Here is a 367,684-nt window from a genome sequence, read left to right as displayed (position 1 = left end):
GCCGGCCCCGCCGCCCCCCCCCTCTCCGGCTCGCCCGCCCCCCCGGCCCGCCGCCCCCGGGGGGGCGGCGCCCGGGGGCCCCCCCCCCACCTCTGGTCGCTCCGAACGCGGTCCGGCAGTGGTCCTGCCCGTCGGGAGGGTAGTCGGCCGGCGGACAGGGTCATTCGCAGCGGTCGTCGGCACCCCGGCCGTAGTTTTCGCAGCAGTCGAGGCGGTGCCGATACACCCGCAGGTCTCGGCCCCCTCGTGGGGCGAACTCGGTGGTGATCTCGTACAGACACGCCCGCCACGCGACGGTCTCCCCGCCGCCGGGCACGACCTGCCCGTCGCCGGGCCCGCCGCGTAGCAGCACCTCCATGTCACCGACGGTACGCAACCAGCCGCGCCGACGACCCCGGATCCGCCATGCGGCTCTCCCGCCTGTGGTCGACGCAGCCGGTTCCCGGGATCTGAACCATCCCGCTACGCTCCCGTCACCGACTGCGGCCGGTGGGGGCCGACTCCACAGGTGATACCACCCCAGGCATGGTCTCCATCTGGTTCCGGCCCGGCGGCGCCGCGCCTGGCCACTGGGTGTCGCCATCGCGGCGCTCGTACTCGGCACCGCCGCCTGCACCGACACGGACAGACCCACCACCGGAACGGCCCCCAGCCCGTCAGCCAACCCGGAGTTCGTGGTATCCGGGCACGTACCGACCGGGTAGGACGGCTACCACGTTCGAATCGCCGGCCGGGACGGCCGGGTGTACGGCGAGGCGGAACTCAGGGAGACGCTGGTGACCCTCCACCTCAGCTGACGAACGGCTCCGACCAGGCTTATGAAACAGGGCCTACTGCCACCGCGATCGTCTACACTCGACACTCAATCACCGCACACCCCGCGACATCCGCGCCTGCTGCCGTCTAGCCCACTTCCTCGCGGCATGAAACTGCGGTGTCCGGTCCCGGGGTGGAACCTCAGAGTGGAGTTGCCTTGGGCACAGCTCGTCGTCTCGCCCCCCTCGCCCTCGCCCTGGCCGTCGCTGTGGTCGCGCCGTTCGGCGCCACCGCCGCCGCCCAGCCCAACGATCAGCCCACGTACCAGCCCCAGCCCGACCACCGCCGCCTGCGCATCCTGATCACCAACGACGACGGCTGGATCGGACCGGGCGGATCGAGCACCCCACTGATCGTGGCGCTGCGCAACGCCCTCGTCGCCGACGGCAACGACGTGACTGTCGTCGCCCCTGCGACGAACCAGAGCGGCACCGGAACGTTGATCACCTACCCGACGGTGAACCTCGCCAATCCCGAGCCCGGCGTGTGGACCGTGACGGGCACGCCCAGCGACGCGGTGATCGTCGGCCTCGGCGCCCTGTTCCAGGGCGCACCACCCGACCTCGTGGTGTCTGGGATCAACCCCGGCGGGAACTACAGCTCAGTCGTCAACCACTCCGGGACCGTCGGCGCAGCGATCGTCGCCCTCGAGAACAACGTTCCGGCGATCGCCGTGAGCATCGACGGCAAAACCCTCGACCAGTCCGTGGCGCTCAAGGACAGGGTCGCCGAGTACACGAGTGACGTCGTGGCGGCGCTCGCCCGCAACGCCCGCGGCAACGCCGTCCTTCCTCAAGGCCTCGGCTTGAACATCAACTATCCCGGAACCACCCCGGTCAAAGGCACGAGCCTGACGCGCGTGGACCGGAACAGCTACATCCGCTTCGGGTTCACCAACACCACCGGGGCGCTCGGCCAGCCCGGGACGTACGCCCTGACGCTTGGCGGGCCCACGGGCCCGCCCACACCCGGCAGCGACTGGAGCGCACTCCAGGCCGGCAAGATCAGCATCACCCCGATCGACGCCGACCTCAGCGCGAACCCACGCGGCGCGGCCCGTGTGCCCTTCCTGGAAAACCTCACGCCCTGACCTCCGACCACCTCCCGTCCTGGGGGGGCTGACCACGCGCGAATACGTAGCGAGTTCGAGCCGGCGTCAGCGCCCCTCTCGGGGGTGCTGACGCCGACAGGTCGGCGATCTCGATACGGCCGGCGATCAGAGCATTCGTGGACATGACATCCCTTTTTTCGTTGGCGCTTCCAACATTGGCAGCGCCAGCCGGTCCTCGGCCACGTACCGGCCGCGCCGCGCGTGGCGAACCCAGCGGCGCTCCGGGTCCCGGCCGCGCAGCCACTCCTGCCAGTGCTCGGGCAGCGGCTCGTTGCGGCCGGGCACTGGCAGCACACGGGTCATGGCCGGCAGGTTAGCGTCGAGCCGTCAGCCGCGCCGGCCCCGACGGCAGGCAAGACACCCGAGTACGAGGAGGACGCCCCCGTGCCCTGGATATCGCTGACCACCGACTACGGCCTCGCCGACGGGTTCGTGGCCGCCTGCCACGGGATGATCGGCCGGATCGCCCCGGCCGCCCGGGTGATCGACGTGACCCACCTGGTTCCGCCGGCCGACGTGCGGCGGGGAGCTGCCGTGCTCGCCCAGACGGTGCCATACCTGCCGGTCGGGGTGCACGTCGCGGTGGTCGACCCGGGGGTGGGTACCGCCCGACGCGGCATCGCCCTGGCCGCACCGGGCGGGCTGCTGGTCGGGCCGGACAACGGGCTGCTGCTGGACGCCGCCGTGGCGCTCGGCGGCGTCACGGCGGCCGTCGAGCTGACCAACCCGCAGTGGCTGGCTCCGGAGGTCTCCCGCACCTTCCACGGCCGGGACGTCTTCGCACCGGTGGCGGCGCGGCTGGCGCTGGGTGTCCCGCTGGCCGACGCCGGCTCGGCGGTCGACCCCGCCGAACTGGTCCGGCTGCCCGAGCCGGTGGTGCGGCCGGAGCCGGACGGCTTCACCGCCGAGGTGCTGACCGTGGACCACTTCGGCAACGTGCAGCTCGCCGCGCCGGGCACGCTGCTGGCCGCGCTGCCGGCCCGGCTTCGGGTGGCGGGCCGGGCGGTGGCGCACGGACGTACCTTCGGCGACGCCCCGCCCGGCGAGCTGGTCATCTATGTCGACTCCGCCAACCGGGTCGCGGTGGCGGTGAACGGCGGCCGGGCCGCTGACGTGCTCGCGGTCGGCCCGGGTGACCTGGTGGCCGTCACCGCGTCGGGCTGAGTCGTCGGGGCCGCTGGATGGGTGACGAAATCGGACCGCCGTCGGACTGATGCCCGGTGGCCGGTTGTGAAATGCTCTCTCAGTGGGTGATCAATGGGTTCCTCCGGCATGCCCCTGCTGCGCGTCCCTGACCGGTGGTGGCACCTGCCCGGTCTGCTTCTGGACCGACGACGGCCAGGGTGACGCCGACGCGGATGTGGTGCGGGGCGGCCCCAACGGCGACCTCAGCCTGTCCCACGCGCGGCTCAACTTCGCCATCTACGGCGCCAGCCACCCCCGCTATCAGGACATCGTGCGCCCGCCCCGCCCGGAGGAACGCCCCTAACCCCCACCCCCACCCACACCACCCCCACCCACCCCCCTTTCCCGCCTCGGTGATCATGAAGTTATTGCCAGCCTGCCCGGCGTGTTGTGGCAATAACTTCATGATCACCAGGGCGAAAGGGTGGGGGTTAGCAGCGGGGGGCGGTGCCGCCGTAGATGGCGGAGATGTAGGCGTGGCTGATGTAGTGCCCGGTGGCTAGGCGGTTCCATCGGTTTGTGGTGCGGAACGGGCCGGTGACGGTCTGGCCGGTGACGTAACACTGGATCGGCACGTGGGCGTAGGTGGCGGCGAGGCCGCGGACGGCGTACCCGGTGCCGGGGCCGGCGCGGAGGTTGAGCGGGCCGTTGCCGACAATCCCGTGCGGGCCGGTGCCGGTCCAGAGGTACGCGACGTCGACCCAGGCGTTGTCGGTGAGCCGGAGACCGTCCCAGAAGGTGCCGTCGGCGAGGTCGACGCCGCCCGGGTTCAGCACCGTCCGGCCGAACTGGTCCCGCCCGCCGTTGTAGCCGGACTGGTACGCCGCCTGCGCCTCGGGCAGCCCCTGTGGCAGGTTCTTCCAGTTCTCCCGAACGGCGGCGGGGTTCCAGTAGTCGTCCCGGGTGTTCCACGGCCCGACGTCCCAGACGGGCGCGTACTCGCAGCGGCTGCCGCTGGTGGTGCAGACCCGGACGGTGTAGTCGCCGGTGCCGCGCGGGGCAAGCGAGCGTCGGGACGGCAGCGCCGTGAAGTGGTCCCGGGGCTGGACGACGTGCCCGTTGGCGGTGGTCTCGCCGACCAGCCCGATCCGGGTGGCGAAGACCCGGTAGCTGCGCCCCGGCGTGGCGGCGGCGGCGACGGCGGCCCGGTCGGCGGTGAGCCGGACGGCGCGTACCGCCGGGGTGGTCCCGGCGGCGCGGGCGGTGAGCAGCAGCCGGGCCTGGACGCGGGTGACCGGCTGGTCGAAGACGGCGGCGGGGACGGCGGCGCGCCACTCGGTCCAGCCGGCGGAACGCCAGCCCCGCACCTGGACCTCCACCGCGGCGTTGCGGCCGATCTCGGCGGTGACCTCGGCGCGGACCCGGGTGGCGGGGCGGGTGAGGGTGCGCGCCGGGCCGAGGTACGTGCCCTCGGCGAGCGGCGTGTGCCGGCCCAGGGCGGCGGAGGTGACGGCGCGGACGTTCCGGTCGGCCAGCCGGAGCCGGCCGCCGGACCACCGGGTGTTGAGGCCGCCCACGCCGGACAGGTCCGCCGCCCACTCTTCGACCGACGCGGTGGCGGTGGATCCCGCCGGCCCGGCGGCGGGGACCGGGAAGGCCTGCGCGGCGGCGGCCGGCAACAGGGCGGGGGCGAGTGGGACCGGCGCGGCGGCCGGGGAGAGCGCGACGGTGAGGGCCCCGACGAGCAGGGGGGCGATTGCGAGGGTACGGACGCTACTTCGAGGGTGATTCATGCTGTTCCTCCTCAGAACCCCCTGATGGTTACGTTATGAGGAGATCGACAGGAACCTCGATACAAATAGCGCTACATGCAAATCCCACTCACGGAGGGAGAATGGTGGGGTGCCCGAAGGCGACACGGTCTGGAACACCGCCCGAGTTCTGCAACGCGCCCTCGGCGGGGCCCGGCTCACCGGCAGCGACTTGCGGGTACCCCGGCTCGCCACCACCGACCTGACCGGCTGGACGGTTCGCGAGTCGGCCAGCCGGGGCAAGCACCTGCTGCTCCGGCTCACCGCCGCCGAGCCGACCGACCCCGGGACGGCCAGCCCAGCGACGGCTGACTGGACGCTTCACTCGCACCTGCGGATGGACGGGGCCTGGCGGGCGTACGCGCCCGGCGAGCGCTGGACGGCCCGGCCCGGGCACCTGATCCGGGCGGTGCTGCGCGCCCCCGGCGCGGTGGCCGTCGGGTACCACCTGCACGAGCTGGAACTGGTGCCGACCGCCGAGGAGGACACTCTGGTCAAGCACCTCGGGCCGGACCTGCTCGGCGCGGACTGGGACGCGGCCGAGGCGGCCCGCCGGCTCGCCGCCCGGCCGGAGGCGACGATCGGCGAGGCGCTGCTCGACCAGCGCAACCTCGCCGGGGTGGGCAACCTGTACAAGTGCGAGGTCCTCTTCCTGCGCGGGGTCTCGCCGTGGACACCCGTCGGCGCGGTGCCCGACCTGGCCGGCACGGTGGCGCTCGCGCAGCGGCTGCTGGCCGCCAACCGGGGGCGGTGGACCCAGAGCAGCACCGGCTCGCTGCACCGGGGGCAGACCAGCTACGTGTACGGCCGGCGGGACCAGCCGTGCCGCCGCTGCGGCACCGCGATCCGCAAGGAGGAACTCGGCGAACGGGTCACCTACTGGTGCCCGGTCTGCCAGCCCGACGTGACGCCCTGACCTGCCCCGACGCGCCCGCACCAGGGGCCGGGAAGCTCCGCAGATAGGGACGATTGGGTACTTCCTAATCGAGGCCCGAGGTTGCATGCTGCGGTTGAGTGCTCACCCATCGTCAAACAGGCACAGTCGACCGCCCCGAGGGGGTGGCGGGCCGGCGCGTGCCACGATCCCGGGGAGAGCCATGGTGCTGTTCCGTAGACTGCGCTCCCACGTCACCGACCTGCCCACGCGCACGAACGGGGAACCAGGGCCGGCCGTGCCGGCGGCCCGGACCGCCGAGCCGGCGGCCCCCGTCCCGGCCAGTCTCGACCCGGCCGCGGTCCCGCACTGCTTCGGGTCGGTGCCCAACTTCGCCGCCAGCCCGCTGCCGATCCCCGACGGGCGGGACGGGGTGGTCGCCGGCACCGGCATCCGCAAGTTCGTCGACGCGCTGCCGGGCCCCGGCGAGGCGGGCCGCACCGAGCTGGGCGGGTACCTGCCGGTGGCCGTCCCCGACACCAGCACCTGGCCGGGCTGCGACTACTACGAGATCGGCCTCCAGGAGTACGCCCAGCGCCTGCACCGCGACCTGCCCGCCACCCGACTGCGCGGCTACCGGCAGCTCAACCTCGGCACCGACGGCACCGGGCACAACACGGTCGCCCCGCCCGACCGGCCGTACCTGCTCGGGCCGGTGATCGTGGCCCGGCGGGGCCGGCCGGTGCGGATCAAGTTCATCAACCAGCTTCCCACCGGGCGGGCCGGCGACCTCTTCCTGCCCGTCGACCCGACCCTCGACGGGGCCGGCGCCGGGCCGCTGGACGGGCCGGCGCCGTACCCGCAGAACCGGGCCGTGCTGCACCTCTACGGCGGGCAGACCGGCTGGATCAGCGCCGGCAACCCGTGGCAGTGGGTGACCCCGGCCGGCGAGATCACCCCGTACCCGACGGGGGTGGGGCTGACCCACGTGCCGGACATGCCGCCGCCCGGCCCCGGGGCGACGACCCTGTACTTCCCGAACGAGCAGAGCGGCCGGCTGATGTGGCTGCACGACAACACCCTCGGCCTGTCCCGGCTCACCGTCCACTCCGGTCAGCTCGCGCTCTATCTGCTCACCGACCCGGCCGAGGAGAGCCTCGTCGCCGACGGGGTGCTCCCCGCCGAGCAACTGCCGCTGGTGATCCAGGACCGGACCTTCGTGCCGGACGACACCCAGCTCGCCGCCCAGGATCCCACCTGGGACCGGGACCGCTGGGGGGCCCGGGGCAGCCTGTGGCACCCGCACGTCTACCAACCCCGGCAGAACCCGTACCGGGCCACCGGCGACAACCCGACCGGCCGGTGGGACTACGGCCCGTGGACGGGCCCTCCGCCCGCCGGGGAGTCGACTGCCCTACCGGGGCCCGACCCGGAGATCGACGGCAGGCCGGTCGGGCCGGTGCCGAACCCGCATCACGACCCGGTCGCCGAGCCCGACGAGCCGCCGCTGACCCCGGGCGTGCCGCACCCGTCGGCGGTGCCCGGGGCGTACGGGGACACCCCGCTGGTCAACGGGGTGGCCTATCCGTACCTGACGGTGGCGCCGAAGGCGTACCGGTTGCGGATCCTCAACGCCTGCGCGGACCGCTCCCTCAACCTTCAGCTCTACCGGGCGCGCTCGGACACCCCCATGTGGGGCCCCGACGGCGAACTGCACGACGCCGACGCGGGCGAGGTGCCCATGGTGGAGGCGGTCCGCTCCCCCGACCGGCCGGCGCACTGGCCCACCGACGGCCGCGACGGCGGGGTGCCGGACCCGACGGCGGCCGGGCCGAAGTTCGTCCAGGTCGGCAACGAGTGCGGGCTGCTGCCCGCCCCGGTGGTGCTGCCGAACCGCCCGGTGGGCTACCGGTACGACCGGCAGGACCCGACCGTGCTCAACGTCGACGGGCACACCCTGTTGCTCTCCCCCGGCGAGCGGGCCGACGTGGTGGTCGACTTCTCCGCCGTCCCGCCCGGGTCCACCCTCATCCTGTACAACGACTGTCCGGCCCCGCTGCCCCGCTTCGACCCCCGCTATGACCACCACACGGACGCGCCGGACCGCACCGCCGTCGGCGGCATCGCTGGAACCCGCCCCGGGTACGGGCCGAACACCCGTACCCTGCTCCAGTTCCGGGTCGCCGGCGAGCCGGCCCCGCCGTACGACCTGGACCGGCTCGCCGACCGGCTGCCCGCCGCGTACGCGGCCAGCCAGCGCCCGCCGATCGTGCCCCAGCCGGCGTACGACCGGGCGTTCGGCACCCGGACGGCCGGAGAGACCGTGGTGCCGGCGTACGCCACCTCGGTGAGCTTCACCCCGGCCGGGGCCGCCACCCCGGTGACCCTGCCGCTGGCCGTGAAGGCGGTGGGGCAGGTCTTCGAGCCGGCGTACGGGCGGGTGGCGGGCCGGCTCGGGGTGGCCCACCCGCACGCCGGCCCGCTCGGCCCCGCCACCCTGCCGCTCGGGCCGGTCGACCCGGCCACCGAGACCCTGGTGATCGCCGACCCGACGGTCCCGATCGGCGATCCCCCGGACGACACCCAACTCTGGCGGATCAGCGGGGACGCCGGGCAGACCCACCCGGTGCACCTCGGCGGCTGCGACGTGCAGTTGGTCAACCGGGTCGGCCGGGACGGCACGATTCGCCTGCCGGAGGGCAACGAGCTGGGCTGGAAGGAGACGGTCCGGGTCAACCCCAGGGAGGACGTGATCGTGGCGCTGCGCCCGGTCGCGCCGCTGCTGCCGTTCAAGCTCGGCGACAGCGTCCGGCTGCTCGACCCGACCCGCCCGGCCGGCGCCCGGATCGGCTCGACCATGGTCAGCCCGGTCGACGGCCGGCCGGCGTCGGTGGTCAACCAGTTGGTCAACATGGGGTGGGAGTACCGCTGGCACAGCCAGCTCGGCGGTCACCGGGACCAGGGCATGAGCCGTCCGATCGTGCTACGGGTCGCCCCGAAGGTCCCGACCGGGCTGACCGCCACGCCGGTGCCGGGCTCGGCGACCGTTCTGCCGGCGATCACGCTGACCTGGACCGGCAACGGCGGACACCCGCCGGCCCGCAGCCACCTGCTCCAACGGGCCACCAACGCGACGTTCACCGGAGGGCTCACCGCGATCACGGTGGCCGCCGCCGCCAGCCGGTACACCGACGCGACGGTCACACCGGGGATGACGTACCACTACCGGATCCGGGCGGAGAACGAGGTGAGCTGCTCGGCGTGGTCCAACGGGGTGCTGGCGGCGGTTCGGCTCGCCGCACCGGCCGGGCTGGCCGCGGCGATCCCGCCGGCCGCGCCGCTGCGGGTGGCGCTGCGCTGGGCGAACCGCTCCTTCGCCACGGGCGTCGACGTGCAGCGGGCCACCAACCCGACGTTCACCAGCGGGCCGGTGACCACCGCGATCGGGGTGGACGGGCAGCACGTGGACACCGTGGTCGCGCCGGAGACCACCTACTACTACCGGGTGCGGACCACCTACCTGGGTGCGGCGTCGTCGTGGTCGACGGTCGCCACCGTCACCACCCCGCCCCGCCCCGCGCCGCCGAGGTCGCTGGCCGCTGCCGCGAGCGTTCCCGCGCCGGACACCGCGACGGTGGCGCTGACCTGGGCGGCGGGTCCGCCGGGCGGGCCGGGGGCCGGCTTCGTGGTGCAACGGGCCCTCGACCCGGCGTTCGAGCGGGAGGTCGTCGCGTTCACGGTGCACGGGCGGGGGTTCACCAACACCGGCCTGACCCGGGGCGTGACGTACCACTACCGGGTGCGGTCGTTCAACGTGGTCGGCAGCTCGCCGTTCACGGCCGCGGTGGCGGTGACCACCCCGGGCTGAGCGTCAGCGGGTGGGGGCGCGCAGCGGGTCGCCGACCGCGCGCAGCTCGGCCAGCGCCGACGCCACACCGTGCAGCAGGTCGGTGGCCTCGGCGAGCCGGGACGCGGCGGCGTGCTCGCTGCTGGGCCGGGCGTCCTCGGCCAGGTAGCTGGCCGCGGCCACGACCAGCCGTTCGTACGCGGCCACCCCGCTCTCCAACTGCCCGGACAGCTCCCGGTGGGCTTCGGTGAGCGGGGCGCGGGCGTCGGTGGGGGCGAGCCGCAGGGCCCGCTCGACGCTGGCCACCCGCCCGGCCAGCTCGCGCAACGAACGGTCGGCGGCGGCGGCCTCCAGCACGGCCGGCTCGGCCAGCCCGGTCAACCGGCCGGTCATCCCGCCGAGGGTCAGCGCGGCCCGGTCCAGCCGGGCCCACGGCTGCGCCACGCTGGTGCCGCGCAGGGCCAGCCGAGACCGGGCCCGGCGCACCTCGGCCAGCACCCCCGGCCCGGCGGGGAGTCGTTCGACGGCGGCGACCAGCCGGGCCCGGGACCGGGCGGCAGCCTCGGCCGGGCCAAGGGCCGGGGGCGCAGGGCGGGCCGCGAGGGCCCGCAGGTCGAGCCAGCGCCAGGCGGCCAGGGCCACCGCACTGCCCGCGGCACCGGCCCAGGCCGCGTCGGGCAGCCCGAGCCCGGCGTACGGGGCCAGCACGGCCGCCGCCCCGGTCAGGCCACCGCCCAGGACGCTCCACCGGCGGGCGGCCCGCCGCAGCCGGCGCAGCTCGCGGAAGTACCGTGCTCGCTCGTCTGCCATGCGTGCCTCCTCACGTCCGGCCGCCCGGTCGACGGCGTCTCCGCCGCCGACCCGACCAGCCCTCGTGCCGCCCAGACCTGCGGCGGCGGGCCACCGGACCGACGGCGTTCGTTGCCGCTCAGCCTGCGGCGGTGGTATCCCCGGTGCCGCGTTCCTTGCCCATGCTGGCCCGGATCTGGTCGAGCCGGGCCGCGGCGGCCGGATCGGCGGCCGGCTCGGGCTGGCCCTGCCCCGCCTCCGCACGGTCCTGCCGGCCGGCGAGCTGCTCGCCGGCCATGCTGGAGCGGATCTGCTCCAGCCGAGACGAGCCGGCCGAGTCCAGGGACGCCTTCTGGATCTCCAGCATCCGGCCCTCGACGGAGTTGCCGGCCAGCTCGGCACGGCCCATCGCGGTGGCGTAGCGCTGCTCGATCCGGTCCCGCACCTCGTCCAGCGAGGGAACGCTGCCGGAGGCCGTCAGCGAGGACATCGACTCCAGCGAGCGGGCCACGCTCTCCTGCATCTTGGCCTGCTCCAGCTGGCTGAGCAGTTTGGTGCGCTCGGCCAACTTCTGCTGGAGGATCATGGAGTTGTTCTCCACCGCGCGGCGGGCCTGGGCAGCGGCACCGAGCGCCTGGTCGTGCAGGGTCTTCAGATCCTCGGTCGCCTGCTCGGCCGAGACGAGCTGGGTGGCCAGCAGCTGGGCGGACTGCTCGTACTTGCCGGCCTCCGCCTCGTCGCCACGGGCCCGGGCCTGGTCGGCGAGGACCAGGGCATGCCGGGCGTTGCCCTGAAGCCGCTCGACCTCGGACATCTGCCGGGAGAGCTTCATCTCAAGCTGACGCTGGTTGCCGATCACCGCCGCCGCCTGCTGGACCAGCGCCTGGTGCTGGCGCTGCGCCTCCTCGACGGCCTGCTGGATCTGCACCTTGGGGTCGGCATGTTCGTCGATCCGGGCGCCGAAGAGCGCCATCAGGTATTTCCAGCCCTTGACGAACGGGTTCGCCATCTCCGCGGTACCCCCTCAGTAGAGTCGCGCCGTCGGCGACGTTGCCGGGCGGTCGCACGCGGCAGTGACCTCATCGTCCCAGCAGTGCGCCAACCCGCCATCCGTGCACCACAGGCGGCAGGCGCCGCCGTCTGATCAACAGTACGCGGCGGGGGAAACCCCGGCCACGTCGTCGCACCGGTCGAAACAGCGGGGTCGTGCGGTCAGCCGGGAGGCGCGAACGGCGCACGGCCGGTCGGGAACGTTCAGGCGGCGCAGACGACGTCGCGGTCGCGGTCGGCGGGGCGGACCCGCGTGCTGCGCAGGGTGGCCTTCAGCGGCGATTCCTGGTGCACCGCGACAGTCACCGGACTGCCGGACGTGACCTGGCGCACCCCGCGGTTGGTGGTCCCGCGGACGGCCGCCCGGCCCACCGGCGTCGACTCGGCGGGCGCAGCGGGCTCGTCCTGCACCGGCACCAGCACGCCGGGCATCTGCTCGGCCAGCGCGACCGTGTCGCTGACCTCGCGGAGCAGCTCGGAGAGGCGGGCGCCGAGGGCGTCGCAGATGGCAGCCAGCAGCTCGCTGGAGGGCTCCTTCTGGCCGCGTTCGATCTCGGACAGGTAGCCCAGGCTGACGTTCGCCGCAGAGGAGACCTCGCGCAGGGTGCGCTGCTGCCCCTGCCGGCGCGCCCGCAGTGCGTCACCGATCAGTCGGCGTAGCAGGACCATTCGCACCTCCCCCTGACGGATCACACCCTCCGACGGCCGCCGCGCCAGGGCGGTGGATCGCCCCGGTGCCGACGTCACGCGTCGGAGCCTTCCCGCAACCGTACCCGTTGCCGGGCCTGGTGACATCCCACCCCGCCCCACCATCTGGCCGAGGCCGGTCAGCCCCGGCCCGTCTCGGCGGTCGCGGTGGTGCCGTCGGCGGTGGCCGGCGCACCGGAGCCGGTCTCTACGTCGGCCGCGTGGATCCGCCCGGCCAGCAGCCGCAATGCCTCGATCACCGCGGCGGAGCGGATGTGTTCCCGGCCGCCGTCGAGGTCGAGCCGGCGGACCTCGGTGCCCGTCGGCCCGGCGACCGCGACGTAGACCAGCCCGACCGGCTTACCGTCCTGCGGCTGCGGGCCGGCCACCCCGGTGGTGGCCACCCCCCAGTCCGCGGCGCAGCGCCGCCGGCCGCCCTCGGCCAGGGCGAGGGCGACGTCCGGGTCGACCGGGCCGCGGTCGGCCAACAACTCCTCCGGTACGCCGGCGAGCTCCGACTTCAGCTCGGTGGCGTACACGACCAGGCCGCCCCGGTAGACGCCGCTGACCCCGGCGATCTCCACGACCGAGGCGGCGAGCAGCCCACCGGTGAGCGACTCCACGGTCGCCAGCGTCTCGTGCCGCTCGGCGAGGCTGTGCACCACCCCGGCCGCCGGGCTGCCGACCGGTTGCCGCCCGTTCGCATCCGTCCCCATGCCCGTGCTCCTTTCCCCGCCCCGCCCGCCCTACGCATCTTCCGCCCGCGACCGACGATCACGCCGGTGGTCGCCCGGACCCGGCGACGACCCCTCGTGATCGACGAGCGGCGGGAGGGTCAAGGACGGGGGCGACGCAGCCGCAGGGCCTGGACGACGTAGTCGAATCCGGTGACCACCGTCACCCCGACCGCGGCGGCCATGAGCCAGGGGCCAACTGCGGCCAGGGCTGCCGACATGGGCCAGAGGTACCAGGTGATCGCCAATATCTGGATGGCTGTCTTGATCTTGCCGCCCCGGCTGGCCGCGATGACACCGTGCCGGATCACCCAGAACCGCAGCGCGGTGATGCCCACCTCGCGGGCCAGGATCACCACGGTCACCCACCAGGGCAGCAGGTCGTACCAGGAGAGCAGCAGCAGGGCGGCACCGGTGAGCGCCTTGTCGGCGATCGGGTCGGCAACCTTGCCGACCGAGGTGACCAGGCCGAACCGGCGGGCGATCCAGCCGTCCACCAGGTCGGTGGCCGACGCGAACACGAAGATCAGGCAGGCCACGATCCGCCAGCCGCCATGGCTCATCGTCGACACCACGACCGTCGCCATGAAGACCGGCACCAGCACCAGCCGCAGCAGGGTCAGCGCGTTCGCCGCGTTGAGCACCGGCACCTGGGGGACCACCGCCGACGACTCCGTCGCCGGAGTCACCGACTCGCCCCGATCGGGCCGCCGTGGCGTTCCTGGCACCGCACCACGTGGCTCCCCCGCTCTCTCAGGGCCCGCCGTCACCGTACCGCGCCGGGCGCCGCCGAGATCATCTCATCCGGGACCGCGACCAGGTCCACCCCTTCGGTCGCGGTGACGGTGGCCCGCACGAGGTCGCCGGGGCGCAGCGCCGCCAGGTCCACCCCGCCGTCGGCCGGGGCGACCAGGGTGGTCGAACCGTCGACCTCGGGGGCCTGGTGCGCCGCCCGCCCCTCGATCACGCCGTCGTCGACCGAGTCGACCAGCACCTCGACCGTGGAGCCGAGGCGCTCCTCGGCGCGCTGCGAGCAGAGCTCATCGGCGAGGGCGCTGAGCTTGTCGTACCGGCGCTTGATCGTGGCGGCGGAGACCTTGCCGGGCAGGCCTGCGGCCTCGGTGCCGTCCTCGTCGCTGTAGTCGAACATGCCGATCGCGTCGAGCCGGGCCGCCGAGAGGAACCGGACCAGCTCCTCGATGTCGGCGCGCGTCTCGCCGGGGAAACCGACGATGAAGTTGCTCCGCGCGCCCGCCTCCGGGGCCAGGGCCCGGGCACCGGCCAGCAGCTCCAGGAACCGGTCGGTGGAGCCGAACCGGCGCATCCGACGCAGCACCGGCTCGCTGGAGTGCTGGAACGACAGGTCGAAGTAGGGCGCGACACCCGGCGTGGTGGCGATCGCCTCGACCAGGCCGGGCCGGGTCTCGGCCGGCTGGAGGTAGCTGGCCCGCACCCGGACGATCCCGTCGATCGCGGCGAGCTGCGGCAGCAGCTTCTCCAGCGCCCGGGGATCGCCCAGGTCCTTGCCGTAGGACGTCGAGTTCTCGCTGACCAGCACCAGCTCCCGGACGCCGGTCTTGGCCAGCCACTCCGCCTCGGCGAGCAGCTCGTCCGGCGTACGCGAGACGAAGGCGCCCCGGAAGGCGGGGATGGCGCAGAACGCGCAGCGCCGGTCGCAGCCGCTGGCCAGCTTGAGCGACGCCACCGGGCCGGTGTCGAGCCGGTGCCGCAGCACCTGGCGCAGGTGGGCCGGGGTGTGCTCGTCGGTCTGCACGGCCACCCTCGGGGTGCCGTGGCCGGGCAGCGAGACCGCGCTGTCCCGGCGGGAGACCGGGGTCAGCGGCAGCAGCTCACGCCGGTCGCGCGGGGTGTGCGCGTCGATCGCCTCGCCGGCGAGGACTGCATCGAGCCGGGCGGCGATGTCCGGGTAGTCGTCGAAGCTCAGCACGGCCTGCGCCTCGGGCAGGCTGTCGGCCAACTGCCGACCGTACCGCTCGGCCATGCAGCCGGCGGCAACCACCTTCGCCCCGGTGTCGGCGGCGGCGAGCAGCGTCTGGATCGAGTCCTGCTTGGCCTTCTCCACGAAGCCGCAGGTGTTGACGACCACCACGTCGGCGCCCTCGCCGTCGGTGGTCACCTGCCAGCCGTCGGCGTGCAGCCGGGCGGCCAGCTCCTCCGAGTCGACCTCGTTACGGGCGCAGCCCAGGGTCAGCAGGGCGACGCGGCGGCCGGCGGCAGGGGAGGTGGGGGTGGCAGACACCATCCGAGGGTACCGGGCGCGCGAGGACGGGCCGGCAACGGCCGTGGCCCGTCTCACCACGTTTTGGGCCGGGCCGGTGTTAGCGTCGAAGGTGACGGTCCGGCGGTGCCGGTCGTCCCGGACGAGGTGGGCGTACCCGGTCAGGCCAAGACGCCCGCGAGCTACTGCCCCTCGTCCCGGCCCCGGTGGCCGGGCAAACCCGCAGAGGTGACGTCCCATGGCCTGGACCCTGTTGGTGATCTCCGGACTCCTCGAAACCGCGTGGGCGATCGCCCTCGACCGCAGCGCCGGCTTCACCCGCCCCCTCCCCTCGGCCGTCTTCGCGGTCACCCTGGTACTCAGCATGGGCGGCCTCGCCTACGCGCTACGGGAGATCCCGGTCGGCACCGGGTACGCGGTCTGGGTCGGCATCGGCGCGGTCGGCACCGCACTGGTCGGCATGCTGGCGCTGCACGAGTCGGCGAGTCTCCCCCGGATCGGCTGCCTGCTGTTGGTCGTGGCCGGGGTGGTCGGCCTCAAGTTCTTCCACTGAACGCGTCGGCGCGAGGCGTGACGAACGGCGACTTCGGGTAGGAAACGGTCGAACGCACGCCCGGCTCTCATCGATGGAGGACGTCATGGCTGACACGCACAGCACCACCCGCCCGCGCAGCAACGCCGCCCGGATCTGCACGATCCTCGGCTTCGTCTTCGCCGTCGTCGCGGTGATCGTGCTGCCCCCGTTCTTCGGCCTGGCCGGCGTCGTCCTGGGCGTCGTCGGCGCGATGAAGGGAGACAAGCCGCTCGGCTGGTACGCCGCCGCCGCGAGCGTGGCCGGCGCAGTCCTCGGCATGGTGCTGGCCGCCGCGATCCTCAACGCCTGACCCGTCGTCACCCGACGCACGACACCCGACGCACGACGCACGAGGCCCGACGCACGAGGCCCGCCGGATCCACCGGCGGGCCTCGTCGTGCCGGTGGGTCGGTCAGTCACCGTTGCCGTGCAGGCCCGCCAGGACCTCCTCCAGCTCGTCCGGCTTGACCAGCACGTCGCGGGCCTTGGAGCCCTCCGAGGGGCCGACCACACCCCGGGTCTCCATCAGGTCCATCAGGCGGCCCGCCTTGGCGAAGCCGACCCGCAGCTTGCGCTGGAGCATCGACGTCGAGCCGAACTGCGAGGTGACCACCAGCTCGACTGCCTGCACCAGCAGGTCCAGGTCGTCGCCGATCTCCTCGTCGACCTTCTTCTTGCTGCTCTGCGCCGGGGCGAGCACGTCCGGGCGGAACTCCGGCTCGCGCTGGTCCTTGCAGAACTTCACCACGTCGGCGATCTCGCGCTCGGTGACCCAGGCGCCCTGGATGCGGATCGGCTTCGACGCGCCCATCGGCAGGAACAGCCCGTCGCCCCGGCCGAGCAGCTTCTCCGCGCCGGGCTGGTCGAGGATGACCCGAGAGTCGGCCAGCGACGAGGTGGCGAAGGCGAGCCGGGACGGCACGTTGGCCTTGATCAGGCCGGTGACCACGTCGACCGAGGGACGTTGGGTGGCCAGCACCAGGTGAATGCCGGCCGCGCGGGCGAGCTGCGTGATCCGGACGATCGAGTCCTCCACGTCGCGGGGCGCGACCATCATCAGGTCGGCCAACTCGTCGACGATCACCAGCAGGTACGGGTACGGCCGCATCTCCCGCTCGCTGCCCGGCGGGGCCTTGATCTCCCCGCTGCGCACCTTGCGGTTGAAGTCGTCGATGTGTCGGACCCCGTTGGCGGCGAGGTCGTCATAGCGCATGTCCATCTCGCGGACGACCCACTCCAGCGATTCAGCAGCCTTCTTCGCGTTGGTCACGATCGGGGTGACCAGGTGCGGGATGCCCTCGTAGCCGGTCATCTCGACCCGCTTCGGGTCGATCAGCAGCAGCCGCACCTCGTCCGGAGTCGCCCGGGTGAGAACCGACACCAGCAGGGTGTTGAGGCACGACGACTTCCCGGCCCCGGTGGCGCCCGCCACCAGGATGTGGGGCATCTTCGCGAGGTTGGCCACCACGAAGCCGCCCTCGATGTCCTTGCCGAGGGCGACCACCATCGGGTGGTGGTCGCTGGTGGCGACCCGGGAGCGCAGCACGTCGCCGAGGGCCACGTTCTCCGGGTCGGTGTTGGGGATCTCCACGCCGACCGCGCTCTTGCCCGGGATCGGGCTGAGGATCCGCACGTCCGGCGACTTCACCGCGTACGCGATGTTGCGGGAGAGCTGGGTGATCCGCTCGACCTTGACGCCCGGGCCCAGCTCGACCTCGTACCGGGTGACCGTCGGGCCCCGGGTGAAGCCGGTGACCTCGGCGTCGACCCCGAACTGGTCGAACACCCCGGTCAGCGCCGCGATGATCTCGTCGTTGGCCTTGCTGCGGGTCTTCGGCGCGGCGCCACCACTGAGCATGTTGGCCGGCGGCAACGTGTAGTCGCCGGAGAGGCCGCTGAGCGCGAGCTGCTCGGCCCGGGTGGGCGCGGGCGAGTGCTCCGGCGGCTCGACCGGCTTGCGGGTGGAGGGCACCTTCGCCGGGGGCTTGCGGGGCAGCACCACGGTCTCCTGAAGGTCCACCCCCTGGTACCCCTCGTCGAAGTCGTCCGGGTCCGGCAGCGGCGGCGCGGCGCGCTTGGCCGGACGGCGACGAGCCGGCTTCTTCTCCACCACCTCCACGACCTCGACCTCGTCGACGACCGGGGGCGGACCTGCCACGACCCCGGCGAGCAGGCCGAGCCGCTCGGGAATCTTGTTGATCGGGGTGGCGGTGACCACCAGCAGGCCGAAGACCAGCAGCAGGAGCAGCAGCGGCACGGCCACCCAGGCGGTGATGGCGGTCTCCAGCAGGTCACCGACGCCCGCGCCGATCAGGCCCCCGGCGTAGTCGCGCTGGACCGAGTCAACCGGGTTCTGTCCGATGTGCAGCATCGCCGCCGTGGCGACCAGCATGGACCCCCAGCCGACCAGTCCCCGGCCGCGGTGCTCGGGGTCGGCGGGCGTGTGCATCAGCCGCCACGCGCCGATCGACAGCAACACCGGGATGATGATCGAGATGGCCCCGAGGAAGAGCCGGACGGTGTCGGCGAGCCGTTGCCCCACCGGCCCGGCGCCGGAGAACCAGATGGCCACCGCGGTGAGCAGGGCGAGGCCGAGAAGCAGCAGGCCGCCACCGTCGCGACGGTGCTCCGGGTCGAGGTCGCGGGCCGAGGCGGCCTGCCGGCCGGCGGCCCGCACCGCCCAGCCGACGCCGTGCGCCAGCCCCATCCACACCGTGCCGATCGCGCGGCCGACGTGGACGGCGGGACCGGGCCGGGCCGCCGTGGTGCGCCGCCGGGGGGCGGCCTTGGTGGTCTTCTTCGCCGGCTGGCGGGCACGACTGTTCGTGGTGCCGCGCGGCGACGCGCCGCGCCGCCGACTCGCCTGAGGGGTACGGCCCGCCATAGAGTCACCGTAATGGCGGGACCCGGCGGATCGCCGCTTATCCGGGTCGTGTCCGCGTGTCGCAGCGTGGACGACGCCCCCTGTTGTGTTATTCCCCTCAGAAGGGATGCCCGATGGCGTCGCCGGAGATCGAGGACGACCCGGACAGCCCCCTGGCCGGGCCGGTGCAGGCGCTGCGGCCGTTGACCGGCGAGCTGATCGCCGCCGTGCTGCACACCCGGGGGTACGCCATCTCGCAGGACCAGGAGGGCCGGCTGCTCGGCCGCTGGGACGACAGTCTCATCTGGTTCCTGCGGATGGGCGCGGCCGGCGAGATCCTGCAGGTACGCACCGTCGCCGCGCCGACCTTCCCCATCGAGTACGTGCCGGCCTTGCACGCCTTCTGCAACGCGTGGAACCACGACCGGTACTGGCCCAAGGCATTCGTGCACGTCGACGACGACGGGCAGGCCCTGATCTGCGGCGAGGTGATCGCCGACCTGGAACGCGGGGTGACCCCGCACCAGCTCGACCAGTTCCTCGACTGCGGCATCTCGACCGGCTGCCAACTCGCCGCCGCGGTGGGCCAACTGGCGGGCGGGGCGCGGCCGTGACCGGGTCACCCGGCCGGCCGCACCGGTGGGACGCCCGGCTCGTGAGCCGGTGGGAGGCCCGGTTCCGGGAACCGGGGGGCGGCGATCGGGGCCCCGCCGAGGCGCTGGCCGCCGCGCGGGACCTGCCCGACGGCGAGCCGCGCGTCACCGAGCTGGAACGGGTCACCTCCGCCGCAGAGACGGCCGGTGACCTCCGCACCGCCCTGGACGCCCGATTCGCGCTGATCGACGCGTACCTGCGGCAGGGTGAGCGGTGGCGGCTCTTCGAACCGGTCCGCCGCTGCCGGGAAGTCCTCGACCGGTTGCCCGAGCTGGCCGGCGAGCGGGGTGCCGAGCTGCGCCGCTACCAGCGGTTCGCGGTGGAGGCGGTGTTCGCCACCCCACGGGTCGGGTTGGACCAGGCCCGCTCGGCACTGGACGACCTCGCCCGCTCGGCACTGGACGACCTCGCCCGCTCGGCGCTGGACGACCTCGCCCGCGACGCCGACGGGGCGCACGAGGCGAGCGACCTGGTGGCCGAGCTGCGCTGCCGGCTCGCCGACCACCTCGGCGACGAGCCGGCCGCCCGCCGCTGGTACGACCGCTGGCGCACCGCCCCGCCCGACCCGGCGACCGGCTGCCCCGGCTGCGCCCCGTCCCGCCGCGCCGAACTGCTGGCCGGCTGGGGCGAGTGGGCCGCGGCGCTGGCCGAGCTCCGTTCACTCCTCGACGACCGGCCGCCCGTTCGACCGTCACACTGCACCGATCAGCCCGAGGCGGCGCTGGCTGCGGCGCTGCTGCCGCTACTGCGCGCCGGCGAGCCGGAGCAGGCCGCCCGGGCGCATGTCGAGGCGTACCGGCGGCACCGGCGGGAGCGGACGGCCTTCCCGTACCTCGCCGCGCACCTGCGGTTCTGCGCGTTGGGCGGGCACCTGGACCGGGGCCTGGACATCCTCGCCGAGCAACTGCCCCGACTGGACCATCCGTCCGACGACATGGCGGTGATGGAGTTCTCCACCGCCGGGGCCCTGCTGTGCGCCCTCGCCACCGAGGCGGGGCGGGGCGACCGACGAATGCCCACCCCCGGTGCGGACGACGGAGCGAACGGCGACACGGACAGCGGTACGGACAGCGGTACGGACGACGGAGCGAACGGCGATGTCGACGTGGCCCGGCTCGGCGGGTTGCTGGCCGAGCTGGCGACCGGGCTCGCCGGCAGCTTCGATGCCCGTAACGGCACCGGCCACCAGTCCGGCCGGATCGCCGCCCGGCTGGCCGAGCGGCCGATCGCCGGCCCGGTTTCGCTACCCGCCGACGAGGCGGGGGGCGACGGCGACGCCGCCGAGCCCGAGGACGAACTGGACCAGGACGAGCCCGGGGCGCTGACCATCAACATGATCACGGCTGCCCTGGACCGACGCGGGGACGCCTGGACGGTGCGGGGTCCGACGGTGGTCGGGCGATGGGACCCGGCGGTGATCGAGTTCCGGCAGGCCGGGGAGCGGGGCGAGATCCTGCACGTCCGGGTGTTGGCCACCCGGCGGCTGCCGGCGGGCCGGCGGGCCGAGGCGTACGCGTTCTGCAACGTCTGGAACCATGACCGGTTGCTGCCCAAGGCGTACGCGCACGACGACGACGGGGAGCTGGTGCTGGCCGGCGACGTGACCTGCGACCTGGCCCACGGGGTGGCCCCGGCGCAGCTCGACGTCCTGGTCACCGCAGCGGTCACCACCGGCGTCGCGTACGCGGAGGCGGTCGCCGAACTGCCCTGACCGGGACGACGCCACGGCTGACGCCGATGCCGGCCCGCCTGATCAGGCGGGCCGGCATCGGTAACGCGGTGCGGGGTTCAGGCCGTCAGACCTCGACGACCGTCGGGACGATCATCGGCCGGCGCCGGTACTTGTCGTTGACCCAGCGCCCGACGGTGCGCCGGACGATCTGCTGGAGCTGGTGCGGGTCGGTGATGCCGTCCGCGGCGGCCCGGTTCAGCGCCTCGGTGACCAGCGGAATCACCGGGTTGAACGCCTCCGGGTCCTCGGAGAAGCCCTTCGCCGACAGGGTCGGCCCGGCGACCACCTTGCCGGTCACCGAGTCGACGACCACCGTGGTGGCGATGAAGCCGCCGTCGCCGAGGATCCGCCGCTCGGTGAGCAGGGACTCGCTGACGTCACCGACGGCGAGGCCGTCGACGTAGACGTACCGGCTCTTCACATGGCCGACCACGCTGGCGCGGCCCTCAACGAGGTCGACCACGTCGCCGTCCTCGCAGAGCACCACCCGGTCCGGGGCGACCCCGGACTCGATGCCGAGCCGGGCGTGCGCCCGCAGGTGCCGCCACTCGCCGTGCACCGGCATCAGGTTGCTCGGGCGGACCACGTTGAGCAGGTAGAGCAGCTCACCGGCGGGGGCGTGGCCGGAGACGTGCACCTTCGCCACGTCCTTGTGCACCACCATCGCGCCGGCCCGGGCCAGCCGGTTGATCACCCGGTAGACCGAGGTCTCGTTGCCCGGCACCAACGACGAGGCCAGCACCACGGTGTCGCCGGGGGCGATGGTGATGTGCCGGTGGTCGCCGCTGGCCATCCGGCCCAGCGCGCTCATCGGCTCGCCCTGCGAGCCGGTGGACATCAGCAGGAGCTGCTCGGGCGGTAGCGCCGTCGCCTCCTCGATGCTGACCACCAGGCCGGCCGGGATGTTGAGCAGGCCGAGGTCCCGGGCGATGCCCATGTTGCGGACCATCGAGCGGCCGATCAGCGCCACCTTCCGCCCGTGCTCGGCTGCGGAGTCGAAGACCTGCTGCACCCGGTGCACGTGCGAGGCGAAGGACGCGACGATGATCCGCCCCTTCGCCTTGGCGAAAATCGAGTCGAGCACCGGCCCGATCTCCCGCTCCGGGGTGACGAAGCCGGGGATCTCCGCGTTGGTGGAGTCCGACAGCAACAGGTCGACGCCCTCGGCGCCGAGCCGGGCGAAGCCCGCCAGGTCGGTGATCCGGCCGTCCAGCGGGAGCTGGTCCATCTTGAAGTCGCCGGTGTGCAGCACCAGGCCGGCCGGGGTGCGGATGGCCACCGCCAGCGCGTCGGGGATCGAGTGGTTGACCGCGAAGAACTCGCACTCGAACGGGCCGAGCCGTTCCCGGCCGCCCTCCCGCACGGTCAGCGTGTACGGCTGGATCCGCCGCTCGGCCAGCTTCGCCTCGACCAGGGCCAGGGTGAACTGGGAGCCGACGAGCGGAATGTCCGGCTTGTGGGCGAGCAGGTACGGCACCGCGCCGATGTGGTCCTCGTGGCCGTGGGTGAGCACGATCGCCTGCACGTCGGCCAGCCGGTCCAGGATCGGCCCGAAGTCGGGGAGGATCAGGTCCACGCCCGGCTGCTCGACGTCGGGGAAGAGCACCCCGCAGTCGACGATCAGCAGCTTGCCGTCGTACTCGAAGACGGTCATGTTCCGGCCGATGGCGCCGAGCCCGCCGAGCGGAATGATCCGCAGGCCGCCCTCTGGCAGCGGCGGGGGGAGTACCCCATCGTTGTGCGCCTCGGTCACGCGTCCACCTCGTTCTGCGACGCCGTCACCGGGCGTCCGTAGTGTCGTTCGTTCATCAGGGGAGCTCCAGACCCGCCGCCGCGCAGTCCGCGCGCAGCTGGGCGATCTCGTCGTCGGTGGCATCCACCAGCGGTGGCCGTACCGGGCCGGCAGGCAGGCCCTTGGCCGCCAGGCCCGCCTTGACCAGGATGGTGCCCTGGGTACGGAAGATGCCGGTGAACAGGGGCAGCAGCCGCCGGTGCAGCGCCAACGCGGTGGCAGTGTCGCCCGCGTCGTACGCCTCGATCATCCGCTTGGTCTGCGCGCCGGTGAAGTGGGTCGAAGTGCCCACCAGGCCGACGCAGCCGATCGCCAGCGTGGGCAGGGTGAGTGCGTCCTCGCCACTGTAGTAGGCCAAATCGGTGCGGCTGGTCACCCACGAGGTGGCGAGCAGGTCGCCCTTGGCGTCCTTGACCGCGACGATCCGGCTGTGCTCGGCGAGCCTCACCATGGTCTCGGTGGCGATCGGCACACCGGAGCGGTGCGGAATGTCGTAGAGCATGATCGGCAGCCCGGTGGCATCCGCGACCGCGGTGAAGTGCCGGAGCAGCCCGCTCTGCGGCGGCTTGTTGTAGTACGGGGTCACCACGAGCAGGCCGTGCGCGCCGGCCTTCTCGGCCGCCTCGGCCAGCTCGATGGTGTGCCGGGTGTCGTTGGTGCCGACCCCGGCGACCACCCTGGCCCGGTCGCCGACCGCCTCCACCACCACCCGGATCAGGCGTTCCTTCTCCGTGTCGGTGGTGGTGGGCGACTCGCCGGTGGTGCCGTTGAGCACGAGCGCGTCGTTGCCCTGCTCGTCGACGAGGTGGTTCGCGAGCCGGACGGCGCCGTCAAGATCGAGGGAACCGTCGGCGGTGAACGGGGTCACCATGGCCGTAAGCAGTCGGCCGAAGGGACGGGACACCGCCCGCTCGGCGGCAACAGGGTGGTCGTGCGTCATGTTCATAACCTAGCGGACGACCACCGGAGGCCCGGCGGGGAAGGGCTCAGGACTCACTCGCCGTGCGGACTGGCCGCGACCTCGGCGCCGCTAGGCAGGGCCGAGATGACAAAATCGGCGAAGACGTTCGGGGCGACCCCCTGCAACTGGCGCAGGCACTCCACCGCCAGCTCCCGGATCTCCACGTCGGCGTGCTCGGTGGCCCGCATGGCGATGAAGTGCCGCCAGGCCCGGTAGTTGCCGGTGACCACGATCCGGGTCTCGGTGGCGTTGGGTAGCACCGCGCGGGCCGCCTGCCGGGCCTGCTTGCGGCGCAGCGTCGGGTTCGGCTCGTCGGCGAACCGCTCCTCGAGCCCCTCCAGCAGCTCGGTGTACGCCCGCACGCCGGCCTCGGCGGCCTCGACGAACCTCTTGTGCAGCTCCGGGTCCTCGGCGATCACCCGGGGCTCGACCATGGCGGCGTCGCGCTCCGGGACGTACCGCTGGGAGAGCTGGGAGTACGAGAAGTGCCGGTGCCGGATGAGCTCGTGGGTGAGGGAGCGGGACACCCCGGTGAAGTAGAAGCTCACCGTGCCGTGCTCCAGCACCGACAGGTGCCCGACCTCCAGGATGTGCGCCAGGTAGCCGGCGTTGGTGGCGGTGGCCGGGTTCGGCTTCTTCCAGCTCTGGTAGCAGGCCCGCCCGGCGAACTCGGCGAGCGCCTGGCCGCCGTCGGCGTCGGTCGACCACGGCACGTCGTCCGGGGCCTGGAACTGGGTCCACGCGATCAGCTTGACCTGGGGCTGCACCATCTCCGGCATTCCTGGCACTGTAGTGGCCCGGCCGTCGGCGACCCAAGTCGGGCTCGCGCGCCCTCCGCTGACCGGAGGGCAGGCCGGCGAGCCGCAGGGCGCACCGACGGGGCAGCTCCCTAGGGCCACGGCCACCACTCCCGCCTCGGCCGCGTTCCACGGATCGCGGCGGGAGGTGGCCTCAGACGTAGAGGAAGGTGAAGGGGGCCCAGGGCAGGTTGCGGACTACCGAGAAGACCCCCCAGAGGGCCAAAAACCCGCCGATCACCGTCGAGCTGACCCGAGGCTCCGGCAGCCGCCAGCCGAACGCCTGCTTCCCGGCCCAGGCCACGAAGAGGTACGTCAGGAAGGGCAGCAGGAAGACGAAGAGGAAGTGGTGCCGGGCGGCGGCCGGCAGGTCACCGTGCAGCACGTACCAGAGCGCGCGGGTGCCGCCGCAACCCGGGCAGTCCAGCCCGGTGGTGAGCTTCAGCAGACAGCTCGGCGCGGCGTCGGGCTCGGCCCGGGTCGGGTCGCTGATCAGCGCGTAGGCGACGCCGACGCCGACGCAGCCAAGGGCGGCGAGGGGCACCGCCCAGCGCGGCGAGCGGTCGTAGACTCGCATGACAAAGCGGGTGAGCCGGTCCGGCTCCGGCATCGGGTAGGCCCCCGGCTGCCACTCCCCCGACGCCCCCGACGGCCATTCCCCCGGTGCCCCCGGCGGCTGCTGCGGGTCGGGATGCGGGTAGGGATGCGGGTGCGTACCGGGCGGGCCGTCAACGCTCGTCACGCCGCTCACGGTACACCTGACAGGCTCGTCAACGCCGCAGCCAGCGGGACGGCGAGGTCGCCGACAGCGGGCGGGGCGACCGCGTCCAGCCCGAGCCAGCCGGCCAGCCGGTACAGCTCGGCGGCCAGGGCGACCGCCGTCTCCCCCGGGTCGGCGCCCGGCTCGACCCAGGCAGCCGGGACCAGCAGCACACCCGCCTTCCGGTCGGCCTTCAGATCCACCCGAGCGGTGAACCGCTCCCCCTGGAGGAACGGCAGCACGTAGTAGCCGTACACCCGCTGCGGGGCCGGCACGTAGATCTCGATGCGGTAGCTGAGGCCGAAGAGCCGCTCGGCGCGGCCACGCTCCCAGACCAGCGGGTCGAACGGGCTGACCAGCGTGTCGGCGCGCACCCAGCGGGGCAGCCGGGCAGCGGCGTGCAGCCAGGCCGGGTGCCGCCACCCCCGCACGGTCACCGGGGTCAGCTCGCCCGCCTCAGCCAGCTCGGCGATGGCCCGCCGGGCGCCGGCCACCGGGAGTCGGAAGTAATCCCGCAGTTCCGGCTCGGCGGCCACCCCGAGCGACCGGGCGGCGATCGCGACCAGCGCCCGGTACGCCTCGGCATCGGTCGGGGTGGGCGCGGCCAGCACGGCCGTCGGCAGGACCCGCTCGGGCAGGTCGTAGCGGCGGGCGAAGGAGTTGGTGCGGTCGGCGGCGGTCACCTCGCCGGCCCAGAAGAGGAACTCCAGGGCCTTCTTCACGGCCGACCAGTTCCACCCCCAGTTGCCGGTCTCCCGGGGCGCGTCGTGCTCGATCTCGGCGGCGGTCAGCGGCCCCCGGGCGGCGACCTCGTCGCGCACCCAGGCGACCAGGCCCGGCTGCTCGGTGGCGATGTGGCGCATCCCGCCCCAGGCGTCGTCGCGCGCCCGGGCCATCCGCCAGCGCAGCGCCGGATGCAGCCCGACCGGGACCAGCGACGCCTCGTGCCCCCAGTATTCGAAGAGCTCGCGGGGGCGGCGGTAGGCCGCCGCGTCGAGCAACGCCGTCGGGTACGACCCGAGCCGGCTGTAGAGCGGCAGGTAGTGCGCGCGTTGCAGGACGTTGACCGAGTCCATCTGGATCAGCCCGACCCGGTCGAGCACCCGGCGCAGATGCCGGCGGGTGGGCGGGCCGGTGGGCGACGGGTCGGCGAAGCCCTGGGCGGCCAGAGCCACCCGGCGGGCCTGGGCGAGTGAGAGCGATTCCGGTGCGGCCATCGTCAGGCACCCTAATCCAGGGGTACGACACCGGTGCGGCTGGCTGGACGCCGCACCCGTCGAGGCATAGAACGGACACATGCCGATCATCCGCCCGGAGGGGCCCGACGACGCCGAGGCGGTCGCCCGGGTACACGTGCACGGCTGGCAGGACGGGTACGCCGGGTTCATGCCCGACGAGGTGCTACGCCGGCTCAACGTGGCGGCCTGGGCGCAGCGTCGCCGGGACACGGGCACGGCCGATCCGGAGCACCCCTTCGCCACGCTGCTCGCCGAGCGGGACGGGGCGGTGGTCGGCTTCACCACGTTCGGGCCGTACCGCAACAACCAGGACCGGGCCGACCTGGACCACACCCTCGGCGAGGTGCTGACCATGTACGTCGAGAAGGCGTACTGGGGGGACGGGACGAGCGGGCGACTCCTGACGGCGGCGAAGGAGCAGATGGCCGGGCGGGGCTGGACGGCGTACCGGCTCTGGGTGCTGCGGGACAACCGGCGGGCCCGCCGCTTCTACGAGCGGGCCGGGCTGTCACCCGACGGCGAGCGGACGACCTACCGCGTGCCGCTGGCCGGAGGAGCGCCCCCGCTCGGCCTCGTCGAGCTGCGCTACACCGGACACCTCGATGGCTGACCCGGCCGGGTCCGGCCCACCGCCCGACCCGGCCCCGACCGACCCGGCAAACCGGCGGACCGGCAGGAACAGCAGCAGGGCCAGGCTGATCCAGACGTAGGTGTTGCTGCCGAGGAAGCCGTCCACGCCGGTGAAGTCCTTCTCCCACGCCCAGACGATCCGGCTGATCAGGAAGCCGTACCCGATCGCGGCGGCGACCAGCAGGACGCGGCGCCGCCGGCCGCGGGCGGGGGCCGCCATGGCATTGTCGACCAGCAGGATCAGCCCCGGCAGCAGCCAGACCAGGTGGTGCACCCAGGTCACGGGGCTGACCAGGCACATCAGCGCGCCGGTCAGGGCCAGGCCGGTGGCCTCGTCGCCGGCCGCCACGGCGGCCCGGGACCGCCAGGCCCAGACGGCGAGCGTGGCGAGCACCAGGACCAGCCAGGCCAGGGTGCTGGGGTGCTCGGGGTTCAGCCGGGCGACCACGCCGCGCAGCGACTGGTTGGAGACGAACGCCAGCTCGCCGACCCGGCCGGTGTTCCACAACGCCGAGGTCCAGAACTCCCGGGACGCGTCGGGAAAGAGCGCGGCAGCGGCCAGGGTGGCTGCGGTGGCGGTGGCGACGGCGGTCAGCGCGGCCCGCCAGCGCCCGGTGACCAGCAGATAGACGATGAAGACGCCAGGGGTCAGCTTGATCGCGGTGGCCAGACCGATGCCCACCCCGGCCCAGCGGTTGCCGGCCGGCAGCAGCCGCAGCAGGTCCACCGCGACCAGGAAGAGCAGCAGCATGTTGACCTGGCCGAAGTTGATCGTCTCGCGCATCGGCTCGAACGCGGCAGCCAGCAGGAGCGCCACGGCGAGGGCGTACCAGCGGGTCCAGCCGGCGCGGCGGGCGATCGGGTCGACCAGCCACCAGATCAGCACCGCGCTGACCACCACGGAGGCAGCGACGCTCACCACGATGGCCGCTGTCCAGGACAGGACGGCCATCGGCAGCATGGCCAGGGCGGCGAACGGCGGGTAGGTGAAGCCGTACTGGGTGCCGGGCTTGAGGAAGTCGTAGATTTCCCCGCCGTCGTGTACCCAGAAGTTCAGCGCGCCGTAGTAGACCTTCAGGTCGAAGAAGCCGTGCCGCACAGCCGCCACCGACAGGAACAGGGCCACCGCGACGGCGAGCCCGACCACCCCGGCGACCTGCGCGGTCGTCCGTTTGGCACCCTGCGCCACCATCGCCTCCCTCGCCCTGCGTAGGCTCACGTCCCATGGCTCTCGGGTACGTCCGCCCGGCGCGTCTGGAAGACGCCGGCGAGATCGCACGAATCCAGCTCGCGACCTGGCAGGTCGCCTATCGCCGGATCTTGCCCCGGCACGTGCTCGACAACCTGGACGAGGAGTATCTCGCCGGGCGGTGGAGCGCGGCCGTGCAGGAGCCGCCCTCGGGCGCACACCGGGTGCTGGTCGCCGTCGAGCAGGCGGAGCAATCGTATCTGGTGGGGTTCGTCGCCTCCGGTCCACCCGACGCGGAGTCCCTCGCCCCGAACGAGCCGGCCGAGGCGCTCGGGCCCGACGTGGTGGCGGTGACGGACCTGCTGGTCGAGCCGCGCTGGGGTCGACGCGGCCACGGCAGCCGGCTGCTCGCCGCGAGCGTGGACCTGTGGCGCTCTGACGGGTTCGCCCGGGCGGTGGCGTGGGCATTCGACGCCGACGTGGCGACCCGGAAGTTCCTCACCACCGCCGGCTGGGAACCCGACGGCGCGGCCCGCGCCCTCGACGTCGACGACATGCTGGTCAACCAGCTCCGCCTGCACGTCGCAGTCTCCCCCGACACCCCGATCCCCCCCGACGCCTGACCCCGTCACCCCCTGGCGGGCAGCCGTCGGGCGGGTCGCCGATCAGCCGAGCAGGGGGTCGAGGCCGATGGTGAGGCCGGGGCGGTTGCGCACCGCGCGGACGGCCAGCAGCACGCCGGGCATGAACGACGCCCGGTCGTACGAGTCGTGCCGGATGGTCAGCGTCTCACCCAGGGCGCCGAAGAGCACCTCCTGGTGGGCGACCAGACCGGTGGCGCGAACGGCGTGCACGCGTACCCCGTCGATGTCGGCCCCCCGCGCGCCCGCCACCTCGTCGGCGGTGGCGTCCGGGACCGGGCCGAGGCCGGCCTCGGCGCGGGCCCGTGCGATGCGGCGGGCAGTGTGGGTGGCGGTGCCGCTGGGGGCGTCGAGCTTGCGCGGGTGGTGCTGCTCGATGATCTCGACGGACTCGAAGTGTCGGGCCGCCCGCTCCGCGAACTGCATCATCAGCACCGCGCCGATGCCGAAGTTGGGGGCGATCACGATGCCGACGCCGGGCTTGCGGGCCAGCCAGCCGCGCACCCGCTCGATCCGCTGCTGGGTGAAGCCGGTGGTGCCGACGACGGCGCTGATGCCCTGGTCGATGCACCAGTGGAGGTTGTCCATGACGACGTCGGGGGTGGTGAAGTCGACGACGACCTCGGCGGCAGCGTCGGAGACGGCGAAGAGGCCGTCGCCCTGGTCGACCATCGCCACCAGTTCCAGGTCGGAGGCCGCGTCGACCGCCTTGCACACCTCGATGCCCATCCGGCCCCGGGCACCCAGCACGCCGACCCGGATCAGCTCCTCGGGATTCTTCTCCTGCTCGTCAGTCACGGGGCACAACCTATCCCAATCGGGACACGGCCAGCGGACGGGACGGCCACCGTCCCACGGCCGGCAGGGTGATCAACTTCCGTTGCGGCACATCGCTGAGTCCACCACCCCCGGAGATCACGAGATCCCGTACGTCGGGTCCGGCCCCGGGCACGGTTCGGAGCCGCGAGATCCCGCACGTCGGGTCAGGGCCGGTGCGGTCAGGCGGAGAAGTCGCGCTCACCGAACGGGCCGACGACGGCCAGCGACATCGGCCGGGCGAGCAGCTCGGCGGCGAGGGTGTTCACGTCGTCCAGGGTCACCGCGTCGACCCGGGCCAGCAACTCGTCGACGGGCATCAGGTCGCCGTAGAGCAGCTCCCCCTTCGCCAGCCGGCTCATCCGGGAGCCGGTGTCCTCCAGGCCGAGCACGAACGCACCCTTGCTCATCCCCTTGCCCCGGGCCACCTCGGCCTCGGTCAGCCCGTCGGCGGCCACCCGGGCCAGCTCGGCGCGGGTCAGCTTCAGCACCTCGTCCACCTTGCCGGGCGCGCAGCCCGCGTAGACGGCGAAAAGTCCACTGTCGGCGTACTGGCTGGCGTAGGAGTAGACCGAGTAGGCCAGGCCGCGCCGCTCACGGATCTCCTGGAACAGCCGGCTGGACATCCCGCCGCCGAGGACGTTGTTGAGCACCCCGAGGGCGAAGCGCCGCTCGTCGGTGCGGTCGATGCCGGGGCAACCGAGGATGACGTGGGCCTGCTCGGTCTCCTTCGGCTCGACCAGGGTGGCGGCCGGCTCGACGGGTACCGTCGGGGTGGCCGGGCGGTGCGGGGCCGGCGTGGCCGGATCGGTGTCCAGGGGGGTGCCGGCCAGCGCCTGGCGGACCAACCGGACCACGGCCGCGTGGTCGAGGTTTCCGGCGGCGGCGACGACGATCTGGGGCGCCGTGTAGCGGCTGCGGTAGAAGCCCTGGATCTGTCGGCGGGTCATCGGGGTGACCGTCTCCTCGGTGCCGGAGATCAGCCGGCCGAGGGGGTGGTCGCCGTAGACGGCGCGGGCGAAGATGTCGTGCACCTCGTCGCCGGGCTCGTCGTCGTGCATGGCGATCTCTTCGAGGATGACGCCCCGCTCGGTCTCCACGTCGGCCGGTTCCAGCAGCGAGTCGGCGACCGCGTCGCACATCACGTCGATCGCCAGGGGCAGGTCCTCGTCCAGCACCCGGGCGTAGTAGCAGGTGTATTCCTTGGTGGTGAAGGCGTTGGTCTCGCCGCCCACCGCCTCGATCTCGGCGGAGATCTCCATCGCGGTGCGCTTGTGGGTGCCCTTGAAGAGCAGGTGCTCCAGGAAGTGCGCGGCACCGGCCTGCGGGCCGGTCTCGTCCCGGGAACCGACCGCCACCCAGATGCCGAACGAGACGCTGCGCATCGCGGGGATCGCCTCGGTGAGCACGCGCAACCCGCTGGGCAGCACAGTACGGCGTACCGTGCCGCCCAGCGGGTCTTCACTCAGCGTGCGGGTGACCGCCCGGCTCGACCCGCCGGCCCGGCCGGGCGGTGCCCCGGTGGCGTGCCGGACGACGCCGGACGGTGCCACCCCTCGTCGATCCGCAGGAAAAGACGCGCGCTGGGCCCGACTCACGGAAACCTGCTCTCAGTTCGACGAGGGGTGGGTGGTGCTGGGGGTACGGAGGTCAGCTGTGCCGGGACCGACGGCGCGGACGCTCGCCGCCCTCGCCACCCTCGCCACCGGCCGAACCGCCCTCGCCACCGGCCGAGCCGCCCTCGCCACCGACGGCCGGGCCGCGCTCGCCGCCGCCCGGGCCACGACCGCCCCGGTCGCTGCCGCGCTCGCGGTCACCCCGGTCACGCGGGCCCCGGTCGCCACCCCGGCCGGCCGGACGCTCGCCACCGGCGACCTCGCCGGTGGCGGCCGGCGCCTCGGTGCCCTCCGGACGGACCTTGTCCAGGTAGATCTTGCCGCGGGCGTCGATGTCCGCGATCTCGACCTCGACCCGGTCACCGACGTTGAGGAAGTCCTCGACCCGCTCGACCCGCTTGCCGTCGCCCACCTTGGAGATGTGCAGCAGGCCGTCACGGCCCGGCAGCAGCGAGACGAACGCACCGAACGCGGCGGTCTTGACCACCGTGCCGAGGAACCGCTCCCCCGCCTTCGGCAGGGTGGGGTTGGCGATGCCGTTGATCCGGTCCACCGCGGCCTGCGCCGACGGGCCGTTGGTCGCGCCGACGTAGATGGTGCCGTCGTCCTCGATGGAGATCTCGGCGCCGGTCTCGTCCTGGATGGCGTTGATGGTCTGGCCCTTCGGGCCGATCACCATGCCGATCTTGTCCACCGGGATCTTGACGGTGGTGACCCGCGGTGCGTACTCCGACATCTCGGCCGGAGCCTCGATCGCCGCCCGCATCACACCGAGGATGACCTGCCGGGCCTCGTTCGCCTGCTGCAGCGCGGCGGCCAGCACGTCCGACGGGATGCCGTTGAGCTTGGTGTCGAGCTGGAGCGCGGTGACGAAGTCCGGGGTACCGGCGACCTTGAAGTCCATGTCACCGAACGCGTCCTCGGCACCGAGGATGTCGGTCAGCGTCACGTACTGGGTCTTGCCGTCCACCTCGTCGGAGATGAGCCCCATCGCGATGCCGGCGACCGGCGCCTTCAGCGGGACACCCGCGGAGAGCAGGCCCAGCGTCGAGGCGCAGACCGAACCCATCGAGGTGGAGCCGTTGGAGCTGAGCGCCTCGGAGACCTGCCGGATGGCGTACGGGAACTCCTCGCGCGACGGCAGCACCGGGATCAGCGCCCGCTCGGCGAGCGCGCCGTGGCCGATCTCGCGCCGCTTCGGCGAGCCGACCCGGCCGGTCTCACCGGTCGAGTACGGCGGGAAGTTGTAGTTGTGCATGTAGCGCTTGCGGTTCTCGGGGGACAGGGTGTCCACCATCTGCTCCATGCGCAGCATGTTCAGCGTGGTGACGCCCAGGATCTGGGTCTCGCCCCGCTCGAACAGCGCCGAGCCGTGCACCCGGGGCAGCACGCCGACCTCGGCGGTCAGCGACCGGATGTCCCGCGGGCCGCGGCCGTCCATGCGGACCTGCTCACGCAGCACCCGGTTGCGCACCTCGGACTTGGTCAGCGACCGGAAGGCGGCGCTGAGCTCCTTCTCCCGGCCCTCGAACCGACCGCCCAGCTCCTCGACGACCCGGGCCTTGACCCGGTCCAGAGCCTCTTCGCGGTCGGCCTTGCCGGCGATGGTGATCGCCTCGGCCACCTCGGTGCGGGCCAGCTCGGCGACCGCGTCGTACACGTCGTCCTGGTAGTCCAGGAACACCGGGAACTCGGTGACCGGCTTGGCGGCGACCTCGGCCAGCTCGCTCTGCGCGCGGCACAGCTCGCGGATGGCCGGCTTCGCGGCCTCCAGACCGCTGGCCACGACCTCCTCGGTCGGCGCCATGGCGCCGCCCGCGATCAGGGCGACGGCGTTCGGCGTCGCCTCGGCCTCGACCATCATGATCGCGACGTCGCCGTCGGCGAGGGTGCGGCCGGCCACGACCATGTCGAAGGTGGCCCGAGCCAGCTCCTCCAGCGTCGGGAAGGCGACCCACTGGCCGTCGATGTGCGCGACCCGGGTCGCCCCGATCGGGCCGGAGAACGGCAGGCCGGAGAGCTTGGTCGACATCGACGCGGCGTTGATCGCCACCACGTCGTACGGGTGCTGCGGGTCGAGCGCGAGGATGGTCTCGACGACCTGGACCTCGTTGCGCAGGCCCTTGACGAACGACGGCCGCAGCGGCCGGTCGATCAGCCGGCAGGTGAGGATCGCGTCCTCGCTGGGGCGGCCCTCGCGGCGGAAGAACGAGCCGGGGATCCGGCCGGCGGCGTACATCCGCTCCTCGACGTCGACGGTCAGCGGGAAGAAGTCGAACTGCTCCTTCGGGTGCTTGCCGGCGGTGGTGGCGGAGAGAACGACCGTCTCGCCGAGCGTGGCGACGACGGAACCGGCGGCCTGACGGGCCAGCCGGCCGGTGGAGAAGGTGATCTCACGGGTGCCGAAGGACCCGTTGTCGATCACGGCGGTGCGGGACTCAGTGCCGAGGTTGTGCTCGGTCATGGTTCGGTGGTGCTCCTTCGCATCGGGGGGCCCACGACGCGGGGAGCTGCTCAGACGGCCGGTCTTCGATCGAAGCGCCCGGGGGTGCCGGCGAGCTGCCGGGGTTCCCGGGGGCCACTACCGGAGACCGGTACGCTGACCGGCTCCCTGTCGGGTGGTCGCGCGGCCCCTGTTTTCAGGTGGTGGACGCCGATCGGGGGAGCGACCCGGTGGGTCACTCCCCCGTCACGTCAACGACGCAGGCCGAGCCGCTCGATGAGCGACCGGTAGCGGGCGATGTCCTTCTTGTGGACGTAGTTGAGCAGCCGACGGCGACGGCCGACCAGCAGCAGCAGCCCACGACGGCTGTGGTGGTCGTGCTTGTGCACCTTCAGGTGCTCGGTGAGCTCGGCGATCCGCTTGGTGAGGACCGCGACCTGCACCTCCGGCGAACCGGTGTCACCCTCGGCGGTCGCGTACTCCGTGCGGATCTTGGCCTTGGCTTCCTGGTCGAGCGCCATGTTCTCCCTGCTTCGTGGGTTGTTCAGTGATGTCCGTCGGATCGGTCAGGTGACCGGTAACGGACCGGTTCCTCGCACCCGCGGCGTCGTGCAGGCACGCGAGGCCCCACGTCGGTCAGCCGACGTCCCCGCCAGACTACCAGCCTCCGCCGGAACCGCCCGGCAAGGGCGGTAAGCCCGCTCGGCGGCACCCGGCCCGGCCTGGGATCGCGGCGGGCGGGTACGGCCGGCGTACCCGGCCGAGGATCGCGGCGGGCGCCTCCGGGCGGGACTCAGCCGAGGGCGCGGCGGGTGCGCTCGACGTCCTCGTTCATCTGGGCGATCAGCGGCTCGACCGAGTCGTACCGCACCTGGCCGCGCAGGCGGGTGACGAAGTCCAGGGCCAACCGCTCGCCGTACAGGTCCCCGGCAAAGTCCAGCGCGTACGCCTCGACCCGCCGCTCCCGCCCGGAGAACGTGGGGTTGGTGCCGACCGACACCGCCGCGGCCACCCGCTCCCCGTCGCCCCGGCGGACCAGCCAGCCGGCGTAGATGCCGTCGGCGGGCACCGCCGCATGCCGGTGGCAGAGCAGGTTCGCGGTGGGAAAGCCCAGCTCCCGGCCGCGCTGGTCGCCCCGGACCACCACCCCCTCGACCCGGTGCGGGCGGCCCAGCGCGGCGGCCGCCGCGGTGACGTCCCCGGCGTCGACACAGGCGCGGATGTACGTGGAGGAGAAGACCGTGCTCTCCTCGGCGACCAGCGGCGCGCCCTCCACCGCGAAGCCGAAGGTTCGGCCGAGCCGCTCCAACAGCGCCACGTCGCCGGCGGCCCGGTGCCCGAACCGGAAGTTCTCCCCCACCACGACCAGGGCCGCGTGCAGGTGCTCGACCAGGATGTCGTGCACGAATGCCTCGGCCGGCAACCGGGAGAACTCCTGGGTGAACGGCACCACGCAGAGCACGTCGACGCCGAGCGCCTCGATCAGCTCGGCCTTGCGGGCCGGTTCGGTGAGCACCGCCGGGTGGGACCCGGGGCGGACCACCTCGGCCGGGTGCGGGTCGAAGGTCACCACCACGGACTGCACGCCCAGTTCCCGCGCCCTAGTCACGGCGTACCCGATGGTCGCCTGGTGCCCCTTGTGCACGCCGTCGAAGACGCCGATGGTGACGACCGAACGGCCCCAGCCGCCGGGCGTCGCGTCGTACCCCCGCCACCGCTGCATGACGCTCCTTCCCTGCCTTCCGACGGCCGCGCCGACCGCCGGGCCGTCTCCCCGCCGACGAGCGGCAGGCCACTCTCCGGCCCCCGCCGTCAGGCCGGGGCGAGCACGATCTCCGCGCGGGCCCGGCCGTCCCGCTCGCTGACGATAGCGATCAGGCCGCCGTCGGGGCCGAAGACGGCGTACGGCCCGGCGATGCCGGCCGGGTCGAGCGGGCCGCCGTGGGAGAGCACCTTCGCCTCGTCGGCACCGGCCTCCCGGCGCGGGAAGAACCGGTCGGCGGCCGCCTCGAGCGGCAGGTTCACCACCTCGGGCGCGCGCTGCTCCAACTCCTCGAGGGTCGCCGCCTCAGCCAGGGCGAAGCCGCCGACCGCGGTGCGGCGCAGGGCGGTCAGGTGGCCGCCAACGCCCAACGCGACGCCCGCGTCCCGGGCCAGCGCCCGGATGTACGTCCCGGACGAGCAGGTCACGTCGATGTCCACGTCCACCACGTCGGGGGTGTCCCGGCGGATCGCCAGCACGTCGAGGCGGCTGACGGTGACCCGGCGGGCGGGCAGTTCGACACTCTCCCCCTCGCGCACCCGCTTGTACGCCCGCTGACCGTCGATCTTGATGGCGCTCACCGCGCTCGGCACCTGGTCGATCTCGCCGGTCAGGACAGCGAATGCCGACCGGACCGCCTCGTCGGTGACCGCTCCGGCCGAAGTGGTGGCGATCACGTTGCCCTCGGCGTCGTCGGTGACGGTGGCCTGGCCGAGCCGAACGGTGGCCGCGTAGCTCTTGCCGGCGCCGATGACGTAGGTCAGCAGCCGGGTGGCCCGCCCCACCCCGATCACCAGCACGCCGGTGGCCATCGGGTCGAGGGTGCCGCCGTGCCCGACCCGGCGGGTCTTCGCCAATCGGCGGATCCGCGCCACCACGTCGTGCGACGTCATGCCGCCGGGCTTGTCGACCACGATCAGACCGTCTGCGTTCACGACCGCCAAGCCTGCCAGACGGGGTCGCGCCGATCTTCACCGCACGGCACTATCGACGAACCCCACCTCGACGCCGCCCCGGAGGCACCCCTGAGCATCCCGCCGTCCCACGAGCAACGCCCCCGGGTCGACCTGCCCGAGTGGATGCGCAACCCGCAGCCGACGCGGCGGACCCCCGTCCGACGCCTGTCCGACCTGGTGGAGTCCGTGCCGGCCCTGCGAGCCGCCCGCCGGGCGCTGTGGCGTTGGCGGGACCGGAGCCGGTTCAGCGAGCGGCACCCTGTCGTCTCGGCGATCGTATCGTTCGTCGTCGTCGCGGCGGTGGCGACGACCCTCGTCGCGGGCACCCTCTACCTGTTCGCGTTCGCGAGCTCGCAGGTCGGCGGCCTTCCATAGAGTCCCGGCGCGGGACCGTGCGTACAGTGCCCGCTCGGCGACTCCGGCCGGCTACCCAGTGGGCTGCGCGGCCGGGACGCCGAATGCGAGAATCATGCGCCTTTTTCGCCGCACCCCAGGACCCCCACGATGACAGACGAGCAGCCTCTCGTCCCGCCCCCCGCCCCCGGCCCGGACGGCGAACCGACCTCGACCCCGACGCCGACCTCGACCCCGAGCGCCGCCCTGATCCCGGCTCCGGCCCCGGACGCCGAACCGGCCCCGGTGACCGGACAGAACCGGTACGACGTCGCCCACGTCGATGAGCAGGTCCGACTGCCGGACTGGATGCGCCAGGTGGGCACGGACCAGGAGCTGAACCGGGCGGAGCGGCGGCGGCTGGCCTGGGCGCGGCATCGCGGGAAGTTCCTCGCCGGCGCCGTCGCGCTGGGGGCGGTCGCCCTGATCGGCGCGACGGCGACCGTCGTGGGTACCGTCGTCGACATCGTCCGCACCGGCACCGCGCCGACGGCCTCGCCGGCGCCGACGGCCTCGCCGGATCCCACCGAGCCCCGGGACCCCTTCGCCGGCACCCCCGCCGCCACGTTCGCCGTCGGCGAGGAGGGCATCCGCCTGCCCCCGGCCGAGGCCACCGGCCCGTTCAGCGAGGCGCAGGTGCGGACGGCCCTCGACACGACCCGGCGGGCGCTGGTCGAGAGCCGCCTCAGCACCACCATGCTGAACGGCAACCCCCAGTCGTTTCTCGCCGTGCTCGCCAAGGACGCCGGCGAGGGCCTCTCGTCGCACTTCGACGCCGACACCCCGGAATTCCGGTACTTCGCCACCCGGATCGACCAGAGCTTCCGTGTGAAGAAGGAGATCAGGGTCTCGGGAAAGGTCGGCTACGAGGCCACCGAGGACGCCGACGGGATCCGGGTGCTGGCGGTCACCACCCGGTTCTCCTGGGTGTACGCCTTTGATCGGCGGGCCGGCCAGGCCCCGCCCGAGGCCGATCTGGTGGTCGTCCGGGACACCGTGATCTGGCACCTGCCCCATCCCGACGACGTCTCGCCCTCAGCGCGGGGCCTCTGGCTGAGCACCGCCCAGACCGTTTACTGGAACGCCCGGTGCGACGAGTTGGGAGAGAGCGGCTTCCTCGACGTGGAACCCTTTGTGTACAACCGCGAGGTGGGGCCGGCCCGCGGGCGGCCCCTGACGGACATCTTCGACCCGGAAGGGCCCACTCGCGTCCCCGGCTCCTGCTGACCGGCCCCTGCCGCCCCCTCTCACGCAGGCGTTGACAAGGCGCACTTCCTTGCGCCGCCTCAGCGGACGGCGCCGACGACCGCCCAGCCCCCGGAGCGCAGCCGCAGCAGCAGGGCGGCCAGCCGGAGCAGCACGAACAGGGTCAGCCCGGCCCAGATCCCGCCGAGGCCCAGGTCGAACGCGTACGTCAACCAGATCGCCGGAAGGAAGCCGCCGAACGCCGCGACGATGGTGAGGTTACGCAGGTAGCGCACGTCCCCGGCGCCGATCAGCACCCCGTCGAGGGCGAACACCACGCCGCCGATCGGCTGTAACGCCACCAGCCAGGGCCAGGCGACCTCGGCCTGCTCGCGTACCTGCGCATCCGAGCTGAACAGCCCCGGCACGATGCCGGCCCCGACGGCGATGAGCGCCGCGAACGCCAGGCCGCACCCGGCGCCGAGCAGCGCTACCCGCCGAGCCAGGGCGCGCGCGCCGGCAGCGTCGCCGGCCCCGAGCGCCGCCCCGACCAGCGACTGCGCGGCGATCGCGATGGCATCGAGCACCAGGGCGGTGAAGAACCACAGTTGTACGGCGATCTGGTGCGCGCCGACCGCCGCCGCGCCGAAGCGGGCCGCCACGGCGGTGGCGGACAGGAAACTGGCCTGGAAGGCGACCCCCCGGACCAGCAGGTCCCGGCTGAGCACCAACTGCTGGCGGATCACCCGGGGCCGGGGGCGCAGCGCCACCCGCTCGCTGACCAGCGCGGCGGCGAAGAGCCCGCCGGAGATTGTCTGGGCGATCACATTCGCCACCGCCGAACCGGTCAGCCCCCACCCGACGGGGTAGACCAGCAGCGGGCAGAGCAGCGCGGAGAGCAGGTTGGGGCCGAGGACGAACCACAGCGGCCGGCGGGTGTCCTGCACCCCGCGCAGCCAGCCGTTGCCCGCGGCGGCGAGCAGCAGCCCGGGTGCGCCGAGCGCGGCGACCCGCAGCCACCGGGCCCCGGCCTCGGCGACCTGCCCGGGACCGGCGAGCGCCTCGACCAGTGGGCCGGCACCGAGCTGCATGCCGAGTGCGACCAGCACCCCGACGCCGAGCGCCAGCCAGGACGCCTGCACCCCCTCGGCCACCGCGGCGGCCCGGTCGCCGGCACCGAACCGGCGGGCGGCCCGCCCGGTGATCCCGTACGCCAGCACGGTGCCCAGCCAGGCGATCAGGGTCATCACGGTGCCCGCGACGGCCAGCGCGGCGAGCGGCAACCGGCCCAGGTGCCCGACCACGGCGGTGTCGACCAGGACGTAGAGGGGCTCGGCGGCGAGCACCACGAGGGCGGGCAGGGCCAACGTGGCGATCCGCCGTGGCGAGGCGACGGGGGGCGATGGGGCGACGGGTTGGCTCATCGCCGCCGATCCTGACACTTCCCCGTAAGCACCGCAACAACCCCCACCACTTACCCCTCCCTGGTGCGCCGACGGGGGCGCCGGAGGCGCTCGCGGTGAGGGGGATGGGGAGCGGTGGCGGGGCGGGGAATGTCACGGGGCGGGGGTGCCGGAGGGGGCGGGGGCCGGGAGCGGAGGCTCGACCGGCGAGCGGGGCAGGGTGGCGCGGCGGGGCCGGGAGCGTGGGCTCGACCGACGAGCGGGGCGGAGTAGCACGGCGGGGCCGTGGTTAGGGGGCTCAGCCGGGCTGCCAGTAGTACCGGTCGAGGTGGACCGACCGGTAGGACGAACCGCCGGGCGGCCTTGCGGGCCCGGTGGTCTTGCCCGGGCCGGAACTGCCGACGATCACGATGCTCCGGACGGTGCCCGGTTTGCTGTGACGGCCGGGGGCGGAAAATCGATTCCGGACCCGGGGGCGAACCACGCCGACGGCCTAGGGGCGAGAGTCACCCGCCGGCGAAGCGGAACGGGTCAGCGGGTGGAACGGTCGACCCGGACCGGGCGGGCGGTGATGCCGACGGCGTGGGCGTCGGCATCACCAGCGGGCGGCCTGGGTCACTGACGGGTGTCCATCGACGTCTGGAGCGCGCGGCGGGCCTGCTCGCGGGCCTCGTCGGTGTTCTCGGGCTTGGGCTTGTTCGGCATGGGTCGGTCCTTCCAGGGTGCGGGCCACGAGAAACGTGGTGGCCCGGCGGCCGGTCGTGCTGGCACCCGACGGGCGGTCCGGGGTGGCCGGAACGGCCGGTCTGGGCGTGAGCCCGGGTCGGTCGGACCCTGGGAGGAGGCGACGCCGGGTGTGGCACCACCACCGCCGACCAGTGTCGCGGGACACGGCACCGGTCTTTTCCCAAGTTATCGTTCAGGTCCACATACTGCCCGCTCTTCCCGCCATCTGGACACAACGGGTTCCCCGGGCGAGGATTCCCCGGACCCGCCGGGAGGACCGGTCAGCGGGCCAGAAAGTGCCAGCCGAGCCACCACCAGAAGCCGAACAGGCCGATCCGGCCGACGGGCACCGGGCCCACCTCGTAACGCATCACGTAGGCGCAGACGTCGGCCAGCGACGGGATCCGGGAGCCCGGGCGACGGGCGGCCCACTCGACGGCGGCGAAGAGCGCCAGGGCGACCACGAAGCCGGCGATGGCCAGGACCCGCATCATCGCCGCACCAGCCCCCAGAACGCGGCGAGCCAGGCGAACCAGGCCGCCGAGCGGACCAGTTCGTCCTTCAGCAACGGGTCGGCCAGCCGGGAGAAGGTGGGGAACTCGTCGCCGGCGTGCAGGACGAAGGTGGCCCCCTCGAACACACCGAACACGGCCACCGGGAGCACCCACCAGACCGCGCCCACACCGAGCCGGCGGGGCGCCGTCCGGCGGGGCACCCGATTGCCCAGGCCCAGCCAGATCAATGCGCCCCCGGTGCCGAGGGTGTAGAGGTTCGCCGAGGTGGAGAAGGATGGTAGTTGGCCGCCGACGAGGGAGAGGCAGACCAGCACCGGCACGGAGACCAGGGGGCGGTCCCAGACCCGGGGCTCGGTGACGGTGAGCTCGCTCGGGTGATCCATCCCGCAATTCTCCCCGTCCTCACGGAGCGCGGGAAGACCGACACCCCTCGGAGTGTTCCCTGATCTACGCCTCGATGAGCGCCTTGTCCAGTTCCGCCCGGATGCTCGCCACCACGTCGTCCGCAGTGCCTCGACCGGTGAAGCCGGCTGCGAGCCGGTGACCACCACCGCCGAGGACAACCGCGACCCGGCTCACGTCGACCGCACCCTTGCTGCGCATCGACACCGCCCACTCCGCCGGGCGGACCTGCTTGACCACGCAGCTCACGTCCGCCTCGGCGGTGCACCGCACCGAGTCGATCAGCGCCTCCAGCACGTACGGTCGCTGCTCGTGCCGGGCCAGGTCGTCGAGCGTGGCGTACGTCCAGACGAGGCCGTGGCCACCGGCCGCCGCCGGCTCCAGGCGGGCCCGGCAGAGCACCTCGCCGAAGAGCCGCACCGCGCCGAAGGGCCGGGTGTCGAAGATCCGGCGGGAGATGTCTCCGGGCCGGATGCCGGTGGCCAGCAGCCGCGCCGCCAGCTCGTGCACCGCCGGGGTGGTCGCCTCGAACCGGAACGACCCGGTGTCGGTGGTCAGGGCGACGTAGAGGCACTCGGCGATCGCCGCGTCCACGGTCACCCCGAGCCGGGTCAGCAGCTCCTCGGCCACCACCGAGGTGGCCGCCGCAAGGGGGTCGACGAGGTTGATCCCGCCGAACCGGGTGTTCGAGGCGTGGTGGTCGAGCACCAGCGCGGCGCCGGCGGTATCCAGCCGGTCGACCAGGCCACCGAGCCGCGACTCGCTCGCCGCGTCGAAGCAGATGACCAGCTCCGGCACCGGTTCCGCATCGGCCTCCGGGACCAGCAGATCCAGCCCGGGCAGGGCGCGGAACGCCTCGGGCAACTCCGGCGGGCCGGGGAAGGTCGCCTGCAACCGGCGTACGCCGAGCTGCCGCAGGCCCAGCCCGAAGCCGAGCATGCTGCCCAGCGCGTCCCCGTCGGGGTTGATGTGACAGATCAGCAGGACCCGGGCGTCGGCCGGCAGGCCACGCACCGCCGCGACGGCGGCGGCCCAGTCGACCTCAGCCGGCCCGGTCACGGCCGGCCCGGTCACGGCCGGCCCGGTCACGGCCGGCCCGCGCCGCGCGGGGTGTCCTCGTCGGCGGTCCCCTCGTCGGCGGAGTCCCCGTCCTCGTCCTCGTCCTCCAACCGGTACGGCTGGGCGTCGCCCGCGTGCCGGGCACCGGCGGCGAGCCGCTGCACCTCGGCGTCGGCGTTGCGGGCCTGGGTCAGCAGGTCGTCGATCTGCTTCACCTGGTCCTGCACGTCGTCGAGGACGAAGGCCAGCGACGGCGAGTGGCGCAGCCCGAGGGCCTTGCCGACCGTGCTGCGCAGCATTCCCTTGGCGCTCTCCAGCGCCGCCGCCGTGCTCGCCTGCGCCGCCGCGTCACCGAGCACGGTGTAGAAGACCGTCGCCTCCCGCAGATCAGCGGTGATCCGGGCATCGGTGATGGTGATCATGCCTAGCCGGGGGTCCTTGATCTGGCTCCGCACCAGCGACGCAACCAGTTCGCGCACCCGCTCCGCGTGCCGGCGTACCTTGGCCGGATCCGTCATCTCGCCCACCTCCACGGCGTACCGCTCCCAGCCGGCGCGACGACGGGGAACGCCGCCGGCTCCGACCAACCAACAATTCGAACACTACCTTCGCGGCCGGGCCGACCGCCGGTCACGGGCGGCACCGCCGGGCCGTTCAATCGTCGTCGCCGTACAGGCGCTGGCGCACCGACAGCAACTCGACCTCGGGACGGCCCGCCACCATGCGCTCGCACGAGTCGAGCACCTCGCGGACGTGCTCGCCCTCCGCAGCCACCACGGCCACGGCTATCTCCGCCCGACCGTGCAGGTCGAGCGCTCCCACCTCGGCGGCCGAGACCTCGAAGCGGCGCAGCGCCGCCACGATCGGCCGTACATATGATCTCTTGGCCTTGAGCGACCGGGAGTCGCCAGGCAGCAGCAGGTCGAAGACCACGGTTCCGGTGAACATCGCCCCGGACGATACCCGCAGTCACCCCCACATGATCAAGGGGTTTACGCCGTTGCGGGCGTAAACCCCTTGATCAGTGCATCAGACGCGTCAGGCGCGCGGCTTCTCCCGCATCTCGAAGGTCTCGATGATGTCGCCGACCTGGACGTTGTTGTAACCGCCCAGCGTCAGACCACACTCGAAGCCCTCGCGGACCTCCGTCGCGTCGTCCTTGAACCGCTTGAGCGAGCTGATGGTGAGGCTGTCCGCCACCACCTGCCCGTCCCGCAGCAGCCGCGCCTTGGCGTTGCGGCGAAGGATCCCGGACCGGACGATACAGCCGGAGATGTTGCCGACCTTGGACGAGCGGAACACGTCGCGGATCTCCGCGCTGCCCAGCTCGACCTCTTCGAACTCCGGCTTGAGCAGCCCCTTGAGCGCGGCGTCGATCTCCTCGATGGCCTGGTAGATGACCGTGTAGTACCGGATCTCCACGCCCTCGCGGTCGGCGATCTCGCGGACCTTGTTGGCCGCCCGCACGTTGAAGCCGATGATCGTGACCGCCTCGGACGAGGCGCTCGCGAGCATGACGTCGCTCTCGGTGATCGCACCCACGCCCCGGTGGATGATCCTGAGCTGGACCTCCTCGGGGATGTCGAGGTTGAACAGCGCGTCCTCGAGGGCCTCCACGGAACCGGAGACATCGCCCTTGAGCACCAGGTTGAGCGAGGTCTTCTCGCCCTCCTTGAGCTGCTCCATGAGCGTCTCGAGAGTGGCCCGGCCGCGGGAGTTGGCGAAGGACGCCGCCCGCCGCCGTGCCTGCCGCTGCTCGGCGATCTGGCGCACCGTGCGGTCGTCCGCCGCGGCGAGGAAGGTGTCGCCCGCCCCGGGGACCGCGGTGAGACCGAGCACCAGCACCGGACGGGCGGGGCCCGCCTCGGCGATCTGGTTGCCGTTCTCGTCGAGCATCGCCCGGACCCGGCCGTGCGCCCCGCCGGCGACGATCGAGTCGCCCGCCCGCAGGGTGCCCTTCTGCACCAGCACCGTCGCCACCGCGCCACGACCCTTGTCAAGGTGCGCCTCGATGGCCACACCCTGCGCCGGCCCGTCGATCGGAGCGGTCAGCTCCAGCGACGCGTCGGCGGTCAGCAGGACCGCCTCCAGCAGCTCCTCGATGCCGATGCCCGGCTTCGCGGCCACGTTGACGAACATCGTCTCGCCGCCGTACTCCTCGGCGACCAGCCCGTACTCGGTCAGCTGCTGGCGGACCTTGTCCGGGTTGGCATCCGGCTTGTCGATCTTGTTGACCGCGACCACGATCGGCACATCTGCCGCCTTGGCGTGGTTCAACGCCTCGATCGTCTGCGGCATCACGCCGTCGTCGGCCGCCACCACCAGCACCACGATGTCCGTCACCTGGGCACCACGGGCACGCATGGCGGTGAACGCCTCGTGGCCCGGAGTGTCGATGAAGGTCACCGCTCGGTCCACGCCGTCGTGCGGCACGTGGACCTGGTAGGCGCCGATGTGCTGGGTGATGCCACCCGCCTCGCCGGCAACGACGTTCGCCTTGCGGATCGCGTCGAGCAGCTTGGTCTTACCGTGGTCGACGTGACCCATGACGGTCACGACCGGCGCACGGCTGACCAGACGCTCCTGGGCGACCTCGGCGTCGAGGTCGATGTTGAACTGCGCGAGCAGCTCGCGGTCCTCGTCCTCCGGGCTGACGATCTGCACGTCGAAGCCGAGGTGCTCACCCAGCAGCAGCAGGGTCTCGTCGGAGCAGGACTGGGTCGCGGTGACCATCTCGCCCAGGTTGAACATCTCCTGGACCAGCGAACCCGGGTTGGCGTTGATCCTGTCGGCGAAGTCCGACAGCGACGCGCCACGGGAGAGCCTGACGACCTGACCCTGACCTCGGGGGGCACCCGAGCTCATGGTCGGGGCCGACAGGTTGTCGAACTCCTGTCTGCGCTGCTTCTTGGACTTGCGGCCCCGGGTCGGCTTGCCGCCCGGACGCCCGAAGGCACCCGCGGCACCGCCGCCACGGCCACGGCCGCCACCACCTGGACGACCGCCGCCACCGGACGGGGCACCCGGACGGAAACCGCCGCCGGGAGCACCACCGCCGCCACCGGGACCGCCACGGTAGCCACCGCCACCGCCACCGGGGCCACCGCCACCGGGACCGCCACGGAAGCCACCGCCACCGCCACCGGGGCCACCGCCACCGGGACCGCCACGGAAGCCACCGCCACCGCCACCGGGACCACCGGGACGACCTGCGCCACCGCCACCGCCGGGACGACCCGCGCCGGGGCCGCCGGGGCGACCGGTGGCCGGGCGCTGGCTCGGCATGGAGGCCGGGCTCGGCCGGGGCGGCATGGAGGCCGGACTCGGCCGGGGCGGCATCGACGACGGGTTCGGACGGGGACCGCCGCCACCAGCGGCCGGAGGCCGCTGCTGGCCGCCCTGGATGCCGAACGGGTTGTTACCGGCGCCGCGCGCCGGAGGACGACCGCCCGGACGGGCACCCGGGCCCGGGGCCGGAGCGCCGGGGCGACCGGCTGCCGGTGAACCCGGACGGGGCGGCATCGCGCTCGGACCCGCACCGGGAGCCGGACGCGGGCCGGGACGGGGACCACCCTCGGTCGGGGGCTCCCGTCGGACGTTCTCACGCTGCTGCTGGCGGGCGGCCTGGGCAGCCTTGACTGCGGCCTCCTGCTCAGCCTTCAGCGCGGCGGCGCGCGCCTCGGCGGCCGCCACTTCGATGTCGTGGGCGCTCGCCGGCTTGGCAACCGGGGTCGCCGGCTGCGGCGGGCCGGGAAGCGGCCCATTGGGCTTTGCGCCGGGGGCGGGCGCCTGGCCGGGCCGCCGCGGCGGCATCGGCCTGGCCGAGACCCGGGGGGCACCCGGGGTCGGAGACGGGGACGGGGATGGCGTCGGGGTCGACGTCGGGGCGGCCACCTGTGGGGCGGCCGGCGCCGGGGCACCGGTGGAAGCGACGAACGCGTTACGCAGCCGCCGGGCGACGGGCGCCTCGACGGTGCTGGACGCCGACTTCACGAACTCGCCCATTTCCTTCAACTTGGCGAGAACTGTCTTACTCTCGACCCCGAGCTCCTTAGCAAGCTCGTGTACGCGGGCCTTACCTGCCACTGCACTCCTCACTCCGAGGTCGTGCGGGCAGTACCCGCAGCGACCTCACTCCTGCACTTGAAGCCTGGTCATTTCAGGGACTTCATCGTGTGCTCATGTCGGTCGTCCTACCCTGCTAGCGACCCTCGCCCGGTCGGGATGACCGGACGTAGTGGTTGGCGCATCGAGATGCTCGGCAAGCTCACCGTGGTCGATGACCCCGGCGACACGCAGCGCACGCCCGAAGGCGCGGCGCCGCTCCGCCAGCGCGAAGCAGGCCGGATCAGGGTGCATGTTCGCTCCCCGACCCGGCAGCCTGCGAGCCGGATCGGGTCGGAGGCTGTAACCAGCCTCGTCGCCAACCGCGACGATCCGCAGCAATTCGCTGGCCGGCGCACGCCGCCGGCAACCCACACAGGTGCGCTCCGGCAGCGCGTGTCGTACCACCGGAAGGAGTCTACCCCTAGCGGCCCGAGATCGCTCCGCCCGGCTCCCGGACGTGATCGGCTCCTCCCCGGGCGCCCGTGGTGGGCTGCTCCGCGTCGGACCGGATGTCGATCCGCCAGCCGGTCAAACGGGCCGCAAGTCGGGCGTTCTGCCCCTCCCGGCCGATCGCCAGGGAGAGCTGGAAGTCCGGCACCGTCACCCGGGCGGCCCGGGTGGCCAGGTCGACCACCTCGACCCGCAGCGCCTTGGCCGGCGACAACGCGTTGCCGACAAAGGTGGCCGGGTCGTCCGACCAGTCGATGATGTCTATCTTTTCGCCGTGCAGTTCGCTCATCACGGCGCGGACCCGCTGGCCCATCGGGCCGATGCAGGCGCCCTTGGCGTTCACGCCCGGGGTCGCGGAACGCACCGCGATCTTCGTGCGGTGGCCGGCCTCACGGGCGATGGCGCCGATCTCCACGGTGCCGTCGGCGATCTCCGGGACCTCCAGCGCGAAGAGCTTCTTCACCAGCGCGGGATGGGACCGGGAGAGGGTGATCTGCGGGCCGCGCATCCCCTTGGCGACGTGCACCACGACGCAACGGATCCGTTCACCGTGCTTGGGCTGCTCGCCGGGGACCTGCTCGGACTGCGGCAGCACGCCCTCCAGCTTGCCGAGGTCGACCGTGATGATGCCCTTGATGTCCCGCGCCTCGTGCGCCTGCACCACGCCGGTGACCAGGTCGCCGTCGCGGCCGACATACTCGCCGAAGTGCACCTCGTCGGTGGCCTCCCGCAGCCGCTGGAGGATCACCTGCTTGGCGGTCATGGCCGCGATCCGGCCGAAGTCGTGCGGGGTGTCGTCCCACTCCCGCACCACGCTGCCGTCGTCGTCCAGCTCCTGGGCGCAGACCATGGCCGCGCCGGACTTTCGGTCGATCTCCACCCGGGCGTGCGATTCGGCCCCATCGGTGTGCCGGTAGGCGGTAAGCAGCGCGGTCTCGATCGCCGCGAGGATCGTGTCGAACGGGATCTCCCGCTCGCGCTCGAGTGCGCGTAGCGCCGCGAGGTCGATGTTCACCTCTCCTCGTCCTCCACATCATCTTCGTCGTCGATGTCGTCAATGTCTTCGTTGTCGCCGAGCTCGTCGTCGCCCGCCTCGTCGAGGCGGTGGAACTCGACCTGCACCCGGCCGGGGCCGAGCTCGGCATGGCGGAACTCCGTACGGCCGGAATCGGTCTCCAGCGCCACGCGATCGTCGTCGGCCTCGACCACCCGGCCGGCGACCTGGCGGTCGCCGGTGGGCTGCCCGCCTGGGGCCGGGGCCGAGGCCTTGGCGGTCACCTTCACCAGCCGGCCGACGTTGCGTCGCCAGTGCCGGGGCAGGGTGAGCGGGCGGTCCACCCCGGGGGAGCTGACCTCGAGCTGGTACTCGCCGGCCAGGATGTCGCCGCCGGCCTCCTCGGCCGCGTCGAGCGCGGCGGAGACGGCCCGGGAGACGTCCGCGACCGCGTCCAGGCTGATCCCGCCGTCGGCGTCCACGATCACCCGCACCACGTGCCGGCGGCCGGCCCGGGAGACAGCGACGTCCTCCAGGTCGTACCCGGCCTCGTTGATCACCGGCTCGATCACCGCGCGCAACCGGGCCCGCCGGGCCGCGAGGTCGTTGCGGGGTCCGCCGACACGGTCATCGCCCCGGGGGCCGTCGGCGCGTCGGGGTTTCCCCGTCGGCCCCGTCGACCTGGTGGCACCGCCACGCTGTGTCATCTGGCGCACCCTCTCTTGATCGACGGCGCCCGGTCGGGACGCCATGCCGGCACGCCACCGGGGCGTACCGCCGGTGGTTGCGCAGAGCGTAACGCGCTCATGGGTCGGCGGCCCGGGCGGCGCACCGACGCCGGTCGCCCACGTAGCCGCTCGTATGGTGTTGACTTGTCCGGTGGCGAGGGGCAGAACGACACCGCACGACCGGACACCCGGACATTCCCGGCGAAACCTGCTGCGGGCGGGCGCGCTGCTGACACTCGGCGGTGCCACCGCACCGCTGACGGGCTGTGATCTTTTCGACCGCGCCGACGAACCGGACCCGGCCCCCGATCCGCTCGAACCCCTCGCCGCCGAGGCACGCGAGCTGGCCGGCCGGCACCGCGCCGCGCTGGCCACCGACCCCGACCTGGCCGGACTACTCACCCCGATCGCGGAAGCCCACGAGGCGCACGCCGGCGAGCTGGCGAAGCTGCTCGGCCGTTCGACGTCCCCGGCCACCCCGTCGGCCGGGGCCAGCGCCGACGGCGGCGACCGGGCAGCGACGCTGGCCGCCCTGCGAAAGGCCGAGCGGGGCGGGCGCGAGTCGGCGGCGAAGCTCTGCGCCGTCGCGCCGCCCGAGCGGGCGGCGCTGGTGGGCTCGATCGCCGCCGCCCGGGCCACCCACGTGGAGGCGCTCAAGTGAACCGTCGACAGGCGCCGTCCGGCCCGCTCCAGGCGCTGGCCGACGCGCTCACCGCCGAGTACGCCGCGGTCTTCGCGTACGGGCCGATCGGGGTACGGCTCACCGACGCCGCCCGGACGGCCGCCCGCCGGGCCGAGTCCGCGCATCGGGCCCGGCGCGACGCCCTGGTGCTCCAGCTGAGCGCGGCCGGCAACCCGGTCCCCGCCGACAAGGCCGGATACGCCCTGCCCTTCCCGGTCACGGACGCGGCCGGCGCGCTGCGGCTGGCCGTCGAGGTGGAGGAGCGCACCGCCGCGTTCTGGCGGGCGGCGCTGCCGCACACCACCGGCGCGGACCGCAACCGGGCCCTCGCGGCGCTGACCGACTGCGCGGTGCGGGCCACCCGCTGGCGGCACACCGCCGGGGTGACCCCCGTCACCGTCGCCTTCCCCGGCCGGCCGGGCTGACCGGCCGCTGAGTGTTTCCGCTGGTCATTCGGTCGGGTGCCGATCGGCTACCCCCGGTTGCGGGTGGCATACCAGGTATGCATACTCCGAAACCATGTCCATCCGTCACGGCCTGCTCGCACTGCTCGAACGCGGCGAGATGTACGGCTACCAGCTCCGGGCCGCTTTCGAGGAGTCGACCGGCTCGACCTGGCCGCTGAACATCGGGCAGGTCTACACCACGCTCTCCCGCCTGGAGCGGGACGAGCTGGTGCGGGCACTGCCGGAGAACGAGGGCGGGCAGCGGCCGTACGAGATCACCGACGCGGGACGGGCGGACCTGGCGCTCTGGTTCGCGACCCCGATCAGCCGCACCGACCGCCCCCGCGACGAGCTGGCCATCAAGCTGGCCCTGGCGCTGACCACCCCCGGCGTGGACGTACGCGCGGTGGTACAGACCCAGCGCGCCGCCACCATGCGGGCGTTGCAGGAGTTGACCCGGTTGAAGTACGCCAGCGACCGCCCCGAGGACCTGCCCTGGCGGCTGGTGCTGGACTCGATGATGTTCCAGGCCGAGGCGGAGATCCGCTGGTTGGACCACTGCGAGACGAGCCTCGTGCGGCACCGGCCCGCGCCGAGCCCCGGCGGCCGGGAGGCGGCACCTGGCCGGCCGGCGGAGGCGGCGGGCCTCGACGGCGAGGAGGCACGGCGGTGAGCGGAACGGAAGACGCGCCGGTCAGCGGCTCCGGCGCGGCGGCGAACGGAACGGACGACGCGCCGGCGGCGGTGCTCGAACTGCGTGACGTCCACCGCACCCATGGCTCCGGCGAGACCGCCGTGCACGCCCTGCGCGGGATCAGCCTCACCGTCGCCCCCGGCGAGCTGATCGCGGTGATGGGGCCCTCCGGGTCCGGCAAGTCCACCCTGCTCGCCCTGGCCGGCGGGCTGGACGGCCCGACCGCCGGCGAGGTCCGCGTCGAGGGGCAGTCACTGGGGACGCTGGACCGCCGGGCGCTGGCCCGGGTGCGCCGCCGACGGGTCGGCTACATCTTCCAGAACCTCAACCTGCTGGGCAGCCTCACCGCCGCCGAGAACGTCGCGCTCCCACTGGAACTCGACGGCGTCGGCGTGCGGCAGGCGCGGCGGGCGGCCCGGGCCGCGCTCGCCGAGGTGGGGCTGACCGAGCTGGACGGGCGCTTCCCGGACCAGATGTCCGGCGGGCAGCAGCAGCGGGTGGCCATCGCCCGGGCGCTGGTCGGCGAGCGGCGACTCGTCCTGGCCGACGAGCCGACCGGCGCACTGGACTCGCAGACCGGCGAGGCGGTGCTGCGCCTGCTGCGCCGCCGGGTCGACGCGGGTGCCGCCGCCGTCCTGGTCACCCACGAGGCCCGGCACGCCGCCTGGGCCGACCGGGTGGTGTTCCTGCGCGACGGCGTCATGGTGGACTCGACGGCGCCGCTGGGCGGCGTGGAGCAGCTGCTGGCCGGCAGCGGGCGGTGAGGTCCCAGCACCGGGCACCCACCCCGCCTCAGCGGCAGGGCCGGCACCCCGGCGACGCCACCCAGCCGGTGCCGGCCGGTCGGGTCGACGTCGCGGCACCGCGCCGGCGGTTCGTGGCGGCGCTGCGCTCCTGGCGGGCCGCGCTGCGCATCGCCCGGCGGGAGGCCCAGCGAGCCCGGGGGCGGACGATGCTGGTGCTGGCGATGATCGCCCTGCCCGTGCTGGGGTTGACCTTCACCGCCGTCAGCTACGACATGTCGCGGCTGACCCTGGCCGAACGGATCGACCGTCAGCTCGGCACCGCCGACGCGGAGCTGCGCTGGATGGCCGACGGCCCGCTCACCCAGGACGCCTGGGGCGACAACGGGTACCCCCGCGACGGCGTATCGTCCCGGACCCGACCGGTCACCGCCACCGAGCTGACCGCCCTGCTGCCCGCCGGCAGCAGGGTCGGCGAGGTGCACTGGTGGTTGTCCTTCGAGGCGCGGGTCGGGGACCGGCGCGAAATGCTCGCCGCCCGGATGCTGGACCTCGCCGACCCGCTGCTGGGCGGGAGGGCTCGGCTGCTCGCCGGCCGCCCGCCCACCGGCCCGGACGAGATCGGGCTGAGCCCGGCGGCACTGCGGCAACTGCACGTCCGGCTCGGCGACCGGGTCACCCCGGCCGACGGCTCGGTCGAGCGGACCGTGGTCGGGGTGGTGGAGTTCCCGGACGATCTCTCCCCCATGGCGGCCCTACCCCTGACGGCCCGTCCGACCACCGACCGAGGGGGCGAGCCGGACTGGCTCGTCGACCTGCCGGACGACGTCGACCCCGGCCTGACCGACCGGCTCAACGCGTACGGGATCGTGGTGGTCGCCCGCACCCCCGCGCCCCACCCCGCGGCCGGGGCCGAGCTGGTGGGCGCCCCGATGAGCGCCGAGGACACCGGCAACGCGCTGCTCGTCGGCGGCCTCGGCCTGCTGGAGGTCGTGCTGCTGGTGGGGCCGGCGTTCGCCGTCGGGGTGCGCCGTCGGCGCCGGGACCTCGCCCTGGTCGCCGTGGCCGGCGGCGACGCCGCCCACCTGCGCCGCGTCGTGCTGGCCGACGGGGTGGTGCTGGGCTGCGTCGGGGCCGCCGCCGGGCTGGTTCTGGGCGTCGCCGCCGCGTTCGCCGCCCGGCCCCTCACGGAGGAGTACGTCGTCCAGGCCCGCTTCGGGGCGTACCGCGTCTTCCCCGCCGCGCTGGTGGCCATCGCCGCGGTCGCGGTGCTGGCCGGGGTGCTCGCGGCGCTCGCGCCGGCCTGGACCGCCGCCCGGCAGGACGTGGTGGCCGGGCTGGCGGGCCGGCGCACCCCGCCACCGCACCGGCGGCGCTGGCCGCTGATCGGGGCGGCGCTGACGGCGGGCGGCGCGGCGGTGGCCGCGCTCGGCGCTGTCCAGAGCACCACGCCGGTGCTTCTCGCCGGCCTGGTGCTCGGCGAGTTGGGGCTGGTCTTCGCCACCCCGACGCTGGTCGGGGCGCTCGCCCGGGCCGGCCGGTGGCTGCCGCTGGCGCCCCGGATCGCGCTGCGGGACGCGAGCCGCAACCGGGCCTCGACCGCTCCGGCCATCTCGGCGGTGATGGCCGCGGTCGCCGGCAGCGTCGCCCTCGGCGTCTACGTGGCCAGCGAGGACGCCCGGGCCGACGCCAACTACCGGCCGGGCCTGCCGTACGGCCACGTCATGGTCGTCGGCTCCGGCACCGAGACGGAGCGCTTCCCGCCGGTGGCGAAGATCGCCGAAGTCGCGTCCGCCGTACTGCCGCCGAACACGGTGTTCCGGGTCGACGTCCCGGCCTGCTCCGAGCCGACCGTCCCCAACGACTGGTGCGAGGTCCGGGCCGAGCTGCCGCCCGAGCAGGTCTGCCCGGACGAGTTGGCGCAGTTGCCGGACCTCGCCGACCGGCAGCGCGCCCGCACCGACCCGCGCTGCGCCGCAGGGCTGGACGGCAATTACCTCGCCAGGTTCTCCCTGCCGTCCGTGGTGGACGACGGAGACGCCTTGGCCGCGCTCACCGGGGCCGCACCGGAGGAACTGGCCGCCGCCCGGCAGGTGCTGCGCGCCGGCGGCGCGGTGCTGACCGACCCGCGCTACGTCGTCGCCGGCCGGGTCACCCTGACCGCGACGCGGACCCGGGTCCGGCCGGAGTCGGAGACGACCAGCACGGCCACCGTCCCGGGGTACGTGCTGCGCAGCGGCCTCAAGGTGGACCAGGTGGTGCTCTCCCCCGCCGCCGCCACCCGGGTCGGGCTCGCCGCGCGCCAGTTCGGTTACCTGCTGGCCACCGACACGGCACCGACCCCCGCCCAGCAGGACCGCTTCGACGTCGAGCTGCGACGTCTCGGCCCGCTGGAGGTGGTCGTCGAGCGCGGGCTCGGGGACAACGACCAGCGGCAGGTCCTGCTGCTGCTGGCGATCGGCTCCGGCCTGATCACCGTCGGCGCGGCGGCCGTCGCCACCGGCCTCGCCGCGGCCGAGGGGCGGGCGGACCTCTCCACCCTCGCGGCGGTGGGCGCCAGCCCCCGGCTGCGCCGGGTGCTCTCGCTCTGCCAGGCCGGCGTGATCGCCGTGCTCGGCTCGGCGCTCGGCATCGTGGCCGGGCTGGGCACCGCCGTGATCGTCCTGGCCGCCAGGAACCGCCGGTACGCCACGGCCGTGCCGGTGGACGAGGCGTACCCGCTCGTGGTGCCCTGGCTCCACCTGGGCATGGTGGTGGTGGTGCCGCTCGTGGCGATGCTCGGCGCGGGCCTGTTCACCCGGTCCCGGCTGGCGGTCGAACGCCGCCTCGACTGACGCACCGGCGCGGCTGGTGCCCGCCTCGGCCGACGCCTCGGCGCGGCGGGCGGGGCGTTCTGGGGGTGCCGCGTCCGGGCGGGAGGCGGCACACTGGTGGTGTGCCCGCTCTCGGAAGCCTCACCCGTCGCGTCGGCCACCACCGCTGGTTCGGCGCCGTGGCCCGGCTACTGGTCCCCGCCGACCGGCTGGTCGGCCGGCTCACCCGCGGCCGGGTGGTCGCGCTCGGCCTGATCCCCTCGCTGGTCATCACCACCACGGGCCGCCGCTCGGGCGTGCCGCGCAGCAACCCCCTGTTGTACGTCCCGGACGGCGACGGCTATGTGGTGATCGGCTCCAACTGGGGGCAGCAGCAGCAGCCCGGCTGGGCGCTGAACCTGCTTACCCGGCCGGAGGCCGAGATCGACGTCAAGGGGCGGCGCTTGCCGGTCCGGGCGGAGGTGGCCATCGGCGTGGAACGCGACCGGCTCTGGGAGCTGCTGGTCAGCGAGTGGCCGGCGTACCGCACGTACGTCGAGCGGGCCGGCGGGCGGGAGATCAGCATCTTCCGGCTGGTGCCGGCCGGGCGCGTCGAACCGGGCGCCGCCGCTGACCGGTGACCAGTTCGGAACGCACGCCGCGGAGGGCCCTCGGCTACAGGCCGCCCTCGATGCCGATGAACGTGCCGATCAGGTAGGTTGCCCCGGCCGCCGCCGCGCCGAGCAGGAACTGCCGCAGGCCGCTGGACCACCAGGGCTGCCGGGTGAACCGGGCCACGATCGCCCCGGCCGCGAAGAGGCCGACCCCACCGACTGCCAGCGCGAGCCAGAGGCTGGTGGCGCCGAACAGATAGGTCAGCAGGGGGACCAGCGCACCGAGCGAGAAGCACAGGAACGACGAGATCGCCGCCGCCCAGGGGCTCGGCTGCTCGTCGGGGTCGACGCCGAGTTCCTCCCGGACGTGCACCCGCAGCGCCTCCTCCGGGTTGCGTCGAACCGCCTCGGCGACCTGCGCGGCCAGGTCGCGGGGCAGGCCGCGGGCCACCCAGGCGTCGGCCAGCTCACGGGCCTCCGCCTCCGGGTGCCGTTCCAGCTCCCGCCGTTCCTTGGCCACCTCGGCGGCGACCTGCTCGTTGGCCGACCGGACACTGGTGTACTCGCCGAGGCCCATCGAGATGGCCCCGGCGACCAGGCCGGCAGTGCCGGTGAGCACGATGTTGCGCGGTGACACCCCGCCGCCGCCGACGCCCGCGATCAGGGCGATGTTGGTGACCAGGCCGTCCATCGCACCGAAGACGGCCGGCCGCAGCCAGCCGCCCGACACGTCCGCGTGGTGCGCCTCGCGCAGCGCCGCCGGGGAGTCGGTCACGGCAGGGTGAGAATCTCTCGGCCATCCTCGGTCACGAGGATCGTGTGCTCGAACTGGGCCGTCCACCTGCGGTCCTTGGTGACCACCGTCCAGCCGTCGTCCCACATGTCGTACTGGTAGGTGCCGAGGGTGATCATCGGCTCGATGGTGAAGGTCATCCCCGGCTCCATCACGTCGGTGGGCCGAGGGCTGTCGTAGTGCGGCACGTAGAGCCCGCTGTGGAAGGCCTCCCCGATGCCGTGGCCGGTGAAGTCGCGGACCACGCCGTAGCCAAACCGCTTGGCGTACGACTCGATGACCCGGCCGATCACGTTGATCTGCCGGCCGGGGGCGACCGCCTTGATGCCCCGCATCATCGCCTCGTGGGTCCGCTCGACCAGCAGCCGGGCCTCCTCGCCAACCTCACCGACACAGAACGTGGCGTCGGTGTCGCCGTGCACCCCGTCGAGGTACGCGGTGACGTCGACGTTGATGATGTCGCCGTCGACCAGGACCGTGGAGTCCGGGATGCCGTGGCAGATCACCTCGTTGAGGCTGGTGCAGCAGGACTTCGGAAAGCCCCGGTAGCCGAGCGTCGACGGGTAGGCACCGTGGTCGCAGAGGAAATCGTGCACCACCCGGTCGATCTCGTCGGTGCTCACCCCGGGCTTGCAGTGCTCGCCGGCGAGCTGCGTGGCCTGGGCGGCGAGCCGGCTGACGACCCGCATCTTCTCGATCGTCTCCGGGGTCTGCACGTGCGAGCCGCGCCACTGGCTGGGGCTCTTCTTGCCCACGTACTCGGGTCGGACGATGTGACCCGGCACCGGTCGCATCGGGGAGAGCATGCCGGGGGTCAGCGGCGCACGGACGGTCATGGGGCAAGCCTATCGTCGCCCCTACGGCCCGCGCGTCCGGCGCGGGGACCGGTGGCGGAGGTGACCGCGGCCCCGGGCCGGGCCGACCGGTTGTTGCCGCGTACCTGCCGCTGTGCCATCGTATTCTGCGTGGATCAAGAGGGCACACCTCCCGTCTTCTCCGCCCGGGCGGAGACCGACGGCGACCACGTCCGCGTGGTGGTCTGCGGCGAAGTGGACATGGCCACCGCCGACACCATGCTGCAGACCGTCCTGCGCGAGCCGGCAGCCCGGGTCACCCTCGACCTGCGGGCGGTGACCTTCTTCGACTCCGCCGCGATCCACGCCGTGGTCCAGCTGTCCCAGCGGTACCCGGAGGCGCTGACCGTGCTGCCGTCCCGGCAGGTCCGCCGGGTGCTGGAGATCTCCGGCCTGGCCGGGCAGGGCTGGCTTCCCCCGGCCTGAACCGCCCACTGCCCCGAGGGAGCGCCGGGTGCCCGCCGTCAGCTCTCCAGCCGCCGGCTCAGCGTCACTTCGGTCCCCTCGGCGGTACGGCTGACCGTCAGCTCGCCGAGCGCCTTGATCAGCTCCAGCCCCCGGCCGCGGAAGCCCGCGCCGGTCGAAACCCGCCACCGCCCGCTGTCCCGCACCGTGGCCACCACCGTGCGGTCGACGATGGTCACCTCGACGGCAATGGTCGGCTCGACCGGGTCGACCGGGTGCTCGATGGCGTTCGCGGCGGCCTCGGAGACCGCCACGGTGAGGTCGAACAGGTCGTTCTCGCCGACCCGGTGGGCGGTGAGGAAGTCCTCCAACCGCCGACGCAGCATGCTGAGTCGGGTCGGGTCGGCCGGCAGCCGCAGCGCGAACCGGTTCGGCTCGGTCACCTCCAGCGCGAGGACCGCCACGTCGTCGCGAAGGGGTTGCGAGGCCACCCGCTCGACGACCGCGTCGACCAGGTCGGCGACGTGCCCGGCGTGCCGGGTGGCGTCCTCGCGGAGCTGCCCGAGGGCGGCGTCGATGCCGAGCTTGCGATCCTCGATCAGCCCATCGGTGTAAAGCAGCAACCGGTTACCGGGGGCCAACTCGTCCTCCATCGTCCGGTACGACGCGGCGGGGAGGGCGCCGACCGGTGGACCGAGCGCACGGTCGTGCAGGAACGCCACGTCGCCTTCTCGGATCAGCAGGGGGGACGGGTGCCCGGCACTGGCGTAGCGCAGCCGGCCGGTGCGGGGGGAGAACCAGAGGCAGACCACGGTCGCGAACGACGGCTGCTCGGCCGAGCAGACGAGCCGGTTGAGCCGGGTCAGCGACTCGCCCGGGTCGTAGCCCTCCAGGACGTACGCCCGCAGCGCGTTACGGAGCTGCCCCATCGCGGCGGCGGCCCGGACGCCCTTGCCCACCACGTCGCCGATGACCAGGACCAGTTCGTCGTCATCGAGTCCCACCACGTCGTACCAGTCGCCGCCGACCTCCACGTTCGCGCTGCCCGGCAGGTAGCGGCTGGCCACCACCGCGCCGGGCAGCCGGGGCAGCGTCCGGGGCAGCAGGCTGTGCTGGAGGGTGGTGGCGATGCGGTGCTCGGCCTCGTAGAGCTGGGCGTTCTCCAGCCGCACGCCGATCAGCCGGGCGAGCTGGGTCAGCGCGGCGTGACCGGGGTTGGTGGCGTCCTCGGCGCGTCCCCAGACCCGCAGCTCGCCGAGCTGGCCGCTTTCGGCGCCGGTCAGCGGCAGCACGATCGACGGTTCGACGGCCGCCGTCCCGCCGCCGTCGGCCTCGGCGCGAGCCCCGGTGGCGGTGACCACCACCCGGGCGGCGTCGGCAAGGCCGCGCGCGTGTCCGGCAGCCACCTGGAGCACCTCGGCGGTGGTCCGGGCGGTGTTCACCGCCACGGCGGCGTCGGCCAGCGCGCGCAGCCGCCGGATGATCTGGCCGCGCAGCTGGCCCAGCTCGACGTTCGCCCGGACCCGGGCGATCAGCTCGGCGGTGGAGAACGGCTTGGTGAGGTAGTCGTCCGCGCCGACCGAGAGGCCAGCGACCGCCTCGGCCGAGCCGGCCCGGGCGGAGAGCAGCACGATCGGCACGTGTCGGGTACGCGGGTCGGCGCGCAGCGCGGTGACCAGGCCGAAGCCGTCCAGCCGGGGCATCATCACGTCGGTCAGCACCAGGTCGAACGGGGTCTGGACCGCCCGGCGCAGCGCCTCGACGCCGTCCGGCACGGCCACCACCTCCCAGGACGGGGAGAGCAGCCGGACGACGTGCTCGCGCAGGTCGGCGTTGTCGTCGGCGAAGAGGATGCGGCCGGCCCGGGGCCGGCCGGCGTCGGTGACCGGCCCGGCCGGCGAGGTGGCCGCCGTCGTACCGGTCCAGAGCGCGGTCTCGGCGGCGAAGAGCTGCGCCTGCCTCAGCTCCGGCGACTCGGCCATGGCGTCGGCCACCACCCGGTCGGTGGGCAGGTGGGCGGAGCCGAACGGGACCGTGACGGTGAAGGTGCTGCCCTCGTCGACCCGGCTGCGCACCTCGGCCCGCCCGCCGTGCATCTCCACCAGCTCACGGACCAGCGCCAGCCCGATCCCGGTGCCCTCGTGGGTGCGGGAACGGGCGCCGGGGATCCGGTGGAACCGTTCGAAGACGTGCGACAGCTCCTCGGGGGCGATCCCGACGCCGGTGTCGGTGACCTCCAGCCGGGCCGCGCCGTCGACCGCGCGGACCCGGACCCGGACGTCGCCGTCGAAGGTGAACTTCACCGCGTTGGAGACCAGGTTGAGGACGATCTTCTCCCACATGTCCTGGTCGACGAAGACGGGCCCGGGAAGCGGCTGGCAGTCGACCACCAGGCGCAGGCCGGCCCGCTCGGTCGCCGACCGGAAGGTGCTGGCCAGCCGGGCGGTGTAGTCGGCCAGGTCGGTGGGCTCGTAGCGGGCGGCCACCCGGCCGGACTCCAGCCGGGAGAAGTCCAGCACCGTGTTGACCAGCTTGAGCAGGCGCAGCGCGTTGCGGTGCATCACGGTCAACTGATCGGTGTACGGGGCGGGCAGCGCCGAATCGGCCAGCAGGTCTTCCAGCGGGCCCAGCACCAGGGTCAACGGGGTGCGGAACTCGTGGCTGACGTTGGCGAAGAAGTTGGTCTTGGCCCGGTCCAGCGCGGCCAGCTCGGCGGCCCGGGCCCGCTGCTGCTCGTACGCCCGCTGCCGGCCCACCGCGCGGGAGAGCTGGGTGGCGATCAGGTCGAAGAAGGTGCGGTACTCGTCGGTGAGCGACAGCCGGGCGGATACGCCCACCACGAGCGCACCCACCGGCTCGTCGGTCGCGGTGACCGGCAGCACCACAGCCTGCCCGGCAGCACCGTCGGGGACCTCGGGCAGCAGGTCGGCGACGTCGACGGTGGCGGGTGCGCCGCCGTCGGCGACCCGGCTCACCACGGCCATGGCGGTCTCACCGAGCGGCGGCGGGTCGCCGCTGCCGCAACGGCCGACGGGGCCGCTGTGCCCGGCGGGGGTGAGCCGCCCGGCCTCGTCGCGCAGATAGAGCACGGAGAACGGGACGTCCTCCCGGTGCCCGTCGAGCACTCGGGCGGCGACGCGGCCCAGCTCGGCGGAGTGCTCCGCCTCGACCAGCTCGGAGCCCAGCTCAGCCAGGGTCCGCAGCCGGCGCTCGCCGAGCACCCGGCCGGTGGTCTCGGCGACGATGCAGAAGACTCCGCTGATGCCGCCGTCGTCGCCCCGGACCGGGTCGTAGGAGATGTCGAAGTAGACGTCCTCCAGGAAGCCGTGCCGGTCCAGCACGAAGGGGTGGTTCTCGCCCCGGTAGGGCTCGCCGTTGGCCAGCACCGACCCGAGGAGCGGGCCGAGCACGTCCCAGGTCTCCGCCCAGTGTTCCCGGGCGGGCCAGCCGATGGCGTGCGGGTGCTTCGCGCCGATGGTCGGCAGGTAGGCGTCGTTGTAGAAGGCACGGTGCTCGGGCCCCCAGAACAGCACGATCTGCGCCCGGGAGGAGAGCATCGTGGCGACCGCGTGGCGCAGCGCCGCCGGCCAGCCGACCGGGGAACCGAGCGGGGTGCTCGCCCAGTCGAACCGGCCCAGCCGCTCCCCCATCTCGCCCCCGGCGGCGAAGGCTGCCGTGAGCAGCGGCGGGAGCGTCTCATCGACGGTCCCGCCGGACGGTCGCAGCCCGTCCTCGCTCCCTTGGGCCGAGCCCATGCATCCTCCCGCGCCGGCCGTCCTACCCGGCGGTCCGCATGATCGGCCGCCGTGCCCCGCCATGTACCCAGGCGGACCAGCAACGTAACGCATACGGTTCGGGCGTCGCTGTTTATGCCTCCCTCCTGGGCCGCATCGACCGGCGATCCGTTCCTGGGCCGCGGGCAGCCGAGCTCAGGTCAGAAGACCGGCAGGCCGTCGACGCTCGCGGCGTTCTTCGTCGCCCGGTAGGTGACCGGGTCCTCGGTGCTGCGGCGGGAGTGTGATCTGATTAACAGGTCGCGGTCACCCTGGTAGTCCATGAGGGGCACCGCGACGCCCGGGTCACAGCGGGGTGACGTACGCGCCGGTGATCCCCCCGTCGACGACGAACTGCGCGGCGGTCATGAACGACGAGTCGTCGCTGGCCAGGAAGGCCACCGCGGCGGCGATCTCCTCCGGCTGGCCGAACCGGCCCATCGGCACGTGGACGAGGCGGCGGGCGGCCCGTTCCGGGTCGGCGGCGAACAACTCCAGCAGCAGCGGGGTGGCCACCGGGCCCGGGCAGAGCGCGTTGACCCGGATGCCCTCCCGGGCGAACTGCACGCCCAGCTCCCGGGTCATCGCCAGCACCCCGCCCTTGCTCGCCGTGTACGCGATCTGCGAGGTGGCCGCCCCCATCAGCGCCACGAACGAGGCGGTGTTGATGATCGACCCCTTGCCCTGCCGGCGCATGTGCGGGATGACGTGCTTGCAGCAGAGGTAGACGCTGGTGGTGTTGACCCGCAGCACCCGCTCCCAGGCGTCCAGGCCGGTCTCCAGGATCGAGTCGTCCTCGGGCGGGGAGATGCCGGCGTTGTTGAACGCCACGTCCACCCGCCCGTGCCGCTCGACCACCCCGTCGAACAGTTCCCGGACCGTCGCGTCGTCGGCCACGTCGCAGGCGACGAACTCGCCGCCCACCTCCTCGGCGGCCTTCCCGCCCGCCGCCACGTCGATGTCGACGCAGACCACCCGCGCCCCCTCGGCGGCGAACCGCCGCACGGTGGCCAACCCGATCCCGCTGCCCGCCCCGGTGACCACCGCGACGCGCTCCGCCAACCGACCCTGCACCTTGTCACTCCTCCGTGGCGATGAAGACGTTCTTGACGTCGGTGAAGGCATGCAGCGCGTCGGGCCCCAGCTCGCGGCCGAGCCCGGAACGCTTCATCCCACCGAACGGGGTCCAGTACCGCACCGAGGAGTGCGAGTTGACGCTGAGGTTGCCGGCCTCGACCGCGCGGGCCACCCGGATCGCCCGGCCCACGTCCCGGGTCCAGATCGAGCCGGACAGGCCGTACTCGGTGTCGTTGGCCAGCCGGATCGCGTCCGCCTCGTCGTCGAACGGGAGCACCGACACCACCGGCCCGAAGACCTCCTCCCGCCAGTGCCGGTCGGCCGGCGAGTCGGCGAGCAGCACGGTCGGGGCGTACCAGAAGCCGGGGCCCTCGGGGCAGGAGCCGGTGAAGGCCACCTTCGCCCCGTCGACGTACCCGCCGACCCGGTCGCGCTGGCCGGCGGAGATCAGCGGGCCCATCTCGGCGCTCTCCAGCGCCGGGTCCTCCACCCGGAAGCCGCGCACGGCCGGCTCCAGCAGCTCCAGGAACCGGTCGTACACCGGGCGCTGGACCAGGATCCGGGACCGGGCGCAGCAGTCCTGGCCGGCGTTGTCGAAGACGGCGTACGGCGCGGTGGCCGCCGCCTTGGCCAGGTCCGCGTCGGCGAAGACCACGTTGGCGCTCTTGCCGCCCAACTCCAGGGTGACCCGCTTCACCTGGGCGGCGCAGCCGGCCATGATCCGGGTGCCGACCTCGGTGGAGCCGGTGAAGCAGACCTTGCGTACGGCCGGGTGGGTGACGAACCGCTCCCCCACCACGTCACCCCGGCCGGGCAGGACGGTGAAGACGTCGTCGGGCAGCCCGGCCTCGCGGCCCAGCTCGGCCAGGCGCAGCGCGGTCAGCGGGGTCAGCTCGGCCGGCTTGAGCAGCACCGTGTTGCCGGCGGCGAGCGCCGGGGCGAAGCCCCACGCGGCGATCGGCATCGGGAAGTTCCACGGCACGATCACCCCGACCACGCCCAGCGGCTCGTGGAAGGTGACGTCCAGTCCGCCGGGGACGGGGATCTGCCGGCCGGTCAGCCGCTCGGGCGCGCCCGCGTAGTAGTCGAGCACGTCCCGGACGTTGCCCGCCTCCCACCGCGCGTTGCCGATGGTGTGCCCCGAGTTGCGCACCTCCAACTCGGCCAGTTCCTCCAGGTGCGCGTCCACCACCGCGGCGAACCGCCGCAACACCCGCGCCCGCTCCCCCGGCCCCACCCCCCGCCAGACCTCGAACGCCCGCTCCGCCCGCCCAACGGCCCCATCAACCTCCTCGACAGACGTAGCGGGCACCTCCCCCACCACCACCCCACTAGCGGGATTAACCACCTGCGTCACAACCCCCACCCCCAACCCCACTCCAAACCCCAACCCCAACCCCAACCCCCAACCCCCAACCCCCACCTCCGCGATCTTGGAGTTTCGGCCCCGACGAATGCTACAAAACCGGTCAAACCCGGGGCCCAAAGTGCAAGATCGCGGAGGTCAGAGGCGTTCGAAGCCACGGGTCAGTTCCCAGTCCGTTACGGCGGCGTCGAAGGACTTCAGCTCGATGCTCGCCATGTTGGCGTAGTGGGCGTGGACCTCGTCGCCGAAGACCGCGCGGGCGATCGTGGAGGACTCCCAGAGGGAGAGGGCATCCCGGAGGGTGGCGGGGACGCGCTCGGCCTGCGGGTCGTCGTACGCGTTGCCGGCGCACTCCTCACCCAGTTCCAGCTCGCGCTCGATGCCGTGCACCGCGCCGGCCACCAGGGCGGCGATCGCCAGGTACGGGTTGACGTCCGCGCCGGGCACCCGGTTCTCCACCCGCATCCCCTCGCCGTGGCCGACCAGCCGCAGCGCGCAGGTGCGGTTGTCGGTGCCCCAGCGCAACGCGGTCGGGGCGAACGAGTCGGGCTGGTACCGCTTGTACGAGTTGATGTTCGGCGCGAAGAACAGGCTGAACTCCCGCATGGTGTCCAGCAGCCCGGCCAGCACCCGCTGCCCGATGACGCTCAGATGCGCCGGGCCGTCGCCGAGCATCGCCGAGCGGCCGTCGGCGTCACGCAGCGAAAAATGGATGTGGCAGGAGTTGCCCTCCCGGGCGTTCGGCTTCGCCATGAAGGTGATCGACATGCCCTCCTGGGCGGCGATCTCCTTCGCCCCGTTCTTGTAGATCACGTGGTGGTCTGCGCAGGCCACCGCCTCGTCGTAGCGGAAGGCGATCTCGTGCTGGCCGAGGTTGCACTCGCCCTTGGCGCTCTCCGGGGTCAGGCCCGCGCCGGCCATCTCGTTGCGGATGCGGCGCAGCAGCGGCTCCACCCGGGCGGTGCCCAGCAGCGAATAATCCACGTTGTACTGGTTCGCCGGGGTCAGCTCGCGGTAGCCGCGCCGCCAGGCATCCTCGTACGAGTCGCGGTAGAGGACGAACTCCAGCTCCGTGCCGGCGTACGCGGTCAGCCCGTGCGCGGCGAGCCGGTCGAGCTGGCGGCGCAGGATCTGCCGGGGCGAGGCGACCACCGGGCCGCTGCCGTCCAGCCACGCCAGATCGGCCATCAGCATCGCCGTCCCCGGCTGCCAGGGCACCCGGCGCAGCGTATCCATGTCGGGCACCATGGCGAAGTCGCCGTACCCGCGCTCCCAGCTCGACATCGCGTACCCGTCGACGGTGTTCATGTCGACGTCCACGGCGAGCAGGTAGTTGCACCCCTCGCTGCCGTTCTCGACCACCTGGTCGAGGAAGAACGGCGCATGGAACCGTTTGCCCTGCAACCGGCCCTGCATGTCGACCAGGGCCAGCACCACCGTGTCGAGCTTGCCGGCGGCGACGGCGGCCCGTAACTCTTCGAGGGACAGCGGAGCTCTACTCATGCGCGGCCTCCATCACCAAGGTCTACTGCCTGACCGGATCACCGTCAATGCCCCGTCCCGGCGCGCCGGCAAACCCGGTAGGAGAGGAAGGTCCTCGGCGACGCCTGGGACCGTCCCCGTGACGTTCAGAACCGGCTCGCAGTCCGCCTCACCGGCTGGCGGTTCGCTGCCGGCCTACTCGGGGCGGAGGTCAGCCACCGCAACCCCGCCGGCTGGACGTAGATCGAGCGGCGGGCCACCGCGTCACCCTTGGCGTCGATCTCGTAGCCGTCGAGCCAGAGCCACCCGTGGTAGGTGTGCCAGTCGTCGTGCACGCGGATAACGCGAAAGACGATGGGCCGGATGAACTGGACGCTGGCGGCCCGGGTGACGTGCAGGAGATCCCCGGACTGCGGTTTCCTGGGCGGCGCGGCCTCAGACATCGCCGCTGCGCCGATCCCCCCGGGCCGGCAGGACCATGTCGAGCCACCCGAGGTGCCGCAGCTCCATGTCCGGGTCGGGCGGCAGGCCGCGCCGCTTCCGCTCGTCAACCCCCAGGCGGTACCAGTCACCCAGGTACGCCACGAGCAGATCACCCCGGCCGGCGAACTCGACGAGGCTCGCCAACTGCCGCTCGAAGCAGGGCCACGGCTTGCCGCAGACAAAACACGGGCCGCCGGCGTACCTCGGTGGGTGCTGACCCATCACCGCTCCCGCACCCCGGGCTCCAGGCGGGCCGGCGGGTCGTCGATGATCGCCTGCACCCGGACCATGACGACGCGCTCCCGCCACGGCGTGCCGTCGGGCCGCAGCTCCAGCCCTTCCAGCCGCACCCACCGCGACGCCAGGAAGTTCGCATACCGGGGCACGTAGGTGACCTTCAACCACAGCACCGTCTGACCGATGCAGTAGTCGCACGGTTGGAGGGTGAGCACGTCGCCCGTGACGACCAGCGGGTTCACTCCCCACCCCCGCCGATCCTCGGGAAGATCGGGGGCGACACCATCGGCCCGATGGGGCTAAGGATGTACGGCGCGGGCCTGGATGGCTGAGCCGGCTTTGGCTTCGGCTTCGGGTCCGGTTGCGGCCTCGGGCAGCGGGCGCGGATCTCACGCCACTCTCGACAGTCTTCGCACCCGCAGTGCCGCCCTCTGCGGGACCGGTGCCAACCTCCACGATGCCTGCGCATACAGCTTCCCCCTGCCTCTGAGCTTGAGAGGGCCGCCGGCCCTGAAGTGCAGTGCGGCCCATTGCGGGATCAGCCCCAGCCCTCCATCACCTGGAGCCGGCCCGCACGGGTGACAGTCTGGTGACCGTGGAACTACTCTGAGAAGGCATCGAGCCTGGCCACGGCGCACGTCTGTGGGCATGACCCCGCACTCGGCGACACCCGGCGAGACCTGACCGAATTAGGCGATCTTCGTGAATTTCTGGAGGAACCTTGGAAGGTGAGCAGAGTGCCGACCTGATTCGCGGGCAACTCCGTCGCATACGGACGGTCGCCGGCCTGAATCAAGAAGAACTCGGCCGGCGCGCGAACTACTCGGCCTCAACGGTTTCCGCAGTGGAGACTGGCACTCGGCCGCTCGACATGCCCTACGTCAAGCGGATCGACAAGGTGCTCGACACGGGCGGACTCTTCGAGTCCCTGCTACGGATGGCCGAAGGAGAAGGCCTACCCTCGTGGTTTCTCCCCTGGCTGGAGGCCGAGCGCACCGCCAAGCAGCTTCGATACTTCAATCCCACACTCATCCCTGGCCTGCTCCAGACGGCGAACTACGCCCGCACGGTGCTGCGCTTCGACGACACCAGGCCGGAGGGAGAGGTCGAAAAGCAGGTGACCGCCCGGCTGGAACGGCAGGAGATCCTGATGCGCGAGCGCCCGCCCCAGGTCATCGCCGTCATCGACGAGGCTGCCCTTCGCCGCGTCGACGCCATCATGGGCGAACAGCTCGCGCACCTGGTGAAAATGGCCGAACTTCCCCACGTCCACATCCACCTCATCCCTGCCGACGCTGGCCTGCACGTCGGACTGTCCGGCCCCCTCGCGCTGGCGAGGTCGGCCGAGGGTGGCTGGGTGGGGCACATGGACAACCAGCTAGGCGGCTCTGTGGTCGACGGGGAGGAGGGAGTAGCTACGCTTTTGGCAACGTGGGAGAGCGTCAGGGGAGTCGCCCTTCCGCGGGCTCTGTCGGTCTCCCTGGTGAAGGAAGTGGAGAGCCAACATGGACCTCAGTAACGCTCGATGGAGGAAGTCCACCCGCAGCAACACGGCCGGCGGCGAATGCGTCGAGGTGGCCGACAACTTGCCTGACGTGGTTGCCGTCCGCGACAGCAAAGACCCGTCTGGTCCGGTGCTCGCCTTCAGCCCGCAGACCTGGCGCGCGTTCGTCAAGCAGGCCAAGCAGCACTGACTCCGGTACGCGGAGAAGGCTCCCAAAAGCGCTGGGGGCTTCTCCGCGCTCGCCCGCTGACTGAAGCCGGCCAGTCCGGCGCACCCCCCATAGACACCTCGTAGCAACCCGACCAATCCTGTCTCGCGGGCTTCCATCCTGCCTCTTGTCCCGCGTTACGCTGCGTACCACGCTCGGACCGCCCACCGAGTTGCACTCCAGAGACAACCTCGCCCAGCAAGTGAAGAAAAACAGCGAAGATGATCTTTAGCGCCCCAGCTCAGGAAGCCTGCTCCCCGCGCATGCGGGGGTGATCCCGTGAAGTCGTCGCGCTTGGGCTGGTAGCCGGCCTGCTCCCCGCACATGCGGGGGGTGATCCTCGGCCTCGGCCGCCGCGCACGGTCAGGATTTCCTGCTCCCCGCGCATGCGGGGGTGATCCCAACCCGGACGCTGGGCAGTACGGCTCGACCACCTGCTCCCCGCGCATGCGGGGGTGATCCCCACCGCAGGATCGTTGACTCGCGCTCGAACTCCTGCTTTCCGCGCCAGCCATCGGGGCCGCACCGACCGGCCGTGACCGCCGATCAGCCGGGCGACCTCGACCCGAACCGTGAGCCGACCGGTCGGACGACCGGCGGACCGCAACCCGATCACAACCGGCCCACAGCCGCCGGTGCCTAGAAATTAGGCCAGTCCCGACGGGAAGTCCCGGGACCGGTGAAAAGGAGAACGACATGTTGAAGACCACGAAGGCCCGCCAGATCGGGGCGATGCTGGGGGCCGCCGTAGCGGTGGTGGCGCTCGGCGCGGCGGTGGGTCCGACGCCCGCCGTGGCCGTCGCCGACGCCGAGGTCGGCTCCGCGGGCGCCTACAAGATCGCCGACGTGACCGCGCTGGCCCCGGGTTCGAGCACCAGCGGCGGGTGGAACAACACGCCCACCACCCGGTACTACAACGTGGACGTCCGGCCGGTCGCCACCACCGTGACCCAGAGCTGCCAGCTAGAGGTCACCCGGCAGTGGCGCAAGCAGAACTGGAACGCCGACAACACCCGCGAGCTGGAGATCTACTGGACGGTCAAGAACGTCGGTTCCTACACCTGCGACGGCGACGTCTACCTCTCCTGGGTCAGCAACTGACCGAACCGAACTGGGTCAGCAACTGACCGAGCTGCACCGGGTCAGCAACTGACCGAGCACGCCCGACCGGGCCCCGGCCAGCCGCCGGGGCCCGGTCCGTCAGCCACTGGGTACGGGTTGCCGCCCGGTGGGCACCAGCTCGCGAAGGCGGGTCGGCAGCTCCTCCAGCCGGTACGACTCGCCGCGCGCCCAGGCGGCGTAGAAGGCCCGCTCGGTCAGCGCCAGGTGGACCCGGTCGAGGGTGGCCGCGTGGGCGGCGTGTTCCTGCGCCGGCACCGGTGCCCCGATCGCGGCGCGGATGGCGCTGGCCGCACCGAGCAGCTCGACCGCCGCCGAATGCCGGTCGTCGGCGGAGAGGACGGCGGCGAGCGACTCCAGCAGGCTGGCACCGCGCCACCGGTCACCGACCGCGCAGTGCAGTTCCAGGCTGCCCCGGAGCAGCTCGGCCGCCCGCAGCCGGTCGCCGTCGCGGGCCTCGACCAGACCGACGATGTTCAGCGCCCAGGCGATGCCCTCCTGGAAGCCGAACTCCTGGAACCGGGACAGCGCGTCCTCGGCCAGCCAGCGGGCGCGGGCGTCCTGCCCCCGGTGGTACGCCACAGCGGCCAGATGGACCCGGGCGGACGCGATCCCCTCGGGATCGGCGAGCTGGTGGAACTCCGCCAGGGCCGCCTCGACGAGCGGTTCGGCCCGGTCCAGCTCAGCGCCGAGCCAGGCGGTGAAGCCGGTCATCAGCAGGGTGTCCGCGATCCCGCGCCGATTGTCGGCGGCCCGGTGGACGGTCAACGCCTCGGCGTACCGGGCCAGCGACCGGTCCAGCCGGCCCTGTTCCCGGTCGACCGAGCCGAGCAGGCTCAACGCCCGGGCGGACCCGCTGTCGTCGGCGAGCTGCCGGTGCACCTGAAGCGCCCGCTCGCCGTGCCCGGTGGCCGCGATGTAGTCGCACTCGAAGAGAGCCAGGTACGCCGCGGAGAGGCAGGCCCTGGCCAGCTCGGGCGCGGGTAGGTCGTCGGTGCCGGTGAGCGCGTCGGCGAGCCACCGCCGGCCCTCCCGGTACCGGCCGCGCAAGTGGCAGTACCGCCCCAGGCCAGCGGCGAGCCGGAGCTGCTCGGAGCGGGAGCCGTGCCGCCGGTGCCACTCCTGCGCGGCGACCAGGTTGTCGTGCTCCACCGCGAGCCGATCCAGCAGTGCCTCCAGTTCCGGGCCGTGCAGTTGCCGGTCGACCTCCTCGGCCAGCCGCCGGTAGTGCACGGCGTGACACCGGTACGCCTCGGCGGACTCCACCGCGGATTCGGCGAGCCGCTCGGCGGCGTAGTGCCGGATCGTCTCCAGCAGCCGGTAGCGGGCCCGGCCCCGATGCCGGTCGGTCACCACCAGCGACCTGGCGACGAGGTCACCGAGCACGTCGATGGCCTCCTCGGCCGGCCCGGGGGCCATCGCCTCGACCGCGTCGAGGGTTCCGCCGCCCCGGAACACCGCGAGCCGGCGGAACCACCGCTGCCGGGCAGGGCTGAGCAGGTGGTAGCTCCAGGCCATGGCGGCGTCGAGGGCGGACGGCCGGCCGGCACCACCCGGGCCGGTACGGAGCAGCCCGGGTTCCCGCAGCCGGTCGGCGATCTCCCGGGGGGTGAGCACCGACGTACGGGTGGCGGCCAGCTCGATCGCCAGTGGCAACCCGTCGAGCCCGGCGCAGATCGCCACCAGCGCGGCGGCGTCGGCGTCGCGCAGATCGCGTACGACCGGCACCGCCGCCCGGTCGAGAAAGAGCCGGACCGCGTCGTAGCGGCGGGCCTCGGCGAGGTCGCCGGTGAACCGGCCGGTCGGTACCGCCAGCGGAGCCACCGGGAACGCCCGCTCCCCCGGCAGGTCGAGGGGCTCCCGGCTGGTCGCCAGCACCCGCAGCCCCGGGCAGCGGCTCAGCAGGGTGCCGACCAGCGCCGCGCAGGCGGTGGCGAGGTGCTCACAGTTGTCGAGCACCAGCAGCAGCCGGGCCCGACGCAACTGCCGCCCCAGCGCGTCGACGGGCGACGGATCGACCTGGTCCGGCAGGCCGAGGGCGGTGCCCACGGTGCCCACCAGCCGGTCCGGGTCGACGAGCCCGGCGAGTTCCACGAACCGAACCACGAGGTCGTCCCCGGCACCGAGTTCCGCAGCGACCGCGAGGGCCAACCGGGTCTTGCCGCACCCCCCGATACCGGTGAGGGTGACCAGCCGGTGGTCGGCGAGGAGCGCGCCGATCTCGGCCACCTCGGCCCGGCGGCCGATCAGTCGGGTCAGCGGTGCCGGCAGCGGCGGGCCGGCGATGGTCGGCCAGCCGGGCGGGGCGGCTTCCTCCGTTGCCGGATCCGCCACCGACCGACCCGCCCCGCCGCCGGCCAGTCGGTCGCCGGCCCGGCGCTCGCCGGCCGCACCACCGCCGGCCGATCGGTCGCCGGCCGGTCGACCGGGGGCCGGGCCGACGGGCGGGATGCTCTCCCCGGCCAGGACGGCGGCCTCCACCTCCCGTAACCGCCGGCCCGGCTCGATGCCGAGCTGCGCCACCAGGACACCCCGGGCCCGCCGGTACGCGGCCAGCGCGTCGGCCCGTCGACCGGCCAGGTGCAGCGCCGTCATCAACAGTTCCCAGAGTCGTTCCCGCAGGGGTTCCCGGGCGACCAGGGTCTCCAGTTCGGCGGCGACCCGGGCATGCTCGCCGAGCGCCAGCTCGACGGCACAGAGATCCTCTACGGCGTTCCACCGGGCCTCGTGCAGGGTGGCCGCCTCGGCCCGAGCCCACTCGCCGATCGGGCAGTCGGCCAGCACGTCACCCCGCCACAACCGCAGGCCGGTCCGGAGCAGTTCGGCCGCCTCGGTGACCGCGCCGGAGCGCAGGGCATGGTTGCCCTGTCGGGCCAGTGTCTCGAAGCGCTGCGCGTCGGTCTCGCCGACGGCCAGGGCGTACCCGGGTGGTCGGGTGGTGATCAGGGCGGGCAGGCCGGCCCCGGTCAGCGCCCGACGCAGGTAGGCCATGTGGGCGTGCAGCGTCTTGGTCGCCGAGGCGGGCGGCTCCTCGCCCCAGATGCCGTCGATCAACTGGGCCCGGGAGACGACGTCCGGGGCGCGCAGAGCCAGCAGCCCGAGCAGGGTCCGCTGTCGGGGCCCACCCAGCCCGACCCGGCCACCGGCGCCCGTGGTCACCTCCAGCGGACCGAGCAACCGGACCCCCGCCACCACCGTCGAGCCAACCTCTGCGGCCATCGCGCCCCCTCCCCCGGGGAGGAGGAGAGCACGACGGGGTGCCGCACGCAAAGCGGTCGTCCGGAATCCGTCCGACGTCGACCGCAGCGCCGGGCGGTCAGCCGTTGGCTGAGCCTCCGGTCAGCGGACGACCTCGCAGCCGGAGGCGGTGCCGCCACCCGGGCCGAGTTCGCAGACGTCCCGCCCGACCAAGCCGAGCACCCGGGGCGCATGGTCACCGTAGACCGTGTCGGCCCCGGCCTCACCGAGGATGAGGTCGTCCCCGCCACCGCCGACGAGCGTGTCGTCCCCCGCGCCGCCGACCAGGACATCGGCCCCCGCTGCACCGAGCAGGACGTCGGCGGAGCCGAAGCCGTAGAGCCGGTCGTCGCCACCGCCGCCGTCGATGGTGTCGACGGCCTCGCTGCCGTAGATGACGTCGTCACCGTCCATGCCGTAGACCGCAGTGCCGCGTACCCCCAGGAGGTCGACCAGGTCGTCACCGGCCCCCAAATTGATCTTTGCGAACATCACCATGGCCGTGACGTGCACCTCGTCGGCCAGGTCCCCGGTCCAGATCGCGACGGTCACCGCCCCGGTCACCTGGCAGGTCACCTGGTTGCTGGTGACCGACACGCAGCCGACGCCCGGCACCACCGGCGACCCGGTGTCGGTGACCGCGACACCACCGGCGACCGACTCCACCGTCACGTCGCTGGCGACGCCCGTCGGGGCGACGTAGGACACCGTCGATCCGTCCACCTGCACCATGCCACCCGAGGCGTGGGCCGGGGCGACGGCCCAGAGCAGGTGCGCCACACCCACCGTCAGTGACATCCCGGCACCGAGCGCGATCCTGCGTAGCTTCTCGGACAATTCAGCCTCCCGCTCTTTTCCACCGACGATTCGCCGCCGGTGTCGCGGAGTGAACCAGCCGGCGGTTGTGATCCGGTTGCGGTCCACGGCCGGTCCGTCGCCGGCCCCGTACTGCCTAATTGCCTTGCCCGCAGCGGTGCTCGGGACGCATCCTTGAGCCTGTGACCAGGCCCGATCCGGACGGGCCCCGCCGGGCGCTCGGCAACGCCCGGCACGCGGCGGCGCGGGGCGTTCACCTCTCTCTCACTACGGCGATCCGCCCCGCGCCGCCACCCCGACCACGCCGCGAAAATCAGGCGAACAGCAGGCCGGCGACCCAGAGCACGCCGATCACCAGACCGGCGAGGAACTCCACCAGCATCGACAGCCCGGCGGCCTTGAGTGCCTGCACCGTCGACGGCCAGGCGAGCTGGTTGCTGCCCAGCCGCAGCCGCTCGGCGCCCCACACCCCGCCGACGAAGCCGATCACCAGCCCCACCACCGGGATCACGAAGAACCCGATCAGCCCGAGCACACCGCCGGCCAGCAGGGACGACGCCGGCACCCCGGCGCTCTTCAGGTTCCGCCCCGGCCAGAGGTACTTGACCACCGCACCCCCGGCGGCGACCACGGTGACGGCGGCCAGCACCAGCCAGCGGCCCGCCCCGGCGTCGCCGAACAGCGTCCAGACGAGCACCCCGCCCCAGCACAGCGGCAGCGCGGGCAACCCCGGCACCACCACGCCGGCCAGCCCGGCCACGATGGCCAGGGCGGTCACCACGGCGACCATCGCCTGCGAATCGGTGAGGCTCATTCCGCCGTTCCTTCCGTCGAACCCGGGGCTGCGTCGCCGCGCAGCCGGGCGGTGATCACACCGGCCGGTGCGGGGCTGCCGAACCAGCATCCCTGACCGGTGTCGCAGTGCAGCGCGCGCAGCCGCTCGGCCTGCACCCGCGTCTCCACCGCCTCGGCGGTGACCCGCAACTCCAGCGCGTGCGCCAGCCGGACCAGCGCGTCGACGATCCGCTCGTCCCGGTGGTCGGCGAGGGTGCCGGCGTCGTCGGCCCGGATCCCCTCCACGAACGGCCCCGCCAGCTTGAGGCAGTGAATCGGCAGCCGCCGCAGGTACGCGAGGTTCGAGTATCCGGTGCCGAAATCGTCGATCGCCAGTCGTACGCCGAGGTCGGCGAGCCGGTGCAGCGCGCGCAGCGGCTCCCCGGCGGTGCCCATCACGGCGCTCTCGGTCAGTTCGAGCTGGAGCAGGCCGGCGGGCAGTCCGGTGTGGCCCAGCGCACTCGCCACCGTCTCGACGATGCCCGGGGCGTTGACCTGCCGCGCGGCCAGGTTGACGCTGACCACCAGCTTCGCCTCGGGGAACTCCCGGTGCCACGCCTCGGCGTCGCGGCACGCCTGTCGGAGCACCCACTCGCCGAGCCGGACGATCAGGCCGGTCTCCTCGGCCAGCCCGATGAAATGGTCCGGCCCGACCAGCCCCAGCTTGGGGTGCTGCCAGCGGACCAGTGCCTCGACCGCGACCATCGAGGAGTCGCGCAGCGAGACGATCGGCTGGTAGCGGACCACGAACTCGCCCCGGTCCAGCGCCGCGGGCAGGCCGGCGGCGAGCGCCGATCGGGCGATGTCCCGGGCGCTGCGCTCGGGGTCGTAGACCGCCCACCGGCCGCGCCCCTCCGCCTTCGCCCAGTACAGGGTGGTGTCGGCGGCCTTCATCAGCTCCGACGCGCTGGTCTCGGCGCACAGGCAGTCCACGATGCCGATGCTGGCCGACACCGCGAGCTGCTGGTCACCGACGTGCACCGGGGCGGAGACCGCCGCGAGGGCCATCTCCGCGACGCCCACCGCGTCGTCGAGGCCGTCGCCGCCGTCGACGAGGATGACGAACTCGTCGCCGCCCATCCGGGCGACCAGGTGGCCGTGCCCGGCGACGCACTCGGCCAGCCGACGGGCGATCACCACCAGCAACCGGTCACCGAGGTCGTGGCCGAGGCTGTCGTTGACCGCCTTGAAGCCGTCCAGGTCGAGGAAGCAGACCCCGATCCGGTGGTCCGGCCCGGCCTCGCCGAGTAACTGGCCGAGGGTCTCAAAGAACAGCGTGCGGTTGGGCAGGCCGGTGAGCGGGTCGTGCAGCGCCTGGAAGCGCAGCCGCTGCTGCAGCTCGTACCGCTCGGTGATGTCCTCGATCATCGCCACGGTGAAGCGCGGCCGGCCGTCGTCGTGACGGATCAGCGAGACGGCCAGGTCCGTCCAGACCACGCTGCCGTCCTTGCGGTGGTAGCGCTTCTCCACCCGGGCCGACTCGTGTTGGCCCTCGATCAGCTCCTGGTAGAGCTCCCACATCCCGGGGGCGTCCTCGGCGTGGGCCAGTGACGCCACGTTGATCTGCCGCAGCTCCTCGATGGAGTAGCCGAGCATGTCGGCGAAGGACGCGTTGACGTCGACGATCTGCCCGTCGATGCCGGCGAGACCGATCCCGATCGCCGCTCCCCTGAAGACCGCCCGGAACCGCGCCTCGCTGTCCCGCAGCGCCTGCTCGACGGTGTCCCGGGCCTGCCAGGCGCTGCGGGCGATGCGCTCCTGCTGGGTGAAGGTGCGGTCGCGCAGCGCCCGGGCGAACCCGGCGGCGAAGCCGCCCTGGAGGGCGGCGACCCGGGCGGCGGTGCCGGGCAGGTCCGCTCGGCCCGGCAGCACCTCGGCGGTGAACCGCTCCCCGAGCGCGGTGACCGACCAGTCGAGGAACCTGGGCTCGATCAGGTGCGCCTCGACCAGCGCCCGGCCGACGTCCTCGGCGGGTTGGGCGGAGAACGTCTCGGCGAGCAGCGCCTGGGCCAGCCGTACCGTGTGTAGGAACAGCAGCCGCTCGGACTCGGCCGCGCTCAGCGGCACGAACCCGAGCCGCCGTGCCGCGCGGGCCCACCCGGCGGCGTACGCCTGAGCGCCGGCCCGGCCGAGCTGTTCGCCGCCGGGTTCAGGCACGGCTGTCACGCCGGCCTAGCCGGCGGGCTGGTCATACCGGGCGACGCCGTAGTCGTAGACCCGGGCGGCGCTCGGCCGGCTCAGGTCGATCTCGGTGCTGGGAAGTCCGTCCGGCATCTGTGTCGCACCCGTCCGTCGTTGCCGCCCCGTCGTCGCCGCGCCGGCCACCGGGGCGCGCGGCAGCGCCCCGGCAGCGGCCGGCCGGACCCGTGGGTCTGTGGTGTTCAACACTCTAGGCCGCTGGTTCCACGCTTAGCGAGGTCTGGACGACCACCGAGGCAACCCAGGGCGGTGCGACACGGCCCGGGGCGGCCCGGCGGATACGGAGGGTCAGCCGGCCGACTCCAGCATCAGCGAGATGCCCTGCCCCACCCCGACGCACATGGTGGCGAGCGCCCGTCGGGCGTCCCGGCGGCGCAGCTCCAGCGCGGCGGTCAGCGCCAGCCGGGCACCGCTGGCGCCCAGCGGGTGCCCCAGGGCGATCGCCCCGCCGTTGGGGTTGACGTGCTCGGCGTCCTCGGGCAGGCCCAGCTCGCGCAGCACCGCCACCGACTGCGCGGCGAACGCCTCGTTCAGCTCGATCACGTCGACCATGCCGAGGCCCACGCCGAGCCGGTCGAGCAGCTTGCGGGTAGCCGGCACCGGCCCGACCCCCATGATCCGGGGCGGCACGCCGGCCGCGGCAGCGCCGGTGATCCGGGCCAGCGGGGTGAGGCCGTACCGGGCCACCGCCGCCTCGCCGGCCACCAGCAACGCGACCGCGCCGTCGTTGACGCCGGAGGAGTTTCCGGCCGTCACCGTGCCGCCCGACCGGAACGGGGTGGGCAGCGCGGCCAGCTTCTCCAGCGACGTCTCCCGGGGGTGCTCGTCGACCTCGACCAACTTCGTCTCGCGCCGCCCCGCCGGCACGGACACCGGCACGATCTCCTCGGCGAACCGGCCATCGGCCTGCGCCCTGGCGGCCCGCCGCTGCGACCGGTACGCGAAGGCGTCCTGCGCGGCGCGGTCGATGCCGTACTCGGCGGCCACGTTCTCGGCCGTCTCGGGCATCGAGTCGATCCCCCACTCCTGCTCCATCAGCGGGTTGACCAGCCGCCAGCCGATCGTGGTGTCGTACACCTCGGGGGTCCGGGAGAACGCGGAGCCGGCCTTCGGCATGACGTACGGCGCGCGGCTCATGCTCTCCACGCCGCCGGCCACCACCAGCTCCGCCTCGCCGGCGACGATCTGCCGGGCGGCCGTGGCCAGGGCGTCCAGGCCGGAGCCGCAGAGCCGGTTGATGGTGCTGCCCGGCACCTCGCCGGGCAGTCCGGCCAGCAGCGCGGCCATCCGGGCCACGTTGCGGTTGTCCTCGCCGGCCTGGTTGGCGCAGCCGAGCACCACGTCGTCGACGCGAGCCCAGTCCACCGACGGGTGGCGGGCGACCAGCTCGCGGATCACGTGCGCGGCGAGGTCGTCGGGGCGCACGCCGGCCAGGGCGCCGGCGTACCGGCCGATGGGGGTGCGGACACCGGCCACGAGATATGCCACGGTCATCGACGTAAGTCCTTCGGGGGTGGGGAAGGCCGACTGCAGGCCGGCCGGGTCACGGCGAGGCCGGGCCAGGATATCCGCGCGGGGAGCGGATAGGTTGTCGGCATGGCTCGGGCCCAGTTCAGCGCAGAGACCTCCGGCAGCGGGGAGTTCGTCCGCCAGCCCAACCGGTTCACCGGGCGGGTCACCCCCGACTCCGATTCGCCGCCCGGCGGCGGGCCGGACGCCCATGGCCGGTGGCCCCTCGAAGCCGGCCGGTACCGCCTCGTCTGGTGCCGGGCCTGCCCGTGGGCGCACCGGGCCCGGATCGTGCTCGGCCTACTCGGCCTGGACGACGCGATCTCGCTCGCCACGGTCGACCCGATCCGCGACGAGCGGGGCTGGCGGTTCACCCTCGACCCCGGCGGGCGAGACCCGGCGCTCGGCATCTCGTACCTGTCGGAGGCGTACCTGGCGACCGACCCGGGATACACCGGCCGGGTGACCGTGCCGGCCCTGGTCGACACGCTCACCGGGCGGGTAGTCAGCAACGACTATCCGCAGCTCACCCTGGACCTGTCCACGCAGTGGCGGAGCCTGCACCGACCCGGCGCCCCGGACCTCTACCCCGTCGGGCTGCGCGACGAGTTGGACGCGCTGATGGCCGAGATCCACCGCGACGTCAACAACGGCGTCTACCGGTGCGGCTTCGCCACCTCCCAGGCCGCGTACGACGAGGCGTTCACCGCGCTGTTCTCCCGGCTCGATGCGCTGTCGGAGCGGCTCGCGGGCCGGCGCTACCTGATGGGCGACGCCATCACCGAGGCCGACGTGCGGCTGTTCACCACGCTGGTCCGGTTCGACGCGGCGTACCACGGGCACTTCAAGTGCAACCGGCACAAGCTGACCGAGCTGCCGGTGCTGTGGGCGTACGCCCGGGACCTGTTCCAGACCCCCGGGGTCGGCGACACGGTCGACTTCGACCACATCAAGCGGCACTACTACGGCACCCACCCGGCGATCAACCCGACGGGGATCGTGCCGCTGGGTCCGGACACCTCCGGCTGGACCGCGCCGCACGGGCGTGACTGACCGGCGCCGACCGGCACCGACCGGGCCGTCCGGTGCCGAGCCCCGACCCGGCCGCCCCGCACTCCGGGTCGCCGCCGCGTCGGCCGCCGCCGGCTGCGTCCTGGTGGGCGCGGTCGCGGTGACCGTCGCCGTGGTCGCTGGTCCGGGCCCGGGCCTGACCGGGTACGTCAGCGAGGCGGGCGTCACCGACAGCGGGTACGCCGCGACGTACCGGATCGGGGTGTTCGCCCTGGCCGGCGCGCTGGTGCTGCTCGCTGCGGCGCTTCCGTCGGCGGCGCGGGTCGCGGCCGGCCTGCTCGCCGCCGGCGGCCTGTGCGCAGCGCTCTCCGGCGCGGTGACGTGCACCGCCGGCTGCCCGCTGCCGCCGTTCGAGCGGGCCACGGTGGCCGACCTGGTGCACGGCGGGGCGAGCATCGCGGCGACGGCCGCCGTGGTGTTCGCGATGCTGGCGTTGCTGTTCACCCCGGCCACGGCGCCCCGGCTGCGGCGGCTCGCCGCCTGCGGCGCGGCGGTGTCGCTGCCGCTGGCCGGGGCGGTGGGGCTGGCGATGCTCGTCGTCGGCCGGGGCCCCCTGGTCGGCGTGCTGGAACGGGCGCTGCTCGCGGTCTGCGCCGCCTGGGGCCTGGCCACCGCCCTCGCCCTCGCCCTCGCCCGGCACCGCCGCTGAGGGCCGCCGGCCCCGCCGGCCCTCCTCTGTAAGGAGCCTCACCACTTGACGCCCCTTCCACCTGCGGCGGGGGCGGCGTAGCGTCGGCAGGCAATGACCAACGTCTGGCACCTCACCGTGCGCCTGTACGTCGATCTCCGACGGCAGGCCAGCGGCATCTGTCCGGCGCGGCCCGTCTCCTGACGCCCGCCCGCCCGACCGCCCCAGACTTTTGGACACATCCTCATGGCTTCCGCCCTGCGCAAATTCCCCTTTTCCGTGCAGATCCTGCTCGGCCTCGTCCTCGGCGTGGCGCTGGGCTTCCTCGCCCGCGCCAACGACCTGAGCTGGTTGGCCAGCACCCTCGACACCGTCGGCGGCCTCTTCGTCCAACTACTCAAGCTGGCCGTGCCGCCGCTGGTCTTCACCGCCATCGTGGTCAGCGTGGTCAGCCTGCGCGGCGTCGCCAACGCCGCCCGGCTGGCGCTGAAGACCCTGCTCTGGTTCGGTGTCACCGCGCTCATCGCGGTGAGCGTCGGCATCGGGCTCGGCCTGCTCACCAACCCGGGCCGGGGCGTCACCCTGGACGTCGGCGCCGCCGCCCCGCCGAAGGCCACCGGCTCCTGGACCGACTTCCTCGCCGGTATCGTGCCCACCAACCCGGTCGGCGCGTTCGTCGAGGGCAACGTGCTCCAGATCGTCTTCCTGGCCCTGGTCGTGGGGGCCGCCGCGCTGCTGGTCGGCGAGGCCGCCGAGCCGTTCGTGGCGCTCAACCGGTCGCTGCTGAGCATCGTGCAGAAGGCGCTGTGGTGGGTGATCCGGCTCGCCCCGATCGGCACGCTGGGCCTGATCGGCCACGCCGTCGCCTCGTACGGCTGGGACCTGCTGGCCCCGCTCGCGAAGTTCACCACCGCCGTCTACGTCGGCTGCGCGATCGTGCTCTTCGTCGTCTACCCGCTGCTGCTGCTCGGTGCCGGCCGGCTCAACCCGGTGCGCTTCTTCGCCGGCGCGTGGCCGGCCATCGAGCTGGCCTTCGTCTCCCGCTCCTCGATCGGCACCATGCCGGTGACCCAGCGCGCCGTCGAGCGCCTCGGCGTCCCCCGCGAGTACGCCTCCTTCGCGGTGCCGTTCGGCGCCACCACGAAGATGGACGGCTGCGCGGCGGTCTACCCGGCTCTCGCGGCGATCTTCGTCGCGCAGGTCTTCGGGGTGGACCTCGGCATCGGCGACTACCTGCTGATCGCGTTCGTCTCGGTGGTCGGCTCGGCCGCCACCGCCGGCCTGACCGGCGCGATCGTGATGCTCACGCTGACCCTGAGCACGCTGGGCCTGCCGCTGGCCGGCGCCGGCCTGCTGCTGGCGATCGACCCGATCCTGGACATGATCCGCACCGCTACCAACGTGGCCGGCCAGGCCGTCGTCCCGACGATCGTCGCCGCGCGCGAGGGCACCCTCGACCGGGCCGCGTACGACTCGGCCGGGCGGCGGGACCTGATCGAGCCGGACGAGGCCGACAGCCCCGCCCGTACCGACGAGCTGAGCCCCGTCCCCGCCTGACGCGTACGCCGAGCAGGGTCCTGCCCGCGGGCCCTCATCGGCGGTCGCGTGGACGGCCCACCTCGGCACCCGAGAGGATCACGACATGAGCACCCTGTTCACCCCGCTGGCGCTGCGCGCCGTCACCCTGCCCAACCGGGTCGCCATGGCCCCGATGTGCCAGTACAGCGCCGGCCCGGACGGCCTGCCGACCGACTGGCACCGGGTGCACCTGGGCTCCCGCGCGGTCGGCGGCGCCGGCCTGGTGATGACCGAGGCGACCGCCGTGGTGCCCGAGGGCCGGATCAGCCCCCAGGACACCGGGCTCTGGTCCGGGGCGCACGTCGACGCCTGGCGGCCGGTCACCGGGTTCATCGCCGCGCAGGGCGCGGTGCCGGCCGTCCAGCTCGCCCACGCCGGGTTCAAGGCATCGACGTACCGGCCGTGGGCGGAGCAGCGCGGCGGGGTGCCGGACGCCGACGGCGGCTGGACCCCCGTCGGCCCCGGCGCGGAGCCGTTCGTCCCCGAGTACCGGGTGCCGACCGCACTCGACGAGGCGGGCATCGCGGGCGTGGTCGAGGCGTTCGCCACGGCCGCCGGCCGGGCGGTGGACGCCGGGTTCACCGCCGTGGAGATCCACGCCGCGCACGGCTACCTGCTGCACGAGTTCCTCTCCCCGCTGACCAACCACCGGGCCGACGCCTGGGGCGGAGACCGGGCGGGCCGGATGCGGCTGACCCTGGCGGTGGCCCGCGCGATCCGCACGGCGGTCGGCGAGGACGTCGCGGTGCTCACCCGGATCTCCGCCACCGACTGGACCGAGGGCGGCTGGACCGTCGAGGACAGCGTGGTGCTCGCCGGTGAGCTGGCGGCGGCCGGCGTCGACCTGGTGGACGCCTCCTCCGGCGGTGCCGCCGCCCGGGCCACCATCCCGGTCGGCCCCGGCTACCAGGTGCCGCTGGCAGCGCGGATCCGCCAAGAGGCCGGGATCCCGACCGGCGCGGTCGGCCTGATCGTCGAGCCCGAGCAGGCCGAGCAGATCGTGGCCGGCGGGGAGGCGGACCTGGTCCTGCTCGGCCGGGAACTGCTACGCGACCCGTACTGGCCCCGGCGGGCGGCTGCCAGGCTCGCCGCCGCACCATCCTGGCCGGCCCCGTACGCCCGCGCCTTCTGACATCGGCGATCTTGGACAGTCGCCGTCGTCTTTGGACCATCACTGGCGTCTTTGGACAGTCGCCGGCGCTTTTGGATAGTCGCCGGCGACTGCGGCAACTGTCCAAGATCCGGCGGGGGCGCGCTGGGCGCGGTCGTCCTGCCTCGCCCGGCGCCACGGTCGCGCCGAGGAGGGAAGGGCCCGGTCAGCCCGCCAGGTGGCCCCAGTCGTCCTCCAGGTCGCGCCAGGCCCCCCGGGCCGCCACCGTCCCGCCGATCAGCACCAGCACCTGGTCGGCCCGGACCAGCGCGGCCCGCTTCGACGTCGAGCCGACCACCGTCGCGCCGTGCTCCCGCAGCGCCGCCCACAGCTCCAGCTCGGTGGTGACGTCCAGCGCCGAGGAGACATCGTCGGCGACCAGCAGTTCGGTACGCGGGGCCAGCGCCCGGGCCAGCGCCAGCCGTTGGAGCTGCCCGCCGGAGAGCCGGGTCCCCTTGTGCCCGATGAGCAACCCGAGCCCGCCCCCGGCGGCGGCCAGGTCGGGTGTCAACTGGGCGGTCGACACCGCTGCCGCGGCGTCCACGTCGTGGCCGAGCGCGACGTTGTCGGCAACCGTGCCGGAGAGCACCCGGGGCAGCTGGCCGACGTAGCCGACCTGCCCCGGCCGGAGGAACAGCTCCGGTGTGGTGACCGGCTCGGCGTTCCAGCGCAGCGTCCCGGTGTGGTGCACGATCCCGGCCAGGGCGCGCAGCAGCGACGACTTGCCGGAGCCGACCGGCCCGACGACGAGCACGAGTTGACCGCGTTCGACGGTCAGGTCGACGTCGCGGACGGCGTGCGTCCCGTCGGTGTGCAGCGCGCCGAAGCCGACGAGTTCCAGCCGGCGCAGCGGTCGCCGGGGCAGCGGCTCCGGCGCGGGCGCGGTCCCGGCGACCAGGTCGACCCCGTCCACCGGCGCCGAGTACGCCCCGACCCCCGTCATCGCCACCGTGCGGCGCGTCCACACCCGTGCGGACGGCAACTGGGAGACCAGGGACGCCGTGGTCCAGGCGAACCAGCGGGCCGCGCCGAGCGTGGAGACCGCGACCAGGGTGGCCCCGGCGGAAAGCCCGCCGCTCAGGTAGAGCGCCCAGGCCCCGATCGGCAGCAGGCCACTGACCAGGGCCGGCGTCGACCGGGCCCAGACCTGCACGGAGACCTCCCGACGCTGGCGCTCGCTGCGGATGACGTCGAGGCCGGCGAGGTGGCCCAGCACCGGCCGGGTGGCGCCGGCCAGCTTCACCGTGCGGGCCGCCGACAGCGACGACACCAGGGCGGTGGCGAACGCCGCCCGCGCCGCGACGGTGTCCCGGGCCGACCGTTCCAGGCGCGGCCCGAACAGCGACGCCGCCAGCCCGGAGACGACCATCGTCCCGACGAAGAACGCGGCCGGGACGAGGCTGCCGGAGACCACGGTCATGGTGACCACCATGAGCAGGGCGATGCCCTGGTCGAGGAGGTTGTCGGCGAGGATCACCACCCGTTCCGTGTCGCCGCCCTGGGCGACCACCTCGGCCGGGGTGTGCTTGCTGATCCGGCGCGGGCCGGTCTGCCCGTGCACCAGCCGCAGGCTGATCCGCAGCATCTGACGGGTCCACCAGTTGGGGAACCAGATGCTGGTCAGGTACGGAACCGGCGCGGCCACCAGCAGGGCGGTCACGATACCTACCGCCGGCCACCAGGGCCCGCCGGAGGAGTCGACCAGATCCGCCCAGAGCCAGGGCAGCACGGAGCCGTCGAGGGCGAGCAGCCCCCCGAACCCGAACAGCACGATCGCGACCACGCCGTACCGGGGATCGTTCATGGTCAGGCGGATGATCTCCCGCATCGTCCGTACCTGCGGCGTCGGCGGCAGCGGGGGCGGCGCGACCTTCGTCCGCGCCTCGTTGACCGGAGCGGCCGAAGTCGCCACGCCACCCGGGCCGGCCGGGGTCGCCGCGGTGGCGCCACGCGCACCGACCCGCGGGGGCGGCGGTGGGTCGGTCAGCACGGCGGTGCCGCCGGCACGCCCGGCCACCCCCGCCTCGGCGTACGCGGAGGCGTGACTGACGGCCAGCAGCTCGGCGAACCGTTCCGAGGAACGCAGTGGCCCCGCCTCGACCACCGCCCCGTCGGCCAGCACCACCACCTCGTCACAGCGCCGGACCGAGGAGAGCCGGTGGGCGATGACGATGCCGATCCGGTCGGCGAGCAACCGGTCGGTGGCCCGTTGCACCAGCGTCTCGGTGACCGGGTCCAACCGGGCGGTGGCCTCGTCGAGAATCACCACGTGCGGGTCGCGGACCAGGATCCGGGCGAACGCGACGAGCTGCTCCTGCCCGGCCGACAGTACGTGCCCGCCCTCGCCGAGCCGGGTGTGCAGGCCGTCGGGCAGCTCGGCAATCCAACCGGCCAGCCCCAGCTCGTGCAGCGCCCGGGCGGCACCGTCGAGCAGGTCCGGGTCGAACAGCGCGACGTTCTCGGCGAGGGTGCCGGCCAGGATCTCGGTGCGCTGCGGCACCACGGCGATCCACCGGCGCAGCCGCTCCACGTCCAGGTCGAGCAGGTCCAGCCCGCCGAGGAAGACGGTGCCGCGCGGCAGGTCCACCGCCCGGGTGAGCACCTTGGTGAGGGTGGACTTGCCGGACCCGGTCCGCCCCACCAGGGCGTACGACCGGCCCCGGGTGAAGGTGAGCGACACGTCCCGCAACGCCGCCGCGCGGCCGTCGTCCGCCTCGCCCGCCGGGTACCGGAAGGTGAGGCCGCGCAGGGCCAGGTCGCCGTCGACGGGTTCCCGGCCACCGGTCGGCTCCTGGCGGGCGTCCTGCAACAGTTGCACCCGCCCCCACGCGCCGAGCGCGTACTGCAACTCGGGCACCATCCGGCTGATGTGCTCGACGGTCGCACCGAAGGCCAACACGAGCAGCCACACAGCGGTGAGACGGGCCGCGTCGATCCGGCCGGTGGCCAGCGCCCACGCCCCGCCGAGCACCACCCCGATGATGCCGACCCGGATGACGCCGGCACCGACCGTGGTGACCTGCGCGGACATCCGCCAGACCCGCTGTCCCCGGGCCAGCACCTCGGCGGCCCGCCGGGCATACAACCGCAGCACGTACGGCCGGGCGAGGCTGGTACGCACGTCGTCCTGGCCGTGCACGGCCTCCTCCATGACGGCTGCGAGGTCCGTCCAGGCCTCCTCCTCGGCCATCCGGGCCGGAGCGATCCGCCGGGTCGGCCGGCGCAGCACGACCGCGAGCAGCGCGGTCAGGACGAGCATGCTCACCCCCGCCGGCCACCAGACCGCCAGGGCGACAACCGTGGAGAGCAGACCGGTGGCGGACATCTGCGCGATCCGTACGCCGTGCCCGCGCACCTCGGAGGCCACCTGGTAGACGTCCCCGTCGATGCGGTCCAGCAGCTCGCCGACGGGGGTGCCGTCCAGGGTGGGCAGGTCCTGGCCGAGTGCCACCCGGCACAGCCGGCGCCGGACGTCGGCGGACCAGTCGGCGGTCACCCCGGCCATCAGCAGTCCGATGACGAGGTCGGTGACGACGGCGGCGCAGAGCGCGACGGCGAGGACGACGAAGAGCGTCTCCGAGCGGTGTACCAGCACCGGGCCGGCGAGCGCGGCCGCAGCCGCCTGACCGCAGGCGCCGAGGACGATCAGCACGGCGACGATCCTCATCCGGCGTGCCGAGGTGGCCCACAGGTCACGGAACAGGCGCATGTCAATTTCTCCGGACTCGGGGCGGTGGCGGTGGCCGGTGGCGGGGCGGTGGCCGGTGGTGGCGGGGCGGTGGCCGGTGGTGGCGGGGCGGTGGCCGGTGGCCGGTGGTGGCGGGTCGCGGGTGGCGGGTGTGGTTCCACCCTGCGCGATCCGGCTGGGCCCTTCAACGCATTTACCTGCGGCGCGACCTTGCAGCGCCCGCCCCACCGGTCAGCTCCGCACAGCCGCCGGTCAGCTTTGCGCGGCCCGGGCGGAGTCTAGAAGAGGATGGTGGCGAGGGTGCCGACGGGACGGAACCCACAGCGCTCATAGACGCGTCGGGCGGGCAGGTTGAAGTCGTTGACGTACAGGCTGACCGTCGGGGCGACCCGCAGCAGCGCGTCCCGGGTCACCGCCGCCATCGCCGCCGTGGCGATGCCCCGCCCACGCCACTCCGGGGCCACCCAGACCCCCTGGACCTGCGCGGTACGTCGGGTCACCACCGCCAGTTCCGCCTTGAACACCACCTGGCCGTCGACGAATCGGGCGTACGCCCGCCCGGCCCGGACGAGGTCGGTGACCCGGCGCCGGTAGCCGCGCCCGCCGTCCTCGGCCAGCGGTGAGACGCCGACCTCCTCGGTGTACATGGCCACGGCCGCCGGGAAGAGCTGGTCGACCTCGTGGCCGCGCACGAGCCGCACGTCGGGGTCGACCACCACCGGCGGCAACGCGTCGGCGGCCAGCAACGGCTGGTCGGGCCGGACGTCCCGGGCCGGCCCCCACTGCCCGCAGAGCCGGTCCCAGAGGGGGAGCACCGCATCGGCCCGTCCGACGATGGACGAGCAGAGCCGCTCCTCGGCGGCGAGCAGGTCGGCGTAGGCGGCGATGGCGTGCTCCGAGGCGAGCACGGGAGTGAGGTTGCCGCCGAGCCAGCAGATCGACTCCAGGCTGCGCCGCGGGCCGTACCCCAGGATGCGCCCCTCGGCCCGCCACCAGGCCAGCCCGCGCGCGGCGATCCGCTCGGCGACCTGCGCGCCCGCGAACGGGTCGAGATCAAGCAGCCGCTCGACCGCGCGCCGCTCCGATTCCCCCACTTGACGTACCGGCACCGTCAGCACGCTTACCAGCCTGCCAGATCCCCCCACCGCCCCGCCGGCCGGTCACCGAACCCCACCCGCCCCGTTGATCATGAAGTTATCGCCATCCCGGTCGGCGTGTCGCGACATTAACTTCATGATCAACGGGGCGGGTGGCTGGCCGGGGGTTGTCGGCGATGGGTTGGCGATATATCGTTGATGCATCAGCGATATAAGCGATGAGGGGGAAGGTTGATGGGTTTCCACCGACGGATGCATGTGCACGAGGCGCGGATGCGGGGCTTTGGGTTTCCGCCGGGGCCCCCTGGGCCACCGTTTCCGCCCGGCCTGCACGGGCACGGGGGCGGGGGCGGGCGGGGCGGTCACCGGGGACGTGGGCGGGGACGCCGGCCCAACGTCCGGGCCGCCGTGCTGGCGCTGCTCAAGGAGCGGCCGATGCACGGGTACGAGATGATTCAGGAGATCGACTCCCGCACCGGCGGGGCCTGGCGGCCAAGCCCCGGGTCGATCTACCCGACTCTCCAACTCCTGGAGGACGAGGGCGTCGTCGTCGCGGCGACCCAGGAGGCCGGCGGCGGCCGGAAGCGGTTCACCGTCACCGAGGCGGGCCACGCCGAGGCCGACTCGGCGGCTCAGGCCCCGCCGTGGAGCGAGTTCGCCGAGGACACGGTCAACAGCTGGCACGACATCCGCGACGCCGGCAACCAGGCGATGCAGGCGCTCCGTCAGGTGATGATGACCGGCACCGACGACCAGCGGGAACGCGCCGCCCAAGTGCTGGCCGAAACCCGACGCAAGCTCTACGCCATCCTTGCCGAACCCGAATAACCCCACCCCGGGCCCCACACGAACGCCAAATTCAGAGAAAGAGTGGCCATTCCACCTGGAATGGCCACTCTTTCTCTGAATTTGCGCGGTGTCCCCGGGTGGGGGTGGGCGCGCGGTGTCCCCGGGTGGGGGGGTGGGTTAGTGGATCGTTACGGTGGGGCCGGGGAGGAGGTCGCGGAGGTCTTCGGGGAGGTCTGCGCCCATCTCGTCGGCGATCCGCAGGGCCTCCTCGATCAGCGTCTCGACGATCTGCGCCTCCGGGACGGTCTTGACGACCTTGCCCTTGACGAAGATCTGTCCCTTGCCGTTGCCGGAGGCGACGCCGAGGTCGGCCTCGCGGGCCTCGCCCGGGCCGTTGACCACGCAGCCCATGACGGCCACCCGCAGCGGCACCGGCAGCCCTTCCAGACCGGCGGTGACCTCCTCGGCCAGCTTGTAGACGTCGACCTGGGCCCGGCCGCAGGACGGGCAGGAGACGATCTCCAGGCCCCGCTCGCGCAGCCCCAGCGACTCCAGGATCTGGTTGCCGACCTTGATCTCCTCCACCGGCGGGGCCGACAACGAGACCCGGATCGTGTCGCCGATCCCCTCGGCCAGCAGCGCGCCGAAGGCAACCGCCGACTTGATGGTGCCCTGGAATGCCGGGCCGGCCTCGGTCACGCCGAGGTGCAGCGGGTAGTCGCACCGCTCGGCGAGCTGCCGGTACGCCCGGATCATCACCACCGGGTCGTTGTGCTTGACCGAGATCTTGATGTCCCGGAAGCCGTGCTCCTCGAAGAGCGAGCACTCCCACAGCGCCGACTCGACCAGCGCCTCGGCGGTGGCCTTGCCGTACTTGGCGAGCAGCCGCTTGTCCAGCGAGCCGGCGTTCACGCCGATGCGGATCGGCACGTGCGCGTCGCCGGCCGCCCGGGCGATCTCCTTGACCTTGTCGTCGAACTGCCGGATGTTGCCCGGGTTCACCCGCACGGCGGCGCAACCGGCGTCGATCGCCGCGAAGACGTACTTCGGCTGGAAGTGGATGTCGGCGATGACCGGGATCTGCGACTTGCGGGCGATCGCCGGCAGCGCCTCCACGTCGTCCTGCGAGGGCACCGCCACCCGGACGATCTGGCAGCCGGACGCGGTCAGCTCGGCGATCTGCTGGAGGGTGGCGTTGACGTCGGAGGTGAGGGTGGTGGTCATCGACTGCACCGACACGGGCGCACCCCCACCGACCGGCACCGAGCCGACCATGATCTGGCGGCTGAGCCGGCGCGGGGCGAGCGCGGGGGGCGGCGCGACGGGCATACCGAGACTGACTGCGGTCACTTCAGGCACTCACCTTGAGAAGAGCGTGATGGGGTTGACCACGTCCGCGGTGATGGTCAGCAGCGTGAACACGCCACCGATCAGAATCACCGCGTACGTGAGGGGCATGAGTTTGAGGTAGTCGACGTGGCCCGGGTCCGGCTTGCCGAAGCGGGCGAAGATCCAGGACCGGGCCCGCTCGAACCAGGCGATCGCGATGTGCCCGCCGTCGAGGGGGAGCAACGGCAGCAGGTTGAACACGCCGATGAAGAAGTTCAGCGAGATGAAGAGCATGAAGAAGATCAGCCAGGCGTTGTTCTCCACGGCCTCGCCGCCGAGCCGGCTCGCGCCGACCACGCTGATCGGGGTGTCCATGTCCCGCTCGCCGCCGGTGATCGCCGTCCAGAGGGCGGGCACCTTCTGCGGGATGCGCTTCATCGCCTCGTACGTGCCGACGGCCATGTCGCCGGTGAACCGGGCGGTCCCGCCGAGCGCGGAGACCGGCCCGTAATCGACCCGGGTCGGGGTGCTGAACCGCAGGCCGATGCCGAGCGCGGAGACCGGGGCGACCTTGCCCTCCGGGTTGTCCAGCGGGGGGCGCTGGGTCTGGGCGAGCACGGTGCTCGTGGTGCCCGGCTGGCCGTCGCGGACGTACCCGATCTCGGCCTTGTCGCCGGGCTTGGTGGCCCGCAGCGCGACCAGCAGGTCGCCGTAGTTGTTGACCGGGGTGCCGTTGAGCGAGGTGATCCGGTCGCCGTCGCGCAGGTTGGCCTGGGCGGCGGGGCTGGCCGGGTCGGCGACCGCGCACTCCCGGATGGTGTTCTCCGGCACCACGCACTTGGCCAGCGCGATCACCGCGGGCTCCTGGCGGGCCTGCGCGTCGGTGGTCGGGAAGTCGGGGTTGGGCAGGCCGGCGGACATGGCGACGATCCAGGTCGCGACCAGGGCCAGCGCGAAGTGGGTGATCGAGCCTGCGGACATCACGATCGTCCGCTTCCAGACCGGGTAGCGCCACATCGCCCGGGGCTCGTCGGCCGGATCGACGTCGTCGTCCTGCGCCGTCATGCCGACGATCTTGCAGAAGCCGCCGAGCGGGATGCCCTTCACGCCGTACTCGGTCTCGCCGCGCTTGACCGACCAGAGGGTGGGGCCGAAGCCGACGAAGTACTTGGTGACCTTCATCCCGAACGCCTTGGCGGTGAGCATGTGCCCCGCCTCGTGCAGGCTGACCGAGATGAGGATGGCCAGGGCGAAGAGCACCACCCCGAGCAGGTACGCCATCAAGCTCCTTCCACTGACGCCACGATGATCTCCTGCGCGTGCGCGCGTGCCCACGACTCGGCGGCGAGCACGTCCTCGACGGTACCTGGTTCGTCGTAATCGGGAGCGTCCTCCACCACCCGACGGAGAGTGTCCACGATGCCGAGGAACGGCAGCCGGCCGGCGAGGAACGCCGCGACGCACTCTTCATTGGCCGCGTTGTAGATCGCCGGGCGGCAGCGCCCGGCCTCCCCGGCCGCCTTGGCCAGCGCCACGGCGGGGAACGCCTCGTCGTCCAGCGGGGCGAACTCCCAGGTGTGGGCGGTCGTCCAGTCCACTGCGGCGGCGGCGGCGGGCACCCGGTCCGGCCAGCCGAGGCCGAGCGCGATGGGCAGCCGCATGTCCGGGGGGCTCGCCTGGGCGATCGTCGAACCGTCGACGAACTCGACCATCGAGTGGATCACCGACTGGGGGTGCACCATGACGGCGATGTCGGCGTACGGCACGTCGAACAGTTCGTGCGCCTCGATCACCTCCAGCGCCTTGTTGACCATGGTGGCGGAGTTGATCGTGACGACCGGCCCCATGCTCCAGGTCGGGTGGGCGAGCGCCTGATCGGGCGTGACCTGCGTCAGCTCGTCGCGCCGCTTGCCCCGGAACGGGCCGCCGCTGGCGGTGACGATCAGCCGCCGCACCTCGGGGCGCGATCCGGAGCGCAGGCACTGGGCCAGCGCCGAGTGCTCGGAGTCGACCGGCACGATCTGTCCCGGCCGTGTCATGGCGGCCTTCACGAGCGAGCCGCCGGCGACGAGGGACTCCTTGTTGGCCAGGGCGAGGGTACGCCCGGCGCGCAGCGCGGCCAGCGTCGGCGCGAGCCCGAGGGAGCCGACCACGGCGTTGAGCACCACGTCGCAGGGCCACTGCGCCAGCTCGGTCATCGCGTCCGGGCCGGCCACGATCTTGGGCAGCTTGAAGTCGCCGGTGGCCCAGCCGCGCCGGCTCGCCTCCGCGTAGAAGGCGAGCTGGAGGTCCTGCGCGGCGGACGCCTTGGCCACGCCGACGGCGGCGACGCCCAGCTCGAGGGCCTGGGCGGCGAGCAGCGCGACGTTGCCGCCACCGGCACCGAGCGCCACCACCCGGAACCGGTCGGGGTTGCGTCGGACGATGTCGATGGCCTGGGTGCCGACCGAGCCGGTCGACCCGAGCAGGACGAGATCGCGGGGAGTTGTCACCCGCCTATTCTTCCCCAGCCCCACTGAGCGCCCGCTGGGAGCCTCAGCCCTCGGTGGCGGGGTCGTCCGGCGGCGCTTTCCGGGCGTTATGTAGTTCTTCCCATGGGTGGTGAACTCGGTGCGGCCGGCGTCGGTGCAGGTGTCCACCCGGGTGGTCCGGCCGACGGCGTCGGCGTACAGCCGGTAGGAGGCCACTCGGCCAGGTTGATCACGATGGAGTGGTCGCCATCCCCGCATCGGGTTCGCAGGAATCTTCCAGCGCATCGATGAGTATGGTTAAATTTCGCCATGCGTAAAGCTCTCGTCTGGCTGGCGGCCGTGCTGGTCGCCAGCTCACTGCTCGTCAGCCCGGGAGTGGCCCAGGCCGCCACCGCCGCACCATCGCTGGTCATCGCCAGTGACTTCCCCGACCCCGACGTGGTCAAGTTCGGCAGCACCTACTACGCGTACTCGACGAACAACGGCAACGGCAACGTCCCGGTCGCCACGGCCAGTTCGCTGACCGGAGCGTGGACCCGGCGGGCCGACGCGATGCCGACCCTCGGCACCTGGGCCAACGGGGGCCTGACCTGGGCACCCGACGTGTCCCAGCGGGCCGACGGGCGATACCTGCTCTACTACACCGCCCGCAGCCGGGCCACCGGACGGCAGTGCCTCGGCGCCGCGCTGGCCACCTCGCCGCTCGGGCCGTTCGCCTCCGTCGGCACCCAGCCGCTGGTCTGCAACGCCGGCGAGGGCGGCGACATCGACGCGGCCAGCTTCACCGACAGCACCGGGCTGCGGTACCTGCTCTACAAGGACGACGGCAACGCCATCGGCCAGCCGACGAGCCTCTGGCTGCAACGGGTCGCCGCCGACGGCGTCACCCTCCAGGGCAGTCGCGCCGAGTTGCTGCGTAGCGGCCTGGCCGAGGAGGGCGGCATCATCGAGGCGCCCGTACTGACCAAGGTCGGCGCGCAGTACGTGCTCTTCTACTCGCTCGGCGGTTACGGCGGCGACGGCTACCAGACCAGCTACGCCACGTCGGCCTCGCTCACCGGCCCGTACACCAAGGCGTACCGCTCGCTGCTGACCACGGCGTCGCTGGACTCGGCCGTGCGCGGGCCGGGCGGCGCCGACGTGGTCCGCGAGGCGGGCGGCGACCACCTCGTCTTCCACGGTTGGATCAACAACTACTCGGCGCGCGGCATGTACGTGGCGGCGCTGGGCTGGTCCGGCGGGTACCCCGTGGTGCGGGGCAGCCGGGTGCGGTACGAGACCGAGCGCGGCACGCTCAACCACTGCGCGGTCCGCACCGCCCCGAACACGTCGCAGGGGCAGGTCGTGGCGTACATGGACTATGCGGACAGTTGGGTCGAGGTGACGGTCTTCGCGCCCCGGGCGGGTGGCTACCGCGCCAACGTCGCCTACGCCGCCGGGTACGGCGACGCCCAGCACACGTTGACGGTCAACGGCGCCAACCCGAAGGTCGTCACCTACCCCAACACCGGCTGGGACGTCTGGCGGCAGGCGGGCGTCGACGTGACGCTCAACGCGGGCTACAACACGCTGCGGTTCACCTACCTGAGCCGCTGGGCGGAACTCGACTTCGTCGAGGTGGCATAAAGGGTTGCCCCGTCCTCCGGTGCCCCTTGCAGACAGGGGCACCGGAAGACTGTCCGCTACCGGCGGCTGTCGAGGGCTCCCGAGCCGGCCGCCCGGACGAAGCCGGCCCAGGCCGCCAACTCGAAGCTCAGCGCCGGCCCCCGCCGGTCCTTGCTGTCCCGCACACCGACCGCGTCGGCGAACGCCGCCACCTCGACACAATCCCCCTCCCCGCCCGAGCGGGAGGACGCGTGCCACACACCGTCACGCTGCACTGGACATCTCCTTCGCGATCGATCTGATCAACTCACGGGACTCGGCCCCGCTCAGCGCCCGCTCGGCGAGCGAACGCCAGGCTTCCTCGTACGTCTCGGTCTCGTGCGGCTTGTCGAGGTAGACCGCGCCGCACGGCCCGTCCATGTAGATCGTGGTCGGCTCCGGCTCCCGGACGTCCTGCGGGAAGTCGAGCATGGTGAAGGTGCCCGCCTGCGACCAGCGAAAGAGCCCCGCATCGAGCGGCAGCACTAGGACGCTCGCGTTGTGCTGCTCGCCCGCCACCACCAGCGAGTCCAACTGCCGGGCCATCGCCGCCCGGTCCCGCAGCGGTCGGCGCAACACCGCCTGACCAGCGCGAACGCGATGACCTTCGCCGACAAAGGTCAACGATTTGGCAAAGAACGCAGTGTCGCCATGATCACTTGAATTCGCCACCTGTTTCAGGCCGCGTACTTCTCAGCGGATTCGCCGAAGCCTTTTTGACCATACGCAATGGTGAGCAGATCCGGGCGGCACTGACCAAGTTCGTTGCTAGGTGGCGGACCTATGCCGATACGGGGCGGTCGGAGGCGCAGACCTTCCTCAACGAGCTGTTCGAGTGCTACGGGCGCAACCGCAAGGATGCCGGGGCAATCTCGAGGAATCGCACTCCTCCACCGGGATCATGGACCTGCACCTGCCCGGCCTGCTCATCATGGAGATGAAGGCCCAGCAAATGCCCAATCTGCCACATTCAGCCGAATGGGCACTCTTCAGAACTCTCAACAAGGCAATCCCGTGACCCCACCCAGAGCTTGCCGACGGGCGACGGGCCCGATTCTCGGCAGGCCTTGGACACTTCTCGTCCGCAGACGCCGGTAGATGTCCAAGATTCCGCACGGGTTCCGCCGGGCACCAGTGGGCGCGCAGACGGGGCAGCTCCCTAGAGGGCCGCGAAGGGCCACTGCCCGCTTCGCCGTCGGTGGTGTCAGGCGTCGGCCTGGTCCGGGCCAGGCCGGTCCGGGTGACGGATCCGCGGGACTCTCCCGGCCCGAGCGGGACCGGGCGACGGCCTCCCGCCGAGGGCCGCGCGGCACTAGGCTGCCCGAGCATGAGCGAGCGCAGCGGTGACGGCCGCGCGGCACTAGGCTGCCCGAGCATGAGCGAGCGCAGCGGTGACGGCCGCACGAGCGAGGCGAGTGCAACGGTGATGGCCGGATGAGCGAGGCGAGCGAGCTGCCGAACCGGGCCGATGTGGTGATCGTCGGCGCCGGGCACAACGGGCTGGTGTCCGCGATCCTGCTGGCCCGCGCCGGGCTGGACGTGCTGGTGCTGGAGGCCGCCGACGTGATCGGCGGGGCGACCCGCACCGAGAACCCGTTCCCGAAGGTGCCGGGGCTGCGCCACTCCACCGGGTCGTACCTGCTCGGGCTGATGCCGCCGGAGCTGCTCGCCACGCTCGACGTGCGCATCCCGGTGCTGCGCCGCGACCCGCACTACTTCCTGCCCACCCCGGGCGGCCTCGGCTCGCCGTACCTGCTGATGGGCAGCGACCACGCGGCGACCCGGCGGCAGCTCACGGAGTTCTTCTCCCCCGCCGACGTGGCCGCCGACGACGCCATGCAGGCCGAACTGGCGGCCCTGCGCGAGGACCTGGCTCCGGCCTGGCTGGCCGAGCCGATGCCGGTGGAGGAGACCGCGCAGCGGCACGTCCGGCCGGCGCTGCGACAGGTCTTCGTCGACCTGGTGCGCGGCTCGGTCGCCGACCACCTGGCCCGCTTCGACTTCCGCTCCGAGCTGCTGGTCAGCATGTACGCGGTCACCGACGGCCTGTCCGGCCTGAACGCCGGCCCGGACGACCCCGGGACCGGGCACAACTTCCTCGTACACAACATGTGCCGGCTGCCCGGCGCCGACGGCACCTGGATGATCGCCGAGGGCGGCATGGGCACCGTCTCCCGCACCTTCGCCGAGGCCGCCCGTGCCGCCGGGGCACGCATCCTGACCGGTGCGCCGGTCGCCGCGATCACCCTCGACGACGGCGCGGCCGACGGGGTGATCCTCGCCGACGGCCGGCACGTCGCCGCGCCGGTGGTGCTCGGGGCCTGCGACCCGTACCGGCTGATCGACCTGCTGCCCGATGGCGCGCTCCCGGTGCCGCTGGCCCAGCGGATGGCGGCCGTCCGCCGCCCCGGCACCACCCTCAAGCTCAACCTGGCGCTGACCGGGCTGCCCCGCTTCTCCTGCCTGCCCGAGGGCACGCCCAGCCCGTTCGGCTCCACCATCCACCTGCTGCCCGGCTCGGCGTCGCTGGTCGACGGCGGGGGCGAGCCACCGATGGCCGCGCTGCGCGCCATGTGGGCCGACGTCCAGGCCGGGCGGCTGCCCGACGAGCCGACCATCGAGTGGTACCTGCACACCACCGTCGACCCGTCGCTCTCCGACGCCGCCGGTCACCACTCCTCGGCGCTGTTCGTCCAGTCGGTCCCCTACGAGCTGGCCGGCACCACCTGGGACGCCGCCCTGCCCGGCTACGTCGCGCGCCTGGTCGAGATCTGCGAGCGGTACGCCCCCGGCACCGGCGACCTGATCGCCGACGCCGTCCCGCTCCCCCCGCCCGGCATCGAGGCCCACTTCGGCATCACCGGCGGCCACATCCACCACGTCGACAACACGGTCTCGTTCACCGACCGGATGCCGTACGCCACCGGGATCGACGGCGTCTACGCCGGCAGCGCCGGCTGCCACCCGGCCGGCAGCGTCATCGGCGCCGCCGGCCACAACGCCGCCCGCCGCATCCTGGCCGATCTGGGGTAAGGAAGGGCACCTTGTTGACCCGCCCGCGCACTCGTCGGGAAGTGACGCGGGCGCGGGCCCGGGGAGGCGTCGGTCAGGGGGTCGGGGTGTCGGCGGTGGCGCGGTGGGCACGGACCTTGTGGCCGACGCTGGTCAGGCAGCGACCGCTGGGCAGGTCGAACTTCCAACCGTGCAGCTGACAGGTGAGCTGGTCGCCCTCGACGATGCCGAACCGGGTCAGGTCCGCCTTCAGGTGCGGGCAGCGCCGCTGCACCACCCAGTCGCCGAGGGTGACGTCCTCGGCGTCGGTGGACCGCTCGTGCTCGTCGTACCAGCCCTCGGCGTACTGGAGGCGCTCGGTGGACAGGCACTTGAAGAAGGCGTAGACGAACTCGTTGTACTGGCCGATCCGGGCGGCGGAGAAGCGGCAGGACAGGAAGAGCGAGTTGACCCAGTCCACCTCGTCGATGTGCAACAGGTGCTCGATCAGCGCCCGCTCCATCCGGAACCGGTACCGGACCTTCTCCTCCGCGTACGGGCGCACCTCCTTGCCCGGGAAGTCCACCACGATCGACTCGACGCTCACCCCGTCGTAGCCCACCAGGTCGAAGCGGACCGGACCGCCGACGCCCTTGGCAAGGTAGACCGACTCATCCAGCAGCGGCTCGATCCGGCGCTTCATGCCGGCCAGCACGTCGATCTCGGGGTGCCGCCAGGATGCCTTCTCCGCCTCGATGATCGGGCGCTTACGCTCCCGCATCTCCTCGAGGTGGGCAAGCTTGTTCGCGAAGAACTCCTCCACCGGCTGCGGGTGGGTGGTGCTCGCGCCAGACGTGGACACCTCGGCCACGCTGCCGGGCAGCAGCACGATCCCGTTGGTGCCGCCGACCTTCGCGTACTCCGAGAGGAAGACCGACTGGTCGGGGAAGATGTTGCCCTCGTCGCCGTGGATGTCGTTGAACTGCCACAGCGTGTCGTCGAGGAAGCACGGCGGCCCGGCGATCGGGAAGACGTGGTCGGCCTTCAGGTCGTCGATGTAGCGCCAGGTGCGGTCGAACTGCCGCTCCCGCTTCTGCTTGCCGAACGCCGTCTTCGCCGCCTGCGGCAGCTCGTAGACCATCGGGTACCAGATCGCGCCGGAGAACTGGAGCAGGTGCGCGTGCACGTGGCCCAGCTCGGTGAAGACGGTCAGGTCGGTCGGGCGGGCGTCGTTCTGGTTGAGCAGCCGGACCCCGTCGTGCTCCACCCAGAGCGACGAGTCGCCGATCGGGCCGTCGGTCGGGCTGGTCAGCGCCTGAATCATGATCTTGAGGCCGCCATCGAGCTCGACGACCTGCTCGTTCGGCGCCCGGAGGAACTTCGTGAAGCCCAGCGCCCGCAGCTCGTCCTCCATCTCCGAGGTGGGAAACTCGGGGAGCAGGACGGTGGCGTCCTTGGAGACGAAGTCGCGCAGGTGCGCCGCGTCGAAGTGATCCCGATGCAGGTGCGACACGTACAGGTAGTCGACCTGCCCCAGGGTCTCCCAGTCGAGCAGCGAATTGTCAGGGAACGGGAACCAGGAGGCGAAGTAGGCCGGATTTACCCACGGGTCGCACAGGATGCTGCCCGCGGCCGTGTCGATCCGCATGCTGGCATGCCCCGTACCGGTCACTCGCACCGCAGTCCCCCTCAAAAAGACAATCAAGGTGTACGCCAGAACGCTACCGGAGGCAGTCTGGTCGGCGACCCGCGACGCCGGTAGTGCCCTGCGACCCAGGCCGTCCGGCCCCCCGGGCCGGCTTGTCCCGCCCCGCGCCCGAGGCCGTCCGGCCCCCCCGGGCCGGCTTGTCCCGCCCTGCGGACCAGCCGCGGCGCTTCCGGGCGGGGGAACGGAAACCCCCACCGGGCGTGGCCAGGCGCGGGGCGTGCCAGACTAACCGGAGATCCGATCGCGAGGGAAGGACCGACAGTGGCAGGAAGCGAGCCAGTGACGTCGCCAGATCAGCACAAGCCCGGGCACCGGAAGGCGGGGCAGATCGGCGCGGTGCTCTCCGCGCTGGCGATGCTGGCGATGCTGTTTGGCAACCACGATGGCAGGGTCGAGGACATCTGGCTGGTCGGCTTGGCCGTGCTGCTGCTGGCCATCGTCGTCGGCGACGCGGTGCTGCGGCGCAACGGCCTGCGTTCCTGACCCCGAGCGGCGACACCGCCGACCCAGCACGCACCGAGGGCCCGTCACCCCGCTGAGCAGGGGACGGGCCCTCGTCGTACGCGCGTCGACGGCGGGCGCGGGCCACCGCTCCGGACGTGTCCGGCCGCCGGCCGTCGGCCGGTGTGGCGGGCGCGGGTCAGCGGCCGAAGAGGATGTCCTGGACGTCCTTCAGCGCGGCGTCGACCTCCGCCTCGAAGTAGCCGCCCGGCACCAGGCCGAACCGCAGGGTGTCCAGCTCCTTCGGGTTCACCGGCATCGGGCCGCGGCCGGACATACCGCCGAGGATGCCCTCGAAGAGCCGGTCGACCTGGTCCGGGTCGTACCCGCTGCCGAACCGCCGCGCCTGGAAGCTGCGCCGAATCTGGTCCACGCGGTGGAGGTCGCTGCCGGGCGGCCCGGCCATCGGCGGCCCGGCCATCGGCGGCGGGCCGGCGACCGGCGGAGGCCCACCCATCGGCGGGCCTCCGTGCGGCTGCTGCGGCAGGGCCGGCGCGCCGGCCGGGCCACGACCGCGCAGCTCACGCAGGTCCCGCTCGGGCATCCGGATCTCGGCGGTCATGTCGGCCCGACCATGCCGGCCCGCCTCGAAGCCGTCGAACCGGCCGTCCGGGCCGTAGCTTCCCTGCCCGGCGGGCAGGCCGCGCGGCGGGGGGCCTGCGTGACCCCTGCCGGGACCAGGACCCATGCCGGAACCCGGACCAGGGCCCATGCCGGGACCGGGACCTGGACCGTGACCGGAACCGGGACCCATACCAGCACCGGGACCTGGACCGTGACCGGAACCGGGGCCCATTCCAGCACCGGGACCGGGACCCGGGCCAGGACCCATACCCGGGCCGGGGCCAGCACCAGGACCCATGCCAGGACCGGGGCCGGCACCAGGACCGGGGCCCATCGGGCCGCCTCCCGGGCCGGCGGATCCACGCGGGGTGTCGTATCCGCCGCGCGGCGGGTCGTAGCCCCCGGCGGCGAAGGCGCCGCTCGGCTCGTCGTAACGGCCGTAGCGGTCGGCGGGCGGACCGGCCTGCGCGGGCATCGGTCGGGGCGGCATGGGGGCAGGTCCCCGGTCGTCACGCATCGGAACCGGACCACGATCGTCACGCATCGGGACCGCGCCACGATCGTCACGCATGGGGACCGCGCCACGATCGTCACGCATGGGAGGACTCATCCGGTCGGGCAGGGCGAGCCGGTCGGGCGGGGCCATCCGGTTCGGCGTGCCGAGCCGGTCGGACATCCCGGAGTCGCTGCCGCGACCGACCACGCCGCCGCGCTCCTCCATCTCGGCGAGCTGCCGCTCGACCCGGTCGAGGTGCAGATCGACCTGCCACTCGTCGTAGCCGTTGAAACGGACCCGGAAGACGACGTCGTGGACCTCCTGGGAGGCCACGGGCGCGCCGACCGGCTGACCGTCGAGCGTCGCCTCGACCCGGTCCAGGAAGGCGTCCACCTCGTCGACCTTGTAGCCCCGGCGGAGCGCCTTACGCCGGAAACGCTGACCCTGACTCGCCACTATGTCTCCTGGTCTCGTTCGCTACGCCCGGTCACGCCGTCGCCTCCTGCGGCGCGTCGGTGTCCCTGTCCTCGGAAGCGGCGAGCTGCCCGCAGGCGCCGTCGATCTCGCGCCCCCGGGTGTCTCGCACCGTCGTCGAGATCCCGGCCCCGCGCAGGCGTCGGACGAACTCCCGCTCGACCGGCTTGGGGCTCGCGTCCCACCGACTGCCCGGGGTCGGGTTGAGCGGGATGAGGTTGACGTGGGCCAGCTTCCCCGCCAGCAACCGGCCGAGGAGGTCGGCCCGCCACGGCTGGTCGTTCACATCCTTGATCATCGCGTACTCGATGGACAGCCGGCGCCCCGTGCGCGCCACGTAGTCCCACGCTGCGTCCAGCACCTCGGCCACCTTCCAACGCTGGTTGACCGGCACGAGTTCGTCGCGCAGATCATCATCGGGCGCGTGCAGGGACAGCGCAAGGGTGACCGAGAGGTCTTCGCTGGTCAGCCGGCGGATCGCCGGGACCAGGCCGACCGTGGAGAGGGTGATGTGCCGCTGGGACAGGCCGAGCCCCTCCGGGGCGGGTGCGACCAGCCGGCGGATCGCCGCGATCACCCGTGAGTAGTTGGCCAACGGCTCGCCCATCCCCATGAACACCACGTGGGACAGCCGGGGCGGGGAGCCGGCGACCGCGCCGGAGGCGGCCACGCCAGCCAGGTAGACCGCCTGGTCGACGATCTCGGCCGTGGAAAGGTTCCGGGTCAGCCCGGCCTGGCCGGTCGCGCAGAACGGGCACGCCATGCCGCAGCCGGCCTGGCTGGAGATGCAGACGGTGACCCGGTCCGGGTATCCCATCAGCACGCTCTCCACCAGCGCGCCATCGTGCAGCCGCCAGAGCGCCTTGCGGGTGGCACCGTCGTCGCAGGCCAGCTCGCGGACCGGGGTGAGCAGGGTGGGCAGCAGCTCCCCCGCCAGCTTCTCCCGGGTCGCCGCGGGCAGGTCGGTCATCCGCGCAGGGTCGCGGACCAGCCGGCCGAAGTAGTGGGTGGAAATCTGCTTCGCGCGGAACGCCGGCTCACCCAGCTCGGTTACCAGCGCCTGCCTGCCGGACAGGTCGAGGTCGGCGAGGTGGCGGGGCGGCATGGCCGCGCGGCGTGCGGCGGGGGCGTTCGGGGCGACGGGAATCAACGGAAGGCTCGTCATGACACTCCCAGTCTCCCACGCCGAACGGACGAGACGCCTGGCCGGAGGTGCCGAATCGGCCCCGACCGGGCGGTCGGCACGGGGTGACCGGCGTGATTCATTCCTCAGCCCACCACCGGCACGAACACGGCCAACAGCAGGTACGCGGTCGGCACCGCGAAGAGAATCGAGTCGAGGCGGTCCATCAGGCCACCATGCCCGGGCAGCAGGTTGCTCATGTCCTTCACGCCGAGGTCCCGCTTGATCATGGACTCGGCCAGGTCGCCGAGGACCCCCGCGCAGGAGACCGCCACGCCGAACAACGCTCCCCACCAGGGGGCCACGTCGAACAGCAACCAGATCAACACGGCGCTGCCGACCGCCGCCGCGGCGACCGAGCCGGCGAAGCCCTCCCAGGACTTCTTCGGACTGATCGAGGGGGCCATCGGGCGCTTGCCGAAGTTGACCCCGGCCGCGTACCCGCCGGTGTCGGAGAGCACCACCGCGACCAGGGTGACCATCACCCGCAGGTGCCCGTCGCCGGGTGCCGCGGCGAGCATCGCCGCGAAGCCGGCGAGGAAGGGCACGTACACGGCGATCAGGGTGGCCGCCGTCAGGTCGCGCTGGTAGTTGCCCGGACCATCGCCCAGCCGCCAGATCATCGTACCGAGCACGGTGACCAGCAGGCCGAGGGTGAGCGCGTCCGGACCGGCGAACCACGCCAGCCCGATCATGAGCACACCGCCGGTGATCAGCGGCACCAGCGGCGGGTGGGCCCCGCTGCGGCGGACCGCCCGGGACATCTCCCAGGTCCCGATCGCCACTGCGGCGGCGAGCACGAACAGGAAGGCGGGCAGGAAGAAGAAAAGTGGCACCAGGACGGCCGCGCCGAGGACGAGGCCGACGCCGATCGCGGCGGGCAGGTTGCGGCCGGCTCGGCTCGGCTTGCCCTGCTGTGTGGCGGGGCGGTCCGCGCTGGCCCGCCGTCGCCCGGGCTGCCGCCAACTCCGGGACGGCCCAGACTCCGGCTCAACGCCGAACACCGCCGGTGCGGGCTCCTCCAGCCGGTACGGGGAACCACCCGACTCACGCCCGGCGGGAACGTCGGCTCCGGTGGCGGGGGACCCGGTGTCGATCTGGTCCTCGTCGCCCCGGCTCAGGGCCCCGGCGGAATGGACCGGCCCGTTGTCGCCGGGTAGCGGGCGGGTCCCGTACGGGTCGGTGACGTCCGCGTCGAATGCCTCCGGCCGGCGTGCCGGCTGGAACGGTTCGGTCCGGGGGTCGGGCGCGAGCGCGTCGGACCCGGCAGGTGCGTAGGTGTCGGGCGCGGCGGGCGCGGCGCTGCGAGCAAGCTGGCCCGGTTCGAGGTCACGCTCGGGCCAGGGAAGCGCGGCCGGGGCGTCCGGCCGGTCCCGGCCTCGGGGCTCGGCGCTGCGGTAGGGGTCGAGGTGGGACATCACGCACCGAGCGGACGCGGTACGGGGTTCACCACATGACGTACGACCAAGACCATCCCCTACAGCGACTGTTCCGTCCGGTTGACCGGCCTAACGGCCGGTTGATTCCGCCCGTTCACCACGTGGTGGCCGGAATCGTGCCGAGCCTACTGCACCAGCCGCCCCGGCAGGGCAGACGAGGGCCACCCGCGCCGACCGACGCAGTGTGCGATGAGATTCCCACCCCGGCGGTGCTTGCGTACGGTGAGCTTCCCAACCCGGCGGGGCTTGCGCGGTGAGCTTCCCAACCCGGCGGTGGGGCGCTCGCCCCGGCAGCGGCCCGCAACGACGGAGGCCCGCAACGACGGAGGCCCGCAACGACGGAGGCACCGGTGTGCCGCCGCCCGACGGCGACGGCACACCGGTGCCTCGACAGGTCACCCGCCCGGCCCGGGGCCGGCAGCAGCTCAGACCTCCAGGAGCTCGCTCTCCTTGTGTTTGATCAGCTCGTCGACGCTGGCGACGAACTTCTGGGTCAGGTCGTCGAGGTCCTTCTCGGCGCGGCGGCCGTCGTCCTCGCCGACCTCGCCGTCCTTGACGAGCCGGTCCAGCTCCTCTTTGCCCTTGCGGCGGATGTTGCGGATGGCCACCTTGGCCTCCTCACCCTTGTGCCGGGCCACCTTGATCATCTCGCGGCGGCGCTCCTCGGTCATCTGCGGGATGAGGATGCGGAGCTGGGTGCCCTCGTTGTTCGGGTTGAGGCCCAGGTCGGAGTCGCGGATCGCCCGCTCCATGGCGCCGATCTGCGAGTTGTCGTACGGCTTGATGATCACCATGCGCGCCTCGGGCACCCCGACAGACGCCATCTGGGGCAGCGGCGTCGGGGTGCCGTAGTAGTCGATGATGACCTTGGAGAACATGGCGGCGTTGGCGCGACCGGTCCGGATGGCGCCGAACTCCTCCTTGGCGTGCTCGATCGCACGCTCCATCTTGTCCTCGGCCTCGAGGAGGGTGTCGTCGATCACCGGTCTCCTTGCCTCCTTCTTGTGCTCGTCGTGGGCTGTGCTGTCGTGTCGGAGGACCGACGTTCGCCGGCCGCTCAGGCGGTGATCAGGGTGCCGATCTTGTCGCCACCCACCGCACGGATGATCGTGTCTCCACCCTGCGCGCCGAAGACCAGCATCGGCAGGCCGTTCTCCATACACAGGCTGAACGCCGCGGCGTCGGCCACCCGCAGGTTGCGGCGTAGCACCTCGGAGAAGGTGATCGAGTCGAACTTGCTGGCGGTCGGATCGATCCGGGGGTCGGCGGAGTAGACGCCGTCAACGCCGTTCTTGCTCATCAGCACCACGTCGGCGCGGATCTCCAGCGCGCGCTGGGCGGCCACGGTGTCGGTGGAGAAGTACGGCATGCCCGCGCCGGCCCCGAAGATGACCACGCGACCCTTTTCCAGGTGCCGGATGGCGCGCAACGGGATGTAGGGCTCGGCGACCTGTGCCATCGTGATGGCGCTCTGCACCCGGGTCTCGATGCCCTCCTTCTCCAGGAAATCCTGGAGGGCGAGGCAGTTCATCACGGTGCCCAGCATGCCCATGTAGTCGGCGCGGGCCCGGTCCATGCCCCGCTTCTGCAGCTCCGCGCCGCGGAAGAAGTTACCGCCGCCGACCACCACGGAGACCTGCACTCCGCGGCGGACCACGGTGGCGATCTGCCGGGCGATGGCCTGCACGACGTCCGGGTCGACGCCGATCGCCCCGCCGCCGAAGACCTCGCCGGAGAGCTTCAGCACCACCCGGCGGGCCCGGCCCGGTGGTGGGGCAGTCGGATCATCCGCCGCCAGGCTCCGGTCACTCACAAGCTGCGTCATCCGCCCCGCCCTCCCCCGCGCGCACCCCGCGTGCGCCGGTTACCGCGTACCTGCCGTCGCTGACCCTATGCGACAAGGAGGCCGCGGTGCCTGTCACGTACACCAGCGGCCTCCTCGTCGATGTTCCCTGCCCGCGGGCGCGTCACGCCCGACCGGCGGCTCAGGCCTGGCCGACCTCGAACCGCAGGAAGCGGGTCACCTCGATGCCGGCATCGGCCAGCAGCTGCTTCACGGTCTTCTTGTTGTCGGCGACCGACGCCTGCTCGACCAGGACGTAGTCCTTGAAGAAGGCGTTGACCCGACCGTCGATGATCTTCGGCAGTGCCGCTGCGGGCTTGTTCTCCTCGCGGGCGGTCTGCTCGGCGATACGCCGCTCGGACTCGACGACGTCGGCCGGCACCTCGTCACGGGTGACGTACTTCGGGCGCATCGCGGCGATCTGCATAGCCACGCCACGGGCGTCGGCGTCCCCAGCCTCGTCGGTCTTGCCGGCGTACTCCACCAGCACGCCAACGGCCGGCGGCAGGTCCTGGCTCTTGCGGTGCAGGTAGACCGCGACGGTGCCGTCCAGCTTGGCGAAGCGGTTGAGCACCAGCTTCTCGCCGATCTTGGCGGACTGCTCCTGGATCAGTTCGGCGACCGGCTTACCGTCGATGCTGCTGGCGAGCAGCTCCTCGGCGGTGTTCGCGCCGCTGGCCTCGCCGTGCTCGACGAGCTGCTGGGCCAGCACGATGAAGGCGTCGTTCTTCGCGACGAAGTCGGTCTCGCAGTTGAGTTCCAGCAGCGCCTTGCCCGAGTGCGCGACCAGGCCGTTGGCGGCCGTCCGGCCGGCACGCTTGCCGACGTCCTTGGCACCCTTGACGCGCAGGATCTCGATGGCCTTGTCGAAGTCGCCCTCGGCCTCGGTCAGCGCCTTCTTGGAGTCCATCATGCCGGCGCCGGTGAGGTCGCGGAGCTTCTTGACGTCCGCGGCGGTGAAGTTGGACATGACTCTCTCTTCGGTGTTGAGACAGCGGTGGGATGTTCTGGGTGCCGGTTACCCGGATCAGAGCCGGATGTGCCCGGCGTACCGCCGCTCCCCGCCGCCCGGTTTCCCGGATGGCGGGGAGCGGCGGTGCGGTCACTCCGCGGCGACAGCCGCCGGCTGCTCGGCGGGCTTCTCGGCGGCGGGCTGCTCAGCAACGGGCTGCTCAGCCGGCTGGGCGGCGGCCTGCGCCGGCTGCTCGTCGGCCTTCTTCGGCTCGAGCAGCTCGCGCTCCCACTCGGTCAGCGGCTCGTCGGCGCCGACCTGACCCGGCTCGGGCTTCTCGTCGCCGCCCCGGCGACGGCCGGAACGGGCGATCAGGCCGTCGGCGACGGCGGCGGCCACGACCCTGGTCAGCAGCTCGGCCGAACGGATCGCGTCGTCGTTGCCCGGGATCGGGAAGTCGACCTCGTCCGGGTCGCAGTTGGTGTCGAGCACCGCGATCACCGGGATGCCCAGCTTGCGGGCCTCGTCGACGGCGATGTGCTCCTTCTTGGTGTCGACGATCCAGACCGCGGCCGGCAGCTTCTGCATGTCCCGCAGACCACCCAGCGTGCGGGTGAGCTTGATCTTCTCGCGGGAGAGCTGCAGGGTCTCCTTCTTGGTGTAGCCGGCGGTGGTGCCGCTCAGGTCACCCAGCGCCTCCAGCTCCTTCATTCGCTGGAGCCGCTTGTACACCGTCTGGAAGTTGGTCAACATGCCGCCGAGCCAGCGGTGGTTGACGAACGGCTGGCCGACCCGGGTCGCCTGCTCGGCGATGGCCTCCTGCGCCTGCTTCTTGGTGCCGACGAAGAGGATGCTGCCGCCCTCGGCGACGGTGTTACGGATGAACTGGTACGCCGTCTCGATGTACTCGAGGGTCTGGCGCAGGTCGATGATGTAGATACCGTTGCGCTCGGTGAAGATGAAGCGCTTCATCTTCGGGTTCCAGCGCCGGGTCTGGTGCCCGAAGTGGACACCGCTCTCCAGCAGCTGACGCATGGTCACGACGGCCATGGTGGGTACTCCTTGTGATCCCTGGTTGTGCCGCCCGGCCGGCGGCCGGGCGTCCTGGCGCCCGGTCGCCGACCATGGTGGGCCCGATCAAGATCAGGACCAGGGAGGCCGCCGCCCCACGACGAGGTGGGGAGGGCGCGCGAGGTCGACCGCCTGAGGCGGTCGCCAGTTGCCCAGTGTACGCCCCTGCCTCGCCCCCCAGTCAGCGGGCGGCGAGGGCGGCGGCGACGAAGAGCACCAGGCCGACTGTCAGGTACGCCGTCGGCGGACGGAGCCAGCCCCGGCCCCCTTCGGCGAGCGCGAGACCGCCGGTGCGCAGCCCGTAGAGCCCCACTCCGAAGATCGGCAGGCCGCCGACCAGGAAGATGCCCACCACGACGTCGGCGGCGGACAGTGGGTCGCCGAGCACCCCGTGCCGCAGCACCCGCAGCGCCGGAATCTCGAAGAGCAGCACCAGCAGCGCGATCAGCACCGCCAGCGCCGGGCGGCGGGTCCGGTAGACACCGTCGGACGGCGGCGGGCCCGGGCGGCGCAGCCCGTCCTGGAGGTACGCCGGGTCGAGTCCGGGCGGGGGCAGTTCCGGACGGGCGGTCACCGGGGTCATGGGCCCGGTCGGCATCTCCAGCGGGTGCGACGGCCCGGCTGCCGGCCCCGGCTCGGCCCCGTGCCCCGGCTCGCCGGTGGGGCCGAGATCCGCGCCCCGACTCTCCTCGCCAGAGCGGCCCGGTTCGTTGTGGAGACGGCTGGGATCGGTGAAACCGCTGGGATCATTGAGACTGCTGGGATCGCTGAGTCGGCTCGACTCGCTGCGACCGCCGGGGTTGTTGAGCAGATTGGGGTCGCCCGCACGGCCGGGACCGATGATCGGGTATCCGCCGAGCTGCGCGGGACGGGCCGGCTCCGACCTGAGCCCGGCCGCGTCGGCCCCGAGCGGGTCGCTCCCGAACCGGTCCGCATCGCGGGGCGTGTCCCGAGGGGCCGCCTCGTGCGGGGCGGCGGAGACGGGCACGGGGCGCTGGCCGACGGTCAGGGGGAACTCGACGGCGCGCTCGCCGGAGGGCAGCGGGAACGTGACGGAACGCTGACTCGCCGGCAGCGGGGCGTCGTGCGCCCGCTCCCCGGCGGCCAGGCCAGCCTCAGTCGCCCGGGCCGCCCGACGCGCCTCCCGTTCCGCCGCAAGTTCGTCCGCCGACACCCCGAACGAGCCGGTGTCGCCCCGCCGGGACCGCCCCGGGCGGTAACTGTCGGTGTCGGTGTCGGAGCGCCCGAAGGCATCGTCCGCACCGTGTCGTCCGCTCTCGCCGTACCGGCTCACGGGCGGGTCGGTCAGCTCGTCGTAACGGCGCTCACCGGTCTCCCCGCGCTGGTCCGGGACGCGGAGCTCATCCGCCCGGTAGCGGTCGTCGTCCGGCGAGCGCCAGTCCGACTCGCCGTACCCGGTCTCACCGGGATACCAGCGTGACTCCTGATCATCGGGAAAGCTCCGTCGTGCGTTCACGACGGGCACCGTATGTGACAGCCGCACCCGCGCGCCATCCGGACGAACGGTTTCTCGGCGCCGACGTCGGTAGATCCTGGTCGGTGGCCGGTGGCCGGCTCGGACGCAGTGACCGCCGGTCAGCGACCCATAGCACACCGGGGGCATGATCGTCCGGCTGTCCACAGCGACCCCCGTCGTCCACAGGCTGCCCCGGACGGGGCACCCGGGCGGGCATGGTGCGGCACATGACGAAGCGGAACCAGGCGGTCGGCGCGTACGGGGAACGATGCGCCGTCCGACACCTCATCGGGGCGGGGCTGCGCCCGATCGCCCGCAACTGGCGCTGCCCGGCCGGCGAGATCGACATCATCGCCTGGGACGGCCCGGTGCTCGCCTTCTGCGAGGTGAAGACCCGGCGCACGGCCAACTTCGGCACCCCGGCCGAGGCGGTCGTGCCAGCGAAGGCGCGGCGGCTGCGGGGGTTGGCCGCCCGCTGGCTCGCCGAGACCGGCACCAGCGCCGACGAGGTGCGGTTCGACGTGCTCGCCGTCGAACTGCCCGGCGCCGGCGCGTCCCGGGTGGAACACCTCAAGGGTGCGTTCTGAGATGGGCGGCCGGGCGTGAGCTACGCGAAGGTGCTCTGCGTCGGCCTGCTCGGGGTGACCGGGCACGTGGTGGAGGTGGAGGCGGACCTCGCGCCGGGGCTACCGGCCGTGGTGATCTCCGGGCTGCCGGACACCGCCCTGCACGAGGCGCGCGACCGGGTCCGCGCGGCCGTCGTGAACTCCGGCCAGCGCTGGCCCAACCGGCGGATCACCCTCAACCTGCTGCCAGCGACGATGCCGAAGTTTGGCTCGGCCTTCGACCTCGCCATCGCGGTGGCCCTGCTCGGCGGCTCCGGTGAGCTGCCGCTGCTGCCCCTGGAACGGGTGGTCGTCCTCGGGGAACTGGGCCTCGACGGCACCGTGCGGCCGGTGCGCGGGGTGCTGCCCATGGTGGCCGCCGCCGCACGGGCCGGGCTGGAGCGGGTGATCGTCCCGGTCGACAACGCCGCCGAGGCCGCGGTCGTCCCGGGCGTGCGGGTCCGCGCCGTGGACACGCTGCACCGGCTGGTCGAGTTCGTCCGGGACGGCACGCCGCTGATCGAGCCACCCGCTCCTGCGCCCACGGAGGGGCCGGGCGGGCCGGACCTCGCCGAGGTGGCCGGGCAGGCGCTCGGCCGACGGGCCCTGGAGGTGGCCGCCGCCGGCGGGCACCACCTGGCGTTGTTCGGGCCGCCCGGCGCCGGCAAGACCATGCTCGCCGAGCGGCTGCCGTCGATCCTGCCCGAGCTGGACGACGACGCGGCGCTGGAGGTCACCGCGCTGCACTCGGTCGCCGGGCTGCTGCCGGCGGGCGGGCGGCTGCTGCGCCGACCGCCGTTCCAGGCCCCGCACCACACCGCCACGGTGGCCTCGCTGGTGGGAGGCGGGTCGGGGCTGGCCCGGCCCGGCGCGGTGTCGCTGGCCCACCGCGGGGTGCTCTTCCTCGACGAGGCACCGGAGTTCGGCAGGGGGGCCCTGGAGGCGCTACGCCAACCGCTGGAGCACGGCCGGGTGCAGCTCGCCCGCAGCCGGGGCGGCACCGAGTATCCGGCCCGGACGCAACTGGTGCTCGCCGCCAACCCCTGCCCCTGCGCCCGGCCGGCCGGCGACACCTACTGCGAGTGCTCCCCGTTGGCCCGCCGGCGCTACCTCGGCCGGCTCTCCGGCCCGCTACTGGACCGGATCGACGTGCAGGTCACCCTGCCGCCGCTGCGGGCCGCGGAGCTGATGGAGGCGACGGCGACCGGCGAGCCGTCGGCCGCCGTCGCGGCGCGGGTGGCGGCCGCCCGCCGGGCCGCCGCCGACCGATGGGCGGGCGACGGCTGGCGGGTCAACGCGGAGGTCCCCGGCCACCGGCTGCGCCACCCGCCGTGGCGGCTGCCGGAGCGGGACACCCGGGAGCTGCGCGGGCGGCTCGACTCCGGGTCCCTGTCGGCGCGCGGCTTCGACCGGGTGGTCCGGATGGCGTGGACGATCGCCGACCTCGACGGGCGGGACCGCCCACAGGCCGATGACGTCCGCGAGGCGATCCAACTCAGGATGGGGGACGCGGCGTGAGCGCCGACGACGATCGACTGGCCCGGGTGGCGTTGACCTGGCTCGCCGAGCCCGGCACCTGGGCGGTGCACCGGCTGGTTGACGAGTTCGGCCCGGGCGCAACGCTGGACCTGCTGCGTGACGGCGGCGCTCCGGAGGAGGGGCTGCGCGCCGCCGTGGCGGCCCGGTCCCGGGAAGGAGACGCCCGCGCCGTGGCCGACGATGCCCTGGCCCGCGGCGATCGGCTGGGCGCGCGGCTCGTCACCCCCGACGACGAGGAGTGGCCGCCCCAGCTTCACCACCTGCGCACGTTGGCCCTGCCGGGCGCCGTCCGCCGGGTGGACACGGAAACCGCGCCCCCGCTCTGCTTCTGGGTCCGCGGCGCGTGGCCACTGCGCGAGGCGCTGGACCGGGCGGTCTCGGTGGTCGGCGCCCGGGCGGCCACCGCGTACGGGCTGCACGTGGCCACCGAGCTCGGCTACGGGCTGGCCGACCGGGACTGGACGGTGGTCTCCGGGGGCGCCTTCGGCATCGACGCCGCGGCGCACCGGGGCGCGCTCAACGCCGGCGGGCTGACGGTGGCGGTGCTCGCGTGCGGGATCGACCGCCCCTACCCCATGGGCAACGCCAGCCTGTTCGATCGGATCGCCGAGGCCGGGCTGCTGATCAGCGAGTGGATGCCGGGCGCCGAGCCGTTCCGTCCCCGGTTCCTCATCCGCAACCGGGTGATCGCGGCGGCGACCCGGGGCACGGTGCTGGTGGAGGCGGCGGCGCGCAGCGGCGCTACACAGACGTTCAACCGGGCCGTCGCCCTCGGCCGGCGCCCGATGGTGGTGCCCGGTCCGGTCACCTCCGCCATGTCGGTCGGCACCCACGAGCTGCTCCGCGAGCAGCCGTCGGCCCGGCTGGTCACCGGGGTGCCGCACGTGCTGGAGGAGGTGGGCAGCATCGGGGCCGACCTGGCGCCTCCGGCCCGCGCCCCGCAACGTCCCCGGGACATGCTCGACGACGAGGCGACGCTGGTGCTGGAGTCGATACCCCGGCGCGGGACGGTCGACGTGGACCGGCTGGCCGCCCGCGCCGGTGTGACCGTCCGGACCGCCCTACGCAAGCTGTCCCTGCTGGAGGAGCTGGGCATGATCCGCCGACGCGACGGGGGATACGCGCTGACCGCCCCGGCCCGCGTCCCCGGCACCACGTGAGCAGGAGGGCACCGCCGGCACCACGTGACGAGGAGGGCACCGCCCGGCCCGGCCCGCAGCGCTCAGTCACCCACGAAGCGGGCCTCCACGTCGCGGTCACGCAGGCAACGCCGGGCCAGGGCCATCAGCCGGCGAAGCTGCTCCGCCTCCGCCGGGTTCCCGGCCGCCTCGCCGAGGCACCGCAGCTCGGCGAGCAGGTGCGGCAGTACTCGTAAGCTGAGCCGGTGCGAGGCGACGGAGGGGTGGGGCCCGGGTGGTTGACCGCAGCGGGCCCGCCGGGTGGCACCCGGTGAGCCGTGCCGGGCCCGGCACGAGGCAGGCGCACGCGGCTCTTCCGGCGGCGATGCGGGAGGTGGTGGACGACTTCGCCGACCACCTGGCCCGGGTACGCAACCGCTCGGAGCACACCGTCCGGGCGTACGTGGGCGACCTGGTCTCCCTGCTCGACCACGCGACCCGGATGGGCTGCGCCGGAGTGGCCGACCTCGACTTGGGCGTGCTGCGCAGCTGGCTGGCAAAGCAGCAGACGACCGGGGCCGCCCGTACGACGATGGCCCGGCGGGCCGCCTCGGTGCGCACCTTCAGCGCGTGGGCGCACCGATCCGGTCTGATCCCGACCGACGTCGCCGCACCGCTGGCCAGTCCCCGGGCCCACCGGGAGCTGCCGACCGTGCTCCGCGCCGACCAGGCGATCGCCCTGGTCGAGGCCCCGACTCCGCTCCCGGGAGATCTTGGAAGCAAACGGCCCCCGGAGGGGCCTGATTCTTCCAAGATCTTGCCGTCCACCCCGGTCGGGGACGCCGACGGTGAGGTGGCGCGGGCCGTGGTGCTGCGGGACCGGCTCCTGCTCGAACTGCTGTACGCGACCGGGGCCCGGATCAGCGAGACGTGCGGCCTGGACACCACCGACGTGGACCACGCCCGCCGGGTGGTCCGGGTGCTCGGCAAGGGGTCCCGGGAGCGGTCCGTGCCGTACGGGGTTCCGGCGCAACGGGCGCTCGACGAGTGGCTGCGCACCGGGCGGCCGGTTCTCGCCGGCCCGGGCTCCGGGGACGCACTGCTGCTCGGGGCGCGGGGCGGACGCCTCCACCCGACAACGGCCCGCCGCATCGTCGCCGGGTACGCCGAGGCGGCCGAACTGCCCCGGACCAGTCCGCACAGCCTGCGCCACTCGGCCGCCACCCACCTGTTGGAGGGCGGCGCGGACCTGCGGGTGGTGCAGGAACTACTCGGCCACTCCTCGTTGGCGAGCACGCAGATCTACACCCACGTCTCGGTCGAACGACTGCGCGCCGCGTACCGGCAGGCCCACCCGCGCGCCTGAGCGGGCACACCAGCCACCACGCGGGGGTCGACCGCACACCGGCGGATCGGGGAGCGCCCCGGCCGCCGTCGGGTCATCGTCGAGGGCCACTATCGATCGACGCCGGGCTACGATCATGGGATGAGCGCGCCGCAGCCGCCCGAGGCCATCCCCGGCGCCCGGCTGCTCTTCTCCCTCGACCCGGCGGTGAGCCACCTCAACCACGGCTCGTTCGGCGCGGTGCCGATCGGCGTGCAACGCACCCAGCAACGGCTGCGCGACGAGATGGAAGCCAACCCGCTGCGCTTCTTCGGGCCCGGCCTGGTGGACCGGATCGCCCACACCCGCCGGCACCTGGCGGCCTTCCTGGGCGCCGACCCGGACGGCACCGCGCTGGTCGGCAACGCCACCACCGGCGTCGCGTTGGTGCTCCAGTCACTCGGCCTGCGACCCGGCGACGAGATCGTCAGCACCGACCACGGCTACGGGGCGGTCGGCTTCTCCGTCGACCGGGAGTGCCGGCGCACCGGGGCGACCCATCGCATCCTGCCGGTGCCGTTGACCGCGACGGACGAGCAGGTCGTCCAGATCGTCCGCGCGGGGCTGCTGCCCGGCCGGACGAAACTGCTCGTCGTAGACCAGCTCACCTCGGCAACCGCCCGTCTCTTCCCGGTCGCCGCGATCGTCGGGGTCGCCCACCAGCACGACGTGCCGGTGCTCGTTGACGCCGCCCACGCGCCGGGCATGCTGCCGGACCCGGTCGCCGGCATCGGCGCGGACTTCTGGGTGGGCAACCTGCACAAGTGGGGGTACGCCCCACGCGGCACCGCCGCGCTGGTGGTGACCCCGTCGTGGCGAGACCGGATGGAGCCGCTGGTGGTTTCCTGGGAGCAGGCGGCCGGCTTCCCGGGGAACGTCGAGTTGCAGGCGACCCTGGACTACACGCCGTGGCTGGCCGCGCCGGCCGGCGTCTGGACACTACGCAGCCTCGGCGTCGACCGGGTACGCGCGCACAACGCCGCCCTGGCCGCGTACGGGCAGCGGGTGGTGGGGGACGCCCTGGGGGTGGCACCGGCCGACCTGCCGGAGCCCGGCGGGCCGGCGGTCGCCATGCGGATCGTCCCGCTGCCGGACGGGCTCGCCACCACGATCGACGCGGCCCGCGCACTGCGCGGCCGGATCGCCGACCGGCTGGCCGCCGAGGTGGCGGTGACATCCTGGAACGGCCACGGCTGGCTACGGCTGTGTGGGCAGGTCTACAACTCGCCCGACGAGTACGAGCGGCTCGCCGTGCGGCTGCCGGCGCTGCTCGCCCAGCGCTGACGACGAGACGCCGGTCAGGTGGGCAGAAGCCGGACGGGGCCGATCCCGAGCAGGGCAAGCGGGTCCAGGTACTGCTCGCCTCGACGCAGTCCCCAGTGCAGGCAGGCCGGCTCGGGACACCCCGCGTGTCCGGCCCGTAGCCGACCCAGCACCGCCCCGGCGGCCACCCGGTCTCCGGCGCGGACGCCCGGCCACACCGGCTCGTAGGTGGTTCGCAGCCCCGCGGTGTGCCCGACGGTGACCACCCGACGGCCCGCGACCGGGCCGGCGAAGAGCACCACCCCCGGCCCGGCGGCCCGGACCACGGCGTCCGGCGCGGCGACCAGGTCGACGCCCCGGTGACCGGGCAGCCACGGTTGCGGAGGCGGCTCGAAGCGGCGGGCCGGACGCGGGGTCCCGTCGAGCGGCCACCGGAACCGGGCGTGCGGGGCGGGGGACCCCGCCCGGGTCACCGCCCCGGGCGACGCCGCCGCCGACCCGACCCAGGGCAGCACCGCCGGGACAGGACCGGGCGCGACGACGGACACGACCGCCGCGTCGGCGGCACGGAGTTCCGGCGGCGGGACGGGGACGGACACGGGGACGACGGCGAGCGCGACCGCGCAGAGCGCCGCCGTGCACCGCACCGCCGCCGCCCACCATGGCGGCCTCGACGGCCGACGGGCAGCCTCACCCCCGACCCGACCAGCCCCGACCCGCCCACCACCGGCCCGGATCTCGCCGGCCCGCCCAGCGCCGGCCCTGCCTCCGGGCCCGTCGGCTCCGCTGCCACTCCGCCCGGGACCACGGGCTCCGCTCCTCGTCCGCATGGCCGGCAGCGTGCCGGAACCCCGCAGGCTCCGCCACCGTCGGCCGCTCGCCTGTGGACGGCCGGGCCGACTGTGGACAACCCCCGTCCGGCCAGCTGATCTGCTATGTCCCGGGACGCCGATCCGGCCCCATGCTGGCCCGGTGCGCCGCGTCCGGCACCCCGGCACGGCGACCTCAACCAGCACCGCCGGGCACGGCCAGGGAGAGCGCGATGACCGCTGTGGACGACATCAGCCGCCCCTCGCGGGTCGCCGGGCCGGACGAGGCGATCAGCGCCCAGGAGCTCCAGCTGGCAGCCCGCAACCAGCCCTGCTGCACCCCCGCCCGGTGAGCCAACCGTGGCTGGTGGAGGCGGTGGGCAACGCCGAGTGGACCGGAACACCGCTGGCGCCGCTGCTACGCGAGGCGGGGCTCGCCCCGGACGCCGTGGACGTGGTCTTCACCGGTGCCGACCACGGGTGCGAGCGCGGTGTCGAGCAGTACTACCAGCGCGCCCTGCCGGTCGCCGACGCGCTGCGCGAGGAGGTGCTGCTCGCGTACGAGACGAACGGCGCTCCCCTGCCGCCTCAGCACGGCGCACCGCTGGGGCTGATCGTGCCGGGCTGGTACGGGATGGCAAACGTGAAGTGGCTGCGGTCGATCACGGTGCTGACCGAACCGTTCGACGGCTACCAGAACGCGGTGGCCTACCGGCTGCGCGCCGACGCCGACGACCCGGGCGTGCCGGTGACCCGGATCGAGCCCCGCGCGCTGGTCCGCCCGCCAGGCTTTCCGGCCTTCATGTCCCGCGCCCGGGTGCTCCGGCCAGAGCCATGCACTGTGGACGGGCGGGCCTGGTCCGGGCACGCCCCGGTGACCTCGGTGGAGGTGACCACGGACGGCGGCGCGACCTGGGCGCCGGCGGAGTTGGACGTGCCGACCGGCGGGGAGTGGGCGTGGCACCGGTGGCGCTTCGAGTGGATGGCGAAGCCGGGGCGGCACGTGCTGGGCGCGCGGGCGACCGATGCGTCGGAGCGGCGCCAGCCGGTCGCACAGCCGTGGAACCGGGGCGGCTTCGCCAACAACATGGTGCAGCGGGTCGAGGTGGTGGTGCCGGTGGAGTGACCGGAAGGGCGGTCGTCAGCCGCCGAAGCCGGAGTCGGCGGGCAGGGAGATGTCGGGCTTCTCCAGCTCCTCGACGTTGACGTCCTTGAACGTCATCACCCGGACGTTCTTGACGAACCGGGCGGGGCGGTACATGTCCCACACCCAGGCGTCGTGCATCTCGACCTCGAAGTAGACCTCGCCGTCGGAGTTGCGTACGTGCAGGTCGACCTGGTTGGCCAGGTAGAAGCGGCGCTCGGTCTCCACCACGTAGGAGAACTGGCGGACAATGTCGCGGTACTCCCGGTAGAGCTGGAGCTCCATCTCGGTCTCGTACTTCTCGAGATCTTCCGCGCTCATCGCACTCCGCCTTCCATGACCACATCTTCCCCCACCGGCGCGGGAGGTCGGGGCTGCTCGCCCAACGCCACGCCGACGGTACCCCGTGTCGGGTCGAAGCGCTCCATCGGCTCGACCGGCCCCGCACCCACCGGTCGACGGGACCTGGGGGGCCGCCCGTCCAGGCCGGACACGGCGGCCACATTCACGTACGAGAATCGGTGTTCGCGGCACGGGCCGCGCTCCCGCAGGGCGGCGGTGTGCTCCGCCGTGATGTAGCCCTTGTGCTCGGCGAAGCCGTAGCCGGGGAACGACGCGTCCAGCTCGACCATGATCCGGTCTCGGGTGACCTTGGCCAGCACGCTCGCCGCCGCCACGCAGGCGGCTACCCGATCGCCCTTCCACACCGCCAGCCCCGGCACGTCCAGCCCGTCGACGCCGAAGCCGTCGGTCAACACGTAGTCGGGGCGGGTGGCCAGCGACGCCAGTGCCCGGCGCATGGCGGCGATGTTGCACACATGCAGGCCGCGGGAGTCGACCTCGTCGGCCGGGATCACCACCACCGCGTACGCCAGGGCGCGGGCGACGACCTGCTCGTAGATCCGTTCCCGGCTGGTCGGGGTCAGCAGCTTGGAGTCGGCCAGCCCGTCGATCTCGCCGCGCCGGCCCTCGGGCAGGATCGTCGCCGCCGCGACCAGCGGGCCGGCACACGCGCCCCGGCCGGCCTCGTCCGCGCCGGCCACGTGCCGGAAGCCGCGGCGTTGCAGGGCGCGCTCCAGCGCGTACAGCCCGGCCTCGCGGCGGACCACGGTGCGCGGCGGGGTCAGCACGGCGTACCCCCGTCGTCAAGGCCGGCCCCGGCAGGATCGGCGGGCCCGGCGGGCGGCGCGGCCAGCACACGGCGCAGCAGGGCCGGCAGGTCGTCCGGGTAGTACCGCTCGGTGGTGGCGGTCAGCTCGTCGGGCGGCCACCACCGGTGCCCGGTGACGCTGGCCCGCTCGATGGCGTCGAAGCCTGCGGTCTCCACCTCCCAGGACCGCACCCGGACCAGGAAGAACTCCTGTTCCTGCTGATACTGCACGCCGTTGAAGGGGAACCGGATCGTCTCCTGCCACACCGGCTCGCCCAGCTCGGCCGGGGCCAGCCGCAGGCCGGTCTCCTCGGCCAGTTCCCGGGCGGCGCCGGCCGCCGGGGACTCCCCCGCTTCCAGCCCACCGCCGGGGGTGAACCAGTACCGGTGGGCGGGTCGCGCCGGGTCGGACCCGGCGAAGAGCAGCACCCTGCCCGCGGCGTCGACGAGCAACACGCGCGCCGCGCGTCGAGGGGTGTGGACCGTCACCGTCCCAGCCTGCCAGACCCGGCCCGCGTCGCCACGCCCACCCGGAGGTCGGGCGGGGTCAGGGGTTCGGGATGCCGTCGAACGACTTCGGGACGGTGAGCCAGGTGGCCCGGCCGACCGGCCAGAAGACGGTGAACGCCCGGCCGACCACCCGGTCCTTCGGGATGGTGGCGCTGTCGATGTTCTGGCCGGACACCTGCCAGTGCTCCAGGGAGTCGCCGGAGGCCGCACGGTGGTCGCCCATCACCCACAGCCGCCCCTTCGGAACGGTGATGTCGAACTCCTGGTCGGCGGGCTTGTCCTGCTGGCCGTTCGCCGAGTAGATGTACGGCTCGTCGAGCGACCTGCCGTTGATCACCAGCCGCTCCTGCGCGTCGCAGCAGACCACGTGGTCGCCGCCGACGCCGATCACCCGCTTGATGAAGTCCTCGCCGTCGGGGTTGCCGCTCCACTCGGTGGGCGCCTTGAAGACGACCACCTCCCCGCGGTGCGGCGACCGGAAGTCGTACACCAGCTTGTTGACCAGCACCCGATCGTTGATCTGAAGGGTGTTCTCCATGGATGGCGACGGGATGTAGAAGGTCTGCAGCACAAAGGCTCGCACCAGCACCGCGACCAGGATCGCCACGCCCAGGAGGATGGGCAGCTCCTTCCAGAAGGAGCCGCTCTTCTTGTCGGTCTGCTCGTCAATCACGGGTGGAGCCTACGTCGCCGGGACCGGACGGACGTTCCGGAACGCGCGAAAGCGGTTGCCGCGGCCGAAAGCGGAACGAGCAGCAGCACCCCGCCCGAGCCGGTGGGGCGCACCGGAGCCGGCGTGTCCCCGGCTGCCGTGGTGGGCCCGGTGACCGCGTCGAAGGCATCTGGGGCCGACAACAACGCCCACCGGGAGGACGGCCAGACCACCGCGAACGCCCGGCCGACCACGTTGTCGATCGGCACCGGGCCCTGGCAGCGGGCGTCCTGCGAAACGCGCCGGTGGTCACCCATCACGAAGAGTTGGCCGGCCGGGACCACCACCTCGTCGAAGCGCCGTGACCCGCACTCGCGGGGGTTCGGCGGCAGGTCCAGCGGGGAGTTCCGGACGACGTACGGCTCGTCGAGCGGGATGTCGTTGACGGTGACCCGGCCCTGGGTGTCGCAGCACTTCACCCGGTCGCCGGGGAGGCCGATCACCCGCTTGATGAAGTCTTTCTCGCCGGGGCGGCTCAGCCCGACCAGGTCGCCGACGGTGCCGCCGAACCCGCCGGCGAAGCCGGGCTCGGGCTCGCGGACCTGTTGGGGGGCCCATCTGTCGGTGCCCCGAAAGACCACCACCTCGCCGCGCCGCGGGTCCCGTACGTCGTAGACGACCTTGTTTACCAGCACCCGGTCGCCGATGAGCAGGGTGTCCTGCATCGACCCGGAGGGGATGAAGAACGCCTGGAGCAGGAAGGTGCGGATCAGCACCGCCAGGCAGAAGGCGACGATCAGCAGCAGCGGCAGTTCCTGCCAGAGCGGCATCTGCCGGCGGGTGCGCCGTAAGCGCCGCCGCCACGGGTCGCCCGCGCCGTCCTCGTCAAGCGTCCGCACCACGCCACTCCTCGGTCCGCAGAAACGACACCACCGCCCGAGAGCCTCGTCGAGGCCCTGCGGGCGGTGGTGGGACGATCCGGCGTCGCGGCTGCCGCTGCGACGCATCGATGCCCGCCTACGCCCGTGCGAACAGCGTAGCCGGGGTCGGCTAGTACGACATCCGCGCAGCTCAGGCGGCGTGGCGAGCGAGAGATCAGCTCGACTGCTTCTCGCGGCGCTCCTTGATCTTGGCCTTCTTGCCCCGCAGCTCGCGCAGGTAGTAGAGCTTGGCACGGCGCACGGCACCGCGGGTCACGATCTCGATGCGGTCGATCGACGGGCTGTTCAGCGGGTAGGTCCGCTCGACACCCACGCCGAAGCTGACCTTGCGGACCGAGAAGGTCTCGCGCAGGCCGTCACCCTGGCGACGGATGACGACGCCCTGGAAGATCTGGACACGGGACCGGTTTCCCTCGACGACCCGCGCGTGCACCTTGACGGTGTCACCGGCGCGGAACTGGGGAAGGTCGACCCGCTTCGACTGGGCGTCAAGGGCGTCCAGGATGTTCATCGCTGTGTCCTCGTGAGGCTCACGGCGCATCGTCAATCGATGCGCGGATTGGGTGATTCTGATCCCCTGGCGAAAACCGACGGGCGGCCCTGGTCGGGAATCCTCGCGGCCGCCCACGGCGTGGGCGGATGCGGCAACCCCCCTACTTTGCCACATCCCCCGTGGGCGGCGGAAATCCGGCCTCGTCCAGGAGCGCACCGTCCCGATTGTCCGGGAGGGCCCTGTCCCGCTGGTCCAGGAGCGCTCTGTCCCGTTTGTCCAGGCTCCCCGGGGCGAGCGCGGCGAGCATGTCGGGTCGGCGGGTGGCGGTACGCACCAGCGCCTCGTCGCGCCGCCAGCGGGCGATCCGCCCGTGGTCGCCGGAGCGGAGCACCTCCGGCACCTCGTGCCCCCGCCAGGTCGCCGGCTTGGTGTACATCGGTGCCTCCAGCAGCCCGTGGGCGTGCGACTCCTCGTCGAGCGACCCGGCGTTGCCGAGCACCCCGGGCAGCAGCCGGGTGACCGCCTCCAGGATCACCAACACCGCGACCTCGCCGCCGAAGAGCACGTAGTCGCCGAGGGAGACCTCGGTCACCCGCATCCGGCTGGCAGCGTGGTCGAGCACCCGCTGGTCGATGCCCTCGTACCGGCCGCAGGCGAAGAGCAGGTGCGACTCGCCGGCCAACTCGTGCGCCATGGCCTGGGTGAAGGGCTCCCCCGCCGGGGACGGCACCAGCAGCCGGGGCAGGGTCAGCCCGTCCGGGACCAGTTCCGCCGGGGCCAGGGCGTCGAGGGCCTCACCCCACGGCTCGGGCCGCATCACCATGCCGGGCCCACCGCCGTACGGGGTGTCGTCGACGGTGCGGTGCACGTCGTGGGTCCAGCTCCGCAGGTCGTGCACGGCCAGCCGCAGCGTTCCGGTGGCCCGGGCCCGGCCGATCAGCGACAGGTCCAGCGGGGCGAGGTACTCGGGGAAGATCGACACGACGTCGACGCGCATGCGGGGGTGCTCCAGCGGGCTCGGGCCGGTTCACGGGTTCGGTGGCGCCGAGACGCGGCCCAGGCGGCGTCCGGCAGGGCGGAGGGGATGTTCCGGACACCGGCCTGGTGTCCGGAACATCCCGACGATGCCGCAGTGCGGCGGCCTGGCCCGTCGCAGGCCGGCCAGCACCGGTGAAACAGGCCCTACAGGTCGAGCAGACCGGGCGGCAGGTCGACGACGACGCGGCCGCCGGCGAGGTCGACCTCGGAAACGATCGCCTTGACGAACGGGATCAACGCGGTCCGCCCCTCGGGACGGCGCAGCACCAACAGGTCGGACGCGGGGGCGTGGTCGATGGCGGCCACCTCGCCGAGCCGCTCGCCGGTCGGGGTGACCACGGCGAGGCCGACGAGGTCGTGATCGTGGAACTCCTCCGGGTCCTCCGGCGGTGCGACGTCTGCGCTGTCCACCCCGAGCAGGGTGCCGCGCAGCGCCTCGGCGACGTCGCGTTCGAGGATTCCCTCGAAAACGACCAGCATCCGTTCCTGATGCCAACGGGCCGACTCCACGGTCAGCTCGGCCGGCACCTCGAACGGCACGCCGAGGCCGGGGGCAGGATTGGCCGGCGGCCGCGCCCCCGGCTCGGTACTGAGTACCGAGCCGGGGGCGAACCGTGCCTCGGGCTCGTCGGTGCGCACCTCCACGGTGACCTCACCGCGCAGGCCGTGTGGCTTGCCGATCCTGCCGACGATGAGCCGCATCAGTACGAGTCGACGATGTCGACGCGCACACCGCGCCCACCGATGGAGCCGATCACCTGGCGCAGCGCCTTGGCGGTCCGGCCGGACCGCCCGATCACCGTGCCGAGGTCCTCCGGGTGCACGCGGACTTCCAGCCGCTTGCCCCGACGGTTGTCGACCAGCCTGACCCGGACATCGTCCGGGTGGTCGACGATGCCCTTGACCAGGTGTTCGAGCGCCGGACGCAGTGCCATGTCAGGCCTGCTCGCCGGCGTTCGCGGCGGGCTGCTCCTCGGCCTTCGGCGCCTCGGCCTCGGCCGGAGCCTCTGCCTTGGCCGGAGTCTCGACCGGAGCCGCAGCCTCAGCCTTGGCCTCAGCCTCGACCGGAGCCGCAGCCTCGGTCTTGGCCTCGGTCTTGGCCGGGGCGGCCTCAGCCTTGGCCTTGGCCGGAGCCTCAGCCTTGGCGGCCTTCTTGGCCGGCTTCGCCGGGGCCTCGGTCAGGCCGGCAGCGGCCTTCGCCTCGGCCTCGTACGCCGCCTTGCGGTCGGCCCGCTCGGGGGCGACCAGCAGCGGCGGCGGGGCCGGCAGGCCCTTGAACTTCTGCCAGTCACCGGTCAGCTCCAGCAGGCGCTGCACGGCCTCGCTCGGCTGCGCGCCGACCGACAGCCAGTACTGGACCCGCTCCGACTTGACCTCGATCACCGAAGGGTCTTCCTTCGGCTGGTAGATGCCCACGAATTCGATCGCGCGCCCGTCCCGCTTGGTACGCGAGTCGGCGATGACGATGCGGTACTGCGGGTTGCGGATCTTGCCCATCCGCAGGAGCCGGATCTTTACGGCCACAGTTGTTTCGCTCCTGTTGCGATCTCACCGGCCCGGGACGGGCGGTGCACGGGTGAGTGTCGACCGGCACAGTGGGGTTGGGCCGGAGACTGCTCGGTGGACTGGCGACGCGCCGGGGTTAGAGGGCGCCTGACGCGTGCCGGATACCAGCGACCTATTCTGCCAGATGGCGCCGGGGTTCTTCACATCGGCGGGTCGAGTCGGCCGACTGACCCGCCGGACGGCGCTCTTTGCGCCCCGTTGTCCGATCCGCCGGGTGCGCCCTTCGACACCCCGCAGCGCGGCGGCTCCCGCACCGGATGCCGCCGCCCCGCCGTCAGTCGCAGCGGCTCCCGGCGCCGCCCGTGCCGCACAGGTAGACCAGCGAACCGGAGTCGCCGCCCTCGGAGAGGTAACCGGTGGCGATCTGCCCTTCGAAGCCGAGCACGCCGTGCCCCGGCCCGTAGTCGACGTTCACCGTGACGTCGGTCTCGGTCACCGTGGCGGTGGTGTACCCGGTGGTCCGGCCGACCTTCTCCACCGCGCTGCCGATCTCCGCCCCGGCGGTGACCCCGCCGCCGCCCGGCAGCGTCACGCCGAGCAGGCGCAGCACCTCGTCGATCGGGTTGAGCAGCGTCCGGTTGTAGGAGCCGGCGAAGAGCAGCCCGACCGCCGGGTGGGCGGCGGTGGCGACCGGCATCAGGTCGTCCTTGACCCGGTCCACCACGTCATCGCGGGACAGTACCGTGCCGAGCGCACCGTCGACGGTGTTGCCGGCCGCGCCGAGCGGGACGAAGCGCCGCAGGGTGGCCACCGCGTCGGCCGGGGCACTCCCCCCGTCGTACGGGCCGGGCTGGACGATCGTGTCGCCGACCCGGCCGGCGTCGACGTTCGCCAGCACGTGGTTGTTGCTCAGCAGGCACCACGTGCCGTCGGCGCTGTCGACGACCAGCGAGCCGAGTGTGCCGGCGGTGATGTCGACGTGTCCGACGCTCACCCCGGCCGGTGCCGGGCGTTCCCGGCCGGTGAACCGCTGCGCGAAGAACGGCCCGGTCTCCACCACGTCGACCTCGACCGCGTCGGAGCCGAAGGAGAGCCGGCGGGGCAGCAGCCGACTGCCGGGCAGGAACTGGGCCGGAACCTTTCGGGCCACGTAGACCACCACCGCCGGCTCCTCCGTGCGGCGGCCGGCCACCTCGCGGCGGCCGTACCCCAGTCCGTTGATGTTCGGGTCGGCGAGCAGGCCGACCAGCGGGCCGCGCCGGGCCGCCCAGTGCAGGGCCCGGGCCTTGACATTGGTCTCGTCGGTCGGATCGGTCATGATCCGCCTCCTGTCTGCGCGGCACTCAGCGCGGGCCGGCCTGGAACGGCCCGGTCGGCACGAAGTGCAGGGCGACGCCGTCGACGCGTTCCTCCCCGCCGGGCACCAGCGCGGGATCGGTGACGTAGACGGTGATGACGTAGGGACCGGTCGGGTCGGGACGGCCGATCCCGGTGCCGACGGCGCAGTACCGCCGGAGGATGTCGGCCCGCCGCGCGGCGAGCACGCGCCGGACCGCGTCGAGCGATTCGACCCCGGTCACCGCGACCACCGTCTCGGGCCGGCCGCGCGACGACGCGGGGCGGGGGCGGGGCGACGGTCGATCCGGTCGGCCATGGTGGCCTCCAACCGATGGTGACGTGCCTCGAATGTACGCCGACGACCTGCGGTTACGCCATATCGGTCAGTAGTCGGACACGCACCGTGACCAGTCAGCGCACCGGGGGCCGATCCCAGCCGTCCGGCAGCTTCTCCGGCGTCACCCACTCCGGCGGCGGGGTGAAGTCGCACCAGGTGCCGTCGAAGGGGAACTCGCCGGCCTCGGCGCGGGCGATCACCCGCCACCCCTCGGCGCGCACCGCGGCCTCGTCGGTCACCCAGTAGTGCTCGGGGAGAGCCAGCCGCTCGGCGAACTCCTCCTCGTCCTTCCACTCCCAGGTCCGGTCCGGGCGGACCACCACGTCGAGATCCTGGTCGATCATGTCCACCCCGGCCACGTCGCCGTCGTCCCAGCGGACGCCCGGCTCCTCCAGGTTGACGTACCAGGAGGCGAAGCGCCCCTCGACGTCGGAGAACCACCACACCGAGTGGGCCGCTCCGGCGGGCAGGAACTTGAGCACCGGCGGCCCGTTCCACCGCCCGCCCGCCAACCGGTACGACGAGGTGACCCACTCGGCGAACGGCATCGTCCGCATCCCACGCCCGGCCGCGGTCACCTCGTGGGCCACCGGCGCGTACCGGGGCACGAAGATCAGCAGCCCGCGCTCGTCGTCGCTGACCACTCGGCCCGCCCGGACCCAGCCGATCCGGCCGTGCCGCACGTTGCGGTGCATGATCAACCGGCCCGGCGCGAAGCGCAGCTCGCCATCGACGGGGTCGGCCGGGCCCCCATCCTTGACCGGAGGCGTCAGCAAGGGGCCCATCCCTTCCGTCAGTAGGCGCGGGCCACGATGGCGACCAGGTCGGGCTCATCCTCGGAGTCCGGGACCGAGCCGTCGGCGCGCAGCAGGCAGCGCACGGTGACGCCCTGGCCGTTCGCCTCGGCCTCGCCGGCCACCCCGACGGCTGACCACGGCACCCGGGCCCAGCCGGTGGCCGCCGCCTCGATCGCCTCGGCGAGCGTGGCGACCTCGACGGTACGGGACTCGCGGTGGGCCAGGGCCTCGTCGTGCAGGGCCCGCTGGTCGGCCTCCAGGGCCGCCAGCACCGCGCCGACCACGTCGGCCACCGGGGTCGGGGACTTCGAGCCGTTCGTACGGCGGACCACGACCGCGTTGCCGGTGGCCAGGTCGCGGGGGCCGACCTCGACGCGTACCGGATAGCCGCGCAGCTCGGCGTCGACGGCCCGGCGGCCGAACGGGGTGTCGGTGCGGTCGTCGAGCGCGACCCGGACCCCGGCGTCGCGCAGCGCGTCGCGCAGCTTCGCCGCCGCCTCACCGACGCCCTCGCCGGCCTTTACCACCATCACGTACGCCTGGATCGGCGCCAGCTTCGGCGGCACCCGCAGCCCGTTGTCGTCGCCGTGGGCCATGATCAGGCCGCCGAGCATCCGGGTCGAGGTGCCCCAGGAGGTGGTCCAGACGTGCTCCCGGCCGCCCTGGGCCGAGGAGTAGCTGATGTCGAACGCCTTGGCGAAGTTCTGCCCCAGCTCGTGGCTGGTGCCGAGCTGAAGGGCCTTGCCGTCGCCCATCATGCCCTCGCACGTGTAGGTGGCGGTGGCCCCCGCGAAGCGCTCACGGGTGGTCTTCAGGCCCACCACGACGGGGATGGCGAGCACGTTGACCATCAGGTCCTCGTACGCCTCGTGCAGGATCTGCCGGGCGTACGCGCGGGCATCCTCCCGCGTGGCGTGGGCGGTGTGCCCCTCCTGCCAGAGGAACTCGCTGGTACGCAGGAAGATCCGGGGGCGCAGCTCCCAGCGGACCACGTTCGCCCACTGGTTGAGCAGCAGCGGCAGGTCCCGGTACGAGTCGATCCACTTGGCCATGAACTCGCCGATGACCGTCTCGCTGGTGGGGCGCACCACCACCGGCTCGGCGAGCTGCTTGCCGCCACCGTGGGTGACCACCGCCAGCTCCGGCGAGAAGCCCTCGACGTGCTGGGCCTCGCGCTTGAGGTAGCTCTCGGGGATGAACAGCGGGAAGTACGCGTTCTCCGCCCCGGCGGCCTTGATCCGGGTGTCCATCTCGGCCTGCATCCGCTCCCAGATGGCGTAGCCGGCCGGTCGGATCACCATGGTCCCCCGGACCGGGCCGTTGTCGGCCAGCTTCGCCTTGGCGATCAGGTCCTGGTACCAGCGGGGAAAGTCCTCCGCGCGGGGAGTGAGCACGCGTGCCATGACCACAGATCCTAGGCGGTCGGAGTCGACGCGCCGTCAGCGGGCGAGGCGGGCCACACCGGCCGTAGAATTCGACCACCATGGGTGAGTTCAGGGACGCCCGGCAGCGGCTGCGGGACGGCATCGTCGACGCCGCCCGGGCGCAGACCGTGGCCGAGGGCTGGGACGGCGTGCGGATGGGCGAGGTGGCCACCGCGGCCGGGGTGAGCCGGCAGACCGTCTACAACGAGTTCGGCAGCAAGGCGGGGCTGGCCGAGGCGCTCGCTCGGCGCGAGGTGGACCGGTTCGTCACCGACATGCGGGCCAACCTGGACGCGCACGGCGACGACGTGCGGGCCGGGGCGTACGCGGCGATCTCGCACACCCTCGCCGCAGCGGCGGACAACCCGCTGATCAAGGCGATCCTGACCAGCGCCCGGGGCGGCTCGGACGAGCTGCTGCCGTTCCTGACGACACGGGCCGAGCTGGTGCTCATCGAGTCGACCGGGGCGCTGCTGGAGTGGGCCACCGCCCACCTGCCGACCACCGACCCGGCCGCCCTGGCGTTCGCCGCCGACTCCATCGTCCGCCTGGTGGTCAGCCACCTGGTCCTCCCCCGAGCCCCCGTCGACCACACCGCCCGCGACCTGACAAACCTGGCCCTGACCCTGTTCACTCCCCACCCCACCCACTCCTCGGTGATCATGGGGTTGACGCCGCGACACACCGCGCCGACTGACGGCAACCCCATGATCAACCGCTGAGGGTCAGGGGAGGGGAAGGACGCGACCGCGGAGGATGATCCGAGTGGGGGTGCGGACCACTGCGAGGTCGCGGCGGGGGTCCGTCGGGTAGACGGTGAGGTCGGCGAGGCCGCCCTCGACCAGGCCGGGGAAGCCCAGCCACTCGCGGGCCTTCCAGGAGGCGGCGGCGAGGACGTCCACCGCCGACATGCCGGCCCGCTCGTGCAGCAGCAGCATCTCTTCGGCGGCCAGCCCGTGGTCGATGCCGCCGCCCGCGTCGGTGCCGACGTAGATGGGCACCCCCGCCTCGTACGCCGACCGGACCACCTCGGGGAAGCGGTCGCGCAGGGCGATCATGTGGTCGGCGTACCCGGGGAACTTCGCGCGCGCCTGCTCGGCGATTCCGCCGAACGTCCGGATGTTGATCATCGTGGGCACCAGGGCGGTGCCCTGCCGGGCCATCAGGTCGATCAGGTCGAGGCTGAGCCCGGTGCCGTGCTCGACCGAGTCCACCCCGGCCCGCACCATGATCTCGACCGCCGACTCGGAGAAGGTGTGCACCGCCGCCCGGGCCCCGGCGGCGTGCGCGGCGGCGACGGCGGCGGTCATCGTGTCGGCGTCCCAGGCGGGGGCGAGGTCGCCGACGCCCCGGTCGATCCAGTCGCCGACCAGCTTGACCCAGCCATTGCCGGCGGCGGCCTGAGCGGCGACGGCGGCGGCCACCTCCGGCGCGTCGACCTCCACGCCGATGTCGCGCAGGTAGCGCTTCGGCGGGGCGACATGCCGCCCGGCGCGGGCCAGTCGCGGCAGCTCCGGGTCGTCGTCGAGTTCGGGGTACGGGTACGGCGAGCCCGCGTCCCGGATCGCGAGCACCCCGGCGTCCCGGTCGGCGCGGGCCAGCTCGCGGGCCTGGTCGAGGGAGGTGATCGGGGCGCCGCCCCGGGCGATGCCGAGGTGACAGTGGGCGTCGGTCAGGCCGGGGAGCACGAAACCGCCGTCGACCACCGTCTCCGCCCCGGGCACCGGGTCGAAGGTGACCCGGTCGCCGACCAGCCAGAGATCACGGACCTCGTCGTCGGGCAGGAGCACACCGCGCACATGCAGAGCCATGCGCACAGTCCTACCCGATCACTCCTCGTCCGTGGCGAGCAGGCCGAAGCTAACGTCGCCCACCGTCACCGACACGGGGTCAGCGGGGGTGGTTGTCGCCGCCCTTGCCGAGCTTGTTGAAGTCGATTTTCGGAAGCTTGAAGCCGGGCGGGAGGCCCTGCCCACCGGCCAGGTCGTTCGGGTCCAGGCCCGGCGGGAGCTGCGGCATGCCGCCCGGAAAGCCACCCGGCATCCCGGCGCCCGCACCCGTACGCGGCCGGTTGCCGCCCTTGGTGCCCTTGCGCTTGTTCTTCGGCGACTTGGTCGCCTTGCGCCGGCCGCCACCGGGCAGGCCCATCATGCCGCCCATCTGCTTCATCATCTTCTGCGCGTCGGCGAAGCGGTTGAGCAGTTGGTTGACGTCCATCACGGTGACCCCGGAGCCGTTGGCGATACGCGCCCGGCGGGAGCCGTTGATGATCTTCGGGTTGGTCCGCTCGCCCGGGGTCATCGACCGGATGATCGCGGTGACCCGGTCGAAGTGGGTGTCGTCCAGCTCGGAGAGCTGGTCCTTCATCTGCCCCATGCCGGGCATCATGGCCAGCACGTTGGCGATCGGCCCCATCCGGCGGACCGCGATGAGCTGGTCGAGGAAGTCCTCCAGGGTGAACTGCTCACCGCCCATCAGCTTGGCGGTCATCTTCTCCTTCTGATCGGAGTCGAAGGCCTGCTCGGCCTGCTCGATCAGAGTGAGGACGTCGCCCATGCCGAGGATCCGGCTGGCCATCCGGTCGGGGTGGAAGACGTCGAAGTCCTCCAGCTTCTCGCCGGTGGAGGCGAAGAGGATCGGCTGCCCGGTCACCTCGCGGACCGACAGCGCGGCACCACCGCGGGCATCGCCGTCGAGCTTGGAGAGCACCACGCCGGTGATGCCGACGCCGTCGCGGAACGCCTCGGCGGTGCGCACGGCGTCCTGACCGACCATCGCGTCGATGACGAAGATGACCTCGTCGGGGTTGACCGCGTCGCGGATGTCGGCGGCCTGCCGCATCATCTCGGCGTCGATGCCGAGCCGGCCGGCGGTGTCGACGATGACGACGTCCCGGGCGGCCCGCTTCGCGTGCTCGATCGAGGCCCGCGCCACCTGGACCGGGTCGCCGGTGCCGTTGCCGGGCTCCGGGGCGTACACCTCCACGCCGGCGCGGCCACCGAGGACCTGGAGCTGCCCGACGGCGTTGGGGCGCTGGAGGTCGGCGGCGACCAGCAGCGGCTGGTGGCCCTGGGCCTTGAGCCAGCGGGCCAGCTTGCCGGCGAGGGTGGTCTTACCGGAGCCCTGGAGGCCGGCGAGCATGATCACCGTCGGCGGCTGCTTGGCGAACTGGAGCCGCCGCCCCTCGCCGCCGAGGACGTTGACCAGCTCCTCGTTGACGATCTTGACAATCTGCTGGGCCGGGTTCAGCGCCTGGGAGACCTCCGAGCTGCGCGCCCGCTCCTTGACGTTTGCGATGAAGCCCTTGACCACCGGCAGGGCGACATCGGCCTCCAGCAGCGCCATGCGGATCTCGCGCGCGGTGGCGTCGATGTCGGCGTCGGTGAGCCGCCCCTTGCCGCGGAGCTTGGTGAAGATCCCGGAGAGGCGGTCACTCAAGGTGTCAAACACGCGAACATCCCGTTTGTCAGTGTTCCGGCGGGCACAACGTGACCGGGCGCAGGTGTCCGGCCATCGCTAGGGTAGCCCGCCGCCCGTCCCCGCGCTCTGCCCCGGCCCAGCCCCCGCGCTCCGGCCCGCCCGACGAGAGCTCAACGGGAGCGCGCTGTCAACAGGGGGCCCTTGCTCTACCGAAAGCGTCAACAAGGTGCCCCTCCTTACACGGCGGCCAGGACGGCCGCCTCCAGCCGGGCCCGCTCGTCGTCCGACGGCCAGCCGCCGACCAGGTAGAACGCGTCCACCACGTCACCGCCGAGGGTGCAGATCCGCGCGGCGCGAACCTGGGCGCCGGCCTCGTCCAGCGCGCAGGCCACCCGGTACAGCAGGCCGGCCGCGTCGGCGGCGCGCAGCTCCAGCAGCACCGCGTCGGTGGCCGCCTCCCGGTGCCACACCACTCGGGGAGCCGCCCCGGATCCGCGCGCCGCGAGAGCCCGGCCGCGCAACCGCTGGGTGACCGAGACGTCCCCGGCGACCGCCCGGCGCAGGTCGCCGACGAGCGCGATGGGCTCGGGTGCCAGGCCGTAGCGGGGCTGCACCCGGCACTCGACCAGGGCCCGGCCGTCGACTGTGGAGGCGTCCGCGGAGAGCACCTCCAACCGGTGCAGGGCCAGGCAGCCGGCCACCGTCGAGAGCAGCCCCCGCCGGTCCGCCGCGGCCACCGCCACCCGATCCCCGCTCAGGTGTACGACCGGCAGCGGCCCGACGACCAGCGCCGGGTCCGGGGCGGGCGGGGCGGGCAGCACGCCGGTGTCCAGCGCGGTGTGGACGCGGGCGACCAACTCGGCGACGAGCCGGCCCTTCCAGTCCGACCAGGCCGCCGGGCCGGTGGCCGCCGCGTCGGCCCGGACGAGTCCGTGCAGCAGGTCCAGGGTGGCCGGGCCGCCGACCTGCTCGGCAACCCTGGCGATGGTCACCGGGTCGGACAGATCGCGGCGGGTCGCCACGTCGGGTAGGAGCAGGTGCAGCCGCACCAGCGTGCCGATCAGCGCCACCTCGGGCGCGGGCAGGCCGATCCGGGCGGCCACCGCCTCGGCCAACGGGGCGCCCACGGTGCTGTGGTCGGCGGGCTCGTGCCGCCCGGCTGTACCTTCGCCCGAGAACCCCTTGCCGATGTCGTGCAGGAGCGCGCCGAGCAGCAGCAGGTCCGGCCGGTCCACCTCGCGGGTGTGCCGGCTGGCCTCGCACGCGGTCTGCACGAGGTGCCGGTCGAGGGTGTACCGGTGCACGGGATTGTGCTGGGGCAGGCTGCGCATCCGGGTCCACTCCGGCAGCCAGCCGTCTACCAGCCCGTACCGGTCGCAGGTCTCCCAGGCGGGCACCAGGCCGGTGCCGGCGCCGAGCAGGGTGATCAGGGCGGCGCGCGCCTCGGCCGGCCAGGGCAACGGCAGCGGCGGGCAGTACGCGGCCAGCCATTCGCAGGTGGCACGGGCAATCGGCAGCCGGGTGGTGGCCGCGGCGGCGGCGACCCGCAGCGACAGGCTCGGGTCAGGGCGGGCACCGATGGCGGTGCGGGCCAGCACCAGCTCCCCGTCGTGCTCGACGACGTCCCGGGCGACCGGGCGACGCACCAGCCGGTGATCGCCGCCCCGGCGACGGCCGGAGCGCAGCCGGTCGGCGGCCCGCCAGGCGTCATCGAGGGCGTGGCTGATCGTGCGGGCGTCCCCGGCGACCCGGCGCAGCAGGACATCGCCGTCGGCGACTCCCGCCCCCTGCGCGGCGTCGGATCCGTTGGGGTGCAGTTGTCGAAGGCCGAGCCGGGCGGCGACACCGTCGCGTTCCTGGGCGACCAACCGGTCCACCCGCCGGCCGGTCTGCTCGTGCAGGGCGTCGCGGGTGTCCAGCAGGCGCAGGTGGGCGGCCCGGACAGCGGGACGCAGCGCGTCGGTGATCCCGGCGGTGGCGATGGCCCGCAGGATGCCCACGTCGCGCAGGCCGCCGGCGGCCTCCTTGAGGTCGCCCTCCAACAGGAAGGCCAACTCGCCGTGGGCCTGCCAGCGGGCGGTGGTGATCTCCCGCAGGGCGGGAAGCTGGCGGACGGCGGTGCGCCGCCAGTGGTCGGTGGCGGTCCGGACCAGAGTGTCGGCCAGCTCCCGATCCCCGGCGACGAACCGGGCGTCGAGCAGGCCGAGGGCGACCTTGACGTCGTCCTGGGCGACCGAGAGCGCCTCGGCGACGGTACGCACCGAGTGGTCCAGCCGCAGCCTGGCATCCCAGATCGGGTACCAGAGCTTCGGGGCCAGCTCGTCCATTCCGGGCACGCCGGCGTGCAGCAGCACCAGGTCGAGGTCCCCGTAGGGCGCGCACTGCCGCCGCCCGAGCCCACCCACGGCCACCAGCGCCACCCCGTCCCGCCCCGGCAGCAGGGTGGCCAACCACCGGTCGAACGCCTCCGCCCGGGCGACTCGCGCGCCCTCGCCCATCCCACCGGGAACGCCGACGACCTCGTTGATCAAGGGAATCGCGCCACCGTCGCCGGCACTGTCCGACGCGTTCCTCTTGATCAACGAGGTCATCTTCCGCTCCCCGGCCTAGAGGGCGTCCAGGCCGCGTTCGCCGGTGCGGACCCGGACGACCTCCTCGACCCCGGTCACCCACACCTTGCCGTCGCCGATCTTGCCGGTCCGGGCAGCACCGACGATGGCGTCTACGATCTTGTCGACGTCGATCTCGTCGGTGAGCACCTCCACCCGGATCTTCGGCAGGAACTCGACGGTGTACTCGGCACCCCGGTAGACCTCGGTGTGCCCCTTCTGCCGGCCGTAACCCTGAACCTCGCTGACGGTCAGCCCGGCCACCCCGAGGGCGTGCAGAGCCTCCTTCACCGCGTCCAACTGGTACGGCTTGATGACTGCGGTCACCAGCTTCATGTCCAACCCCTCCATCCCTGGAACGTTAACCGGCAACCTTCTCGTTGACCGGCTCGGCGGGCTCCGCCGCGGCCGGCCTGGCAGACTTCGCCGCGGCCGGTGTGGTGCCGGCGGTACCGCCCGGCGTCCCGATCCCGGCGAGCGCGAACGCGCTGCCGCTGCCGCTGCCACCGGCCGGGGAGAGGTCGTAGCCGCTCTCGGCATGCTCGGCGATGTCGATGCCCTCGACCTCGGCCTCGGGCTTGACCCGGAAGCCGATGGTCTTCTCGATCACGAAGGCGAGCGTCCAGGCGACCGCGAACGACCAGACGGTCACGATCAGACCGGCGGCCGCCTGGCGGCCGAGCTGGGTCAGCCCGCCGCCGTAGAAGAGGCCGTCGGAGGCACCGACCACGTCGCTGATCGCGGCGTTGACCGAGTTGGTGGCGAACAGGCCGAGCCAGAGCGACCCGATCCAGCCGCCGACGAAGTGCACGCCGACCACGTCGAGGGAGTCGTCGTAGCCGAGCTTGTACTTCAGGCTGATGGCGAGCGCGCAGACCACTCCGGCAACGATGCCGAGCAGGACCGCGGCCCAGGGGGCAATGAAACCACAGGCCGGGGTGATGGCGACCAGGCCGGCGACCGCGCCGGAGGACGCCCCGACCATCGTCGGCCGCTTGTCCTTGATCCACTCCACCGCGAGCCAGCCGAGCACCGCCGCGGCGGTGGCGAGCTGGGTGTTGATGAACGCGAGACCGGCAACCGAGTCGACCGTCAGCTCCGAGCCGGCGTTGAACCCGAACCAGCCGAACCAGAGCAGGCCGGCACCGAGCGCGACCAGCGGAATGTTGTGCGGCTTCATGCCCTCGCGAGGCCAGCCGAGCCGCTTGCCCAGCACCAGCGCCACGGCCAGGGCCGCCGCACCCGCGTTGATGTGCACCGCAGTGCCGCCGGCGAAGTCCAACGCGTGGATGTCACCGCCGATGATGCCGCCGCCCCACACCCAGTGCGCGACCGGGAAGTAGACCAGCGTCGCCCAGCCGAAGGCGAACAGCAGCCAGCCGCCGAACTTGGCCCGGTCGGAGATGGCACCGCTGATCAGCGCGACGGTGATCACCGCGAAGACCATCTGGAACGCCATGAACACGTAGAGCGGGACCCCGATGCCGCTGGGGTTCTCTGCGGTGGCTCCCCACAGGTCGGTCTCGGCCAGGAAGGTCTTGGTGCCGAGATACGCCCCCGGGTCGCCCCAGAATCCGTTCACGTCGGCCCCGAAGGCGACGCTGAAACCGTAGAACCACCACAGAACAGAGATGAGCCCGATGGCGGAGAAACTCATCATCATCATGTTGAGCACGCCCTTGGCCCGGTTGAGCCCGCCATAGAACAGCGCGAGCCCGGGCGTCATGAGCAACACAAGCGCGGTCGAAACCAGCAGCCAAACAGTGTTGGCGCCGTCGATCGTCGGTGCTTCAGGCACGCTGGCCTCCTAAAGGTGAAGTTCCCTCCTTCACGGCTTCCGGGGCAGCGTCGCCCGTACGCCGGATGGGCGGAAGCTTCGTCGCCTCCTGTTTCCCCCACCGTCCCCCGCCGGTTTCCACCCCGTGACGCTGTGTTTCGTACGTGTGACGAAACCCGCACCGCCCCACCCCGCACCGCCCCCACCCCGCGGCCCGCCGCCCCTCTTTCACGGAAAGAGTGGCCATCCCGGTCGGAATGGCCACTCTTTCCGTGAATTTGCGCGGGACGCGGCGGGGGCGGGGGGCGGGGGCGGGGTTAATGGAGAGCGTGTTCCAGGGCGTGGCGTTCGTAGTCGAGCAGGCGTAGGTCGCGCATGGGGCGGCGGAGGTGGCCCTTGTGCACGATCCGGACGAACGCGGGCTCCCCCGCGGCGGCCATCCGGCGGATGCCCTCGACGTGGTCGACGATGCGCTTGCGGATGGTGCGGATCAGCCGGTGCCGGTCGCGCGGGATCAGCCCGTACGCGTCGGCGAAGAGCCGCAGTCGGCGCGGCCGGTCCGGGCGGAGCCAGCCGAGGGTGATCGAGTCCCGGTCGGCGAAGATCGGCACCCAGGTCCAGGCGGCGTACGCCACGTCGTAGATGCGGGCGCCGGGCGAGGCGAGGTCGAAGTCGATCAGACCGAGGGTGCCGTCGGGCCGCCAGATCACGTTGTGTGGGGCGGCGTCGTGGTGGCAGATCACCTCGGTGTCCGGCGGCGGGGGGCCGAACGAGCGCCAGACGGCGCCGGGCGGCGGGGCGAAGCCGTACTGGGCGTCGTGGAACATCCGCAGCATGGTGGCGACGGTGGCCAGCGCCTCGTCGGTGACCCAGTGCGGGGCGAGCGGGTACTCGCCGCACTCCCCCTCCAGGTACGACAGCACCTCGCGGTTGCGCTCGTCCATCCCGAGCGCCCGGGGTGCGCCGGTGAACCCGACGTACTCCAGGTGGCGCAGCAGGGCGTGCACCGACGGGGTCCACGGGCCAGCGTTACGCCGGACGGTGTCGCCCACCCGGACCACGGTGCTCACGTTCCCGCCGTACAGCGGGATCTCCTGCGAAGTCACGTACGGTCTCCCGAGGCCCGGTGCCGGGTGGCGGTCCTCGCGCCACCCGGCGTGGGCGCGATGGTCGGTCGTCACTGCGAGGTTACGCGTCGCGGGCGAGCGGCTCGGTGCCGAGCAGCGCGTCGACGAACTGCGCCGGGTCGAACGGGGCGAGGTCGTCCTTGCCCTCGCCGAGGCCGACCAGCTTGACGGGGATGCCGAGCTTGCGCTGCACGGCGATCACGATGCCGCCCTTGGCGGTGCCGTCGAGCTTGGTGAGCACCACCCCGGTGACGTTGACCACCTCGGTGAAGACCCGGGCCTGCTCCAGCCCGTTCTGGCCGGTGGTGGCGTCGAGGATGAGCAGGGTCTCGTCGATCGGCCCGTGCTTCTCCACCACCCGCTTGACCTTGGCCAGCTCGTCCATCAGGCCGATCTTGTTCTGCAGCCGGCCGGCGGTGTCGATCAGCACGGTGTCCACGCCGGTGGCGATGCCCCGCTTGACCGCGTCGAACGCCACGCTGGCCGGGTCGGCGGCCTCCGGGCCGCGGACGGTCTCCGCGCCGACCCGCCCGCCCCAGGTCTCGAGCTGGTCGGCGGCGGCGGCGCGGAAGGTGTCGGCGGCGCCGAGCAGCACGGTACGACCGTCGGCGACCAGCACCCGGGCGATCTTGCCGCAGGTGGTGGTCTTGCCGGCCCCGTTGACGCCGACCACCAGCACGACCGCCGGGACGCCCTCCTTAGGGGCGGTGCGCAGCGACCGGTCCAGGGTCGGGTCCAGGGCGTTGACCAGTTCGGCGGCGAGCAGGGCACGCAGCTCGTCGGCGGAGCGGGTGCCGAGCACCCGGGTCCGCTCCCGGAGCCGGTCGACGATGTCGCGGGTGGCGTCGATGCCGACGTCGGCGGTGATCAGGCTGTCCTCGATCTCCTCCCAGGCGTCCTCGTCGAGGTGGTCGCGGGCGAGCAGGCCGAGCAGGCCCTTGCCGAGGACGTTCTGCGAGCGGGACAGCCGGGAGCGCAGCCGGACCAGCCGGCCGGCGGTCGGTTCGGGCACCTCGACGGTGGGCGCGGGCGCCTCCACCACGGGCGGGGGCTCGACCAGGATCCCGGTGGAGAGCTCGGACTCGGGGGCCTCGACGGGCGGCCCGGCGAGGTCCTCCTCGGCCCGGGTGTCCACCTCCGTCTCCGGCAGCGGCGGTTCGGGGCGCCGGCGCAGCCGTGGCACCACCAGCCCAAGGCCGCCGAGGATCAGCACGCCGAGCAGGGCGAGCGCGATGAGGAGGTATTCCGTCATGCCGAAATCCTGTCAGATGCCGGCGGCGGCGTCCCAGCCACCGCACCCGACCGGCAGCCAAGCTGCGGGTACGCTCGCCCCGGCCGTGGCTGGCGGGGCAGCTGACCGGGTAGAAATGATGAGCTCGTCTCACCCAGGAGGTTCTTCATGCCGGCTTCCCGCCTGCTCATCGGCCCGCTGCTGCGCCGGGTCGCCGGCACGCGGGCCACGGTCTGGGTGGAGACCAGCGCGCCCGCGACGGTCCGGGTCCGCACGGCCGACGGCGCCGAGGGCAGCGCGGTCACCTTCTCGGCGTACGACCACCACTACGCGCTCGTGGTGGTGACGGGGCTCACCCCGGACAGCGCGACGACGTACGAGGTGCTGGTCGACGACGAGGTGGCCTGGCCGGAGCCGCGGGGCGGTTTCCCGCCCAGCGTGATCCGCACCCGGGCCGCCGACGACCGGGACCAGCCGGTGCGCCTGGTCTTCGGCTCCTGCCGGGAGACCACCCAGCACGCCACGGCGCGCAAGCTGCCCCCGGACGCCCTCGACGCGTACGCGCGGCGGCTGATGGCCGAGCCGGACCAGGGCGCCGCCCAGCCCGACCTGCTGGTGCTGCTCGGCGACCAGGTGTACGCCGACGAGACCTCGCCGACCGTGCGGCGGCTACTCAAGCGGCGCCGGCGGCGGCCGAAGGATGCCCCGGCGACCCAGGTGGTCAGCTTCGACGAGTACACCAAGCTCTACCTGGAGTCGTGGCGGGATCCGGAGATCCGCTGGCTCTTCTCCACCGTGCCGAGTGTGATGATCTTCGACGACCATGAGGTGATCGACGACTGGAACACCTCGGCGTCCTGGCGGGCGGACATGCGCGCGGAGCCCTGGTGGGCCGAGCGGATCGGCAGCGGGCTGGCCTCGTACTGGGTCTACCAGCATCTGGGCAACCTCGACCCCGACGAGATCGCCGCCGACCCGGTCTACGCGAAGGTCACCGCCGCCGGGACGGACGCCACCGAGGTGCTGCGCGAGTTCGGCGCCCGGGTCGACACCGAGGCCGACCTGGCCCACGACACCGAGCGCTGGCGCGCCGTGCAGTACCAGTGGAGTTACGCCCTGGACCTGGGGCGGACCCGGCTGGTGATGCTGGACAACCGGTGCAGCCGGGTGCTGGAGCCGGGGAACCGGGCGATGCTGCCGCCGGGCGAGTGGTCCTGGTTCCTGGACCGGGCGCACGGCGTCTACGACCACCTGGTGGTCGGCGCGTCGCTGCCCTGGCTGCTGCCGCCGGGCATCCATCACGTGGAGGCGTGGAACGAGCGGCTCGCCGACTCCCGGAACCGCTGGGTGTCGGGGCTGGCCGAGCGGATGCGGCGTGGCCTGGACCTGGAGCACTGGGCGGCGTTCCGCCGTTCCTTCGACGCCCTCGGGGCGCTCTTCGCCCGGATCGGCAGCGGCCCGGCCGGGCACACCGGCGACCGGGTCGGCGCCGGTCCGGCGTACCCGCCGCCGGCGTCGATCAGCGTGCTCTCCGGCGACGTGCACCACTCGTACGTGGCCCGGGCCCGGTTCGACGATCCGGGGGTGCACACCCCCGTGCACCAGCTCACCTGCTCGCCGATCCACAATCAGGTGCCGGCGCTGTTGCGCCCGCTGATGAAGCTCGGCTGGTCACCGGGGCCGGCCGGGGCGACCCGCGCGCTGGCCCGCGCGGCCGGGGTGCGCCGCCCCACGGTGCGCTGGCGCAAGCTGGCCGGGCCGTACTTCGGCAACGCCGTGGCCACGCTGACCCACCAGGGCCGGTCCGCCGAGGTGACGATCGAGGGGACCACGGGCGACGGGGAACTGCGTACGGTGGCCCACCGGAGCCTCGCTGTCGAGGGGTGAGGCGGGTCGCCGTACGCCGTACCCTGGCAGGGTGGACGAGCATCAGCCGGAGACCCTGCGGGCCGTGGAGCACGAACTGACCGCGCTGCTGCGCCGTGGGCGGTCAGTCTCCTGGGATATCGCCAAGGAGGTGCACCCCGACCTGGAGCCGAACGCGTACGGGCTGCTGCTCTGGCTGCGTCGGTGCGACTCCATCCGGCTGACCGACCTGGCCGCCCGGCTGGGGGTCGGCAAGGCGACGCTGAGCCGGCAGATCAACGCCCTGGAGGCGCTGGGGCTGGTGCGCCGGGAGTCGGACCCGGACGATCGGCGGGCGTCCCCGCTCAGCCTGACCGCGGAGGGGCAGCGCCGGTTCGACGCCGCCCGGGCGTCCCGGCTGGCGGAGTTCCGGCGCATTCTGGAGCGCTGGGAGAGGCCCGACGTGGAGAACTTCGCCCAGCTCCTGCGCCAGTTCAACGACGCCCTCGACTGATCTGGCACCGGCGCCGCCGGGAATGGATCCTCCTCACCTTCGGTTGTTGCTCGGGGCAACAAAACCATATGGTTGCCCTGAGCAACTACTTTTCTTCCCACCGGAGGCAGCCACGATGTCCCAAACGACAGCGCCCAGTCGGACGACCGGCGTCGCGATGTCCCACCGGCAGATCCTGGAGGCCCTCTCCGGACTACTGCTGGGCATGTTCGTCGCGATCCTCTCCTCCACGGTCGTCTCGAACGCGCTGCCGCGGATCATCACCGAGCTGCGCGGCGGCCAGTCCGCGTACACGTGGGTGGTCACCTCGACGCTGCTGGCTACCACCGCGACCATCCCGCTCTGGGGCAAGCTCTCCGATCTGATCAGCAAGAAAGCCCTGGTCCAGCTCTCCCTGGTGATCTACGTGCTGGGCTCGGTGCTGGCCGGGTTGTCCCAGTCGACCGAGTGGCTGATCGCCTGCCGGGTGCTGCAGGGCATCGGTGCCGGCGGCCTCACCGCGCTGGCCCAGGTGATCATGGCTTCGATGATCTCGCCGCGTGAGCGGGGCCGCTACAGCGGCTACCTCGGCGCGGTGATGGCCGTCGGCACCATCGGCGGCCCGCTGATCGGCGGCGTGATCGTCGACACCTCCTGGCTCGGCTGGCGCTGGTGCTTCTACGTCGGCGTGCCGTTCGCCCTCGCCGCCCTCGTGGTGCTCCAGAAGACCCTGCACCTACCGGTGGTCCGGCGCCAGGTGAAGATCGACTGGTGGGGCGCCACCCTGATCACCGCCGCCGTGTCGCTGCTGCTGATCTGGGTCTCCCTCGCCGGCGACAAGTACGACTGGATGTCCTGGCAGAGCGCCGTGCTGGTGGTCGGGGCGCTGCTGATCGGCGCGCTGGCGATCCGGGTCGAGACCCGCGCCTCCGAGCCGGTCATTCCGCCGCGACTGTTCCGCAACCGCACCATCACCCTGGCCACCGTGGCCAGCATCGCGGTCGGCGTCGGCATGTTCGGCGCGTCGGTCTTCCTCAGCCAGTACTTCCAGATCAGCCGCGGCCAGAGCCCGACCATGTCCGGCCTGATGACCCTGCCGATGATCCTCGGCCTGCTGATCTCCTCCACGGTGACCGGACGGCTGATCACGAAGACCGGGCGCTGGAAGCGGTACCTCGTCGCCGGCGCGGCGCTGCTCACCATCGGCTTCGCCCTCATGGGCACGCTCCGCTACGACACCAACTTCTGGCTGCTCAGCTGCTACATGGCCATCATCGGCGTCGGTCTGGGCATGACCATGCAGAACCTGGTGCTCGCCGTGCAGAACACCGTCGGCCCGCAGGACCTGGGCGCGGCCAGCTCGGTGGTGGCCTTCTTCCGCAGCCTGGGCGGCGCGGTAGGCGTCTCCGCCCTCGGCGCGGTCCTGGGCCACCGGGTCAAGGACTTCATCGCCGACGGGCTCGCCGGCCTCGGCCTTCCGGCCTCCGCCTCCGGCGGCAGCGGCCTGCCCGACGTGCACGCCCTGCCCGGCCCGATCCGCACGGTCGTGGAGAGCGCGTACGGCCATGGCGCTGGCGATGTCTTCCTGGCCGCCGCGCCGTTCGCGCTGATCGCGCTGATCGCGGTGAGCTTCATCAAGGAGGTTCCCCTGCGGCGGCACAACGGCCCCACGGCCGACGAGGCCGAGCGGGACTCGACGGCTGCCGCCGGGACCGACCGGCAGTCGACCGGCGGCCTCGCGGGAAACCAGCGGCGATCGACCGCCTCCGCCGAGCACGACCGGAAGCCGACGCTGGGCGCCGCCCACGCCGCGGCGGTGGTCCGCTCCGGCGACAAGAGCTGAGGACGACGACATGAGCGTGGGAGCGCCCCTCGACCGGGAGGACTACGGCCCGGCGGCCCGTCCCCAGCCCTTCGAGCGCGGCACGGACGGGCCCCGGGTGGTGCTGGTCGGCGTCGACGGCACCCGGACCTCGCTGCGGGCCACCTCGTACGCGGCGGGGCTGGCCCGCCGGCAGGGCGCGGGGCTGGTGGTGGTCTTCGTCAGCACACCGGCCCCCTACACGGCGATGATGCCGGGCCTGGTGGCCGAGTCCGTCCAGCAGACCCACGACCAGCTGGCCGCCGAGCTGCGCGAGGAGTGCCGCCGCGACGCCGAGGAGCTGGGGCTGCCGGTGACGTTCCTGTGCCGGCGCGGGGACGCGTACGCCGAGCTGTGCGCGGCGGCCGACGAGACCCTGGCGGACCTGGTGGTGGTCGGCTCCTCCGAGCAGGCCGGTCACCGGCTGGTCGGCTCGGTCGCCACCCGCCTGGTCCGCACCGGCCGCTGGCCCGTCCTCGTCGTCCCGTAAGGAAGGGCACCCTGTTAACGCTTTTTGTATAGGAAGGGCCCCTTCCTAACACCTCCGCCCCGGCTAATCCGGTCGCCGAATGTCTGGGGCACCGGCAAGGATGACCCGATGACCTGGAGAGCACCGGAGATCACCCGGACCAACGAACCGTACGTCGGCGACGAGCGCACCATGCTGGAGGGCTGGCTGGAATACCAGCGGCAGACCCTGCTGATGAAGTGCGCCGGCCTGACCGCCGAGCAGCTGAAGACCCCCAGTGTGGAGCCGTCAGGGCTGACCCTGCTCGGCCTGGTGCGGCACATGTCCGAGGTGGAGCGCTGGTGGTTCCGGATCCGGGCCGCCGGCCAGCGACTCGACGACATCTACAACACCGAGGCCAGCCCCGACGGTGACCTGGACGACGTCGCCGACGCCGACGCGGAGGCCGACTTCGCCACCTTCGCCACGGAGGTCGAGGCCGTCCGGGCGGCCGCCGCAGGCCTCTCGCTGGACCAGACCTTCGCCCGGCCCCGCGACGGCAACGCCGACGAGATGAACGTCCGCTGGGTCTACGTGCACATGATCGAGGAGTACGCCCGGCACAACGGCCACGCCGACCTGATCCGCGAACGCATCGACGGCGTCACCGGCGACTGACCGCCACCGCCCCCGACCGGGGGCAGCCGGGGCACCCACGCCAGCTCCAGCGCCGCCCGCAGGAGGCGCCGTCAGGCCCGCGCCGGCTCCAGCGCGGCCCGCAGGTAGCGCAGCCCCGCGGGCCCGTCCCACCGGTACGCGGACAGCCCGGCGGCCCGGGCGCCCCGAATCGCCCAGTCCTCGTCGTCGACGAAGAGAACCCGGGCCGGGGGCGTCTCCAGAGCGGCGCAGGCCGCCTCGAAGTATTCCTTCGCCGGCTTGTGCACCCCGACGACCGAGGAGTTGACCACCACGTCCAGCTCGCCGGCCAGGCCGAGGGCGGCGAGGTCGGTGTCGAGCACGTCGGTGGCGTTGGTGCCGAGCCCCACCCGCACGCCGGCGGCCCGCACCTCGCGGACGAACGCCAGCACCTCGGAGTCGACCTCGCCCCGGTAGCGCTGCCACTGCTGCACCGCCGCCCGGGCGCGCTCCGGACCGCCGACCGACCCGGCCAGCGCGTCGGCCACGTTGGCCATCCAGTCGGCGTGACTGACCTGGCCGGTCAGCACCGGCTGGAGCCGCCCCCACTGCATGGCGATCTCGGTGAGCACCCCCGACGAGAGGCCGTACTCCCGTTCCACCCCGGCGGCGACCGCCGGGTCCCAGCGTCGCAGCACCCCGTCGAAGTCCACCAGGAGCGCCGTCGCACGTTCCCGAGCCACTACTGATTCTCCTCGCCGCGGCCGTGCCGCTCGTTCTCCCCGTCGGCCCGGTTGAGCCGCTGGCTGATCACCTGGGTGACACCGCTACGCATGGTCACCCCGTAGAGGGCGTCGGCGATCTCCATCGTCCGCTTCTGGTGGGTGATGACGATCAACTGACTCTTCTCCCGCAACTGTGCCAGCAACGTGATCAACCTGCCCAGGTTGACGTCGTCGAGAGCCGCCTCCACCTCGTCCATGATGTAGAACGGGCTGGGCCGGGCCCGGAAGATCGCCACCAGCATGGCCACCGCCGTCAGCGACCGCTCCCCGCCGGAGAGCAGCGAGAGCCGCTTGATCCTCTTGCCCGGCGGGCGGGCCTCCACCTCGACTCCGGTGGCGAGCAGGTCGTCGGGCTCGGTGAGGATCAGCCGGCCCTCGCCACCGGGGAAGAGCACCGTGAAGACCTGCTCGAACTCCCGGGCGGTGTCGGCGAACGCGCTGGCGAACACCTCCAGGATCCGTTCGTCAACGTCCCGGACCACGGTGAGCAGGTCCCGGCGGGTGGCCTTCAGGTCCTCCAACTGCTCGGAGAGGAACTTGAACCGCTCCTCCAACGCGGCGAACTCCTCCAGCGCGAGCGGGTTGACCTTGCCGAGCAGGGCCAGCTCGCGTTCCGCCTTGGCGGCCCGCTTCTCCTGCACCGGGCGCTCGTAGCGGACCGGCTCGGGCACCGGCAGCCCGTCCCGCTCGGCCGCCGCGACGTCGGCCTGCGTCGGCGGCACGGGCTGGGTCGGGCCGTACTCGGCGACCAGGGTCTCCACATCCAGGGCGAAGTCCTCGGCGGCCTTCATCTCCAACTGTTCGATGCGCAGCCGCTGCTCGGCACGGGCCACCTCGTCCCGGTGCACCTGGCCGGTCAGCCGCTCCAGCTCCGCGCCGAGGCGCTTCGCCGCGCCGCGTACCTCCGCCAGCTCGGCCTCCCGGGCGGCGCGTTCACGCGCCACGGCGTCGCGGTGCTCCTCGGCGGCCGCGATGGAGGTGGTCAGCCGGGTCAGCGCCTCGCGGGCGCCGCCGGCCACGGCCCGGGCGATGTTGGCCCCCCGGGCGCGGGCGGCCCGGCGGGCCGCCGCCCGCTCCCGCGCGGCCCGCTCGGCGGCGGCCTGCCGGCGCAGCGAGTCGGCGCGGCCGGCGATCGACGAGACCCGCTCCTCGGCGGTACGCACCGCGAGCCGGACCTCCATCTCGTTCTGCCGGGCCTGCGGCACCATGGCGGCGAGTTGGTCACGCTCCTCGGCGGACGGCTCGGCGTCGATCGGGGTGGTCTCGGCCAGCCGGAGCCGCTCCGCCAGCTCGGCCAGGGTGGCGAGGTCGCGTTCCCGGGCCGCCTCCGCGCGGGCCCGGGAGTCGCCGAGCCGGTCGGTCTCCGCCTTCGCCGATCGGGCGGCGGCACCCAGCTCGGCGAGCCGGCGGGCGGCGGCGTTGCGGTGGCTCTCGGCCTCCCGCTTCGCGGCGGCGGCGTGCTGTACGACCTCCTTGGCGGCGGCCACCTCGGCGCGCGCGTCGGCGAGCTGATCCCGCAGCTCGGCGGCGGACTGCTCGGCGGCCGTCCGGTTGGCCCGGGTCTCCTCGACGGCGGCCTGCACCTCGATGAAGCTGGGCGCCTTGGCCGATCCCCCGGCGGCCTCGTACGCCCCGACCACGTCGCCGTCGGGAGTGACCGCGCGCAGCTCCGGGTTGCTCGCGACCAGCTCGGCAGCGGCGGCGAGGTCGTCGACCAGCGCCACGTCGCGCAGCGCCCGGTGCACGGCCGGGCGGAGCTCGGGCGAGCACTCGACCAGGTCGGGGGCCCACCGGGCGGCATCGGGCAACTTCGGGCGCAGCGCGTCGGCCGGGCCGGTCATGCCCGGCCCGGCGGGGCTGCCGACCAGCAGGCCGGCCCGGCCGGCGTCGGAGATCTTCAGCAGCCGCATCGCCTCGACGGCCTCGTCGACCCCGGTGACCGCGACCGCGTCGGCGAGCCCGCCGAGCGCGGCGGCGAGCGCCGCGGAGTGCCCCGGGGCGACGGTGAGCAGGCTGGCCAGGCTGCCGAGCAGGCCGGGCACCTCACCGGCGCGGGCGAGCAGCGCACCCGCGCCGTCCTTGCGGCGCAGGCCGATGGCGAGCGCCTCCTCGCGGGCCTTCTGCGTCGCGGCCTCCTTCTCGGCGGCCCGCTCGGCGTCGGCGAGAGACCGGACGGCGGTCTGCGCCCGCTCCTGCACGGCGACCGCCTCGGCGTGCCGGGCGTCGAGGTCGGCGTTGTCCCGGTCCGCCTCGGTGGACTGCTCGGCCACCGCGTCGAGGTCGGCCTGCGCGTGCTCGGCCCGGGCCATGGCGTCGGCATGCGCGGCGGCGAGCCGGTCGATCTCCTCGCCGGCGCTGGTGGTGCGGGCCTGGGCCGAGTTCACCTGCCCGGTGAGCCGGGCCAGCCCTTCCCGCCGGTCGGCGATCGCCTTCGCGGCGGCGACCAGTTCCCGCTCGGCGGCGGCGAGCTGCCGTTCCAGCTCCTGCCGGTGCTCAACGGCCTCGGCGAGCCGGATCTGGTCGTCGGTGAGCGCCGCGCGCAGTTCCTCCTCCTCCTCGCCGACCCGCTCGGCCTCGGCCTCCAGTTGGTCGGGGTCGCGGCCGGGTCGTTCGTCGTCGCCGGCGGCGCTGAGGTGGCGCAGTCGCTCCCGGGCGAGCTGCTCGACGGAGCGGAACCGCTCGGAGAGCGCGGAGAGCTTGTACCAGGTGTCCTGGGCGGCGGCGAGCAGCGGGGCGTCGACGGCGAGGGCGGCCTCCAACTCGCCGAGGCGGCCCTGCACCTGCGCGTGCTCCGCCTCGACCTGCTCGCGCCGCTCGCGCAGGGCGCTCTCGTCGGCGATCTCCTTGTCGAGCGTGGCGCGCAGGGTGGCCAGGTCGTCGGCGAGCAGCCGCAGCCGGGCGTCGCGCAGGTTGGCCTGGATCGCGGCGGCCCGTCGGGCCATCTCGGCCTGCCGCCCCAGCGGCTTGAGCTGGCGGCGCAGCTCGGCGGTGAGGTCGGTGAGCCGGTTGAGGTTGAGCTGCATCGCGTCGAGCTTCCGCAGCGCCTTCTCCTTGCGCTTACGGTGCTTGAGGACGCCGGCTGCCTCTTCGATGAATGCCCGCCGGTCCTCCGGCTTGGCGTGCAGCATCCCGTCGAGCCGGCCCTGCCCGACGATGATGTGCATCTCCCGGCCGATGCCGGAGTCCGACAGCAGCTCCTGGATGTCGAGCAGGCGGCAGGAATCACCGTTGATCTCGTACTCGCTCTCGCCGGAGCGGAACATCCGGCGGGTGATGGAGACCTCGGTGTACTCGATCGGCAGCGCGCCGTCGGTGTTGTCGATGGTGAGGGTGACCTCGGCCCGGCCCAGCGGCGCCCGCCCGGCGGTGCCGGCGAAGATGACGTCCTCCATCTTGCCACCGCGCAGCGCCTTCGCGCCCTGCTCGCCGAGCACCCAGGCGATGGCGTCGACGACGTTGGACTTGCCGGAGCCGTTCGGGCCCACCACACAGGTGATCCCGGGCTCCAGCTTCAGCGTCGTCGCGGAGGCGAAGGACTTGAAGCCCTTCACCGTCAGGCTCTTGAGATACACCTTCTCGATCCTCGTCCGGTGGCCGCCGACCGCCGTGGGCTGCGCGGACCTGGTGAACCCGCAGACTAACCCGGCGCCGCCGGGGGTGGGGCACGCGACCCGCCCCGGGCCACTGTCGGACGCGGCGCTCCACGCTCGCGGGGCCTGTCCGGCACGGATCGGACGATTTGCCGGACGGCACCTTGATCAATTATTCAAGATCAGGAAATGGTGGCCGAAGAAATGTCCCCGGACGTGGCGGCGCGCCGGCACATAAGTGTCGGCGCGCGGTTTTTCCGTGGTGCGATTCAGTTGTCCGACAACCGAAGATCAGGTCAGCGCCGGCTCGGCCAGACGAAGCAGATCATCCGCTTCCGCCGCAGCCGCCGCGAGCCGATCGTTCTCGGCACGCAGGCGCGTGATCTCGAACTCCAGTGCCTGAGCCCTGGATCGCAGTCGGGTGACCTCGTCGAGCAGCCGTCGATCGGACGCTGCACCTACGTGGCCGTAGAGGGCCTTCGCCATACTGACTCCTTGATTTGCGCTGCCGGAAAGGCCGGACCAACGCGCGCCCACTCGTTCGCGGCTGTCATTACCAGTATCTAGGCATGACCGGGCGCGACTGGCGACACCTACATATTGAGCCGACAACCCCTCATTCGTCAAGTTCCCGCAGGCCGTAGATCATCTCCACGTCGGCCCGGTCCACTTGTCGAGGGCTGCCACCAGGCACGGACACGCTCTGTCCGGACCAGGTAACTGTACGCCCGGAATTGCCGGATCGGACCACCGCGTGAGCCGTCTTCGCTTAACTCTTCCTTATCCACGTTGCCGCAGCTCGCACCGCGCCCGTAGGTTCAGCCCGGCCCGCAACCGACCCCATGGAGGCGACAGGCGTGTACGGCGCTACCGACCCGAACGACGCGGAGGGCGCCCGCTGGCGCCAGGACCCCCCGACCGGCGACCCGGCCTGGCTGACCGACCAGCCCGAGCCACGATCGACGTACCTGTTCGGGGACGAGCCGGGCAACCGGCGGCCGGCCGACCCGTACCAGGCCGACCCGTACCAGGCGGAGCCGACCGATCGGCCGTGGGCCGGGCAGCCCACCGCACGGTGGGAGCAGCCGGGCAACACGCCGTGGCGGGAAGAGCCCACCGGCCGGTGGCAGCCCGCGGGCGAGCCGCAGCCCCCGGAGGGCGCGCCGATGCGACCCGCCGCCGAGCCCTGGCGTGACCGGCCGACCGGGCAGTGGCACCCCGGGCCGGTCGACGGTCCGCCGACCCGGCCCATCCCGATCGTCGGGCGTGCCGCGTCGGCCGCCGGCGGTCAGCGGGTGGACCTCGCGGCACGCCAGAGCGACAACGACGGGCGACGCCGCCGATTCCCGCGTCCGCTACTGATCGGCGGGGCCGCCGCGGCGGCCACCCTGGTGGTCAGCCTCGGCGTCGGCGCCCTGACCCTGCCGGGCGGGGACGAACAGGACACCACGCCGACCGCGGACACGATCGCCGCCGCGCCCATCGTCCCCGGCGACGTCCTCGACTCGACGCCGGCCAGCCCTGCGGCCTCGCCCTCGCCGAGCGCCTCACCCACCAGCGCCCGACCGTCGCCCACCCCGAGCCGGACGGTGAAGCCGACCCCGAGGCCCGACCGGTCCACCGCCGCGTCGCGGGTCAAGGATCGCAACACCACTGCGCCGACCGCCTCCCGCAGCACCGCCGCCCCGACCGGCACCGGCAGTCAGACGCAGCAGGTCGTCACCCTGGTCAACGCCGAACGGGCGAAGGCCGGCTGCGGCGCGCTGAAGGTCAACAGCAAGCTGACGGCCGCCGCCCAGGCGCACAGCCAGGACCAGGCCGACCACCAGGAGATGGCGCACAAGGGCAGCGACGGCAGCGAACTCACGGATCGGCTCGCCCGGGTCGGGTACGCATGGAGCGGGGCCGCCGAGAACGTCGCCTGGGGCCAGAAGACCCCGGCCGCGGTGATGGACGCCTGGATGAAGAGCTCCGGGCACCGCACCAACATCCTGAACTGCTCCTACACCGAGATCGGCGTCGGCGTCGCGACCAACGACGGGCCGTACTGGACGCAGGTCTTCGGCACCCCGCGCTGAGCCGGCCGAGCGTGACCCCGCGCTGAGCCGGCCGAGCGTGACCCCCGCACCGACGGCGAGTCGTGGCGGGGGTCACGCTCGTTGCACCGGGTGAGGCCCGCCGAGGCGGTACGTGGGGGCGGCGGGCCCGGCCGGGCGGCCGGGGGCCGTCCGCTACCCGGGAGCTGCCGATGCGGATCCGGCTGCCGTCGCCCGGCATCGGGCATGGGCCACTCCGGCTGCTGCGGGCGCTCGTCACGCTGGCGCTGCTCGCGGCGGCGTACGGCTGCCGGCCAAACCTGGTTCCGCCGGGCGCGCCCACCCCCTGGCCGACCGCTTCGGCCCGGCACTGGCGCTGGCAGTGGCAGCTCACCGGTCCACTCGACACCACGGTCGACGCTGACGTGTTCCTGCTCGACCCGGTGCGCACCACCGCCACCGAGACCTCGGCGCTGCGCGCCCGGGACCGCCGGCTGATCTGTCAGGTCGCCGTCGGGTCGTACGCCGGCACGGACCCGGACGCCGACCGGTACCCGCCGGTGCTGCGCGGCGCGGCCGGCCCGCGGCCGAACACCCGCTGGGTAGACGTCCGGCGGTGGGAGGTGTTGAAGCCGATCCTCGCCGATCGGTTGCGGCTCTGCCGGGGCAAGGGCTTCGGCGCGGTGGCGGTGGCGGACGCCGACGGGTACGCCCACCGGCCCGGCCTCGCCCTCGACTTCGACGACCAGTTGCTGTTCAACCGGCGGGTGGCCGAGCTGGCCCGCTCGCTGGGCCTCTCCCCCGGCCTGCTGGGCGACGTGTCGCAGGTGGCCGCGCTGGCGCCGGACTTCGACTTCGCCGTCGACGAGGAGTGCGTCCGGCTGCGCCGGTGCGCGAAGCTGCTGCCGTTCGTCGACGCCGGAAAGCCGGTGTTCCACGTCGAGTACACGGGCGATCCGGCCGACTTCTGCGTGACCGCCGTCGGGTACGGTCTCGCCTCCATCCGCAAGGACCGCGAGCTCGACGCGGGGCGGACACCCTGCCCGGACGCCCCCTGACCGGCCGGCCCCGGATCCCGCAACGACATCGTCGCCCCCACCGCCGAGCGGGGGCCCGCGCCGGGGCGAGTCCGGGTCAACCCCGCAACGTTCCCCGGGGCCGGGGCTGGCAGCGGGGGCAACTGTACGAGGAGCGGTTCATGAACGCCTCCCGGCGCATCGGCGTTGCGCAACGCCGGCACGGCTTGTCCTCCCGGCCGTACGCGTTGAGCTCGCGGTCGAAGTAGCCGCTCTCCCCGTTGACGTTGACGTACAGGGCGTCGAAGCTGGTGCCGCCCTCCTCGGTCGCCTCGCCGAGGACGTCCCGGACGTGGCCGAGCAGCCGCAGCGCGGCCGGCCCGCTCAGCAGGTCAGTCGGCCGGGAGCCGTGCAACTTCGCCCGCCACAGCGCCTCGTCGGCGTAGATGTTGCCGACCCCGGAGATCAGGGTCTGGTCGAGCAGTGCCCGCTTCACCTCGGTACGCCGCCGGCGCAGGGCGGCGACGAAGGCGGCGTCGGAGAACTCCGGGTCCATCGGGTCCCGGGCGATGTGCGCGATCTCGGCTGGCAGCTCGGCTCCGCCGCAGGAGACCGAGAGCCCGCCGAAGGTGCGCTGGTCGACGAAGCGCAGCTCGGGGCCGTCGTCGGCGAACCGGAACCGGACCCGCAGGTGCAGCTCGTCGGCCGCCGAGGCCGGCTGGAGCAGCAGTTGGCCGGACATGCCGAGGTGGCCGACGATCGCGTCGCCGCTGTCCAGCGGCAGCCACAGGTACTTGCCGCGCCGGCGCACGTCGCACACCGTCCGCCCGGCCAGCACGTCGGCGAAGTGCCCCGGCCCGGCCAGGTGCCGGCGGACCGCCCGCGGATGGCGCACCTCGACGGCGGCGATACTTCGGCCGGTGACCCACTGAACCAGCCCCTGCCGGACGGTCTCGACCTCGGGCAGTTCAGGCACGGCCCGCCTCGCCTGCCGTCCCGGCGCCCGCCGGGTCCCCGTCGGCCACGGCCAGCGCCGCCCGGTTCACGATGCCCGCCCCGTTCATCCCGTCCGACTCGGCCGGCCCGACCTGGGCGACGGCCGCCGACCCCGCCCGTGCATCGAGCCCGGCCGACTCCGCCGGGCCACCCCGCTCGGCGGCGGCCCGCTCGGGGCCGTCGGCTTCGGCGGTGGCCTGCTCGGGCTGCTCCTGACCGGCCTGTGCGGTCAGCTCCCGCCAGGCCGACTCGGCAGCCCGCTGCTCGGCCTCCTTCTTGCTGCGCCCCTCCGCCCCGCCGTAGCGGTTGCCGGCGACCACCACCCAGGCGGTGAACGTCTTGAGGTGGTCGGGGCCGGTGCCCTCGATCCGGTACTCCGGGACGCCCAGCCCGAGCGCGGCGGTGAGCTCCTGGAGGCTGGTCTTCCAGTCCAGTGCCGCGCCACGCCCGGCCGACTCCGCCATCAGCGGATCGAAGAGCCGACGGATCACGATGGTGGCGGTGTCCAGGTCGTACTGGAGGTAGATCGCACCGAGCAGGGCCTCCAGGGTGTCGGCGAGGATACTCGCCTTGTCCCTGCCCCCGGTGCTCTCCTCGCCCTTACCCAGCAGCAGGTACGCGCCGAGCCCGTCCGGGCCCAGCCCGCGCGCCACGTCGGCGAGCGCCCGCATGTTCACCACGCTCGCCCGCAGCTTCGCGAGCTGCCCCTCAGGCAGGTCGGGGTGGTTGCGGAAGAGCGCGGTGGTGATCACCACGCCGAGCACCGAGTCGCCGAGGAACTCCAGCCGCTCGTTGGTGGGCAGACCACCGTTCTCGTACGCGTACGAGCGGTGGGTCAGTGCCCGCTCCAGCAGCTCCGGTTCCAGCGAGACCCCGAAGGCGGCCTCCAGGTGGCCGACGGGGGCACGCCGCCGCTTGTCGTTGATCATGATGCGGTTACCTCTTCGTTCGCGACTGGGCGGGCCGCACGCGACCCACTCCCCGGAGCGCCGGCGCGGGACACCCGGCCTGGTCGGGGCGGGACGGGACGGGTGATCACAGGGCCACCTCGGTGTCGGTGAGGTGGTCGGCGTTCTCCCCCTGCTCCCTGAGGGCTGCGGGGGCGCCGTCGAGCAGCGCGGAGACCTCCTCGGTGACCCGGCTGCGCCACAGATGGGCGGCGAGCGCGATGCCGGAGGCGACATCGCCCCCCCGGGCCGCGCCGTGACAGACGACGACCGTCCCAGCCACCCCCAGCAGAGCGGCCGCCCGGGGCGCGCCGCCGCTCGCCGGTGGCCCGCCGGCCATCGCGTACGCGCCCTCGATCGCCTTGAGCAGCACATTGCCCGTGAAGCCGTCGGTCACCACCACGTCGGCGGGCCCCCCGGAGGTGACGTCGTACCCCTCGACGAGGCCGACGTAGCGCGCACCGTGGGGCAGCGTCGCGGCGGCGAGCAGTGGGTCGGTGGTGCGCCGCAGCCGGTCCCCCTTGCCGCCCTCGGTCCCGACGGAGAGCAACCCCAACCGGGGCTCGACCACCGCGTGCGCGACAGCCGCGTAGGCCGTCCCGAGCACGGCGTGCCGGGCCAGGGTGGCGGGGCCGGGTTCCAGGGAGCCGCCGACGTCGAGCAGCACCACCGGGCCGGCGACCGCCGGCAGGGTGGCGGCCAGCGCCGGCCGCCGCACGTGCGGCCACCGGCCGAGGCCGAGGGCGGCAGCCGTGACGGTGGCGCCGGTCGCTCCGGCGGAGACCACGGCGTCGGCGATGCCCTCGCGGACGGCGGTGACCGCCGCCCGCACGGTGCTGTCCGCCCGGGCGGCCACGGGGTGGTCGGCCATGCCGACGGCGAAGCGCACCGGCCGGACCGTGACCCGGGCGCGTTGCGCCGGATCGAGGGCACCGATCAGCCCGTCGGCGACCTCGGTGGGGCCGACGAGTAGAAGGTGTAAGTCCGGGTCGGCGCGCAGGGCCCGCAGAGCGCCGTCAACCACGACGGCGGGAGCATCGTCCCCGCCGAGGAGGTCAACGGCGATCCGCACGGTGCCCGGCTCCGTCGGGACGCCGGCCGGAACGGGCCGGCCGGCGACGGCGGGAGCCGGGACACCGGGCGATCGCCAGGATGCGCGCGCCACCCGACCGGAAGTCGGGGGCGTCACTCGGCGTCCAGGTCAGACCTCGATGACCTGGCGGCCGTTGTACGTGCCGCAGACGGAGCATGCCGTGTGCGGCAGCTTCGGGGACTTGCACTGCGGGCAGGCCACGGTCGCCACCACGGCCGCCTTCCAGTTCGCCCGGCGGGACCGGGTGTTGCTGCGCGACATCTTGCGCTTCGGGACGGCCACGGTTCCTACTCCTCTGTACGGTTCAGTTGCGACAGGCTCGCCCAACGCGGGTCGATCTGCTGGTGACTGTGGTCGGCCGGCAGATCATCCCACTGCACCCCACATTCGGGGCACAGGCCTGGGCAGTCCTCCCGGCAGAGCGGGTTGGTCGGCAGCACGAGCACCACCGCGTCCCGCAGCACCGGCTCCAGGTCGATCAGATCGTCCTGCATCCGGCCCACCTCGTCCTCGTCGGTCGTGGCGTCCGTGGTGCTGTCCTCGTACGCGTACAGCTCCTGGACGTTCACGGCCACCGAGTCGTCGATCTCGCGCAGGCACCGCCCGCACTCGCCCTTGACGGGACCACTCACGGTCCCGGAGACGAGCACGCCCTCGGACACCGACTGCAACCTCAGATCGAGGTCGAGGTCCGCGCCCTCCGGCACGCCGATCAACTCCACGCCGAGGTCCGCCGGTGCCGGGACGACCCGCCGATGCGTACGCAACGCGCCAGGGCGACGCGGCAGGTCCCTCGTGTCGAGGACCAGCGGCGCCCTGGGGTTGAGTGATGAAGGCGAGCGTTTGGGCATAGTCAGACTCCGGCCGGTGAGAGGCCGACAAAGCAGGTTACCTGGGCGACCACCGGACCGTCGAACCGGGGGCGCCGCCCGCACCCGCCTGTCGGCTGCTGAGGTGCCGTTCAGAAGGGTAGCGGGCGATCCGTCTCGTCCCCACCGAAGGTGCCGATCTCCCGCAGGGCGTGCATCTTGTCCCGGCCACGCTCGATCGAGGCGAGCGCCCGGGTGAGGAACTGCTCGAAGTTCGCCAGGGCGGTGTCGACGTAGTCGTCGACCTCCTCGCGCAGCCGCTGCGTCTCGGCCCGGGCCTCGGCGATGATCCGAGCCCCCTCGTGCTCGGCGGAGACGGTGATCTCGTTCATCGAGACCAGGCGGGCGTGTTCCGCCTCACCCTCGCTGATGATCCGGTCGGCCTCCCGCTTGCCGGCCTCCATGATCTTGTCCCGCTCCTCGAGCAGGACGGCAGCCCGGCGCAGGTCGGCGGGGAACTCGGCGCGCAGCTCGTCGAGGACGGCGATCATCTCACCCCGGTCGACCATGCAGTTGTTCCGCGACATCGGAACGGAGCGGGCCTGCTCCACGATGGCGATCAGTTCGTCGATGCGATCGAGCGGGTCCACCAGTACCTCACTCCTGTCGTTCGTCGGCCGACCTACATGATGCGGGCCACGGCCGGGTTCTCGCTCGACCCATCATGTCGCGCCCGGGCCACCACCCACCGATCCGCCCCACCCGACCCGCCGTGTCGCCCGCAAACCCCCACCCCGGGTCGCCCCACCCCCGGTCTCGCCGATCTTGCACTCGCGGCCCTCGAACTGTCCCGTAGCGCCCGGTTCGTCCGGGCCCCGAGTGCAAGATCGCGCAGGTGAGGGGGGTGGGGGTGGGGGTGGGGGTGGGGGGTCAGGGGGGTCTGGGGGGTCAGGGGGGTGGGGGTGGGGTTAGGCGGGCCTGGAGTGCCTCGCGGACCAGGTCCGGGACGTGGGCGGAGATGTCGCCGCCCCACTTGGCCACGTCCTTGACCAGGCTGGAGGAGAGGAAGGAGTAGAGCGGGTTGGTGGGCATGAACAGCGTCTCCACGCCGGCCAGGCCGATGTTCATCTGGGCCATCTGAAGCTCGTAGTCGAAGTCGCTGACCGCCCGCAGACCCTTGATCAGGACGCTGGCCTGCTGGGCCCGGCAGAAGTCGACCAGCAGGCCACGGAAGGACGCGACCCGCACGTTGTCGTACGAGGAGGTCACCTCCCGGAGCATGTCGATCCGCTCCTCGACGGTGAACAGGCCGCTCTTGGACTGGTTCACCAGCACCCCGACGATCACCTCGTCGAAGAGTCGGGCGGCCCGCCCGATGATGTCGAGGTGTCCATTGGTGACCGGGTCGAAGGAGCCGGGACACACCGCACGTCTCATGAACGGCGACCGTACCAAAGGATGGTCTCGCCGTAGCGACGGCTACGCTCGCCCGTGACGCCCTCCACCCAGGGCAGCGGGCCGGTCCGGCTGGACCGTTCCACCACCACCAGGGCGTCCGCCGCCAGCCAACCACCGCCGACCAGCGCGGACAGCATCGCGGCGACCTCGGTGTCGGGCACGGCGTACGGCGGGTCGGCGAAGACCACGTCGTACGGCCCACCGTCCGGACCGGCGGCCAGCACGGTGGCGACCTTCCCGGTGACCAGCCGGGCGGCGGGGGTGGCCCGCAGCGCGGCGATGTTCTCCCGGACCACCCGGGCGGCCCGTGGGTCGGACTCGACCAGCAGCACGTACGCCGCTCCCCGGGACAGCGCCTCCAGCCCGACCGCGCCCGAACCGGCGTACAGGTCGGCGAAACGCGCCCCGGCCAGGTCGACGTGGGCCTGCACGGCGCTGAACAACGCCTCCCGCACCCGGTCGGAGGTGGGTCGGGTGCCGGCGCCGGGCGGCGCGGCGATCCGCCGGCCACCGAGCGCCCCGGCCACGATTCGGGTCACCGCCTGCTCCTGCTCATGTCTCGACGCTACGCGACCGGATCGGCGGCACGGGAGACACCGGCGCCCACTGTCGGGGTCACGCCCCGATCACCGAACGCACATCGATGATATCGAATCAATAACATCATTCTGGGTGATTCCTGTGCGCTGTGCCGGCCGGCCCGGCGGCCGGCGGCATCGCCGTGGGCAAGGCGGCCCTACTGGCGGCCGGCGCGGTGTTCTTCGTCGTCGCCCGTCGTCGCCGGATCCGCTTCACCGCCTGACCTGTCGAGCCGATCTGCTCCGCTGAACTGATCGGTTCGTCCGAACCGCACGTACCCGCGGGGGGGGGGGCCCCCCCCCCGGCCCCCCCCCCGCGGCACCCCCCCCCCCGCCCCCCCCGCCCGCGTCGCATCCCCCACCCCACCCAGGGCTGTCCAAGCCGCCCAGCGCCGTCGACTGGAAGTCGAGGTTGAGCCAGACCGTGTCGTCGTCCTGCTCGATGGCTGGCCCGCCGGCTGCGCAGCCTGGTCGCCCGCCCGCCGGCTAGCGCGCCTCGACGATCGCCACCGCGTCCCGGTCGCCGTCGCCATGCCGGACCCCCTCGGCGAACCGGGCCGCCGCTGCGGCCGTGACCGGCAGCTCGTTGCCCCGCGCGGCAGCCTCCGACACCGCCAGGGCCAAATCCTTGTGCATCAGTCGGAGCCGGAAGTGCGCCGGCTCGGACCGCCGGCCGCGGACCATCTCGGCGCGGAAGGCCAGGGTCGGTGAACTGAAGCCGGAGGCGGTCAGGGCAGTGAGGAACATGTCGCGGTCGACGCCGGCGCCGTCGGTCAGCCGGACCGCCTCGGCCAGCGCGGCGATCTGGTTGCCGAGGATCAGGTTGAAGGCGAGCTTCAGCGCGGATGCGGAGCCGGGGCCACCGACGTGCCGGACCTCCTGGCCGATCGTGTCGAGCACCGTGCGCACCTCGGCGACGTCCTCCTCCCGGCCTGCGGTGAACACCCGCAGCGCACCGGACTGGGCCATCGCCGGGTTGCCGAGCACGCACGCCTCGACCCGCCGGACGCCCTCCTTGGCCAGTCGCCGGCCCGCCTCGATCGCGTAGGCCGGCGAGACGGTGGAGGTGTCCACGACGATGGCGTCCGCGCGCAGCCGACCGACGAGCTGCCCAAAGAGGATCTCCTCGACCGCCTGCTCGTCGCTGAGGCTGAGCACCACGACGCGAGTGCCGTCCGCCGCCTCCGCCGGGGAGTTCACCACCCGGGCACCCGCCGCGGCCAGCGGCTCGGCGCGGGACCGGGTCCGATTGAACACCGTGATCGAAAAGCCGGCCGTACACAGTGCGCGGGCCATCCCGCCGCCCATCGCGCCGAGACCGATGAAGGCCAGGTCCTCGTGGTTGCTCACTGGGTCTCCGTTCGCCGTGGCAATGCGGTGGTGAGGCCCCGATGGTGACGGGCCACGCTCGACTCCGGTTGGACCGCCCGTGGTGGGCGGACCGCGGCCGGCAGGTCGTCCGGCGAACGCCGGCACCGGCAAGTAACCTGGGGATTCGCGCCCACGGGTCGCGAGAGGGGATGGACGGCGATTGTTCCCCGCGGGTGTCGAGCTCGGCTCGAGCCGCCGCTGGGCCGCCGGCCGACCAGGTCCGGGCACCGGCGCACCGGCGCACCGGCCGGTCGTCAGGCAACGGAAGCGGTGGTCCCGGTGGCATCCACCCGGAACCGGGTGGATCGGCGCGGGACCGGCTGGCTCAGGCCGGCGGGCGGCGCAACCCGGCGATGTCCTCCAGCGCGTCGTCAGGCTGCTCGCGGGCGTACAGCCGGCTCAGCCGGTGCAGCCGATAGCGGGGGTCGCCCCGCCCCCGCCGCGCGCTCAGCTCCAGCAGGTGGCAGCCGACCAGCCGGCTGAACTGCGCCTCGACCGTGTCGAGCGACTCGCCGAGGAGCCCGGCCACCGTCGAGACGGTGAACTCCTGCGCGGGCAGCAGGCTGAGCAGGCGCAGTGCCCGGCGCTCGCCGACGCCCAGCTGGGAGTAGCTGCTGTCGTAGCGGGCCCGTACGTCGATCTCGGCGAACCGGAACTCGTCGATCGGGGTGACGCCGGAGGCGATCCGGGCGGCCAGCTTCCGCAGCGACCAGGTCGGGTTGGCGATCAGCCGGGTACCCACCGAACGCAGCGCAAGCGGCAGCCGCCCGCTGAGTTCGATGATCGCCTCGGCGTGGTCGTTCTCGGCCTTCACCCGGTCCTCGCCGATGATCCGACCGAGCAGCTCGACGCCCTCCTCGACGTCCATCGTGCCCAGCTCGATCGGGCGCGGCCCGGGCACGCCCTGTGGCCCGCACCGGCTGGTGATGACCACCGCGCAGGTCGGGGACGCCGGCAGCAGCGGCATCACCTGGTGGGCCGCGTCGGCGTCGTCGAGCACGATCAGCACCCGGCGGTTGTGGGTCCAGGTACGCCACATCTTGCCCCGCTCCCCGGCGTCGTCGGCACCGGGAATCTGGTGCTCCGGAAAGCCGGCCGCCCGCAGGAAGCCGGCGAGCACGTCGCTCGGCGAGGCCGGGCGGGTGGTCGCGCCGCGCAGGTCGGCGAAGAGCTGGCCGTCCGGGAACCGGGACCGCTCGAGGTGCCCGGCCCGCAGCGCCAGGGTGGTCTTGCCGACCCCGGGCATGCCGCATATCGACACCACCCGGGCGGTCGTGCGGTCCTCCTCCTCGGTGGTGATCATCCGGCGCACGTGGGCGAGGGTCGCCGGGCGCCCGGTGAAGTCGGGCAGGTCCGGCGGGAGCTGCGCCGGCATCACCGGCAGCGGCGCGTACGACCGTTCGACCACCACCGTCAGCGGCGCGGCGGCCGGCCCGGCGGCGTCGACTGGCTCGTCGGCGTCGCCGGTGTCGGCCGACAGCAGCGACTGGTGCAGCCGCTGCACGGCCGGCGACGGTTCGAGCCCGAGTTCCTTGGTGAACACCGCCCGCAGCCGCCGGTACGCCTCCAGCGCCTCGTGTCGGCGTCCGGAGCGGTACAGCGCGGTCATCAGCGCGGAGTAGAACCGCTCGTGCAGCGAATATGTGAAGGTGAGCATCTTGAGTTCGCTGATCAGCCGCTGGTGGTGGCCGAGCAGCATGTCGGCCTCGATACGCGACTCCAGCGTGCGCAGCCGCTCCTCCTCGAGCCGGGTCACGTACGCGGAGAGGATGTCGCCGGCCACGACCCCGGCCAGGGCCTGCCCGTGCCAGAGCCCGAGCGCCCGGGTGAGCAGCTCGGAGGCCCGCTCGGGCTCGTCCCGCTCGAGCGCGGACCGACCGGCGGACGACAGCGCGTCGAAGTCGTACGCGTCGATCGTCTCCTCTTCGATCTCCAGCAGGTAGCCCGAGGGCCGGGTGTGCACCCGGCCCAGGCCGTTCTGATCGACCACGTCCTTGCGGAGTTTGTAGATGTAGGTCTGCAGGGTGGTGAGCGCGCTCTCCGGCGGGCGATCCCCCCACAGCTCGTCGATCAACTCGGTCACCTGCACGAGATAGTTTCGGCGGGCCAGCAGAAAGGCCAGCACCTGCCGGATCTTTGGTGCGGTGGGGGTGATGTCGCGCCCGTCGTGCAGCACGGTCAGTGGTCCGAGCAGGCGGAAATGGTGCGCGCCGACAGACGCGATCTTCATCTGATCTCCCCCAAGATGTCCGGTCACCCGACGGCGCTGAAGCTATGGCCCACCGCTAGAAGACCACTCGAAAGATTGAACGTTCAAGATCGGTGTATGTCGATTAGATGAATCTTCCACCAATCGCAAGAAGTCCATTCTTCTTGAGTGGCAGATCAAATCAACCCATCAGGGTGACGGCGACGCTCGCCGACACCAACGCGACCAGCGCCAGCGCCGTCCGCAACAGATGCCAGCGCCGCCACGTCGGCCGCGGATCGGACCAATCCACCGGAATCGCGGCCGGATCAATCCGGTGCACCCGGCGGTTGATCGGCACGTTGCGGAAGTGCGACACCACCGAGACGCCGAGCAGCGCCACCGCCACGACCACCAGCAGGGTGCGGGCGGCCCCGGCGGGGGCCACGACGGCCAGCCAGACGCTGAGCAGCGTGCTGCTCAGCACGATCACCGGCATCGTCGGGTCCCAGTTGCGGCCCAGCAGGGTGTGGGTGGCGACGTACCGCCCCGGCGACATCGTCGCGAGCGCCGGCACCGTGCTCAGCGCCACCCCGAACAACACGCCGGCCACGGTGCCGCTGCCGACCAGCACCAGGACCGAGAGCACCCGCGACAGCGCGCTCACGGCAGTACCACCCGGGCAATCTCCTCGACCTGCCCCGGCTCCCCGACGCACGGGAACAGGATCAGCTCGTCGCAGCCCACCGCGCGGTATCCGTCGACGAACTCCCGCAGTTGGTCGGCCTCGGTGATCAGGCCCTTGACCGCGATCTCGGCCTTCCAGCCGAGAAAGCCGTAGTACTCCAGCAGGAACCGCTCGGCACGTTGGGACGCGTCGCCGCCCAACGCCACGTTCGCGATCGCCACCAACCGCGGCCGGTCCGTCCGGCCCGCATCCCGCCAGGCCTGTCGCGCCCGGTCCGCCAGGTCGCCGTAGCTCGATGCCGAACTACCTCCGGCGATCCAGCCTGAGGCGAACCGGGCGGCCCGCCGCATCGCCTGCGGCGTGTGCCCGCCGACCAGCAGGGGCGGGCCCCCGTCGCGGCGGCTGGGTCCCGGATTGAGCGGGTCCGGCCCGCCGGCCCACGTCCGCCGCAGGTCATCCAGCAGGTCATCCAGGCGACGACCCCGGTTCTCGTACGGCGTGTCGCAGGCCTCGAAGTCGTCCGGCCGCCCGCCCGCCGCCACGCCGACCACCAGCCGCCCGCCGCTGAGCCGGTCGATGCTGGACAGTTGCTTGGCCAGCACGGACCGATCCGAGCGGTAGGCGGCGATCAGGATGGTGGTGGTCAGCCGGATCCGGCGGGTGGCGCCCGCCGCCGCGGCGAGCGTGACCAGCGGCTCGTAGCCGTCGTACATCAGGCGGTCGAGCACGCCGAGCGAGGCGAAACCCCGCTCCTCCGCCCGGACCGCCGAGGCGAGCAGGTCCTCGCCGGGCAGCCCGGGAATCATCGTCGGCAGGCCGATGCCAAGATCCATGTCTGCACCCTCAGTCGGCGGAAGCTGTCGGCGTCCACCAGAGCGCAGCGCGCTGGTCGTTCGCTTGCGGAACGCCGGGGCCGGCCCGCGCCCCGGGTTCGCCGGCTCGAATCCGGCTCGAGTCCGGCCGTCGTTGAGCGGTCGTGGAGCCACCGGTCAGCCGGTGCTGGTCCAGTGACCCGATGCGGATTCTCTTCACCTGCTGGGCCTGGCCCTCCCACCTGTACGCCATGGTCCCGGTCGCCTGGGCCTGTCGGGCCGCCGGGCACGAGGTCCTTGTCGCCAGCCAGCCGGCGCTTAGCGACACGATCACCCGTACCGGCCTGCCCGCCGCCGTGGTGGGCCGCGACGTGGACGCCGAACAGGTCTTTCGGGACGTTGTCTTCACCCCGCCCGGCGCCGACGGCGGCGGCCCCCGGGTACTGAACCTGCTCTCCCAGCTCGCCGAGACGATGACCGGTGACCTGGCCGACCTCGCCCACCGCTGGGGCGCCGACCTGGTGGTCAGCGACCCGACCGCCTTCGCCGGGCCGCTCGCCGCCGCCGTGGCCGGGATCCCGGCGGTTCGCCACCTCTACGGCACCGACCTGATGAGCGCAGCCGGCCGGTTCCTGCCCGGCGTGCTCGCACCGCTGGCCGAGCGGCACGGCGTCGGACCGGTCGACGCCTTCGGGGTGGCCACCATCGACCCGTACCCAGCCGGTCTCCAGGTGCCGGTGGCGTCACGCCGGCTGCCGGTACGCCCGCTGCCGTTCAACGGCCCCGGCGCGCTGCCGCCCACGCTGCCGCAGCCGGCCGGACGGGCCCGGGTCTGCGTCACCTGGGGCACCACCCCTGGCCGGCTCGACCCCTCGCTCTTCCTCGCCGGCGACGTGGTCCGGGCGCTGCACGGCACCGGCATCGACCTGGTGGTGGCGGTCGCGCCGGAGCAGCGCGCCCTGCTCGGCACCGTCCCGGACGACGTGACCGTGCTCTCCTCGCCCCTGCACCTGCTGTTGCCCGAGTGCGACGCGGTGATCGGGCACGGCGGCGCCGGCACGCTGCTCACCGCCGTCACCCACGGTCTGCCCCAGCTGCTCGTGCCCCGGCTACCGGACCACGTCCGGCACGCCGACCGGGTCGCCGCGGCGGGCGCCGGGGTGGTGGTGCCCGCCCCGCTGGTCGAGCCGGCCGCGCTGGTGGCCGGGCTGACCGCCCTGCTCGACGACCCGGCGTACCGGGCCGCCGCGGTCCGGCTGCGCGACGAGGCAGCCAGCCAGCCCACCCCGGCGCGGCTGGTGGACGACCTGGCCGCACTACTCGCCCCGGCGCGGGGCTGACCGGCCCGGTTCGACCGGCCTGCGAGCCGCGCTCCAATCGGCACGGTGAAGGTCTTGAGGCACCGACCGAGACCCGACGACGCGCCGGGAGCGACCATGAAGAGCACCCCGCAGTTCGACCACGACACCTTCGCCCGCCGGCATCGGGGCGGCATGCTGCTCGAACGCCACGGCATCGACCTCTACCTGCACCCGTTCCTCGGGTTCACCCTGGCGCCCGGGCTGCGGACCGAGGCGATCAACACCGACGAGGAGAGCTTCCGCCTCTCCGACTCGCCGTTCGGCACCGTCGACTCCGAGCGGTGGCTGGCGGCCGGCGGTGGTGGCATTCTGCTCGGCAACTCGGTGGCGTTCTCGCTGGCGGCGAGCAACGATTCGACGACGATGGCCTCTCAACTGGCCCACCTGACCGGCACCCGGCAGCTCAACCTCGGGCTCTGCGCGGCGGTGTCGCTGCAGGAACTGGTGGTCGCGGTGCCGTTCCTGCACGCCGCGTCGACCATCACGGTCGTCGGCGGCGGACCGGACTTCGTCAACCTGATCGGCTCGCTCAGCCCGGCCGGCCGGTTCGGCACCGTGTCGTACGAGCGCACCTTCGACGAGCTCACCCACGTCCCGATGTTCGACCTGGCCACCCTGGCCGCCGGCAAGCCGGTGCCCGACCTGGAGCAGCAGCGCCGGCCCCGGCGCACCGAGCCGGCCTTCGACCTCGCCGAGGTGGGGTCCCGGACGGCGGTCGCGGCGCAACGGCGGCTGCGAGACCTGGCCGTGCTCGCCCGGGCGGCCCGTGACGACGCGCGCATCGTGTTCTGCCTCCAGCCGCTCGCCTCCACCCGGACCCGCCGGGTCACCCCCGAGGAGCAGGCCCGGTACGACTTCTCCGCGCCGGTCTTCGGAATGCTGCACAGCGCGGTCGAGGAGCACTGGGACGCGTACGCGGAACTGTTCGCCAAGGGCTGCGCCGAGCTGGGCGTGACCTTCGTCAACCTGGCCGCCGACCGCTTCGAGGGCGACTCGTTCGCCGACACCGTCCACTTCACCGACCACGGCAACCGGCAGGCGGCCGAGCTGATCCGGCAGGCCCTCGACAGCACGCCACCGGTGCGCGACGGCAGCCCGGTCACCCTGCCGGCTGCTGTGACGCCGGTACCGGCCGGGACGGCCACCGGCGTCGCCGAGGCGGCTCCGGTGGCCGCGGGCGGCGACGAGGAGCAGTGGCTCGACCAACTGGTGGAAATCGTCACCGAGTCGCTGGAGATCGAGCCCGGCGAGCTGACCCGCACCGGCAGCTTCGTCAACGACTACGGGGCGGACTCCATGCTGGTGATCGACATCCTGGCTCGGGTGGAGCAGGACATGGATGTGCGCATCCCGGACGCGGCGCTGGCCGAGATGACCGATCTCGAAGCGGTGATCGGCCTGGTGAAGCTGCACGGCGGGACGGCCGGGGTGGATGCCTGAGCCACCGGCGCCGGTCGGGCGGGTCGTGCTGGCCGGCGGCTGGCCGGCCGGGGACGTCGCGGCGCTGGCGGCGGCGGTCGTCGTGGTGGACGCCGCCGAGGCGCGTACGTCACCGATCGACTGGCTGCTGGCCGCCCCGGGACCGGACGGCGCCGGCCCGGTGCTGGCCCTCGCCACCGGCCTCCGCGCCCGCTCCCCCGCACTGCGGGTCGCCGTGGTCGACCCGGGTAAGCACTGGCCGGCCGGGACCGGCTGCGACGTGTACGTCGCCGGTCGGGTCCGGCCGGGCGAGCTGATCGCCGCGCTCCGGCTCGGCGACCGGGGCTTCCGGATCTGCCAGCCCTCGCCCGTGGGCCACGCCACCCGCGGCCAAGCCGACCCGTCGAGTGTCGGGCGGCCGGTGCCGGCCCGGGGCGGCGCGCTGGCGGGGAGGCCCGAGGCGCGAGGGCCGGCCGGGCTCACCGTGCGCGAGGAGCAACTGCTGCGGGCGTTGTGCGCCGGGCTCAGCAACGACCGGATCGCCCGCGAGCTCCGGATCTCCCGCAGCACTGTGGAGTTCCACCTGACCCGGATCTTCAAGAAGCTCGGCGTGACCAGCCGGGCCGAGGCAATCGTCCGGGTCCTGCACGACCGCGCCGCTGGCCCTGTCCTGACCGGCCCCGCCCGGCTGCACGAGGCGGCGGAGAGCGCCACCGGCCCGGTCGGGGACGCCCTCGACCTGCTCGTCCTGCACTGACCGAGGGCCGATCCGCCGGCCACAGCGTCAGGAGTCGCCCGGGCTGGCGGCCGGCGGGCGGACCAGGCAGGCCGCCACCTGCCCGTCGGGGTCGATCGAGGTGACCAGGGTGAGCCCGCCCTCGGGTACGGCCACGGCAGCGGCGACGCCGAAGGCCGAGGACGCCCCCCAGGTGTCGCCGACCACCGACGCCGGGTCGACGATCCGGGCGTCCGGCGCGAGCGCCGCCAGCACCGTGCTCTCCTGCCCGGCGAGCCGGCCGGGGCCCGGGGTGCCGCGGACCACGGTACGGATCTCGGCGGGCGTCACGCCGGCCTGACGCAGCGCCCGCTCGACGGTCCGGGTCAGGGTGGCCCCCGCCTCCGCCTCGGTGGCGAAGTACCCGGCCGTGGTCGCCAGCAGCTCGGCGAGCACCGGCCGGTCGGCGCGGCGCGCCGAGTCCGCGGTCTCCAGCGCGAAGACGCAGGCACCCTCGCCCGCCGCGATGCCGTCGGCCGACCGCCCGGCCGCCGCCTCGATCCGCAGCCGGCGCTCGGTCACCTCCTCGAAGGCGCCGGCGAGCATGATGTCGGCCCGGCCCGCCGCGACCAGGCGCCGGCCGCAGGTCAGCGCGGTCAGTCCGCTGGCCCGGCCGGCCGTCACGGTCACGTTCGGGCCGTGCAGGTCGAACTTCACCGCGGCCTGGCCGCTGGTGTAGTTCATGATCCCCGGCGGCATCCGGTTGTGGTCGACGAAGTACGGCTTGGCGCCGGAGAGCGAGCCCTTCGACACGATCATGTACGAGTCGATGCTGGCCATGGCGCTGCCGAGCACGATGCCGCGCCGGGCCGGCGGCGACGCCGACAGGTCCAGCCCAGCCAGCAGCTTGGTGACCGTTCCCACCGCCAGCACCGAAGAGCGCTCCCGCAGCCGGACCCGCCGGCTGGTGGCGAAAGCCTCGTCGTCCTGTTCGGACACCCGCGCCAGCGCTGCCGGCTCGCCGGGGGTTCGGCCGGCCGGCAGGCCGGCGGTGAAGTCCCCGGTGTCGGTGCCGAGGCAGGACACCACCGCCATCCCCGAAATGACCACGCTCATCGGACCGCTCCTCGAGCCGGGGTCGAGCCCGGCGTCTGCTCGTCGAATCGGCGCAGGACGACCGCGGCGTTGTTGCCGCCGAAGCCCAGCGAGTTGACCATGACGGTGCGCACCTCGGCCGGCCGGGAGGTGTTCGGCACACAGTCGATCACGCAGTCCGGGTCGGCCTCGCGGAAGTTCACCGTGGGCGGCAGGAAGCCGTGCCGCATGGCCAGCATCGCCGCGATGCAGGTGTGCGCGCCGGCCGCGCCCATGGTGTGCCCGATCATCGACTTCAGCCCGACCACCGGCGGCAGCTCCCGCTCACCGAACACGTCGCGCAGCGCCTTGACCTCCATCGGGTCGCTCGCCTTGGTGCCGGTGGCGTGGGCGAAGACCACGTCCAGCTCCGCGGGGTCGACCGCGCTGTCGGCCAGGGCGCCGGCGATGCACTCGGCGACCCGCTGCCCGACCGGCGCGGTCGGGTGGTCGGCGTCGCAGTTGAGCTGGAACCCGAGCACCTCGGCGTGGATGGTGGCGCCCCGGCGGCGGGCGTGCGCGAGGCTCTCCAGCACCACCACCGCCGCGCCCTCGCCCCACATCGTGCCGTCCCGGTCCCGGTCGAACGGCCGGCAGCGCTCCTGCGCCATCGCCCCCATCCGGAAGAAGCCGGAGAAGGCCATCCGGTTGACCGCGTCCGCACCGCCGCAGAGCGCGAAGTCGGCCTCGCCGGCCCGGATCGCGTCCAGGCCGTAGGCGACCGCGTAGTTGCCCGCCGCACAGGCGGTCGGGATGGTCAGCGTCTCGACGTCGCGCAGGTCCAGCTCGGCGGCGGCAGTCGCGGCGAGGCGGCCGGGCGACAGCAGCCGCGCCGTCTCCCCGGACAGCCGCACCGACTCGGCCCGCAGCTCGGCCTCGGCCACCCCGTCGAGCTCCAACGACTCGCCGCAGGTGGTGCCGATGGCGATCAGCCCGGTCTCGGCACGGGCCTGCGCCAGCACGAAGCCGGCGTCGTCCATCGCCATCCGGGCGGCGGCCGCGGCGAGCCCGGCGACCCGACCGGTCTCCTTCGGCTCGACCCGCTCCAGCACGGCACCGGGCTCGAAGTCGAGGACCTCGCAGGCCTGGTAATACGGGAAGCCACTGGCGTCCCACCGGCTGATCGGCTTGGCCCCACAGCGGCCCTCCCGCAGGCCGGCGAGGAAGCCGTCCCGCCCGGACCCGATGCTCGAGACGACGCCGAAGCCGGTGACGACGACGCGCTGTTGCTCGTCCCGCCCGGACGGGTTCCGCCGGGCCTGGTCAGTATTCGACAAAGCGGCCTCCGGAATAGGAGTGAGCGACCACCAGTGCCACTATCGGCGGCCCGCGCGACCGGTGCCACTAGGGCTATCCCGAGTTCGCCGGCGACCGGTTGCGCGTCGAGCGGCCTTCGACCGGGCGGATATCCGGGGCCCACATCATGTGCCGCGTACCCGACCGAGAGGGGCCCCGAAGTGCATCGCACGCTGATCGTCGCCCGGATGGCGCCGGAGAGAGCAGACGACGTCGCCGAGATATTCGCCAAGTCAGACGCCAGTGATCTGCCGCGGATGATCGGTGTCTCGCGTCGCACCCTCTTCCGTTTCCACGAGCTGTACTTCCACCTCGTCGAGGCCGACGAGAACATCTCGCCCCGCCTCTACCAAGCTCGTTCGCACCCGCTGTACGGGCAGATCAACGAGGAGCTGTCGCACCACATCCGGCCGTACGACCCGAACTGGAAAGAGCCGAAGGACGCGATGGCCAGCCCCTTCTACGTGTGGGAGGCAGACAAGTGAGCGAGACCGTGAAAGCACCCGCCACCGCACCTGTGGTCGCCGCCGCCGAGGTGGCGGCGAACCGGCGGCGCGGCGGTGACATCCGGGTCGTGCTCAGCCCGAAGACCGTCGGGTCGACCTCCGGGTTCATGGGCACCCTGACGTTGCGGCCCGGCGAGTACGTCACCGAGCACTACCACCCTTACTCGGAGGAGTTCGTCTTCGTCGTCGAGGGCACCCTCGTCGCGCGCGTCGAGGAGGTCGGCGTCTTCGAGGTCTCCGCCGGGGCGGGCTTCATGGTGCCCATCGGCGCCCGGCACCGGGTGTGGAACGACAGTGACACCGAGGTGCGGGCCGTGTTCCACCTGGCGCCGCTGGCGCCACGCCCGGAGCTGGGCCACGTCGACACCGAGCAGCTGCCGGCCGGCGGGGAGGGCATGAGCCAGCCCGACGTGGGAGCACCCCGCCGATGACCGGACAGCGGCGGGTGGTGGTGACCGGCATCGGCGTCGTCGCGCCGGGCGGCATCGGCACCAAGGCCTACTGGGAGCTACTCACCGCCGGGCGGACCGCCACCCGGCGGATCACGCTCTTCGACGCCACGAACTTCCGGTCCCGGATCGCCGCCGAGTGTGACTTCGACCCGGCGGTGCAAGGGCTCAGCCCACAGGAGACCCGCCGGATGGACCGCGCGGCGCAGTTCGCCGTCGTCTCGGCGCGCGAGGCGCTGGTCGACAGCGGGCTGGAGCCCGGCGACGTGCCGCCGGAGCGGATCGGGGTCAGCATCGGCAGCGCGGTCGGCGGCACCACCGGCCTCGAGGAGGAGTACGTGGTGGTCAGCGACGCCGGCAAACGCTGGCACGTCGACCCCGCGTACGCGGTGCCGCAGCTCTACGGCTACATGGTGCCGAGCACGATGGCGGCCGAGGTGGCCTGGGCGGCGGGCGCCGAGGGGCCGGTGGGGCTGATCTCCACCGGCTGCACGGCCGGGCTGGACGCGGTCGGTAACGGCAGCAACCTGATCTGGTCGGGCCGGGCCGACGTGGTGGTGGCCGGTGCCACCGACGCGCCGATCTCACCGATCACCTCGGCCTGCTTCGACGCGATCAAGGCGACCTCGCCGGACAACGACGATCCAGCGCACGCCTCGCGTCCGTTCGACGCGCAGCGGCGCGGCTTCGTGCTCGGCGAGGGCGCGGCGGTGATGGTGCTGGAGGAGCGCGAGGCGGCCCGGCGCCGTGGCGCGCACATCTACGCCGAGATCGCCGGGTACGCCAGCCGCAGCAACGCGTACCACATGACCGGCCTGAAGCCGGACGGCCGGGAGATGGCCGAGGCGATCCGGCAGGCGATGGACGCCGCCCGGGTCGACCCGGGCGACATCGACTACGTCAACGCGCACGGCTCGGGCACCCGGCAGAACGACCGGCACGAGACGGCGGCGCTGAAGCGGGCGCTGCGGGACCGGGCCTACCAGATCCCGGTCAGCTCGATCAAGTCGATGATCGGGCACTCGCTGGGCGCCATCGGCTCGATCGAGGTGGCGGCCTGCGCGCTGGCGATCGAGCACCAGATCGTCCCCCCGACGGCGAATTTGCACCACCGGGATCCCGAGTGCGACCTCGACTACGTGCCGCTGACCGCGCGGGAGCACCGCGTCGACGGGGTGCTGAGCGTGGGCAGCGGGTTCGGTGGATTCCAGACGGCCATGGTGATCACCCGGGACCGGGGGGCCGGCTCGTGAGCCGCGCCGCCGTGGTGACCGGCATCGGGATCACCGCCCCCAACGGCCTGGGCACCGAGGCGTACTGGGCCGCGACGCTGGCCGGGCGGAGCGGGCTGGGCACGATCACCCGCTTCGATCCGGCCGGCTACCCGGTACGGGTGGCCGGTGAGGTCTCCGATTTCACCGCCACCGCGCACGTGCCGAACCGGCTGATCCCGCAGACCGACCACTGGACCCACCTGGGGCTGACCGCGGCGGCCTGGGCGCTCGCCGACGCCGACGCCGACGGTGCCGACTACGGCGAGTACGAGAAGGCCGTGGTGACCGCCAGTTCCTCGGGCGGCACCGAGTTCGGCCAGCACGAGATCGAGCGATTGTGGACCAAGGGTCCGTCCTGGGTCGGGGCGTACCAGTCGATCGCCTGGTTCTACGCGGCCACCACCGGGCAGATCTCGATCCGGCACGGGATGCGCGGACCGTGCGGGGTGATCTGCTCGGAGCAGGCCGGGGCGCTGGACGCCGCGGGCCAGGCCCGCCAGCTCATCCAGCAGGGCACCCGACTGGTGGTCACCGGGGGCACCGACGCCTCGCTCTGCCCGTACGGACTGACCGCGCAGCTGAGCACCGGCGCGCTCAGCACCCGCACCGATCCGCGCCGGGCCTACCTGCCGTTCGACGCCGACGCCGCCGGTTACGTGCCGGGTGAGGGCGGGGCGATGCTGGTCGTGGAGGACGCCGAGTCGGCGCGGGCCCGGGCGGTACCGCGGGTCTACGGGGTGATCGCAGGACACGCGGCCACCTTCGACCCGCCGCCGGGCTCCGGCCGGGAGCCGGGCCTGCGCCGGGCGATCGAGCTGGCCCTGGTCGACGCCGGCCGGCGGCCGGACGAGGTCGACGTGGTCTTCGCCGACGCGGTCGGCGTGCCCGAGCGGGACGCCGCCGAGGCGAAGGCCATCCGGGAGGTGTTCGGACCGGCGGGCGTGCCGGTCACCGCACCCAAGACGATGACCGGCCGGCTCTATGCCGGTGGGGCCGCACTGGACCTCGCCACCGCCCTGCTCGCGATCCGCGACCAGGTCGTCCCGCCGACGGTGGGGGTGACCGCACCGGTGGCCGGCTACGACCTGGACCTGGTTCCGGACACACCCCGGGAGGCGCGAATACGGACCGTCCTGGTGGTGGCCCGGGGGCATGGCGGTTTCAACGCGGCGGCCGTCGTCACGGCCGGCCTGGAGTGAGGAGTAGAGCGTCATGGCAGGACACACCGACAACGCGATTGTCATCAACGCGCCGATGCACCTGGTGTGGGAGATGACCAACGACGTGCCGTCGTGGCCACAGCTGTTCAGTGAGTACGCCTCGGCGGACGTGCTGGAACGCGACGGAAACACGGTCACCTTCCGGCTCACCATGCACCCCGACGAGGACGGCACCGTGTGGAGCTGGGTGTCGCAGCGCACCGCCGACCCCGACAGGCGGGAGGTACGCGCGCACCGGATCGAAACCGGGCCGTTCGAGTTCATGAACATCCACTGGACCTACGAGGAGGTCAAGGGGGGCGTGCGGATGCGCTGGGTGCAGGACTTTCACATGAAGCCGCAGGCACCCGCGAACGACGACGTGATGAGCGCGCACCTGAACCGCAACACCTTGATCCAGATGGATCGGATCAAGGGCCTCGTCGAGGCCGCCGCCAACCGGGCCACTACAGAGAAGGTTTCCTGATGTCCGACGAGAACGTGCCCGTACTCGTGGTGGGCGCGGGGCCGGTCGGCCTGTCAGCCGCCCTGTTCCTCGGCCGGCACGGCATCCGGGCCACGGTCGTGGAGAAGCGCTCCGCCACCTCCCGGCTGCCCCGCGCGCCGGGGTTGCAGGCGCGCACGATGGAGCTGTTCCGCGCGGCCGGGATCGGCAAGGAGATCCGGGCGCTGGAGATCGGTGACTCGCACCGGTTCTTCGAGGGCGGCATCCTGCGGGTCAACACCTACTCCGAGATCGACGACGCGGTGGTACTCGAGGCGCCGTCACTGGACGGCCCGGAAATCAGCCCGGAGCGGGTGATGGGCTGCGGCCAGGACCGCTACGAGGTGGTGCTCACCGAGAAGGCGGTGGAGGCCGGCGCGACGGTGGAGTTCGGGCAGCGCCTGGTCGCCGTCGAGCAGGACGACGAGGGCGTCACCGCGACGCTGGAGGACATCGGCACCGGCGCGCTGCGCACCATCCGGGCGCGCTACCTGGTCGGCGCGGACGGGGCGAGCAGCACCGTGCGCGGGCTGCTCGGCGTCGACCGGACCGGCCTGGGCACGGTCTTCAACGCACTGAGCATCTACTTCCGTGCGCCGGAGCTGGAGCGGATCCTCGCCGACCGGCCGTTCATCCTCTGCTACGCGACCGTGGGTGGCACCATGACCGGGCTGTCCCGGCTGCACGGCTGCGACCCGTGGCTGGCCGCGCCGGTCTACCACCCGGACCGGGGTGAGACGCCGGCCGACTTCACCGACGAGCGCTGCGTGGCGATCGTCCGGGAGGCCGCCGGCAAGGCCGACATGCAGGTCGAGGTGATGGACAAGGTGCCGTGGGAGGGCGCGCAGCTGGTCGCCGAGCGGTTCCGGGTCGGCCGGGTCTTCCTGGCCGGCGATGCCGCGCACGTACACCCGCCGGCCGGCGGGTTCGGCGCGAACACCGGCATCCACGACGCGCACAACCTGGCCTGGAAGCTGGCTGCGGTGATGCGCGGCTGGGCCGGCGACGACCTGCTGGACAGCTACCACGCCGAGCGGCACGCGGTAGGCAGCGCGATGGCCGAGCAGGCGATGGTGCGCAACCGAATCCGGCACGGCTACGCCGACGACGCCATCAGGGCGCAGATGGTCGACGACATCATCATCACGCTCGGCTACCGCTACCGCTCCGGGGTGGTGGTCGCCGACGACGCGCCGCCGGTACTGACCGCGCCGCTGACCCTAGCCGGCGAGCCCGGCACCCGGGCACCGCACGTCTGGCTGAGCACCGTGGCCGGGCGGCAGTCGACGATCGACCTGTTCTGGTCGGAGTTCGTGCTGCTGACCACCACCGAGGACACCGGCTGGGCGGAGGCCGCCGGGCGGGCGGCGCGGGCGGCGCGGGTGCCGCTGCGGGTGGTACGGATCGGGCCCGGCGGCGATCACACCGACCCGGACGGCAACTTCACCAAGGCGTACGGGATCTCGGTGCGGGGCGCCGTGCTGGTCCGGCCGGACGCGTTCGTCTCCTGGCGCAGCCCGGAGGGCGCGGACGACCCGGACCGGGTGCTGGCCGACGTGCTGGGCGCGGTGAGCGGGAACGGGCCGGTGGCGGCGGTGTCGTCGTCGTGACCACCGTGCGGCAGGCGTCCCCGGGCCGGACGGTCCCGGCGGCGCCCGCCGGGCGGGAGCCGGTCCGGCCCGCGCTGGAGCGGGTCGCCGCCCCGGTGCTGGACCGGGTCCGCGCCCACCCGTTCTGGCGGGGGCTGCGGGCGGGGACGCTGCCCGCGCCGGTGCTGTGGCACTTCGCCGAGCAGGACGCCCGCTTTCTGGTGCCGGCGTACGCCCGGGCACTGTCCCGGTGCGCCGCACTGGCCCCGCGGGACGCGCACGGGGAACTGCTGTCGGCGGCGGCCACCGCCACCTTCGGCTCGCTGCCTCGGCTGCGAGAGGAGCTGGCGCTGCTGGCCACGGCCGTCGGCGGGGCCCCGGCCGCGCCGGCGACGACGCCGGACCCGGTCGTGCACGCGTACGCGTCGTTCCTGCTGGCCGCGCCAGCGACGTCGTTCGCCGGCGCGGTGGGTGCCCTGCTGCCGATGTCCTGGTTCCACTTGGCGATCTCCGAGGAGCTGCGCCGGCACCCGGCTGGCGGTCCACGGTATGCCCGCTGGGTCGCGCAGTTCCGGGCCCATGACGGCTTTGCCGACTATCTGTCGGGCTTCGTCGGCCTCGTCGAGGCGGTCGCGGCGGGGTGCGTACCGGCGGAACGGACCCACCTTCTCGAGCTGTTCTCGACTGGTGCTGACTATGAGTTATCTTTCGCTGACTCAGCGTGGCAACTCGACCACTGGCCCGACTGAACCCGTTCTCCAAGATCGATTGTCGAGCGTCGAACCAGAGCACCGCATCACGCTCTGCAACAGCCGACCACCACCGGGCGGGACCGCCCGGACGGTACGTCCCTTCTTGGAGAAACCATGACCGAACTGTCACACCGTTCCCGATCAGGCCTACGGGCCCTGGCTCGCATCGGAGGTCGGATCCTCATGGCAACCGTCACCGGCGTCGCCACCCTCGCCATGGGGGCGACGGCGGCCGAGGCGACGACGAGCGGAACCGCGTACTACGTGGACTGCGTCGGCGGCAACGACGCCGCGTCCGGTACCGCGCCGAACAGGGCATGGAAGTCGCTGAACCGGGTCAACCAGGTGACCTACCGGCCGGGCGACTCGATCTCGCTGCGGCGCGGCACCACCTGCACCGGGGTGCTCCAGCCGAAGGGCTCGGGCACCCCCGGATCGCCGATCAAGCTCGGCGCGTACGGCAGCGGCGCCCGACCGAAGATCGTCGGCACCGGTGGTCGGGCCACAGTGCTGCTGCGCAACGTGCAGGGCTGGCAGATCCGGGACCTGGAGATCACCAACCCGGGCCCGGCCGACGGCACCCCCCGGGTCGGCATCTACGTGCAGCTGGAGAACTACGGGATCGGCCGCTCCTACCTGATCGAGAACGTGTACGTACACGACGTGCCCGGCTGCGACTGCCTCGATCCGACCCTGGAGAACAGCGGTGGCATCCTGTTCGAGGCGCTGGGCACCACCACGCCGACCGGCTTCGACGGCATCAAGGTGCTGTGCAACCAGGTCTCCGGGGTGGACAACATCGGCATCGGCACGCTGTCGCTGTGGTCGAGGCGAGACCTCTACCCCGGTGGCCAGAACAGCTTCGTCCCGATCACCAACGTCCGGGTCGCCGGCAACCAACTGTCCAACCTGGGCGGTGACGGCATCCTGCTGATGAACACCATCGACGGCCTGACCGAGGACAACAAGGTAGCCGGCTTCGGGCTACGCGCCACCCAGTCGCACGCCGCAGTGCTGGCCTACAACTCGGACCGCACCATCATGCAGCGCAACGAGATCACCGGCGGCGCCGCGTTCCCACCGTCGTTCTCCTTCAGCGTCGACGCCGCCACGAAGGACATCGTCTACCAGTACAACTACAGCCACGACAACAACGGGCCGTTCGTGCTCTACTGCGCGCCCACCGGCACATTTTCCGACGGCGCGATCATCCGCTACAACATCAGCGAGAACGACAAGGACGTCGACCTGGGTGGCTTCATCATTCCGGTGATCGCGGCCGGCTGCGACAACGCGGTGACCAACTCAAAGTTCTACAACAACACGGTGCACGCCCCGAACGCGGCGAACATGGTCGGCACCCTGCCGCCGTTCACCTCGATCGCCTTCACCAACAACATCTTCGCCGGCCGGGCCGAGGGCTCGACCATCCAGGATCCCGCTGGCGTCTACTCGCACAACCTGTACCACAACATCGGTCCGAACACGGTCAGCGACAACGGTGCCGTCGTCGCCGACCCGCGCTTCGTCAACCCACCGGGGCCGCAGCCGGCCGGCCTGCGGCTCCGGTGCGACTCGCCCGCCATCGACACAGGCACGCCGATCGCGAACAACGGCGGCCGGGACTACTTCGGCAACCCCGTCTCCGCCACCGCCAACCCGAACATCGGTGCCTACGAAGGGCCGTGCGTCTCCTGAACACGGCCACCACGGGCAGCCCCGCGCGGCATCCACCGCGCGGGGCTGTCCGCCCGTCTAGGGGCACCACCACTGCTATGCCGCACCATGGCCGGCGTCGAGCAGACCGCCGAGGAACGGCTACACGCGCATGCCTTCGCCGACCGGCCGCTGGCCCGCGACGCGGCCAGCACCCGCTGACGCCGGCCCGTCGATCGGTACACCACCGCCGCTGGACGCCGGATCGCCACCCTACCGACATGCGTGAATCCACCCAGATCCTTGTCATCGGCGGCGGCCCGGCCGGCGCCACCACAGCCGGTCTCCTGGCCAAAGCGGGGTTCCAGGTGACGCTCGTCGAGCGTGATCAGTTCCCCCGCTACCACATCGGGGAGTCGATCCTCCCGTCCTGCCGCCCCATCTTCGAGCTGCTCGGTGTCTGGGACAAGGTGCGCGCACACGGCTTCCAGCCCAAGGGCGGCGCTTTCTTCCACTGGGGCGAGGAGGAGTGGCAGGTCTCCTTCTCCGAGCAGGGCAGCGACAACACCAACGCCTGGCAGGTCATCCGCAGCGAATTCGACAAGATCCTGCTGGACCACGCCCGCGAGCTGGGGGTCGAGGTCCACGAGGGGGTGAGCGTCCGGGAGATCGAGTTCGATGGTGAGCAGGCCGTCGCGGCCCGCTGGTTCGAGACCAAGAAGCCCGAGGTCGCTGGCCGGATCGAGTTCGGTCACGTGATCGACGCGTCCGGCCGCGGCGGCGTACTCGCCACCCGACACCTGCAGACCCGACGGTTCCACGAGGTCTTCCGCAACGTCGCCGCGTGGTCGTACTGGAAGGGCGCCAAGCCGCTGGGCAAGGGCCCGGAGGGCGCGATCGCCGTCTGCTCGGTGCCCAACGGCTGGTTCTGGGCCATCCCGCTGCACGACGGGACGCTCAGCGTCGGCCTGGTCACCGGCCGGGACCTGTTCAACGACAGCCGCCAGCGGCTCGGCGGCATCCAGGCCGTCTACGACGAGGCGCTGGCCGAGTGCCCGACGGTGCTGGCCATGCTCGACGGCGCCGAGCAGGTCACCGAGATGAAGGTCGAGCAGGACTACTCGTACGTGGCGGAGAGTTTCGCCGGGCCGGGTTATCTGCTCGCCGGCGACGCGGCCTGTTTCCTCGACCCGCTGCTCTCCACCGGCGTACACCTGGCCACCTACAGCGGCATGCTCGCCGCGGCCAGCGTGAGCAGCGTGCTGCGCGGCGAGGTCGGCGAGAAGGACGCCTGGGGGTTCTACGAGACCGTCTACCGGCACGCCTACGAGCGCCTGCTCGTGCTGGTGTCGGTCTTCTATGACAGCTACCGGGGCAAGGACTACCACTTCTACAACGCCCAGCGGCTCACCGCCGACGAGCGGGACCGGCTCAACGTGCAGGCCGCGTTCGACCGGATCATCACCGGCGTCGCCGACCTCAACGACGCCGAGAGCGCCTACCAGTTGGTGCAGCAGCACCTCCAGGGCGCCGACAGCGGCGACCCGAACCCGCTGAACAACCTCAACCGGGTGCACGAGATGAAGCAGTCCCCGCTCGACCCGACCAACGCGGTCGGCGGGCTCTACCTGACCATGCAGCCGACGCTCGGGCTACGCGTCCGGCCCGGGCAGGAGTAGCAAGCACCACCGGAACGGATCGGGCACCGCTGCCGACGCAACGGTGCCCGATCCGGGTGCCGGCGGGGTCAACCGGCAGCCGAGCGCAGCCCGCGCAGGGTACCCAGCGGGTCGGCCAGCGGCGGCAGTGCCGCGAAGACGCCGGAGATGCCGGCCTCCTCCAGCAGCGGCAGGTGCGCCGACACCTCGGCCACGCTGCCGGTGATCCCGGTCATCCCCAGCGCCAGGTCGACCAGGCCCAACTCCTCCAACAGCTGCGCGTTCTTCCCGCCGACCGTGTGGTCCCACACGTCGTAGCGGCGCTCCATCTCCTCGACGGCGGGCAGCAGGTCAGCCGGCACCTGCGAGCGCATGTGCGGGCTCTTGAGCCGCAGCGCGACGTCCGAGGCGAGCGCGGCGCCGATCTCGGCGTTCGCCTCCGCCCGGGTGGCCCGCACCGAGATGAAGCTGAAGCCCCACACCTGCACCGCCGCCGGGTCCCGGCCGGCCTTCTCGGCCGCCTCCCGGACCACCGCCACCTTGCGCGCCACCCGCTCCACCGACATGCCGACGGTGGTCACCACGCCGTCGGCGAGTTCGCCGGCGAGCCGCAGCGTCGTCGGGTAGTCGGCGGCGACGAAAACCGGCATCTGCCGGGTACGGGTCAGCGGCTCCGTGTCGAAGCCGTCGACGTGCGCCGACTCGCCCTTCAGGATCGCCTGTACGGCCGTCAGGTAGTCGCGCAGCTCGTGCGGCGTGGCGACCGGGGAGCGACCGACGATCCGCCGGACGCTGCCGCCGTTGCCCAGCGCCAGCATCGTCCGGCCGCCGGTGAGGTCGTACAGGGTGGAGACCGCGGTGGCCGTCGCCGCGGGGTGCCGGAAAAACGGGGTGGTCACCATCGGGGTCAGCGTCGCGCTGCGGGTCTCCTGCGCCGCCACGGTCAGCGACACGTACATCTCGTAGGCCCGGGCCGGGCTGTCGCCGACTCCGACGACGTCGTAGCCCAGCTCGTCGGCGAGCCGGACGACATGGCGGAACGTCGCGAGGTCGTCCGCCCACTCAATGATCGCTCCGAGTTTCAGGGGTCGGTCCTCCAGGTCCGCGGCCGGCGACCAGGGCCGGCCGGTGCGTATGAGCCGAGGCTGTTTATGTCACGGCAGCCCGCAGAGCCGGTCGAGGTGGTGTCGAGCGGCCCGGCGGCCCGGCCCGCCACCGGCCGGGTGTCGACCGCGCCTCGACCGCTGCCCCAGACCGGGTCTGCAAGCTGGCCCCCGTTGAGACCGGACGCGAGGAGAGCCTGATGAATATCGGTGTCTGCCTGCCCACCACCATCCCGGGGGCGGAGGGCCGTCAACTGATCGAGTACGCCCGCCGCGCGGAGCGCCTCGGCTTCCACAGCCTGACGGTGGTGGACCGGATGGTCTACGACAACTACGACAGCATCGTCGCCTTGGCGGGCGCGGCCGGGGTCACCGAGCGGATCAAGCTGATCACCGCGATCCTGTTGGCCGCGTACCGGCCCAGCCCGGTCGAGCTGGCCAAGCAGCTGGCCAGCCTGGACCGGCTCAGCGACGGACGACTGATCGTCGGGGTCTCCTCCGGGATGCGGGCCGACGACTACGAGGCCACCGGCACCGACTACGCCACCCGGGGCCGCCGGCTCGACAAGACCATCGAGGAGTTGCGCGCGGTGTGGCGTGGCGAGGGCCCGGTCCCCGGGGTCGGCCCCCGGCCCACCAACGGTGACATCCCGTTCCTGGTCGGCGGCCAGTCGGCGGCGGCGCTGCGGCGCGCGGCGCGGTACGGCATCGGCTGGATTTCGCCGGGCGGGCCGCCGCACAAGTACCCGGAGCTGGTGACGAAGGTCAAGGAGCTGTGGGCGGAGGAGGGCCGCGAGGGCACCCCACTGATGGGGGCGAACTGCTACGTGTCGCTCGGGGAGAACGGCCGGCAGGTCGCCACCGAGCACATGCAAAGCTACTACGCCTACCTGGGCGAGTTGGTCCAGCACCTGGCCAAGGGCGCCGTCACCGACGAGGCCGTGCTGCGCGACGTGGTCGACGGGTACGCCGCCAACGGCTGCGACGAGTTGTTGCTGCTGCCGTGCAGCGCAGACCCGGCCCAGCTGGACCGGATCGCCGCCGTGGTGTTCGGCTGAGCCGGCTGACCCATGCGGACCTCCCACTCTCCCACCCGGACCCTGCGGGTGCTCGTGGTCGGCGCCGGTATCGGCGGCCTCTGCCTGGCCCAGGGGCTACGGCAGGCGGGCTTCACCGACATCGCGGTGTACGAACGCGACGACACCCCCGAGGGCCGGATGCAGGGCTACCGGTTGCGGATCAGTCCGGAGGGCGAGGCGGCGCTGCGCGCCTGCCTGCCCCGCCGGGCGCAGGAGCTGCTCACCGCCACGGCCAACGACCGGCACCAGCGCGGCCTGATCGCCTACGACGAGCACCTCCAGCCGATGCCGGCGCCCACCTTCGACGACCCGCGCGGCGACGACCCGGACAAGATCGACGCGGTGGATCGGGGCACGCTGCGCCGGGTGCTGCTCGCCGGCATCGGCGACGCGGTCCACTTCGGCAAGCGCCTGGTGAAGCACGAGCAGAACCCGGACGGGGTGGTGGCGCACTTCGCCGACGGCAGCTCCGCCACCGGTGACGTGCTGGTGGCCGCGGACGGTGCCAACTCGGCCGTCCGGGCCCAGTTGCGGCCCGGCGACGAGACCCGCGACATGGGCGTACGGGCGATCCTGTCCCGTACCCCCCGAACCCTGGCCCACGAAGCCGGCCTGCCGGAGGTGCTGCGGGACCGGTTCCTCAACGTCACCGGCACCGACGGCCTGCGGCTGGCGCTGATGCCGATGGTCTTCCGTACCGACCCGGCGCGGGCCGCCGAGCGGCTCTGGCCGGGCCTGGAGCTGGCCTCGCCCGGCGACTACTACATGTCGGTCTTCAGCGTGCACCAGGACCTGCTGGGACTCGACGATGCGCACTTCTTCGCCCTGAGCGGTGAGGAGCTGCGCCAGCTCGTTCTGGCCCGGACCGCCGGCTGGCACCCCGACCTGCGCGGCGTCTTCTCGCACTCGGAGCCCGCCGAGACGTACCCGCTCGCGCTGCGGGCGACCCTGCCGGTCGAGCCTTGGCCGACCGGCACGGTGATTCCCCTCGGCGACGCGGTGCACCTGATGCCGCCGACCGGCGGGGTGGGCGCCAACACGGCACTGCGGGACGCGGCCGGGCTCTGCGCGGCCCTGACCTCCGTGGCGGACGGGGAGAGCACCCTGGCCGAGGCGGTGGACCGGTACCAGGCCGAGCTGGTCCGGTACGCCACCGAGGCGATCACCATGTCCCTGCGGATCGCGCAATGGTCGATGAAGAAGATCAATGTCAGCGCTACCGAACTCACCACGACGTAAAGGCGGGCCGCTCACGTGAGCACGACTCCGATCGACACCAGCCGGCCGGCCGGGATCATCCGGCTCGCCAACTCCTTCTGCGACGCCAAGGCGTTGCTGACCGCCGTCGAACTCGGCCTCTTCACCATCCTGCGCTCGGGGCCGGCCACCGAGGATGAAATCCGCGAGAAACTGGGGCTGCACGGCCGCGGCCTCTCCGACTGGTTGGGCCTGCTGGTGGAGCTGTCCTTGCTGGAGCGCGCCGACGGCCGGTACCGCAACGCCGCTGGCGCCGACCGGTTCCTGGTCAACGGCGAACAGTCCTACATCGGCGGGTTCCTGGAGCGCTCCAACCGCAACCTCTACCCGGCGTGGGGCCGGCTGGCCGACGCGCTGCGCACCGGCCAACCGCAGTCCGGCAGCAGCTTCGACGCCGTGGTGCAGAACCCGCGCATCCTGTCCCAGTTCATCAACTCGATGGACGCGCTGACCCGGACGCTGGGCCCGCAGTTGATCAACGCGTACGAGGGCTGGGGCGACTACCACTCGGTGCTCGACGTGGGTGGCTGCCGGGGCAGCCTGGCCGCGCAGATCGTCACGGCCAACCCCAACCTGAGCGGGCACGTCTTCGACCTGCCGCAGATGGAGCCGTTCTTCACCGAGCAGGCCGCAGAGACGGGCCTGACCGACCGGCTCACCTTCCACGGCGGCAGCTTCTTCACCGACCCGCTGCCCAGCGCAGACATCGTGGTGATGGGGCACGTCCTGCACGACTGGGACCGCGAGCAGCGGGGCTTCCTGATCGAGAAGGCGTTCCAGAGCGTCAACCCCGGCGGCGTCCTGCTGGTCTACGACCGGATGCTCGACCGGGCGTCCAGCCGGGTGGAGAACCTGGTGATCAGCCTCGACATGCTGCTGGTCACCGACGGCGGCTCGGAGTACCCGGTGGACGAGGTGACCGGGCATGCCAACCGGGCGGGCTTCGCCCAGGTCGAGAGCCGGCTGCTGGGCGACGACGACACCCTGGTGGTGGCGCGCAAGGAAGGCTGACCGGTACCGCGAACAGGGGCCGGGACCACCACGGTGGTCCCGGCCCCTGTCCCGTGTGTTCAGGCCGCCCGGTCGCAGAGCACCAGCGTCTCGTTGGCGTCCAGCGGCTGCCGGCGCACCTCGGCGAAGCCGGCCGCCCGGGCCAACTCGGCCAATTCCTCGACCGGGTACTCTCCGCCGGCCTCGGTGACCAGGGCCATGGTGAGGCTGGCCAGCAGGTTGTCCACCCGCGGGTCGGCCGGGTCGAGCATCCGGTCGTGCACCAGCAACGCCCCGCCGGGCCGCAACGCGTCGAACGCGGCGCGGACCAACAGCTCCCGCTGCCTGGCGTCCCAGTTGTGCAAGACGTGGCCGAAGACGATCAAATCGGCCGGCGGCAGCGGATCGGTGAAAAAGTCCCCGGCGTGGAAGGTGACCCGCTCGGCGACGCCCGCCTCAGCCATCTGCTCGGCGAAGACCGGCTCCAGCTGGGGCAGGTCGAAGACATGCCCGGACATCCCGGAATGCCGGACGACCAGCTCGGCCACCAGGCTGCCCCGGCAGCCGCCCACGTCGAGCACCTCCGGGTACGCCGCCCAGTCCACGGCGTCGAGCAGCGGCTTCAACAGCGGGCGCAGCACGCCGTCCATCATCCGGGCGTACCGGCGGACCTCCGCCGGGTCGTCGAGCATGGCAGCGAAGGAGTCCGCCGCCGAGCGCGGCCGGCCGGTACGCAGCGTCTCGGTCAACCCGCCCCACACCGGGTAGAGATTGGCCTTCGCGCCGCGCAGGAACCCGCCGAGGTAGCCGGGCTCGCCGGCGACGAGGTGGCGGGCGGCGTCCGGACTGTTGCGGTACCGGCCGCCGGACTCGGTGAGCAGGCCGAGCCGGACCAGCAGGTACAGGAAGTCGCGGACGCCCCGGCCGGACAGGCCGAGCCGTTCGCACAGCTCGCGCTCGGTGGCCGGGCCGGCGCGCAGCACGGTGAACAGGTCCAGCTCGGCGGCTGTGAGCAGGGCCTGCGACTCGCAGAAGGCGTTGCCGAGCCGCAGGATCCACGGGCTCGGTTCGAGTGCCTGATCGGTCATGGGCGGTCCTCTCCGCGCCGGGGATGGTCTGCGCGCATCGTCTCCGGTGGGCGTCGCACCGTGCTGGAGAGTCCGGTGGGCGGCTACACCGAGGCTCGAGCCGAACCGTCCAGGATGGGCCCGGCCAGGGCCCTGCGGCCGGGCCGGCGGAGCGGATGACGGACGGAGAATCGTGATGCGGGTCAGTGCCACCAAGGAGACGTGCGCGGTCAGCAGCCTCTGCGTCTATCGGGCGCCGGAGGTCTTCGACCAGGACGAGGACGGCTACGTCGAGGTGCTGGACGCCGAGCCACCTGCGGATCTGCACGAGGACGTGCTGGTCGCCGCCCGAGGCTGCCCCACGCGCTCCATCCACATCCAGTAACATCTTGCTGACTATCCGCGCAGCCAACCGCCGGCCGACAGGGGTACGTCTTGGTCCAGCCGATCGAAAGCGCACCGGCCGAAGGCCCGCCGACCACTGCACCCGGAACGTCCCGGGGGCCCCGCCGGCTCACCCGCCGGAAGATCCTCAAAGCCGGGCTGATCGGCGTCCCGGCGGTGCTGGGCGTCGCCGCCGCCGGCACCGCGGCCGTCTACTTCGCGCACGGCGTGGACACCGTCGGGAAGGTCGACTTCGACCGCCCGCTCGCCATCCCGCCGCTGGCCGCCGCTCGCACCGAGGGGGGTCGGCGGGTCGTCGACCTGGCGGCCACCGCCAGCACCCGCCAGTTCCGCCCGGGGCGGCCCACCACCACCTGGGGTTTCGACCGGGGATTCCTCGGCCCGACGGTACGCGTCAACCGGGGCGACACGGTGCAGCTCAACGTGCGTAACGGGCTGACCGACCCCACCACCGTGCACTGGCACGGCCTGCACCTGCCGGCGGTGATGGACGGTGGCCCACATCAGACGATTGCGCCCGGCGCGGTCTGGCGGCCGTCCTGGCGGATCGACCAGCCGGCCGCGACGCTCTGGTACCACCCGCACCCGCACCTCACCTCGGCGCACCACGCCTACCGCGGCCTGGCCGGGCTCTTCCTCGTCGACGACCCGCCACAGACCGCGGCGGCCCGGCTGCCCGCGCAGTACGGCGTCGACGACATCCCGGTCATCGTTCAGGACAAGAACTTCGACGACGACAACCAGTTCGACGAGGGCTACTCCCGTCTTGGCAGCGTCGGCATCCTCGGCGACACCCTGCTGGTCAACGGCACCGTCGGGCCTTACCTGGACGTGGTGACCGAGCGGGTGCGGCTGCGCCTGCTCAACGCCTCGACCGCCCGGGTCTACCGGTTCGGCTTCTCCGACGACCGGTCGTTCGCCCTGGTCGGCACGGACGGCGGCCTGCTGAGCGCGCCGCACGAGACCGACCGGGTGCAGCTCTCCCCCGGCGAGCGCGCCGAGATCGTGGTCGCCCTCACCGCCGGCGAGCGGGTGGTGCTGCGCAGCTTCGCGCCGGAGCTGGGGCTCGACCCGCTCAACGAGCGGTTCACCGGCGGCGACGACGACCTCGACGTCCTCCAGTTGCGGGCCGGCGCCCAGCTGCGGCCCACGCCGGCGCCGGCGGCCACCCTCGCTCCGGCCCCGGCGCTGGTGGCCACGGCCGACCGGGTGGACCGCCGGTTCGAGCTGTCCGGCGAGCAGATCAACGGCCTGAGCATGGACATGACCCGGATCGACTTCGGGGTGACCAGGGGCACCACCGAGGTGTGGGAGGTCGTCAGCCCGTTCCCCCGCCCGCACAACTTCCACGTGCACGGGGTGCAGTTCCAGCTGCTGACGGTCGGCGGCACCCCGCCCCCGCCAGAGCTGCGCGGCTGGAAGGACACCTTCTACACCCCGCCCGAGGTGCCGTTCCGGATCGCCGTCCGGTTCGACGAGCACGCCAACCGCAACGCGCCTTTCATGTTCCACTGCCACCTGCTGCTGCACGAGGACCAGAACATGATGGGCCAGTTCGTGGTCCTCGAGCCCGGCGAGACGGTCGGCTCCCCCGGGCATCTGGGGCACTCCACCGCTCCGCGCTGACTCCGGCGCCGTCGAGCGGCCGTCGAGAGGGGCTTCAAGACCTCCCGGCAGGCTGCAGGCGAGGTCGGAGCAACCGGAGGAGATGGTATGTGCGGCATCGTCGGCTGGGTCGCCTTCACCCGTGATCTGACGAACGAACGGCCCACCCTGCAGGCGATGACGGACACGCTGGCGAACCGCGGGGTGGACGGCCAGGGGGTGTGGCTGCGCGAGCACGTCGGCCTCGGCCACACCCGGACCGCGATCATCGACGTGGCGGGCGGGGCGCAGCCGATGACCGCCGAGGGCGGCGACCGCCGGGTCGCGGCGATCGTCTACAACGGCGAGGTCTACAACTTCAAGCAGCTACGTACCGAGCTGCGCGATCGGGGACACCGGTTCGACACCCGCAGCGACACCGAGGTCATCCTGCGCGCCTACCTGGAGTGGGGGGTCGACTGCGCGGCCCGGCTGGAGGGGATCTTCGCCTTCGCGATCTGGGACGAGACCCGCGCCGAGCTGGTACTGGTCCGCGACCGGCTCGGCGTCAAGCCGCTGTTCTACACGCTGCGTCCCGACGGCGTGGTCTTCGGCTCCGAACCCAAGGCCCTCCTCGCGCACCCGGAGGTTCGGCCGGTGGTCGGTATCGACGGGCTCCAGGAGCTCTTCGCCACCGCGAAGCAACCCGGCAGTTCGGTGTTCCGGGACCTTCGGGCCGTGCTGCCCGGGCACAGCCTCACCATCGGCCGCGACAGAGCGGTGGACCGCACGTACTGGGAGCTGACCGCGCGGGAGCACACCGACGACCTGGACGGCACGGTGGCCCACGTGCGATCGCTGCTCGACGACATCGTGCTGCGCGAACTGGAGGCCGAGGTGCCACTCTGCACCGCGCTCTCCGGCGGGGTGGACTCCAGTGCCGTGTCTGCCATCGCGGCGGACTGGCGGTGGAAGCTCGGCGGCGAGCGGATCCGCACCTTCGTGACGACCTTCGACGACTACGCGACGAAGTTCCAGCCCGACGACGTCCGGTTCGCCCCGGACGAGGTGTTCGCCGCCGAGGTCGCCCGAGAGCTGCGCTCCGAGCACATACGCATCCAGCTGAACACCCAGGACCTGATGGACCCGGCGGTCCGACTCGCCGCGCTCCGCGCGCAGGACATGCCGACCACGCTCGGCGACATGGACACCTCGAACTTCCTCACCGCCCGCCGGATCAAGCAGCACTCGACGGTGGCGCTCAGCGGCGAGGTCGCCGACGAGATCTTCGGCGGCTACGGCTGGATGTACGACGAGCAGTTGCTCAGCGCCGACGTGTTCCCCTGGGTGGCCAAGGAGTTCCTCCAGCCCGGCTCGCCCCGGGGGCAGGGCCGGGCCCTCTTCGACCCGGCTTTCATGGACAAGCTGGACCTGGGCAGCTACTACGCCGACCAGTACGCGCAGGCGCTCGCCCGGGCACCGCACCAGGACGGCGAGAGCGCCGTGGAGCGGCGGATGCGCGGGATCAGCCACGTCACGCTCACCTGGTGGCTGCCGATGCTGCTGGACCGCGACGACCGGCTCGCCATGGCCAACGCCCTGGAGCTGCGGGTGCCGTACGGCGACCACCGGCTGGTCGAGTACCTCTACAACACGCCGTGGTCGATGAAGACCTTCGACGGCCGGGAGAAGAGCCTGCTGCGGGCGGCCGTGCGGGGCCGGGTGCCGCAGTCGGTGCTGGACCGGGTGAAGTGCCCCTGGCCGGTGACCCAGGACCCGGCGTACGCCGAGATGCTCCGCCAGGAGCTGGCCGCGCTGCTCGCCGACGGTTCCTCGCCGGCACTGCCGTACCTCGACCTGCCCGCGGCCCGCGCGGCGGTCGACCAGCCGTCGCCGATCGCCCACCAGTGGGTCAGCCGGATGAACATCGAGATGGCGCTCCAGTTCGACACCTGGCTGCGCGAGTACGACGTCGAACTGGCCGTCTGAATCCGAAGGGATGACCATGGACTACGCGGACGTGCTGCGCAGGCGCCAGATGGTGCGCAGCTACACCAACGAGCCGGTGTCGGACGAGGCGCTGGAACGGATCGTGTCGGTCGTCGACCGGGCACCCAGCGCGGGCTTCAGCCAGGGCTACCGGGTGGTGGTGGTGACCGACCAGAAGCTGCGCCAGGCCGCCGCCGACGTCGCCGAGGCGCGCTACGTGGAGCTGGGCTTCCCCCGCTGGATCGCCGACGCGCCGGTGCACATCTGGGTCGGCACCCGGGAGCAGACCTACCACGAGCGCTACGCCGGCCAGCCGGTCCGGGACGGCTGGTCGGAGGTGCCCTGGCCGGTGCCGTTCTGGTGGTTCGACGCCGGGGCGCTGTTCATGCTGCTCCAGCTCGCCGCGCTCAACGAGGGGCTGGGCACCGGCGTGTTCAGCTCGGTCTACACCGACGAGCTTCAGACACTCGGCGACGTGATCGGCCTGCCGGACGACGTCGGGCTGGCCGGGGTGATCACCGTCGGGCACGAGGACCGGTCCCGCCGGATGCCGATCCCGCCCGGGGCGGCCCGGCGCAAGCCCCGAGACGAGATCGTCGAGTGGCGCCGCTAGGCCCGCGCCCGCCGGTCGGCGGACCGGGCGCAGCGCCGACGGACGGGCGGGTCGTCGTGCTCGGTGGCAGCATCGCCGGGCTGGCCACCGCGCTGGCCCTGGCCCGGGCCGGCCGCCAGGTCCAGGTCATCGAGCGCGACCCGGCGCCGGCCGATCCGGCGGCGGACCCGTTCCTGGCCTGGCCGCGCCGGGGCGTGCCGCAGTTCCGGCTACCGCACGGTTTCTCGGCGCGCGCCCGCAACCTGCTGGCCGAGCGCACCCCGGACGTACTGGACCGGTTGCGCGCCAGCGGGGTCGGCGAGATCAACCTGTTCAAGCACTTCGTCCCGCCGGAGCGGTGGGAGCCCGCCGACGACGCGTTCACCAACATCTGGACCCGGCGGCCGGTACTGGAGCTGGCGCTGCGGATGACCGCCGAGGCGGAGCCGGGGATCATGTTCCACTGCCCGGCGATCGCCACCGGGATGCGGTTCGCGCCCACCCCGGACGGGCCGCCCCGGGTGCTGGGGGTGGAGCTCGCCGACGGCCGGTTCGTCGAGGCCGACCTGGTCCTCGACTGCGCCGGTCAACGCACGCCGGTGCCGCGCTGGCTCGCCACCCGGGGTATCGACGTGCCCACCGACGTGCAGGACTGCGAGACCGTCTACTACAGCCGCTACTACCGGTTCACCCCCGGCAGCGAGCTGCCCCGGCTGTCGGTCGCCACGCTGCGCGGCGAGTTCCCGCTGGGCTCCTGGATCGGCTTCGCCGGCGACGACGACACGTACGCGTTCGCGCTCGAATGCCATCCGGGCACGCCCGGGGCGCGGAAGCTGCGCGACGTGGCAAGCTGGGAGGCCGCCACCCGCGCCATCCCGGCGCTCGCGCCGTGGGTCGACCCCCGCAACGGCACCCCGCTGGACGACATTCAGGTGATGGCCGGCAACCGGAACCTGCGTCGGCACTACCTGTCCGAGGGGCGGCCCGTCGTGGTCGGCCTGCTGCCGGTCGGCGACGCCCTGTGCAGCACCAACCCGGCGTACGGCTGGGGCTCGGCGATGGCACTGACCTACGCGTACGCCGCAGCGGACGCGATCGTCGCCCACGCGCCGGACCTGGCCGCGGTGGCCCGGGCATACGACGCGACGAGCGCAGCCGAGGCCGACGCGGTCTACCGGGAGGCCGCCGCGATGGACCGGGCCCGCAGCTACCGGCTCACCGGCCGGCCGGTTCCGGAGCACGACCGGGCCGAGATGGCCCGCCAGGACGAGATCATGGCGGCGCTGGCCGGCGGCGTGCTGCGCGACGTCGAGCTGGGCCGGGCCTTCAACCGCAGGGTCAACCTGGTCGGCCCGGCGGCGGTGGTGCTGGGCGGCGACGACCTGCTCCACCACGCCCGCCGAGCCCGGACCCCCACCGAACCCTCCCTGACCGCCGCCCACCACCCCACCTCCTGACCTCCGCCCCCGCTCCGCCACGACGAGGGCGCCACCCACCGGGTGCCGCCCTCGTCCCCGTCCCCCCGCCTGCGGGCGGGGCCGGCGGGGTGGGTCAGTTGGGGCGCTGGTAACGGGAGGGGGGGACCATGCCGGCGTCGATGTGGATGTCGGTGCCGGTGACGCTGCGGATCCTGCCGGAGGCCAGCAGCAGCACCAGCTCGCCGATCTCCTCCGGCTCGATCAGCTGTCCGGTCGACAGGCCGGACATCTTGGTCACCATCTCCAGGAACTCCTCGGGGGTCACCCCCGCCTTCGCGGCCCGGGACGGGTCGGTCCAGAGGCGGGTCTTCACCGGGCCGGGCAGGATCGTGTTGACCCGGACGCCCTGCGGGCTGAACTCGGCCGACAGCGCCTTGCTGATGTTGGAAACCGCGGCCTTGGCGGCCGAGTAGTGGGCCAGCCGGGGATCGGCCATCGCGGCGTTCATCGAGCCGATGTTGACCACCGCGCCCTGCCGTTCGACCAGGCTGGGCAGCGCCGCCCGGGTGGCCCGGATCATGGTGAAGACGTTGAGATCGAGGGTGTGCCGCCAGGTCTCGTCGTCGATTTCGAGAAAACCAGCGGCCAGCTTGACCCCGCCGCCCACGTTGTTGACCAGGATGTCCACCCCGCCGAACTCGTCGAGGGCCCGCCGCACCAGCCGCTGCGGACCGTCCTCGGCCAGCAGGTCGACCTCCATCGTGTACGGGGTGCACTCCTTGAGTGCGGCGCTGACCGTGCGGGCGCCGCCGAGCACGTCGGCGCCGGCGCCGGCGAGCGCCCGGGTCACGGCCAGGCCGATGCCGGCACCGGCCCCGGTGACGACGGCCTTCTTTCCGGACAGGTCGAATCGCATCTCTTCTCCTGGGGTTCGTGCCATCGGTTAGTCCGATCCTGGGGTTCGTGCCATCGGTTAGTCCGAGCCGCGTCGCTCGGTGAGGAAGTGCCCGGTGGGGCCGCCGTCGGGCAGCGTCGCCACGTCGGCGATGAAGCGGGCTGCCACCTCGGGAGGGGTCTGCTGGGTGGGCATCATCCGGGTGCGGACCCGGCCGGGGTTGACCGCGTTGACCAGCACGCCGGTGCCGACCGTCCGGGCGGCCACCATCGTGGTGAGCCCGTTGAGCGCCGACTTGGACAGCGAGTAGCCGGGCGCACCGGTGAACAAGGCGCCGCCGAACTCGGCGGTGGTGCCGCTGGAGACCAGCACGACCCGGCCCCAGCCCTGCTCGATCATCGGCGGCAGGAACGTCTGCAGGACCCGCCAGGCGCCAAGCAGATTGATCCGTAGCGTCGTCTCGACCAGGTCCAGCGGGGTGTCCAGCGGGTCCGTGCCGGCGTCCAGCAGGACGCCGGCGTTGCAGACCAGGACGTCGACCGGGGCGAGCTGCTTACCGGCCTCCTCGACGTCGTCCGGGTCGGTGACGTCGAGCCGGTAGGCGGTGGCCCGGGGGCCGATCTCCGCGGCCGCGTCGGCCACGGCCGCGCCGTCGCGGCCGGTGAGGACCACCCGGCGCAGCCCGCGGTCGTGCAGCTCCCGGGCCACCGCCAGGCCGATGCCCCGATTGGCGCCGGTGACCAGCGCGGTACGGCCCCTCACCAGGTCACCGGCACCGCGCTGAAGCCCTCCATGAAGCCGCCCAGGGCCCGGGGCAGGCTCCCGGCGGGAACGGCCAGCCGAATGTCGGGGAACCGGCGTAGCAGCGACTCGGTGGCCACCTGGAGTTCCATCCGGGCCAGCGCCGCGCCCACGCAGTAGTGGATGCCGGCGCCGAAGGTCATGTGGTGGTTCTCCGCCCGCTGGATGTCCAGTGTGAACGGGTCCTTGAAGATCTCCTCGTCCATGTTGGCCGACTCCTCGGAGAGCAGCACGCTGGCGCCCTTGGGCAGGATGGTGCCATCGGCGAGCGGGATGTCCTCCAGGGCGATCCGCAGCGTGCCGATCGAGGAGCCCATGATCTGGGTACGCAGCATCTCCTCGACCGCCGAGGGCACCAGCGTCCAGTCCTGCTGGATCTGCTTCTTGAGGTCCTGGCGGTGCAGCAGCACAGCGGTGGCCGTACCGATCTGGCTGGCGGTGGTGACGTAGCCGGCGATGAGCAGGCTGCGGGTCCAGTGATGCAGCTCGTACTCGGAGAGCCGGTTGTCGTCCTCGTCGCGCACCTTGATCAGGCTGGTGATGAGGTCATCCTCACCCGGGTTGGCCCGCTTGTAGTCGATCAGCTCGACCAGGTAGTCCCAGAGTCCGGTGCGGCACTCCTCCACCTCGGCCGGGGGGAGCTTGCTCACCGACAGAAAGCCGTCGACCAGCCGCCGGAACTTGGTCCGGTCCTCCGGCGGAATGCCGAGCAGCTTGCAGATGACCAGGATGGGCAGCGGGAAGGCGAGCGCCTCGTTCAGCTCGACGGGCTTCTCGGCGGTGGCCATCGCGTCCAGCAGCTCGTCGGTGACCTGCTGCGCGTACGGTCGCAGCAGCTCGATGCGGCGGGCGGTGAACGCCTTGGTGACCAGACCACGCATCCGGGTGTGGTGCGGCGGGTCGCCGTCGATCTTCGGGTCGACGAACAGGTCGTTGTCCTTGGTGATCCGGGCGACGTCGGGCCGGGCGATGTTCTTGCTCAACCGGTCGTCGGCGAACAGGCTGCGCACGTCGGCGTACCGGGTGACGAGCAGCGCGGTGTCGCCGCTGGGCAGCCTGACCTCCACCAGCGCGTTCTCGCGCAGGCCCTGGAGCGCTTCGGGGACCTCCATGACGGGGGTCCAGGGGAACGGATAGGGGATGGCGCTCTGCGTACTCACGTCGCTGCGGCCTTTCTGGTCGGCTCCTCGTACGGAAGCTGATCGCGATGGGCCCCGGCCGATGCGGCGCAGGCCTCGGCGAACGCCCATTCGTAACGGACGCTGATGGAGAACTGCTCGATGATCAGGCGCCGCCCCGCCGGCCCGGCCGTCGTGCCGGCCCGGTCGACCATGTCCAGGAACGCCCGCACCGCGTGGCCGTAGTCCGCACCCGGGTGGTACGCCTCGATCCACGGCAGGTAGCGGGAGCCGGGCGTGGCCGCCGCGACCAGGTGGTCGGAGACCTCGGCGTTGAACCAGACCATCGGCAGCAGGGCGCCCAGTCCGGCGGGGAACGAGTCGGCGGTGGCGGCGGTGAGAAACGAGGCGTGGGCGCGGGTCGCCGGGTCGATCGGCGGCGCGTCCCGCCAGGGCGGGGCCGCGAGCCGGCCGGCCAGCTCGCGGTGGGCCCGGCGCAGCCGGTCGCGGGCGTCGAGCGTGCCGACGATCGAGTGCCCGAGCAGCAGCACGTCGTCGTCGCCGGGCGCGGCGGCCGCGCACCGGGCCAGCGCTCGGGCGTACGCCGGCAGCAGCCCGAAGGTGTCCTGCTCGACGAAGTGGGTCAGCGCCGCGCCGGGCAGCGTTCCGGTCCGCAGACCGGCCCAGAAAGGGTGGTCCTGCACCCGGCGCAGCACCGGGTTCCGGATCTCGCGTAGCTCCTCGTGCAACATCGGCGTCCTCTCGACGGGCGGTCGGCGGCGACGCTAGCCGGGTCGGCTTGACCCGCCCTGGAGCGACGGCCGAGCCGGCCGGCCCGGGCGGCTTCACGGCGAGCCGGCGTCGAGCCCGTTGGCCGAGGCTGGGGGGCCGTCAGACATGCCGGATGAGGAGTCAGGAGAACGCGATGGATCTCGGTTTGCAGGACAAGCGGGTGCTCGTCACGGGCGCGACCCGGGGGATCGGGTTGGCCACCGCGCGGGCGTTCGCTGAGGAGTCCGCCCGGGTGGCGGTCACCTACCACTCGGCTCGGGACGCGGCGGACCGGGTGGTGGACGAGCTGGGCGGGCCCGACCGGGCGCTGGCACTGCCCTACGACCTGGCCGACCCGGCCAGCGCCCGCGCGGCGGTGCGGGCCGTCGAGCAGCGTTGGGGTGGCGTGGACGTGCTGATCGCGAACGCGCAGACCTGGGTGTGGACCAATCCGGAGGAGACACCGGGATACCACGAGCTGCCGATGGAGTACTGGCTCGACCGGTTCCGGGAGAACGTCGAGGGGCACCTGTGGGCGGTACGCGAGGCGCTCGGCGGGATGCGCGAGCGGGGTTGGGGGCGGGTGGTCCTGCTCTCCTCGGTGACCGCGACGCACGGCAACCCCGGCTCGGAGCTGTACAGCGCGGCAAAGGCGGCGCTGCACGGCTTCGTCCGAGGGCTGATGTGGACCCGGCACGGGGTGCTGGCCAATGTGGTCGCACCGGGCGGAACGCTGACCGAGAGCCTGGAGGCGGTGGACCCGGCCCTGCTCGCGCGGGCCACCGAGGAGACCCCAAGCGGTCGGCTGAGCACCGCCGCCGAGGTGGCCCGGCTGGTCGTCTTCCTCGGCTCGGAGGCGAACGGCAACGTCAACGGCGAGGTGGTGCACACCGCCGGCGGCAGGTGACGCGACGGCGACGGCCGGGGCCGGCCGCCGTCGCGGCGACCGGCTCAGGCCGACATGGGCCGGATGAACTCGCGGTTCAGGCGCTCCCGGGCGTAGAGCCGGACGAGCCGGTGAAGCTGGTAGCGGACCGTGTCGGTGCCACGGTCGGACGTCGCCTCGAGCAGGTGGTAGTTGACCAGCCGCCCGAGCTGGTCCTCCACCGCGTCCGCGCCCACCCCGAGCAGGCTCGCCGCGGTGGCGACCGTGAAGGTGGGTGGCGGCAGCAGGCTGATCAGCCGGAGCGCGCTGCGGTCGTGCGAGGCGAGCCGGAAGTACGTCTTGTCCTGGCTGGCGCGGACATCGAACTCGGCGAACCGCAGCTGGTCCAGGGGGGCGGGGCCGGTCTCCAGCAGCGCGGCCATCCGGTGCAGGGTCAGCGTGGGCGCCGCGGCCAGCCGGGCACCGACGCAGCGCAGGGCCAGCGGCAGGTTGCCGCACCGGTGGATGATCCGCTCGGCCTGGTCGCGCTCCGCCGCGACCCGGTCCCGGCCGAGCATCCGGCAGAGCAGTTCGAGGCTCTCCTCGGGTCGCATCACGTCGAGCTTCATCACCCGTACCCCGGGCAGGTCCTGCAACCCCCACCGGCTGGTGACGACGACGCCGCTGGTGGGCGTGGCGGGGATCAGCGGGGCGATCTGGGACGCCGACAGCGCGTCGTCGAGCACGACCAGCAGCCGCTTGCCGTCGCTGACGGTGCGGAACAGGCTGCTGCGCTCCTCGATGGTCGGCGGCACCTGGTGTTCGGGCACGCCCAGGGCGCGCAGGAAGCCGGCGAGCACATCGGTCGGCGCGGCCGCACCGCGCGGGGACGGCCCACGCAGGTCGGCATAGAGCTGCCCGTCCGGAAACTGTGCCTTGTCGACGTGGGCGGCGTGCAGCGCCAGGGTGGTCTTGCCGACCCCGGCCATGCCGCAGATCGACACCGCGCGCGCCGTGGTGCCACTGCCGTGGCGGACGGTGAGCATCCGGCGCACCCGGTCCAGCATCTCGGTGCGGCCGGTGAAGTCCGGGGTGTCCGCCGGCAGTTGGGCCGGGACGACGGCCGGCGGGGCAGGGCGGGCGGTGCCGGTCCGCGACGGGCTGGCCGGCCCGTCGGCGGGTTCGGCGTGCAGCAGGGACTGGTAGAGGCGTTGCACCGAGGCGGACGGCTCCAGGCCGAGCTCGTCGGCGAGCAGGTCCCGTAGCTGGCCGTAGACCTCGAACGCCTCATAGCGGCGCCCGGAGCGATTCAGCGCGGTCATCAGGTTGGCGTGGAAGCGCTCGTGCAGCGGGTAGGCCCGGACCAGCCCCTTCAGCTCGCTGACCAGCTCCTCGTAGCGCCCCAGCAGCATGTCCCCCTCGATGCGCATACCCAGCACCCGCAGCCGCTTCTCCTCGAGGCGGGCGACATGGGCGGTGAGGATCTGCCCGGTGGTCACCCCGGAGAGCGCCCGGCCGCGCCACAGGCCGAGCGACTCGCTGAGCAGCTCGCAGGCGCGGGCGGTCTCCCCGGCCTCCTGCGCCGCCCGGCCCTGCCAGGACAGGCTCTCGAAGCGGCAGAGGTCGAGCTTCTCGTCGGCCACGTCGAGCAGGTACCCGCAGGACTGGGTGTGCAGGTTGGCCAGGCCGGACAGCTCCAGCACGTCCCGTCGCAGCTTGTAAATGTAGGTCTGGAGGGTGGTCATCGCGCTGCCCGGCGGGTTGCTGCCCCACAGCTCGTCGATGAACTCGCTGACCTGCACGATCTGGTTGCGTCTCACCAGCAGGAACGCCAGGACCTGGCGGACCTTGGGTGCGGTCGGCGTGATGTCACGGCCTTCGTGGCATACGGAAAGTGAACCAAGGATTGAGAACCCCACTGTGCTTCCCCCTCATCGCATTGGCCTCGGGGTTGCCTCACCGGTGACGCCCCAGCGGTTTCTTGCGGCGGCTCCTACACTTATTCCGCGGGTTGTCTGCTTAACGGTAGCCATTTGGCTATTCGTCGTCGGGTTACCGAATGGAAATTATCGAAGCCGGCACCTCAAGCGGAGTGCAGCCATTCTCGATCGATCGGCCGAATCACCCCATATGCCCGATAACCTCAAACACCGCCGACAACCAACGGTCATCAGGCAGACGTGGAGTGCAGGAACCGCCCTGAACGGTAAGCGTGACTGCGCGGGCAGTCAAGACCGGGCAGACCGTCAGGACGCCGACACCGCGTCCATTTCGAACCCATTCGCAGACGCCCACCCGACCTCGCCTCGGTCATTTTCAAGACACGTTTACAAACAGCCGTATGATTGACAACGATCACGATCGACGTCAAACCGCAGGCCACTGCTGTCGTCGAGGAACGCTCGAGCGCGGATCGGGCGTGACCGGGTCGGGTCACGGCGCCGCCAGCCGGGCACCAGCGCCCTCGGGTGTGCTGTCCGGGAGGCCGCCGGAGCAGCCGGCGGCCGGTTCCCGCAGCAGAGAGGACGGCGGACGATGTCCGATCGACAGACCGGGAAAGTTTCCGGCGGTGGATCCGACCCGGCGCGGGTACGGGTCCTCATCCACGCCGCCGCGCCGCCCACCGAGCCCGGCGCGGTCGAGCAGGCGTACCACCGGATCAGCGCCGAGCTGGCCGGCACGCCGGGGCTGCTCGGCAACGAGCTGCTCCGACTGGCCGACGACCCCGGCAGGTTCGTGGTGATGAGCGAGTGGGCGAGCCTGGCGGCGTTCCGATCCTGGGAGGCGGGGGCGAGGCACCGGGGCACCACCGCGCCGCTGCGCCGCTACCAGCAGCCGCCAGTCGACCGCCCGTTCGGCATCTACGAGGTCGCCGCCACGTACTGACGGCCGGCGGGGCCGGCAACGCCGGCCCCGCCGCACGCCGGGCTCAGAACGTTCCGGAAAGGATCTCCCGCAGCACGCCGGCCAGCACCTCAGCCCGGCCGTCGACCGGCCCGCCGCCCCGCCAGGCCACGTAGCCGTCCGGCCGGAGCAGCACCGCCCCGTCGGCCGAGCATCCGTAGCGGCTCTCCCAGACACCCTCCACGTCGGTCAGGTCCGTGCCGATCCGGTACGCGAGCAGCGGCACGCCGGTCCGCGCCGCGCAGCGCTGCGCCGCCCCCGCCCAGGCGCCGCCGGCAGCCCCGGTGAGCAGCACGAAGGAGTCGTGGCACAGGTCGTGCACGGTGATCCGCTCACCCGCCCGGTCGAGCCAGAGGTGCGGTGCCCGGGTGCCCGGCGCGGCGTCGGCCGGCAGGTCGGCACCGTATCCGCCGTCGTGCCGGACCCCCAGCATCGCGGTGGACCGGTAGCGCTGCCCCAGGGTGAGCAGCACGTCGTCGACGTCCTCGAAGCCGGGGTCACCCCCGCCGAAGCGGGCCCGCTGGCGGCGCACGGTGATGTCGGCCAGCGCCAGCGCGACCGGCCGCCGCTCGTCCTCGTAGGAGTCCAACAGCCGCTCTTCGGCCTGGCCTCGCAGCCGGGCGGCCAGCTTCCAGGCCAGGTTGTGCGCGTCCTGGACCGCCGCGTTGGCACCCATCGCGCCAGCCGGCGGCCAGACGTGGGCGCTGTCGCCCACCACGAAGACCCGGCCGTTGCGGTACCGGTCGGCGACCTCGACCGCCTCCTCCCACGCGGCCACGTCCAGCACCTCGACCGGCACGTCGACGCCGAGCACCTCGGCGGCGAGCCGGGCACACCGCTGCGGGGTGTAGTCGGCTCCGCTCTCGACCGCCGGGTCGTAGCTGACGCTGACCGCCCACTGGTCCGGCTCGGACGTGGTCAGAAAGGAGCCTTGGCCGATCCGGTCGTTGACCACGATCCAGAACATCGCCCGCTGGGTCACGATCGACGACAGTTCGGCGCGGATCACGAAGGTCACCCAGCTCTGGGTGATCCCGGGCCCCGCACGGGTGATGCCGTGGGCCGGGCCGATGGTCCCCCGAAAGCCGTCCGCGGCGATCAGGTAGTCGGCGCGGACGGTACCCGAGCCGCCTGCGGTGCCGAGCACAGCGGTGACGCCGTCGGCGTCGACGGTCACCGAGTCGCACCGGGTGCCGAACCGGATGTCGGCCCCCCGGTCGTGGGCCGCCCGGATCAGTAGCGGCTCGACGGCGCGCTGGTCGGCCATGCCGAACTCGCAGGCGGTCAGGTCGGGCAGCGGCTTGCGGGTGTCGTCGGCCAGCAGCCAGGACCACTCGCCGGCGAGCGTCTCGCAGCGCACCACCCCGGCCTCGTCGTCGAACGGACGGCCGGCCGCACGGATGGCCGGTTCCAGGCCGTACGGCCGGTACAGCTCCATGGTCCGCTGGTTGATCCCCCGCGCCCGGCCCTGCACCGAGACCGCCGGGTGCCGGTCCACCAGCAGCGTCCGCACCCCCTGGTGGGACAGGAAGAGCGCGGCGGCGAGGCCGGCATAGCCGCCGCCCACGATGAGCACCTGGGTACGTTCGTCCTCCGCCGGGGCGCCGACGGCGTCCGTCGGTTCGGTGTCGCTGTCGGCCAGCATCGCTTCCTCATCTCGATCGGGATCGCACGGTCGCCCGCCGGGGTCGGACCCGGCGTGGAGCGCGGCGCACCCGCCGGGTACGTCGCCCCCTGGCGGGGGACAGCATCGGCCGCCCGCCTCAAGGGCCGGTAGACGCCCGCGGTGGTCGACTCGAGGCGATTCAGCGCGCTTCCATCGACCGTTGAGCCGGTCAGGCCAACCTGCCGGGGTGAGCATCTCGACCCTTACCAGCGAGGCGGAGTGGATCAGCTGCGGCGGCTGCCGCGGGTTGATCTACGGACCGCGTTTCGACCGAGACCTCCGGGTGTGCTTCGGATGCGGCCGGCACGGCCGGCTCACCGCGGATCAGCGCATCGAACAACTCCTGGACCCGGGGACCGCACGGCGGCTCGACCCGCCGGAGGTCGCCACCGACCCGCTCGAATTCGTCGACTCCCAGCCGTACGGCCGGCGCCTGGCCCGGGCCCGCGACGAGACCGGCCTGCACGAGGCCGTCGTCTGCGTCACCGGCGAGCTGATGGGCCGGCCGGTGGTGGCCGCCGTGATGGACTTCCGCTTCCTCGGCGGGAGCCTCGGCATCGGCGCTGGCGAGGCCATCACGGCCGCCGCCGAGACCGCGCTGGCGACCCGCCGGTCGCTGATCATCGTCACCGCCTCCGGCGGCGCCCGGATGCAGGAGGGCGCCTTCTCGCTGATGCAGATGGTGAAGACCAGCCAGGTGCTCGGCGAACTGGACGAGGCCGGCATCCTGACCGTCTGCGTCCTCACCGATCCCACCTTCGGCGGGGTGGCGGCCTCGTTCGCCACCCTCGGCGACGTGGTCGTCGCCGAGCCCGGCGCGCGGGTCGGCTTCGCCGGCCGCCGGGTCATCGAGCAGACCATCGGGCACGCGCTGCCGGACAACTTCCAGACCGCCGAGTTCCTGCTGGAGCGTGGCCTGGTCGACGCGGTGGTGAACCGGTCCGCGCTCCGCCCCACCATCGGCGCGGTGCTGGAGACCCGCGACGGCGGCCCGCGCCCGGCCGCACCCTCGGGGGCGGTCGACCTGGTACGCGACCCGGGGCGGCTGCCCGAGGTGGCACCGGAGGAGGTCATCCGGTTGGCCCGGCACCCGGGCCGGCCGTCCATGCTGGACTACCTGGCCCACGTGACCGACGGCTTCCTGGAACTCAAGGGCGATCGGATCGGCGGAGACTGCCCCGCGCTGATCGGCGGGCTCGCCCGCATCGACGGCCGGTCGGTGGTGGTGCTCGGCTTTCAGAAGGGGCGAGACACCACGGAGCGGGTCCGGCGCAACTTCGCGATGGCGCTGCCCGAGGGCTACCGCAAGGCCGCCCGGCTGATGCGTCTGGCGGCCAAGCTCGGCCTACCCGTGGTCACGCTGGTGGACACCCCCGGCGCGCACCCCGGGATGGCGGCCGAGGAGGGCGGCCAGGCGTGGGCCATCGCGAATAACCTGCGGCTGATGTCCGGCCTGCCGGTGCCGATCGTCGCGGTAATAACCGGCGAGGGCGGCAGCGGCGGGGCGCTCGCCCTGGCGGTGGCCGACCGGGTCCTCGCCTTCTCCGGCGCGATGTATTCGGTGATCAGCCCCGAGGGCTGCGCGGCGATCCTCTGGAAGGACCCCGCCGCCGCGCCCCGCGCCGCCGCCGCCCTGCAGATCGGCGCCCGCGACCTGCTGCGCCACCGCATCGTCGACGCCGTCGTCCCGGAGCCCGCCGGTGGCGCCCACCAGGACCCGGTCGGCGCCGCCGAGCGGCTGCGCGCGGCGGTCACCGAGACCCTGCGCGAAGTCGCCGCCATTCCCTCGCACGACCTGGCAGCCCGCCGGCGGCGCCGGTTCCGGCAATACTGACGAGAGGGTCGAGGTACAGATGACAATCGAAACGACCGACGCCGCCCCACCCGGGATCGACGAGCTGTGCCGGTACGCCGAACGCCTCACCGAGTCGACGCCGGGCCCGCTGAAGAGCCTGCGGGTCCGCTCCGGCGACCTGCTGGTCGAGCTGGAGTGGTCGCGGCCGGAGGCGGTGACCGTCGCCGAGTCGGGCACCACCCTGGCCACCGTCGGGGTCACCGTGACCGCCGAGACGCCGACGGCGGTCGAGGACGGCACGTTCGTGGTGTCGGCGCCGCTGGTCGGCACCTTCTACCGCGCGGCATCCCCGAGCGAGCGCCCCTTCGTACAGGTCGGAGACGTCGTCGTGGCCGGCCAGCAGGTGGGCATCGTCGAGGCGATGAAGCTGATGAACCCGGTCGAGGCCGAACGGCCCGGCCGCATCGTGGACGTGCTGGTCGCCGACGGTACGCCCGTCGAGTACAGCGACGCGTTGATCGTGCTCGCCCCGGCGTGACCCCCGAGGAGGAACGCCCGTGTTTTCCACCGTACTGATCGCCAACCGGGGCGAGATCGCGCTCCGGGTGGCGCGGACCTGCCGCGAGATGGGCATCCGGACGATCGCGGTCTGCTCCGACAGCGACCGTGAGTCCGCCGTGGCCCGGTACGCCGACAAGTGCGTACGCATCGGGCCGGCGCAGCCCCGGCGCAGCTACCTCAACGCGGCCGCACTCGTCACGGCGGCCCTGCAGAACGGCGCCGAGGCGGTGCATCCCGGCTACGGGTTCCTCTCCGAGGATCCCGACTTCGCCGAGATCTGCGAGGCCAACGGGTTGACCTTCGTCGGCCCGCCGGCGGCGCTGCTGCGCCGGCTCGGGGACAAGGCGCAGGCGAAGGAGATCGCCCGGGCGGCCGGCCTGCCGGTGCTGCCCGGCAGCTCCCGCTCGTTGCTGACCGCCGAGGAGGCGCGGGAGGTGGCCGACCGGATCGGCTACCCCCTGATCGTCAAGGCCACCGCCGGGGGTGGCGGCCGCGGGATGACCGTGGTCCGGGACAGCCGCGACCTCGGCCGCGCCTGGGGGCAGGCCCGTGCGGTCGCCCAGGCCACCTTCGGTGATCCCCGGCTCTACATCGAACGGTTCCTGGAGAACGCCCGGCACATCGAGGTGCAGGTGCTCGGGGACGGCCGGGGCGGCGTCGTCGAGTTGGGCGAGCGGGACTGTTCGGTCCAGCGCCGCCGGCAGAAACTGATCGAGGAGACGCCGGCTCCCGGACTGCCACGGGAACTCTCCGAACGGATCCGGGCCGCCGCTGTGCACGCGGCCTGTGAGGTGAACTACGCCGGTGCCGGCACCTACGAGTTCCTGGTCGACGACGGCGACTTCGTGTTCATGGAGGTGAACTGCCGGATCCAGGTGGAGCACCCGGTCACCGAGTTGGTCACCGGCATCGATCTGGTCCGTGAGCAACTGCGGGTGGCCGCCGGCTACGGCCTGTCGGTGACCCAGGCCGACGTCCAGCTGCGTGGGGTGTCGATCGAGTGCCGGATCAACGCCGAGGACCCGCTGCGGGACTTCATGCCCACGCCCGGCACGGTCACCGAGTTCCTGCCGCCGAGCGGCCATTTCGTCCGGGTGGACACGCACGGCTTTCCAGGCTTCCGGGTCACCGCCGACTACGACCCGATGCTTGCCAAGGTCTCGGTGTGGGCGCCGGACCGCCGCCAGGCGATCGCCCGCGCCGACCGGGCCCTGCAGGAGTTCCGGGTGGTCGGCCGGGGTGTGCATACCACCCAGGAGTTCCTCCGCGAGGTGCTGCGGCACCCGGCGTTCCGGGCGGCCAAGCACACCACCGACCTGGTCGACACGATGAACCAGGAGCCGGAGCACGGCTGAGCGCGTCCGACGGCCGGTCGGCGGTCCCCCACCTCTCGTGGGCGCCGGCCGGCCGTCGCGCGTGCGCCGCCCGCCGGGAGGTGAATGCGGACACGCAGCAGGCAGCCACCGCCGGGTGGCGGTGGCTGCCTGCTGGGTCGAGCCGGGTCAGGCGGGCTCGGCGGGCGCGTACGTGTCGCGGGATAGCTGCGAGATGCAGCGCATGGTGGCGTTGCGGAAGTAGTGCTCGAAGCCCTCCACGTTGGCGGTGTCCCGCTGCTCGGCGAGGTACGGGGCGAGCTGCTGCTCCAACGAGTGCACGCCCCGCTGGCCCGCCATGTGCCGGCCGATGGCGGCGAAGTCGCCGCTGTAGTGGATCACCCGGACCATCAGGTCGTCCTTGATGAAGACCGCAGTGCCGAGCAGTTCGCCGACAGACTCGCCGGACCCGCCGGTGAGCACCGGCGAGTCGACCCGGCGGAAGTTCGCGAAGATCTCCGCGATCTCGTCCTCGTGACCGGGCTTCACGGAATAGGTGATGGCGGCGTATGGCATCAGATTCCTCCGTCCACGTGCAGGGTTGCCCCGCTCACGTAGCGGGATTCGTCACCGATCAGGAACAGCACGGCACCGGCCACGTCCTCCGGCGTACCGAGGCGGCGCAGGGCGGTCATGCCCTTGATGAGGTTCGCCACCGGCGGCGGCGGGCCGGGATCCGACTCGGTGACGATGACGCCGGGCGCGACCGTGTTGACCCGGATGCCCCGGTCACCGACCTCCCTGGCCAGGCTCCGCGCCAGACCGATCAGCGCGGACTTCGCCGCGGCGTAGTGGGCGCTGTGCGGCCGGCCGCGCAGCGCCGCCGAGGCGCCGATGTTGACGATCGAGCCGCCGTCGGCGAGCAGCCCCAGCGCGGCCTGGGAAACCAGGAACGCCGCCGTCAGGTCGATGTCGACGACCCGCTCCCACTCCTGGGGAGTCAGCTCCTCGATCGCCGCCCGGCCGTCCACCCCGGCGTTGTTGACCACGGCGTCCAGCCCGCCCAGTTCCTCACGGCAGACCGCCACCAGGCGCCGAACCTCGTCGGGGTCGGTGACGTCGGCCCGGACCACCAGGTGCGCGCCGCCGCCCTCCTTGAGCTCGCGGGCCGTCTCCTCGGCGCCGGCCTCGTCGTGGCCGTAGCAGACGACCAGCCGGGCGCCGCGTCGGGCGCAGGACAGCGCCGTGGTACGACCGATCCCCCGGGTGCCGCCGGTGATCAGGACCCGCTTGCCGGCCAGCGTGCCGGCTTCCTCCGGCGCGCTCATCCGACCGTGGCGGCGGTGCCGGTCATCCCGTACACCACCTGCATGGTTTTCATGGAACCGCCGGACCGGTACGGGTGCAGCTCGGTGCGGTGCTCGATGTGCGCCGGGCTGTGCTCGAAGGCGCGGAACCGCTCCTCGTCGACCCAGTCGCTGACCACGTAGTAGATCGAGCCCTCCTCGTCGGTGCTGCGCGACAGCCAGTGCCCGAGGTTGTCCGGGTGCTGGACGATCGTGCTGCCGACCCGGTGCCAGGTCTGCTCGAACTCCTGTTCCATGCCCGGGTGGATCACCATCCGCAGCATCACCCGGAAGGGGCCGGGCCGATCCTGATCCGCCATCAGATGCCCCCGTCCACGTTGATGGTCTCACCGTTGATGAAGCTGGCGTGGTCGCTGACCAGGAACTGCACGACGGAAGCGATCTCGTCGGTGCGGCCCAGCCGGCCCAGCGGGATCATCGTCTGGTAGCGCGCCAACACGGCCGGCGGTGTCTCGGCCTCGGTCTGGATCGGCCCGGGCGCCACCACGTTGATCCGGATGCCGCGCGGGCCCAACTCCTTGGCCAGCGAGCGGCTCAGCCCGATCAGGCCGGACTTGGCGGCGGTGTAATGGGCGCGCAGCGGGATGCCGACGGTCGCCACCCGGGAGCCCACGTTGACCACCGTGCTGCCCTGGCCCAGCAGCGGCAGCGCGGCCTGGATGATGCGGGCGGCGGCGGTCAGGTTGTTGTCGACGACCCGGCGCCACTCGTCGATCTCGAGCTCGGCGAAGGGGATGTGGCTGATGACGCCGGCGTTGTTGACGATCGCGTCGAGCCGGGTGAACCGCAGCCGGCACTCGTCCACCAGCGCGGCCACGTCGTCGGCGTTGGTGACGTCGGCCCGGATCACCTGGTGGTCCCCGGGGATCTCCTTGAGCTCGGCGACCAGGCTGGCCACCGCCTCGCTCTCGGTCCGGTAACAGGTGATCACGTTCGCGCCGGCCCGGGCCAGGCCCAGTACGACGGCGCGTCCAATGCCGCGGCTTCCTCCGGTGACGAGCACCTTCTTACCCGCAACATGCACGGTGTTTCCTCCTCGTGACTTGGTCGCGCCGCTACAGCAGCACGCTGACAGCAGCCAGGTTCGTGGCGAACGCCAGCACGGCGAGCGCCGTGCGGACGAGGTTCCAGTTGCGCCACCGGGTTCGCGGGTCCACCCGCGCCCAGTCGGCCGGCTCGGCGGCCGGGTCCAGCGACATGACGTACCGGTTGATCGGGACGTTCTTGACCACGGAGATGGCCATCACCACCAGCAGCAGCACTCCCGCGGTGCCGAACAGCGCCCGCGCGGCGGGTTCGTCGGCCCGGAACAGCAGCACCAGGTCCAGCAGGCAGGCCAGCGTGTTCATCGCCGGCATGAACGGGTCGTAGCGCTTCCAGAGGTACTGGATGGTGGCGACGTACCGCTCGTACGGCACCGCCAGGCTCATCGGCGCCAGGCCGATCACGGTGGAGACCATCACACCTACGGCGATCCCGTTGGCCAGCAGCGCGAGGGGAATCAGCAGTCGGTCCACGTCGTCCTGCCTTCCTGTGGGCCGGGGCGGTCAGCGGGACCTCCGCTCAGGTGGTGATCACCCGGACGTTGTTGACGTAGGCCACGACGCTGTCGGGTGTGGTCAGCTCTCCGACCTCCTCTTCCCGGATCTTCACGCCGTACTGCTGCTCGATCCGGGCGGTCAGTTCGAGCACCGCCAGCGAGTCGTAGCCCAACAGGGCGAATTCGGTACCGCCGATGTCGCCGTCGATGTCGACGGACTCGTCCACCCCGGCGCTCTCCCGCAGCACTCGCCGGATGTCGTCGATGTTCATCTCGTCCACGCTCTCTGTCGTCGGAGTGAGGGCCGCCGGCGGTCGCCTGAGCGGGTCGGCGGCCGGTCCGGCAAGGCTGTCGGCCGGGCGTCGGGTGTCACTGGAGTACGGCTGGATCGGGGGTGCCCTGCCCGTCGGCCGCGCCGGGAGAGGTCAGGAACGGCGCGCCGAGCCAACGGCGGCTGAGCACGAAGAAGACCGCCACCGCGCCGGCCACCAGCCCCAGCGAGAGGTAGTAGACGGGTGCGGAGAGCACGTCGATCAGGGCGGCGACCTGGCTGCTCAGCCCTCCGCCCATGGCCGCGAAGAGCCAGTAGACGCCGATCGCCTGGCCGAGGAACTCGCGCGGGACAAGGTCGGAGATGGCACTGATGCTGACCGCCGCGACGACGATCTCACCGCAGGCGTGCATCAGGTAGACGGTGAGCAGCCACAGCGGGGAGACCCGCTCGCCGTCTGCGGCGTCGACGGCGGCCAGCGCCATCACCAGGAAGCTGAGCCCGGCCACGGTCAGCCCGAAGGCGAACTTGGCCGGCACGCTGAACCGGGCGCCCAGCCGGGGCAGCTGCCAGGCGAAGAGCGGCGCGAGCAGCAGCATGAACATCGGCGTGGCACCCTGCAACCAGCTCGCCGGCATGGTGAAGCCGAGCACCTCGCGGTCCGTGGAGTCCCTGGCGAACAGCGTCAGCACCGAGCCGTCCTGCCCGGCCAGCAGCCAGAACACGGTCGCGGCCAGCAGCAGGCGGAGCATCACGGACAGCCGCCACCGGTCGTCCACGCCGAGCCGGGGGTGCCGGCGCAGCTTGGCGTACGCGCCCCAGGGGGCGGCGATCAGGCCGAGGCCGATCAGCATCAGCGCGGCCATCGGCGGCATCAGCCCGGTGCCGAGCGCGCCGACCAGCAGCAGCACCACGACGGCGACGACGGGTACGACGCGGCGGCGTATCCGGCGGGCCTCCTGCGGCGACAGCGGCCGGCTGGGTCGCGCGCCGACCGTCCCGTATGCCCGCAGACCGGCGTAGACGGCGGCGACGCCGACCGTGAGCACCACGCCGATCGTGGCGAAGGCGAGACTCCAGCTCACCCGTTCGCCGATCGAGCCAACCGCGAGCGGGGCGAGCAGGCCGACCACCTGGGTGCCGACGAAGAGCGCCGCGATCGACGCCTCGCGCCGCCCGGGGGTGCCGGCCAGCATGTTGATCAACGCCTGGTGGTTGGGCTTGAACAGGCCAAATCCGCAGGCGATGAGGAGCAGTCCGACCGGGGTGAGGGCGTCCGGCGGCAGCGCGAGCGCGAAGCAACCGGCCGCGATGAAGCCCGGCCCGAGCATGACGGCCCGCTGCTGGCCGATGACCCGGTCGGCGAACCAGCCGCCGGGCAGCGCCATCATGAAGGTGATGCCGATGTAGCCGCCGAACAGCGCCGCGCCACTGCCCTCGGCGAGGCCCAGCCCGCCCTCGTCGGCCGGAGCGACGGCGTAGAGCACCAGGATGGCCTGTACTCCGAAGAAGCCGAAGCGTTCCCAGAGCTCGGCCAGGAAGAGGTTGCGGAACCAGCCGGTGGAGTAGAGCCGGGCCTCCGGCGCCACCGGCGCGCCGACGGACGGATTGAGCGACGTTGTCCCGACCATGGGGGGCACCAGCCTTCCGGACCTGTCGTTGGACGTGGCACAGCGTCGGGCAGCCGAATCGAACCGGGATTGAGCGTCGCTTGAGCCGGCCACCGGCGCGGTACGCGACAGTCGATGACGAATACCTGACAGTCCGTAGGTATTGGTTGACGTCGACTGGTCGATCCTGCATGGTTGATATCGACTAAGGAGCAGTCAATGGATCGACGACGAAAGGTGCCAAACCCGCTGGCCCTGGTCGTGCTCGCCTGGCTTCTCTCCCAGCCGCTGCATCCCTACGAGCTGGGGCGAAGGTTGCAGGGCAGCGGCCAGGACCGGCACATCAAGTACACGCGCAGCTCGCTCTACATGGTGGTGGAGCAGCTCGCCCGAGCCGGCTTCATCACGGAACAGGAGACGGTGCGCGACGGCCAGCGGCCCGAGCGCACGGTCTACGCGATCACCGACACGGGCCGCACCGAGTTCTACGAGTGGCTGCGCGGCCTCGTCGCCGAACCCCAGGATGAGTATCCGCAGTTCGCCGTCGCCCTGTCCCTACTGAGCCTGCTCGCGCCGAGGGAGGCCGTGGCGCTGCTCAGAAAACGACAAGAGGCACTGACCACCAAGGTCGAAGAGACCCGCAAGCTCATGCAGGAGGCGATCGACAACGGCGTGCGGTGGATCTTCCTGGTGGAGGAGCAGTACGCGCTGGCCATGATGGACGCGGAAAGCCGTTACCTCACCGAGTTGACCAGTTCACTCACCGATCCGGGCTACATCAGGTCCTGGCAGGAAACCTTCGGGAGTATCACATGACAGCGGTAAGGACTGCTCTCGTCATCGGTGGCGGCGTCGCCGGCCCGGTGACCGCGATGGCACTGCGCAAGGCGGGGATCGACGCCACTCTCTACGAGGCCTACCCCACCTCGGCCGACGGCATCGGCGTCACCCTGACGCTCGCCCCCAACGGGCTCCGCGCGCTCGGCATCATCGGCGCGGACGAGGCGGTCCGCGCGATCGGCCAGCCGATGAACACCACCATCGTCACCGACGGCTACGGCGTGCTCATCGGCGAGACGCCCAACCCGGCGGTCGAGCCGGAGACCCTCGGCGTCTGGCGCGACGAGCTGTCCCGCGTCCTGCACGAGCAGGCGCTGGCCCAGGGCGTCCGGGTGGAGTACGGCAAGCGCCTGGTCGACGCCACGGAAACCGCCGACGGCATCACCGCGCACTTCGCCGACGGCAGCACCGCCACCGGGGACGTGCTGATCGGCGCCGACGGCATCCGCTCGAAGGTGCGCACCCTGATCGACCCGCAGGCGCCGACGCCCACCGTCATGCCGATCCTCAACTTCGGCGCGGCGTCGCGGTACGTGCCGCCGGCGGCCAAGCTCGACACCATGTACTTCTCGTTCGGCAAGAAGGCCTTCTTCGGCTACTGGGCGCAGCCCGACGGCCGTACCGCCTGGTTCGCCAACGTGCCCGACAAGCGTCCGATGACATACGCCAAGGCCAACGAGACGGCCAACACTGAGTGGATGGAGGAGCTGCGGGAGGCGTTCGCCGAGGACGTGCCGGCCCGGGAGATCCTCAAGCAGACCGACGCCGCCGATCTGGTGGCGATCGGTTCCATCGAGAGCATGCCGAAGGTGCCGCACTGGTACCGCGGCCGGATGATCCTCGTCGGTGACTCGGTCCACGGCCCGTCGCCGAGCTCCGGGCAGGGCGCGTCGATGGCGGTGGAGAGCGGCATCCAACTGGCCCGCTGCCTGCGGGACCTGCCGGATGTCGGCAGCGCCTTCGCCGCGTACGAGGGCCTGCGGCGGGAGCGGGTCGAGAAGATCATCCTGCGGGGTGCCCGCACCACCAACAGCAAGACCATGGGCGGCTTCGCCAAGACGATGATGCGGATCATGATGCCGCTGGCCATGAAGACATTCCTCAACCCGGAGAAGACGCTCGGTCCCGAGCAGCGCTACCGGATCGACTGGGACGCACGCGTCACCCCGTCGGCGCGGCCGACCGCCTCCCGGGCGGCCTGACCGGTCCGGCCGACGAGGCGCCGGCCGTCGTCCGGGCACGGCCGACCGACCCGCACGGAGCCGACCGACCCGCACGGAGCCGACCGACCCGCACGGAGCCGGTCAACGCGTTGCCCCCACCCCGGCTGCTGAGCCCGGCTGCCGGTCGATCACCCCTGGGCGCCGGAACGCGCGCCCGAGCACCAGTCGCCGATCCCGACCGGAGGTCCGCCATGACCGACAACGACTCCCGCCGCATCGATTCCTTTGCATGTTCCGGGCCCGCAGACATCCAGGCGCATCTCCAATGCGGTGAGCTGCTCGTCGAGTTGGTCGACACCGATGTGGTGGCCGTCGTCATCTCGGCCGTGACTGACCCGGACCGGCGCCTGCGGGACCTGCTCGGCCGAAACGCCGAGGCCGACACCGAGGCCGCAGCCGCGGCCGTACGCAAGACCAAGACCCACTTCACCCGCGGCCACCTCGTGGTCCAGGCGCCCAACGGTCGGCTGAAGTCCGTGCCGATGCGGGTCGTGGTGCGGGCGCCGCTGCGCTCCAAGGTCCACCTGACCGGCGGCGCCGCTCGGTTCACCGTGACCGGGCCGGCGGCCGACCTGCTGGCCACCTGGGACAGCGGTGACCTGACCGTCGCCGACTCCGTCGCGGGGTCGACCAAGGTCCGGCTCGGCGACGGCCGGGTCCGGCTGGGTGCTCTGCTGGGCGGCGCCGACCTGAGGATCGGCACCGCCACGCTGGAGGTGGGCCGGTTCGCGGCGAGCGCGACCGTGACCACCGGCAGCGGCACGGTCGAGTTCGGCACGATCGAGGCCGACGTGGTCCTCACCACCGGTGCCGGCACCATCACGGTCGCCGATGCCGCCGCCGGTACGCTGAAGATCAAGACGGGCCCGGGCTCGATCCGGATCGGCGTGCGGGACGGGGTGTCGGCCCGGGCCGACCTGTCCAGCCGCGGCGGGACGGCCCGCAACGAACTGCCCGCGCCGCGCGGGTCCGAGCGGGTGGGGCTGACCATCGACGCCGCCTCGACCAGCGGCGACATCGTGGTGACCCGGGCCTGACGCTTCCCTCCCGGCCCTCCCGAGCGGACCCCCGCCGCTCGGGAGGGCCTCTTCCTGCCCGGCGAGCCGCTGCCGGACCGCCCGGTCACCACTGGCCGCTTGGACGCCATCCGGCCCGGCCCCGCCACCGCGCGGGCTCGGCCCGCCGACCGGCCACAGCCGGGCCCGGCCCGGGCCGGCCACAGCGCGGGTCCAGCCCGCCTCGATCCGGAGCCGAGATGATGTCGGCCACCGAGGCGAACAGGAGAACCGAGGCGATGACGGCACCGAAGGTAGCGATGGTCAGCGGCGGATCGCGCGGCATCGGCAGGGCGACGGTCCTGCGGCTCGCCCGGGACGGCTACGACGTCAGTCTCTCCTACCGGCGGGACACCGACGCCGCCGCGCTGGTGGCCAAGCAGGTCGAGGAAATGGGACGGCGGGTGCAGGCGGTCCGCGCCGACATCGCCGACCGCGCGGCGGTGCAGGACTGGGCGGACCGGACGGAACGGGAGCTGGGTCCGGTCGACGTGGCGGTGGCCTCGGCCGGGGTGATCCGCGACCGGCCGCTGGCGATGATGTCCGATGAGGAGTGGCGCGACGTCATCGACACCAACCTTGGCGGCGTCTACCACCTGTGCCGGGTGCTCGTGCTCCGGATGACCCGGCGCCGCTCCGGCTGCCTGATCAACATCTCGTCGGTGGCCGGGGTGCACGGCGTCGCCGGGCAGACCAACTACTCGGCGGCGAAGGCGGGCATCATCGGATTCTCCCGGGCGCTGGCCAAGGAGGTCGGCCGCTACCAGGTCCGGGTCAACGTCGTCGCCCCCGGTTACATCGAGACGGACATGCTGGCGACGGTGCCGGAGGCGGCCCGGGAGAAGGCGCTGACCGCGGTGCCGCTGGGCCGCGCCGGCCGCCCCGAGGAGGTCGCCGACCTCGTCGCGTACCTGGCCGACGAGCGGGCGTCATACATCTCCGGGGCGGTGGTGCAGATCGACGGCGCGGTCGTGCTCTAGTCAGCCCTTCTCCAGGTACTCCGCGCGTTCGGCGTCGACCAGGGCAGCCACCGAGGCGGCCAGCGCCGGCTGGCGCTCCAGCTCCGGGTCCTCGTCGACCAGGGCGATCGCCTCGGCCCGGGCGTCCCGGATCAGGTCGGCGTCGCGTAGCAGCGACAGCAGCCGCAGGTGCGAGCGGCGGCCGGACTGGGTGGCCCCCAGCACGTCACCCTCGCGGCGCTGTTCCAGGTCCAGCTCGGCGAGCTTGAAGCCGTCCGTGGTGGACGCCACCGCGTCGAGGCGCTCCCGAGCCGATGAACCCTCGGCCGCCTCGCTGACCAGCAGGCAGAGCCCGGCCGCCGAGCCCCGCCCCACCCGCCCGCGCAGCTGGTGCAGCTGGGAGACGCCGAACCGGTCGGCGTCCAGCACGATCATCACAGTGGCGTTGGGCACGTCCACGCCGACCTCGATGACCGTGGTCGCCACCAGCACGTCCAGGTCGCCGGCGGCGAAGGTGCGCATCACGGCGTCCTTCTCATCGGCGGGCAGCTTGCCGTGCAGGACGCCGATCCGCAGCCCGTGCAGCGGCCCCTCGGCGAGCAGCGGGGCGACCTCGGTCACCGCCAGCGGCGGCCGGCGGCCGTTGTCGTCCTCCCGGGGCGGCTCCTCATCGCTCTGCGGGCCTTCTCCGATGCGCGGGCAGACCACGTACGCCTGGTGACCGGCGGCGACCTCCTCGCGGAGCCGGCGCCAGGCCCGCTCCAGGAAGGCGGGCTTCTCGCTGGCCGGCACCACGTGCGAGGCGATCGGCGAGCGCCCCTGCGGGAGCTGGGACAGGGTGGACGTCTCCAGGTCGCCGTAGACGGTCATCGCCACCGTGCGCGGGATCGGGGTGGCGGTCATGACCAGCACGTGCGGCGGTTGGTCGGCCTTGGCGCGCAGCGCGTCACGCTGCTCCACGCCGAACCGGTGCTGCTCGTCGACCACGACGAGGCCCAGGTCGGCGAAGTCCACCCCCTCGTAGAGCAGGGCATGGGTGCCGAGCACGATCCCGGCCCGGCCGCCGGCCACCTCGGCGAGGGCCTGCCGGCGGGCCGCCGCGCCGAGCGAGCCGGTGACCAGCTCGACCCGGGTGGCGTCGTCGGCGGCACCCAGCTCCCCGGCCCGCCCGAACGGGCCGAGCAGGTCGAGCATGCCCCGGTGGTGCTGGGCGGCGAGCACCTCGGTCGGGGCGAGCAGCGCCGCCTGGCCACCGGCGTCGACCACCTGGAGCATCGCCCGCAGCGCCACCACCGTCTTGCCGGAGCCGACCTCGCCCTGGAGCAGCCGGTGCATCGGATGGGCGGTGGCCAGGTCGGCGGCGATCTCCGCGCCGACCGTCCGCTGGCCGGCGGTCAGCTCGTACGGCAGCCGGGCGTCGAACGCGTCGAGCAGCCCGCCGGCGCGCGGTGGCCGGGCCTTCGCCGGCCAGGCGGCGGCCCGGTGCTTGCGCTGCACGAGGGTGAGCTGCACGGCGAACGCCTCGTCCCACTTGAGCCGGTGGCGGGCCCGGTACAGGTCCTCCTTGCTGGCCGGCCGGTGGATCTCGCGCAGCGCGGTGCCGATGCCGGCCAGCTTGCGGGTGGCCCGGACGGCCGCCGGCACCGGGTCCTCCGGCGGGGTGAAGGTGTCCAGCACCACCCGCACGCAGCGGGCGATCACCCAGGTCGGCACGGCAGCCGCGGCCGGGTAGACCGGGATCAGCGCCCCGGCGAACTCCTCGACCTCCTCGTTGGCCGCCGCCTCGCCATCGACGGCCTCGCCGAGCAGCACGTACTCCGGGCCGTTGAGCTGGCGCTTGCCCCGGAACTCGGTCACCTTGCCGGCGAACAGCCCCCACCGGCCGGGCCGCAGCTCCCGCTCCCGCCAGGCCTGGTTGCCGAAGAAGGTCAGGGTGAGCACCCCGCCGGAGTCGTCCCCGACGGTCACCTCCAGCAGGTTGCCCCGACGCTGGCGCATCGGCCGCACGGCGGTGCGCTGCACCTGGGCCAGCACGGTGACCTGCTCGCCGACGTCGAGCGAGCGGATGTCGGTGTGCTCGCCGCGCTCGTCGTAACGGCGGGGGAAGTGGTAGACCAGGTCACCCGCGGTGTGCAGGTCGAGGTGGTCGGCCAGGGCCTTGGCCGTCTTCTCCCCGACCAGCTTCTTCAGCGGCGTGTCGACCGTGGTCGGCTCGGACGTCGTCACTCGACCCCCACCAGAAGCGGATAGTGCGGTTGGCCGCCGGGGTACACCTGGACCTCCACGAACGGCCAGCACCGGGCGACGTGCTCGCGGACGGCATCGGCCAGCCCGTCGGGGGCGTCCGCGCCGCAGAGCAGGGTGACCAGCTCGCCGCCGCCGCCGAGCATCCGGTCGACCACGGCGGCACAGGTGTCGACGAGGTCGACGCCGATCAGGTGCACCTCCCCCTCGACCAGGGCGAGCACATCGCCGGGGCGGCACGGGCCGGCGACGGTCAGCGCCTCCCTGCTGGCCCAGCAGATCTCGGCGTACCGGCAGGCGCCGGCGGCCTCGGCCATGGCGATCACGTCGTCGGCGAAGCGGCGCTCCGGGTCGCGCACGGCGAGGGCGGCCAGCGCCTGCACCGGCGACCGGGTCGGCACCACGCTGACCTTCACCCCCTGGGCATGCGCCTCCCGGGCGGCGGCGCTCGCCACGGCCTGGGTGTTCGGATCGTTGGGCAGCACCACCACCCGCGCCGCAGCAGTGGCCAGGATCGCGTCGAGCAACTCCCGGGTGGACGGGTTGCCCGGCACCACCGTCGCGCCCTCGCCGGTGAAGAGCGCCGCGATGCCCGCGCCGGAGGCGACCACCACGGCCGCCCGACCGTCCGGGGCCGGGGCCGGGGCCGGGGCCGGGGCCGGGGCCGGGGCCGGGGCCGGGGCCGGGGCCGGCGAGGGCACCTGATCGGCGAAGCGGGTCACCGAGATCCCGTACGGCCGGCCGGCCACCACCCCCGCCTCGACGGCCGCCCCGACGTCGTTGACGTGCACGTGCACGTTCCAGGTGCCCGATTCCTGCGGTGCCGCCCCGTCGCCGACCACCACCAGCGAGTCGCCGAGCCCGGCCAGGGTCTCCCGCATCCGGGTGACCGCCTCGGCGTCGGCGTCGAGCAGGAACTGCACCTCGTACGCGTACTCCTCGGAACCGCTCTCCCGCGCGGCCGTGGCCGGCGGGCGGACCTGGCGGCGCGCGGGCGCCGGCCGCTGCGGGCTCTCCCCCGTGATCACCTCGACCAGCGCGTCGAACAGCAGGCACAGCCCCCGGCCGCCGGCGTCGACCACGCCGGCGCGGGCCAGCGCCGGCAACTGCTCGGGGGTACGGGCCAGGGCCCGGGCCGCGGCCCCGGCCGCCTCCCCGGCGACGGTGCACAGGTCGTCGCTGTCGGCCGCCTCGGCCGCCCGGGCCGCCGCCGCGATCACGCTGAGCAGGGTGCCCTCGACCGGGCGGGCGACGGCGGCGTAGGCGGCGGCCGTGGCGGCGCGCAGCGCGGCGGCCAACTGACGGCCCCGCACCACCGGCGCGGCGGCCAGGGCCTCGGCGAGGCCACGCAGGATCTGCGACAGGATCACCCCGGAGTTGCCCCGGGCGCCGAGCAACGCGCCGCGCGCCATCAGCCGCAGCGCGTGCCCGTGCGGGGTGGACCCGCCGTCGCCGACGGTCTCCAGGTCCATCGCCAGGGCCTGCTGGGCCGAGGTGAGGGTGAGCACCAGGTTCGTGCCGGTGTCGCCGTCGGGGACCGGGTAGACGTTGAGGTCGTCGATCTCCCCCTGGTGCCGGCGCAGCGCGGCCAACCCGCCCGCGCACCAGCGGCGCACCGCAGCGGCGTCGAGGGTGTCCAGCACGCGAGAAGCCTACTGGCGCACACCGACACGCGCCCGGGCCGGCGTGTCCACCACACCGCCGGGCGGCCCTCCGGCGACCGCCCGGCGGTGTGGCCACCTGCCCAGCCGCCCTGCTCGACAGGGGCCGGTTGGGCAGGCAGGGGGACATCGGGTAACCTGACCAGGTTGCCCGGGCGGTGCCTGGCGGCGACCTCATGAACGTATCAATCCCAGGAGTATCCCGTGGCTAGCGTGTGCGACGTCTGTGGCAAGGGACCGGGCTTCGGCCACAACGTGTCCCACTCGCACCGGCGGACCAACCGCCGCTGGAACCCGAACATCCAGTCGGTGCGTACCCCGGCCGGTGGTGGCACCACCAAGAAGTTGCAGGTCTGCACCTCCTGCATCAAGGCCGGCAAGGTCACCCGCGCCTGACGCGGTAACGCCGACCTCACCGCACGTCGAAAAGCCGGCGGCCCCTCGAGGGCTCGCCGGCTTTTCGTGTCCGTCGCGCGAGGCCCGCGCGTCAGAGGGTACGGGCGAAGGAGATGCAGCCCGGGGCGTCCCGGTAGAAACCGAAGTTGGGGATGCACTCGTACCCGGCCGAGGTGTACAGGGCGATCGCCTCGGGCTGCTTGTCGCCGCACTCCAACACGAGCCGCTTGCGTCCGTGCTGGCGGGCCGACCGCTCGACGGCCGCGAGCACCACCCGCGCCACGCCCCGCCCCCGCGCCGCGGGGCTGGTGTACATGCGCTTCAGCTCCGCGGTGTCGCCGGGACCGTCGCCGTGGCTGCGCCAGCCGCCACAGCCGACGGGCTGCCCGGCCAGGTACGCGATCAGGAAGACCCCATTCGGCGGCTCGAACTCGGCTGCCTCGACCGGGGTGTCGTCCCCGCTGCCCCCGTACCGCTGGCCCAGGTCCGTCAGGGCGGCCAGGATGAGCCGCTGTCCCTCCGGCGAGTCGAAGCGGGCCGCGCGGATCTCAATCTCACTCACGGGTTGAAGGGTACGGCCCTGACCAGCGCCTACCGGAAGTGGTCCCAGCCAGCCGGGCCCTCGTACGGTGCGCCGTCGACGGTCACCCCGGCGCCCTCGACCACCCGGCCGACCGGCCGCCACGGGGCGGGCAGCGCCACCGCCGGGGGGAAGCTCGCGGCCAGCGCGTGATCGTCGCCACCGGTGAGGATCCACGTGTACGGGTCGACCCCCAGCGCCTGCGCGGCATCGCGCATCTGCCGGGGCACCTCGAAGGCGTCCCGGCGCACGTCGATGCCGACCCCGCTGGCCTTCGCGACGTGCCCGAGGTCGGCCAGCAGCCCGTCCGAGATGTCGATCATGGCGGTGGCGCCGAGCCGGGCGGCGTGCGGCCCGGCCGGGTACAGCACCTCGGGTCGCCGGTACGCCTCGACCAACACCTTCGGGGTGCGAAAGCCCCGGGACAGCACGGTGTACCCGGCGGCGGCGTGCCCGCTGCGACCCGCCACCGCCACGACGTCCCCCGCTCGGGCGCCCGAGCGGACCACCGGGGCACGGCCACCCAGGTCGCCGAGGGCGGTGACCGCGATGGTCAGCGTCGGACTGGCGGACATGTCGCCGCCGACCACGCTCGCCCCGACCGTGGCGGCCTCGGTGGCGAGCCCGTCGGCCAGTTCCTCCGCCCAGGTGGGGTCCAGGTCCGCCGGCATGCAGAGCGCCACCAGCAGGGCGGTCGGGGTGGCCCCCATCGCCGCGATGTCGGCCAGGTTGGCCGCCGCCGCCCGGTGCCCCACGTCGCGGGCGCTCGACCAGTCACGCCGGAAGTGCCGCCCCTCGACCAGCACGTCGGTCGACGCGGCGACCCGGCCGTCCGGGGCGACCAGCACGGCCGCGTCGTCGCCGGGCCCGAGCAGGCAGGTCGCCCCCTGGGGCAGCCGGGCGGTCACCCGGTCGATCAACCCGAACTCGCCGATCCCCGACACGCTCATGCCCGTCCTCCGTCATGCCCGTGCCCGGCTCCGGCCCGGGACCGGGCCGCGTTCCACCTGACGTCGCGCCCGTAGCGCTCGCTCACCGCTTCTCCTTGACCACCGATAGGGAAAAGACCTGGTCCGTAAGGTAGTTTCACCCTTCGGGCCGCCCACGGGCGGCGACGGACGGAGGTCGAGTCGTGGTACAGGCGTACATCCTCATCCAGACCGAGGTCGGCCGGGCGCGTGACGTGGCCGACCTGATCACGGACCTTCCCGGCGTGGTCCGGGTCGACGCCGTCACCGGGCCGTACGATGTGGTCGTGCTCACCGAGGCGAACACGGTCGACGAACTCGGCAAACTCATCGTCAGCAACGTGCAGATGGTGCCCGGCATCACCCGCACCCTCACGTGTTCGGTGGTGCGCCTGTAAGTGGACGAGATCACTTCCCCCGCCGAGCGGACCAACGAGCAGGTCGGTGCCGAACAGACCGACGAGCAGGCCCGGCCCCGCCGGGACCGGGTCAACCGGAGCGCGGCGCTGCTGGCCACGCTGATCGCGGTGCCGGTCACCGTGGCGGTGGCCGGCTTCACGTTCGCCAGGTTCTCCCCGGACACCCCGGCGGCCGAGCCGAGCCCGTCGGCGCCCGGCGCCCGGCCGCAGTCCACCGCGCCGGTCGAGATGACCGCCCCGCAACTGGCCACGCGGCCGGCGACGGTGTGCCGCGCCCTGACGTCGCAGCTCCCGTCGGCCGTGCGGGACCTGAACCAGCGGCCGGTCACCGCCGGCCCCGAACAGAACGCCGCGTACGGCGACCCGGCACTCACCATCGCCTGCGGCGGCGCCGAGCCGACCCCGGGCCAGACCGACGACATCTGGATCGTCAACAAGGTCTGCTGGTACGCAGCCGAGGGGCCGGACGCCACGGTGCTCACCACCCTGGACCGGGAGACCGCCGTGCGGGTCACGGTCCCCCACCCGCACGGGTCCGCCCTCCAGTGGGTGAGCCCGATCTCCGACGTGGTGATCGCCTCGGTGCCCTCCGGCGGCACCGCCCCGGCCGGCTGCACGGGCTGACCGCCCCGGGCCCGCCCGACACCACGCCCGCAGTGCCCGGGACTCCTCAGTGCAGGCCGACGCCGCGCCGCTGGGCGGTGCGGATCAGGCGGTTGATCAGCTTCGGGTACTCCAGCCCGGAGGCGGCCCACATCAGCGGGAACATCGACGTGGGGGTGAACCCCGGCATGGTGTTGATCTCGTTGAGGTAGATGTCGAGCTCGGGGGTGACGAAGAAGTCGACCCGGGCCAGCCCGGCGCAGTCCAGGGCGGCGAACGCCCGGACCGCGTACTCCTGGACCTGCCGGGCGACGTGATCGGGCAGGGGCGCCGGCAGGTCGTACGCGGGCTCGGAGAGGTACTTCGCCTCGAAGTCGTACCAGTCGTGGTCGCCACCGGCACGCACCTCGGCCAGCAGGGACGCCTCGGCCGTGCCCCCCGCCTCGCCCTCCAGCACGCCGCACTCGATCTCCCGGCCGACGATCGCCGCCTCGACCAGCACCTTCGGGTCGATCTCGCGGGCCGTGGCGACGGCGGCCTCCAGGTCGGCCCAGGCGTCGACCTTGGTGATGCCGAACGACGAACCGGCCCGGGAAGGCTTGACGAAGACCGGCAGGCCGAGCCGCTCCTTGTCCTTCTCGGAGAGGGTGACGCCGTTGCGCAGCACCACGTACGGGCCGACGGGAATGCCCTCGACGGCGCAGAGCTTCTTGGTGAACTCCTTGTCCATCGCGGCGGCGGAGGCGAAGACGTTCGCCCCGACGTAGGGAACGCCGGCCATCTCCAACATGCCCTGGATGGTGCCGTCCTCACCGTACGCGCCGTGCAGCACCGGGAAGACCACGTCGACGTCGGCGAGCACCCGGGGCCCCTCGGCCGGGTCGAGCACCATCAGCCCGTTGCCCGTGGGATCGGCACGCAGCACGATGTCGACGCCGGCCTCGGCGGTGATCTCCGGCAGCCGCCGGGCGCTGATCGCCAACTCCCCCGGGTCACCGCTGGTCAGCACCCACTTACCGGCCCGGGTGATGCCCACGGGGACCACCTCGAACTCGTCCGGGTCGAGCGCGCCCAGCACACTGCCCGCGCTGACGCAGGAGATGCCGTGCTCGGGGCTCCGGCCGCCGAAGACGAGGGCCACACGGGTCTTGCCTGGGGTGGTCACTCGGTCACCCTTTCGTTCGCGACTGCGAGGCTCGTGGTGCTCACCCGGTTGACCTTACTGTGCGTGGCGGGACACCAAGACCGATACCCGGGGAGAGCGTCGATACACCGCAACCGGTCAATACCGCAAATACGCTACGTAATCATGCCAGCCCGGACACACAACGACGCCCGGTGACAGAAGCCCCCCACCGACCGCCGGGCACGACCATCCGGGAGGGCGGCGCCAGGTGCCAACCCTGGGCCCCGGCGCTGGGTACCCCCACCCCCCACCCCCGCCCCCACACCCGCCCCGCGCCCGCGATCTTGCACTTCCGGCCTCCACAGTGAGGCTTTTGCGGCTGTAGTCGGGGCCGGAAGTGCAAGATCGGCGAAGTCCGGGGGGAGGCGGGGCCGGAAGTGCAAGATCGGTGGGGGTGGGGGTGGGGGTGGTGGGTGGGGGCGCAGGGCGACTGGGCGGACTCACCAGCACCCCGCACCGCCGGGTGGTCAGACGCCGTAGCGGCGGCCCACGGCGATCACCTTCACCCGCTGGCGCCCGGCCCGGACCATGCCCAGGGCCATGAACGCGCCGGCTATCCGGTCGGCGGCGTCACGGCTGCTCGCGCCCACCACCTGACGGCGTCGCTCCGGCGCCCGCCGCTCGTCCCGGCCGACCCCGTTGACGGGTCGGACGTCGGTGAGGACCACCAGGAACCGGGTCATCGCCGCCCTCCAGGCTCCCGCTCCGATCGGGCGGACGGCACCTCGGGCTCCGCCGTGGCCGATCGGACGACCACCACCTCGGGCTCCGCCGTGGTTGCCGCCAGGCCGCCGGAGGAGTCCCGGCAGACGTAGGCCAGGCTCGCGTGGATCCACGCGTCGTCGTTGTCGCGGAGCACGGGATGCGTGCACCAGCGGCATCGCGACACCCGGGGCCAGCAGGCGATCACCGTCATGCGAGTCCCTTCCGGTGCGTTCCGGGAGGCGGCACGCGGCGATCGGGTACGGGGGAGAAAACCCGATCGCCACGCGCCCCATCCCCTCCGGTCACTCATCACCGCCGTCGCCACGACAACCGGCGATGAGGAACTGGTCACAGATTGACATGTGGACAAGCGTGAATGCAACTCTCATCGGCGTTCTCTCATGTACAACTTCCCGCGCATGTGTGTCACCATCAACGCATGGCTCCGAAGACCGCCCGGGCCCGACGGCTCGGCATCGCGCTGCGTACCCACCGGGAAGCGGCCGGCCTCACCCTCGAGGCCGCTGCCGACGAGATCAACAGCACCCGGAGCACTCTGTCCCGCTACGAGAACGCCCAGACCCTGATCAGGCCGGCCACGGTGCGCGCCCTGCTCACCCTCTACGGGGTGGGCCCCGACGAGCTGACCGCGGCCGTTCAGCTGGCCAAGGATGCCCGCCAGCCGGGCTGGTGGGTGTCCTACTCGTACCTGCTCGACCGGCGGACCATCGACTTCATCGCCCTGGAGGCGGAGGCGACCGGCATCGCCAACTTCGAGCCGTCGGTGGTGCCCGGCCTGCTGCAGACGGCCGACTACATCCGGGCGGTGATGCGGGGCGGCCCGCACACCCTCAGTGACGAGCAGGTGGAACAACGGGTCCACCTGCGACTGGACCGCCAGCAACGGCTCACCGACGAGGAGCCGCCGATCCTCGACACGATCATCGACGAGGGCGCGCTGCTGCGCCCGGTCGGCGGCCAGAGCGTGATGGAGGAGCAACTGCGCCACCTGCTCAAGATGGCCGAACTGCCCAACATCACCGTTCAGGTGATTCCACTCTCCGCCGGGTACCACCGGGGCACCCGCGGCTCGCTGCACATCCTGGAGTTCCCCGACCCGGAGGATCCGATCATCGCGTCGGTGGAGACGGTCGCCGGGCAGATGGTCCTGGACCGACCCGGTGACCTGCGTACCTGCACCAAGATCATGGAGCATCTGCGGACGGTCGCGCTCAGCCCCGCGGCCAGCCGGGAACAGCTCCACCGAGTCCTGAAGGGACGGTAGGAACCATGACCCCGACGACGAGGGCGGCGCTGGCCGCCGCGCGGTGGCGCAAGAGCAGCCGCAGCGGCGACGAAGGCGCCTGCGTGGAGATGGCGGTCGTGCCCGACGCCATCGCGGTGCGCGACTCCAAGGACACGGCCGGGCCGGCGCTGATCTTCCCGCCGGCAGCCTGGGCCGCGTTCGCCGCTGCCCCGCCCCGCCGCTGACCGTCGCGCCGGCCGGCCGGGGGGTCCCGCCCCGACCGGTCGGCGCGACACCACGGCCGGAACCCGACCGGCCCCCATCGTGGCCCACACGCCGCCCGGTTCGCACCACCGGTCGCGGCGGGTGGGCCACCTCCCGTTCCCGCACTTCCGCCAGCGATCGGGGGCCGCGGCAGCGGCCGGTCAGCCAGGACGGCGGGCGATCATTGCCGTGGCGTCGAGGTCCTCGTCGTGCACCACGGAGGGCACCAGGCCGAGATCGGTCAGCGTCGTGCGGAACGCGTCGACCTGGCCGACGCCGACCTCCACGGCCAGGTGCCCGCCCGGGGCGAGCCAGTGCGCCGCCGCCCGGGCCACCCGCCCCAGCACGACGAGCCCGTCCGCACCCCCGTCGAGCGCCACCGCCGCCTCGTGCAGCCGCGCCTCGGGGGGCATCAGCGCCACCGCGTCCGTCGGCACGTACGGGGCGTTGGCCACGACCAGGTCGAGCCGGCCCCGCCGTTCGACCGGAACCGGCTCGAACAAATCTCCCTGGTAGACCGGCACACCGAGGTGGGCGAGGTTGCGCCGGGCGCAGGCCACGGCGGCCGGGTCCAGGTCTGCGGCGGCCAGCCAGCGGGGGGCGAGCCGCTCGGCGAGCACCAGCGCGGCGGCCCCGGACCCGCAGCACAGGTCGAGCACCGCCGCCCCGGGCCGGGTGACCGCCGCAGCGGCCGAGACCAGCAGCGCGGTACGCGCCCGCGGCACGAACACGCCGGGGTCGACGGCGACCCGCAGCCCGCAGAACTCGGCCCAGCCGAGCAGGTGCTCCAGCGGCAGGCCAGCGACCCGTCGCTCGACCAGGTCGGCGAGCCGCTCGGCCGAGTCGGCGGCGGCGACGAGCAGTTCCGCCTCCTCCTCGGCGAAGACGCAGCCGGCGGCGCGCAGTCGGGACACGAGGGCGGGGCGGTCGGGGTGGAACTCGGTGGACGTCATGGGAGAGCCTCCTGGCGCTCGTCGGCGCTCCCTGGTCGGCCTACCGTCGCGGCGACACGGCCCGGGGCGGAGCGCCGGTCAGGTGTCGAGGGCGTCAAGGGCAGCGGCGATGTCGCCGACCAGATCGGCGGTGTCCTCCACCCCGCAGGAGAGCCGGACGAAGCCAGGGGCGGTGTCGTCGCCCCACTGGGCCCGGCGGTCCGCCGTGGTGTGCAGGCCGCCGAACGAGGTGGCTGCGGCCACCAGCCGGGAGGCGAGGAGGAACCGGGCGACCCGCTCGGCGCTGCCCAGGTCGAACGCCAGCACCCCGGGCACCCGACGCAGTTGCGCCGACGCCACCGGGTACGCGGGGTCGCCGGGCAGGCCCGGCCAGCGCACGCCGGTCACGTCGGGCCGGTCGGCGAGCAACCGGGCCAGCGCCGCAGCGTTGGCGGACTGCCGGGCCAGCCGCAGGTCGAGGGTGGCCAACGAGCGGTGCGCCAGCCACGCATCGAACGCCCCGGGCACCGCGCCGGTGGTCGTGCGCCAGGCGGACACCGGCTCCAACAGCTCCGGCGCGCGGGTGGCCACGTAGCCGAGCAGCAGGTCGGAGTGCCCGGTCAGTGCCTTGGTGCCGGAGGCCACCACCAGGTCCGCGCCGAGGTCCAGTGGGCGCTGGCCGAGCGGGGTGGCGGTGGTGTTGTCCACCACGACGAGGGTGCCGGCGGCATGCGCGTCCCGGGCCAGCGCGGCGATGTCGGCGACGTCCAGGCCGGGGTTCGCCGGGGTCTCCAGCAGCACCAGCCGCACCCCCTCGAACGACGGGTACGGCCCGGCGGTCGGCGCGAAGAGCACCCGCACACCGATCCCGGCGAGGGTGTCGGTGGCGAAGGCCCGCACCGGGAAGTACCCGTCGGCGGGGAGCAACACGGTGTCCCCGGGGCGCAGCAGCGCCAGCAGCAGGCCGGTGATCGCCGCCTGCCCACTGGCGAAGACCCGGACGTCACCGCCCTCCAGCTCGCCGATCGCCGCCTCCAACAGCCGCCGGGTGGGGTTGTCCGGCCGGCCGTAGCCGTTCGGGCTGGCCGCCGGCCCCTGCCGCGGGTCGAGGTGGTACGGCGCTGCGAAGACCGGGCCGGGCAGGAACGGATCCCCCGGCGCGGGCTCGGGCAGCCCGGCCCGGACACACCGGGTGCCGTCGCCGTCGCTGGTCGGTGCGGTCATGCCAACCTCACTCGTACGACTCGGGCTTGGCGGTGCGGCTCATCAGCACGTCCACGGCGAGCCGCGGGTCCATCCCCTCGTGGCAGATCCGTTCGATCTGCTCGGTGATCGGCATCTCCACCCCGTGCGAGCGGGCCAGGTCCCGGATGGCCAGGCAGCTCTTCACGCCCTCGGCGGTCTGCCGGGTGGCCGCCTGAGCCTGCTCCAGGGTCTCACCCCGGCCCAGGTGCTCGCCGAAGGTCCGGTTGCGGGCCAGCGGCGACGAACAGGACGCCACCAGGTCACCCATCCCGGCCAGGCCTGCGAAGGTGATCGGGTCCGCGCCGAGCGCCACCCCGAGGCGGGCGGTCTCGGCCAGCCCCCGGGTCATCAGCATCGCCCGGGTGTTGTCGCCGAAGCCCATCGCGGTGGCGATCCCGTACGCGAGGGCGATCACGTTCTTCACGGCCCCGCCCAGCTCGCAGCCGATCACGTCGTCGTTGGTGTACGGCCGGAAGTACGGCGTCCGGATCGACGACTGGACGAGCTGGGCCCGGCGGTCGTCGGTGCCGGCGACCACGGTGGCGGCGGGCTGCTCGGCGGCGATCTCGGGGGCGAGGTTCGGGCCGGAGACCACCACCACCCGGTCCGGGGTGACCCCGGCGGTCTCCACGATCACCTCGCTCATCCGCTTGGTGGTGCCCAGCTCGATGCCCTTCATTAGGGACACCAGGGTCGAGTCCGGGTGCAGGTGGCCGGCCCACTCGGCCAGATTGCCGCGCAGCGTCTGCGACGGCACAGCCAGCACCACGATCTCCGCGCCGGTGATCGCCTCGGCGGCGTCGCCGGTGCCGGTGACCCGCGCCGGCAGCCGCAGGTCCGGCAGGTACTCCGGATTGCGTCGGCGCAGCCGGATCTCCTCGGCCACCGGCTGCCGCCGAGCCCAGATCGTCACGTCCCGGCCGGCGTCGGCGAGGATCTTGGCGAACGCCGTCCCCCACGACCCGGCGCCCAGCACGGCCACGTGGCCGGTCACGCCACGCCCCCCTGGTTCCGGCGGGGACGGTCGACGATGGGGCGGGGTGGCCGCTCCCACAGCGGTGGCGGCGTCCCGCCGCGAATCTTGGCGAGTTGGTCGCGCAGGCACAGCATGATGGCCTCGGTCATCTCTTCCAGGGTGGCCCTGGTGGGCGTCGAGCCGGCCCACCGGCTCAGGTCGATCGGGGGCCCGGCGACCACGGTCACCGGGATGCCGGGCCGCAGGCTGAGCCGGTTGGTCCGCGGGTCGAAGATCTTCTCCGGGCCCCACATGGCGACGGGGATCACCGGGGCGCCGGTGGCCAGCGCCAGCCGGGCGACCCCGGTCTTGCCCTTCATCGGCCACAGCTCCGGCTCACGGGTGATGGTCCCCTCCGGATAGATCACCATCGCGCCTCCCTCGGAGAGGCCGGCGACCAGGGCGTCCAGCGACTTGACCGCGTCCACGCTGCCACGCTCCACCGGGATCTGCTTGCACCGGTGCAGGATCCAGCCCACCCCCGGCACCCGGAAGACACTGGCCTTGCCGAGGAACTGCGGCCAACGCCCCGCGTCGTAGACGAAGTGCGCGCAGACCAGCGGGTCGGCATGCGAGAGATGGTTCGGCACGATGATGATCCCGTCATCGCCGCGCAGGTGTTCCACGCCCCGCCAAGTGCGCCGGGTCCAGAGCGTGATCACGGGCTTCACCAGCAGCACGGCGAAGCGTTGCCAGAATCCCAGCCTGCGCCGTGTCACCCTGCCTCCTCGTAGCCCCGACCCCGCGCCGCAACCGCCCGCAGCGAAATCATGCCTGCTCGACCCGGGTACGGCCAGTGAGGGTACCGCCGTCCGACTGGCAGGATTGCGCCGTGCGGCAGTGGACCTGGACGGTGGTGGTACCGGTGAAGCGCCTCGGCACGGCGAAGAGCCGGCTGCGCGGGGCGCTGCTCGCCGTACCCCACGAGGAGCTGGCGCTGGCGCTGGCGGCCGACACGGTCGCCGCGGTGCGGGCGTGCCCGGCGGTCGCCGGCGTGCTGGTGGTCACCGACGACCCGAGGGTGGCGGCGGCGGCCGGCGCGGCGGGCGCGCGGGTCGTCAATGACGCGCCGGACGCCGGCCTGAACGCCGCCTTCCGGCACGGGGCCGAGGTCGCGACCGCCGGCGGCGGGGCGTGGGTGGCCGGGCTCACCGCGGATCTGCCGGCGCTGCGCCCGGCCGAGTTGGCCGCCGCGCTGGACGCAGCCGCCGCCGGGCCGGCGGGGGTACGCCGGTTCGTGGCCGACGCCCCGGGGACCGGCACCGTGCTGCTCGCCGCGCCGCCCGGCGTGCCGCTGGCCCCCTGCTTCGGGGTCGGCTCGGCGGCGGCGCACCTGGCCGGTGGCGCGCTGCCGCTGACCGGCGACTGGCCGACCCTGCGCCGGGACGTCGACACGGCCGCCGACCTGGCCGCCGCCACCCGGCTCGGGCTCGGGCCGCGCACCGCAGCCCTGGCCTCCGTCGACCGGTCGGCCGCCCGTCCGCGCCGACCCGCCCGCCCTCGACCGGCGGTGTACGGTGCTGGCATGCAGGGCACGGTGGCCACCTACGACGCGGCGACGCGCAGCGGCGTGCTGCTCCTCGACGACGGCACCGAGCTGGCCTTCCCGGCCCGGGCCTTCGACGCCTCCGGCCTGCGGCTGCTCCGGCTCGGGCAGCGGGTCCGGATCGACACCGACGCGGCCGGGGAGATCGTCCGAGTGACGTTGCCGACGATGCCGTAGCTGCCTGCCGAAGTTCATTTTGCGTTCACCGTCCTCGGGTGATTATGAGCGGGTGAGTACCCCTCGCGAACACCCCACCGGCCAGCCCACCGACCGACGACCCGCCGACGACCGTCCCGCCACCGGGCCGACACCCGGTGCCCCGACGCCCGCCCGGCGCGGTGTCGACGGCCGCTTCCGCCCCCGGGAGACCGCCGAGGACGAGCCGATGGCGGCCGGCCCCGCCACGGCGGCTGCCTCCACCGGGCTGGAGGAGGTGCTCGACGTCCCCCCGGACCGGCCCGCCACCGACGCTGACGACGAGCCGGTGCCACCGGAGCCACTGCCCGAGGACCGTTTCCTCAACCGGGAGCTCTCCTGGCTCGACTTCAACGCCCGAGTGCTGGCCCTGGCCGAGGACCCACGGACCCCGCTGCTGGAGCGGGCCAAGTTCCTGGCCATCTTCGCCGGCAACCTCGACGAGTTCTACATGGTCCGGGTGGCGGGGCTGAAGCGGCGCCTGTCGGCGGGGCTGCCGGTGCGCGGCGGAGACCGGCTGCCGCTGCGCACCCAGTTGGAGCTCGTCGCCGGGCGGACCGCCGACCTGGTCGGCCGGCACGCCGCCTGCTCCGTCGACGACGTGCTGCCGAAGCTCGCCGCCGAGGGCATCCGCATCCTGCGCTGGACGGACCTGGAAGCCCTCGAGCGGGAGCGGCTGCGCACCTACTTCCGTGAGCACATCTTCCCGGTGCTCACCCCGCTCGCGGTCGACCCGGCGCACCCGTTCCCGTACATCTCCGGGCGGTCGTTGAACCTGGCCGTGGCCGTGCGGGACCCGCACGGCGGTGCGGAGCTGTTCGCCCGGGTCAAGGTGCCGAACAACGTGCCCCGGTTCGTCCGGGTCGACCGGGATGCCCCGGGCCTGCGGGTGATCCCGGTCGAGGAGCTGATCTCGGTGCACCTGGGGCAGCTCTTCTCCGGCATGCAGGTGGTCGAGTGCCACCTGTTCCGGGTCACCCGCAACACGGAGGTGGAGGTCGATGAGGACCGCGACGAGGACCTGCTCCAGGCCCTGGAGCGGGAGCTGGCCCGCCGCCGGTTCGGCCCGCCGGTACGACTGGAGGTGGCCGCCTCGATCTCCGAACACATGCTGGATCTGCTCGTCCGCGAGCTGGACATGGACGGCCACGACGTGCTGCGGGTGCGCGGCCTGCTCGACCTGTCCGCGCTGTGGCAGCTGTACGGCGAAGCCGACCGCCCCGACCTGAAGGACCCACCCTTCGTGCCGGCCACCCACCCCCGGCTCGCCGAGGGCGAGGTGCCGCGCAGCGTCTTCGCCACCCTGCGGGACGGGGACGTGCTGGTGCACCACCCGTACCACTCCTTCGCGACCAGCGTGCAGCGCTTCATCGAGCAGGCGGCGGCGGACCCGGACGTGCTGGCCATCAAGCAGACCCTCTACCGCACCAGCGGGGACTCGCCGATCGTCGACGCGCTGGTCGACGCGGCCGCCGCCGGCAAGCAGGTGGTGGTGCTGGTGGAGCTGAAGGCCCGGTTCGACGAGGTCGCCAACATCGGCTGGGCGCGCACCCTGGAACGCGCCGGCTGCCACGTGGTGTACGGCCTGGTGGGCCTGAAGACGCACTGCAAGACCGCCCTGGTGGTACGCCAGGAGGGCAACCAGATCCGCCGGTACTGCCACATCGGCACCGGCAACTACCACCCGAAGACCGCCCGGCTGTACGAGGACTTCGGCATGCTCACCGCCGACCCGGAGATCGGCGCCGACCTGACCGACCTGTTCAACGTGCTGACCGGCTACAGCCGGCAGACCGGGTTCCGGCGGCTGCTGGTGGCTCCACAGGGCATCCGGCGTGGGCTGATCGAGCGGATCGAGCGGGAGATCAGCCACGTCCGGCTCGGCAAGCCGGGGCTGGTGCAGTTCAAGGTGAACTCGTTGGTCGACGAGGAGGTCACCGACGCCCTCTACCGGGCCTCCCGGGCCGGGGTCCACGTGGACCTGCTGATCCGGGGCATGTGCACGCTGCGCCCGGGGGTGCCGGGGCTGTCGGAGAACATCCGGGTCCGCTCGATCCTCGGCCGGTTCCTGGAGCACTCCCGGGTCTTCCGGTTCGGCAACGCCGGGGCGACCGAGTTCTGGATGGGATCGGCCGACCTGATGCACCGCAACCTGGACCGCCGGGTGGAGGCGCTGGTGCGGGTGAGCGATCCGGTGGCCCGGGCCGAGCTGGACGAGGTGCTCACGGCCGCGTTCAGCCCGGACGTGGAGGCCTTCGATCTGGCCGGGGACGGCTCCTGGACCCGCCGGGGCGGCACGGCGCAGGCCCCGCTGACCCATCTGCAGGACCTGCTGTTACGGCGCGTCGGCGGCACGGCCGGGTGAGCCTAGGCTGGGCGAATGTCGGAGCGGGAACAAGTGATCCGGGCGGCGGGCGGGGTGGTCTGGCGCCCGGACGGGGATGGGGTGCTGGTCTGCCTGGTGCACCGCCCCCGGTACGGCGACTGGTCGCTGCCCAAGGGCAAGCTGGAGGCGGGCGAGCACCCGCTGACGGCCGCCGTCCGGGAGGTCGCCGAGGAGGCCGACGTCCGGGCGGTGCCGCAGGTACGGCTGCCCACCGTGAAGTACCGCAGCGAGGGCCGACCGAAGGTGGTCGACTACTGGTCCCTGCGGGCGGTGGCCGAGGGCGGCTTCCAGCCCGACACCGAGGTCGACGACATCCGCTGGCTACCCGTCGAGGAGGCGGTACGCCTGGTCAACTACCCGCACGACGCCGAGGTGCTGGCCACGTTCGCGGGCCTGCCCCCGGTCACCGCGACCATGATGCTGGTCCGGCACGCCGAAGCGGGAAAGCGCGGCACCTGGTCGGGCCCGGACACGGGCCGCCCTCTCGACGACACCGGCTGGGCCCAGGCGCATCTCCTGGCGCCCCTGGTGGCTCTGCTCCACCCGGCCCGGCTGCTGTCGGCCTCGGCCCGCCGCTGTGTGCAGACCCTGGACCCGGCGGCGGCCCTGTTGGACCTGCCGATCGAGGTGGCCGGTGACCTCGACGAGCCGCAACCCGGCCAGGACCTCCACGAGCGGGCGTTGGCCGCCGCGGCCTGTCTCGCCGAACTGGCCGCCGCGGGGGGCTCGGCCGGGGTGTGCAGCCAGGGCAACGTGATCATCGGGGCATTGGAACGCCTCACCGGCCGCGCCGACGACTTCACCACGGCGAAGGGCGGCGGCTGGCTGCTCGCGTTCGCCGCCGACCGCCTCCTCACCACCGACCGCCTGTAAGGAAGGGCACCTTCTCCACGCCTTCGGTAGAGAAGGGTTCCCCTATCCATCAGCCCTCGGCGGGCAGGTGTCAGCCGGCGGCGGTGGGCGGCAGGATGAGGGTGACGGCCACCGGCAGGTGGTCGGAGGCGGTGCTGCGCGGCGCCACGGGCCCACCGGCCAGCACGCCCGGTGAGACCAGGACGTGGTCGATCTGCTGGCGTGGGTCGTCGGCCGGGCTGGTGGGCAGGGGCCGGGCTGCGGCGAGCGCGTCCACCAGCCCGACGCGGGTGAACTCCGCGTATGCCGGGGCGCCCGGCTCGGTGTTCAGGTCCCCGGCGACCACGAGGGGCCGGCCGGCGGCGTACCGCAGGGCGAACCCCGCCACGGCGCGGGCCTGCGCCACCGGCTCCCGCCCGGGCGGCGGTTGCAGGTGGGTGGCGACCACCGCCAGGAGCGCGCCGCCGCCGAGGTCGACGGTGACGCCGAGCGCCTGGGCGCCGGTGGGCGCGCCGAGGGCCGCCAACTCCACGGTCCGGGCCGACTCCACCGGGAACCGGCTGAGCACCGCGTCACCCCAGAGCGGGTCGGCGGCGGGCGCGAAGACGTACGGCATGTGCAGCCGCGCCGCGAGCAGGGTGAGGGTGTCGTGGCCGCCGTTGAGCAGCCAGCCGCGGTCCACCTCGCTCAGCAGCACCACGTCGGGCCGCTCGGCAGCGACCACCCGGGCCAGTCCGTCCGGGTCGAACCGCCCCTCCATCCCGAACCCCATCCGGACGTTGTACGCCACCACCCGGACGTTGCCGGGCGGTCCGTCAGGCCGGCCCGGGGACAGGACATCGGAGGGCAGCCCCGCCGCGACGAAGGTGATCAGGGCGGCGACACCGGCGACACGCAGCGGCCCCAGTCGCGAGCCCGTTCGCCGCTCGGCCGTTCCACCCCGGAGACCGCCCACGACGGACACCACTGCCACGAGGCCGGCCACGACGACCGGCACCGCCGCGTTGGGGTAGCCGAGGTCGTAGGCGGCGTAGTAGGCGACGGCGGCGACGGCGAAGAGCAGCATGCCCAGCACCGCCGCAAGGGCCGACCGGGCGGGGGGCGTACCGACGGGGACGGCGGATCCGGCTGACGTGTCGACGACACCCGGGACGGCTGTGACCGCACCCGAAACACCGGCGGCGGCCGGAGAAATGGCTGCCGGGACGGCTGCGGCCGGGACAGCGACGGGCGGAGCGGCGACGGGCGGGACAGCGACGGTTGGAACAATGGTGGCGGTCGGGGCGGTTTCGGTGAGGCGCAGGCAGGCCCCGGTGCCGACGGCGGTCAGCAGGACCGCTGGTGCCAGCCCACCGGGCTCACCGACGGCGAACAGTGCCGCCCCCGCCACCAGCGTCAGCGGGCCGTACAGCCGCGCGTATCCGCGGGGTGGCCGGGCCAGCGCGGAGAACAGGAAGAGAGCGACGGCCAGACCGAGCAGTCCTGGGACGTCACCGGCGTCCGGCGGCGCGGCGAGCCCGTCACCGGGCCCGCGCCAGTAGGAGGACGCGCTCGCCGCCACCGCCGGGGAGAGCGCCACCATCCCGGTCAACAGCAGCGCCGGGCCGGCGAGCAGCCACGCGCGGGCACCGCCGCACGGTTCCGCCGACGGCGCTGGGCGGGCCGTCCCGGCCAGGAGGAGCCCCACGAGGACGATGCTGCCGGCCCACCCGGCCCAGCCACTCCTCCAGACCAGGTCGTACGTGCCGAGCGAGGCGTGCACGACCGCGCCGAGGACCAGCCCCAGCGCCAGCCCGGGAACCGGCCGGTCGGTGGCGGCGGCGGTGCCGGCCAGCCAGAGCAGCCCGGCGATCAGGCCGGCGGTGGCCAGCCAGAGTTGCGCCCGACCGCCCGGGGCGGCGGTGAGGGCGAGCCGTACGCCGGCCAGCGCCACGGCGGCGACGAGCGTGACCGGGCGGGCGCCGATTCGACGGACCAGCGCCGGGAAGGCCAGGGCGAGCACGAACCAGCCGAGCGCGAACGCTCCCAGCAGCTCAGCGGGGGTCGCCGCGGCCTGCCCGAAGATGGTGATGACCGACGGTAGGAAGACCCGCAGCACGTCGGTCAGGACGACGATGCCCAGGGCGAGCGTGGCGGTGTGGAGGTGGCGGTAGCGCATGGGCTGCCTTTCGCCGACCGGGGAGGGGGTCCGGCGATTCTGCGCGCGCCGCACGCCGTCGGTCAACGGCCCCGGCCGTCCGTGGCGCCCCTGAACGCGTCGCGGACCGACCGGAGCCCGTATGGCGACGCGCAAAAGGGGCGCCCACCGGTCCGGTGGGCGCCCCTTCCGAAGGTTCGGCCGGTCAGCGCTTGGTAGCCGCCTTCTTGGCCGGAGACTTCTTCGCTGGCGCCTTCTTGGCCGCCGCGCTCTTGGTCGCCGCCGCGGTGGTCTTCTTCGCCGTGGTCGACTTGGTCGCCGCCACGGACTTCTTCGCGGGGGCAGACTTCTTGGTGGCGGCCTTGGCCGTCACCGTCTTGGTCGCCTTGGCCGGTGCCACCTTCTTCGTCGCGGCGGTGGCCTTGGCACCGGTGGCCTTCGTACCCGCTGCCTTGGCCGTCGTGGCCTTCGTGCCCGCAGCCTTCGTGCCGGTGGCCTTGGTGCCCGCAGCCTTGGTGCCGGTGGCCTTCGTGCCGGTGGCCTTGGTGCCCGCTGCCTTGGCCGTCGTGGCCTTCGCACCGGTCGTCTTGGCACCGGTCGCCTTGGCGGCCGTGGTCTTGGTGGCCGTGGTCTTGGCGGCGGCCGTGGCGGTCTTCTTCGCCGCCGCCGTGGCCTTCGGCACCTTGCCGCTGGCCACCATCTCCTTGAACCCGGCGCCGGGCCGGAAGGTAGGGACGGATGTCTTCTTGACCTTCACCGCCTCGCCGGTCCGCGGGTTGCGCGCTGTTCGGGCTCCTCGGACGCGCTTCTCGAACGCTCCGAATCCGGTGATTGCCACCTTCTCGCCCTTGGTGACCGTCGCCTGGACCTCAGCGAGAACCGCGTCGAGCGCGGCCGTCGCCGTCTTCCGGTCCCCCAGGCGAACGGCGAGGGCCTCGATGAGCTCGGCCTTGTTCACGACTTCCTCCCGATTGTGCAACTGACTCGACGCGAGCCATTCTGCGCGCACGGTATGCCCTGTGCTGCCTGGACACAAACATTCGGTCGAAAAAAGGCCTTGTGTCGTAACGGATTCACCCCCACCGAGCGCGCCGGTGGGGGCGAAAACCGATGCCGGATCGGGCGTACGGCTATGCCACGGCGGGCAGGAAGGGCCGTCGACCGCGCTCGTAGGCGGTGATGTCGGCCTCGTGGCGGAGCGTGAGTCCAATGTCATCCAACCCCTCCATCAGCCGCCAGCGGCTGAAGTCGTCGAGGGGGAACGACCAGGTGGCATCCCCGGCCCGGATTTCGCGGGAGCTCAGGTCGACGGTGACGGCGGTGGTGGGGTCGGACTCGACGAGGCGCCACAGATCCTCGACGGCGCTCAATTCCAACTCGACCGGCAGCAGCCCCTCCTTGAGGGCGTTGCCGCGGAAGATGTCGCCGAACCGAGGCGAGACCACCGCCCGGAACCCCCAGTCCCGCAGCGCCCACACGGCGTGCTCCCGGGACGATCCCGTGCCGAACTCCGGGCCGGCCACAAGAATCGAAGCCCCGGAATACGACGCATCGTTCAACACGAATGAGGGGTCCTCACGCCAGGCGTTGAACAGCCCGTCGGCGAATCCGGTACGAGTCACCCGCTTGAGGTACACGGCGGGGATGATCTGATCGGTGTCCACGTTGGAACGGCGCAGCGGCACGGCGGTGCCGGTGTGCACGGTGAACTTGTCCATCTGTCGTGGCTGCCCTTCTACAGGTCGGCGGGGGCGGCCAGTCGGCCGACCACGGCGGTGGCGGCGGCGACCGGCGGGGACACCAGGTGGGTACGTCCGCCCCGGCCCTGGCGGCCCTCGAAGTTGCGGTTGGAGGTCGAGGCGGATCGCTCACCCGGGGAAAGCGTGTCCGGGTTCATGCCCAGGCACATCGAGCAGCCGGCGAACCGCCACTCGGCCCCGGCATCGGAGAAGACCCTGTCCAGCCCTTCGGCCTCGGCGGCCTCCCGGACGGCGGCGGAGCCGGGGACCACGAGCATCCGTACCCCGTCGGCGACCCGGCGCCCGCGCAGCACGTCGGCGGCGGCGCGGAGGTCCTCCAGCCGGCCGTTGGTGCAGGAGCCGACGAAGACCACGTCGACGGAGAGGTCGCGCAGCGGGGTGCCGGGCGCGAGGTCCATGTACTCCAGGGCCCGGCGGGCCGCGACCCGCTCGCCGTCGGTGCCGAACGCGTCCGGGTCCGGCACGGTCGCGCTCAGCGGGGCGCCCTGGCCCGGGTTGGTGCCCCAGGTGACGAACGGCGTGACCCGGGTGGCGTCGAGGGTCACCTCGGCGTCGAAGGTCGCCCCCGCGTCGGTGGGCAGCGTCCGCCAGTGGTCGACCGCCGCGTCCCAATCGGCTCCCTGCGGGGCGTTCGGCCGTCCCTTGAGGTACGCGAAGGTGGTCTCGTCCGGCGCGATCATGCCGGCCTTGGCACCCCACTCGATCGACATGTTGGCGACGGTCATCCGCCCCTCCATGGACAGCGCGCGGATCGCCTCGCCCCGGTACTCCACGATGTGCCCGCGCCCGCCGCCGGTGCCGACCTGGGTGATCAGGGCGAGCACCAGGTCCTTCGCGGTGACGCCGGGGCCGAGCTGACCGGTGACGTTCACGGCCATCGTCTTCGGCCGGCTCTGCGTCAGCGTCTGGGTGGCGAGCACGTGCTCGACCTCACTGGTGCCGATGCCGAACGCGAGGGCACCGAAGGCCCCGTGGGTCGCAGTGTGCGAATCGCCACAGACGATCGTCATGCCGGGCTGGGTGACGCCGAGCTGCGGGCCGATGACGTGCACGATGCCCTGGTTGGCGTCGCCGAGGGGGTGCAGCCGCACACCGAACTCGGCGCAGTTGCGGCGCAGCGTCTCGATCTGGGTGCGGGAGGTGGGGTCCGCGATCGTGAGCAGGTCGCCGCGCCGCTGCTGGAACGCCGGATCCGCGTACCCCGTCGGGGTGTTGTGGTCCTCGGTCGCGAGCGTGAGGTCGGTACGGCGCACGGGGCGGCCGGCGAGCCGCAGCCCGTCGAAGGCCTGCGGACTGGTGACCTCGTGCAGCAGGTGCAGGTCGATGTAGAGCAGGTCCGGTTCGCCCTCGGCAGACCGGACGATGTGTGCGTCCCAGACCTTCTCGGCCAGGGTCCTCGATCGAGTGACTCCCACCATCTGGACATCCTAAATTCTGGGAGGTAAGTTTCGGCTTGTGGGACACAGTATGAGCGGTGTTGGCGTCCTCGACAAGGCGGTGGTCATCCTGGCCGCCTGCGTCGACGGCGCCAGCCTGGCCGAACTCGTTGAACGCACCAAGCTGCCCCGGGCCACCGCGCACCGGCTGGCGCAGGCGCTGGAGATCCACCGGATGTTGGTCCGGGACACCCAGGGCCGCTGGCGCCCCGGCCCCCGGCTCGGTGAGCTCGCCAACGCCGCGCCGGACGTGCTGCTGACGGCGGCGGAGCCGCTGCTGGCCGCGCTGCGCGACGCCACCGGGGAGAGCGCCCAGCTCTACCTGCGCCGCGCCGACGAGCGGATCTGCGTGGCCGCCGCCGAGCGGGCCAGCGGCCTGCGGGACACCGTCCCGGTGGGCTCGGTGCTGCCGATGACCGCCGGTTCGGCGGCGCAGATCCTGCTGGCCTGGGAGCCGCCGGAGGCGGTGATGCCGCTGCTGCCCCGGTCGAAGTTCACCGGTCGCACCCTCGCGGAGGTGCGCCGGCGCGGCTGGGCGCAGAGCGTCGCCGAACGGGAGGCGGGTGTGGCGAGCGTCTCCGCCCCGATCCGCGACCGCACCGGGCGGGTGATCGCCTCGATCAGCATCTCGGGCCCCATCGAGCGCCTCGGCCGCCGCCCCGGCGAACGCCACGCCATGGCCGTGGTCCGGGCCGGCCAACGCCTCTCCGGTCTCTAACCCCCCCCCCACCCCGGGCCCCAGGGGTGGGGGTCGGAATGGGGGAAGCCCGTCTCAGCGGAGTGAGACGGGCTTCGGGTGGTGTGTTTGTAGCCCCGACCGGATTCGAACCGGCGCTACCGCCTTGAGAGGGCGGCGTCCTGGGCCACTAGACGACGGGGCCAGAACTTTTCTGCTTCGCCGCCCTATGCGGACGACGCCGCTGTAGTCTAGCGACGTGCCCCGGGCAGGCTGCGCAGGGGGTGGGCGGTCCATCACGAGCACCGCGACCACGAGCGCAACTCCGGGCAGGCCCTGCAACGCCGCGATTCCGGGCGAGTCCGCAACGCCCGCGTCTGGCCCCGGACGACCGACCCCGGATGCGAAACAGCCCGCCTCACCGAAGTGAGACGGGCTGGACAAACTGTAGCCCCGACCGGATTCGAACCGGCGCTACCGCCTTGAGAGGGCGGCGTCCTGGGCCACTAGACGACGGGGCCAGAACCTTTTCCTCCGCACCGGCCCTTGCGGGCGGTGCAGCCGAACACTACCAGAGATCTTTCCGGCCCCCTTGCGGGCGATCGGAGCGCTCTCCGGCGGGATCCAGCTATCGACGTTCTCGCGAACGCCGATTGCTGGGGTACCAGGACTCGAACCTAGACTAACTGAACCAGAATCAGTTGGGCTGCCAATTACCCCATACCCCATTGGCACCTCGCGGTGCCGTTCAGCGCCTTGCGGCACCGGAGAGAGACTTTACCCTCCCCGACCGGGCAAGACCAAATCGGGGGCCCGAGACCGGTGCTGAGCTGCGGCTCGGGCTCCCGACGAGTCAGCCGACCGGAACCACCTGGTTGGTCAGCTCCCCGATCCCCTCGATACTCACCGTGACGGTATCCCCCGCCACGATCGGGCTAACCCCCGCCGGGGTGCCGGTGAGCACCACGTCGCCGGGCAGCAGCGTCATCACGTGCGAGACGTACGACACCAGGGCCGGGACGTCGAAGACCATGTCCCGGGTCCGGCCCAGCTGCCGCACCTCCATCTCCTCCGGATTGCGGCCCACCTCGCACCGGATCTCCAGGTCGGTGACGTCCAGATCGGTGGTGATCCAGGGGCCGATGGGGCAGAACGAGTCGAAGCCCTTGGCCCGGGTCCACTGCCCGTCGGAGCGCTGCAGGTCCCGGGCGCTGACGTCGTTGGCGCAGGTGTAGCCGAAGATGGCCCGCGCGGCGGCGGCCCGGTCGGCGCGGCGCGCCCCCTGCACCCCGATCACGACCGCCAGCTCGGCCTCGTGCTCGACCTGCTTAGAGAAGATCGGCAGCCGGATGGCGTCCCGGGGCCCGATCACCGAGGTGGACGGCTTGAGGAAGAGCAGCGGCTCCTTGGGCACCTCGCTGCCCTGCTCCGCGGCGTGCTCGGCGTAGTTGCGGCCGACGCAGACCACCTTGCTGGGCAGGATCGGGGAGAGTAGCCGGACATCGGAGAGCGCCCACCGGGCGCCGTTGAACTGGAGCTGACCGAACGGGTGGCCCTCGATCTCGGCGATGGTGAGGGCCTGTGGGCCCGCCTCCAGCTCGCCCTCGACGACCCCGAACGACATTCCCTTGGCATGAGCGAAACGAGCGATACGCACCAGGCCAATCTAGCCCCGTCGCGGGAGCGCGGCCGCGTCGGCGGCACATCGGGAGCGGCCGGAACCAGCCCGGAGGCGTCGAGGGGACGCGCCGCCGCGCCGGAAAGTGGCCCCGGCGGCGCGACAGCGTACGTCGTCCGTCCTCGCCGCGGGCCGACTTCGCGGCTTCGTACCCGCACGACGTGTCACCGCCCCTAGCGTCGGCTACCGGAGGTGCGTTCGTATGCCTGCATCGACACGACACCACAGGGCCCTCGCAGTGTTCGTACACTGTCTCGGCATTCTCGCCGCTGTGCCGGCACTGCCCGCGGCGGCACCCGAGGCGGCGATCACGCCGCCGCCGGTGGTGGTCCGGCCGGCTGCGGCCACGCCGACCCCGACACCCACGGACCCCGCGACGGGTTCGACGCCGGCGGGTCCGGCGCCGCCACCGCTGGTCTCGCCGTCGGTGGTGGTGCCGACCCGGGGCGCGCCATCGGTGGTGAAGGTGGCGGTCACCCCGGCCGGCACGCCCTCGCCGGGCTACCAGGTGCAGGTCCGCAACACCGGGAGTCTGCCGGTAGCCACCACGGTGCGCCAGGAACTGCCGGCCGGGACGTCCGCGACCTGGATCACCCCCGGGGGGCGGGCCACCCGCTCGGCGAGCACCACGGAGGTGAGCTGGCAGCTCAGCCTGCCCGCCCGGAGCACTACGACGCTGCACACCGCGCTCACCGCCGCCGCGCCGGGCCGCCCGCTGACCGCGCCGGCCTGTGCCTTCACCAGCAACGGCGATCGGCCGTACGACTGCGCGACCGCGACCTGGAAGGCCTCGGCGCCGGGGACCGAGGTCACCGCGGCGCCGGCGTGGCGTCAACCCCCGGCGCTGCTCGCCGCGCTGGCCGGGGTCCTCCTGCTCACCCTCGGCGGGCTCTGGTGGTGGCAGCGGCGGCGGCGCCGGGCCGCCGCCGCACCGGCCGGCACCGCCGAGGCCACCGGGACAGTAGGGATGGCCGAGGCCGGCATGTCGGCGGCGGGTGACCGGGGCACCGTGTACCCCCGGTCGGCCACGCCGACGACCGCGACCCGCCGCCGCAAACCGCCGGTGTGGCTGGTGGTCGGTGCGGCCGTAGCGGTCCTGGCCGGGGTGGTCCTCGCGGCGGCGGTGACCGCCACCCAGCGGGTCGCCGCGATCGACACCACGACCAGGCAGCCGACCAGCGGCGCCTGGGTGGGGCGGAGCGCGACAGGGGTGGTCGGCGTGCCGCTGCGCGAGCAGGCGCTGGAGTTCACCGTCTACCGGGTCGCCTGCCCGCCGACGTCGGTCGCCGCGGGCCGGCAGTGCCAGGCCACCGTCGGGGTCCGCAACGTCAGCGAACAGCAGCAGACCTGGCACGGCCAGATGCAGCGGGCGTACCTGCCGAACGGCACCTGGGTCAGCACCGACGAGACCGCCACCCGACTGGCCAACGAAGGGCGGGACGTGTTCTCCCAGCCACTCGCCGCGGGTGCCCGGATGGTGCTGCCGCTGGTGTTCACCGTCGACGGCACGGCCCAGCCGCAGCAGTTGGAGCTGCGCAGCGGGGTGTTCTCCGCCGGGGTCCGGGTCGACGTGCCCTGACGCCCGGGCCGAGGGGCGGGCGGCGGTCGTACGCTGGTTCGGTGACCGCCGCCTTCGCCCCCGCCGCGCCGCTCGACCTGGCCCACTGGAAGGCCCGGCGGCGGGCCCACGAGGAGCGGGCCGACGGGTGGCTGACCCCGCACCTGGCCCGCCGCCGCACCGGCGCGAAGCACCCGGTGGAGGACTTCCTCTTCACCTATTACTCGCACCGTCCCGCCCAGCTGCGCCGTTGGCACCCCGGCGCGGGAGTGGTGCTGCGCGACGCGGATCCGGCCGAGTTCGGCCGCGACTACCGCGCCACCGCCGCCGGGCTCACCCTCGACACCGATCTGGTACGCGCCCGGCGGGCCGGCTCGGTCGACTGGATCCGCGACCTGCTCGCGGCGACCGCCGGTCGACCGGCACACCTGGGCTGCTTCGGGATGCACGAGTGGGCGATGGTCTACCGGCAGACCCAGGAGGAGGTACGCCACAACGCGTGGCCGCTGCGGCTGCTCCCGGCGGAGACCGCCGCCGTCGTCGAGGAACGGGGCGTGCGGTGCAGCCACTTCGACGCGTACCGGTTCTTCACCGCGCCGGCCCGGCCGCTGAACCTGCTCGCCCCGACCCGGGAGAGCCAACACGACCTGGAGCAGCCGGGCTGTCTGCACGCCAACATGGACCTCTACAAGTGGGCGTACAAGCTCTCCCCGCTGGTCTGCTCCGAACTGGTGGCCGACTGCTTCGCGCTGGCCCGGGAGATCCGCGCGCTGGACATGCGGGCCAGCCCGTACGACCTCGCGGCGCTCGGGTACCCGCCGGTGCGGGTGGAGACGCCGGAGGGCCGCGCGGAGTACGCCGCCGCGCAACGCGGCTTCGCCGAGCGGGCCGGGGCGCTGCGCGCCCGCCTGCTCGCCGAGCTGGGCTGAGGGTAGGGCCCCTGCTCACCGTCTCCGGTGGAGAAGGGGCCCTACTCAGCCCGCCCTGAACTCAGCTCGCCGTGCAGCTCGGGGTGGGGACGGTGGGCGTGCCGGTGGTGCTGCCGAGGAAGCCGAAGGTGGCCTCCGCCCCGGGGGCGAGCGCCCCGTTCCAACTCACGTTGCGGGCGGTGACAGCGCCGCCGGTCTGGGTCAGCTCGGCGTTCCACGCCTGGCTGATTCGCTGGCCGTCGCCGAGGGTGAGGCCGACCGTCCAGCCTGCGGTCCGGACGGTGCCGGTGTTGCGGACGGTCACCTCGCCCTGGAAGCCGCCCTGCCACTGCCCGACGGTCCGGTAGACGGCCGCGCAGCCGCCCCCGGAAGTGGGGCTCACCGTCGGCGTGGCGGTGGGGGTCGGCGTGGCCGTCGGGGTGGGCGTGGGGGTTCCCGTGGGGGTGGGGGTGGGGGTGGAGAGGGCGGCTACCAGCGCCGGGTACCAGCGGTCGGACATCTTCTGATCACCGGCGGCGTTGGGGTGCACCCCGTCGTAGGTGTCGGTGGCGGTGCTGAAGCCCGTCCACTGGTCGACGACCACGATCGGGGACCGCGCCGTGGTCTTCCCCGCCGCCCAGCCGTCGATCCCGCTGTTGAACGCGACCACCCGCTGCCCGCACTCGGCGCAGCTCGCCGGTGCCATCGGAATGATCTTCGCGACGATCACCCGCATCGCCGGGTTGCTGGCCCGCATCTGGTCCACCAGCTTCGAGTACGCCGCCAGGATGGTCGCCGGCGCGATGTTGCTCCACACGTCGTTGGTGGCGAAGTGCATGAGCACGATGTCCGGCTGGGTGGCGGAGAGCCAGCCGGGCAGCAAATTCTGGTTGGCGACGTTCGTCACCAGGTACCCGCCGTGGCCCTCGTTGTCGCCGTCGTACGGCTGCCCGCAGCCCTGCGGGCCGAGGGTGCCGACGAAGTCGATGTTCGGGTGGCCGGTGGACTGGAGGCGGTTCCACAGGATGGACCGCCAGCAACCGGGCGAGCCGGTGATCGAGTCGCCGAGCGGCATGATCCGTACCGGCGCGGCGGCGGCCGGCGCGGCGGTCGCGGGGAGGGTGGGCGCGGCGGCGACCAGCCCGATCAGGAGGGTGAGGGAGGCCGCTGCCAGGGCAGCGAGCAGGGGCGCAACGATTGGCCTTCGGAGCATGGTGAAGGGACTCCTGTCACGTGACGTCGTGCGGTCGGTGACGGCCCGGTTGCTCCCAGGGCTATTCCATCAGATCGCCGCCCGTCCCTCAACGGCCTCCCGCATACCGGCCTCCGGCCGCGCCGGGGTCGCCCACCGGCGCGGGCCCGGCCGGGGGCTCGACGCGGGCCGTCGTGGCCCGGGTCAGGGGTGGCCACGATGCGCGGCCCACTCGGGGGCGAGGATCGACATCACCGTGGCGTCCACCCAGTCGTCGCCGTCGCGCAGCACCTGGCGCAGCACCCCCTCGGCGACGAAGCCGACCTTCTCGTAGACCCGCCGGGCCCGAGGGTTGAGGGCGAACACCTCCAGCGAGATCCGGTGCAGGCCGAGCCGCTCGAAGCCGTACCCGACGACCAGCCGCACCGCCTCAGTGCCCAGCCCTCGGTTCCGGCCGGCCGCGGCGAACAGGGTGCGGAAGTTGCAGGCGCGGTTCCACCCGTCCCAGTCGTTGAGGACGACCTCGCCGACGCAGCCACCGGTGGCCCGGTCGACCACCGCGAGGTCGAGCCGGTCCGTCTGCGCGTTACGACTGCCGTACCAGTCGCGCAGCCGCCGCTCGTCGAATTCCTCGGGCGGGCTGCCGGTCAACCGGCGGGCTTCGGGGTCGGCTATGGCGGCGCGGAGGGCCGCCACGTCGTCGTCGACGAACGGGCGCAGGACCACGCGATCTCCGGTGAGGGTGGGCTTGACGGAGAAATCGCTCGCCGGGTCGGTGCTCATGTCCGGGAACCCTACGACCGGTCTCCTCCGCGCCGCCCGCCATTTCGCCCGCCCCTGGCGGCAGACCGCCGCGATCGGCACCGGACCGGACCGTTGCCGGGCTGGATCGCCTCCGGGCCGGCCGACGCCGCCCGACCACCCCTTCTTGGCCCCCTAGGAGCGGCGAGCACTACCCGGTTCGGAGGATCGACGCAGGGCGGAGACCGACGTCAGTCGTCGTCGGTGCGGCGGTCGCGTTTGCGCTGGGACTGGCGCTTCTTGTCGGCGAGGCGGCGCTCCTTGGCACCCCGCGACGGGCGGGTCGGGCGACGCGGCGGGGGCGGCGGGGCCACCGCCTCGCGCAGCAGCGCCGCCATCCGTTCCCGGGCCGCCTCCCGATTGGCGAGCTGGGCCCGGTGTTCGCTCGCGGCGACGGTGAGCACCCCGTCGACCAGCCGGCCGGCCAGGCGCTGCAGGGCCCGGGCGCGCAGCGACTCCGGCAGGCTCGGCGAGCCGGCCAGGTCGAAGCTCAGCTCCACCCGCGAGTCGGTGGTGTTGACCCCCTGCCCGCCGGGGCCCGACGAACGGGAGAACCGTTCGCGCAGCTCGGCTGCCGGCAGCAGCAGCCGGTCGGTCACCCGCAGTCCGTCGTCCACGCCACGAGGCTAGCGCCCCGCCCGGGCGCCACGGGTGGCCGTCGGGGTCGCCGAGGAGCCCGGGGCCGGTCCGGCCCGGTCGTCGTCCGGGCCGGCGGCGGCGTACGCGACCGCGCCGACGAGCAGCAGCGCGATCATGCCGATCTTCGTGGTGGCCGCCGAGATCAGCCCGACGGCCGCGCGCCGCGCCCCGGGGACGGTGTTCCGCGCGGTCTGGTAGTCCCGCCACCCGCGCCGCGCCCGCGCGTACGCGGAACCGACTGCGGATCCGACGATCAGGCCCACCACCAGCAGGGCCGCGATGAGAGCTCGCTCCATCCTCGGCAGTATCCATACTCACCGGTGACATTTCCGTGGGGCGATGGTCCCACGTCCGGGATCCGCCAATTCTCCCCTCCGCCCGCCCGTTTGCGCAGTTCAGCCGCCCTTGCCGATGATGGTGTCGGCGGTCTGCTGCACCTGGTCGATCGGGATGGCGAAGCCGATGCCGATCGAGCCGCTGCCGTCGATGGTGGCGATCGCGGTGTTCACCCCGACCACCTCACCGCGGGCGTTGACCAGCGGGCCGCCGGAGTTGCCCGGATTGATGGACGCGTCGGTCTGCACGGCCCGGTGCCGGTTGGTGCCGAGCCGCACCTGACGGTCGAGCGCGCTGACGATGCCCGCGGTGACGGTGCCGGTGAGCCCGAGCGGGGAGCCGACCGCGAGCACCGGTTCGCCGACCCGGGTGGCGCCGGGCTTGGCCAGCGGCAGCGGGGACAGCCCAGCGTCCGGGGGCACCCGAAGCACCGCCAGGTCGCTGCCCGGCTCCCGGCCGACCACCTCGGCGGGGAACCGCCGGCCGTCCGGCAGCTCCACCGTCACCTCTCCCCCGCGCCCCTTGGCCAGGATGTGGTCATTGGTGATCAGGTGCTGCTGGTCGTCGATGGCGAACCCGGAGCCGGTCGCCGAGGGGCCGGAGGCGCCTCCGACCAGCACCGACACCACCCCCGGCACGGTCCGCTCGGCGGCGGTCACCAGTTCGGCCGGCACCGGCGCCGCAGACGCCGCCGACGGGCCCGGCACGCCCACCTGGCCGGCGACCCAGGCCCCGGCCGCCGCGCCGGAGAGGGTGGAGAGCGCGACCACGCCGGCTGCGGCCAGCAACCGACCTCGCCAGCCTCGCCGCCCACCGTCGCCCCCTCGACCGGGTACGTCCCACCCGTTCCACCCGCCCCGCCCGTCCGGGCCGAGCTCGGGTGAGACGAACCACGGTCCGCGCGGTTCGCCCAGTCCGGTCTGCACTGCCATCCGTCCGCTCCTCACGTCCTCGTCACCGCGGCTGTCCGGTCGGTCATCCACGGTCGGCGGCCCGCTGACCCCTGGGCGCTCGGGGGCGGCCGGCTAGGCCGCAGGCCGGTTTCAGGGCAGCCGGGAGAACCACCGCATCGACCCCGCGGCGGCCCCCATGGCCAGGACCAGCCCGAGCCCGATGAACCGGGCCGAGACGTCCTGCCGTTGTTTGCGGTAGCCGACCGAGGTGCCGATGTCGTCGTAGACCGCCCGCAGCTCCGCGCTGCTGGTCGCCTCGTGGAAGCCACCCCCGGTGGAGTCGGCGACGGCCTTGAGGGTCTGCCCGTCCACCGGCACCTGGATCGGCCGGCCGCCCCGGTCGACGAACCCGGACGGGGTGCCGAACGAGATCGTGTGCACCTGGACCTTCGACGCGACCGCCTCGGCAGCGGCCTCCAGCGGGTCCAGGCCGGAGGTGTTCGCCCCGTCGGAGAGCAGGATGATCCGGGCCGGCGGCGGCTCCGTGGCCGCCTGACTGTCCAGCCCTTTCACCGCGCCGAGCGAGGTGCTGATCGCCTCCCCGATGGCAGTGCCCTGCACCCCGGTGGCACCCTCGACGAGGCGGTCGATCCCCTCGTGCAGGGCCTCCCGGTCGGTGCCGGGCGGGACCAGCACCGCCGCGCTGCCGGCGAAGGCGACCAGCCCCACGTTGAACTCGTCGGGGAGGCCGTCGACGAACCGCCGGGCGGCCTTCTTGGCCGCGCTGAGCCGGTCGGGCTCCACGTCGGAGGCGAGCATCGAGGTGGACACGTCCACGGCCACCATGACGGTGGCCCGTTCCCGGGGCACCCGCACCTCGTCGTGGGGGCGGGCGAAGCCCACCACCAGCAGCGCGAGCATGGCCAGGAAGAGTCCGGCCGGCACGTGCCGCCGCCACGCGGGGCGGTGCGGGGCGACCCGGTCGAGCAGGCGAAGGTTGGTGAAGCGGACGGCGTACCGGCTGCGGCGGCGCTGGGCCAGCAGGTAGCCCACGGCCAGCGCGGCGACCCCGAGCAGCAGCCAGAGCCGAGCGGGCGACTGCCAGTTCACGCGGCACCTCCACGGGGTGCGACGGGGCGCCGGGCCGGACCGCCGCTCGCCGCCGGGGCCAGGGCGAGCCGGCGCTGGGCGTGGACGTGCCGGACGATGTCGGCGCACCAGTCGCGGTCGGTGCGCAGCGGCAGGTGGGTGGCCCCGCACCGGCGCAATGCCTGGCTGACCTGGTCGCGCTGGGCGGCGGCGGCCATGGCGTACCGCCCGCGCAGCCCGGCGTCGCCGGTCCACACCTCCCGCCGCCGGCCGGTCTCCGGGTCGACAAGGGTGATCAGGCCGACGTCCGGCAGCTCCAGCTCACGGGGGTCGGTCACCTCCACGGCGAGCACCTGGTGCCGCACGGCGAGCCGGCGCAGCGGCGGCTCCCAGGGCGGCGGGTCGGCCGGGTCCTCGGGCAGCCCGTCGAGGAAGTCGGAGACCACCACGACCAGGCCCCGTCGAGTGGCGACCCGTCCCACCGCGGCCAGCCCGTCGGTCAGGTCCGGCGGGGCGAGGGGCGCGGTGTCCGGGTCGTACCCGCCGACGCGGGGCGCGGTCAGCAGCGTCCGGAGCAGCCCGAGCAGGTGGGTCCGGCCGCTGCGGGCGGGAAAGCGGCGCAGCCCGGCCGGGCCGAGCAGTTGGGCGCCAATCCGGTTGCCGGAGCCGGCGGTGAGGAAGCCGACCGCCGCGACGGCGGCGACCGTCAGCTCGCGCTTGTCCAGCTCGGCGGTGCCGTACTCCATGCTGGGACTGGCGTCGACCAGCAGCCAGGTGGTCAGCTCCCGGTCGGCGTCGACCTGGCGGACGTGCGGGACGGCGGTCCGGGCGGTGACGGCCCAGTCCATCCGGCGCACCTCGTCCTCGCCCGGCCGGTACTCGCGGCTGCCCGCGACCTCGCTGCCCACCCCGGGCAGCAGCCCGCGGTACTGGCCGTGCAGCAACCCGTCGAGGCGGCGGGTGACGGTCAGTTCCAGCCGGCGAAGCCGCCCGTCGGGCACGAGGTCAGCCAGGGTCGGGCCGGCGGGCGTGGTCCCGCCCGGTGCCCGCGTGGTCCCGGTCCGCGCAGGCTGCGCGGCACGGCCCCTCACGCCGCCGCCAGGTCGGCGACGTGCCCGGGGTGCCGGGAGGCGACCCGGGGCGGCGGCACGGCGTCGACCAGTCGGCGCACCACCTCCTCGGCGGTGATCCCGTCGGCGACCGCGTCGAAGGAGAGCACCAGCCGGTGGGCGAGGACGTCGACCGCCAGTTCCCGGACGTCCTCGGGCAGCACGTGGTCCCGGCCGCGCAGCAGGGCCTGGGCCCGGGCGGCGGCGACCAGACCGAGGGTGGCCCGGGGGCTCGCGCCGTACGCGAGCAGCGGCGCGACCTCGGGCAGCCCGAACCGGCCCGGGTCCCGGGTGGCCAGGATCAGCCGGACCACGTACTCGGCGAGGGCGTGGTGCACGAAGACGTCGCCGGCCCGGCGCTGGAGTGCGCGCATCCGGCCGGCATCGAGGACCTGGCGCGGGGTCGGCCGGTCGGTGCTCATCCGGTAGAGGATGGCCAGTTCGTCGGCGTCCCCCGGGTAGTCCACGACGATCTTGATGAGGAAGCGGTCGCGCTGGGCCTCGGGGAGCTGGTACACCCCCTCGGACTCGATCGGGTTCTGGGTGGCGAGGACCAGGAACGGGTCGGGCACGGGCCAGCTCCGCCCGCCGATGGAGACCTGCCGTTCGGCCATCGCCTCCAGCAGCGCGGACTGGATCTTGGCCGGGGCCCGGTTGATCTCGTCGGCGAGCACGAGGTTGGCCATGATCGGGCCGAGCTCGACGTCGAAGCTCTCCCTGGAGGCCCGGTAGATGCGCGTGCCGACGATGTCGGAGGGAACCAGGTCCGGGGTGAACTGAATCCGGGAGAAGGTACCGCCGACCACGGTGGCCAGGGTGTGCGCGGCGAGGGTCTTGGCCACGCCGGGAACGCCCTCCAGCAGGCAGTGGCCGCCGGCGAGCAGCGCGGTGAGCAGACGCTCGACGAGCCGATCCTGCCCGACGATCACGCGTTTGACCTCGAAGAGGGTCTGTTGCAGCTCGGCGTCGGTCGCGTCTGGATCGACCGGGCTGGGCAGGCTGGCCAGGGTGTCCGAGATGTCCGTCACGGTGCTTGCTTCCCGTGGGGGCGGTCCGACAAACGTCGGAATTTACGCCACTCGGGGTACCTTCCGGGCCCTAACCGGGACGACCGTCGCCAACGACGCGAGCCGCGCCAGGGACAAGTCCGGCGGCAACGACGCCGACCCCGGGCGGGGTCGGCGTCGTCCACTCAGGCGCTCAGGGGGTGAACACCGCGAGGTGGAACGGCCGGTCGGCCGCGACGCCGGCCGAGCTGTGCGTCTGCACGAAGATGCCGTTCGGCGTGGCGAGGCGCGGTGCCGCCGAAACCTCGCCAGCCGGCGGGAGGCAGCAGTCGGTGGTCGTGCCGATGGTGGCCACGTACCCGCCCCGAAGCAGGCTGCGGTTGAAGATGACCTGGTACTGGCCGGGGCCGTACTTGGTCACCGAGACCACGTCGTGGCCGCGGAGCAGAACCCCGGCACTGCTCACGACCGCGAAGGACGTGGAGCCGGCGACGAACGACGGGCTCACGTCCTTCTTCGCCTTCAGCGCTGCCTTGGCCTGGGCCGCCTCGGCCGCCGTCGGCACCGGCTGCCCGGACTGGACTACCGCGCGGGCGCCCGGCTGCTCGGTCTGGGCCGCGGGCTTGACCGCCGTCGTCTGGGCGGCGGCGATGCCGCCACCGGCCAGCGTCAGCGCCAACACGCCGAACGTGACCGCGACCGCCCTGCGGGAAATGAACTTGGCCATAACAGGTCTCCCCTTTATTGACCTTGGTGACACGACCGACTCGTCAGACAACGAGCCGGATTGTTTCCGAGCCTGTTCGGTGCTGATGAGAAGCGTCGGCGCAGCCGCAGCCGGCGCATTCACGATGCCGATCGGGCGGCCAGAGCACCACTGCTGAACAGGGCTTACTACCGAGAGTGTCGGGTTTGGAACCAGGTGGAAAGTAGCATCGAAAAAAGCGCGAGGTCAATAGCTGAGGGTGGTGTCTAAGACTGATTCAGGGTGCCAGGAAATTGTGAAACATGAAGGCTCGACAATTCACTCGAGGCCGCCGAGGCGCAGTGGCGGACGGCGGTTGGGCCGCCTCAGGCGCTAACGTGTCGCCATGATCACGTCACCGGATGCCGGACCCTCGATCGGCCGGGCCGCCCGGGTGCGCACGTTGCTGTGCTGGGCGGCCGTGACGCCCGGGCTGGCCTGGGCGGCGCTCCGGCTGCCCGGCCTGGAACGGGGCCCCCTGGTCCAGGCGGTCGCCTTCACCCCGTACGTCGCGGCCTGGACGCCCGTGCCGCTGCTACTCGCGCTCGCCCTGCGGCGCCGCTGGCCGGCGGTGGTCGCGGCCCTGGCCGCGGCGGCGCTGGTCGGGGTGGTCGCACCCCGGGCGTTGCCCGGCGGGCAGCCCGCCGCGCACGGGCCGGAGCTGCGGCTGCTCACCGCCAACCTGCTGGCCGGCGCGGCCGACGCCCGCACCCTGGTCGACCTGGTCCGGGCGCACCGGGTCGACGTGCTGACCGTGCAGGAGTTCACCCCCGACACGGCGACCGAGCTGGACCGGCTCGGCCTGGCCACCCTGCTGCCCCACCGGCAGCTCAACCCGCAGGTGGGCACCGTCGGCTCGGGGCTGTACGCCCGCTTCCCGATCACCGGGGGCGGCATCCGGCAGAACCGTGGCGGCTGGGGATTCAGCCAGGCGTACGGCACGGTGACCCCACCGGGCGCACCGCCGGTACGCATCGAGTCGGCCCACCCGGCGGCCCCGTACGCGGTCGACCAGGTCGAGTTCTGGCGCACCGACCTGGAGGCGCAGCCGGCGGCCACCCCGCAGGCGGGGCTGTCGATCCTGGCCGGGGACTTCAACGCCACCCTCGACCACGCGCCGCTGCGCGCCCTGCTGGCCACCGGGTACGTCGACGCGGCCGACGCCGCCGGTGACGGGCTCACCGGCACCTGGGGCCCGTACGACGGCGACCCGATCCCGCCGGTGACGATCGACCACGTGTTGGTGGACCGGCGGGTCGCCGTCCGGTCGGTGGCCGTGCGGCCGGTGCCGGGCAGCGACCACCGCGCGGTCCTCGCCGAGCTGCGGCTGCCCGCCGTCTGAGCGGGGCCGCCTCCGCAGGTCGACAAGGGCCGGCACGCCGCCGCCGGCGCGGTGAGAGGGGAGCCCTTCTCTACCGGCGGCGTTAAGAGGGTGCCTTCCTTACACGCGGGCGAGGTTGAGGCCGTAGGTGAGGGCGTCGACGAGCGCGTGCCAGGACGCCTCGACGACGTTGGGGTGCACGCCGACGGTGGTCCAGTCCCGGCCCGCGCCGTCGGCGGTCTCGACCAGCACCCGGGTCACCGCGCCGGTGCCGAGGCTGCCCTCCAGGATGCGCACCTTGTAGTCGGCCAGCTCGAAGTCGCGCAGCTGCGGGTAGTGCCGGCACAGGCCGACCCGCAGCGCCTCGTCGAGGGCGTTGATCGGGCCGTTGCCCTCGGCCGTGGCGATCACCCGCTCGCCGCGTACCCGGATCTTCACGGTGGCCTCGGAGACCACCGCGCCGTCCTCGCGGTGCTCGACCAGCACCCGGTACGACTCCAGCGTGAACGGCCGGACCGGGGCGGCGCCGGGCAGCTCGGAGCGAACCAGCAGCTCGAACGAGGCGTCGGCGGCCTCGAAGGACCAGCCCTCGGCCTCCAACTCCTTCACCCGGCTGGTCACCCTCGACAGGGTCTCCGGATGGCCGGCCAGGTCCAGGCCCAGTTCGCGGCCCTTCAGCTCGACGCTGGCCCGGCCGGCCATCTCGGTGATCAGGATCCGCATGTCGTTGCCCACCACCGTGGGCTCCACGTGGTTGTAGAGCAGCGGATCCACCTTGATCGCGCTCGCGTGCAGCCCCGCCTTGTGGGCGAAGGCGGCGGCCCCGGCGTACGCCTGGTGGGTGTCGGGGGCGATGTTGGCGATCTCGGCGATGGCGTGGGAGACCCGCACCATCTGCTCCAGGCAGCCCTCCGGTAGGACCGGCAGCCCGAGCTTGAGCTGGAGGTTGGCGGCGACGGCGAAGATGTCGGCGTTGCCGGGGCGCTCGCCGTACCCGTTGGCGGTGCCCTGGACGTGGCGGACCCCGGCCTCGACGGCGGCGATGGTGTTGGCCACCGCGCACGCGGTGTCGTTCTGGGCGTGCATGCCGAGCCGCTCGGGAGCCACCCCGGTCCGCGCGACGAGGTCGGCGATCACGGCGGTGACCTGGGAGGGCAACATCCCGCCGTTGGTGTCGCAGAGCACCATCACCTCGGCGCCGGCTTCCAGTGCGGTCTGCACCACCGCCGCCCCGTACGCCGGGTCGTGCCGGTAGCCGTCGAAGAAGTGCTCGCCGTCGACGAAGACCCGCCGCCCCTCGGCGACCAGGTACGCGACGGTGTCCCGGATCATCGCCAGGTTCTCGGCGGCGGTGGTGCGCAGCGCGCGCTCGACGTGCCGCAGATCGGCCTTGGCGACCAGCGCGACGGCCGGGGTCCGCGCGTCGAGCAGGGCCCGGACCTGCGGGTCGTCGGCAACCGCGAGGCCGGCCTTGCGGGTCGCCCCGAACGCGACGAGCAGGGCGTGCTTGAGGTCCAGCTCGGTGCGGGCCCGGCGGAAGAACTCGGTGTCCTTCGGTACGGCGCCCGGCCAGCCCCCCTCGATGAAGCCGACCCCGAACTCGTCGAGCAGCCGGGCCACGGCCAGCTTGTCGACCACGGAGTAGGTGAGTCCCTCGCGCTGGGCGCCGTCGCGCAGCGTCGTGTCGTAGACCTGGAACGTCATGGGGAAGGTCCTTTCGGGCGCGGGTGGGGCGGACGGGGCGGCGGGGAGCGGCCAACAAAAAGACCCCCCGGGATACGGGAGGTCTGCGCGCTCGGCGGAGGGAAGGCCGGGCGCGCTAGGTGCCGATAATCAGGAGGCTGCTGGTCACGATCGCCACTGTGCCACTCGACCCCCGTTTTGGGAGGCATAATCCACATCCCGGGACGGTGATCCGGGGTTCCGATACCATCCGCGCTCACCTACGCAGCCCGAATCGTCGCTGGCGGGGCTGCGGACCGCCGTCGTCGTGCAGGCCGCCGCGTCGGCGTCTGCGCCCTTCGGTGTGTACGGCTGCCCGGACGTGGGTAGGTGTGTTTCGGACACGAGAACGCCTTCTCTCCGAAACGACTACGTCAGTCGAGGCAGGAGCACCCCATGGACAGGCTCGATCCGCACGCCACGCACGGCACCCCGGAACCGATGCTCGCCGGCGGCCAGGACGCGATCGCCGGCGGTGCCCCCGCCGGTGCGTTCGACCCGTGGAGCTACCGCGACCACGCCTCGGTGGCCGACGCCGACCTGGTCGGCTACAAGGTCGAGGCCACCGACGGCAGCATCGGCAAGATCGACAGCGCGAGCCACGAGGTCGGCGGCAGCTATCTGGTGGTCGACACCGGCCCGTGGATCTTCGGCAAGAAGGTCATGCTGCCCGCCGGCACGGTCAACCACGTCGACCACGACGAGCGCAAGGTGCACGTCGACCGCGACAAGGACCAGATCAAGGCCGCACCCGAGTACGACGAGGAGGGCCACAGCGACCCGGCCTTCCGGGACAGGATCGGCGGCTACTACGACGAGAGCTACGGCAACCTGCCCCCGGGCACCGCGCGCTGACCTGTTCGACCGTAACGGCCGGTGGAGCTCTGCTCCACCGGCCGTTACGGTGTCAGCGTGGATGCGATCGAGACCAACCGCAGGATCCCCTTCTCCGCACTGTTCAACTTCCGCGATGTCGGCGGCTACCCGGCCCGCGACGGGCGCGCCGTGGCCTGGGGCCGGCTCTACCGCTCGGACTCCCCGCACCGGCTCGACGGCGCCGACCGGGACGTCTTCGTCGCCCTCGGCGTCCGTACCGTGATCGACCTGCGCCGCCCGAAGGAGGTGGCCCGGGACGGCCGGGTGCCGGAACTGGCCGGGCTCACCTACCGGCACATCCACCCCGAGCACACGGACTGGGCGGAGGCGCAGTACGAGCCCGGCTCCAGCCTGGCCCGGTTCCTCGCCGACCGATACGCCGACCTTGCCGGCACCGGCGCCGCCGGGCTGGCCGAGGCGGTCGGGCTGATCGCCGACAGCGCCACCGCGCCGGTCGTCGTGCACTGTGTGGCCGGCAAGGACCGCACCGGCATCGTCTGCGCGCTGACCCTGTCGGCGCTCGGGGTGAGCGACGCCGACATCGCCGCGGACTACGCGCTGAGCACCGAGGCGTCGGAGCAGTTCAGCGCCTGGGTGGCCACCACCACGCCCGACGCCAAGGAACTGCCCCCGCCCTACCTGGCCTCCCCGGCGGAGGCGATGACGCTCTTCCTGGCCGAACTGCGCCTGGGGCACGGCTCGGCGGAGGGTTATCTGCGGCACGCGGGCGTCACCGACGCCCAGCTCGCCGCGCTCCGCGACCACCTGCTGGAGTAGGCCGCGCGCCCCGACCTTCAGAGGACTCGGCTGACCCAGCCGTGCGGGTCGGCGGCCCGGCCGCGCTGGATGTCGACGAGCCGCTGCTGCAGCGCGGTGGTGACCGGGCCCGGCTGGCCCCCGCCGACGAGGAAATCGCCGCCAGGGAAGCGGACCCCGCCGATCGGCGTGATCACCGCGGCGGTGCCGCAGGCGAAGGCCTCGCGCAGCCGCCCGCTCGCCGCGTCGGCCCGCCAGTCGGCGAAGCTGACCGGCCGCTCCTCGACCTGGTGGCCGGCCTCGGCCGCCAGGGTGAGGAGCGCGTCCCGGGTGATACCGGGCAGGATCGTGCCGCTCAGCGGCGGGGTGACCAGCGTGTCGTCGTCGTAGACGAAGAAGACGTTCATCCCGCCCAGCTCGTCGACGTACCGGCGTTCCACGGCGTCGAGGAAGACCACCTGGTCGCAGCCGGCCTCGATCGCCTCGGCCTGGGCCACCAGCGAGGCGGCATAGTTGCCACCGCACTTCGCCGCGCCGGTGCCGCCCGGGGCGGCCCGGGTGTAGTCCGGCGAGACCCAGACCGTCACCGGTCGGACGCCGCCGGAGAAGTACGACCCCGCCGGGGAGGCGATGACCACGTAGAGGTATTCCCTGGCCGGCCGGACACCGAGGAACGCCTCACTGGCGATCATGAACGGGCGCAGGTAGAGGCTGCCCCCATCGCCCTCGGGGATCCACTCCTGGTCGATCTCGACGAGCCTGCGCAACGACTCCACGAAGAGCTCCGGCGGCAGCTCCGGCATCGCCATCCGGCGGGCCGAGGAGGCGAACCGGGCCGCGTTGGCCGCCGGCCGGAACATGGTCACCGCGCCGTCGCCGACGCGGTACGCCTTCAGGCCCTCGAAGATCTCCTGGGCGTAGTGCAGCACGGCGCTGGCCGGGTCCATCGGGATCGGCGCACGCGCGGAGATCCGGGCGTCGTACCAGCCCTTGCCCTCGGCGTACCGGATGGTCACCATGTGGTCGGTGAAGACCCGCCCGAAGCCCGGGTCTACGAGCAGGGCGGCCCGTTCGGCGGCGGACACCGGCGCGGGGTTCGAAATGATCTCGAAGTCGAGCATGTCACCGCTCATCGCGCGGGCCTCCCTGCCGAACGGCGGCGCGCGGGAGCGCACGCCGGATCTCGCTGTTGTCTGAAACCTACCCCGACCGGTCGTTGCGCCGGTAGCGCGGTGCCGGCGGGCCGGACGCCCCGGGCGGGTCGTTCCGGCTGATCGGACGCCCTCTCCCGAGGGGCGTCGGGCGGACCCGCGTCAGGCCACCGCGTACCCGGCGAGCCGGTCGCCCACCTCGGCGGTGCGCAGCGGCGTGCCCGGGGTACGGCCGGCCAGTTCCGTGCCGACGGCGGCGGTCACCCGGGCGGCGGCGTCGGCGTGCCCGAGCTGGTCGAGCAGCAGGGCGGCGGAGAGCACGGCGGCCACCGGGTCGGCGACGCCCTGGCCGGCGATGTCCGGCGCGGAGCCGTGCACCGGCTCGAACATCGACGGGTACGCCCCGGTGGGGTTGATGCAGCCGCTGGCGGCGAGCCCGATGCCGCCGGTGATGGCGGCGGCGATGTCGGTGAGGATGTCGCCGAAGAGGTTGTCGGTGACCACCACGTCGTACCGCTGGGGCTGGGTGACCAGGAACATCGCGGCGGCGTCGACGTGCTGGTACTCCGTGGTGACGTCCGGGTGCTCGGCGGCCACGGCGGCGAAGGCACGGGCCCAGAGCGAGCCGGCGTGGGTCAGCACGTTGGTCTTGTGCACCAGGGTGACCTTGCGCCGCTCCCGGCGGGACGCCCGGGCGAACGCGTCGCGGACGACCCGCTCCACCCCGTGCCGGGTGTTGAGGCTCTCCTCGGTGGCCACCTCCGCCGGGGTGTCCCGGTGCAGGGTGCCACCGGCGCCGGCGTAGAGCCCCTCGGTGCCCTCCCGGACCACCACCAGGTCGACCTCGCCGGGCTTGACGTTGGTCAGCGGGCCGACCACACCGGGCCACAGCCGCGACGGGCGCAGGTTGACGTACTGGTCGAAGGCGAACCGGAGCTTGAGCAGCAGGCCCCGCTCCAGCACACCCGGCGGGACCGTTGGGTCGCCGACGGCACCGAGCAGGATCGCGTCGTGCCCGGCCAGCTCGGCGAGGACGGAGTCCGGCAGCACCTCACCGGTGCGGTGGTACCGCGCCGCGCCGAGGTCGTACTCCGTGGCCTCCACCCCGGGTAGCACGGCGTCGACGACCTTGAGGGCCTGCGCGACCACCTCGGGTCCGATCCCGTCCCCGGCCACCACCGCGATCCGCGCCACGTCCGTCAACTCCCTCGCCTCGTCGTCGTCTTCCGCAACGGTACGACCCCGTCCCGCCTCCCGGTACGCTCCTTCCACATTTCGGGAACCGCTAACGCACAGCAGGCTCCCAGGTGGGATTCATGGTGTGGTCAACTTCGCTGCCTAGGGTCGGTGGGGAGCGGGTCACCGGGCCCGGACGGAGTTCGCCGCGGTGTTGCGGCGCCGTCAGCGAAGGAGCAGCGTGATGCGGATCGACGAGCAGCCCCGGCACCGGTGGACCGACGAGCAACCACGCACCCGGTGGGTGGACTCGTCCTCCTTCTCCAGCCGCCGCCCCGACCTGCGGCTGGGCGGCCACACCCACCGGCTCGACCGGGTCGGCGCCGCCGCCGCCGACCGGATCGCCGTGCAGCACAGCGTCCACACCAGCACCGCCGAGTACTCGCTGCTGCTCAACGCCCCCGACTGGCTGGGCCGGCGCGCGGTCGGCGAGGCACTGGCCGACGCCGTCGCCGAGTTGCGCGCCATCGACCTCACCTACGGCCCGGCCCGCCCGGACAGCCTGGTGTCCCGGCTGCGCCGGGGAGAAATCAGCCCCGAGTCCTATCCGCCGCTGGCCGACCTGGTGGACCGGTGCGCCGCGATGCGGGCGGTGACCGACGGCTGGTTCGACGCCTGGGCGGTGCCCGGCGGCTTCGACCCGGGCGGTCTGCTCGGCGGCTGGGCGGTGGAACGGGCCGCGGCCCGACTGCGCGTCGCCGGCATCCACGACTACGCGGTGATCGCCGGCGCCGACCTGGTGGTACGCGGCAACGCCGCGCACGGCGGCCCGTGGCGGGTGGCGGTGCACCATCCGACCGACTCCCGCCGGGCACCGCTCGTGCTGGAGATGACGGCCGGCGCGGTGGGCACCTCCGGGGTGACCGGTCGGCGGGGGCACGTGGTCGACCCGCACACCGGGGCACCCGCCGACCACCTCGTCGCCGCCACCGTGATCGGGCCGGACCTGGCGGTGGCCGACGCGTATGCCACCGCGCTCTACGCTGCGGGCCCGGCCGGGCTGGCCTGGTTCCGCAACGGGTCGGACTACCGGGCGCTGTTCGCCCACAACCGGCGCTGAACCGCCGGGTCACTCCGAACGCGGGCCCGCGATCGGCCCCCACGGTCTCGGCAACGACCATGAGGGCCGGTCAGCGACGAATGCGCGTGGCTCGCACAATCGAGGGGTACGGGCCGATCGGGCCGGACGCCCGGCCTCGCCACCCGAAGGCGGGCCGTCGCCGAACTCAACCAGTGACCGCACGAGTACGCTAGCGAATCGACGCAACTCGCCGCAAGGGTCCTCCACAGCGGACCGTACTCCGAGGACCGTCGAAGGTTCCCGACTGAGCTGCGGCGGGGCCACAGTGACTTCCCGGGCGCGGGATGGCACGCTGTCCGCCGTGAGTTTCGATCTGAGCGTGTGGGCCCTCCCGGACGGGGCCACCCCCGCAGACGTGCGGACAGCGGTGCAACAGTGCCGACAGGGACAGCACGGCGAACGCTACCCGGACCCGCGGGTCGTCGGCTTCTACCGGGCGATCACGGGCCGCTATCCGGACCGACCGGCCCGCCCGGATTCCCCGTGGGAGGTCGCGCCCCTGCACGCGACCAGCGACCACATCGAGATGAACCTCAATCCGGCCTGTGCGGATCAGGTTCTGCTCGACATCGAGCGGCTGGCCGGCGAGTTCGACCTGATGCTCTTCGACTTCCAGGACGGGTCGGTCTACCCGCCACCGGCCCGCGTTCGCCGCTGACCCGACGCCGCCGGGTGGCGGCGGGTCGCGCACGACGAGGGGCCCGGCCTTCCCGGCCGGGCCCCCGATACGTCCTGCGTGGACCCGCCGCGCGGGTCGTGGGTGGACCTACTCGTCGCGCAGGTCGGCGGCGCTGGCCGAGACTGCGCCGATCGACTCGGCAGCCGAGGTGAGCAGGTCCGCGCCGAGCGCCTGGTCGACCGTGAGGGTCATCAGGGTCTCGCCGCCGGCCTCCCGGCGGGCCACCTGCATCGCCGCGATGTTGACGCCGGCCTCGCCGAGCAGGGTGCCGACGGTGCCGACCACGCCCGGCCGGTCGGCGTAGCGCAGGAAGAGCAGGATGCCCTCTGCGGCGATCTCCACGTCGAAGCCGTCCACCTCGGTGAGCTTGATGACGTCGCGGGTCCCGGTGTGGGCTACCGTGCCGGAGACGCTGACCGTGCGGCCGTCGGGCAGCGCGCCGCGGACGGTCACCAGGATCGGGTGGTCGACCGTCTCGGCCTCGCTGGTCAGGTTCACCTCGACCCCCCGCTCGGCGGCCAGGTGCGGCGCGTTGACGTAGGTGACCTGCTCCTCGACCACCGAGCTGAACAGCCCCTTGGTGGTGGCCAGCTTGAGCACCGAGACGTCGTGTTTGACGATCTCACCGCGCACCTCGACGGTGACGCTGGCGGCCACCCCGCCGGCCACGGCGGTGAACGCCCGGCCGAGCTTCTCGGCCAGCGGCAGCAGCGGACGCACGTCCTCGGCGACCACGCCACCGGCCTGCACGTTGACCGCGTCCGGCACGAACTCGCCCTGCAGCGCGAGCTTGACGCTCTTGGCCACGGCCAGGCCCGCCTTGTCCTGCGCCTCGGCCGTGGAGGCGCCCAGGTGCGGGGTGGCCACCACGTTGTCGAAGGCGAACAGCGGCGAGGAGGTGCAGGGCTCCTTGACGTACACGTCGACGCCGACGCCGCCCACCCGGCCATCGGCGAGCGCGTCGGCGAGGGCCTGCTCGTCGACCAGTCCGCCGCGGGCGGCGTTGACGATCCGCACGCCCGGCTTGACGATCGCCAGTTCCTTCTCGCCGATCAGGCCCAGGGTCTCCGGGGTCTTCGGCAGGTGGATCGAGATGAAGTCGCTCTCCCGCAGCAGCTCCTCCAGCCCGACCAGACGCACACCGAGCTGGGCGGCACGGGCCGGCTGGATGTACGGGTCGTACGCGATCAGCCGGGTGCCGAACGCGGCGATCCGAGACGCGAAGAGCACACCGATACGGCCGAGGCCGACCACGCCGACCGTCTTGCCCTGCACCTCGACGCCGGTGTACTTGGACCGCTTCCACTCGCCGGCCTTGAGCGCGGCGCTGGCGCTGGCGGTGTTGCGGGCCACGGCGAGCAGCAGCGCGACGGCCTGCTCGGCGGCGGACACGATGTTGGAGGTGGGGGCGTTGACCACCATGACGCCCCGCGTGGTGGCGGCCGGCACCTCGACGTTGTCCAGACCGACACCGGCCCGGGCGACCACCTTCAGCCGCGGAGCGGCGGCGATCGCCTCGGCGTCGATCTGCGTGGCACTACGCACGATCACCGCATCGGCCTCGGAGAGCGCGGAGAGCAGGGCCTGACGGTCGGTGCCGTCGACGTGACGGACGTCGAAGTCGTGGGCGAGCACCTCGATGGCAGCGGGGGCGAGTTCTTCGGCGATCAGTACGACAGGAGTCATCGGTCCTCGTAGGTCGTGTGGCGGTCGGCCGGGGCGCCGGACGCCGCGCTGCGCCCTGCGCTGAAACATGTCATGGCCGTCAGGTGCCGGCTACGCACCTACGGCGATCGTAGGTGCGAAGCCGGCCGGCGTGCCCCGGCCCGTGGGGTGAGGGCCCTCACAAGCCGGACATGTCATCGGGATCCCGGACGGAAGAAGGACAGCAACGGCCCGCCCGACGCCGGGGCGGGCGTCGGGCGGGCCGTCGTGGGCGGGGTGGCTCAGGCGGTCTCGGTGATCGGCCGGTCGACCCAGCTCATCATAGACCGCAGCTTCTGGCCGGTCTCCTCGATCGGGTGCGCCGCGCCCTCGGCCTGCCACTTGGAGAAGTTCGGGCGGCCGTTGTCGTCCTCGGCGATCCACTCGCGGGCGAACTCGCCGGACTGGACCTCGGAGAGGATCTTGCGCATCTCCTCCTTGACCCGGGCGTCGACGACGCGCGGGCCGCGGGAGAGGTCGCCGTACTCGGCGGTGTCGGAGATGCTGTAGCGCATCTTCGCGATGCCGCCCTCGTACATCAGGTCGACGATCAGCTTCAGCTCGTGCAGGCACTCGAAGTAGGCCACCTCGGGGGTGTAACCCGCCTCGGTGAGCACCTCGAACCCGGTCTGCACCAGGGCCGCCGCGCCGCCGCAGAGCACCGCCTGCTCGCCGAAGAGGTCGGTCTCCGTCTCCTCCTTGAAGGTGGTCCGGATCACGCCGGCCCGGGTGCCGCCGATCCCCTTCGCGTAGGCCAGGGCCAGCGCGAGGGCGGTGCCGGTGGCGTCCTGCTCGACGGCGACCAGGCAGGGCACGCCCTTGCCGTCGACGTACTGGCGGCGGACCAGGTGGCCCGGGCCCTTCGGGGCGACCATCGCCACGTCCACATCGGCCGGCGGCTTGATCAGGTCGTACCGGATGTTGAAGCCGTGGCCGAACAGGATCGCCTTGCCGGGCGCCAGGTTCGGCGCGATCGACTCCGTGTAGAGGGTCCGCTGGGCGGTGTCCGGGGCCAGGATCATGATCACGTCGGCCTCGGCCGCGGCCTGGGCCGGGGTGAGCACCCGCAGGCCCTGCTCCTCGGCCTTGGGCCGGCTCTTCGAGCCCTCCGGCAGGCCGATCACCACGTCGACGCCGGAGTCGCGCAGCGACAGCGCGTGGGCGTGGCCCTGGCTGCCGTACCCGATCACCGCCACCTTCTTGGCCTGGATCAGACCCAGGTCGGCATCGTCGTCGTAATACACCTCAACGCTCATTGACTTCCCTTTCGTACGACGGCCCGGGTGGCCCGTCGTGGCTTGTGCGGTTGGTGGCGAGGGGAGGTTCAGGCGGCCCGCAGAGCCGGACCGGCGGTGATCGAACGCGAGCCGCGCCCGATCGCCACCGTGCCGGACTGGACCATTTCCTTGATCCCGTACGGTTCGAGGTCGCGCAGCAGCGCGTCCAGCTTGTCGGGGGTGCCGGTGGCCTCGATGGTCAACGTGTCGGGCGCGACATCGACCACCCGGGCGCGGAACAGGTTGACCGTCTCCAGCACCTGACTGCGGGCCGCGCGGTCGGCGCGGACCTTGACCAGCAGCAACTCCCGGGCGACCGAGACCTGCGCGTCCAACTCGACGATCTTGAGCACGTTGACCAGCTTGTTGAGCTGCTTGGTGACCTGCTCCAGCGGGGAGGACTCGGCGTTGACCACGATGGTGATCCGGGAGACGTCGGGATTCTCGGTCTCGCCGACGGCGAGGCTGTCGATGTTGAAGCCACGCCGGGAGAACAGCCCGGAGACCCGGGCCAGGACGCCCGGCTTGTTCTCCACGAGCACGGACAGGGTGTGCAGATTCATTGCAGTACCTCTCTTGTCATGCCCTCATGGCCCTCGCTGCGCTCGGTGCATTCGGTCATGAAGCTGCCATCCTTGCCATGCCCTCATGGCCCTCGCTGCGCTCGGTGCATTCGGTCATGAAGCTGCCATCCTCGTCATGCCCTCATGGCCCTCGCTGCGCTCGGTGCATTCGGTCATGACTACATGTCGTCCTCGTCGAAGGCCGGGCGGACGCCGCGGGCGAACATGATCTCGTCGTTGCTGGTGCCGGCGGCCACCATCGGCCAGACCATCGCGTCCTTGCCGACCACGAAGTCGACCACGACGGGGGCGTCGTTGATCGCCATCGCCGCCTCGATGGTGGCGTCCACGTCCGCCGCGTTCTCGCAGCGCAGGCCGACGCAGCCGAGCGCCTCGGCGAGCTTGACGAAGTCGGGGATGCGGTGCTTGTGGGTGCCCAGCTCGGTGTTCGAGTACCGCTCGTTGTAGAACAGGGTCTGCCACTGCCGGACCATGCCGAGGTTGCCGTTGTTGATCACGGCGATCTTGACCGGGATGCCCTCCAGCGCGCAGGTGGCCAGCTCCTGGTTGGTCATCTGGAAGCAGCCGTCGCCGTCCACCGCCCAGACCACCGTGTCGGGCCGGCCGACCTTGGCCCCCATGGCAGCCGGGACCGCGTACCCCATGGTGCCGGCGCCGCCGGAGTTGAGCCAGGTGTGCGGCTTCTCGTACGAGATGAACTGCGACGCCCACATCTGGTGCTGGCCGACCCCGGCGACGTAGACGGCGTCCGGCCCGACGATCTTTCCCAGCCGCTCGATCACGTACTGCGGGGAGAGGGTGCCGTCGGCCGGCTCCTCGTAGCCCAGCGGGTACCGGTTGCGCAGGTCGTCGAGCTGGGTCCACCAGTCGGCGAGATCGGCGGCGTGGCCGGCGGCCCGCTCGGCGGTGACGGCGGCGATCAGCTCGTCGATCACGTGCCGGGCGTCGCCGACGATCGGGACGTCCGCGTGCCGGTTCTTGCCGATCTCGGCCGGATCGATGTCGGCGTGCACGACGGTGGCGTCCGGGGCGAAGGAGTCCAGCTTGCCGGTGACCCGGTCGTCGAACCGGGCGCCGAGCACCACGATCAGGTCCGACTTCTGCAGGCCGTAGACCGCCGACACGGTGCCGTGCATGCCGGGCATGCCCAGGTGCTGCTGATGTGAGTCGGGGAACGCGCCGAGCGCCATCAGCGTGGTGACCACCGGGATGCCGGTCATCTCGGCAAGCCGAAGCAGGCCCTCGGTGGCCCCGGCCTTGAGCACGCCACCGCCGACGTAGAGCACCGGCCGGCGGGCCGAGGCCATCAGCCGGGCGGCCTCCCGGATCTGCTTGCCGTGCGGGTGCAGGGTCGGCCGGTAGCCGGGCAGGTCCAGCGTCGGCGGCCAGGAGAACGTGGTCTGCGCCTGGAGGACGTCCTTGGGGATGTCCACCAGCACCGGGCCGGGACGGCCGGTCGAGGCCAGGTGGAACGCCTCGGCGAGCACCTGCGGAATCTCCTCGGGCGTCTGCACCAGGAAGTTGTGCTTGGTGATCGGCAGGGTGATGCCCTGGATGTCGGCCTCCTGGAAGGCGTCCGTGCCGATCGCCGGGCGGGGGACCTGACCGGTGATCGCCACGATCGCCACCGAGTCCATGTACGCGTCGGCGATCGGGGTCACCAGGTTCGTCGCGCCCGGCCCGGAGGTGGCCATGCAGACGCCGACCTTGCCGGTGGCCTGGGCGTATCCGGTGGCCGCGTGGCCGGCGCCCTGCTCGTGGCGGACCAGGATGTGCCGGACGGCGGAGTCGTAGAGCGGGTCGTACGCCGGGAGGATCGCCCCGCCCGGGATGCCGAAGACGACGTCGACGCCGAGCGCCTCGAGGGACCGCACGAGCGAACCGGCCCCGGAGATCTGCGCGGGCACGGTCTGCCCTACCCCGGGGGCTGCCGGGACGCTGGCGGGCGGCGCGACCTGGTCGGCGGCCGCCGGCTCGGCGCCGGCACGGGCCCGGCGGGCGGAGTGGGCGAGGGTCTCTGGTGTGGGTCTCGTCATGACGGTTCAGGCCTCCGGCTGGAGTGGCTGGTGCTCTTCAAGCGGTGCGACGCGGGCGGTGCCCGCCCCGATGGGATCCGATGGCAATAAAAACGGCCCTCGTGCAGATGCACGGGGCCAGCGCACTCTCGACGACGGAGAGTGCGCTTAGGTAAGTACTCGCGGAGACCGGTTCGACGACATGTGTCAAGCCTGCCGCATCTCACGCGATGAGTCAACTGATCCCACATTGTGGTTCACGGATGTCGGCAAGGCACCCTCCGACCCGCCCCCTCCACCCGACCCGAGCTGCGCGGACGCCCCCTCGTTGGAGCGCTGGGCGGGCATCGACGGCAATCGCCGGGGACGCGCCGACGCGGTGGGGGTCGGTGGGGCGCAAAGGTGCCCGCCGGGCGGCGCCGACACCGGGGCGGGCGGCGTGGCCACCGGGGCGGGCCGCGCGCCGACCGACGTGGCGGCCTCCAACATCGCCTCCAGGTGTTCGGCCGGCACCCCCCAGCCGAAGAGCGCGCCCTGGCCGAACCGGCAGCCCGCGGCGACCACCGCGGCCAGTTCGGCGGGGGTGGTCACCCCCTCGGCGATCACCTCCAGGCCCAACTGGTGGCCCAGTCGCATGACGATGTCGACCATCGGGGCGAACGCCGGGCCGTCGGTGTCCACCGGGCGGACCGGCTCGTGCTCGGCGACCAGGCTGTGGTCGATCTTGAGGATGTCGATCGGCAGCCGGCGCAGCTGACCCAGCGACGAGTATCCGGCGCCGAAGTCGTCGAGGGCGATCCGGACACCCGTGCGTCGCAGCGCCGTCAGCCGCCGGACCAGCTCGTCCAGGTCGGTGGCGACGGCGTGCTCGGTGACCTCCAGCACCAGCCGCTGCGGTGGCACGTGGTGGGCGCGCAACGCCTCGGCGACCTGGACGACGTACTCCGGGGCGTGCAGCTCCCGGGGCGAGACGTTCACCGACACCCAGACGTCGTGCCCGTCGGCCAGCCAGCGGGAGAGCTGGTAACACGCCTGGTGCAGCACCCACGCGCCGAGCTTGGCGATCATCCCGCACTCCTCGGCCAGCGGGATGAACTCGTCCGGCCGGACGTTGCCCAGCTCCGGGTGACGCCAGCGCAGCAGCGCCTCCGCGCCCACCGGACGCACCGACGGCAGCGACGCCACCGGCTGGAACACCAGTCGCAGCTCGTCGCGCTCGATCGCCCCGCGCATCTCGTGTTCCAGCATGTTCCGACGGCGCAGCAGCTGGTCGTACGCCACGTCGTAGTGCTCGATCCGGTTCTTGCCGCGCTGCTTGGCGTAGCGCAGGGCCAGGTCGGCGTGGCGCAGCAGCAGCTCGGTGTCCGGCTCGTCGGGCTGCCCGGCGACGCCGATGCTGACCGAGATGAAGACCGGCCCGCCCGGCTGCTCGTACGGGCGGCCGAGCACCCCGAGCAGCCGCTCGGCGACCCGCCCCGCCTCGGCCGGACGACCGGACACGAGCACCGCGAACTCGTCCCCGCCGAGCCGGGCGGCCAGGTCGCCGGGGCGCAGGTTGTCGCCGAGCCGCCGGCCCACCTCGGCCAGCACCTCGTCGCCCACGTCGTGCCCGCGCATGTCGTTGACGTTCTTGAAGCCGTCCAGGTCCAGCCCGAGCAGCACGCACGGGTCGCCGGCACCGGTGCTCCGCTGCAGGGCGCGCAGCAGACCCCGCCGGTTCGCCAGGCCGGTCAGCGGGTCGGTGTGCGCCAACTCCCGGAAGTGCGCCTCCCGCTCCGCCAGCCGCACCGCGTACCGGCGCACGTCGTGCAGGGCGAGGTACTGCCGGGTCACCAGCGCGAACCCCTCGATGCTGCCGGCGACGATGCCCAGCGCATCGAACCGGCCGCCCTGGATGAGGTGGTACATCGCCGAGGCGGCCATCGCGAGCATCGGCACGAAGGCGTACGCGCCGTCCCGGCGGATCAGGTCGACGTCGATCTGCCCGGGCGGAACGGCCCGGTGCACGGCCAGCGCGGCGGTCGCCAGCCCGGCCGCGATCAGCACGGCACCGCCCAGGACCAGCCCCGGCATGGCCTGGCAGAGCCCGGCGGCGATACCGAGGCCCCCGCACGTCACCGCCGTGATACCGGTGCCGAGCCAGGCCAGTCGGCGGCGGGGCCCGGCGGCCCGCACCAGCACGATCAGGGTGAGCCCGGCGGTGAACGCGACACTCACGGTGGTCAGCAGGATCTGCGGGCAGGCCACCGGGGCCATTCCGGCGAGCAGCCGGGTCGGCTCGGAGAAGAGCACCCAGCCGACGAACCAGAGCGCGGTCCCCATGATCAGGCCGTCGAGCACCAGCCGGGCCGTCGCCGCCCGGGTGACCACCGCGCCGGGCAGCCGGAGCAGGCCCGCGCCGAAGGCCAACGTGCTCGCCGCGGTGGCAATGGCGACCGGGGTGGCCCAGCCGGTGCGTTGCCCCTGCCGGAGCCCCTCGCCACCGAGCGCCACGGTCACCCCGACCAGCAGGGCGAACAGCGCGAACACCGCGGCGGCGGCGACCAGCACAGCGGTCTGCCCGCACGTGCGCCCGGCCCGGCGGGCAACGACGATCAACAGTGCGGTGGCGCCGGCGGCGACGATGCCGCTCAGCACCGCGACGGCGGTCATGCCGGGGGGGAAGTGCACGCCCCAACTCTGCCGGATGCCCGCACGGCGTGGGGGCCGGGTGTGCAACTGTTGGGACACGGAGCGCGCCCGCTGGGAGCGCCCGGGGCGACGGTGTAAGACTGGTACGCATGCCTGAGCTGCGGTCGAGAACCTCCACGCACGGCCGGACGATGGCCGGCGCCCGGGCCCTATGGCGGGCCACCGGGATGACCGACGACGACTTCGGCAAGCCGATCGTCGCCATCGCCAACAGCTTCACCCAGTTCGTGCCCGGGCACGTACATCTCAAGGACATGGGCGGTCTCGTCGCCGACGCGGTGGCCGAGGCCGGCGGGGTGGGCCGGGAGTTCAACACGATCGCGGTCGACGACGGCATCGCGATGGGCCACGGCGGAATGCTCTACTCCCTGCCCAGCCGGGAGCTGATCGCCGACGCGGTGGAATACATGGTCAACGCGCACTGCGCGGACGCCCTGGTCTGCATCTCGAACTGCGACAAGATCACCCCCGGCATGCTGCTGGCCGCGCTGCGGCTGAACATCCCCACCGTCTTCGTCTCCGGCGGCCCGATGGAGGCCGGGAAGACCACCGCGATCGAGGGGATCGTCCACTCCAAGATCGACCTGATCGATGCCATGGTCGCCTCGTCCAACGACGCGGTCACCGACGACCAGCTCGGCGAGATCGAGCGCTCGGCCTGCCCGACCTGCGGCTCCTGCTCCGGCATGTTCACCGCCAACTCGATGAACTGCCTCACCGAGGCCATCGGCCTGGCCCTGCCCGGCAACGGCTCGACGCTGGCCACCCACGCCGCGCGGCGGTCGCTCTTCGTCGAGGCCGGCCACACCGTCGTGGAGATCGCCAAGCGTTGGTACGACGGCGACGACGCCTCGGTGCTGCCCCGGCAGACCGCCGACCGGGCCGCGTTCGAGAACGCGGTCGCCCTGGACGTGGCGATGGGCGGGTCGACCAACACGATCCTGCACCTGCTCGCCGCCGCCCGGGAAGCCGAGATGGACTTCACCGTGGCCGACATCGACGCGATCTCCCGGCGGGTGCCCTGCCTGGCCAAGGTCGCCCCGAACTCGCCGAATTACCACATGGAGGACGTGCACCGGGCCGGCGGCATCCCGGCCATCCTCGGCGAGCTGGACCGTGCCGGCCTGCTGCACCGGGACGTGCACGCCGTGCACTCCCCCAGCCTCACGCGATGGCTCGCCGACTGGGACGTGCGGGGCGGATCGGCCACCCCCGAGGCCCTGGAACTGTTCCACGCCGCCCCCGGCGGGGTGCGCACCACTCAGCCGTTCTCCACCACCAACCGCTGGTCCACCCTGGACACTGACGCGGCGGGCGGCTGCGTGCGCGACCTCGCCCACGCCTACAGCGCGGATGGCGGGCTGGCCATCCTGCACGGCAACCTCGCCCCGGAGGGCAGCGTGGTGAAGACCGCCGGCGTGCCCGAGGAGTGCCTGACCTTCCACGGCCCGGCCAAGGTGTACGAGTCGCAGGACGACGCCGTCACGGCCATCCTGGCCAAGGAGATCGTGGCCGGCGACGTGGTGGTGATCCGGTACGAGGGCCCCCGGGGCGGCCCCGGCATGCAGGAGATGCTCTACCCCACCTCGTTCCTCAAGGGCCGCGGGCTGGGCAAGGCCTGCGCGCTGCTCACCGACGGCCGGTTCTCCGGCGGCACCTCCGGCCTCTCCATCGGGCACGTCTCTCCCGAGGCGGCCTCCGGCGGCCTGATCGCCCTGGTCGAGACCGGCGACGAGATCGTCATCGACATCCCGGCCCGGTCGATCAAGCTGAACGTGCCCGATGACGTGCTGGCGGCCCGCCGCAACGCCCAGGAGAAGCGCGACAAGCCATACACCCCGGTCGACCGCGTACGGCCGGTGTCCGCGGCGCTGCGCGCGTACGCCTCGATGGCCACCTCAGCCAGCGACGGCGCCTACCGCCGGGTGCCTGAGTGAAAGGAAGGGCACCTTATTAACGCCTGCGGTATAGAAGGTGCCCCTTCTCACCGCTGATCCAGGGCTACGTGGCGGACTGGTTGCCGATGAGTGCCAGCAGCGCGGCATGCGTCTCCCGGTCGGCGGCCACGACGAGCCCGCCCGCGCCGGTGTGCAGCGGCTGCCCCTGGAGGCCGGTCACCACGCAGCCGGCCGCCCGGCACAGGGCGATACCGCTGGCGAAGTGCACGCTGTCCCGGAGGTGGCCGTCGGTCACGTACGCGGCCCGTCGCCCCGCAGCCACCCAGGCCACGGCCAGGGTGGTGGAGACCACGCGCGGGCGGAACCGCTCGACGAACCCCGCGTCGGCGAGCAGCCGGACAGCCCGGAAGCCGGGGGCGTTCGGAAACGGTGGATCAAGGTTGACGTCCACCAACCGTGAGTCGCCCGACGGCACGAGCGGCTCGTCCACGCCGTCGCGGCGCACCCACGCGCCCGCACCCTCGGTCCAGAAAACCTCGTCGGTGAACGGGTCGGCCGAGGCCGCCACCGCGACCTCCCGGCCCGTCCGCAGCGCGACATTCACCGCGACCAGCATGCTGCGCACCGCGTAGTTCAGCGTTCCGCAGAGCGGATCGACCAGCCACACCCGCCCGGCATCGCCGGAGCCCGTGCGGCCACTCTCCTCGCCCACCACGGCGTCGCCCGGCCGAGCGGCGCGAAGGATATCGACGATGACTTTCTCGGCCTCGATGTCGGCGGCGGTGGCGAAGTCACCGCCATCCTTCTCGAAACGCGCCGACGACGCGCCGTACTGCGTGCGCACGACAGCGGCTCCCGCCCGCGCCGCAGCAATGACAAGATCCCGATCATTGATCGACATGTACGCAGGATAGGACCCGGACCGGCAGCCGGGTTGCCGGCTCCGACCCACGCCAGGGCACCGTTGGCCGGCGGCACCGCCCTACCCCGCTGGCTCGGGAACGCAGCAGGTCAACCGGAGATCGCGCAGTCACTGCCCTCGATCAGCAGCGGTCGGCGCCTACCGGCCGGGTGCCGGAGCGGGCGCGGGGCCCGCGTCCGGCAGGGTTCCGGCACCGCCCGCGACTGACGCTCAGTACCCGACCAGGGCGATGACCAGCGACGCCACCGCAGCGGCGAGCAACACCCCGCCCGCGCCGATCCCGACCGCCGCACTCACCGGCACGGCGCGGGCCCGGGCGACCGGCACCGCCGCCAGCGCCACCGCCGTCACCAGGGCGGCGACCACATGGATCAACGGATAGTCGAGCAGTGCCGCGACCGGGAACAGGTGCACCCCCACCACGAGCGCGACCCAGACGGGGATCAGCTCCCGGCGACGGCGCAGGGCGAGCAGCCCGGCACCGAGGGCCGCGACGGCGAACTCGATGCCGACGATCAGGCCGAAGGTGCGACTGGTGTCGGCGTCGAAGGCCGTCGGGTCGGACCAGCGACGCCAGGTGAGAACCCCGGCGGCGACGGCGGTGAGCAGCGAGAGCACCGATCCGACGACGAGCACCGGGCGCCAACTTCTGGGCGGCGCCTCCTGGGCCCAGCCGAACCAGCTCGAGGCGAAGAAGCCGAAGATAACTGCTGTGGCCGAGGCGTCCCGCACGTGCTCCGCGAGCATGGCTCCCCCTCCGTGGTGCGGCGTCGGCGAGCCGGTCTTCCGGCACCGTGGCCCGCCCGATCTTGGCAGATCCTCGCCGACGATCGGGGCCGGGCGCGCATCGGGGGCGGGCGCGCGAACTACTCGGGGCGCATCCAGCCGACGTACGGCAGTCGCGGGAAGCCATCAACCTGTCAGTGCGACGAACCGGACCGGATCTTCCAGTACGGCCACCGCGCCGGACACGTCCGTGAGGCGGGCCGCGAGGGTCGCGCGGGCGAGCCGCTCCGGCAGCGCGACGCCGAACTTCAGCCCAGCCAGAGCCCGCGCGCTGACCTCGGGCAGACAGATCCGCTGTTCCGCGTCGGCGACCAGGGCCCGCCACTGCGTCCGGTCCAGGTCGGCGCGGAGCCGGATCGTGTAGTCGTCGAACCGCTGCATCGGATCGACGACCTCGCTCAGGGTCGCGGTCAGGGTCGCGTTCGCCCGCAGGCCCGCCCACGTCCACCAGGCCAGGTCGCCGTTCGGGGCTCGGACGACGAGGCTTCCGCCGGGGTGGACCACGGTCGACCGGTCGGCCCGTTCCGCCGCCAGCCGTTCCACCGCCCGCCCGGTCAGCCGGACCGGTGGGTCCTCGCCTAGGAGGACGTCCCGCATCGCACGGGTGAGCGGGTGGCTCCAACCCACCCAGCCCAGCGAGGTCCACCGGGCCCGGCCGCCGTCGTCGGCCGGCTCCACGAAGCAGCGCCGCCGGCGCCAGTCGACGTACGTGACCCGCCAGCTCCGCCCGCCGAGCAACAGCAGCCGATCGCCGTATACCTCCTCGGTGAGGAGGCTGGGGTCGATCCGGCCCAGTTCCTGACGGCCGTGCAGGACGGTGAACTCCGGTGGCCCGGTGAAGACGGCCGTCATGTCCATGAAGTGCCGCCGTCCGAACCGTCGCTCCGCCTCCGGCCCGATGAACAGCATCCCGCCGTCGCTGTCGAGGTAGCCGTGGTCGAGAAGATGTCGGACGATCGGCTCGGCCCCGGGGCCGAAGGGCGCGAGGCCGTTCCACGCCTGCGCCCAGAGACGGTCACCGACTCGGTGCTCCTGCAGGCAGAGCGCGAGCATCTGCTGGGCGACGATGTGTCGGGGCTCCGGCGGCGGGACGACCGGTTCGACCCAGCCGCGCGCCCACAACGTCAGCAGCGCTGCCGCCCGGGTCAGTTCCTGCCCGGTACGGCACAGGAACAGGCAGTTCCGGGTGCTGCCCGGGCGGCGGCCGGTGCGGCCGAGCCGCTGCAGGAACGACGCCACGGTGGCGGGTGCGTCGATCTGGACGACCCGGTCCAGGTCACCGACGTCGATGCCGAGTTCGAGGGTACTGGTGGAGACGATGACGCAGTCCCGCGCCTCGGTGAACGCCTGTTCGGAGCGGCGTCGCTCGTCGGCGGAGAGGGAGGCGTGCGACAGAAAGGTGGTCACCCCGCGTTCCCGCAGCAGTTGACCGAGTTCCTCGACGGTCTGCCGGGACTCGCAGAAGACCAGCCGCTTCTCGCCGGCGTGTAGGGCGGAGATCACCTTCGCCGCGTTGAACAGCGACCCGACGTAGTCGAGTTCGATCTCGCCGGGTGGCGGGCTGGTGGTCTCTGGAGAAGCGTAAGCGGCGGCGAGCACCTCGGGAGCGATGACCCGCCCCGGCCGCCCGCCCGCCACCGAGCCCTGCAGCCAGGTCAGCAGTTCCGCCGGGTTCCCGACGGTCGCGGAGAGCCCCACCCTTTGCAGCGGCCGGCCGGCGACCCGGGTCAGCCTCTCCAGCACCGCGAGCAGGTGCCAGCCGCGGTCATCCCCGGCGAAGGCGTGGACCTCGTCGACCACCACCGTCCGCAGCCCGGCGAAGAAGCGACGGTGGTCGACGTTGACGCTCACCAGCATCGCCTCGAGAGACTCGGGCGTGGTCAGCAGGATGTCGGGGCGCTGCCAGAGCACGGCTCGCCGGGCGGCAGTGTTGACGTCGCCGTGCCAGAGCGCGGCGGTGCGGCCCAGCCAGCCGGCGTACTGCTCGAGGCGGGGATGCAGGTTGTTGAGCAGGGCCTTGAGCGGGCACAGGTAGAGCACCGAGGTGCCGGTCCAGTCCTCCCGTGCCATCCGCGACAGCAGCGGAAACACCGCCGCCTCGGTCTTCCCACCCGCCGTCGGGGCGAGCAGCAACGCGTCGTTCCCGTCGAGCAGCGGCCCGATCGCGTCTCGTTGCAGCGGTCGCAGCTCCGGCCAGCCGAGGCTGTTGACGACGTGGTGCAGCACCACCGGGTCGAGCAGGGTCTCTTCGTTCACAGGGTCAGGTTGACGTCGTCGGCCGAGGCGGCGTTCCGCTCGACCTCCGTCAGTTCGTCGGAGCGCAGCGTCAGCGCGTAGTGCTCCCGGGGATTCCAGTCGGCGAACTGGTCCACCCGGTCGAAGACGTCGGCGACGAGCTTCTTGAGATAGACCCGGGGGGCGACCCCGACCTGACCACCCAGCCGGCCGGCGACGGCCCGGGCGAGTTCGGTGAGATAGTCGTCGCCGACCACGCTGGTCACCCGGTCGCTGCCGTATATCTCGCGTACTCGGATGCCGAGTTGGACCAGGGCGGCCTCGGTGAAGCCTGGGAGGCGGAGCTGGGTGGCGCGGGGGTTGTCCCAGCGCGGTTCCGGGCCGAAGTCGGTAGCGAGGCGCTGGGCCAGCGGCGCGAGCCGCTGCACACCCTGCTGGCCGTCGAAGAACGCCGGGGTGCCGGTGATCAGCAGGAACAGGCCCGGGAAGCGCCCGGCGTAGATGTCGTCGACCAGTTGCCGCAGCGCGTTGAGGGCCTTGTCGCGGGCGTCCGACCGCACTCGCTGCAGGGTCTCGACTTCGTCGAGGACCAGGAGCAGGCCGGGATGCCCGCTGTCGCGGAGCACCGTCAGCAGGCCCTGCAGGAAGCTGAGCGCCCCGAAGTGGTCGAGGTCCCCCTTGACCCCGGAGGCCCGTCGCACCGAGGCCGCGACGTGAGGCTGCCCGCCCAGCCAGGCCGCCAACCCTCCGGCGGTCACCTGGTCGTTGGAGGCGACGGCCGTCCGGTAGCCGCGCAGCGCGGCCGCGAAGCCGGGTGTGCTTCGGGAGATGTCCGCCAGGCGGCGCTCGAGCAGCTCGCCGACCGCCCGGTCGAGCCCGTCCGCGTCGGCTTCGGCGGCCGCGCCGGCGGCCAGCACGTCCTCCTCGAGAGCGAAGATCCACCCATCGAGGACCGGACGCAGCGCGCTTGGCGCGAACTGCTCGGTCGTCAACTGTTCGACGAGCCGGCGGTAGACGGTCTCCATCCGGTGCAGCGGCGTCTCCAGCTCGGAGACCTGCACCTCGGCCACCGCGAATCCCCGGCGCTTCGCCCGCTCCCCCAGCCACCGGGTGAGGAAGGTCTTTCCTGCGCCGTACTCGCCCCGCACGGCTTTGAACACGCTGCCGCCCCCGGCGACCCGCTCCAGATCTTCGTCGAGGGTGGAGGTGAAGCGGTCCAGTCCGACGGCGAGGGCGTCCAGGCCGTTGGCGGGCACCGCGCCCCGGCGGAGGGCGTCCACGATGTCCCTGCGCCGCCGGGCACTGACCTCTACCGCCACGTGGCCTCCAGCCCGAACTGCTCGACCATCAGGGCGATGTCGAGCTTGGCGGTCCGCCCGTCGGGGTCCAGGCTGAGCACGGGGTACCCCTCGACCTGCAGCAGGCGGCGCAGGGCGGTGAACGTGCCGAAAACCCGGTGCACGGGTACGCCGGCCCGGGTCGCCAGCGTCTCCAGGGTCGCCCGCCCGTTGCCGGCGAGGAGGGTGGCGACCATGGCGGCCACCCGCTCGTCGGGCAGGGGCGCCCGGGTGCCCCGGCGGTCGGCGTACACCGGGCTGGCCAGCAGGGCGTCGACGAGGACCGTCGCGGGATCGGCCGTGGCCGACGGTTCGGGCGGGGCCGGCACGGCAGTCGGGGCGGGCAGGTCGAACAGGCCCTCGTCCTGGACGACGGGCCGGGCGAGGCGGCGAGTGGAACGCCTGTTCTCCGGTTGGGCGGCCCCGCTGGGGGTTGCCTCGCCCGCCGCCGGCCGCAGCGGCTCGCGCCACCACTCGGGGCTGGACACGGGCGCTCCCGCCCACCCCGGGACGGCGTTCTCGTCGTGCACCGCGAAGAGCAGCAGTGGGATCACAGCCTCGGCGGGAGCTGCGCCGCCGTGGTATCCGGCCTTGCGCGGGCCGTACCGAAGCTCCTCCCGCCAGGGCAGGATCGCCTTCCCACCGGCGAGCGCCACCCGGCTGCCCCGGAAGAGCAGCTCGCCGTCGCCGGGTTCGCCCGTCGCCGGGCGCCACCGGTTCTCGCTGGAGTCGGAGGGCACCAGGACCGCCTCAGTGCCCCGGTCGACGACGTGGCCGTGGTCGGAGACCAGCACCACGACCCGGTCCTGCGCGACCGCGAGCAGGTCCCGCAGCCCGTTGACGGTCTCCGTGCTCCACTCGGTGGTGCCGGGGTCGCTGCGGTCCAGGGCGTCGTCGATGGTGTTGATGACTGCGGCGACCAGCGGGACGGCGGGGTCGGCGATGGCGGCGGCCACCTCGGGGTCGACGGCCTGCCCGGCCGGGGTTCGCAGGTCGGACTTGTGCAGCAGCACGCTGCCCGGGAACTGCTCGCGGAAGGCGCGCAGCTCGGCGCCACGGTCGCCGACGGCGATCCGCCCGCTGAACAGGCTGCACCGGTTGACCTGCGTGACGGTCGGCAGCGCGGCGAGGACCCCGGTGCGCGGGCCACCGCCGGGGGTCAGTTCGGTCCAGACCGCGCTGCGGTGCAGGGAGTCGGCGATCTCGATGCCCGCCGCCGTGCCCATGCCGTCGAGGACGAGCATCAGGACCCGGCGCCCGCCGTCCAGGACGGGACGGACGACGCGGTCCAGCACGTCCTCCACCCGCAGCAGGGCACCGGGTTCCCGCTCGGCACCGGTCACGTCCTGCAGCAGCTCGGCGAAGTGGCGGTCGTGTCGGGCGCGACGGGCGTCGACGGCCGCGTGCAGCAGCCGGTACGCCTGCGCAACCTGCTGGTCGACGTCGCCGGCGAAGACGTCCAGCCGGGCGCGGTCGACCCATCCGTCGTCGCGGACCTGCCGGTGCACGGCGTCGAGGATGGTGGCGGGGGCGGGCCCCTCGGGCACGGCCAGCCACCGCAGCAGCCGAACGCCCATCCTGGCGGTCTCCACCCGGGACCGGTCGGCCGACCGGTGGGCCTCGACCTCGGCGAGCCGGTCCTGCACCCGTTCGATCAGCTCAGCGGCGGACCCCGCCCCGACCACCGGGACGGCGAGCCGCACCGCGGCCCCGAACGCGCGCATCCGTTGGGTGAAGCCGGCCGGCAGGAGGGTCGACGCGGCGAGCCGCCCGGCGACGTCGATCTCGGCGGCGATCTCCTCGGCCCGGCGCAGCATCCGATACGCGTCGTGGCGTACTGCGTCGTCGCCGTCGAGGGCCCGGTAGATCCATGCCTCCGTGGCCTCCCCGAAAGCGGTCGCCTGCGCCTCCGTCAGTCGGGTGCCGCCGAAGCGTGGTTCGAGCCGGGTCCGGGCGACCACCAGCTCCACGTCGGGCCGCTGCTCGCCGCCTCTGGGCCGGAGCACCTCGGCGAGCAGGCCGAGCGGGATGGCGTCGATGCCGTGCCCGGCCCGGACGGCGGCGAGGACCGGCACGGCGACCGGGCCGGCCACCTCGGCGAGGAACGCGGCGATCCCGTCGGTCCACTCGGCCGGCAGGTCGGCGAAGCGAAGTTGGGTGCGTGCGTCGGTGCTCCACTGCAGGAGCCCGGCGCCGTCCAGCTCGTCGGGGTCGAGGCCGAGCACCGCCCCGGCGAGGTGCCGCAGGGCGTGGTCCCGGGTGAGGATGAGGCCTGCGGGCGGGGCCCAGCCCTTAACCGGGGCGAGATCGGTGAGGGCGTCGGCGACCCAACGGCCGGTGCGCACCAGGGTCGAGTCGAGCCGCACCTGACCGCCGAACACCTGGGTGACCACGTCCCACGGGTCGACGCTACGCCCCTTCTGCATGCTGACGTGGGTCAGCAGGCCGTCGCCCAGTTCCATGTCGGTCAGGTCAGTCAGCAGGACGAGTTTCTCGTGCGCGGCCCGGTCGGCGAGCGCGGCCCGGGCGGCGATCGGCGTCCGGCAGGGCACGATCCGCACCGGGGTGTCCCCCACGGTGAGCACCGGCTCGTCGGTCCACTCGGGGCGGGCGTGCAGCACGATGGCGTCGCTGTCGTCGCGCTCGGCGAGCCACGCCTCGACCTTTCGCCGTACGGCCGCCGGGCGGACGGCGGCCCGTGTGAGGCTCACGGGCGGCGCTCCGAGTCCTCGACCTGCCAGGTGACGGTGACCCGCCTGCCGGCGTCGACCTCGACCCGCAGCGCGCCGACGAGCAGGTTCAGTTCCTCCGCGCCGGTCACGACCGCCTGGTGGGCGGCGGGTGGCGCGGGTGGTAGAAGAACCGGGTCCCTGGGATCGCGCGGCTTCGGGATGACCGGCGGCGGGTCGATCACGGCCGGCGGGTCGACGACCGGCGGGTTCGGGGGTACGACCGGCGGTGGGTCGACGACCGGCGGGTTCGGGGATACGACCGGCCGATTGTCCTCGGCCAGCAGGGCGGCTGCGGCGGCGACCGCCTCCTGCAACGCCCTGGCCAGGTCGGAGCCGTGCTGCTCGTCTCGTGCGGCGGTTTGCAGTCGGTCAAGGACGGCTTGAGCGCGGGAATCGGAGGCGGCCCGCTGCCGCACGGCACTGAGCAGCGGCCACTGCGTGGCGGTCAGCGCCGTGACGAGCTTCCCGGCCTGCTTGTAGACGCTGCTCGCGGCCAGGCCGTCCAGGCCGCCGAGGCGCTGCTCCCCTTCGGCGACCACGCCGACGAGCACCACGTCGTCCCGTTCGGCCTTGACCTGGGTGAGCAGCTCGGCGACCCGCAGGGCGGTGGCGAGCCGACCGACCTGCGCGTCCGAATTGAGGCCGACCTCCGCGTCCGAATCTAGGCCGAGCAGCGTGGCGTGTTCCTTCAGGCTGGCCACGAGTTTCCCGGCGGTCTCGGCGTACGTGGTGGCGACCTTCCGCATCCTCCCGGCCAGGTCCACGAGGTTGGCCGGGTTGCGGAACTGGGGCAGCACCTCGCCGAAGAAAGGCTGCCCGAACTGCACGGCCGTCTTCCACGCCTCCTCCGTCGGCATCGGCGGGTGCCGCAGCTCGAAGCGGTCCTCCACGCCGTTCACCGCGACGACGTTGACCTTCCGGCCACTGTCGTACCAGCTCAACTGCTGCTCGAAGGCGAAGACGGCGATGATCAGGTTCTGCAGGTCGCGGTCGAAGCCGCGCCGCTTCGGCACGTCCAACAACTTCCGGAGCCGGTGCACGGGGAAGTGATCCCGGTAGTCCTCCTTGGCCGCCTCCTGCAGCAGGTGCCTGCTCCAGTAGCAGGTGCTCATGGTGAGCACGTAACGGTTGTCGATCAGCTCGCCGAGCTGCAGCGGGTTGCAGATCCGGCGGAGCATCCGCTGGTCGGCGGGGGTCGCGACGGAGACGCCGTGGGTGGGGTCGGCGGCGGCCTGCTTCGCGTACTCGAAGACCTTGCCCAGGTCGCCGCGGGTGAGCGGCTTCTCGTCCACCGGCAGGGCCGGCGTGCCCGGGTACGACCATTCCAGCAGCTCGGCGGTGAGGTTCTTGAACGCGTCAGCAAGCGTTCCGCCCCGGGGGTCGCCGATGCGCAGCCCCTCGGCCAGGGTGTGCAGCACTCCGACGGTGTCCTCGTGCACGTCGGAGGGCAGCGCGTTGGCCGCCCCGTACGCCTGCTTGAGCGCGGTGATCAGGCCCTCACGGAGCTGGGTTTGCCGCTGCAGCAGGTAGACGCGGCCCTGCTGCCGGTCGGCCTTGGGCCAGTCGGCGGCGAGGGTGTTGAGGCGCTCCCCCGCGCCGCCGATGCCGAGCAGGTAGTTGATTTTCGCAAGCTGGGCGACCCGGCCCATCATGTCGTCGGTGAGGTAGAGCGGCAGCCAGAACACCGTGTTGGAGCCCCGGGGCAGTTCCTCGATCCGGGCCCGGTCGGCGCTGCGTGGGTAGTCCTGCGGGTCGAACGGGTAGTCCACGACGATCCGCCAGGACTCGCCGGGGGCGAGCAGCGCGGCGATCGGCATCGCGTCGGGGTCCCGCACGTTGCCGAACTTCACCTGGACGACGTGCCGCCGGCCCCGCCAGTCGCGCGGCTGCTGCAGCTCGCCGTGGCTGCCCTCGCTGCCAGTCAGGCCCATCTCGGCGCTGATCAGCTCCCGGAGCAACTGCTGCCGTACGCCGGCCGAGGTTTCGTTGTGCGGCACCAGGTCGAGCAACTTGTCGAAGTCGACGGTGTGCAGCTTGAGCGACACGACCGGGTCGTGGTCGTCGGTCAGGTGCAGCTCGCCGGCGTCCTGTTCGATCTTGCGCAGCCGTTGGAGCACGATCGTGTTCTCGTAGCCGGGGATCGGCGAGGCGATGGAGCCGAAGTTCAGCGCGTGCAGCTTGGCGGCGGTGAGGTTGTGCAGGGCCGGCACCTCGGGCACCAGGGCGCCGAGCACGATGGTCTTGACCAGCTTGTCGTCGAGCTGGAACTGCGTGTGCGGGGCGGCCCTCTCCTCGTCGATGCCGCTGAGGGTGAGCAGGATCGGGCGCAGCTTGCGCAGGTAGAGCGTGCGGGCGGCCTCGAACTTCTGACGCAGCTCCGGGCGGTCGGGCAGCTCGCCGTGCAGCACCAGCGGGTCGAACAGGGCCGCGACCCCGATCAGGTCGTTGACCCGCAGGGTGTCCCGCCGCTCGACCAGCAGCTCCGTCATCACCTTCAGCGCCGTCCGCTCACGCTGCAACGCCTGGGAGAGCGCGACGAGGGTGGCCACGAGGGCCGGCGAGAAGGGGTAGAGCTGCCGGAAGGCGGTGGCGTCGGAGCCGATGCCGGCGTCGCCGTACTGCGCGCCGAGCAGCAGGATGTCCCACACCTCGCGGTTGTGCCGGACCGCGGCGAAGGCGTTGTCGATGACCGCGCGGGCCGTCTCGTCGTTCGGCTTGAGCAGCCGCCCCTCGGTGATCTCGGGCAGGTTGGTGTCGGCGAGGACGATCTCCCCGAACCGCCCCTGAACGCTGCGCATCACCTGCGCCAGTGCCTCCCGCTCGGTGCCGCCGACCTGCGGGCCGAGGAACTCCTCCAGGTTGCGCTGGCGGGCCACGAAGGAGACCAGGGGCAGCGGGCGGGTGGCGTCGGCGGACTCGACCAGCTTGTTGAGCTTGGCGCCCTCGGTGTTGACGAAGGTGTGGTCGGCGATCCGGCCGGAGAGCCAGAGGATCAGCTCGTCGAGGAAGAGCACGATCGCGTCGTACCCGAGGGACTTGGCGTGCCGGGTGATGACGGCGAGGCCGGTGTCGAGGTCGAGGTACTCGGCGCTGTGCACCGCGCCGCTGAAGAACGCCTGGGTGAGGGCGCTGACCAGCGCGTCGCGCTCCTTGGTGCCGGGCGGCTGCGCGGCGGCCTCGGCGTACCGCTGCGGGGTCCAGCCCTCGGCCTGGGCCCGCCTCGCCGCCAGCCCGCCGCCCGTGACGGTGCCGCCGCCCAGGTTCTCGAAGAACTTCTCGTCACCGAGCGTCCGGCGCAGGCCTGCGGCGTTGCCCAGCAGCGCGTCCGAGCGGTGTACGGCGGGGAGCGGCGCGTCCGGGTGGGCTGCGGTGACGTGGCGCAGGTACCCCTCCAGGATCGCCTGCTCCACCGAGCGCGCGTCGAGCATGTGCAGGGTCAGGGTGAGGAACTTCCGGTCGGGCAGCCAGTTGTCGGCGGCGACGGCCGCACCGTCCAGCCCGGGGATCTTCCGGGCCCTGGGGTTGTGCGCGAGGATCTCCCGCAGCACCGACATGAAGTGCGACTTGCCGGAGCCGAACGAGCCGTGCAGGAACATCGCCTGGGAGCGGCCGGTGTTGACGGCGTGCCCGACCCGGCCCAGCGCCTTGGCGAAGCTCTCCCGAAGCTGATCGGTGACGACGTATCTGCTCAGGTCGGCGCCCTCGGCCGCCTTCACCACGAAGTCGCCCTCGCCGACGGACGTCGGTATGTCGATCAGGTCACGCAGCAGCGTCGCCAATGTTCCTCCAGCTCCCCAGGTGCCCGACACGCTACCCATCGACCTGATTGCTCGGGTACCGCACTGGTTGGCCATTTTGCGGTCCGGCCGACGGGACCACAGTGGACCATCGGCGGGCGCTTCCTCCGTTCGTCGGAGGAACCCCAGCTCAGCCGCGTGACGGGCGCTGGACGCGCGCGGGGTTGGTCAGGCGGCGGCTGCCGGAAAGACCACGAGCGATCCGTTGTGGCTTCGTTCGATCTCAATCGCCACGTCGCCCTGGTGGGATCCCACGCTGAGGCCATCGCCCAGGGCGCGAAGTCGATAGGCGGCCCTGAGCAGTTCGTCGACCTCGCCCTGCGTGAAGACCATGCTGCGGAAACCGCTTTGACGCTTCACCTCAAGGGTCGACAGTCGAAGCAGGACAGATTCGATGCCTGATTCCAACTCGTCGATGCGGCGCTCATCGTCACGCAATGCTCCGATGAATCTGTTGAACGGGTTGCCCGCCTCCGCCAGTTGCGCGTGCTCAACCGCTTGGAGCACGAGCACCCGGCGTTTGAGAGCAATGGCGAGTCGCGCAAGCTCCAGGTGCGCACGGAATTCGCCGCCCTCCCCGTTGATTCCGGTGAAGGATTTGGTCAGTTGACCGACCTCAACCGGCCCTTCGGGCAGCGCAGCCACCGCAGCTTGCCATCTGTTGAGGCGGCGCTTGGTGCGCTCGATCGCCGTGCTGATCGCGTAGGACGAGGAATCCAGCCCCAACGACAGGCCAATCCTGCCCTGGTCGAGCAGAATCGACGTGGCCTTGTCGATCGCGTCACGGCAACCGTCCAGCTCGCCGCGCTCCTTCTCCAGGTATTCCTGGTGCAACTGCTCCAGAAGATCGGTGATCCGCTCGATCGCCTGCTGGCGTTGCTGGTCGGCGTGGGCGCTGACGCCGACCGCGACGGCCATCAGCACAAGAGGCGCGGCCAGAGTCAACGCCCCGGCGCTGGCCACGGCCAGACCCGCCGTGGCGGCCGAGCCGGTCGCCGCACCTGCGACAGCGGTCCGGCAAGTAACGGGCACGAACGTGGCACCGCCCACGATCGTGCCCATGGAGTTGACCAGCGGGCCACGGACACCGCCTACGACCAGCTTCGCGTCCATGGATTTCACAAGCCCGGTACCGAACTGCGCGGCGACCTTCGCCGGCACCACCATTCGATAGAGCACTTCACCCGTAGCGGCAACGTTCAGCGTCGGAGGAGCTGATTTCGCTGTCTGACCCACGAGCTGCGACAACTGCTTGGCGAGCGGACTGGCGGCATGCAGCGCAATCCCGCCGTTCCGGTCGCGCTTGGTCAGGACCGGATGCGCTTCCAGCGTGGCGATGGGGGAATCCGCGAGCGTGGCCAGGACGGTTCTCAACTCTGCGAGTCGGGCTGGTGTCATGCCCTCATCGGCGAGCACGTCCGGCACGTTGACTGCCTCCGTAGCCAGTGTCCATACCGGCACGGATGTCTTGTCCTCAGTGGTCACGTCTTGTCCTTTCCCCAAGCTGGGGTTCACCATAGGCGGTGGCAGCGACACCTACAACAATCTCAGGCCGCAGGCCATAGCCCCGCCCAGATAGTCACCGCCATTCCTTATCGGTGCTCTTCGGACATTTGGCGGGAGCGGAATTAGGGTCAGAGGCTGGCAAGCTCAGGGAAGCCCTCCAACTCTGGGCAGGTCGGTGCCCTCGACCAGCAGCCGTGGGCCGTCGTCGTCGTGGCGATAAATCGCGCAGCCGCCCCGGGTGAATCGGACGCTGAACGGAAGGCCGGCATGCTGCGCCGCCAGCCGCCGCAGCCCCGGAACCGGGTCAGGCGGCAGCGGGCGGGGAGCCGACCGGGGCACCGGGACCGGCACCCCGGGGTCCGCCGGCACGGTCTCGGGCAGGGCGACGTCCAGGCCGTCGAGGCAGTGCGCCACGGCCGCCTCCAGGCTGGGCCGGCACGGCAGGTCGTCGGGGTGCACCGGGGCGGCCGGCGAGCGCAGCTCGACCGACCAGAGCACGCCGTGCGCCCGCATCGCCCCCGCCGGGTGCCGACGCAGGTCGAGCACGTTCACCACCAGCGCCAGGTCCAGGCCGAGCGCGAGCCGGAGCAGCTCGGCCAGCGGCGGCGGGTCGGGGCGTACCGCGGTCACCAGCAGGCGCGCGGCGGGCAGCCCGGGGCCGACGGCGCGCACCTGCTCCCCCACCGGGTCCGCGCCCGCCCAGGGCAGGGCGACGTAGCCCTCGCGCACGTCCGGTGGGATGTCGTGGCCGCCGTCGGCCTCGGCGAGGTCCTCCGGGCGTACGCCGAACACGGCCGCCCAGGCACCCAGCCGGTAGCGGTCGGGGAGCCGGACGACGGCCCGGCCGCCCGGCCGGACGCTCACCGCCGAGGCCGCCTCCGGCGTGCCGGTCCGCCAGGTCAGGTGCACCACCCGGTGCCGCAGGTCGGTCAGGGTGACCAGGGCAGCCTGGTGCAGCCGGCGGGCGCCGCCGCAGGTGGTGCAGGTCAGCACCGAGGACCGCGCCGGGCGGCAGTCCGGGCAGTGCCTTGACGGCACCGGCTCGCCGAGCCACGGCGGGTCCGGCGGCTCGACCGACCGGCGCAGCGGCACCCGGGTCCGGCGCACCACCTGCCCCGTGGGTTGCTCGACCAGCGTCTCGACCGGCTCGCCGGCATGCAGGGCGGTGTGCCACCAGCGGCCGTCCCGCCAGACGGCCTGCGCCCCGGAGGCGGTGCAGTCGGCGCGCACCCGGCGGGCGACCTCCGCCACGTCGGGCGTCGCCGGGATGAGCGGCCGGAGCGGGTCGGGGCTGAGCATCCGGGCGGGCGCGTCCCGGCCGCGCTCGCCGAGCCCGGCAAGCGCGTCGGCCACGTCCGTGCCGGCCAGGCCGGCGGCCAGGTCGGTGAAGCGCGATTCCGGCGGCCCGTCCGGCACCGGGGAGCCTGGCACCTCGTACCGGACGGCCCAGCGCAGCCCGCCGCCGTGCCGGCGGGCCTCCACGACCAGGTCGAGCAGGAGCAGGTCGGCCACCGCGCAGAGCCGGGCCAGCCGCCGCGCCGGGTCGACCGGGGGCGGGGCGGCCGACCGGCCCACCAGCACCCGCCACGCCGGCCGGGCGGCCTCCGCGACGGCCCGCGCCGCCAGCTCGTGCCGCTCGGCCGCCGGCAGGTCGGGCCGCCAGCTTGCCGGCAGCCGTACCGTCAGCGGGTCCACGGTGTCCCCGACACCCGCCTCGGCGGCCAGTTCGCGCAGCCGGGGGGTCAGCTCGACCGCCCAGCCACCCGCCAGGCACCACTGGGGGTCGAGGTCGTCGGGCACGACCTCGTGGGAGGCGACCGCGCCGGTGTCCAGGTTGGCCACGGTCAGCACAAGCTGCGCGCGCCGCCGGCCGCGCCGCCCGCAGCAGTGGCAGGCCACCGCGACCGTGCCGGCACCCCGGCAGAACGCACACCCGCGGTACGGTTCCCGACGCCCGCCCGCGCCGCCGGCTGGACCGTTGTCGTTGTCGTTGCCGTCGTCGTCGGCCAGGAGCCGGTTGCCGTAGTGGGTGCAGCGGCAGGGGTCGAGCCGGAAGGTCATGCCGTCGCAGTCCGGGCAGTCGACGGTGGTCACGCCGGTCACCGGGGCGGACGGGCGGAACACGGCCCGTCGTGGTCGGTGCGGCGCACGCAGCGCGGCCCCCGGGGCAGCGGCAGGTCGCAGAAGACACGCTGGCGTACGCCCTGCTCGTCCTCGGCCGACACGGTGGTCTCGCCGGCGTCCACCTCGGGCAGGAACGTCACCGAGCGGGCCAGCGCCGCCGCGAACCGGCGGGCGGTGGGCAGGTCGGAGGCGGTGAACGGCAGGTGCACCACCCAGCGCGCGCTCACCGCCGGGCCGCCCGGTCCGCGCGGGCGCGCTGCGACTGCCAGGCCCGCAGGACTTCTCTGATCCGCTCGATCTCCCGACGGCTGCTGTCGAGCGCCGCGTAGACCTCGGCCAGTTCGTCGGCGACCTGGTCGAGGAATGCGGCGACCTCGACCGAGTCCACCCCGCGCCGGCCGCACCGGGTGAACCGGCGCTCGCGCACCTGCCAGGGCTCCAGCGGTACGTGGTCGGCAACCCGGCACGCCGACGACCTCGGCGACCCGACCGGACACGGATGACGGGGAAACGCGCGCACGCCAGCACCTCCTCGATGACCAATAGGGAGCGGCATTCAATAGACGGTGGGAATTCCACGGTCATCGCCTTTGTCAGGGCCATCTTGTAAGGTCAGGGGCACTATCACAACCAATGTCAGCCCATACTGTTCAGTTATTCGTGCGCAACATTCCCGTGCATCCAGTGGGCGTCGAGATGTTGCAAAATTCAACGGAGGGAGGCCGGATGACCGAGGACATGGGATCGACAGTGCCCCGACGCCGGCTCGGCAAGGCGTTGCGTGACCTGCGCACCGAGGCGGGGATAACCCTGGACGCCGCCGCCGAGGCGCTGGAGTGCAGCCGGCAAAAGGTGTGGCGGATCGAGAGCGGGCTCGGCTCGGTGCGCGGCCTCGACGTCCGCGCCATGTGCGAGCTGTACGAGGCTGCGGCCCCGCTGACCCAGGCGCTTGCCGCGTTGGCCAGTGAGACCAAGGCGAAGGGCTGGTGGCACGCCTACGGCGACGCGATACCCGACTGGTTCGAGCTATACGTGGGCCTCGAATCCGCCGCCTGCCGGATCCGGCGATACGACGAGTCGTTGATTCCCGGCCTACTGCAAACCCGTGGCTACGCGCACGCCGTCTACGAGCATCGCGCGGAGGTGACCGAGGAGGAACGCGAACGGCTGGTTCAGGTACGACTACAGCGACAGTCTCTGTTGACCCGCCGGCTGCCCGCAGCACCCGAGATGAAGGTCGTCATCTCGGAGGGCGCGCTTCTGCGGATAGTCGGAGACCGGCCCACGATGGCCGAGCAACTGCGTCATCTGCTCGAAGTTGGTGAGCGAAAGTCGGTGGGCATCCGTGTTCTGCCGCTGTCGGTCGGCCTGCACCGAGGCGTCGAGGCGGGCACCTTCGTCATGCTGGAGTTCCCGCTCGGCAACCGGGCGACACCGGAGCCGCCGGTGATCTACAGCGAGTCGTGGACCGGAGCCCTCTACCTCGACCGGCCGGACGAGTTCGCCGCCTACGAGAAGGTCTGGGGAAGCCTGGATCAGCTCGCCCTTGATGAAGGACAATCAAGGCACTTTATCAACAAGATCATCGGAGAGGTCCACCATGGCTGATCTGACCGGCGCGCGGTGGCGCAAGAGCACCCGCAGCGGCAGCAACGGCGGCGACTGCGTCGAGGTCGCCGACAACCTGTCCGACATCGTCGCCGTACGCGACAGCAAGGACCCCGCCGGCCCGGTTCTCACCTTCACCGCCGGCACTTGGAGCACCTTCGTGGCGGCCACCAAGGGTTGCCGCTAACCAGCGTCTGCTCCTCCGCGATCCTGATGCGGGAGTGCGTCGGGATCACGGAGGAGCAGCTGCTGCGCCAGGCTCAGTGCGCGCACGCCGGCTCGCTTTTGGAGATCACTTGGGGAGGCCGCAGAAGCGGCGGTGATACCTCATGTACTTCTCCCCGATGGCGTGGCTCTCGTGTCGATGCAACTGGCGGATTGCCGTGTCGTCGTTTGTCCGCCGCACCATGAATTCGTCATCGATGTAGATCGCAAAGCAGTCGAACTGAACGTGGTGGTTGGGACAGAGACAGAGCAAGTTGCTGAGTTCGTCCGGGCCGTCGTGCGGCTTCCCCAGTCCCTGGATGTGCGCCGCCTCGCTGTAGTACCCGTCGCGGGTCTCCAGCCGAAGCCCGCAGACCTGGCACTGGTCGCCGTACAGCCGCTTGATGGCCTCCGCGAACTTGCTGCTGCGGACGATGCGGTCGACCTGTACGGACTTTCTCTTGACCGGCCCGTTCGAGTCTGGCTCGCCGGCAGTCAGCGACGAGAGATCAAGCGCTCCGGTTGCGGAGTCGTAACCGGCAAGCCCGACCTGGGCCAGCAGCGCCGGCCAGTCGACGTTTGGAATTAACGACCTAGACAGCATCGCGACGGCGCGGCCCCGCATTTCGACGTTGCCCAGCAGCTCCGCGACGGCAGGAGAAAAGCCCAAAAAGGAGATGTTGAGGGTGCCGAGCACCGCCCGTCCATGGAAGCCAGAGGGCTCGACCTCCCAGCTCTCCGCAGTCCTGATCTCCCATAGTTCGCTGCCGGCAACCGGACCCAACGGGTATTCGGCAGGGTCGCCGAGCATGGTTGTTTCGCCATACCGCTCGACGAGAGGCCTGAGACTGATACTGGCGTCGGCCCAGTCCGTGAGCCGGTTCTCACCGGCAGCGATCCTCCCGATGGCCCACAGCATCGTCAGCGGCTGGTTCCGGGCCGCCGCGTCACACCGGCGACGGCGGGACAAGTCGACGATACTCTGCACGGCCGCGAAGAACCGCTTGCGGTTCATCCGAGACGGCGCAGGCGGCTCTGGCGGCGGCACCGGGCCAGGCATGTCCGGCAGGAGCGGCGAGATGGAGGCGTACTCGGCGGCGCTGACCAGGGTGAGGCTTCGCAGCGGAACGGGCAGCCCGAGACGGCGCAGGATGGGCTCGGCCGGTACCGAGCGGGCGAGTGGCTCGACCTCGCCCAGCGCCACGATGTGTTCCCAGGTCTGCCCGTCGTCGTCGGTCTGCCAGACACGCTTTGCCACTGCTGGATTTCGGAACAGGTGCAGGATCCGGGCGCGGGCGTAGAAGGTCTTTTCGGCGTAGAAGAGGACGTGATCGCCGACCCGGCGATCGCGGAGCGCGCGTACCTTTGCGTTGTTCGTCTGCTGGCTTGGTGTCGACCCCCACAGGCGGGCGACGCCATGCGGGTAGAGCCGCTGCAGGACCGCCAGCTCGGGCCCGAGTTCCGCCGCGATCTCCGTCAGCCGAATACCCCGCTTGACGGAATGCTCGTAGTGCTGCGGGCCTCGCACGTTGGCCCCGCCCCGCAACTGCAGCAGCAACTGCGGCGACCGGCTGGCTTGCTGCCCACTGCCCATGCCTTCGTCTCTCCTACTCACGGTTGCTGGCCTGGTCGCTCAGCCCTCGCAGAGCGACCAGGGTTGGACGGTCGGCTTCGAGCTGGGACAGCTCGGCGTCAACGAGGTCGGTGAAGAATTGGGCGGGCGACCCGGGGAAGTCGGGTCGCTCGTCGGCATACCACTGGTGCAGCCACGGCTCAAGCTCGGCGATGCCAGCGAGTAGCGGCAGCAGACGCTCCGCCGGCCAGGCCGCCTGGAGCTTGCGGTCCAGGTAGACGGTCGCCAGCGCCTGCGCCTGGGCGAGGTGGTCCCACCCGGCCCAGCCGAGCAGCACGGTGCCGTCGCTGTCCCGGCCCGCCTTCGGGTACGAGATGAACCGCTCCTTCGGCACATCGAGCTTGCCTCGCGCCCGCCAGTACGACGGCTTGGCGAAGTCGGCCGGGGCATACTTCGGCGGGACAGCGATCTGCACGTCCTCGCCCGCGTCCTCCAACCGCTGCTGCGCCCAGGTCCGCTCCCACTGCGCCCGCTTCCGCAGCCCGGATGGCTTGTACCGGTAGACGGGAAGGTAGGGGACATGCACCTCGGCGACCAGCTTGCCGAGGGTCTTCGTCAGGTCGTAGTCGTCGCGCCCGACCCACACCTCCAGCACCGACCGGAAGTCGTCGTCGTGGCGCACCTTGTCAGCGAGCTGCGCCACCGACTGCGGCGTCGGACGGTCGCCCCACAGCTCCGGGGCCTCCAACCGGTCGAGCAGCCAGTCCCGTAGCGCCTTGGTCTGCATGGCGTCCCAGCCGTCGGTGGCCCACCGCCGCTTGCACTCCGGCCGCTCGATCAGCCCGATGTTGCGATCCGACTCGATGACCTCGATCCGCCGCTGCACCAGCGCCCGGTAGTCGTCCGGCCAGTGCGCCGGCATCTCGGTGATCGGCGTCGACCCATGCCGCGCGAACCACTCGGACTCAGAGCCGGTTTTAGCCAACAGGATCTCGAACGCCCGCTCCCCCAACTTGAGTTCCGGCGGTTCCGCGCAGGTCAGATCGTCGTCCCACAGCCTATAGAGCCGGTAGACCTCCCAGTCCAACTCCTCCTGCGCCGCGATCATCCGCGCACGCGTCAGGGCATACTCGTAGTGCGCCGCGCGCAACCTCTCTCGCACCGGAACCCCTGACTCCGCAACCGCCGCCGGGGTCAGGCCGGCAAGACGCTGCGCCAGCGAGTCGATCATCTGAGCCCGCTCCAATGGATACGCCTCAGGCAGCGGAAGCTCCTGTACGCGTGCGCCCGTGAACTCAAAGAAGCGTTCCCAGGCAAAGCGAGCAGTTGACCGCTCGCCGCCACGGTTACCCTTATCCTGACTAACCTGCTTGAGCCAGAAGCACGCTGCCGAGCTGTTCAGCACCCCAAGTAGCCGCAAGTGCTGGTCCTCCGTCGCCCCCTTCGGAAGCTTGATAACTGGAGCATGCGCGTCGAATATGCTACCGCCTCGATCGAGCGAGAAATGGTTGTGCGTAACAACGTTCGGAAAGCTAATTGATAGCGGCGTCGTGTATGCAGACGAGGTGTGCTGCATAAACTCCCACCATTCGCGGCCAGCGTCGGCCATTACTCCCTGGAAGGTGCGTCGCGCAGCAAGAAGCGACCGCAGCGGCCAAAGCTCATCTTCCAGACCGGGGGCAGCATCGTCCCCCAGGTACGGGTACCAGATCAGGCCAGCTGGACACACGCGCCAGTCGCGAACATCTTCTCCCCTGACAATCGGCCGAAGCCTTGACGGGTCAGACTTCTCAGCATGAACGATTAAACGGGGGCGTGAAAAGCTGTCGTCCGAACCAATCCTGACAGCACGACCAATTGGACCATCGATCAAATCGGCCAGCTTGCAAGGATGAGACTCGACCTTTTGCATTACTCGATTTGCACCACCCCCCGAGAGGCTCCACGGATGACTGGCCAGAAAATCGCGTGGAAGGTCGGCAGCGGTTACCCACTCTGATTCGGATCCCGGTTGCTCGATTTGCCTTTCGATCGCTCGCCAGACAAACCCCTCTTCCGGGTTCGACGGCTGCGAGGGCTCGCCGCGCTTACCTAGAATAACCCTCACCGCCCTGCTGTAACGCGAACTGACGGCCCGATTGCGCCCCACAATAATAACCGTGGGCGTTCCGTGGCCGGGAATGTGCGCGCCCGAAGTATCGATGACTTCACGAAGCTCAACATCGCCGGCAAAGAATTCGACCACCAGCCGCTTACCGAATTCGCGCTTCATGAACGAGTTGGCAGTTATCTGACCAACCCAACCCGCTCCATCACCGTCGCGATCCGATCTCCTCACAAGTTCGAAGAAGCGTTGAGCGTACGGCACCGACAAGGAGTAAGTACCTGCGCACATGGAGTACTCTTTGCGATAACGCTCGTTAAGCGCTTTGTCTTTCACGGTGATGTAGGGTGGGTTACCGACCACAACGGTGTACTGCCCCTCACGCAGATAATCGCCGATCGTGTCTGCGTCCTCGGTGACGTACGCGAAGCCGCTCCCGCCCTTGCCGTATTCGAACAGGTCTCCCTGGTGTCGGGAGGTCCGCCCCCCGTGCAGCAGGGAGTCGCCCGTCGCCACCCGCACCGGCCAGGCCGGCGTGCGCTCCAGCGACGTCAGCCCGCACTCCTTCATCGCGGCGACCAGCATCCGGAACCGGGCGATCGCCACCGCGAACGGGTTGATGTCCACCCCGGTCACCTGCCCGAGCGCCCGCTCCACCAGCACCCGCACGTCCGTCGCAGGCTCCCGCTCACGCCACCTGTCAACCAGTCGGCCGAACGCCCCGAGCAGGAAGTGCCCCGACCCGCAGGTCGGGTCGATGACCGAGGTCTCCGAGAGCCCGAACTCCTTCACCGCCGGCTCGAACGTGCGGTCAAGGATGAACTTCTCCACGAAGTCCGGCGTCTGCAGCAGCGCGTACGTTTTCTTCGCGTGCACCGACAGGTCCTGGTACAGGTCGCCGAGGAAGCGGGTGTCGAGGCCCTCGACCCGCAGCGATGCCAGGCCCGGGCCGCGCCGGAAGAACTCCGACAGCCGCTCGGCCGCCTCGCCCGAGATGTCGAACCGCCACACCGGGTTGTGCTCGTCGAAGATCTTGCCGGTGGCGCGCAGTCCGCGCAGGTACTGGAACGCCTCGCGCAGCCAGTGCCGGTCGTTGTGCCGGGGGTTGTCGATCAGGTACTGCTGGCGGTGCTGCACCGCCCGCTCGACCGGCGCGGTCGGCTCCGGGCCACCGATCCAGAGCGGCTCGACCAGCTCGTTGTCCTCGCAGAAGCGCACGAAGACGCAGCCGAGCACCCAGGCCACCGCCGCCTGGTCGAGGACGTCCTCCAGCCAGGTCTCGAACGTCCCCGCCGTGCGCCGCGCGTCTTTCGCCTGGGCGTGCTCCTTCGTCAGCGACGACTCCAGCTCGGAGTCCCGGGCGACCACGCCGCGCAGGTCGTCGGTGAGAGCGGTGACCTGGGCCTGCAGGGCCTTCAGGGGGATCATCGGGGGGCGTTCCTTATCTGCGGGGTGGCGGTGTTGCTCCACTCCTCGGGCAGCCACAGGGACTGGCTGGCCGGCGAGGTGAGCGGGAGTTGCCGGCCGTCGAGCAGCACCAACTCGTTGTGGCGGACGGGCAGCAGCAGCAGCCGGGCGGCGGGGCGGGGCCGGGTGGGGTCGGCCAGCTCCTGGATCAGCCGGAGCTGGTCGTAGCGGGCCAGCGGAGCGGCCTCGGTGATCAGCACCGGCCGGTCGGTCTCCGCGAGCTTCCGCTCGACGGCGGGCATCACCTCGTGCTGGAACAGCTCCACCAGGGACCGGAAGTCGGCGTCGGTCGGCGAACCGGTGTCAGCGGCGACGATCACCTCCCAGGGGAAGCTGAGCGACCGCAGCCGCTCCAGCATGATCGCGGTGACGTCGACCTCGGTGAGGTCGTACCGATTCAGCAGGGCCCGGCGGGCGTGGACGGTCCGCCGGATCGAGGTGAGCGCCACCAGAAAGCCGCGACGGTCGATGACGCCGTCCAGTCGCCTGCTGGCGCGCGCGGCGGCGTCCGGCTCCAGGCGCGGGCCGACCGTGGTGAGCGAACGCGTGCCGGTGACCGAGGAGGTGCGGTCCGGCGGGACGTACCGGGCGTCCTTCGAGTCCCAGACCAGCGGGATCAGCTCCCGCAGCAGCCCGTCGAGCTGCGGCCGGGGCGGCAGCTCCTCGGCGCGGGCGAACCGGGTGCGCACTCTGGCGCGTACCGTCTCGGGGTCGAGTGTCTGGCCGACCAGCGCGCCCGCGGCGAGGCGCAGCGCACGCTCGGCGGGCATCCCCGCCGGGTAGAGCTGGCCCTGCGCGTTGACGGCTGCCTTGCCGCCGCTGCCTGCGGCGGCGAGCTGCAACAGCCGGGCGTCGCTCAGCGGCGGCGCGCCGGCCGGCGGTGCCTCCAGGGCACGCAGCTCCTCCACGGCCCGGACCCGGGTGGGCAGCGGGTCCGCGCCGGCCAGCGCGGCGGCGCGGCTACCGAGCCGGGTCACGTACCCGAGCAGGTCGTCGGCCGTGCGCTCGATGCCCGGGTCGTCGGGCTCCCGGCCGATGAGCACGGTGTCGCCGCCGCGCAGCCGGTGCATGGCCAGCCGGGCGTCGCCGCCCCGGGCCAGCTCGGTCTCCACGGCGGCCCGGACCAGGCCGATGGCCTGCGCGGTACGCCTCGGCTCGGCCGTGTACGAGCCACGGGCGACGATCAGCGCCTCGGCGATCTCCTCGGCGGAGCCCACCCCGCCCCGCCCGTCGAGCAGGGCGACGATCTCGTCGCGGACCAGGCCGAGGGCGGCGTTCGGCTGCCAGTCCCGGGCGACGAACCGCTTGATCAGCGTGGAGATCTGCGGCTGCTGCTTGCCGGCCACCCGGGCCACCTCCGACTGGGACGGCCAGCGCAGGTACCGGCCCTCGGCGTCGGGGGCCTGGCCGAGCAGCACCTGCACGGCCGCGCGGTGCCAGGCCGTGCGGCCGACGACCTCCGGCAGCAGGGTGGCGCAGAGCGCCTCGACGCCCTGCGCGGGTGGGTCGGCGGGCGCGGGCAGCTCCCGCTCGGCGTCGAGGAGGTCGCGCAGCTCCCGGGTGCGGGCCAGGATCTCCTTGCGGGTGGCGTCGGGGACGCCCCGGGCCCGGGTCAGCGCCGACGGCTCGGCGTCCAGCAGCTCGCCGACCGTGGTGAAGCCCAGCCGCTCCAACGCCGAGCGGGCCCGCGCGGTCAGCTCGGTGGCCTCCAGGGGCGAGGTGCGACCCAGCGGGGCGACCGCCCCCGTGTCGTCGGTGGCCGCCGCCGGCTCCGGAATCTCCCGGAACACCGCCCGCCAGGCGTCGGTCATCTCGTCGAGGGTGTCGAAGCGGTCGGCGGTGTCCCGGGCGAGGGCCTTGGCGAAGAAGGCGACGAGCCGGTCGGCGACCGAGGAATCGAAGGCCGAAGGGTCGAGGGTCACCTCGTCGGCGACGGTGGCCGGGTTCGCGCCGTCGCCCCAGCGGGGCAGCGTGCCCGTGGCCATCTCGTACAGGGTGACGGCGGCGGCGAACCGCTCGGCGGCGGCGTCGAAGCGCAGCCGGCGCGGCGGCCCGAGGAACGGGTCGAGGTAGGCGGTGGTGCCGGCGCTGAGCTGGTCGGCCGCCACCCCCGCGAGGGAGAAGTCGAAGATGCACAGGTGCGGCTGCCGGTCCTTCGGCCGAGGACGGGCCGCCAGGTTGGCGGGCTTGATGTCCCGGTGCCACACCCCCTGCCCGTCCAGGAACGCCACGATTTCCAGCAGGTCCCGGCCGTAGCGCTCCAGCAGGTCCAGAGCCAGCCGACCGCCGCGCAGATCCTCGGCGAGGGTCCGCTCGCCGGCGTTCTCCAACAGCAGGGCGGTGCGGTTGCCGACCTTGATCGGGCCCTGCACCAGCGCCGCCACCCGGGAGTCGCGGAGCTTGTCGATGGTGCGGGCCTCGGCGTCGAACCGGTCGGCGTACTGCTCGTCGCGGGCGACCTTGAGCACCAGCTCCCGCCGGCCCTCCGGGGTCTCCTGGGCGACGGAGAGCACGATGGCGGTGGCGCCGCTGCCGAGGTTGCCCAGCACGCTCAGGCCGCCGTCGAGCACGTCACCCCGGTGGGCCTGCAACGGATCCACCACCGGCACGGGCTCCGGTGCGGTCAGCTCCTCCCAGACCAGGTCCATCCAGGTGAGGAAATCCCCCACCCGCTTCATCCGCTGCCCCGGATCGCCCCGGGTCGCGTCGTAGACGGCCGAGACCAGCGCGCCCGGCATGCCGTCGGCGACCGCGTCGAGGTGCAGGCCGCCGTCGGCGACCGCCGCGAGCAACCCCTCGGCGGAGGTCGCCGGCTCGACCCCGGCGAAGATCCGGTACGCCAGCGCACCCAGGGAAAAAATGTCGAGCTGGTGGCCCGGCAACTCCTCCAGGATGGCCGCCTCGGGGGCCTGGTACCGCCGGACCACGTCGTCGAAGAACAGCTCGATGCTGGCCGGATCGGTGAGGGAGCCGAGCGTGGTGACCCGGGTGCCGGGCAGCCGGCCGCCGGTCTGCCAGTCGGTCACCACGAGAGTCGGGCGGGAACCCTCCGGGTCGCAGACGAAGACGGCCCGCGGGTTCAACGACCGGTGCGACAACCGCCGGGAGTGTGCGTGGTCGACGATCTCGGCGAGGTCCTGCACGAGCTGGAGGCGTTGGGCCAGTTGCAGCCGGCCGTCCCGCTCGGCCAGCCACTGGTCCAGGCGTACCCACTCGGCGCGGTGGTCGAAGACGACCGCCGGCCCCCACGGGTGCTCGACCAGGTCGAGGGCGCGGGCGATACCCGGGTGGTGGATGCCCTGCAGCAGCCGGAACTCGCGCTCCGCCGCTAGCTTGATCTTCGGTACATCCTCCTCGGCCGCCCGGCTGGTCAGATAGAACCGCACCCGGCGCAGCAGCTCGGTGCCGACGGTGTGGTCGGCGAGGAAGTCCTGCCAGCCGATGCCCTCGGCGAACGGCCGCTGGTGCAGCACGAGCTGGTTGACCCGGCGGTCCGCGACCGAGGGTCGGATCCGCGCGCCCTTCACCAGCTCGACGATCTGCCGGCCCCGGACCGCGTCGACCCGGTTGCGGGCGTCGACCGGCTGGGCGAGCAGCAGCTCCTTCAGGCTCGGCAGGTGGGAGGTGTCGCTGCCCTCCAGGCCGTAGACGTGCTGGCGGCCGATGTCGTCCAGGTCCCCGCGCATGTTCGTGGCGTGCAGGAAGACCGCCGCCTGGACGTACGGGACCTTCGCGCCGTGCGGCGCGTACTGCTGGATGACGCTGCGCAGCCGCTTCGCCTTGCGATTGACCAGGATCAGTGGGCTGTCGACCACCTGGGTCGCGCCATTGGGCTTGCGCCGCCGCCACTGCTGGCCGTCGCCGGATATCCGGCCCTGCCAGTGCTTGAGTTCCAGCACGTAGAGGCCGCTGCGGGTGAGCACCAGCGCGTCGACCTCGTTGATCGAGCCGTCGGTGCCGACGAACTCCACATTGGCCCAGACGTGGAACGGCTCGGCATCCGGGAGGTACGACGCCAGCTCACGCAGGCCCTCTTGCTCATGCTGGTACGCACTCGAGTTGATCTGCACCCAGCGTGGCGAGTCCTCACGCATACCGCACCGTGCGTTCCTGCGCGATCATCAGTGCCACTCCCGGATAGCCAGACCGTCCTACAGCCCGGTGGACGGTACCGTCCACTGCCATTTCTGCCCATAGCCATCAGGTCAAGACAAGCGAACCGGACGTTGGAAAGCAGTATTGACCGCCCCAATTCGGTGCCTCACCTGGGAATTCGGATTCCCTGCACCGCCCTGTCAGCTCCTCGGTCGGGAATCCGACAGCCCCTGCTGGCTGATGTTTCCTCCTACCCCTTCGCCGACCCGCCGCACGCCCGGCGCAACCGCCGGGCCAAGACGGCGGGGGCGAGGAATCAGCCGCGACAGGAACTCCTGTGTCTCCGAATCGACCGAGTAGAGAAGGGTGCCGAACAATCCCCGGGTGAGCAGCACCTTGTACGCGTTGCGGATCAACCTGTCCGGATTCTTCGCCTTGACTCTTCCGTCCCGGGAAACCAGCTTGGGATCACGCAGCCCGCCGGGCCAGGTGACGAACCGACCGCCACGTACCACCAGGTCAGGTCCCAGAATTACTCCCGACCAGTGGTATTCGAAGCCCTGAGCGGTGTAGATGCAGCCGATCTGGTGAAAGCCCCCGGGATCCGTCGCCCAGTAGGAACTCGACGGGATGCCGGGCGGCGGATGCTCCTCGTAGGCGTTCCACGGGCGCGCCCACCCGCCGATGCGGACGTCCGGCGCCAACCGCCCGCCGCGAGACTGCAGTGTCCACGGCCAGCAGAAGCCCGCCGAAATCCTGGCCGTCTCGCCCCGGTCGTTGCAGTGCCGAAGGATCGCCTCCATCTCCTCGGGCGAGTCGGCCAGCCCCAGCCGGAAGTTCTCGTCCCCGGTCCACCGGTACGGGTCCGCGTTCTCCAGCCCCAGCAGACAGCGCACCCACCGCTCGTAGCGGGGGCTACCGCCACACCGGAACTGCGCGCCCAGGGTGACCTCGTCCACCTCCAGGTCCAGACGATTCGCCGCCTCCTTGATCGCGGCGACGCTGCCCACCTCGTCCGGCCGCACGACCTGATAGTCATCGAGGAGGAATACCGGCACCTTCGCCGCGTCGATCAGCTCCTGTACCTGCGGTCGGGAGGCGCTCCACTGCCCACGTGTGGTGCGCTCCCGGATGCGGTGCGACTCGTCACAGATCAGCACGTCGAGGCCGTCTTTCCGACTGGCCGTGAAGTTCATGAAGTACTTGAACAGCCGATCAGACCGTTGCGACGGGTGCAGGGGCTGCTTGCGGGCGTAGAGCTGCAGGGTGCGGGTGAACGCTTTCGAGCCGGTCGCATGGTTGACCTGTCGCCCCTGCCGCAGCAGGTCGGCGAAGAGGTCGAGCGCGATGGCGCTCTTGCCGGTGCCCGGCCCACCGGACACCACCACGACCCGCTTGCGCCGACCCGCGTCGGCCCACCGCACCGCCCGCATGACCAGCTCGTACGCCGCACGCTGCTCGTCCAGCAGGACGAAGTGCCCCCGGTTGCCCACCTCGTCGGCCGCGTTTGCCAACAGCCGCGCGCTCTGCCTCACCGGGCTGGTCAACAACCGTTGCGCGGCACGCCCGTCCCGGACCTTGGAGAACCTCGCGGCCAGATAGCCAGGGAAGCGGTCGGCGCGGTCCGGCGTGTAGAGCATGTTGCGGTAGCTCCGAGGCGACGGCCGATCGGGAATGCTGTCGGCAGTGGCGTTGTGCAGGTACGCCATGCCATGCACCGCCTCCGGCCATTCGCGCAGCCGCTCAAGGTGGTCCACCAGATAGGAGCAGTACGCCTCGACCTGCACCGAGGGGTGCAGCAGCGGCTTCGACGTCCACGGAGCCCGCAGGAGGCAACCAGCCTCGTCGTACCGCTCCGCCGCACTCCATTGCTTCAGCTCGACGACCAGGTACGCCGGACGCAGGTGCAGCGGTTCAGCACCCGCCAGGATGACGTCGATCCGTTGACTGCTACGGGGAAGCTGGTATTCCACCAACGCGTCGAGGTCACCGAACCCCAGCTCGCAGAGGTGCCGGGCGAGCGCCGGCAGGCTCCTGCGCCACGACTCCCGCTCGGGCTCCTCCACCGAGTACCCGGTGGCGACCATGTGCGCGGAAACCTCGTCGACCAGTCGCCCTGCGTCGGCCAGTTCCAGGATCTGGGCGGGTGTGGTCTGGTACGCCGGCACTGACGGGCCCCCAAGACACGAGAATCTCGTGCGGTGGGGGCGTATCCCTCACAGGAAGCCCGTCGTTCCGCTCAACCGACCGCCACCCTAGCGACACGCTTTGGCTGCCGCTACCCGGCCGTCTTCTCGAACCGGACCTCCGGCGGGTGTTCGACCCGCACCAGGCCGCGCAGGTACTCGTGGGTCTCCGGGTCCGTCGCGTACAGCACCGTGCCCCGCATCCCCCGGGTGAGCAGCACCTTGTACGTGTTGCGGATGAGCCGGTCCGCCTCGTGGTCGCTGACCGACTTCCTGCTACGGAACGCCGGATCCTTCGACTCCTCGCGACGGGTGACCAGTCGCCCGTCCCGGGCCACCAGGTCCGGACCGACGATCACCCCGGACCAGTCGTACTCGAAGCCCTGCGCGGTGTAGACGCAGCCGACCTGCCCGAACCCGTTCGGATCGGTGGCCCAGTAGGCGCTGCCCGGGGCGTCGCCGATGCTGCGGTCGCTCTTGACGTTCCACGGCCTGGTCCAGTCACCGATCGTCACGTCCGGCACGAGCGTGCCGTCCGGCCTCGGGTCAGTCCACGGCCAGCAGTAGCCGGCTGACATCCTGGCCGTGCCGCCGGTCTCCTGCCGGTCGGCGAGCCACTCCTCCATCTCCCACGGCGATTCCACGACCCGTACGTCGAACCGGCCGTCACCCGACCAGACGGACGGCTCGCCGCCGTCGAGGCCGAGCAGGTCCAGGACCCACTGCTCGTACGCCTCGCTGCCGCCGCAGCGGAACTGGTCGTGCAGCGAGACGACATCGCACTCCAGGCCCAGCTTCTCGGCGAACGCCGAGATGACCTCGACGTTGCCCAGCTCGCCGGGCTTGACCACCTGGTGCTCGTCGAGGAGGAAGACCGGCACCCGGGCGACGGAGAGGAGTTCCTCCAGTTGCGGGCGGGCGACATCTCGGCGGGCCTTGGTCGTGTACCGGTTCACCGAGGTCTCCCGCACCCGGTGTGCCTCGTCGCAGATCAGCACCTCGACGTCGTTGGTGCCGGCGTCCATGAAGCTGTTGAAGTACTTGAACAGGCTCTGCAGGCGGGTGGATCCGCGGCCCGCGTATCGGCGCAGGGTCTGGGTGAAGGACCGGGAACCGGTGGCGTGCAGCACCGACCGGTTCTGCCGCGCCAGCTCACCGAGGATCGCCAGGGCGATGACGCTCTTGCCACTGCCCGGCCCGCCCGCCACCACCACCGCCTTCTTGTGGTTCGCCGTCCGGGCCCGCTCGACCGCGTGCATGACCAGCTCGTACGCCACGCGCTGCTCATCCAGGAGGGTGAAGTGCGAGCTTTCCTTCAACTCGGCCGCCGCGTACGCCAGCAGGTGCCGGCTCGGACGCACGGAGCTGGTCAGGAACCGGTCCGCGGCGTCCGCTCCCGAAGTGGCGGCGAACCGGCTGCGTAGGTGGTCGAGCCACTGGCCCCGGCGTTGCCCGGTGAAGATCCGGCTCTGCTCGGTGGCCGGCCGGTCGAACAGGTCGACAACATCCCGGTCCACCGCGTTGTGCAGGTACGCGGCACCGCTCAACCGCTTCTGCTCCCGCCCGAGGATCCCCAGGAAGTCACTGAGGTAGCGGCAGTAGTCGGCCACCTGGATGCCCGGGTGCAGCCGTGGTCCCCGGACCTGCTCAACGGCCACCAGGGTGTTGGAGTCCTCGTAGGCCGTGGCATAGCTCCACTGCTTCAGCTCGACCACAAGGTACGAGTCGTCCCCGGTACGCGGGTCGGCCCCCGCCAGCACCGCGTCGACCCGCCGGCTCGTCAACGGAAGCTGGTACTCGACCAGCACCTCGACCTGTGACAGACCGGCGTCGACGAGATCCTGGGCCAGCACCGGCAGGCTGCGCGACCAGGCCCGCTTCTCGGCGGGAGCCACTCCGTGGCCGCTGTGCCGGGCCCGCTCGGCCAGCACCTCGACCAGGGTGCCATCGGTGGCGAGACGCAGAAGACCAGCAGCAGACGTGCGGTACGCCGACATCAGGGAAGCGCCTCCGGGCAGCACGAAGTGTTCGCGCGGGGGGCATATCCGTGACCCAGAAGCCCGTCGGACCGCTTTCTACCCGAATACCCTATCCAGAAGATCGACCAGCGGCTACGGCCGTACCGCCTTCGCGGCCGAACCGCGCACCCGCTCCGCCGGGTATCGCCGGGCCACTTCGGTCAGCTTGTCTTCCGCTGCCCGAACCAGATCGATCCCGAGCACGTCGGCCAGCCGGGTCAGGTAGATCATGACGTCCCCGATCTCCGCGCGCACCCGGCCGCCCAGCTCCGGATCGGCCATCGCGTGCGCCGCCTCCTCCGGCGTCAGCCACTGCAGCTCCGCCAGCAGCTCCCCCACCTCCCCGGCCAGCGCCATCGCCAGGTTCTTCGGCGTGTGGAACTGCTGCCAGTCCCGGTCCTCCGCGAACCCCCGGAGCTGTTCGGCAAGCTCTGCGACGGTCTTCGGACCGCTGTTGTCGTTTCCGTTCACATCGTCTCCAGGCGCTCACTGTGGTGCGTCGGCTGCAGGGACGATCCTCACACGGCTGAACACGCAGGTCCCGTCATCCCTCCCTCTGGATCAGTGCCCGACCGAAACGGTCTTCGCGTTGGGGGAATCCTCCAGAGCCGCCACCCCCGACTCGGAGAAGACGCTTTCTCGTCCGGCCGGGCCTGGTCTTGATACTCGGAACGGCCCTGCGGAAGCAGAGTCAGGGCCGGCGACGAAGAAGCACAGTGGACGGCCAGCCGTGGCATCATCTGCTAGTGGTGCTGGTGGGCAAGTTCGTGCTCATGATCGTGCCAGCACTGACCCTGCTGAGGATCTACTCGATCGCACGCGGCCTGGTGTGGCTGTGGAGAAACGGCGCACGGTTCAACGACCTGCTCGCGGCCCGGCAGCCGATCACCATTGACGAGCGGGACGAGATCATCCGGCTGACCGGTGGCAGCTTCCTCCCCTTCGGGTCGAAGGCGTACCGGCTCGCTCGAGCCGCGAGGAACGGTCGGACCCGCTGGCAGCGGGCACTGCGGTCACCGCTGCGCCCGTTGCTGCTCGCCTGGCGCTACCCGGTGTTCGTGCTGCTACTCCTCGCCTACCTGATCATGCTGGCCCATGCACCGTGGATCGAGAGCCCGGACCTGCGCGGCTTCGCCTCGGTCGGGGGCGTGGTGACCGCACTGCTGGCGATGATCGGACCGATCCTGCTCGCGGTGGAGGCCCTCGTCGCCATGGCTTTCACCGGCGCGTACGCCACCTCGGTCCACGCCGGCTCGCTACGCGAGGACGCGATGAAACCCAAGATCCTGATCGAGTTTCAGGCATTCGTCGGCGCACTCTTCACAGCGCATGTCTCGGCGGCCGGGGCGATGTACCTCGTGAGCACCCGGATCGAGGAGTACGGAAAACTCCCTGTACCCCCCGAAAGCCTGCTTGCCGCGATCCAACGGGTGCAGGACGTCTCGTACTACTCGCTGTTCACCATGCTCGGGGCCAGCGATCCGGAACCGCAGGGACCCATCGGCAAGCTCGCTACCGGCCTGATCGGGCTACAGGGCATCGCCCTTCTGCTGATCGTGCTCGGCACGACCATGTCACCTCCCGCCCGGCATGCCTCTGCCGCTGCGCCGCCTGAGGAGGGCGTTACCCCGGATCCGCCGGCGTCGAGGACGGCCGACACCGAGCCGGCTCGTCCCGGCCCCAAGGGCGACAGGCGGCGGAGTCGGCTGGCCGTGGTCGCCGCCGCAGCGGCGGTCGTGGCGGTGACCGCCATGGTGACCCGGCACAGCGGCAGCCGACGGAGCCAACGACGTTGATCAGCGATCCGGTTGGAGAACCCGCCGGTGCGCGACCTTCTGGACCGTCTCCGGGACCTCGACGTCGACCGGAAGAAGGTCCCGTTCCGGTTGGAGGCCGTTGGCCTCAGCAGCGAGGAGGCCCGCTTGTTGGACACGAACGGTGTCGTGTTCCGGGAGGGCGACCAGTACTGGATTCCGGAGATCTTCCGGCACGGGTTGGGCTTCTCGGTGCAGGGTCGACCGAGGGTGGTCGCGATGGCGAAGTTGGTACGCCGCCGCAACGACATCTCCGGCTGACCCGTCACGTCAGTTCCCTGCGACCGGATAATTTCGCTGTCACCTCGTCGGCCCGCTCCTGCCCGGCGAGGACCCCCAGATCAGCCTCCGGTTCGCTCCGGGCCGCCCGGACTCGGCGGTGTCGCGCCGTCGCCTGCACATTCACCTGACCAGCGCCGACCCGCCGACCAGCAGCAGACGGTGGCGCGGGTGCTGGGGCTCGGCTGCAGGCGGCGACGGCGGCTGCCGGAACAACCGAGGTCCGGTCAGTGGGGCTCGCCGTCGCCGGTCGCCTGCGGCGAGGATTGCCCCGACGTCTTGCGGAACCACAGACTCACGCCCGCCATTCCACAGACCGCTCCCGCGACCACGACCGCCGTCTCCCCGAGCTCGGAGAGATCGTCCAGGAACGAGAAGGTGTGCGAGAGCGCCAACGCCACGAACGCGATCAGCAACAACAGGACGGCGAGGACACGCTGTAGCACCATGGGCGACATTGGAGCACACTCCTGCGACATCGCCGATCGTCAGCCGCCTCCCTGCTGGTTCACCGTGCGCAGAACGGGGCGCGTGGTGAGGGCCGTGGCGTCCAGCGCCCGTCCGGCGCGCACCGTGACCGTCGCCGACTCGCCCGGGAGCAGGGTGAGCAGGGCGTCGTCGGCCTCGGCGGTCGGGTCGAGGCGGTCCGGGAAGAGGGTCAGGTCGCGCAGGATGGTGGCGGCGGTGACGTGCACCCGTACGCCGCCGTCGATCGGCTCCACCGTCGCCTCGTAGGACGCCGCCGGCCAGTCGATGTCTCGGTCCTCGGCGAAGAACCACAGCGCCCGGTCGGCGCTCCGACCCGCCTCGGCGAGCAGCAGCTCCCGCCGGGCGTCCTTCGGCGTGGCCAGGTCCGCCGGCAACACCAGCTCCAATTTTCCGTACGCGGGCACGTCGAGGTCGTACGTCGTCTTGGCCTTCGGCTCACCGGCGAGGCTCAGTCGGGTGACCGTGACCGGGGAACGCCACGGCCGGCCGGTGTCGTTGACCGCCACCACGGCCAGGCCCCCGTCGCGGGGTGCGACGGTGAGGAGCCGGTCGGCGTACGCCCGGCGCAGCGCGTACCACAGGGGTTTGCGGCGGCCGTCGCCGTCGACCGCCGACCACGAGGTCACCGGCCAGCAGTCGTTGAGCTGCCAGACGATGGTGCCCATGCAGACGCCCCGGTGCGAGCGGAAGTGCTCCACCCCGAGCTGGATGGCCCGAGCCTGGTTGAGCTGCGTGAAGTAGTGCCACTCGTCGAAGTCGACCGGCGGCGGCAGGTGCGCGTCCAGACCGCGCTGGAGCTTCGCGTCGCCGTCGGCGGCCTTCTGGTGGTGGGCCATCCCCTTCGAGTCGGGCGCGAGCGGGTCGTCGGAGAGCGCCCGGCGCAGCGTCGCGTACGCGGGGGGCGCCTGGTAGCCGAACTCGGCGACGAACCGGGGGACGTACTCCCGGTATTTGGTGTAGTCGTCGGTGTTCCACACGTCCCAGATGTGGGTGGTGCCGTGCGCCGGGTCGTTCGGGTGGAGCTGTTCACTCCCCGACCAGGGGCTACCCGGCCAGTACGGGCGGGTCGGGTCCAGCTCGGCGACGATCCGGGGCAGCAGGTCCAGGTAGTACCCCCGGCCCCAGGTGCGGCCCGCGAGCGGCTCCTGCCAGTCCCAGTCGTGCCAGCCCCAGATGTTCTCGTTGTTGCCGGTCCAGAGCACCAGCGACGGGTGGGCGGCCAGCCGGGTGACCTGCTCGCGCGCCTCGGCCTCCACCTCGGAGCCGAACGGCTCCTCCTCCGGGTACGCCGCGCAGGCGAACAGGAAGTCCTGCTGCACCAGCAGCCCCCGCTCGTCGGCCAGCTCGTAGAAGTCCTCCGACTCGTACCGGCCGCCGCCCCAGACCCGCAGCAGGTTGATGTTCGCACCCACCGCCTGGTCGAAGCGTTCGGCCAGCCGCCGCCGGGTGACCCGGTTGGGGAAGGCGTCGTCGGGGATCCAGTTGACGCCGCGGACGAAGACGGGCACGCCGTTGACGTGCAGGGCGAACGCGGAGCCGTGCTCGTCCGGGGCGGTGTCCAGGCGGACCGTGCGGAAGCCGATCCGCCGGGACCAGGCGTCCAGCTTCCGCCCGTCGGCGGCGTGCAGGGTGACCGCGAGGGGGTGCAGCGGCTGGTCACCGTACCCCCGGGGCCACCACAGCGCGGGGTCGCGGACCTCGACTGTCAGCGCGGCCGTGCGCTCGCCGGCCGCCAGCACGGCCTCGGCGGCGACGCCGGCCACCTCGGCGCGGACGGTGACCGGGGCGTCGGCGGCGCGCTCGACCTCGACGCGCAGCTCGACCCGGCCGACGCCGTCGGCGACGGTGACCAGCGGGCGGACGGTCGCCAGTCGGGCCGTCGACCAGGCATGCAGGGCGATGTCCTGCCAGATGCCGGCGGTGACCACCGTCGGCCCCCAGTCCCAGCCGAAGTTGCAGGCCGTCTTGCGGATGAAGTGGAACGGCTCCGGGTACGCGTTGGGTCGGTCACCGAGCCGGTCCCGGTGCGCCTCGGCGTAGCGGTACGCCGAGTCGAGGCGGACGGTCAGCGTGTTGGCCCCCGGCCGCAGCACATGCGTGACGTCGAACCGGTGACTGCGGTGCATGTTCTCGGTGCGGCCCACCTCGGCCCCGTTGAGGGTGACGGTGGCGACCGTGTCGAGACCGGCGCAGGCCAGGTCGACCCGGTCGGCGTCGCCAGCCGGCCGGTCGAAGGTGGTCTCGTAGATCCAGTCGGTGCGCCCGATCCAGGCCAGCGCCGTCTCGTTGTCGTCGAGGTACGGATCGGGGATGAGGCCGGCCGCGAGCAGGTCGGTGTGCACGCAGCCGGGCACGGTCGCCGGGACCGCCCGGTCGACGATCTCCGGTGGCACCTGCGGGCCGGGAACGGCCCGCAGCACCCACCCCTCGCGCAACGGATGCCGGGTCACGACTTCACCGCACCTTCCATGATTCCGCGGACGATCTGACGCCCGCCGACGAAAAGCATGACCAGCAGGGGAACGGTGGCGACGAACGCCCCCGCGAGTACCCGGCGGTAGATCACGTAGTTGCCGCTGGCCAGGTCGGAAATGGCCACCATGGAGGTGGGGAAGTCCGTGCCGCTGAGCGTGATCAGCGGCCACTGGAAGTCGTTCCAGGTGGCCACGAACGTCAGCAGGCCGAGGACCGCCAGCGCCGGTCGGATCGCCGGCAGCACCATGCTCCGGTAGATCCGCATCGTGGTGGCGCCGTCCATCCGCGCCGACTCGACCAGCTCGTCGGGGACCGAGTTGACGATGAACTGCCGCATGTAGAACACCCCGAATGCGGTGACCAGGCCGGGGGCGATGACCGCGAGCAGGGTGCCGTTCCAGCCGAGCTTGCCCATCACGATGTAGAGCGCCACGATGCCGAGCTGGTTGGGCACGGTGAGGGTGAGCACCACGAAGAGCATCAACCAGCGGCTGCCCTTGAAGCGCAGCTTCGCGAAGGCGAACCCGGCCAGGGAGCAGAAGAACAGCACGGACGCGGTGACCACGACGGAGACGATGGCGCTGTTGACCAGGCTGGCGGCGAAGTAGACGTCCTGGAGGGAGAAGACCTCGTCCAGGTTCGTCAGAAACCGGTCGCCCGGGACCACCGCCGGCGGGATCTTCGCGAGCGCCTCGTCGGTGCTGGTGGCGATGACGAACATCCAGTACAGCGGAAACGCGGCGAACAGGACCGTCACGGCCAGCAGCAGGTACGTCCCGATGCCGGCCGGGGTGTCCTGCGGGGCCCGGCCCACCTGCCGGGGACGCCTACGTCGTGGCGACGCGGCCCCGGTTTCCGGATGCGCGGTGTCGACGACACTCACCCGGGCCTCCCTTCGTTCGCGACTGCGGGGCTCCGCTGCGCTGCGCTCCTCGCGCTCACCGGGGCCTCCCTTCGTTCGCGACTGCGGGGCTCCGCTGCGCTGCGCTCCTCGCGCTCACCGGCGTCCTCCCGACAGCCGGTTCGTCAGCAGGGTGTTGATGCCGGCGACGACGAGGATGATCAGGAACAGGGCCCAGGACATCGCCGCGGCGTACCCGAGGTCGAGGTCCTTCCAGCCGACCTTGTAGATGAGCTGGGCGATGGTCTGCCACTCGCCGTTGGGGCCGCCGGTGGCCGCCTGCGCGTTCAGGTCGAACAGCATCGGCTCGGTGAAGAGCTGGAGGCCGCCGATGGTGGAGAGCACCACGGTGAAGACGATGACCGGCTGGATCATCGGCACGGTGATCCGCCAGAGCTGCCGCCAGGGGCCGGCGCCGTCGATGGCCGACGCCTCGTAGACGTCGCGCGGGATGGACTGCATCGCGGCCAGGTAGAGCAGCGCGTTGTAGCCGATCCACTTCCAGTTGACCATGGTGGCGATGGCGATCCAGGAGTGCGGCTTGTCGGCCCGCCAGTCGGCCGGGGCATCGCCACCGACGCCGACGAGGTCGAGCAGCCAGTTGGCCATGCCGAAGTCGCGGGAGAAGAAGACGCTGAACACCATGGTCGAGGCGACCAGCGGGGTGACGTACGGCAGCAGGATGCCGACCCGCCACCAGGTCTGCAGGCGCAGCTTGCGGTTCAGCAGCGACGCGACCACCAGGGCGAGCAGGAGCTGTGGCACCGAGGAGAGCAGGAAGATGCCGAAGGTGTTGTAGAGGGCGTTCCAGAAGTCCTCGTCGCCGAGGAGCTTCGCGAAGTTGTCGAAGCCCGCCCAGGGCGGCAACGTCGGGTCGTCGAGCTGGTAGTTGCGCAGCGACACCACGCCGTTGAAGACCAGCGGGAAGAGCCCGAAGACTGCGAACAGCAGGAAGAACGGCGCGATCAGCACGTACGGCATGTACCGCATGTCGAAGCGGTACAGCCGGTCGCGCCAGGTGAGCCGCCGCTCGCCGCCCCCGGAGCCGTCCGCGCCGCGCTTGCGCGCGGAGCGGGGGCTCGACGGTGGTGGCACGACACGGGTGGTGGACATGTCAGGACCTGCTGGCCTTCTCGGCCTCCTTGACCGCCTCCGCCCAGGCCGCGTCCGGCTTGAGGGTCTTGTTCTCCACCCGCTTGATGACGTTCTCCACCGCCACCCGGGTCGGGCCGTTCTTCTTGCCCAGGTACTGCGGGGTGAGGCCCTGCGCCATCTTCGGGAAGATCTGCCCGACGGGCGCATCGTTGAAGAACGGGTTCTTGAACTCGGCGATGGCCGGGTCGACGTAGAGCGCCGGCTGCGACGGCAGGTTGCCGACCTTCTTGAAGACCTCGATCTGCTGCGCCGGCTGGATCAGCCATTCCAGCAGCCGGTACGCCTCGTCGACGTGCTTGCCCTGCTTGGGAACGGTCAGGAAAGAGCCGCCCCAGTTGCCGCCGCCGCCGGGCACCGCCGCGATGTCCCACTTGCCCTCGGTACCGGGGGCGGTGTCCTTGATGTGGCCGAGCATCCACGCCGGGCAGGCGAGGGCGGCGAAGGAGCCGCTGGTGAAGCCCTTGTCCCAGTCGGCCTGGAAGCTGGTCAGGTTGGCCGAGATGTTGGCCTGGAGGGCCTTGACCGTGTAGTCGAAGGCGACCTTCGGGCCGCCCTCCATCTGGAGCTGCTCCTGCTCGCTGTAGAAGCCGGCCGGCTGCTGGCCGAGGACCGGGTTGAACAGGTTGGTCCCGGCGTCGAGGAACTTCTTGTTCGTCTTGGCGGTGTACTGCTGACCGACCTCGATGAACCGGTCCCAGGTGGGCCAGAGCGCGGAAACCTGGTCCCGCTCGGTGGGCAGCCCGGCGGCGGCGAACAGGTCGGTGCGGTAGCACATGGCCAGGCCGCCGACGTCGGTGCCGAGGCCGATCTGGGTCTTGCTGTCGGCGGACAGCGACTGCTTCCACTTCCACGGCAGGTACTTGCTCTCGTACTGCCCCGCGCCCTTGTCCAGCAGGTTGACGAACTTGTCAGACTGGCTGCGGAACTGGACCATGAAGCCCTCGTCGATGGCGGCGATGTCCGCCGCGCCCGAGCCGGCGACCAGCTTCTTCTGCAGGTCCTCGTGCTGGGCGTTGTACTCGCCCGAGTTGAGCTGGATCTTGACGTTCGGGTGCTCAGCCTCGTACCTGGCCTTCAGGTCCTGGAGCCCGAAGTCGCCCCAGAAGTTGATTTTCAGGGTGACCACGCCGCCGCTCGCCTCGTCGCCGCCGCTGGTGCTCTTGCCGCTGCAAGCAGCCACCACGGCCAGGCTGACCGCGCCCACCGTGACCGCGCGGGCCCAGCGGGTCCAGGACCGTTTCATGTCATCCTCCGAGCAAGATGGGAACGCTCCCGACATCGAGAGACGTTGACTGAACCGGATAAGTGTGGTCACCGTACGATCCCGCTCCAGCAGTGTCAACGGGCGGTTAACGCCGAGGCGATTCCGTGACACTCCCGTACCATGGGAGCGCGATCATTCGTGGTAGGACCCTTCAGGACGCAACTTTCGGCATCCGGGGTGATGCGCCCCGGGGTCCACGCCGTACCCTTAACCGGGTAAGCGTCCGATCCGATCGTCTCCGCCTGGGCGAGCGGCGGCGCGGATCACCGCCCGGTCCGCTTGCCGTAGCGTGTGGGCCGCCGGTCACCCCGGCGTCGGGACACCCGCCCAGGTGGCGGGCCTAGCACGTGGAGGAACACGCCGGTGAAGCGGCCGACCATCGCCGACGTCGCGCGGCGGGCCGGGGTGTCCAAGGGCGCGGTCTCGTACGCGCTGAACGGGCAGCCCGGCGTCTCCGAGGCGACCCGGCAGCGCATCCTGGCCATCGCCGCCGAGATCGGGTTCAGCCCGAGCAGTGCGGCCCGGGCACTCTCCGGCGCCACCGCCAAGGCGGTCGGCCTGGCCCTGTGCCGCCCGGCCCGGACCCTCGGCATCGAGCCGTTCTTCATGGGGCTGATCAGCGGCGTCGAGGCCGAACTCTCCGCCCGCTCGTACGCGCTGACCCTCCAGGTGGTCGCCGACCAGGACGCCGAGATCGCGGTCTACCGGCGCTGGTGGGCGGAGCGCCGGGTGGACGGGGTCTTCGTCTGCGACCTGCGCACCGACGACCGGCGGGTGCCGACGCTGGAAGAGCTGCAATTGCCGGCCGTGGTAATCGGCGGGCCCAGGCACACCGGCTCGCTGGCCAGCGTCTGGTCCGACGACGCCGCGGCGCTGGCCGAGACGGTGGAGTACCTGGTAGCCCTGGGGCACCGCCGGATCGCCCGGGTCGGCGGCCTGCCGGCGCTGCTGCACACCGAGATCCGCAGCGACGCCTTCACCGAAGTGTGCGGGCGGCTCGGGCTCGACGAGTCGGTCACCGTCTGGTCGGACTACACCGGCGAGGAGGGGGGTCGGGCCACCCGGCGGCTGCTCAGCTCCCCGGACCGTCCCACCGCCGTCATCTACGACAACGACGTGATGGCGATAGCCGGCCTGTCGGTGGCCCAGGAGATGGGCCTTCAGGTCCCCGGTGACCTGTCGATCGTCGCCTGGGACGACTCGCCGCTGTGCCAGCTCGTGCACCCGCCGCTGACCGCCCTCGGCCGGGACATCCCCGCGTACGGCGCGCACGCCGCCCGGCAGCTGCTCAAGGTGATCGCCGGCGAGCCGGCCAGCAACCTCCAGGACGACACGGCCCACCTGACGCCCCGGGGCAGCACCGCACCTCCTCGGGTGAGGTGAACCGGTTCAGCATCGACGCCCGGTGACAGAAAGCCCTCACCGACCGCCGGGCCGACCATCCGGGAGGGCTGCGCTAGGTGCCAACCCTGACCCCGGCGCTAGGTGCCCCCACCCCCACCCCCAACCCCCGCCCGCCCCGCCCCGGCCCCGCCCCACACCCACCCCCGCGCCCGCCCCGCGCCCGCCCCGCGCCCGCCCCGCGCCCGCGCCCGCGCCCGCGCCCGCGCCCGCGATCTTGCACTTCTGGCCCCGACTAAAGCCGCAAAAGCCTCACTGTGGGGGCCGGAAGTGCAAGATCGGCGGGGGTGGGGGTGCGGGGTGCGGGGTGGGGGTGGTGTGGGGGTGGGGTGGGGGTGGGGGTGGTGTGGGGGTGGGGGGTGGCCCGTGGGGCGCGCTCATCGGGACGCGGACGGGAACTCCTCGAAGTACGCCTCCACCCGCTCGGCGGTCGCCGGCCGGGCCAGCGCGAAGCCCTGCCCGTAGCGGCAGCCCGCCCGGCCGGCGGCATCCACCTGGGCCGGGGTCTCCAACTGCGCCGCGACGATCTCCAGGCCGAGCCGGGTGCCGAGGCTCACCACCACGTCGGTCAGCGGGCGTTGCCCGGAGCCGGCCGGCGGGCGCTGCCCTGCGTCGGCCGCGTCGACCCCGTGCGGGGCCAGCTTGAGCAGGTCGATCGGGAGCCGCCGAAGCTGGGCCAACGAGGCGTGCGCGGCCCGGAAGTCGTCCAGCGCGGTGCGCACGCCCAGCGAGCGCAGCCCGCCCAGCCGGGCCACCACCGTCGTCAGCTCCGCCCCGATGCGCGGCTCGGCCACCTCGACCACCAGCCGGTCCGGCGGCACCCCGTGGGTGGCCAGCACCGCCGCGGCGCGCTGGAGGAAGTCCGGCGCGGCCAGTTCCCGCGGAGTGACGTTGACCGACATCCAGAGCCGCCGGTCCCCGACCGACCAGTCGGCCAGTTGGCGGCACGCCCGGTCCAGCACCCAGCGGCCCACCTCGCCGAGGAGGTCCAGGTCCTCCGCGACCGGCAGCAACTCGGTCGGCAGCACGGTGCCCAGCACGGGGCTGCGCCAGCGCAGCAGCGCCTCGGTGCCCACCGGCAGCAGGTCGGTCAGCCCGAGCACCGGCTGGTAGACCAGGTCCAGCTCGCCCCGGGCCACCGCACCGGGCAGCTCCCGCTCCAGGTCGAGCCGGCGCACGAGCTGCTCCTCCAGGTATCCGTCGTACCACTCGATCCGGTCCCGGCCGAGCTGGGCGGCCCGGCGACGAGCCAGGTCGGCCTGGCGCAGCACGTCGTCCGCGGCGGCGCCGGAGACCTCGGCCAGTCCGATGCTGGCCTGCAACCGGACCTCGCCGCCCGCCACCCGGTACGGCTCGGCGAGCGCCTCCAGCAGCCGGGCGCCCAGCGCGTACGCCAGCACCGGGCCGGTGGTGGTGACGATGCCGAACTCGTTGCCGATCAGCCGGGCCACCAGGTCGTCCGGGCCGACCGTCGCGCGCAGCCGGCGGGCCACCTCGACCACGGCCACGTCGCCGACCACGTGGCCCCGACCGTCGTTGACCGCGCCCAGGCCGTGCAGGCCCACCACCAGCAGCGCCCCCGTCCCGTGCCGTCGGGCGGCCAGCTCGCCCAGCAGCTCGCCCCGATTGACCAGCCCGGTGAGCTGGTCGGTCACGGCGAGCTGACGCACCGCCCGCTCCAGCCGGCGACGCTCGCCGACGTCGCGCACGTGCAGCACCAGCGCGTGGAGCTCGGGCACGTCTCGTTGGTCGCTGATCGTCGACTCGGTCTCCCGCCATGCCCCGTGCCCGTCGCGGAGCCGGGCGAGCAGCAGCGTCGGCCGGACGCCAGCGCGCGCCCCGTCGAGCAGCAGTGCGGCCCGCAGCACGTCGTCGGGGTGCAGCAGGGCGACGAAGGGCCGGCCGACCACCTGGGCGTCGGTCAGCGCGAACAGCCGGGTCGCGGCCGGGGACTGCCAGCGCACCCGCGACGCCTCGTCCAGCAGCAGGATCAGGTCGTTGTCGCCGGCGACCAGGGCCCGGAAGTGCGCCTCCTGGGCGGCGAGGCGGGCGGCGTACCGGCGGTTGTCGGTGACGGAGATCAGCTCCCGGACCACCAGCAGAGGGACCACCGCCAGCCCGAGCAGGACCGTGCCCGGCGCGAAGTCGCCGTACACGGCCAGGTGACCGCCGGCGGCCAGGGCGGCGATGACGGCCGGCGCGCTGACCCGGGGCCAGGCGGGTGGCGGGCCGCCCGGCCGGCACGGGTCGCCAGCGGCCACCCGGCGGACGCCTGCGGCGGTCAGCAGGGCCCCGACCACCAGCGGCCCGACGGTGGTCAGCAGGGCCGGGCCCGGGGCGTCGTAGACGAGCAGCACGATCAGCGCGAGCAGACCGAAGTGGGCGGCCCCGGTGCCGAGCAGGCAGATCGCCGCGCCCGGCCGGCGCCGCCAGTCGGCCAGCGCCGCGACGCCGATCGCCGCGACGCCGAACCCGCCGGCCACCGCCGCGACCCGGGCGGCGGGCGGGACCGGCCCCGGCGGTAGCAGCACCCAGGCGGCGAAGACCAGGCTCAGGCCCAGGCTGACGACGTCGACCGCGCGGCGGACCCGGGCCCGGGCCGGCAGCCGGCTGCGGCCGGGCAGCAGGAGCAGTCCGCCGGTGTGCGCCAGGGCGGCCAGCCCGAGACCGGCCGCGCCGACGGCGGCCCGCAGGCCGGAACCGACGAGCGGGAGCACCGCGACGGTCAGCCCGACCATGGCCACCGCCGCGTCGAGCAGGCCGGCGGCCGGACGGCAGCGGGCGGCGCGGCGGTGCAGCCGGTCGGGGACGTCGGGCCGGGCGAGGCGGGCGAGGCCGTCCCCGGTCGGCCCGGTTTCCCGGCCCGGGGCGGCCAGCCGGGAGAGCCGGACGCCGGCCAGGACGCTGCCGATGGCGCTGGCGAGCGCCACCACGGCCAGCGGCGGGACCAGGCCGGCCAGGCCGGCGAGGACGAGCAGGAGCGTCGCCGCCAGCACCAGCAGGTCGGCGGGGCGCGGGGCACGGCGGGAGGCGCCGGAGGGGTACGCGACGGGCACGGCGGTCGCCTTCGTGAGGGGCACGGGCGGTGCGGTACGGCGGTGCGGTTGCGGGACGGTGGCGTCGCCCCGGCGTGGCGACCCGGCGCGGCGTGGGCACGGTGAGTCATCGAGCCCAGTTTCATGAAACGACCAACTCACACCGTTGGATACGGCCATTGCGGCCGATCGTGAGTGATTCAGGTCACACTCATGGCGCGGGTCACCTCCGCCACCGCCCGCCCGGAGCCCCCGGCGGCCCGGGTGGGATCATCGGGGGGTGAGTCGCACCGAGACCGTCCGCTTCCGCCCCAACCAGGCGATCCTGGTCGCGGCGGTGATCGCCTTCATCGGGGCGCTGCCGCTGGCCAGCGCCCGGTGGTACTTCGTGCCGGTGCTACTCGTCCCGCTCGCCGTCGCCGTCTGGGCCTGGCGCGCCGGCACCGAGGCAGACGCCCGGGGGCTGCGCCTGCGGGCGCTGACCGGGCAACGCCGGATCGGCTGGGAGCGGATCGTCGAGCTGACCACCGACGCCCGGGGTCGTGCCGTGGCCCGGCTCGACGACGGCAAGTGGATGGTCCTGCCCGCGGTGCGCGGCACCGAACTCCCCCGACTCGTCGCCGTCACCGGTCAGCCCCTCGCCGACCCGACCGGCTGACCACCGCCGGAGCATCGATCCGGCAGCGGCCGGGTCAGTAGCCGTCCGCCACCGTGTTGACCAGGGGCTGGCCGGCGGCGAACCGACGGACCTGCTCCCCCACCAGGCGGTACGCCCGGGGCAGCAGCCCGCGCACCGAGCCGGCGACGTGCGGGGTGAGCAGCACGTTGGGCAACCCCCACAGTGGGTGGTCGGCGGGCAACGGCTCAGGGTCGGTGACGTCCAGCGCGGCCCGCAGCCGACCGGTGGTCAACTCCGCGACCAACGCGTTCGTCCGGGCCACCGGGCCACGCGCGGCGTTGACCAGCAACGCGCCGTCGGGCATCGCGGCGAGGAACGCCTCGTCGACCAGGCCCCGGGTCGCCTCGGTCAGCGGCACCAACAGCACCACCACGTCGGCCCCGGGCAGCAGTGCCGGCAGTTCGCCGACCCCGTGCACCCCCTCGCCGGGACGGGGCGTGCGGGCGACCAGGGTGAAGGTCACCCCGAACGGCGCCAGCCGGGCGCGCACCGCCGCGCCGATCGAGCCCGCGCCGACGATCAGCACCCGCTTGCCGGCCAACTCGTCGGTCGGGCAAACCTCGTCGTACGCCCACTCGCGGCGGGACTGGGCGACGGCGAAGGCGGGGAAGCCGCGCAGCAGGGAGAGGATCGCGGTGACCACCCACTCGGCGGTGCCGGAGTCGTGCACGCCCCGCGCGTCGCAGAGCGTCACACCCTCGGGCATCCGGCCGGCCCAGGCATCCGCACCCGCCGAGAGGAGCTGCACCACCCGCAGGTCGGGCAGCTCGCCGAGCAGGGCGGTGGCGTCGGAGCCGGAGAGGAACGGCGGCACCCAGAACCGCACGTCGGCCACGTCGGACGGGAGTCGGGACGGGTCCTCGGCCACCTCGACGGTGGCCCCGGGGGGCACGTCGCCGAGCAGGGTCCGGCCGGCCGGGTGCGGAATCCATACCTTCACGCCCGCCGACGATAGCCGCCCCGCGGTGCCGCTCACCCATCGGCCGGTGTGTGCCCCCTCAACCCGCCGCCCGTGCGACTAGGCTGGGCCGGGTGAGCGCCCGTCCCCCGTACCCCCGCAAGAGCCCGCTGCGCGTGGTCGTCGCGGCGTCGTGCACGGCGCTGCTGCTGGCCACCGCCGGATGCAGCTTCGGCGAGCCGGAGCCGGACCCGGCCGGCGAACCACCGAACCTGCCCACCCCCTCCGCCTCCGCCCCGGACAGCGGCGCCGGCCAGCCGGTCGTGACCACCATGCTGGCCAAGGGGCTGCGGGTGCCGTGGGGGATCGCCTTCCTGCCCGACGGCGGCGCGCTGGTCACCGAGCGCGACAGCGGCCGAATCCTCCAGGTCGGCCCCGGGTCCGGGCGCGACGGGCTTACCGTCACCGCCGTGCAGACCGTGCCCGACGTGTCGGCCGGCGGGGAGGGCGGCCTGCTGGGCATCGCCGTCTCGCCCCGCTACGCGTCGGACCGGACGATCTTCGTCTACCACACCACCGAGCGGGACAACCGGATCGTCAAGCTGGAGCTGGGCGGCCAGCCGACGCCGATCCTGACCGGCATCCCCCAGGCCGGCATCCACAACGGCGGAGGGCTCGCCTTCGGCCCGGACGGCTACCTCTACGCCAGCACCGGCGACGCCGGCAACCGGGAGGCCTCCCAGGACCGCAAGAACGTCGGCGGCAAGATCCTGCGGATCACCGCCGACGGCAAGCCGGCCCCCGGCAACCCGTATCCGGGCTCGCCGGTCTGGTCGCTCGGCCACCGCAACGTGCAGGGCTTCGCCTGGGACGCCGGCAAGCGGATGCACGCCGTCGAGTTCGGCCAGAACACCTGGGACGAGATCAACCGGATCACCCCGGGCGGTAACTACGGCTGGCCCCAGGTCGAGGGGAAGTCCGACGACAAGCGCTACGCCAACCCGCTGGTGCAGTGGCCGACCTCCGCCGCGTCCTGCTCGGGCCTGGCGGCGAGCGGCCGACTACTGCTCACCTCCTGCCTGCGCGGGCAGCGGCTCTGGCTGGTCGAGCTGACCGACACCGGCACCGTGCTCGGCCAGCCCCGGGAGCTACTCACCGGCAAATACGGGCGGCTGCGGGCGGCGGTCGCCGCGCCCGACGGGTCGATCTGGGTGACCACCTCCAACCACGACGGGCGGGGCAAGCCGGCACCCGAGGACGACCGCATCCTCCGCCTGGTCTTCTCCGACGGCGGCGCCGGGCGCGGCTGATCCGGCCGGCGCGGCAGCACCGACCGGGTCGGTATCCCGGGTTTACCAAGATCCTTCACTGGGCAGGTCAGAATCTCAGCATGGACGGGCAGGAGAACGAGCAGCCGAACAACGGGGACAACGACACCCCGGCGACCGGTCGCGGCCGGCGCTGGGCGGTCCGACCCCGACGCGGCGACCGGTCGGTCGGACGCGGCCGGGTCCGCCGGGTGGGCGTGGCGCTCGCCGTCGTGGCGGTCGCCCTGGCCGGGGTGGTGCTGGGTACCTTCGGCGGCGGACGCGTCGACACCGACATCGGCCCGTTCCGGGCCGAGCTGACCCTCTCGCCCGCGATCACCGGCGGCAGCACCGTCGACATCCCACCACTCGGCGCCCTGCAACTGGACAGCCACGACGGGCCGACCCACCTGACCGTGGGGCTGGGTGCGCTGGACCAGCGGCGCACCGAGGCCTTGATCGACGACCCGGCGAGCATCAGCCGGGCCAGCCAGTCCGCCGTCACCGACGTGCGCAACGGGGTGCTGCGCCTCGGCCTGCGCACCATCGGCGCGACCCTGCTGGTCACCCTCCTGCTGGCGGGGCTCGTGTTCCGCGACACCCGGCGCACCGCCTGGGCCGGCGGGCTGGCCCTGGTGATCACCGGCGGCAGCCTCGGCCTGGCCGCGTCCACCATCCGCCCGCAGTCGCTCGAGGAACCCCGGTACGAGGGGCTGCTGGTCAACGCCCCGGCGATCGTCGGCGACGCCCGGCGGATCGCCAACGACTACACCAAGTACGCCGAGCAGCTTCAGCGCATCGTCGGCAACGTCAGCCAGCTCTACACCACCGTCGCCACCCTGCCGGTGTACGAGCCGGCACCCGGCACCACCCGGGTCCTGCACGTCTCCGACATGCACCTCAACCCGACCGGCTGGCAGCTGATCCGCACCGTGGTCGAACAGTTCGGCATCGACGTGGTGATCGACACCGGCGACCTCACCGACTGGGGCAGCGAGCCGGAGGCGTCGTACGTGGGGTCGATCGGGCTGCTCAAGAAGCCCTACGTCTACATCCGAGGCAACCACGACTCGGACAAGACGGCGGCGGCGGTGGCCCAGCAGCCGAACGCGATCGTGCTGAACAACTCGATCACCACCGTCGCCGGGCTGACCATCGCCGGCATCGGCGACCCCCGGTTCACCCCCGACAAGGAGACCTCACCCGCCGGCAGCGGCCTGACCAAGCAGGTCGCCGACCAGGTGATCGGGGCCGGCGAGCAGCTCGCCACCACCATCCGGAAGTCGCCCCAGCCGGTGAACATCGCCCTGGTGCACGACCCGGCTTCGGCCGGGCCACTGTCGGGCACCTGCCCGCTGGTGCTCGCCGGCCACGCCCACGCCCGGCAGGTCTCCAAGCTGCCGCAGGTGCCCGGCCAGATGACCACCCAGCTGATGGTGGAGGGGTCCACCGGCGGGGCCGGGCTGCGCGGCCTGGAGGGTGAGAAGCCGACCCCGCTGTCGATGACGGTGCTCTACCTCGACCAGGACAAGCTGCTCCAGGCGTACGACGACATCACCGTCGGCGGGACCGGCCAGTCACAGGTCAGCCTGGAGCGGCACGTCGTGCCGGTCCCGAAGGCCGGCGCGGAGGTCCCGGTGACCCCCACCCCGACCCGCTGAGGGGTAAGGAAGGGCACCTTCCTCACGCCTCCGGTAGCGAGTTCCCCGGGGATGCCCTCAGCGCAGGGAGAGGGCGGCCAGGGCGGCGTTGACGATGCTGCCGGGAAGCAGGTCGTGCAGCTCGTACAGCTCGTGGACGCTGCCGGACTGGCCGAACTCGTCCACCCCGAGCGGTACCGCCGGGGCGCCGACCGCCGAGCCGAGCCACGCCATCGCGTGCGAGGCGGCGTCGTGCACGGTCACCACCGGCACCCGGTCGACGAACGCCGACCGCAGCGCCCCGGGCACGCTCGGCACGGTGGCCGTGCGCACCCCCTGGCGCAGGGTGCGCTGCCAGGCCCGGTACAGCCGGTCCAGGCTGGTCACGTCGACGACGTGCGCGGCGATGCCCTCCTCGGCCAGCTCGGCGGCGGCGGCCACCACCTCGGGCAGCACCGCGCCGGACGCGGCGAGCTGCACCACCGGCGCGTCGGCCAGGTGCGGGTACGTGTGGTGCGCGTCCACCAGCCGGTACGCCCCGGCGACCGCCTGCCGACGCAGCACCGCGTCGCCCAGCCGGGCCCGGGCCGCCTCGAAGGGGGCCTGGTCGATCGGGCGGGTGCTGAGCCGGAAGTAGTACGCCCCGTCCTCGGCCGGCGCGGCGGTGGTGGCCGGCACGCCCCCGGTGGCGATCTGCCCGATCGCGTCGCAGAGCAGCCAGTCCAGGGTGGCCGCGTACGCGGGCTCGACGAAGGTGACCCCGGGCAGCTCCAGGCCCACCGACGCGGTGATCGTGGACTGGTGGGCGCCGCCCTCGGGGGCCAGGGTGACGCCCGACGGGGTGCCGGCGACCACGAACCGGGAGCCGGAGTACGTGCCGTAGAGGAACGCGTCCAGGCCGCGCAGCACGAACGGGTCGTAGACCGTGCCGACCGGCAGCAGCGGCTGCCCCGACAGGTCCCAGGAGAGGCCGAGCTGGCCGAGCAGCAGGAACAGGTTCATCTCCGAGATGCCCAGCTCGATGTGCTGGCCCGACGGGCTCTCCGTCCAGCGCAGCATCCGGTCCTCGTTCCAGGAGCGCTGCGCGGTCGGGGCGAACACGCCGGTCTTGTTGATGAACCCGGCAAGGTTGGTGGAGGTGGCCACGTCCGGGGCGGTGGTGACCAGGTACGGGGCCACGTTCTCGTCGCGGGCCAGCTCCACCAGCACCCGGCCGAAGACCTCCTGGGTGGAGACGGGCTTGTTGGCGCGTACCCGGGTGGTCTCCGGGACGGTGACCGGCAGCGCCCGCTCGCGGGGCGCGCGGGACAGCGCCTCCCGGCGGGCGCCGGCCCGGATGCCGGCCTCCGAGGCCGGGTCGAGGCGGTCCCACTCGGTGGCGGGGGTCAGCCCCTGCGCGGCGCGCAGGGCATCGACCTGCTCGGTGGTCAGCAGCGCGGAGTGGTTGCGGGGATTGCCGGCGATCGGCAACCCCCACCCCTTGACCGTGTACGCGAAGACCACGCTGGGCCGATCGGTGACGGCGTCGCACTGGGCGTACGCGTCGAGCATGGCCTGAAGGTCGTGCCCGCCCAGGTCGGTGACCAGCGGGCCCAGCTCGTCGTCGGGCACGTCGGCGATGAGGTCGGCGATCGGAGCCGGCGCGCCGTCGAGGAACTGCCCGCGCAGCGCCGGCCCGGCCAACCCGAACAGCGACTGGTATTGCTCGTTGGGCATCGCGTCGATCCAGTCGCGCAGCGCCTCCCCACCCGGCCGGGCGTACGCGGCGGCGAGCCGGCGGCCGTACTTGACCTCCACGACGTGCCAGCCGGCGGCCTCGAACTGGCCGCGCCACTGGTTGATCCGGATGCCCGGCACGACCCGGTCCAGCGACTGACGGTTGAAGTCGACCAGCCACATCACGTTGCCCAGGCCGGTGGTGGCCGGGTCGGCGACCGCCTCCCAGATGTTTCCCTCGTCCAGCTCGGCGTCGCCGATCAGGGCGACGAACCGGGAGCGGGGGCGCTCGCCGAAGTGGGCGTCGACGTACCGCCGGGTCACGGCGGCGAAGAGCGGAGCCGCCGCGCCGAGGCCGACCGAGCCGGTGGAGAAGTCGACCCCGTCCGGGTCCTTCGTGCGCGACGGGTACGACTGGAGCCCGCCCCGAGCGCGCAGCCTCGGCAGGTACGACCGGTCCAGGTTGCCCAGCAGGTACTGGATGGCGTGGAAGACCGGCGAGGCGTGCGGCTTGACCGCGACCCGGTCCTCGGCGTCGAGGTGGGCGAACCACAGCCCGGTCATCGCGGTGACCAGCGACGCGCTCGACGCCTGGTGGCCGCCGACCTTCACCCCGTCGCCGGTGTCCCGGTCGTGGTTGGCCGCGTCGACGATGCGGGTGGCGAGCCAGAGCACCCGCCGCTGGATCTCGTCGAGAACGTCGAGGTCGTGCTGGTTCACGGTGGACTCCATCCGGGCGTCTCCGTTGACGCCCTCGCGAGGGGGTGCGGGGAGTGCGGGGGTACGCCCGGCTGCCCCGGGGGTGCCGGCGGGGGGGTCGGGAGGCGCCGAGGGGGCCGGCGGGTCAGGAAGGGCACCTTCCCATGCAGAATGCGTTAAGAAGGTGCCCTTCCTTGCGTGCGTCAGGCGCCGAGGCGGGCCAGGATCAGCTCACGGACGGTCTTCGCGTCGGCCTGGCCCCGGGTGGTCTTCATGACCGCGCCGACCAGCGCGCCCGCCGCCGCGACCTTGCCGCTGCGGATCTTCTCGGCGATGTCCGGGTTCGCGGCGATCGCCTCGTCCACGGCGGCGGTGAGGGCGCCGGTGTCGGAGACGACCTCCAGGCCCCGGTTGCTCATGATCTCGGTCGGCGAGCCCTCGCCGGCCACCACGCCCTCCAGGACCGTCCGGGCCAGCTTGTCGTTGAGCTTGCCGGCGTCGACCAGCGCCTGGAGCTCGGCGACCTGCTTCGGAGTGGCCCCGATGTCGGCCAGCTCCACGCCGGTCTCGTTGGCCCGGCGGGACAGCTCGCCCAGCCACCACTTGCGGGCGGCGGCGGGGGTGGCCCCGGCGGCGACGGTCGCCTCGAGCAGCTCGACCGCGCCGGCGTTGAGCACCGACTGCATGTCGGCGTCGGAGAGGCCCCACTGCTCCTGGAGCCGGCGGCGGTGCAGCCGGGGCAGCTCCGGCAGGGCGGCCTTCAGCTCGGCCACCCACGCGGCGTCCGGGGCGAGCGGCACCAGATCCGGCTCCGGGAAGTACCGGTAGTCGGTCGCGGTCTCCTTCGACCGGCCCGGCCGGGTGTCACCGGTGTCCTCCTGGAAGTGCCGGGTCTCCTGGATGATCCGGCCGCCCGCGTCGAGCACCGACGCCTGGCGCAGCATCTCCGAGCGGACCGCCCGCTCCACCGAGCGCAATGAGTTGACGTTCTTGGTCTCGGTGCGGGTGCCCCACTCCTCGCCGGGCAGGTTGAGGGAGGTGTTGACGTCGCAGCGCAGCGACCCCTCCTCCATCCGCACGTCGGAGACGCCCAGCGAACGGATCACGTCGCGCAGCTCGGTGACGTACGCGCGGGCCACCTCGGGGGCGAGCACCCCGATGCCGGGGACCGGCCTGGTGACGATCTCCACCAGCGGAATGCCGGCCCGGTTGTAGTCGACCAGGGACTCGGTCGCGCCGTGGATGCGCCCGGTGGCGCCGCCGACGTGCAGCGACTTGCCGGTGTCCTCCTCCAGGTGCACCCGCTCGATGCCGATCCGCACCAGTTCGCCGTTGACCTCCACGTCCAGGTACCCGTCGACGCAGAGCGGCTCGTCGTACTGGCTGATCTGGAAGTCCTTCGGCATGTCCGGGTAGAAGTAGTTCTTCCGCGCGAACCGGCACCAGTCGGCGATCGAGCAGTTCAGCGCCAGGCCGATCCGGATGGTCGCCTCGATGGCGGCCTTGTTGGCGACCGGCAGCGAGCCGGGCAGGCCCAGGCAGACGGGGCAGACCCGGGTGTTCGGCTCGCCGCCGAAGTCGGTGGGGCAGCCGCAGAACATCTTGGTGTTCGTGCCCAGCTCGACGTGGGTCTCCAGGCCGATCACCGGTTCGTAGCGCGCAACGACGTCGTCGTACGCGGGCAAGGTGGTCGTCATCGGTGCTCCTGCCTCACAGTGCCGGTGGGGTGAACGTGCCGACCGTGGACTCCAGCGCGGCGGCGACCCGGTACATCCGGTCGTCCGCCATCGTCGGGGCCATGATCTGGAGCCCGACCGGGAGCCCGTCGGAGAGGCCGCACGGCACCGAGATGCCCGGCCCGCCGTACAGGTTCGTCGGAATGGTGAACAGGTCCGCCAGGTACATCTGGTACGGGTCGGCGGTGCGTGCGCCGATCGGGAACGCCACGAACGGCGTGGTCGGCGAGATCAGCGCGTCTACCCGCTCGAATGCGGCGGTGAAGTCCCGGGTGATCAGGGTGCGGACCTTTTGCGCCTGCCCGTAGTAGGCGTCGTAGTAGCCCGAGGAGAGCGCGTACGTGCCGAGCATGATCCGGCGCTTGACCTCGGGCCCGAAGCCGGCCTCCCGGGTCAGCGACATGACCTCCTCCAGCGACCGGTTGCCGTCGTCGCCGACCCGCAGGCCGAACCGGACGCCGTCGAACCGGGCCAGGTTGGAGGAGCACTCGCTGGGGGCGATCAGGTAGTACGCCGGCAGCGCGTACCTGAAGTGGGGGCAGGACACCTCCACGATCTCGGCGCCCAGCTTGGCCAGCGCGTCGACCGACTCGCGGAACGCCGCCATCACGCCCGGCTCGGCGCCCTCGCCGGTGAACTCCGTGACCACGCCCAGCTTCACGCCGGTCAGGTCGCCGGTCGCGCCGAGCCGCGCGGCGGCGACCACGTCGGGCACCGGCTGCGGGATCGAGGTGGAGTCGCGCGGGTCGTGGCCGCCGATCGCCGCGTGCAGCAGCGCCGCATCGAGCACCGTACGCGCGCACGGGCCCGGGGTGTCCAGCGACGAGGAGAACGCCACCAGGCCGTAGCGGGAGGTGCCGCCGTAGGTGGGCTTCGCGCCGACGGTGCCGGTGACCGCGCCGGGCTGACGGATCGAGCCGCCGGTGTCCGAGCCGATCGCCAACGGCGCCTCGTACGCCGCGACGGCGGCGGCGCTGCCGCCACCGGAGCCGCCCGGGATGCGGTCGAGGTCCCACGGGTTGTGGCTCGGCCCGTACGCCGAGTACTCCGTGGAGGAACCCATCGCGAACTCATCCATGTTGGTCTTGCCGAGCATCACCGTGCCGGCGGCCCGCAGCCGCTGCACGATGGTCGCGTCGTACGGCGGACGCCAGCCCTCGAGGATCTTCGAGCCGACGGTGGTCGGCACGCCCTTGGTGGTGAGCACGTCCTTGACCGCGACCGGGACCCCGGCCAGCGGGCCCAACTCCTCGCCGGCGGCCCGGCGCTCGTCCACGGACCGGGCGGCGGCGAGCGCCCCCTCGGTGTCGACGTGCAGGAAGGCGTGCACCCGCTCCTCGACGGCGGAGATCCGGTCCAGGTGCGCCCGGGTCACCTCGACTGCCGAGGCCTCCCCGCTGGCGACCAGCGCGGCGATCTCCGTCGCGGTCTTCGTGATCAGCTCGCTCATGACGCCACATCCTCGTCCAGGATCCGCGGGACGCGGAACCGCTGTTCCTCCGCGTCGGGCGCGCCCGACAGCGCCTCCGCCGGGGTCAGACCCGGCACCACCACGTCCTCACGCAGCACGTTCGTCAGCGGTACGGAGTGCGAGGTCGGCGGAATGTCGGCCGCGGCGACCTCGCCGACCTGGGCGACCGCCTGGAGGATCGTGTCGAGCTGGCCGGCGAAGGTGTCCAGCTCCTCCTCCGTGACGGCGAGCCGCGACAGTCGCGCCAGGTGCGCGACCTCCTCGCGGGAGATGGCGGCCATCAGTGCCCCCTTCGTGGCTGTCGTGCTGTTCCGGCGGTGGGTCGCCGCGTGCCGGGATGACGATGACATGCGGTGACCGGAGCGAGTCTATTGTCCAGCACCCACCGGGCGTCCCCGACTCCCCCTCCGGCCCCGCCGGCGGCACGCGGGCCCGCGCTCAGCGCGCCTGCGGGGGTCGAGTCCCCGCCTCCCGCGCCGCCGGGCGCAGCGGCCGGTACCGGGCCAGCCAGGTGGCCAACTCCTCGGCGGGCATCGGCCGGGCGTAGAACCAGCCCTGCGCCACGTCGCAGCCGGCGGCGTGCAGCAGCCGCCAGGTCCGCTCGTCCTCCACCCCCTCGGCGACGACCCGCAGCCCCAGCGCCCCAGCCAGCTCGATCATCGACCGGACGATCGCCGCGTCGTCCGCGTCGTCGGCCATCCCGAGCACGAACGACCGGTCCACTTTCACCTCGGACAGCGGCAACCGGCGCAGGTGCTGCATCGACGAGTAACCGGTGCCGAAGTCGTCCAGCGCGATGGCCACCCCGATGGTGTGCAGCCGGGAGATCGTGGCCAGCACCCGGCGCGGATCCGCCATCAGTGCGCCCTCGGTGATCTCCAGTTGCAGCCGCTCGGGGTGGACACCGTACCGGGCGAGCCGGTCGGCGATCTGATCGGCGATCTCGCCGGTGTGCAGGTCCCGGACGCTGACGTTGAGCGCGGCCCGCAGGGTGATCCCGGCCGCCGACCACTTCGCCAACTGCCCCACCACGTCGTCGACCACCCGGCGGGTGAGCAGCCGCATCACCGCGCTCTGCTCGGCGACCCGGATCAGCTCCTCCGGGTCGACCATGCCCCGGCGCGGGTGCCGCCAGCGCAGCAGCGCCTCCACGCCCACCACCTCGCCGGTGGCGATGGCGACCTGGGGTTGGTAGTACATGGTGATCTCGCCGACCTCGCCGACCTCGCCGACCTCGCCGGGCGCCGGGTGCCGGCCGGCCGGCTCGGCGTACGCCACCGGTGTTCCCGGCCCGGCCCCACGGTCGACCCCCTCCTCCGCCGCCACGGTGCCGCCCGGTTCCCCCGGCTGCTGCGGCCCGTCCCCGGCCACGGCGGCACGCCGCCGGAGCGGGTCGGCGGCGGTGACGATCCGGTCGATCAGCTCGTCGGGGTGGGCGGACGCCGGACGCTCCCGGCGCCGGCGCGCCCCCCACCGGGCCGCCCCGCCGGTCGATCGTCCCGGCCGGTCGGCGACCGTCGGGGCGAGGGCTGCGGGCAGCGCGGCGCCGTCCCCACCACGCACCCCGGCGACCCCCCGGTCGTCCCGCCCCGCCGCCCCCACCGGACCCGCTTCGAGTACGCGCCGCAGGTCAGCCAGGAGACCCAGCCGCTCGGCGGAGTTGTGGTCGGACTCGGCGGCGTACACGGCGACGGTGTCGTTGCGGTGCTTCGCGTCGTACATCGCCACGTCGGCGTGGCGCATCAGGGTGGCGAAGTCCTCACCGTGCTCGGGGTAGATCGCGATGCCGATGGAGCCGCCGACGTCCAGCGGCAGGCCGTCGAGCGCCACCGGCTCGGCGAGCGCGCCCACCAGCCGTTCGGCCCGCTCCCGGGCGGCGTCCACGCCGGTCAGCCCGGTGGCGAGGATGGCGAACTCGTCCCCGCCGAGGCGGGCGAGCAGGTCCTGCTCCCGCACGGCGCCGGCCAGCCGGGCGCTCACCTCGACCAGCAGCCGGTCACCCACGGCGTGACCGAGCGCGTCGTTGACGTTCTTGAACCGGTCCAGGTCGATCAGCAGCAGCGCCAAGTGGGCGTCCTGGTCGCCCCGGGCCGCCCGCTCGGCGTGCAGGTGGACCTGCTCGGCCACCTCCGTCAGCAGCGCCTTGCGGTTGGGCAGGCCGGTGAGCGGGTCGAGCGCGCCGAGCTGTTCCTGTTCGACGGCGAGCCGGGCCATCCGGTACACCGCGAAGAGCGGCACCAGCACCAGCGGGATCAGCGCGGCGCTGGCCCGGGCGGCGGCCACCAGCACCGGGGCGAGCAGCAGCAGCGACCCGGTGGAGATCAGCTCGTAGCCCAGGCCCGACCGGACGCCGGGCCACCAGCGGTCCCCGAACCGCAGCCGGATGGCCGCACTGACCAGGCCGTAGTTGACCGCGAACCAGGCCGCCGCCGCCCCGCCCACCGCCAGCACGTCGCCCCAGCTCAGCCGCCCACCGTCGAAAATTTCACCCGGCCCGAGGCCGGTGACCACGGCGGCGGCGGCGAGGGCGCAGGCGTACTGGGCGGCGTTGAAGCCGGCCCGCCACCCGGCCTGTCCCGTCCGCAAGGAGGAGACGACCACCGCCACCGTCTGCACCGCCACGGCCGGGCCGAGCCCCCAGCCCAGCAGGATGGCAAAGGTGAAGCAGGTGGACGGGAAGACCGCCGACGACTGCCGCCGCCCCGGCGGCACGAACGGCCGGGCGTCGCAGACCACGGCCAGCGCCGCCATCGTCCAGAACGCCGCCGGCAGCTCGGCGAGCCGACCCGGCAGGGCGGTCAGCGGCCCCGCCGAGACCCCCAGCGCCAACGCCGTGACGGCGGCGACGAAGCCGAAGAAGGGCGCCACCCGTCCCGGCGGGACGGAGTTTCGCGGATCGACGGCCCCCATCGCACCTCCCGGGTAGTGGTCGCGGCGGGCCCTGCGCCCGTCGTGCCCCCCATGAAACGCCCTGAGTGCCGGTTTGTCCGAGACGACAGCCACGAATCGGTCGTAGTCGTAATTAAGTTGGTATGCGCGGCAGGTCCGGTCAAGACGCGCCGGGCCACATCACTCGACGACGCGGGCCACCTCCCGGGCCGCGTCACTCGATGACGCGGGCCACCTCCCGGGCCGCGTCCGGGCCCTGGTCGAGCAGGACCCGGAAACCCTCCTCGTCCAGCACCGACAGCTTCAGACCGACCGCCTTCTCCGCCTTGGAGCCGGGGTTCTCCCCCACCACCACAAAGCTGGTCTTCTTCGAGACCGATCCGGTGACCTTGCCGCCCCGGGTCTGGATCGCCTCGGCCGCCTGGTCCCGGGAGAACCCGACGAGGGTGCCGGTCACCACGACGGTGAGCCCCTCCAGCGGGCGCGGCCCCTCGTCGCCGGCCTCCTCGGCCATCCGTACGCCCGCCTCGGCCCACTTGCGGACCACCTCGCGGTGCCAGTCGACGGCGAACCACTCGATGATGCTGGCCGCGATCGTCGGGCCGACGCCGTCGACCGAGGAGAGTTCCTCCTCGGTGGCCGCCTCGATCGCCGCCATCGAGCGGAAGTGCCGGGCAAGGGCCTGGGCTGCGGTCGGGCCAACGTGCCGGACGGAGAGCGCCACCAGCACCCGCCACAGGTCACGCTCCCTGGCCACGGCAAGGTTGTCGAGCAGCTTCACGGCGTTGGTGCCGAGGCTGCCGTCCTTGTTGACGAAGAACGGCGACCCGGCCAACTGCTCCGCGTCGAGGCCGAACAGGTCGCCCTCGTCCACGATGATCTGCGCGTCCAGCAACGCCGCCGCGCCCTTGTAGCCCAGCACCTCGATGTCGAACGCGCCTCGCCCGGCCAGGTGGAAGACCCGCTCGCGCAACTGCGCGGGGCAACTGCGGCTGTTGGGGCAGCGGATGTCGATGTCGCCCTCTTTTGCCGGGGCGAGCGGGGTGCCGCAGGCCGGGCAGTTGGTCGGCATGACGAACGGCCGGGCGTCGGCGGGCCGCAGGTCGACCACCGGGCCGAGCACCTCGGGGATCACGTCGCCGGCCTTGCGGATCACCACCGTGTCGCCGATCAGCACGCCCTTGCGTTCCACCTCGCGCGCGTTGTGCAGGGTGGCCAGGGCCACCGTGGAGCCGGCCACCCGAACCGGCTCCAGCACGGCGAACGGGGTGACCCGGCCGGTGCGGCCGACGTTGACGTCGATGTCGAGCAGCTTGGTGTTGACCTCCTCCGGCGGGTACTTGAAGGCGATCGCCCAGCGCGGGGCCCGGCTGGTCGAGCCGAGCCGGCCCTGGATGGAGACCGGGTCCACCTTGACCACCACGCCGTCGATCTCGTGCTCGACGTCGTGCCGGTGCTCGGCGTAGTACGCGATGAACTCGGCGACACCGGACAGGTCGGGCACCACCCGCCAGCGGTCACTGGTCGGCAACCCCCACGCCCGCAACGCCGCGTACGCCTCGGACTGGGCGGTCGGGGTGTAGCCGCGCCGGGAGCCGATGCCATGCACCACCAGCCGCAGCGGCCTCGACGCGGTGACCCGCGGGTCCTTCTGGCGCAGGCTGCCGGCAGCAGCGTTGCGCGGGTTGGCGAAGGGCTCCTTGCCCTGCTCGACCAGGCCGGCGTTGAGATCGGCGAAGGCGGCCACCGGGAAGTAGATCTCACCGCGCACCTCGATGAACTCAGGCACGTCGGGGAACTCGTCGGACGGGGTCAGCCGGGCCGGGACGTCCCGGATGCTGCGGACGTTGGCGGTGACGTCCTCGCCGGTGCGCCCGTCGCCCCGGGTGGCCGCGCGGACCAGCCGGCCCTTCTCGTAGGTCAGGTTGATCGCCAGCCCGTCCACCTTGAGCTCGCACAGGTAGGGCGCCGGACCGCCCGCGTCCCGCTCCACCCGCTCGGCCCAGGCCGCCAACTCCTCGTCGGCGAACGCGTTGTCGAGGGAGAGCAGCCGCTCGGCGTGGGTGACCGGGGTGAAGTCGGTGGAGAACGTGCCGCCGACCCGCTGAGTCGGGGAGTCCGGGGTGCGCAGGGCGGGGAACTCCGCCTCCAGCGCCTCCAACTCGCGCAACTGCCGGTCGAACTCGGCGTCGGTGATGATCGGGGCGTCCAGCACGTAGTAGCGGTACTGGTGCTCGGTCAGCTCCTGACTCAGGGTGGCGTGCCGCTCCCGCGCCTCGATGGTCGGCTCGGTGCCCGCCGCCGCCTCCTGCGCCGGGGTGACCCGCTGCGGGACGACATCCTCCGCCACCGCACCGGCCTTCGGATCGGCACCGGCCTTCGGATCGCCCGACGTCTCCCGGTCGGCCTCAGACCTCGCGCCGCCCGACGACTCCCCGTCGGCCTCAGACCTCGCGCCGCCCGACGACTCCCCGTCGGCCTCAGACCTCGCGCCGCCCGACGACTCCCCGCCCGCCCCGGACCTCGCGCCGCCCGACGACTCCCCGCCCGCCCCGGACCTCGCGCCGCCCGACGACTCCCCGCCCGCCCCGGACCTCGCGCCGCCCGACGACTCCCCGTCGGCCTCCGCCGATGGTTCGGCCGCCGACGCCGGGTCGTCCTGAGACGCTCTGCCGCTCCTCGACGCTCTGCCGCTTTCGGACACCCTGCCGCTCCCCGACACCTCGCCGCTACCGGACACGTCGTGCGACCTCCCGTGATCAAGCTACCCCCGCACCGTATCGGTCCGGTGGGACAATCCACCGGTCGCACGCCGCGCCCGACGGGCCGCCGCGCCGCCGACGTGCGAGGATCGCCGCACCGTCGGAGGGGCTCGGGCCGGCGCGGAAAAAGGGGGAACGGATGCCGGACTGGCTGCTCTGGACGCTGGTGATCGCGCTGGCCGTCGCGGCCGGCTGGGCGTGGAGCGAGTGGCGCCGGCGCAACGCCGACCCTGCCCGTGCCCGGCGGAACCGATCCCGACCCGAGCGGTCCAGGCCGCGCCCGAAGGGCACCACCACCCGCCCCGGCCGGGGTACCGACACACGCTCCTCCGGCCGTCCGGCCGCCCCGCCCCGGCCGCGCGCCGCCGAACGGACCACCGCCCCCGCCGGCACGCCGCGTCCCGGGGATATCTGGTGGGCCGACGTCCCGTACGCCGACGGTAGTGGCTCGAAGATCCGCCCCTGTCTCGTGCTGCGGGCCGACGGCCGGGGTGCCGACGTACTCAAGATCACCAGTCAGGACAAGTCCGACCGGGACGATCATGTCCGCATTCCCACCCGCGACTGGGACCCCGACGCCGAGCACGACAGCTTCCTCGACATCAGCGAGCCCATCCGCGTCACCACCGCGGCCTTCCAGGACCACGCCGGCCAGCTCGCCCCCCACCTCTGGCGCCAACTGACCGCCCTCCCCCACCTCCCCACCCCCTAACCCCCGCCCCCGCCCCCGCCCCCGCCCCCGCCCCGCCCCGTTGATCATGAAGTTATTGCCGGCCACCCCGGCGTGTCGTAGCTATAACTTCATGATCAACGGGGCGGGGCGGGGCGGGGCGGGGGCGGGAAGGGGTGGGGTGGGGTGGGGTGGGGGGTTAGTTGTGGGGGGTGGTGAGGGTAGTTAGTTGGTCGGCGTACTCGATGCGGGTGGACCAGTCGGCCGGCCAGGCGGGCATGCCGTGGGCGGCGCCGACGAAGGCGCCGGCCAGCGCGGCGATCGAGTCGGAGTCGCCGGCGGTGGTGGCGCCCCGGGCCAGCGCGCCGACCGGGTCGTCGGCGTGCCAGAGGGCGCAGAGCAGCGCGGTTGCCAGGGCCTCCTCGGCCACCCATCCCTCACCGGTACGCCGGCACGGGTCGCCGCCGTCGTCGGGGCGGGCGAGCGTCGTGGTCAGTCGGCCCAGGGCGCCCAGGCACTCGTCCCAGCCACGGGCGATGAACTCCTGCGGCGAGTCCACGCCGGGGCGCTGCCACAGGTCACCGAGCCAGTCCGCCCGGTAGACCCGGCGCTGCTCGCGGGCCCGCTCGGCGAGCAGCGCCGGCAGTTCGGCCAGCGCCGTGCCGTCGCAGAGCAGCCGGACCGCGTACGCGGTCAGCTCGCTGGCGGCCAGCCCGGTGGGGTGGCCGTGGGTCAGCCCGGCCTGGAGCTGGGCGAGACCGGCCAGGGTGTCCAGGTCGACGGGGAGCAGCCCGACCGGGGTGACCCGCATGTTGGCGCCGCAGCCCTTCGAGCCGGCCACGGTCGCCTCCTGCCAGCGCACTCCCCGGGACAGCTCCGCGCAGGCCCGTAGGCAGGTCATCCCGGGGGCGCGGTTGTTCTCCGGGCTGATCGCCCAGGCCAGGAAGCGCTTGCGCAGCAGCGGCTCGACCGCCTCCGGGGTGAGCACCGGCGCGTCGTGCAGCGCCCAGGCCACCGCGAGCGCCATCTGGGTGTCATCGGTGACCAGTGCCGGATCGCCCTCCAACTCACAGGGCCCGGACGGGCCGTACCGGCGGTGGATCTCGGCGACGGTCAGGAACTCGGTCGGTCGGCCCAGCGCATCACCGTAGGCGAGGCCGAAGAGCGAGCCGGAGGCCCGCCGGAGCGAGGAGTCGATCATCCTGGCGATGATGCCCGGTGGACGCAACCATCGCCAGGTGGGCGCGGGTCAATCCCAGCAGAGGCAGAACGGGTGACCGGCCGGATCGGCGTAGACCCGGAAGCCCTCCCCCTCGCCGGGGAGCCGCCGCGCGCCGAGCGCCAGCGCCGCCTTCTCGGCGGTCTCGATGTCGGAGACGGTGACGTCGAGGTGGAACTGCTGGGGCCGCTCCGGGTCCGGCCAGGTCGGCGCGCGCAGGTCGGGTGCCTGCTGGAAGGCGAGCCGGGGCTGGTGGCCCACCGGGCCGCCGAGCACCACCCAGTCGTCGTCGGAGTCCTCATCCGCCACCGGCAGGCCCAGCAGCTCGGCGTAGAAGGTGGCGAGGGCGCGGGGATCGGGGCAATCGATCACCGTGGAACGCAGGTGTCCAATCATGGCGTCATCCTGCCCACCGGGTACGACAGGAAACGTCAGTCCTCGGCGAATCGCCGCCCCGCGTCCCGGCACGCCGCCAGCACCGCCCGGGCGTACTGCGGGGTGGCCCCCGCGAGGCCGCAGGCCGGGGTGACCACCACCTGCTCGGCGAGCCGGCGGCGCGGGAAGCCGAGGCGGTCCCAGAGCTGACGTACCCGGTCGGCGACCTGGGCGGAAGTCGGCGCGCGACCGTCCGGCGGCGGGGTGGCCGGTGCGGCGCCGACCAGCAGCCCGAGCCCGGCGTCGATGGCCTCGCCGAGCGGGTCCAGGCCCCGCACCAGGCTCAGGTCCAGCCCGACCGCGGCGGCGCCGGTCGAACGGATCAGCTCCAGCGGGACGTCCGGCGCGCAGCAGTGCACCACGACCGGCACCCCGACCGCGTCGACCACCGTGCGCAGCAGGGCCGCCGCGTCGGGCTCCGACACCGGGCGGTACGCGCCGAGGCCACTCTCGGTGGGCACCCGCCCGGCCAGCACGGTCGGCAGGGACGGCTCATCGAGTTGGAGCAGCACCGTGGCGCGGGGCAGCCTGCGGGTGACCGCGGCGACGTGTATGCGCAGCCCCTCGGCGAGGGAGCCGGTGAGGTCCCGCACCGCGCCGGGGTCGCGCAGCATCCGGCCGCCGATCGGCAGCTCGAGCGAGGCGGCGAGGGTGCACGGGCCGGCGGCCTGCACCTTGATCGTCCCCGCGTACTCCTCGGCCTGCTCGGCGAGCTGGTCGAGGTCGCGTTCCAGGAGGTCCCGGGCTCGGCGCAGGTCCCGCCCCGGGCGGGGGGCGACCCGCCAGCGACCCACATACAGCTCGACGGGCAGCTCGGCCAGCAGGCCGCCGGTACGGCCGATCAGGTCTGCCCCCGGCCCGCGCGCGGGCAGCTCGGGCAGGTGGGACAACCCGGGCAGCTCACCGAGGACGATCCGCTGCGCCTCGGCGACGTCGGTGCCGGGCAGCGAACCGATGCCGGTCGCCGCGCCGGCGGGCCAGGGCCACGCAAGATCTGTCACGAGCGAAGGGTATACGGGCCGCCACCGTCAAGGGGCGGGACGGGACGCCGGCCGGCGGCGGACCCCAGCTCACCACGGTGACCGTGGGCCTCAGCCGGCCGATGGTGGTGGGCCTCAGCCGGCGATGGTGGCGGAGCCGAGCACCACGTCGCCAGCCGGGTCCGGCCGGTAGGCCACCACGGCCTGGCCGGCGGCGACACCGCGCACCGGGCGGCGCAGCTCGGCGCGGAGGGTGTCACCGGTCAGCTCGACGGCGGCCGGAACCACGTCGCCGTGAGCGCGCAGCTGCACCTCGCACTCGATCGGCGCGGTCGGCCGCTCGCCGCCGGTCCACACGAGACGCTCGGCGCGCACCGCGGAGACGTCCAGCGCCTCCGCCGGACCCACCGTCACGGTGTTGGTCTTCGGGGTGATCGAGAGCACATAGCGCGGCCGGCCGTCGGGGGCTGAACGGTCCAGGTGCAGGCCGCGCCGCTGCCCCACCGTGTACGCGTACGCACCGGTGTGGCTGCCCACCACCGCGCCGGTGAGCGCGTCGACCACGTCGCCGGGTGCCTCGCCGAGCCGCCCCGCGAGGAAGCCGCGGGTGTCGCCGTCGGCGATGAAGCAGATGTCGTGCGAGTCCGGCTTGTCCGCCACGGCGAGCCCGCGCCGGGCCGCCTCCTCGCGGACCTGCACCTTGGTCGAGTCGCCGAGCGGGAAGACGGACCGGTCGAGCTGGGCGCGGGTCAACACCGCGAGGACGTACGACTGGTCCTTCGCGAGGTCGACGCTGCGGCGCAGCAGGCCGTCCGGGCCGAGCCGGGCGTGGTGGCCGGTGACCACGGCGTCGAAGCCCAGCGCGACGGCCCGGTCCAGCACCGCGGCGAACTTGATCTTCTCGTTGCAGCGCAGGCAGGGGTTCGGGGTACGGCCGGCCGCGTACTCGGCGACGAAGTCGGCGACCACATCGGAGTGGAACCGGTCGGCCATGTCCCAGACGTAGAACGGGATGCCGATCACGTCGGCGGCCCGCCGGGCGTCCCGAGAGTCCTCCAGGGTGCAGCACCCGCGTGCCCCGGTGCGGTAGGTCTGCGGGTTGCGGGCCAGCGCCAGGTGCACGCCGGTGACGTCGTGCCCGGCCTCCACGGCCAGCGCCGCCGCCACGGCGGAGTCCACCCCGCCCGACATGGCCGCCAGAACCCTCACCCCGTCACGCTCCCTTCCCCACCCGAGCCTACCCGGGGGCCGGGTCAACGAGGGTTGCGGAGGGCGGCGGCCCGGCGGGCCCGGTCGACCGCGACCGGGAGCGCGGCGACCAGGGCGTCGATGTCGGCCTGGGTGCTCGTGTGGCCGAGGGTGAAGCGCAGGGAGGAGCGGGCCCGGTCATCGTCGGCGCCCATCGCGATCAGCACGTGCGAGGGCTGGGCCACCCCGGCGGAGCACGCCGAGCCCGTCGAGCAGGCGATGCCCTGGGCGTCGAGCAGGAGCAGCAGTGCGTCCCCCTCGCAGCCGGGGAAGGAGAAGTGCGCGTTACCCGGCAGGCGGTCGACGGGATCGCCGTTGAAGACCACCTCGGGAACGGCGTGCCGGACCCGCTCCACCAGGTCGTCGCGGAGGGTGGCCACCCGTACCGCGTACTCCTGCTGGCCCTTCACGGCCGCCTCCACCGCGACCGCGAAGGCGACGATGCCGGCGGTGTCCAGCGTGCCGGAGCGGACGTCGCGCTCCTGGCCGCCGCCGTGCAGCAGCGGCGTGGCCGCGACGTCCCGGGCGAGCAGCAGCGCGCCGACCCCCATGGGGCCGCCCAGCTTGTGCCCGGTGACGGTGAGCGCGGAGACCCCGCCAGCGGCGAAGTCGACCGGCACCTGGCCGACGGCCTGGACCGCGTCGGTGTGGAAGGGCACACCGTGCTCGGCGGCGACGGCGGCCAGCGCGGCGACCGGCTGGAGGGTGCCCACCTCGTTGTTGGCCCACATGGCGGTGACCACGGCGACCCCGTCACCGTGCGCGGCCAGCTCGGCGCGCAACGTCTCCGGGTCAAGCCGCCCCGCTGCGTCCACCGGCAGCCAGCCCACCTCGGCCCCCTCGTGGGCGGCCAGCCAGTCGACCGCGTCGAGCACAGCATGGTGCTCAACGGCGCTGGAAACCACCCGCCGCCGGGCCGCGTCCACGGACCGGCGGGCCCAGAAGACCCCCTTGACCGCGAGGTTGTCGCTCTCCGTGCCGCCACCGGTGAAGATCACCTCGGACGGGCGGGCGCCCAGCACGGCGGCCACCCGCTCGCGGGACTCCTCCACCCGACGCCGGGCCCGCCGGCCCGCCGCGTGCAGTGACGAAGCGTTGCCGACCTCGCGGGCGGTGGCGAGGTACGCCTCCAGTGCCTCGTCGAGCATCGGAGTCGTCGCGGCGTGATCCAGATATGCCATCACCGTTCAGCCTACTGACCGGGCCCGCGCCGGCCGGAGGCCGGAGGGCACCCGCGCCCCGGGGGCGGGTGGGCCACCGGGGCGCGGGCGCGAGGTGGGCGGAAAACCACCCAGTTGTACGTCGACGGCCGGCCTCCTACGCCGGTACGGCGGTGACCACGATGTTGTCGCGGTAGTGCCGGGTCCGGGCGTCGAACGGGCCGCCGCAGGTGATCAGGGTCAGTCTCGGTTTGCCGTCCCGGGCGAAGTACCGGTCCAGCGGGATCTTCGTCTTGGCGTATTCCTCGCGGGCGACGACCCGGTAGCCGCGCGGCCGCCCGTCGCTGCCGGTGGCGGTGAGGGTGTCACCCCGGTCCAGCTCGCGGAGCCGATAGAACGCCCCCTTGCCCTGCTCGGCGCTGTCGACGTGGCCGGCGATCACCACCGAACCGGCGGCGGTCTCCAGCCCGGGGCCGTACCGGTACCAGCCGACCTGGTCGACGCTGGGCGGCACCTCGAACTCGTCGGTGCTCCGGTTGATCCCGACGGGATCGACCCGGGCAGTGACGTCGATCGAGGGAATGCGCAGCCGTACCGGGGGGACGGTTTTCTCGCCGGCCGGCAGATCGCCCGGGGCGACCGCGACCGACGGGCCGGCCGGGGCACCCTCGGTGGGCGACGACGGTGCGGTGGCCAGGGCCGCCGCGTCCTGCGCGCCGACGTCCTTGGCGGGACCCGAGCCGCAGGCCACCACGCCCGCGACGGTGAGCGCGGCAACGCCGGCGGCCATGGCCGCCAGCGCGCCGCGGTTGCGCACCGTCACCGGCGACCGACCCGGGCGGTGGCCACCCGCGCGCCGCCGCCGACCAGCAGCAGTACGCCGGCACCGGCCAACGCGTACCACCAGGTCTGCACACCGGTCCCGGCCTGGCCGCCGGTGCCGCTGGGCACGCCGCCGGGGGCGGAGTGCAGGCCGGTGATCGTCTGGGCCACCAGGTCGAGGTTCTTGTCCTCGGCAGAGCCGGTCGCGTAGACGATGGTGGCGGTGCCCTCCTTCAGGGCCAGCTCCGCCGGGCCGATCGCCACGGTGTCGGTGCCGGCGAGCACCACGTCGGCCTTGACCGTGCCGGCGTCGACGTCGGCCTTGACCTCGTTCGGGTTGGTCAGGTCCTCGAAGATCGGCTTGCCACCGGCCCGCACGTCCACCGCCGGGGCGGCGGCGGTGTGCCGGACGATCAGCCGGGCCTTCCCGGCGGCGAGCTTGGCGGTGTCGTTGACGAACGGGGTGATCTTCGGCTTGCCGGCCGCGTCGAGGTGCGCGGCGAGGCTGATGTTCGCCCCGCCCGGGACCTCGGCGTCGTCGACGGTCAGGATCGCCTTGTCGAGCGCCTCGCCCGGCTTGGTCAGGGCGATGTCGTACGCGCCCTGCTTCAGGCTCAGCGGGCCGGCCACGTCGCCCGGCTTGAAGTTGTTGAGCGTCTTCTTGCCGTTGACGTACACGTCGACGGGGGTGTCCGGGATTCCGTGGACGACGGAGACCTTGCTGGTGGCGGCGAAGGCAGGCGTCGCGGTGAGGGCGCCGACGCCGGCAAACGCGAGCGCGGCAACCGCGCCCCCTGCGGCGACCCGACCAAAGTTCGGGAGCTGCATGTCTTCCTCCTGGTAGTTCGTGCTGGTTCGTCAGGTCTGTCGTGCAGAGATGGATACGCCGGCCGGCGAACCCCCGGATGCGATCGGGACGAATTTCTTCTTCTTCGCGCCGACCGCATCCGAAGCCGCCGTCCCGGACGAAGAGGAGGTGAGAAGAGTGCAGGCGCTTACCGACCACGAGAGTGGGGGCGATGACTGTGCGGGCTACAGTCGGCCATGCCCCATGGAAGGCGAACCGCCCGGTGACAGCGGTGCAGCAGGAACCCGATCCGCCACCCCCCGACGACCTCGCCGAGCGGTTTCGCGCCGGCGACGAGGCCGCGCTGCGGGAGGCCTACGACCGGTACGGCCGCGCCGTCCTGCACCTGGCCACGAGCACCCTGGCCAACCGCAGCGACGCGGAGGACGTGACCCAGGCGACCTTCGTCGCCGCCTGGCTCGGGCGGGACACCTTCGACCAGGCCAAGGGCTCGCTGATCGGCTGGCTGCTCGGCATCGGCCGGCGCAAGGTGATCGACCGGCTGCGCGCCTCCGCACGAGAGACCCAGGTGGTGGAGACGGTCCGGCGACTACCCGAACCGGTCCCGGCCGGCCAGGACCCGGACACGGTGGTCGACCGCCTGGTACTCGCTGACGAGTTGGCCCGACTCCCCGACGACCAGCGCCGCATGCTGGAGCTGGCCTTCTACGACGACCTGACCCACCAGCAGATCGCCACGGCGACCGGCGTGCCGCTGGGCACGGTGAAGAGCCACATCCGCCGTGGCATGGCGAGCCTGAAACGCAGATGGGAGGTGGACGGTGCCGCACCTGGAGCACGACCGGCTGGTTTTTCTGGCGCTCGGTGAGAGCGAGGCCGACAGCGGCGAGGCCCGCCACCTCGGCGCCTGCGCGCACTGCCGAAATGAGGTGACCGGTCTCCGGCACGTCGCCGGCCTGGGTGCCGGCACCCGGGGCCTGAACGACCTGCCCGACCCTCCCGCGCATGTCTGGCAGGGCATCCTCGCGGAGATCACCACCGCAGGCAGCCTGCCCTCGGGCGACGACCGGCACACCGCAGCGGAGATCACCACCGCCGACAGCTTGCCCTCGGGCGACGACCGGCACACCGCGCCGATGCCGAGAGCGGCGGGGACGACCGGGACCCGCCCGGCCACCCACGGCGCAAGGGCCACTGGCGACGGGGCCACCGGCGCCGCCCGCCCGGCCACCGGGGGCGGGACGGCCACCGGCGGGTCGAGGGTTCGGCGGGGTCGGCGGCGGCTTCCCCGCTGGGCGGGGACCGTGGCGACCGCAGTGGCCGCCGCCGCGATCGGGGTGGTCGGCACGCTCGCCGTCCTGTCCAACACCGCCGACGATCCCCGGCCGCCGGAGCGCGTGGTGCTGGCCGGCGGGCAACTGTCGGCGTACGGCACGACGTCGCGGGACGCCAACGGGGACGCCCGGGTGTTCACCGACGGCCAACTGCACCTGCATGTGGCGAATCTCCCGAAGATTCCGGGGTACTACGAGGTCTGGCTGATCGATCCGAAGACAATGCGGATGTTCTCGGTCGGAGTACTCAACTCCGGCACGGGCGATGCGCTGCTACCGTTGCCCCCGAACGTGGACGTACGGACCTACTCGGTGGTGGACGTCTCCGCCGAGCGCTACGACAACAAGCCCGCCCACTCCGGCGACAGCCTGCTGAGGGGCGCACTGACGGGCTGATCGGCGGGCCGGCTCAGCTCCCCGGCCCGCCGATCAACCTCCCCACCCCCTCCCCCGCTCGGGTGGCCAAATACGCGGAAAGAGTGGCTATCCAGTCTCGGATAGCCACTCTTTCCGCGTATTTGCGAAGGCCCGCAGGCGGGGGGTTATTTGCGCTTGCGGATTTCTTCGGCGGCTTGGGGGACGATCTTGAAGAGGTCGCCGACGACGCCGAAGTCAGCCAGCTCGAAGATCGGGGCCTCGCCGTCCTTGTTCACGGCGACGATGGTCTTCGAGGTCTGCATGCCGGCGCGGTGTTGGATGGCACCGGAGATGCCGAGCGCGACGTAGAGCTGCGGGGAGACCGTCTTGCCGGTCTGGCCCACCTGGAACTGGTGCGGGTAGAAGCCGGAGTCGACGGCCGCGCGGGATGCGCCGACGGCGCCGCCGAGCAGGTCGGCCAACTCCTCGACCAGCTTGAAGTTGTCGGCGTTGCCGACGCCACGACCGCCGGAGACGACCACGCCGGCCTCGGTCAGCTCTGGGCGGGAGCCCTTCTGCTCGGCCACCCGGTCAACGACCTTGGCCAGCTTGTCGGTGTCGGTGACCGACACGGTGAGCTGCTCGACGGTGGGGGTGGCGGCGGCCGGGGCCGGGGTGACCGAGTTCGGCCGGACCGTGACCAGCGGCAGACCGCGGGTGACCTTGGACTTCACGATCGCCGAGCCGGCGAACGCGACCTGGGTGGCGGTGCCGTCGGCGGCGAGGCCGACCACGTCGGTCAGGATGCCGTTGTCCAGCTTGACGGCCAGCCGGGCGGCGATCTCCTTGCCCTCCTGGGCGGAGGCGAGCAGCACGGCGGCCGGCTGCACCCGCCGGACCAGCTCGGCCAGCACGGTGGCCTTCGGGGCCACCAGGTAGCCGTCGATCTCCTCGCTCTCGGCAGCGTAGATCTTCTCCGCGCCGTACTCGCCGAGCTTGGTGCTCAGCGCCGCTGCGGCGCCGGGGCCACCGAGCACGACCGCGCTCGGCGTGCCCAGCTCGCGGGCGAGGGTGAGCATCTCCAGGGTGACCTTCTTGACGCCGAATTCCCGGGTGGCTTCGACGACGACGAGAACCTCAGACATGTCCAGACCCCTTACACGAACTTCTCGGTGGCGAGGAACTCGACCAGCGCAACGCCGCCGGAGCCCTCGTCGGTGACCTTCGCGCCGCCGGAGCGCGGCGGCCGCTTGCTGTGCTCCAGCACGGCGCTGGTGGCGCCGTCGAAGCCCACCTCGGCCGGGGCGACTCCGAGGTCAGCCAGGGAGAGCGACTGCACCGGCTTCTTCTTGGCGGCCATGATGCCCTTGAAGGACGGGTAGCGCGGCTCGTTGATGGTGTCCCAGACGGAGACGACGGCCGGGGTCGAGGCGGTGACCACCTCGTAGCCCTCCTCGGTCTGCCGCTCGACGGTCAGGGTGGCGCCGTCGACGGTGAGCTTGCGCGCGCCGGTCAGCGCGGCGACGCCGAGACGCTCGGCGATCATGTGCGGGATGACCTGGACGCGGCCGTCGGTCGACTCGGCCCCGCAGATCACCAGGTCGGCGTTGAGCTGACCCAGGGCGGCGGCGAGCACCTTCGAGGTCGCGACGGCGCAGGAGCCGTGCAGGGCGTCGTCGACGACGTGGACGGCCTTGTCCGGCCCCATGGAGAGCGCCTTGCGGATCGACTCGGTCGCCCGGTCCGGACCCATGGTCAGGATGGTGACCTCGCCGCCGTGCGCCTCCTTGATCTTCAACGCCTCTTCGATGGCGTACTCGTCCATCTCGTTGATGACGTTGTTCGCCGAACCGCGGTCGACGGTGTTGTCGTCAGAGCGCAGGTTGCGGTCCGCGCCCGAATCGGGCACCTGCTTGACGAGTACGACGATGTTCATCGCGATTCGACGACCCTCCTGTTGGTGTGGCGATTGCTCGCCGGTCTCGGGCGCAGCCTTGCGCGTCCGTTGACGCCCGGTCAACCACGGGCTGCTGTGCATTTGCCCACCCGCCAATGTTACCCACAGGTAGCTTCGACTCTCGGGGCCTCCGAGTGACACAGCTCACCGCCCCCGCATCGCCCCGGATCGCCGGACGTGACGGCGGCAGCCCCGCAACGGCGGGACGAGGGCCGCGACGCGGACGGTCAGGCCAGCTCCGCCAGCGCCGACCTGATCTTGTCGAGCGCCGCCACCTCGGCCGGCGTCACGCCCCGGTGCGCCCGGGCCACCCGGTCGGCGGCGGCGAGCACCAGCGACCGGTAGCCGGCCACATCCTGCGGGGACTTCTCCCGCAGGATGTCCAGCGCCCGACCCAGCGCCGGGAGCACCACCGACTCGATCTCCAGGGCCGAGTCCCGGGGCAGCCTCGGCAGCGGGCCGGTGGTGAGCGCCTCCCGCACCGGGCCACTCGCCTGCGCGAGCGTCTCGGAGGCGGCGAAGCTCTCCCGGAACATCGCGAGCATGCCGGGATCGGCGTTCGAGACCAGGAAGACCGCGCCGAACGCGCCGGTCTTCAGGGTGAGCCGCTCGTCGTCCGTCAGTTGTTGCCCCATAGTCACGGAGTGTAGATGTAGGGCGTGGTGGTGGTGACCGGGACGAGTCCCATCCGCTCCAGGATCGGGCGGCTGTCGTCGGAGGCGTCCACCTGCAGCAGGGTTCGGTCCCGCTGGCCGGCCAGCCGCGCGCGGTAGGTGACCAGCGCCCGATAGACGCCCCGCCGCCGCCAGGCCTCCAGCGTCGAGCCGCCCCACAGGGTGGCGAAGCCGGTGCCCGGGACGTACCGCACCCAGCCGGCGCTGACCACGGTCTCCCCCGCCTCGGCGACCACCACGGTGAGCGACTGCGGGTCGGCGGCGATCTCCCTCTCCAACCCGTCGGCCAGGAAACCCCTGCTGTCGTTCCAGACCTCCTCCTCCATGGCCACGATCCGGTCGAGGTCGGCACGGGCGGTGACCTCACGCAGGCGTACCCCCTCGGGGACCACCGGGAGGGTGGCCGCCAGCGGCGCGACCAGGCCGATCACGACGGTCTCCCGCTCGTCCGGGACGAACCCGGCAGCCCGCAGCCGGTCGGGCAGGTCGGCCGGCACGTCGTGGCCGTGCAGCTTCCACTCCACCGGCTCGCCCCGGGCACGGAAGACCTCCACCTGGCGGGCGATCAACTCGTCCAGCGCCGCCCCGGTCAGGCCGCCGAGGTCCCGGTACGTGAGGAAACCCCCGTCGGTCAGGCCGAGGATGCGGATCAACGGCCCGTCCCGTTCCACGGTCACCCCGGTGGGCAGGGGATCCGGCGCCAGGGCCCGCAGCTGGTTGTCGTACGCCTCACGCAGCGTCAGCACGTCTAAATCGGTCATCGATCCAGGCTATTCCGCAGACAAAGCGGATAAACAGCGCTGCCGTGGGGGGCACACAGGCTTTGGCGACCGGCGCGGGGTGCGCCATGATGGGCACATGGTCCGGCTGTACTTCCTGCTCTTCCTGGCTCAGATCGCCCTCGCGGTCTGCGCGCTGATCAGCTGTCTCTCGGCCGAGGAGGGCCAGGTCCGCCGGTTACCCCGGATCGTCTGGGTGCTGGTGATCCTGATCTTCCCGCTGGTCGGCTCGATCGCCTGGTTCGTCGCGGGCCGGGAGCGCACCGCCTCCCGACCGGGAGCTCCCCGGCCGGAACCCGGCACGGGGCGCGGCGCAGCACCCGGCGCGGGGCGCAACACGGGGCGCGACCCACACCGGCCCCTCGCCCCGGACGACGACCCGGAGTTCCTCGACTCGCTCGCCGAGCGCTCCCGGCGGCAGGACGCCGAGCTGTTCCGCCGCTGGGAGGAGGACCTGCGCCGGCGCGAGGACGACCTGCGCGGCCGCGAGGGGGACCCGCCCCGCGAGGGGAACCGCCCGGAGGTGTGACCCGGGCTGACCGGCCGATCAGCCCGGGTGGTGGACGGTGTCAGGCCAGGTTCGAGGAGCGGGGATACGCGTCGGCCGGGTCGGTCAGCACGTTGACCAGGTACGGCACGCCGGAGGCGAAGGCCCGGTCCAGGGCCGGGGCGAGGTCGGCAGCCTTCTCCACCGTCTCCCCCGCGCCCCCGAGGGCCTCGACCACGCGGTCGTAGCGCAGGCCGGGCTGGAGATCGGCGGCGACGTCGTAGCCGTACATGGCGCGCATCGGGTGCTTCTCCAGCCCCCAGATGCCGTTGTTGCCGACCACGATCACCACCGGGAGCTGTTGGCGGACCAGGGACTCCACGTCCATCAGCGAGAAGCCGGCCGCGCCGTCGCCCATCAGCACGCAGACCTGCCGGTCCGGGTGACTGACCCGGGCACCCATCGCGTAACCCATGCCGGTGCCGAGGCAGCCGTACGGGCCGGGGTCGAGCCAGGTGCCGGGCTGCGCCGGCTCCAGGTACTTCCCGGCGTACGAGACGAAGTCGCCGCCGTCGCCGATGGTGATGGCGTCCGGGGCGAGGACCCGGCGCAGCTCGCCGTAGACCCGGGCCGGGCGGATCGGGTCGGTCTCGGCGGCCATCTCCTCAGCGTCGCGGGCCTTCGCGGCGTCCTCGGCGACGCGCAGCTCGGCGACCCAGTCGGCGTGGTCGGCCCGGTCGCCGGGGTGATCGGCGAACGCGGTGAGGATCAGTCGCAGGTCACCGGCGGGCGAGGCGGCCGGCTCGACGTGGGTGGCGCGCTGGCTCGGCGCGTCCACCACGTGCACGACCTTGGCATCGCCGAAGTCGCCGAAGGCGAGCCGGAAGTCCAGCGGGGTGCCGATCACGACGACCACGTCGGCGTTGCGCAGGGCCACCCGGCGGGCCTTGGCGAAGGCGAGTGGGTGGGTCGGCGGCAGCGCGCCCCGGCCCATCCCGTTGGTGAAGACGGGCACCCGCAACGCCTCGGCGGCGGCCCGCAGGGCGTCGACGGCATTTCCGGCGTACACATCGGAGCCGGCGATGATCACCGGACGGCTGGCGGCGGCGATCAGCCCGGCGGCCCGCGCCACCTCCTCCGGGTCGGCCTGGACCGGGGCGGGCGGGGCCACCTCGGGCAGGTCGACGTCGCCGACCGAGAAGATCGCCTCCAGGGGCAGGTCGAGGAAGACCGGGCCCCGGTGCGGGGTGAGCGCGGTGCTCAGCGCGGCGTTGACGGCACGCGGGATGTCGTCGGCGCTGAACACCGTCTCGGCGTGCTTGGTGACCGGGGCGACCAGGGGAAGGTGGTCCATCTCCTGGAGGCTGCCGGAGCCCCAGCGGAACTGCGGGGCCCGGCCCCCGAGCACCAGCACCGGCGAGGCGTTGAAGAAGGCGCTGGTCAGCCCGGAGATGCCGTTGGTGACGCCGGGGCCGGCGGTGAGCACGGCGAGGCCGGGGCGGCGGTTGAGCTTGGCCACCGCCTCAGCCGCGAAAACCGCGGACTGCTCGTGCCGCACGTCGTAGAGCGGGAAGCCGGCGGAGTGAGCGGCGTCGTAGAGCGGGAAGACGTGCCCACCGGAGAGGGTGAACATCTCCCGTACGCCGTGCGCGCGCAGCGCCGCGAGCGCCAACTGCCCACCGTGACCTTCGACCCGCTCCGTCATCGCCGCTCCGCTCTCTCGTCCACGATCACGATCAAAGTCACACGCTACTGGCCGGTAAACCGAATGTGAACCATTCTCGGGTCAGCGCCCGGTGAAGTCCGGCTTGCGCTTCTCGACGAAGGCGGCCATGCCCTCGCGCCGGTCGTCGGTGGCGAAGAGCGCCGCGAAGAGCTGACTCTCCCAGGCCAGGCCGGAGTTGAGGTCCATCTCCAGGCCGCCGTCGACCGCGAGCTTCGCCGCGCGCAGCGCCTGCACCGGACCCTTCAGGTACGGCGTGACCAGCTCGACGGCGGCGGAGTACACCTCGGCGGCCGGGACCACCCGGTCGGCCAGGCCGATCCGCAGCGCTTCCTGGGCGTCCACCATCCGACCCGACATGATCAGGTCCTTGGCCCGGGCCGGGCCGACGAGGCGCGCCAGCCGCTGGGTGCCTCCCGCTCCGGGGATGACGCCCAGCTTGATCTCGGGCTGGCCGAGCTTGGCGTTCTCGGCCACCACCCGCCAGTCGCAGGCCAGCGCCAGCTCGCAGCCGCCGCCGAGGGCGTATCCGGTGATCGCGGCGACCACCGGCTTGGGGATCCGGGCGAACGCACCCAGGGCGCTGGAGAGGTTGGCCGCCCGTCCGGCCATGTCCACGTAGGACATGTCGGCCATCTCCTTGATGTCCGCGCCGGCGGCGAAGACCTTCTCCCCGCCGTACACAATGACCGCGCGCACCTCGGGATCCTCGGCGGCCTCGACCGCAGCGGCGCGCAACTCCTCTTGGACCTGCTTGTTCAGCGCGTTCATCGGCGGCCGATCCAGCCGGATGGTGCCGATGCCGTCCCTGGTCTCCAGCCGCACGAACTCGCTCACGCTGCTCTCACTTCCTCGTCGAAGTCGCGTGCCAACCTTACGGCCCGGCTCGTTGGGGTAAGTAGTCTGGTGTTCGCCCCGCCACCCGGAGTCCGCCATGGTCACGTACTACGAAGACAGGTCGGTGCAGGTCACGTCCACCGCTGTGCGGGTGGACGACCGGGCGTACCCGCTGGCCGAGATCAGCCTGGTCTGGCACCTGCGCGGCAGCCGGTCCTGGCGGGTGCTCGCCGGCCGGGGCGCGATCGGCGCCGCGCTGGCCGGGCCGCTCGTCGCCGCCGCGCTGGGGGTGGCCCTGGCACTGTGGCTGCACCGCTCGCTGACCGTCACAATCGCCATCGTGGGGGCGTCGGTGCTGGTCGGGCTCGCCGTCGGGCCGGTCGCCGACTTCCTCTTCGAGCACCTGGACCGCTCGTACGCCCGGGGCAGCCGGCAGTTGGAGCTCTGGGTCCGCTGGCGCGGCCAGCCGGTACGGCTGCTGAGCACCCGCGACGCGCTGCGCTTCGGGCAGATCTACCGGGCGGTGCAGCGGGCGGTGGAGAGCGGCCAGCCCCCGGCCAGCCGGGTGCAGAACACGATCGGCCCGTCGGGCAGCATCGCCAGGCCACGCAGCAGGCCGTAGCGGTCCTGCTCGCCCCAGAGCTGCACGGCCCCCGGCCACGGCCTCGACGCTAGCGTGCTGAAGGGCCACCCTCGGGGCCCGGGCGGGAGAAAGGTTCTCGCACGCGGAGGCGCCGTGCGGCCACGGGCGGTTAACCTTAGTGATGACCCTCTATTACCGGGACGACGCGGTGCAGGTGACGTCCGAGTCGATCCAGGTGGGTGGCCACACCATCGGACTCGCCGACGTGACGTACGTCTGGCACGCGCGCGGGCGGACCACCCTCGCCGTCCGGGGCCGGGTCGTCGGCCGGGGCATGCTGGTGCTGCTGCTGTCGCTGCCGCCGCTCGTGGCGCTGGTCTGCGTGGTGTCGCTCGCCTGGTCGGCGCAGGACCGGGGCAACTGGACCCTGGCCCTGATCATCCTGGCCGCCTGCACCGTCACCGCGCTGGCCCTGCTCCCGTTCCTGGAGCTGCCGCTCGGCTGGCTGGACCGGTCGTACGAGCGGGGCAACCGGGTGCACGAGCTGTGGGTGCAGCACCACGGCCGGGAGGTGATGCTGCTGCGCACGCCCGACGCACTACGGTTCGGGCAGATCTACCGTGCCGTGCAGCGCGCCGTCGAGCAGCAGGGGGAGCACCGATGACCGGACGCCGAGGCGAGTCCCTCGCCCTGGCGTGTCGAGGTACTACTCGACGATGTCCCCCCTGTCGACCTGGGCTTCATCGTGGTGGCCCCTACCTCGCGCGGGGCCAGCATCCTGGCTGCGGCCCGCAACCATCAAACCGCTCCCCCGTCGCCGAGCGCCGCTGGCCGGCCCGGCGCACACTGGTGAGATGGCGATCCCCCTCCCGCGGCCCGGCGCCGTCGTCGGCCTCACCCGCTCCGCCCTGGACCAGGCGTTCGGCTCGGCCGCGTCGTTCGCCGCCGTGCCGGCCCGTGCGTTCGCGGCACTCGACGGGGTGGAGGCGCTGCTACACCGGATCAACGGGGTGGTGGACCGGATCGAGGGCACACTCGACCGCACCGACCGGGTGCTCGACGACGCCGAGGCGGCCGTCCGCGAGATCGCCGTGATCAGCGCCGCCGCCACCACCGCGATCAAGACCGCGACCGAGGTGGCCGCGGCGGCGGCCGTCGTGGTCGGCCAGGCGGAGCAGGTCTCTGCGGCGGCGGCCGTCGTGGTCGCCGAGGCAGAACGGGTGGCCGGTCGGGCCGCCGGCACGGTGGTCGCGGCCGGGGCGGCCGCCGGCACCGCCGCCGAACTTCTCGCCGCGTACGAGCCGGCGCTGCGGCGGGGCGCGCCGATGGTGACCCGGTTCGTCGAGCAGCTCAGCCACGAGGAGGTGACCGCGGCGATCCGGCTCGTCGACGAGTTGCCCAAGCTCAAGGAGCATCTCACCTCGGACGTCCTGCCGATCCTGGCCACTCTGGACCGGGTCGGCCCGGACCTGCACGACCTGCTCGACGTCACCCGGGACCTGAAGCTCGCCGTCGCCGGCATCCCCGGCCTGGGCATGCTCCGCCGTCGGGGCGAGAAACTGACTGACGACGCGGCCGGCTGACAGCCGGGGCGGGACCGCCCGCCGGAGCGTGGCCGGGTGGCGGCCGGGAGAGCGAGCCGGGTGGCGGCCGGGAGAGTGAGCCGGGTGGCCGCCGGGAGAGTGAGCCGGGTGGCCGCCGGTCAGGCCGAGCGGGCGTGCAGTTCGTCGATCTCGGCCCGCTGGGGCAGCGCCACGGACGCGCCGAGCCGGCGCACGCAGGCCGCCCCGGCCGCCGCCGCCCACCGCACCGCCGCCAGCAGGTCCCGCCCCTCGCCCCAGGCGACCGCGAGCGCCGCGGTGAACGCGTCCCCGGCGGCGGTCGAGTCGACCGCGTCGACCCGCACCGCCGGGACGTACACCGCCTCGGTCCCCCGCTCGACGTACCAGGCACCCTCGGCGCCGAGGGTCAGCACCGCCCGGGGCGCGAGCGCGAGCAGCGCGCTCGGGTCATCCCGGCCGCGCCCGGTGAACGCCTGCGCCTCGTTCTCGTTGACCACCAGCATGTCCACGGCGGCGAGCAGCTCGTCCGGCACCTGCCGGGCCGGCGCGGCGTTGAGGACCACCCGGGTGCCGGCCGCGCGGGCCGCCAGCACCGCCTCGGTCACGGTGGCGACCGGGATCTCCAGCTGGGCGACCAGCACGTCCGCCTCGCGTACGGCGGCCAGCTCGCCCTCGGTGAGCTCGGTGAACGCGGCGTTCGCGCCGGGAGTCACCAGGATCGCGTTCTCGCCGTCGGCGCTGACCATCACCAGGGCGACGCCGGAAGTCCCGTACACCACCCGGAGCTGGCCGGTGTCGACGCCGGCCGCGTTGATCCGGGCCCGGAGGGTGACCCCGAACGCGTCGGAGCCGATCGCGCCGAGGAAAGCGGCGGACGCGCCGGCCCGCGCCGCGGCGATGGCCTGGTTCGCCCCCTTGCCGCCGGGAACCATGACGAAGTCGTCGCCGAGCACCGTCTCACCGGGACGCGGCAGGGCCGACGCGGTGGCGACCAGGTCCATGTTGGCGCTGCCCACCACGACCACCCGGGTCTGCTGCACGGCGGCCTCCTCGAACGTTGACGTCCCGCCGGAGTCTAGGACCCCCGCGTCGCCGGGCCCCGGCTCGGGCGATGCGCTCAGGCGGCGCGGGCCGTCCAGCGGTCGCCGACCCGGTCCACCGTCAGGGGCAGGCCGAATGCCTTGGAAAGGTTGTCGGCGGTCAGGGTGTCGGTGAGCAGCCCCTCGGCCACCACGCCGCCGTCCCGCAGCAGCAGGGCGTGGGTGAAGCCCGGCGGGATCTCCTCGACGTGGTGGGTGACCAGGACCAGGGCCGGGGCGTCCGGGTCGTACGCCAGCTCGGCCAGCCGGGCCACCAGGTCCTCCCGACCGCCCAGGTCGAGCCCGGCCGCCGGCTCGTCGAGCAGCAGCAGCTCCGGGTCGGTCATCAGCGCGCGGGCGATCTGCACCCGCTTGCGTTCCCCCTCCGACAGCGTGCCGTACGCCCGGTCGGCGAGGTGATCGATGCCGAACTGACCGAGCAGGGCGTGTGCCCGGGCCTCGTCGGTGCGCTCGTAGCTCTCCCGCCAACGGCCCACCACCGACCAGGCCGCGGTGACCACCACGTCGAGCACCCGCTCGTCGGCGGGCACCCGCTCGGCGAGGGCGGCGGTGGAGAGGCCGATCCGCATCCGCAGCTCGTTGACGTCGGTCCGGCCGATCCGCTCGCCGAGCACGTGCGCCGCGCCGGTGGTCGGGTGCAACCGGCCGGCGGCCAGGCTCAGCAGCGTCGTCTTCCCGGCCCCGTTGGGGCCCAGCACGACCCAGCGCTCGTCCAGCTCGACCCGCCAGGTCACGTCCTGCAGCAGCGCGGTGCCGGACCGGCGTACGCCCACACCGTCCAGGTTGACCACCAGATCCGCGTCCACGGGGGCGGCGGGGGCTGCGCCGGCAACGCCGGGGATCAGGTCACCAGTCACCCGCCCATCCAACCACGCACCGCCGCGCCGCCCCCCACGGGCGGCGTCCACCTCATAGGGTGATGCGCCGTGGCGTTAGTCACCGCACGGGGGAGGACACAGATGCCGTACCGCTGCCGGGAGCGTCTCGGGTGAGCGCGGTCATCGAGATCGAGGGGCTGCGCAAGGAGTTCCACGGCCCGAACCGCAGCCGACAGGTCGCCGTCGACGGCTTCGACCTGTTGGTCGGCCGGGGTGAGGTCCATGGCTTCCTCGGGCCGAACGGCTCCGGCAAGACCACCACGCTGCGCGCCCTGCTCGGGCTGGTCCACGCAGACGCGGGCCGGATGCGGCTCTTCGGCGAGGACGTGCCGCGCTGGCAGGCCGCGGTTGCCGGGCGGGTCGGCGCGATCGTGGAGACGCCGCAGTTCTTCGGCAACTTCACCGGGCACCGCACGCTGCGGCTGCTCGCCCTGGCCGGCGGGGTGCCGACCCGGCGGGTGGACGAGGTGCTGGAGCAGGTGGGGCTGAGTGGCCGGGGCAACGACGAGGTCAAGGGCTACTCGCTGGGCATGCGACAGCGGCTCGCGGTGGCCTCGGCCCTGCTCAAGGAGCCGGAGCTGCTGATCCTGGACGAGCCGGCGAACGGGCTGGACCCGGCGGGCATCCGGGAGATGCGGGACCTGATGCGGGACCTGGCCGGCGCCGGGGTGACCGTGCTGCTGTCCAGTCACATCCTCGGCGAGATCCAGCTGATCTGCGACCACGTGACGATCGTCTCCCGGGGCCGACGGGTGGCCTGGGGGCCGGTGCAGGACGTGCTGGCCGGTCACGACCAGCACGAGTGGCGGGTGCGGGTGCCCGAGCCGGCTCGGGCGGCGGAGCTGCTGCGCGGGGCGGGGCTGCCGGTGGACGAGTTCGCCGATCACCTGGTCGTCGGCGGGGTGCCGGACGCGGGCGAGATCAGCCGACTGCTCGGCGAGCGGGGCCTGTGGGTCCACGAACTGGTGCCGCTCCGGCCCGACCTGGAGAGCGTCTTCCTGGAGCTGACCGACGACGGGGCCGAGCCGCCCGGCTCGGGGCACGAGCCGACGCCGTACGACCCCGGTGGGGGCCGACTCATCGACCTCGACGCGACCGCCGGCGACGCCAGGGAGGCGAGGGCGTGAACCTGGTACGGGCCGAGCTGGAGCGGCTGGCCGCGCGCCGCTTCAACCAGCTCATGTTGGCGCTGCTGGTGGTGGCGTTCGCGATGACCGCGATGACCACCATGATCGGCTCGCACCGGCCGTCGTCAACCGAGATCGCCTCGGCGCAGCAGGCGGCGGCCGAGGAGCGGCAGGCTCTGGAAGCCAATTACCAGCGGTGTCTGACGGCCGCGCGGAGCGGCCTGCCGCCGGAGGAGGCGGAGAGCTTCCCGGAGGACTGTTCGGTCTTCGATCCGGCTCAGCGCGACCGACTGCCGGTGGCCACCGACCACCTCCAGGGGGTGTTCAACTTCGCCAACCAGGCCCGGCCGCTGCTGTACCTCCTGATCGTGTTCCTGGTGCTGTTCGGGTTCCTGGTCGGTGCCTCGTACATCGGGGCGGACCTGTCCACCGGCGGGGTGGTCAACCTGCTGATCTGGCGGCCCCGGCGGCTCGCCGTGCTCGGCGCGAAGCTGGGCACGTTGCTCGGCGCGCTGACGGTGGTGTCGGTGCTGGGGTCGGCGGTGTACGGGGGCGCGTTCTGGCTGATCGGGCAGACTGCCGGGATGCCCGGGCCGACCGACGGGGGCTTCTGGCCGTGGCTGGGGCTGACCTGGGCCCGTGGCGTAGCACTGGTGCTCTTCGCCGCGACGGCCGGCTTCGCCATCGCCACCCTGGGCCGGCGGACGGCGGCGGCGCTCGGCGCGGCCATGGCGTACGCGGTGGTGTGGGAGCTCGGCCTGCGGGTGGTGGTGGAGGTGGTGGGCATGCCGCGGGGCGAGGACTGGATGCTCTCCACCTACCTCGACGCCTGGCTGACCGGGGAGGCCCGGCTCGCCGACGCCACCGTCTGCCGGAACGTGAGCGGCTACTGCGACGGCTCCTACCAGCTCGGCTGGGAGTCCGGGCTGGCGGTGCTGCTGGCTTTGACCGGCGGGCTGACGTTGGCCGCGTTCGCTGCGTTCCGCCGCCGTGACCTGATCTGACCCGACCGGCCGCTGACCAGCGGCGTCATCATCGCCCGGGATGCGGCAAGTCCTTGCAGCACCCCGGGCGATGGTGAAGAATTCCTACGTGTGACGGACCCGCGGTCAGCCCACGGTGCTGCCGAAGAGCTCGTCGCGTACCGCGTCCAGCGCGGTGCGCAGCGCGCCCTGCAGGACCGGCTCCTCGGTCACCCCGGTCGGCACCACCCGGGGCCGGACCAGGGTGATCGCCGCGACCTCGTGCTGCACCCGGTCGGCCAGCGCCGCGCCCCCGGCGTGCCCGACCTCGCCCGCGAGCACCACCAGCGGGGGGTCGAGCACCACGCAGGTGCTCGCCACCCCCAGTGCCAGCCGACGGGCCAACTCGTCGAGCATGGGGTCGCCGGCGGTGCCGGCCTTGACCGCCGCGCGTACCGCCTCGGCGGCGTCGTCGGCGCCGAACCCGTGCTCCCTGGCCACCGCCAGCACCGCGTCGGCACCAGCGAGCTGCTGGAAGGCCGGCTTGGCCCGCCGGGAGACGTCGCGCGGGATCGGCGCCCCGGGCACCGGCAGGTAGCCGATCTCGCCGGCCGCGCCGCTGCTGCCGTGGTGCAGCCGGCCGCCGAGCATGATCGCCAGGCCGATACCCGCGCCCACCCAGACCAGCACGAAGTCACTCAGCTCCCGGGCCGCGCCGGACTGCGCCTCGGCCACGGCGGCCAGGTTGACGTCGTTCTCGAAGACCACCGGGGTGTCCAGGTCCTCGCGCAGCGCGGCGAGCAGGCCCCGGTGCCAGCGCGGCAGGTTGAACGCGAAGGTGATGTCGCCGGTGCCCGGGTCGACCAGGCCGGGGGTGCCCAGCACCACCCGGCGAATGCTGGGCAGCCCGGCCCCCGCGCTGCTCGCGGCCTGGACGACGGCGTTGTGCACCACGCCCACCGGGTCGTCGTTGTCCCGGGTGGACAGCTCCACCCGCCCGGTCGTCGCGCCGGTGATGTCCGCGCACGCCGCGACCACCCGCTCCGCGCCGACGTCCACCCCGACCACGTACGCGCTGGCCGGCCGGACGGCGTAGAGCTGGGCATTCGGGCCCCGCCCGCCGGCCTGCTCGCCGACCCGGGTGACCAGGCCGCGCTCCTCCAGCCGCTCGACCAGCTGGGAGGCGGTGACCTTGGACAGCCCGGTCAGCTCGCCGAGCCGGGCCCGGGTCAGCGGACCGCGTTCGAGGAGCAGCTCCAGTGCCGCTCGGTCGTTGAGCGCCCGCAACAGGCGGGGGGTGCCGGGCAGCCGGGTCGCACTCATGCCACGTCCTCTTAGCTTTCGTAAACTCTGCCAACCACTAACCGACCTGCAGACGGGTGCCCGTAGCCTAGCGGCCGCCCGGAGTCGGGGTCGTCGGACGACTCGGCAGCCACCGGGTCCCGCCGGCCGCCCCGGTACGACGTTCGTGCCTCCGGGCACCGAAAGGGGACGATCTCGTGGGGACCGATCCAGGACTGCGCCGACTCGCGCTGGGCACCCTGCTCGCCGCCTACCCGGGGCCGGTTCCGCCGAGCTGGGCCGTCGACCTGGTCGGCGAGGGACTGGCCGGGCACACCCTCTTCGGCACGAACGTGCACGACCCCGCCCAGGTGGCGGCGAGCACGGCGGCCCTGCGCGCGGCCCGTGCCGACGTGCTGGTCGCCATCGACGAGGAGGGCGGCGACGTCACCCGGCTGGCCCATGCCACCGGCAGCCCGTATCCGGGCAACGCGGCGCTCGGCGCGGTTGACGACCCGGCGCTGACCGAGCGGGTGTACGCGGCCATCGGGGCGGAGTTGGCCGCACTCGGGATCACCGTGGACCTCGCGCCGACCGTGGACGTGAACACCGCCGACGAGAACCCGGTGATCGGCACCCGCTCGTTCGGCGCGGACCCGGCCCGGGTGGCCGTGCACTCGGCCGCCGCCGTCACCGGCCTCCAGTCGACGGGCGTCGCCGCCTGCGCCAAGCACTTCCCCGGCCACGGTGCGACGATCGCCGATTCCCACCACGAGTTGCCGACAGTGGACGTGTCGCCGGCCGTCCTTCGCGAGCGGGACCTGCCGCCGTTCGCCGCCGTGATCTCCGCCGGAGTCCGGTCGATCATGACGGCCCACATCCGGGTTCCCGCGCTGACCGGGGATGACCCGGCCACCTTCAGCCGGGCGGTCCTGGTCGACCTGCTGCGCCGCGAGTACGGCTTCACCGGGACGTTGATCACCGACGCGCTGGAGATGAAGGGCGCAGCGCTCGCCGCCGGGGGCGTCGGCCCGGCTGCGGTCCGTGCGCTCGCCGCCGGGGCGGACCTGCTCTGTATCGGGTTCAAGGTCGACGCCGGGCTGGTCGAGCGGGTGGTCGCCGAGATCGTTGACGCGCTCGGCGACGGCCGGCTGGACCGGTCCCGGGTCGAGCAGGCCGCCGGCCGGGCTGCGGCGCTCGCCGCCTGGACCCGGGCCGCCGGGGTGCCGAACCCCGCCCCCACCGACCTGGGGTACGCCGCCGCGCGGCGGGCCGTCCGCGTCGAGGGCGACGTCACCGGGCTGGGCGTGCCGCTGGTGGTGCAGGTGCACGCCGCGTCCACGATCGCCGAGGGGCGGGTGCCGTGGGGGCTCGGCCCGCACCTGGCCGGGCTGGAGGAGGTGCGGGTGGTGGCCGAGGAGACCGATGCGGCGGCCCTGCGCGGGCTCGCCGGGTCCCGGCCCATCGTGCTGGTCGGCCGAAACCTGCACCGGCTCCCCGGCTGCGCCGAACTGATCGACGCGCTGGCCGCCGCGCACCCGGTGACCGTGGTCGAGATGGGCTGGCCGGGCCGGTGGCGACCGGCGGACGCCCGGGCTTTCGTCATCACGTACGGGGCAAGTCACGCCAACGGGCGGGCGGCGGCCCAGGCGCTCGGCCTGGCGAGCTGACCCCGCTTGCGGTCCTGGTCGGAGGGCCGGCGCCTGCTCTGCCGCGCGGACGGACGGGCTGGCGGCGTCAGTCGCCCGGCGGCATACCGGGTGGCAATCTCGCGCTCACTCAGGCTTGAACGCTGCGTCACCGCCCCATCGGGAGCCGCCCGGGACGTTGCCGCAGGTCAAGTCCGCTAGACGACACCGCCGACCCGCCGACCAACCCTTGCCGGACCCACCATCGATACGTAGCGTTACGGGTGGAACGGCGACCGGCGGGGCTGCCGGTCACCCCACCGGACCTGGGGGGAGAAGGCTGCGGACCGTGGATCCGGCCCGGGATCCACGGTCCGCGCCCTGCCTGACCGGGCCCGCGCCGTCCCCTAACTCGCGCCGCCGGCTGGACGCACGACGTCTTGCGGTCAGCCAGTGGCTGACGCCCCGAGGGGCCGACACCCCTCTACCCCACGCCGTCCGCCGTCAGACCGGAGACGGCCATCGACCGCCGCCAGCGGCCGGCCGCGGCCGAACCGGTCAGCTGATCATGGCGGGTAGACCCCGTACGACCGCCAACCCCGGTCCGGGAAGCCGGCTGCCTCCGCGACCGACGCCGACGCGGTGTTGGCCGGGTCGTGCCGGTATGTCGGCACCGCGCCCTCGTCGAGCACCCGGCGGGCGGCCTGGGCGACCAGTCGACGGGCCAGCCCCCGGCCCCGGGCGGCCGGCTCCGTGCCGACGGCCAACTCGTGACCGTGTTCGTCGTGCCGCTTGATCGCCGCGCCGGCCAGGTAGTTCCCGTCGGCGTCCCGCACCACCAGCACCTCCTCGTCGAACAGCCGCAGCCAGCGGGGCAGCCCGGGCTCGGTCGCCCAGATCCACTCCCCCACGTCGGGCAGCGGGGCCGGGGCGACGCTCCATCGGAACACGTCGTCGACGCACGCCCAGCGGGAATGGCCCACGGCGGCCGGCAGGCCGGCGAGCAGTTGCTGCTCCGGGCGGGCGGCGAGCGCCCGGACGGCCGGAACATGCCGGGGCGCCACCGAGAGCACCGTGCTGCGGCCGTCGTCGACCGCGATCGCCGGGCGGAGCCGGCCGTCCCAGGCAGGCAGGGCCCGCCGGGGCGAGCCGACCACGTGCAGCCCCGGGCCGGCCGGCCATTGCCCGAGCCAGGTCGCCAGGTGCAGGTACAGCCGCCGGTCGAGCACTGTCGCCTCCATCCGCCGCGCTGCCGCCCCGCGCTCGCGGGGTGCCGACATGATCATGGTATGCCCGACGTCACCGCTTTGGGCGCTCGACGCGTCCGGGAACGCGCCGGGCAGCGGGCGGCCACCGGCGGCGGTGCGGGGTCCGGCGATCGGGCGCGGGCTGATTGAGGCCTGTGGTGGGTGGGTAGACGTAGCGAACACCACCGATGGATGTCGGTTGCCGCCCGACTGTCGACAGCGGGAACCGACGGCGCCGATCGAGCGTCATACCAAATTCCACACATGCACATATTTATTTGGGACGGTATGGTCATGTCGAATTTGTCTGAGGACCGGTACCAGCAGGACACTGCGCGCCACTGGCGCGGGGCCGGGCACTTCCCCGCCCAGCCCGCGTACCACGAGGCCCGCAACGCACGCGGCGCGGAGCCGGCGCTGACCTGGACGGAGCTGAATCAGCTGCCGGACGGCGCCTCCACCCGGCGTGGCCTCACCGCCCGCTGATCTCGCGGTGGACCAGCACCGGGCGCACCCGCGGGTGCGGCCGGCTCAGAGCTCGGCGGCAATGGCCTTGGCGGCGTCCACGTCCGGGCCGGGCAGCGGGACGAAGACGGTGCGCCGGTAGTACTCCAGCTCGCGGATGCTCTCCTGGATGTCGGCCAGCGCCCGGTGCGCCAGCCCCTTCCGCGGCTGCCCGAAGTACACCCGCGGGTACCAGCGCCGGCACAGCTCCTTGATGGAGGAGACGTCGATCATCCGATAGTGCAGGTGCGCGTCCAGGCGCGGCATGTCCCGGGCGATGAAGCCCCGGTCGGTGCCGATCGAGTTGCCGCACAGCGGTGCGGTGCGCGGGTCCTTCACGTGGCTGGTGACGTACTCGAGCACCAGGTCCTCGGCCTCGGCGAGGGTCACGACGGAGCGCCGGACCTCCTCGGTGAGGCCGGACTTGGCGTGCATCGTCCGGACGATCTCCGGCATTCCCTCCAGCGCCGCCTCGTCGGCGTGGATCACCACGTCCACGCCGTCACCGAGCACGTTGAGGTCGGGGTCGGTGACGAGCGCGGCGACCTCGATCAGGGCGTCCCTGCCGAGGTCCAAGCCGGTCATCTCACAGTCGATCCAGACAAGGAGGTCAGCCACGGGCACAGCGTACGCGCCGCCCACGCCCTCGCGCCTCGGCACCGTCGGCGGTACGGACCGCTAGGGTTTTCCCGTGCCAGCTGAACCGATCGCGCCACCCTCCGTCACCGCCGACGAGCCGGGCAGCCGGCGGATCCGTCGGCTGATCACGGTGCTGGCTCTGGCGGCCGTCCTCCCGGCGCTGTACCTGCCCGGACTGGTGCACGACTTCTTCGACCTGAAGATCTACATGCGGGCGATGGACTGGTGGGCCGACGGCCACCCGCTCTACGACTACGCGCAGCCGGATCGGGTCCAGGGCGAGCTGTACTTCACCTATCCCCCGCTGACCGCTTTGCTGCTGCGCCCCTTCGCGCTGCTGCCGCTGGGCCTCACGATCGGGGTCTTCACGATCCTGACCGCGCTCGCCGTGGTGGTGACCACCCGATGGCTACTCGCCCCCGTCATCGCCCGGCACGGCCTGCCCCGGACGTTCACGCTCACCGCGGCGGTGCTGCTGGTCTTCGCGGTGGAGAGCACCCGGGAGACGATCACCTTCGGCCAGATCAACATGCTGCTGGTCGTGCTGATCCTGGCCGACCTGCTCTTCGCGGTGCCGCAGGGGCGACGCTGGGCGGGCGTGGGCGTGGGGCTGGCCACCGCGCTGAAGCTCTACCCCGGCATCTTCATCGTCCACCTGCTGGCGACCCGACGCTGGCGGGAGGCGGCCGTGGCGTCGGCGACCGCCGCCGGGGCGACGCTGCTCGCGGCGGCCGTGGCCCCGTCGGACTCGTGGCGGTTCTGGACCCACGAGCTGTGGGCGACCAACCGGGTCGGGCGCACCGACTACACCGGCAACCAGTCGCTGTTCGGGCTGCTCAGTCGACTCACCGCACCGGCCGAGCCGAACCGGCTGCTGTGGCTCGTGCTGGCCCTGCTGGTCGCCGGGTACGGGCTGTGGCGGGCCGCCCGCGCGGCCAGGGCCGGCGACGCGCTCACCGGGCTGACCCTGGCCGGGCTGGTCGGCTCGTTGGTCAGCCCGATCACCTGGACCCACCACATCTACTGGTTCGTTCCGGCGGTGGTGGTGCTGGCCGACGTAGCGCTCAGCGAGGATCCGGCCAGGCCCGGCGGGGTGCGGCGGCGCCGATGGCGGACCGGCCTGGCCGTCTTCACGGGTGCGGTGATCGTCTACGGCGTCGTCTCGTTCCACGACTGGGGGGTAGCCCCGGTGCGCACCGACTCACCCGGGGACTTCCTGGTCCGCAACGCGTACGTGCTGTTGAGCCTGCTGCTGGTGGCGGCCCTCCCGGTCGCCCGGCCGCGCACGCGGGCCGGCACCGGGGACGAGAAGTCGCACCAAATGGACAGATCTCCTGACTAGCACCGATATCAGCTAATCTATCCCTCAACTCGGGCATCCCCCCGTGGCACCGATCCCCCGGTGCAGGCGGCCCTCCGCGTCGGCAGTGCGGAGGGCCACCCGCCGTTACCTGGCAGCGGGCCCGGCCCACCGTCGCGTCCCGTCAGGAACGCTGGCGGGGGCCGGCCCCACCGGGGGCGGCCGGGCACCCGCCGTCGCGTCGCGTCAGGAACGTTGGCGGGCGCGGGCCCCACCAGGGGCGGCCGGGCGGATCCGGCGGGGCTCGATCCGCAACGGTCGGGCCGTGGCCTCCGGGGCCAGCGGCGGCCAGGCCGGGGGCGCGGGCCTGGCCGGCCGGCCGAGATCGGCGAGGGTGGCCGGGCGGCGGGCCGGGGCGGGCCCGAGCGCCCGGCGGGGCCGGGAATCGGGCCGGCCGACCGCCACCAGTGGCCGCTCGACGGGGACCGCCAGGGCCGGCGCGGGCCCGGTGCCGAGCGCGGTGAGCGATGTCACCCCGAGCCGGTCGGCCAACACCGGGACCTGATCGGGATCGACCACGAAGACCACCTCACGCGGACGCGCCGGGCGCCGCAGGAGCAACGCGGCGGACACCACCAGCAGGCCGCCCAGCGCGATCGGCATCCAGACCGCCACGGGAAGCCATCCGGCGGCACGCCACGCCTGGAGATCGATCGCGCCGATCCGGGCGGTGAAGCCGTCCGCGGGGTCGGCGCGCCGGGCGGCGATGCCGAGCGCGGCACCGGCCAGCAGGGCCGGTATCCCGATGGTGAGCAGCAGCATGCCGACAAGCGCGCGAGCGAATCGCATCCGTGTGGTTCCTCTCCGTGGCCGGGTACCCGGACGACCTTACCGACGCAAACCGCGCAATCAGCCGATATCACCAGCAACGGCGGACAAGGGGTGCCGGAAACGGGCCGGCCCGCCGGGTGGACCGGCGGGCCGACGGAGAGAAACGGACGGGGATCAGGACCTTGCGACCGGCTCCCGCCGGGTACGGGCGAACGCGAGCCCGCCGAGGACCAGGCCGGCCAGCCCGGCGACCAGGCCGACAGCACCGAGCACGGTGCCCGTACCGCCGTCGGAGTCGTCGTCATCGTCATCGGCCTCGGCGGCCACCGGAGCTGCGGACCCGGCCGACGGGGCGGCGGCGGTCAGGGTGAGCACCGGAGCGGGATGCGCCGGCTCCTCGGCCCCCGCGACCGGCTCCTCGATCCAGCGCACCACGTTGCCGTCGGAGTACGTCTGGAGCGTCTTGAAGACCATCGTCTCCACCTGCGGCAGCGGGCCCATCGAGACCGGGAACTCCTGGAACTGCCCCGGCTTCACCCCCGCGTCCCCCGTCGCCGTCCAGGTGACCTTCGAGACCGCCTCGGTGATCTCGCTGCCGTGCACCTGCAGCGGCGGGTCGACCTTGCGCTTCTCCACCGCCACCGTCCAGCCCGGCACCGGCATCGTGGAGACCGAACCGACCGGCGCGTTCTCCGGCAGTACCACCTCGACCTTGGTCGTCGAGGCCGCGTCGCTCTCGTTCGGCACCCGGAACGCGAACCGGCCGTACCCGCCCTGGGTCGCCTCCTTCGGGTTGACCGAGACATGCGCCGAGGCGGGGGCGGCCACACCGAGCACCACGGCGGCGACGACGCCGAGGGCGCCGACGGCGGCGGTTGCGGAACGCCGGTAACGGAACATGGGGAACTGCCCTTCTCTAACGGATCGCCACGGTGGCGCTCACCGTGGCCTGGTCGATGTCCGAGGTCCGGACGGTGAAGCGGAACTGCCACTCCCCCGCGGCGGGCAGGTTGATCTCCCCGGTCGCGTGGTTGTCGGTAAGCGACAGCAACGGAATCTCGATCGGCTCGATCCCGGCCGACGGCAGCGCGGCGGTGGCCTTCCACTCGGCCACCGGCTGCGGACGGTTGTCCAACGTGTACGCGTACAGGTGCAGCGAGTTGTTGCCCCGCTCGGCCGGATCCATCTCGACCTGGAGGGAGTACAGCGGGCTGGGGAGGGTGGTGGTGAAGTAGCCGGCCTGCGCGCCGGCCACATCGGCGGAGGCCGTGCGGCCCGGGGTGGTCTGCACCAGGACCGCCGACACCCCGAGCACCACCGCGGTGATCGCCAGCTCCGCCAGGACCGCCCGCCGCATCGACGTGGGTCGCCCCGCGGCGATGCGCCGCCGCACCAGCGACCGGGAGTACGCGGCCACCCCGATCACCAGCACGAAGAGCACGATCTTGGCCAGCACCAGCCGGCCGTACGTGGTGTCGACCAGGGCAGCCAGGGTGGACACCTCGATCAGCGCCTGCACCGTGCCGGCGAGCAGCAGCGCCGCGACGGCCAGCGCCGCCCAGCGCGACCAGATCGGCAGGATCGCGGCCAGCTCCCGCTCGTCCGCCCGACGCAGCAGGAACCCGCCGAGCATCACCAGACCGCCCAGCCAGACCGCCATGCTGCCCAGGTGCACCGCGTCGACCACCACGGACACGGCGGGGGCGGGCGAGGCGGCCGGGTGCCCGGCCAGCGGCCAGGTGAACAGCGCGGCCCCACCGAGGATCGCCAGGATCACCGCGTCGGTGCGGCCGACCGGCCCGGCGAAGAGCGGGCGGAGCAGGAACGCCGCCGCCCCGAGCAGGCCCAACCGGACCAGGTGCGCCGCGCCGTATGTGCTGCCGAGCATCTCGCCCAGGCCCGCGCCGGTCACGTCGAACAGGCCGCCACCGGCGGTGTACGGCACCTGCAACCACAGCTCGGCGAGCGTGGCGAACGCCAGCAGGCCCAGCCCGCCCCAGGCCAGCCGGGCCGGTCCCCGGCGGTCCAGCCGGCGGGGCCACAGCGCGCCGAGCACCAGCGCCGGGCCGACCAGCAGCAGCAGCCCCGCGTAGCCGAGGTACCTGGCGACCTTCACCCCGTTCTCCACCACCGGGTCGGCCCGGTTGTCCGTCCCGGAGTCGGTCGGGGGCGTCGACGGCGCACCCACCGAGTAGCTGAACGCGCCGGAGACCGGGTGGCTGTCGGCGGAGATCACCCGGTAGCTGACCAGGTAGGTGCCCCGCCCGGCGGACGGGTCCACCTGCAAAGTCACCACCGAGCCGGTGAAGGACGGCTCCCCCCGGTCGGCCCGCGCCCCGTCCGGGGCGATCACCCGGATCTTCCCGGACACCTTGTGCACCGACTCGCTGAACGTCAGCACCACCTCGGCCGGCCCGCTCGGCACCACGGCGGAGGCGGCCGGACTGCTGCTCACCAGCACCGCGTGGGCGCTCGCGGGGGTGGCCGGGGCCAGCAGCAGGGCGAGGATGGTGACCAGCAGGCCGGTGAGCGCACCCACCCGGGCGAGCCGGCGACGCGGGGGCCGGAGATTGGCAGCAGTCATGCCGGCAATGCTCGCCGACGACGGGCCCTCCCGGCGAACCGAGCCGCCCCACGCCCCGGCCCGGCCGATCGCCCGAGGGCCACCGCCGGGGTGATCGGCGTCACCCACGCCCGGCCGCGACGGCTCCCGCACCGCGCGTACGTCGTCGCCTGTCACGACGGGTAGTCGGGCCGGGCGCCGGGAAAGTTCCCCGGGTGACGGTGCCGAAAGGGTTCTCCGGGGTGGCGCGGACCATGGAAGGGCCGAAGGACCCTGCCGGACCCTGACGTGCCGCGTACCCTGGTCTGACGTGATCCCTGCCCCGCGCGACCCCGCCGTAGTCGGCCCCCCCGCCGCCGCGATCGGCGGTGCCCGGGCCCCGGGAACGGGCGATGACCGGGACGCCGCAACCGGGTGGGCGCTGGCCGCGCGCGAGGGCGACCCGGTCGCCCAGGCGGCCTTCGTCCGGGCCACCCAGGCCGAGGTGTGGCGGTTCGCCGCAGCGCTCGTCGACCGGGACAGCGCCGACGACCTCACCCAGGAGACGTACCTGCGGGCGTTCCGGGCGCTGCCCGGATTCGAGGGGCGCTCCAGCGTCCGCACCTGGCTGCTCGGCATCACCCGCCGGGCCTGCGCCGACCACCTGCGCACCGTGGTTCGCCGACGGCGGCTCACCGAGCGGCTGGTCGCGCACGCGCACACCGACCGCCCGTACCCGGACCCCGCCGGGCAGCTCGGCGCCGCCGACCTGGTGCGCCGGCTCCCCGCCGAACGACGCGCGGCGTTCGTGCTCACCCAACTGCTCGGCCTGTCGTACGCGGAGGCCGCCGCCGTGGAGGGGGTGCCCGTCGGCACCATCCGCTCCCGGGTGGCCCGGGCCCGCGTCGACCTGGTCGACTCGGTCGGCGACTCGCTCGCCCGATGACCGGGAACTTCCATCGGATCCGGGGCGACAAATAACCGTGACCGCAGCAGCACGTACCGGAGCCGCCCGCTGGCCCGCCGTCCGCCCGTGGCTGGGCGTTGCCGTCCGGCTGGGGCTGGCCGCCGTCTGGCTGGTCGCCGGCGGCACCAAGGTCGGCGACCTGGCCGCCTCCGGCCGCGCCGTCAACGCGTACCAGGTGATGCCGTACGACGTCGCGACGGTGATCGGCGCGGCGCTGCCCTTCGTCGAGTTGGCACTGGGGGTGCTGCTCCTGGTCGGGCTGGCCACCCGGCTCACCGCCGGGGTCTCGGCGGCGCTGCTGGTGGTCTTCGTCGCCGGCATCGTCTCGGCCTGGGCGCGCGGCCTGGCCATCGACTGCGGCTGCTTCGGCAGCGGCGGGCAGCTCGCCGCCGGGCAGTCCCCGAGCTACCTCCCGGAGATCCTCCGGGACCTGGGATTCCTGGCGCTGGCCGGATTCCTGCTGAGTTGGCCCCGCACCCCCGTCTCCATGGACGGCTGGCTCGCGGGCGCACCCATGGAGGACGAGGATGAGTAGTCGCAAGGGGCAGCGGGATGCCGCCCGGGTGGTCCGGGAGCAACTGGCCCGGGAACGCCGTCGCCGACGGACTCTCTGGACCTCGCTGGTGGCGGTCGCCGTGCTGGTCATCGCCGGCGGGATCGGCTGGGCCGTCTGGTCCAGCCAACGCTCCGACACCTTCACCGCCCCGCCGGGCGCGACCGACTCCGGCACCGGCATCGCATACGGGGACGGGCCGGTCACCATCGAGCTGTACGAGGACTTCCTCTGCCCGGCCTGCAAGCAGTTCCAGCAGGCCAGCGGCGCGACGATCGACCAGCTCGTCAGCGAGGGCAAGGTCCGGGTGGTGTTCCACCCGGTGGCCTACCTGAACCGTTTCTCCACGACCGAGTACTCCACCCGCTCCTCGGCCGCGTCCGGCTGCGCGGCGAAGGGCGGCAAGTTCCACGAGTTCACCACCGCGCTCTTCGACCAGCAGCCGGCCGAGGGCGGCGCCGGGCTGAGCGACGACCAGCTCGTCGGCATCGCCGCGGGCGTCGGGCTGAACCGGGACGACTTCGGCTCCTGCGTCTCCGACGGGACGTACAAGTCGTGGACCGAGCACGTCACCGAGGATGCGAGCAAGGCCGGCATCACCGGCACGCCGACGATCAAGATCGACGGCAAGGACGTCGCCGACCGCAGCCCCGAGGGCATCAAGGCGGCGGTGGCGGCGGCCGGCCAGTGAGCCCCGTACCCCTGGTGTCCCACCGGGCCGGGGTGGCATCCGACCGGGCCAGGCCGTCGCTGCTGCGCCGGGCCGGGGTGGTCGTCGCCGCCGTGCTGGCCGCGGTCCTCGGCACCGCCGCGCCGGCCGTCGCGCACGGGGCCGACGCCCCGGACGGCACCGACTACCGGGTCGAGGTGACCGGTGTGGCCCCGGGCCGCCCCGGGCTGACCGTCCGGGCGGTGGAGGCCGGGGCCCGACTGGAGCTGGTCAACCGCACCGGCCGCCCGGTCGAGGTGATCGGCTACTCCGGGGAGCCCTACCTGCGGATCGGCCCCGACGGGGTGTTCGAGAACAGCCGCTCCCCGGCGACGTACCTGAACCGGACCCTCGCCGGAGACGCCACCCTGCCCGACCGGGCCGACCCGGCCGCCGCCCCGGACTGGCGGCGGATCGATGACGGGCCGGCGGCCCGCTGGCACGACCGGCGCACCCTGTGGCAGGAGCCCGACCCGCCCGCGCGGGTGGTCGCCGACCCGACCCGGGAGCAACGGGTCCGGGACTGGACGGTCCCGCTACGCGACGGCGCGGAGCCGGTGGAGATCCGAGGCACCCTCGACTGGGTGCCGCCGCCGGACCCGTACCCCTGGTGGCTGGCGACCACGCTCGGCTTCCTCCTGGTCGGCGCCGCCGGGCTGCTGGCCGCCGGCACCCCCGCCGGGGCACGCGCGTTCGCCGGGGTCGGCGCGGCGCTCTCCGCCGGCGGGCTCGCCGCGATCGTCTTCACCGTCGGCCGGGAGCTGGACGCCGGGGCGTCCGGCGTCGGCGGGGTGCTCGCCGGCCTGCTCACCGGTCAGGTCTGGGCGCTGCTCACCGGCCTCGGCGCGCTCGCGGCGGGCGGCTACGCGCTGGCTCGCCGCCCGGCGGCCGACTTCGCCGTGGCGCTGGCCGGAGCCTGCCTCGCCCTCTTCGTCGGCGTCACCAACCTCGCCGTCCTCAGCCGCTCGGTCCCCCCGCTCCCCTGGCCGGGCGGCCTGGCCCGCACCCTGCTGGCCCTGATCCTGGCCACCGGCGCCGGCGCCACCGCCGCCGGCATCCTCCGCCTCCGCACCACCACCCCCACCCCCACCCCCACCCCGTCCCCGACCCTCCCCACCTAACCCGCCCACCCCGCGCCCCCGCCCCGCGCGCACGCAACAGCCCCCACCCCGCGCCCCACCCCCGCGCCCCGCCCCCTCCGCGCGCCGATCTTGCACTTGGGGCCCAGTTATTGCACCTTATGCACTAATTGCCGGGGCCCTAACTGCAAGATCGCGAGCTTCAGGGGTGGGGTGGGGGTGCGAGCTTCAGGGGTGGGGGTGGGGGTGGGGGGTGTAGCCGTGGGGGAGTTCTAGGCGGTGGAGCGACAGCAGCTCCTCGTTCGCCAGGAGGGTGGGGGTGGGGGCGTCAGCGACGATGCGGCCCTCATCGAGGATGACCGAGCGGTCGCACAGCTCCAGCGCGTACGGCAGGTCGTGGGTGACCATCAGCAGGGTCACCGGAAGGCCGCGCAGGATCGCCGCCAACTCCCGGCGGGCGGCCGGGTCCAGGTTCGACGACGGCTCGTCGAGCACCAGGATCTCCGGCCGCATGGCCAACACGGTGGCCACCGCCACCCGGCGGCGCTGCCCGAACGACAGGTGGTGCGGGGCGCGGTCGCGGTGCTCAGCCATCCCCACCGCCGCCAGCGCCTCGTCCACCCGGGCCGTCAGCTCCGCCCCGCGTAGCCCCAGATTCGCCGGCCCGAAGGCCACGTCCTCGGCAACGCTGGGCAGGAAGAGCTGGTCGTCCGGGTCCTGGAAGACGATCCCGACCCGACGACGAATCTCCGCGAGGGTGTTCCGGTCCCGGCTCACCGTCAGGTCGCCGACGCTCACCGTGCCCTCGGCGGCGGTGAGGATGCCGTTGAGGTGCAACACCAGGGTGGTCTTGCCGGCACCGTTCGGCCCGAGCAGTGCCACCCGCTCGCCGCGCGACACGGTCAGGTCCACCCCGCGCAGGGCGACGTGCCCATCGGGGTACGCGTACCGCACGCCGCGAACGTCGAGTGAGACAGGAGCCGGCTTCTGCACGTACCCGATCATGTCAGGACGACGGCGGTGGCGGCGATGGTGGCCGCGACCAGCGGCACTGTCGCCCCGACCAGCCACTGCCCAGCGGTCGCCGCGCCCGAGCCCTGCCACACCGCCGGCATCCGGCCGGAGTAGCCGCGCGACACCATCGCCAGGTAGACCCGCTCGCCGCGCTCGAACGCACGCAGGAACAGTGCCCCGATGCCGGCGGCGAAGCCGCGCAGCTGCCAGAGGAACCGCGGGTCGTCGCCCCGGGAGACCCGGGCCACCCGCATCCGGCGGGCCTCGCCGATCAGCACGTCCAGGTAGCGCAGCATGAAGGTGGCGATCTGGGTGAGAATCTGCGGGCAGCGCAGCCGGTCCAGGCCGACGATCAGGTCCCGGGTCGTCGTGGTCGCCGCGAGCAGCAGCGACGCCAGTACGCCGAGAGTGCCCTTGGCGATGATGTTCCAGCCGCCGAGCAGCCCGTCAACGGAGAGACCGATCCCCGCCACCTCGACCCGCTCCCCCGCCCCGAGGAACGGCAGCGCGAAGGCGAACAGCACGAACGGCAGCTCGATCGCGGCGCGGCTGAGCAGCCAGCCCGGCCCCACCCGGGCCAGCGCGGCCACCGCCGTGACCAGCAGGGCAAACCCGCCGAAGGCCCAGAACGCCGCGCGCGGGGTGGCCACCACCGCGATGGTGAACAGCACCATCGCGGCGATCTTCACCTCGGGTGGGAGCCGGTGCACCGGAGAGGTCGAATCCCGGTACAACACGTGGGCGTGGCCGGCTCCCATCAGCGTTCCGCCTACCGGCTCTGCGCCACGCGCGACGTGTCGTCGTCGCGCCCGCCGCCGACCGGGTCGCCCCCGGCCCGGTGCACGCCGGTCGATCCGTCGGCGGTGGCGTGGCCGGCACTCTGCCCCGGGTCCCGTCGGCGCAGCAGCCAGAACACGCCACCGCCGACGGCGAAGGTGAGTAGTACCCCGAGGACGCCGGAGAGCCCGGTGGAGAGGAAGTCGTTGTCCAGACCCCGGATGCCGTAGTCGGCCAACGGGCTGTCGGCCAGCTCGTGGTCCCGCGCCTGCTGGGCCGGGCAGCTGCCGCCGGTGATCTCGTCCTCGGCGTTGACCGTGCAGCCCTTGAGCAGCGACGAGTCCAGCCCGTCCGGGTGCGACGAGGCGTAGTTGCTGACCACGCCGGCCAGCAGCAGCGCGACCAGCAGGCCGCCGACGATGAATCCCCATAAACGCTTACTCATCGGGCACCTCCGGCGACCGGGACGACGGGAGCCGGCGCGGCCGGCTTGAGGGCGCGCAGCGCGTAGACCAGGTCGGGGCGGACCTTCGCGACGGTGACCACGGTGGTTGCGGTGATCAGGCCCTCGCCGATGCCGATCAGCAGGTGGGCGCCGGCCATGGTGCCGGCCAGGCCGGTGAGGTTCCCGCCCAGGTCGGTGGTGCCGCCGAGCCAGTACTGGAGCACGAAGCCCTGGGACGCGACGACGACGCTGACCAGCGCCGAGACGAAGGCGGTCACGCCGAGGCCGGCCGGCGTGCGGGGCAGCACCCGCACCAGCAGGGCGATCAGCAGGTACGCCACGGCGGTGCCGAGGACGGCCATGTTGGTGATGTTCAGGCCGAGCATGGCCACCCCGCCGTCACCGAAGACGAGCGCCTGCACGACCAGCACGACCGCCACACACAGGGCACCCACCCACGGGCCGACCAGCAGCGCGGCGAGCGCGCCGCCGAGCAGGTGACCGCTCACCCCGGCGGTGAAGATCGGGAAGTTGAGCATCTGGACGGCGAAGATGAACGCGGCGACCAGGCCGGCCATCGGGGCGAGCCGGTCGTCGAGGTCGCGCCGGCTCCGCAGCACGCACAGGGCCAGCGCCGCCAACGCGAAGACGGCGAAGAGGGCGGCAACGGGACCGTTGACGATCCCGTTGGAAATGTGCATCGCCAGGGTTTCCACTCGACCTCCCGGGGCGCGGCGGGCGGGCCCACACCGACGAGGGCAAGCTTATTTCCAGAGAACCGCTGTTGCCAATAGGTTGCAACAAGCCATGAAGTTGATCACGAATGCCGGCGCGTCGTCCCCGCTGGCCCACACCGGGGCGGCGGTAGGGTTTCCGCCATGACCGCGCCCGCCCGCCTCAACTCCGGCGACCCCGCGCCCGAGTTCACCCTGCCGACCGACACCGGCGAAACCCTCTCCCTGGGCGACCTGCGCGGCCGGCGGGTGATCCTGTACGCCTACCCCGCCGCAATGACCCCCGGCTGCACCAAGCAGGCCTGCGACTTCCGCGACTCGCTCGCCTCGCTCCAGGCGGCCGGCTACGAGGTGGTCGGCATCTCACCCGACAAGCCGGAGAAGCTGGCGAAGTTCCGCGAGCGGGACGCCATCACCTTCCCGCTGGTCGGCGACGCCGACCGGGCGGTGCTCACCGCGTACGGCGCGTACGGCGAGAAGCAGTCGTACGGCCGCACGGTGACCGGGGTGATCCGGTCCACCTTCGTCATCGACCCGGACGGGAAGATCGAGCGGGCGCTCTACAACGTCAAGGCCACCGGCCACGTCGCCAAGCTGCGCCGCGACCTCAACCTCGACTGACTGTCACAGCCCAGCACTACGGTGCGCGCATGGTTCGTTACAAGTATTCCGAGGAGTTGCTTCGGGACGTGGTCGCGGTCTCGCACAGCATCGCGGACGTCCTGCGCCATCTCGGGCTGCCCCAGAACGGGGGGGTCCCACGCGCATCTGCGGCGGCGAATCGACAGGCACGGCATCGACACGTCACACTTCCGACGCATCGCCCTCCGCCGGCCGTCGCACCCACCCGCCCGGTCCCCCGCCGACCTGCTGGTATTGCGCGATCCGACCCGCCGCCGGGCCCACTCGGACGTCCTCCGCCGGGCGCTGGCCCGGATCGGGGTAGCCCTCGTCTGCGCCGACCGCGGCGTCGGTTCGTGCTGGAACGGCCGTCCCCTGACCCTGCAGGTCGACCACCGCAACGGTCGGTTCTGGGACTGCCGGCCGGAGAACCTCCGCCTGCTCTGCCCGAACTGCCACAGTCAGACCCCGACCTACGCCGGCCGGAACCGCCGCAGGTACGGGGTTGATCCCCAGGGCGAGGTCGCGACCGACGACCCGGACGGCCCGCCGCCGACGGGAGTGGTGACCACCGAGGAACTGGTCAGGCTCTTCCAGTTGGTCGACGGGCAGGAGCTGACCATACGAGAGGCGGCGCGGCGGGTCGGCTGCCACCCCGGTCACCTTCACCGCCTCCGACAGCGGCTGACGGAACAGGGCTCGGTGTCCCCGCAGCACGGCGGGCGGCGGTGGCGGGCGGCAGCTGTCCGGGAGATCGTGATCCAACACGCGTTGGCCAATCCCGGGCTCGGGCCCAAGAAACTCGCGCACCTGCTGCGAGAACTGCCCGAGGGCGGCTGCGCGGTCAGCCACGGGACCGTCTCCGCCATCCTCAGGGCAGCGGCGCTCAACACGGCGGCAGCCAGACGCACTAGACTTCCGGTGTCCGCGGGAGTGGCGAAATTGGCAGGCGCGCAGGATTTAGGTTCCTGTGTCCGAGAGGACGTGGGGGTTCGAGTCCCCTCTCCCGCACCCCCTCACTGAGCAGCGGCCGCCGGGCGGCACCCGCGCCGGCCGGGCTGTCGGGCGCGTCACGAAAGCGGGCGCGGTCCATCGCCCGACGACAGGATGGTGGGCGTGAGTCTGCGCTTCGTCCTCGACCCCGACCTCACCGCCGAGCTGCGGGAACAGATCGTGACCCTCTGGGCCGACGCCACCAATGCCGGCGGCGCGGTGGGCTTCGTCGCGCCGGTCGCCGTCGCCGACGTCCGCCCGGTCGCCGAGGCGACCTTCACCGACATCTCCGCAGGCCCGGACCGCCTGCTCGTCGGGTACGACGGCGAGCGCCCGGTGGCGGTGCTGGTCCTCGCCGACAACCGGTTCCACCTGAAGGCGCACTGGTGTGTGCTGAAGCGGGTGATGGTGCACCCCGACACCCAGGGCCTCGGGTACGGGTCGGCGCTGATGCGCGAGGCGGAGCGGCTCGGCCGAACGGCGGGCTGGGAGGCGCTGCACGTCACCGTGCGGAGCGGGCTGGGGCTGGAGCGGTTCTACGCCCGGCTCGGGTACCGGGAGGTGGGCCGGCTGCCGGGCGCACTGCGGGTCGCCCCGGGCGACGACCGGGACGAGGTCCTCATGTGGCTCGACCTGACGACCACCGGCGACGCACCGAGCCGGTGAGCGCCCAGCCGGTGAGCGCCCAGCCGGTAGGCACCGAGCCGATGAGCACCGAGCCGGTGAGCCGGAGCTAGGGCGCTGCCCCGGCGGCCGCCACCTCCACCGGGTCGCCGACCCGCACCACGCCCGCCCCCTCGGGGACGAGGTGCAGTCCGAACGGGAGCTTCCGGTCGATGGTGCGGTGCCGCCCGAGGGTGCGCAGCGGCTCCTTTCCCCGTACCCCCGTCTCCTGGTCGGTGGTGGTGACCACGCAGCGGTTGCAGCGCCCGGCGGCGCGGAACCGGGCGGAGCCGATCCACACAGGCCGGCCGGCCCAGGCGTCCTCGGCCCAGGCGGGGGTGCCCTCGACGACCAGGTTGGGGCGGAAGCGGCTCATCGGCACTGGCTCCTCACCGGCGGCGGCGAGCCAGCCGTTGAGCGCGGCGAGGGAGGCGGTGGCGGCCAGCAGCAGGGGGTACTCGTCGGCGAAGCTGACCTGGTCGCCGGTGTCGTGGGCGCGGTCGCCGGGCGCCAGGTGCCGGGTGGGCCGGGCCAGATGGACCAGGCGGGCCGGGCGGCCGAGCAGGGCGGCGAGCCAGTCGTCGGCTGCGGGCCCGGCGGGGAGCGCGGGAACCGGCAGCCGGGTGCGGAACACCCGCACGGGCAGCGGCTCCACGCCGGTGGGCTCGGCGACGTCCAGGTCGGGGCGGCCGGCGGCGCGCAGCAGCAGGCCGCCGTCGCGGGGCGCGGCCCGCAGCCCGACCAGCACGGTGGTATCCCGCTGGGTGATGCCGAGGCCGTCGGCGTCGACCACCATCCAGCGCCGGTCGCCGGCCAGGCCCCACGGCTCGACCCGCGCGCCGTCGTGGTCGAGGCGGTGGCAGCCCTTGACCGGGTACGTGTGCACGGCCGCGAGCCTCACCGGGCCCGCCGCGGCTTCGTCGCGTTCACCAGAGGTTTGTACCAGGTTCAGGAAAACAGGGGGTACCGACGGTTGCCACTGAAATTATTGATGCATAGAGTCGCCATATGAATGACGGAGGCACCATCGGGGTGCCCACCGACCCGGTGCTCGACCTGCTCCGGGGGGTACGACTCACCCCGACGCAGCGCCGGATCGCGCACTGCCTGGTGCAGCACGCCGCCGCCGCGGCGTACCTCTCCGCCGCCGAGGTGGCGGAGCTGGCCGGGGTGAGCCAGCCGTCGGTGACCCGGTTTGCCGTGGCGCTCGGCCACGACGGCTACCCGGCGCTACGCCGCCGGCTGCGCGAGCTAACCGGGGCCGCCACCGGCGATCCCTCGGGCGGCGGCAACGAGCTGCAACGTGCCGTCCGGGCCGAGTTGGGCAACCTGGAACGGCTGGCCGGCCAACTCGCCGACACCGACCGGATCACCGGGGTCGGCCGCCTGCTGGCCGCGAGCCACCCGCTGCCGGTGCTCGGGCTGCGGGCCGCCGCGCCGCTGGCCGCGTACTTCGCGTACTTCGCCGCCAAGGTGCACCCGGACGTGCGGGTGCTCGACGACGGGGGCAGCCTGCTCACCGACCGCCTCGAACAGGCCGCCGCGGCCGGGGCGAGCGCCCTGCTGGCGTTCGTGCTGCCCCGCTACCCCCGGGAGACCATGGACGCGCTGCGCGAGGCGCGGGCCGCCGGGCTGACCGTGGTGGCCATCACCGATTCGCCGGTCTCCCCGGCGGGCGAGCACGCCGATGTGCTGCTTCCCGCCGCCGTCGGCACCGACCTCGTGTTCGACCTGCACACCGCACCGATGACCCTGGCGATGGTGGTCCTCCAGGCCATCTGCGACGCCGCGCCCGCCGAGACCCAGCGTCGGCTGGAGGCTTTCGAGGCCTCCGCCGCCCGTCGCCAGTTGTTCCTCGGCTGAGAGGAGAGACGAGATGCCCCAGCCCGTCCGCGCCGCCCGCGGTTCCGCGCTCACCGCCAAGGGGTGGCCGCAGGAGGCCGCCCTGCGGATGCTGATGAACAACCTCGACCCCGAGGTTGCCGAGCGCCCCGATGACCTGGTCGTCTACGGCGGCACGGGGAGGGCTGCGCGGGACTGGCCGTCGTACCACGCGCTGGTGCGCACGCTGACCGACCTACGCGACGACGAGACGATGCTGGTGCAGTCCGGCCGCCCGGTCGGGGTCATGCGCACCCACGAGTGGGCACCCCGGGTGCTGCTGGCCAACTCCAACCTGGTCGGCGACTGGGCCACCTGGCCGGAGTTCCGCCGCCTGGAGCAACTCGGCCTGACCATGTACGGGCAGATGACCGCCGGGTCGTGGATCTACATCGGCACCCAGGGCATTCTCCAGGGCACGTACGAGACGTTCGCGGCCGTCGCGGCGAAGAGGTTCTCCGGCACGCTGGCCGGGACGGTGACGCTGACCGCCGGGTGCGGCGGGATGGGCGGGGCCCAGCCCCTCGCCGTAACCATGAACGGCGGCGCGTGCCTGGTCGTGGACGTGGACCGGACCCGGTTGGACCGCCGGGTGCGCGACCGTTACCTCGACGAGGTAGCCGACTCCCTGGACGACGCGGTCGAGCGGGCGCTCGCCGCGAAGCGGGACCGCCGGGCGCTCAGCGTCGGCGTGGTCGGCAACGCGGCCACCGTCTTCCCCGAACTGCTGCGCCGGGGCGTGGCGATCGACATCGTCACCGACCAGACCAGCGCGCACGACCCGCTGTCGTACGTGCCGGAGGGGGTGGAACCGGCCGACGCCCGGGACTACGCGAGGGCGAAGCCGGTGGAGTTCACCGACCGGGCGCGGGAGTCGATGGCGAAGCACGTCGAGGCGATGGTCGGGTTCCTCGACGCCGGCGCGGAGGTCTTCGACTACGGCAACTCGATCCGGGGTGAGGCGCAACTCGGCGGGTACGAGCGGGCGTTCGACTTCCCCGGCTTCGTACCGGCGTACATCCGGCCGCTGTTCTGCGAGGGCCGGGGGCCGTTCCGGTGGGCGGCGCTCTCCGGCGACCCGGCCGACATCGCCGCCACCGACCGGGCGATCCTCGACCTCTTCCCGGAGAACGAGTCGCTGGCCCGGTGGATCCGGTTGGCCGGCGAGCGGGTCGCCTTCCAGGGCCTGCCGGCCCGGATCTGCTGGCTCGGCTACGGCGAGCGGGACCGCGCCGGGGTGCGGTTCAACGAGATGGTCGCCTCGGGCGAGTTGTCCGCGCCGGTGGTCATCGGCCGGGACCATCTGGACTGCGGCAGCGTGGCCAGCCCGTACCGGGAGACCGAGGCGATGGCCGACGGCTCCGACGCGATCGCCGACTGGCCGCTGCTCAACGCGCTGGTCAACACGGCAAGCGGCGCATCGTGGGTGTCGATCCACCACGGCGGCGGGGTGGGCATCGGCCGGTCGATCCACGCCGGTCAGGTCTGCGTCGCCGACGGCACCGCACTGGCCGGGCAGAAGATCGAGCGGGTCCTCACCAACGACCCGGCGATGGGCGTCATCCGGCACGTCGACGCCGGCTACGACGCCGCCCGCGAGGTCGCCGACCGCACCGGCGTCCGCGTCCCCATGTCCGAAGCGTAAGGAGGGGCACCTTGTTGACGCATTCGGTAGTGGAAGGGTCCCTTCCTAACAGGTTCCGGAAACTGTGGGACGAGCTTGCGCCGATCGGCCGGGACCCCGACAGCGGCGGGTACCTGCGGTACGCGTTCACCGCGCCGGAGCTGGCCCTGCGCGACTGGTTCCGGGCGCAGGCCGCGAGCCGGGGCATGCCGGTCACCGCCGACGGCAACGGCAACCTCTTCGCCCGCTGGGGCGACCCGGACGCCGGGGACGCGGTGCTGACCGGCAGCCACTTCGACTCGGTGCCGCACGGCGGCGGGTACGACGGGCCACTCGGCATCGTCAGCGCGTTCCTCGCCGTGGACGAGCTGCGCGCCGCCGGGGCCACCCCGGTCCGCCCCCTCGTGGTGGCCGCGTTCGCCGAGGAGGAGGGGGCCCGGTTCGGCGTACCGTGCCTGGGGTCGCGGCTGCTCACCGGCGCGCTCGACGCCGACCGCGCGGCCGGGCTGCGCGACGCCGACGGGGTGAGCCTCGCCGAGGCGCTGGGCGCCCGGCCGGCGGGGGTTCGGCCGGAGCTGCTGGGCGGGTTCTCGTGTTTCGTGGAGTTGCACGTCGAGCAGGGCCGCGCGCTGGTCGAGCACGATGCGCCGGTCGCGGTCGCCAGCGCCATCTGGCCGCACGGCCGCTGGCGTTTCGACTTCCACGGCGAGGGCAACCACGCCGGTACGACCCGAATGGCCGACCGCCGCGACCCCATGCTCACGTACGCGTTCACCGTGCTCGCGGCGAACAAGGAGGCCCGGCTGCGCGGCGCGCACGCCACGGTCGGTCGGGTCCGGGTCTCCCCGAACGCCACCAACGCGATCCCGTCGAGGGTGACCGGTTGGCTGGACGCCCGCGCGGCCGAGCCGGCGACGCTGACCGGCCTGGTCGAGGCGGTGCACGCCAAGGCCACCGACCGCGCCGGCCGGGACGGCACGGAGGTCACCCTGACCGAGGAGTCGGCGACCGGGCTGGTCGCCTTCGACGGCGGGCTCGGCGGGCGGCTGGCCCGGCTGCTGGCCGCGCCGGTGCTGCCCACCGGGGCGGGTCACGATGCCGGGGTGCTGGCCGGGCACCTGCCCACCGCGATGTTGTTCGTGCGCAACCCGACCGGGGTGTCGCACTCTCCTGCCGAGGCGGCCACCGACGCCGACTGCGCCGCCGGGGTGGCCGCCCTGGCCCGTGTGCTGAAGGAGCTGACATGCGCCTGACCCTGCCTCCGGCGACCGCGCCACCGGTCGGTTCCCCCGGCGTCGTCCCGCGCCGTGCCTCGGGCGCAGCAGCGGGCCGACGCAACCCAACCAATGCGGGCAGTGCCCGGAGCGGACACCAGACCCCGGAGCCTAGGGGGCGGAAGAGGTGACCCCGACCCGCTGGATCGCCGAGTACGCCTGGCTGCCCGACCGGGCCGAGCCCACCGCCGACGTCCTGATCGAGGCCGAGGACGGCCGGTTCACCGCCGTCACCCCGCTCACCGCCGGCACCGCCCCCGCCGCCGGGGTGGAGGTGCTCGGCGACGCCGTGCGACTGCCGGGGCTGGCCCTGCCCGGGTTGGCCAACGCCCACTCGCACGCGTTCCACCGGGCACTGCGCGGACGCACCCACGGCAGCACCCACAAGAGCACCCGCGCGGGCCAGGGCGACTTCTGGACCTGGCGGAACGCCATGTACGAGGTGGCGGCCCGCCTCGACCCGGACTCCTACCTGACCCTGGCCCGAGCCGCGTACGCCGAAATGGCGCTGGCCGGGGTGACCTGCGTCGGCGAGTTCCACTACCTGCACCACGGCCCCGACGGCACGCCCTACGCCGACCCGAACGCGATGGGCGTGGCGCTGATCGAGGCAGCCGCCCAGGCCGGCATCCGGATCACCCTGCTCGACACCTGCTACCTGACGGCCACCGTGGACGGTCAGCTGCTGACCGGGCCGCAGCGGCGGTTCGGTGACGGCGACGCGCTGCGCTGGGCCGACCGGGTCTCGGCGCTCGCCCCCGACAACCGGGCGGCCGATGACGGGCGCCCAGGGCCGGCCGGGCACACGTTGGTCGGCGCGGCCGTGCACTCGGTCCGCGCGGTGCCGGCGGAGCAGCTCGCCACCGTGGCCGGGTGGGCCGCCCGGCGCGGGGTCCCGCTGCACGTCCACCTCTCCGAGCAGCCCGCCGAGAACGACGCCTGCCGAGCGGTGCACGGCCGCACCCCGACCCGGCTGCTGGCCGATCACGGGGTGCTCGGGCCGGACACCGTCGCCGTGCACGGCACCCACCTGACCAGCGCCGACGTGACGTTGCTCGGCGACTCCGGCACCGGCGTCTGC

General features: G+C 72.9%; 323 protein-coding genes, 4 tRNA genes, 5 pseudogenes and 1 riboswitch (1 of these 333 cut by a window edge). Of the genes and pseudogenes, 123 read left to right on the top strand and 209 right to left on the bottom strand.

Features of this window, described 5'->3' with window-relative positions:
- Nucleotides 1-160: 160 nt before the first annotated feature.
- On the bottom strand, nt 161-358 hold the full coding sequence (locus SNR22_RS05535; protein WP_320065339.1) for a hypothetical protein: 198 nt from the start codon (nt 356-358) through the stop codon (nt 161-163).
- A 615-nt stretch (nt 359-973) separates the two neighbouring features.
- Between SNR22_RS05535 and surE the strand changes: the two genes are divergently transcribed.
- Nucleotides 974-1,906 (top strand): 5'/3'-nucleotidase SurE, encoded by a 933-nt coding sequence (gene surE / locus SNR22_RS05530; RefSeq protein ID WP_320065338.1) that lies wholly within the window; start codon nt 974-976, stop codon nt 1,904-1,906.
- 126 nt (nt 1,907-2,032) lie between these two features.
- Here the strand turns inward: surE and SNR22_RS05525 are convergent, their stop codons facing one another.
- Nucleotides 2,033-2,230 carry a hypothetical protein gene (locus SNR22_RS05525; RefSeq protein WP_320065337.1) on the bottom strand — a complete coding sequence of 66 codons (198 nt, stop codon included), beginning with the start codon at nt 2,228-2,230 and terminating at the stop codon, nt 2,033-2,035.
- 81 nt (nt 2,231-2,311) lie between these two features.
- Between SNR22_RS05525 and SNR22_RS05520 the strand changes: the two genes are divergently transcribed.
- Both SNR22_RS05520 and SNR22_RS05515 read left to right on the top strand, forming a co-directional pair.
- A complete protein-coding gene (locus tag SNR22_RS05520) occupies nt 2,312-3,091 on the top strand; it encodes an SAM-dependent chlorinase/fluorinase (RefSeq protein WP_320065336.1) in 780 nt (259 codons plus the stop codon).
- A gap of 82 nt (nt 3,092-3,173) precedes the next feature.
- On the top strand, nt 3,174-3,416 hold the full coding sequence (locus SNR22_RS05515) for a CPCC family cysteine-rich protein (RefSeq protein WP_229401180.1): 243 nt from the start codon (nt 3,174-3,176) through the stop codon (nt 3,414-3,416).
- 127 nt (nt 3,417-3,543) lie between these two features.
- Here SNR22_RS05515 and SNR22_RS05510 read toward each other — a convergent pair whose 3' ends face one another.
- The gene (locus tag SNR22_RS05510) at nt 3,544-4,845 is read right to left on the bottom strand and encodes a hypothetical protein (protein ID WP_320065335.1); all 1,302 of its coding nucleotides are present in this window, start codon (nt 4,843-4,845) and stop codon (nt 3,544-3,546) included.
- A 109-nt stretch (nt 4,846-4,954) separates the two neighbouring features.
- Here SNR22_RS05510 and SNR22_RS05505 point away from each other — a divergent pair, with 109 nt between their 5' ends.
- A complete protein-coding gene (locus SNR22_RS05505) occupies nt 4,955-5,779 on the top strand; it encodes a zinc finger domain-containing protein (RefSeq protein ID WP_320065334.1) in 825 nt (274 codons plus the stop codon).
- Nucleotides 5,780-5,864: 85 nt separating this feature from the next.
- Entirely contained in the window at nt 5,865-9,605 is a 3,741-nt protein-coding gene (locus SNR22_RS05500) for a multicopper oxidase domain-containing protein (protein WP_320065333.1), read from the top strand.
- A gap of 3 nt (nt 9,606-9,608) precedes the next feature.
- Here SNR22_RS05500 and pspM read toward each other — a convergent pair whose 3' ends face one another.
- The 6 genes from pspM to rimO all read right to left on the bottom strand — a co-directional run bounded on the left by pspM (nt 9,609) and on the right by rimO (nt 15,107).
- Nucleotides 9,609-10,394 carry a phage shock envelope stress response protein PspM gene (gene pspM, locus SNR22_RS05495; protein WP_320065332.1) on the bottom strand — a complete coding sequence of 262 codons (786 nt, stop codon included), beginning with the start codon at nt 10,392-10,394 and terminating at the stop codon, nt 9,609-9,611.
- A 118-nt stretch (nt 10,395-10,512) separates the two neighbouring features.
- Entirely contained in the window at nt 10,513-11,382 is an 870-nt protein-coding gene (locus SNR22_RS05490; protein WP_320065331.1) for a PspA/IM30 family protein, read from the bottom strand.
- A gap of 245 nt (nt 11,383-11,627) precedes the next feature.
- Nucleotides 11,628-12,092 (bottom strand): helix-turn-helix transcriptional regulator, encoded by a 465-nt coding sequence (locus tag SNR22_RS05485; protein ID WP_320065330.1) that lies wholly within the window; start codon nt 12,090-12,092, stop codon nt 11,628-11,630.
- 158 nt (nt 12,093-12,250) lie between these two features.
- Entirely contained in the window at nt 12,251-12,826 is a 576-nt protein-coding gene (locus SNR22_RS05480) for a CinA family protein (RefSeq protein WP_320065329.1), read from the bottom strand.
- Nucleotides 12,827-12,945: 119 nt separating this feature from the next.
- On the bottom strand, nt 12,946-13,533 hold the full coding sequence (gene pgsA, locus SNR22_RS05475; protein WP_320065328.1) for a CDP-diacylglycerol--glycerol-3-phosphate 3-phosphatidyltransferase: 588 nt from the start codon (nt 13,531-13,533) through the stop codon (nt 12,946-12,948).
- Nucleotides 13,534-13,610: 77 nt separating this feature from the next.
- On the bottom strand, nt 13,611-15,107 hold the full coding sequence (gene rimO / locus SNR22_RS05470) for a 30S ribosomal protein S12 methylthiotransferase RimO (RefSeq protein WP_320065327.1): 1,497 nt from the start codon (nt 15,105-15,107) through the stop codon (nt 13,611-13,613).
- Nucleotides 15,108-15,198: 91 nt separating this feature from the next.
- Nucleotides 15,199-15,263, top strand: a riboswitch (guanidine-III (ykkC-III) riboswitch).
- Between the two features lie 58 nt (nt 15,264-15,321).
- Between rimO and SNR22_RS05465 the strand changes: the two genes are divergently transcribed.
- On the top strand, nt 15,322-15,636 hold the full coding sequence (locus tag SNR22_RS05465; RefSeq protein WP_320065326.1) for a multidrug efflux SMR transporter: 315 nt from the start codon (nt 15,322-15,324) through the stop codon (nt 15,634-15,636).
- 85 nt (nt 15,637-15,721) lie between these two features.
- A complete protein-coding gene (locus SNR22_RS05460; RefSeq protein ID WP_320065325.1) occupies nt 15,722-15,967 on the top strand; it encodes a hypothetical protein in 246 nt (81 codons plus the stop codon).
- 102 nt (nt 15,968-16,069) lie between these two features.
- Here the strand turns inward: SNR22_RS05460 and SNR22_RS05455 are convergent, their stop codons facing one another.
- Entirely contained in the window at nt 16,070-18,541 is a 2,472-nt protein-coding gene (locus tag SNR22_RS05455) for an FtsK/SpoIIIE family DNA translocase (RefSeq protein WP_320065324.1), read from the bottom strand.
- A 113-nt stretch (nt 18,542-18,654) separates the two neighbouring features.
- On the opposite strand from SNR22_RS05455, the gene SNR22_RS05450 reads away from it, so the two are divergent.
- Both SNR22_RS05450 and SNR22_RS05445 read left to right on the top strand, forming a co-directional pair.
- Nucleotides 18,655-19,134: a YbjN domain-containing protein gene (locus SNR22_RS05450; protein ID WP_320065323.1), complete on the top strand. Its 480-nt coding sequence runs from the start codon at nt 18,655-18,657 to the stop codon at nt 19,132-19,134.
- Entirely contained in the window at nt 19,131-20,885 is a 1,755-nt protein-coding gene (locus tag SNR22_RS05445; protein WP_413775594.1) for a YbjN domain-containing protein, read from the top strand. Before SNR22_RS05450 ends, SNR22_RS05445 begins: the two co-directional genes overlap by 4 nt.
- An 85-nt stretch (nt 20,886-20,970) precedes the next feature.
- Here the strand turns inward: SNR22_RS05445 and SNR22_RS05440 are convergent, their stop codons facing one another.
- The 5 genes from SNR22_RS05440 to SNR22_RS05420 all read right to left on the bottom strand — a co-directional run bounded on the left by SNR22_RS05440 (nt 20,971) and on the right by SNR22_RS05420 (nt 26,433).
- Nucleotides 20,971-22,659, bottom strand: coding sequence for a ribonuclease J (locus tag SNR22_RS05440; protein WP_320065322.1), 1,689 nt, complete (start codon nt 22,657-22,659; stop codon nt 20,971-20,973).
- 55 nt (nt 22,660-22,714) lie between these two features.
- On the bottom strand, nt 22,715-23,638 hold the full coding sequence (dapA, locus tag SNR22_RS05435; RefSeq protein ID WP_320065321.1) for a 4-hydroxy-tetrahydrodipicolinate synthase: 924 nt from the start codon (nt 23,636-23,638) through the stop codon (nt 22,715-22,717).
- A gap of 53 nt (nt 23,639-23,691) precedes the next feature.
- Nucleotides 23,692-24,429: an FAD-dependent thymidylate synthase gene (gene thyX, locus SNR22_RS05430; protein WP_320065369.1), complete on the bottom strand. Its 738-nt coding sequence runs from the start codon at nt 24,427-24,429 to the stop codon at nt 23,692-23,694.
- A gap of 181 nt (nt 24,430-24,610) precedes the next feature.
- Nucleotides 24,611-25,207 (bottom strand): DUF2752 domain-containing protein, encoded by a 597-nt coding sequence (locus tag SNR22_RS05425; RefSeq protein WP_320065320.1) that lies wholly within the window; start codon nt 25,205-25,207, stop codon nt 24,611-24,613.
- Nucleotides 25,204-26,433: a winged helix-turn-helix domain-containing protein gene (locus SNR22_RS05420; RefSeq protein WP_320065319.1), complete on the bottom strand. Its 1,230-nt coding sequence runs from the start codon at nt 26,431-26,433 to the stop codon at nt 25,204-25,206. The genes SNR22_RS05425 and SNR22_RS05420 overlap by 4 nt, the downstream gene beginning before the upstream one ends.
- A 79-nt stretch (nt 26,434-26,512) precedes the next feature.
- Between SNR22_RS05420 and SNR22_RS05415 the strand changes: the two genes are divergently transcribed.
- On the top strand, nt 26,513-27,064 hold the full coding sequence (locus SNR22_RS05415) for a GNAT family N-acetyltransferase (RefSeq protein ID WP_320065318.1): 552 nt from the start codon (nt 26,513-26,515) through the stop codon (nt 27,062-27,064).
- Here the strand turns inward: SNR22_RS05415 and SNR22_RS05410 are convergent.
- Nucleotides 26,963-28,273 carry a glycosyltransferase 87 family protein gene (locus tag SNR22_RS05410; protein WP_320065368.1) on the bottom strand — a complete coding sequence of 437 codons (1,311 nt, stop codon included), beginning with the start codon at nt 28,271-28,273 and terminating at the stop codon, nt 26,963-26,965. The two genes, SNR22_RS05415 and SNR22_RS05410, sit on opposite strands and share 102 nt — an antisense overlap.
- 35 nt (nt 28,274-28,308) lie before the next feature.
- Between SNR22_RS05410 and SNR22_RS05405 the strand changes: the two genes are divergently transcribed.
- Complete coding sequence (locus SNR22_RS05405; protein WP_320065317.1) at nt 28,309-28,896, top strand: GNAT family N-acetyltransferase; 588 nt, start codon at nt 28,309-28,311, stop codon at nt 28,894-28,896.
- Nucleotides 28,897-28,938: 42 nt separating this feature from the next.
- Here the strand turns inward: SNR22_RS05405 and dapB are convergent, their stop codons facing one another.
- The 6 genes from dapB to truB all read right to left on the bottom strand — a co-directional run bounded on the left by dapB (nt 28,939) and on the right by truB (nt 36,486).
- Nucleotides 28,939-29,712 carry a 4-hydroxy-tetrahydrodipicolinate reductase gene (dapB, locus tag SNR22_RS05400; protein ID WP_320065316.1) on the bottom strand — a complete coding sequence of 258 codons (774 nt, stop codon included), beginning with the start codon at nt 29,710-29,712 and terminating at the stop codon, nt 28,939-28,941.
- A 200-nt stretch (nt 29,713-29,912) separates the two neighbouring features.
- Nucleotides 29,913-31,283 (bottom strand): M16 family metallopeptidase, encoded by a 1,371-nt coding sequence (locus tag SNR22_RS05395; protein WP_413775593.1) that lies wholly within the window; start codon nt 31,281-31,283, stop codon nt 29,913-29,915.
- Between the two features lie 97 nt (nt 31,284-31,380).
- Nucleotides 31,381-33,810, bottom strand: a complete 2,430-nt coding sequence (locus SNR22_RS05390) for a polyribonucleotide nucleotidyltransferase (protein WP_320065315.1) — start codon at nt 33,808-33,810, stop codon at nt 31,381-31,383.
- 230 nt (nt 33,811-34,040) lie between these two features.
- Nucleotides 34,041-34,310 (bottom strand): 30S ribosomal protein S15, encoded by a 270-nt coding sequence (gene rpsO, locus SNR22_RS05385; RefSeq protein WP_320065314.1) that lies wholly within the window; start codon nt 34,308-34,310, stop codon nt 34,041-34,043.
- Nucleotides 34,311-34,582: 272 nt separating this feature from the next.
- A complete protein-coding gene (locus SNR22_RS05380) occupies nt 34,583-35,512 on the bottom strand; it encodes a bifunctional riboflavin kinase/FAD synthetase (RefSeq protein ID WP_320065313.1) in 930 nt (309 codons plus the stop codon).
- 89 nt (nt 35,513-35,601) lie between these two features.
- Entirely contained in the window at nt 35,602-36,486 is an 885-nt protein-coding gene (truB, locus tag SNR22_RS05375) for a tRNA pseudouridine(55) synthase TruB (RefSeq protein WP_320065312.1), read from the bottom strand.
- Nucleotides 36,487-36,693: 207 nt separating this feature from the next.
- Between truB and SNR22_RS05370 the strand changes: the two genes are divergently transcribed.
- Together SNR22_RS05370 and SNR22_RS05365 are read left to right on the top strand one after the other, a co-directional pair.
- Nucleotides 36,694-36,882: a hypothetical protein gene (locus SNR22_RS05370; RefSeq protein WP_320065311.1), complete on the top strand. Its 189-nt coding sequence runs from the start codon at nt 36,694-36,696 to the stop codon at nt 36,880-36,882.
- A 129-nt stretch (nt 36,883-37,011) separates the two neighbouring features.
- Entirely contained in the window at nt 37,012-38,127 is a 1,116-nt protein-coding gene (locus SNR22_RS05365) for a hypothetical protein (RefSeq protein WP_320065310.1), read from the top strand.
- A gap of 59 nt (nt 38,128-38,186) precedes the next feature.
- On the opposite strand, the gene SNR22_RS05360 is transcribed toward SNR22_RS05365, so the two are convergent.
- From SNR22_RS05360 to rimP, 10 genes are all read right to left on the bottom strand, one after another.
- Complete coding sequence (locus SNR22_RS05360; RefSeq protein WP_320065309.1) at nt 38,187-39,509, bottom strand: MATE family efflux transporter; 1,323 nt, start codon at nt 39,507-39,509, stop codon at nt 38,187-38,189.
- A 986-nt stretch (nt 39,510-40,495) separates the two neighbouring features.
- The gene (locus SNR22_RS05355; protein WP_320065366.1) at nt 40,496-40,705 is read right to left on the bottom strand and encodes a DUF6186 family protein; all 210 of its coding nucleotides are present in this window, start codon (nt 40,703-40,705) and stop codon (nt 40,496-40,498) included.
- Complete coding sequence (locus tag SNR22_RS05350; protein ID WP_320065308.1) at nt 40,705-41,112, bottom strand: hypothetical protein; 408 nt, start codon at nt 41,110-41,112, stop codon at nt 40,705-40,707. The genes SNR22_RS05355 and SNR22_RS05350 overlap by 1 nt, the downstream gene beginning before the upstream one ends.
- A 64-nt stretch (nt 41,113-41,176) precedes the next feature.
- On the bottom strand, nt 41,177-42,190 hold the full coding sequence (locus tag SNR22_RS05345) for a bifunctional oligoribonuclease/PAP phosphatase NrnA (protein WP_320065307.1): 1,014 nt from the start codon (nt 42,188-42,190) through the stop codon (nt 41,177-41,179).
- Between the two features lie 26 nt (nt 42,191-42,216).
- The gene (gene rbfA / locus SNR22_RS05340) at nt 42,217-42,708 is read right to left on the bottom strand and encodes a 30S ribosome-binding factor RbfA (protein ID WP_320065306.1); all 492 of its coding nucleotides are present in this window, start codon (nt 42,706-42,708) and stop codon (nt 42,217-42,219) included.
- Between the two features lie 136 nt (nt 42,709-42,844).
- Nucleotides 42,845-43,138 (bottom strand): DUF503 domain-containing protein, encoded by a 294-nt coding sequence (locus tag SNR22_RS05335; RefSeq protein WP_320065305.1) that lies wholly within the window; start codon nt 43,136-43,138, stop codon nt 42,845-42,847.
- Between the two features lie 90 nt (nt 43,139-43,228).
- On the bottom strand, nt 43,229-46,276 hold the full coding sequence (gene infB, locus SNR22_RS05330) for a translation initiation factor IF-2 (protein ID WP_320065304.1): 3,048 nt from the start codon (nt 46,274-46,276) through the stop codon (nt 43,229-43,231).
- Nucleotides 46,277-46,369: 93 nt separating this feature from the next.
- Nucleotides 46,370-46,702 carry a YlxR family protein gene (locus SNR22_RS05325; RefSeq protein ID WP_320065303.1) on the bottom strand — a complete coding sequence of 111 codons (333 nt, stop codon included), beginning with the start codon at nt 46,700-46,702 and terminating at the stop codon, nt 46,370-46,372.
- 16 nt (nt 46,703-46,718) lie between these two features.
- A complete protein-coding gene (gene nusA / locus SNR22_RS05320) occupies nt 46,719-47,762 on the bottom strand; it encodes a transcription termination factor NusA (RefSeq protein WP_320065302.1) in 1,044 nt (347 codons plus the stop codon).
- Entirely contained in the window at nt 47,759-48,448 is a 690-nt protein-coding gene (gene rimP / locus SNR22_RS05315; RefSeq protein WP_320065301.1) for a ribosome maturation factor RimP, read from the bottom strand. The genes nusA and rimP overlap by 4 nt, the downstream gene beginning before the upstream one ends.
- A gap of 229 nt (nt 48,449-48,677) precedes the next feature.
- Between rimP and SNR22_RS05310 the strand changes: the two genes are divergently transcribed.
- The 6 genes from SNR22_RS05310 to SNR22_RS05285 all read left to right on the top strand — a co-directional run bounded on the left by SNR22_RS05310 (nt 48,678) and on the right by SNR22_RS05285 (nt 54,467).
- On the top strand, nt 48,678-49,130 hold the full coding sequence (locus tag SNR22_RS05310; protein ID WP_320065365.1) for a hypothetical protein: 453 nt from the start codon (nt 48,678-48,680) through the stop codon (nt 49,128-49,130).
- Nucleotides 49,127-49,576: a ferritin-like domain-containing protein gene (locus SNR22_RS05305; RefSeq protein WP_320065300.1), complete on the top strand. Its 450-nt coding sequence runs from the start codon at nt 49,127-49,129 to the stop codon at nt 49,574-49,576. Before SNR22_RS05310 ends, SNR22_RS05305 begins: the two co-directional genes overlap by 4 nt.
- A gap of 94 nt (nt 49,577-49,670) precedes the next feature.
- Nucleotides 49,671-50,270: a PadR family transcriptional regulator gene (locus SNR22_RS05300; RefSeq protein ID WP_320065299.1), complete on the top strand. Its 600-nt coding sequence runs from the start codon at nt 49,671-49,673 to the stop codon at nt 50,268-50,270.
- A 71-nt stretch (nt 50,271-50,341) separates the two neighbouring features.
- On the top strand, nt 50,342-51,055 hold the full coding sequence (locus SNR22_RS05295) for an ABC transporter ATP-binding protein (protein WP_320065364.1): 714 nt from the start codon (nt 50,342-50,344) through the stop codon (nt 51,053-51,055).
- Nucleotides 51,052-53,868 carry an FtsX-like permease family protein gene (locus SNR22_RS05290; RefSeq protein WP_320065298.1) on the top strand — a complete coding sequence of 939 codons (2,817 nt, stop codon included), beginning with the start codon at nt 51,052-51,054 and terminating at the stop codon, nt 53,866-53,868. Before SNR22_RS05295 ends, SNR22_RS05290 begins: the two co-directional genes overlap by 4 nt.
- A gap of 101 nt (nt 53,869-53,969) precedes the next feature.
- The gene (locus SNR22_RS05285) at nt 53,970-54,467 is read left to right on the top strand and encodes a nitroreductase family deazaflavin-dependent oxidoreductase (protein ID WP_320065297.1); all 498 of its coding nucleotides are present in this window, start codon (nt 53,970-53,972) and stop codon (nt 54,465-54,467) included.
- Between the two features lie 34 nt (nt 54,468-54,501).
- Here SNR22_RS05285 and SNR22_RS05280 read toward each other — a convergent pair whose 3' ends face one another.
- Nucleotides 54,502-55,215, bottom strand: a complete 714-nt coding sequence (locus tag SNR22_RS05280) for a VIT1/CCC1 transporter family protein (protein WP_320065296.1) — start codon at nt 55,213-55,215, stop codon at nt 54,502-54,504.
- Nucleotides 55,212-56,069, bottom strand: a complete 858-nt coding sequence (gene map, locus SNR22_RS05275; RefSeq protein WP_320065295.1) for a type I methionyl aminopeptidase — start codon at nt 56,067-56,069, stop codon at nt 55,212-55,214. Before map ends, SNR22_RS05280 begins: the two co-directional genes overlap by 4 nt.
- Nucleotides 56,070-56,198: 129 nt before the next feature.
- Here map and SNR22_RS05270 point away from each other — a divergent pair, with 129 nt between their 5' ends.
- Nucleotides 56,199-56,513: an STAS domain-containing protein gene (locus tag SNR22_RS05270; protein WP_320065294.1), complete on the top strand. Its 315-nt coding sequence runs from the start codon at nt 56,199-56,201 to the stop codon at nt 56,511-56,513.
- A gap of 38 nt (nt 56,514-56,551) precedes the next feature.
- Here the strand turns inward: SNR22_RS05270 and SNR22_RS05265 are convergent, their stop codons facing one another.
- The 8 genes from SNR22_RS05265 to SNR22_RS05230 all read right to left on the bottom strand — a co-directional run bounded on the left by SNR22_RS05265 (nt 56,552) and on the right by SNR22_RS05230 (nt 65,152).
- Nucleotides 56,552-60,247, bottom strand: a complete 3,696-nt coding sequence (locus tag SNR22_RS05265) for a SpoIIE family protein phosphatase (protein WP_320065293.1) — start codon at nt 60,245-60,247, stop codon at nt 56,552-56,554.
- Between the two features lie 179 nt (nt 60,248-60,426).
- Entirely contained in the window at nt 60,427-60,549 is a 123-nt protein-coding gene (locus SNR22_RS05260; protein ID WP_320065292.1) for a hypothetical protein, read from the bottom strand.
- A 22-nt stretch (nt 60,550-60,571) separates the two neighbouring features.
- Nucleotides 60,572-61,390, bottom strand: coding sequence for a 3-oxoacyl-ACP reductase (locus SNR22_RS05255; protein ID WP_413775592.1), 819 nt, complete (start codon nt 61,388-61,390; stop codon nt 60,572-60,574).
- Nucleotides 61,344-62,699 carry an aldehyde dehydrogenase family protein gene (locus tag SNR22_RS05250; protein WP_320065290.1) on the bottom strand — a complete coding sequence of 452 codons (1,356 nt, stop codon included), beginning with the start codon at nt 62,697-62,699 and terminating at the stop codon, nt 61,344-61,346. Before SNR22_RS05250 ends, SNR22_RS05255 begins: the two co-directional genes overlap by 47 nt.
- Nucleotides 62,700-62,846: 147 nt before the next feature.
- Entirely contained in the window at nt 62,847-64,211 is a 1,365-nt protein-coding gene (locus tag SNR22_RS05245; RefSeq protein ID WP_320065289.1) for a glutamine synthetase family protein, read from the bottom strand.
- A 125-nt stretch (nt 64,212-64,336) separates the two neighbouring features.
- Nucleotides 64,337-64,633 (bottom strand): hypothetical protein, encoded by a 297-nt coding sequence (locus tag SNR22_RS05240; protein WP_320065288.1) that lies wholly within the window; start codon nt 64,631-64,633, stop codon nt 64,337-64,339.
- Entirely contained in the window at nt 64,626-64,895 is a 270-nt protein-coding gene (locus SNR22_RS05235) for a hypothetical protein (protein ID WP_320065287.1), read from the bottom strand. Before SNR22_RS05235 ends, SNR22_RS05240 begins: the two co-directional genes overlap by 8 nt.
- Complete coding sequence (locus SNR22_RS05230) at nt 64,895-65,152, bottom strand: hypothetical protein (protein ID WP_320065286.1); 258 nt, start codon at nt 65,150-65,152, stop codon at nt 64,895-64,897. The genes SNR22_RS05235 and SNR22_RS05230 overlap by 1 nt, the downstream gene beginning before the upstream one ends.
- A 479-nt stretch (nt 65,153-65,631) precedes the next feature.
- Here SNR22_RS05230 and SNR22_RS05225 point away from each other — a divergent pair, with 479 nt between their 5' ends.
- From SNR22_RS05225 to SNR22_RS05215, 3 genes are all read left to right on the top strand, one after another.
- Nucleotides 65,632-66,429: a helix-turn-helix transcriptional regulator gene (locus SNR22_RS05225; RefSeq protein WP_320065285.1), complete on the top strand. Its 798-nt coding sequence runs from the start codon at nt 65,632-65,634 to the stop codon at nt 66,427-66,429.
- Nucleotides 66,416-66,604: a DUF397 domain-containing protein gene (locus tag SNR22_RS05220; protein ID WP_320065284.1), complete on the top strand. Its 189-nt coding sequence runs from the start codon at nt 66,416-66,418 to the stop codon at nt 66,602-66,604. Before SNR22_RS05225 ends, SNR22_RS05220 begins: the two co-directional genes overlap by 14 nt.
- Before the next feature lie 714 nt (nt 66,605-67,318).
- Entirely contained in the window at nt 67,319-67,723 is a 405-nt protein-coding gene (locus SNR22_RS05215) for a hypothetical protein (RefSeq protein WP_320065283.1), read from the top strand.
- 99 nt (nt 67,724-67,822) lie between these two features.
- On the opposite strand, the gene SNR22_RS05210 is transcribed toward SNR22_RS05215, so the two are convergent.
- The 6 genes from SNR22_RS05210 to pcaF all read right to left on the bottom strand — a co-directional run bounded on the left by SNR22_RS05210 (nt 67,823) and on the right by pcaF (nt 76,321).
- Nucleotides 67,823-70,960: an AfsR/SARP family transcriptional regulator gene (locus SNR22_RS05210; RefSeq protein WP_320065282.1), complete on the bottom strand. Its 3,138-nt coding sequence runs from the start codon at nt 70,958-70,960 to the stop codon at nt 67,823-67,825.
- Between the two features lie 120 nt (nt 70,961-71,080).
- Nucleotides 71,081-71,815: a hypothetical protein gene (locus SNR22_RS05205; protein ID WP_320065281.1), complete on the bottom strand. Its 735-nt coding sequence runs from the start codon at nt 71,813-71,815 to the stop codon at nt 71,081-71,083.
- A 292-nt stretch (nt 71,816-72,107) separates the two neighbouring features.
- Nucleotides 72,108-72,608, bottom strand: coding sequence for a DUF456 domain-containing protein (locus SNR22_RS05200; protein ID WP_320065280.1), 501 nt, complete (start codon nt 72,606-72,608; stop codon nt 72,108-72,110).
- The gene (locus SNR22_RS05195; protein WP_320065279.1) at nt 72,605-74,794 is read right to left on the bottom strand and encodes a putative bifunctional diguanylate cyclase/phosphodiesterase; all 2,190 of its coding nucleotides are present in this window, start codon (nt 74,792-74,794) and stop codon (nt 72,605-72,607) included. Before SNR22_RS05195 ends, SNR22_RS05200 begins: the two co-directional genes overlap by 4 nt.
- A 6-nt stretch (nt 74,795-74,800) precedes the next feature.
- A complete protein-coding gene (locus SNR22_RS05190; protein WP_320065371.1) occupies nt 74,801-75,013 on the bottom strand; it encodes a hypothetical protein in 213 nt (70 codons plus the stop codon).
- Between the two features lie 102 nt (nt 75,014-75,115).
- Complete coding sequence (gene pcaF, locus SNR22_RS05185) at nt 75,116-76,321, bottom strand: 3-oxoadipyl-CoA thiolase (protein ID WP_320065278.1); 1,206 nt, start codon at nt 76,319-76,321, stop codon at nt 75,116-75,118.
- Nucleotides 76,322-76,423: 102 nt separating this feature from the next.
- Between pcaF and SNR22_RS05180 the strand changes: the two genes are divergently transcribed.
- The 4 genes from SNR22_RS05180 (at nt 76,424) to SNR22_RS05165 (ending at nt 80,745) form a co-directional block, all read left to right on the top strand.
- Complete coding sequence (locus SNR22_RS05180; protein WP_320065277.1) at nt 76,424-77,389, top strand: glutathione S-transferase family protein; 966 nt, start codon at nt 76,424-76,426, stop codon at nt 77,387-77,389.
- Nucleotides 77,382-78,056 carry a DUF998 domain-containing protein gene (locus SNR22_RS05175; protein WP_320065276.1) on the top strand — a complete coding sequence of 225 codons (675 nt, stop codon included), beginning with the start codon at nt 77,382-77,384 and terminating at the stop codon, nt 78,054-78,056. The genes SNR22_RS05180 and SNR22_RS05175 overlap by 8 nt, the downstream gene beginning before the upstream one ends.
- Nucleotides 78,057-78,293: 237 nt before the next feature.
- Complete coding sequence (locus SNR22_RS05170; RefSeq protein WP_320065363.1) at nt 78,294-79,592, top strand: dicarboxylate/amino acid:cation symporter; 1,299 nt, start codon at nt 78,294-78,296, stop codon at nt 79,590-79,592.
- A gap of 85 nt (nt 79,593-79,677) precedes the next feature.
- Nucleotides 79,678-80,745 (top strand): NADH:flavin oxidoreductase/NADH oxidase, encoded by a 1,068-nt coding sequence (locus SNR22_RS05165; protein WP_320065275.1) that lies wholly within the window; start codon nt 79,678-79,680, stop codon nt 80,743-80,745.
- A gap of 184 nt (nt 80,746-80,929) precedes the next feature.
- Here SNR22_RS05165 and SNR22_RS05160 read toward each other — a convergent pair whose 3' ends face one another.
- A complete protein-coding gene (locus tag SNR22_RS05160; protein ID WP_320065274.1) occupies nt 80,930-84,472 on the bottom strand; it encodes an ABC transporter ATP-binding protein in 3,543 nt (1,180 codons plus the stop codon).
- A 257-nt stretch (nt 84,473-84,729) separates the two neighbouring features.
- On the bottom strand, nt 84,730-85,569 hold the full coding sequence (locus tag SNR22_RS05155) for a GNAT family N-acetyltransferase (protein WP_320065273.1): 840 nt from the start codon (nt 85,567-85,569) through the stop codon (nt 84,730-84,732).
- A gap of 213 nt (nt 85,570-85,782) precedes the next feature.
- Here SNR22_RS05155 and SNR22_RS05150 point away from each other — a divergent pair, with 213 nt between their 5' ends.
- Nucleotides 85,783-86,376 carry a PadR family transcriptional regulator gene (locus tag SNR22_RS05150; protein WP_320065272.1) on the top strand — a complete coding sequence of 198 codons (594 nt, stop codon included), beginning with the start codon at nt 85,783-85,785 and terminating at the stop codon, nt 86,374-86,376.
- Between the two features lie 138 nt (nt 86,377-86,514).
- On the opposite strand, the gene ispG is transcribed toward SNR22_RS05150, so the two are convergent.
- Genes ispG through dxr form a run of 3 tightly spaced genes read right to left on the bottom strand, consistent with a single transcriptional unit; the run spans nt 86,515 to nt 90,158 of the window.
- Nucleotides 86,515-87,687, bottom strand: coding sequence for a flavodoxin-dependent (E)-4-hydroxy-3-methylbut-2-enyl-diphosphate synthase (gene ispG / locus SNR22_RS05145; protein WP_320065271.1), 1,173 nt, complete (start codon nt 87,685-87,687; stop codon nt 86,515-86,517).
- Between the two features lie 9 nt (nt 87,688-87,696).
- A complete protein-coding gene (locus SNR22_RS05140; RefSeq protein ID WP_320065270.1) occupies nt 87,697-88,947 on the bottom strand; it encodes a site-2 protease family protein in 1,251 nt (416 codons plus the stop codon).
- On the bottom strand, nt 88,947-90,158 hold the full coding sequence (gene dxr, locus SNR22_RS05135; RefSeq protein WP_320065269.1) for a 1-deoxy-D-xylulose-5-phosphate reductoisomerase: 1,212 nt from the start codon (nt 90,156-90,158) through the stop codon (nt 88,947-88,949). Before dxr ends, SNR22_RS05140 begins: the two co-directional genes overlap by 1 nt.
- A 288-nt stretch (nt 90,159-90,446) precedes the next feature.
- Between dxr and SNR22_RS05130 the strand changes: the two genes are divergently transcribed.
- Nucleotides 90,447-91,763 (top strand): family 43 glycosylhydrolase, encoded by a 1,317-nt coding sequence (locus tag SNR22_RS05130; protein WP_320065268.1) that lies wholly within the window; start codon nt 90,447-90,449, stop codon nt 91,761-91,763.
- A gap of 56 nt (nt 91,764-91,819) precedes the next feature.
- On the opposite strand, the gene SNR22_RS05125 is transcribed toward SNR22_RS05130, so the two are convergent.
- Nucleotides 91,820-92,002: a DUF397 domain-containing protein gene (locus SNR22_RS05125; protein ID WP_320065362.1), complete on the bottom strand. Its 183-nt coding sequence runs from the start codon at nt 92,000-92,002 to the stop codon at nt 91,820-91,822.
- A 4-nt stretch (nt 92,003-92,006) separates the two neighbouring features.
- A pseudogene (locus SNR22_RS05120) lies at nt 92,007-92,366 on the bottom strand (Scr1 family TA system antitoxin-like transcriptional regulator); the annotation flags it as partial.
- Nucleotides 92,367-93,215: 849 nt separating this feature from the next.
- Between SNR22_RS05120 and SNR22_RS05115 the strand changes: the two are divergent.
- Nucleotides 93,216-94,814, top strand: coding sequence for an NAD(P)/FAD-dependent oxidoreductase (locus SNR22_RS05115; protein ID WP_320065267.1), 1,599 nt, complete (start codon nt 93,216-93,218; stop codon nt 94,812-94,814).
- A 73-nt stretch (nt 94,815-94,887) separates the two neighbouring features.
- Here SNR22_RS05115 and SNR22_RS05110 read toward each other — a convergent pair whose 3' ends face one another.
- On the bottom strand, nt 94,888-96,450 hold the full coding sequence (locus SNR22_RS05110; protein WP_320065266.1) for a Rieske 2Fe-2S domain-containing protein: 1,563 nt from the start codon (nt 96,448-96,450) through the stop codon (nt 94,888-94,890).
- A gap of 291 nt (nt 96,451-96,741) precedes the next feature.
- Here SNR22_RS05110 and SNR22_RS05105 point away from each other — a divergent pair, with 291 nt between their 5' ends.
- A complete protein-coding gene (locus SNR22_RS05105; protein WP_320065265.1) occupies nt 96,742-96,963 on the top strand; it encodes a DUF2631 domain-containing protein in 222 nt (73 codons plus the stop codon).
- Between the two features lie 157 nt (nt 96,964-97,120).
- On the opposite strand, the gene SNR22_RS05100 is transcribed toward SNR22_RS05105, so the two are convergent.
- The 8 genes and pseudogenes from SNR22_RS05100 to SNR22_RS29340 all read right to left on the bottom strand — a co-directional run.
- Nucleotides 97,121-98,497, bottom strand: a complete 1,377-nt coding sequence (locus SNR22_RS05100) for a DivIVA domain-containing protein (protein ID WP_320065264.1) — start codon at nt 98,495-98,497, stop codon at nt 97,121-97,123.
- Between the two features lie 31 nt (nt 98,498-98,528).
- Entirely contained in the window at nt 98,529-99,680 is a 1,152-nt protein-coding gene (gene rlmN, locus SNR22_RS05095; protein ID WP_320065263.1) for a 23S rRNA (adenine(2503)-C(2))-methyltransferase RlmN, read from the bottom strand.
- A 104-nt stretch (nt 99,681-99,784) separates the two neighbouring features.
- The gene (locus SNR22_RS05090) at nt 99,785-101,116 is read right to left on the bottom strand and encodes a phosphatidate cytidylyltransferase (RefSeq protein WP_320065361.1); all 1,332 of its coding nucleotides are present in this window, start codon (nt 101,114-101,116) and stop codon (nt 99,785-99,787) included.
- Nucleotides 101,117-101,562: 446 nt separating this feature from the next.
- Nucleotides 101,563-102,120: a ribosome recycling factor gene (gene frr / locus SNR22_RS05085; protein ID WP_320065262.1), complete on the bottom strand. Its 558-nt coding sequence runs from the start codon at nt 102,118-102,120 to the stop codon at nt 101,563-101,565.
- Nucleotides 102,121-102,194: 74 nt separating this feature from the next.
- On the bottom strand, nt 102,195-102,962 hold the full coding sequence (gene pyrH, locus SNR22_RS05080; protein ID WP_320065261.1) for a UMP kinase: 768 nt from the start codon (nt 102,960-102,962) through the stop codon (nt 102,195-102,197).
- A 160-nt stretch (nt 102,963-103,122) separates the two neighbouring features.
- Nucleotides 103,123-103,950, bottom strand: a complete 828-nt coding sequence (gene tsf, locus SNR22_RS05075; RefSeq protein WP_320065260.1) for a translation elongation factor Ts — start codon at nt 103,948-103,950, stop codon at nt 103,123-103,125.
- Nucleotides 103,951-104,082: 132 nt separating this feature from the next.
- A complete protein-coding gene (gene rpsB / locus SNR22_RS05070; protein ID WP_320065259.1) occupies nt 104,083-104,982 on the bottom strand; it encodes a 30S ribosomal protein S2 in 900 nt (299 codons plus the stop codon).
- Between the two features lie 202 nt (nt 104,983-105,184).
- A pseudogene (locus SNR22_RS29340) lies at nt 105,185-105,715 on the bottom strand (hypothetical protein); the annotation flags it as partial.
- A 992-nt stretch (nt 105,716-106,707) separates the two neighbouring features.
- On the opposite strand from SNR22_RS29340, the gene SNR22_RS05060 reads away from it, so the two are divergent.
- The 6 genes from SNR22_RS05060 to SNR22_RS05035 all read left to right on the top strand — a co-directional run bounded on the left by SNR22_RS05060 (nt 106,708) and on the right by SNR22_RS05035 (nt 112,410).
- Complete coding sequence (locus SNR22_RS05060; protein WP_320065258.1) at nt 106,708-107,067, top strand: YraN family protein; 360 nt, start codon at nt 106,708-106,710, stop codon at nt 107,065-107,067.
- Nucleotides 107,068-107,082: 15 nt separating this feature from the next.
- Entirely contained in the window at nt 107,083-108,603 is a 1,521-nt protein-coding gene (locus SNR22_RS05055) for a YifB family Mg chelatase-like AAA ATPase (protein WP_320065257.1), read from the top strand.
- Nucleotides 108,600-109,784, top strand: coding sequence for a DNA-processing protein DprA (locus SNR22_RS05050; RefSeq protein WP_320065256.1), 1,185 nt, complete (start codon nt 108,600-108,602; stop codon nt 109,782-109,784). The genes SNR22_RS05055 and SNR22_RS05050 overlap by 4 nt, the downstream gene beginning before the upstream one ends.
- Entirely contained in the window at nt 109,781-109,999 is a 219-nt protein-coding gene (locus SNR22_RS05045) for a hypothetical protein (RefSeq protein ID WP_320065255.1), read from the top strand. The genes SNR22_RS05050 and SNR22_RS05045 overlap by 4 nt, the downstream gene beginning before the upstream one ends.
- A 128-nt stretch (nt 110,000-110,127) precedes the next feature.
- Entirely contained in the window at nt 110,128-111,108 is a 981-nt protein-coding gene (locus tag SNR22_RS05040) for a tyrosine recombinase XerC (protein WP_320065359.1), read from the top strand.
- A gap of 120 nt (nt 111,109-111,228) precedes the next feature.
- Nucleotides 111,229-112,410, top strand: a complete 1,182-nt coding sequence (locus SNR22_RS05035; protein WP_320065254.1) for an aminotransferase class V-fold PLP-dependent enzyme — start codon at nt 111,229-111,231, stop codon at nt 112,408-112,410.
- A 14-nt stretch (nt 112,411-112,424) separates the two neighbouring features.
- Here SNR22_RS05035 and SNR22_RS05030 read toward each other — a convergent pair whose 3' ends face one another.
- Nucleotides 112,425-113,036: a M23 family metallopeptidase gene (locus SNR22_RS05030; protein ID WP_320065253.1), complete on the bottom strand. Its 612-nt coding sequence runs from the start codon at nt 113,034-113,036 to the stop codon at nt 112,425-112,427.
- Nucleotides 113,037-113,547: 511 nt separating this feature from the next.
- On the opposite strand from SNR22_RS05030, the gene SNR22_RS05025 reads away from it, so the two are divergent.
- On the top strand, nt 113,548-114,324 hold the full coding sequence (locus SNR22_RS05025) for a molybdopterin-dependent oxidoreductase (protein WP_320065252.1): 777 nt from the start codon (nt 113,548-113,550) through the stop codon (nt 114,322-114,324).
- Nucleotides 114,325-114,339: 15 nt separating this feature from the next.
- On the opposite strand, the gene SNR22_RS05020 is transcribed toward SNR22_RS05025, so the two are convergent.
- The 14 genes and pseudogenes from SNR22_RS05020 to proS all read right to left on the bottom strand — a co-directional run bounded on the left by SNR22_RS05020 (nt 114,340) and on the right by proS (nt 124,507).
- Nucleotides 114,340-114,663 (bottom strand): DUF2469 domain-containing protein, encoded by a 324-nt coding sequence (locus SNR22_RS05020; protein ID WP_007075222.1) that lies wholly within the window; start codon nt 114,661-114,663, stop codon nt 114,340-114,342.
- Complete coding sequence (locus SNR22_RS05015) at nt 114,660-115,472, bottom strand: ribonuclease HII (RefSeq protein WP_320065251.1); 813 nt, start codon at nt 115,470-115,472, stop codon at nt 114,660-114,662. Before SNR22_RS05015 ends, SNR22_RS05020 begins: the two co-directional genes overlap by 4 nt.
- The gene (locus SNR22_RS05010) at nt 115,466-115,981 is read right to left on the bottom strand and encodes an NUDIX hydrolase (protein ID WP_320065250.1); all 516 of its coding nucleotides are present in this window, start codon (nt 115,979-115,981) and stop codon (nt 115,466-115,468) included. Before SNR22_RS05010 ends, SNR22_RS05015 begins: the two co-directional genes overlap by 7 nt.
- A 58-nt stretch (nt 115,982-116,039) precedes the next feature.
- Entirely contained in the window at nt 116,040-116,675 is a 636-nt protein-coding gene (gene lepB / locus SNR22_RS05005) for a signal peptidase I (RefSeq protein WP_320065249.1), read from the bottom strand.
- A gap of 9 nt (nt 116,676-116,684) precedes the next feature.
- A pseudogene (gene lepB, locus SNR22_RS05000) lies at nt 116,685-117,556 on the bottom strand (signal peptidase I).
- A 193-nt stretch (nt 117,557-117,749) separates the two neighbouring features.
- On the bottom strand, nt 117,750-118,106 hold the full coding sequence (gene rplS, locus SNR22_RS04995; protein WP_320065247.1) for a 50S ribosomal protein L19: 357 nt from the start codon (nt 118,104-118,106) through the stop codon (nt 117,750-117,752).
- Between the two features lie 142 nt (nt 118,107-118,248).
- On the bottom strand, nt 118,249-119,085 hold the full coding sequence (gene trmD, locus SNR22_RS04990; protein WP_320065246.1) for a tRNA (guanosine(37)-N1)-methyltransferase TrmD: 837 nt from the start codon (nt 119,083-119,085) through the stop codon (nt 118,249-118,251).
- Nucleotides 119,086-119,270: 185 nt separating this feature from the next.
- A complete protein-coding gene (rimM, locus tag SNR22_RS04985) occupies nt 119,271-119,828 on the bottom strand; it encodes a ribosome maturation factor RimM (protein ID WP_320065245.1) in 558 nt (185 codons plus the stop codon).
- Nucleotides 119,828-120,061: an RNA-binding protein gene (locus SNR22_RS04980; protein WP_036374728.1), complete on the bottom strand. Its 234-nt coding sequence runs from the start codon at nt 120,059-120,061 to the stop codon at nt 119,828-119,830. Before SNR22_RS04980 ends, rimM begins: the two co-directional genes overlap by 1 nt.
- Nucleotide 120,062: 1 nt before the next feature.
- On the bottom strand, nt 120,063-120,650 hold the full coding sequence (rpsP, locus tag SNR22_RS04975; RefSeq protein WP_413775591.1) for a 30S ribosomal protein S16: 588 nt from the start codon (nt 120,648-120,650) through the stop codon (nt 120,063-120,065).
- Between the two features lie 316 nt (nt 120,651-120,966).
- Nucleotides 120,967-121,950, bottom strand: a complete 984-nt coding sequence (locus SNR22_RS04970) for a hypothetical protein (protein WP_320065244.1) — start codon at nt 121,948-121,950, stop codon at nt 120,967-120,969.
- A gap of 25 nt (nt 121,951-121,975) precedes the next feature.
- Nucleotides 121,976-122,212: a hypothetical protein gene (locus tag SNR22_RS04965; protein ID WP_320065243.1), complete on the bottom strand. Its 237-nt coding sequence runs from the start codon at nt 122,210-122,212 to the stop codon at nt 121,976-121,978.
- Nucleotides 122,213-122,381: 169 nt separating this feature from the next.
- Nucleotides 122,382-123,029 (bottom strand): DUF402 domain-containing protein, encoded by a 648-nt coding sequence (locus SNR22_RS04960; RefSeq protein WP_320065358.1) that lies wholly within the window; start codon nt 123,027-123,029, stop codon nt 122,382-122,384.
- Between the two features lie 71 nt (nt 123,030-123,100).
- On the bottom strand, nt 123,101-124,507 hold the full coding sequence (proS, locus tag SNR22_RS04955; protein ID WP_320065242.1) for a proline--tRNA ligase: 1,407 nt from the start codon (nt 124,505-124,507) through the stop codon (nt 123,101-123,103).
- 80 nt (nt 124,508-124,587) lie between these two features.
- On the opposite strand from proS, the gene SNR22_RS04950 reads away from it, so the two are divergent.
- Nucleotides 124,588-125,250, top strand: coding sequence for a TetR family transcriptional regulator (locus tag SNR22_RS04950; RefSeq protein ID WP_320065241.1), 663 nt, complete (start codon nt 124,588-124,590; stop codon nt 125,248-125,250).
- A gap of 3 nt (nt 125,251-125,253) precedes the next feature.
- Here the strand turns inward: SNR22_RS04950 and SNR22_RS04945 are convergent, their stop codons facing one another.
- From SNR22_RS04945 to ftsY, 7 genes are all read right to left on the bottom strand, one after another.
- On the bottom strand, nt 125,254-126,339 hold the full coding sequence (locus tag SNR22_RS04945) for an amidohydrolase family protein (RefSeq protein WP_320065240.1): 1,086 nt from the start codon (nt 126,337-126,339) through the stop codon (nt 125,254-125,256).
- A 79-nt stretch (nt 126,340-126,418) separates the two neighbouring features.
- Complete coding sequence (ffh, locus tag SNR22_RS04940) at nt 126,419-127,978, bottom strand: signal recognition particle protein (RefSeq protein ID WP_320065239.1); 1,560 nt, start codon at nt 127,976-127,978, stop codon at nt 126,419-126,421.
- A gap of 206 nt (nt 127,979-128,184) precedes the next feature.
- The gene (locus SNR22_RS04935; RefSeq protein WP_320065238.1) at nt 128,185-130,539 is read right to left on the bottom strand and encodes a [protein-PII] uridylyltransferase; all 2,355 of its coding nucleotides are present in this window, start codon (nt 130,537-130,539) and stop codon (nt 128,185-128,187) included.
- A gap of 15 nt (nt 130,540-130,554) precedes the next feature.
- A complete protein-coding gene (locus tag SNR22_RS04930; protein WP_174537509.1) occupies nt 130,555-130,893 on the bottom strand; it encodes a P-II family nitrogen regulator in 339 nt (112 codons plus the stop codon).
- 25 nt (nt 130,894-130,918) lie between these two features.
- A complete protein-coding gene (locus SNR22_RS04925; protein WP_320065237.1) occupies nt 130,919-132,355 on the bottom strand; it encodes an ammonium transporter in 1,437 nt (478 codons plus the stop codon).
- A 296-nt stretch (nt 132,356-132,651) separates the two neighbouring features.
- Entirely contained in the window at nt 132,652-133,515 is an 864-nt protein-coding gene (locus tag SNR22_RS04920) for an aminoglycoside phosphotransferase family protein (RefSeq protein WP_320065236.1), read from the bottom strand.
- Between the two features lie 7 nt (nt 133,516-133,522).
- Nucleotides 133,523-134,713, bottom strand: coding sequence for a signal recognition particle-docking protein FtsY (ftsY, locus tag SNR22_RS04915; protein WP_320065235.1), 1,191 nt, complete (start codon nt 134,711-134,713; stop codon nt 133,523-133,525).
- Between the two features lie 147 nt (nt 134,714-134,860).
- Between ftsY and SNR22_RS04910 the strand changes: the two genes are divergently transcribed.
- The 5 genes from SNR22_RS04910 (at nt 134,861) to SNR22_RS04890 (ending at nt 140,017) form a co-directional block, all read left to right on the top strand.
- Nucleotides 134,861-136,579 carry an alkaline phosphatase D family protein gene (locus SNR22_RS04910; protein WP_320065234.1) on the top strand — a complete coding sequence of 573 codons (1,719 nt, stop codon included), beginning with the start codon at nt 134,861-134,863 and terminating at the stop codon, nt 136,577-136,579.
- A 31-nt stretch (nt 136,580-136,610) separates the two neighbouring features.
- Nucleotides 136,611-137,051 carry a MarR family winged helix-turn-helix transcriptional regulator gene (locus SNR22_RS04905; RefSeq protein WP_320065233.1) on the top strand — a complete coding sequence of 147 codons (441 nt, stop codon included), beginning with the start codon at nt 136,611-136,613 and terminating at the stop codon, nt 137,049-137,051.
- 115 nt (nt 137,052-137,166) lie between these two features.
- Nucleotides 137,167-138,873: an MDR family MFS transporter gene (locus SNR22_RS04900; protein WP_320065232.1), complete on the top strand. Its 1,707-nt coding sequence runs from the start codon at nt 137,167-137,169 to the stop codon at nt 138,871-138,873.
- A gap of 10 nt (nt 138,874-138,883) precedes the next feature.
- Nucleotides 138,884-139,381 (top strand): universal stress protein, encoded by a 498-nt coding sequence (locus SNR22_RS04895; RefSeq protein WP_320065231.1) that lies wholly within the window; start codon nt 138,884-138,886, stop codon nt 139,379-139,381.
- A gap of 108 nt (nt 139,382-139,489) precedes the next feature.
- Nucleotides 139,490-140,017, top strand: a complete 528-nt coding sequence (locus SNR22_RS04890) for a DinB family protein (RefSeq protein ID WP_320065230.1) — start codon at nt 139,490-139,492, stop codon at nt 140,015-140,017.
- 71 nt (nt 140,018-140,088) lie between these two features.
- On the opposite strand, the gene SNR22_RS04885 is transcribed toward SNR22_RS04890, so the two are convergent.
- The 3 genes from SNR22_RS04885 to SNR22_RS04875 form a co-directional block, all read right to left on the bottom strand.
- Nucleotides 140,089-140,718, bottom strand: a complete 630-nt coding sequence (locus SNR22_RS04885; protein WP_320065229.1) for an HAD-IA family hydrolase — start codon at nt 140,716-140,718, stop codon at nt 140,089-140,091.
- Nucleotides 140,718-144,332: a chromosome segregation protein SMC gene (gene smc, locus SNR22_RS04880; RefSeq protein ID WP_320065228.1), complete on the bottom strand. Its 3,615-nt coding sequence runs from the start codon at nt 144,330-144,332 to the stop codon at nt 140,718-140,720. Before smc ends, SNR22_RS04885 begins: the two co-directional genes overlap by 1 nt.
- Nucleotides 144,333-144,641: 309 nt before the next feature.
- Nucleotides 144,642-144,836: a hypothetical protein gene (locus SNR22_RS04875; RefSeq protein WP_320065227.1), complete on the bottom strand. Its 195-nt coding sequence runs from the start codon at nt 144,834-144,836 to the stop codon at nt 144,642-144,644.
- A 356-nt stretch (nt 144,837-145,192) separates the two neighbouring features.
- Between SNR22_RS04875 and SNR22_RS04870 the strand changes: the two genes are divergently transcribed.
- Complete coding sequence (locus SNR22_RS04870) at nt 145,193-146,428, top strand: CAP domain-containing protein (protein WP_320065226.1); 1,236 nt, start codon at nt 145,193-145,195, stop codon at nt 146,426-146,428.
- A gap of 170 nt (nt 146,429-146,598) precedes the next feature.
- Nucleotides 146,599-147,444: an endo alpha-1,4 polygalactosaminidase gene (locus SNR22_RS04865; RefSeq protein WP_320065225.1), complete on the top strand. Its 846-nt coding sequence runs from the start codon at nt 146,599-146,601 to the stop codon at nt 147,442-147,444.
- A gap of 76 nt (nt 147,445-147,520) precedes the next feature.
- Here the strand turns inward: SNR22_RS04865 and mutM are convergent, their stop codons facing one another.
- From mutM to SNR22_RS04805, 12 genes and pseudogenes are all read right to left on the bottom strand, one after another.
- Entirely contained in the window at nt 147,521-148,378 is an 858-nt protein-coding gene (mutM, locus tag SNR22_RS04860) for a bifunctional DNA-formamidopyrimidine glycosylase/DNA-(apurinic or apyrimidinic site) lyase (protein ID WP_320065224.1), read from the bottom strand.
- 196 nt (nt 148,379-148,574) lie between these two features.
- Nucleotides 148,575-149,327, bottom strand: a pseudogene (gene rnc / locus SNR22_RS04855) (ribonuclease III); the annotation flags it as partial.
- A 106-nt stretch (nt 149,328-149,433) separates the two neighbouring features.
- Nucleotides 149,434-150,417, bottom strand: a complete 984-nt coding sequence (locus tag SNR22_RS04850) for a phosphate acyltransferase PlsX (RefSeq protein ID WP_320065223.1) — start codon at nt 150,415-150,417, stop codon at nt 149,434-149,436.
- 129 nt (nt 150,418-150,546) lie between these two features.
- Complete coding sequence (gene rpmF, locus SNR22_RS04845; protein WP_266267178.1) at nt 150,547-150,720, bottom strand: 50S ribosomal protein L32; 174 nt, start codon at nt 150,718-150,720, stop codon at nt 150,547-150,549.
- A 5-nt stretch (nt 150,721-150,725) separates the two neighbouring features.
- Complete coding sequence (locus SNR22_RS04840; protein ID WP_320065222.1) at nt 150,726-151,289, bottom strand: YceD family protein; 564 nt, start codon at nt 151,287-151,289, stop codon at nt 150,726-150,728.
- Nucleotides 151,290-151,399: 110 nt separating this feature from the next.
- The gene (locus SNR22_RS04835) at nt 151,400-151,897 is read right to left on the bottom strand and encodes a hypothetical protein (protein WP_320065221.1); all 498 of its coding nucleotides are present in this window, start codon (nt 151,895-151,897) and stop codon (nt 151,400-151,402) included.
- A 298-nt stretch (nt 151,898-152,195) separates the two neighbouring features.
- Entirely contained in the window at nt 152,196-152,684 is a 489-nt protein-coding gene (gene coaD, locus SNR22_RS04830) for a pantetheine-phosphate adenylyltransferase (RefSeq protein ID WP_320065220.1), read from the bottom strand.
- Nucleotides 152,681-153,244: a 16S rRNA (guanine(966)-N(2))-methyltransferase RsmD gene (gene rsmD / locus SNR22_RS04825; protein WP_320065219.1), complete on the bottom strand. Its 564-nt coding sequence runs from the start codon at nt 153,242-153,244 to the stop codon at nt 152,681-152,683. The genes coaD and rsmD overlap by 4 nt, the downstream gene beginning before the upstream one ends.
- A 525-nt stretch (nt 153,245-153,769) precedes the next feature.
- Nucleotides 153,770-154,633: an NAD(P)-dependent oxidoreductase gene (locus SNR22_RS04820; protein WP_320065218.1), complete on the bottom strand. Its 864-nt coding sequence runs from the start codon at nt 154,631-154,633 to the stop codon at nt 153,770-153,772.
- A gap of 346 nt (nt 154,634-154,979) precedes the next feature.
- On the bottom strand, nt 154,980-156,884 hold the full coding sequence (locus SNR22_RS04815; RefSeq protein WP_320065217.1) for a BTAD domain-containing putative transcriptional regulator: 1,905 nt from the start codon (nt 156,882-156,884) through the stop codon (nt 154,980-154,982).
- Nucleotides 156,885-157,044: 160 nt separating this feature from the next.
- Nucleotides 157,045-157,509, bottom strand: coding sequence for a DUF1772 domain-containing protein (locus tag SNR22_RS04810; protein ID WP_320065216.1), 465 nt, complete (start codon nt 157,507-157,509; stop codon nt 157,045-157,047).
- Nucleotides 157,506-158,363 carry an LLM class flavin-dependent oxidoreductase gene (locus SNR22_RS04805; protein WP_320065215.1) on the bottom strand — a complete coding sequence of 286 codons (858 nt, stop codon included), beginning with the start codon at nt 158,361-158,363 and terminating at the stop codon, nt 157,506-157,508. Before SNR22_RS04805 ends, SNR22_RS04810 begins: the two co-directional genes overlap by 4 nt.
- A 182-nt stretch (nt 158,364-158,545) precedes the next feature.
- On the opposite strand from SNR22_RS04805, the gene SNR22_RS04800 reads away from it, so the two are divergent.
- The 3 genes from SNR22_RS04800 to SNR22_RS04790 all read left to right on the top strand — a co-directional run bounded on the left by SNR22_RS04800 (nt 158,546) and on the right by SNR22_RS04790 (nt 161,879).
- Entirely contained in the window at nt 158,546-159,682 is a 1,137-nt protein-coding gene (locus tag SNR22_RS04800) for a nucleotide disphospho-sugar-binding domain-containing protein (protein ID WP_320065214.1), read from the top strand.
- A 96-nt stretch (nt 159,683-159,778) separates the two neighbouring features.
- On the top strand, nt 159,779-161,143 hold the full coding sequence (locus SNR22_RS04795; RefSeq protein ID WP_320065213.1) for a phosphopantetheine-binding protein: 1,365 nt from the start codon (nt 159,779-159,781) through the stop codon (nt 161,141-161,143).
- A complete protein-coding gene (locus SNR22_RS04790) occupies nt 161,136-161,879 on the top strand; it encodes a response regulator transcription factor (RefSeq protein ID WP_320065212.1) in 744 nt (247 codons plus the stop codon). Before SNR22_RS04795 ends, SNR22_RS04790 begins: the two co-directional genes overlap by 8 nt.
- Before the next feature lie 27 nt (nt 161,880-161,906).
- Here SNR22_RS04790 and SNR22_RS04785 read toward each other — a convergent pair whose 3' ends face one another.
- Nucleotides 161,907-162,953, bottom strand: coding sequence for a beta-ketoacyl synthase N-terminal-like domain-containing protein (locus SNR22_RS04785; protein WP_320065211.1), 1,047 nt, complete (start codon nt 162,951-162,953; stop codon nt 161,907-161,909).
- Nucleotides 162,950-164,248 carry a beta-ketoacyl-[acyl-carrier-protein] synthase family protein gene (locus SNR22_RS04780; protein WP_320065210.1) on the bottom strand — a complete coding sequence of 433 codons (1,299 nt, stop codon included), beginning with the start codon at nt 164,246-164,248 and terminating at the stop codon, nt 162,950-162,952. The genes SNR22_RS04785 and SNR22_RS04780 overlap by 4 nt, the downstream gene beginning before the upstream one ends.
- 180 nt (nt 164,249-164,428) lie before the next feature.
- On the opposite strand from SNR22_RS04780, the gene SNR22_RS04775 reads away from it, so the two are divergent.
- From SNR22_RS04775 to SNR22_RS04735, 9 genes and pseudogenes are all read left to right on the top strand, one after another.
- A complete protein-coding gene (locus SNR22_RS04775) occupies nt 164,429-164,752 on the top strand; it encodes a TcmI family type II polyketide cyclase (RefSeq protein ID WP_320065209.1) in 324 nt (107 codons plus the stop codon).
- The gene (locus SNR22_RS04770; RefSeq protein ID WP_320065208.1) at nt 164,749-165,204 is read left to right on the top strand and encodes a cupin domain-containing protein; all 456 of its coding nucleotides are present in this window, start codon (nt 164,749-164,751) and stop codon (nt 165,202-165,204) included. Before SNR22_RS04775 ends, SNR22_RS04770 begins: the two co-directional genes overlap by 4 nt.
- Complete coding sequence (locus SNR22_RS04765) at nt 165,201-166,475, top strand: beta-ketoacyl-[acyl-carrier-protein] synthase family protein (protein ID WP_320065207.1); 1,275 nt, start codon at nt 165,201-165,203, stop codon at nt 166,473-166,475. The genes SNR22_RS04770 and SNR22_RS04765 overlap by 4 nt, the downstream gene beginning before the upstream one ends.
- Entirely contained in the window at nt 166,472-167,695 is a 1,224-nt protein-coding gene (locus SNR22_RS04760; protein ID WP_320065206.1) for a ketosynthase chain-length factor, read from the top strand. Before SNR22_RS04765 ends, SNR22_RS04760 begins: the two co-directional genes overlap by 4 nt.
- Nucleotides 167,696-167,711: 16 nt before the next feature.
- Nucleotides 167,712-168,182, top strand: a pseudogene (locus SNR22_RS04755) (SRPBCC family protein); the annotation flags it as partial.
- Entirely contained in the window at nt 168,182-169,810 is a 1,629-nt protein-coding gene (locus SNR22_RS04750; protein ID WP_320065204.1) for an FAD-dependent monooxygenase, read from the top strand. The pseudogene SNR22_RS04755 and the gene SNR22_RS04750, both read left to right, overlap by 1 nt.
- Nucleotides 169,807-170,538, top strand: a complete 732-nt coding sequence (locus SNR22_RS04745) for a hypothetical protein (RefSeq protein ID WP_320065203.1) — start codon at nt 169,807-169,809, stop codon at nt 170,536-170,538. Before SNR22_RS04750 ends, SNR22_RS04745 begins: the two co-directional genes overlap by 4 nt.
- 186 nt (nt 170,539-170,724) lie before the next feature.
- On the top strand, nt 170,725-172,239 hold the full coding sequence (locus SNR22_RS04740; protein ID WP_320065202.1) for a hypothetical protein: 1,515 nt from the start codon (nt 170,725-170,727) through the stop codon (nt 172,237-172,239).
- A gap of 239 nt (nt 172,240-172,478) precedes the next feature.
- The gene (locus SNR22_RS04735; RefSeq protein WP_320065201.1) at nt 172,479-173,876 is read left to right on the top strand and encodes an NAD(P)/FAD-dependent oxidoreductase; all 1,398 of its coding nucleotides are present in this window, start codon (nt 172,479-172,481) and stop codon (nt 173,874-173,876) included.
- Between the two features lie 68 nt (nt 173,877-173,944).
- Here the strand turns inward: SNR22_RS04735 and SNR22_RS04730 are convergent, their stop codons facing one another.
- On the bottom strand, nt 173,945-174,922 hold the full coding sequence (locus SNR22_RS04730; RefSeq protein ID WP_320065357.1) for an LLM class flavin-dependent oxidoreductase: 978 nt from the start codon (nt 174,920-174,922) through the stop codon (nt 173,945-173,947).
- A gap of 236 nt (nt 174,923-175,158) precedes the next feature.
- Here SNR22_RS04730 and SNR22_RS04725 point away from each other — a divergent pair, with 236 nt between their 5' ends.
- Genes SNR22_RS04725 through SNR22_RS04715 form a run of 3 tightly spaced genes read left to right on the top strand, consistent with a single transcriptional unit; the run spans nt 175,159 to nt 178,305 of the window.
- Nucleotides 175,159-176,016: an LLM class flavin-dependent oxidoreductase gene (locus tag SNR22_RS04725; protein WP_320065200.1), complete on the top strand. Its 858-nt coding sequence runs from the start codon at nt 175,159-175,161 to the stop codon at nt 176,014-176,016.
- 12 nt (nt 176,017-176,028) lie between these two features.
- Entirely contained in the window at nt 176,029-177,276 is a 1,248-nt protein-coding gene (locus SNR22_RS04720; protein ID WP_320065199.1) for an NAD(P)/FAD-dependent oxidoreductase, read from the top strand.
- Between the two features lie 15 nt (nt 177,277-177,291).
- Entirely contained in the window at nt 177,292-178,305 is a 1,014-nt protein-coding gene (locus tag SNR22_RS04715; protein ID WP_320065198.1) for a methyltransferase, read from the top strand.
- Nucleotides 178,306-178,364: 59 nt separating this feature from the next.
- On the opposite strand, the gene SNR22_RS04710 is transcribed toward SNR22_RS04715, so the two are convergent.
- A complete protein-coding gene (locus SNR22_RS04710) occupies nt 178,365-179,372 on the bottom strand; it encodes a methyltransferase (RefSeq protein ID WP_320065197.1) in 1,008 nt (335 codons plus the stop codon).
- A gap of 175 nt (nt 179,373-179,547) precedes the next feature.
- On the opposite strand from SNR22_RS04710, the gene SNR22_RS04705 reads away from it, so the two are divergent.
- The 5 genes from SNR22_RS04705 to SNR22_RS04685 all read left to right on the top strand — a co-directional run bounded on the left by SNR22_RS04705 (nt 179,548) and on the right by SNR22_RS04685 (nt 185,378).
- A complete protein-coding gene (locus tag SNR22_RS04705; protein WP_320065196.1) occupies nt 179,548-179,736 on the top strand; it encodes a ferredoxin in 189 nt (62 codons plus the stop codon).
- Between the two features lie 50 nt (nt 179,737-179,786).
- A complete protein-coding gene (locus SNR22_RS04700; protein ID WP_320065195.1) occupies nt 179,787-181,382 on the top strand; it encodes a multicopper oxidase family protein in 1,596 nt (531 codons plus the stop codon).
- 87 nt (nt 181,383-181,469) lie between these two features.
- Nucleotides 181,470-183,329: an asparagine synthase (glutamine-hydrolyzing) gene (asnB, locus tag SNR22_RS04695; protein ID WP_320065194.1), complete on the top strand. Its 1,860-nt coding sequence runs from the start codon at nt 181,470-181,472 to the stop codon at nt 183,327-183,329.
- Between the two features lie 16 nt (nt 183,330-183,345).
- The gene (locus SNR22_RS04690) at nt 183,346-183,942 is read left to right on the top strand and encodes a nitroreductase family protein (protein WP_320065193.1); all 597 of its coding nucleotides are present in this window, start codon (nt 183,346-183,348) and stop codon (nt 183,940-183,942) included.
- Nucleotides 183,930-185,378: an FAD-dependent oxidoreductase gene (locus SNR22_RS04685; RefSeq protein WP_320065192.1), complete on the top strand. Its 1,449-nt coding sequence runs from the start codon at nt 183,930-183,932 to the stop codon at nt 185,376-185,378. The genes SNR22_RS04690 and SNR22_RS04685 overlap by 13 nt, the downstream gene beginning before the upstream one ends.
- 94 nt (nt 185,379-185,472) lie before the next feature.
- Here the strand turns inward: SNR22_RS04685 and SNR22_RS04680 are convergent, their stop codons facing one another.
- Genes SNR22_RS04680 through SNR22_RS04665 form a run of 4 tightly spaced genes read right to left on the bottom strand, consistent with a single transcriptional unit; the run spans nt 185,473 to nt 188,905 of the window.
- Nucleotides 185,473-186,255 carry an SDR family NAD(P)-dependent oxidoreductase gene (locus tag SNR22_RS04680; RefSeq protein ID WP_320065191.1) on the bottom strand — a complete coding sequence of 261 codons (783 nt, stop codon included), beginning with the start codon at nt 186,253-186,255 and terminating at the stop codon, nt 185,473-185,475.
- 57 nt (nt 186,256-186,312) lie between these two features.
- Nucleotides 186,313-186,996 carry an SDR family oxidoreductase gene (locus SNR22_RS04675; RefSeq protein WP_320065190.1) on the bottom strand — a complete coding sequence of 228 codons (684 nt, stop codon included), beginning with the start codon at nt 186,994-186,996 and terminating at the stop codon, nt 186,313-186,315.
- A complete protein-coding gene (locus SNR22_RS04670; RefSeq protein WP_320065189.1) occupies nt 186,993-188,195 on the bottom strand; it encodes a cytochrome P450 in 1,203 nt (400 codons plus the stop codon). Before SNR22_RS04670 ends, SNR22_RS04675 begins: the two co-directional genes overlap by 4 nt.
- Nucleotides 188,192-188,905, bottom strand: coding sequence for a hypothetical protein (locus tag SNR22_RS04665; protein ID WP_320065188.1), 714 nt, complete (start codon nt 188,903-188,905; stop codon nt 188,192-188,194). Before SNR22_RS04665 ends, SNR22_RS04670 begins: the two co-directional genes overlap by 4 nt.
- 173 nt (nt 188,906-189,078) lie before the next feature.
- On the opposite strand from SNR22_RS04665, the gene SNR22_RS04660 reads away from it, so the two are divergent.
- Nucleotides 189,079-189,831, top strand: a complete 753-nt coding sequence (locus SNR22_RS04660) for an SDR family oxidoreductase (RefSeq protein ID WP_320065187.1) — start codon at nt 189,079-189,081, stop codon at nt 189,829-189,831.
- Between the two features lie 44 nt (nt 189,832-189,875).
- Here SNR22_RS04660 and SNR22_RS04655 read toward each other — a convergent pair whose 3' ends face one another.
- A complete protein-coding gene (locus SNR22_RS04655) occupies nt 189,876-191,708 on the bottom strand; it encodes an AfsR/SARP family transcriptional regulator (protein ID WP_320065186.1) in 1,833 nt (610 codons plus the stop codon).
- A gap of 616 nt (nt 191,709-192,324) precedes the next feature.
- On the opposite strand from SNR22_RS04655, the gene SNR22_RS04650 reads away from it, so the two are divergent.
- A complete protein-coding gene (locus SNR22_RS04650; protein ID WP_320065185.1) occupies nt 192,325-192,675 on the top strand; it encodes an antibiotic biosynthesis monooxygenase in 351 nt (116 codons plus the stop codon).
- A 43-nt stretch (nt 192,676-192,718) separates the two neighbouring features.
- Here SNR22_RS04650 and SNR22_RS04645 read toward each other — a convergent pair whose 3' ends face one another.
- Nucleotides 192,719-194,338 (bottom strand): FAD-dependent oxidoreductase, encoded by a 1,620-nt coding sequence (locus tag SNR22_RS04645; RefSeq protein ID WP_320065184.1) that lies wholly within the window; start codon nt 194,336-194,338, stop codon nt 192,719-192,721.
- A 208-nt stretch (nt 194,339-194,546) separates the two neighbouring features.
- On the opposite strand from SNR22_RS04645, the gene SNR22_RS04640 reads away from it, so the two are divergent.
- From SNR22_RS04640 to SNR22_RS04630, 3 genes are read left to right on the top strand one after another with little or no spacing between them, the layout of a single operon-like run.
- Entirely contained in the window at nt 194,547-196,193 is a 1,647-nt protein-coding gene (locus tag SNR22_RS04640; protein WP_320065183.1) for an acetyl-CoA carboxylase carboxyltransferase subunit alpha, read from the top strand.
- 19 nt (nt 196,194-196,212) lie between these two features.
- Nucleotides 196,213-196,692, top strand: coding sequence for an acetyl-CoA carboxylase biotin carboxyl carrier protein (locus SNR22_RS04635; RefSeq protein WP_320065182.1), 480 nt, complete (start codon nt 196,213-196,215; stop codon nt 196,690-196,692).
- A 19-nt stretch (nt 196,693-196,711) separates the two neighbouring features.
- Entirely contained in the window at nt 196,712-198,070 is a 1,359-nt protein-coding gene (locus SNR22_RS04630) for an acetyl/propionyl/methylcrotonyl-CoA carboxylase subunit alpha (protein ID WP_320065181.1), read from the top strand.
- Nucleotides 198,071-198,217: 147 nt separating this feature from the next.
- Here SNR22_RS04630 and SNR22_RS04625 read toward each other — a convergent pair whose 3' ends face one another.
- The 7 genes from SNR22_RS04625 to SNR22_RS04595 form a co-directional block, all read right to left on the bottom strand.
- Nucleotides 198,218-198,604 carry a SchA/CurD-like domain-containing protein gene (locus SNR22_RS04625; protein ID WP_320065180.1) on the bottom strand — a complete coding sequence of 129 codons (387 nt, stop codon included), beginning with the start codon at nt 198,602-198,604 and terminating at the stop codon, nt 198,218-198,220.
- A complete protein-coding gene (locus SNR22_RS04620) occupies nt 198,604-199,356 on the bottom strand; it encodes a 3-oxoacyl-ACP reductase family protein (protein WP_320065179.1) in 753 nt (250 codons plus the stop codon). Before SNR22_RS04620 ends, SNR22_RS04625 begins: the two co-directional genes overlap by 1 nt.
- Nucleotides 199,353-199,694, bottom strand: coding sequence for an antibiotic biosynthesis monooxygenase family protein (locus tag SNR22_RS04615; RefSeq protein ID WP_320065178.1), 342 nt, complete (start codon nt 199,692-199,694; stop codon nt 199,353-199,355). The genes SNR22_RS04620 and SNR22_RS04615 overlap by 4 nt, the downstream gene beginning before the upstream one ends.
- A complete protein-coding gene (locus tag SNR22_RS04610; protein ID WP_320065177.1) occupies nt 199,694-200,419 on the bottom strand; it encodes an SDR family NAD(P)-dependent oxidoreductase in 726 nt (241 codons plus the stop codon). Before SNR22_RS04610 ends, SNR22_RS04615 begins: the two co-directional genes overlap by 1 nt.
- Nucleotides 200,420-200,450: 31 nt before the next feature.
- Nucleotides 200,451-200,912: a DUF1772 domain-containing protein gene (locus tag SNR22_RS04605; protein WP_320065176.1), complete on the bottom strand. Its 462-nt coding sequence runs from the start codon at nt 200,910-200,912 to the stop codon at nt 200,451-200,453.
- Between the two features lie 46 nt (nt 200,913-200,958).
- Nucleotides 200,959-201,207, bottom strand: a complete 249-nt coding sequence (locus tag SNR22_RS04600; RefSeq protein ID WP_320065175.1) for an acyl carrier protein — start codon at nt 201,205-201,207, stop codon at nt 200,959-200,961.
- Nucleotides 201,208-201,304: 97 nt separating this feature from the next.
- Nucleotides 201,305-202,837 (bottom strand): oligopeptide:H+ symporter, encoded by a 1,533-nt coding sequence (locus SNR22_RS04595; RefSeq protein ID WP_320065174.1) that lies wholly within the window; start codon nt 202,835-202,837, stop codon nt 201,305-201,307.
- Between the two features lie 198 nt (nt 202,838-203,035).
- On the opposite strand from SNR22_RS04595, the gene SNR22_RS04590 reads away from it, so the two are divergent.
- The 4 genes from SNR22_RS04590 (at nt 203,036) to fabG (ending at nt 206,914) form a co-directional block, all read left to right on the top strand.
- The gene (locus SNR22_RS04590; protein ID WP_320065173.1) at nt 203,036-203,632 is read left to right on the top strand and encodes a PadR family transcriptional regulator; all 597 of its coding nucleotides are present in this window, start codon (nt 203,036-203,038) and stop codon (nt 203,630-203,632) included.
- On the top strand, nt 203,629-204,858 hold the full coding sequence (locus SNR22_RS04585) for an FAD-dependent monooxygenase (protein ID WP_320065172.1): 1,230 nt from the start codon (nt 203,629-203,631) through the stop codon (nt 204,856-204,858). Before SNR22_RS04590 ends, SNR22_RS04585 begins: the two co-directional genes overlap by 4 nt.
- Before the next feature lie 212 nt (nt 204,859-205,070).
- A complete protein-coding gene (locus tag SNR22_RS04580) occupies nt 205,071-205,916 on the top strand; it encodes a DUF4097 family beta strand repeat-containing protein (RefSeq protein ID WP_320065171.1) in 846 nt (281 codons plus the stop codon).
- Between the two features lie 257 nt (nt 205,917-206,173).
- Nucleotides 206,174-206,914, top strand: coding sequence for a 3-oxoacyl-ACP reductase FabG (fabG, locus tag SNR22_RS04575; RefSeq protein ID WP_320065170.1), 741 nt, complete (start codon nt 206,174-206,176; stop codon nt 206,912-206,914).
- Here fabG and recG read toward each other — a convergent pair whose 3' ends face one another.
- Together recG and SNR22_RS04565 are read right to left on the bottom strand one after the other, a co-directional pair.
- Nucleotides 206,915-209,119 carry an ATP-dependent DNA helicase RecG gene (recG, locus tag SNR22_RS04570; RefSeq protein ID WP_320065169.1) on the bottom strand — a complete coding sequence of 735 codons (2,205 nt, stop codon included), beginning with the start codon at nt 209,117-209,119 and terminating at the stop codon, nt 206,915-206,917. It lies immediately after the preceding gene.
- Nucleotides 209,116-210,780 (bottom strand): DAK2 domain-containing protein, encoded by a 1,665-nt coding sequence (locus tag SNR22_RS04565; RefSeq protein WP_320065168.1) that lies wholly within the window; start codon nt 210,778-210,780, stop codon nt 209,116-209,118. Before SNR22_RS04565 ends, recG begins: the two co-directional genes overlap by 4 nt.
- Before the next feature lie 222 nt (nt 210,781-211,002).
- Between SNR22_RS04565 and rpmB the strand changes: the two genes are divergently transcribed.
- Entirely contained in the window at nt 211,003-211,194 is a 192-nt protein-coding gene (rpmB, locus tag SNR22_RS04560) for a 50S ribosomal protein L28 (RefSeq protein WP_013284551.1), read from the top strand.
- 91 nt (nt 211,195-211,285) lie between these two features.
- On the opposite strand, the gene SNR22_RS04555 is transcribed toward rpmB, so the two are convergent.
- Both SNR22_RS04555 and SNR22_RS04550 read right to left on the bottom strand, forming a co-directional pair.
- Nucleotides 211,286-211,756 (bottom strand): GNAT family N-acetyltransferase, encoded by a 471-nt coding sequence (locus SNR22_RS04555; protein WP_320065167.1) that lies wholly within the window; start codon nt 211,754-211,756, stop codon nt 211,286-211,288.
- A 29-nt stretch (nt 211,757-211,785) separates the two neighbouring features.
- On the bottom strand, nt 211,786-212,724 hold the full coding sequence (locus SNR22_RS04550) for a thiamine-phosphate kinase (RefSeq protein ID WP_320065166.1): 939 nt from the start codon (nt 212,722-212,724) through the stop codon (nt 211,786-211,788).
- A 182-nt stretch (nt 212,725-212,906) separates the two neighbouring features.
- Between SNR22_RS04550 and SNR22_RS04545 the strand changes: the two genes are divergently transcribed.
- Nucleotides 212,907-213,140 carry an Lrp/AsnC ligand binding domain-containing protein gene (locus SNR22_RS04545; protein WP_320065165.1) on the top strand — a complete coding sequence of 78 codons (234 nt, stop codon included), beginning with the start codon at nt 212,907-212,909 and terminating at the stop codon, nt 213,138-213,140.
- The gene (locus SNR22_RS04540) at nt 213,141-213,785 is read left to right on the top strand and encodes a DUF3515 family protein (RefSeq protein WP_413775590.1); all 645 of its coding nucleotides are present in this window, start codon (nt 213,141-213,143) and stop codon (nt 213,783-213,785) included.
- 46 nt (nt 213,786-213,831) lie between these two features.
- On the opposite strand, the gene SNR22_RS04535 is transcribed toward SNR22_RS04540, so the two are convergent.
- The 3 genes from SNR22_RS04535 to SNR22_RS04525 form a co-directional block, all read right to left on the bottom strand.
- The gene (locus SNR22_RS04535; protein ID WP_320065164.1) at nt 213,832-214,929 is read right to left on the bottom strand and encodes a D-alanine--D-alanine ligase family protein; all 1,098 of its coding nucleotides are present in this window, start codon (nt 214,927-214,929) and stop codon (nt 213,832-213,834) included.
- A gap of 488 nt (nt 214,930-215,417) precedes the next feature.
- Nucleotides 215,418-215,633, bottom strand: coding sequence for a hypothetical protein (locus tag SNR22_RS04530; protein WP_320065163.1), 216 nt, complete (start codon nt 215,631-215,633; stop codon nt 215,418-215,420).
- On the bottom strand, nt 215,630-215,866 hold the full coding sequence (locus SNR22_RS04525) for a hypothetical protein (RefSeq protein ID WP_320065162.1): 237 nt from the start codon (nt 215,864-215,866) through the stop codon (nt 215,630-215,632). Before SNR22_RS04525 ends, SNR22_RS04530 begins: the two co-directional genes overlap by 4 nt.
- A gap of 228 nt (nt 215,867-216,094) precedes the next feature.
- On the opposite strand from SNR22_RS04525, the gene SNR22_RS04520 reads away from it, so the two are divergent.
- Nucleotides 216,095-216,940: a helix-turn-helix transcriptional regulator gene (locus SNR22_RS04520; protein ID WP_320065161.1), complete on the top strand. Its 846-nt coding sequence runs from the start codon at nt 216,095-216,097 to the stop codon at nt 216,938-216,940.
- Nucleotides 216,941-216,945: 5 nt separating this feature from the next.
- Nucleotides 216,946-217,146, top strand: coding sequence for a DUF397 domain-containing protein (locus tag SNR22_RS04515; protein WP_320065160.1), 201 nt, complete (start codon nt 216,946-216,948; stop codon nt 217,144-217,146).
- A 180-nt stretch (nt 217,147-217,326) separates the two neighbouring features.
- Here the strand turns inward: SNR22_RS04515 and SNR22_RS04510 are convergent, their stop codons facing one another.
- The 4 genes from SNR22_RS04510 to SNR22_RS04495 all read right to left on the bottom strand — a co-directional run bounded on the left by SNR22_RS04510 (nt 217,327) and on the right by SNR22_RS04495 (nt 221,076).
- Nucleotides 217,327-218,118, bottom strand: a complete 792-nt coding sequence (locus SNR22_RS04510; RefSeq protein WP_320065159.1) for a putative protein N(5)-glutamine methyltransferase — start codon at nt 218,116-218,118, stop codon at nt 217,327-217,329.
- A 78-nt stretch (nt 218,119-218,196) separates the two neighbouring features.
- Nucleotides 218,197-219,321 (bottom strand): cystathionine gamma-lyase, encoded by a 1,125-nt coding sequence (locus tag SNR22_RS04505; protein WP_320065158.1) that lies wholly within the window; start codon nt 219,319-219,321, stop codon nt 218,197-218,199.
- Between the two features lie 7 nt (nt 219,322-219,328).
- Nucleotides 219,329-220,336: an NAD(P)H-dependent glycerol-3-phosphate dehydrogenase gene (locus SNR22_RS04500; protein ID WP_320065157.1), complete on the bottom strand. Its 1,008-nt coding sequence runs from the start codon at nt 220,334-220,336 to the stop codon at nt 219,329-219,331.
- Nucleotides 220,333-221,076 carry a lysophospholipid acyltransferase family protein gene (locus tag SNR22_RS04495; protein ID WP_320065156.1) on the bottom strand — a complete coding sequence of 248 codons (744 nt, stop codon included), beginning with the start codon at nt 221,074-221,076 and terminating at the stop codon, nt 220,333-220,335. The genes SNR22_RS04500 and SNR22_RS04495 overlap by 4 nt, the downstream gene beginning before the upstream one ends.
- A gap of 113 nt (nt 221,077-221,189) precedes the next feature.
- Between SNR22_RS04495 and cofC the strand changes: the two genes are divergently transcribed.
- From cofC to SNR22_RS04475, 3 genes are all read left to right on the top strand, one after another.
- Nucleotides 221,190-222,080 carry a 2-phospho-L-lactate guanylyltransferase gene (gene cofC / locus SNR22_RS04490; protein ID WP_413775589.1) on the top strand — a complete coding sequence of 297 codons (891 nt, stop codon included), beginning with the start codon at nt 221,190-221,192 and terminating at the stop codon, nt 222,078-222,080.
- Between the two features lie 208 nt (nt 222,081-222,288).
- Nucleotides 222,289-224,463, top strand: coding sequence for an RNA degradosome polyphosphate kinase (locus SNR22_RS04480; protein ID WP_320065354.1), 2,175 nt, complete (start codon nt 222,289-222,291; stop codon nt 224,461-224,463).
- 15 nt (nt 224,464-224,478) lie between these two features.
- Nucleotides 224,479-225,357 (top strand): NUDIX hydrolase, encoded by an 879-nt coding sequence (locus tag SNR22_RS04475; protein ID WP_320065155.1) that lies wholly within the window; start codon nt 224,479-224,481, stop codon nt 225,355-225,357.
- Nucleotides 225,358-225,427: 70 nt separating this feature from the next.
- Here the strand turns inward: SNR22_RS04475 and SNR22_RS04470 are convergent, their stop codons facing one another.
- From SNR22_RS04470 to leuC, 4 genes are all read right to left on the bottom strand, one after another.
- Nucleotides 225,428-227,494 (bottom strand): endonuclease/exonuclease/phosphatase family protein, encoded by a 2,067-nt coding sequence (locus tag SNR22_RS04470; RefSeq protein ID WP_320065154.1) that lies wholly within the window; start codon nt 227,492-227,494, stop codon nt 225,428-225,430.
- 184 nt (nt 227,495-227,678) lie between these two features.
- A complete protein-coding gene (locus SNR22_RS04465; protein ID WP_320065153.1) occupies nt 227,679-228,431 on the bottom strand; it encodes an HU family DNA-binding protein in 753 nt (250 codons plus the stop codon).
- A gap of 172 nt (nt 228,432-228,603) precedes the next feature.
- Entirely contained in the window at nt 228,604-229,191 is a 588-nt protein-coding gene (gene leuD / locus SNR22_RS04460; RefSeq protein WP_320065152.1) for a 3-isopropylmalate dehydratase small subunit, read from the bottom strand.
- Between the two features lie 17 nt (nt 229,192-229,208).
- Nucleotides 229,209-230,651 (bottom strand): 3-isopropylmalate dehydratase large subunit, encoded by a 1,443-nt coding sequence (leuC, locus tag SNR22_RS04455; protein WP_320065151.1) that lies wholly within the window; start codon nt 230,649-230,651, stop codon nt 229,209-229,211.
- 49 nt (nt 230,652-230,700) lie between these two features.
- Between leuC and SNR22_RS04450 the strand changes: the two genes are divergently transcribed.
- Entirely contained in the window at nt 230,701-231,387 is a 687-nt protein-coding gene (locus tag SNR22_RS04450) for an IclR family transcriptional regulator (RefSeq protein WP_091671614.1), read from the top strand.
- Between the two features lie 90 nt (nt 231,388-231,477).
- Here the strand turns inward: SNR22_RS04450 and SNR22_RS04445 are convergent.
- From SNR22_RS04445 to SNR22_RS04430, 4 genes are all read right to left on the bottom strand, one after another.
- Nucleotides 231,478-231,550, bottom strand: a tRNA-Glu gene (locus SNR22_RS04445).
- A 243-nt stretch (nt 231,551-231,793) separates the two neighbouring features.
- Nucleotides 231,794-231,866, bottom strand: a tRNA-Glu gene (locus SNR22_RS04440).
- A 135-nt stretch (nt 231,867-232,001) separates the two neighbouring features.
- A tRNA-Gln gene (locus SNR22_RS04435) sits at nt 232,002-232,073 on the bottom strand.
- Between the two features lie 125 nt (nt 232,074-232,198).
- On the bottom strand, nt 232,199-233,002 hold the full coding sequence (locus SNR22_RS04430) for a fumarylacetoacetate hydrolase family protein (protein ID WP_320065150.1): 804 nt from the start codon (nt 233,000-233,002) through the stop codon (nt 232,199-232,201).
- 223 nt (nt 233,003-233,225) lie between these two features.
- On the opposite strand from SNR22_RS04430, the gene SNR22_RS04425 reads away from it, so the two are divergent.
- Together SNR22_RS04425 and SNR22_RS04420 are read left to right on the top strand one after the other, a co-directional pair.
- Complete coding sequence (locus SNR22_RS04425; RefSeq protein ID WP_320065149.1) at nt 233,226-234,602, top strand: hypothetical protein; 1,377 nt, start codon at nt 233,226-233,228, stop codon at nt 234,600-234,602.
- A 41-nt stretch (nt 234,603-234,643) separates the two neighbouring features.
- A complete protein-coding gene (locus tag SNR22_RS04420; protein WP_320065148.1) occupies nt 234,644-235,510 on the top strand; it encodes a 3-methyladenine DNA glycosylase in 867 nt (288 codons plus the stop codon).
- Between the two features lie 61 nt (nt 235,511-235,571).
- On the opposite strand, the gene SNR22_RS04415 is transcribed toward SNR22_RS04420, so the two are convergent.
- From SNR22_RS04415 to SNR22_RS04375, 9 genes are all read right to left on the bottom strand, one after another.
- The gene (locus SNR22_RS04415; protein WP_320065147.1) at nt 235,572-236,702 is read right to left on the bottom strand and encodes a cellulose binding domain-containing protein; all 1,131 of its coding nucleotides are present in this window, start codon (nt 236,700-236,702) and stop codon (nt 235,572-235,574) included.
- A 183-nt stretch (nt 236,703-236,885) separates the two neighbouring features.
- Nucleotides 236,886-237,464 carry a GNAT family protein gene (locus SNR22_RS04410; protein ID WP_320065146.1) on the bottom strand — a complete coding sequence of 193 codons (579 nt, stop codon included), beginning with the start codon at nt 237,462-237,464 and terminating at the stop codon, nt 236,886-236,888.
- 209 nt (nt 237,465-237,673) lie between these two features.
- Entirely contained in the window at nt 237,674-238,099 is a 426-nt protein-coding gene (gene arfB / locus SNR22_RS04405; RefSeq protein ID WP_320065145.1) for an alternative ribosome rescue aminoacyl-tRNA hydrolase ArfB, read from the bottom strand.
- Between the two features lie 9 nt (nt 238,100-238,108).
- Nucleotides 238,109-238,417 carry a hypothetical protein gene (locus tag SNR22_RS04400; RefSeq protein WP_320065144.1) on the bottom strand — a complete coding sequence of 103 codons (309 nt, stop codon included), beginning with the start codon at nt 238,415-238,417 and terminating at the stop codon, nt 238,109-238,111.
- A gap of 99 nt (nt 238,418-238,516) precedes the next feature.
- Entirely contained in the window at nt 238,517-239,389 is an 873-nt protein-coding gene (locus SNR22_RS04395; protein WP_320065143.1) for a S1C family serine protease, read from the bottom strand.
- A 111-nt stretch (nt 239,390-239,500) separates the two neighbouring features.
- Nucleotides 239,501-240,460 carry a VWA domain-containing protein gene (locus SNR22_RS04390; protein WP_320065142.1) on the bottom strand — a complete coding sequence of 320 codons (960 nt, stop codon included), beginning with the start codon at nt 240,458-240,460 and terminating at the stop codon, nt 239,501-239,503.
- Entirely contained in the window at nt 240,457-241,440 is a 984-nt protein-coding gene (locus SNR22_RS04385; protein ID WP_320065141.1) for a DUF58 domain-containing protein, read from the bottom strand. The genes SNR22_RS04390 and SNR22_RS04385 overlap by 4 nt, the downstream gene beginning before the upstream one ends.
- Before the next feature lie 86 nt (nt 241,441-241,526).
- Complete coding sequence (locus SNR22_RS04380) at nt 241,527-242,576, bottom strand: MoxR family ATPase (RefSeq protein ID WP_320065140.1); 1,050 nt, start codon at nt 242,574-242,576, stop codon at nt 241,527-241,529.
- Nucleotides 242,577-242,748: 172 nt separating this feature from the next.
- Nucleotides 242,749-243,282 carry a hypothetical protein gene (locus SNR22_RS04375; protein WP_320065139.1) on the bottom strand — a complete coding sequence of 178 codons (534 nt, stop codon included), beginning with the start codon at nt 243,280-243,282 and terminating at the stop codon, nt 242,749-242,751.
- A 364-nt stretch (nt 243,283-243,646) separates the two neighbouring features.
- Between SNR22_RS04375 and SNR22_RS04370 the strand changes: the two genes are divergently transcribed.
- Nucleotides 243,647-244,642 (top strand): endonuclease/exonuclease/phosphatase family protein, encoded by a 996-nt coding sequence (locus SNR22_RS04370; RefSeq protein ID WP_320065138.1) that lies wholly within the window; start codon nt 243,647-243,649, stop codon nt 244,640-244,642.
- Between the two features lie 99 nt (nt 244,643-244,741).
- Here the strand turns inward: SNR22_RS04370 and cimA are convergent, their stop codons facing one another.
- Complete coding sequence (cimA, locus tag SNR22_RS04365) at nt 244,742-246,325, bottom strand: citramalate synthase (protein WP_320065137.1); 1,584 nt, start codon at nt 246,323-246,325, stop codon at nt 244,742-244,744.
- 414 nt (nt 246,326-246,739) lie between these two features.
- Between cimA and SNR22_RS04360 the strand changes: the two genes are divergently transcribed.
- Nucleotides 246,740-247,198: a PRC-barrel domain-containing protein gene (locus SNR22_RS04360; protein WP_413775588.1), complete on the top strand. Its 459-nt coding sequence runs from the start codon at nt 246,740-246,742 to the stop codon at nt 247,196-247,198.
- 57 nt (nt 247,199-247,255) lie between these two features.
- Complete coding sequence (locus tag SNR22_RS04355; protein ID WP_320065136.1) at nt 247,256-247,996, top strand: tyrosine-protein phosphatase; 741 nt, start codon at nt 247,256-247,258, stop codon at nt 247,994-247,996.
- 17 nt (nt 247,997-248,013) lie between these two features.
- Here SNR22_RS04355 and SNR22_RS04350 read toward each other — a convergent pair whose 3' ends face one another.
- On the bottom strand, nt 248,014-249,108 hold the full coding sequence (locus tag SNR22_RS04350) for a branched-chain amino acid aminotransferase (RefSeq protein WP_320065135.1): 1,095 nt from the start codon (nt 249,106-249,108) through the stop codon (nt 248,014-248,016).
- Nucleotides 249,109-249,288: 180 nt separating this feature from the next.
- Complete coding sequence (locus SNR22_RS04345; RefSeq protein WP_320065352.1) at nt 249,289-250,320, bottom strand: 3-isopropylmalate dehydrogenase; 1,032 nt, start codon at nt 250,318-250,320, stop codon at nt 249,289-249,291.
- Nucleotides 250,321-250,546: 226 nt separating this feature from the next.
- On the opposite strand from SNR22_RS04345, the gene SNR22_RS04340 reads away from it, so the two are divergent.
- Nucleotides 250,547-251,422 carry an FAD:protein FMN transferase gene (locus tag SNR22_RS04340; RefSeq protein ID WP_320065134.1) on the top strand — a complete coding sequence of 292 codons (876 nt, stop codon included), beginning with the start codon at nt 250,547-250,549 and terminating at the stop codon, nt 251,420-251,422.
- 322 nt (nt 251,423-251,744) lie between these two features.
- Nucleotides 251,745-252,101: a hypothetical protein gene (locus SNR22_RS04335; protein WP_320065133.1), complete on the top strand. Its 357-nt coding sequence runs from the start codon at nt 251,745-251,747 to the stop codon at nt 252,099-252,101.
- A gap of 108 nt (nt 252,102-252,209) precedes the next feature.
- Here SNR22_RS04335 and serA read toward each other — a convergent pair whose 3' ends face one another.
- The 5 genes from serA to SNR22_RS04310 form a co-directional block, all read right to left on the bottom strand.
- Entirely contained in the window at nt 252,210-253,808 is a 1,599-nt protein-coding gene (gene serA / locus SNR22_RS04330) for a phosphoglycerate dehydrogenase (protein WP_320065132.1), read from the bottom strand.
- Between the two features lie 260 nt (nt 253,809-254,068).
- Complete coding sequence (gene ilvC, locus SNR22_RS04325) at nt 254,069-255,082, bottom strand: ketol-acid reductoisomerase (protein WP_320065131.1); 1,014 nt, start codon at nt 255,080-255,082, stop codon at nt 254,069-254,071.
- Nucleotides 255,083-255,150: 68 nt separating this feature from the next.
- Nucleotides 255,151-255,666 carry an acetolactate synthase small subunit gene (gene ilvN / locus SNR22_RS04320; protein ID WP_320065130.1) on the bottom strand — a complete coding sequence of 172 codons (516 nt, stop codon included), beginning with the start codon at nt 255,664-255,666 and terminating at the stop codon, nt 255,151-255,153.
- A gap of 179 nt (nt 255,667-255,845) precedes the next feature.
- Complete coding sequence (locus tag SNR22_RS04315; protein WP_320065129.1) at nt 255,846-257,723, bottom strand: acetolactate synthase large subunit; 1,878 nt, start codon at nt 257,721-257,723, stop codon at nt 255,846-255,848.
- A 186-nt stretch (nt 257,724-257,909) separates the two neighbouring features.
- A complete protein-coding gene (locus tag SNR22_RS04310; protein WP_413775587.1) occupies nt 257,910-260,372 on the bottom strand; it encodes a putative bifunctional diguanylate cyclase/phosphodiesterase in 2,463 nt (820 codons plus the stop codon).
- Nucleotides 260,373-260,482: 110 nt separating this feature from the next.
- Here SNR22_RS04310 and ilvD point away from each other — a divergent pair, with 110 nt between their 5' ends.
- Nucleotides 260,483-262,330: a dihydroxy-acid dehydratase gene (ilvD, locus tag SNR22_RS04305; protein WP_320065128.1), complete on the top strand. Its 1,848-nt coding sequence runs from the start codon at nt 260,483-260,485 to the stop codon at nt 262,328-262,330.
- A gap of 64 nt (nt 262,331-262,394) precedes the next feature.
- Here the strand turns inward: ilvD and SNR22_RS04300 are convergent, their stop codons facing one another.
- The 10 genes from SNR22_RS04300 to SNR22_RS04255 form a co-directional block, all read right to left on the bottom strand.
- Nucleotides 262,395-263,192 carry an inositol monophosphatase family protein gene (locus SNR22_RS04300; protein WP_320065127.1) on the bottom strand — a complete coding sequence of 266 codons (798 nt, stop codon included), beginning with the start codon at nt 263,190-263,192 and terminating at the stop codon, nt 262,395-262,397.
- Between the two features lie 231 nt (nt 263,193-263,423).
- Entirely contained in the window at nt 263,424-263,960 is a 537-nt protein-coding gene (locus SNR22_RS04295) for a hypothetical protein (RefSeq protein WP_320065126.1), read from the bottom strand.
- A gap of 165 nt (nt 263,961-264,125) precedes the next feature.
- The gene (locus tag SNR22_RS04290) at nt 264,126-266,255 is read right to left on the bottom strand and encodes a DEAD/DEAH box helicase (RefSeq protein WP_320065125.1); all 2,130 of its coding nucleotides are present in this window, start codon (nt 266,253-266,255) and stop codon (nt 264,126-264,128) included.
- Entirely contained in the window at nt 266,252-267,553 is a 1,302-nt protein-coding gene (gene brxD / locus SNR22_RS04285; protein ID WP_320065124.1) for a BREX system ATP-binding protein BrxD, read from the bottom strand. The genes SNR22_RS04290 and brxD overlap by 4 nt, the downstream gene beginning before the upstream one ends.
- Nucleotides 267,544-270,282, bottom strand: coding sequence for a BREX-2 system phosphatase PglZ (gene pglZ, locus SNR22_RS04280; protein ID WP_320065123.1), 2,739 nt, complete (start codon nt 270,280-270,282; stop codon nt 267,544-267,546). Before pglZ ends, brxD begins: the two co-directional genes overlap by 10 nt.
- Entirely contained in the window at nt 270,279-274,121 is a 3,843-nt protein-coding gene (locus SNR22_RS04275; RefSeq protein WP_320065122.1) for a phage resistance protein, read from the bottom strand. The genes pglZ and SNR22_RS04275 overlap by 4 nt, the downstream gene beginning before the upstream one ends.
- A 147-nt stretch (nt 274,122-274,268) precedes the next feature.
- Nucleotides 274,269-275,585 carry a hypothetical protein gene (locus tag SNR22_RS04270; RefSeq protein WP_320065121.1) on the bottom strand — a complete coding sequence of 439 codons (1,317 nt, stop codon included), beginning with the start codon at nt 275,583-275,585 and terminating at the stop codon, nt 274,269-274,271.
- 165 nt (nt 275,586-275,750) lie between these two features.
- Complete coding sequence (locus SNR22_RS04265) at nt 275,751-277,700, bottom strand: hypothetical protein (RefSeq protein WP_320065120.1); 1,950 nt, start codon at nt 277,698-277,700, stop codon at nt 275,751-275,753.
- Between the two features lie 5 nt (nt 277,701-277,705).
- The gene (locus SNR22_RS04260) at nt 277,706-277,957 is read right to left on the bottom strand and encodes a hypothetical protein (RefSeq protein ID WP_320065119.1); all 252 of its coding nucleotides are present in this window, start codon (nt 277,955-277,957) and stop codon (nt 277,706-277,708) included.
- Nucleotides 277,954-278,250: a DivIVA domain-containing protein gene (locus tag SNR22_RS04255; RefSeq protein WP_320065118.1), complete on the bottom strand. Its 297-nt coding sequence runs from the start codon at nt 278,248-278,250 to the stop codon at nt 277,954-277,956. Before SNR22_RS04255 ends, SNR22_RS04260 begins: the two co-directional genes overlap by 4 nt.
- 206 nt (nt 278,251-278,456) lie before the next feature.
- On the opposite strand from SNR22_RS04255, the gene SNR22_RS04250 reads away from it, so the two are divergent.
- Nucleotides 278,457-279,338: a helix-turn-helix transcriptional regulator gene (locus SNR22_RS04250; RefSeq protein ID WP_320065117.1), complete on the top strand. Its 882-nt coding sequence runs from the start codon at nt 278,457-278,459 to the stop codon at nt 279,336-279,338.
- A complete protein-coding gene (locus tag SNR22_RS04245; protein ID WP_320065116.1) occupies nt 279,331-279,525 on the top strand; it encodes a DUF397 domain-containing protein in 195 nt (64 codons plus the stop codon). The genes SNR22_RS04250 and SNR22_RS04245 overlap by 8 nt, the downstream gene beginning before the upstream one ends.
- Before the next feature lie 105 nt (nt 279,526-279,630).
- Here SNR22_RS04245 and SNR22_RS04240 read toward each other — a convergent pair whose 3' ends face one another.
- From SNR22_RS04240 to SNR22_RS04215, 6 genes are all read right to left on the bottom strand, one after another.
- Complete coding sequence (locus SNR22_RS04240; protein WP_320065115.1) at nt 279,631-281,136, bottom strand: HNH endonuclease; 1,506 nt, start codon at nt 281,134-281,136, stop codon at nt 279,631-279,633.
- Nucleotides 281,137-281,149: 13 nt separating this feature from the next.
- Nucleotides 281,150-284,647: a BREX-2 system adenine-specific DNA-methyltransferase PglX gene (gene pglX, locus SNR22_RS04235; RefSeq protein ID WP_320065114.1), complete on the bottom strand. Its 3,498-nt coding sequence runs from the start codon at nt 284,645-284,647 to the stop codon at nt 281,150-281,152.
- Nucleotides 284,644-288,780, bottom strand: a complete 4,137-nt coding sequence (gene pglW / locus SNR22_RS04230; RefSeq protein WP_320065113.1) for a BREX system serine/threonine kinase PglW — start codon at nt 288,778-288,780, stop codon at nt 284,644-284,646. The genes pglX and pglW overlap by 4 nt, the downstream gene beginning before the upstream one ends.
- 201 nt (nt 288,781-288,981) lie before the next feature.
- A complete protein-coding gene (locus SNR22_RS04225; protein WP_320065112.1) occupies nt 288,982-290,949 on the bottom strand; it encodes a DNA/RNA helicase domain-containing protein in 1,968 nt (655 codons plus the stop codon).
- Nucleotides 290,950-291,059: 110 nt separating this feature from the next.
- On the bottom strand, nt 291,060-292,964 hold the full coding sequence (locus SNR22_RS04220; RefSeq protein WP_320065111.1) for a DUF2075 domain-containing protein: 1,905 nt from the start codon (nt 292,962-292,964) through the stop codon (nt 291,060-291,062).
- A 114-nt stretch (nt 292,965-293,078) separates the two neighbouring features.
- Nucleotides 293,079-293,456: a nucleotide pyrophosphohydrolase gene (locus tag SNR22_RS04215; protein ID WP_320065110.1), complete on the bottom strand. Its 378-nt coding sequence runs from the start codon at nt 293,454-293,456 to the stop codon at nt 293,079-293,081.
- 245 nt (nt 293,457-293,701) lie between these two features.
- On the opposite strand from SNR22_RS04215, the gene SNR22_RS04210 reads away from it, so the two are divergent.
- Both SNR22_RS04210 and SNR22_RS04205 read left to right on the top strand, forming a co-directional pair.
- The gene (locus tag SNR22_RS04210; protein ID WP_320065109.1) at nt 293,702-294,781 is read left to right on the top strand and encodes a hypothetical protein; all 1,080 of its coding nucleotides are present in this window, start codon (nt 293,702-293,704) and stop codon (nt 294,779-294,781) included.
- A 27-nt stretch (nt 294,782-294,808) separates the two neighbouring features.
- Nucleotides 294,809-295,060 (top strand): hypothetical protein, encoded by a 252-nt coding sequence (locus tag SNR22_RS04205; RefSeq protein WP_320065108.1) that lies wholly within the window; start codon nt 294,809-294,811, stop codon nt 295,058-295,060.
- Between the two features lie 245 nt (nt 295,061-295,305).
- On the opposite strand, the gene SNR22_RS04200 is transcribed toward SNR22_RS04205, so the two are convergent.
- The 5 genes from SNR22_RS04200 to SNR22_RS04180 form a co-directional block, all read right to left on the bottom strand.
- Nucleotides 295,306-295,527: a hypothetical protein gene (locus SNR22_RS04200; RefSeq protein WP_320065107.1), complete on the bottom strand. Its 222-nt coding sequence runs from the start codon at nt 295,525-295,527 to the stop codon at nt 295,306-295,308.
- Between the two features lie 39 nt (nt 295,528-295,566).
- Entirely contained in the window at nt 295,567-298,017 is a 2,451-nt protein-coding gene (locus tag SNR22_RS04195) for a glycosyl hydrolase 2 galactose-binding domain-containing protein (protein WP_320065106.1), read from the bottom strand.
- Complete coding sequence (locus SNR22_RS04190) at nt 298,014-298,856, bottom strand: carbohydrate ABC transporter permease (RefSeq protein ID WP_320065350.1); 843 nt, start codon at nt 298,854-298,856, stop codon at nt 298,014-298,016. The genes SNR22_RS04195 and SNR22_RS04190 overlap by 4 nt, the downstream gene beginning before the upstream one ends.
- A gap of 183 nt (nt 298,857-299,039) precedes the next feature.
- Entirely contained in the window at nt 299,040-300,056 is a 1,017-nt protein-coding gene (locus SNR22_RS04185) for a sugar ABC transporter permease (protein ID WP_320065105.1), read from the bottom strand.
- A 1-nt stretch (nt 300,057) separates the two neighbouring features.
- The gene (locus SNR22_RS04180; RefSeq protein ID WP_320065104.1) at nt 300,058-301,341 is read right to left on the bottom strand and encodes an ABC transporter substrate-binding protein; all 1,284 of its coding nucleotides are present in this window, start codon (nt 301,339-301,341) and stop codon (nt 300,058-300,060) included.
- A 384-nt stretch (nt 301,342-301,725) separates the two neighbouring features.
- On the opposite strand from SNR22_RS04180, the gene SNR22_RS04175 reads away from it, so the two are divergent.
- Nucleotides 301,726-302,745, top strand: coding sequence for a LacI family DNA-binding transcriptional regulator (locus SNR22_RS04175; RefSeq protein WP_320065103.1), 1,020 nt, complete (start codon nt 301,726-301,728; stop codon nt 302,743-302,745).
- 395 nt (nt 302,746-303,140) lie between these two features.
- Here SNR22_RS04175 and SNR22_RS04170 read toward each other — a convergent pair whose 3' ends face one another.
- On the bottom strand, nt 303,141-305,843 hold the full coding sequence (locus SNR22_RS04170) for a putative bifunctional diguanylate cyclase/phosphodiesterase (protein WP_320065102.1): 2,703 nt from the start codon (nt 305,841-305,843) through the stop codon (nt 303,141-303,143).
- A 235-nt stretch (nt 305,844-306,078) separates the two neighbouring features.
- Here SNR22_RS04170 and SNR22_RS04165 point away from each other — a divergent pair, with 235 nt between their 5' ends.
- Nucleotides 306,079-306,456 carry a PH domain-containing protein gene (locus tag SNR22_RS04165; protein ID WP_320065101.1) on the top strand — a complete coding sequence of 126 codons (378 nt, stop codon included), beginning with the start codon at nt 306,079-306,081 and terminating at the stop codon, nt 306,454-306,456.
- A gap of 34 nt (nt 306,457-306,490) precedes the next feature.
- Here SNR22_RS04165 and SNR22_RS04160 read toward each other — a convergent pair whose 3' ends face one another.
- Complete coding sequence (locus tag SNR22_RS04160) at nt 306,491-307,417, bottom strand: 2-hydroxyacid dehydrogenase (protein ID WP_320065100.1); 927 nt, start codon at nt 307,415-307,417, stop codon at nt 306,491-306,493.
- Nucleotides 307,418-307,509: 92 nt separating this feature from the next.
- On the opposite strand from SNR22_RS04160, the gene SNR22_RS04155 reads away from it, so the two are divergent.
- A complete protein-coding gene (locus SNR22_RS04155) occupies nt 307,510-308,685 on the top strand; it encodes a PQQ-dependent sugar dehydrogenase (RefSeq protein WP_320065099.1) in 1,176 nt (391 codons plus the stop codon).
- An 80-nt stretch (nt 308,686-308,765) separates the two neighbouring features.
- Nucleotides 308,766-310,343 carry a metallophosphoesterase gene (locus SNR22_RS04150; protein WP_320065098.1) on the top strand — a complete coding sequence of 526 codons (1,578 nt, stop codon included), beginning with the start codon at nt 308,766-308,768 and terminating at the stop codon, nt 310,341-310,343.
- A 57-nt stretch (nt 310,344-310,400) separates the two neighbouring features.
- Here SNR22_RS04150 and SNR22_RS04145 read toward each other — a convergent pair whose 3' ends face one another.
- From SNR22_RS04145 to ligA, 6 genes are all read right to left on the bottom strand, one after another.
- Nucleotides 310,401-312,758: a transketolase-like TK C-terminal-containing protein gene (locus tag SNR22_RS04145; RefSeq protein WP_320065349.1), complete on the bottom strand. Its 2,358-nt coding sequence runs from the start codon at nt 312,756-312,758 to the stop codon at nt 310,401-310,403.
- 182 nt (nt 312,759-312,940) lie between these two features.
- Nucleotides 312,941-314,434 carry an Asp-tRNA(Asn)/Glu-tRNA(Gln) amidotransferase subunit GatB gene (gene gatB, locus SNR22_RS04140; RefSeq protein WP_320065097.1) on the bottom strand — a complete coding sequence of 498 codons (1,494 nt, stop codon included), beginning with the start codon at nt 314,432-314,434 and terminating at the stop codon, nt 312,941-312,943.
- A gap of 13 nt (nt 314,435-314,447) precedes the next feature.
- On the bottom strand, nt 314,448-315,923 hold the full coding sequence (gene gatA / locus SNR22_RS04135) for an Asp-tRNA(Asn)/Glu-tRNA(Gln) amidotransferase subunit GatA (protein ID WP_320065096.1): 1,476 nt from the start codon (nt 315,921-315,923) through the stop codon (nt 314,448-314,450).
- On the bottom strand, nt 315,920-316,225 hold the full coding sequence (gene gatC, locus SNR22_RS04130; protein ID WP_007075103.1) for an Asp-tRNA(Asn)/Glu-tRNA(Gln) amidotransferase subunit GatC: 306 nt from the start codon (nt 316,223-316,225) through the stop codon (nt 315,920-315,922). Before gatC ends, gatA begins: the two co-directional genes overlap by 4 nt.
- A 157-nt stretch (nt 316,226-316,382) precedes the next feature.
- Complete coding sequence (locus SNR22_RS04125) at nt 316,383-318,854, bottom strand: putative bifunctional diguanylate cyclase/phosphodiesterase (protein WP_320065095.1); 2,472 nt, start codon at nt 318,852-318,854, stop codon at nt 316,383-316,385.
- Between the two features lie 193 nt (nt 318,855-319,047).
- Complete coding sequence (gene ligA, locus SNR22_RS04120) at nt 319,048-321,183, bottom strand: NAD-dependent DNA ligase LigA (protein WP_320065094.1); 2,136 nt, start codon at nt 321,181-321,183, stop codon at nt 319,048-319,050.
- 551 nt (nt 321,184-321,734) lie between these two features.
- Between ligA and SNR22_RS04115 the strand changes: the two genes are divergently transcribed.
- Entirely contained in the window at nt 321,735-322,307 is a 573-nt protein-coding gene (locus tag SNR22_RS04115; RefSeq protein ID WP_320065093.1) for a type II toxin-antitoxin system PemK/MazF family toxin, read from the top strand.
- Between the two features lie 157 nt (nt 322,308-322,464).
- On the opposite strand, the gene SNR22_RS04110 is transcribed toward SNR22_RS04115, so the two are convergent.
- From SNR22_RS04110 to SNR22_RS04080, 7 genes are all read right to left on the bottom strand, one after another.
- On the bottom strand, nt 322,465-323,466 hold the full coding sequence (locus tag SNR22_RS04110) for an ADP-ribosylglycohydrolase family protein (RefSeq protein ID WP_320065092.1): 1,002 nt from the start codon (nt 323,464-323,466) through the stop codon (nt 322,465-322,467).
- Nucleotides 323,467-323,514: 48 nt separating this feature from the next.
- Entirely contained in the window at nt 323,515-323,880 is a 366-nt protein-coding gene (locus SNR22_RS04105; protein WP_320065091.1) for a VOC family protein, read from the bottom strand.
- Between the two features lie 35 nt (nt 323,881-323,915).
- Nucleotides 323,916-324,920 (bottom strand): methionine synthase, encoded by a 1,005-nt coding sequence (locus tag SNR22_RS04100; protein WP_320065090.1) that lies wholly within the window; start codon nt 324,918-324,920, stop codon nt 323,916-323,918.
- A gap of 114 nt (nt 324,921-325,034) precedes the next feature.
- Nucleotides 325,035-326,108 carry a tRNA 2-thiouridine(34) synthase MnmA gene (mnmA, locus tag SNR22_RS04095; RefSeq protein ID WP_320065089.1) on the bottom strand — a complete coding sequence of 358 codons (1,074 nt, stop codon included), beginning with the start codon at nt 326,106-326,108 and terminating at the stop codon, nt 325,035-325,037.
- 44 nt (nt 326,109-326,152) lie between these two features.
- The gene (locus SNR22_RS04090; RefSeq protein WP_320065088.1) at nt 326,153-327,328 is read right to left on the bottom strand and encodes a cysteine desulfurase family protein; all 1,176 of its coding nucleotides are present in this window, start codon (nt 327,326-327,328) and stop codon (nt 326,153-326,155) included.
- A gap of 136 nt (nt 327,329-327,464) precedes the next feature.
- On the bottom strand, nt 327,465-328,130 hold the full coding sequence (locus tag SNR22_RS04085; RefSeq protein WP_320065087.1) for a class F sortase: 666 nt from the start codon (nt 328,128-328,130) through the stop codon (nt 327,465-327,467).
- Complete coding sequence (locus SNR22_RS04080; RefSeq protein WP_320065086.1) at nt 328,127-328,957, bottom strand: DUF4397 domain-containing protein; 831 nt, start codon at nt 328,955-328,957, stop codon at nt 328,127-328,129. The genes SNR22_RS04085 and SNR22_RS04080 overlap by 4 nt, the downstream gene beginning before the upstream one ends.
- Before the next feature lie 242 nt (nt 328,958-329,199).
- Between SNR22_RS04080 and SNR22_RS04075 the strand changes: the two genes are divergently transcribed.
- Nucleotides 329,200-329,805 carry an RNA polymerase sigma factor gene (locus SNR22_RS04075; RefSeq protein WP_320065085.1) on the top strand — a complete coding sequence of 202 codons (606 nt, stop codon included), beginning with the start codon at nt 329,200-329,202 and terminating at the stop codon, nt 329,803-329,805.
- Nucleotides 329,759-330,667, top strand: a complete 909-nt coding sequence (locus tag SNR22_RS04070) for an anti-sigma factor (protein WP_320065084.1) — start codon at nt 329,759-329,761, stop codon at nt 330,665-330,667. Before SNR22_RS04075 ends, SNR22_RS04070 begins: the two co-directional genes overlap by 47 nt.
- 146 nt (nt 330,668-330,813) lie before the next feature.
- Here the strand turns inward: SNR22_RS04070 and SNR22_RS04065 are convergent, their stop codons facing one another.
- The 4 genes from SNR22_RS04065 to SNR22_RS04050 all read right to left on the bottom strand — a co-directional run bounded on the left by SNR22_RS04065 (nt 330,814) and on the right by SNR22_RS04050 (nt 334,020).
- Entirely contained in the window at nt 330,814-331,773 is a 960-nt protein-coding gene (locus tag SNR22_RS04065; RefSeq protein WP_320065083.1) for an electron transfer flavoprotein subunit alpha/FixB family protein, read from the bottom strand.
- Between the two features lie 11 nt (nt 331,774-331,784).
- On the bottom strand, nt 331,785-332,564 hold the full coding sequence (locus SNR22_RS04060; protein ID WP_320065082.1) for an electron transfer flavoprotein subunit beta/FixA family protein: 780 nt from the start codon (nt 332,562-332,564) through the stop codon (nt 331,785-331,787).
- A gap of 248 nt (nt 332,565-332,812) precedes the next feature.
- The gene (locus tag SNR22_RS04055; protein WP_320065081.1) at nt 332,813-333,220 is read right to left on the bottom strand and encodes a hypothetical protein; all 408 of its coding nucleotides are present in this window, start codon (nt 333,218-333,220) and stop codon (nt 332,813-332,815) included.
- Between the two features lie 2 nt (nt 333,221-333,222).
- A complete protein-coding gene (locus SNR22_RS04050) occupies nt 333,223-334,020 on the bottom strand; it encodes a GNAT family N-acetyltransferase (RefSeq protein WP_320065080.1) in 798 nt (265 codons plus the stop codon).
- A gap of 97 nt (nt 334,021-334,117) precedes the next feature.
- Here SNR22_RS04050 and SNR22_RS04045 point away from each other — a divergent pair, with 97 nt between their 5' ends.
- Nucleotides 334,118-334,567, top strand: a complete 450-nt coding sequence (locus tag SNR22_RS04045; protein ID WP_320065079.1) for a PLD nuclease N-terminal domain-containing protein — start codon at nt 334,118-334,120, stop codon at nt 334,565-334,567.
- Nucleotides 334,568-334,607: 40 nt separating this feature from the next.
- Here the strand turns inward: SNR22_RS04045 and SNR22_RS04040 are convergent, their stop codons facing one another.
- Together SNR22_RS04040 and SNR22_RS04035 are read right to left on the bottom strand one after the other, a co-directional pair.
- Nucleotides 334,608-336,230: an acetolactate synthase gene (locus SNR22_RS04040; RefSeq protein ID WP_320065078.1), complete on the bottom strand. Its 1,623-nt coding sequence runs from the start codon at nt 336,228-336,230 to the stop codon at nt 334,608-334,610.
- Nucleotides 336,231-336,311: 81 nt separating this feature from the next.
- The gene (locus tag SNR22_RS04035; RefSeq protein WP_320065077.1) at nt 336,312-337,085 is read right to left on the bottom strand and encodes an enoyl-CoA hydratase-related protein; all 774 of its coding nucleotides are present in this window, start codon (nt 337,083-337,085) and stop codon (nt 336,312-336,314) included.
- 97 nt (nt 337,086-337,182) lie between these two features.
- Here SNR22_RS04035 and SNR22_RS04030 point away from each other — a divergent pair, with 97 nt between their 5' ends.
- From SNR22_RS04030 to SNR22_RS04020, 3 genes are all read left to right on the top strand, one after another.
- The gene (locus SNR22_RS04030) at nt 337,183-337,707 is read left to right on the top strand and encodes a DUF6232 family protein (RefSeq protein WP_320065076.1); all 525 of its coding nucleotides are present in this window, start codon (nt 337,183-337,185) and stop codon (nt 337,705-337,707) included.
- 142 nt (nt 337,708-337,849) lie between these two features.
- Nucleotides 337,850-338,332, top strand: coding sequence for a DUF6232 family protein (locus tag SNR22_RS04025; protein WP_320065075.1), 483 nt, complete (start codon nt 337,850-337,852; stop codon nt 338,330-338,332).
- 190 nt (nt 338,333-338,522) lie between these two features.
- Nucleotides 338,523-339,251: a hypothetical protein gene (locus SNR22_RS04020; RefSeq protein ID WP_320065074.1), complete on the top strand. Its 729-nt coding sequence runs from the start codon at nt 338,523-338,525 to the stop codon at nt 339,249-339,251.
- A 119-nt stretch (nt 339,252-339,370) separates the two neighbouring features.
- Here SNR22_RS04020 and SNR22_RS04015 read toward each other — a convergent pair whose 3' ends face one another.
- Nucleotides 339,371-340,270, bottom strand: coding sequence for a ribokinase (locus SNR22_RS04015; protein WP_320065073.1), 900 nt, complete (start codon nt 340,268-340,270; stop codon nt 339,371-339,373).
- Between the two features lie 77 nt (nt 340,271-340,347).
- Nucleotides 340,348-341,187, bottom strand: a complete 840-nt coding sequence (locus SNR22_RS04010; RefSeq protein ID WP_320065072.1) for an ABC transporter ATP-binding protein — start codon at nt 341,185-341,187, stop codon at nt 340,348-340,350.
- 131 nt (nt 341,188-341,318) lie between these two features.
- On the opposite strand from SNR22_RS04010, the gene SNR22_RS04005 reads away from it, so the two are divergent.
- Nucleotides 341,319-342,335 (top strand): ABC transporter ATP-binding protein, encoded by a 1,017-nt coding sequence (locus SNR22_RS04005; protein WP_320065071.1) that lies wholly within the window; start codon nt 341,319-341,321, stop codon nt 342,333-342,335.
- Nucleotides 342,332-343,339: an ABC transporter permease subunit gene (locus SNR22_RS04000; protein ID WP_320065070.1), complete on the top strand. Its 1,008-nt coding sequence runs from the start codon at nt 342,332-342,334 to the stop codon at nt 343,337-343,339. The genes SNR22_RS04005 and SNR22_RS04000 overlap by 4 nt, the downstream gene beginning before the upstream one ends.
- A gap of 105 nt (nt 343,340-343,444) precedes the next feature.
- Here SNR22_RS04000 and SNR22_RS03995 read toward each other — a convergent pair whose 3' ends face one another.
- Complete coding sequence (locus SNR22_RS03995) at nt 343,445-344,620, bottom strand: ROK family transcriptional regulator (RefSeq protein ID WP_320065069.1); 1,176 nt, start codon at nt 344,618-344,620, stop codon at nt 343,445-343,447.
- Between the two features lie 176 nt (nt 344,621-344,796).
- Here SNR22_RS03995 and SNR22_RS03990 point away from each other — a divergent pair, with 176 nt between their 5' ends.
- On the top strand, nt 344,797-346,248 hold the full coding sequence (locus tag SNR22_RS03990; protein ID WP_320065068.1) for a glycoside hydrolase family 3 protein: 1,452 nt from the start codon (nt 344,797-344,799) through the stop codon (nt 346,246-346,248).
- A gap of 524 nt (nt 346,249-346,772) precedes the next feature.
- On the opposite strand, the gene SNR22_RS03985 is transcribed toward SNR22_RS03990, so the two are convergent.
- A complete protein-coding gene (locus SNR22_RS03985; protein ID WP_413775586.1) occupies nt 346,773-347,486 on the bottom strand; it encodes a GNAT family N-acetyltransferase in 714 nt (237 codons plus the stop codon).
- Between the two features lie 261 nt (nt 347,487-347,747).
- Between SNR22_RS03985 and SNR22_RS03980 the strand changes: the two genes are divergently transcribed.
- The gene (locus tag SNR22_RS03980; RefSeq protein WP_320065067.1) at nt 347,748-347,939 is read left to right on the top strand and encodes a DNA repair protein; all 192 of its coding nucleotides are present in this window, start codon (nt 347,748-347,750) and stop codon (nt 347,937-347,939) included.
- 45 nt (nt 347,940-347,984) lie between these two features.
- Here the strand turns inward: SNR22_RS03980 and orn are convergent, their stop codons facing one another.
- A complete protein-coding gene (gene orn / locus SNR22_RS03975; protein WP_320065347.1) occupies nt 347,985-348,581 on the bottom strand; it encodes an oligoribonuclease in 597 nt (198 codons plus the stop codon).
- Between the two features lie 67 nt (nt 348,582-348,648).
- Between orn and SNR22_RS03970 the strand changes: the two genes are divergently transcribed.
- Nucleotides 348,649-349,938, top strand: coding sequence for a glycosyltransferase family 87 protein (locus tag SNR22_RS03970; protein WP_320065066.1), 1,290 nt, complete (start codon nt 348,649-348,651; stop codon nt 349,936-349,938).
- A gap of 204 nt (nt 349,939-350,142) precedes the next feature.
- Here SNR22_RS03970 and SNR22_RS03965 read toward each other — a convergent pair whose 3' ends face one another.
- The 3 genes from SNR22_RS03965 to SNR22_RS03955 all read right to left on the bottom strand — a co-directional run bounded on the left by SNR22_RS03965 (nt 350,143) and on the right by SNR22_RS03955 (nt 353,311).
- Nucleotides 350,143-350,745: a hypothetical protein gene (locus SNR22_RS03965; protein WP_320065065.1), complete on the bottom strand. Its 603-nt coding sequence runs from the start codon at nt 350,743-350,745 to the stop codon at nt 350,143-350,145.
- 156 nt (nt 350,746-350,901) lie between these two features.
- Nucleotides 350,902-351,627 carry a YcnI family protein gene (locus SNR22_RS03960; RefSeq protein WP_320065064.1) on the bottom strand — a complete coding sequence of 242 codons (726 nt, stop codon included), beginning with the start codon at nt 351,625-351,627 and terminating at the stop codon, nt 350,902-350,904.
- Between the two features lie 16 nt (nt 351,628-351,643).
- The gene (locus SNR22_RS03955) at nt 351,644-353,311 is read right to left on the bottom strand and encodes a copper resistance CopC/CopD family protein (protein WP_320065063.1); all 1,668 of its coding nucleotides are present in this window, start codon (nt 353,309-353,311) and stop codon (nt 351,644-351,646) included.
- 289 nt (nt 353,312-353,600) lie between these two features.
- Here SNR22_RS03955 and SNR22_RS03950 point away from each other — a divergent pair, with 289 nt between their 5' ends.
- The 4 genes from SNR22_RS03950 to SNR22_RS03935 are packed head-to-tail and all read left to right on the top strand — an operon-like array spanning nt 353,601 to nt 356,619.
- Complete coding sequence (locus SNR22_RS03950) at nt 353,601-354,215, top strand: sigma-70 family RNA polymerase sigma factor (RefSeq protein ID WP_413775585.1); 615 nt, start codon at nt 353,601-353,603, stop codon at nt 354,213-354,215.
- 31 nt (nt 354,216-354,246) lie between these two features.
- Nucleotides 354,247-354,771: a MauE/DoxX family redox-associated membrane protein gene (locus SNR22_RS03945; RefSeq protein WP_320065345.1), complete on the top strand. Its 525-nt coding sequence runs from the start codon at nt 354,247-354,249 to the stop codon at nt 354,769-354,771.
- On the top strand, nt 354,764-355,480 hold the full coding sequence (locus tag SNR22_RS03940) for a DsbA family protein (RefSeq protein WP_320065062.1): 717 nt from the start codon (nt 354,764-354,766) through the stop codon (nt 355,478-355,480). The genes SNR22_RS03945 and SNR22_RS03940 overlap by 8 nt, the downstream gene beginning before the upstream one ends.
- Nucleotides 355,477-356,619 (top strand): hypothetical protein, encoded by a 1,143-nt coding sequence (locus SNR22_RS03935; RefSeq protein ID WP_320065061.1) that lies wholly within the window; start codon nt 355,477-355,479, stop codon nt 356,617-356,619. The genes SNR22_RS03940 and SNR22_RS03935 overlap by 4 nt, the downstream gene beginning before the upstream one ends.
- Before the next feature lie 186 nt (nt 356,620-356,805).
- Here the strand turns inward: SNR22_RS03935 and SNR22_RS03930 are convergent, their stop codons facing one another.
- The 4 genes from SNR22_RS03930 to SNR22_RS03915 are packed head-to-tail and all read right to left on the bottom strand — an operon-like array spanning nt 356,806 to nt 359,529.
- Nucleotides 356,806-357,582 (bottom strand): ABC transporter ATP-binding protein, encoded by a 777-nt coding sequence (locus SNR22_RS03930; RefSeq protein ID WP_320065060.1) that lies wholly within the window; start codon nt 357,580-357,582, stop codon nt 356,806-356,808.
- Nucleotides 357,579-358,349 carry a cobalt ECF transporter T component CbiQ gene (gene cbiQ / locus SNR22_RS03925; RefSeq protein WP_320065059.1) on the bottom strand — a complete coding sequence of 257 codons (771 nt, stop codon included), beginning with the start codon at nt 358,347-358,349 and terminating at the stop codon, nt 357,579-357,581. Before cbiQ ends, SNR22_RS03930 begins: the two co-directional genes overlap by 4 nt.
- Before the next feature lie 11 nt (nt 358,350-358,360).
- Nucleotides 358,361-358,813, bottom strand: coding sequence for a PDGLE domain-containing protein (locus SNR22_RS03920; RefSeq protein ID WP_320065058.1), 453 nt, complete (start codon nt 358,811-358,813; stop codon nt 358,361-358,363).
- Entirely contained in the window at nt 358,810-359,529 is a 720-nt protein-coding gene (locus SNR22_RS03915) for an energy-coupling factor ABC transporter permease (protein WP_320065057.1), read from the bottom strand. The genes SNR22_RS03920 and SNR22_RS03915 overlap by 4 nt, the downstream gene beginning before the upstream one ends.
- A gap of 162 nt (nt 359,530-359,691) precedes the next feature.
- Between SNR22_RS03915 and bcp the strand changes: the two genes are divergently transcribed.
- The 3 genes from bcp (at nt 359,692) to SNR22_RS03900 (ending at nt 361,827) form a co-directional block, all read left to right on the top strand.
- Complete coding sequence (bcp, locus tag SNR22_RS03910; protein WP_320065056.1) at nt 359,692-360,168, top strand: thioredoxin-dependent thiol peroxidase; 477 nt, start codon at nt 359,692-359,694, stop codon at nt 360,166-360,168.
- Nucleotides 360,169-361,095: 927 nt separating this feature from the next.
- Nucleotides 361,096-361,179 (top strand) — tRNA-Leu (locus SNR22_RS03905).
- A 105-nt stretch (nt 361,180-361,284) separates the two neighbouring features.
- Nucleotides 361,285-361,827, top strand: a complete 543-nt coding sequence (locus SNR22_RS03900) for a GNAT family N-acetyltransferase (RefSeq protein WP_320065055.1) — start codon at nt 361,285-361,287, stop codon at nt 361,825-361,827.
- 67 nt (nt 361,828-361,894) lie between these two features.
- Here the strand turns inward: SNR22_RS03900 and SNR22_RS03895 are convergent, their stop codons facing one another.
- Complete coding sequence (locus SNR22_RS03895) at nt 361,895-362,725, bottom strand: MOSC domain-containing protein (protein ID WP_320065054.1); 831 nt, start codon at nt 362,723-362,725, stop codon at nt 361,895-361,897.
- A gap of 107 nt (nt 362,726-362,832) precedes the next feature.
- Between SNR22_RS03895 and SNR22_RS03890 the strand changes: the two genes are divergently transcribed.
- The 4 genes from SNR22_RS03890 to SNR22_RS03875 all read left to right on the top strand — a co-directional run.
- Nucleotides 362,833-363,687: a MurR/RpiR family transcriptional regulator gene (locus SNR22_RS03890; RefSeq protein ID WP_320065053.1), complete on the top strand. Its 855-nt coding sequence runs from the start codon at nt 362,833-362,835 to the stop codon at nt 363,685-363,687.
- A 13-nt stretch (nt 363,688-363,700) separates the two neighbouring features.
- Nucleotides 363,701-365,350, top strand: coding sequence for a urocanate hydratase (gene hutU, locus SNR22_RS03885; protein WP_320065052.1), 1,650 nt, complete (start codon nt 363,701-363,703; stop codon nt 365,348-365,350).
- An 11-nt stretch (nt 365,351-365,361) separates the two neighbouring features.
- Nucleotides 365,362-366,582, top strand: a complete 1,221-nt coding sequence (locus SNR22_RS03880) for an allantoate amidohydrolase (protein ID WP_320065051.1) — start codon at nt 365,362-365,364, stop codon at nt 366,580-366,582.
- A gap of 148 nt (nt 366,583-366,730) precedes the next feature.
- Nucleotides 366,731-367,684, top strand: the 5' portion of a protein-coding gene (locus tag SNR22_RS03875; RefSeq protein WP_320065050.1) for a formimidoylglutamate deiminase. 462 nt of this gene lie beyond the right edge of the window; the window shows 954 of its 1,416 coding nt (coding positions 1-954); the start codon lies at nt 366,731-366,733; the stop codon falls past the right edge of the window.

The sequence above is a fragment of the Micromonospora sp. RTGN7 genome, from assembly GCF_033804645.1.
In the GTDB taxonomy this organism is placed as follows: domain Bacteria; phylum Actinomycetota; class Actinomycetes; order Mycobacteriales; family Micromonosporaceae; genus Micromonospora.
This window is presented reverse-complemented; position numbering and strand designations above follow the sequence as displayed.

Coding starts and splice junctions, on each gene's coding strand:
- SNR22_RS05535 (WP_320065339.1), bottom strand. CDS start 358: ATGGAGGTGCTGCTACGCGGCGGGCCCGGCGACGGGCAGGTCGTGCCC.
- SNR22_RS05525 (WP_320065337.1), bottom strand. CDS start 2,230: ATGACCCGTGTGCTGCCAGTGCCCGGCCGCAACGAGCCGCTGCCCGAG.
- SNR22_RS05510 (WP_320065335.1), bottom strand. CDS start 4,845: ATGAATCACCCTCGAAGTAGCGTCCGTACCCTCGCAATCGCCCCCCTG.
- SNR22_RS05500 (WP_320065333.1), top strand. CDS start 5,865: ATGCTGCGGTTGAGTGCTCACCCATCGTCAAACAGGCACAGTCGACCG.
- pspM (WP_320065332.1), bottom strand. CDS start 10,394: ATGGCAGACGAGCGAGCACGGTACTTCCGCGAGCTGCGCCGGCTGCGG.
- SNR22_RS05490 (WP_320065331.1), bottom strand. CDS start 11,382: ATGGCGAACCCGTTCGTCAAGGGCTGGAAATACCTGATGGCGCTCTTC.
- SNR22_RS05485 (WP_320065330.1), bottom strand. CDS start 12,092: ATGGTCCTGCTACGCCGACTGATCGGTGACGCACTGCGGGCGCGCCGG.
- SNR22_RS05480 (WP_320065329.1), bottom strand. CDS start 12,826: ATGGGGACGGATGCGAACGGGCGGCAACCGGTCGGCAGCCCGGCGGCC.
- rimO (WP_320065327.1), bottom strand. CDS start 15,107: ATGGTGTCTGCCACCCCCACCTCCCCTGCCGCCGGCCGCCGCGTCGCC.
- SNR22_RS05465 (WP_320065326.1), top strand. CDS start 15,322: ATGGCCTGGACCCTGTTGGTGATCTCCGGACTCCTCGAAACCGCGTGG.
- SNR22_RS05460 (WP_320065325.1), top strand. CDS start 15,722: ATGGCTGACACGCACAGCACCACCCGCCCGCGCAGCAACGCCGCCCGG.
- SNR22_RS05455 (WP_320065324.1), bottom strand. CDS start 18,541: ATGGCGGGCCGTACCCCTCAGGCGAGTCGGCGGCGCGGCGCGTCGCCG.
- SNR22_RS05450 (WP_320065323.1), top strand. CDS start 18,655: ATGGCGTCGCCGGAGATCGAGGACGACCCGGACAGCCCCCTGGCCGGG.
- dapA (WP_320065321.1), bottom strand. CDS start 23,638: ATGACGCACGACCACCCTGTTGCCGCCGAGCGGGCGGTGTCCCGTCCC.
- thyX (WP_320065369.1), bottom strand. CDS start 24,429: ATGGTGCAGCCCCAGGTCAAGCTGATCGCGTGGACCCAGTTCCAGGCC.
- SNR22_RS05420 (WP_320065319.1), bottom strand. CDS start 26,433: ATGGCCGCACCGGAATCGCTCTCACTCGCCCAGGCCCGCCGGGTGGCT.
- SNR22_RS05415 (WP_320065318.1), top strand. CDS start 26,513: ATGCCGATCATCCGCCCGGAGGGGCCCGACGACGCCGAGGCGGTCGCC.
- SNR22_RS05405 (WP_320065317.1), top strand. CDS start 28,309: ATGGCTCTCGGGTACGTCCGCCCGGCGCGTCTGGAAGACGCCGGCGAG.
- SNR22_RS05390 (WP_320065315.1), bottom strand. CDS start 33,810: ATGACCGAGCACAACCTCGGCACTGAGTCCCGCACCGCCGTGATCGAC.
- rpsO (WP_320065314.1), bottom strand. CDS start 34,310: ATGGCGCTCGACCAGGAAGCCAAGGCCAAGATCCGCACGGAGTACGCG.
- SNR22_RS05380 (WP_320065313.1), bottom strand. CDS start 35,512: ATGCAGCGGTGGCGGGGGTACGACGCGACGCCCGGCGGCTGGGGCCGT.
- SNR22_RS05365 (WP_320065310.1), top strand. CDS start 37,012: ATGACAGACGAGCAGCCTCTCGTCCCGCCCCCCGCCCCCGGCCCGGAC.
- SNR22_RS05360 (WP_320065309.1), bottom strand. CDS start 39,509: ATGAGCCAACCCGTCGCCCCATCGCCCCCCGTCGCCTCGCCACGGCGG.
- SNR22_RS05355 (WP_320065366.1), bottom strand. CDS start 40,705: ATGCGGGTCCTGGCCATCGCCGGCTTCGTGGTCGCCCTGGCGCTCTTC.
- SNR22_RS05350 (WP_320065308.1), bottom strand. CDS start 41,112: ATGGATCACCCGAGCGAGCTCACCGTCACCGAGCCCCGGGTCTGGGAC.
- rbfA (WP_320065306.1), bottom strand. CDS start 42,708: ATGACGGATCCGGCCAAGGTACGCCGGCACGCGGAGCGGGTGCGCGAA.
- SNR22_RS05335 (WP_320065305.1), bottom strand. CDS start 43,138: ATGTTCACCGGAACCGTGGTCTTCGACCTGCTGCTGCCTGGCGACTCC.
- rimP (WP_320065301.1), bottom strand. CDS start 48,448: ATGACACAGCGTGGCGGTGCCACCAGGTCGACGGGGCCGACGGGGAAA.
- SNR22_RS05300 (WP_320065299.1), top strand. CDS start 49,671: ATGTCCATCCGTCACGGCCTGCTCGCACTGCTCGAACGCGGCGAGATG.
- map (WP_320065295.1), bottom strand. CDS start 56,069: ATGACCGTCCGTGCGCCGCTGACCCCCGGCATGCTCTCCCCGATGCGA.
- SNR22_RS05265 (WP_320065293.1), bottom strand. CDS start 60,247: ATGGGCTCGGCCCAAGGGAGCGAGGACGGGCTGCGACCGTCCGGCGGG.
- SNR22_RS05260 (WP_320065292.1), bottom strand. CDS start 60,549: ATGGACTACCAGGGTGACCGCGACCTGTTAATCAGATCACACTCCCGC.
- SNR22_RS05255 (WP_413775592.1), bottom strand. CDS start 61,390: ATGCCTTCACCGACGTCAAGAACGTCTTCATCGCCACGGAGGAGTGAC.
- SNR22_RS05245 (WP_320065289.1), bottom strand. CDS start 64,211: ATGAGTAGAGCTCCGCTGTCCCTCGAAGAGTTACGGGCCGCCGTCGCC.
- SNR22_RS05240 (WP_320065288.1), bottom strand. CDS start 64,633: ATGTCTGAGGCCGCGCCGCCCAGGAAACCGCAGTCCGGGGATCTCCTG.
- SNR22_RS05235 (WP_320065287.1), bottom strand. CDS start 64,895: ATGGGTCAGCACCCACCGAGGTACGCCGGCGGCCCGTGTTTTGTCTGC.
- SNR22_RS05220 (WP_320065284.1), top strand. CDS start 66,416: ATGGACCTCAGTAACGCTCGATGGAGGAAGTCCACCCGCAGCAACACG.
- SNR22_RS05215 (WP_320065283.1), top strand. CDS start 67,319: ATGTTGAAGACCACGAAGGCCCGCCAGATCGGGGCGATGCTGGGGGCC.
- SNR22_RS05210 (WP_320065282.1), bottom strand. CDS start 70,960: ATGGCCGCAGAGGTTGGCTCGACGGTGGTGGCGGGGGTCCGGTTGCTC.
- SNR22_RS05200 (WP_320065280.1), bottom strand. CDS start 72,608: ATGAGCCTCACCGATTCGCAGGCGATGGTCGCCGTGGTGACCGCCCTG.
- pcaF (WP_320065278.1), bottom strand. CDS start 76,321: ATGACCGTGGCATATCTCGTGGCCGGTGTCCGCACCCCCATCGGCCGG.
- SNR22_RS05180 (WP_320065277.1), top strand. CDS start 76,424: ATGGCTCGGGCCCAGTTCAGCGCAGAGACCTCCGGCAGCGGGGAGTTC.
- SNR22_RS05165 (WP_320065275.1), top strand. CDS start 79,678: ATGAGCACCCTGTTCACCCCGCTGGCGCTGCGCGCCGTCACCCTGCCC.
- SNR22_RS05160 (WP_320065274.1), bottom strand. CDS start 84,472: ATGCGCCTGTTCCGTGACCTGTGGGCCACCTCGGCACGCCGGATGAGG.
- SNR22_RS05150 (WP_320065272.1), top strand. CDS start 85,783: ATGGGTTTCCACCGACGGATGCATGTGCACGAGGCGCGGATGCGGGGC.
- SNR22_RS05140 (WP_320065270.1), bottom strand. CDS start 88,947: ATGGCGTACCTGCTCGGGGTGGTGCTCTTCGCCCTGGCCATCCTCATC.
- SNR22_RS05130 (WP_320065268.1), top strand. CDS start 90,447: ATGCGTAAAGCTCTCGTCTGGCTGGCGGCCGTGCTGGTCGCCAGCTCA.
- SNR22_RS05115 (WP_320065267.1), top strand. CDS start 93,216: ATGAGCGAGGCGAGCGAGCTGCCGAACCGGGCCGATGTGGTGATCGTC.
- rlmN (WP_320065263.1), bottom strand. CDS start 99,680: ATGACGAGCCTTCCGTTGATTCCCGTCGCCCCGAACGCCCCCGCCGCA.
- SNR22_RS05090 (WP_320065361.1), bottom strand. CDS start 101,116: ATGTCCCACCTCGACCCCTACCGCAGCGCCGAGCCCCGAGGCCGGGAC.
- pyrH (WP_320065261.1), bottom strand. CDS start 102,962: ATGACGCAGCTTGTGAGTGACCGGAGCCTGGCGGCGGATGATCCGACT.
- tsf (WP_320065260.1), bottom strand. CDS start 103,950: ATGTCCAACTTCACCGCCGCGGACGTCAAGAAGCTCCGCGACCTCACC.
- rpsB (WP_320065259.1), bottom strand. CDS start 104,982: ATGGCCGTCGTGACCATGCGTCAGCTGCTGGAGAGCGGTGTCCACTTC.
- SNR22_RS05060 (WP_320065258.1), top strand. CDS start 106,708: ATGACGAAGCGGAACCAGGCGGTCGGCGCGTACGGGGAACGATGCGCC.
- SNR22_RS05040 (WP_320065359.1), top strand. CDS start 110,128: ATGCGGGAGGTGGTGGACGACTTCGCCGACCACCTGGCCCGGGTACGC.
- SNR22_RS05035 (WP_320065254.1), top strand. CDS start 111,229: ATGAGCGCGCCGCAGCCGCCCGAGGCCATCCCCGGCGCCCGGCTGCTC.
- SNR22_RS05020 (WP_007075222.1), bottom strand. CDS start 114,663: ATGAGCGCGGAAGATCTCGAGAAGTACGAGACCGAGATGGAGCTCCAG.
- rplS (WP_320065247.1), bottom strand. CDS start 118,106: ATGAACATCCTGGACGCCCTTGACGCCCAGTCGAAGCGGGTCGACCTT.
- trmD (WP_320065246.1), bottom strand. CDS start 119,085: ATGCGCGTCGACGTCGTGTCGATCTTCCCCGAGTACCTCGCCCCGCTG.
- rimM (WP_320065245.1), bottom strand. CDS start 119,828: ATGCGGCTCATCGTCGGCAGGATCGGCAAGCCACACGGCCTGCGCGGT.
- SNR22_RS04980 (WP_036374728.1), bottom strand. CDS start 120,061: ATGGCACTGCGTCCGGCGCTCGAACACCTGGTCAAGGGCATCGTCGAC.
- SNR22_RS04970 (WP_320065244.1), bottom strand. CDS start 121,950: ATGACCGATCCGACCGACGAGACCAATGTCAAGGCCCGGGCCCTGCAC.
- proS (WP_320065242.1), bottom strand. CDS start 124,507: ATGGCACGCGTGCTCACTCCCCGCGCGGAGGACTTTCCCCGCTGGTAC.
- SNR22_RS04950 (WP_320065241.1), top strand. CDS start 124,588: ATGGGTGAGTTCAGGGACGCCCGGCAGCGGCTGCGGGACGGCATCGTC.
- SNR22_RS04945 (WP_320065240.1), bottom strand. CDS start 126,339: ATGGCTCTGCATGTGCGCGGTGTGCTCCTGCCCGACGACGAGGTCCGT.
- SNR22_RS04935 (WP_320065238.1), bottom strand. CDS start 130,539: ATGACCTCGTTGATCAAGAGGAACGCGTCGGACAGTGCCGGCGACGGT.
- SNR22_RS04930 (WP_174537509.1), bottom strand. CDS start 130,893: ATGAAGCTGGTGACCGCAGTCATCAAGCCGTACCAGTTGGACGCGGTG.
- ftsY (WP_320065235.1), bottom strand. CDS start 134,713: ATGACGGAATACCTCCTCATCGCGCTCGCCCTGCTCGGCGTGCTGATC.
- SNR22_RS04910 (WP_320065234.1), top strand. CDS start 134,861: ATGCCGGCTTCCCGCCTGCTCATCGGCCCGCTGCTGCGCCGGGTCGCC.
- SNR22_RS04900 (WP_320065232.1), top strand. CDS start 137,167: ATGTCCCAAACGACAGCGCCCAGTCGGACGACCGGCGTCGCGATGTCC.
- SNR22_RS04895 (WP_320065231.1), top strand. CDS start 138,884: ATGAGCGTGGGAGCGCCCCTCGACCGGGAGGACTACGGCCCGGCGGCC.
- SNR22_RS04890 (WP_320065230.1), top strand. CDS start 139,490: ATGACCTGGAGAGCACCGGAGATCACCCGGACCAACGAACCGTACGTC.
- SNR22_RS04875 (WP_320065227.1), bottom strand. CDS start 144,836: ATGGCGAAGGCCCTCTACGGCCACGTAGGTGCAGCGTCCGATCGACGG.
- SNR22_RS04870 (WP_320065226.1), top strand. CDS start 145,193: ATGGAGGCGACAGGCGTGTACGGCGCTACCGACCCGAACGACGCGGAG.
- SNR22_RS04865 (WP_320065225.1), top strand. CDS start 146,599: ATGCGGATCCGGCTGCCGTCGCCCGGCATCGGGCATGGGCCACTCCGG.
- SNR22_RS04840 (WP_320065222.1), bottom strand. CDS start 151,289: ATGCCCAAACGCTCGCCTTCATCACTCAACCCCAGGGCGCCGCTGGTC.
- coaD (WP_320065220.1), bottom strand. CDS start 152,684: ATGAGACGTGCGGTGTGTCCCGGCTCCTTCGACCCGGTCACCAATGGA.
- SNR22_RS04815 (WP_320065217.1), bottom strand. CDS start 156,884: ATGAAGATCGCGTCTGTCGGCGCGCACCATTTCCGCCTGCTCGGACCA.
- SNR22_RS04805 (WP_320065215.1), bottom strand. CDS start 158,363: ATGGATCTTGGCATCGGCCTGCCGACGATGATTCCCGGGCTGCCCGGC.
- SNR22_RS04800 (WP_320065214.1), top strand. CDS start 158,546: ATGCGGATTCTCTTCACCTGCTGGGCCTGGCCCTCCCACCTGTACGCC.
- SNR22_RS04795 (WP_320065213.1), top strand. CDS start 159,779: ATGAAGAGCACCCCGCAGTTCGACCACGACACCTTCGCCCGCCGGCAT.
- SNR22_RS04790 (WP_320065212.1), top strand. CDS start 161,136: ATGCCTGAGCCACCGGCGCCGGTCGGGCGGGTCGTGCTGGCCGGCGGC.
- SNR22_RS04785 (WP_320065211.1), bottom strand. CDS start 162,953: ATGAGCGTGGTCATTTCGGGGATGGCGGTGGTGTCCTGCCTCGGCACC.
- SNR22_RS04765 (WP_320065207.1), top strand. CDS start 165,201: ATGACCGGACAGCGGCGGGTGGTGGTGACCGGCATCGGCGTCGTCGCG.
- SNR22_RS04750 (WP_320065204.1), top strand. CDS start 168,182: ATGTCCGACGAGAACGTGCCCGTACTCGTGGTGGGCGCGGGGCCGGTC.
- SNR22_RS04740 (WP_320065202.1), top strand. CDS start 170,725: ATGGCAACCGTCACCGGCGTCGCCACCCTCGCCATGGGGGCGACGGCG.
- SNR22_RS04735 (WP_320065201.1), top strand. CDS start 172,479: ATGCGTGAATCCACCCAGATCCTTGTCATCGGCGGCGGCCCGGCCGGC.
- SNR22_RS04725 (WP_320065200.1), top strand. CDS start 175,159: ATGAATATCGGTGTCTGCCTGCCCACCACCATCCCGGGGGCGGAGGGC.
- SNR22_RS04720 (WP_320065199.1), top strand. CDS start 176,029: ATGCGGACCTCCCACTCTCCCACCCGGACCCTGCGGGTGCTCGTGGTC.
- SNR22_RS04710 (WP_320065197.1), bottom strand. CDS start 179,372: ATGACCGATCAGGCACTCGAACCGAGCCCGTGGATCCTGCGGCTCGGC.
- SNR22_RS04705 (WP_320065196.1), top strand. CDS start 179,548: ATGCGGGTCAGTGCCACCAAGGAGACGTGCGCGGTCAGCAGCCTCTGC.
- asnB (WP_320065194.1), top strand. CDS start 181,470: ATGTGCGGCATCGTCGGCTGGGTCGCCTTCACCCGTGATCTGACGAAC.
- SNR22_RS04690 (WP_320065193.1), top strand. CDS start 183,346: ATGGACTACGCGGACGTGCTGCGCAGGCGCCAGATGGTGCGCAGCTAC.
- SNR22_RS04680 (WP_320065191.1), bottom strand. CDS start 186,255: ATGCGATTCGACCTGTCCGGAAAGAAGGCCGTCGTCACCGGGGCCGGT.
- SNR22_RS04665 (WP_320065188.1), bottom strand. CDS start 188,905: ATGTTGCACGAGGAGCTACGCGAGATCCGGAACCCGGTGCTGCGCCGG.
- SNR22_RS04660 (WP_320065187.1), top strand. CDS start 189,079: ATGGATCTCGGTTTGCAGGACAAGCGGGTGCTCGTCACGGGCGCGACC.
- SNR22_RS04650 (WP_320065185.1), top strand. CDS start 192,325: ATGTCCGATCGACAGACCGGGAAAGTTTCCGGCGGTGGATCCGACCCG.
- SNR22_RS04645 (WP_320065184.1), bottom strand. CDS start 194,338: ATGCTGGCCGACAGCGACACCGAACCGACGGACGCCGTCGGCGCCCCG.
- SNR22_RS04635 (WP_320065182.1), top strand. CDS start 196,213: ATGACAATCGAAACGACCGACGCCGCCCCACCCGGGATCGACGAGCTG.
- SNR22_RS04625 (WP_320065180.1), bottom strand. CDS start 198,604: ATGCCATACGCCGCCATCACCTATTCCGTGAAGCCCGGTCACGAGGAC.
- SNR22_RS04620 (WP_320065179.1), bottom strand. CDS start 199,356: ATGAGCGCGCCGGAGGAAGCCGGCACGCTGGCCGGCAAGCGGGTCCTG.
- SNR22_RS04615 (WP_320065178.1), bottom strand. CDS start 199,694: ATGGCGGATCAGGATCGGCCCGGCCCCTTCCGGGTGATGCTGCGGATG.
- SNR22_RS04600 (WP_320065175.1), bottom strand. CDS start 201,207: ATGAACATCGACGACATCCGGCGAGTGCTGCGGGAGAGCGCCGGGGTG.
- SNR22_RS04595 (WP_320065174.1), bottom strand. CDS start 202,837: ATGGTCGGGACAACGTCGCTCAATCCGTCCGTCGGCGCGCCGGTGGCG.
- SNR22_RS04590 (WP_320065173.1), top strand. CDS start 203,036: ATGGATCGACGACGAAAGGTGCCAAACCCGCTGGCCCTGGTCGTGCTC.
- SNR22_RS04585 (WP_320065172.1), top strand. CDS start 203,629: ATGACAGCGGTAAGGACTGCTCTCGTCATCGGTGGCGGCGTCGCCGGC.
- SNR22_RS04580 (WP_320065171.1), top strand. CDS start 205,071: ATGACCGACAACGACTCCCGCCGCATCGATTCCTTTGCATGTTCCGGG.
- fabG (WP_320065170.1), top strand. CDS start 206,174: ATGACGGCACCGAAGGTAGCGATGGTCAGCGGCGGATCGCGCGGCATC.
- SNR22_RS04550 (WP_320065166.1), bottom strand. CDS start 212,724: ATGAGCGTGTCGGGGATCGGCGAGTTCGGGTTGATCGACCGGGTGACC.
- SNR22_RS04530 (WP_320065163.1), bottom strand. CDS start 215,633: ATGACCCGGTTCCTGGTGGTCCTCACCGACGTCCGACCCGTCAACGGG.
- SNR22_RS04525 (WP_320065162.1), bottom strand. CDS start 215,866: ATGACGGTGATCGCCTGCTGGCCCCGGGTGTCGCGATGCCGCTGGTGC.
- SNR22_RS04520 (WP_320065161.1), top strand. CDS start 216,095: ATGGCTCCGAAGACCGCCCGGGCCCGACGGCTCGGCATCGCGCTGCGT.
- SNR22_RS04515 (WP_320065160.1), top strand. CDS start 216,946: ATGACCCCGACGACGAGGGCGGCGCTGGCCGCCGCGCGGTGGCGCAAG.
- SNR22_RS04510 (WP_320065159.1), bottom strand. CDS start 218,118: ATGACGTCCACCGAGTTCCACCCCGACCGCCCCGCCCTCGTGTCCCGA.
- SNR22_RS04505 (WP_320065158.1), bottom strand. CDS start 219,321: ATGACCGCACCGACCAGCGACGGCGACGGCACCCGGTGTGTCCGGGCC.
- SNR22_RS04480 (WP_320065354.1), top strand. CDS start 222,289: ATGGCGGCCGGCCCCGCCACGGCGGCTGCCTCCACCGGGCTGGAGGAG.
- SNR22_RS04475 (WP_320065155.1), top strand. CDS start 224,479: ATGTCGGAGCGGGAACAAGTGATCCGGGCGGCGGGCGGGGTGGTCTGG.
- SNR22_RS04470 (WP_320065154.1), bottom strand. CDS start 227,494: ATGCGCTACCGCCACCTCCACACCGCCACGCTCGCCCTGGGCATCGTC.
- leuD (WP_320065152.1), bottom strand. CDS start 229,191: ATGGACAAGTTCACCGTGCACACCGGCACCGCCGTGCCGCTGCGCCGT.
- leuC (WP_320065151.1), bottom strand. CDS start 230,651: ATGGTGGGAGTCACTCGATCGAGGACCCTGGCCGAGAAGGTCTGGGAC.
- SNR22_RS04450 (WP_091671614.1), top strand. CDS start 230,701: ATGAGCGGTGTTGGCGTCCTCGACAAGGCGGTGGTCATCCTGGCCGCC.
- SNR22_RS04425 (WP_320065149.1), top strand. CDS start 233,226: ATGCCTGCATCGACACGACACCACAGGGCCCTCGCAGTGTTCGTACAC.
- SNR22_RS04415 (WP_320065147.1), bottom strand. CDS start 236,702: ATGCTCCGAAGGCCAATCGTTGCGCCCCTGCTCGCTGCCCTGGCAGCG.
- SNR22_RS04410 (WP_320065146.1), bottom strand. CDS start 237,464: ATGAGCACCGACCCGGCGAGCGATTTCTCCGTCAAGCCCACCCTCACC.
- SNR22_RS04400 (WP_320065144.1), bottom strand. CDS start 238,417: ATGGAGCGAGCTCTCATCGCGGCCCTGCTGGTGGTGGGCCTGATCGTC.
- SNR22_RS04395 (WP_320065143.1), bottom strand. CDS start 239,389: ATGGCAGTGCAGACCGGACTGGGCGAACCGCGCGGACCGTGGTTCGTC.
- SNR22_RS04375 (WP_320065139.1), bottom strand. CDS start 243,282: ATGGCCAAGTTCATTTCCCGCAGGGCGGTCGCGGTCACGTTCGGCGTG.
- SNR22_RS04370 (WP_320065138.1), top strand. CDS start 243,647: ATGATCACGTCACCGGATGCCGGACCCTCGATCGGCCGGGCCGCCCGG.
- cimA (WP_320065137.1), bottom strand. CDS start 246,325: ATGACGTTCCAGGTCTACGACACGACGCTGCGCGACGGCGCCCAGCGC.
- SNR22_RS04360 (WP_413775588.1), top strand. CDS start 246,740: ATGGACAGGCTCGATCCGCACGCCACGCACGGCACCCCGGAACCGATG.
- SNR22_RS04350 (WP_320065135.1), bottom strand. CDS start 249,108: ATGAGCGGTGACATGCTCGACTTCGAGATCATTTCGAACCCCGCGCCG.
- SNR22_RS04340 (WP_320065134.1), top strand. CDS start 250,547: ATGCGGATCGACGAGCAGCCCCGGCACCGGTGGACCGACGAGCAACCA.
- serA (WP_320065132.1), bottom strand. CDS start 253,808: ATGACTCCTGTCGTACTGATCGCCGAAGAACTCGCCCCCGCTGCCATC.
- ilvC (WP_320065131.1), bottom strand. CDS start 255,082: ATGAGCGTTGAGGTGTATTACGACGACGATGCCGACCTGGGTCTGATC.
- ilvN (WP_320065130.1), bottom strand. CDS start 255,666: ATGAATCTGCACACCCTGTCCGTGCTCGTGGAGAACAAGCCGGGCGTC.
- SNR22_RS04315 (WP_320065129.1), bottom strand. CDS start 257,723: ATGACGAGACCCACACCAGAGACCCTCGCCCACTCCGCCCGCCGGGCC.
- ilvD (WP_320065128.1), top strand. CDS start 260,483: ATGCCTGAGCTGCGGTCGAGAACCTCCACGCACGGCCGGACGATGGCC.
- SNR22_RS04300 (WP_320065127.1), bottom strand. CDS start 263,192: ATGTCGATCAATGATCGGGATCTTGTCATTGCTGCGGCGCGGGCGGGA.
- SNR22_RS04295 (WP_320065126.1), bottom strand. CDS start 263,960: ATGCTCGCGGAGCACGTGCGGGACGCCTCGGCCACAGCAGTTATCTTC.
- SNR22_RS04275 (WP_320065122.1), bottom strand. CDS start 274,121: ATGGGTAGCGTGTCGGGCACCTGGGGAGCTGGAGGAACATTGGCGACG.
- SNR22_RS04250 (WP_320065117.1), top strand. CDS start 278,457: ATGACCGAGGACATGGGATCGACAGTGCCCCGACGCCGGCTCGGCAAG.
- SNR22_RS04245 (WP_320065116.1), top strand. CDS start 279,331: ATGGCTGATCTGACCGGCGCGCGGTGGCGCAAGAGCACCCGCAGCGGC.
- SNR22_RS04240 (WP_320065115.1), bottom strand. CDS start 281,136: ATGGGCAGTGGGCAGCAAGCCAGCCGGTCGCCGCAGTTGCTGCTGCAG.
- pglX (WP_320065114.1), bottom strand. CDS start 284,647: ATGATCCCCCTGAAGGCCCTGCAGGCCCAGGTCACCGCTCTCACCGAC.
- pglW (WP_320065113.1), bottom strand. CDS start 288,780: ATGCGTGAGGACTCGCCACGCTGGGTGCAGATCAACTCGAGTGCGTAC.
- SNR22_RS04220 (WP_320065111.1), bottom strand. CDS start 292,964: ATGTCGGCGTACCGCACGTCTGCTGCTGGTCTTCTGCGTCTCGCCACC.
- SNR22_RS04200 (WP_320065107.1), bottom strand. CDS start 295,527: ATGGTGCTACAGCGTGTCCTCGCCGTCCTGTTGTTGCTGATCGCGTTC.
- SNR22_RS04185 (WP_320065105.1), bottom strand. CDS start 300,056: ATGTCCACCACCCGTGTCGTGCCACCACCGTCGAGCCCCCGCTCCGCG.
- SNR22_RS04180 (WP_320065104.1), bottom strand. CDS start 301,341: ATGAAACGGTCCTGGACCCGCTGGGCCCGCGCGGTCACGGTGGGCGCG.
- SNR22_RS04150 (WP_320065098.1), top strand. CDS start 308,766: ATGGACGGGCAGGAGAACGAGCAGCCGAACAACGGGGACAACGACACC.
- gatB (WP_320065097.1), bottom strand. CDS start 314,434: ATGACGACCACCTTGCCCGCGTACGACGACGTCGTTGCGCGCTACGAA.
- gatA (WP_320065096.1), bottom strand. CDS start 315,923: ATGAGCGAGCTGATCACGAAGACCGCGACGGAGATCGCCGCGCTGGTC.
- gatC (WP_007075103.1), bottom strand. CDS start 316,225: ATGGCCGCCATCTCCCGCGAGGAGGTCGCGCACCTGGCGCGACTGTCG.
- SNR22_RS04125 (WP_320065095.1), bottom strand. CDS start 318,854: ATGGGGGCCGTCGATCCGCGAAACTCCGTCCCGCCGGGACGGGTGGCG.
- SNR22_RS04115 (WP_320065093.1), top strand. CDS start 321,735: ATGCCGGACTGGCTGCTCTGGACGCTGGTGATCGCGCTGGCCGTCGCG.
- SNR22_RS04110 (WP_320065092.1), bottom strand. CDS start 323,466: ATGATCGACTCCTCGCTCCGGCGGGCCTCCGGCTCGCTCTTCGGCCTC.
- SNR22_RS04105 (WP_320065091.1), bottom strand. CDS start 323,880: ATGATTGGACACCTGCGTTCCACGGTGATCGATTGCCCCGATCCCCGC.
- SNR22_RS04090 (WP_320065088.1), bottom strand. CDS start 327,328: ATGGCATATCTGGATCACGCCGCGACGACTCCGATGCTCGACGAGGCA.
- SNR22_RS04080 (WP_320065086.1), bottom strand. CDS start 328,957: ATGCAGCTCCCGAACTTTGGTCGGGTCGCCGCAGGGGGCGCGGTTGCC.
- SNR22_RS04065 (WP_320065083.1), bottom strand. CDS start 331,773: ATGTCTGAGGTTCTCGTCGTCGTCGAAGCCACCCGGGAATTCGGCGTC.
- SNR22_RS04060 (WP_320065082.1), bottom strand. CDS start 332,564: ATGAACATCGTCGTACTCGTCAAGCAGGTGCCCGATTCGGGCGCGGAC.
- SNR22_RS04055 (WP_320065081.1), bottom strand. CDS start 333,220: ATGGGGCAACAACTGACGGACGACGAGCGGCTCACCCTGAAGACCGGC.
- SNR22_RS04050 (WP_320065080.1), bottom strand. CDS start 334,020: ATGACCGATTTAGACGTGCTGACGCTGCGTGAGGCGTACGACAACCAG.
- SNR22_RS04045 (WP_320065079.1), top strand. CDS start 334,118: ATGGTCCGGCTGTACTTCCTGCTCTTCCTGGCTCAGATCGCCCTCGCG.
- SNR22_RS04040 (WP_320065078.1), bottom strand. CDS start 336,230: ATGACGGAGCGGGTCGAAGGTCACGGTGGGCAGTTGGCGCTCGCGGCG.
- SNR22_RS04030 (WP_320065076.1), top strand. CDS start 337,183: ATGGTCACGTACTACGAAGACAGGTCGGTGCAGGTCACGTCCACCGCT.
- SNR22_RS04025 (WP_320065075.1), top strand. CDS start 337,850: ATGACCCTCTATTACCGGGACGACGCGGTGCAGGTGACGTCCGAGTCG.
- SNR22_RS04020 (WP_320065074.1), top strand. CDS start 338,523: ATGGCGATCCCCCTCCCGCGGCCCGGCGCCGTCGTCGGCCTCACCCGC.
- SNR22_RS03995 (WP_320065069.1), bottom strand. CDS start 344,620: ATGAGTGCGACCCGGCTGCCCGGCACCCCCCGCCTGTTGCGGGCGCTC.
- SNR22_RS03985 (WP_413775586.1), bottom strand. CDS start 347,486: ATGTCGGCACCCCGCGAGCGCGGGGCGGCAGCGCGGCGGATGGAGGCG.
- SNR22_RS03980 (WP_320065067.1), top strand. CDS start 347,748: ATGTCGAATTTGTCTGAGGACCGGTACCAGCAGGACACTGCGCGCCAC.
- SNR22_RS03965 (WP_320065065.1), bottom strand. CDS start 350,745: ATGCGATTCGCTCGCGCGCTTGTCGGCATGCTGCTGCTCACCATCGGG.
- SNR22_RS03960 (WP_320065064.1), bottom strand. CDS start 351,627: ATGTTCCGTTACCGGCGTTCCGCAACCGCCGCCGTCGGCGCCCTCGGC.
- SNR22_RS03955 (WP_320065063.1), bottom strand. CDS start 353,311: ATGACTGCTGCCAATCTCCGGCCCCCGCGTCGCCGGCTCGCCCGGGTG.
- SNR22_RS03940 (WP_320065062.1), top strand. CDS start 354,764: ATGAGTAGTCGCAAGGGGCAGCGGGATGCCGCCCGGGTGGTCCGGGAG.
- SNR22_RS03930 (WP_320065060.1), bottom strand. CDS start 357,582: ATGATCGGGTACGTGCAGAAGCCGGCTCCTGTCTCACTCGACGTTCGC.
- cbiQ (WP_320065059.1), bottom strand. CDS start 358,349: ATGGGAGCCGGCCACGCCCACGTGTTGTACCGGGATTCGACCTCTCCG.
- SNR22_RS03920 (WP_320065058.1), bottom strand. CDS start 358,813: ATGAGTAAGCGTTTATGGGGATTCATCGTCGGCGGCCTGCTGGTCGCG.
- bcp (WP_320065056.1), top strand. CDS start 359,692: ATGACCGCGCCCGCCCGCCTCAACTCCGGCGACCCCGCGCCCGAGTTC.
- SNR22_RS03890 (WP_320065053.1), top strand. CDS start 362,833: ATGAATGACGGAGGCACCATCGGGGTGCCCACCGACCCGGTGCTCGAC.
- hutU (WP_320065052.1), top strand. CDS start 363,701: ATGCCCCAGCCCGTCCGCGCCGCCCGCGGTTCCGCGCTCACCGCCAAG.